General features: G+C 63.7%; 420 protein-coding genes, 3 tRNA genes, 2 rRNA genes, 6 pseudogenes and 3 riboswitches (2 of these 434 only partly in view). Of the genes and pseudogenes, 210 read left to right on the top strand and 221 right to left on the bottom strand.

What is annotated here, in order from left to right; genetic code table 11:
• Positions 1–266: the 3' end of a diaminopropionate ammonia-lyase gene (locus ABSY17_RS09125; protein WP_378949542.1), read on the top strand. It extends 946 nt beyond the left edge of the window; only the last 266 of its 1212 coding nucleotides appear in the window; its start codon lies off the left edge, out of view; its stop codon occupies positions 264–266.
• Positions 267–272: 6 nt separating this feature from the next.
• Here the strand turns inward: ABSY17_RS09125 and ABSY17_RS09120 are convergent, their stop codons facing one another.
• The 9 genes from ABSY17_RS09120 to ABSY17_RS09080 all read right to left on the bottom strand — a co-directional run bounded on the left by ABSY17_RS09120 (position 273) and on the right by ABSY17_RS09080 (position 11330).
• Complete coding sequence (locus ABSY17_RS09120) at positions 273–3416, bottom strand: efflux RND transporter permease subunit (RefSeq protein ID WP_378949539.1); 3144 nt, start codon at positions 3414–3416, stop codon at positions 273–275.
• Between the two features lie 221 nt (positions 3417–3637).
• Positions 3638–4762 (bottom strand): efflux RND transporter periplasmic adaptor subunit, encoded by a 1125-nt coding sequence (locus ABSY17_RS09115; protein ID WP_378949536.1) that lies wholly within the window; start codon positions 4760–4762, stop codon positions 3638–3640.
• A 52-nt stretch (positions 4763–4814) separates the two neighbouring features.
• Positions 4815–5423, bottom strand: a complete 609-nt coding sequence (locus tag ABSY17_RS09110) for a TetR family transcriptional regulator (RefSeq protein WP_378949533.1) — start codon at positions 5421–5423, stop codon at positions 4815–4817.
• A 175-nt stretch (positions 5424–5598) separates the two neighbouring features.
• Positions 5599–7338: a cation:proton antiporter gene (locus ABSY17_RS09105; protein WP_378949530.1), complete on the bottom strand. Its 1740-nt coding sequence runs from the start codon at positions 7336–7338 to the stop codon at positions 5599–5601.
• 161 nt (positions 7339–7499) lie between these two features.
• Entirely contained in the window at positions 7500–8030 is a 531-nt protein-coding gene (locus ABSY17_RS09100; RefSeq protein ID WP_378949527.1) for a GNAT family N-acetyltransferase, read from the bottom strand.
• Positions 8031–8036: 6 nt separating this feature from the next.
• Positions 8037–8600 (bottom strand): helix-turn-helix domain-containing protein, encoded by a 564-nt coding sequence (locus ABSY17_RS09095; protein ID WP_378949524.1) that lies wholly within the window; start codon positions 8598–8600, stop codon positions 8037–8039.
• Positions 8601–8848: 248 nt separating this feature from the next.
• Positions 8849–10017 (bottom strand): IS3 family transposase gene (locus ABSY17_RS09090; RefSeq protein WP_378942677.1). Its coding sequence is split into 2 segments (ribosomal slippage): positions 8849–9753 and positions 9753–10017, totalling 1170 coding nucleotides; the frame shifts between segments, so codons are not numbered across the junction.
• Positions 10018–10068: 51 nt separating this feature from the next.
• A complete protein-coding gene (locus ABSY17_RS09085; RefSeq protein WP_378949521.1) occupies positions 10069–10287 on the bottom strand; it encodes a hypothetical protein in 219 nt (72 codons plus the stop codon).
• 149 nt (positions 10288–10436) lie between these two features.
• On the bottom strand, positions 10437–11330 hold the full coding sequence (locus ABSY17_RS09080) for a branched-chain amino acid aminotransferase (RefSeq protein WP_378949518.1): 894 nt from the start codon (positions 11328–11330) through the stop codon (positions 10437–10439).
• 240 nt (positions 11331–11570) lie between these two features.
• On the opposite strand from ABSY17_RS09080, the gene ABSY17_RS09075 reads away from it, so the two are divergent.
• Positions 11571–12101 carry a MarR family winged helix-turn-helix transcriptional regulator gene (locus ABSY17_RS09075; RefSeq protein ID WP_378949515.1) on the top strand — a complete coding sequence of 177 codons (531 nt, stop codon included), beginning with the start codon at positions 11571–11573 and terminating at the stop codon, positions 12099–12101.
• On the top strand, positions 12091–12810 hold the full coding sequence (locus ABSY17_RS09070) for a response regulator (protein ID WP_378949512.1): 720 nt from the start codon (positions 12091–12093) through the stop codon (positions 12808–12810). The genes ABSY17_RS09075 and ABSY17_RS09070 overlap by 11 nt, the downstream gene beginning before the upstream one ends.
• Before the next feature lie 145 nt (positions 12811–12955).
• On the opposite strand, the gene ABSY17_RS09065 is transcribed toward ABSY17_RS09070, so the two are convergent.
• A complete protein-coding gene (locus ABSY17_RS09065; RefSeq protein ID WP_378949509.1) occupies positions 12956–15151 on the bottom strand; it encodes an esterase-like activity of phytase family protein in 2196 nt (731 codons plus the stop codon).
• Positions 15152–15551: 400 nt separating this feature from the next.
• On the opposite strand from ABSY17_RS09065, the gene ABSY17_RS09060 reads away from it, so the two are divergent.
• Positions 15552–16949, top strand: a complete 1398-nt coding sequence (locus tag ABSY17_RS09060; protein ID WP_378952548.1) for an ATP-binding protein — start codon at positions 15552–15554, stop codon at positions 16947–16949.
• A 49-nt stretch (positions 16950–16998) separates the two neighbouring features.
• On the opposite strand, the gene ABSY17_RS09055 is transcribed toward ABSY17_RS09060, so the two are convergent.
• The 3 genes from ABSY17_RS09055 to ABSY17_RS09045 form a co-directional block, all read right to left on the bottom strand.
• On the bottom strand, positions 16999–17358 hold the full coding sequence (locus ABSY17_RS09055) for a tRNA-binding protein (protein ID WP_378949506.1): 360 nt from the start codon (positions 17356–17358) through the stop codon (positions 16999–17001).
• Between the two features lie 9 nt (positions 17359–17367).
• Positions 17368–17868 carry a YbjN domain-containing protein gene (locus ABSY17_RS09050; RefSeq protein WP_378949503.1) on the bottom strand — a complete coding sequence of 167 codons (501 nt, stop codon included), beginning with the start codon at positions 17866–17868 and terminating at the stop codon, positions 17368–17370.
• Between the two features lie 321 nt (positions 17869–18189).
• Positions 18190–18504 carry an accessory factor UbiK family protein gene (locus ABSY17_RS09045; protein ID WP_378949500.1) on the bottom strand — a complete coding sequence of 105 codons (315 nt, stop codon included), beginning with the start codon at positions 18502–18504 and terminating at the stop codon, positions 18190–18192.
• Between the two features lie 202 nt (positions 18505–18706).
• Between ABSY17_RS09045 and lgt the strand changes: the two genes are divergently transcribed.
• From lgt to ABSY17_RS09015, 6 genes are all read left to right on the top strand, one after another.
• The gene (gene lgt / locus ABSY17_RS09040) at positions 18707–19561 is read left to right on the top strand and encodes a prolipoprotein diacylglyceryl transferase (RefSeq protein WP_378949497.1); all 855 of its coding nucleotides are present in this window, start codon (positions 18707–18709) and stop codon (positions 19559–19561) included.
• On the top strand, positions 19558–20643 hold the full coding sequence (locus ABSY17_RS09035) for a class I SAM-dependent methyltransferase (protein WP_378949494.1): 1086 nt from the start codon (positions 19558–19560) through the stop codon (positions 20641–20643). Before lgt ends, ABSY17_RS09035 begins: the two co-directional genes overlap by 4 nt.
• 107 nt (positions 20644–20750) lie before the next feature.
• A complete protein-coding gene (pgeF, locus tag ABSY17_RS09030) occupies positions 20751–21542 on the top strand; it encodes a peptidoglycan editing factor PgeF (RefSeq protein WP_378949491.1) in 792 nt (263 codons plus the stop codon).
• A 4-nt stretch (positions 21543–21546) separates the two neighbouring features.
• Positions 21547–22698, top strand: a complete 1152-nt coding sequence (locus ABSY17_RS09025; protein ID WP_378949489.1) for a M24 family metallopeptidase — start codon at positions 21547–21549, stop codon at positions 22696–22698.
• Positions 22699–22742: 44 nt separating this feature from the next.
• Positions 22743–23324 carry a hypothetical protein gene (locus ABSY17_RS09020; protein ID WP_378949486.1) on the top strand — a complete coding sequence of 194 codons (582 nt, stop codon included), beginning with the start codon at positions 22743–22745 and terminating at the stop codon, positions 23322–23324.
• A 114-nt stretch (positions 23325–23438) separates the two neighbouring features.
• Positions 23439–24374, top strand: a complete 936-nt coding sequence (locus ABSY17_RS09015) for a ribose-phosphate pyrophosphokinase (RefSeq protein ID WP_378949483.1) — start codon at positions 23439–23441, stop codon at positions 24372–24374.
• A 75-nt stretch (positions 24375–24449) separates the two neighbouring features.
• Here the strand turns inward: ABSY17_RS09015 and chrA are convergent, their stop codons facing one another.
• From chrA to ABSY17_RS09000, 3 genes are all read right to left on the bottom strand, one after another.
• A complete protein-coding gene (gene chrA, locus ABSY17_RS09010; RefSeq protein WP_378949480.1) occupies positions 24450–25781 on the bottom strand; it encodes a chromate efflux transporter in 1332 nt (443 codons plus the stop codon).
• Position 25782: 1 nt separating this feature from the next.
• Positions 25783–26586 (bottom strand): chromate resistance protein ChrB domain-containing protein, encoded by an 804-nt coding sequence (locus ABSY17_RS09005; RefSeq protein ID WP_378952545.1) that lies wholly within the window; start codon positions 26584–26586, stop codon positions 25783–25785.
• A gap of 120 nt (positions 26587–26706) precedes the next feature.
• Complete coding sequence (locus tag ABSY17_RS09000) at positions 26707–27471, bottom strand: sulfite exporter TauE/SafE family protein (RefSeq protein WP_378949477.1); 765 nt, start codon at positions 27469–27471, stop codon at positions 26707–26709.
• 266 nt (positions 27472–27737) lie between these two features.
• Between ABSY17_RS09000 and ABSY17_RS08995 the strand changes: the two genes are divergently transcribed.
• Together ABSY17_RS08995 and pth are read left to right on the top strand one after the other, a co-directional pair.
• Positions 27738–28346: a 50S ribosomal protein L25/general stress protein Ctc gene (locus ABSY17_RS08995; RefSeq protein WP_378949474.1), complete on the top strand. Its 609-nt coding sequence runs from the start codon at positions 27738–27740 to the stop codon at positions 28344–28346.
• A gap of 28 nt (positions 28347–28374) precedes the next feature.
• Positions 28375–29112, top strand: a complete 738-nt coding sequence (gene pth, locus ABSY17_RS08990) for an aminoacyl-tRNA hydrolase (RefSeq protein ID WP_378949471.1) — start codon at positions 28375–28377, stop codon at positions 29110–29112.
• A gap of 9 nt (positions 29113–29121) precedes the next feature.
• Here the strand turns inward: pth and ABSY17_RS08985 are convergent, their stop codons facing one another.
• A complete protein-coding gene (locus tag ABSY17_RS08985; RefSeq protein ID WP_378949468.1) occupies positions 29122–29496 on the bottom strand; it encodes a hypothetical protein in 375 nt (124 codons plus the stop codon).
• A 193-nt stretch (positions 29497–29689) separates the two neighbouring features.
• Here ABSY17_RS08985 and ABSY17_RS08980 point away from each other — a divergent pair, with 193 nt between their 5' ends.
• From ABSY17_RS08980 to ABSY17_RS08955, 6 genes are all read left to right on the top strand, one after another.
• Positions 29690–30238, top strand: coding sequence for a dihydrofolate reductase family protein (locus ABSY17_RS08980; RefSeq protein WP_378949465.1), 549 nt, complete (start codon positions 29690–29692; stop codon positions 30236–30238).
• A gap of 112 nt (positions 30239–30350) precedes the next feature.
• Complete coding sequence (gene ychF / locus ABSY17_RS08975) at positions 30351–31454, top strand: redox-regulated ATPase YchF (RefSeq protein WP_378949462.1); 1104 nt, start codon at positions 30351–30353, stop codon at positions 31452–31454.
• Between the two features lie 465 nt (positions 31455–31919).
• Positions 31920–32894: a magnesium/cobalt transporter CorA gene (corA, locus tag ABSY17_RS08970; RefSeq protein WP_378949459.1), complete on the top strand. Its 975-nt coding sequence runs from the start codon at positions 31920–31922 to the stop codon at positions 32892–32894.
• A 72-nt stretch (positions 32895–32966) separates the two neighbouring features.
• Positions 32967–33431 (top strand): MaoC family dehydratase, encoded by a 465-nt coding sequence (locus tag ABSY17_RS08965; RefSeq protein ID WP_378949456.1) that lies wholly within the window; start codon positions 32967–32969, stop codon positions 33429–33431.
• The gene (locus ABSY17_RS08960; RefSeq protein WP_378949453.1) at positions 33428–33886 is read left to right on the top strand and encodes a MaoC family dehydratase; all 459 of its coding nucleotides are present in this window, start codon (positions 33428–33430) and stop codon (positions 33884–33886) included. The genes ABSY17_RS08965 and ABSY17_RS08960 overlap by 4 nt, the downstream gene beginning before the upstream one ends.
• An 822-nt stretch (positions 33887–34708) precedes the next feature.
• Positions 34709–35119, top strand: coding sequence for a DUF1428 domain-containing protein (locus tag ABSY17_RS08955; protein ID WP_378949450.1), 411 nt, complete (start codon positions 34709–34711; stop codon positions 35117–35119).
• A gap of 205 nt (positions 35120–35324) precedes the next feature.
• Here the strand turns inward: ABSY17_RS08955 and ABSY17_RS08950 are convergent.
• A pseudogene (locus tag ABSY17_RS08950) lies at positions 35325–35405 on the bottom strand (adenine phosphoribosyltransferase); the annotation flags it as partial.
• A gap of 202 nt (positions 35406–35607) precedes the next feature.
• Here ABSY17_RS08950 and ABSY17_RS08945 point away from each other — a divergent pair.
• Entirely contained in the window at positions 35608–36045 is a 438-nt protein-coding gene (locus tag ABSY17_RS08945) for a hypothetical protein (protein WP_378949447.1), read from the top strand.
• Between the two features lie 186 nt (positions 36046–36231).
• On the opposite strand, the gene ABSY17_RS08940 is transcribed toward ABSY17_RS08945, so the two are convergent.
• From ABSY17_RS08940 to ABSY17_RS08915, 6 genes are all read right to left on the bottom strand, one after another.
• Complete coding sequence (locus ABSY17_RS08940; protein ID WP_378949445.1) at positions 36232–36777, bottom strand: adenine phosphoribosyltransferase; 546 nt, start codon at positions 36775–36777, stop codon at positions 36232–36234.
• A 200-nt stretch (positions 36778–36977) separates the two neighbouring features.
• Positions 36978–37841 carry a cytochrome c1 gene (locus ABSY17_RS08935; RefSeq protein ID WP_378949442.1) on the bottom strand — a complete coding sequence of 288 codons (864 nt, stop codon included), beginning with the start codon at positions 37839–37841 and terminating at the stop codon, positions 36978–36980.
• 25 nt (positions 37842–37866) lie between these two features.
• Positions 37867–39168, bottom strand: a complete 1302-nt coding sequence (locus ABSY17_RS08930) for a cytochrome bc complex cytochrome b subunit (RefSeq protein ID WP_378949439.1) — start codon at positions 39166–39168, stop codon at positions 37867–37869.
• Between the two features lie 19 nt (positions 39169–39187).
• A complete protein-coding gene (petA, locus tag ABSY17_RS08925) occupies positions 39188–39691 on the bottom strand; it encodes a ubiquinol-cytochrome c reductase iron-sulfur subunit (RefSeq protein ID WP_378952542.1) in 504 nt (167 codons plus the stop codon).
• Between the two features lie 388 nt (positions 39692–40079).
• On the bottom strand, positions 40080–40388 hold the full coding sequence (locus tag ABSY17_RS08920) for a DUF6665 family protein (RefSeq protein WP_378949436.1): 309 nt from the start codon (positions 40386–40388) through the stop codon (positions 40080–40082).
• Positions 40389–40427: 39 nt separating this feature from the next.
• Complete coding sequence (locus ABSY17_RS08915; protein ID WP_378949433.1) at positions 40428–42305, bottom strand: ABC transporter ATP-binding protein; 1878 nt, start codon at positions 42303–42305, stop codon at positions 40428–40430.
• 505 nt (positions 42306–42810) lie between these two features.
• Here ABSY17_RS08915 and ABSY17_RS08910 point away from each other — a divergent pair.
• Complete coding sequence (locus tag ABSY17_RS08910) at positions 42811–43101, top strand: GIY-YIG nuclease family protein (RefSeq protein ID WP_378949430.1); 291 nt, start codon at positions 42811–42813, stop codon at positions 43099–43101.
• A 401-nt stretch (positions 43102–43502) separates the two neighbouring features.
• Here ABSY17_RS08910 and ABSY17_RS08905 read toward each other — a convergent pair whose 3' ends face one another.
• Positions 43503–45383: an ABC transporter ATP-binding protein gene (locus ABSY17_RS08905; protein WP_378949427.1), complete on the bottom strand. Its 1881-nt coding sequence runs from the start codon at positions 45381–45383 to the stop codon at positions 43503–43505.
• A 155-nt stretch (positions 45384–45538) separates the two neighbouring features.
• Positions 45539–45850 (bottom strand): hypothetical protein, encoded by a 312-nt coding sequence (locus ABSY17_RS08900; RefSeq protein ID WP_378949424.1) that lies wholly within the window; start codon positions 45848–45850, stop codon positions 45539–45541.
• Between the two features lie 280 nt (positions 45851–46130).
• Here ABSY17_RS08900 and ABSY17_RS08895 point away from each other — a divergent pair, with 280 nt between their 5' ends.
• Entirely contained in the window at positions 46131–46598 is a 468-nt protein-coding gene (locus tag ABSY17_RS08895) for a tRNA (cytidine(34)-2'-O)-methyltransferase (RefSeq protein ID WP_378949421.1), read from the top strand.
• Positions 46599–46709: 111 nt separating this feature from the next.
• Positions 46710–47150, top strand: a complete 441-nt coding sequence (soxR, locus tag ABSY17_RS08890) for a redox-sensitive transcriptional activator SoxR (protein ID WP_378949418.1) — start codon at positions 46710–46712, stop codon at positions 47148–47150.
• Here soxR and ABSY17_RS08885 read toward each other — a convergent pair.
• Positions 47147–47404 carry a hypothetical protein gene (locus tag ABSY17_RS08885; protein ID WP_378949415.1) on the bottom strand — a complete coding sequence of 86 codons (258 nt, stop codon included), beginning with the start codon at positions 47402–47404 and terminating at the stop codon, positions 47147–47149. The two genes, soxR and ABSY17_RS08885, sit on opposite strands and share 4 nt — an antisense overlap.
• Before the next feature lie 78 nt (positions 47405–47482).
• On the opposite strand from ABSY17_RS08885, the gene hemF reads away from it, so the two are divergent.
• The 4 genes from hemF (at position 47483) to ABSY17_RS08865 (ending at position 51296) form a co-directional block, all read left to right on the top strand.
• Positions 47483–48397 carry an oxygen-dependent coproporphyrinogen oxidase gene (gene hemF / locus ABSY17_RS08880; protein WP_378949412.1) on the top strand — a complete coding sequence of 305 codons (915 nt, stop codon included), beginning with the start codon at positions 47483–47485 and terminating at the stop codon, positions 48395–48397.
• Positions 48398–48459: 62 nt separating this feature from the next.
• A complete protein-coding gene (locus ABSY17_RS08875; RefSeq protein ID WP_378949409.1) occupies positions 48460–48732 on the top strand; it encodes a helix-turn-helix domain-containing protein in 273 nt (90 codons plus the stop codon).
• A gap of 114 nt (positions 48733–48846) precedes the next feature.
• A complete protein-coding gene (locus ABSY17_RS08870; RefSeq protein WP_378949406.1) occupies positions 48847–50649 on the top strand; it encodes a DEAD/DEAH box helicase in 1803 nt (600 codons plus the stop codon).
• Positions 50650–51035: 386 nt separating this feature from the next.
• Positions 51036–51296 carry a DUF1344 domain-containing protein gene (locus ABSY17_RS08865; RefSeq protein WP_378949403.1) on the top strand — a complete coding sequence of 87 codons (261 nt, stop codon included), beginning with the start codon at positions 51036–51038 and terminating at the stop codon, positions 51294–51296.
• A gap of 71 nt (positions 51297–51367) precedes the next feature.
• Here ABSY17_RS08865 and ABSY17_RS08860 read toward each other — a convergent pair whose 3' ends face one another.
• On the bottom strand, positions 51368–52375 hold the full coding sequence (locus ABSY17_RS08860; RefSeq protein ID WP_378949400.1) for an SMP-30/gluconolactonase/LRE family protein: 1008 nt from the start codon (positions 52373–52375) through the stop codon (positions 51368–51370).
• Positions 52376–52737: 362 nt separating this feature from the next.
• On the opposite strand from ABSY17_RS08860, the gene ABSY17_RS08855 reads away from it, so the two are divergent.
• Positions 52738–52923, top strand: coding sequence for a DUF1059 domain-containing protein (locus tag ABSY17_RS08855; protein ID WP_018429052.1), 186 nt, complete (start codon positions 52738–52740; stop codon positions 52921–52923).
• Between the two features lie 13 nt (positions 52924–52936).
• Here ABSY17_RS08855 and ABSY17_RS08850 read toward each other — a convergent pair whose 3' ends face one another.
• The 3 genes from ABSY17_RS08850 to ABSY17_RS08840 are packed head-to-tail and all read right to left on the bottom strand — an operon-like array spanning position 52937 to position 55457.
• Positions 52937–54196: a CCA tRNA nucleotidyltransferase gene (locus tag ABSY17_RS08850; RefSeq protein WP_378949397.1), complete on the bottom strand. Its 1260-nt coding sequence runs from the start codon at positions 54194–54196 to the stop codon at positions 52937–52939.
• Positions 54193–54825, bottom strand: coding sequence for a CoA pyrophosphatase (locus tag ABSY17_RS08845; RefSeq protein WP_378952539.1), 633 nt, complete (start codon positions 54823–54825; stop codon positions 54193–54195). The genes ABSY17_RS08850 and ABSY17_RS08845 overlap by 4 nt, the downstream gene beginning before the upstream one ends.
• Positions 54825–55457, bottom strand: a complete 633-nt coding sequence (locus ABSY17_RS08840; RefSeq protein ID WP_378949394.1) for a DUF1285 domain-containing protein — start codon at positions 55455–55457, stop codon at positions 54825–54827. Before ABSY17_RS08840 ends, ABSY17_RS08845 begins: the two co-directional genes overlap by 1 nt.
• A 294-nt stretch (positions 55458–55751) precedes the next feature.
• On the opposite strand from ABSY17_RS08840, the gene ABSY17_RS08835 reads away from it, so the two are divergent.
• From ABSY17_RS08835 to ABSY17_RS08820, 4 genes are read left to right on the top strand one after another with little or no spacing between them, the layout of a single operon-like run.
• Positions 55752–56756, top strand: a complete 1005-nt coding sequence (locus tag ABSY17_RS08835) for an AAA family ATPase (protein WP_378949391.1) — start codon at positions 55752–55754, stop codon at positions 56754–56756.
• Positions 56756–57673 carry a DUF58 domain-containing protein gene (locus ABSY17_RS08830; RefSeq protein WP_378949388.1) on the top strand — a complete coding sequence of 306 codons (918 nt, stop codon included), beginning with the start codon at positions 56756–56758 and terminating at the stop codon, positions 57671–57673. Before ABSY17_RS08835 ends, ABSY17_RS08830 begins: the two co-directional genes overlap by 1 nt.
• Entirely contained in the window at positions 57670–60495 is a 2826-nt protein-coding gene (locus ABSY17_RS08825) for a DUF4159 domain-containing protein (RefSeq protein WP_378949385.1), read from the top strand. The genes ABSY17_RS08830 and ABSY17_RS08825 overlap by 4 nt, the downstream gene beginning before the upstream one ends.
• A 1-nt stretch (position 60496) precedes the next feature.
• Entirely contained in the window at positions 60497–62578 is a 2082-nt protein-coding gene (locus ABSY17_RS08820; RefSeq protein WP_378949382.1) for a hypothetical protein, read from the top strand.
• 311 nt (positions 62579–62889) lie between these two features.
• On the opposite strand, the gene clpS is transcribed toward ABSY17_RS08820, so the two are convergent.
• Positions 62890–63195 carry an ATP-dependent Clp protease adapter ClpS gene (gene clpS, locus ABSY17_RS08815; protein WP_378949379.1) on the bottom strand — a complete coding sequence of 102 codons (306 nt, stop codon included), beginning with the start codon at positions 63193–63195 and terminating at the stop codon, positions 62890–62892.
• A gap of 171 nt (positions 63196–63366) precedes the next feature.
• Here clpS and ABSY17_RS08810 point away from each other — a divergent pair, with 171 nt between their 5' ends.
• The 5 genes from ABSY17_RS08810 to ABSY17_RS08790 all read left to right on the top strand — a co-directional run bounded on the left by ABSY17_RS08810 (position 63367) and on the right by ABSY17_RS08790 (position 66287).
• Positions 63367–63720, top strand: a complete 354-nt coding sequence (locus ABSY17_RS08810; protein ID WP_378949376.1) for a DUF1428 domain-containing protein — start codon at positions 63367–63369, stop codon at positions 63718–63720.
• 108 nt (positions 63721–63828) lie between these two features.
• On the top strand, positions 63829–64065 hold the full coding sequence (locus ABSY17_RS08805; RefSeq protein WP_378949373.1) for a YdcH family protein: 237 nt from the start codon (positions 63829–63831) through the stop codon (positions 64063–64065).
• Between the two features lie 164 nt (positions 64066–64229).
• Positions 64230–65180, top strand: coding sequence for a helix-turn-helix transcriptional regulator (locus ABSY17_RS08800; RefSeq protein WP_378949370.1), 951 nt, complete (start codon positions 64230–64232; stop codon positions 65178–65180).
• Between the two features lie 232 nt (positions 65181–65412).
• Positions 65413–65775 (top strand): hypothetical protein, encoded by a 363-nt coding sequence (locus ABSY17_RS08795; protein ID WP_378949368.1) that lies wholly within the window; start codon positions 65413–65415, stop codon positions 65773–65775.
• Positions 65772–66287 carry a hypothetical protein gene (locus tag ABSY17_RS08790; protein ID WP_378949365.1) on the top strand — a complete coding sequence of 172 codons (516 nt, stop codon included), beginning with the start codon at positions 65772–65774 and terminating at the stop codon, positions 66285–66287. Before ABSY17_RS08795 ends, ABSY17_RS08790 begins: the two co-directional genes overlap by 4 nt.
• Positions 66288–66302: 15 nt before the next feature.
• On the opposite strand, the gene ABSY17_RS08785 is transcribed toward ABSY17_RS08790, so the two are convergent.
• The 4 genes from ABSY17_RS08785 to choX all read right to left on the bottom strand — a co-directional run bounded on the left by ABSY17_RS08785 (position 66303) and on the right by choX (position 70031).
• Entirely contained in the window at positions 66303–66944 is a 642-nt protein-coding gene (locus tag ABSY17_RS08785) for an alpha/beta family hydrolase (protein ID WP_378949363.1), read from the bottom strand.
• 2 nt (positions 66945–66946) lie between these two features.
• Positions 66947–68131 carry a choline ABC transporter ATP-binding protein gene (choV, locus tag ABSY17_RS08780; protein ID WP_378949360.1) on the bottom strand — a complete coding sequence of 395 codons (1185 nt, stop codon included), beginning with the start codon at positions 68129–68131 and terminating at the stop codon, positions 66947–66949.
• Positions 68128–68982: a choline ABC transporter permease subunit gene (gene choW / locus ABSY17_RS08775; protein ID WP_378949357.1), complete on the bottom strand. Its 855-nt coding sequence runs from the start codon at positions 68980–68982 to the stop codon at positions 68128–68130. Before choW ends, choV begins: the two co-directional genes overlap by 4 nt.
• 116 nt (positions 68983–69098) lie before the next feature.
• Positions 69099–70031, bottom strand: a complete 933-nt coding sequence (gene choX / locus ABSY17_RS08770) for a choline ABC transporter substrate-binding protein (protein ID WP_378949354.1) — start codon at positions 70029–70031, stop codon at positions 69099–69101.
• 215 nt (positions 70032–70246) lie between these two features.
• On the opposite strand from choX, the gene ABSY17_RS08765 reads away from it, so the two are divergent.
• From ABSY17_RS08765 to ABSY17_RS08750, 4 genes are all read left to right on the top strand, one after another.
• Positions 70247–70861: a thymidine kinase gene (locus tag ABSY17_RS08765; RefSeq protein ID WP_378949351.1), complete on the top strand. Its 615-nt coding sequence runs from the start codon at positions 70247–70249 to the stop codon at positions 70859–70861.
• A gap of 157 nt (positions 70862–71018) precedes the next feature.
• Positions 71019–72191, top strand: coding sequence for a DUF2333 family protein (locus tag ABSY17_RS08760; protein ID WP_378949348.1), 1173 nt, complete (start codon positions 71019–71021; stop codon positions 72189–72191).
• Between the two features lie 196 nt (positions 72192–72387).
• On the top strand, positions 72388–74067 hold the full coding sequence (locus ABSY17_RS08755; RefSeq protein WP_378949345.1) for a formate--tetrahydrofolate ligase: 1680 nt from the start codon (positions 72388–72390) through the stop codon (positions 74065–74067).
• Between the two features lie 158 nt (positions 74068–74225).
• Positions 74226–75740 carry a diguanylate cyclase domain-containing protein gene (locus ABSY17_RS08750; protein ID WP_378949342.1) on the top strand — a complete coding sequence of 505 codons (1515 nt, stop codon included), beginning with the start codon at positions 74226–74228 and terminating at the stop codon, positions 75738–75740.
• 78 nt (positions 75741–75818) lie between these two features.
• On the opposite strand, the gene ABSY17_RS08745 is transcribed toward ABSY17_RS08750, so the two are convergent.
• Entirely contained in the window at positions 75819–76994 is a 1176-nt protein-coding gene (locus ABSY17_RS08745) for an acyl-CoA dehydrogenase family protein (protein WP_378949339.1), read from the bottom strand.
• Positions 76995–77127: 133 nt separating this feature from the next.
• Between ABSY17_RS08745 and ABSY17_RS08740 the strand changes: the two are divergent.
• A pseudogene (locus tag ABSY17_RS08740) lies at positions 77128–77820 on the top strand (winged helix-turn-helix transcriptional regulator).
• Here the strand turns inward: ABSY17_RS08740 and ABSY17_RS08735 are convergent.
• Positions 77817–78284, bottom strand: coding sequence for a GFA family protein (locus ABSY17_RS08735; RefSeq protein WP_378949336.1), 468 nt, complete (start codon positions 78282–78284; stop codon positions 77817–77819). The pseudogene ABSY17_RS08740 and the gene ABSY17_RS08735 sit on opposite strands and share 4 nt — an antisense overlap.
• A 162-nt stretch (positions 78285–78446) precedes the next feature.
• On the bottom strand, positions 78447–78920 hold the full coding sequence (locus ABSY17_RS08730) for a 6,7-dimethyl-8-ribityllumazine synthase (RefSeq protein ID WP_378949333.1): 474 nt from the start codon (positions 78918–78920) through the stop codon (positions 78447–78449).
• A gap of 76 nt (positions 78921–78996) precedes the next feature.
• Positions 78997–79148: riboswitch (FMN riboswitch) on the bottom strand.
• 209 nt (positions 79149–79357) lie between these two features.
• Here ABSY17_RS08730 and ABSY17_RS08725 point away from each other — a divergent pair.
• A complete protein-coding gene (locus ABSY17_RS08725; RefSeq protein WP_378949330.1) occupies positions 79358–79822 on the top strand; it encodes a DUF4126 domain-containing protein in 465 nt (154 codons plus the stop codon).
• Positions 79819–81201, top strand: a complete 1383-nt coding sequence (locus tag ABSY17_RS08720; RefSeq protein WP_378949327.1) for an FAD-containing oxidoreductase — start codon at positions 79819–79821, stop codon at positions 81199–81201. The genes ABSY17_RS08725 and ABSY17_RS08720 overlap by 4 nt, the downstream gene beginning before the upstream one ends.
• A gap of 9 nt (positions 81202–81210) precedes the next feature.
• Here ABSY17_RS08720 and ABSY17_RS08715 read toward each other — a convergent pair whose 3' ends face one another.
• Positions 81211–81669 carry a MarR family winged helix-turn-helix transcriptional regulator gene (locus ABSY17_RS08715; protein ID WP_378949324.1) on the bottom strand — a complete coding sequence of 153 codons (459 nt, stop codon included), beginning with the start codon at positions 81667–81669 and terminating at the stop codon, positions 81211–81213.
• Between the two features lie 182 nt (positions 81670–81851).
• Between ABSY17_RS08715 and ABSY17_RS08710 the strand changes: the two genes are divergently transcribed.
• The 7 genes from ABSY17_RS08710 (at position 81852) to ABSY17_RS08680 (ending at position 92671) form a co-directional block, all read left to right on the top strand.
• A complete protein-coding gene (locus ABSY17_RS08710; protein WP_378949322.1) occupies positions 81852–84323 on the top strand; it encodes a membrane-bound PQQ-dependent dehydrogenase, glucose/quinate/shikimate family in 2472 nt (823 codons plus the stop codon).
• Positions 84324–84435: 112 nt separating this feature from the next.
• Positions 84436–84646, top strand: a riboswitch (cobalamin riboswitch).
• A gap of 107 nt (positions 84647–84753) precedes the next feature.
• Positions 84754–85569 carry an ABC transporter ATP-binding protein gene (locus ABSY17_RS08705; RefSeq protein ID WP_378949320.1) on the top strand — a complete coding sequence of 272 codons (816 nt, stop codon included), beginning with the start codon at positions 84754–84756 and terminating at the stop codon, positions 85567–85569.
• Positions 85570–85592: 23 nt separating this feature from the next.
• Positions 85593–86537, top strand: coding sequence for an ABC transporter substrate-binding protein (locus ABSY17_RS08700; protein WP_378949317.1), 945 nt, complete (start codon positions 85593–85595; stop codon positions 86535–86537).
• Between the two features lie 53 nt (positions 86538–86590).
• Positions 86591–87598, top strand: a complete 1008-nt coding sequence (locus ABSY17_RS08695; protein WP_378949314.1) for a FecCD family ABC transporter permease — start codon at positions 86591–86593, stop codon at positions 87596–87598.
• 242 nt (positions 87599–87840) lie between these two features.
• Positions 87841–90030 (top strand): anthranilate synthase, encoded by a 2190-nt coding sequence (locus ABSY17_RS08690; protein WP_378949311.1) that lies wholly within the window; start codon positions 87841–87843, stop codon positions 90028–90030.
• A gap of 70 nt (positions 90031–90100) precedes the next feature.
• Positions 90101–91051, top strand: coding sequence for a cation diffusion facilitator family transporter (locus tag ABSY17_RS08685; protein WP_378949308.1), 951 nt, complete (start codon positions 90101–90103; stop codon positions 91049–91051).
• Between the two features lie 537 nt (positions 91052–91588).
• Positions 91589–92671, top strand: a complete 1083-nt coding sequence (locus tag ABSY17_RS08680) for an AbrB family transcriptional regulator (protein WP_378949306.1) — start codon at positions 91589–91591, stop codon at positions 92669–92671.
• 6 nt (positions 92672–92677) lie between these two features.
• Here the strand turns inward: ABSY17_RS08680 and ABSY17_RS08675 are convergent, their stop codons facing one another.
• From ABSY17_RS08675 to ABSY17_RS08665, 3 genes are read right to left on the bottom strand one after another with little or no spacing between them, the layout of a single operon-like run.
• Positions 92678–93253 (bottom strand): DUF899 family protein, encoded by a 576-nt coding sequence (locus ABSY17_RS08675; RefSeq protein WP_378949304.1) that lies wholly within the window; start codon positions 93251–93253, stop codon positions 92678–92680.
• Between the two features lie 20 nt (positions 93254–93273).
• On the bottom strand, positions 93274–93981 hold the full coding sequence (locus tag ABSY17_RS08670) for a DUF899 domain-containing protein (protein ID WP_378949301.1): 708 nt from the start codon (positions 93979–93981) through the stop codon (positions 93274–93276).
• A gap of 2 nt (positions 93982–93983) precedes the next feature.
• A complete protein-coding gene (locus ABSY17_RS08665) occupies positions 93984–94451 on the bottom strand; it encodes an ArsR/SmtB family transcription factor (RefSeq protein WP_378949298.1) in 468 nt (155 codons plus the stop codon).
• Positions 94452–94854: 403 nt separating this feature from the next.
• Between ABSY17_RS08665 and leuA the strand changes: the two genes are divergently transcribed.
• The 4 genes from leuA (at position 94855) to ABSY17_RS08645 (ending at position 100120) form a co-directional block, all read left to right on the top strand.
• On the top strand, positions 94855–96558 hold the full coding sequence (gene leuA, locus ABSY17_RS08660) for a 2-isopropylmalate synthase (RefSeq protein ID WP_378949295.1): 1704 nt from the start codon (positions 94855–94857) through the stop codon (positions 96556–96558).
• A gap of 188 nt (positions 96559–96746) precedes the next feature.
• Positions 96747–98495 (top strand): tetratricopeptide repeat protein, encoded by a 1749-nt coding sequence (locus ABSY17_RS08655; RefSeq protein WP_378949292.1) that lies wholly within the window; start codon positions 96747–96749, stop codon positions 98493–98495.
• Positions 98496–98621: 126 nt separating this feature from the next.
• Entirely contained in the window at positions 98622–99413 is a 792-nt protein-coding gene (locus ABSY17_RS08650; protein WP_378949289.1) for an alpha/beta fold hydrolase, read from the top strand.
• Positions 99414–99511: 98 nt separating this feature from the next.
• On the top strand, positions 99512–100120 hold the full coding sequence (locus ABSY17_RS08645; protein ID WP_378949286.1) for a hypothetical protein: 609 nt from the start codon (positions 99512–99514) through the stop codon (positions 100118–100120).
• Here ABSY17_RS08645 and ABSY17_RS08640 read toward each other — a convergent pair.
• On the bottom strand, positions 100110–101045 hold the full coding sequence (locus ABSY17_RS08640) for a metallophosphoesterase family protein (protein ID WP_378949283.1): 936 nt from the start codon (positions 101043–101045) through the stop codon (positions 100110–100112). The two genes, ABSY17_RS08645 and ABSY17_RS08640, sit on opposite strands and share 11 nt — an antisense overlap.
• 81 nt (positions 101046–101126) lie before the next feature.
• Between ABSY17_RS08640 and ABSY17_RS08635 the strand changes: the two are divergent.
• A pseudogene (locus ABSY17_RS08635) lies at positions 101127–101267 on the top strand (DNA mismatch repair protein MutT); the annotation flags it as partial.
• A gap of 836 nt (positions 101268–102103) precedes the next feature.
• A complete protein-coding gene (locus ABSY17_RS08630; protein ID WP_378949280.1) occupies positions 102104–102847 on the top strand; it encodes an outer membrane protein in 744 nt (247 codons plus the stop codon).
• Positions 102848–102959: 112 nt separating this feature from the next.
• Here ABSY17_RS08630 and ABSY17_RS08625 read toward each other — a convergent pair.
• A pseudogene (locus ABSY17_RS08625) lies at positions 102960–103252 on the bottom strand (metallophosphoesterase family protein); the annotation flags it as partial.
• Between the two features lie 38 nt (positions 103253–103290).
• On the opposite strand from ABSY17_RS08625, the gene ABSY17_RS08620 reads away from it, so the two are divergent.
• The gene (locus tag ABSY17_RS08620) at positions 103291–103809 is read left to right on the top strand and encodes an NUDIX domain-containing protein (RefSeq protein WP_378949277.1); all 519 of its coding nucleotides are present in this window, start codon (positions 103291–103293) and stop codon (positions 103807–103809) included.
• 171 nt (positions 103810–103980) lie between these two features.
• Here ABSY17_RS08620 and ABSY17_RS08615 read toward each other — a convergent pair whose 3' ends face one another.
• Entirely contained in the window at positions 103981–104970 is a 990-nt protein-coding gene (locus tag ABSY17_RS08615; protein WP_378949274.1) for a glutathione S-transferase family protein, read from the bottom strand.
• Positions 104971–105243: 273 nt separating this feature from the next.
• Here ABSY17_RS08615 and ABSY17_RS08610 point away from each other — a divergent pair, with 273 nt between their 5' ends.
• The 5 genes from ABSY17_RS08610 to ABSY17_RS08590 all read left to right on the top strand — a co-directional run bounded on the left by ABSY17_RS08610 (position 105244) and on the right by ABSY17_RS08590 (position 108945).
• Positions 105244–105780, top strand: coding sequence for a GNAT family N-acetyltransferase (locus ABSY17_RS08610; RefSeq protein ID WP_378949271.1), 537 nt, complete (start codon positions 105244–105246; stop codon positions 105778–105780).
• 60 nt (positions 105781–105840) lie between these two features.
• Complete coding sequence (locus ABSY17_RS08605) at positions 105841–106602, top strand: 3-hydroxyacyl-CoA dehydrogenase (RefSeq protein ID WP_378949268.1); 762 nt, start codon at positions 105841–105843, stop codon at positions 106600–106602.
• A 246-nt stretch (positions 106603–106848) separates the two neighbouring features.
• A complete protein-coding gene (locus ABSY17_RS08600) occupies positions 106849–107622 on the top strand; it encodes a HugZ family protein (RefSeq protein ID WP_378949265.1) in 774 nt (257 codons plus the stop codon).
• Positions 107623–107786: 164 nt separating this feature from the next.
• Positions 107787–108083 (top strand): ArsR/SmtB family transcription factor, encoded by a 297-nt coding sequence (locus ABSY17_RS08595; protein ID WP_378952536.1) that lies wholly within the window; start codon positions 107787–107789, stop codon positions 108081–108083.
• Between the two features lie 58 nt (positions 108084–108141).
• Positions 108142–108945: a TrmH family RNA methyltransferase gene (locus tag ABSY17_RS08590; protein ID WP_378949262.1), complete on the top strand. Its 804-nt coding sequence runs from the start codon at positions 108142–108144 to the stop codon at positions 108943–108945.
• Between the two features lie 93 nt (positions 108946–109038).
• On the opposite strand, the gene ABSY17_RS08585 is transcribed toward ABSY17_RS08590, so the two are convergent.
• Positions 109039–110166: a hypothetical protein gene (locus ABSY17_RS08585; protein ID WP_378949259.1), complete on the bottom strand. Its 1128-nt coding sequence runs from the start codon at positions 110164–110166 to the stop codon at positions 109039–109041.
• A 105-nt stretch (positions 110167–110271) separates the two neighbouring features.
• Entirely contained in the window at positions 110272–110805 is a 534-nt protein-coding gene (locus tag ABSY17_RS08580) for a DUF1134 domain-containing protein (protein ID WP_378952533.1), read from the bottom strand.
• Between the two features lie 386 nt (positions 110806–111191).
• On the opposite strand from ABSY17_RS08580, the gene chpT reads away from it, so the two are divergent.
• Positions 111192–111821, top strand: a complete 630-nt coding sequence (gene chpT / locus ABSY17_RS08575) for a histidine phosphotransferase ChpT (protein ID WP_378949257.1) — start codon at positions 111192–111194, stop codon at positions 111819–111821.
• 239 nt (positions 111822–112060) lie between these two features.
• Positions 112061–112429, top strand: a complete 369-nt coding sequence (locus ABSY17_RS08570; RefSeq protein ID WP_378949254.1) for a response regulator — start codon at positions 112061–112063, stop codon at positions 112427–112429.
• Between the two features lie 164 nt (positions 112430–112593).
• On the opposite strand, the gene ctrA is transcribed toward ABSY17_RS08570, so the two are convergent.
• Positions 112594–113289, bottom strand: a complete 696-nt coding sequence (ctrA, locus tag ABSY17_RS08565) for a response regulator transcription factor CtrA (RefSeq protein ID WP_018429116.1) — start codon at positions 113287–113289, stop codon at positions 112594–112596.
• Positions 113290–113743: 454 nt separating this feature from the next.
• Here ctrA and ABSY17_RS08560 point away from each other — a divergent pair, with 454 nt between their 5' ends.
• Positions 113744–114121 (top strand): flagellar export protein FliJ, encoded by a 378-nt coding sequence (locus ABSY17_RS08560; RefSeq protein ID WP_378952530.1) that lies wholly within the window; start codon positions 113744–113746, stop codon positions 114119–114121.
• A 289-nt stretch (positions 114122–114410) separates the two neighbouring features.
• On the opposite strand, the gene ABSY17_RS08555 is transcribed toward ABSY17_RS08560, so the two are convergent.
• Complete coding sequence (locus ABSY17_RS08555; RefSeq protein ID WP_013529904.1) at positions 114411–114686, bottom strand: DUF1153 domain-containing protein; 276 nt, start codon at positions 114684–114686, stop codon at positions 114411–114413.
• 268 nt (positions 114687–114954) lie between these two features.
• On the opposite strand from ABSY17_RS08555, the pseudogene mnmA reads away from it, so the two are divergent.
• Positions 114955–116144 (top strand): annotated as a pseudogene (mnmA, locus tag ABSY17_RS08550) (tRNA 2-thiouridine(34) synthase MnmA).
• Between the two features lie 6 nt (positions 116145–116150).
• Complete coding sequence (locus ABSY17_RS08545; RefSeq protein ID WP_378952527.1) at positions 116151–116537, top strand: YkvA family protein; 387 nt, start codon at positions 116151–116153, stop codon at positions 116535–116537.
• A gap of 59 nt (positions 116538–116596) precedes the next feature.
• Here the strand turns inward: ABSY17_RS08545 and ABSY17_RS08540 are convergent, their stop codons facing one another.
• Positions 116597–117553: a Gfo/Idh/MocA family protein gene (locus ABSY17_RS08540; protein WP_378949249.1), complete on the bottom strand. Its 957-nt coding sequence runs from the start codon at positions 117551–117553 to the stop codon at positions 116597–116599.
• Between the two features lie 384 nt (positions 117554–117937).
• Here ABSY17_RS08540 and ABSY17_RS08535 point away from each other — a divergent pair.
• The 5 genes from ABSY17_RS08535 (at position 117938) to ABSY17_RS08515 (ending at position 122192) form a co-directional block, all read left to right on the top strand.
• Positions 117938–118014 (top strand) — tRNA-Met (locus tag ABSY17_RS08535).
• Between the two features lie 178 nt (positions 118015–118192).
• Positions 118193–118966 (top strand): outer membrane protein, encoded by a 774-nt coding sequence (locus ABSY17_RS08530; protein WP_378949246.1) that lies wholly within the window; start codon positions 118193–118195, stop codon positions 118964–118966.
• 902 nt (positions 118967–119868) lie between these two features.
• A complete protein-coding gene (locus tag ABSY17_RS08525) occupies positions 119869–120732 on the top strand; it encodes a hypothetical protein (RefSeq protein WP_378949243.1) in 864 nt (287 codons plus the stop codon).
• A 119-nt stretch (positions 120733–120851) separates the two neighbouring features.
• Positions 120852–121808, top strand: coding sequence for a metallophosphoesterase family protein (locus ABSY17_RS08520; RefSeq protein WP_378949240.1), 957 nt, complete (start codon positions 120852–120854; stop codon positions 121806–121808).
• A gap of 3 nt (positions 121809–121811) precedes the next feature.
• Positions 121812–122192, top strand: coding sequence for a cupredoxin domain-containing protein (locus ABSY17_RS08515; protein ID WP_378949237.1), 381 nt, complete (start codon positions 121812–121814; stop codon positions 122190–122192).
• A gap of 734 nt (positions 122193–122926) precedes the next feature.
• On the opposite strand, the gene phnF is transcribed toward ABSY17_RS08515, so the two are convergent.
• Positions 122927–123691, bottom strand: a complete 765-nt coding sequence (gene phnF, locus ABSY17_RS08510) for a phosphonate metabolism transcriptional regulator PhnF (protein ID WP_378949234.1) — start codon at positions 123689–123691, stop codon at positions 122927–122929.
• 85 nt (positions 123692–123776) lie between these two features.
• Here phnF and phnG point away from each other — a divergent pair, with 85 nt between their 5' ends.
• The 7 genes from phnG to ABSY17_RS08475 are packed head-to-tail and all read left to right on the top strand — an operon-like array spanning position 123777 to position 128945.
• On the top strand, positions 123777–124247 hold the full coding sequence (gene phnG / locus ABSY17_RS08505) for a phosphonate C-P lyase system protein PhnG (RefSeq protein ID WP_378949231.1): 471 nt from the start codon (positions 123777–123779) through the stop codon (positions 124245–124247).
• Complete coding sequence (phnH, locus tag ABSY17_RS08500; protein ID WP_378949228.1) at positions 124247–124849, top strand: phosphonate C-P lyase system protein PhnH; 603 nt, start codon at positions 124247–124249, stop codon at positions 124847–124849. Before phnG ends, phnH begins: the two co-directional genes overlap by 1 nt.
• 1 nt (position 124850) lies before the next feature.
• Positions 124851–125960 carry a carbon-phosphorus lyase complex subunit PhnI gene (locus ABSY17_RS08495; protein WP_378949225.1) on the top strand — a complete coding sequence of 370 codons (1110 nt, stop codon included), beginning with the start codon at positions 124851–124853 and terminating at the stop codon, positions 125958–125960.
• Positions 125957–126850: an alpha-D-ribose 1-methylphosphonate 5-phosphate C-P-lyase PhnJ gene (locus tag ABSY17_RS08490; protein ID WP_378949223.1), complete on the top strand. Its 894-nt coding sequence runs from the start codon at positions 125957–125959 to the stop codon at positions 126848–126850. The genes ABSY17_RS08495 and ABSY17_RS08490 overlap by 4 nt, the downstream gene beginning before the upstream one ends.
• Entirely contained in the window at positions 126847–127623 is a 777-nt protein-coding gene (phnK, locus tag ABSY17_RS08485) for a phosphonate C-P lyase system protein PhnK (protein ID WP_378949220.1), read from the top strand. Before ABSY17_RS08490 ends, phnK begins: the two co-directional genes overlap by 4 nt.
• Before the next feature lie 3 nt (positions 127624–127626).
• A complete protein-coding gene (gene phnL, locus ABSY17_RS08480) occupies positions 127627–128334 on the top strand; it encodes a phosphonate C-P lyase system protein PhnL (protein WP_378949217.1) in 708 nt (235 codons plus the stop codon).
• Complete coding sequence (locus ABSY17_RS08475; RefSeq protein WP_378949214.1) at positions 128331–128945, top strand: DapH/DapD/GlmU-related protein; 615 nt, start codon at positions 128331–128333, stop codon at positions 128943–128945. The genes phnL and ABSY17_RS08475 overlap by 4 nt, the downstream gene beginning before the upstream one ends.
• Before the next feature lie 9 nt (positions 128946–128954).
• On the opposite strand, the gene gltS is transcribed toward ABSY17_RS08475, so the two are convergent.
• The 3 genes from gltS to ABSY17_RS08460 all read right to left on the bottom strand — a co-directional run bounded on the left by gltS (position 128955) and on the right by ABSY17_RS08460 (position 131875).
• The gene (gene gltS, locus ABSY17_RS08470; RefSeq protein ID WP_378949211.1) at positions 128955–130160 is read right to left on the bottom strand and encodes a sodium/glutamate symporter; all 1206 of its coding nucleotides are present in this window, start codon (positions 130158–130160) and stop codon (positions 128955–128957) included.
• Between the two features lie 211 nt (positions 130161–130371).
• On the bottom strand, positions 130372–131385 hold the full coding sequence (locus ABSY17_RS08465; protein ID WP_378949208.1) for a Tim44 domain-containing protein: 1014 nt from the start codon (positions 131383–131385) through the stop codon (positions 130372–130374).
• 145 nt (positions 131386–131530) lie between these two features.
• Positions 131531–131875, bottom strand: coding sequence for a GFA family protein (locus tag ABSY17_RS08460; RefSeq protein ID WP_378952524.1), 345 nt, complete (start codon positions 131873–131875; stop codon positions 131531–131533).
• A 193-nt stretch (positions 131876–132068) separates the two neighbouring features.
• Between ABSY17_RS08460 and phnC the strand changes: the two genes are divergently transcribed.
• The 7 genes from phnC to ABSY17_RS08425 all read left to right on the top strand — a co-directional run bounded on the left by phnC (position 132069) and on the right by ABSY17_RS08425 (position 139610).
• Entirely contained in the window at positions 132069–132911 is an 843-nt protein-coding gene (gene phnC, locus ABSY17_RS08455) for a phosphonate ABC transporter ATP-binding protein (RefSeq protein ID WP_378949205.1), read from the top strand.
• A 90-nt stretch (positions 132912–133001) separates the two neighbouring features.
• The gene (gene phnD, locus ABSY17_RS08450; RefSeq protein WP_378949202.1) at positions 133002–133913 is read left to right on the top strand and encodes a phosphonate ABC transporter substrate-binding protein; all 912 of its coding nucleotides are present in this window, start codon (positions 133002–133004) and stop codon (positions 133911–133913) included.
• 83 nt (positions 133914–133996) lie between these two features.
• Positions 133997–134944, top strand: a complete 948-nt coding sequence (gene phnE, locus ABSY17_RS08445) for a phosphonate ABC transporter, permease protein PhnE (protein ID WP_378952521.1) — start codon at positions 133997–133999, stop codon at positions 134942–134944.
• Positions 134945–134948: 4 nt separating this feature from the next.
• Positions 134949–136337 carry a phosphonate ABC transporter, permease protein PhnE gene (gene phnE, locus ABSY17_RS08440; RefSeq protein ID WP_378949199.1) on the top strand — a complete coding sequence of 463 codons (1389 nt, stop codon included), beginning with the start codon at positions 134949–134951 and terminating at the stop codon, positions 136335–136337.
• 192 nt (positions 136338–136529) lie between these two features.
• On the top strand, positions 136530–137237 hold the full coding sequence (locus ABSY17_RS08435; protein WP_378949196.1) for a DUF1045 domain-containing protein: 708 nt from the start codon (positions 136530–136532) through the stop codon (positions 137235–137237).
• Position 137238: 1 nt separating this feature from the next.
• Positions 137239–138375, top strand: a complete 1137-nt coding sequence (locus ABSY17_RS08430) for an alpha-D-ribose 1-methylphosphonate 5-triphosphate diphosphatase (RefSeq protein WP_378949193.1) — start codon at positions 137239–137241, stop codon at positions 138373–138375.
• Between the two features lie 110 nt (positions 138376–138485).
• Complete coding sequence (locus tag ABSY17_RS08425; protein WP_378949190.1) at positions 138486–139610, top strand: NAD(P)/FAD-dependent oxidoreductase; 1125 nt, start codon at positions 138486–138488, stop codon at positions 139608–139610.
• Between the two features lie 13 nt (positions 139611–139623).
• Here ABSY17_RS08425 and ABSY17_RS08420 read toward each other — a convergent pair whose 3' ends face one another.
• Complete coding sequence (locus ABSY17_RS08420) at positions 139624–140232, bottom strand: DUF6969 family protein (protein ID WP_378949188.1); 609 nt, start codon at positions 140230–140232, stop codon at positions 139624–139626.
• A gap of 3 nt (positions 140233–140235) precedes the next feature.
• On the opposite strand from ABSY17_RS08420, the gene ABSY17_RS08415 reads away from it, so the two are divergent.
• Positions 140236–140592 carry a hypothetical protein gene (locus ABSY17_RS08415; protein ID WP_378949185.1) on the top strand — a complete coding sequence of 119 codons (357 nt, stop codon included), beginning with the start codon at positions 140236–140238 and terminating at the stop codon, positions 140590–140592.
• A gap of 67 nt (positions 140593–140659) precedes the next feature.
• Here the strand turns inward: ABSY17_RS08415 and ABSY17_RS08410 are convergent, their stop codons facing one another.
• Positions 140660–141871: a YeeE/YedE family protein gene (locus tag ABSY17_RS08410; RefSeq protein ID WP_378949182.1), complete on the bottom strand. Its 1212-nt coding sequence runs from the start codon at positions 141869–141871 to the stop codon at positions 140660–140662.
• Positions 141872–141977: 106 nt separating this feature from the next.
• Positions 141978–142901: a sulfurtransferase gene (locus tag ABSY17_RS08405; RefSeq protein ID WP_378949179.1), complete on the bottom strand. Its 924-nt coding sequence runs from the start codon at positions 142899–142901 to the stop codon at positions 141978–141980.
• Positions 142902–143200: 299 nt separating this feature from the next.
• Between ABSY17_RS08405 and ABSY17_RS08400 the strand changes: the two genes are divergently transcribed.
• The gene (locus ABSY17_RS08400; protein WP_378949177.1) at positions 143201–144787 is read left to right on the top strand and encodes an ABC transporter substrate-binding protein; all 1587 of its coding nucleotides are present in this window, start codon (positions 143201–143203) and stop codon (positions 144785–144787) included.
• A gap of 152 nt (positions 144788–144939) precedes the next feature.
• Here the strand turns inward: ABSY17_RS08400 and ABSY17_RS08395 are convergent, their stop codons facing one another.
• A complete protein-coding gene (locus ABSY17_RS08395) occupies positions 144940–145422 on the bottom strand; it encodes a hypothetical protein (protein ID WP_378949174.1) in 483 nt (160 codons plus the stop codon).
• A 7-nt stretch (positions 145423–145429) separates the two neighbouring features.
• The gene (locus ABSY17_RS08390) at positions 145430–146221 is read right to left on the bottom strand and encodes a LuxR C-terminal-related transcriptional regulator (RefSeq protein WP_378949171.1); all 792 of its coding nucleotides are present in this window, start codon (positions 146219–146221) and stop codon (positions 145430–145432) included.
• Between the two features lie 698 nt (positions 146222–146919).
• On the opposite strand from ABSY17_RS08390, the gene ABSY17_RS08385 reads away from it, so the two are divergent.
• The 5 genes from ABSY17_RS08385 to ABSY17_RS08365 all read left to right on the top strand — a co-directional run bounded on the left by ABSY17_RS08385 (position 146920) and on the right by ABSY17_RS08365 (position 156630).
• Positions 146920–148713, top strand: a complete 1794-nt coding sequence (locus ABSY17_RS08385; protein WP_378949168.1) for a hypothetical protein — start codon at positions 146920–146922, stop codon at positions 148711–148713.
• A gap of 129 nt (positions 148714–148842) precedes the next feature.
• Positions 148843–150873 carry a type I secretion protein gene (locus ABSY17_RS08380; protein ID WP_378949165.1) on the top strand — a complete coding sequence of 677 codons (2031 nt, stop codon included), beginning with the start codon at positions 148843–148845 and terminating at the stop codon, positions 150871–150873.
• 567 nt (positions 150874–151440) lie between these two features.
• Complete coding sequence (locus ABSY17_RS08375) at positions 151441–153621, top strand: type I secretion system permease/ATPase (RefSeq protein WP_378952518.1); 2181 nt, start codon at positions 151441–151443, stop codon at positions 153619–153621.
• 12 nt (positions 153622–153633) lie between these two features.
• Entirely contained in the window at positions 153634–154971 is a 1338-nt protein-coding gene (locus ABSY17_RS08370) for an HlyD family type I secretion periplasmic adaptor subunit (RefSeq protein ID WP_378949163.1), read from the top strand.
• A gap of 12 nt (positions 154972–154983) precedes the next feature.
• Positions 154984–156630, top strand: a complete 1647-nt coding sequence (locus ABSY17_RS08365) for a GNAT family N-acetyltransferase (protein WP_378949160.1) — start codon at positions 154984–154986, stop codon at positions 156628–156630.
• A 31-nt stretch (positions 156631–156661) separates the two neighbouring features.
• Here ABSY17_RS08365 and ABSY17_RS08360 read toward each other — a convergent pair whose 3' ends face one another.
• From ABSY17_RS08360 to ABSY17_RS08310, 11 genes are all read right to left on the bottom strand, one after another.
• Positions 156662–157762, bottom strand: coding sequence for a helix-turn-helix transcriptional regulator (locus tag ABSY17_RS08360; protein WP_378949157.1), 1101 nt, complete (start codon positions 157760–157762; stop codon positions 156662–156664).
• 103 nt (positions 157763–157865) lie between these two features.
• Complete coding sequence (iolB, locus tag ABSY17_RS08355; RefSeq protein WP_378949154.1) at positions 157866–158678, bottom strand: 5-deoxy-glucuronate isomerase; 813 nt, start codon at positions 158676–158678, stop codon at positions 157866–157868.
• A 5-nt stretch (positions 158679–158683) separates the two neighbouring features.
• On the bottom strand, positions 158684–158887 hold the full coding sequence (locus ABSY17_RS08350) for a DUF3329 domain-containing protein (protein WP_378952515.1): 204 nt from the start codon (positions 158885–158887) through the stop codon (positions 158684–158686).
• A 162-nt stretch (positions 158888–159049) separates the two neighbouring features.
• Positions 159050–159967: a myo-inosose-2 dehydratase gene (gene iolE / locus ABSY17_RS08345; protein ID WP_378949151.1), complete on the bottom strand. Its 918-nt coding sequence runs from the start codon at positions 159965–159967 to the stop codon at positions 159050–159052.
• A 53-nt stretch (positions 159968–160020) separates the two neighbouring features.
• Positions 160021–161871, bottom strand: a complete 1851-nt coding sequence (gene iolD, locus ABSY17_RS08340) for a 3D-(3,5/4)-trihydroxycyclohexane-1,2-dione acylhydrolase (decyclizing) (protein WP_378949148.1) — start codon at positions 161869–161871, stop codon at positions 160021–160023.
• Positions 161872–161891: 20 nt separating this feature from the next.
• Complete coding sequence (gene iolC, locus ABSY17_RS08335; RefSeq protein ID WP_378949145.1) at positions 161892–163826, bottom strand: 5-dehydro-2-deoxygluconokinase; 1935 nt, start codon at positions 163824–163826, stop codon at positions 161892–161894.
• A gap of 99 nt (positions 163827–163925) precedes the next feature.
• A complete protein-coding gene (gene iolG, locus ABSY17_RS08330; protein ID WP_378949142.1) occupies positions 163926–164915 on the bottom strand; it encodes an inositol 2-dehydrogenase in 990 nt (329 codons plus the stop codon).
• Positions 164916–165015: 100 nt separating this feature from the next.
• On the bottom strand, positions 165016–166059 hold the full coding sequence (locus ABSY17_RS08325; protein ID WP_378949139.1) for an ABC transporter permease: 1044 nt from the start codon (positions 166057–166059) through the stop codon (positions 165016–165018).
• A 33-nt stretch (positions 166060–166092) separates the two neighbouring features.
• Complete coding sequence (locus tag ABSY17_RS08320) at positions 166093–167631, bottom strand: sugar ABC transporter ATP-binding protein (protein WP_378949136.1); 1539 nt, start codon at positions 167629–167631, stop codon at positions 166093–166095.
• 101 nt (positions 167632–167732) lie between these two features.
• Positions 167733–168668 carry a substrate-binding domain-containing protein gene (locus tag ABSY17_RS08315; RefSeq protein WP_378949133.1) on the bottom strand — a complete coding sequence of 312 codons (936 nt, stop codon included), beginning with the start codon at positions 168666–168668 and terminating at the stop codon, positions 167733–167735.
• Between the two features lie 259 nt (positions 168669–168927).
• Positions 168928–169740 (bottom strand): TIM barrel protein, encoded by an 813-nt coding sequence (locus tag ABSY17_RS08310; protein ID WP_378949130.1) that lies wholly within the window; start codon positions 169738–169740, stop codon positions 168928–168930.
• A gap of 268 nt (positions 169741–170008) precedes the next feature.
• Between ABSY17_RS08310 and ABSY17_RS08305 the strand changes: the two genes are divergently transcribed.
• The 3 genes from ABSY17_RS08305 to ABSY17_RS08295 all read left to right on the top strand — a co-directional run bounded on the left by ABSY17_RS08305 (position 170009) and on the right by ABSY17_RS08295 (position 173395).
• Complete coding sequence (locus ABSY17_RS08305) at positions 170009–171241, top strand: NAD(P)/FAD-dependent oxidoreductase (protein WP_378949127.1); 1233 nt, start codon at positions 170009–170011, stop codon at positions 171239–171241.
• Positions 171242–171343: 102 nt separating this feature from the next.
• Positions 171344–172195, top strand: a complete 852-nt coding sequence (gene purU / locus ABSY17_RS08300; RefSeq protein ID WP_378949124.1) for a formyltetrahydrofolate deformylase — start codon at positions 171344–171346, stop codon at positions 172193–172195.
• Between the two features lie 204 nt (positions 172196–172399).
• Entirely contained in the window at positions 172400–173395 is a 996-nt protein-coding gene (locus ABSY17_RS08295; RefSeq protein WP_378949121.1) for an aldose epimerase family protein, read from the top strand.
• 6 nt (positions 173396–173401) lie between these two features.
• Here the strand turns inward: ABSY17_RS08295 and ABSY17_RS08290 are convergent, their stop codons facing one another.
• The 5 genes from ABSY17_RS08290 to chvE form a co-directional block, all read right to left on the bottom strand.
• The gene (locus ABSY17_RS08290; RefSeq protein WP_378949118.1) at positions 173402–174172 is read right to left on the bottom strand and encodes an SDR family NAD(P)-dependent oxidoreductase; all 771 of its coding nucleotides are present in this window, start codon (positions 174170–174172) and stop codon (positions 173402–173404) included.
• Between the two features lie 59 nt (positions 174173–174231).
• The gene (gene araD1, locus ABSY17_RS08285) at positions 174232–175227 is read right to left on the bottom strand and encodes an AraD1 family protein (RefSeq protein ID WP_378949115.1); all 996 of its coding nucleotides are present in this window, start codon (positions 175225–175227) and stop codon (positions 174232–174234) included.
• 156 nt (positions 175228–175383) lie between these two features.
• Positions 175384–176598 carry a multiple monosaccharide ABC transporter permease gene (gene mmsB / locus ABSY17_RS08280; protein WP_378949112.1) on the bottom strand — a complete coding sequence of 405 codons (1215 nt, stop codon included), beginning with the start codon at positions 176596–176598 and terminating at the stop codon, positions 175384–175386.
• Positions 176595–178130 (bottom strand): multiple monosaccharide ABC transporter ATP-binding protein, encoded by a 1536-nt coding sequence (mmsA, locus tag ABSY17_RS08275; protein ID WP_378949109.1) that lies wholly within the window; start codon positions 178128–178130, stop codon positions 176595–176597. Before mmsA ends, mmsB begins: the two co-directional genes overlap by 4 nt.
• A 135-nt stretch (positions 178131–178265) precedes the next feature.
• Positions 178266–179282 (bottom strand): multiple monosaccharide ABC transporter substrate-binding protein, encoded by a 1017-nt coding sequence (gene chvE, locus ABSY17_RS08270; protein WP_378952512.1) that lies wholly within the window; start codon positions 179280–179282, stop codon positions 178266–178268.
• Between the two features lie 336 nt (positions 179283–179618).
• Here chvE and ABSY17_RS08265 point away from each other — a divergent pair, with 336 nt between their 5' ends.
• Entirely contained in the window at positions 179619–180602 is a 984-nt protein-coding gene (locus tag ABSY17_RS08265; protein ID WP_378949106.1) for a LysR family transcriptional regulator, read from the top strand.
• A 3-nt stretch (positions 180603–180605) separates the two neighbouring features.
• Here ABSY17_RS08265 and ABSY17_RS08260 read toward each other — a convergent pair whose 3' ends face one another.
• From ABSY17_RS08260 to ABSY17_RS08225, 8 genes are all read right to left on the bottom strand, one after another.
• On the bottom strand, positions 180606–181784 hold the full coding sequence (locus tag ABSY17_RS08260) for a serine hydrolase domain-containing protein (protein ID WP_378949103.1): 1179 nt from the start codon (positions 181782–181784) through the stop codon (positions 180606–180608).
• A 23-nt stretch (positions 181785–181807) separates the two neighbouring features.
• Positions 181808–183004: a serine hydrolase domain-containing protein gene (locus ABSY17_RS08255; RefSeq protein ID WP_378949101.1), complete on the bottom strand. Its 1197-nt coding sequence runs from the start codon at positions 183002–183004 to the stop codon at positions 181808–181810.
• A 166-nt stretch (positions 183005–183170) separates the two neighbouring features.
• Entirely contained in the window at positions 183171–184193 is a 1023-nt protein-coding gene (locus ABSY17_RS08250) for an extracellular solute-binding protein (protein WP_378952509.1), read from the bottom strand.
• A 136-nt stretch (positions 184194–184329) separates the two neighbouring features.
• Positions 184330–185364 (bottom strand): extracellular solute-binding protein, encoded by a 1035-nt coding sequence (locus tag ABSY17_RS08245; protein ID WP_378949098.1) that lies wholly within the window; start codon positions 185362–185364, stop codon positions 184330–184332.
• A gap of 17 nt (positions 185365–185381) precedes the next feature.
• Entirely contained in the window at positions 185382–186182 is an 801-nt protein-coding gene (locus ABSY17_RS08240; RefSeq protein WP_378949095.1) for an ABC transporter permease, read from the bottom strand.
• Positions 186175–187095: an ABC transporter permease gene (locus ABSY17_RS08235; protein ID WP_378949092.1), complete on the bottom strand. Its 921-nt coding sequence runs from the start codon at positions 187093–187095 to the stop codon at positions 186175–186177. The genes ABSY17_RS08240 and ABSY17_RS08235 overlap by 8 nt, the downstream gene beginning before the upstream one ends.
• Positions 187096–187098: 3 nt before the next feature.
• Positions 187099–188193 carry an ABC transporter ATP-binding protein gene (locus ABSY17_RS08230; RefSeq protein WP_378949090.1) on the bottom strand — a complete coding sequence of 365 codons (1095 nt, stop codon included), beginning with the start codon at positions 188191–188193 and terminating at the stop codon, positions 187099–187101.
• Positions 188194–188319: 126 nt separating this feature from the next.
• Entirely contained in the window at positions 188320–189996 is a 1677-nt protein-coding gene (locus ABSY17_RS08225) for an amidohydrolase (RefSeq protein ID WP_378949087.1), read from the bottom strand.
• A 261-nt stretch (positions 189997–190257) separates the two neighbouring features.
• Between ABSY17_RS08225 and ABSY17_RS08220 the strand changes: the two genes are divergently transcribed.
• On the top strand, positions 190258–190932 hold the full coding sequence (locus tag ABSY17_RS08220; protein WP_378949084.1) for a TetR/AcrR family transcriptional regulator: 675 nt from the start codon (positions 190258–190260) through the stop codon (positions 190930–190932).
• Entirely contained in the window at positions 190929–191960 is a 1032-nt protein-coding gene (locus ABSY17_RS08215) for a histone deacetylase family protein (RefSeq protein ID WP_378949081.1), read from the top strand. Before ABSY17_RS08220 ends, ABSY17_RS08215 begins: the two co-directional genes overlap by 4 nt.
• Positions 191961–191964: 4 nt before the next feature.
• Here ABSY17_RS08215 and ABSY17_RS08210 read toward each other — a convergent pair whose 3' ends face one another.
• On the bottom strand, positions 191965–193149 hold the full coding sequence (locus ABSY17_RS08210; protein WP_378949079.1) for a TMEM43 family protein: 1185 nt from the start codon (positions 193147–193149) through the stop codon (positions 191965–191967).
• 513 nt (positions 193150–193662) lie between these two features.
• Between ABSY17_RS08210 and ABSY17_RS08205 the strand changes: the two genes are divergently transcribed.
• Together ABSY17_RS08205 and ABSY17_RS08200 are read left to right on the top strand one after the other, a co-directional pair.
• On the top strand, positions 193663–194364 hold the full coding sequence (locus ABSY17_RS08205) for a LuxR C-terminal-related transcriptional regulator (protein WP_378949076.1): 702 nt from the start codon (positions 193663–193665) through the stop codon (positions 194362–194364).
• Positions 194361–195122, top strand: a complete 762-nt coding sequence (locus ABSY17_RS08200) for a helix-turn-helix transcriptional regulator (RefSeq protein WP_378949073.1) — start codon at positions 194361–194363, stop codon at positions 195120–195122. Before ABSY17_RS08205 ends, ABSY17_RS08200 begins: the two co-directional genes overlap by 4 nt.
• A gap of 17 nt (positions 195123–195139) precedes the next feature.
• On the opposite strand, the gene ABSY17_RS08195 is transcribed toward ABSY17_RS08200, so the two are convergent.
• From ABSY17_RS08195 to motA, 6 genes are all read right to left on the bottom strand, one after another.
• On the bottom strand, positions 195140–195580 hold the full coding sequence (locus tag ABSY17_RS08195; protein WP_378949070.1) for a hypothetical protein: 441 nt from the start codon (positions 195578–195580) through the stop codon (positions 195140–195142).
• Positions 195577–196656, bottom strand: a complete 1080-nt coding sequence (gene flhB / locus ABSY17_RS08190) for a flagellar biosynthesis protein FlhB (RefSeq protein ID WP_378949067.1) — start codon at positions 196654–196656, stop codon at positions 195577–195579. Before flhB ends, ABSY17_RS08195 begins: the two co-directional genes overlap by 4 nt.
• A 21-nt stretch (positions 196657–196677) precedes the next feature.
• The gene (locus ABSY17_RS08185; protein ID WP_378949064.1) at positions 196678–197688 is read right to left on the bottom strand and encodes a flagellar motor switch protein FliG; all 1011 of its coding nucleotides are present in this window, start codon (positions 197686–197688) and stop codon (positions 196678–196680) included.
• A 43-nt stretch (positions 197689–197731) separates the two neighbouring features.
• A complete protein-coding gene (fliN, locus tag ABSY17_RS08180; RefSeq protein WP_378952506.1) occupies positions 197732–198112 on the bottom strand; it encodes a flagellar motor switch protein FliN in 381 nt (126 codons plus the stop codon).
• A 135-nt stretch (positions 198113–198247) separates the two neighbouring features.
• Complete coding sequence (locus tag ABSY17_RS08175) at positions 198248–199183, bottom strand: FliM/FliN family flagellar motor switch protein (protein WP_378949061.1); 936 nt, start codon at positions 199181–199183, stop codon at positions 198248–198250.
• A gap of 36 nt (positions 199184–199219) precedes the next feature.
• Positions 199220–200095 (bottom strand): flagellar motor stator protein MotA, encoded by an 876-nt coding sequence (gene motA / locus ABSY17_RS08170; RefSeq protein ID WP_378949058.1) that lies wholly within the window; start codon positions 200093–200095, stop codon positions 199220–199222.
• Between the two features lie 151 nt (positions 200096–200246).
• Here motA and ABSY17_RS08165 point away from each other — a divergent pair, with 151 nt between their 5' ends.
• From ABSY17_RS08165 to ABSY17_RS07995, 35 genes are all read left to right on the top strand, one after another.
• The gene (locus ABSY17_RS08165) at positions 200247–201023 is read left to right on the top strand and encodes a DUF1217 domain-containing protein (RefSeq protein ID WP_378949055.1); all 777 of its coding nucleotides are present in this window, start codon (positions 200247–200249) and stop codon (positions 201021–201023) included.
• Positions 201024–201030: 7 nt separating this feature from the next.
• Positions 201031–201753 (top strand): flagellar basal-body rod protein FlgF, encoded by a 723-nt coding sequence (gene flgF, locus ABSY17_RS08160; RefSeq protein WP_378949052.1) that lies wholly within the window; start codon positions 201031–201033, stop codon positions 201751–201753.
• On the top strand, positions 201754–203154 hold the full coding sequence (gene fliI, locus ABSY17_RS08155; RefSeq protein WP_378949049.1) for a flagellar protein export ATPase FliI: 1401 nt from the start codon (positions 201754–201756) through the stop codon (positions 203152–203154). It abuts the gene before it with no gap.
• Positions 203138–203767, top strand: a complete 630-nt coding sequence (locus ABSY17_RS08150) for a hypothetical protein (protein ID WP_378949046.1) — start codon at positions 203138–203140, stop codon at positions 203765–203767. The genes fliI and ABSY17_RS08150 overlap by 17 nt, the downstream gene beginning before the upstream one ends.
• Positions 203768–203881: 114 nt before the next feature.
• Entirely contained in the window at positions 203882–204262 is a 381-nt protein-coding gene (flgB, locus tag ABSY17_RS08145; protein WP_378949043.1) for a flagellar basal body rod protein FlgB, read from the top strand.
• Between the two features lie 5 nt (positions 204263–204267).
• The gene (flgC, locus tag ABSY17_RS08140; RefSeq protein ID WP_378949040.1) at positions 204268–204684 is read left to right on the top strand and encodes a flagellar basal body rod protein FlgC; all 417 of its coding nucleotides are present in this window, start codon (positions 204268–204270) and stop codon (positions 204682–204684) included.
• Positions 204684–204995 carry a flagellar hook-basal body complex protein FliE gene (locus tag ABSY17_RS08135; RefSeq protein WP_378949037.1) on the top strand — a complete coding sequence of 104 codons (312 nt, stop codon included), beginning with the start codon at positions 204684–204686 and terminating at the stop codon, positions 204993–204995. Before flgC ends, ABSY17_RS08135 begins: the two co-directional genes overlap by 1 nt.
• Before the next feature lie 11 nt (positions 204996–205006).
• On the top strand, positions 205007–205795 hold the full coding sequence (gene flgG / locus ABSY17_RS08130; protein WP_378949034.1) for a flagellar basal-body rod protein FlgG: 789 nt from the start codon (positions 205007–205009) through the stop codon (positions 205793–205795).
• A gap of 5 nt (positions 205796–205800) precedes the next feature.
• The gene (flgA, locus tag ABSY17_RS08125) at positions 205801–206274 is read left to right on the top strand and encodes a flagellar basal body P-ring formation chaperone FlgA (RefSeq protein ID WP_378949031.1); all 474 of its coding nucleotides are present in this window, start codon (positions 205801–205803) and stop codon (positions 206272–206274) included.
• On the top strand, positions 206271–207521 hold the full coding sequence (locus tag ABSY17_RS08120; RefSeq protein ID WP_378949029.1) for a flagellar basal body P-ring protein FlgI: 1251 nt from the start codon (positions 206271–206273) through the stop codon (positions 207519–207521). The genes flgA and ABSY17_RS08120 overlap by 4 nt, the downstream gene beginning before the upstream one ends.
• Before the next feature lie 3 nt (positions 207522–207524).
• A complete protein-coding gene (locus tag ABSY17_RS08115) occupies positions 207525–208121 on the top strand; it encodes a MotE family protein (protein ID WP_378949026.1) in 597 nt (198 codons plus the stop codon).
• Complete coding sequence (gene flgH, locus ABSY17_RS08110) at positions 208118–208822, top strand: flagellar basal body L-ring protein FlgH (protein WP_378949023.1); 705 nt, start codon at positions 208118–208120, stop codon at positions 208820–208822. Before ABSY17_RS08115 ends, flgH begins: the two co-directional genes overlap by 4 nt.
• 9 nt (positions 208823–208831) lie before the next feature.
• A complete protein-coding gene (locus tag ABSY17_RS08105) occupies positions 208832–209317 on the top strand; it encodes a flagellar basal body-associated FliL family protein (protein ID WP_378949020.1) in 486 nt (161 codons plus the stop codon).
• Positions 209314–210045 carry a flagellar type III secretion system pore protein FliP gene (fliP, locus tag ABSY17_RS08100; protein ID WP_378949017.1) on the top strand — a complete coding sequence of 244 codons (732 nt, stop codon included), beginning with the start codon at positions 209314–209316 and terminating at the stop codon, positions 210043–210045. The genes ABSY17_RS08105 and fliP overlap by 4 nt, the downstream gene beginning before the upstream one ends.
• Positions 210046–210322: 277 nt before the next feature.
• Positions 210323–211420: a flagellin gene (locus ABSY17_RS08095; RefSeq protein WP_378949014.1), complete on the top strand. Its 1098-nt coding sequence runs from the start codon at positions 210323–210325 to the stop codon at positions 211418–211420.
• A gap of 261 nt (positions 211421–211681) precedes the next feature.
• The gene (locus ABSY17_RS08090) at positions 211682–212671 is read left to right on the top strand and encodes a flagellin (protein ID WP_378949011.1); all 990 of its coding nucleotides are present in this window, start codon (positions 211682–211684) and stop codon (positions 212669–212671) included.
• Positions 212672–212936: 265 nt separating this feature from the next.
• Positions 212937–213959, top strand: coding sequence for a flagellin (locus tag ABSY17_RS08085; protein WP_378949008.1), 1023 nt, complete (start codon positions 212937–212939; stop codon positions 213957–213959).
• A 358-nt stretch (positions 213960–214317) separates the two neighbouring features.
• Complete coding sequence (locus tag ABSY17_RS08080) at positions 214318–215421, top strand: flagellin (protein WP_378949005.1); 1104 nt, start codon at positions 214318–214320, stop codon at positions 215419–215421.
• Between the two features lie 301 nt (positions 215422–215722).
• Complete coding sequence (locus tag ABSY17_RS08075) at positions 215723–216700, top strand: flagellin (protein WP_378949002.1); 978 nt, start codon at positions 215723–215725, stop codon at positions 216698–216700.
• Between the two features lie 363 nt (positions 216701–217063).
• The gene (locus tag ABSY17_RS08070; protein ID WP_378948999.1) at positions 217064–218134 is read left to right on the top strand and encodes a flagellin; all 1071 of its coding nucleotides are present in this window, start codon (positions 217064–217066) and stop codon (positions 218132–218134) included.
• Positions 218135–218257: 123 nt separating this feature from the next.
• A complete protein-coding gene (gene fliF / locus ABSY17_RS08065) occupies positions 218258–219925 on the top strand; it encodes a flagellar basal-body MS-ring/collar protein FliF (RefSeq protein WP_378948994.1) in 1668 nt (555 codons plus the stop codon).
• Positions 219925–220545: a hypothetical protein gene (locus ABSY17_RS08060; RefSeq protein ID WP_378948992.1), complete on the top strand. Its 621-nt coding sequence runs from the start codon at positions 219925–219927 to the stop codon at positions 220543–220545. Before fliF ends, ABSY17_RS08060 begins: the two co-directional genes overlap by 1 nt.
• The gene (locus ABSY17_RS08055; RefSeq protein ID WP_378948989.1) at positions 220542–221819 is read left to right on the top strand and encodes a MotB family protein; all 1278 of its coding nucleotides are present in this window, start codon (positions 220542–220544) and stop codon (positions 221817–221819) included. Before ABSY17_RS08060 ends, ABSY17_RS08055 begins: the two co-directional genes overlap by 4 nt.
• Positions 221816–223138, top strand: coding sequence for a chemotaxis protein MotC (locus ABSY17_RS08050; protein ID WP_378948986.1), 1323 nt, complete (start codon positions 221816–221818; stop codon positions 223136–223138). Before ABSY17_RS08055 ends, ABSY17_RS08050 begins: the two co-directional genes overlap by 4 nt.
• Positions 223135–224448 (top strand): flagellar hook-length control protein FliK, encoded by a 1314-nt coding sequence (locus tag ABSY17_RS08045; RefSeq protein ID WP_378948983.1) that lies wholly within the window; start codon positions 223135–223137, stop codon positions 224446–224448. The genes ABSY17_RS08050 and ABSY17_RS08045 overlap by 4 nt, the downstream gene beginning before the upstream one ends.
• Positions 224384–224968: a transglycosylase SLT domain-containing protein gene (locus ABSY17_RS08040; RefSeq protein WP_378948980.1), complete on the top strand. Its 585-nt coding sequence runs from the start codon at positions 224384–224386 to the stop codon at positions 224966–224968. Before ABSY17_RS08045 ends, ABSY17_RS08040 begins: the two co-directional genes overlap by 65 nt.
• A gap of 213 nt (positions 224969–225181) precedes the next feature.
• A complete protein-coding gene (locus ABSY17_RS08035) occupies positions 225182–225850 on the top strand; it encodes a response regulator transcription factor (protein ID WP_378948977.1) in 669 nt (222 codons plus the stop codon).
• 63 nt (positions 225851–225913) lie between these two features.
• Positions 225914–227167, top strand: coding sequence for a flagellar hook protein FlgE (locus ABSY17_RS08030; protein WP_378948974.1), 1254 nt, complete (start codon positions 225914–225916; stop codon positions 227165–227167).
• A gap of 79 nt (positions 227168–227246) precedes the next feature.
• On the top strand, positions 227247–228701 hold the full coding sequence (flgK, locus tag ABSY17_RS08025; RefSeq protein WP_378948971.1) for a flagellar hook-associated protein FlgK: 1455 nt from the start codon (positions 227247–227249) through the stop codon (positions 228699–228701).
• A gap of 3 nt (positions 228702–228704) precedes the next feature.
• Positions 228705–229745 carry a flagellar hook-associated family protein gene (locus ABSY17_RS08020; protein ID WP_378948968.1) on the top strand — a complete coding sequence of 347 codons (1041 nt, stop codon included), beginning with the start codon at positions 228705–228707 and terminating at the stop codon, positions 229743–229745.
• 27 nt (positions 229746–229772) lie between these two features.
• Positions 229773–230120 (top strand): flagellar biosynthesis regulator FlaF, encoded by a 348-nt coding sequence (gene flaF, locus ABSY17_RS08015; RefSeq protein ID WP_378948965.1) that lies wholly within the window; start codon positions 229773–229775, stop codon positions 230118–230120.
• Positions 230117–230563 carry a flagellar biosynthesis repressor FlbT gene (flbT, locus tag ABSY17_RS08010; RefSeq protein ID WP_378948962.1) on the top strand — a complete coding sequence of 149 codons (447 nt, stop codon included), beginning with the start codon at positions 230117–230119 and terminating at the stop codon, positions 230561–230563. The genes flaF and flbT overlap by 4 nt, the downstream gene beginning before the upstream one ends.
• The gene (gene flgD, locus ABSY17_RS08005) at positions 230563–231051 is read left to right on the top strand and encodes a flagellar hook assembly protein FlgD (RefSeq protein WP_378948959.1); all 489 of its coding nucleotides are present in this window, start codon (positions 230563–230565) and stop codon (positions 231049–231051) included. Before flbT ends, flgD begins: the two co-directional genes overlap by 1 nt.
• Positions 231048–231314 carry a flagellar biosynthesis protein FliQ gene (fliQ, locus tag ABSY17_RS08000; protein WP_378948956.1) on the top strand — a complete coding sequence of 89 codons (267 nt, stop codon included), beginning with the start codon at positions 231048–231050 and terminating at the stop codon, positions 231312–231314. Before flgD ends, fliQ begins: the two co-directional genes overlap by 4 nt.
• A gap of 208 nt (positions 231315–231522) precedes the next feature.
• Positions 231523–233166, top strand: a complete 1644-nt coding sequence (locus ABSY17_RS07995) for an MFS transporter (RefSeq protein WP_378948953.1) — start codon at positions 231523–231525, stop codon at positions 233164–233166.
• Between the two features lie 22 nt (positions 233167–233188).
• Here ABSY17_RS07995 and ABSY17_RS07990 read toward each other — a convergent pair whose 3' ends face one another.
• Positions 233189–234361, bottom strand: coding sequence for a cupin domain-containing protein (locus ABSY17_RS07990; RefSeq protein ID WP_378948950.1), 1173 nt, complete (start codon positions 234359–234361; stop codon positions 233189–233191).
• Between the two features lie 185 nt (positions 234362–234546).
• On the bottom strand, positions 234547–235584 hold the full coding sequence (locus ABSY17_RS07985) for a glycosyl transferase family 90 (RefSeq protein WP_378948947.1): 1038 nt from the start codon (positions 235582–235584) through the stop codon (positions 234547–234549).
• A gap of 936 nt (positions 235585–236520) precedes the next feature.
• On the opposite strand from ABSY17_RS07985, the gene flhA reads away from it, so the two are divergent.
• The 7 genes from flhA to ABSY17_RS07950 all read left to right on the top strand — a co-directional run bounded on the left by flhA (position 236521) and on the right by ABSY17_RS07950 (position 241937).
• A complete protein-coding gene (gene flhA, locus ABSY17_RS07980) occupies positions 236521–238611 on the top strand; it encodes a flagellar biosynthesis protein FlhA (RefSeq protein WP_378948944.1) in 2091 nt (696 codons plus the stop codon).
• The gene (fliR, locus tag ABSY17_RS07975) at positions 238608–239360 is read left to right on the top strand and encodes a flagellar biosynthetic protein FliR (protein WP_378948941.1); all 753 of its coding nucleotides are present in this window, start codon (positions 238608–238610) and stop codon (positions 239358–239360) included. The genes flhA and fliR overlap by 4 nt, the downstream gene beginning before the upstream one ends.
• 2 nt (positions 239361–239362) lie before the next feature.
• Entirely contained in the window at positions 239363–239743 is a 381-nt protein-coding gene (locus ABSY17_RS07970) for a hypothetical protein (protein ID WP_378948938.1), read from the top strand.
• A 190-nt stretch (positions 239744–239933) separates the two neighbouring features.
• A complete protein-coding gene (locus tag ABSY17_RS07965; RefSeq protein WP_378948931.1) occupies positions 239934–240494 on the top strand; it encodes a rod-binding protein in 561 nt (186 codons plus the stop codon).
• Between the two features lie 10 nt (positions 240495–240504).
• Entirely contained in the window at positions 240505–240924 is a 420-nt protein-coding gene (locus tag ABSY17_RS07960) for a hypothetical protein (RefSeq protein ID WP_378948928.1), read from the top strand.
• Positions 240921–241448 carry a hypothetical protein gene (locus tag ABSY17_RS07955; RefSeq protein WP_378948926.1) on the top strand — a complete coding sequence of 176 codons (528 nt, stop codon included), beginning with the start codon at positions 240921–240923 and terminating at the stop codon, positions 241446–241448. The genes ABSY17_RS07960 and ABSY17_RS07955 overlap by 4 nt, the downstream gene beginning before the upstream one ends.
• A 204-nt stretch (positions 241449–241652) precedes the next feature.
• Complete coding sequence (locus tag ABSY17_RS07950) at positions 241653–241937, top strand: SCP2 sterol-binding domain-containing protein (protein WP_378948923.1); 285 nt, start codon at positions 241653–241655, stop codon at positions 241935–241937.
• 129 nt (positions 241938–242066) lie between these two features.
• On the opposite strand, the gene ABSY17_RS07945 is transcribed toward ABSY17_RS07950, so the two are convergent.
• Together ABSY17_RS07945 and odc2 are read right to left on the bottom strand one after the other, a co-directional pair.
• Positions 242067–242633 (bottom strand): GNAT family N-acetyltransferase, encoded by a 567-nt coding sequence (locus ABSY17_RS07945; RefSeq protein WP_378948920.1) that lies wholly within the window; start codon positions 242631–242633, stop codon positions 242067–242069.
• Positions 242634–242796: 163 nt separating this feature from the next.
• Positions 242797–243930 carry an ornithine/lysine decarboxylase gene (gene odc2, locus ABSY17_RS07940; protein ID WP_378948917.1) on the bottom strand — a complete coding sequence of 378 codons (1134 nt, stop codon included), beginning with the start codon at positions 243928–243930 and terminating at the stop codon, positions 242797–242799.
• Positions 243931–244479: 549 nt separating this feature from the next.
• Between odc2 and ABSY17_RS07935 the strand changes: the two genes are divergently transcribed.
• From ABSY17_RS07935 to ABSY17_RS07920, 4 genes are all read left to right on the top strand, one after another.
• The gene (locus ABSY17_RS07935; RefSeq protein ID WP_378948914.1) at positions 244480–245685 is read left to right on the top strand and encodes an amidase; all 1206 of its coding nucleotides are present in this window, start codon (positions 244480–244482) and stop codon (positions 245683–245685) included.
• Positions 245686–245689: 4 nt separating this feature from the next.
• Complete coding sequence (locus ABSY17_RS07930; RefSeq protein ID WP_378948911.1) at positions 245690–246598, top strand: LysR family transcriptional regulator; 909 nt, start codon at positions 245690–245692, stop codon at positions 246596–246598.
• A gap of 75 nt (positions 246599–246673) precedes the next feature.
• Entirely contained in the window at positions 246674–247336 is a 663-nt protein-coding gene (locus ABSY17_RS07925) for a DUF1007 family protein (protein ID WP_378948908.1), read from the top strand.
• Positions 247337–247340: 4 nt separating this feature from the next.
• Positions 247341–248378, top strand: a complete 1038-nt coding sequence (locus ABSY17_RS07920) for a nickel/cobalt transporter (RefSeq protein ID WP_378948906.1) — start codon at positions 247341–247343, stop codon at positions 248376–248378.
• A 69-nt stretch (positions 248379–248447) separates the two neighbouring features.
• Here the strand turns inward: ABSY17_RS07920 and ABSY17_RS07915 are convergent, their stop codons facing one another.
• Both ABSY17_RS07915 and ABSY17_RS07910 read right to left on the bottom strand, forming a co-directional pair.
• Complete coding sequence (locus tag ABSY17_RS07915; protein WP_378948903.1) at positions 248448–248687, bottom strand: hypothetical protein; 240 nt, start codon at positions 248685–248687, stop codon at positions 248448–248450.
• Positions 248688–248732: 45 nt separating this feature from the next.
• Positions 248733–249026, bottom strand: a complete 294-nt coding sequence (locus ABSY17_RS07910) for a hypothetical protein (RefSeq protein ID WP_378948900.1) — start codon at positions 249024–249026, stop codon at positions 248733–248735.
• A 204-nt stretch (positions 249027–249230) separates the two neighbouring features.
• On the opposite strand from ABSY17_RS07910, the gene ABSY17_RS07905 reads away from it, so the two are divergent.
• Both ABSY17_RS07905 and ABSY17_RS07900 read left to right on the top strand, forming a co-directional pair.
• The gene (locus tag ABSY17_RS07905) at positions 249231–249950 is read left to right on the top strand and encodes a response regulator (protein ID WP_378948897.1); all 720 of its coding nucleotides are present in this window, start codon (positions 249231–249233) and stop codon (positions 249948–249950) included.
• Positions 249947–251377: an ATP-binding protein gene (locus ABSY17_RS07900; protein ID WP_378948894.1), complete on the top strand. Its 1431-nt coding sequence runs from the start codon at positions 249947–249949 to the stop codon at positions 251375–251377. Before ABSY17_RS07905 ends, ABSY17_RS07900 begins: the two co-directional genes overlap by 4 nt.
• Before the next feature lies 1 nt (position 251378).
• Here ABSY17_RS07900 and ABSY17_RS07895 read toward each other — a convergent pair whose 3' ends face one another.
• Both ABSY17_RS07895 and ABSY17_RS07890 read right to left on the bottom strand, forming a co-directional pair.
• Positions 251379–251585 carry a hypothetical protein gene (locus tag ABSY17_RS07895; RefSeq protein WP_378952503.1) on the bottom strand — a complete coding sequence of 69 codons (207 nt, stop codon included), beginning with the start codon at positions 251583–251585 and terminating at the stop codon, positions 251379–251381.
• 153 nt (positions 251586–251738) lie between these two features.
• Complete coding sequence (locus tag ABSY17_RS07890; protein WP_378948891.1) at positions 251739–252455, bottom strand: GNAT family N-acetyltransferase; 717 nt, start codon at positions 252453–252455, stop codon at positions 251739–251741.
• A gap of 59 nt (positions 252456–252514) precedes the next feature.
• Here ABSY17_RS07890 and ABSY17_RS07885 point away from each other — a divergent pair, with 59 nt between their 5' ends.
• The gene (locus tag ABSY17_RS07885; protein WP_378948888.1) at positions 252515–253699 is read left to right on the top strand and encodes a pyridoxal phosphate-dependent aminotransferase; all 1185 of its coding nucleotides are present in this window, start codon (positions 252515–252517) and stop codon (positions 253697–253699) included.
• A gap of 27 nt (positions 253700–253726) precedes the next feature.
• Here ABSY17_RS07885 and ABSY17_RS07880 read toward each other — a convergent pair whose 3' ends face one another.
• The 5 genes from ABSY17_RS07880 to ABSY17_RS07860 form a co-directional block, all read right to left on the bottom strand.
• Positions 253727–254404 carry a methyltransferase family protein gene (locus ABSY17_RS07880; protein WP_378948885.1) on the bottom strand — a complete coding sequence of 226 codons (678 nt, stop codon included), beginning with the start codon at positions 254402–254404 and terminating at the stop codon, positions 253727–253729.
• Entirely contained in the window at positions 254401–255225 is an 825-nt protein-coding gene (locus ABSY17_RS07875) for a sterol desaturase family protein (protein ID WP_378948882.1), read from the bottom strand. Before ABSY17_RS07875 ends, ABSY17_RS07880 begins: the two co-directional genes overlap by 4 nt.
• Positions 255226–255315: 90 nt before the next feature.
• Positions 255316–256071 (bottom strand): SDR family oxidoreductase, encoded by a 756-nt coding sequence (locus ABSY17_RS07870; protein ID WP_378948879.1) that lies wholly within the window; start codon positions 256069–256071, stop codon positions 255316–255318.
• 304 nt (positions 256072–256375) lie between these two features.
• Positions 256376–257122, bottom strand: a complete 747-nt coding sequence (locus ABSY17_RS07865; protein ID WP_378948876.1) for a tellurite resistance TerB family protein — start codon at positions 257120–257122, stop codon at positions 256376–256378.
• A gap of 98 nt (positions 257123–257220) precedes the next feature.
• Positions 257221–258150, bottom strand: a complete 930-nt coding sequence (locus tag ABSY17_RS07860) for a rhodanese-related sulfurtransferase (RefSeq protein ID WP_378948873.1) — start codon at positions 258148–258150, stop codon at positions 257221–257223.
• A gap of 174 nt (positions 258151–258324) precedes the next feature.
• Between ABSY17_RS07860 and ABSY17_RS07855 the strand changes: the two genes are divergently transcribed.
• A complete protein-coding gene (locus ABSY17_RS07855; RefSeq protein ID WP_378948870.1) occupies positions 258325–259194 on the top strand; it encodes an N-acetylmuramidase domain-containing protein in 870 nt (289 codons plus the stop codon).
• Positions 259195–259282: 88 nt separating this feature from the next.
• A complete protein-coding gene (locus ABSY17_RS07850; protein WP_378948867.1) occupies positions 259283–259921 on the top strand; it encodes a 2-dehydro-3-deoxy-phosphogluconate aldolase in 639 nt (212 codons plus the stop codon).
• A gap of 103 nt (positions 259922–260024) precedes the next feature.
• Here the strand turns inward: ABSY17_RS07850 and ABSY17_RS07845 are convergent, their stop codons facing one another.
• Both ABSY17_RS07845 and ABSY17_RS07840 read right to left on the bottom strand, forming a co-directional pair.
• Entirely contained in the window at positions 260025–261746 is a 1722-nt protein-coding gene (locus tag ABSY17_RS07845; protein ID WP_378952501.1) for a DUF882 domain-containing protein, read from the bottom strand.
• A 354-nt stretch (positions 261747–262100) separates the two neighbouring features.
• Entirely contained in the window at positions 262101–263615 is a 1515-nt protein-coding gene (locus ABSY17_RS07840) for a sigma-54-dependent transcriptional regulator (protein ID WP_378948864.1), read from the bottom strand.
• A 141-nt stretch (positions 263616–263756) separates the two neighbouring features.
• Here ABSY17_RS07840 and ABSY17_RS07835 point away from each other — a divergent pair, with 141 nt between their 5' ends.
• The 5 genes from ABSY17_RS07835 (at position 263757) to ABSY17_RS07815 (ending at position 269956) form a co-directional block, all read left to right on the top strand.
• Entirely contained in the window at positions 263757–265592 is a 1836-nt protein-coding gene (locus ABSY17_RS07835; protein ID WP_378948861.1) for a M3 family oligoendopeptidase, read from the top strand.
• Positions 265593–265614: 22 nt separating this feature from the next.
• Entirely contained in the window at positions 265615–266769 is a 1155-nt protein-coding gene (locus ABSY17_RS07830) for an aminodeoxychorismate synthase component I (protein ID WP_378948858.1), read from the top strand.
• Entirely contained in the window at positions 266718–267383 is a 666-nt protein-coding gene (locus tag ABSY17_RS07825) for an aminotransferase class IV family protein (protein WP_378948855.1), read from the top strand. Before ABSY17_RS07830 ends, ABSY17_RS07825 begins: the two co-directional genes overlap by 52 nt.
• A 65-nt stretch (positions 267384–267448) precedes the next feature.
• Positions 267449–268372 (top strand): DUF3445 domain-containing protein, encoded by a 924-nt coding sequence (locus ABSY17_RS07820; protein WP_378948852.1) that lies wholly within the window; start codon positions 267449–267451, stop codon positions 268370–268372.
• Positions 268373–268510: 138 nt separating this feature from the next.
• A complete protein-coding gene (locus ABSY17_RS07815) occupies positions 268511–269956 on the top strand; it encodes a homospermidine synthase (protein WP_378948849.1) in 1446 nt (481 codons plus the stop codon).
• 174 nt (positions 269957–270130) lie between these two features.
• Here ABSY17_RS07815 and ABSY17_RS07810 read toward each other — a convergent pair whose 3' ends face one another.
• Genes ABSY17_RS07810 through ABSY17_RS07800 form a run of 3 tightly spaced genes read right to left on the bottom strand, consistent with a single transcriptional unit; the run spans position 270131 to position 272392 of the window.
• A complete protein-coding gene (locus ABSY17_RS07810; protein WP_378948846.1) occupies positions 270131–270418 on the bottom strand; it encodes a PTS sugar transporter subunit IIB in 288 nt (95 codons plus the stop codon).
• Between the two features lie 19 nt (positions 270419–270437).
• Complete coding sequence (locus tag ABSY17_RS07805; RefSeq protein ID WP_378948844.1) at positions 270438–270899, bottom strand: PTS sugar transporter subunit IIA; 462 nt, start codon at positions 270897–270899, stop codon at positions 270438–270440.
• A gap of 56 nt (positions 270900–270955) precedes the next feature.
• On the bottom strand, positions 270956–272392 hold the full coding sequence (locus ABSY17_RS07800) for a PTS galactitol transporter subunit IIC (RefSeq protein ID WP_378948841.1): 1437 nt from the start codon (positions 272390–272392) through the stop codon (positions 270956–270958).
• 251 nt (positions 272393–272643) lie between these two features.
• Between ABSY17_RS07800 and ABSY17_RS07795 the strand changes: the two genes are divergently transcribed.
• The 5 genes from ABSY17_RS07795 to ABSY17_RS07775 all read left to right on the top strand — a co-directional run bounded on the left by ABSY17_RS07795 (position 272644) and on the right by ABSY17_RS07775 (position 278083).
• Positions 272644–273024 (top strand): hypothetical protein, encoded by a 381-nt coding sequence (locus tag ABSY17_RS07795; protein WP_378948838.1) that lies wholly within the window; start codon positions 272644–272646, stop codon positions 273022–273024.
• Positions 273025–273237: 213 nt separating this feature from the next.
• A complete protein-coding gene (locus ABSY17_RS07790) occupies positions 273238–275166 on the top strand; it encodes a 5'-nucleotidase C-terminal domain-containing protein (protein WP_378948835.1) in 1929 nt (642 codons plus the stop codon).
• Between the two features lie 284 nt (positions 275167–275450).
• On the top strand, positions 275451–276515 hold the full coding sequence (hemH, locus tag ABSY17_RS07785; RefSeq protein WP_378948832.1) for a ferrochelatase: 1065 nt from the start codon (positions 275451–275453) through the stop codon (positions 276513–276515).
• A gap of 121 nt (positions 276516–276636) precedes the next feature.
• The gene (locus ABSY17_RS07780; protein ID WP_378948829.1) at positions 276637–277602 is read left to right on the top strand and encodes an SPFH domain-containing protein; all 966 of its coding nucleotides are present in this window, start codon (positions 276637–276639) and stop codon (positions 277600–277602) included.
• Positions 277603–277618: 16 nt separating this feature from the next.
• On the top strand, positions 277619–278083 hold the full coding sequence (locus ABSY17_RS07775) for an NfeD family protein (RefSeq protein ID WP_378948826.1): 465 nt from the start codon (positions 277619–277621) through the stop codon (positions 278081–278083).
• Here the strand turns inward: ABSY17_RS07775 and ABSY17_RS07770 are convergent, their stop codons facing one another.
• Positions 278084–279082 carry an SIS domain-containing protein gene (locus tag ABSY17_RS07770; RefSeq protein WP_378948823.1) on the bottom strand — a complete coding sequence of 333 codons (999 nt, stop codon included), beginning with the start codon at positions 279080–279082 and terminating at the stop codon, positions 278084–278086.
• A gap of 202 nt (positions 279083–279284) precedes the next feature.
• Between ABSY17_RS07770 and ABSY17_RS07765 the strand changes: the two genes are divergently transcribed.
• On the top strand, positions 279285–280940 hold the full coding sequence (locus ABSY17_RS07765; protein ID WP_378948820.1) for an outer membrane beta-barrel protein: 1656 nt from the start codon (positions 279285–279287) through the stop codon (positions 280938–280940).
• Here ABSY17_RS07765 and bluB read toward each other — a convergent pair.
• Positions 280937–281665 carry a 5,6-dimethylbenzimidazole synthase gene (gene bluB, locus ABSY17_RS07760; protein ID WP_378948817.1) on the bottom strand — a complete coding sequence of 243 codons (729 nt, stop codon included), beginning with the start codon at positions 281663–281665 and terminating at the stop codon, positions 280937–280939. The genes ABSY17_RS07765 and bluB overlap by 4 nt on opposite strands.
• A gap of 47 nt (positions 281666–281712) precedes the next feature.
• Positions 281713–281896, bottom strand: a riboswitch (cobalamin riboswitch).
• A gap of 66 nt (positions 281897–281962) precedes the next feature.
• Positions 281963–282850 (bottom strand): UTP--glucose-1-phosphate uridylyltransferase GalU, encoded by an 888-nt coding sequence (gene galU, locus ABSY17_RS07755; RefSeq protein ID WP_378948814.1) that lies wholly within the window; start codon positions 282848–282850, stop codon positions 281963–281965.
• Between the two features lie 249 nt (positions 282851–283099).
• Between galU and ABSY17_RS07750 the strand changes: the two genes are divergently transcribed.
• Together ABSY17_RS07750 and ABSY17_RS07745 are read left to right on the top strand one after the other, a co-directional pair.
• Entirely contained in the window at positions 283100–284326 is a 1227-nt protein-coding gene (locus tag ABSY17_RS07750) for a lytic murein transglycosylase (RefSeq protein WP_378948811.1), read from the top strand.
• Between the two features lie 16 nt (positions 284327–284342).
• Positions 284343–285617, top strand: coding sequence for a DUF459 domain-containing protein (locus tag ABSY17_RS07745; RefSeq protein ID WP_378948808.1), 1275 nt, complete (start codon positions 284343–284345; stop codon positions 285615–285617).
• Positions 285618–285818: 201 nt separating this feature from the next.
• Here ABSY17_RS07745 and ABSY17_RS07740 read toward each other — a convergent pair whose 3' ends face one another.
• Both ABSY17_RS07740 and gltB read right to left on the bottom strand, forming a co-directional pair.
• Positions 285819–287273 (bottom strand): glutamate synthase subunit beta, encoded by a 1455-nt coding sequence (locus tag ABSY17_RS07740; RefSeq protein ID WP_378948806.1) that lies wholly within the window; start codon positions 287271–287273, stop codon positions 285819–285821.
• Between the two features lie 118 nt (positions 287274–287391).
• Entirely contained in the window at positions 287392–292122 is a 4731-nt protein-coding gene (gltB, locus tag ABSY17_RS07735; RefSeq protein ID WP_378948803.1) for a glutamate synthase large subunit, read from the bottom strand.
• Positions 292123–292614: 492 nt separating this feature from the next.
• Here gltB and ABSY17_RS07730 point away from each other — a divergent pair, with 492 nt between their 5' ends.
• Positions 292615–293670: a threonine aldolase family protein gene (locus ABSY17_RS07730; RefSeq protein ID WP_378948800.1), complete on the top strand. Its 1056-nt coding sequence runs from the start codon at positions 292615–292617 to the stop codon at positions 293668–293670.
• Positions 293671–293981: 311 nt separating this feature from the next.
• Here the strand turns inward: ABSY17_RS07730 and ABSY17_RS07725 are convergent, their stop codons facing one another.
• Positions 293982–294449, bottom strand: coding sequence for an Hsp20 family protein (locus ABSY17_RS07725; protein ID WP_378948797.1), 468 nt, complete (start codon positions 294447–294449; stop codon positions 293982–293984).
• 452 nt (positions 294450–294901) lie between these two features.
• Between ABSY17_RS07725 and ABSY17_RS07720 the strand changes: the two genes are divergently transcribed.
• A complete protein-coding gene (locus ABSY17_RS07720; RefSeq protein WP_378948794.1) occupies positions 294902–295861 on the top strand; it encodes an alpha/beta fold hydrolase in 960 nt (319 codons plus the stop codon).
• A 58-nt stretch (positions 295862–295919) separates the two neighbouring features.
• Here ABSY17_RS07720 and hisN read toward each other — a convergent pair whose 3' ends face one another.
• Positions 295920–296693: a histidinol-phosphatase gene (hisN, locus tag ABSY17_RS07715; RefSeq protein WP_378948791.1), complete on the bottom strand. Its 774-nt coding sequence runs from the start codon at positions 296691–296693 to the stop codon at positions 295920–295922.
• Between the two features lie 329 nt (positions 296694–297022).
• Positions 297023–297913: an N-formylglutamate amidohydrolase gene (locus tag ABSY17_RS07710; RefSeq protein ID WP_378948789.1), complete on the bottom strand. Its 891-nt coding sequence runs from the start codon at positions 297911–297913 to the stop codon at positions 297023–297025.
• Between the two features lie 226 nt (positions 297914–298139).
• On the opposite strand from ABSY17_RS07710, the gene cpdR reads away from it, so the two are divergent.
• A complete protein-coding gene (cpdR, locus tag ABSY17_RS07705; RefSeq protein WP_018429348.1) occupies positions 298140–298502 on the top strand; it encodes a cell cycle two-component system response regulator CpdR in 363 nt (120 codons plus the stop codon).
• A 102-nt stretch (positions 298503–298604) separates the two neighbouring features.
• Positions 298605–298679: transfer RNA gene (locus tag ABSY17_RS07700), tRNA-Val, on the top strand.
• On the opposite strand, the gene ABSY17_RS07695 is transcribed toward ABSY17_RS07700, so the two are convergent.
• On the bottom strand, positions 298668–298991 hold the full coding sequence (locus tag ABSY17_RS07695) for a hypothetical protein (protein WP_378948786.1): 324 nt from the start codon (positions 298989–298991) through the stop codon (positions 298668–298670). The genes ABSY17_RS07700 and ABSY17_RS07695 overlap by 12 nt on opposite strands.
• A 270-nt stretch (positions 298992–299261) precedes the next feature.
• Here ABSY17_RS07695 and ABSY17_RS07690 point away from each other — a divergent pair, with 270 nt between their 5' ends.
• Both ABSY17_RS07690 and ABSY17_RS07685 read left to right on the top strand, forming a co-directional pair.
• A complete protein-coding gene (locus ABSY17_RS07690) occupies positions 299262–300716 on the top strand; it encodes a glycosyltransferase family 39 protein (protein WP_378948783.1) in 1455 nt (484 codons plus the stop codon).
• Positions 300717–300929: 213 nt separating this feature from the next.
• The gene (locus tag ABSY17_RS07685) at positions 300930–301172 is read left to right on the top strand and encodes a hypothetical protein (RefSeq protein WP_378948781.1); all 243 of its coding nucleotides are present in this window, start codon (positions 300930–300932) and stop codon (positions 301170–301172) included.
• 80 nt (positions 301173–301252) lie between these two features.
• Here ABSY17_RS07685 and ABSY17_RS07680 read toward each other — a convergent pair whose 3' ends face one another.
• The 11 genes from ABSY17_RS07680 to ABSY17_RS07630 form a co-directional block, all read right to left on the bottom strand.
• Positions 301253–302908: a GMC family oxidoreductase gene (locus ABSY17_RS07680; RefSeq protein ID WP_378948778.1), complete on the bottom strand. Its 1656-nt coding sequence runs from the start codon at positions 302906–302908 to the stop codon at positions 301253–301255.
• A gap of 10 nt (positions 302909–302918) precedes the next feature.
• Positions 302919–303695, bottom strand: coding sequence for a 3-ketoacyl-ACP reductase (locus ABSY17_RS07675; RefSeq protein WP_378948775.1), 777 nt, complete (start codon positions 303693–303695; stop codon positions 302919–302921).
• Positions 303692–305200, bottom strand: coding sequence for a GMC oxidoreductase (locus ABSY17_RS07670; RefSeq protein WP_378948772.1), 1509 nt, complete (start codon positions 305198–305200; stop codon positions 303692–303694). The genes ABSY17_RS07675 and ABSY17_RS07670 overlap by 4 nt, the downstream gene beginning before the upstream one ends.
• A 1-nt stretch (position 305201) precedes the next feature.
• Positions 305202–306317: an ABC transporter ATP-binding protein gene (locus ABSY17_RS07665; protein ID WP_378948770.1), complete on the bottom strand. Its 1116-nt coding sequence runs from the start codon at positions 306315–306317 to the stop codon at positions 305202–305204.
• A 4-nt stretch (positions 306318–306321) separates the two neighbouring features.
• Complete coding sequence (locus tag ABSY17_RS07660; protein WP_378948767.1) at positions 306322–307197, bottom strand: carbohydrate ABC transporter permease; 876 nt, start codon at positions 307195–307197, stop codon at positions 306322–306324.
• Entirely contained in the window at positions 307194–308108 is a 915-nt protein-coding gene (locus tag ABSY17_RS07655) for a carbohydrate ABC transporter permease (protein ID WP_378948764.1), read from the bottom strand. Before ABSY17_RS07655 ends, ABSY17_RS07660 begins: the two co-directional genes overlap by 4 nt.
• A 62-nt stretch (positions 308109–308170) precedes the next feature.
• Positions 308171–309424: an ABC transporter substrate-binding protein gene (locus ABSY17_RS07650; RefSeq protein WP_378948761.1), complete on the bottom strand. Its 1254-nt coding sequence runs from the start codon at positions 309422–309424 to the stop codon at positions 308171–308173.
• A 99-nt stretch (positions 309425–309523) separates the two neighbouring features.
• Positions 309524–311038, bottom strand: coding sequence for an aldehyde dehydrogenase family protein (locus ABSY17_RS07645; RefSeq protein ID WP_378948758.1), 1515 nt, complete (start codon positions 311036–311038; stop codon positions 309524–309526).
• Entirely contained in the window at positions 311038–311817 is a 780-nt protein-coding gene (locus ABSY17_RS07640; RefSeq protein ID WP_378948755.1) for an enoyl-CoA hydratase/isomerase family protein, read from the bottom strand. The genes ABSY17_RS07645 and ABSY17_RS07640 overlap by 1 nt, the downstream gene beginning before the upstream one ends.
• Positions 311810–313420, bottom strand: coding sequence for an acyl CoA:acetate/3-ketoacid CoA transferase (locus tag ABSY17_RS07635; RefSeq protein ID WP_378948752.1), 1611 nt, complete (start codon positions 313418–313420; stop codon positions 311810–311812). The genes ABSY17_RS07640 and ABSY17_RS07635 overlap by 8 nt, the downstream gene beginning before the upstream one ends.
• A 115-nt stretch (positions 313421–313535) precedes the next feature.
• On the bottom strand, positions 313536–314630 hold the full coding sequence (locus ABSY17_RS07630; RefSeq protein WP_378948749.1) for a LacI family DNA-binding transcriptional regulator: 1095 nt from the start codon (positions 314628–314630) through the stop codon (positions 313536–313538).
• 255 nt (positions 314631–314885) lie between these two features.
• On the opposite strand from ABSY17_RS07630, the gene ABSY17_RS07625 reads away from it, so the two are divergent.
• The gene (locus ABSY17_RS07625) at positions 314886–316052 is read left to right on the top strand and encodes a dihydrodipicolinate synthase family protein (protein WP_378948747.1); all 1167 of its coding nucleotides are present in this window, start codon (positions 314886–314888) and stop codon (positions 316050–316052) included.
• A 9-nt stretch (positions 316053–316061) separates the two neighbouring features.
• On the opposite strand, the gene ABSY17_RS07620 is transcribed toward ABSY17_RS07625, so the two are convergent.
• From ABSY17_RS07620 to ABSY17_RS07520, 21 genes are all read right to left on the bottom strand, one after another.
• Entirely contained in the window at positions 316062–316436 is a 375-nt protein-coding gene (locus ABSY17_RS07620; protein WP_378948744.1) for a YbhB/YbcL family Raf kinase inhibitor-like protein, read from the bottom strand.
• A 93-nt stretch (positions 316437–316529) separates the two neighbouring features.
• Positions 316530–317027 (bottom strand): ester cyclase, encoded by a 498-nt coding sequence (locus ABSY17_RS07615; protein WP_378948742.1) that lies wholly within the window; start codon positions 317025–317027, stop codon positions 316530–316532.
• 243 nt (positions 317028–317270) lie between these two features.
• Positions 317271–318698, bottom strand: a complete 1428-nt coding sequence (locus ABSY17_RS07610) for a gamma-aminobutyraldehyde dehydrogenase (protein ID WP_378948739.1) — start codon at positions 318696–318698, stop codon at positions 317271–317273.
• A 110-nt stretch (positions 318699–318808) separates the two neighbouring features.
• Positions 318809–319624 (bottom strand): ABC transporter permease, encoded by an 816-nt coding sequence (locus ABSY17_RS07605; RefSeq protein WP_378948736.1) that lies wholly within the window; start codon positions 319622–319624, stop codon positions 318809–318811.
• Complete coding sequence (locus ABSY17_RS07600) at positions 319614–320573, bottom strand: ABC transporter permease (RefSeq protein ID WP_378948733.1); 960 nt, start codon at positions 320571–320573, stop codon at positions 319614–319616. The genes ABSY17_RS07605 and ABSY17_RS07600 overlap by 11 nt, the downstream gene beginning before the upstream one ends.
• On the bottom strand, positions 320570–321568 hold the full coding sequence (locus ABSY17_RS07595) for an ABC transporter ATP-binding protein (RefSeq protein WP_378948730.1): 999 nt from the start codon (positions 321566–321568) through the stop codon (positions 320570–320572). Before ABSY17_RS07595 ends, ABSY17_RS07600 begins: the two co-directional genes overlap by 4 nt.
• 201 nt (positions 321569–321769) lie before the next feature.
• Positions 321770–322924 (bottom strand): ABC transporter substrate-binding protein, encoded by a 1155-nt coding sequence (locus tag ABSY17_RS07590; protein ID WP_378948728.1) that lies wholly within the window; start codon positions 322922–322924, stop codon positions 321770–321772.
• Positions 322925–323059: 135 nt separating this feature from the next.
• Positions 323060–323971, bottom strand: coding sequence for a LysR family transcriptional regulator (locus ABSY17_RS07585; protein ID WP_378948725.1), 912 nt, complete (start codon positions 323969–323971; stop codon positions 323060–323062).
• Between the two features lie 169 nt (positions 323972–324140).
• Positions 324141–324986 (bottom strand): EamA family transporter, encoded by an 846-nt coding sequence (locus ABSY17_RS07580; protein ID WP_378948722.1) that lies wholly within the window; start codon positions 324984–324986, stop codon positions 324141–324143.
• Positions 324987–325248: 262 nt separating this feature from the next.
• On the bottom strand, positions 325249–326313 hold the full coding sequence (locus tag ABSY17_RS07575) for an ABC transporter ATP-binding protein (protein WP_378948720.1): 1065 nt from the start codon (positions 326311–326313) through the stop codon (positions 325249–325251).
• Between the two features lie 13 nt (positions 326314–326326).
• Positions 326327–327118 carry an ABC transporter permease gene (locus tag ABSY17_RS07570; protein ID WP_378948717.1) on the bottom strand — a complete coding sequence of 264 codons (792 nt, stop codon included), beginning with the start codon at positions 327116–327118 and terminating at the stop codon, positions 326327–326329.
• A complete protein-coding gene (locus ABSY17_RS07565; RefSeq protein ID WP_378948714.1) occupies positions 327115–328029 on the bottom strand; it encodes an ABC transporter permease in 915 nt (304 codons plus the stop codon). The genes ABSY17_RS07570 and ABSY17_RS07565 overlap by 4 nt, the downstream gene beginning before the upstream one ends.
• Positions 328030–328089: 60 nt before the next feature.
• Entirely contained in the window at positions 328090–329196 is a 1107-nt protein-coding gene (locus ABSY17_RS07560; protein WP_378948712.1) for an ABC transporter substrate-binding protein, read from the bottom strand.
• A gap of 238 nt (positions 329197–329434) precedes the next feature.
• On the bottom strand, positions 329435–330607 hold the full coding sequence (locus ABSY17_RS07555) for an iron-containing alcohol dehydrogenase (RefSeq protein ID WP_378948710.1): 1173 nt from the start codon (positions 330605–330607) through the stop codon (positions 329435–329437).
• Positions 330608–330624: 17 nt separating this feature from the next.
• On the bottom strand, positions 330625–331110 hold the full coding sequence (locus tag ABSY17_RS07550) for a DUF2569 domain-containing protein (RefSeq protein ID WP_378948708.1): 486 nt from the start codon (positions 331108–331110) through the stop codon (positions 330625–330627).
• Between the two features lie 3 nt (positions 331111–331113).
• On the bottom strand, positions 331114–332502 hold the full coding sequence (locus ABSY17_RS07545; protein WP_378948706.1) for an aldehyde dehydrogenase family protein: 1389 nt from the start codon (positions 332500–332502) through the stop codon (positions 331114–331116).
• Positions 332503–332571: 69 nt separating this feature from the next.
• Complete coding sequence (locus ABSY17_RS07540; RefSeq protein ID WP_378948703.1) at positions 332572–333942, bottom strand: glutamine synthetase family protein; 1371 nt, start codon at positions 333940–333942, stop codon at positions 332572–332574.
• A 104-nt stretch (positions 333943–334046) separates the two neighbouring features.
• The gene (locus tag ABSY17_RS07535; RefSeq protein WP_378948700.1) at positions 334047–335111 is read right to left on the bottom strand and encodes a TRAP transporter substrate-binding protein; all 1065 of its coding nucleotides are present in this window, start codon (positions 335109–335111) and stop codon (positions 334047–334049) included.
• A 101-nt stretch (positions 335112–335212) separates the two neighbouring features.
• On the bottom strand, positions 335213–336538 hold the full coding sequence (locus ABSY17_RS07530; protein WP_378948697.1) for a TRAP transporter large permease subunit: 1326 nt from the start codon (positions 336536–336538) through the stop codon (positions 335213–335215).
• A complete protein-coding gene (locus ABSY17_RS07525; protein WP_378948694.1) occupies positions 336535–337047 on the bottom strand; it encodes a TRAP transporter small permease subunit in 513 nt (170 codons plus the stop codon). Before ABSY17_RS07525 ends, ABSY17_RS07530 begins: the two co-directional genes overlap by 4 nt.
• Positions 337048–337062: 15 nt before the next feature.
• The gene (locus ABSY17_RS07520) at positions 337063–337875 is read right to left on the bottom strand and encodes an N-formylglutamate amidohydrolase (protein WP_378948692.1); all 813 of its coding nucleotides are present in this window, start codon (positions 337873–337875) and stop codon (positions 337063–337065) included.
• A 170-nt stretch (positions 337876–338045) separates the two neighbouring features.
• On the opposite strand from ABSY17_RS07520, the gene ABSY17_RS07515 reads away from it, so the two are divergent.
• The 5 genes from ABSY17_RS07515 to ABSY17_RS07495 all read left to right on the top strand — a co-directional run bounded on the left by ABSY17_RS07515 (position 338046) and on the right by ABSY17_RS07495 (position 344559).
• Positions 338046–338873 (top strand): MurR/RpiR family transcriptional regulator, encoded by an 828-nt coding sequence (locus tag ABSY17_RS07515; RefSeq protein WP_378948690.1) that lies wholly within the window; start codon positions 338046–338048, stop codon positions 338871–338873.
• Between the two features lie 223 nt (positions 338874–339096).
• Positions 339097–340248 (top strand): efflux RND transporter periplasmic adaptor subunit, encoded by a 1152-nt coding sequence (locus ABSY17_RS07510; RefSeq protein WP_378948688.1) that lies wholly within the window; start codon positions 339097–339099, stop codon positions 340246–340248.
• Between the two features lie 14 nt (positions 340249–340262).
• The gene (locus ABSY17_RS07505) at positions 340263–343394 is read left to right on the top strand and encodes an efflux RND transporter permease subunit (RefSeq protein ID WP_378948685.1); all 3132 of its coding nucleotides are present in this window, start codon (positions 340263–340265) and stop codon (positions 343392–343394) included.
• Positions 343395–343603: 209 nt separating this feature from the next.
• Entirely contained in the window at positions 343604–344089 is a 486-nt protein-coding gene (locus tag ABSY17_RS07500) for a MaoC family dehydratase (protein ID WP_378948682.1), read from the top strand.
• 224 nt (positions 344090–344313) lie between these two features.
• Positions 344314–344559: a hypothetical protein gene (locus ABSY17_RS07495; protein ID WP_378948679.1), complete on the top strand. Its 246-nt coding sequence runs from the start codon at positions 344314–344316 to the stop codon at positions 344557–344559.
• A 65-nt stretch (positions 344560–344624) separates the two neighbouring features.
• On the opposite strand, the gene ABSY17_RS07490 is transcribed toward ABSY17_RS07495, so the two are convergent.
• The 7 genes from ABSY17_RS07490 to ABSY17_RS07460 form a co-directional block, all read right to left on the bottom strand.
• Positions 344625–344831 carry a hypothetical protein gene (locus ABSY17_RS07490; RefSeq protein ID WP_378948676.1) on the bottom strand — a complete coding sequence of 69 codons (207 nt, stop codon included), beginning with the start codon at positions 344829–344831 and terminating at the stop codon, positions 344625–344627.
• Between the two features lie 62 nt (positions 344832–344893).
• Complete coding sequence (locus ABSY17_RS07485; RefSeq protein ID WP_378948673.1) at positions 344894–345445, bottom strand: sarcosine oxidase subunit gamma; 552 nt, start codon at positions 345443–345445, stop codon at positions 344894–344896.
• Positions 345438–348431, bottom strand: coding sequence for a sarcosine oxidase subunit alpha (locus ABSY17_RS07480; protein ID WP_378948670.1), 2994 nt, complete (start codon positions 348429–348431; stop codon positions 345438–345440). Before ABSY17_RS07480 ends, ABSY17_RS07485 begins: the two co-directional genes overlap by 8 nt.
• Positions 348431–348811, bottom strand: a complete 381-nt coding sequence (locus ABSY17_RS07475; RefSeq protein ID WP_378948667.1) for a sarcosine oxidase subunit delta — start codon at positions 348809–348811, stop codon at positions 348431–348433. The genes ABSY17_RS07480 and ABSY17_RS07475 overlap by 1 nt, the downstream gene beginning before the upstream one ends.
• 16 nt (positions 348812–348827) lie before the next feature.
• Complete coding sequence (locus tag ABSY17_RS07470) at positions 348828–350081, bottom strand: sarcosine oxidase subunit beta (protein WP_378948664.1); 1254 nt, start codon at positions 350079–350081, stop codon at positions 348828–348830.
• 113 nt (positions 350082–350194) lie between these two features.
• Positions 350195–351409: an MFS transporter gene (locus ABSY17_RS07465; protein WP_378948662.1), complete on the bottom strand. Its 1215-nt coding sequence runs from the start codon at positions 351407–351409 to the stop codon at positions 350195–350197.
• A 122-nt stretch (positions 351410–351531) separates the two neighbouring features.
• Positions 351532–352710 carry a glycoside hydrolase family 5 protein gene (locus ABSY17_RS07460; RefSeq protein WP_378948659.1) on the bottom strand — a complete coding sequence of 393 codons (1179 nt, stop codon included), beginning with the start codon at positions 352708–352710 and terminating at the stop codon, positions 351532–351534.
• 240 nt (positions 352711–352950) lie between these two features.
• Here ABSY17_RS07460 and rpsU point away from each other — a divergent pair, with 240 nt between their 5' ends.
• From rpsU to ABSY17_RS07440, 4 genes are all read left to right on the top strand, one after another.
• On the top strand, positions 352951–353208 hold the full coding sequence (rpsU, locus tag ABSY17_RS07455; RefSeq protein ID WP_378948656.1) for a 30S ribosomal protein S21: 258 nt from the start codon (positions 352951–352953) through the stop codon (positions 353206–353208).
• A 138-nt stretch (positions 353209–353346) separates the two neighbouring features.
• Positions 353347–354192: a tetratricopeptide repeat protein gene (locus tag ABSY17_RS07450; RefSeq protein ID WP_378948653.1), complete on the top strand. Its 846-nt coding sequence runs from the start codon at positions 353347–353349 to the stop codon at positions 354190–354192.
• Between the two features lie 23 nt (positions 354193–354215).
• The gene (locus ABSY17_RS07445; RefSeq protein WP_378948650.1) at positions 354216–354827 is read left to right on the top strand and encodes an NAD(P)H-dependent oxidoreductase; all 612 of its coding nucleotides are present in this window, start codon (positions 354216–354218) and stop codon (positions 354825–354827) included.
• 72 nt (positions 354828–354899) lie between these two features.
• On the top strand, positions 354900–355379 hold the full coding sequence (locus ABSY17_RS07440; RefSeq protein WP_378948647.1) for a DUF992 domain-containing protein: 480 nt from the start codon (positions 354900–354902) through the stop codon (positions 355377–355379).
• 108 nt (positions 355380–355487) lie between these two features.
• Here ABSY17_RS07440 and ABSY17_RS07435 read toward each other — a convergent pair whose 3' ends face one another.
• From ABSY17_RS07435 to ABSY17_RS07390, 10 genes are all read right to left on the bottom strand, one after another.
• Positions 355488–356885: an NAD(P)(+) transhydrogenase (Re/Si-specific) subunit beta gene (locus ABSY17_RS07435; RefSeq protein ID WP_378948645.1), complete on the bottom strand. Its 1398-nt coding sequence runs from the start codon at positions 356883–356885 to the stop codon at positions 355488–355490.
• Between the two features lies 1 nt (position 356886).
• Complete coding sequence (locus tag ABSY17_RS07430) at positions 356887–357312, bottom strand: proton-translocating transhydrogenase family protein (RefSeq protein ID WP_378948642.1); 426 nt, start codon at positions 357310–357312, stop codon at positions 356887–356889.
• Positions 357309–358553, bottom strand: coding sequence for a Re/Si-specific NAD(P)(+) transhydrogenase subunit alpha (locus ABSY17_RS07425; RefSeq protein ID WP_378948639.1), 1245 nt, complete (start codon positions 358551–358553; stop codon positions 357309–357311). The genes ABSY17_RS07430 and ABSY17_RS07425 overlap by 4 nt, the downstream gene beginning before the upstream one ends.
• A 279-nt stretch (positions 358554–358832) precedes the next feature.
• The gene (locus ABSY17_RS07420) at positions 358833–359081 is read right to left on the bottom strand and encodes an aa3-type cytochrome c oxidase subunit IV (protein WP_378948636.1); all 249 of its coding nucleotides are present in this window, start codon (positions 359079–359081) and stop codon (positions 358833–358835) included.
• 206 nt (positions 359082–359287) lie between these two features.
• The gene (locus ABSY17_RS07415; RefSeq protein WP_378948633.1) at positions 359288–360598 is read right to left on the bottom strand and encodes an ABC transporter substrate-binding protein; all 1311 of its coding nucleotides are present in this window, start codon (positions 360596–360598) and stop codon (positions 359288–359290) included.
• Between the two features lie 154 nt (positions 360599–360752).
• Positions 360753–361532 carry a hypothetical protein gene (locus ABSY17_RS07410; RefSeq protein WP_378948630.1) on the bottom strand — a complete coding sequence of 260 codons (780 nt, stop codon included), beginning with the start codon at positions 361530–361532 and terminating at the stop codon, positions 360753–360755.
• Between the two features lie 157 nt (positions 361533–361689).
• Complete coding sequence (locus ABSY17_RS07405) at positions 361690–363999, bottom strand: putative bifunctional diguanylate cyclase/phosphodiesterase (RefSeq protein WP_378948627.1); 2310 nt, start codon at positions 363997–363999, stop codon at positions 361690–361692.
• A 139-nt stretch (positions 364000–364138) separates the two neighbouring features.
• Entirely contained in the window at positions 364139–367615 is a 3477-nt protein-coding gene (locus tag ABSY17_RS07400) for an indolepyruvate ferredoxin oxidoreductase family protein (RefSeq protein ID WP_378948624.1), read from the bottom strand.
• A 151-nt stretch (positions 367616–367766) separates the two neighbouring features.
• On the bottom strand, positions 367767–368300 hold the full coding sequence (locus ABSY17_RS07395; RefSeq protein WP_378948622.1) for a hypothetical protein: 534 nt from the start codon (positions 368298–368300) through the stop codon (positions 367767–367769).
• On the bottom strand, positions 368293–368892 hold the full coding sequence (locus ABSY17_RS07390) for a CGNR zinc finger domain-containing protein (RefSeq protein WP_378948619.1): 600 nt from the start codon (positions 368890–368892) through the stop codon (positions 368293–368295). Before ABSY17_RS07390 ends, ABSY17_RS07395 begins: the two co-directional genes overlap by 8 nt.
• Positions 368893–368981: 89 nt before the next feature.
• Here ABSY17_RS07390 and ABSY17_RS07385 point away from each other — a divergent pair, with 89 nt between their 5' ends.
• The 3 genes from ABSY17_RS07385 (at position 368982) to ABSY17_RS07375 (ending at position 372414) form a co-directional block, all read left to right on the top strand.
• Positions 368982–369887 (top strand): branched-chain amino acid ABC transporter permease, encoded by a 906-nt coding sequence (locus ABSY17_RS07385; RefSeq protein WP_378948617.1) that lies wholly within the window; start codon positions 368982–368984, stop codon positions 369885–369887.
• A gap of 203 nt (positions 369888–370090) precedes the next feature.
• Entirely contained in the window at positions 370091–370675 is a 585-nt protein-coding gene (locus ABSY17_RS07380; RefSeq protein ID WP_378948614.1) for a TRAP transporter small permease subunit, read from the top strand.
• On the top strand, positions 370672–372414 hold the full coding sequence (locus tag ABSY17_RS07375; RefSeq protein ID WP_378948611.1) for a TRAP transporter large permease subunit: 1743 nt from the start codon (positions 370672–370674) through the stop codon (positions 372412–372414). Before ABSY17_RS07380 ends, ABSY17_RS07375 begins: the two co-directional genes overlap by 4 nt.
• 121 nt (positions 372415–372535) lie before the next feature.
• On the opposite strand, the gene ABSY17_RS07370 is transcribed toward ABSY17_RS07375, so the two are convergent.
• Complete coding sequence (locus ABSY17_RS07370; protein ID WP_378948608.1) at positions 372536–373645, bottom strand: TRAP transporter substrate-binding protein; 1110 nt, start codon at positions 373643–373645, stop codon at positions 372536–372538.
• Positions 373646–373945: 300 nt separating this feature from the next.
• Here ABSY17_RS07370 and ABSY17_RS07365 point away from each other — a divergent pair, with 300 nt between their 5' ends.
• Positions 373946–374719, top strand: coding sequence for a gamma-glutamyl-gamma-aminobutyrate hydrolase family protein (locus ABSY17_RS07365; RefSeq protein WP_378948605.1), 774 nt, complete (start codon positions 373946–373948; stop codon positions 374717–374719).
• 97 nt (positions 374720–374816) lie between these two features.
• Here ABSY17_RS07365 and ABSY17_RS07360 read toward each other — a convergent pair whose 3' ends face one another.
• The 3 genes from ABSY17_RS07360 to ABSY17_RS07350 form a co-directional block, all read right to left on the bottom strand.
• Positions 374817–375851, bottom strand: a complete 1035-nt coding sequence (locus tag ABSY17_RS07360; RefSeq protein WP_378948602.1) for a LacI family DNA-binding transcriptional regulator — start codon at positions 375849–375851, stop codon at positions 374817–374819.
• Positions 375852–375915: 64 nt separating this feature from the next.
• Positions 375916–376854, bottom strand: coding sequence for a DMT family transporter (locus ABSY17_RS07355; RefSeq protein ID WP_378948599.1), 939 nt, complete (start codon positions 376852–376854; stop codon positions 375916–375918).
• Between the two features lie 93 nt (positions 376855–376947).
• Positions 376948–377478: a MarR family winged helix-turn-helix transcriptional regulator gene (locus ABSY17_RS07350; RefSeq protein ID WP_378948596.1), complete on the bottom strand. Its 531-nt coding sequence runs from the start codon at positions 377476–377478 to the stop codon at positions 376948–376950.
• Positions 377479–377845: 367 nt separating this feature from the next.
• On the opposite strand from ABSY17_RS07350, the gene ABSY17_RS07345 reads away from it, so the two are divergent.
• Both ABSY17_RS07345 and ABSY17_RS07340 read left to right on the top strand, forming a co-directional pair.
• The gene (locus ABSY17_RS07345) at positions 377846–378922 is read left to right on the top strand and encodes a CobW family GTP-binding protein (RefSeq protein WP_378948593.1); all 1077 of its coding nucleotides are present in this window, start codon (positions 377846–377848) and stop codon (positions 378920–378922) included.
• 141 nt (positions 378923–379063) lie between these two features.
• Positions 379064–380038 (top strand): WD40 repeat domain-containing protein, encoded by a 975-nt coding sequence (locus tag ABSY17_RS07340; RefSeq protein ID WP_378948590.1) that lies wholly within the window; start codon positions 379064–379066, stop codon positions 380036–380038.
• A gap of 58 nt (positions 380039–380096) precedes the next feature.
• On the opposite strand, the gene ABSY17_RS07335 is transcribed toward ABSY17_RS07340, so the two are convergent.
• Positions 380097–380555 (bottom strand): hypothetical protein, encoded by a 459-nt coding sequence (locus tag ABSY17_RS07335; protein ID WP_378948588.1) that lies wholly within the window; start codon positions 380553–380555, stop codon positions 380097–380099.
• Between the two features lie 42 nt (positions 380556–380597).
• On the opposite strand from ABSY17_RS07335, the gene ABSY17_RS07330 reads away from it, so the two are divergent.
• On the top strand, positions 380598–381056 hold the full coding sequence (locus ABSY17_RS07330; protein WP_378948586.1) for a MarR family winged helix-turn-helix transcriptional regulator: 459 nt from the start codon (positions 380598–380600) through the stop codon (positions 381054–381056).
• 19 nt (positions 381057–381075) lie between these two features.
• Here the strand turns inward: ABSY17_RS07330 and ABSY17_RS07325 are convergent, their stop codons facing one another.
• Positions 381076–381528 carry a hypothetical protein gene (locus ABSY17_RS07325; protein ID WP_378948584.1) on the bottom strand — a complete coding sequence of 151 codons (453 nt, stop codon included), beginning with the start codon at positions 381526–381528 and terminating at the stop codon, positions 381076–381078.
• 143 nt (positions 381529–381671) lie between these two features.
• On the opposite strand from ABSY17_RS07325, the gene ABSY17_RS07320 reads away from it, so the two are divergent.
• Positions 381672–383057: an aspartate aminotransferase family protein gene (locus tag ABSY17_RS07320; RefSeq protein WP_378948582.1), complete on the top strand. Its 1386-nt coding sequence runs from the start codon at positions 381672–381674 to the stop codon at positions 383055–383057.
• Between the two features lie 30 nt (positions 383058–383087).
• Positions 383088–384476 carry a glutamine synthetase family protein gene (locus ABSY17_RS07315; RefSeq protein ID WP_378948580.1) on the top strand — a complete coding sequence of 463 codons (1389 nt, stop codon included), beginning with the start codon at positions 383088–383090 and terminating at the stop codon, positions 384474–384476.
• 26 nt (positions 384477–384502) lie between these two features.
• Here ABSY17_RS07315 and ABSY17_RS07310 read toward each other — a convergent pair whose 3' ends face one another.
• The 5 genes from ABSY17_RS07310 to ABSY17_RS07290 are packed head-to-tail and all read right to left on the bottom strand — an operon-like array spanning position 384503 to position 389313.
• Entirely contained in the window at positions 384503–384874 is a 372-nt protein-coding gene (locus ABSY17_RS07310) for an Imm8 family immunity protein (protein ID WP_378948577.1), read from the bottom strand.
• A 10-nt stretch (positions 384875–384884) separates the two neighbouring features.
• Complete coding sequence (locus ABSY17_RS07305) at positions 384885–386150, bottom strand: glycerate kinase (protein WP_378948575.1); 1266 nt, start codon at positions 386148–386150, stop codon at positions 384885–384887.
• Positions 386151–386163: 13 nt separating this feature from the next.
• Positions 386164–386670, bottom strand: a complete 507-nt coding sequence (locus ABSY17_RS07300; protein ID WP_378948573.1) for a heme-degrading domain-containing protein — start codon at positions 386668–386670, stop codon at positions 386164–386166.
• A 58-nt stretch (positions 386671–386728) separates the two neighbouring features.
• On the bottom strand, positions 386729–388048 hold the full coding sequence (guaD, locus tag ABSY17_RS07295) for a guanine deaminase (RefSeq protein ID WP_378948571.1): 1320 nt from the start codon (positions 388046–388048) through the stop codon (positions 386729–386731).
• A gap of 41 nt (positions 388049–388089) precedes the next feature.
• Positions 388090–389313, bottom strand: coding sequence for a urate hydroxylase PuuD (locus ABSY17_RS07290; protein WP_378948569.1), 1224 nt, complete (start codon positions 389311–389313; stop codon positions 388090–388092).
• 147 nt (positions 389314–389460) lie between these two features.
• Between ABSY17_RS07290 and ABSY17_RS07285 the strand changes: the two genes are divergently transcribed.
• Positions 389461–390381, top strand: a complete 921-nt coding sequence (locus ABSY17_RS07285; RefSeq protein ID WP_378948567.1) for a LysR family transcriptional regulator — start codon at positions 389461–389463, stop codon at positions 390379–390381.
• 9 nt (positions 390382–390390) lie between these two features.
• Here ABSY17_RS07285 and ABSY17_RS07280 read toward each other — a convergent pair whose 3' ends face one another.
• A complete protein-coding gene (locus tag ABSY17_RS07280; protein ID WP_378948564.1) occupies positions 390391–391587 on the bottom strand; it encodes a serine hydrolase domain-containing protein in 1197 nt (398 codons plus the stop codon).
• A 327-nt stretch (positions 391588–391914) separates the two neighbouring features.
• Here ABSY17_RS07280 and ABSY17_RS07275 point away from each other — a divergent pair, with 327 nt between their 5' ends.
• Entirely contained in the window at positions 391915–392427 is a 513-nt protein-coding gene (locus ABSY17_RS07275) for a winged helix-turn-helix transcriptional regulator (RefSeq protein ID WP_378948561.1), read from the top strand.
• Between the two features lie 30 nt (positions 392428–392457).
• Here the strand turns inward: ABSY17_RS07275 and xdhC are convergent, their stop codons facing one another.
• Genes xdhC through uraH form a run of 4 tightly spaced genes read right to left on the bottom strand, consistent with a single transcriptional unit; the run spans position 392458 to position 397611 of the window.
• Positions 392458–393408 carry a xanthine dehydrogenase accessory protein XdhC gene (gene xdhC / locus ABSY17_RS07270; protein WP_378948558.1) on the bottom strand — a complete coding sequence of 317 codons (951 nt, stop codon included), beginning with the start codon at positions 393406–393408 and terminating at the stop codon, positions 392458–392460.
• On the bottom strand, positions 393405–395765 hold the full coding sequence (xdhB, locus tag ABSY17_RS07265; RefSeq protein ID WP_378948555.1) for a xanthine dehydrogenase molybdopterin binding subunit: 2361 nt from the start codon (positions 395763–395765) through the stop codon (positions 393405–393407). Before xdhB ends, xdhC begins: the two co-directional genes overlap by 4 nt.
• Position 395766: 1 nt before the next feature.
• Positions 395767–397248, bottom strand: a complete 1482-nt coding sequence (gene xdhA, locus ABSY17_RS07260) for a xanthine dehydrogenase small subunit (RefSeq protein ID WP_378948552.1) — start codon at positions 397246–397248, stop codon at positions 395767–395769.
• Between the two features lie 3 nt (positions 397249–397251).
• The gene (gene uraH / locus ABSY17_RS07255; protein WP_378952498.1) at positions 397252–397611 is read right to left on the bottom strand and encodes a hydroxyisourate hydrolase; all 360 of its coding nucleotides are present in this window, start codon (positions 397609–397611) and stop codon (positions 397252–397254) included.
• A 183-nt stretch (positions 397612–397794) separates the two neighbouring features.
• On the opposite strand from uraH, the gene puuE reads away from it, so the two are divergent.
• Genes puuE through ABSY17_RS07235 form a run of 4 tightly spaced genes read left to right on the top strand, consistent with a single transcriptional unit; the run spans position 397795 to position 401200 of the window.
• A complete protein-coding gene (gene puuE / locus ABSY17_RS07250; RefSeq protein WP_378948549.1) occupies positions 397795–399228 on the top strand; it encodes an allantoinase PuuE in 1434 nt (477 codons plus the stop codon).
• 5 nt (positions 399229–399233) lie between these two features.
• The gene (locus tag ABSY17_RS07245; RefSeq protein WP_378948546.1) at positions 399234–400079 is read left to right on the top strand and encodes a bifunctional allantoicase/(S)-ureidoglycine aminohydrolase; all 846 of its coding nucleotides are present in this window, start codon (positions 399234–399236) and stop codon (positions 400077–400079) included.
• Positions 400080–400101: 22 nt separating this feature from the next.
• Positions 400102–400602 (top strand): ureidoglycolate lyase, encoded by a 501-nt coding sequence (locus tag ABSY17_RS07240; protein ID WP_378948543.1) that lies wholly within the window; start codon positions 400102–400104, stop codon positions 400600–400602.
• Between the two features lie 4 nt (positions 400603–400606).
• A complete protein-coding gene (locus ABSY17_RS07235) occupies positions 400607–401200 on the top strand; it encodes a nucleoside deaminase (RefSeq protein ID WP_378948540.1) in 594 nt (197 codons plus the stop codon).
• A 1-nt stretch (position 401201) separates the two neighbouring features.
• Here the strand turns inward: ABSY17_RS07235 and ABSY17_RS07230 are convergent, their stop codons facing one another.
• Positions 401202–401483, bottom strand: a complete 282-nt coding sequence (locus ABSY17_RS07230; protein WP_378948537.1) for a type II toxin-antitoxin system RelE/ParE family toxin — start codon at positions 401481–401483, stop codon at positions 401202–401204.
• The gene (locus ABSY17_RS07225) at positions 401473–401721 is read right to left on the bottom strand and encodes a type II toxin-antitoxin system Phd/YefM family antitoxin (RefSeq protein WP_378948534.1); all 249 of its coding nucleotides are present in this window, start codon (positions 401719–401721) and stop codon (positions 401473–401475) included. Before ABSY17_RS07225 ends, ABSY17_RS07230 begins: the two co-directional genes overlap by 11 nt.
• A gap of 147 nt (positions 401722–401868) precedes the next feature.
• On the opposite strand from ABSY17_RS07225, the gene ABSY17_RS07220 reads away from it, so the two are divergent.
• Complete coding sequence (locus tag ABSY17_RS07220) at positions 401869–403875, top strand: CocE/NonD family hydrolase (protein ID WP_378948531.1); 2007 nt, start codon at positions 401869–401871, stop codon at positions 403873–403875.
• A gap of 162 nt (positions 403876–404037) precedes the next feature.
• Here the strand turns inward: ABSY17_RS07220 and ABSY17_RS07215 are convergent, their stop codons facing one another.
• From ABSY17_RS07215 to ABSY17_RS07190, 6 genes are all read right to left on the bottom strand, one after another.
• Positions 404038–404979 carry an alpha/beta hydrolase gene (locus tag ABSY17_RS07215; protein ID WP_378948530.1) on the bottom strand — a complete coding sequence of 314 codons (942 nt, stop codon included), beginning with the start codon at positions 404977–404979 and terminating at the stop codon, positions 404038–404040.
• 62 nt (positions 404980–405041) lie between these two features.
• Entirely contained in the window at positions 405042–405824 is a 783-nt protein-coding gene (locus tag ABSY17_RS07210) for a carnitinyl-CoA dehydratase (protein ID WP_378948528.1), read from the bottom strand.
• A gap of 2 nt (positions 405825–405826) precedes the next feature.
• Positions 405827–408190 carry an acetate--CoA ligase family protein gene (locus ABSY17_RS07205; protein ID WP_378948526.1) on the bottom strand — a complete coding sequence of 788 codons (2364 nt, stop codon included), beginning with the start codon at positions 408188–408190 and terminating at the stop codon, positions 405827–405829.
• A gap of 207 nt (positions 408191–408397) precedes the next feature.
• Positions 408398–409561, bottom strand: a complete 1164-nt coding sequence (locus ABSY17_RS07200; RefSeq protein WP_378948525.1) for an acyl-CoA dehydrogenase family protein — start codon at positions 409559–409561, stop codon at positions 408398–408400.
• 164 nt (positions 409562–409725) lie between these two features.
• Entirely contained in the window at positions 409726–410802 is a 1077-nt protein-coding gene (locus tag ABSY17_RS07195) for a 3-hydroxyacyl-CoA dehydrogenase NAD-binding domain-containing protein (RefSeq protein ID WP_378948523.1), read from the bottom strand.
• Between the two features lie 213 nt (positions 410803–411015).
• A complete protein-coding gene (locus tag ABSY17_RS07190; protein WP_378948520.1) occupies positions 411016–411933 on the bottom strand; it encodes a 3-keto-5-aminohexanoate cleavage protein in 918 nt (305 codons plus the stop codon).
• A gap of 75 nt (positions 411934–412008) precedes the next feature.
• Here ABSY17_RS07190 and ABSY17_RS07185 point away from each other — a divergent pair, with 75 nt between their 5' ends.
• A complete protein-coding gene (locus tag ABSY17_RS07185) occupies positions 412009–412989 on the top strand; it encodes a GlxA family transcriptional regulator (protein WP_378948517.1) in 981 nt (326 codons plus the stop codon).
• Here the strand turns inward: ABSY17_RS07185 and ABSY17_RS07180 are convergent.
• From ABSY17_RS07180 to ABSY17_RS07160, 5 genes are all read right to left on the bottom strand, one after another.
• On the bottom strand, positions 412986–413777 hold the full coding sequence (locus tag ABSY17_RS07180; RefSeq protein ID WP_378948514.1) for a TIGR01458 family HAD-type hydrolase: 792 nt from the start codon (positions 413775–413777) through the stop codon (positions 412986–412988). The two genes, ABSY17_RS07185 and ABSY17_RS07180, sit on opposite strands and share 4 nt — an antisense overlap.
• 30 nt (positions 413778–413807) lie before the next feature.
• Positions 413808–414101, bottom strand: a complete 294-nt coding sequence (locus ABSY17_RS07175; protein WP_378948511.1) for a hypothetical protein — start codon at positions 414099–414101, stop codon at positions 413808–413810.
• Positions 414102–414139: 38 nt separating this feature from the next.
• Positions 414140–415450, bottom strand: a complete 1311-nt coding sequence (gene xylA, locus ABSY17_RS07170) for a xylose isomerase (RefSeq protein ID WP_378948508.1) — start codon at positions 415448–415450, stop codon at positions 414140–414142.
• The gene (gene xylB / locus ABSY17_RS07165) at positions 415447–416901 is read right to left on the bottom strand and encodes a xylulokinase (protein ID WP_378948506.1); all 1455 of its coding nucleotides are present in this window, start codon (positions 416899–416901) and stop codon (positions 415447–415449) included. Before xylB ends, xylA begins: the two co-directional genes overlap by 4 nt.
• Before the next feature lie 298 nt (positions 416902–417199).
• Positions 417200–417823, bottom strand: coding sequence for a LysE family translocator (locus ABSY17_RS07160; RefSeq protein ID WP_378948504.1), 624 nt, complete (start codon positions 417821–417823; stop codon positions 417200–417202).
• Positions 417824–417989: 166 nt separating this feature from the next.
• Between ABSY17_RS07160 and ABSY17_RS07155 the strand changes: the two genes are divergently transcribed.
• From ABSY17_RS07155 to ABSY17_RS07145, 3 genes are all read left to right on the top strand, one after another.
• On the top strand, positions 417990–418739 hold the full coding sequence (locus ABSY17_RS07155; RefSeq protein ID WP_378948502.1) for a L,D-transpeptidase: 750 nt from the start codon (positions 417990–417992) through the stop codon (positions 418737–418739).
• A gap of 117 nt (positions 418740–418856) precedes the next feature.
• The gene (locus ABSY17_RS07150) at positions 418857–420023 is read left to right on the top strand and encodes a diphosphate--fructose-6-phosphate 1-phosphotransferase (RefSeq protein WP_378948501.1); all 1167 of its coding nucleotides are present in this window, start codon (positions 418857–418859) and stop codon (positions 420021–420023) included.
• Between the two features lie 50 nt (positions 420024–420073).
• The gene (locus ABSY17_RS07145) at positions 420074–420745 is read left to right on the top strand and encodes an MBL fold metallo-hydrolase (RefSeq protein WP_378948499.1); all 672 of its coding nucleotides are present in this window, start codon (positions 420074–420076) and stop codon (positions 420743–420745) included.
• Between the two features lie 251 nt (positions 420746–420996).
• Here ABSY17_RS07145 and ABSY17_RS07140 read toward each other — a convergent pair whose 3' ends face one another.
• The 4 genes from ABSY17_RS07140 to dut form a co-directional block, all read right to left on the bottom strand.
• Entirely contained in the window at positions 420997–422445 is a 1449-nt protein-coding gene (locus tag ABSY17_RS07140; protein ID WP_378948497.1) for an aldehyde dehydrogenase family protein, read from the bottom strand.
• Between the two features lie 136 nt (positions 422446–422581).
• On the bottom strand, positions 422582–423391 hold the full coding sequence (locus ABSY17_RS07135) for an oxaloacetate decarboxylase (protein WP_378948496.1): 810 nt from the start codon (positions 423389–423391) through the stop codon (positions 422582–422584).
• Positions 423392–423457: 66 nt separating this feature from the next.
• A complete protein-coding gene (locus ABSY17_RS07130; RefSeq protein WP_378948494.1) occupies positions 423458–424114 on the bottom strand; it encodes an HAD family hydrolase in 657 nt (218 codons plus the stop codon).
• On the bottom strand, positions 424111–424590 hold the full coding sequence (gene dut / locus ABSY17_RS07125) for a dUTP diphosphatase (RefSeq protein WP_378948492.1): 480 nt from the start codon (positions 424588–424590) through the stop codon (positions 424111–424113). The genes ABSY17_RS07130 and dut overlap by 4 nt, the downstream gene beginning before the upstream one ends.
• A gap of 243 nt (positions 424591–424833) precedes the next feature.
• Between dut and ABSY17_RS07120 the strand changes: the two genes are divergently transcribed.
• Complete coding sequence (locus tag ABSY17_RS07120) at positions 424834–425631, top strand: class II glutamine amidotransferase (protein ID WP_378948490.1); 798 nt, start codon at positions 424834–424836, stop codon at positions 425629–425631.
• Positions 425632–425721: 90 nt separating this feature from the next.
• Here the strand turns inward: ABSY17_RS07120 and ABSY17_RS07115 are convergent, their stop codons facing one another.
• The 6 genes from ABSY17_RS07115 to ABSY17_RS07090 form a co-directional block, all read right to left on the bottom strand.
• Positions 425722–427191, bottom strand: coding sequence for a nucleotidyltransferase family protein (locus ABSY17_RS07115; RefSeq protein WP_378948489.1), 1470 nt, complete (start codon positions 427189–427191; stop codon positions 425722–425724).
• 11 nt (positions 427192–427202) lie between these two features.
• Positions 427203–427877: a glycosyltransferase family 2 protein gene (locus ABSY17_RS07110; RefSeq protein ID WP_378948487.1), complete on the bottom strand. Its 675-nt coding sequence runs from the start codon at positions 427875–427877 to the stop codon at positions 427203–427205.
• A complete protein-coding gene (locus tag ABSY17_RS07105; RefSeq protein WP_378948485.1) occupies positions 427874–428635 on the bottom strand; it encodes a glycosyltransferase family 2 protein in 762 nt (253 codons plus the stop codon). The genes ABSY17_RS07110 and ABSY17_RS07105 overlap by 4 nt, the downstream gene beginning before the upstream one ends.
• A complete protein-coding gene (locus ABSY17_RS07100) occupies positions 428632–429678 on the bottom strand; it encodes a serine kinase (RefSeq protein ID WP_378948483.1) in 1047 nt (348 codons plus the stop codon). The genes ABSY17_RS07105 and ABSY17_RS07100 overlap by 4 nt, the downstream gene beginning before the upstream one ends.
• A 61-nt stretch (positions 429679–429739) precedes the next feature.
• Entirely contained in the window at positions 429740–430165 is a 426-nt protein-coding gene (locus ABSY17_RS07095) for a PqqD family protein (RefSeq protein ID WP_378948480.1), read from the bottom strand.
• A gap of 206 nt (positions 430166–430371) precedes the next feature.
• The gene (locus ABSY17_RS07090; protein WP_378948477.1) at positions 430372–431367 is read right to left on the bottom strand and encodes a LacI family DNA-binding transcriptional regulator; all 996 of its coding nucleotides are present in this window, start codon (positions 431365–431367) and stop codon (positions 430372–430374) included.
• Between the two features lie 280 nt (positions 431368–431647).
• Between ABSY17_RS07090 and ABSY17_RS07085 the strand changes: the two genes are divergently transcribed.
• The 6 genes and pseudogenes from ABSY17_RS07085 to ABSY17_RS07060 form a co-directional block, all read left to right on the top strand.
• On the top strand, positions 431648–432727 hold the full coding sequence (locus tag ABSY17_RS07085; protein WP_378948474.1) for a fatty acid desaturase family protein: 1080 nt from the start codon (positions 431648–431650) through the stop codon (positions 432725–432727).
• Between the two features lie 9 nt (positions 432728–432736).
• Positions 432737–433054 carry a MocE family 2Fe-2S type ferredoxin gene (locus ABSY17_RS07080; RefSeq protein ID WP_378948471.1) on the top strand — a complete coding sequence of 106 codons (318 nt, stop codon included), beginning with the start codon at positions 432737–432739 and terminating at the stop codon, positions 433052–433054.
• Positions 433055–433095: 41 nt separating this feature from the next.
• Entirely contained in the window at positions 433096–433905 is an 810-nt protein-coding gene (locus tag ABSY17_RS07075; protein WP_378948468.1) for a 3-methyl-2-oxobutanoate hydroxymethyltransferase, read from the top strand.
• Positions 433906–433953: 48 nt separating this feature from the next.
• Positions 433954–435030, top strand: a complete 1077-nt coding sequence (locus ABSY17_RS07070; RefSeq protein ID WP_378948465.1) for a Gfo/Idh/MocA family protein — start codon at positions 433954–433956, stop codon at positions 435028–435030.
• The gene (locus ABSY17_RS07065) at positions 435027–436190 is read left to right on the top strand and encodes a Gfo/Idh/MocA family protein (protein WP_378948462.1); all 1164 of its coding nucleotides are present in this window, start codon (positions 435027–435029) and stop codon (positions 436188–436190) included. The genes ABSY17_RS07070 and ABSY17_RS07065 overlap by 4 nt, the downstream gene beginning before the upstream one ends.
• Positions 436160–436246 (top strand): annotated as a pseudogene (locus ABSY17_RS07060) (hypothetical protein); the annotation flags it as partial. The gene ABSY17_RS07065 and the pseudogene ABSY17_RS07060, both read left to right, overlap by 31 nt.
• Before the next feature lie 38 nt (positions 436247–436284).
• On the opposite strand, the gene ABSY17_RS07055 reads toward ABSY17_RS07060, so the two are convergent.
• The 12 genes from ABSY17_RS07055 to ABSY17_RS07000 form a co-directional block, all read right to left on the bottom strand.
• Positions 436285–437910 carry a GMC family oxidoreductase gene (locus ABSY17_RS07055; protein ID WP_378948459.1) on the bottom strand — a complete coding sequence of 542 codons (1626 nt, stop codon included), beginning with the start codon at positions 437908–437910 and terminating at the stop codon, positions 436285–436287.
• 37 nt (positions 437911–437947) lie between these two features.
• Positions 437948–439006, bottom strand: a complete 1059-nt coding sequence (locus ABSY17_RS07050; RefSeq protein ID WP_378948456.1) for an alcohol dehydrogenase — start codon at positions 439004–439006, stop codon at positions 437948–437950.
• A 44-nt stretch (positions 439007–439050) separates the two neighbouring features.
• Positions 439051–440376, bottom strand: coding sequence for an FAD-dependent oxidoreductase (locus ABSY17_RS07045; protein WP_378948453.1), 1326 nt, complete (start codon positions 440374–440376; stop codon positions 439051–439053).
• On the bottom strand, positions 440373–441488 hold the full coding sequence (locus tag ABSY17_RS07040) for an ABC transporter ATP-binding protein (protein ID WP_378948450.1): 1116 nt from the start codon (positions 441486–441488) through the stop codon (positions 440373–440375). Before ABSY17_RS07040 ends, ABSY17_RS07045 begins: the two co-directional genes overlap by 4 nt.
• Before the next feature lie 5 nt (positions 441489–441493).
• A complete protein-coding gene (locus ABSY17_RS07035; protein ID WP_378948447.1) occupies positions 441494–442969 on the bottom strand; it encodes an aldehyde dehydrogenase family protein in 1476 nt (491 codons plus the stop codon).
• A 4-nt stretch (positions 442970–442973) separates the two neighbouring features.
• Positions 442974–443807, bottom strand: a complete 834-nt coding sequence (locus ABSY17_RS07030) for a carbohydrate ABC transporter permease (protein WP_378948444.1) — start codon at positions 443805–443807, stop codon at positions 442974–442976.
• On the bottom strand, positions 443807–444715 hold the full coding sequence (locus tag ABSY17_RS07025) for a carbohydrate ABC transporter permease (RefSeq protein WP_378948441.1): 909 nt from the start codon (positions 444713–444715) through the stop codon (positions 443807–443809). The genes ABSY17_RS07030 and ABSY17_RS07025 overlap by 1 nt, the downstream gene beginning before the upstream one ends.
• A gap of 6 nt (positions 444716–444721) precedes the next feature.
• Entirely contained in the window at positions 444722–445873 is a 1152-nt protein-coding gene (locus tag ABSY17_RS07020) for an iron-containing alcohol dehydrogenase family protein (RefSeq protein WP_378948438.1), read from the bottom strand.
• A 4-nt stretch (positions 445874–445877) separates the two neighbouring features.
• Positions 445878–447311, bottom strand: a complete 1434-nt coding sequence (locus ABSY17_RS07015; RefSeq protein WP_378948435.1) for an MmgE/PrpD family protein — start codon at positions 447309–447311, stop codon at positions 445878–445880.
• Between the two features lie 2 nt (positions 447312–447313).
• Entirely contained in the window at positions 447314–447679 is a 366-nt protein-coding gene (locus ABSY17_RS07010) for a hypothetical protein (RefSeq protein ID WP_378948432.1), read from the bottom strand.
• Entirely contained in the window at positions 447676–448866 is a 1191-nt protein-coding gene (locus tag ABSY17_RS07005; RefSeq protein WP_378948429.1) for an ABC transporter substrate-binding protein, read from the bottom strand. Before ABSY17_RS07005 ends, ABSY17_RS07010 begins: the two co-directional genes overlap by 4 nt.
• Before the next feature lie 224 nt (positions 448867–449090).
• Positions 449091–450374, bottom strand: a complete 1284-nt coding sequence (locus tag ABSY17_RS07000; protein ID WP_378948426.1) for an ABC transporter substrate-binding protein — start codon at positions 450372–450374, stop codon at positions 449091–449093.
• A 365-nt stretch (positions 450375–450739) separates the two neighbouring features.
• On the opposite strand from ABSY17_RS07000, the gene ABSY17_RS06995 reads away from it, so the two are divergent.
• Together ABSY17_RS06995 and ABSY17_RS06990 are read left to right on the top strand one after the other, a co-directional pair.
• Positions 450740–451486: an IclR family transcriptional regulator gene (locus ABSY17_RS06995; RefSeq protein WP_378948423.1), complete on the top strand. Its 747-nt coding sequence runs from the start codon at positions 450740–450742 to the stop codon at positions 451484–451486.
• Positions 451487–451654: 168 nt separating this feature from the next.
• Complete coding sequence (locus ABSY17_RS06990; RefSeq protein WP_378948420.1) at positions 451655–451804, top strand: hypothetical protein; 150 nt, start codon at positions 451655–451657, stop codon at positions 451802–451804.
• A gap of 296 nt (positions 451805–452100) precedes the next feature.
• Here the strand turns inward: ABSY17_RS06990 and ABSY17_RS06985 are convergent.
• The 3 genes from ABSY17_RS06985 to ABSY17_RS06975 all read right to left on the bottom strand — a co-directional run.
• Positions 452101–452177, bottom strand: a tRNA-Met gene (locus ABSY17_RS06985).
• Positions 452178–452368: 191 nt separating this feature from the next.
• Positions 452369–452483, bottom strand: a 5S ribosomal RNA gene (gene rrf, locus ABSY17_RS06980).
• Between the two features lie 168 nt (positions 452484–452651).
• Positions 452652–453686: ribosomal RNA gene (locus ABSY17_RS06975) — 23S ribosomal RNA — on the bottom strand (it continues 1778 nt past the right edge of the window).

The raw sequence follows: 453686 nt of genomic DNA, 5'->3' as shown, positions 1-453686 counted from the left end.
ACGCGGTCGAGGTGATGAACCGCCTCGCCCGCCCGCTCGGCCATGATCCGGTGGTGGTATCAGGTGAAAGCGGCGGTGCGGGCATGGCCGGCCTGTTCCGCGCCGCCCGCGATCCCGAGATGCGCGCGGCGATTGGGCTGGGCGCCAATTCGCGCGTGCTTCTGATCGTCACCGAGGGCGCCACCGACCCCGACCGCTACCGTCAGCTCGTCGGCATCACGCCCGCAGACCTCGCCGGCAATGCCGTCTCGATCGGCGGGAAGTAAGGCCCCTTACTCTGCCGCCAGCGCCGGGCGGTGGGCGATCTCGGTTACATTGGCCCGATCCTCGCCTTCCGGCTCGACGCTCCTGTTCTTCGGCTCCTTGCCGAAGAACAGCGCATAACCGGCCGGCAGCACCAGGATGGTGAGCACGGTCGCCACCAGGATGCCACCCATCATGGCGTAGGCGAGCGGCCCCCAGAAGATGCCGCGCGAGATCGGGATCAGCGCCAGAACCGCCGTCAGCGCGGTCAGCGTGATCGGCCGGAACCGCCGCACCGCAGCGCCAATGATCGCCTCCGACCGCTCCATGCCGGCGGCGATGTCCTGGTCAATCTGATCGACCAGGATGATCGAGTTGCGGATGATGATGCCGAGCAACGCAATCACGCCGAGGATGGCGACGAAGCCGAATGGCGCGCCTGATATCAGCAGCGCCGCCGCCGCGCCGATGATGCCGAGCGGTCCGGTCGCCAGCACCAGCATCGCCTTGCCGAAGTGCTGCAGCTGCACCATCAGCAGAAGCACGATGACAAGCAGCATGACCGGTGCCTTGGCGGCGATCGACGCCTGGCTTTCGGCAGCATCCTCCGCCCCGCCCTGGATCTCGACCTTGTAGCCGGGAGCGAGACCGTCGCGCAGCGGCTTGAGCTCATCAAACAGCTTCATCGTCACGTCGTTGGGCTGGATGTGGTCAGGCAAGGTCGCCCGCACCGTGATCGTCGGCAGCCGGTCGCGACGCCATTCGATGCCCTGCTCCATCACCGGCACCACCTTGGCGACCTGCGACAGCGGCACGAAGCCGCCGAAGTCGGTCGGCACATAGACCGAATTGACCGAAGACAGCAGGTGTCGGCTGGCCTCCGGTTCGCGGGCGACGATCGACACCGTCTCCTCGCCGTCGCGGAAATTATCCAGCGGAGCACCTGTCATCGTTGCCTGCAGCATCTGGCGGATGCGCTGCGAGGAAACGCCGAGCGCACGCGCCCGATCCTGGTCGACCACCAGCTTCATGCCAGCCACCGGCTCCAGCCAGTCGTCGTGGATGGCGCTAAGTTCAGGGTTCTCGGCGAACTTGGCCTCCACCTCGTCGGCGATGCGGCGCACTTCGGCCCTGTCAGGCCCCATCACGCGCATCTGCACCGGCCAGCCGGTGGGTGGTCCGAGGAACAGGCGATCGACCTTGGCGCGGATCGAGGGAAAATCCTCGGCAAGAATGTTGCGCAGCTTGGCGATCAGCCTTTCGCGCGCCGGCTCGTCATTGGCCATGACAAGCAGTTGGGCGTAGTTGGGGTTGCGCAGCTGCTGGTCGAGCGGCAGGAAGAAGCGCGGCGCGCCCTCACCGATATAGGTGGCGATGAAGCGCTTGTCGGCATCGTCCTTCATACGCGCTTCGAGCGCCTCGGCCTGCCTTTCGACCTCCTTGATGCTGGTGCCCTCGGGCAACCAAAGGTCGACCAGGATTTCCGGCCGCGACGACTGCGGGAAGAAGTTCTTCGGAATGAACTGGAAGGCATAAAGACTGGCGAAGAACGCCACCAGAGTCATGGCGAGCACCATGATCCGATGCCGCACGGCCCACCCGACCGTCGAGCGCAGGCGCCGGTAGAAGCGCGTGTCGAACACGTCGTGGTGGCTGCCGGCGTGCTTTCGCTGCTTGAGGAGCATGTTACCCAGCCATGGCGTGAAATAGACCGCCACGAACCATGACGTCACCAGGGCGATGCCGACGACGAAGAACAGCGAGCGCACATATTCGCCCGCCGTCGAGGCGGCGAAGCCGACGGGAATGAAGCCCGCGGTGGTGATCAGCGTGCCGGTCAGCATCGGGAACGCGGTCGAGGAATAGGCGAAGGATGCCGCATCGACCTTGACCAGCCCTTCCTCGAGCTTCCGCTCCATCATCTCGACGACAATCATCGCATCGTCGACCAGCAGGCCGAGCGCGATGATCAACGCGCCGAGCGAAATGCGCTGCAGGTCGATGCCGAATTGGTACATGATGGCGAAGGTGGCTGCGAGCACCAGCGGGATGGTAATGGCAATCACCATGCCCGAGCGCCAGCCGATCGACAGGAACGACACTACCAGCACGATCAGCAGCGCCTCGACCAGCGCCCGCATGAATTCGCCGACGGCTTCGGTGACGACTTCCGGCTGGTTGGCGATCTGGTCCACGGAAACGCCATAGGGCAGCGATTGCTCGTAACGCTCGTAGGTCGCCTCCACCGCCTGGCCGACATCGGTGACCTTGAAGCCCTTGGCCATCACCACGCCGACCTGCACGCTGTCGTGGCCGTTGTAGCGGAACTTGCGCTGGAAAGGGTCTTCGAGACCTGATGTCACGGTGGCGATGTCGCCAAGCCGGGTCACCTGGCTGCCGGCGCGCAGGCGCAGCTCACGGATGTCTTCGACCTTGCTCACGTCGCCTTCGACCGAGATGCGCACCGAATGGGTGCCAGTATCGACGGTCCCCGCCGGATCGACATTGTTCTGGCCGGCAATGGCGTTGCGCAGGTCATTGAGGGTGAGCCCGCGCCCAGCGAGCACGTTCGAGGACACGTCGATATAGATGCGCTGCGGCTGGTCGCCGAGGATGACTGCCTTTTCGACGCCCGGCGTCGTCAGCAGCATGTCGCGCGCCTTGACCGCGAATGCCTTCAGCTCGGGGTAGCTATAGCCTTCGCCGCTGATCGAATGCAGCGTGATGAAGGTGTCACCGAACTCGTCGTTGAAAAACGGCCCGATCAAGCCCTGCGGCAGCTCGTTTGCGATGTCGCCGACCTTCTTGCGCACCTGGTAGAAGGCTTCCTTGACGTCGGCCGCATTGGTGTCGCCCTTCACCTGCACGGTGATGATGGCACTACCCGCGCGGGTGTAGGACTTCACCCAGTCGAGATGCGGCGTTTCCTGCAGCTTGCGCTCGATCTTGTTGACCACCTGGTCCTGCATCTCCTCGATCGAGGCGCCGGGCCAGATCGCCTGCACCACCATGACGCGGAAGGTGAAGTCCGGGTCCTCGCTCTGGCCCATGCGCATCAGGCCGAACACCCCGGCGATGATGATGAGCCCGAACAGGAAACGCGCAATGCTCGGATGCCCGATCGCCCAGCGCGATAGATTGAAGGGCTTCTTGTCCTGGCTGGAATTGTCCATGGCCGTGGTTCCACTTTGGTGCATGACCCCGAAAATCAGTTCCGATTTTCGGAAAGGATCATGCACGGATTCAAACTGTTACAGCGTCCCTTGCGCGTCCCTATGGACGCGCGGCGCTGTAAACGCAGGCCGACCGTCTTCCGCGGCGGCGATGCACAGGGTTCAATATCCTGGCTGCCATGCTGCACCGGCCGCATGGCAAGCTGATCGGGGTCTTCGGCTTAGTTCGTCGCGTTGGCTGCGCGTTGCTCCGGCAGCTTGACCTTCAGGTTCTCGGTCATGAACTGCGTGCCGGCCGCGACCACCAAGTCGCCGGGCTGCAGGCCCTCCGCCACCTGAACGCCGTCGGCGACGAACTCGGCGACCTTGATGCCGCGGGCATGCACCGTATCGGCACCTTCCTTCACCACCCACACGATGTTCTTGCCCTCCTGCCTGGCGAGCGCGCTGAGCGGGATCGACACCATCTGCTGCTTGCTGTCGATGCTGGCAGCGATCCGCGCCGTCATGCCAAGCAGCACGCGGGCGTCGTCGGGCAGGCTGATGCGCACCGAGAACGTCCTGGACTGCGGGTCTGCGCTGCCGGCCACTTCGCGCACCTTGCCGTCGAGCAGGATCTGGTCGTAGGACCAGAAGGTCACCGTCACCGGCTGGCCCGGCGCAAACTGGGTGATCTCCAGTTCCGGCACCGCGATCTGCACTTCCTTTTCGCCGTCGACGGCGACTGAAACCACCGGCGTTCCGGCGCCGACGACCTGGCCGGTATCGGCATTGATGGCGGTGACGATGCCGCTCTGGTCGGAGCGCAGCTCGGCATAGGCGACCTGGTTTTCGGCCTGCTTCAGCGATGACAGCGCTGCATCGCGTTGCGAGGCCGCCTGCTTGTAGGCAAGGGCAGCCTGCTCGCGCTGTGCTTCGGAGGCGAATTTCTTGGCAAACAATTGCTCGGCGCGCTGGTCGGCCAACAACGCCGTCTCGACCTGCTGTTCGGCAGCCGCAAGACTGGCCTCGGCACCGGTCACGGCCAGTTGGTAGTCGGTCGGGTCGATGCGCGCGAGCAGATCGCCGGGGCTCACCTTGTCACCGATGTTGACCACCCGTTCAGTGATCTTGCCGGCGACACGGAAGCCGAGATTCATTTCGGTCCGAGCCCGCACTGCGCCCGAATAGTCGAGTTCGCGTGTCGTGCTGGTCTTGGCAATCTCGACGACCTTGACGGGTCTTGTCGCAGCGACAGTTTCCGTCTTCGCCTCGGAGCAGGCGGTAACGGCAACACCGATGGCAACGACGGCACTCATGCGCGCAAACGGGCGCACCTTCGCCTTGAAGGTTTGGAACGAAAACATCGTTCGCACTCCTGATTGTGTTCAGCTGTTAGGTGGCGGCCCGAGGCCGCGACTATTTCTTCAGTGCTCTGATCGAGAAGTCGATCAGTTGGTCGGGTGTCGAGCGATTGTCCTTCATCACGCACTGGGCCACCATTTGCGGATGGCAAAGTGTTGCCGTGGCAGCGCAAAAACAGCGCGCAGCCACCGCGGCATCCTGTTCGAAAAACTCGCCCGCCTCGATCCCCTCGGCGATGACGACGGTGATCAGATCGTGGATTCTGTCGATGTGCCTGTCGATGACATGCCAGTCGCGCTCGAGCGCGACGATGACCATCTCATGCACCTTTTCCTGGTCGAGCATCGTCTCGACGGTCAGGCGGTGCTCGTCCTGGATAAAGCGGCGCAGACGTTCCTCTGCGCTGAGCGGCAGCTTCGAATTGGCATAGGCCATCTGATAGACCGCATCGAGCATGCGGCCGCAGATCGCCTGGTGGATCTCCACCTTCGAGGCAAAGAAGCGGTAGATATTGGCGGGCGACATGCCGAGATCGCGGGCGATGTCGGCGACGTTCGTCTTGGCGTAGCCGTAGTGCCGGAACAGCCGCTCGGCTGAATCGAGGATGCGCCCGATATTTTCCTGCCGGGCGGCATCCACTTGGCTTTCGGCGACGTCGCTCATTTCATGCGCCCGATCTACGACTGACGATTTTCAACTTTCGTCATTCGTAATCCGTAAGCACCTCGGCGTCAATCCGCTGCAGTGCAAAATTTCGCACGGCAACGGCCTGGTGCGGTTCGACGCGCTTCCGCACGTGCACTGTGGCTCGTCCGTGGATGTGTCGGTAGCCAGCGGTTTACGCCGGTGGCGCCGCGGCACGCTGGTATTCGACGCTTCGCTCCACGGCGATGCGGTCCTTCAGCACCTCGTTCGAATAACCGAATTCGGCCAGTGCCCGTCCCGCCAGTTGCAGACCGGCTTCGACGGCGTCAGGTATGACGAACTCCGCCTCCGCCTCGTACAGCAGGCTGGCGTGCTCGGCGTCCTGCGCCCGCGCCAGCACCGGCAAGTCGCTGCGCATCCGCCTGACGGCATGCACCATCGCCGCTGCATCCTTTGCATCGTCGACCGTCACGATGAACATGCTCGCACCCGCCACGCCCGCCTGGGCGAGGATTTCGGGGCGCGACGCATCGCCGAGATAGACCTTGCGCCCGGCCTTGCGCTCGCGCGCCACGATCACCGGGTTGCGCTCCAGCGCCACGATGTCGGCGTCCTCCGCATCGAGGATGCGCGCGATCGTCCGCCCGACGCGGCCGAAGCCGGCGATCACCACATGGCCGCGTAGATCGGGAAAGGTCTCTGCCACGGCCTCGCCTGCCGCCCTCTTGTCGACGCTTGCAGCAAGCCGTCGCCCGAAATGAGCCATCGCCGGCGTGAGCAGCATCGAAAGGCCGGCAATGCCGGTGACCAGCGTGGCGGTCGGCGCATCGAGCACATTCACCGCCGTGGCTGTCGTCACGACCACGAAGGCGAACTCGCTGGCCGGTGCGAGCAGGAATGCCGTCTCGATGGCGTGGCCCGCCGCGACACCGAAGGCGCGGCAGGCAACCGTGGCGATGATTGCCTTGACCGCAAGCAGCATCACCAGCCCTGCGACGACAAGTCCGAGCTCGCTCCAGATGGTCGCGAGGTCGAGGCCGATGCCCACCGTCATGAAGAACAGGCCGAGCAGCAGCCCCTTGAACGGCTCCAGATCGACTTCAGCCTGATGCTTGAACTCGGTTTCACCAAGCAGCAAGCCGGCGAGGAACGCACCCAGCGCCAGCGACAGTCCGGCGGCGGCAGTGAAAACGGCGCCGCCGACAATGACCAGCAGCGTCAGCCCCATCAGGAAATCGCGGCCGCCGGCCCGCGCCGCCATGCGGAAGGCATCCTTCAGCACAAAGCGGCCGAACAGCAGGATGACAGCGACCGCGACACCGCCCTGCACCAGCGCTTCGAGCAGCGCGCCGAAGAGATTGGCTTCCTGGCCCTGCGCCAGGAAGCCGATCAGGATCAGGATCGGCGCCACCAGCATGTCCTGGAACAACAGCACCGAAAGTGCTGCCCGCCCGACCGGGCCTGCGGCGCGTTTCTCCTCGGTGAGCGTCTGCATGACGATGGCCGTGGACGAAAGCGCCAGTGCCAGCCCGATTGCCAGCGCGGCATGGCTTTCGGCTCCGACCAGCGCGACGATCGCCGTGATCGCGATCACGCTTGCCATCGCCTGCAAGCCGCCGGCGCCGAATACCATCCGGCGCAGCGACCAGAGTTTTTCGAAGGACAGTTCGGTGCCGAGCAGGAACAGCAGGAACAGCACCCCGAGTTCGGCGAAGGGCTCCGCCGCCACCGGGTCGGCGAAGGTCAGATGTTCGAGCAGCGGCCAGCGCTCGGCCAGCGCGCCCATGCCGAACGGACCGAGTGCCAGGCCGGCAAGCAGGAAGCCGAGAACGGAAGGGATGCCCACGCGCCGCATCAGCGGCACCAGCACACCTGCCGCAAACAGGAAGACCAGCGCATCCTTGAGCCAGATTTCGTGAAGGTTCTCGCCCATCCTTGGTTCCCTGGCTTCAGCCGCCGCGCCGCGAGGTCAGAACCGGTCGGTCCGGCCGAAATGACATGCGATCTTTTATCCGGATACGAGCGGAAGCGAAGAGAAAATGTCTGATGTCGGGGGAGCGATTCCAGAGCGAGTGAAATGGAGCGCGTGCAGGCTCAGATCTGCTTGTACATGATCGTCGTCGCGTCGAGCCGCTCCCCGCCCATCGGGTCGCGCGCGTAGCCGGGAATGACGCCCACCGTTTGGTAGCCCAACTGCGCATAGAGCGGCTCGGCCTTGTCGCCGGTGCGCGTGTCCAGCGTCATCAGACTGCGCCCCAGCTCGCGGGCAAGCGTTTCGAGCCGGATCATCAATCCGAGCCCGATGCCCCTACGCCGGAAATCGGGATGCACCAGCAGCTTGTTGACGTCGGCCCGATGCGGCTGGTTGGGCATCGTATCGTAGCCGAGTTGCACCGAACCGACGATCCTGCCGTCGATCCTCGCCACCAGCACAATCCGCGAGCCCTCCTGCACCCCTGGCAGCACCTTGCTCGTCCAGAACCCCTCGCTGTCGGCGACAGAATAGGGCAGCACGAAGCCGATGCTCGCCCCGTCATGCACGCAGGCGCGAAGCAACGCACCGAGTTCGGCAACATTGGCCGCGATGTCGTCGGCTGAAAAGGTCGTAATGACGAGGTCGCTCATGATGCCTCACACGATGAACAGGATGTATTTCGCCCCCGATTGGGGCGGCGTGGCGAAAGCGCTCGGCCCGAACAACTGGTAGCGGAGGCAGTCGCCAGCCCGCAGGTCGTGGCTGCGGCCGTCGACCGTGATCTCCAGTTGCCCCTCGATCACCAGCAGGTGGTGCTCAAGCCCCGGCCGGGGCGGCGCTTCATAGGTGATGCGCACGCCCGCATCGAGTTCGCATTCAAGCACCTCGCCGGCCAGCGTCTGGGCCGGCGGCGACACCGAACGGCGCCTGAAGCCGATCTCCGGATCGACCCAGACCGGTTGCGCGTCCTTGCGCAGGACCGGTGCGAACTCGCCCTCCACCATGTGCATCAGCCTGGACATGGTCAGTCCAAAGGCCACGCAAAGCTTGCCGAGCACGCTCGCAGTCGGGCTGACGTCGGCGTTTTCAAGACGGGAAAGGGTAGCGCGGCTGACCGTGCTGCGCCTGGCCAGTTCGTCCAGAGACCAATTGCGCTCCGCCCGCAGCGACCTCAGCCGCTGCGCAATGCGCCGGTCGATGGCATCGTCACCCTCATCCATAAACGAGAAATATTCTCATATATGAGAATGAGTCAAGGATGCGCGCTACCGTGCCGGAGTGCGACATTGTCACGCTCGAACGAAAACACCGCGCTCGGCTTCGCTGTGGCAGCGCTGCCGACATCCTGCACCGCATACTCAGCCATAAGCCGAAGCCGCGCGTGTGGCAGGAAGTCCCGACCCGGGTCGCCCACCAGCACTTCGATGCCTGCTGTGGCCTGCCCCCCTCAGGTGGTCCGGGTTCAATTTTAGTGCATGATGGGTCTTGGCGCTATGGCCGGGGTGGCCGGCGAAGCTGGTCCGGGTTGCGCAGCCGGCCACAGGATCGCTTCCGGCGCAGGCGGTTTGTAGCCCAACGATGAATGCGGTCGCACCGTATTGTAATGTTGCCGCCAGCCTTCGATGACGATCTGGGCCTCCTTCAGCGTGTAGAAGATTTCTCCATCGAGCAGTTCATCACGAAGCTTCGAGTTGAAGCTCTCGCAATAGCCATTTTCCCAAGGGCTGCCGGGCATGATGTAGGCAGTTTTGGCACCGACGGTGGCGATCCATTCACGCAAGGCTTTGGCGATGAACTCGGGGCCATTGTCGGATCGAATGTGGCCAGGGATGCCGCGCAGGATGAACAGGTCGGACAGAGCGTCGATCACGTCGACGGCCTTCAACCTCCGGCTCACCTTGATTGCGATGCATTCCCTTGTGAACTCATCGATCACGTTGAGCATGCGGAATTTCCTTCCGTTGTGGGTGCGATCTTCGACGAAGTCGTAGGACCAGACATGGTTGGGATACTCCGGCCGCAGCCGGATGCAGGAACCGTCATTCAGCCACAGACGGCCTCGTTTGGGCTGCTTTTGCGGAACCTTCAGCCCCTCACGCCGCCAGATCCGCTCGACCCGTTTGACGTTCACCACCCAGCCCGCACGATGCAGCATCACCGTGATGCGGCGATAACCGTAGCGGCCATATTGGATGGCAAGCGCGATGATGTCGGCAGTCAAAGCCGCTTCATCATCCGGTGTCGTTGGAACCTTGCGCTGCGTGGAGCGGTGCTGACCAAGAACCCGGCACGCCCGTCGTTCGCGGACGCCAAGCTCGGCAACAACATGATCCACGCAGGCCCGGCGACGTGCGGGGCTTAGAAGTTTCCCCGCGCAGCTTCCGCCAGGATCATCTTGTCCAGGGTCAGGTCGGAGACGGCGCGCCGAAGCCGCGCATTCTCCGTCTCAAGTTCCTTCAGCCGCTTGACCTGATCGCCCTTCAGGCCTCCGTATTCCGACCGCCAACGATAATATGTAACTTCCGTCACACCTATCGATCGGACCGCTTCCGCAACCGATTTGCCCTGCGAAGTCAGAACATCAACCTGCCGCAGCTTCGTGACGATCTCTTCCGCGCTGTGTCTCTTCCTGGCCATTTCCTAAGTCCTCCATCGGCTCAAAAGCCATACATAAGGGAGGACCACTTTTCAGGGGGCAGACCAGCCGAGCATGCCGCTCAGCGCGCCCGCCGTCGCCGGATCGCCGAGCAGACTGCCGAGTATCTGCCCGCCGGCAATACCACCGACACCACCCGCAAGCAGCCTGGTCACCTGCCCCATCGCCGCCTGCTGGAGCGCTGCACCGATCGCCTGTCCGCCGATGATGCCAGTCACAATTTGTATGATGATAGGAAGTAGCGATTGCATCACATTTCCCTCCAAATTGCCGTCGGTTTCCTGCAACCGACGCCAACATGAGACGCCGAATTCGACGAAAGTCAAATTGACTGGAGCACAAGCAAAAAGGGCGGCCTTTCGACCGCCCTTTCGACATCTCAACTATTTGATACCGTGTATCATTCGGCAGCGATTGCGTGCTTGGGCTGCACCGCGACCGAGTAGTCGTTCATCAGCGTCTTGGCGATTTCGCCGACCTCGAATCGGTACTGGCCGATTTCGGAAACGGGCGTCACTTCAGCCGCCGTGCCGGTAAGGAAGCACTGCTCGAAGCCTGCCAGTTCCTCCGGCATGATCGCCCGTTCGATGACCTCAAGGCCACGGTCCTTGGCCAGACCGATGACCGTGCGGCGGGTGATGCCGTCGAGGAAGCAGTCGGGCTTCGGCGTGTGGACCTTGCCGTCCTTGACGAAGAAGATATTGGCGCCGGTGGCTTCCGCCACCTGGCCGCGCCAGTCGAGCATCATCGCATCGGCATAGCCCTTGGCCTCGGCCGCATGCTTGGACAGCGTGCAGATCATGTAGAGGCCGGCGGCCTTGGACTTGGAAGGTGCGGTGCGCGGGTCGGGGCGGCGCCATTCGGCGATGTCGAGACGAATACCCTTGAGCTTCTGCGCCGGATCGAAATAGCTCGGCCACTGCCAGATGGCGACGGCGACATTGATGCGGTTCTTGTGAGCGGCGACGCCCATTTCCTCGCTGCCGCGCCAGGCGATCGGACGGACATAGGCATCCTTGAAGCCCTGCTTCTTGAGCAGTTCGCGGCATGCCTCGTCGATCACGGCGACCGAATAGGGAATTTCGAAGCCCAGGATGCGGGCCGATTCATGCAGACGCTCGGTGTGCTCGGTCAGCTTGAAGATCTCACCGCCATAGGCGCGCTCGCCTTCGAACACCGCACTTGCATAGTGCAGGCCATGGGTTAGTACGTGAATCTTGGCGTCGGCCCATTTGATGAACTCGCCGTTCATCCAGATGAAACCTTCGAGCTGGTCGAAAGGAACGGATGCCATGGTAAACCTTCCCGCAGGCCAAGGCCTGCCTATCGTTTCGTATCTTTCATGTCGGCCCTCACAGGAGCCACCTTGGTACAGCGTAGGTGGTCGAGAATATCAAAGCAAACTCACGATGTTTCCAAAAAAACCACCGTACCTTGCCTTTTCGTTCGCAATCCGCCGAAAAGCTTGGCAAAAATTACCATCGCACCTAATTTATGTCAACAGTGCTGACATAAATTGACGAGCAGGATTCCTATGGCAACACGTAGCGGCGCAGCCGCCCACCCGATCCGCACCCCTGTGACAGCAGACGAAGGCATCGATTTCTCGATCATCGAGCTGATTTATTTCGCTTATCGCGACTTCACCTCGGATCCGGACCAGATCCTTTCGGAGTATGGATTCGGGCGCGCCCACCACCGCGTGCTGCACTTCGTCAACCGGATGCCCGGGCTGACGGTCGCCGAACTGCTCGACGTGCTCAAGATCACCAAGCAGAGCCTGGCGCGCGTACTCAAGCAACTGATCGATGCCGGCTACATCATCCAGGTCCAGGGCCCGCGCGACCGCCGCCAGCGGGAACTGTACCCGACCGCCAAGGGACGCGCCCTGACGCTCGAACTGGCGCGGCCACAGTCACGCCGCATCGATGCGGCACTGGAGGGCGCGGGTGAGACCGAGCGCGCCTGGATCGAACGATTTCTCAAGGCTATGGTCAATCCCGAGCTCAGGGTGCAGATTGACCATCTGCCCGGAAACAAACCGGGGAAAGACCATGAAGGATAAGGACAAGACAGCCAATCCGGCAGCGCTGGGCGACGATGCGCCCCACCTGCTCGTGGTCGATGACGACACCCGCATCCGCAACCTTCTCAAGCAGTATCTCAGCGAGAACGGTTTCCGCGTCACCGTGGCCGGCAATGCCGACGAGGCGCGGCGCAAGCTGCAGGGCCTCGACTTCGACCTGCTCGTCCTCGACGTGATGATGCCGGGCGAAACCGGCGTCGAGCTCACCAAGTCATTGCGCGACGAAAAGGACGTTCCGATCCTGATGCTGACGGCGCTGTCGGAGACCGACAGCCGCATCACTGGCTTGGAAGCGGGCGCCGACGACTATCTGCCCAAGCCCTTCGATCCGCGGGAGCTGATCCTGCGCATCAACAACATCCTGCGCCGCGGCGGTCCGGCGGCAACGCCCAAGGTCGAGCAGTTGGTGTTTGGCCCCTACACCTTCCAGATCGCCCGGCGCGAACTCAAGCGCGGCGGCGAAGCTCTCAAACTGACCGACCGCGAGCAGGAAATCCTCGCCATCTTTGCCGCCCGCGCCGGCGAGACCATCCCCCGCCATGAACTGGTGACCGGGGATGCCGAGGTCGGCGAGCGCACCATCGACGTCCAGATCAACCGCCTGAGGCGCAAGATCGAGCGCGACCCGGCCAACCCCGTCTGGCTGCAGACGGTGCGCGGCATCGGCTATCGCCTGAGCGTCGAATAGCCCAGCCCAGCCGACGGACATTTCGAGCCCGCATCGGCCCCCCCTCACCGCGCGTCCCCAAAAAGCAATGGGCGAGGCCTTGGCCCCGCCCATTTTTGTGATCTGCAAGCACGGCCGCCCCTTGGGGCGGCGCGCCGGAAAGAGCCTAATTCAGCTTGGCGACCGAGCCCAAGCGGATGAACAGCGTTTCGCCCGAAGAGTCGTCGACGCCGTCATTGTCGGTGACGACAAAGGCTTCGCCGGCCGCATCGATCGCAAAACCCTCGACCTTGTCGACGACATAACCGTTGGTCGCCGCCTTGAGATCAGGCAGCAGGTCGCGCACCAGGGCCTTTTCGACCAGCGGCAGCTCGCCGCCGAGCTTCGCCGGCTTGAAGCCGTAGAGAGCCACCGAATAGATGCGCTTATTGACCGCCTCATCGGCAATCAGGTTGTCGCGTTCGATGACGTAAAGCTTGCCGTCATGGGCGGTGATCTCAGACAGTCCGACCCAGCCCTTGCCCGTAGCCTCGAGCGGATAGCGCACCGCCGACCATTCCTTGGCCTTAGGCTTGTAGGCAAGTAGCTTGACCTGCCCCTTCGGGTCGTCAGCCCATTCGCGCTGGATCGCCATCACCAGCGTCAGCTCGTCGCCTTCGCCGATGGTGGTGATGCCCTCGAGGCCGAAGCGGGTCTCGTGCGCGAGCAACTCGGCCGGCAAGGCGATCTCTTCCTTGATCTCGCCCTTGGCGTTGACGTTGAAGATGGCGTGCGGGGTCAGCTTGTCGGTGCGGCCCTCCGAAGCGAGCCAGAAGCCGCCCTTGCCGTCATGCGCCAGGCCCTCAAGGTCGAGCTTCTGAGCTGGCTTGCCGTCACGGGTGACGATGGTCTTTTCGGTGATCAGCGCAGGCGTCTTGGTCGCATCGATGGTGAAGATCGCCGGCGCGGAACGATAGACAGAATCCGACACGGCGTAGAGCTTGCCGGCTTCCTTGGCGTCGGCGACCAGCCCGGAGAGCGCGCCCCAGCCGAGCGGAGTGCCATCGTCCTGGAAGCTCGAGACGATCTGCGGATAGGCGGCGGCACCGTCGCCGAGCTCGTAGACCATAACGTGGGAGCGGGCGAGACCGTCCTCGACCAGGTCGGTCTCATTGGCGGTGACCAGCAGGTTGCGCGACGGAATGGCGACAAGGCCCTCCGGACCGATGCCCGAAGGCAGCAGTTGGACGAATTCCGGCTCCTTGCCGGTGTCCTTGTAGACGCCAATGAGCGAGGCGCGCTCGGCGGCGACGAAGATGTAGTTCTGGCCGCCGAAGCTTGCGAATTCGAGGCCTTCCGGCTCGATGCCCTTCTTGTTGCGGGCATCCGGATAGTGGCCGGCGGCCGCTGCCTTGTATTCGAAGGACGGGCCGGATTCGAAAAGCACCTCGCCGGTCCTGGAGAAAATGGTGAAGCCGCGGGCACCGCCCTTGTAGTCGCCTTCATTGGCAACGACGAGGCGGTCGTTGTCGAGCCACTTGACCGCGTCGGGCTCGCGCGGGGCGTTCTCGACCTTGCCGGTGAAGGACAGGGCGCCGTCCTTCTTGGTGTCGACGTTTTCGAGCGTCACGTCACCGGCAGAGAAGTGCGAGACGATCTTGCCGCTGGCGGCGTCGACAATCGCGATGTGGTTGTTTTCCTGAAGTGTGACGGCGATCTCGCCGGCATCGTTGAAGGCGACGAATTCCGGCTCCGGGTCTTTCGGCGCGACGGTGGCGATACCGGTGAGGTCGATGGTCCTGATCGACGCGCAGTCCGCCGCGCCATCCTTCAGCGCCACGATCTTGAGATTGCCGGCCGGCAGCTGCGGCAGCTCGCCATCGTTGAGCTCCTCGTCACGCTCGTTTTCGATGGCAACGGCGAGGAACTTGCCGTCCTTGCTGAGCGCCACCGAGTCTGGCTGGCCGCCGAGATCGCAGCTGGCTTCGATCTTCCTCGAGGCGACGTCGATGACCGTCAGGTTGCCCGAAGGCTCCTGCTTGCTCTTCGACGTGTTGATGCCGGCGAACACCTTGCCGCCGAGCACGGTGACGGAGGTCGGCTCGCCCTCGATATTGACGATGCCCTGGGCTTTCGGCGCCTTGGGATCGGCAATGTCGATGAACCCGACGGCGCCCAGCGGGCTGTCAGAGTAGACCAGCGTCATGCCGTCCTCGGTGGCCGTGATGATCTCGGACGAAGTCAGCGTCGCCTTGTCGGCATCCTTGGGCAGGTTGGCCGCGACTGGGAAGGTGGCGATGCGGTTGAACGCCTGGTCGGCATGGGCGGGAAAGGCGGCGGACGCAGCGAGCGCGGTCGTCAGCAGCAGCAGCTTGCGGGACATGGGAAACCTCTTTGCCTGAACGGTTTAGCCGTTTCCGTTTGAGCGACAGACATCTCAGCGCGATGACAGCCGCATGATGGTTTCGTGACAGCCGACAACGAGGTCCTGCTACCTGGGTAGCGAGGTGAAATTCGGCTACACAAGTTGCCTCGCCGTCACCTGCAACCTATTTACCTCAGCATAGACACGGCCGACACATTCCAAACAAGATCCCCGTGTTGATCCGGCTGCGTGAGAAGAACCTTTGGAAGCAGTGGTGAGCACTCGATTGCCCGCCAATCCAAACCGCTGTTCCGAAAGCGCTCTTACACAACGGCCGAGCGTGGACTAGGATCGCCGCGAGCCGCCCGGGACAAGGTCCGGTCGGCGGCAGGCGGAAGGGCGAATGGCAACAACCGATATGCAAGGGGCCAGCGGCGGCACACTCGGGACACGCATGTGGCACGTACTGACGGCCGTGCCCAGGAGCTGGAACCGCTTCTGGCGGCGCGTTGCGCTGTACATGCCCAAGCGGCTCTATGCCCGCTCGCTGCTCATCGTCATCACGCCGATGATCCTGCTGCAGTCGGTGGTGGCGTTCGTGTTCATGGAGCGCCACTGGCAGACCGTCACCGTCAGGCTGTCGCAGGCGGTCACGCGCGACATCGCCGCCATCATCGACCTGCTCGACACTTTCCCGGAACAGGGCGACTACGCCCAGATCATCCGCATCGCGCAGGAGCGCATGTCGCTGAAGATCGACCTGCTGCCGCCCGACCCCCTGCCCGCGCCCGGCCCCAAGCCGTTCTTCTCGATCCTCGACCAGGCACTATCCACCGAGATCAGGAAGCAGATCAACAAACCCTTCTGGCTCGATACGGTCGGCAATTCCAGGATCGTCGAGGTTCGCGTCCAGCTCGACGACAAGGTGCTGCGCGTCTTCGTCCGCCGCAGCCAGGCCTATGCCTCCAACACCCATATCTTCCTGTTGTGGATGGTCGGCACTTCGCTTGTGCTGCTGACGATCGCCATCCCCTTCCTGCGCAACCAGATCCGTCCGATCCTGCAGCTCGCCGAAGCAGCCGACAGCTTCGGCAAAGGCCGGCCGATGCCGCCCAATTTCCGGCCGCGCGGGGCCGAGGAGGTGCGCCGTGCCGGCTTCGCCTTCATCCAGATGCGCGAACGCATCGAGCGCCAGATCGAGCAGCGCACGGCCATGCTGACCGGCGTCAGCCACGACCTGCGCACCATCCTGACGCGATTCAAGCTGCAACTCGCATTGTCCGGCGCCAAGCCAGACACCGAAGCACTCAGCCAGGATGTCGACGACATGCAGTCGATGCTCGAAGGCTATCTCGCCTTCGCCCGCGGCGAGGCAACGGAGGATCCCGGCAACTTCGACCTGAGCAACTATCTCGACAAGCTGGGCGAGGAAGCCCGGCTGCGCAACCGCAAGCTCAAGGTGACGCTGGTCGGCGAACCCGAGGTGCTTGTCCGGCCCAACGCGTTTTCGCGTCTGCTGCAGAACGTGGTCGGCAATGCCTTCCGCTATGCGGAGGAGGTCGAAGTCAAGGCCGTGCATGACCGCGGCATGCTGGTGGTGATGGTTGACGACAACGGCCCCGGCATTCCCGAGGAAAAGCGCGAGGAGGTGTTCAAGCCCTTCCTGCGCCTCGACGAGGCCCGCAATCTCGATTCGACCGGCACCGGGCTCGGCCTTGCCGTTGCCCGCGACATCGCCCGCAGCCATGGCGGCGACATCAAGCTCAGCGACAGCCCGCTCGGCGGCCTTCGCGCCGTCATCCGCGTGCCGGCCTAATCAAGCACCGGCCCGGGCCGAAGGGTCGCGAAGCAAATGTCGGGATCTTTTAGAACAGCCGGCCGCCGTCGGGCACCTTGCGCTCGATGGCGCCCAGCACCACGTCACCCTCGGCATCGGGAAAACCGAGTGTGAGCACCTCCGACATGAACGGCCCGATCTGGCGCGGCGGGAAATTGACCACGGCAAACACCTGCCGGCCGACCAGCGTGTCGGGCGAATAATATTTGGTGATCTGGGCCGACGACTTCTTAATGCCGATGTCGGCGCCGAAATCGATCTTCAGCTTGAACGCAGGCTTGCGCGCCTCGGGAAACGGCTCGGCTTCGACGATCGTTCCGGCACGGATGTCGACCTTGTCGAAATCGGCGAAGGTGATCTCGGGCTTGCGCCCGCCATGTGCGGTCATGCAGCTATCTCAGGCGTTGCCGTGCGTCTCGAACAGGACACTTGCCAGCGCGTCCTTGGCTGAGGTGCCCGACCAGACGACGAACTGGAACGCCTGGAAATAGCATTCGCAAGCCTCGAGCGCCGAAGACAGCAGAACTTCGACCTGCTGGCTGGTCGGCTCGACGCCGCCGGCAAGAAGCAGCGACTGGCGGAACATGATGGCACCTTCCGACTCCCAGAGGTCGAAATGGCCGAACAGCATCTGCTCGTTGATCAGCGACAGCAGCCGCAGGATCTCCAGCGTGCGGTTTTCCGGCACCTTGATGTCGAAAGCGCAAGCCAGATGCAGCGCCTCGAAATCCTCCATCCAGGAGAACGACACCTGGTATTCGGTCCAGTTGCCAACCACGGAAATCGAGATTTCGTCGTCGCCGGCGCGATCGAACGACCAGTCGTTGTTGTGCGCCACCTGCTCGATGACATCGACCGGATGGATTTCGCGCGAGAACTCGAGTTCGAGAAGTTCCATTAATGCTTCCTGTCGTTCCGGGCGCGTCATCGCGCTCCGCGCAGAGGACACACTCGACGAACAATCTTTTTTCTTGAACTCGGACGACCAGCGCTGCCGGACTCAATACCCCCCAGCCGGACCGCACCATCCGATGCACGACCCCGTTTCGAATCGTGCAGTAAATTCAGTGTATTGATCAGGAAACGCGTGAACAGCCCAATTTTTCGCACTGCCACATTAGGATGTGGAAACAGGCTGCGGCGCCGTTTCATCAAGCGCCTGTAAGCGATTCAGCACAAAGCACTTTTCCGGTTGGGGCTTTGTGGAAAAGTTAACGAATTATTTCTTCGCTCGGGGCTTGGCCGAAGCCGCAGGTGAGGCCTCATCGGCTGCTTCGCCGGCAAGCGAAGCGAGTTTCGCCTCGAGCGCCTCGATGCGGGCGGTCAAAGCCTTGTTCTCGGCACGAGCCTTGATCGCCATGTCGCGGACGGCCTCGAACTCCTCGCGCTGCACGACCTCGAGCGAGTTGATCACCTTTTCCGCCTGCGAGCGAAACGCCGTCTCGACCTCGCGCTTGACGCCCTGTGCGGCACCCGCTGCATCGGTCATCAGCTTGGCGAACTCATCCAGAATACGGTTCGGTCCGGTCGTCATGTCAAACCCTCGCGTTATGGTTTCGACGTAGTGGTGGAAGGAGTAGATTGCAAGGATATCGTGAGGTGTTCCGTCCACCAAACGCCGCGGCAAAAATTCGGGACGTTGCGAATGACTTCTCAGTGAGAGGCTGCCTGCCCGCCTTGACCCTGCCAAGACACTGCCGCATGGTCCGCCGCAATCGCCTGTCCTGGAGACTGATTTGAGCGAATATCTTGCCCTGCCGCTGGCCGCCCTGCCCTTTCCGAACATCGATCCTGTCATCGTGCAGATCGGGCCGATGGCCATCCACTGGTATGGGCTGGGCTATGTTCTGGGCATCCTGTTTGCCTGGTGGTATGCCAAGCGCCTGGTCACCGACACGCGCCTTTGGCCTGATGGCACGTTGCCGATGAAGCCAGAGGACATCGACGACTTCCTGGTATGGGCAGCAATCGGCGTCGTGCTCGGCGGCCGCACCGGCTACGTGCTGTTCTACGACCTGCCTCGCTACCTCGCCAATCCGTTCGACATCATAGCCGTCTGGCAGGGCGGCATGTCGTTCCATGGCGGCTTGCTTGGCGTCACGCTCGCCATGTTCCTGTTCGCGCGCAAGCGCGGCATCCTCGTCTGGTCGTTGATCGACGTCGTTGCTGCCGGCGTGCCCGTCGGGCTTGGTCTCGTGCGCATCGCCAATTTCATCAACTCGGAACTCTGGGGCCGGGTCACCGACGTTTCCTGGGCGGTCGTCTTCCCCAATGGCGGGCCCTTCGCACGCCATCCGAGCCAGCTTTATGAAGCCCTGCTCGAAGGGCTTGTCCTGTTCCTCCTACTGCGCTTTCTCACCCATTCGCGCCTCAAGCTGAAAACGCCCGGCTTCGTCGCGGGGGCCTTCGTCGCCGGCTATGGTGCCGCCCGCATCATCGTCGAGTTCTTCCGCGAACCCGACCAGCAGATCGGCTATCTGTTCGGCGGCTGGCTCACCATGGGCATGGTGCTGTCGCTGCCGATGGTGCTGATCGGCATCTGGGCGATGCTGTCGGCCAAGCCAGTGGCGCAACCCTCTCAACCGGCATGAACGCGCTCAAGCAGCGGATCGCCAGCCTCATCGCCACGTCGGGACCGATGAGCGTCGCCGACTACATGGCGTCATGCCTGTTCGATCCCGAACACGGCTACTACACGACGCGCGAGCCGTTCGGGGCTGCAGGCGACTTCACCACGGCACCCGAGATCAGCCAGATGTTCGGCGAACTGACGGCCGTCTGGCTCTATTCGGCATGGCGGGCGGCGGGCCGGCCGGCGCGTCCGACATTAGCCGAGATCGGCCCCGGCCGCGGCACGCTGATGAAGGACATGCTGCGGGTACTGCAGCGGCTCGACCCGGCCTTTGTCGCCGATGCGTCGGTGGCGCTGATCGAGACCAGTCCGCGGCTGCGCGGAGTGCAGAACCAGACGCTCGCCGCAAGCGGCGTCGACGTCGCCTGGCATGAGAGCGTCCAGACCCTGCCCGATGCGCCGCTGTTCATAGTCGGCAACGAACTGTTCGACGCCATCCCGACGCGACAATTCGTCAAGCTCGGAGCAGATTGGCACGAACGCGTCGTCGGCATAAACGAAGCGGACGAGCTCGTTTTCGCCGCGGGTCCTGCGACCTTCGAAGCGGCGCTGCTGCCGGCCGATGCCGCCGCCGCACCTGCAGGCTCGATCTTCGAGTTCGCACCGGCCCGCACAGCCACGATGGAGGCGATCGCCAAGCTCATCGCTGCCCACGGCGGCGCCGGGCTGTTCTTCGACTACGGCCACCTCAGCCCCGGCCTCGGCGACACATTACAGGCGCTGCGAAGGCACAAATACGACGACGTCCTTGCCAGTCCCGGCGAGGCCGACCTGACCTCGCATGTCGACTTTGCAGCACTCGCCACCGCAGCCAGACGCTATGGCCTTGATGCCCATCTGACGACGCAAGGCGAATTCCTGCTCGCCATGGGACTGCTCGAACGGGCCGGAAATCTCGGCGCCAAGGCCGACGAGACCGCGCGCGAGAAAATTCGCGCCGAGGTCCAGCGCCTCGCCGGCCCGGAAGCCATGGGCACCCTGTTCAAGGTCCTCGCCATAGCGCCCCGCGGAACGAAAATTCCCTTCCCCGGCATCAGTTGACAGCGAGCCGGCCTCGGCCTCACTGTCCGCGCTCGGGAGCCCGCACCGGGGCCTCGAGCCGCCGGCCAATCTTGACGAAGCAGCCTCCGGAGAGGACAAAAGCGGCCATGCTGAACGACTCGAAACTGGATCCTATCCGGTCCACCCTGCTCGCCAGCGCGGAAGCCAACGGCATCCGCCACGGTTACTTTACCCGCGTCGGCGGGGTCTCCCATGGCATCTACGAGGGGCTGAACATCGGCTCCGGCTCGGACGACGACCAGGCGCTGGTCGCGGAGAATCGCCGTCGGGTCGCCACCTGGATGGGTGTCTCCCCCGACCATCTGCTCAGCGTCCACCAGGTCCATTCGCCCGACGTCGTCGTCGCCACGGGTCCGTTCCTGGGCGTGCGCCCCAAGGCGGACGCCATCGTCACCGACCGGCCGGGCATCGCGATAGGCGCCTCGACGGCCGATTGCGGACCCGTGCTCTTCGCCGATCCCGAGGCGCGCATCATCGGCGCCGCCCATGCCGGCTGGAAGGGCGCTTTGTCAGGCGTGCTCGAAAACACCATCGTCGCCATGGAAGGGCTCGGCGCCCGGCGCGACCGCATCCTGGCCGTGCTCGGTCCTTCGATCAGCGCGGCCAACTACGAAGTCGGACCTGAATTCGTTGCCCGTTTCTCCGACGCCGATGCCGGTAATGCGCGCTATTTCGCGCCGTCGCAGAATCCCGGCCATTCGATGTTCGACCTCAATCTCTACACGGTGGATCGACTGAAGCGCGCCGGCGTTGCTGCCGAAATGCTCGACCGCTGCACCTATGCGGAAGAAGATCTTTTCTATTCCTACCGGCGCACCACGCACCGCAAGGAAGCAGACTACGGGCGGCAGATTTCGGCAATCGCACTGGAGGACTGACAGCATGGCGCTGCATTTCGAACGAACCGAATTCGACGCCCGGCGCGACCGGCTGATGATTGAAATGGCCGAAAAGAAGCTCGACGCCATCGTGCTCTTCGCTCAGGAAAGCATGTACTGGCTGACCGGCTACGACACGTTCGGCTTCTGCTTCTTCCAGTCTCTGGTCGTCATGGCCGATGGCTCGATGACGCTGCTCACCCGCTCGGCCGACCTCAGGCAGGCACGCCACACCTCGACCATCGACAACATCGTCGTGTGGACCGACCGCGACAATGCCAACCCGACGCTCGACCTGCGCAACCTGCTCAACGATCTCGGGCTCCTCGGCATGCGCATCGGCGTCGAATACGACACCCATGGACTGACTGCCTTCAACGGCCGCCGCCTCGACGAACAGCTCCAGACCTTCGGCCAGATTGTCGATGCCTCGGGCATCGTCGGGCGCCTGCGCCTGTTCAAGAGCCCGGCCGAGATCGAGAAAGCCGAAAAGGCGGCAAAGCTCTCCGACGACGCGCTCGACGCGGCACTGCCGCTGATCAAGCAGGGCGGCGACGAGGCCGAGATTCTTGCTGCCATGCAAGGGGCAATCTTCACCGGCGGCGGCGACTATCCGGCCAACGAGTTCATCATCGGCTCCGGCCCCGACGCGCTCCTGTGCCGCTACAAGTCCGGCCGACGCAAGCTCAACAAGAACGACCAGCTGACGCTCGAATGGGCCGGTGTGTTCAACCACTATCATGCGCCGATGATGCGCACCGTGCTCACCGGCAAGGCGTCGAAACGCCACCAGGAACTCTACGACGCCTGCCTTGACTCACTGCTTGCGGTCGAGAAGGCGATGACGCCGGGCAACAGCTTCGGCGATGTCTTCGACGCGCACGCCCGCTCGCTCGAAGCCAACGGCCTCACAAAGCACCGGCTCAACGCCTGTGGCTATTCGGTCGGCGCGCGCTTCACCCCGTCCTGGATGGACACGCCGATGTTCTACCAGGGCAATCCCGAGCCGATCGCGCCCAACATGACGCTGTTCGCCCACATGATCATCATGGATTCGGAGACCGAAACCGCCATGACGCTGGGCCGTACCTATCTGACCACCGAATCGGCGCCCAAGCCACTTTCCCGCCATGCTCTCGACTTGATCGTGCGGTGAATGCGATGAACGCTGGGGGGCGTTTGCCACGGAGTACCAGACAGATGAGACGTTGGTTGGGAGCCGCGGCAGGCTTGTCCGCGTTGTTGACCCTTTCGGCATGCACCAGTCCGAAGGATGTGCTCGAACCGTCGGCGATCGCACCGACCGACCAGTCGACCGCGCTGGCCCAGACAGAAGGCACCGACACGACAACTGCCGCGCCCACGGCAAGCGCCCCGACCACCACCGCAGCCCCGGCGTCGGTCATCCACAAGACGCGCGTGCAGTTTGCGCCGATTGTCGGCACGCCGGTCGAGGCGGCCGCCCCGCTCACCGAAAGACTTGGCATACAGGCCCGCACGCGTGGAATCACGCTGGCCGGTAGCACCGACACCACCGCGCCCAGCATCATCATGCGCGGCTATTTCTCGGCCTTCACCGAAGGCAAGGACACGACCGTCGTCTATGTCTGGGACGTCTATGATCCCGCCGGCACCCGGCTCCACCGCATCAACGGCCAGCAGAAGGCGCCCTCAGCAGGAAGCGGCGAGGCCTGGGCAGCGGTGGCCCCCGCGACGATGCAATCGATAGCCGACGCCACCATCGATCAGCTCGCCCAATGGCTCTCTACCCAGTCCGGCTGAGCCGCGACATTCCGTTGCGGTTCGCTGGTTTTTTGGGAATCCGACGCGAGTCGGCTTGCAATACGAGCCAAGGCCGCTAAAAGCCCGCTCATATTTCACTTCCAGGATCGGCGTATGAAACTCTTTGCGGGCAATTCCAACCGGGTGCTGGCAGAAGCTGTCGCCCGTTATCTCAACATTCCGCTCGGCAAGGCGAGCGTCAGGCGCTTCGCCGACCAGGAGATCTTCGTAGAGATCCAGGAGAACGTACGCGGCGAGGACGTCTTCATCCTCCAGTCGACCTCCTTCCCGACCAACGATCACCTGATGGAACTCCTCATCATGATCGACGCCTTCATGCGCTCGTCGGCACGGCGCATCACGGCGGTCATCCCCTATTTCGGCTACGCCCGGCAGGATCGCCGCGCCTCGGGCCGCACGCCGATCTCGGCCAAGCTGGTCGCAAACATGATCGCCCGCGCAGGCGCCAACCGCGTGCTGACGCTCGATCTCCATGCCGGCCAGATCCAGGGCTTCTTCGACATTCCGACCGACAACCTGTTTGCGATCCCGGTCATGGCGCGCGACGTCAAGGCCAAGTACAAGCAGATCGACAACGTCATGGTCGTGTCGCCCGACGTCGGCGGCGTGGTCCGCGCCCGTGCGCTGGCCAAGCGCCTCGATGCGCAGCTCGCCATCGTCGACAAGCGCCGCGAGCGTCCGGGCGAATCCGAGGTGATGAACGTCATCGGCGACGTGAAGGGCAAGGACTGCCTGCTGATCGACGACATCGTCGATTCCGGCGGCACGCTCTGCAACGCGGCTGACGCGCTGCTCGCCAAGGGCGCCACCAGTGTCACCGCCTATATCACCCACGGCGTTCTTTCCGGCGGCGCGGCTGCCCGCATCACCGGCTCGCAGCTCCAGGAACTGGTTATCACCGACTCAATCCAGCCGACCCAGGCGGTGCAGGACGCGCACAACATCCGCGTCATCTCCATCGGCGACCTGATCGGCGAGGCAATCGCCCGCACCGCCAGCGAAGAGTCGGTGTCGAGCCTGTTCGACTAAGCTTCCAGCCTGTCTGGCTGACTTATCAAAGCCCCGTCCCGCACTCCGGGATGGGGCTTTTCGTTTGGCCCTGCCTCAAGCGAACTGCCAAACCATTCCGGCCAGCGCCGACATCGCCAGCACCGCGATCATGTTGGCGCGATAGCGGATCAACGCCAGTCCGGCCCCCACCGCGATGCCGGCCGCCGCAGCATCGAAGCTGGCGGTATCGGGCACCGGCAGCACGAACGGCCCCCAGGCGGCTTCGCCGACCTTGCCGAACAGCACATGCAGCGCAAACCAGACCGCGAGGTTGGCAATGATACCGACTACGGCTGCCGTGACCGCCTGGAGCGCGCTGGCCAGCCAGCGCACATTGCGCACCGTCTCGACATAAGGCGCACCGACGAAGATCCACAAAAAGCACGGCACGAAAGTGAACCATAGCGTGACCGCAGCCCCCGCAACGCCGCCGGCGAGCGGCGCGAGGCTGGACAACCGGGCGCCGCCGAGGAAGCCGACGAAGACCAGCACCAGGATCAGCGGACCCGGCGTGGTTTCGGCGAGGCCGAGGCCGGTCAGCATCTCGTCCGGCTTCAGCCAGCCATGCACCTCGACCGCCTGCTGCGCGACATAGGCGAGCACGGCATAGGCACCGCCGAAGGTCACCGTCGCCATCTTGGAAAAGAACGTCGCCTCCGACGTGAAGACATGGCCCGGCCCGAGGACCTGCCACAGCACCACCAGCGGCACGAACCAGATGGCGAGCCAGATCGCCAGTGTCGTGAAAAAGCGGCGCGTGCTCGGCCTCGTCCATTCCGGCATCGCGTAGGCAATGTCCGGCTCGGCTTGGGCCGTTGCCTGCCGCCCGCCGCCGCCAAAAAGTTGAATGAGCGCGCCGACGATGGCCGCAACGAGGATGATCAGGGGAAACGGCAGCTTGAGAAAGGCGATGGCGATGAAGGCGGCAATTGCGAGCGCCACCATGAGGCTGCCCTTGAGCGCGCGTTTGGAAACCTTGACCAGCGCTTCGAGCACGACGGCCAGCACAGCCGCCTTCAGGCCGAACAGCAGCCCCTGCACTAACGTGACGTGGCCGACGGTCAGATAGATCGCCGACAGCAGCGTGAGGACCAGTGCGCCGGGCAGCACGAACAGCAGGCCGGCGACCAGCCCTCCCCTGATGCCGTGCATCAACCAGCCGGCATAGGTGGCAAGCTGCATCGCCTCGGGGCCCGGCAACAGCATGCAGTAGTTGAGCGCATGCAGGAATCGCGGTTCGTCGAGCCAGCGTTTTTCGTCGACGAGGATCTTGTGCATCAGCGCGATCTGCCCCGCCGGTCCACCAAACGACAGCAGGCCGATCTTGGCGAAGGTCCGCGTCGCCTCCCCGAATGATGGGGCGGGTCTTGGCGGCGTGGTATCCATGTCAGATCACCTTCGCCGGCCAGTTGTGAGTTTCATCAGTCGCATAGCGGCACCAGCCATAGAGCGCATCATAGATCGCCATGCCCTTTTCAAGCTGCCTGAGGTCGTCCTCCTCGAGGACCGATAGGCCGAGCGAGACGGCAAGCAGCCCCGCCGCCTGTGGCTCAAGGTCCAGCCGGGCCGTGTCGGCACCGCGCACGATGCGCGCCAGGTGCAACAGGGCCGGATCCGTCAGGCCGAACTCGGAGATCAGCGTGTCGAAGGTGCATTCGTCGCCCCGATGCGAATAATGCACGTCCTTGACATCGTAAGGGATGGCGCCGGTCTCATCGGCCACGTCCTTGACCCATTCGGCCGAGACGAATTGGAAGATAGCAAGCGGGTCGATGAAGCGCCTGATCAGCCAGGGACAGGCGATGCGGTCGATCTTCGGACGCGCCCGCGTCACCCATACGCTTGGTCGCGGCAGCCCCGCTTCAAGCCCGGGCGCCTCCCGCGCCACCACAGGGCCGCTGGCAGCCAGCCAGGCATCCATGCCGCCTTCGAGCATCGAGGAATCGGCCCCGGCAGCCATAAGCTTCGCCAGCGCGATCTCGCTGACATTGTGACCGTGCGCGCAATAGACGACGATCTGGCGCCGAGCCGGCAGTTGCCGCTGCCAGTCGTCGACCTCCATGTGATGGCGCCAAAGCGCGCCGGCAATCCGGGACGGTGCAGCGGCAAACACGTCTGCTCGACGCACGTCGATGATCAACGGGCAGCGATCGGTTCCGATGAGGGAATTCAGCTGTCGGGGTGAAATCATCCTGGGCATGGTCTTTCCTCCGCACAAAATGAGCGAAGGCGGAACTTGGGCCTCAGCCTCACGGGGAGTCCACCATGCCCCCGGTATGTGAATTCTAATTGAAAGCGGCTGTGGGTTCAATCATCGGAGCACACCGTCCAGGGCCGGCAGGCCGATGATCGCGGCCATGGCGATCAGGCCATAGCAGATGCGCCGGAACGTCACCTCGTTCGCGCGACCGAACAGATGCGAGCCGATGAACAGCCCCAGCGCGAAGGTCGGCCCGATGGTCAGAGACAGCGCCAACGTCTCCCGGCTCAGCAGGCCGGCGACCAGGTAGCTGGCAACCGAGAGCACGCTCGATATCGCGAAGTAGAGTACGATATTGGCGCGCACGGTCTGCGGCAGGAAGGCGCCGCCGAGCCAGTAGGCGACGACAGGCGGCCCGCCGACCTGGGCAGCACCCGAAAACAGCCCCGAGGTCATGCCGACGGCCGCGGTCAGGGCGCTGTGGGGCCGACCGTGATAGCGCCAGCCCGACATCAGAAGCGCGAGCAGCCCGACGACGATGACGACGATCGCCCAGCGGATCACCCCGCCGTCGACATGGGTGAGCAGGTAGGTGCCGGTCGGCACCCCGATGACCGCGCCGAGCGCCATGACGCCGACATTGGCACGGTCGGCATTGCGCCATGCTTTCGGTATGAGCCCCGGGGTCAGCACAAGGTCGACGATCAGCAGCAGCGGCACCGCAAGCTTTGCACCGATCATAGAGCTTGCTACCGGCACGAAGATCAGCGCCCCGCCGAAGCCCGAAAAGCCGCGCGCGCAGCCGGCGACGAAGGCGGCCACGACGAGGACCACAATAGTGCCTGCCGGCAGGTCGAGCGGGAGATATTCGAGCATATGGGAATCGCTGTCGTGGACGTATCGTACGGGCGTGATAAAGGCACGGCAACGCTTGCGCGAGCAGCCACGGCGGTTCCAAAAGGAAGCCAGCCGGATTGCCCCGACGGTTGCGCAAAAGCCCTCCTTCCGCTATAGAGCCGCCACCCGCGTAGACACCCTTGGAGGCAACGCGGCGGAAGGCCGCCTCACCCGGCGGCTTTCGACGTTTACGGATTGGGCTTCAGGCCTGCCGTAGGCGCTCCATACAACCGAAAGGAAATGCCATGAGCGAAACATACGAGCTCAAGGCCGAAGCACGCGAACAGGTCGGTAAGGGGTCCGCCCGTGCAGTTCGCCGCGACGGTAAAGTGCCTGCAGTTATCTACGGCGACAAGCAGCCTCCCCTGGCCATCGCCCTGTCCTACAAGGACATCTTCTACAAAATCCACGGCGGCGGCTTCCTGACGACGGTTGCCACGATCGACGTCGGCGGCCAGAAGATCAAGGTTCTGCCCAAGGACTACCAGCTCGATCCGGTCCGTGACTTCCCGATGCACGTCGACTTCCTGCGCGTTGGCGCAAACACCGAAGTCAACGTCCAGGTTCCGGTTCACTTCATCAACGAAGAGAAGTCGCCCGGCATCAAGCGCGGCGGCACGCTGAACATCGTCCGTCACGAGGTCGAGTTCCACTGCCCGGCCAACGCAATCCCCGAATTCATCACCGTCGACCTCGACGGCACCGACATCGGCGATTCGATCCACATCTCGGCCATCAAGCTGCCGAAGGGCGTGAAGCCCGTCATCTCCGACCGCGACTTCACCATCGCGACGATCGCCGGCACCTCGGCATCGAAGTCGGAAGAAGGCGCTGCCGAGGCTGCGTCCGAGTAATTCGGCTTAGCTCCCGGAGGCCCCGAACATGCTGCTTTTTGCAGGTCTCGGCAATCCGGGCGCCCAATACGCGAACAACCGGCACAATGTCGGCTACATGGCGGCGGACGCAATTGCCCGCCGCCATTCGTTTTCGCCCTGGACGAAGAAGTTCAAGGGCCTGGTCGCCGAAGGCAACATCGGCGGCGAAAAGGTCATCCTGCTCAAGCCGCTGACCTTCATGAACCTGTCCGGCCAGTCGGTCGGTGAAGCGATACGCTTCTACAAGCTCGAACCTTCCGCGCTCACAGTCTTCTACGACGAACTCGACCTCGCCGCCGGCAAGGTGCGCGTCAAGGTTGGCGGCGGCGCCGGTGGCCATAACGGCATCCGCTCGATCGACCAGCACATCGCCAAGAATTATCGCCGCGTCCGCATCGGCATCGGCCATCCCGGCGTCAAGGAGATGGTGCACGGCCACGTGCTGGGCGACTTCGCCAAGGCCGATCGCGAATGGCTGGAAGTGCTTCTCGACCTCATGGCCGACAGCACCGATATTCTGGTCAAGGGCGACGACAACGGCTTCATGAACAAGGTCACGGTCGGCCTGCGCGACAAGTTGCAGCCGACCTCCGACGACGACCGCCCGCCGCCCAAGGCCCCGAAGCCGCAAGCGCCGAAGGCCCAGAGCCACATCCGCCAGGCCCGCCCGAACCAGCCGACCGTCAAGGTCCCCGAGACCGGCCCCATGGCGGCGATGCTGAAGAAGCTGCTCGGCAAGGACTGAGCCCTGCGGCTACAAGTTTTGCCACCTGAAGACAGCGAGATCGAAAAGCCACTGAAGCGTTGCGTTCATGCACGCTGCGAAGAAATTCGCCACGCCTGAAGAAAACAGGACAAAGAACATACCCACTGCGACAACCAAGGCGACTGCAACCTTCAGGTTCCGCCAACTGTCCAGCCGGTAGTATCCGTCCTCATCAAACTCCGTTTCGTGAATCCAATCAGTCAGTTGGTAGCCGAGTGGCAGGTGCCAGTCTGTAAATTTCGAACCGGTGAAGCGTTCCGGATACGGAGCCCAGAGCGCTCGCGCCACATGCCAGAGCGCGCCGATGGCCGCCAGCACGAACGGTGCGACAAGATAGTGCCAAAACGCAGCTTGTGTTTCCACTGGTCACTCCCCGGCAACATCATGTCGACAGTTGATTAATACCGGCCTACGGCGGCCGGCGCGGCGTGATGTATTGTGCAAACTCTGCAATCGGGCCGTTTGTTGCAGGCCTGTACCGCCAGTCAAACGCTCCTGACATAAGTTCGCCTGCCGCCATGTTAGAAGAACGCTTTGGCAGCAGGGAGCAAGTCCATTGGCGACAACAGGCACAGACGACGTCATCTACATGTTTGCGATGTCGCTGGACGGCTACATTGCCCGTGAGAATGGCACGTTCGACTGGCTCGACAACTACCCGGCTGACGACGACTATGACTTTTCCGGCTTCATGGCATCTCTGAGCGGCATCGTCATGGGGCGCAGCACCTATGACGTCGTCCGGCGGCATCATGGATGGGCCTATGCCAAGTATCCATGCCTGATCGCCACTTCACGTCCGCTCGACGGCCTGCCCGACAACGCCGAGGCAATGGCCGGCACGCCGGCCGAGATGCTCGAAAACCTCCGTGCACGCGGGGCGTCCGGCCGGATCTGGCTTTTCGGCGGCGGCGAGCTCGCCCGCCAGTTCATGGATGCCGGCCTGCTCGACACGATCGAGATCGGCACCATCCCCGTCATCCTCGGTTCTGGCATTCCGGCTTTCGGCGGCCGGCAGGCGGATCGCTGGCTCGATCTGGCCTTTGCCAAGCCCCTGGCCAACGGCGCGGTGCATGCGCAATACCGCGTACGCCGCGATCGGTAGCAGCTCAAAGCCGAAATTGCGCCCTGGCCGATCGATCGAAGCCTTGACGATCCTTGCCGCTATCCCCCATAGCCCTTGGCAAACTATGAACTCCCGATAGGACCAAAAGACCATGGGTTTCAAATGCGGCATCGTTGGCCTGCCCAACGTTGGCAAATCGACGCTTTTCAACGCGCTGACGCGCACGGCTGCCGCGCAGGCGGCAAACTATCCTTTCTGCACCATCGAGCCGAACACCGGCGAAGTGGCGGTTCCTGACCAGCGCCTCAAGCTTCTGGCGGCTACCGCCAAGTCGAAGGAAATCATCCCGACCCGCATCTCCTTCGTCGACATCGCCGGCCTCGTGCGCGGCGCCTCGAAGGGCGAAGGCCTGGGCAACCAGTTCCTGGCCAACATCCGCGAGGTCGACGCCATCGTGCACGTTCTGCGCTGCTTCGAAGATGACGACATCACCCATGTCGAGGGCCGCATCGATCCGGTGGCCGACGCCGAGACCGTCGAGACCGAGCTGATGCTCGCCGACCTCGAAAGCCTCGAGCGCCGCATCGTCCAGATCCGCAAGCGCGCCCAGGGCAAGGACAAGGAAGCGACTACGGTGCTTCCGATGATGGAGCAGGCGCTTGCGCTGCTGCAGGACGGCAAGCCGGTGCGCCTGCTGCTCAAGGGAATTGCCGCCGAGGACCTCGAGATCCTGCAGGGTCTCAACCTTTTGACCTCGCACCCGGTGCTCTATGTCTGCAACGTCGCCGAGGCTGACGCGGCGAAAGGCAACGAGCATACGGCCGCCGTGGAAAAGATGGCAGCGGCACAAGGCGCTGGCGTCGTCGTCATCTCCGCGGCAATCGAGGCTGAGGTGGCGCAGTTGCCCGACGAGGAGGCCAAGGAGTTCCTCGCCGACATGGGTCTCGAGGAGCCGGGCCTGGATAAGCTCATCCGCGCCGGCTACGAGCTTCTGCACCTCATCACCTACTTCACCGTCGGCCCCAAGGAGACGCGCGCCTGGACCGTCCACAAGGGCGCCAAGGCACCGCAGGCGGCCGGCGTCATCCACACCGACTTCGAGCGCGGCTTCATCCGCGCCCAGACCATCGCCTACAACGACTTCGTCACCCTCGGCGGCGAAGTGGCGGCCAAGGAAGCAGGCAAGGCGCGCGATGAAGGCAAGGAATATGTCGTCCAGGACGGCGACGTCATGCTGTTCAAGTTCAACACCTGATCAGCCCGACCACGCGCTTCACGTGACGTACGAAAAGCCCCGCGATGCGGGGCTTTTTCATTCCTGGGGCATCCACAGCCCTACCTGCATCCCTTCGAACTGTAGCATGGCAGATCGAGCCAAACGGTTGGTGCCCTTTAATCTTTCATTAACCATCCCCATATAGGTAGCAACAGAGATTGCAGATCGTCTCCACCTTTGACCACGGATGTACTGGCACGGGATGTTGAGACGCTAGAGAAAGGTCGGGTTCGCCCCGGCCTTTTTTGTTTTCGCATCTCCTCTCGCTCTGCCCCGTATTTTGCCTTTGCCAGGGGCCGCGGGCTGGCATGAGCCCTGGCGCTCCGGGGGCGGATTTTTGGCACGATCGGGCTGGTGGGCTTCCCCAAGCCTGTTTTGACGCTATCCTGCACCGGCCCAGCGGATGGGCATCCACCCAACCTCCAGCGAGGGAGAAAGCCGGCGATGATCAAGGCATTCGTCGTGGACAACGACCGTCTACGGCTGTCGGAAAACTTCGAACTCGACAAGGGCAAGGTCGTCTGGGCCGATCTGTTCAATCCGACCATGGATGAAGAGGCCGACATCGAGGAGTGGCTTGGCGCCAGCGTTCCGACGCGCGAGGACATGGAGGAGATCGAGATCTCGTCGCGCCTCTATGTCGAGGACGGCGCCTATTTCATGACTGCCACCCTGCCCTCCCAGGCCGACAGCGACAATCCTGTCATGTCGCCGGTCACTTTCGTTCTCGCCGGCGACCGGCTGGTGACGATCCGCTATCAGGAGCCGCGCGCCTTCCAGACCTTTCCGGCGCGCGCCGAGAAAGTGGCCACCGGCTGCACGTCGGCCGAGACGATCCTGATCGGCCTGCTCGAGACGATCGTCGACCGGCTGGCTGACATCCTCGAGCGCGCCTCACGCGGCGTCGAGGCAATCTCCAAGAACATCTTCCATCCCCGCTCGACCGGTGCATCGAGCCGGGATCGCGACTTCCAGCGGGTGCTCAAGGACATCGGCAGCAAGGAAACGCTGACCTCCGACATCCGCGACAGCCTGACCTCGCTGCAGCGCCTGACGGGCTTCCTTGCCAATGCCGTGGGCCAGAGCAAGAACGGCAAAGACGCCAGGGCGCGGATCAAGACGCTGTCGCGCGACGTGCTGTCCTTGACCGACCACGCCACCTTCCTGTCGCAGAAGATCACCTTCCTGCTCGACGCCACGCTCGGGATGATCAACATCGAGCAGAACGGCATCATCAAGATCTTCTCGGTGGCCGCGGTGATCTTCCTGCCGCCGACGCTGGTGGCATCGATCTACGGCATGAACTTCGAACTGATGCCCGAGCTCAAGTGGTTGTTCGGCTATCCTTTCGCGCTGGGCTTGATGGTGGTTTCGGCGATCCTGCCCTATTGGTATTTCCGCCGCCGTGGCTGGCTGTGAGCCAAGCCCAGCGCCTTGCGTGACTGCGATGACTCATCCATGCTGATCGTACAAGCTTGAACAGGATTGCCGATGAGTGCTGCGAAATGGGCCTATGACGATTTTGTGGAAGGTGCCGTGCTCGAGCTCGGCAGCAAGGTCGTGAGTGCCGAAGAGATCATCGAATTTGCCAGCGAGTTCGACCCACAGCCGATGCATCTCGATGAGGACGTCGGCAAGGCGAGCATCCTCGGTGGGCTTTCCGCTTCGGGCTGGCACACCAGCGCGATGTTCATGCGCATGTTGTGCGACGCCTTCCTGCTCGACTCGACCTCGCAGGGCGCACCCGGCATCGACTATGTGAAGTGGAAGAAGCCGGTACTCGCCGGCGATGTCCTCGCCGGCCGCTTGACCATCCTGTCCACGCGCGTATCCCGATCCAAGCCCAATCTCGGCTTCGTCACCTGGCGCGCCGAACTGGTCAACCAGAAGGGCGAAAGCGCCTTCGAGCTTCAGAACAGCGTCATGTTCCTGACACGAGAGGCCGCAGCAGCATGACGCTCGACGAATATCTCGGTATCGGCACGACGACAGTGCTGGGCAGCTACCTTTTCGAGGCCGAGGCGATCAAGGAATTCGCCCGCAAATACGACCCGCAGCCTTTCCACACCGACGAGGAGGCCGCCAAGCGAAGCGTGTTCGGTGGCCTCTGCGCCTCGGGCTGGCACACCGCGGCCGTGTGGATGAAGCTGAACCTCGCCCATCGCGGCCCCGAGTGGGACGGTCCCGGGCCGGCCCCCGAGTTCGGCCCCTCGCCCGGTTTCAAGAACCTGAAGTGGCTGAAGCCCGTCTATGCGGGGGAGACCGTTACCTTCACCCGCATCGGGCTCGATCACCGGCCGCTTGCCTCGCGCCCCGGCTGGCGGATCATGACGCTGCATTCTGAAGGCTTCGACAGCACCGGCGACAAGGTCATCGAGTTCGACAGCGCGGTTCTGGTAAAAGCGGGGTAGGCAACTTCCCCCTGCCTCCGTACCGATCCGCCCGGTCGTCATCCCGGCCGGCACAGCGAGAGCCGGGACCCATTGGCCTGAACATCGTCAGGCACGGGCCGGTCCTCGTCCAGCGCACTTCGCTTACGCCGTGCGAGGTAAGTACCCGACCGTGCTGATCATTGGGTCCCTAATAGCCCGCCCTTCGCTCCGGCCTCCGGGATGACGACTGTTGGCGCAGGCTTCCTTTGCTTTTGAGATCGTCACCTCATCCTTCGACAGGCTCTGGAAGAGGGGATACGCCAAGCTTGTTCACTGCCACACTCGCTTTCGCGCCTGGCTATTGTCATCCTTCGACAAGCTCAGGACGAGGTAGTCGGGAAGCGGGGCGCGAGGCCGTGCCTTCCGATAGTCTTCTATGTGGCGCGACGTTCGCGCCCCGCCCGGCTGCTTGCCCCGCTCAGTCGCCTCGGCATTTCCGCCGCCGGCCGCCGCAAGGCCCGGGCTTGGGGGTGAGACACCCAGCAGGAGAACCGACCTCCCACCAGCCCGGCACCGGCGCTTCCCCCCGATGCCCGGTGCGCAGCCGAGGTCCCGTGGAAGATCGCGAGGAGAATGATAAGGGAGGTTGTGGGGGCGTGGAAAAACCAGACGGTCTTTCCACGCTGGCTGCTGACAGATGCTGACAGTGCCCGACGAAGACTGTCTTCGGGTAGCATGTAGGCAACTTCAAAGACTAACGAAAAAGCAGTGAAGGCACGCAATGGTGTCGGGGCGTGGTTTACGTGGTATGATTGCAATCATCCAAGTTGATCGAGCCAGCGATAACTATCGGGTTTGCCTATGTCCTATGTAGATGGCTATCTCATCCCCCTGGAGACGTCGAAGATCGAGGAGTACATATCCTTCTCGAGGCATGTAGCAGAGGTCTATCGCGAGCATGGCGCCATGCGGGTCGTGGATTGCCAGTTGGATCGCACCGTCGTCAACGATGCCGAATTTCACGCGGAGCAGGCACGCCAGGATCTGGACGCCGAAGGGACGCCGCTTCGTGATTTCGAAACGGCGGCGGCGACCCAGAGCGGTGAGACGGTCATTCTTTCCTGGACGGAATGGCCGAGCAAGGAGGCGCGGGACATAGGCCTCGCGAAAGCGTTAGCCGACCCGCGAATACAGCCAAAGGAAGGTGAGAAAATGCTGTTTGAAGGACGGCGTTTGATAGCCGGAGGCTTTCTCAAGCTGATCGACGTTTAGTCGGCAATAGCCCGACATCTGACTTTCATGTCGACGCGGACGCGGCTGAGGGAAACGGCGGCAACACGGGGTTTTGGCCGGCGCCCGTCGATCCGGCAACATAGACGCGGCAACACGTGAGGCACTCGCTTGAGGAGGCCGCCGATCGCCAGAATAGACGAACAGGCGTGGAAAGGTTTTCCGCGCCGGCGCGGCAGGATGCCCGTCAGTCGCCTTCGAAGGCAATCAGCGTGCGCACGTCGACGCCGAGCGCCTCGAGCTTCTTGCGGCCGCCGACCACGGGGAGATGAAAAAGCCTGCAACATGGATCGGAACGTGCAATTTCCATCCAAGGCGGCAATCGAAGCGCGCGCGACGGATGGCGCGATATAGCCTAAAATAGTCGCGACGCACCCATGGATATTGTCTACTCATTAAAACGACGCACGCTTTGACGGAAATTCCTTCATGTTTTTCTGATATCTCCGGCTGAACCCCAGGAGGTTACTATGCGTACGCTTCCATTTATTGCAGCCGTCATTGTTGCCAGCAGCATTGGGACTTCTGCCATCAAGTCGCTACTGCAACCAAGCGACTGGTACACCGCACAGGAAAGATTGCTTGCCCGGTACAATGCCAACCCCGCGGCCACTTTGAACAGTTTGGCCGCCTCCTTTCTCAAGTGCGCCGACAGCAAAAACAGCGGCACCTCGGGTGCCGCGGAGATACGGACATTGGCCGCAAAAGGCGTCATTTTGGCAATTGCCGCACGAATCCAAGGGCTCGATGAGACCGAATTCAAAAGGCGCAGAATTGAGCTTCTGCAGCTCCACCTCCCTGACATCAAAAGAAAGGTCGACGAGCGTGACGCCGAAAATCTACTCGCATATTTGAAGGACTTGGGCGAAGCTGGAATGGCGTACTGCGCTGTATCCTATTCCGCCTAGAGGACGAGCCCTATACCGCACCGCCGGGCCGGAGCGCCATGGGAGGTGAAGGCGGCCTTGTGCCGCCATTGCGTCAACCGACGCGACGACGCCTGAGGCAGGCGCTCGAGCATCGGCAATCTCTCTAAAAGTTGAAATGCGCTCAATGGCGTGGAAAGGCTTTCCACGCCGGCGGCAGGATGCCCGTCAGTCGCCTTCGAAGGCGATCAACGTGCGCACGTCGACGCCGAGCGCTTCGAGCTTCCTACGGCCGCCGAGGTCCGGCAAATCGATGACGAAGCAGGCAGCGACGATGTCGGCGCCCATCTGGCGCAAGAGCTTGACAGCAGCCTCGGCAGTGCCGCCCGTGGCGATGAGATCGTCGACCAGGATCACCTTCTCGCCGGGGGCGATGGCGTCCTTGTGCATCTCCATCTCGTCGAGCCCGTATTCGAGGCTGTAGGCGATGCGCACGGTATCATGCGGCAGCTTGCCCTTCTTGCGGATCGGCACGAAGCCGGCGGACATCTGGTGCGCGATGGCGCCGCCAAGGATGAAGCCGCGCGCCTCGATGCCGGCGATCTTGTCGATCTTCGAGCCGGCATAGGGATGGACCAGCTCGTCGATGGAGCGACGGAAGGCGCGTGCATTGCCGAGCAGCGTGGTGATGTCGCGGAACATGACGCCCGGCTTGGGATAGTCGGGAATGTTGCGGATCGCCGAAAGCAGCGTCTGTTCCAGGGAGGTGTTCATCGGCGGGGGCTCCGTTGCCTGCAGCGCCGCGCGTTCCCTGCACGCGCAGGGACGCTGAAGCACTCTAAATCTGAGCATGATCCGTGCCGAAAATCGATCCCGATCTTGGGCTCATGCACTGGCACTTTTGACGGGTTGGGCGGCAAAAGAAAAGGGCGCCTTGTGAGCGCCCCTTCGATTTCTTGTCGGTTGTTCCGCGGTCAATGCGGGACGTTGGCCCAGACCTTGCGCTTGGTGGCGTAGACCAGGCCGGCGAACAGCACCAGGAAGATCATGACCGCAAAGCCGGTCTGCTTGCGCGCGACCAGATGCGGCTCGGCAGCCCACATCAGGAACGCGGAGATGTCCTTGGCATACTGGTCGACCGTCTCGGGCGCACCATCCTCGTAGGTCACCTGGCCGTCCGAAAGCGGCTTGGCCATGGCCAGCGACTTGCCGGCGATGAAATACGGGTTGTAGTGCGTGCCCTCGGCGACTTCCATGCCGGCCGGCGGCTGCTCGTCATAGCCGGTCAGCAGCGCGTGAATGTAGTCCGGACCACCCTGAGCATACTGGGTGAAGATGTCGAAGACGAAGGTCGGGAAGCCGCGCTCTACGGCGCGTGCCTTGGCGATGAGCGAGAAGTCAGGCGGGGCGGCACCATTGTTGGCGACAGCCGCGGCGATCGCATTCGGGAACGGCGACGGGAAATGGTCCGAAGGCAGGGCCTTGCGGGTGAACATCTCGCCATCGGCGTTGGGGCCGTCCTGCACTTCGTACTCGGCGGCGAAAGCCTTGACCTGCGCTTCGGAGTAGCCGAGGTCCTCGAGCGTGCGGAACGTCACGAGGTTCATCGAGTGGCAAGCCGAGCAGACTTCCTTGTAGATCTTCAGGCCGCGCTGGAGCTGGGCCTTGTCGTAGGTGCCGAAGGGCCCTGCGAACGTCCAGTCCATCTCCTTGGGCTTGTGGATCGGGAAATGCGTCGGCTCGGCGACGTTGTGAGCTTCCCCGGCGGCGAATGCTGCGCCGGCGGAGCCAGCAAGCAGGAGGCCAATCGCCGCCAGACCGTTGAGAATCTTTTTCATTCCAAAATCCCTCTCAGATTCTCGTTCAGCCACGGGTTTCCGGAGCAGCGGTAGCGCCAGCCGGATGAGCGGAGCCACCCTTGTTCTTCTCGAGCACGGCTTCGGTGATCGAGTTGGGCAGGCGACGCGGCGTCTCGATCAGGCCGAGTACCGGCATGATGACCAGGAAGAACCCGAAGTAGTAGAGCGTGGCCATCTGCGACATGATCACGTAGGCGCCTTCAGCGGGGCGGGAACCGAGCCAGCCCAGGAAGATCGCATTGATGACGAAGAGCCAGAAGAACAGCTTGTACCACGGACGATAAACGGCCGAACGGACCTTCGAGGTGTCGAGCCACGGCACGACGAACAGCACCGCGATCGAACCGAACATCGCCAGCACGCCGCCGAGCTTGGAGTCGATCGGGCCGATGTTGAAGGTGATGGCGCGCAGGATCGCGTAGAACGGCAGGTAGTACCATTCCGGAACGATATGCGACGGGGTCTTCAGCGGGTCGGCCATGATGTAGTTGTCGGGATGGCCTAGGAAGTTCGGGATGTAGAAGATGAAGTAGGCGAACACGGCCAGGAACACGACCATGGCGAAACCATCCTTGATGGTCGCATAGGGCGTGAAGGCGACGGTGTCGGTCTTCGACTTGACTTCGATGCCGGTCGGGTTGGTCTGGCCGGTGACGTGCAGCGCCCAGACGTGCAGGATGACGACGCCGGCGATCATGAACGGCAGCAGGTAGTGCAGCGCAAAGAAGCGGTTCAGCGTCGGGTTGTCGACGGCGAAGCCGCCCAGCAGCAGCTGCTGGACCCATTCGCCGACCACGGGAATGGCGGTGAAGAAGCCGGTGATGACGGTGGCGCCCCAGAAGGACATCTGGCCCCACGGCAGCACGTAGCCCATGAAGCCCGTTGCCATCATCAGCAAGTAGATGATGCAGCCGAGGATCCACAGCAGCTCACGCGGCGCCTTGTAGGAACCGTAGTAGAGACCGCGCATGATGTGGATGTAGACGGCGATGAAGAAGAACGACGCGCCGTTGGCGTGCATGTAACGCAGCAGCCAGCCGGAGTTGACGTCGCGCATGATCTTTTCGACCGACTGGAAAGCCAGCATCGTGTCATTGGCATAGTGCATGGCCAGCACGACGCCGGTCAGGATCTGCGCCACGAGCATGATCGAAAGAATGCCGCCGAAGGTGTAGGCGTAGTTCAGGTTGCGCGGAACCGGGTAGGAAACGAAGGAGTCGTGCACCAGCCGCGGCAGCGGCAAGCGTGCGTCGATCCAGCGGCCGATGCCGGTCGTGGGCGAATAGGTCGAGTGTCCACCGCTCATGGAAATAAGTCCCCCTGCCTCAGCCGATCCGGATCATGGTGTCGGAAATGAACTGAAATGTCGGAATATGAAGGTTTTCCGGCGCCGGTCCTTTGCGGATGCGGCCGGCCGTATCGTAGTGAGAGCCGTGGCACGGGCAGAACCAGCCACCGAAATCGCCCTGCTGGCCGAGCGGCACGCAGCCCAGGTGGGTGCAGGAGCCGACCATGACGATCCAGTTCTCCTTGCCTGCGCCGGCCGAGCGGTCAGTGTCGGTTGCGGGCGCATCGGCGGCGATATTGGCGTTGCGGGCGACCGGATCCTTGAGATCGACCATCGGAACGGCCTTGGCGGCCTCGATTTCCTCGGGCGTACGGTTACGGATGAAGATCGGCTTGCCGCGCCACTTGGCGGTCAGCGACATGCCCGGCTGCAGCGACGAGATGTCGACCTCGACGGTGGCGAGTGCCAGCGTCGAAGCGTCCGGGCGCATCTGGTCGATGAAGGGCCAAGCCAGGGCGCCTGCTCCGACCACGCCGGCCATGCCGGTGGCCACATAAAGAAAATCGCGGCGATTGGGCTCGCTCGTATCGGTTGCGCTCACGGGACCTGATCCTTTTGCCTCAATTCCAACCGGAGGCCGAGCACTTGTCCCCGCTCAACGATGCCAGCCCGACGGCGCATGGCTACCAGGCTAGCGAATTCCTCCGGCATTTGGATTTCGGTTTATGCGTGAAGCCAGTTTTTGTCCAGACAAGACAAGGCACATGGGCAGATTGTCGCGGGGCTGGCGCAAGGCGGTGGAAAACCTGGCCGAAGTCGCTGTTTTCAGCGGATTCTGGACGCCCTGAGCCGGGTCGTCAAGGGCACATGGCGGGCCGCTGGGCGCCCCGGTGCCAGCATCGCCCGCGACCCAGTCTTGCCGCCGGAGCTCAGGCGGCGCCGAGTCGCGCCAGCACCTCGCGCGGAATGGCGAACTCGCGGATGGCGTCATCGTGGCGGCGATAGCCGCACAGCTCGCGCTGGATGAAGTAGGCATAGACCGCATCGGCCGCTGCCTTGAGCAGGACACGGCGCTGTTCCGCATCGCCCGTATGCACATTGAGCCGGGTGAGCGTCTCGCCGACCCGCTCGCCGGCACGGCCGAGGGCTGCCGCCTTTTCGGCCAGGAACTCGTATTCGAGGACGTTGAGCGTCTGCTCCTGGCGGTTCGAATAGATGGTGGGCGGACGAACGGACATGTCTGGATTTTACTCCGGTGGAGCGCCCGTCGCCACCCCTCACGCCGGGCGCGTTTCCTCGAGCGGGCTCTCCTCATGGAACAGGAAGCCACCGGACTGGCGCTTCCACAGTCGCGCATAGAGACCGTCGAGCGCCAGCAGTTCCTCATGCGAGCCCTGCTCGGCGATGCGGCCCTGGTCGAGCACGATCAGCCGATCGAGGGCGGCGATCGTCGACAGCCGATGGGCGATGGCCAGCACCGTCTTGTCGGCCATCAGCGCCGTAAGGTTTTCCTGGATCGCCGCCTCGATATCCGAATCGAGTGCCGAGGTCGCCTCGTCGAGGATCAGGATCGGCGCGTCCTTCAGGAAGACGCGTGCGATCGCCACGCGCTGGCGCTGGCCGCCCGAAAGCTTGACACCGCGCTCGCCGACGAAGGCGTCGTAGCCGGCACGCCCGCGATTGTCCTGCAGCGTTTGGATGAACTCATGCGCCTCGGCCTTGCGGGCGGCGGCGATGACCTCGGCGTCTGACGCATCGGGTTTGCCGAGACGAATGTTGTCGCGCAGCGAGCGGTGGAACAGCGCCGTATCCTGGCTGACCACGCCAATCTGGCCACGCAGCGAGTTCTGGGTGACCGCCGAAATGTCTTGCCCGTCGATCAGGATGCGCCCGCCCTCGAGGTCGTAGAGGCGCAGGATGAGGTTGGCGAGCGTGGTCTTGCCGGCGCCGGAAGGGCCGACGATGCCGACTTTTTCGCCCGGCTTGACCATCAGTTCGATGCCGTCGAGCACGCCGTTGCCCTTGCCATAGTGGAAGACGACCTTGTCCATGCGGATCTCACCGCCGGTGACCACAAGCTCACCAGCGCCCGGCTTGTCGGTCAGGCCGAGCGGCTGGGAGATCAGCGCCTTGGAATTCTCGAGCACGCCGAGGTTCCTGAGGATGCCGTTGAGCTGCATCATCAGCCGGCCGAGCAGCATGTTGAGGCGCAGTACAAGGCTGAGCGTGAAGGCCACCGCACCGACCGAGATCGCGCCCTCGATCCACAGATGGATCGAAAACCAGCCGATCGCCGTGATCATGACACCCGATAGCGCGGTCAGCGCCAGGCGCACGCCGGTCAGCCTGCGGGTAAAAGGCCGGAGCGCGCCGAGATAGATGTCGAAGCCGGAGCGGATGTAGCGGTCGTCGCCATCGGCGGCGAACAGCTTCAGCGTCTGCACGTTGGAGTAGGAATCGACGATGCGCCCGTTGATCATCGAGCCGGCCTCGGCGGTGGCTTCGGCATGCTTGCGGATCGACGGCAGGTAGTGCCGGGCGAGCAAGCCAAAGGCCGTGATCCAGACGACGACCAGTGCCGCCAGTCGCCAGTCGAGCCCGGCGACCACGGCGAGCGTGGTGACGGTATAGACGACCATGAACCAGACGACCTCGATGAAGCTCTCCATCAGGTCGCCGGTCGCCTGCCCTGCCTGCCAGACCTTCGTGGCGATGCGGCCGGCGAAATCGTTCTGGAAGAATGAATAGGACTGGCGCGAGACATGGCGATGGGCCTGCCAGCGCACGAGATTGTAGAAGCCGGGCGTGATCGTCTGCTCGTCGACGAGTGCCGACAGGCCGACGACGACAGTGCGGACGATCAGCACGGTTGCGGCCATGAACAGCACTTCGGGCCCGGCAACGTCCCACAAAGCGGCCCAACTGCGGTCGTTGGGCAGGCCGTCGAGGATGTCAACGAGCCGGCCGACGAAATAGAAAAGCCCTGCCTCGACCAGCGGAGCGATGCCGCCGATGACCAGCATGGCGAAGAAGGCGAACTTCGCCTGGCCGACATAGTGCCAGAGGAAGCCCCAGACGGTCGACGGGGGCCGGAGATTCTCGGGTTCCCTGAATGGATAGACCCAAGTCTCGAACCATCTGTAGATTCTATTCATCAACACTCTGGACCAAGGCCGGGTGGAAGTGACGCCGACACAAGGCCGGAGCGGCGAGTCGCGATTGTCGGCCTAAACCTGCCCGGGAGGCAACCGCCGCCTGTCAGAAGACTGCCTCCGAGCCCGGGCGGATTTCGGGCGGCATGTTCACATTCCGATGAGCGAACAACTCCTGCGTGGCGGGCGGGCCGCCCATGACTGGAGCGGATTTTTGCTCACCCAGGCCTGGACCGTCACACACATCACCGGTGTTGCGGCATGGACTCCCGACACTCTCCACTCCCTGCGGTCGCTCACGAGGTCGGGAATGACGGGCTTCATTGGCCGTCTCCGCCAATCACCAACAGTCGAGATTGGTGGCTGCAGACCTGCCCCCGTCATTCCCGGCCTCGTGAGCGAGCGAAACGAGCGGAGAGTGTCGGGAATCCATGCCGTGACCTCGGCGAGATCAAAATCGGCGCAGGATCGGGCTTGCCGCGCGACCGCATCCAGCTAAGGTCGCCCGATGGGACGGAAGGGGTATGTCTACATCCTCGCCTCGCAGAAGAACGGCACGCTCTACACTGGCGTGACGTCCGATCTCGCTGGGCGCCTGTTCCAGCACCAGACGGGAACCGGCTCGAAGTTTGCGGCCCGATATGGCGCGGTGCGGCTTGTCTGGTTCGACGAATACGATCTGGTCGTCGATGCCATCGCCCGCGAGAAGGCGATCAAGAAGTGGCCACGGGCTTGGAAAATCAAGCTGATCGAGGAGCGCAATCCCGACTGGCGGGACATTTCCTGGCATCTGATGTGAAGGGGTGCCGATTGCTCGCCATGTCGGTGGTTCTGAACCGGCTCGCCGTCGTCTGTGTCACGGCATGGATTCCCGACACTCTCCGCTCGTTTCGCTCGCTCACGAGGTCGGGAATGACGGATTGCAAGAGCGCTTTCGCCAGTCTCCGGCGTTTTGCCAGTCTCCAACGTTTGTGATTGGCGTTCGCGGAAACTGAAGCTCGTCATTCCCGACCTCGTGAGCGACCGCAGGGAGCGGAGAGTGTCGGGAATCCATGCCGCTGCGGAAATGACAAGAAACGGTTCAATTTGGCGGGCAACCCCGACAGCGGAGAAGGCGTACCTTGCCGACGCCCGAAAAGTCCCCCCACCCTCTAACCCTCCCCACAAGGGGGAGGGAGAGCGTCGGCGCCTCGTCCTGCCCTACTCCGCCGCCTGGCCCTTAGCCTCCAGGTCGTTCGCGACCTCGCCGGAGAGATCCTCCAGCAGGAAGCCGCCCGACTGGCGCCGCCAGAGCTGGGCATAGAGGCCGCCCCGGGTGACCAGTTCGTCGTGAGTGCCCTGCTCGACGATGCGGCCCTTGTCCATCACCACCAGCCGGTCCATGGCGGCGATGGTCGAGAGGCGATGGGCAATTGCGATGACGGTCTTGCCCTCCATCAGGCGATAGAGGTTTTCCTGAATCGCCGCCTCGACTTCCGAGTCGAGCGCCGAGGTGGCCTCGTCGAGGATCAGGATCGGCGCGTCCTTGAGCATGACCCGCGCGATGGAGATGCGCTGGCGCTGGCCGCCCGACAGCTTGACGCCGCGCTCGCCGACATACGCCTCGAATCCCTTGCGCCCCTTGGGGTCGGTCAGCGTGGCGATGAAGTCGAGCGCTTCGGCCCGGCGTGCCGCCTCGATCATCATCGCCTCAGTGGCGTCGGGACGGCCATAGAGGATGTTGTCGGCGACCGAGCGGTGCAACAGCGAGGTGTCCTGCGTGACCACGCCGATGCGGGCGCGCAGGCTGTCCTGCTGCACGGCCGAAATGTCCTGCCCGTCGATGACGATGCGCCCGCCCTCGATGTCGTAGAAGCGCAGCAGGAGATTGACCAGCGTCGACTTGCCGGCACCCGAGCGGCCGACGATGCCGACCTTCTCGCCCGGCCGCACCTTGAGCGTCAAATCCTCAATGACGCCTTTCTCCTTGCCGTAGTGGAAGCGCACATGGTCGAAGGAGATCTCGCCCTTGTCGACGGCGATCTCCCTGGCATCGGGCCTGTCCTCGACCAGCCGCGGCATCGAAATCGAGCTTATGCCGTCCTGGACCGTACCGATATTCTCGAACAGGCCCGAGACTTCCCACATGATCCATTGCGACATGCCCCACAGGCGCAGCACCAGGCCGATCGCCACCGCCACAGCGCCGATGGAGACGACCTCGTCCAGCCACAGTCCGATCGCAAGCGCCCCGACCGCCAGGAGCAGCAACGAGTTGAGCGCGTAGACGACCAGGTAGAAGAGCGTGATCAGCCTGCCCTGGGCATAAACCGTCTGCATGAACTCGCCCATGCCTTCGCGCGCATAGTCGGCCTCGCGGCGCGCATGCGAGAACAGCTTGACCGTCTGGATGTTGGTGTAACTGTCGACGATCCGCCCGGTCATGAGCGAGCGCGCATCGGCCTGCGCCGACGCCACCAAGCCGAGACGTGGCACGAAGAAGCGCAGTGCGACGAGATAGCAGACGAGCCAGACCAGCAGCGGCGCCGTCAGCCGCCAATCCGCCGAACCGACGATGACCAGCACGCCCAGGAAATAGACGATGACGTAGTTCAGCACTTCGACCAGCTTGATAACGGTCTCGCGCACGGCGAGCGCCGTCTGCATCAGCTTGGTGGCGATGCGGCCGGCAAACTCGTCCTGGTAGAAGGTCATGGACTGGCTGAGCAGGTAGCGATGCACCTGCCAGCGGATACGCATCGGATAATTGCCGAACAGCGTCTGGTAGGTGTTGAACGAGGACAGCAGAACCGTAGCCGGCAAGGCGACGCCGACGACCAGCGCCATGCCCGCGAGTTTCCACCACTCCGTCTGCAGGAATGTTTCGCGGTTGTGCGCCGACAGCCAGTCGACGATGTTGCCGAGGAAGCCGAACATCCAGACTTCCATGATGGCGATCAGCGCCATGGTAATCCCGGCGATCAGCACGAAGGGCCAGGCCGGCTTCGTGAAATGCCAACAGAACGCCACCAGCGTCTTCGGCGGCTCGACGGGCTTGTCCGGCGGGAACGGGTTCAGTCTGCTTTCAAACCAGCGGAACATTTTGGTCTCTCAATTCAATTCTGGACACGCGGCGGATCCCGCGTGAAATGGGCTTTCGGGGGTAGCTGGCTCGGCCTTGGCGCGCGACATCTCCCTTCTGCGGAGGGCGGCATGGCCCCTGTAATGTAGGCGACGTCAGGAGATTCGGCCAATCCTTAGCTCCCCTCTCCTGACATCGTCCTGGCGGCAGGCTGCGCCGCGCCCGACCGGCCGGCAAGCCGGCCGATCAGGGCAACGATGCGGCCGAGCAGCGGCCGGTGGTTTGGGTCGGGCACGACGCGCGACATGTCGACATCGGGCAGCATGCCGCGATGCAGGCGCCGTGGCGGGTCGAGCGCGCGCGGGCTTTCGCCTGTAGACAGCGCCCACGCGGCGCGTTTCGCCTCGGCGAGATGGCTTGGGTTGCGGGAATCTGCAGAGTCGAAATCATCACGGGCATTGCGCCCGTCGGGGATGTTGGCAAACATCGGGATTGTCCTTCGAAAACCGGGAAAAGGCTTCGGCGGAAGTCGATGCGAGGATGCCTGGAAATGTCAGGGAATACGTCGAACCGAGACCGCCATCAGGCAGTTGGGCGCCACACGGTGGGGCGATGAATATCAAGATACATCATGAACCCCTCCATCGGTTCGAGTTGACAAGGCGGCCCGTATACGCCCTTTCGCGACAGAACGCCACAGCAGCGCGATCACTTTTTGCTTCGGCACAACTTGCTGTTGCTCTGCCGCCACAGATTAGGACTTCAATATGGACGAAAAACTGCGCATCGCGCTCTACCAGCCGGATATCGCCGGCAACACCGGCACGATCCTGCGCATGGCCGCCTGTCTGGGCGTCGCCGTCGACCTGATCGAACCGGCAGGCTTCGACATTTCCGACCGCTCGCTCAAACGCGCCGGCATGGACTATCTCGAAATGGCCACGCTGACCCGGCATGTCGATTTCGACCGCTTCGAGCAGTGGCGGCGCAGCGAAGGCCGGCGCCTGGTGCTGCTGTCGACCAAGGCTGCCCTGCCCTATACGGATTTCGCCTTCCGCGCTGGCGACATCGTCATGCTCGGCCGGGAATCGGCCGGGGTACCGGATCACGTCCACAATCTCGCCGACGAACGGCTGATCATCCCGATGCCCGGCGGCGGCAGGAGCCTCAACGTGGCGCTCAGCGCCGCCATGGTTGCCGGCGAGGCGCTGCGCCAGATCGGTCAGGCGCAATAACTCGGCGACGGGCGTCCACCATCTTACGAACATGCCAGAAATCCTTCCGTTGCAATGCGAAGGACACCCTCGTACAACCTCAACTAAACCTGAGGTCAAGCGGGATTTTTCATGGCCAGCGAACTGACCGTCGGCGAGGTGGCGAAGCGCAGCGGCGTCACTGTCTCGGCGCTGCATTTCTACGAGACGCGTGGGCTGATCCGCAGCCACCGCACATCAGGCAACCAGCGGCGTTTTTCGCGCGACGTGCTGAGGCGGGTGGCGGTGATCAGGATCGCTCAGGAGGTCGGCATTTCGCTGGCCGATATCGCCACAGCACTTGCCGCCCTGCCCGATGGGCGCACGCCGACCCGGGAGGATTGGAATCTGCTTTCAACAGGTTGGCGCAGAGACCTCGACCATCGCATCGAACAGTTGAAGAAGCTGCGCGACGGGCTGACCGACTGCATCGGCTGCGGTTGCATGTCGATCGACCGCTGCCCCTTGCGCAACCGCGAGGACCGGCTGGCACGCCAGGGGCCTGGCCCGCGGCGGCTGATCGTGGCGGACTAGTCTGATGTCGGCAGGCGGCGGATGGTGAATTCGATGACGTCGCCGGGGCGCTCGAACCAGCTCTCGATCTCGGTCCAGTAGGCCTGCTTGGGCCAGCGCGCGAACCACTCCTGCGCCTTGGCCCGCGCATCGCCGCGCGGCAACACGAAGGTCTCGCGCAGGAACCCGTCGCGCGGCCTTGTGGCGCGTTCGGCCCGGCTGCGCTGCAGCCTCTTGGCAAGATCGTCCAGCGGCGGTCTGGTCGGGGTGCCCATAAAGAACTCCTTGACCCTTTCGACAGGGAGATTAGGGATCACGCTCAATAATTACGAGTCATTTGTGCGGAGCTAGAAGTGCAGCGTCCCGAAATACCGGCAGGACTGCCGGCCGACATCGAAGAGAAGAAGGCGCACGCCCGCGCCTGGTTCGAGGAACTGCGCGACCGCATCTGCCTCGCCTTCGAGCAGCTGGAGGACGAGGTGCAGGGGCCGCTCGCTGGCTGGGCGCCGGGCCGCTTCGAGCGCACGCCATGGCAGCGCGACGAGGGTAAGGGCGGCGGCGGCATCATGTCGATGATGCATGGCCGGGTGTTCGAGAAGGTCGGGGTGCACACCTCGACCGTGCATGGCGAGTTTTCGCCCGAGTTCCGCAAGCAGATGCCCGGCGCCGAGGAGGATCCGCGTTTCTGGGCCAGCGGCATCTCGCTGATCGCCCATCCGCAGAACCCCAACGTGCCGGCCGTGCACATGAACACGCGCATGGTGGCGACCTCGCGCTGGTGGTTTGGCGGCGGCGCCGACCTCACACCGGTGCTCGACGTCAGGCGCACCCAGGACGATCCGGACACGGTGGCCTTCCACAGGGCGATGCAGTTTGCCTGCGCCAAGCACCCCGACGTCGCCGACTACCAGCGATACAAGGACTGGTGCGACGAGTATTTCTTCCTGCCGCACCGCAACGAACCGCGCGGCACCGGCGGCATCTTCTTCGACTGGCAGCACTCGCCTGAAGAACAGGGCGGCTGGGATGCCGACTTCCGCTTCGTCCAGGATGTCGGCCGTGCCTTCCTCGTCGCTTACCAGCATCTCGTCCGCCAGAACTTCAACACCAACTGGACCGATGGCGACCGCGACGAGCAGCTCGTCCGCCGTGGCCGCTATGTGGAGTTCAACCTGCTCTACGACCGCGGCACGATCTTCGGGCTGAAGACCGGCGGCAATATCGCCTCGATCCTTTCGAGCATGCCGCCAGAGGTCAGGTGGCCGTAGCCTTACATAGGATGCGCTAATAGCGTATCTATACAGGCGGTGATGACCGACCGGGCATAGATATGGCCGACAATCTCGACACAGCCGACAACCCCGACTGGACCGAAGAAATGATACGGCCGCTCGATGCAAGCGCCAAGCTGAAGCTTGTACGCGGACTGCTCGATATGAGCCAGGACGACTTTGCGGCCTTGCTCGGGATCCCCGTCACAACGCTGCAGAACTGGGAGCAACGCCGCACCGAACCTGACGCCGTCGCCAGGACGCTGATCGACCTGACCTATGACGATCCGAAGGAAATGCGGGCGCGAATGATCAGGCGAAACGCGGCGTAGCCGTCGCTTGCGTTGTCGGTTTGCATTGACGAGCGGCCCTCAAGCCTTTAGAGAGCGCGCTTTCCTTGGCCCTCGTCCTGATGTGACGGGCCTTGCTCTCATTGGAAGATTTTTGTGACGATTTTCGACAACATGGTTCCGGCGCTGGCCGGAGCGCTCGCCGCGCGTGGCTACGAAACGCTGACGCCGGTGCAGACCGCAGTGCTGGCACCCGAGACCGAAGGCGGCGACCTGCTGGTCTCGGCGCAGACCGGCTCAGGCAAGACGGTGGCCTTCGGCATCGCCATTGCACCGACCCTGCTCGACGGCCGCGAGCGCTTCGACCGTGGCTCGGCGCCAAGCGCCCTCATCATCGCCCCGACGCGCGAGCTTGCCATCCAGGTGCGCCGCGAGTTCGAATGGCTGTTCGCCGGCACCGGCGCCCGCCTCGCCTCCTGCGTCGGCGGCATGGACATGCGCAAGGAGCGCCGCGCGCTCGACGAGGGTGCGGACATCATCGTCGGCACGCCGGGCCGCCTGCGTGACCACATCACCCGCGGCTCGCTCGACATCTCCGGCCTGCGCGCCGTGGTTCTGGACGAGGCCGACGAGATGCTCGACCTCGGCTTCCGCGAGGATCTCGAATTCATCCTCGCAGCAGCACCGGCCGAACGCCGCACGCTGATGTTCTCGGCCACCGTGCCGCCGCAGATCGCGCAACTGGCCAAGCGCTTCCAGCGCGACGCACATCGCATCACTGCCGCTGGCCAGAGCCGCCAGCACGACGACATCGAATATCGCCTGTTGCTGGTGGCACCCTCCGACCGCGAAAACGCCATCATCAATTCGCTGCTCTATTTCGACGCCCAGAGCACGATGGTGTTCTGCGCGACGCGCGAAGCGGTCAAGCATCTGGCCTCGCGGCTCGCCAATCGCGGCTTTGCCGTAGTGGCGTTGTCAGGGGAACTCAGCCAGGCCGAGCGAAACAACGCGCTGCAGGCGATGCGCGACGGTCGTGCCCGGGTCTGCGTTGCGACCGACGTCGCCGCGCGCGGCATCGATCTGCCCAATCTCGACCTTGTCATCCATGCCGACCTGCCGACGAATCCCGATACGCTGCTGCACCGCTCTGGCCGTACCGGCCGGGCCGGTCGCAAGGGCGTCTGCGCGCTGATCGTGCCGTTCCACCGTCGCGGCAGTGCTGCCCGCCTGCTCAAGCTCGCAAAGCTCGAAGCCGCCGCCCAGCCGGCGCCCGGCCCGACCGAGATCGACGCCCGCAACCGCGAGCGGATGCTGGCCGAACTCGAAAACATCGAAGCGGCGGCCGAGGACGAGGCGGCAATTGTCGTCGAAGTTCTGGCGGCGCACTCGCCGGAGACGCTGGCGCTTGCCTGGCTGCGCCAGCAGCAGGCCTCGCGGCCGCCGGCTGAGGAGCTGTCGGACCGCGCAGCGCCTGCCTTCGACGCGGCCAAGGCCGAACGCCCCGACAACCGCTTCACCGACGGCGCGTGGTTCTCCGTCTCGGTCGGCCGCAAGCAGCGCGCTGAGCCGCGCTGGCTGCTGCCGCTGCTGTGCAAGGCGGGCCATGTCACCAAGCATGAGATCGGCTCGATCCGCATCTTCGACACGGAATCGCATTTCGAAGTGGTGGCGAACCGCGCCGACGACTACGCCAGGACCGTCGAGCAGAACGGCACCGGCGAAAAGGGCGTGGACATCAGGCGACTCGAGGGCGGGCCCGCCAGCGAGGCCCCGCGCGGCCCCAAGAAGCCGCACCGCAAGGGGCAGTTCGATCCGTCGGACAAGCGCCCGTTCAAGAAAAAGTCCTTTGAAAAGGCACCCTTTGCCAAGGGTGACAAGCCCTCTTTCGGCAAGGACAAGCCAAAAGGCGAGAAGGTCTACAAGCCGAAGAAGAAATTTCACAAGTCCGGCGAATAAGCGCAGGCTAGTGCATGATCCTTTCCGAAAATCGGAATCGATTTTCGGAAAGGATCATGCACAGATTCAAAGTGTTACAGCGTCCTTCGCGCGTCCAAAAGGACGCGCGGCGCTGTAGCGGCCATTGTTACATTTTCGTAGGGTTCCCAGTTGCCACCATCGCGCCACAAACTGCGGTTTCTGGCGTCGAATGTGGCAACCGAGCCACGACGAAATATGTTTTTAGTCTAATATACCAGGCTGGCTGGCGGACTATCTGATGCTGCCTGGGCCGGGAAACGCCGGCGGTGTGCCTCCCCACATCGCGACGCGACGTAACCGGACGGCCCTGCACCAAAGCGGGTTCTGCGCCCCACGTTGCACCCGTATTTGTCGGAGAGCATGCCATGCGCAAGCTTCTTGTTCCGGCAGCCGCCGCTGCCGTTCTCGCCACCTCAGCCCTTGCCTTCGCCGCCGCCCAGCATACGGACGGCACGATCAAGACCTATGATTCGAAGGCGATGAGCCTGACCCTGTCTGATGGCTCGACCTATGTCCTGCCCAAGAAATTCAAGGACCCGGGCCTGAAGGCCGGCGAGAAGGTCTCGGTGATCTGGGACATGAGCGGCAAGAACAAGGTCGTGGAGTCCGTCAAGATCATGCACTAGTCGGGCACTCCCGACATCCAAATGGGCGGAGCGGTGCTCCGCCCATTTTCGTTTCGTCGGCGCTGCCGCAATTACCACAAGGGATCGGTCAGCTTGCCGCACGCGATGGAGTTCGCCTTGTCAGCAGGCAGATGCTTGAAGAAATTGAGGTTGGTGACACAGATCTCGCCATTGCCGAAGGCAATGCTGGCCGGCGCGCCGAGCGGCGCCTGAAGCGGGTTGCCCAGTTGCTGGCGCTTCTTGGTGTCGGGGCTGACCTTCCAGATCTCACTGCGCGTGGTTTCCGTGAGATAGAAATTGCCGTCGGCGTCGACTTCTAGCCCGTCCATGTTGTCATAGCCAAAGGACAGCATCTCGGCCTTGCCGGCGCTGCCGTCGGCATTGATCGGCACCTTGACCAGCATCGGAATGCCTCCGGTGACGCCGAACAGCGTCTTGCCGTCGCCCGCGAGCGCGATGCCGTTGACGCCCACCGGATAACCGCTCAACGACCTGTCACCTGGGCTGAACAGGGGATCCTTGGACCACACCTCCGCCGATTTCTGGTCAGGATCGATCTTCCAGATCGCCTGGAGGCTGAGGTCGGAGACATAGACCTTGCCATCCGGCCCGACTGCCGGATCGTCGGGGAAGCAGAACGGATAGCCGTCCGCGCGCGTAACCACCGGCTCGACCTTGCCGGTCGAGATGGTGACCTTGTAGAGGCCTGACTTCGTGACCGTGGCGTCGCCGCATGCCTCCACCGCGAGGTTTGCCTCGGCCGGCCAGGGGAAGCGCTTGGAGTATTCCGAGAACGCAACGTAGAGCGTGTCCTTCCTATCCCAGTCCAGGCCAACGGTGCTGCCATCGGCATCACCGATGACACTGCGCAGGTCTGCTATCTGGCTGGTCTTGCCGTCCTTGCCGACCCGCATGATATGTCCGGAGTGGTACAGACTGACATAGAAGTTGCCCTCGCCGTCCGAAACGAGCCCCTCCGGCGCATCGTCGAATTGCGCAAGAATTCGCCATTCCGATGCAGATGCAGAAGTCGCCAGGGACGACAGAAGAACGGTAATCATTGCAGCACTGCGTAGCATTCGTTTCCTCCTCCGCAGATTTTCCCAGTTCCGATCCAAGGTCCGCAACCCTGATTTCGCGGGCATCGTCCGCTCGGACTAGGGCTCGACTGCTCCGGCGGACGCATGAACTAGCTCCGTTGAAGAGGCAGTCCGTGGCCTGACGGCCATGCGTGGCGCCGCGCCATTTCTTCGGCAGCGGCGCTTATCCAGTTGATTCAAATCCGTAGCCGGACATCTCAAGCACATGAAAGAAGGGGCTTTTCCCCAGGCCAGATCGTGCTATCGGCACGCCTGACCGACTGGCCCAGCGACTGGCGCAACCAATCACGGCAATGCGTGTTATAGTCCGCTCCGAACAGAACGAGGAAAGGAGACATCCGATGAAGGAATTTCAATGCGGGTCGCTCGTCCCCGGCTGCCAATGGCATACGCGCCACGAAGACGAAGCCGAGATCATGCGCCGCGTGGCCGAACACCTGCGCGAAACGCATGGCGAAACCGTCATCCGCGAGACGATGATCGAAGCGATCCGCTCGCGTATCGAGAAGGTCCGTGACGTCGCCTGATGCAGGCGAAACCCTAGTTTTCGAGACTATCGGCGGCGCGCTTGAGCAGCGCGTCGCGCTCCCACGAAAAGCCGCTGTCGACCCATTCGGATTCCAGTGACTTGAGCAACGCCCCAAGGCGTGCGCCCTCGACGCCCAGCGGCGAAAGATCACCGCCGCGCAGCGGAAACAGTGGCTTCTGCCACTTGCCGGCAGAGTTCAGCAGGCGGAAATAGCCGCCAGCCTCGATCAGGGCCTTGTCGTCCTGCTGTGCCCGGCCGCGTGCCGAAGCCAGATCGAGGCGAAGGCGGTCGACGAAGCCCTGCTGGTTGCCGCGATAGAGCCGTTTGGCAAGCTCGCCCTCGGTGACGGTCGGCCCGACCTTAGCCGTCGCGGCCCATTGGACCAGCCTGTCCATCTCTGCATTCGACAAGCGCAGGCGCTCGCCAAACGTCTTCATGCGCGCCGCATCGGGCGGCACGATGGCTGCCAGCCTGAGCAACGGATCAACGTCCCAGCCGAGGTCGGCCTCGGCCCGGACCAGCGCGTGGATGGCATCGATGCCCCATTTCTCGCTTTCGGGCAGCACCGCCGTCAGCACGCCTGCCTGCCGCATCCATAGCAGCGCGCGCGACGGATCGGGGGCGGCGAGCAGCTTCTTCAGCTCCGACCAGATGCGCTCGGCCGACAGTCGGGCGAGGCCGTCCTTGAGGCGGGCACAGGCCTTGAGGCCTTCCGCGTCGGGCCGGCCCGAGCCGTACCAGGCAAAGAAGCGGAAAAAGCGCAGGATGCGCAGATAGTCTTCGCGGATGCGCGCTTCCGCGTCGCCAATGAAGCGCAGCGTGCGGCTTTCCAGATCGGCAAGGCCGCCGACCAGGTCGATCACAGTACCGTCGGCCCGCGCATAGAGCGCGTTGATGGTGAAGTCGCGCCGCTCGGCGTCCGCCTTCCAGTCGCGGCCGAAGGCCACCTTGGCACGGCGGCCATCGGTTTCGACATCGGCGCGCAGCGTGGTGACCTCGAAGGGCCTGCCGCCGGCTATGACCGTGATCGTGCCATGCTCGGCGCCGGTGGGAACGGTCTTGAAGCCGGCGGCCTCGGCGCGGCGCACGGTCTCGTCGGGCAGATTGGTGGTGGCGACGTCGACATCGGCGACCGGCTGGCCGAGCAGCGCGTTGCGCACCGCACCACCGGCAATGCGCGCCTCCTCGCCATCGGCGTTGAGCGCGGCAAGCAGCGCCTGCAGTTGCGGATCGTCAAGCCAACTGGCCGTCCCGGCGATCGTGGCGGTCACGCATAAAGCCTTTCATAGAGGGCCCGGATGATACCTGCGGTGACACCCCAGATGTAGCGCTCTTCAAAGGGCATGGCGTAGAAGAAGCGTTCCTGGTTTTCCCAAACACGGCTGGCGCGGCCGTGATTGGCCGGGTCCATCAGGAAGCCGAGCGGCACCTCGAAGATGTCGTCGACCTCGTCCGCATTGACGGAGAGATGGAAGCCGGGGCGGACGACCCCCAGCACTGGAGCGATGCGGTAGCCGCTGCCGGTGACATAGTCGGGAAGCCGGCCGATGACGTCGATATAATCGGGCGCAAGCCCAATCTCCTCGACCGTTTCGCGCAGTGCCGCGGCCTCGACCGAAGGGTCGCCGGGATCGATGCGGCCGCCGGGAAAGGCGATCTGGCCGGAGTGGTTCCTCAGCTTGTCCGCCCGCTTGGTGAGGATCACCGTCGAGGCATCGCCATGATCGACGACCGGAATGAGCACGGCGGCTTCACGCAGGCGATCATGGACGAACTGCTTGCGCAGGTCCGGATTGAGCATGTGGTCGCCATAATCGGCGGAAGGGTCGCCGAGATGTTCCTGTGCTGCGCGCTGACGAAAGTCCTGCGCCGAATAATGCGCTGCCCTGGCATGAACCATCATGAACTCAACCGTTCCAGCTTTTCCCACGGCATGATCGGGTAGACCTCGCCCTGCGAACGGACTGCAAACATCGCCTCGCCGTCGATCTCGATGCGCTCGCCGTGTTCGACCAGTTCGTACATCACCGACCGCGCCACCAGCGCCTCAAGCCGGCCACGCACCAATAGATATGGCTTGAGGCCCGCCGTTTCATCCTCGTCGCCGAAGCGCAGCGGATGTTCGGGACCGGCTTCGACAACATCGCCGACATTGGTGCGGAAGGTGAGCACCTGTTCCGCCCCCTCGCCCGCGACATTCATCTCGACGGCGACGAAGGGTGCATCAACGACGCGGATGCCGACCTTTTCGACCGGCGTGACGAGGTAGGTCTTGCCGTCCTCGTCCTTGCGCAGGACGGTGGAGAAGAGCTGGACCAGCGGCAAACGGCCAATCGGCGTACCGAGATAGAACCAGGTGCCGTCGGCGCGGATCTCCATGTCGAGATCGCCGCAGAAATCCGGGTTCCAGCGCTCGACCGGCGGAAGACCCTTGCCGGCGCGGGCGGCACGCGAGATCAGCGCCTCCAGCCCAGCCGTGTCGGCGGCGCGGGCCAGCCCGGGCCCTGTCGTCGCCTCGCTCGTTTGATCCATATCGGCAGTCATGGTCACGAAATAGTCACTGTTGTTGCGCTTGTCAGCATAGGCGTGCGATTTAAGTTCAAGGCGAAGACCTCGCCAAGGTGCGAGTCGAGAGATTGCATACCCGTGGATCGGTAGAGCTTCGGGGATTGGGCGGCAGGCGCCACGTCCGAACGGACGGCGCGGCAGACCGAAGGGCAGATGGTCTCAAGGCAGGCACATCGACATTTTTGAATTCGCGCATATTTCTTTCCGAAATCGAAAGCGATCTTCGGATCTATGCGCCGGAAGAAGGATCGGGCCCGCATGAGCGTGATGATCAAGGATAACGCTGTGAGTGAACGCGACATGATCGCCGCCGCCGAACGCGCGCTTGCCGACATTTCCAAGGTTCGCGACGGCGTCGGCCGCGTCATCTTCGGCCAGCAAAGCGTGGTGGAGCGCACGCTGGTGGCGCTGCTGGCTGGCGGCCACGCGCTGCTGGTCGGCGTGCCTGGCCTCGCCAAGACCAAGCTGGTGGAGACGCTCGGCGTGGTGCTGGGGCTCGATTCGCGCCGCATCCAGTTCACGCCCGACCTGATGCCGTCGGATATCCTTGGCTCCGAGGTGCTGGAGCAGGACGATCAGGGCAAGCGCTCGTTCCGCTTCATTCCCGGCCCGATCTTCGCGCAGTTGCTGATGGCCGACGAGATCAACCGCGCCAGCCCGCGCACCCAGTCGGCGCTGCTGCAGGCAATGCAGGAGTATCACGTAACGGTCGCCGGCGAGCGCCACGACCTGCCCGCTCCCTTCCATGTGCTGGCGACGCAGAATCCGCTGGAGCAGGAAGGCACCTATCCGCTGCCCGAGGCGCAGCTCGACCGCTTCCTGATGCAGATCGACATCCTCTATCCCGACATCGACGCCGAGCGGCGCATCCTGCTGGAGACCACCGGCATCGAGGACGCCAAGGCGCAGAACGTGCTGAACCCCGAGCGGCTGAGGGACATCCAGCAGCTGATCCGGCGCATGCCGGTGCCCGAAAGCGTGGTCGAGGCGATCCTGAAGCTGGTGCGCTCGGCGCGACCGGGACAGGGCAACGCCGAAACCGACAAGCATGTGTCGTGGGGCCCCGGTCCGCGCGCCAGCCAGGCGCTGACGCTGTGCGCCCGGGCGCGTGCGCTCTATGACGGCAGGCTCGCACCTTCGGTCGACGACGTCCGCGCGCTGGCCGAGCCGGTGCTGCAGCACCGCATGGCTCTGACCTTTGCCGCCCGCGCCGAGGGCATGAGCATCCGCGACGTGGTGGCGCGGTTGGCCAAGGACGTCTGATGGCAAGAATCGGCGAGGCTTCCGCACCGGTTGCGACCAGCGACGCGCTTGCCCGCGGCAGGCTGCGCGCCTCGCTGGTGCCTGACCTGCTGGTCGAGGCCCGCCGCATCGTCAACACGGTGATTGCCGGCTGGCACGGCCGCAAGAAGCGCGGCATCGGCGAGAATTTCTGGCAGTTCCGCCCCTATGTGCAGGGCGAATCCATGGCCCGCATCGACTGGCGCCGCTCGGCCCGCGACGATCACACCTATGTGCGCGACCGCGAATGGGAAGCCGCCCATACCGTCTGGCTGTGGGCCGACCTTTCGCCGTCAATGCTCTACAAGTCGAGGACGGCGACCGTATCGAAGGAATCGCGCGCGCTGGTGCTGGCCTTCGCGCTGGCCGAGCTCCTGTCGCGCAGCGGCGAACGCATCGCCTGGCCCGGCCTGACCGACCCGTCCAGCGCCCGCAACGGTGCCGAGCGGCTGGCCTCGCATCTCGCCCAGGCCATTTCACAACCGGCGCGGCCCGACCTTTCCGCCATCCGCCGCTTTTCGGACGTGGTCGTCATCGGCGACTTCCTCGATCCGGTCGAGGAAACCATGGCCTGGCTCGACACGCTGGCCCGCCACGGCGCGCGCGCCCATCTGATCGAGGTCGCCGACCCGGCCGAGGAGAGCTTCCCCTATACCGGACGCACCGAGTTCACCGATCCCGAGACCGGCGCCAAGCTGACCGCCGGCCGCGCCGAGCAATTGGCCGAGGACTATCGCAACCTCTATTCGGCACGCCGGCAGGAACTGGCGGCCTGGTGCAAGCGGCTCGGCTGGAGCTACACGGTCAACCACACCGACCGGCTCGCATCGGAAGCGCTGGTGCATGTCCATCTCGCCCTGACGGCGGAGGGCCACGGGCCCGGTGGAGGCCGCCGATGAGCTGGCTGCCGCTTTCGTTCGGGCTTCCCGCGGTGCTGTGGGGACTTCTGGCGCTGCCTGTGATCTGGTGGCTGCTGCGGCTGACCCCACCCAAGCCGCAGACCGAGATATTTCCACCGCTGAAGATCCTGGCGCGGGTGCTGCGCAGGGAAGAGACACCGCAACAGAGCCCGTGGTGGCTGACGCTGCTGCGCCTCGTCATGGCAGCGCTTGTAGTCCTGGCGCTGGCCGAGCCGACCCTGAACCCGCGTGAAAAACTGCCCACGGCAGGTGCGGCCCTGGCCCTGGTGGTCGACAATGGCTGGGCGAGCGCGCCGGATTGGAAGCGCCGCGTCGCCACCGCCGAGCGGTTGATCAATGATGCGGGAGCCACCGGCCAGCCCATCGTGCTGGCCTTCACCGCCGAAAAGCCGAATGCTGAGATCGGCCCCTTCAATGCCCAGGCAGCGCTCGACCGGCTGCGCGCGGCAGAGCCCCGCCCGGTTCCGACCGAAAGGCGCGCGGTTTACGCTCGCGTTGCCAGCGCACTCGCCACCCTGCCCGGCGCGAGTATCGCCATCCTCGATGACGGTCTGGCCAATGAAGGCGACCAGCAGGCGTTCTCGACGCTGCTCGGCCAGAGCCCGGCGAACGTGCTGTGGGCCTCGCCCGAACGGCTCGACGTCCTGGGCCTGACGGCAGCGGAGAACGAAGTCGACGGTCTTGCGCTGACCGCCATCCGCGCGCCGGGCAATCCGGCCCCAGCGGCGGCGAGCGCCGGCGCCTATGACGACAAGGGCCGCCGCATCGCCGACGCCATGCTGACCTTCGGCCCCGGCGAGACTGTAGCGACAGGGACGATGACTGTTCCCTTCGAGCTGCGCAACGATTTCGCTGCGATCGCTCTCGACAACCAGCCGCAGGCTGGTGCGGTGCGGGTGCTCGATGACAGCTCCAAGCGCCGCCGCGTCGGGCTGCTTTCGCAGGTCGACGCCGACGAATCGCAGCCGCTGCTGTCGCCGCTCTACTACATCCGCCGCGCGCTCCAGCCCTTTGCCGACCTGAGCGAACCGACAAGCTCGGACCTCGCCGAAGCGATCCCGCAACTGATCGAGCAGAAGCCAGCCATGATCATCATGGCCGATGTCGGCACCATTCCCGCACCGGCGCGCGAAAAACTGCTCGCCTGGCTCAACGAGGGCGGCACGCTGGTGCGCTTCGCCGGTTCGCGGCTGGCGGCGGCCGGCAATGACGAGGAGCTGCTGCCGGTGCGGCTGAGACTCGGCGAGCGCTCGCTCGGCGGCGCGCTGTCGTGGACTGCCCCCCAGCCTGTCTCCGAATTCCCGGCAACCAGCCCCTTCGCCGACCTGTCGCCACCCGACGAGGTGACGGTGAGCCGCCAAGTGCTGGCGGAGCCGACGCCCGACCTCGCCGACCGGACCTGGGCCAACCTCGCCGACGGGACCCCGCTGGTGACCGGCGCGCGACGCGGCAAGGGCACGCTGGTGCTGTTCCACATCGCCCCGCAGGCGACATGGTCGAATCTGCCGATCTCGGGCAGCTTCGTCGAGATGCTGCGCCGCATCGTGCAGCTGTCACGCAACCAAGGAACGGCCGCCACCATGACAGAGGGCAAGCCGGTTTCGCTCGCGCCCTATCGCATGATCGCCGCCGACGGCCGGCTGGTTCCGCCGACACCGGACGCCCGGCCACTGCTCTCCGGCGCCACTGCCGCCGCTGTCACGCTGGAAAACCCTCCCGGCCTCTATGGCGGCGAGGAAGGCGTGCTCGCCCACAACCTGCTCAGGGCCGACAGCACACTTGCACCGCTGGCGCGGCCGACTGTCTCCGTACCGGTCACCGAGATCGGCTATGCTTTCGACGAAGCCCGCGACCTGAAAGGCCCGCTCGTGGCGACCGCTTTGGCGCTATTGGCGCTCGACACGCTGGCGGTGCTTTGGATCGGCGGCTTGTTCTCGCGCGGCAGTGGCAGGCGCAGCCAGGCGGCAACGACAACCGCAGCCCTCCTGCTCGCGTTCGGCGCTCTCTTCATCCATCCAGACCTTGCCCGGGCCGAGGATTCCAAGCCCGGCGACCTTGAGGCCGTCGACGCGATCTCGCGCACCCGCATCGCCTATGTGCTGACCGGCGAGGCGTCGGTCGACGCGATCAGCCGGGCGGGCATCGCCGGGCTGTCCAAATTCCTGATCGAAAAGACCGCACTCGAACCGGGCGAGCCGGCGGGCGTCGACATCGGCAAGGACGAGCTGGCCTTTTACCCGCTGATCTACTGGCCGATCGATCCGGCGGCCCCGATGCCGAGTGCCGCGGCGATCGCCCGCGTCGACGCCTACATGAAGCAGGGCGGCACTGTGCTGTTCGACACCCGCGACCAGTTCGCCAACGGCATCGGCGCGAATTCAGCCAGCCCGGCCACCGAGCGTCTGCGCGACATCCTCGCCAATCTCAACGTCCCGCCGCTGGAGCCGGTGCCGGCCGACCACGTCTTGACCAAGTCGTTCTTCATCCTTCCGGAGTTTCCCGGCCGCTTCAACGGCAGCCCGCTATGGGTCGAAGCATCACTCGAAGCGTCGAACGCGGAAGGCCGGCCGGTGCGCACCGGCGACGGCGTGACGCCGATCATGATCACCGCTAACGACCTGGCCGGCGCCTGGGCGATCGACGAAAATGGCGACCCCATGCTGCCGACCGTGCCGTCCGACCCGATGCAGCGGATCTACGCGCTGCGCGCCGGCGTCAACATCATGATGTACATGCTGACCGGCAACTACAAATCCGACCAGGTGCACGTGCCCGCCCTGCTCGAACGGCTGGGGCAGTAGCATGAACTGGTCCATCGCCTTCGAACCCCTGCTGTCGTGGCCGCTGCTGGCAGCGCTGATGATCCCTTTGGCACTGCTTGTGGTTGTTGGCCTGTGGTTCCGCCGACGCGGCAGCTGGCTCAGGCTGACAGCGCTTGCGGCACTTGGCCTCGCACTCGCCAACCCCGTCGTCCTCGATGAGGAGCGCGAGCCGCTGAAGAGCGTTGTCGCGCTGATCGTCGATCGCAGCCAGAGCCAGGACATCGGCAACCGCACCGCGCAAACCAACGAAGCAGTCGAGGGACTGAAGGAAAAACTGGCGCGTTTCCGCCAGTTCGAGGTGCGGGTGGTCGAGGCCGGGCGCGCCGACGCCGCCGACGACCGCACCGAAACCCGGCTGTTTTCCGCACTCGACGGCGCCTTCCGCGACGTGTCGCCATCGCGCATCGGCGGCGCGGTGATGATCACCGACGGCCAGGTGCATGACGTGCCGGCGAAACCCAGCTTCCACGCACCGCTGCACGCGCTGATATCAGGCGAGGAGAACGAGCGCGACCGCCGCATCCGCTTTGAAAGCGCCCCCCGCTTCGGCATCGTCGGCAAGCCGCTCGACATGACCTACCGGGTGATCGACACCAATGGCGAGGCCGGCGCGGTCGAGGTGCGGGTGTCGATCAATGGCCAGCAGGTTTCGGTGCAGCGCGCGTTCATCGGCCAGGCAATGCCGCTGCAGATCACCGTTCCGAGCGCCGGGCGCAACATCGTCGAGCTGTCGATCGACCGCGTGCCGGGCGAGCTGACCGACACCAACAACCGCGCGATCGCACTTGTCGACGGCATCCGCGAGAACCTGCGCGTGCTTCTGGTCTCGGGCGAGCCGCATGCCGGCGAGCGCACCTGGCGCAACCTGCTCAAATCCGACGCCTCGGTCGACCTCGTGCATTTCACCATCCTGCGGCCGCCGGAAAAGCAGGACGGGACGCCCATCAACGAATTGTCGCTGATCGCCTTTCCGACGCGCGAGCTCTTCGTCGAGCGCATCAACGACTTCGACCTGATCATATTCGACCGCTACCAGCATCGTGACGTGCTGCCGCTTCTCTATTACGACTACATCGCCGAATATGTCGAAAAGGGCGGCGCGCTGCTGATTGCCGCCGGCCCCGAATATGCTGGCGAACAGTCGATCGCCAACACGCCGCTGATCTCGGCCCTGCCCGGCATGCCGAATGGCGACGTGATCGAAAAGGCGTTCTATCCGCGCCTGACCGAACTCGGCCAGCGCCATCCGGTGACGCGTGGTCTCGAAGGCTCGGCGAGCGAGCCGCCGCACTGGAGCCGCTGGTTCCGGCAGATCGGCATCGAGCGGCCGGAAGGCGAAGTCGTCATGAAGGGCGCGGATGACAAGCCGCTGCTGCTGCTCGATCGCAAGGGCGAAGGCCGCGTCGGCATGTTCCTGTCCGACCAGGGCTGGCTGTGGGCGCGTGGCTTCGAGGGCGGCGGTCCGCATGTCTCGCTCTATCGCCGCATCGCCCATTGGCTGATGAAGGAGCCCGAACTCGAGGAGGAACGCCTCACTGCGGAAAGCCGCGGCATGGTGCTCGACATTCGCCGCCAGACCATGCGCGACGAGGCCGGCCCTGCCCGCGTCATCACCCCGTCGGGCAAGACGGTCGACGTGGCGCTGACCAAGAGCGAGCCGGGCATCTTCACCGGCAGCATCGAGACCAAGGAGATCGGCCTCTACCAGATCGGCAATGGCGACCTGACCGCACTTGCCCATGTCGGGCCGGTCAACGCGCCCGAATTCGCCGATGTCGTTTCCACGGAAGAGGTGTTGCGGCCAACCGCCGAGGCTACCAGCGGCGACGTCCGCCGGCTTGCCCAGACCGGCTTTGCCGGCATGGGCTCCAGCGTCACGCTGCCGAACGTGGTGCCGGTGCGCGGTTCGGCCGAGGCCACGGGGCGCGACTGGATCGGCTTCCGCACAACCGACGACAGCGTGCTGAAGTCGGTTTCGCGCGTACCGCTGTTCGGTGGCTTCCTCGGGCTCGGCCTGCTGCTCCTGGCGCTCGGGGCGATGTGGTATCGCGAGGGGCGATAGAAGGCCTCGCCTGCATTGCCCGAGATAGGCTTGAGCCGATTTTGGTTTCCTCGGCGTCACGGCATGGATTCCCGACACTCTCCGCTCGTTTCACTCGCTCACGAGGTCGGGAATGACGGATTACAGCAGCGCCCCGACTCATCTCAAACGTTGGCTATTGGCGGCGGCAGCCAACGAAGCTCGTCATTCCCGACCTCGTGAGCGACCGTAGGCAGCGGAGAGTGTCGGGAATCCATGCCGTGACGATAAGGCGACTAGCGGCGGTTGGAAATCGCGGACTCGCTATAAGCCGCGAGTACGGAACGCCCCCCTCACTCCTCAGGCTCCGTGGTGAACTGCAGCGGATAGCCCTTGGCGCGGCCGGCTTCGGTGGCGCGCGTGGCCTTGGTCTCGGCGACGTCCCGGGTGAAGACCGCAACCACGCAGACGCCGCGCCGATGGGCGGTGATCATCACGCGGTAGGCCTGATCCTCGCTCATGTGGAACTCGCCCTTGAGCACCCGGACGACGAAATCGCGCGGCGTATAGTCGTCATTGACCAGGATGACCTTGTGCAGCCTCGGCCGCTCGGTCTTGGGCAGAACTTTGGTGCGCGGAACGGTAATGGTGTCGGGCATGGCGATCAGGCCTCATGCTCACGTAACACCCAGTATGGGATCGATCAGCGTCATGTGCAACGATGCCCCGTCAGGGCCGATCGGAGCGTACCACCTAAAAAATTCGGGAGGCCTGTCGGAATTGACCTACGTCACGCGTCCTAGAGGCAGTCACAACAGGAGGAGACTGGCATGTCCTATGTCGACGGGTACCTGGTTGCAGTGCCGAAGCAGAACCTCGAGGCCTACAAAGCGATGGCCAGAAGCGCGGGAGACATCTGGAAGGAGCACGGCGCGCTCGCCTATGTGGAATGCGTGGGCGACGATGTTCCCTACGGCGAACTCACCTCATTTCCCCGTGCGGTGCAGGCCAAGGACGACGAGACCGTCATCTTCGCCTGGGTCGTCTATCGCTCGCGCGAGGAGCGCGACGAGATCAACAAGAAGGTGATGGCCGATCCCAGGCTGAAGATGGATCCGTCGGAATTTCCCTTTGACGGCAAGCGCATGATCTTCGGCGGCTTCAGGCCGTTCATCGAACTGTAGGGTCATCGGGGCGCGTTGCACAAATGCTTGCGACTTGACCAGGATCAAACCCTGACCTGACCGGGCAGACTAGGTTTGCTTCGACACAACGCAAGGAGCGAGCAAAAAATGTCGAACACGCCTCATACGCTTGGTGAAGAATTTCCCGGCAAGCTCGAAGCCATCCACGCACTCAAGGCGCAGGATGCCAGTTTCGCGCGCATCCTCGAAGAATATGACGAGGTCAACGACCAGATCCACCGGGCAGAGACAAAGATCGAACCGGTGAGCCAGGAGCATGAGGCGGAGTTGAGGAAGCGCCGGCTCGTGCTGAAGGATGCGATCGCGAGCGCGATCGCGGCCTGACAATCGCTCCCCGCGGGCGCGTCCGCAATGGCGCGCCCGCTTCGCCATCCGGTTGACGGCGACGGCTTTTCCGCAGATAAGGCGCGACCCGCATACAGTGCATGAATAGAGATATTCCCGCATAGGTCGCAGGCGGGGCGACCCCACCAGACGGATCAGCCCGAATGCAGCGACTGTCGAACAATGACGTTCCGGCGCGCGATCGCCTCCCCTATCTGCATGATTTCGTGGCGCGGCATGTCGCCGGACTGCGCTTCAGGCCCGCCGACGACGAGAATTTCGCCTTCGACGTCGCCGCCTACTTTCTCGATCCCGGTACGACCATCGGCACGGCTTTCTACTCGGCCGTTCTCGGCGAGCGCCCCAAGGACCTGATGGCTGACGGGCGACATGACTATCTGATGACGATCCACACCTCCGACTACGAAGTGGCAATCGAGGGCAAGAATTCGGTCGTCATCAAGGCTGGCGACATCACGCTCGTCAACGAAGGCACGCCGATGGCCTTTGCCCTGCCCGAAACGCTGCTGAAGGTAGCCTCGCTCGACGAGGCGCGGCTTTCAGCACTTGCGCCATGTGCCCGCATGAAGGCGTTTCATCACATTCCCGCGGGCGCAGCTGGCGCCGCCCTGCTCAGCGGCTACGCAGACCTGTTGCGCACAACCGCACCGGAGGGCGAAGCCGGACGCCGGCTGGCCGGAAAACATCTCTACGATCTTGCAGCCCTTGCGCTGCATGAGGGAGCCGAAGACGCCGTCGAGCGCGCGCGAGCGAGCCTGGGCGCGACGCGGCTGCAACTGGTCAAGGCGGATATGCTGCGCAACCTGACCGATCCAGAACTAGGCATCGGCGCGGTCGCCATGCGCCAGGGCGTTTCGCCGCGCTACATACAGCGCCTGTTCGAGCAGGAGGGGCTCACCTTCTCCGAATTCCGGCGCGACGCGCGGCTCGACCTTGCGCGCACATCGCTCGATGCTGCGGATGCCGGCTCCATCTCGACCATCGCCTTCGACGCCGGCTTCGGCGACCTGTCCTATTTCAACCGCGCCTTCCGCCAGCGTTTCGGCGTAACGCCGACCGAGATCCGGGCCGCTGCCCTCCGACGCAGGCAATAATTTCGCGCCCGAGTTCGCTACAAGCCGCATCCGTTCGCCCAAGGCCAAGACGGCCACCTTCAGCCCATCGTAGAGCAGCGGCGGCGGACCGATGCATGCGACAGGGCGGGGGCGCTCTTCGAACGCATCCAGGGACCGGCCATAGCCGGACCGTCGACGGGGCAGCGTCGGCGGTCCGCGCAGGCCCGTGTTCAGCGAGTTCGCGCCAACTCCAGCGAAATCGAGAGCAAAGATGAAAAGAGCAATTGCATTGATCCTGTGCGGTGTCGTCGCCGGCTGCAGCCAGACCGGCAGCACGACGACGGCGGCCAACACCTCGACGAAGACCACGACGACCAGGCCGGCGACCACAGCGCAGACAAAAAAGCAACAGACAGCCGCCGCACGCTGCGAGGAAGCGATGCAGAAGGCGGCGCAGGCACAGACCAACGCCGCCATGCTGGGCGGGGCGCTGTCGATGGTCGGCGGGTTCGGCGGCTTTGCCGGGCGCGGCGGCGCGGTGGTGGCGCAGGCGGCATCAGTTGGCGGTTCGGTGATGCAGGCCAAGGCGCAGAATGATGCCGGCAAGGCACTTGAAACGGATTGCATGTCATGAGCGGGCGCCGGCTCCTGAAATTCCGTCTCGCCGCCGGCCTGCTGGCGGCCAGCCTCGCGCTCGGCACGCTTGTCTCGCCCGCGCACGCCTTGACGGCCGACGATGTCGGCAAGGTGACCCAGATTCTGGGTGAACTGGAGCCAAATCTTGGTCGCCTCGCCTATGACGAGGAGGCAGCCGATCAATGGTTCGACGACGACGCGGAACTCGATGGCCGCATCGCCGCGGCGGGTTTCAGCCGCGAAAGCTGGAAGGAGGCGCTCGACGCCACCTTCCGCGGCTATCTGGCGACGATCCCCGAAACCGAGATCGAGACAAGGTTTGCCGAACTGAAGGCGAAGCTCGAAGCGAGCAGCAGCCTGACATCAGCGCAGAAGGACGAGATGCGCACCTTTGTGGCGACCAAGATTGCGGAGACGCGGGGGCTACGAGCGGAAGGTCGGCAATATCTAGGCATCGTCCGCCCTTACGCGGACAAGCTCAACGAACTGCTGGGCGACGAGGAAGAATGAAACGGGCCGGATGGATCAGGCCCGTTCCGACAAGATGCCGTCCATCCATTCGGCGATTGTCGCCGTCGTCGACGCGACATGGCCGGCGAAGTTCAGACCCGAGGCCTTGCGCGGCTTGAGGTCGTGATCGCCATCAGCCAGCCAGTGCAGGGTGATCGCCGACGAGAGCTGGTAGTGCGGCACCTCCTCGGCTGTGCCGAAGGGATCGCGCTCGCCCTGGCAGATCAGGGCGGGGGTGCGCAACGCCTCGAGATGAGCGGTGCGCAGGCTCTCGGGCTTGCCCGGCGGATGAAACGGATAGCCGAGGCAGACGAGACCGGCAATCCTGCCGTCCGCAAACAGCTCGTCGGCGACCATGCTGGCAACCCGGCCGCCCATCGACTTACCGCCGATGAACAGCTTTCCGCTGCTTTCCACAGCCGCGACGGCCGCGCGGTACTCGTCCATCACCAGTTCGGCTCGCGGCGGCGACTTGCGTTGGCCCTGCCGGCGAGCCGCCATGTAGGCGAATTCGAAACGCGCGGTGCGGATGCCTTGGGCGGCAAGCCCTTCGGCGATGGCGTCCATCCATGGCGTGTCCATCGGCGCGCCGGCGCCGTGGGTGAACAGCAAGGTGGCCCTGGCATCCGATGGGCCGGCATAGAGGAAATCGGGCACGCCTATTGCCGCCTCAGCACCGCGCTCAGCACGTCGCGAATGCCGATCGCCCCGACGAAACGCGACTGGTCGTCGAACAGCGCCACCGGCGATGTCTGCGAGTGGTGCATGGCGAGCATGACCACCTTCAACGACGTGCCCGGCTTGGCCCAGAACACATGCGGGGCATCATCGGGAATGCGTTCGACGTCGTCGCACGAGACCCAGACCGCCGGCTTTCCGTTGCGCTCGGCGGCTTCCACCAGCCCATCCTTGTCGATCTTGAAGCGGGTGGTCTTGCGCCGGTCGAGCCAGGTCCAGTCGTCGCCGGCCGATTCCAGGTCGCGCCGGTCGCGCATGACGTTCCACGCGGTCAGCACCGACAGCGGGTTCACATTGGCAATGAAGTCGCGAACATAATCGTTGGCCGGGCGCAGCACGATGTCTTCTGGCGGGCCGGACTGGACGATGCGCCCACTCTCCATGATGGTAATGGTATTGCCGATCTTCAGCGCTTCCTCGAGATCGTGGCTGACGAAGATGATGGTCTTCTTGAGCGTTTTCTGCAGCTGCAGCAGTTCGTCCTGCAGCTTGGTGCGGATCAGCGGGTCGAGCGCCGAAAACGGTTCGTCCATCAACAGGATCGGCGCTTCGGTGGCAAAGGCCCGGGCCAGGCCGACGCGCTGTTGCATGCCGCCTGAAAGCTCATGGGCGTATTTCTTGGCCCATGGCGTGAGGTTGACGAGGTCGAGCTGCTTGGCGACCTTCTGCTTGCGCTCGGCTTCCGGCATGCCAGCAAGCTCGAGGCCGAGACCGACATTCTCCTCCACCGTGCGCCAGGGCAGCAGGCCAAACTGCTGGAACACCATGGCGACCTGATGCTGGCGCAGGCGACGCAGGGTCGTCTCGTCGCAGGTGACGACGTCGACCATCTTGTCGCCGTCCTTGACCATGACCTGGCCGCGCGAGACGATGTTGAGGCGGTTAACCGCGCGCAGCAGCGTTGACTTGCCCGAGCCGGACAGGCCCATCAGCACGGAAATCTCGCCTTCGTTGACGGTGAGATTGGCGCCTGCACAGCCCAGCACATTGCCGGTCTTTTCCAGGATCTCGCCGCGCGTGGCGCCGGCGTCGATGAGGGCGAGCGAGCCGCGCGTATCGGTGCCGAAGACGATATCGACGTTCTTGAAATCGACGGCGACGGTCATTTCTTGCCTCCCACGCCGATGCGCGTCATGCGGTCGAGAACGATGGCGAGCACGACGATGGCGAGGCCTGCCTCGAGCCCGAGATCGATCTTGCGCGAACCAAGCGCGCGGTTGATTTCAGTGCCGAGGCCGCCGGCGCCGATCAGCGCGGCGAAGACGACCATCGACAGCGACAGCATGATGCACTGGGTGAGCCCGGCCATGATGGTGGGAAGCGCAGCCGGAAGCTCCACCTTCCACAGCAACTGCCGCTTGGTGGCGCCGAAGGCCTGACCGGCCTCGATGATGGCCTTGGGCACCGACACCACGCCGAGATGGGTAAGGCGCACGGCGGTCGGAATGACGAAGATGATGGTGACGATCAGGCCGGGCGCGTTGCCGAGGCCGAACAGGGTAAGCACGGGAATGAGGTAGACGAAGGTCGGCAGCGTCTGCATCAGGTCGAGCACCGGCAGCATGAACCGGTAGACCTTGGGCTTGTGCGCGGCCCAGATGCCGAGCGGCACGCCGATCGCCATAGAGGCTGCGGCAGCGGCAACGACCAGCACCAGCGTTTCGACGGTCTGCTTCCACAGGCCCTGGTTGATGATGAACAACAGGCCGAGCGCCACCCCAATTGCCAGTCCGCGCGAGCGCTGCAGATACCAGGCAAGCAGCGCAATCAGGGCGACCACGACCACCGGAGGCAGATACAAAAGTCCGTCGACCATCCCGTTGAGGAGGAAGTTTAGACCGTTCGAGAAGCCACGGAAGAAGGTGTTGAAGTTGTCAGTGAGGAAGGTGAAGAACGCCTTGCCCCAGGCGCCGATAGGGATCTTGTAAGATGCAAGAAACGTCGAAATCGGATCCATGTCGTCCCCTCTCGCCGAAAGCCCGCGCTCGTTCCGAGCTTTTTATCGCATGGCTAAACATAAAGGGCAGCCGAAAGCTTGTTCCGGCCGCCCATATTTCATCCCGCTGAAGCGGCCTACTGCAAAGCCGCCTTGACGGCAGCAGCGGCGTCGCCGCCGTCGAAGGTGGTCACGCCCGCGAGCCATGGCGTCGCCGCATCGGGATTGGCCTTCAGCCATGCCTTGGCGACATCATTGGCATTGCCGCCCTTGAGGATGGCGTCCATCATCTCACCTTCCATGGCGAGATTGAACTTCAGGTTGCCAAGGAACTTGCCGACATTCGGGCATTCCTGGACATAGCCCTTGCGCACGTTGGTGCTGACGGTGGCCGCACCGAAGCCGCTGTCGCCCATGCCGTCAAGATAGGTGATGTTCATCGCACCCATGACCGGGTGCGGCGTCCAGCCGAGGAAGGCGATCCATTCGTTGGCCTTCATCGCCTGTTCGGCCTGAGTCAGCATGCCAGCCTCGGAGGATTCAACCAGCTCGAACCCCTGGAGATTGTCAGCCGGGTTCTTGATCATGTCGAGGATGATGCGGTTGCCGTCATTGCCGGCTTCGATGCCGTAGATCTTGCCGTTGAACTTGTCCTTGAACTTGCCGAGATCGGTCAGCGTCTTGACGCCGGCTTCCGCGACATAGGTCGGCACGACGATGCCGTAGCCGGCACCCGAAAGATTCTCACCAATGGTCTCGACCGAACCATCGGCGGCATAGTCCTTGATGTCATTGGTCATCGACGGCATCCAGTTGCCGAGGAAGACGTCGAGGTCCTTGTTCTTGAGCGAAGCGTAAGTGACCGGAACCGACAGCTGGATGACCTGCGGCTCGTAGCCCAGTGCCGTCAAAAGCACTGACGCCACGCCGGTGGTGGCCTGGATGTCGGTCCAGCCGACGTCGGACAGACGGACGACCTTGCAGCTTTCCGCATCAGCGGCGAAAGCAGAACTCGTGGCAAGAACTGCCGACACGCCGAGCACGGCGGCGAGTGTTTTCATGCGCGACATGTAGATTCTCCCATTCGGTGATTAGACGGCAACGCGATAGTATTGTTGTACGTCTTTGTCGCGAGCCAAACACCATTTTTCGTTCGATTCAAGTGAGATGACCAAGCGACCGACGCCGCGGGCTTATCCATCAGCGACATCGGCGACATTTTTTTGCGGTGGACGGCGCACACCGCCCCTCCCCTGCCGGCCCGCCTTCGGCTTAGAACAAGGCCATGGCCAAGCTCTATTTCCACTACGCGACCATGAACGCCGGCAAGACGACGATGCTGCTGCAGGCGTCGTACAACTATCGCGAACGCGGCATGCACACGATGTTGTTCGTGGCGGGCCACTACAGCAAGGGCGACAGCGGCTACATTTCCTCGCGAATCGGACTTGAAGCAGGCGCCGAGATGTTCCGCGACGGCGACGATCTCTATGCCCGCATCGCCGAGCATCACGACCACACCACCGTTCACTGCGTGTTCGTCGACGAGGCGCAGTTCCTGGCGGAGGAACAGGCCTGGCAACTGGCCCGCGTCGCCGACCGGCTGGGCATTCCCGTCATGTGCTACGGCCTGCGCACGGATTTCCAGGGCAACCTCTTCACCGGCTCGCGCGCCCTGCTCGCCATTGCCGACGACCTGCGCGAGGTGCGCACCATCTGCCGCTGCGGCCGCAAGGCGACGATGGTGGTGCGCCTCGGCCCCGACGGCAAGGTTGCCAAGCAGGGCGAACAGGTGGCCATCGGCAAGGACGTCTATGTCTCGCTCTGCCGCCGCCACTGGGAAGAAGAGATGGGCCGCGCCCCGCCCGACGACTTCATCGGCTTCGCCGCGCGCGGCTGAGTCAGCTCTCCGCGAAATCGGACTAGCAGCACGGTACTGCAAGACCCAATAAAGTCTGGCGTTCCAATGTTGTGGACAGGATCAAAAGCTCATATCTGAAGGACCAGGCAGCGTTGGGCGCCATGCTCTACCGCCTGACCGACCGAGGGGTTTTCGAATGCTTGATCCGATCATGAATTTCTTCACCCGGATATTCCAATTGATCGGGCGCGGCATCGGCTTTGTCATCGGCCTGGTCTTGTGGCCATTCATGTGGCTGGGCCGCTGGTACCTGCAACGCGGCTGGATCCTGAAGTCGATACTCGGCGCCATCGTGGCGGTCGTGGTCGGCCTTTATGCCTACTTCTTCTATGTGACCCAGTTCTGGAGTGACTTCGATCCCGACTATCCCGCCCGCATTGTCGCGGCATCGAAGACAGCCCAGGCGGCGAACACGCTTGCTGGCGACCCGATTTCGCCCATCACACCGGGGACCGGTGGGCAGCCCGCAGCAACAACCGCGCAACCGGCACCCGCCCAGCAAAGCTGCAAACGTTCCGAGATTGCTGCGATTTCTGCCGACCTCGTCGATTTCAACGTCAACCGCAATGCCTGGATTTCCTCCATGCTGGCGTCGAAGCTCGGCTTCTTCGGCATCCCCTGGCGCAACACGCCGTACTTCGACAACAAGGCCGCGTTCCAGCTCGGCATCAACCAGGTGCTGCGCCGTACCACCACCGAACTGGTGGACACGCTCGGCCGCGCCCGCGGCACCTCGCGCATCGACCAGAACCTGCAGGACGCGCGTACGGCGATGGCCTGGGACGAGACCGCATGGTACATCGGCTGGCGCGGCCCGACGCGCCCCACTCCGAGCGTCTATCGCGAGGCGATCAAGAAGCTCGACGCCTTCAACGCCAGCCTCGAAAAATGCGACGCGACCTTCGATGCCCGCGCCGACAATCTTCAACAGTTCCTCGATCGCATCGCCGGCGACATCGGCTCCACCTCCGACATCCTGCGCGGCCAGATCGAGGCTTCCAATGCCGGCTGGTTCGACCCACGCGCCGACGACCGCTTCTGGTTCGCCTATGGCCAGCTCTACGCCTATTACGGAATCCTGAGCGCGGCCCGCGAGGACTTCTCGTCGGTCATCCGCGAGCGCAATCTCGGCACGCTGTGGGACACCATGCAGACCCAGATGCGCGACGCGCTCAACATGCAGCCCTGGATCATCTCCAACGGCAACGAGTCGAGCTTCATCTTCCCCTCGCACCTGGCGACGATGGGCTTCAACCTGTTGCGCGCCCGCTCCCAGATCGTCGAGATCCGCGGCGTGCTCGATCGCTGACGCCGCAATCGCTACGGAGCGGGACGGCGGAAGCCGCCCCGCAAGGTCGGGTTGCGCCTCGACCAGCCTGTCGCAATCCGTGCATTGGGCGGCTGTTTTGAGACGGCAAGCGATATCGTTGTCGCGCTTCTATGCCCGCGACAAAGGCGGCACCGTCCGCTACCGTTTGCGTCACCAGAATTCCGGAGGAGCCTAGATGGCCGAATTCAAGACCGACATCGAGATTGCCCGCGCAGCCAGGAAGAAGCCGATCCAGGAGATCGGCCAGAAGATCGGCATCCCGAGCGAGCACCTTTTGCCCTACGGCCACGACAAGGCGAAGATCTCGGCCGAGTTCATCGCCGATGCGCGGAAGAAAAAGGACGGCAAGCTGATCCTGGTCACCGCGATCAACCCGACGCCGGCCGGCGAAGGCAAGACCACGACCACGGTGGGCCTGGGCGACGGCCTGAACCGCATCGGCAAGAAGGCGATCGTGTGCATCCGCGAGGCCTCGCTCGGGCCGAATTTCGGCGTCAAGGGCGGTGCGGCCGGCGGCGGCTATGCTCAGGTCGTGCCGATGGACGACATGAACCTCCACTTCACCGGCGACTTCCACGCCATCACCACCGCCCACAACCTGCTCGCAGCGCTGATCGACAACCACATCTACTGGGGCAACGAGCTTGGCATCGACACCCGCCGCGTCGTCTGGCGCCGGGTGATGGACATGAACGACCGGGCGCTGCGCGAGATCAACTGCTCGCTCGGCGGCGTCGCCAACGGGTTTCCACGCGAGGCAGGGTTTGACATCACGGTGGCCTCGGAGGTCATGGCGATCCTGTGCCTGGCCAACGACCTCAAGGACCTCGAAAAGCGCCTCGGCGACATCATCGTCGCCTATCGCCGCGACAAGTCGCCCGTCTATGCCCGCGATCTCAAGGCCGACGGCGCGATGGCCGTGCTGCTCAAGGACGCCGTCCAGCCCAACCTGGTGCAGACGCTGGAGAACAACCCGGCCTTCGTCCATGGCGGCCCGTTCGCCAACATCGCGCATGGCTGCAACTCGGTGGTCGCGACCACGACCGCGCTCAAGCTCGCCGACTACGTCGTCACCGAAGCCGGCTTCGGCGCCGACCTGGGTGCGGAGAAGTTCTTCGACATCAAGTGCCGCAAGGCCGGCCTCAAGCCCGCCGCTGCGGTAATCGTCGCCACTGTGCGCGCCATGAAGATGAACGGCGGCGTCAAGAAGGAAGACCTGGGCAAGGAAGACGTCGAGGCGGTGAAGCGGGGTTGCGCAAACCTTGGCCGCCACATCGAGAACGTCAAGCAGTTCGGCGTGCCGGCGGTGGTGGCGATCAACCACTTCTATTCCGACACCGACGCCGAAATCCAGGCGATGAAGGACTATGTCGCCAAGATGGGCGAAGAGGCGGTGCTGTGCCAGCACTGGGCCAAGGGTTCGGCCGGCATCGAGGAGCTCGCCCACAAGGTGGTCGCTCTCGCCGAGGGCGGCACCTCGCAGTTCGCCCCGCTCTACGCCGACGAGATGAAGCTGTTCGACAAGATCGACACCATCGTCAAGCGCATCTATCGCGGCTCACATGCGATCGCCGACAAGGCGGTGCGTGACCAGCTGCATGCGTGGGAACATGCCGGCTACGGCCATCTGCCGGTGTGCATGGCCAAGACGCAGTACTCGTTCTCGACCGACCCCAACCTGCGCGGCGCGCCCGTCGACCATGTCGTGCCGGTGCGCGAGGTCCGGCTTTCGGCAGGTGCCGGCTTCGTCGTCGCCATCTGCGGCGAGATCATGACCATGCCCGGCCTGCCCAAAGCCCCCTCGTCGGAAAAGATCTTCCTCAACGAGCAGGGCCAGATCGAAGGCCTGTTCTGAGGTCGCGGCCTGGGGCGGAGCCAGCGCTCCGCCCCAGCGGCAATCCAATCTTAACCACGCCCGCGAAAGCTGCCCCCGAGCGCACAGGAAAACGCGCGCGCTAACCTCTTTCTAAGCCCCCTGCCCTAGGGGTCGCCTGGGGCAGACAGGGGACTTGAATGGGCGAAAATCACAAAGGCGGCAGCGCGTGGCGGTTTGCGATCCGCGTCGTTTTGCCGGTGGTTCTTGCGGTGGGCATCACCATCGCGGCGGTGGCTGGCTTTGTCTACCTGTCCACGGCCAAGAGCGACGACCGCGCCCTGCAGCGCGAAACGCATCTGGTTGCCCGCGTGATCGGCCAGCAGATGAAGGCGCTGCGCGGGCAGCAGGCCTATTACTCCAGTTGGGACGAGGCGATTGAAGCTCTCTTCACCAACGACATCGGGTGGATCGACGCCAACCTCGCCTCCGATCTCTACAGCAACGCGAAATTCGATCGCATCTACGTGCTCGACCCCGCAGCACAGCCGATCTACGCGATGTATGCCGGCGGCAAGACCAATTCCGAGCGCTTCGAGGCGGACCGCGCGGTGATCGCGCCGATGGTCGAAAGGCTGAAGGCGATCAATGCCGCCGGCGCCCTGGCGGCCTTCGACAGCGGCAACAGCACCGAAGTGCCGGCAGTTGCCGAGATCGGCATGATCGACGGCCGTCCCGCCTATGTCGGCGTCACCGCCATCATGTCGGAGAGCCGCGATGCAGGCATGGAGCAGGTTCCGGGCATGGAGAGCTTCCTGGTCGGCGTGCGCTTCCTGGCCGGCGCGATGGGTGCGGAGCTTGCCGAGCAGTACTTCATGACCAGCCCGAACTTTGCCGCCACCGCGTCGACCGAGCCCGGCATCGCCAGCTATGCTCTGAAGAACGAAGCCGGCCAGACCGTCGGCTGGTTCACCTGGCGGCCCGACCGTCCCGGCGCGATGATCCTGTCGGAGACCTTGCCCGCAATGCTCGGCGCGCTGGCAATCGCGGTCATCGTGCTGGTGCTGTTGCTGCGCAGCCTGCGCCGCACCACGGCCGCACTCGAAAACGGCAAGGCCCGAGCCGAACATCTGGCCAACCACGACACGCTCACCGGCCTGGCCAACCGCGCCTTCTTCAACAGGCGACTGGAGGAAGCCATCAACGGCGGCTTGCAGGGCGGGGAGGAAAGCGTGGCGCTGCTTGCGCTCGACCTCGACCGCTTCAAGCAGGTCAACGACTCGCTCGGCCACGAAGCCGGCGACCAGTTGCTGCGCGAAGTCGCCCAGCGGCTTGCGTCGCTGGTCGAAGCAGGCGACACGGTAGCGCGCCTGGGGGGCGACGAATTCGCCATCATCCGGCGACACGTCCGCGCGGCCGACGATATCAGCACCCTTTCGGACCGCATCATTGCCGAGCTTGGCGCACCCTTCGTGCTGGCCGGTCGCGTCGCGCAGATCGGCGTGTCCATCGGCGTGGTCATCACCCCGGCGAACAGAGCGCCTCGCGACCTCACCACGAAGGCCGACATCGCGCTGTACGAGGCCAAGGCCGCCGGTCGCAACACGTTCAGGATTTTCGACGAAGCCACGCACAAGGCTGCGCAGTTTCGCGGCCAGATCGACGAGGAAATGCGGGTGAGCAACCTGCCGGTCAAGCGCGACCGGGTGGCGTGACGGGAACCACCCCCAGCATTTGTCCACACACAAATCGGCCGCCGCGACATCGCGGCGGCCGATCTTGTTGTGACGGCCTCAGAATATCTTGTTGACCGGCAGGCCCAGTGCCATGGCACCGGCATATTGCGCCTGCGGACCGGCTTGGAGCGGATGGAAGCGAGCCGCCTGCATATCGCGGAAACGCCGCTCGATCCCGGTCGCGCGGTAGAAAGAAGCGCCGCCGGCAAGCTCCATCGCCAGTTCGACAACCTCAAGCCCATGGCGAGCCACCAGCGTGCGGCCGATCATGACGTCGTTGACGCTTTCGGCCGACGGCATGTTGCGCTCGGCCGCTTCGACCATCGAGCGATGCGCGAGCTGCGCTGCCCTGAGCGCCGTGTCCATCCGGCCAGCGAGGTTCAGCACCGTCTCGTTCTGCTGCCTCGTTCCGGCGATCTCGACGGCGATGTCGCGGGCGCTTTCGGCGACGCCGAGATAGACCGCATAGATCAGCGGGAAGGCGATGGTGGCAATGATCTGGAACACCGGGTGCCATTGCCGGGGCTGACGCGAGAAGCTCACGGCCGTGTCCGGGATGAACAACCCGTCGATGACGACGTCGTTGGAGCCGGTGCCGCGCATGCCCACTGTGCGCCAATTGTCCATGACGCTGACCTCGGGCGCGCGCATCGGAACACCAAAATGGATGACATGTTCCGTTCCGTCCTCTGCCTGGTGGATTGCGCCGGTCATCAAAATGTCGCCGGCGGCCGCGCCCGAGGTGAAGACCTTGCGCGCCGTGATACGATAGCCGCCGCCGACTTTTTCGGCCTTGCCGGAACCGCCCAGCCAGTCGGACCCGCCACTGGATAGAAGGATCAGCTTCTCGGCAGCGACACGCTTGAGCAAGGGTTCGACCGCCGCGACATTCTGGTGGCGCCAGCGCCAGGCGGGAATGGCGACCTGATGAGTGTGCATGGCGAAGGCGAGTGCGGTGGAACCGCAGGCGCGGCCCATGATGCGCAGCATCTCGCAGAGTTCGGCGATTTCGGCGCCGCCGCCGCCGAGTTCGAGCGGCACGCCGGCTTCGACGAGCCCAGCCTCTTTCAACAGCATATAGTTGTCGGCGACGAAACGGTCGCCCTCGTCGAAGCTGGGAGCACGTTCGGCAAGGCTCGTCGCCAGGTCATGCGCGATGCCTACGACATCGGTGGGGACTGCACTGCTTGCGCCGGCAGTTGCCAGCTCAGGGTCTGCAACGTTTCTCATCATGCTGTCTCCTGGTTGCTTGGCAGGCGACAGGAGAATTGCGCTGGAAGCCGCCAGGGTCCAGTTCAGGAACTGTACTGGTGCGCCAGGCGCCATTTTGGGTTAACATGGTGCCTTGCCCGGCTGGAGACGGGAGATGAGCGACCGCGGCGGCTACGGCCAGTTTTGTCCGGTTTCGATGGCGTCAGAGATCCTCTGCACGCGCTAGACGACGCTGGTCGTGCGCGAAATGCTGATGGGGTCGAGCCGATTCAACGACTTGCGGCGCGGCGTGCCGAAAATGTCGCCGGCATTGTTGTCGAAGCGACTGAAGGAACTGGAGCGCGCCGGCGTGGTGCACGCTGCCAGGGGCAGCGGCGGCAACGTCGAGTACCGCCTGACACAGGCAGGCGAGGATCTGCGGCCGGTCATCCTTGGCCTAGGCGAATGGGGGCACCGCTGGGTCGAAAGCGATCTAACCCTCAGAAATCTCGACCCTTCGCTGCTGATGTGGGACATGCGCCGCAACCTCAATCCCCAACCGCTGCCGCCACGGCGCTGCACGATTCAGTTTCTGTACCCCGAAGTATCGAAGGCGCAGCAGAACTGGTGGTTGGTGGTCGACGGCGGCGCGGTCGACCTGTGCAATTTCGATCCCGGCTTCGAAGTCGACCTGATGGTCACCGGATCGCTGCACAGCATGACATCGGTGTGGATGGGGCTGAGCGGGCTGCGGCAAGAAATCGATTCAGGCGGGCTGGAACTCGATGGCGACGACAAGATCGCCCGAGCCATGCAGGCATGGCTGGGGCTCAGCACCTTCGCGCCGGTGTCTCGGAAAGTGTCCTAGTCGCGAGCCTCCACCCAGGCCTGATACTCCTTCATCAGCGGCCCAAGTTCCTCCATCGCCGGGAACTCCGGAAAGCTCCTGACGGCACCGGTCTCGGCAAAGGGCTGCTTGGTGCTCGTAAAAGTTTCCATGAAGGGGCGGAACCATGCCGTTTCCTCCAGCATGGTCGGCCGCACATTGACGAACCAGTCCACGCCCTCGATGCGCGTGAACATCCACGTCATGCAGTGCCCGCAGAAGTGATGGTGCAGGTCCTGGCCGTGCAGCCCGCCGATGACCGGTTCGCCCTTGGTCACCACGAACCCGTCGGCCGGGATGATCGCCGTCATCGAATAGGCCGACGAGGACATCTTCTGGCAGCCCGGGCAGTGACAGGCGGCGGTGGCGATGGGCGGCTTCGAAACCTCTATTTCGACGCACCCGCAGCGGCACGCCCCCTTGAGCGGAAGCGGAATGGACGGCATTGCTGGCTCCTTGCTTGATGTGCCGTGCATCATGCGATGGCGGCGCGTCGAAGCATAGGGCCACAGCCAGGACAAAGATACGGCGTACCGGGCCCGCGGACTTGTTCGATGCGCCGATGCCCCTCCCCAGCGGTGGGGAGGAGCCGATCTTGCCTGATGGCGTCAGGCCACGATCAGTTCGCGGGCCTTGAGCAGTTCGACGCAGGCGTTGGCCGCCTCCTTGCCCTTGACCTTGAAATGGTCGAAGAAGAAGCGGTGATGCTCGGCGCTGTCGTGGTAGTTGTGCGGCGTCAGAACGGCCGAAAGCACCGGCACGCCGGTCTGAAGCTGGACGTTCATCATGCCGTCGAGCACGGCATGCGCTACGAAGTCATGGCGATAGATACCGCCATTGACGACGAAGGCAGCGCCCAGGATCGCGGCGTGGCGGCCGGCCTCGGCCAGCGTCTTGGCAAACAGCGGAATCTCGTAAGCGCCGGGCACGTCGAAGATGTCGACGGCAAGACGGCCGCCGCTCAGTTTCTCGATCTCGGCGACGAAGGCGTTGACGCATTCGTCGACGATGTCGGCATGCCAACGCGCACGGATCACGGCGACGCGGCTGATATCGAAGTCTTTCGGGGATTGCTGATTCATGGGTCCATCCTTCCGTTTCGAACCAGAATCAGGACGCACGAGACGGAATCCCGGCAGCTTGCGCCACCGCTTTCCCGTTCGTTCTCTTCCATCCGGACTATGACCGTCGGCTCCGGAGTCGCACCGGATCTGCTGACCTTTCCGGAGTGCGTCCGGAAAGCGCTCGCGGGCTTGGGCGAAGACGCCCTTACCGCCGGTGGGGACTTTCACCCCGCCCTGAGAACTTTAACGCCCCCGATATGGCGGTGCGTGGCCATGCTGTCAATCGCTGGCCTAGCGGTTTCACCCAGTGGCCTGCACGCATTACGGGATCCAAGTCAGACACTGACCAATCCGGGCGGTTGTGCTAGCTTGGGTACGCGCGGCGGCCGTCTTCGCGGCAGGACCATGCACATCAGGAGCACTACCCGGACCGACCACATCCATGGGGAACGAGGATGTCGATCTATCTGCTCTGCCTGCTTATCGGAATTGTCGCCGGTCTCAGGACCGTCATGGCACCAGCTGCAATCGCCTGGGGTGCGTGGCTCGGCTGGCTGCCACTCGCCGGCACATGGGCCGGATTCATGGGGCACTGGATCGCCGTGGCCATATTCACAATTCTCGCGCTCGCCGAACTCGTCGCCGACCAGTTGCCATCGACGCCGAGCCGCAAGGTGCCGCCGCAATTCAGTGCCCGCATCGCCAGCGGCGCCTTCTCCGGCGCCGTCATCGGCACGGTCGGCGGCATGTTGATCGGTGGACTGGCGGCCGGGGTGATCGGCGCCATACTGGGCACGCTGGGCGGTGCGGCGACGCGGGCGCGGCTCGCCAAATTCTTCGGCCAGGACCAGCCGGCCGCATTCATCGAAGATGCGGTGGCGATCGCCGGCGCGCTCTGGATCGTGAGCGCTGTGACATGAACGGGGCGAAAAAATTCGACGCCATCATCATTGGGGGCGGCCAAGCCGGGCCGCCGCTGGCCGGACGGCTGACGGCGGCGGGCCGAACGGTTGCGCTGGTCGAACGCAAGCTGGTGGGCGGCACCTGCGTCAACACCGGCTGCAAGCCGACCAAGACGATGGTGGCGAGCGCCTATGCCGCGCATCTCGCCCGCAACGGCACCCGATATGGCGTCGCGACCGGCGAGGTCTCGGTCGACATGAAGGCAGTCAAGGCACGCAAGGACAAGGTGACGCTGGACTCGCGCCAGGGCCTCGAAGACTGGATTGCCGGCATGAAGGGCTGCACGCTCTACCGCGGCCATGCCCGTTTCGAGGGCCCGCACGAGGTGCGCGTAGGCAACGAACTGCTGAGGGCGGACAATATCTTCCTCAATGTCGGCGGTCGCGCAAACGTGCCCGACATGCCGGGCATCGACAACATAGAATATCTCACCAACAGCTCGATGATGGAGGTCGACTTCCTGCCGCGCCATCTCGTGGTGGTCGGCGGCAGCTATGTCGGGCTGGAATTCGCGCAGATGTTCCGCCGCTTCGGCTCGGAGGTGACGGTGGTGGAAAAGGGTCCGAGGCTGATCGCGCGCGAGGACGAGGACGTCTCCGAGGCGGTGAAGGGCATTCTGGAAAACGAAGGGATAAAACTTCGGCTCGATGCCGAGTGCATCAGCTTCGCCCCGCATCCCCAAGGTGTTTCGGTCGGCGTCGACTGCACCAGCGGCGACCGCGCGGTGGTTGGCTCGCATGTGCTGCTCGCCATAGGACGCAGGCCCAACACCGACGATCTTGGTCTCGACAAGGCGGGCGTGACGACCGACGCGCGCGGCTATGTCATCGTTGACGACCATCTGCGGACCAATGTCCCGCATATCTGGGCGATGGGCGACTGCAACGGCAAGGGCGCCTTCACCCACACCGCCTACAACGATTTCGAGATCGTCGCTGCCAACCTGCTCGACAATGAGAAGCGCAAGGTCTCCGACCGCATCGAGGCCTATGCGCTCTATATCGACCCGCCGCTCGGTCGAGCCGGCATGACGGCGGCTGCGGCGCTGAAGGCCGGCCGCAAGGTGCTGGTCGGCCAGCGGCCGATGACGAAGGTCGGCCGCGCGGTCGAAAAGGGCGAAACGCAAGGCTTCATGAAGATCTTGGTCGATGCCGAGAACAACGAGATCCTCGGTGCCTCGGTGCTGGGCACCGGCGGCGACGAGGCAATCCATGCCGTGCTCGACCTGATGTACGCCAAGGCACCGATCACGACGCTGCAACGGGCGGTCCACATCCATCCAACGGTTTCCGAACTGCTGCCGACGATTGCTCAGGAGCTCCAGCCGCTGGCGTGATCGCCCCCGTCAATCGCCCTGGCTCTGCTCGTCCTCAAGCAGTTTGCTTTCCATGCGTTCGAGCAGTGCAATGGTCTTTTCCAGCTCGTCCGCATCGGCATCCGCCAGCAAGTGCTCACGCAATTGCTGCATGACGCGTTCGATCTCGCAGACGCGCGCGCGCCCAAGTTCGGTCAGCGTGAGGATCTTGGCCCGCCGGTCGAGAGGGTCTTCCCTGCGCGTCACGAGTTGCTCGGCCAACAGCAGATCTACGATGCGTACCAGAGATGGTCCCTCGAGTCCGAGATGCTCGGCAATCACCCCCTGGCGAGCGTTGTCGCCGAGCCGGGAGAGCGCCAGCAGCGGCATGGCCGAGGCATGGGAAAGCCCGCAATCGTCCAGCGCCCTGTCGGCGGCAGCACGCCAAAGCCGCGCCACGGAAAGCAGGAGTTGACCTATCAGTTGACGATCGGATGTTTCCTTGGACATTACAAACAAGATAACATACTACCTATTAGGATGCGATCATATTTTCTGCACCTAGGGTCTGCTTGGCAACCTGCGCTGAAAATCGACAAGCATTGACCGCAACGGTTGGCATCACGGCTTCCTCCCAAAGCAATCGCCAGGCGTACCGCGGCGAACAAAGATCAAATTTGCGAGTAATCGACATGTCTCAAGAAAGTACTCCAAAGCCTGGTGGCCGATGGCCGCTTGCGCTTTTTGGCCTGATCATGGTGATCGTGGGCCTGCCGCTGGTCTATGGCGGCATCCAGCTGATCGGCCTTGGCGGCTCCTGGTACTACGCGCTCGCCGGCCTCGGCGTGATCGCCTCGGGCATCCTGTACGCGATGCGCCGCAAGTCCGGCCTGTGGCTTTACGGCTTCGTGTTCCTGGCGACCGTTGTCTGGGCGCTCTGGGAATCCGGCCTCGAATTCTGGCCGCTGATCCCGCGCCTCGTCGCACCCGCCGTCATCGCCATTCCCGCGCTGCTGCTGGCACCGCTACTCGGTTCGCGCAAGCGCGCGCCGTTCGCCCTCGCCGGCCTTTTGACGGCAGCGCTTGCCGCGACCGGCATTTACGCCTTTGCCCCGCATGGCGTGACGCGCAACGCCGTCGCCAAGGCAGAGACCGCGCCTGCCACGCCGGCATCGGCGGCAGAGGCTGCCGACTGGAGCCATTATGGCCGCACGCCGGCCGGCACGCGCTACGCACCGATCGACCAGATCAATCGCGACAATGTCGCCGGTCTCGAGGTCGCCTGGACGTTCCGCTCCGGCGACACGCCGCAGGGTAGCGCACAGGACCAGAGCACGCCGCTCTTCGTCGGCGACACGCTCTACACCTGCTCGCCCAACAACATCGTGCATGCCCTCGACCCCGATACGGGCGAAGTGAAGTGGAAGTTCGATCCCAAGGCAAAAGGGCCGCTTTGGCAGCGTTGCCGCGGCGTGAGCTACTACGTTCCGGGTCCGGCTCCTGTTCAGGCTGAAGCACCCGCTCCGGCCGACGCAGTCGCCACCGCCGCTGCAGAACCTGTAGCAACCACCGACGGCACCGCCGCACCGGCCGCACCGGAAGCGCCAGCCACACCTGTGGTCGCCGCATCGAACGCTTGTGCCGCACGCATCGTCATGACCACCATCGACGCGCGCATGATCCAGCTCGACGCCAAGACCGGCGAGTTATGCCAGGATTTTGGCAATGGCGGCATCGTCGACCTCAAGCAGGGCATGGGCGAGGTCAAGGACGGCTTCTACTTCCAGACCTCCGCCCCCACCGTCATGCGCGACCTGATCATGGTCGGCGGCTGGGTGTGGGACAATGTCGAGACCGGCGAGCCTTCGGGCGCAGTCCGTGCGTTCTCGGCCCGCACCGGCGAACTGGTCTGGGCCTGGGATCTCGGCAACCCCGCGATCACCAACCTGCCGCCGGAAGGCGAGAGCTACACGCGCGGCACGCCCAACGTCTGGACGACGCCGGCCTATGACGACGCCCTCGGCCTCGTCTACCTGCCGACCGGCAACGCAACGCCGGACTTCTTCGGCGCGCATCGCTCGAAGGCAGCCGAGGACTACACCGCCTCGGTCGTCGCCCTGGACATCGCCACCGGCCGCGAGCGCTGGAAGTTCCAGACCGTCCATCACGACATCTGGGACTACGACGTTCCTGCCCAGCCCGCACTCTACGACGTGCCGGACGGCAAGGGCGGCACGGTGCCGGCGCTGATCCAGCTCACCAAGCGCGGGCAGATCTTCATGCTCGACCGCCGCGACGGCAAGCCGATCGCCGAGGTCGAGGAGCGCCCGGTGCCGCAGACCGGCGGCGTGCCGGAGGACTTCCTGTCGCCGACGCAGCCTTATTCGGTGGGCATGCCGACCATCGGCACCGAGCCCTTCACCGAGGCACGGATGTGGGGTGCCACGCCCTACGACCAGCTCTACTGCCGCATCGAGTTCAAGAAGTTGCGCTACGAGGGCGAGTTCACGCCCACCGGCCGGACGCGCTCGATCATCTTCCCGGGCTACTATGGCGGCATGAACTGGGGCAGTGCGGCGATCGACGAGGCCCGCGGGCTGATGATCGTCAACGACATCCGCATGCCGCAGATCGCGCAGTTGCTGCCGCGCGAGGAGACCGACAAGTACGAAGGCTCGGCCGCTCATGACGGCCTGTCGCAGCAGAAGGGCACGCCCTATGGCGCGATGAAGAAAGCCTTCATGTCGCCGCTCGGCGTTCCCTGCCACCAGCCGCCCTACGGCACCTTCACCGGCATCGACCTCAAGACCCGCCAGATCGTCTGGCAGGTTCCGGCAGGTACGCTTGAGGATACCGGCCCGCTGGGCATAAAGACCGGCCTGCAGATCCCGATCGGCATGCCGACGCTGGGTGGTCCGATCGCCACTTCGGGTGGCGTCGTCTTCTACGCCGGCACGCAGGACTACTATCTGCGCGCCCTCGACGTGGAAACCGGCGAGGAGCTGTGGAGGGGTCGTCTGCCGGTGGGCGCCCAGGCCACGCCGATGACCTTCGTTTCGCCCGAAAGCGGAACGCAGTACGTGGTCATCTCGGCCGGCGGCGCACGCCAGTCGCCCGACCGCGGCGACTACGTCGTCGCCTACAAGCTACCGAAGAAGAACTGAGGTCGCACGACTTCGACATCGGACGGGGCGCCTTCTGGCGCCCCTTTTTTATACCTCCGGACCGCGCCTGATCGTGGGCGACCTGCGGTGCCTTGCCAGCCGCCCGACGTTCGTCTAGCCACGAGGTGATGGTTCCAGCTGCCGAATCGGCAGTGGATTAAAATGGGAACACGGTGCGTTGCCTTCGGGCGCAAAACCGTGGCTGCCCCCGCAACTGTAAGCGGATAGCAAGTCGGGAATATGCCACTGGCCGCAAGGCCGGGAAGGTCCCGAGGCGCGATCACCCGCAAGCCAGGAGACCTGCCATCATCCGATTAACTCAACCGGCCGGGGTGTGCCGCGGAGATGCTGATGGTTGCGACTGCCTTTTGCGGTACCGGCGCGCTTACCGGATCGTTCTGCCTGCTCCACCCCTTTGTGGAGACAAGGCATGCTCGACCGCGCCCAGACTGCTAGCCGCCTTGTAGGGTCCTCCCCCGCCCTCCTCGAACTCGACGGAGTCTGCTGGGGTCCGCGCGCCTCGAAATCCATCCTTCAACCGGTGACGCTTTCGGTGGCGCCCGGCGAGATGCTGGCCATCGTCGGCCCCAATGGTGCCGGCAAGTCGAGCCTGCTGCGCTGCCTCTACCGCTTTCACCGCCCGACCGCAGGCACGGTCAGGCTGGACGGCACCGACATCTGGCGGATGAAGCCGCGCGACTGCGCCCGCCGCATCGCCACGGTGCTGCAAGAGAGCGCCTCCGAATTCGGCCTGACGGTTGCCGAGATCGTCGAGCTGGGGCTGACGCCGCACGTGACGGGCTTTCGCACCAGAGACTGCGACCATGACCAGGTCGAGGCGGCACTTGCCCTGCTTGGTCTCACCACGCTCGCAGCGCGCGATTTCGGCTCGCTGTCCGGCGGCGAGAAGCAGCGGGTGATGATCGCCCGCGCGCTGGTACAGCGGCCCGACCTTCTGATCCTCGACGAGCCGACCAACCACCTCGACATCCGCCACCAGCTCGAAGTGCTGGAACTGCTCGGCAATCTCGGCTGCACCGTCATCGTCTCCTTGCACGACCTGGCGCTTGCGTCCGCCCATGCCGACCGCGTGCTGGTGATGGACGGCGGTCGTGCCGTGGCCTGCGGCAGGCCGGCCGACATCCTGACGCCCGAGCGCATCCGCCAAAGCTTTTCCGTCGGCGCTACCCTCGACGACCACCCGATCACCGGCCGCCCCCGCTTTTCCTTCCACCTCGAACGCTAACCACGCCAACCCAAGGAGCCCACATGCGCCTGTCAATTTTTGCCGCCGCACTTTTCGCCACATGCGCCTCCGCCACAGCAAGCGGCTTTCCCGCCACCGTCAGGAGTTGCGACCGGGATGTCACCTTCGCAGCAGCACCGCAGCGGGCCGTGTCGCATGACGTGAACTTGACCGAGATGATGCTGGTGCTGGGCCTTGCCGACCGGATGGTCGGCTACACCGGCATCTCGGGCTGGAAGACACTCGACGAGAGCCTGCGCGCCGGCGTCGGCGAGCTGCCGGAACTGGCGCCCAAATACCCCACCAAGGAGGTGCTGCTGGGCGCAGACGCCGACCTGTTCTTCGCCGGCTGGAACTACGGCATGAAAGTCGGCGGCGACGTCACCCCCGAAACACTCGCCCCCTTCGGTATCCCGGTCTACGAGCTGACCGAGAGCTGCATCCACATCATGAAGCGGGACAAGTCGACGCTTCAGGACATGTATGCCGACCTGCTCAATCTCGGCGCGATCTTCGGTGTGCGCGAAAAGGCGGAAGAGCTTGTAGCGGGCTATGAGAAGGAACTTTCCGACTTCCAGGCGACGTTGCCCAAGCTCGACAAGCCGGTCAACGTGTTCCTCTACGATTCCGGCGAGCAAAAGCCGTTCACCGCCGGCCGCTACGCCATGCCGACGGCGATCATCGAGGCGGCGGGCGGCAAGAACATCGCCGACGATGTCGAGTCGAGCTGGGCCGAGATCGGCTGGGAGCCGGTGATCGAGCGCAACCCCGACATGGTGGTAATCGTCAACTACGGCGAGGTGACGGCCGAGCAGAAGATCGAATTCATGCGCACCAACCCTGCCTTCAAGGACATTCCCGCCGTGAAGAACAACCGCTTCTTCGTGCTCGAATACATCGAAGCGACGCCCGGTCCGCGCAACATCGAAGCCATCAAGCGGCTCGCGGCAGCGATGCGGGCCGACTGACCGTGTCGCACCGCCACCTCGTCGCAGGGCCAAGGCACGCCCTGATCCATGCAATGCCGGCCCTGATATCGGGGCTGGCCGTCTTGCTGGCCGCCACCATGGTCCTCGCCGTAGGCGTCGGGCCGGTCGCCATTCCGCTCGAAACGGTGTGGGGCGTGATCGCCCACAAGCTGATGCCGGGCAGCGTCGAGGTGGTCTGGTCGAACGGCCGCGAGAACATCGTCTGGGACGTGCGCGCACCGCGTGTCGTCCTGGGCGCGGCAGTCGGCGCCTCGCTGGCGCTGGTGGGGGCGGCACTCCAGTCGGTGACGCGCAACCCGCTTGCCGACCCGCATCTGCTCGGCGTATCCTCCGGAGCCGCCTTCGGCGCGATCATGGCGCTGATCCATGCCGGCATGGTGTTCGGAGCCATCACCGTCCCGCTCTTCGCCTTCGCCGGAGCGCTGGGCGCGACGGCCCTGGTGCTCGCAATCGCCAATCTGGCGCGGGCGCAGTCGGCCGGCCAGTTGATCCTCGCCGGCGTGGCGGTGAGCTTCGTCATCACCGCTGCCGGCAACCTGTTGATCTTCATCGGCGATCCCAAGGCAGCGCATGTCGCGATCTTCTGGATGCTCGGTGGGCTGGGCCTCGCGCAGTGGAGCCACCTGCCCTACCCGCTTGTCGTGCTTGTTCTGGGTGGAACCTGGCTGATGACGCAGACACGCAGCCTCAACGCCATGACGCTCGGCGATGAAAGCGCAACCGCCCTCGGCATCCCGGCTCGTCGGTTCCGACTCGTCATCTTCGTCGTCTGCGCGCTGCTGACCGGCTGCGCCGTCGCCTATTCCGGCGTCATCGCCTTCGTCGGCCTGATGATCCCGCACATCGTGCGCTTCTTCGTCGGAGGCGACTACCGGCGGGTGCTGCCGCTCTCGGGGCTCGTCGGCGCCATCTTTCTCGTCGCCGCAGACATGGCCGCGCGGACCGTGATGCCACCGCAGGATATGCCGCTCGGCATCCTCACGGGGCTGATCGGCGGGGTGGCTTTCGTGGTGCTGATGCGCCGTCGCGCAACAAATTGAGGGCCAGTTGGTAATGCAATGCAACACGGCGCAAATCCTGTTGCGCCCTCACTTTTTCGCCGCTATGGATTGCGCATGAACACGACTTCGCTCCAGAACATTTGGTGGCGGGCCAGCTGACAGCGGCCTCTTGAAGCGCGTGCGCGTGAAAATTGTGGTGGCCGCAACGGGAATTCCGGGCGGCCATTTGCTTTTTCAGAACCAGGCACCGGAACCTCCAGCGGCAAGAGATGGAGACGGGAATGACGGTGGAAATCCTTGAGAACGGCGCCGAGCGCTTTGTCACCGCAGGTGGCATCGCGATTACGCGCCAGCGCCACGAAACCGCCTATGCCGGGGCGATCGAGACCTACCTCGACGGGCTGAACAGCCGGCGCGGCGCGGTCTTTTCCTCCAACTACGAATATCCCGGCCGCTACACTCGATGGGATACCGCCATCATCGACCCGCCGGTGGTGATTTCCGCACATGGCCGCGCAATGAAGATCGAGGCGCTGAACGCCCGCGGCGAAGCGCTGCTGCCAGTGATCGGCAAAACGCTCTCGGCGCTCAAGGAAGTGACGATCGGGGAGACGTCCAAGGGCCTGATCGCGCTCGAGGTCGAAAAGCCCGGCCGCGTTTTCACCGAGGAGGAACGCTCGCGCGTGCCTTCGGTTTTCACCGTACTGCGCGCCATCACCGCGCTGTTCAAGACCGGGGAAGACAGCAATCTCGGCCTCTACGGCGCCTTCGGCTACGACCTCGCCTTCCAGTTCGACCCGGTCGAACACAAGCTCGAGCGCAAGCAGAGCCAGCGCGACCTGGTGCTGTTCCTGCCCGACGAGATCCTGGTCGTCGACCATTATTCGGCCCAGGCCTGGCACGACCGCTACGACTATTCGGGCGAAGGTTTTTCCACGCTTGGCTTGCCGCGCGAGCAGGTGGCAGAACCGTTCAAGACTTCCGACCGCATTCCGCCGCGCGGCGACCATGAGCCCGGCGAATATGCGCAACTGGTGCGCCGGGCGATGGACAGCTTCAAGCGTGGCGACCTGTTCGAGGTCGTGCCCGGCCAGATGTTCTACGAGCGCTGCGAGACGGCACCCTCGGAGATTTCGCGCCGGCTCAAGACCATCAACCCCTCGCCCTATTCGTTCTTCATCAATCTGGGCGAAGGCGAATATCTGATCGGCGCATCGCCCGAGATGTTCGTGCGCGTCAACGGCCGCCGCGTCGAGACCTGCCCGATCTCGGGCACCATCAAGCGCGGCGACGACGCCATCTCCGACTCCGAGCAGATCCTCAAACTGCTCAACTCGAAGAAGGACGAGTCGGAGCTCACCATGTGCTCGGACGTCGACCGCAACGACAAGTCACGCGTCTGCGAACCTGGCTCGGTGCGCGTCATCGGCCGCCGCCAGATCGAAATGTATTCGCGGCTGATCCACACCGTCGACCACATCGAGGGTCGCCTGCGTGAGGGAATGGACGCCTTCGACGCCTTCCTGAGCCACGCCTGGGCGGTAACCGTCACCGGCGCGCCAAAACTCTGGGCGATGCGCTTCATCGAACAGAACGAGAAGAGCCCGCGCGCCTGGTATGGCGGTGCGATCGGCATGGTGCACTTCAACGGCGACCTGAACACGGGGCTGACGCTGCGCACCATCCGCATCCAGGACGGCATCGCCGAAGTGCGTGCGGGTGCGACCCTGCTCTACGATTCCGTTCCCGAGGAAGAAGAAGCCGAAACCGAACTGAAGGCCTCCGCCATGCTGTCCGCCATTCGTGACGCCAAGACCGGCAATGCCGCCGGCACCGAACGCAAGACCGCCCGCGTCGGCGAGGGCGTGAAGATCCTGCTCGTCGACCACGAGGACTCCTTCGTCCACACGCTGGCCAACTATTTCCGCCAGACCGGCGCCGAGGTTTCGACCGTGCGTTCGCCTGTGCCGGAGGAGATCTTCGACCGGATCAAGCCGGACCTGGTGGTGCTCTCCCCCGGCCCCGGCACGCCGAAGGACTTCGATACCGCTGCCACCATCAAGAAGGCGCGGACGCGCGACCTGCCGATCTTCGGCGTTTGCCTTGGCCTGCAGGCACTGGCCGAGGCCTATGGCGGCGAACTCAGGCAGTTGCACGTGCCGATGCACGGCAAGCCCTCGCGCATCCGCGTCTCCAAGCCGGGCATCATCTTCTCTGGTCTTCCGAAGGAAGTGACGGTCGGCCGCTATCATTCGATCTTCGCCGATCCGGTGCGCCTGCCCGCCGACTTCGAGGTCACCGCCGAAACCGAGGATGGCGTCATCATGGCGTTTGAGCACAGGAAAGAGCCGATCGCGGCCGTGCAATTCCATCCCGAATCGATCATGACCCTCGGCCACGACGCGGGCATGCGCATGATCGAGAACGTTGTCGCGCATATGCCACGCAAGGCCAAGGACAAGGCGGCCTAGCAGACATCTGAAACCTACCCACTCCGCGGTTTTCCGACCGCGGGGCGGAGCCGATAATTGAAGCGAGACCATGGCCCAGAGCGAAACCCAGACTGCCCCACGCAGCCAGCCATCGGCAGCCAAGCGACGCGTCGCGAAGCTCGCCTTCTGGTCGATCATCGTCGGCTCGCTGGTGATGGGCCTGAAGTTCGTCGCCTGGTGGCTGACCGGCTCGGTGGCGCTCTATTCGGACGCGCTGGAATCGATCGTCAACGTCGTTGCCGCGATGGCCGCATTCTGGGCGATCAAGATCAGCCACAAGCCGGCCGACCTTGACCACCAGTACGGCCACCACAAGGCCGAGTATTTTTCAGCCGTGCTCGAAGGCGTGCTGATCGTGGTCGCGGCCCTGTTGATCCTGTTCGAAGTCTGGCGCAGCTGGGGCGTGCCGATGAACACCGAAGAGCCCTGGCTGGGCCTCGGCATCAACGGCTTTGCCGCCGTCATCAATGCGTTCTGGGCAAGCATGCTGATCCGCGTCGGTCGCGCCGAACGCTCGCCGGCGATGGTCGCCGACGGCCACCACATCATGACCGACGTCGTGACGTCGGCCGGCGTATTGGCCGGTCTGGTCGCAGCGATCGTCACCGGCTGGCAAATCCTCGACCCGGCCCTAGCGGTGATCGTTGCGCTCAACATCCTGTGGCAGGGCTGGCATGTGATCAGTTCTTCGATGAACGGGCTGATGGACCGCGCGGTCGATCTCGACGACCATATGCGTATCCGCGATATCATCTCGGCCAATTCAAAGGGCGCAATCGAGGTTCACGACCTCAAGACGCGCATCGCCGGGCGCGCCACATTCATCGAGTTCCATCTTGTGGTCGACGCCGACATGAGCGTCGGCGACAGCCACGTCATCTGCGACAGGATCGAAGATGCGCTGAAAGAGGAAATCCCCTCGGTCCGCGTCATCATCCATGTCGAGCCGGATGACGAGGCCAAGCTGCCCAAAGGCACGGTGGCGGTGCCGTTCGCCTGAAAAGCCTGTGAGGCTTGTCGCGGAAAACCACGAAATCAGAATGAAAAAATGCGCATCGGCTCGAGGAAACGCCTCACTCGAACCGATGCGCCCGGCCCCCCTCCGGTTTAGTTGAACTTCCAGCTCAGACGTGCGGTGATGGCATGGAACGCCGTATCCACCGAATGCGTTGAGCCGATATCTTCGAGATCGCCTGCCCGGTTCTCCACTGCGAAGCGGGAAATGGTGTACCCGCGCCCCAAAGGCTTACCGCAACCCAGTCAAAACCATGGGTAGTATCCACCACCAACAACCGCCAGTTCCGGCATCTGGAAAACTGCGGAATTCTCCGGAAATTCGGAGACTGAATTTTGATATTCCTTGGATATTCATGAGTTTGACCTCGGCGCATCTCCTTAACGGTGGGAATTTCACCCACAGACAAACGGCAAATATTTTCTGGGCAACGCAACCCAAGGTGCGCAGCAACGCAATCCCCAAGCGAAATCCGCGCTCGGCAGGCTGACACCACCGCGCGAATAGGGCTATGACGGATTGATGAAGCCCGTTCCGCAGTCGCCCGCACCGCTTGCTGTTGTGAAGCCATGGCAGCAATGGATATTGCTGCTCGGCTGCTCGGTGCTGGTCGCCGGCGCGCTGGAATTCGTCCACCTGCCGGCAGCCTTGCTGGTGGGGCCGATGCTGGTCGCTATAGTCATTGGCAGCAACGGCGCTACGGTGCGCGTGCCCAAAGCGCTATTCGTGTCGGCCCAGGCCCTGATCGGCTGCCTCGTCGCCAGTTCCATTTCGACCGGCGTCTTTGGCGTCTTTTTTGCCGAATGGCCGCTGTTTCTCGGCGCGGCCGTGGCCACTGTTGCAGCCAGCAGCTTTCTCGGCTGGTTCATCTCGCGGCTCAAGGTGTTGCCGGGCACGACCGCCGTCTGGGGATCGGCGCCGGGGGCGGCTACCGCCATGGTGCTGATGGCCGATGCCTTCGGCGCCGACGCGCGCCTCGTCGCCTTCATGCAATATCTGCGCGTCATCCTGGTTTCGGTCACGGCCGCCATTGTTGCGCGCCTGTGGGTCGACACGTCAGGGGTCGAGCAGGCGGCTGTGGTCTGGTTTCCTGCAATCGACTGGCCTGCCTTCGGCGCCATGCTGGCCGTGGCAGTCGGTGGCGGCACGCTCGGCCACCTGCTGCGCATCCCCTCGCCCTATTTCGTCGGCGCCATGGTCGTCGGCGCAATCGTTCACCTTGGCTTCGGGGTCGAGATGCAACTCCCCGAATGGCTGCTGGCCACCGGCTACGCGCTGGTCGGCTGGTCGATCGGGCTGAGCTTCACCCGTCCGATCCTGCGCCACGCGGCGCGCGCGCTGCCGCAGGTGGTCGGCTCGATCGCAGCGCTCATGGCCTTTTGCGGTTTGCTGGCCTGGGGCCTGCACCACCTGCTCGGCGTCGATCCGTTGACCGCATATCTGGCGACCAGCCCCGGCGGCATGGATTCCATCGCCATCATTGCCGCTGCCGCCGACAACGTCGACCTGTCCTTCGTGCTGACGCTGCAGATGCTGCGCTTCCTGATCGTGCTGCTGTTCGGACCGGCCCTGGCGCGGCTCGTCGCCAGGGCGATCAGGGAGTAGACCCGGTCAGCCTGCGTAGGAGAACTTCGGGCGCCAGCCGGCAGAGCCTTCGGGGATGAGCTCGAACAGGCTCCACACCGTGCAGAAGTCGTCGCCCGGCGCGAAGCCGGTGTCGGAGACACGGAAGATCCTGCCGTCCCGACGCTTGAACACCGACACGCCCGGCAGCGGGCGGCCATTGTCGGCGCGGTATCCCATGTCCACGGCAAAGCTGGTGCCAACGGTCGAGACCATCGGGAAACGCCAGTTGCGGCTGGCCGCGAAGTTCCGCTGCTCCTCGGGCGCTTCCGGCGACGACACGACGAAGGCGGCCCGGTCGCGCAGGTGATGGTAGACGCCGTTGAAGCCGTCAGCCCACATGGTGCAACTTGAACAGCCGCTGCCCATGTTGTGGATGACAAACAGCGTGTCCTTGTCGCCGAACAGCGACGACAGGCTCGCCGTGCCTTCCGGCACGGCAAACGCATAGTCCTGCACCTCCTCGGGCTCGACGGCAGTCTGGGTGCTGCGCATCCTCTCCCGTATCTCGGCGATCTGGTGGCGGTAGTCGGTGAGCTTCGCCTGAGCGTCACGATATTTCATTGCCGGTCCTCCAGCCGCCTTCAGGCGGCATACTGGTCGTGCAGGCGCACCCAGGCCATCGGGTGCGACAGGTCCGCCTCGTCGCGGCCCTTGGGCACGATGTCGAGATAGTTATAGGCCGTGTTGAGAATGTCGATGCCGCGCGAATAGGCCGAATAGGTGTGATAGATCGCACCGTCCGCGTCCTTGTAGAACACGCTGACGCCCGGCAGGTCCGTCATGTTCATCGTCAGCGGCGCGTAGTTGTAAACGCCCTTGCCACCCTCAAGGTCCTGCGGGCGGAACGAGACGTTGTAGTCGTAGTTGAAGTCGCTGGCTTCCGACGACAGCCATTTGAAGCTCCAGCCCAACCGGTCGGCGAAGGTCAGCAGCTTGGCCAGCGGCGCGCGTGAGATAGCCGCGAAGCTGACGTCGCGCTGGTTGAGATGCTGTACGATGCCGTTGAAATTGTCGGCCCAGAACGAGCAGCTCTTGCAGCCGTTCTCCCACTCAGGCGCGAACATGAAGTGGTAGACGACGAGTTGGCTGCGCCCGTCGAACGCCTCGGCAAGCGTGACCTTGCCGTTTGGGCCGTCGAAATCGTAGGCCTTGGTAACGCGCTCCCATGGCAGGTCGCGACGCGCCTGGCTCAACTCGTCGCGCAGACGTGTGAATTCCTTTTCCTTGACCAGAAGTTCCCGGCGTTGCCTGGTCCATTCCTCTTGGGAGACGATGCTGTGCGTGGTCATGGTCATTCCTCCGTTTTTGGACTGTTGTCCTTGAGGCGTCCCCCAGGCGACGAAGCCGGCGTCTCACCGCTAACCTCCCGTGCCTGGGTCAATTTCTCGCGCTCGATTTCATCCAGCGTGACGGCCAGCAGATCGAACTGGGCCTGCCAGTACTTGCTGTAGCGGTTGAGCCAGACGGTGGCGCCGTAGATCGGCCCCGCGTCCAGACGGCAGCGGCTGATGCGGCCGGTGCGCTCCTGGGCCACCATGCCGGCGCGCACCAGAACCTGAATATGGCGCGACACCGCCTGCAGCGAGATGTCGAAATGCGAAGCAACCTCGGACACCAGCAGGTCCTGGCCATCGAGGCGGTCGAGTATCTCGCGCCGCACTGGATCGGCGAGCGCGGCGAAGACCAGGTTCAGCGTCTCCGCCTCTTCCTCCGCCGGTGAGACCTCGCCGACGACATGCAGGTGCGAAGGGTGAGACATGCGGCGCCTTTCATCAACCGATTGGTTGATATTCAATCACCATGTTGAGCATCAGTCAAGTGTGGACCCCGATGCCGATGGCCGCGCCATGATCCCGTCTTCCACCGCACCGACGCGGCTCCCCTTGCGCCGGGCAAATGGCTCCTGTAAGGAAACGCCATGAATTCGCGCCAGGTTCACACCGTTTCCCGTCCGACCGCCTTTGCGGGCGAGACGCTGCGCGCCCTCTCTTCTGCTCTTCTTCTTCTCGGTCTTATCGGCGATCGCCGGGCTCGCTAAGGGGCACCCGGCGGTCGAAAAGCCGCGCAGGCGCTTGCTCCTTTGCCATCCAAAGACCTTTAAGAACCAAGCATGAGCGCGCAGCCGGCGCCGGATCGGCCGAGGCGCGCGCAGGAGTGAAGAGATGAACGCGAGACAGGAAATCAGCCGCATCAAGGGCATGCCGGACGCGGCGACGAAATATCCGCCCTATCCGACCATCAACCTCGCCGACCGCACCTGGCCGTCCAAGCGCATAGAGAAGGCGCCGATCTGGTGCTCGGTCGACCTGCGCGACGGCAACCAGGCGCTGGTCGACCCGATGGGCCACGACCGCAAGGCGCGCATGTTCCAGCTGCTGCTCGACATGGGCTTCAAGGAAATCGAGATCGGCTTCCCCTCAGCTTCGCAGACCGACTTCGACTTTGCCCGTTGGACCGTCGAGCAGGGCAATGTGCCCGACGATGTGTCGATGCAGGTGCTGGTCCAGTGCCGCCCCGAACTGATCACCCGCACCTTCGAAGCGCTCGAGGGCGCCAGGAACCCGATCGTCCACTTCTACAACTCGACCAGCGAGTTGCAGCGCCGCGTGGTGTTCGAGAAGGACGTCGCCGGCATCAAGCAAATCGCCACCGACGCTGCCAAGATGATCGCCGACATGGCGGCCAAGGCCGGCGGCGGCTACCGCTTCCAGTACTCGCCGGAAAGCTTCACCGGCACCGAACTCGAAGTGGCGCTGGAGATCTGCAACGCGGTCACCGAGATCATAAAGCCGACGGCGGACAACAAGCTGATCGTCAACCTGCCCTCGACGGTCGAGATGTCGACACCCAACATCTATGCCGACCGCATCGAATGGATGTGCCGCCAGCTCGACAACCGCGAGAACCTGCTGATCTCGCTGCATCCGCACAATGACCGCGGCACCGGCATCGCCGCCACCGAGCTCGGCCTGATGGCGGGCGCCGACCGCGTCGAAGGCACGCTGTTCGGCAACGGCGAGCGCACCGGCAATGTCGACGTCGTCACGCTCGCGCTCAACATGTACACCCAGGGCGTCGACCCGATGCTCGACTGCACCGACATCAACCGGATGAAGGACGTCTACGAATATTCCAACCAGCTGCGTATTCCGGAGCGCCACCCCTATGTCGGCGAACTGGTCTACACGGCATTTTCCGGCTCGCACCAGGACGCCATCAACAAGGGCATGAAGGCGCTGAAGAAGGCCAACACGCCACATTGGGAAGTGCCCTACCTGCCGATCGACCCGCAAGACGTCGGCCGTAGCTATGAGGCGATCATCCGCATCAACTCGCAGTCAGGCAAGGGCGGCATCGCCTACGTGCTGCAGGCCGACTACGGCCTCAACCTGCCGCGCAGCCTGCAGGTGGAGTTCAGCCAGGACATCCAGGCGATCACCGATGCCGAAGGCAAGGAAGTTTCGCCGAAGCGCATCCACGAGCGCTTCCTCGAGGTTTATGTCGACCAGCCCGGCGCGCGCCTCAAGTTCGTCGATCACCAGACCTTCCCCGATACGGTGATGAAGGGCCGACGCGTCGTCGAGGCGACCATTGTCGACAACGGCAAGGAAGTGACGATCACCGGCACCGGCAACGGCCCGATAGACGGCTTCGTCGATGCACTTTCGCGCCACATCGGCATCGACCTGTCGGTGCTCGACTACTCCGAGCATTCGATCCAGCGCGGCTCGAACGCCTCGGCGATCTGCTACATGGAGGTCGAGTATCCGGGCGGACGGCTGTTTGGCGCCGGCATCAACACCAACATCGTGGCAGCGTCACTCGAAGCGGTGGTCTCGGCGGCCAACCGGATCCTGATGCGCTAAACCCATATCAGGGTCACCGGAAATTGCTTACAGTTTCCGGTCAAATTGTTAAGGTTAACGCCAAAGCAAAGACGCCTCGCCCGTGGATAACAGGCGGGGCGTTTGTGCATTACCGTACAGAGAGCTTGTGCGACAACTCCAGCCGACTATGATCGGGCCATTCATGCCGGTTCGAAAAGGGTCGATACTTGGTTGCCTCCACGCCTGCTGCCCCCGCAGTGCGCGAAGCGCTTGAGCGGCTTGTTGCCAGCGAGACCTTTGCCCGGTCCGATCGGGCACGCAAGCTGCTGCGCTATCTGGTGGAACGCGAGCTTGCCGGCGAGGCCGAGCGGCTGAAGGGCTTTGCCATCGCTGTGGATGTCTTCGGCAGGGACGCCGAATTCGATTCCGCGACCGATGCCGTGGTGCGCGTGCAGGCGGGCCGGCTGCGTGAACTTCTCGCCCAATATTATGCCGCGGAAGGCGCCGACGATCCGGTGCGGATCGCCATTCCGCGCGGCAGCTATGTCCCGACATATGAGGCCACGGCGGAATGCATCCCCGAGGCCCCCGGCCCCGACGAAGCGCAGCCCCCCGAAACTGCAGCGCCTGCCGAACCATTGCCTGAACAGGCCGAGCGCGCAGCCGACGTAACTCGTCCCGATACCGGATATTCCAGCACCAGTTTCCGGCGTCAGCTGCGCTACTTCTGGGCGGCAATGGCGCTGGTCATCGCCATGCTCGGCATATTGGTCTTCCGCAACATCGGCGCCCCAACCGGTGCCGAAGTGGCTGATTTTCCTGGCCCCACGGCCAGCATCAGCGGCGCCATCGACCAATTGCCGGCGGTACACATCCATTCGGGCTCGGACGGCGGAGACACCGCACGCGTCAGCACCGTATTGCGAACCGCGCTCTCGGGCTTCGACTCAATCAACCTGATTGCCCGGAACCGGGACGAAGCGGAGAAGCGCGCCGACGCCACCGATTTCGACTTTACGGTCAACCCCGGCCCCAGCAGTGGGACGGTGCTAATCGAACTGCAGCACATGGCCAGCGGCCGCATTCTGATGTCCCGCGTCCTGACCGCGCAGGAAATCGGGCCGGATGTCATTGACGAGCGAATCGCCGAGATCGTTACGTCGGCAATCCCGGTTTCGGGCCTGATCTATGCCTATATCGAGCAGAACAGGCTCCAGAGTGGGCTGGTGAGCTGCCTGCTGCTCAGCGACGACTTCTACATGGAGCAAAGCGCCACCAAGCACCGCGCCGCCTACCAGTGCCTGCAGGAGTTGTCGCGGCGCGGGGCCAAGTCGCCGATCATCCTCGCCCAACTGGCCTCGCTGCAACTGGAAGCCGTAACCGCCAAGTACCCCTATCCTCCGGATGCCACCTCCGAGGCCGCCAATGCGCTCGCCCACAATGCCGTGCAGATGGGAACCGCCAGCCCCTACGCGCATCGCGCACTTGGCTACCTGCAATCGCGCACGGGCGACCCGACCGAAGCCATCCACTGGATACGCAAGGCCTATGAACTGAACACATACGACCTGACGATGGCGGCCGGCTATGGCTACGCCCTTGTCCTGTCCGGCAGCTACAGCGAAGGCGTGCCCATCATCAAACGCGCCGCCGAGAGCACAAGCGCGCATCCCGTCTGGTGGGACTACGGCCTGTTCCTGGGCGAGTTCATGCTCGGCAACCGCCATGCGGCGGCGCGGGCCGCCAATACGCTGGCCACCACGAAGAGGCCGCACTATCTCGCTGCGCGGCTAGTCGCCGCACATTTCGTTGGCGACGAGCAACTGGCGACGGCACTGGCGAAGGAGATTTCCGACACCTACCCGGCCTTTGCTTCCGATCCGGCCGCAGTTTTCACCAAGTCCAAATATCCCGAAGAGCTGACAAGATCGCTGACCAAAGCGCTGCGCGCCGCTGGCTTGGGACAGCAGGGCTGAGATTCCTATCTTTTTTTCGGTACGATTTTCTGCATAATGCCGAATTGTGCGTTCATACAGTGTTGTAAGTCCCCATACTTTATACCTACAATTTTGACGGATTGAGCTTCGGGTTTTTTCAAGCAAATGAATTACTCCCTTCATGCAGCCGTCCAGGACAACGGCAAGAACGTGGTGGTCTTGCTTCATGGGTTCGGTAGCTGCTGCGATATCTGGGACGATGTCGTTGAAAAGCTCGATGGTGGGTACAAGACGATCGCCTACGATCTGCCGGGCCACGGACGATCACTCGACTATCCGAAGGCGGGACCGGCCAAGGTCGCTGCGAAGGCGGTGCTGGCCGACCTTGCCGCGCGGGGCATCGAGCGCGCTCATTTTGTCGGCCATTCGATGGGCGGTGCGGTGGCAACCCTGGCAGCAATTGAGGATCCCCAGCGCGTCGCCTCTCTGACCCTGCTTGCGCCGGGCGGCTACGGCACGGAGATCAACGTGCCGCTGCTCAGGCGCTACGCGGCCGCGACCTCGGCCGACGAGATTCGCCTCTGCCTGCAGGAAATGTCGAGCCCCGACAGCACGGTGCCCGAGTCTTCGGTCCAGCATCTGGTCGAGATGCGCGCCCGCCCCGGACAAACCGAGAAGCTGGTGGAAGTCGCCGCGGCGATCACGGCCGGCGAACGCCAGGGGGCCATTCCGCGTGACACGATCGCGACGCTCGACATGCCGGTGATGGTGGTCTGGGGAACGGACGACAATGTCGTGCCCTACTCCCAGGCCGAGGGCCTGCCTTCGGGCTTCCTGATCCATCATGTGCTGGAAGTCGGCCACATGCTGCCCGAGGAAACCCCTGAAGTGGTGGCCGAAGCGGTACGCCGCATGAGCCGTCGCCGGCCGCATCCTCAGCCGCGGGCCGCTGCCTGACGGCAAGTCCTGCAGGGCGGCGCGCCCGCAGGGATACAATTCCGCCGCGATCCTGACTATGTTATCTCTTGCTCAACGGGCGTCAGAGGCAACAGGCGATGAAGGACGACAACGTCACCGCGATCAAGCCGTCGCGCGAGCTGTCGGATGCAATACGCGACGTCAAGAACGCGACGGCCGACCGGACCGACGTGGTGGTCGACCTGCGCGAGGCGCACCGTATGCGGCTCGAGCTGCTGGCCGCCGAACTCGAGCCTGTCTTTGCCGAAGTTCCCAAGGATATCGACAATTTCGACTTCACGATTTCGTCGGGGCTGCAGCCCCGGCTGTGGATCGACGCCGTCAGCCACGTTGCACTGGCGCGCGACCGCCGCACCTTCCGCTTCGTGCGCGACACCCGTATCGGCCGTGTCGTGCTCGCGGAATCGACCGATATCAGGCGCGTCGCCGACCAGGTGACACGTTACATCGCCGAGCGGATCGTCGAGCGTCAGCAGATGATGGAAGGTGGCGCCGAACTGGCCCTGCCGAGTTTCGCCAGGGAACAGGTCGCGGAAGCCGAGCCGCCGTTACGGCACCACGGCCAGCCCGTTTGGCCGCGTTTCCTCGCAGGTTTGGGTCTTGTCGTGGCCGGTGCGGTCGCAGGCATTGCCATCATGGCAGCACTCTACTGGCTACGCCTGGCCGCCCACGGCGTCAGCTTCTGACGAGGACAGCCGGGCTGGGTGCGGCCGCGGTTAGATTGACGGACTCGATCTCCGCAAGCGGCACCGCAACGCCCGAAAACCCGCGTCGTGTCAGTTGCACGTTCCAACTGTCCTTCTCGCCTGAAATGTCGATCAGATTGTACTGCGCGGCGGGCCTGTGCGTGCCTGGCGCCTGACCAGCCGCAGCAACGCCGACGACGGGGACAGGTCCCTTCGGCCCCCTGATCCAGTTCAGCGTCGGCAGATGCGAATGGCCGTGCAGCACGAGCTCTGCCCCGCAGCGGCGGACCACCTGCTGGAACTTGCCGATGCCCAGGAGGCGCTTGTGCTGGCCGACAGCCCCGCGCACCGGCGGATGGTGGATCATGACCAGGCGGAACAGGTTGCGCCTGCCGGTTTCCTCCAACAGCCCCGCCAGCCTGTCGACCTGGCCCTCCCGAAAAAACCCGCTGGCCATGAATGGAGCGGTCGCACGCGCCGTCGACACGCCGATCAGCGCCACGTTTCCACGCACGCGCAGATAGGGAAAGCTATCCTGGTTGACCGGCCCGTCGCAGCCGTCGCCGCGCATCCATGGCGCCCAGGCACGGCAGGCCTTGTCGAAGGCACCGGGCACGTAGGCATCGTGATTACCGGGCACGACCGAGACGGCTTCCGGCGTACCCAATGTTTCGAGCCAAAGCCTCGCCAGTTCGATTTCACCATCTAGTGCCAGATTGACGAGGTCTCCGCTCACCGCGAGATGGTCGGGCGCCTGCCCCTTGAGGTCGGCGACGATAGCGTCGACGACGCCGTCATGATGGTGACGACGGCGGTTGCGCTGCCAGTTGACGTAGCCGACCACCCGCTTGGAGGCGAGTTCGCGATAGGTTACATCCGGAAGTGGACCAAGATGAGCGTCGGAGATATGCGCAAGCCTGAACATCGGCCCCTTTTAGGATACGCGACGGCGGCTTTCCAGCCATGGCGGCGCGCCTGATAGCAAACGCCCCCCAAAACCGATCCGCTGCAGCAGAACCCCTGGCCGCGCCTACGCAGCCGCCTGTTCCACCTCCATTTCCTGTTCCGGCGCCCGATGATGCTCGGCGTGCGCGGACTGATCCACGATGCGGCAACCAATTCGGTCTTTTTGATCCGCCACAGCTACTTTATCCCCCTCGTAGAGGCTCTGGTAGAATAGCGCGGCCGGTGGCGCTCTGGGTAAGTTGCCGATTGAAGCACCGAGGCAATACTGGCGTGCCGCCAGCCACTTTTCCACACATTGGTGCTCGATGAAGGTCAGAGCGTCGAAGGCCACAATTTCCTTCACCTCGGACACTTTCCCCGATAGCCCCAGGAAGATCCTCCCGAATTCAGCCTTAGTAATCGCGCCGGGTTTCCTGCCGGTGGCCGATAAGCCCGCGTTGCGACAGGGGAGAAACAAAAACCTCACCCGCGATGACGAATAATGTGGAAGCCACACGCAACCAATTTCTCTCACGCGCCCCTAGGGATCGCGGAAGGCGCTAGAACGGCTCACCTGAATCGCCTCGGCGATGGCATCGGCGGACTTGCCCAGCGCCTTGAGCGCCAAAACCTCTGATGCCTTCCGCCGCGCCGTTCGCGCTCAGCCCTTGTACTTACCGCCTACCTTGGCCTTGGCGATGCCCTTCCGCTTCTACTCAAGCATCAGGTTGCGCAGAACTCAGCAATACCCCCAGCATAGCCAGCATCAGCTTTCCGGCCTGAGTACTGGTATCCATCTGGCATGGAGATAATGCTTGGCATCACGCCACTTGCCTTGAAGTGCTCAGTAATCCACAAGAGGTAGCCCGTCGCGTGAACGCCATAAGAAAGGATTACGACGGTTGCCTTCTGTTAAATTTGGGGATTGTCACAGAGTACTCTTCAATATACTGATCTTTGTACTGCGACATAATTGCCACTGAATTCCGTCTGAATCTGTGCACTCTACGGATATCTTGGTTGATGGGAATATATCAAATGAGAGTATTTAACTGTGCGGCGCTGGCTTCTTGCGCCGTTATCGCATTTTCAGCCTCAGCTTTTGCGGCTGATGTTGCCTCCATCGAACAGCCGGCGCCAACAGTTTACGACTGGAGCGGCTTTTATATCGGCGTTCACGGGGGCTACGGAACCGGCAAGACCGACGCTCGGACGACGTTTCTCGACATCGCCGGTGTCCCGTATCAACCCTCAGTCGACAACTCGTTCGATGTTGATGGTTTTCTTGGCGGCGTACAGGCCGGGTTCAACGTGCAGATGAACCAGTTCGTGTTTGGCCTCGAAGGTGAATACACTGCGCTGGATGTGGACGGTGATTTCAACTTCGATACTAGCCGCCCCGAGGCGATCGCCGGCGGCGAGCTAACTTCAGTGGCCGCCATAAAAGGCCGTCTCGGCGTGGCGTTTGACCGTACATTGCTGTTCGGGACGGCTGGCTACGCTGCAGGCTGGAGCAAGGGATTCTCAAACAACGCGTGGCTTCTAGCTCCCGCCGACGATGTCGCAACGGGCAAGGGGACTGTGGACGGCTATGTGATCGGCCTAGGTGCCGAGCACGCACTAACAGACAAAATCTCCGTAAAGGGCGAATACAATTACTACGACTTTGGCCGCGGTGATTTTAATATGCGCTCAGCCGCATTTCCAGCAGGATCGGTGCTAAAGACGGAGCAAAGTATCGACCTGCATGTTCTCAAGATCGGCATAAACTACAATTTCTGATCTCGTTTAGACAATGGGCGGGCCTTGGTCCGCCTTTTGCGCCTTGAATAGAACCTTGACGCATACCGTCGTGGATCACGATACGACGGATGTGCGAACGATGCGCATGCCCCCAGGCATGGCAAGACTTGTCGAAGGCATTAGGCACGTAGGCATCGTGATTGCCGGGCACGACCGAGACGGCTTCCGGCGCGCCCAATGTTTCGAGCCAGTGCCTGGCTAGTTCGATTTCACCGTCGAGCGCCAGGTTGACGAGATCTCCGGTCACCGCAAGGTGGCCTGGCGCCTGCCTCTTGAGGTCGGCTACGTCAACTGGCTGCGCAACCGCTTGGAGGCGAGTTCGCGATAGGTTACATCCGAAAGCGGACCAAGATGAGCGTCGGAAATATGCGCAAGCCTGAACAGCAGCCCCTTTTCGGATACGCGACGGCGGCTTTCCAGCCATGGCGGCGCCCGTGATGGAGAATGGGCTCGCCGTCTCCAACCCATTTGACCAGAGCGCCTGGTCGCGCCTACGCAGCCGCATGTTCCACCTCTATTTCCTGTTCCGGCGACCAATGACGCTGGGTGTGCGCGGACTGGTGCACGATGCGGCGACGAACTCTATCTTCTTGATCCGCCACACCTATGTGCCCGGCTGGCAACTGCCCGGCGGCGGCGTCGAGGTGGGCGAGACCTTCGTCGAGTCGCTGGCACGCGAACTGGAGGAGGAAGGCAACATCGTCCTTTCCGTCTCACCTGCGCTCAAGTCGATCCACCTCAACAAGCAGGCGTCCAGGCGCGACCATGTCGCGTTTTATCTGGTCCAGGGTTTCAGCCAACTGCGCCCGAAAGAGCCGGACCACGAGATCGCCGAGGCCGGTTTCTTTCCGCTTGATGCGTTGCCGGAGGGGACCACGCCGGCGACGCGGCGGCGCATCGCCGAAGTTTTTGACGGTGCCGAAGCGTCGCCCTACTGGTGACGCCTCCACTGCTCTTCGCTGCGTCCTTCGAGGCTCGCTGCGCTCGCTCCTCAGGATGAGTAGCGTTTGCGCCGACCTCCGTCATCCTGAGGAGCGAGCCGGCCTCGACGCAGCAAAGCTGGCACGGAATTCGGCGGGCGAGCCTCGAAGGACGCACACCAAGACAAAACCTCAAGCCGCCTTCGCCAGTCGCCCCCGGTCATGCGCCGTCGAAAAGTCGACCTCCGGCCCCAAAGGCACGATGCCGGTCGGGTTGATCGTCGGATGGCTGCCATAGTAGTGCGCTTTGATGTGCAGCAGGTTCACCGTCTCCGCCACGCCGGGCACCTGGTAGAGTTCGCGCAGGTAGTTCGACAGGTTGGGATAGTCGGCGATCCTTCTCAGGTTGCATTTGAAATGCCCGACATAAACAGGTTCGAAGCGGACAAGCGTGGTGAACAGGCGCCAGTCGGCCTCCGTCAACTGGTCGCCGACGAGGTAGCGCTGGCGTGAGAGCCGGTCCTCCAGCGTGTCGAGCGCGGCAAACAGCTCGCCGAAGGCTTCCTCATAGGCAGCTTGCGTGGTCGCGAAGCCGGCACGGTAGACGCCGTTGTTGATCGAAGGATAGACCAGCGCATTGGTGGCATCGATCTCGGCGCGCAACGCCTCCGGATAAAAATCGAGCGAGGCATCGCCCCATTCGTCGAAGGCCGAGTTGAGCATGCGGATGATCTCGGAGGACTCGTTGGAAACGATGGTCTTCTCCTTCTTGTCCCACAGCACCGGCACGGTGACGCGGCCCGAATAGGTGGGGTCGGCCTTGGTGTAGATCTGGTGCAGGTAGTCGAGGCCGTAGAGCGTGTCGCCGGTGGCGCCATCGTCTGTGCGGAAGGTCCAGCCGTTTTCGCCCATGTAGTGGTGGACGACCGACACCGAGATGATGTCCTCGAGCTTCTTGAGCGCCCGGAAGATCAGCGTGCGATGCGCCCACGGACAGGCGAGCGAGACATAGAGATGATAGCGCCCCGGCTCGGCCTTGAAGCCGCGGATGCGCCCTTCCGCCGGCTTGCCGTCGACGGTGATCCAGTCGCGCCACTGGGCGTGCGAACGCACGAATTTGCCGCCGGTAGACTTGGTGTCGTACCAGCGGTCCTGCCATTTGCCTTCGACCAGCAATCCCATCGCAAAATCCTTTCGTTTTCCACGATGTAGGACAGGACTGGCCAAATCCGAAGGCCGTAGCCCTGAACGGATCGTCAACGCCAGACGCACATCGGCCAAATGCACGATGGACGAGCCTCCAAAATGATGCTAGCGGGCATTTCGATGTCACAGAACTTTGCAATGATCCGGATTGACCGACGACGAATGAGCGCACGCGCGTGAAGCGCTGACTTGCGACTGCTGCGGCTTGCCTCGCGGCACCTCCTCCTCGGATACCGGACTGCAAAGACCATGAAACTTGCCGACGTGACCTATCTGCCGGAAACCCCCGCGCACGACCTCGAAATCGACGACATCAATGCCGAGGCCTTTGGACCCGGCCGCTTCGCCCGCGCCGCTTACAAGATCCGCGAGGGCGGCCCGCACGACCGCGCGCTGTCTTTCGTCGCCATGCAGGGCGGCCAGGTGATCGCCTCGGTCAGGATGACACCGATCGCTGCCGGTGCAGGCCGCGCCCAGATGCTTGGGCCGCTCGCCGTCCGCCCCGACTTCAAGAACATGGGCATCGGCCGCAAGCTGGTCGCCATGGCGCTCGCTGCCGCGGCAACGGCCGGCGAGCCCGCGGTGGTTCTGGTCGGCGACGAACCCTATTACGGCCCGCTCGGCTTTGTTCGCATTCCGCGCGGACAGATCGAAATGCCGCGCCCGGTCGACCTCAACCGGCTCCTGGCGCACGAGATCGTGCCCGGCGCAGTGGCGCAGCTCGCCGGCGAGGTCTGCCACGCCGATCTGGCGACAACGCCGCAACTAGCTCTCGAGTCGGCCTAGACGGCTTGCCTGCCCGGCTCATGTTCCTAGATCATTCACAGCAGAAGAGGATAGGCTGACATGAATCCAAACGGGCAAATCGCCGTGGTTACCGGCGCCGGCTCAGGCCTTGGCGAAGCCACCGCACGTGCACTCGCAGCCAAGGGCGCCAAGGTCGCGATCTTCGACCTCAGCCTCGAACGTGCCGAAAAGGTCGCGGCCGACATCGGCGGCGTCGCCGTGCGCTGCGACGTCAGCAACGAGGAAAGCGCTGTCGCCGCCTTCGCCGAAGTCGCAGCCAAGCTCGGCACGCCGCGCATCCTGGTCAACTGCGCCGGCATCGCCGTTGGCGTGAAGACCGTGGGTAAGGATGGTCCGCATCCGCTCAGCGTGTTCCGCCAGGTCATCGAGGTCAACCTGATCGGCTCCTTCAACATGATCCGCTTGTTCGCCGATGCGGCGGCCAAGCTCGATCCGCTCCAGGGCGGCGAGCGCGGCGTCATCGTCAACACCGCATCCGTCGCCGCCTATGACGGCCAGATCGGCCAGGCCGCCTACTCCGCCTCGAAGGGCGGCGTCGTCGGCATGACGCTGCCGATCGCCCGCGACCTCTCCCGTTCGGGCATCCGCGTCTGCACCATCGCGCCTGGCATCTTCAAGACGCCGATGATGGCGGCGATGCCGCAGGAAGTGCAGGATTCGCTCGGTGCCGCCGTGCCCTTCCCGCCGCGCCTGGGCGAGCCGTCGGAATATGCCGCGCTGGCCATGCACATTGTCGAGAACCAGATGCTCAACGGCGAGACCATCCGCCTCGACGGCGCGATCCGCATGGCGCCAAAATAAGGCCATCCGGCCAACAGTTCGGCTATAGTGCAGCCCCGGTCGCGCAAGCGCCGGGGCTTTGTCGTTACGGCAAGGCTACAGCGCCGCGCGCCCTCGGGGACGCGCAATGGACGCTGTAGCACTTTGAATGCGTGCATGATCCTTTCCGAAAATCGATTCCGATTTTCGGGGTCATGCACTGGCCCTTGCCAAACCCGCGCCTCAGCCGATAAGTAGACAAAAGTACTCATATTTACAGGTGAAGCCGTGGAAGAGCGCAAAAAGGATGTCATCCGCGAGACCGACGCCGAGGCGACCGCGCTTGCGCGCGCGCTGATGCGAACCGCGCGCCATGGCGCCCTCGCCGTCATCGAGCCTGAAACTGGGTCTCCGCTGGCAAGTCGGGTAGGTACCGCCACCGATGTCGACGGCACGCCGCTGATCCTGATCTCCGGGCTCTCGGCGCATACGCGCGGCATCGTCGCCGACCCACGCTGCTCGCTGCTGGTCGGCGAAATCGGCAAAGGCGACCCGCTCGCCCATCCGCGCATCACGTTGTTTTGCCGCGCGGTGCGGCTCGAACGCGACACAGCCGAGCAGGCGCGCGCCGAACGCCGCTACCTCAACCGCAACCCCAAGGCCAAGCTCTACGCCGGACTCGGTGACTTCGCGCCCTTCCGCCTGGAAGTGGAGCGCGCCAACCTCAATGCCGGTTTCGGCAAGGCCTACCTGCTCACCCGCGGCGATCTGCTGCTGGCTGGTTCCGAGATCGAGGCAATCGCCGGCGCCGAGCAATCGGCACTCGACCACATGAACGCGGACCACCGCGACGCCATCGACATCTATGCCGGCCACTTCGGCAAGCTCCCCGGCAAGGGCTGGAGGCTGAGCGGCTTTGACCCGGAAGGCATGGACCTCGCCTTGGGTGACGAGACCGGCCGCGTGCTGTTTTCAAAGCCGCTGCAGGAGGCCGCCGACCTGCGTAGAACGCTAGTGGATATGGCCAAAACGGGACGCGCTGTAGAAACAGGGGAAAACTAAGCGTTCGGCTTCGCTAATTTATACCTAGTCTTGATTTCTTAAGCGAAAACTGATTTGTCCTTAAAGTGTCAGATCTGCAATCGATTCCATTGACGATTTGACATGATAATCTGGCGTTGTTGCCCCCATGGCGCCGGAAAACAATGCGGCTCGACGGGGTAACCATGCGACCAAAGAAACTGACGGCGAACGCCGAAGCGGCGGCATCCTTGCTTACGCTTATGGGCAACGAAAAGCGGCTTATGATCATGAGTCACCTGCTCGACACGGAGATGTCGGTGGGGGCCATTGCCGAAAAGGTATCGCTGAGCCAATCAGCGCTTTCTCAACACCTTGCACGCTTGCGCAACGAAGAACTGGTCGAGACACGTCGAGACCGGCAGATGATCTACTACACCTGCAAGTCCGACGCAGTGCGCAAGCTGCTCGGGACGCTCGAAGGCATATTCGACGAAGCCTGAGACCATCAGGGCCTTTTCCGGGCTCCCATAGCGGCCTGCCCTCCGCTATGGAGCATGCATGAATATTTTCCGCATCGAAGACCCGGCCGACCCGCGCGTAGCAGCCTACCTCGACATCCGCGAACGCGATCTCGTCGGGCGCGAAGGCCGTTTCGTGGCGGAAGGCAAGGTCGTCCTCAACGTCCTGTACTCGGCACGGCGGTTCGAGGTCGAGTCGCTGCTCGTTCTTGAGAACCGCCTCGCCGGATTGGCCGAGACACTCGCCCTCGCCCCCGAAAACACTGCGGTCTACGTCGTATCGGCAAGCGTCATGGACGCCATCGCCGGTTTCCATATGCATCGCGGCATCCTTGCCATCGGCCGCAAGGGACCACCTGCGCCGGTGGACGAACTGCTGGGCAGCCTGCCCGAGCGTGCTCTTCTGGCGGTGCCGGTCGGCATCTCCAACCACGACAATATCGGTTCGATCTTCCGCAATGCCGCTGCCTTCGGCGCGGATGCGGTGCTGCTCGACGAGACCTGCTGCGACCCGCTCTACCGCAAGGCGATCAGGGTATCGGTGGGAGCCGCCCTCAAGGTCCCCTATGCCGTCGGTGGCACGGCCGGCGAGCTTGCCGACGCGCTTTCCCGCCATGGCTTCGAGCAACTGGCGCTGTCGCCGGCCGGCACGTCCGACATCCGCGACATCGCCAGGCCAAAGCGGCTGGCGCTTTATCTCGGCACGGAGGGCGAAGGTTTGCCTGAAGCGCTACTCAAGCGGCTGACCACGGCGAGGATCAGGATGGCACCGGGCTTCGACAGCCTCAACGTGGCGGCGGCCTCGGCGATAGCGCTGCACCATTTCACCGACGCAGCAGGCTGAGCACGCGCCTTTTCCACAGGAGCCGCTTTTCGGAAATGGTCAGCTTCGGGCGACGACATGGGGCGCGGCGCCGGTTCAAGCAGGAAAAAGGCTCTACTCGGCAGGGGCGGACTTCTGCAGGGCCCTGACGCGGTCGGCCAGGCTGATGATGTCCGATCTTTCGCCATTGACCCGGTTGTTGTCCTTGCTGCCGGCAGCAAGCGCCTGGGCGATCGGCGATTCAGGCCCTTCGAGGCGGGCCGTCAGAGCCACGACTTCGGCGGCGAGGTTGTGCATCTGCTCGCGCAACTGGGCATCCTCGCCAGCGGCGGGCGCAACACGGCCTGCCTGTGCCAGTTCGCCCTTCAACCTTTTGTTCTCGCGCATCAGCGCGGTCAGGCGCGCCTCGACGCGTTCGCGCTCGGCCGATTGATCGATCCCCTTGGTCATGGCGGATGCCTCCTGCGCCTGTTGGACGCGCTTGATCAGTTCACGAAGGCGGACAAGCTCGCTTTCGCGCCGCTCGAGCTTGTCATCGCGGTCGCTCAGTTGCGCCACCGCGCGCTCCATCTTCCTGTCCACCTCGCCGCTGCGCTTGGTCTCGGCCTTCAGTGCCTCGCGCAACGCCTTGTTGTCGACCTCAAGTTCGCTTGCGCGACGATCGATATCCTTGCGCTGGTTTCGCAGGGCCAGCATGTCGTCGGAGAGCTTGCCCATCTCGGCCTCGCGACTGACCAGTTCGATCTGCCGATTGCTCGACGATAAGGTGGCCTCGTCATAGAGTCGGCCGATCTCCTCGATCTCCTGCGACCGCAGTTCGAGCAGCCGCTCGGCTTCGGCTAGCTGGGCGGCGAGCGCTTTGACCTGCACGTCGCGCTTGTCGATCTCGTCGTGCATGGCGGTGCGAGTGGCCTCGAGCTCGCTCAAAGCGTGGCCCTTTTCGGCGTGCTCGCTGTCGAGCGCCTTCCTGGTTTCGCGGGCTCGGCTAAGCTCGATCGCCTGGGACAGCAGCTTTTCCTGCGTGGCCTTGAGCTGAACCTCGACCTTCCGCAACGCCATGGCGTGCTCGGCGCGCAGGCTGTCCTTGTCGGCGCGGATTTCCTCCAGCGTCATCGGCAGCTTGGCCTCGACGCGTCGCCTGGTCATCGAAACGGCGCGCCGCCACACCGCCGGTGCAACCAGCAACATGAGGAACCCGGCGGTCAGGAAGCCGAGAACGAAAAACAGGATCGACTGGACCAAGGCGCTTTACCCGTTGCGGACAGGTGCGAGTTTGCCATGTTCCCATGACAGGAATCCAGTAGCGCTGCAAATGCTATGGCGCCCAGTCCGCCGTTCTTCACACAATCAGAACGGATTCCAGGTAGGCTGCTGAGTCAACTTCAGGTAGCCGACATTGACTCCCAGCCGTGCGCCGACACCAGTGCGCACCGGCACCAGCAAGATGTTGCCGCGCTTGAGTACATTGAATCCGACACCGGCAATCACATAGGCCGAGCCGGCGACCCCGGCATAGCGGTCGTAGAGATTGTTCACGTCGTCGAGATTGTAGACCAGGATCATCACCCGCGAGCCCTGGCCGCCGAAGTCCCAACCCAGCGACGGCCCCTGCCAGAAGGACTTATGGTCGCCCGCATTCTTGGTGTAGAGCGTGCCCTCGCCATAGGTCAGGCCGCCGACAAAGGCACCCGAGCCCTCTTCGCCGAGGATGTAGCCGTTCGGCAGGCCGTAGGACGAAAAGACCTTCTCGACCACGCTTGCCAGACCGCCCGAGGTCGAGCCGAAGAAGCGGTGACCTGAATCGAGGATCTCCTGCGCGGTGTATTCCTGCGCGCGAGAGGCGGATGTCGAGAACGCCAGAACGCCGGCAACCACGAACATCGCGGCAAGGAGCCGGGCAACCATCCGGCCATAGAATCGGGAAATCATGCTTCCAAATCTCCGTCAGGGAGCACACTTTCTCCGACGCCCCGGACGTACTGCCGCTCTTGCTCGGCGGCTCGTTCGTCCTACTCCGGCAAACTATGCCGCAATCCTTTTTCAACCATTAAATTGCCTGGCGAAGATGGCGGATCAAAGGCGGCAGAACGCTGCGGAAAGGCCAGATTTGCGCCAAAACTACGGCATTTCCAGCAAGTTCTTCGGCTGTTTCTTGCCGCTTGGCGCGACGCTGTGTAACCAAGGTTGCTGCCGACCAGCCCTGATTCGCAGTGGCGGGATCTGGTCTCGATGTTGAGCTTGAAGCCATTGTGTGAGGGATGCCGTTCATGGCCGAATTGTTGACGCTTTCCGCCCCCGATCTCGCGGCGCTGCTGTGCAGCAGGGTCTGCCACGACATCATCTCACCGGTCGGAGCCATCAACAACGGCCTCGAACTGCTCGACGAGGGGGGCGCCGACGAAGACGCCATGCGCCTCATCCGTACCAGCGCGCGCAACGCCTCGGCCCGGCTGCAGTTTGCCCGCATCGCCTTTGGCGCTGCCGGTTCCGCCGGCATGCTGATCGACACCGGCGATGCCGAATCCGTCGCATTCGCCTTCCTCAAGAACGAAAAGCCGGAGCTGACCTGGACCGGCGGAAGGGCGCTACTACCCAAGAACAAGGTCAAGCTGCTGCTCAATCTCATTCTCGTCGCCCAAGCAGCCATCCCGCGCGGCGGCAAGCTCGGCGTCACGCTGGAAAATGTCGAAACCGCGCCGAAATTCACCCTTTCGTCCAGCGGCCCGATGCTGCGGGTGCCGCCAAAATTCCTCGAACTGCATTCCGGCCAGAAGCCGGATGAGCCGATCGACGCGCATTCGGTGCAGCCCTACTATACGCTGCTGCTCGCACGGGAAGCCGGCATGACCATCTCGATCCATGCCACGCCGGAAGAAATCCTGCTGACGGCCGAGTAGGCGCGGCCGCCCCGCGCCCCCATCATTGAGATCAAGATTGAAGTCACGCGTCGCGCCCTCCCCGGCGCGGCGCTCTTTTTATGAGGCGATAGGCTTCTGATATCGGCCCGGCGCCTATCGGCCTCGTTGGCAAGAATTTTACCATACCGATTTCAGGCTTCTTTACGGGCGCGCGCTAAGGTGGCGCGAGTAATACCGGCGCGCTTGGCGCGTCCGGCGCCCCCAAGAGGTCCGGGACTATGAAGCGCTGCCTTTTTGTCGACGATTCCAGCGTCATCCGCAAAGTCGCCAAACGCATCCTCAACAGCGCCGATCTGGTCGTCATCGAGGCGAGCACTGGCGCCGAGGGGCTCGACATGTGCGCCTACGACATGCCGGAGATCATCGTCGTCGACGGATCGCTCGAGGACATGAATGTCGTCGACTTCATCCGCCGCGTGCGCGCCATGCCCGCTCACGTCAAGCCGCAGATCGCCATCTGCCTGACGGAGGTCGACATCGGCGCGATCATGCGCGCCAAGCGCGCCGGCGCCCAGGGCTACCTGCTGAAGCCCTTTACCCGGCCGCAGTTGCTCGAACGCTTCCGCGCCTTCGACATCGCCGCCTGATTACGACGCCGTGCGCCCCTTCGACCTCACAAAGGACACCGCAACACTTCGAATTTGCACATGATCCGGAGTATGGAACGCTAATCGGAAAGGCACCCACAAAGAGGCCCATAAAAGAAAAACCCGGCACGGAGGCCGGGCTTTGACTGGAAAGCGCAAGAAAATCAGGCGATTTCTCGAAGTTCTTCCGGCTCGCGCAGCACGTAGCCGCGGCCCCAGACCGTTTCGATGAAGTTCTGGCCGCCGGAAGCAGCATCGAGCTTCTTGCGAAGCTTGCAGATGAAGACGTCGATGATCTTCAATTCCGGCTCGTCCATGCCGCCATAGAGGTGGTTGAGGAACATTTCCTTGGTCAGCGTCGTGCCCTTGCGCAGCGAGAGCAGCTCGAGCATCTGATATTCCTTGCCGGTCAGGTGCACGCGCTGGCCACCGACCTCGACCGTCTTGGCGTCGAGATTGACGATCAGGTCGCCGGTCATGATGACCGACTGGGCGTGGCCCTTCGAACGGCGAACAATCGCATGGATGCGCGCAACCAGCTCGTCCTTGTGGAACGGCTTGGTCATGTAGTCGTCGGCGCCGAAGCCGAGGCCACGTACCTTGTCCTCGATGCCGGCCATGCCGGAGAGGATCAGGATCGGCGTCTTGACCTTGGACAGGCGCAAAGTGCGCAGAACCTCATAGCCGGACATGTCCGGCAGGTTCAGGTCGAGAAGGATGATATCGTAGTCATAAAGCTTGCCGAGATCGACGCCTTCTTCGCCGAGGTCGGTCGTATAGACGTTGAAGCTTTCAGACTTGAGCATCAATTCGATGCTTTGTGCGGTGGCACTGTCGTCTTCTATCAGCAGAACGCGCATTCAAATTCCCCTTTTCTGCTGCCGGAACGTCTTCGCGGTCCAATCCATGCCGGCTCAGTGCTTACCTGAATCGGAGGCTGCCATCGAATGGTTAACAAAACCTAATTTCGTATGGAAGACCATATCAGAAATTTTAACCGGCGGATACACCCTCTTGAATCCAAACATGAATCACAGGGTCAACATCTTAACGCGACGCATTAACAATGCTGACTAAGCGACCCCGGAGACGGACCCGCCTCATCCGCGGCGAAAACCGGAATCTTTACCGGGTCTTAAGTCTCGGGAGGTATGATTAACGATGCCCGTAAACGAATGGTTACCGGCGGCGAAAAACTTTAAAAGTTTGTTTTCCATCGCCGTGGAATGAGAGCTGGTTCGGATGCGGCAGGGTCCTTCGGGGCTGGAGTGGGTGAGTAAAAGTGCGTTTTTCGGTGTTCGGGAGTATCGGGGCATGAAATCACGAGAGAACCTGGTCAGGCTCAAGCAGTTTCAGGTGAACGAAAAGCGCCGGCAGCTGATGCAGCTTGATTCGATGATCGCCGAGTTCGATCGCATGGCGAACGAATTGGAGATGCAGATCGTCGCCGAGGAGAAGAAAGCCGGGATCACCGATCTCAATCATTTCGCCTATCCAACCTTCGCCAAGGCCGCGCGCCAGCGACGTGACAACCTCAAGAACTCCCAACACGACTTGGCGCAACAGCGCGCCGCAGCCGAATCCTTACTCTCCGAAGCTGAAGCGGAGCTTTCCAAGGCGGAAATGCTGGAATCGCGAGACCGCAGCAGCCGCGAAGCCGAAAGCGGCGGCCGCAGCGCGATGATCGGCTAGAAACCCGGCTTTTTTTCGAGATATGGCGCTGCCCGGCAGCGCTTCGACCAGGCCCGGCAAGCTCGCTTTCGCCGGCCATCGATTGCGCCCGTGCGACCATGTGTCCGGCGCGCAATGTTCCGCCCCACCTCAGATCTGACCGAGCAGTGCTGCAGATTGTGGCCGAGATCGATGAATTCAGGCTCGGCGCGGCGGCACTCCCAGCGCATTCACCGGAAGCTTAGGCCCAAATGAAAAGAGGGCGCGGCAAGCCGCACCCTCTTTGTTGGTTTGGCCGCAACGGCCGGTGTCAGTGACGGTATTGCTGGATGCGCGTGGTGCGCAGGCCAGCAAGGCCGTATTCGTCGATGGATGCCTGCCAGGACAGGAACTCCTCGGTCGTCAACTTGTAGCGTTGGCACGCTTCGTCGAGACTGAGCAGCCCTCCCCTGACCGCGGCGACCACCTCCGCCTTGCGGCGGATGACCCACCGGCGCGTGTTGGTCGGGGGCAGATCGGCAATCGTAAGCGGGCTGCCGTCAGGCCCGATAACATATTTGACACGCGGTCTAACCAGATCGGTCATCGTACTCTCTACTAAAAACTCAAAGACCCAATCACCTGCCACATTAGCGCCACAGCTTTAAAAATTGCCTAAGCGTGTACTAAGGGGTAAGTAACGAACGTGAACGGATCGTTAGACTCCCAATCCGCAATTTAACCATTCGCCCAGCTCGCTGGCTCTGCGCCCAAAATGGCGGACCGGCAGGGTTCGGGTGGCACTGCGGCGAGGCTTGACCTATATAGCAGCCATTGGCATGCAACCGACCTAGAGACAGCGGAACGCAACCCCGATGAACAGCCTGGACCTGCCCGGACGCCCTGAAGATACCCGCGTGGTCGTTGCCATGTCGGGCGGCGTCGATTCCTCAGTGGTGGCTGGCCTGCTCAAACAGGAAGGCTACGACGTCGTCGGGGTGACCCTCCAGCTCTATGATCACGGCGCCGCCATCCATCGCGCCGGCTCCTGCTGCGCCGGCCAGGACATCGACGACGCCCGCCGCGTGTCCGAGACCCTAGGCATCCCCCATTACGTGCTCGACTATGAAGAGCGCTTCCGCAAGGCAGTGATCGACCCCTTCGCAGAAAGCTATGTCGCCGGCGAGACGCCGATTCCTTGCGTGTCGTGCAACCAGACCGTCAAGTTCGCCGACCTGCTCGCCACTGCGCGCGAACTGGGCGCTGACGCACTCGCCACCGGCCACTACATCCGCTCCAAGCAGAATGGCGCCCATCGCGCGCTGTACCGGCCGGTCGATGCCGACCGCGACCAGAGCTATTTCCTGTTTGCCACCACCCAGGAGCAGATCGACTATCTGCGCTTCCCGCTCGGGGCATGTCGAAGCCCGACGTGCGCGCCGCTGCCGAGCGCATGGGCCTGACGGTCGCCGCCAAGCAGGACAGCCAGGACATCTGCTTCGTGCCGCAGGGCAAATATTCCGACATCATCGCCAAGCTCAGGCCCTCGGCGGCCAATCCGGGCGACATCGTCCATATCGACGGCCGCGTGCTCGGCCGCCACGAGGGCATCCTGCGCTACACCATCGGCCAGCGCCGCGGCATCGGCGTGGCCTCGGGCGAGCCGCTCTATGTCGTGCATATCGACGCCGAACGCGCGCGTGTCGTCGTCGGCCCGCGCGAGGCGCTGGAAACGCACAAGATCTTCCTGCGCAACATGAACTGGCTGGGTGACAGCGAACTTTCAGCCGTGCCCGCGGGCGGCCTGGAACTCTTCGCCAAGGTGCGTTCGTCGCGCCCACCACGTCCCGTCGTGCTGCATCACCGCGACGGCGCGACCTGGGTCGAACTGGTCGACGGCGAGTCGGGCATAGCTCCCGGCCAGGCCTGCGTGCTGTATTCCGACGATGGCAACGAGGCGCGCGTCTTCGGCGGCGGCTTCATCGAGCGTTCGGAGCGCCATGCCGACGCCGAGGCGATGCTGTCGCGGCTCGCCGCCATGCCAGGGCCGATCGCGGCCGAATAGACTTTCATTTCTATGCTGGAAGCAGCGAAGCGCTGGGCACGACGCCTCAAGCGCGACGTCGTGGCGCTCTATCTTGCGGCACGCAGCCCGCTGACACCGTGGTACGCACGCCTCGCCGCCGCATGCGTGGCCGCCTATGCGCTGAGCCCGGTCGATCTCATCCCGGACTTCGTTCCCGTGCTCGGCTATCTCGACGATCTGTTGATCGTGCCTCCGGGCATCTGGCTCGTGATCCGCATGATCCCTGCCGAGCTGATGGCTGCCTTCCGCGCCGAGGCAGCAGAAATGGCCGTCAGGCCGCGCAGCAAGATGGGCCTCGCATTCATCGTGGCGGGATGGCTTGCCGCCCTGACCCTTGTCGGCTGGTGGGCGACGAGAAAGCTAGGGCAATAAGGCAATAGGGCAACCAGGCAAATACCGCCCCAATCCCCTACTGCCCTAGTCCCATGACCTCAGTCGTGCGTAACCGTGCCTGCTGTCAGAATGCGTAGCACCCCGAGTGCTTCCTCAGCGCCGGTGCGCGGCTCTTCGCGCGTTTCGATGCAGTGAATAAAATGCTCGAGTTCGCGCGTCAGCGGCATGGCATTTTCGAGCGGAATGTAGGTCGGCTCGTTCATCGTCGATGTCCACTGCCCGCGATCATCCTGCCACACTGCATGGCGGTAGACGGCAAGCTTGCGCTCCTGCGGCTCGACATCGTCGAACACCGCCATGCCCTTGGTGCCGACGACGGTCAGCCGGCGCTCGCGATAGGGGTTGAGGCGGGACGCGAAGAGATGCCCGCGCATGCCGTTGGGAAAGCGCATGTGCAGATGGGCGAAATCGCTGAGGTGGTTGAGCAGCGCCGCCCCCTCCCCGCGCACCTCGATCGGAGCCGTGCCGGTGATCGCCAGAATCATCGACAGGTCATGCGGGGCGAGATCCCACAGCGCGTCGTTTTCGGCGTGAAATTTTCCGAGACCGAGGCGGTGAGAATGGATGTAACCGATCTCGCCGAGTTCGCCCTTGTCGACCAGCGCCTTAAGACCCTCGAAGGCCGGGTGGAAGCGCAGCACATGGCCGGTCATGAACACGCGGCCATTGTCACGCGCCGCCTTCACCGCACGCTCGGCGTCGGGGACCGTCAGCGCGATCGGCTTTTCGACCAGCACGTCCTTGCCGGCCTCAACGGCGCGAATCGCAAAGTCGGCATGGAACTGCGGCGGCAAGGCCATGACCACGGCATCGATATCGTCGCGCGCAAAGAGTTCGTCAGGGGTGACGGCCAGGCAGCCCTGCTCGGCGGCAAAGCGCTCAGCGCGGCTCGAATCGACATCGGACACGGCATGGAGGGCATCGAGCGACTTCAGGGTGCGGATGTGATTCCCGCCCCAATATCCGCATCCCAGGACTGCAATACGCGGTTTCATATGGTGGGTACTCATGAATGTCTTGGCGGAGAGATAACGACCGGACCTTGCGAACTCAACCCTTGCTGCTGCGCCAAAATCGCCTAGCCGCCATGCACTACGCTTGCCAACAGCCCGCTGAGGCCCAGTTGGGGCAAGCCCAATGGCCAGGCAACGCCCGTTGCACCAGGTCATCTGTTCGATCCGGCGAAGAAATGGCACGGCTCGAAATTCCAGATTCCGCGAACTGTGCCGCGCGCTGACGGGCCATTCGGTAATTATCCAAAATTGCTGCACCCAGACTGCTTGACAGGCTCGCCATCCGGACATTATATCCGCCCGACCTTGGCGAAACGCTTCGACGCCTGCCTCTCGCGAGACAGTTTTTCGAGCCTTCTCCTCCCTGGCGGGATAGCTCAGTTGGTTAGAGCACGGGAATCATAATCCTGGGGTCGGTGGTTCGAGTCCACTTCCCGCTACCATCCATTTCCAGCATGAAATCGACAACATAGCCTGATTGAACGGCTGCAGGATGCGGTGTTCAAGCCGCATTGCGCTGCAAGTTGCGCGCGCCTTGTCCTTCGGCGCTAGACATGTCGTGGAACTCGGAAAACCCAAAACCGGACCGCATCACCGCTCGTTGTTGCGAAGGCGCAACAGTTGGACACGATCGTAACCATAAACGCACAAGCACATTGTAATACAGCCCTGTCAAGTTACGGTTCTCGGGTGACCTTACGAGAGGGGCTGGGAATGAAGCCTATACTGTTCGCGTCGACTTTCCTGTTTGCAATATCCGGTTCCGCATTCGCAGCCGACGTGGTTGTGAACGAGCCCGTGCCAATCGTCCCCGCAGGCTTCACCTGGACGGGCGGCTATGTCGGCCTGCAATTCGGTGGCGGGTGGAGCAACGTCGACCAGCCCTTTAGCTTTTTTCCCCCAGGTCCAGCTAATCTTTCCCAGGACAACGCGAATGGCAGCGGCGTCCTTGGCGGCATCTTTGCCGGCTACAACTGGCAGTCCGGATCGTTCGTGTTCGGTGGCGAAGCGGATATCGATGCCACGAGCATCGACGGCGACGACGGCGGCTCCGCCGACGACATCAACGGCTTCAAGGCGCAGTGGATGGCCTCCGCGCGCCTGCGCGCAGGTTATGCCGTCGATCGCTGGCTGATCTACGGCACCGGCGGCTATGCGTATCTTCGTGGAAAAGCGGACCGTCGCGACCCAGGCTACGAAGAGAGCCATTCCGCATCATTCAACGGCTGGACCATCGGGGCCGGCGCCGAATATGCGCTTACCGACAACATCATCATCCGCGGCGAGTACCGCTTTGCGGATTTTGGCTCCAAGTCGGTCGTCATCAGCAACTATGTCGAGGACATCAGCCCACAGATACATGCTGTACGGGTCGGCCTCTCATACAAATTCTGAGCAACCGCAATAGCGACTGCAGACCCCCGCCTGGTGCCGGGGTTTTATCGTTGCACCCCGAGGCCTGACGATGCACCGCCGCTCAAGCGGCAGGTGGCACCTACTGTCCACACTTCGCCGGCCTGCCCACTACCTGCGAGCGCCCAGGAAAGGTCGCCAGGGATCCGACCATGAGCGAACCGCGTCGCCATGTGATATGCTCGGCAGTCACCTATTGAGGGGAATGACAATGACTCAGGAGCGTACACACGAAACCATAAGACGCGTCCAACCTTGGGGAACCGATTGGGGCCGCGTCGTTCAGGATCAAATTGTCGAGGCCGGACTCGCGCGAGCGGAGGCACGGCTTGCCGCGGGCGAATATGATGCTGCAGCCGGATACGTCGAAGTATCTGTTCCGATCAACGTGAAGGTGCGGTTTGCGTTGACGACAGACGGGCGGATGCTCGCGAGCGATGCAGGGGTGCAGTGCTCGTGCACATGGAAGCCCTATCCGAATGGCGGAGGTGCATGCATTTGCGTCGGACCGGGCGCCGGCGACCCGAGCTGCGATTGCTTGCCGACGACATTGCCTCGCGTCTGAGGATCATTTCGTAGTCGCAGTAGGCCTCGACCATGAAGGGCGCGCTACCCTTGGGTAGCGCGGGCTAGTCTTTTCGTCATGTCGTTCTTTTCGACCGTGGGCGAGTAACGTCCGCGTTGCCAGCAGCTACACTACGCCCCGAGACGAGATCCGGTTCTCGCGCGGAGAGGGCCCAACCGCGATGCCGGATGCTGCGCGAAGAAAACGAATCGGGCAGATAGGACGTCCGTCCGCGCACGCTCGGTGCTCGGCAACCTGAACCTAAGAATTTGCAGTGCACATGCCCGCTCAAGGTTCCCCTCGCCTGACATCGCCCGCAATGAGTGCGACTGAATTGAAGGAGCACCCGCTCTTTCCCAGTATCGACAAGCACCTCGCCCTCCACCTGATCGCCATACACGATCAAACGCCACGGCTCGCGCGCCTCAAGGCATCGCATCGCAAATGGCTGATGACCCAGGCGCTCTATGCGCTGACGCTCGAGCGTACGGCCGACGACCCGCGCTCCGGCCTGACCCCATCAAATCTGGTCGAAATCACCACCAGCATCGGCGCGGTCAGCCACAACACCGCCAAGGCCTTCCTGGAGGAACTCCTGAGCTACAAATTCCTGCAGGAGATTCCCAATCCGCATGACAAGCGGGTCCGCCTGCTCGACACGACCGATGCCAGCCGCGAGGCGATGATGGGATGGTTCCTCGGGCACATGAGCTGCCTCGACGAACTCGACGGCGGCGGCCGCCATCAGCGCTGCTTGGCCGACGAAAGGATTTTCAGGCTGTCCCAGCCACGTGCCGCGCGGCGCCTCATCGCCAACCCGCTGTGGCGCTATCCGCCCGAAAGCACCAATTCCTTCCTCAAGGCGGAACTGGGCGGCATGATCCTGCACGAGATCGTCTCGCGCATCGACGACTTCACTCCGGGCGATGGCAGGGTGGTCGTCGGCCCAGCCAGCTTCATGGAGCTGGCGCAGAGTTATTTCGTCTCCGCCTCGAACCTGAAGCGGATGTTCAAGGAGGCGGAAGCCAGCGGCCTGCTGGGCTGGTCGGCCAGTGAAGACCAGCGGATCCTGTGGGTTTCCTCCGCCTTCCTGGACGATTACTTCCTGTGGCAGTCGCAGAAATTCGCCGCATTGGACGAGGCGTACGCCTGGTCGGTTCGAAAATTGGCTGGCGACGATTAAAAACCGAAGTCCTCGCATCACGCCTCTGTGAAAGGCTGGTGCGATGGTTTCGGGAATAAATCCAGCAGACAAACGGTATTCTTGGTGAGCGCCACAAACGGGCGCATCAGGAGACCGACATGAGCTCCCATCGCGACGACGAACATGGCGAAGGCATCAGCCGCCGCCACGCATTGGAATGCATGATCTGGGCCGGTACCGGCGTTCTCTGGACGGTTTCGGCCGGCGTGCCCGTCTCGCTCAGCCTGCTCGGCGAGGCCGAGGCCGCAAAAGCACTCTCCGATGGCTTCACCTTCCTGCAGATCTCCGACAGCCATATCGGCTTCGACAAGGCCGCCAACCCGCATGCCATCGACACGCTGAAGGAGGCGATCGGCAAGGTCCAGGCCTTGCCGGTGAAACCCACCTTCATGATCCACACCGGCGACATCACCCATCTTTCCAGGGCCGACCAGTTCGACACGGCTCAGCAGATCATCGGCGGTGCCGGCTTCAACATGCACTACGTGCCCGGCGAACACGACGTCATCGACGAGGGCAATGGCCGCGCCTATCTCGATCGCTACGGCAAGAACACCAAGGGTGCGGGCTGGTTCTCCTTCGACCAGAACGGCATCCATTTCGTCGGTCTGGTCAATGTGGTGAACCTCAAGGCCGGCGGGCTCGGCAATCTCGGCGCCGACCAGCTCGCCTGGCTTGCCGACGATCTGAAGTCGGTGAGCGCCTCGACCCCGATCGTCGTCTTCGCGCATATCCCGCTCTGGGCGATCTATCCAGAATGGGGATGGGGCACCGACGATGCGGCGCAGGCGCTGTCACTGCTCAAGCGCTTCGGCTCGGTCACCGTGCTCAACGGCCACATCCACCAGATCATGCAGAAGGTGGAGGGCAACGTGACCTTCCACACGGCCCGCTCGACCGCATTCCCGCAACCCGCACCCGGCACGGCACCCGCGCCCGGACCGATGACGGTGCCTGCGGGTCAATTGCGCGGCCTGCTTGGCATTACCGATGTCGCCGTCCAGCCCGGCAAGGCGGAGTTGGCGATCATCGACAGCACGCTCGCCGGCAGCTGAAACGTGCATCGCATCACCCCTCATCACATGGAGGAAGCCATGTTTCCACCACCTCGCTCCACTCGGCTGCTGGCGGCTCCGCTTGTCGCGCTTGGGATAGCCCTGGCATTTCATTCGCCACTGCTTGCCGCGGATGCGCCGCGCGTGAAGATCGCGAATTTCACGTTCACGCCGGAGAACCTGACCGTCAAGGCGGGCACGACGGTGACCTTCGAGAATGACGACGACATCCCTCACCTTGTCGTGGCCACCGACGGGTCGTTCCGCTCCAAGGCGCTCGACACCGGCGACACCTTTGCCTTTACATTCACGAAGTCCGGTGACTTTCCCTATTTTTGCGGGATTCACCCGCAGATGCAGGGCAAGATCACGGTCAGCCAGTGAAAGCCGACGGTAAGCCCGCCACGGAGCGTTGGCGAGACACATCGACATTGACGGCGATGAAACCACGCAAGCGGTCCGATAAAGGACATCTTGGGGTGGCAACTCGCCCCCGCCACGAATGATGCCGCAACGGCCATCCAGTATAGTCCCGACCGCACAACGTCCGAGCAAATGGCCGTAGCTGCGTGGCGGAAAAGTTGCAGCCGCCCCAGCGGAAATAGCCACAAGTCGAGCACTATCGTTCATCTCGTGGCGTCATTGGATATGCTGACCATAAACCTTTCCGCTGCTTCAGTTTTAAGTATTTACTCAGCCTTGACTGCGGACTAATGCATGCTGCCAATATAAAATGGAAAGCATGTAAGATGACGAGGAAATTGCCTGCGAACCGCAAGTCCACGATGGTCTCACGACTTGCACTGGCATGTACAATCGTGGCCGGCATGGCAGCCACCGGCTGCAGAATGGACCCTCAAAGCAAGGCCGCCTATGACGCGCTGATGGCAAAAAAGGCGGCCGGCGAAACCAGTTCACGCAGTGAAAGTTCGGAGCCGTCGCAAGGGCCAAATCAGTAGCCAGGACCTCGGCGCGATTTTTGCGAACGCGCAAAAAGCCCCGCCAACCTTGCGGCAGCGGGGCTCAAGTCGCCCTTGGAATACGGCGCGGCACTAAAGCTTTCGCCTCAAAACTTCATTTTGCCGGCGTTGAGGGAATGGTCGGTGTGGCGGCTTGCGCTAGGCCTCGGTCGACACGCTGAGTTCGACGCGGTCGGCAGCAAAACGCGTCTCGGCATATTGGATCGGCACGCCCTCGGCATCGACATTGACGGCGATGGCAACGAGCACGATCGCGCCGGCGGACAGCTTGAGATCGGCGAGGTCGGCGGCATCGGCATGGCGCGCCGAGACCAGCGTCGACTTGCGGAAATAGTCCTCGATGCCATAGCGCTGGAAGCTGAGCGTGATCGAGCCAGTTTCGGCATAGGCCTGCTCATAGCCCGGGAACCGCTGGGCATCGAACCAGCTTGTCGCCCGCGATATGGGCCGGCCGTCGGCTTCGCTCAGTGTTTCGAGCCGCAGCACCGGTGCGTCAGCCTCGATCTGCAATGCCTCGGCCACCCGCGCGGCAGCCGGCTCGATGGCATGGGCCAATAGCACGCTGCGCCGGTCCCGCGTCTGGTCCCGCAGACCGGTGGAAAAGCGCGTCCGCGCCGAGATCGGATAGGACAGCTTCTGACGGGTTTCGACGAAAGTGCCCCGCCCCTGCTCGGCCCGCAGAACGCCCTCCTGGACGAGGGCGGCGATGGCACTTCTCAGCGTGTGGCGGTTGACGCCGAAACGCTCGGACAGGACCAGTTCAGGCGGCAGCCGGCCATCAGCGCCCAGCGTGCCTGCTGATATCGCCTGCCTGATCTGATCGGCGATCTGGCGCCACAACGCCACGCCGCTCTTGCGCGTCACCGATGATCCTTGCTCGTTCAAATCCACTGCCCCTGTCATGCGCCCGTCACGGAGCCTCGTTACAAGCCCGTTGTATGTTGTTCGTTTGTATAGAACAATAGACAAATAAGAGAACGGAGCGGCGATGAAGATGGACCGACGGCAGGAGAGAGAATTAGAGGCGGCGCGCAAGGCGGCGATGGCGACATTGGCAATGGCGTCGGGCGACGAGTTGAAGCGGCTGTGCCTGGCTGCCGGCGTGATCGGCGAAGCAGAATTGCTGCGCGGCCCCGAGACCGGGCTGGTGTCGGTGCGCGGACGGATCGGCGGCGGCGGCGCGCCCTTCAATTTCGGCGAGGCAACGGTGACGCGCGCCACGGTGCGCCTGCCCTCCGGCGAGGTCGGCCATGCCTATGCGCTCGGCCGCGACAAGGAAAAGGCGAGGCTGTCGGCCATCACCGATGCGCTCTGGCAGAACGAGGCGCGGCGCGCCGATATCGAGCAACTGATTATCGCACCGCTGCGTGCCGCCCAAACGGCGGCCGATGCGACCCGCCGCGCCGAGACGGCGGCGACCAAGGTCGACTTCTTCACCATGGTGCGCGGAGAGGACTGATGGAACAGGCAATCGACGGCGGTTTCGCCGCTCCCGTTTTCGACGCGCAGGCGATCTTCCGTGCGGTCATGGACGCCATGGCTCGGCCGGGCACGATCCAGCCGGTCGCAGCGCTGACCCAGCCGCCGGCCACACTGTCGGCGACGGCCGGTGCCGTGGCGCTCACCCTTTGCGATCACGACACGCCGCTCTGGCTCGACACTCCGCTTCAGGTTTCGGCGGCAGCAAAATCCTGGCTCGCCTTCCACAGCGGCGCGCCGTTGGCCGCAACGGCTGCCGACGCTCATTTCGCGCTCGTCGCCAATCCGGCAAACCTGATGGCGCTCGAAAATTTTGCGCAAGGGACACAGGAATACCCTGACCGGTCGACGACGCTGATCCTGCAGGTCGAGAGCCTGACGGCAGGCGAGCCGCTCGAACTCAAGGGCCCCGGCATCGAGACTCTTGCCACCATCGCGCCGACGCCGCTGCCGCGCCATTTCGTCGAGCAGTGGAAGCAGAACGGCGCCCGTTTTCCGCGCGGCGTCGACATCATCCTGGCGGCTCCCGACGGCGTCGCCTGCCTGCCCCGCACCACACGCATCAAGACGCTGGAGACCTGATATGTATGTTGCTGTCAAAGGCGGCGAAGCGGCCATCGCCAATGCCCATCGCCTGCTCGCAGACCGTCGCCGCGGCGACCGCTCGGTGCCAGCGCTGCGCATCGACCAGATCGTCGAGCAACTGGCCCTCGGCGTCGACCGCGTCATGTCGGAGGGCTCGCTCTACGACCGCGAACTGGCGGCACTTGCCATTATGCAGTCGCGCGGCGACTTGATCGAGGCGATCTTCCTCGTCCGCGCCTATCGCACCACCCTGCCGCGCTTCGGCTACACCAGGCTGATCGACACTGCCGCGATGCAGGTCGAGCGCCGTGTCTCGGCGACCTACAAGGACCTGCCCGGCGGCCAGTTGCTCGGCCCGACCTTCGACTACACCCATCGCCTGCTCGATCCCGAACTCGCCAACGACGCGGCCGTTCCCGCGCCCGAGCAGCGCGAGGCCGACGGCCAGCGCATGACGCGCGTTTCGGAAATTCTCGCCCATGAGGGTTTGATCGAGGCCGATGGCGAATTGCCGGAGGATCATCTTACCGGCGACATCACCCGCGAGCCGCTGGAATTTCCATTGGCCCGCGACAGCCGCCTGCAGGCGCTTTCGCGCGGCGACGAGGGTTTTCTCCTGGCCCTCGGCTATTCGACCCAGCGCGGCTATGGCCGAAGCCATCCCTTCGTCGGCGAGGTCCGCATCGGCGAGGTCGAACTCGAGCTCGACGTGCCGGAGCTGCCCTTCCCCGTCACGCTCGGCCGCATCCGCGTCACCGAGTGCCAGATGGTCAACCAGTTCAAGGGCTCGGCCAAGGCGCCGCCGCAGTTCACCCGCGGCTACGGGCTGGTCTTCGGCCAGTCGGAGCGCAAGGCCATGGCCATGTCGCTTTGCGACCGGGCCCTGCGCGCCGGCGAACTGGGCGAGGACATCACCGCCCCTGCCCAAGACGAGGAGTTCGTCATTTCGCACTCCGACAACGTCCAGGCCACCGGCTTCGTCGAGCACCTGAAGCTGCCGCATTATGTCGACTTCCAGGCCGAACTCGACCTCGTCCGCCGCATGCGCACCGAGCATGAGAAGCGAAACCAGATCAACGAAACCGAGCAGCGGGAGGCGGCGGAATGACCACCGCAGCATCAGAAATCGCCACCTACAACTTCGCCTATCTCGACGAACAGACCAAGCGGATGATCCGTCGGGCGATCCTCAAGGGCATCGCCATCCCGGGCTACCAGGTGCCATTCGCCAGTCGCGAGATGCCGATGCCCTATGGCTGGGGCACCGGCGGCGTGCAGGTGACGGCCGCGATCATCGGCCCCGACGACGTGCTGAAGGTCATCGACCAGGGCGCCGACGACACCACCAACGCCGTCTCCATCCGCGCCTTCTTCCAGAAGGTCGCAGACGTTGCCGTGACCACCGAGACGGCGAAGGCAACGATCATCCAGACGCGTCACCGCATCCCGGAACATCCGCTGACATCAGGACAAACGCTGGTCTACCAGGTGCCGATCCCCGAGCCGCTGCGCTTCCTTGAACCGCGCGAAACCGAAACGCGGAAAATGCATGCGCTCGAGGAATACGGGCTGATGCACGTCAAGCTCTACGAGGACATCGCCAAACACGGCCGCATAGCCACGACTTACGCCTATCCGGTCAAGGTCGAGGGCCGCTACGTGATGGACCCCTCGCCGACGCCGAAATTCGACAATCCGAAGATGCACATGTCGCCCGCGCTCCAGCTGTTCGGCGCCGGCCGCGAGAAGCGCATCTATGCCGTGCCGCCCTTCACCGAAGTGGTCAGCCTCGACTTCGAGGACCATCCCTTCGAGATCCAGAGCTTCGACCAGCCCTGCGCGCTGTGCGGGGCGGAACAAGTCTATCTCGACGAGGTCATCCTCGATGACAAGGGCGGGCACATGTTCGTCTGTTCCGACACCGACCATTGCGAGACGCGCCAGGCCTGCGGCCATCGCGGTCACCTCTCGCCCGACATCCTGGAGCCTGCCCAATGACCGACGAACCGCTTCTGCGCGTCACGGCGCTGTCCAAATACTATGGCTCGCGCATCGGCTGCGAGGACATCTCCTTCGATCTCTGGCCAGGAGAAGTGCTGGCCATCGTCGGCGAGTCCGGCTCGGGCAAGACCACCTTACTCAACTGCCTGTCGACGCGCCTGCTGCCGACCTCCGGCACCGCCAGCTACCGCATGCGCGACAGCCAGTGGCGCGACCTCTACCGCATGAGCGAGGCCGAACGCCGCTTCCTGATGCGAACCGACTGGGGTTTCGTTCACCAGAACCCGGCCGACGGCCTGCGCATGACGGTGTCGGCCGGCGCAAACGTCGGCGAGCGGCTGATGGCCATCGGCGACCGCCACTATGGCAACATCCGCTCGACCGCCATCGACTGGCTGTCCCGTGTCGAAATCGGCGAGGAGCGCATCGACGACGAACCTCGCGCGTTTTCCGGCGGCATGCGCCAGCGCCTGCAGATCGCCCGTAATCTGGTCACTGGCCCGCGGCTGGTGTTCATGGACGAGCCGACGGGCGGCCTCGACGTGTCGGTGCAGGCGCGCCTGCTCGATCTGCTGCGCGGGCTGGTCACCGATCTCGGCCTTGCGGCCATCGTCGTCACGCACGACCTCGCCGTGGCCCGGCTCCTGTCGCAGCGGATGATCGTGATGAAGGACGGCCATGTCGTCGAAGCCGGCCTCACCGACCGCGTGCTCGACGATCCGCGCGCGCCCTACACCCAGCTTCTCGTCTCCTCGATCCTTCAGGTGTAAGCCATGGCCACGCCACTCATCGTCTCCGAGGTCGCCAAGGCCTTCACCATGCACCTGCGCGGCGGCATCCGCCTGCCCGTCGTCGCCAATGTCTCCTTCTCGGTCAGATCAGGCGAATGCGCCGTGCTCGGCGGCCCCTCGGGCGCCGGCAAGAGCTCGGTCCTGAAAATGGTCTACGGCAATTACGGCGTCGACCAGGGCCAGATCATCGTCGACCACCACGGCCAGCTGGTCGACCTCGCCAGCGCCAACCCGCGCACCGTGCTAGCGGTACGCCGCGACACCATTGGCTATGTCAGCCAGTTCTTGCGCACCGTGCCGCGCGTCTCGGCGCTCGATGTCGTCGCCGAGCCACTGGTGGCCCGTGGGGTAGAGCGCGAGCAGGCGCAGGATCGTGCCGCCCACCTTCTTGCCCGGCTCAACCTGCCGGAACGACTGTGGAGCCTGCCGCCGGCCACCTTCTCAGGAGGCGAGCAGCAGCGCGTCAACATCGCGCGTGGCTTCATCACCGACCACCCGATCCTTTTGCTCGACGAGCCGACCGCCTCGCTCGACGCCACCAACCGCGAGGTGGTGATAGGCCTGATCGAGGAGAAGAAGCTCAAGGGTGTGGCCCTGCTCGGCATCTTCCACGACGCCGACGTGCGCGAGGTGGTTGCCGACCGCATCATCGACGTCACCGCGTTCGCAGCCGGAAAGGTCGCCGCATGAGCCGCAAGCTATCCGAACAGCCCTTGATCCACCCCACCGCCGAGGTCACGCAGTCGACCCTCGGCCGCTGGACCGAGGTGGCCGAGCGCACCCGCATCAGCGAAAGCGTGCTCGGCGACTATTCCTACGTCATGCAGGACTGCAGCCTGTGGTGCGCCACGGTCGGCAAGTTCTCCAATATCGCAGCAGCGGTACGCATCAACGCCACCAACCACCCGACCTGGCGGCCGACGCTGCACCACTTCACCTACCGCGCCTCCGACTATTGGGACGATGCCGAGCACGAGACCGAGTTCTTCGAGTGGCGCCGTTCCAATGCCGTGACCATCGGCCATGACACCTGGCTCGGTCATGGCGTGACCGTGCTACCGGGCGTGACCATCGGCGACGGGGCCGTCATCGGCTCGGGCGCCGTGGTGACCAAGGACGTCGCCCCCTACACAATCGTCGCCGGCGTGCCGGCCAGGCCGATCCGCGAGCGTTTCGACCGAAGAACCGCCGAACGCTTCCAGGCGCTCGCCTGGTGGGACTGGGACCACGCCAGGTTGCGCACGGCACTCGACGATTTCCGCAATCTCTCTGCGGAAGAGTTTCTGGAGAAGCACGAATAGACGTCCGGCTCAGAGCAACAGGAAGAGCTGGATCGCGAACACATTGACCAGATCGACGAAAAACGCCGAGACCAGAGGCAGGATGATGAAGGCGTTGGGCGACGGACCATAGTGCTTGGCCACCGCCGTCATGTTGGCGATGGCCGTCGGCGTGGCGCCCAGTGACAGGCCGATGAAGCCCGCGCACAACACGGCCGATTGGTAGTCCTTGCCAAGCAGCGGGAAAAGCACGACCCAGACATAGGCGGCGACGACAGCCGCTTGTATGATGATGACCACCAGCAGCGGACCTGCCACGCCTGCAAGGGTCCAGAGCTGCATGCTCATCAGCGACATGGCCAGGAATGCCGAAAGCGAATACTCGGAGATCAGCGTCATTGCAGGCGTGCGCGCCGGCCATTTCAGCCGTGGGAAGGCAAGCGGCACCGTGTTGGACAAGGCGACGCCCATGAGCAGGCAGGGCACGAAGAGCGGCAGCTTGATGCCCATGTCCGAGATCAGTCCGTGGACCAGATAGCCGAAGACCACGGCGACATTGACCAACAGCAGTGCTTGCATGAAGGTGGTAGTGTTTATCGGCGCGGCATCCGTGTCGGTCGCGGCCACCCGTCCGTCCGCGGTTCCGGTTTCAGGGCTCAGCTGTCCGCGGTCGACGAGAAACTTCGCCACAGGCCCTCCCAACACGCTGGCCACGATGAGGCCGAGCGTTGCAGCGGCCACGCCGACTTCGATGGCCTGGGGAAAACCGTGTTCGGCAGCGATCGCCGGCGCCCAGGCGATTGTCGTGCCATGCCCGCCGACCAGCGCAATCGAGCCCATGATCAGACCTGCCGGCGAGGGCAGGCCGAACATCCGGACGCTGAGGATGCCGACAGTGTTCTGTACGAAGACGAAGGCAGCGGTCAGCATGGCGAGCACGAACAGCGTCCGGCCGCCGACGCGCAGGTCGGACAGACGAGCATTGACACCGACAGTGGCAAAAAAAATTACCAGGAGCCTGTCGCGCGTGGTCATCTCGAAGACGATTTGCAGCCCCGTGAGGGCATGGAAAACCCAAATGGCTGCGGCCGCGAGAAACCCGCCGGTGACTGGTTCGGGGATGTTGTAGTTGCGCAGGAAGGGGATGCGGCGGTTCAGGATCACGCCGACGAAATAAATGACGATTCCAAGCGTGAGGGTCAGGAAGTCCGGCGAGACGAGAACATTGTTGGCCATGGCCAATCCGCGTTTCTCTTACAACCAGAATGTGGGGCTGGATCAAACGATGCCAATCCTCCCGACTTCAACCTTTCCTAGAAAAAAATTGTGGCCGATTGGCGGTATGGCCCGACCGTGGGTCTCTGCGGGATGTCGGTAAGAAAAAAGACGCGCCCGCAGCCGGCCCTCGAAAGGGCGGCTGCGGGCGCAGCAATCAGTAGGGAACGGTTCAGGCTTGCTGGATCGCCGAGAGCTGCCAGTCGCCACCATTCTGGCGCACGAAGGTCCAGAGCTCAGTCACTTCCGTCGGCGCATCGGCGTCACCCTCGACGACCTTGCCGCTGGCGCGGTCGCGGGTCACGTCGATCGAGGAATAATTGAGTGCGGCGGTAGCGTAATCGCGGTCGCCCTCGCGCCAGCTTTCGGCAATGTCCGCCTGCAGCAGTTGCACGTCGGTCACGTCGTTGCGCACGCCCTTCTGGGCATTGTCGGCGAGTTCCTCGGACAGATATGACACCATTTCGGGGGTAACCAGCCGGCGCAGCGCCTTGTGGTCCTCGCGGCCGAAGGCTTCCTGCACCTCGCTCAGCAGGCGCTGGAAGGCGTCGAGATCGCTCTGGTCAAGCGTGATCTCCTCGCTGACCGGCTGCTGTGGGGCCGAGCCCAGGCCTCCGCCGATGCTCGGGATGTTGAACGCGCGCTTGCCGCCTTCTTCACGCGGCTCCGCATCGCGATAGGCGAAATTGCCGTTGCCACCAGTTGCACCCGCGGCAGCGCCCGCCGGTGCCGGCGAGGCCACCGGCCGCGAGCGGATCAGGCGAAGTACCAGCCAGATCGCGCCGCCGATCAGCAAGACCTGCAGCAGCATGCCGAACATGCCGGCGAGACCGCCGAAACCCTGGCCGAGCAACATGCCGATCAGGCCACCCATCAACAGGCCGCCCAGCATCGAGCCGCCGAAACGGCTCATGAAGCCGGGGCGCTGCTGGGCCGCTGCACCGGGACGGGCCGCGTTGGTGGCCGGGTTGGTCGCCTGACCGGTGTTCGGCGTCATCGACCGCTCCATCGGCGCGGTCTGCTGCGGCGCGGTACGCGTCGGCGGTGCCGACTGGAAGGTGCGCGTGCCGCGACTGCCGAAGCTGCCGCCGCGCCGGGCGTCGGCGTGGTCGACGGCGACCATCGAGAAGGCAAGGAACAGGCCCGCGAAAAGCGTGGCAAAGCGGGTCGTTCGGGACAATTTCATCGGCGGTTCCTCAAAATGAAGTCCGCCCTCATATAATGTCTAACAAGTGTAGTGAAAGGGTCGCCCGTTCAACTTTTCGCGGAATCTTGCCGGAATCGGCCAAGCCTTTGAATCCACGACACTTGAACGCTTCGGCGCGCCCCAGTCAGCGGCTGCGCCCATCGACAGGTATGCGCTGCAGTGTGCCGAGATCGATCTCCTCGATGCAGCGCACATTGATCGCCGCCGTCTTCTCGCCGCTGGGGCTGACGCCCGTGCCGAACGGCGCGCAGCCGCAGTTCTTACAGAACATATGGTCTATAATGTGCTTGTTGAACCTATAGGTCGCCATGGCCTCGGGTGGCGTGTGCAGTGTCAGTTTCTCGCGTGGAACGAACCACAGCAGATACCCCTTCCGGCTGCAGTGCGAGCAGTTGCATTCAAGCGCGCTCGTCGGCTCGCCCTCGACCTCGAACGACACGTTTCCGCAGTGACAGCTTCCCTTGGCCATGAGCCCTCCTCCACTTTCCGCCTCGACGATCCATGTTTGCAGCGCCTGCAAACGAGCTTCAAGGTGCATTTTCGGCACCCCGTCCTGTGCATCGTAACAAAACTGACATGCTCCCGACATTGCAGCTTCATGTCCCGCGTCTAGGCCGATAGCCGAAAAGGGCGGAAAGCCCTGATGGGACAGGGAAGCCACGATGCTCGTAATCCGCAACGTCACCCGCCGCTTCGGCAAGAACGTCGCCGTCAACGGCGTCAATCTCAAGATCCAGCCCGGCCAGATGGTCGGCATCATCGGCCGCTCGGGTGCTGGCAAGTCGACGCTGCTCAAGACCATCAACCGCCTGATCGACCCGAGCGAGGGCTCGATCTCCTTCGACGGCACCGAGGTATCGTCACTTCGCGGCGCGCAGTTGCGCCGCTGGCAGCGCGACTGCGCCATGATCTTCCAGCAGTTCAACCTGGTGCCGCGCCTCGACGTGCTCACCAACGTTCTGCTCGGCCGCCTCAACCATCGTTCGACCGGCCTGAACCTGCTCGGCATCTTCTCCCGCGAGGAGCGCATCCGGGCCATCGCCGCCCTCGAACGGCTCGACATCGCCCGCACCGCACTTCAGCCTGCAGGCACGCTGTCGGGTGGCCAGCAGCAGCGCGTCGCCATTGCCCGGGCTTTGATGCAGGAGCCGAAGCTGATCCTCGCCGACGAGCCCATCGCCTCGCTCGACCCGCTCAACGCCAAGGTGGTGATGGACGCATTGCAGGACATCAACCTGCGCGAGGGTATCACCGTCATCACCAACCTGCACACGCTCGACACCGCCCGCACCTACTGCAACCGCATCATCGGCATGCAGGGCGGCGCGGTAGTCTTCGACGGCGCCCCCGAAGAACTGACCACTGAAGCCGTACGCCTGGTCTATGGCGCCGACAGCGACGGCGCAGAGATTTCCGAAGCCATCACCTCGACCAGCATCCGCCCGGCCAAGGTCAAGGTTCCCGCATCCGCCGCACCTCTGGAACCGGCCTACGCCCCGGCCTGAGGCCATCAGCGGTCGTCTCGCCCGCGTCAAGGGCCGGCCATCAGCAACCACAACAACCCGGCGATGGGCCGGGAAAACTGGAGACCTGCAATGTTCAAGAAAGCACTTCTGGGTGCCGTTTCGCTTGCCGTGCTGGCAATCGGACAGGCCCATGCCGCAGACCTCAAGGAATTCCGCATCGGCCTGATCGGCGGCGAGAACGAAGCCGACCGCCTGCGCAACTTCCAGTGCCTGGTCGACCAACTGCCGAAGGCCATCGGCGTCGAGAAGGTGTCGCTGTTCCCGGCCGCCGACTATGACGGCACCATCCAGGGCCTGCTCGGCGGCACGCTCGACTACGCCGAGCTCGGCGCTTCGGGCTACGCCAAGATCTACCTGCAGAACAAGGATGCGGTCGAGCCGATCCTGACCACCGTCCAGACCGATGGTGCCACCGGCTACTATTCGATCATGGTCGCCAAGAAAGACTCCGGCATCACCAAGCTCGAAGACCTCAAAGGCAAGAAGCTCGGCTTCGCCGATCCCGACTCGACCTCGGGCTACCTGATCCCCGCAACCTCCCTGCCCAAGGACCTCGGCGGTACCGCCGTGAAGGACTACTTCGCCGAGACCGGCTTCGGCGGCGGCCATGAAAACCTCGTCCTCGAAGTGCTGAAGGGTACCTTCGATGCCGGCACGACCTTCGGCTCAGGCGTCGGCGAGTTCAAGGACGGCTACACCTCGGGCAACCTGCGCAAGATGGTCGACAAGGGCATCCTCGACATGGACGACCTGGTCGAGGTCTGGAAGTCGCCGCTGATCCCGAACGGCCCGATCGTCGTGCGCACCTCGCTCGACGCCGACATCAGGACCAAGTTCAAGGACTACATGATGAAGCTGCCGGAAACCGATCCGGCCTGCTTCGCGGCGATCCAGGGCGGCGACTTCAAGGGCTTCACCGAAGTCACCCCTGAATTCTACCAGCCGGTCATCGACGCCCGTAAGGCGCAGATCGGCAGCTAAGCCCTCAGGCAACGCGGACGCGCCGCGCCCACATCGCGGCGCGTCTTTTCCTTGATCCGGGACCGGACGGAATTTTCATGACAATGCCCCTATCGGACGTCGGCCTCGCGGTCGAGCGCCACTGGCGCGAACTCGCCAGCCGACGCCGCCTGCACACCATCGGCGGGCTGATCCTGCTGTTCGTCGCCCTGTCCGGATCGCTCTGGTTCGCCAACGAGTCCAATGCTGGAAAGTTCTTCGACCGGCTGCCGCATTTCTTCGACTTCACCGACCAGTTGATGCCGCGCGACGCCTACGAGATCGGCCGCGCGCTGTTCGACCTGCCCTCGCCCTATGACGATGGCAGCCTGAAATTCGACTACCCCGAGGGCCGCATGTATCTGTTCGGCTCGTTCTACCTGCCCGAATATGTCTACAAGATGCTGGAGACGATCAACATCGCGCTCGTCTCGACGATCATCGGCTTTGCGCTTGGTTTCGCGCTCTGCTTCCTCGCCGCCTCCAATCTGGTGACGCAGCGCTGGCTGCGCTTCTTCGTCCGCCGCTTCCTCGAAATCCTGCGCGCCTTCCCCGAGATCGTCATTGCCGGCTTCTTCCTCGCCATCCTTTCAATGGGCGCGATACCGGCGATCATCGCCGTGTCCCTGCACACCATCGGCGCGTTGGGAAAGATGTTTTTCGAAGTCGTCGAAAACGCCGACATGAAGGCCGACGAAGGCCTGCGCGCCGTCGGTGGCAACTGGCCCGAGCGCGTCTGGTTCGGCATCGTGCCGCAAGTCATGCCAAACTTCATCAGCTACGGCCTGCTGCGCCTCGAAATCAACGTGCGCGCCTCCACCATCATCGGCGCGGTCGGCGGCGGCGGCATCGGCGAGGCGCTGCGCCTGTCGATCAGTCGCAATCACGAGGCCAAGACGCTGGCCATCATCCTCCTCCTGTTCTGCACCATCATTGCGGTCGACCAGTTCTCCGCCTGGCTGCGCAAGAAGCTGGTCGGCGAGCAGGCCTTCGCCTTCGGCCGCGGAGAATAAGTCAATGACCACCATTTCCATGACCGACATGCAGGCAATCGCCGACCGCCATCCTGATGTCTTCTCAGGCTCGTGGCGCAAGAGCCTGACCGGCTGGGCGGTCAGCGCCGGCATCGTGGCTTATCTCGCCTTCGCCTGGTGGTTCTTTTCGGTCGGCGCCGTGCTCGCCGGCGGCAACTGGGGCATCGCCGGCACCTACCTTGCCGACTGGGTGTCCTACGAGGTTCGACCGCAGATCGTCTTCAAGCAAGACCGGCTGGATATCGGCTATCCCCGTTTCTCCTCCTACCGCCCCGACCGGCATCCCGAATGGCTGAGCTTCGATCAGGCCGCCAAGGGCACCACCGCACCGGCCAACAAGGCATCGGCCAGCCGTGTCAGCGCCGAGATCGGCCGCAACAACGCAATCGAGATTACGCCCGCCAACGTCACCGTTTCGCGTGGCGGCGAGACGCTCGACATTGCCATCATTCCGGGCACCAGCGCCACGCCTGCCGGCGACCTGCCCACCTGGGCGACGCAGAAGGCGCCTGGCGAAAAGATCATGGTCGATTTCGGCTTTGCCGGCAGCGCCCAGATCGACGCCGACGACGTCAAGATCCGCCACCGCTTCCTCGGCTGGGAGAACTTCTTCTTCGACGCCAATTCGCCCTTCTGGGGCAAATCGACAGGCGAAGTGTTCTCGCTGCTCCTGTCGGGCGAACGGCTCGACCCGAAGATGTCGAACGCCGCACTCGCCTGGGACAACATCGTCAACAACTCCGAATGGCAGCATGGCGACGTCTGGCTGAAGCTATTGCAGACCATCGTCATGGCCTTCGTCGGCACGCTTTTCGCCAGCCTGCTCGCCTTCCCGCTTGCTTTCCTTGCGGCGCGCAACATCACCCGCAACCGCCTCGTCAACCAGGTCACCAAGCGCTTCTTCGACTTCCTGCGCTCGGTCGACATGCTGATCTGGGCACTGTTCTTCACCCGCGCCTTCGGTCCCGGCCCGATCGCCGGCATCTCGGCGATCTTCTTCACCGACACCGGCACCTTCGGCAAACTCTATTCCGAAGCGCTGGAGAACATCGACGACAAGCAGCGCGAGGGCATGCGCTCGGTCGGTGCCTCGCCGGCGTCGGTCCAGCGCTACGGCGTGGTGCCGCAGGTGCTGCCGGTGCTGGTCAGCCAGTCGCTCTATTTCTGGGAATCGAACACGCGCTCGGCCACCATCATCGGCGCGGTCGGCGCCGGCGGAATCGGACTCAAGCTTTGGGAAGCGATGCGCACCAACTCCGACTGGGAAAACGTCGCCTATATGGTTTTGCTGATCCTGATCGTGGTGTTCATCTTCGACAATATTTCCACCGCATTGCGCCAGCGGCTGATCGGAAAGAAGGCGAATGACTAAAGATGATACGTTGGACTTGCAAATCTGACGAAGTCAGCCACTACTTCGTCAAACTGTCACGCAAATCATCTAACGGGCGACTGCTCGGAGCTAAGGCGAGAAAATCGGATGCGATTGCCTCGTCGATGCTGGATTTTTCGGAATACGCGCTCGCGTCCATGCGGACACGCGGCGCCTGTGGGGGACCGGTTCATGCGCTACGCCATCTATTTCACGCCACCGCACGATGATCCGCTGTGCCGTATCGCGGCCGGCTGGCTCGGGCGCGACGCGTTTGGCGGTGCCTTGACCCCGGCCAAGGCCTTCGGCGAGCTCCCGGCGTCGGAAGTTGCTTTCCACACGGCCGCGGCACGGCGCTACGGCTTCCATGCCACGCTCAAGGCGCCGTTCAGGCTGGCCGACGGCACGTCGGAAACCGCACTGATCGACGCGGTCGACGCCTTTGCCGCCGACGCCGTGCCCTTCGACATTCCACGCCTGAAGCTCGCCCAGCTCGACGGCTTCTTCGCGCTGGTTCCGGCCGAGCCGCGGCCCGAACTCCAGACATTTGCCGGCGACGTGGTCACCGTCTTCGAGCCGTTCCGCGCGCCCCTTACCGACGCCGAGATCGCCCGCCGCAACCCCGCAGCACTGTCGCCGCAGGAATGCCGCTACCTGAACCAGTGGGGCTATCCCTACGTATTCGACGCCTTCCGTTTTCACATGACGCTCTCCGGCCGCGTGGCTGGAGAGGAAGCCCCGCGCGTGCGGGCCGCAATCGAACAATGCCTGGGCAATGTGCTCGACCGGCCGGTGCCGGTCGAAGGCCTCGCCATCTTCGTCGAGCCATCCGCCGGCGGACCCTTCGAGGTGCTGAGCTACCACGCGCTGGGCAAGCAAGCTGAAAGAAAGACCGCCTGAAATGACCGACCTTGTTTTGAAAAACGCCCGCCTGGTTCTGGCAAACGAAGTGATCGACGGCTCGCTCGTCATCCGCGACGGCCGCATCGCCGACATCTCCAGCGGTCCGGGCACCGTCGGCGAGGACATGGGCGGCGACTTCGTCATTCCAGGCCTTGTCGAACTCCACACCGATCATCTCGAGGGCCACTACGCCCCGCGCCCGCGCGTGCGCTGGAACCCGATCGCCGCCGTGCTGGCCCATGACGCGCAGGTGGCCTCGGCCGGCATCACCACCGTCTTCGACGCGCTGCGCGTCGGCATGGACGAGGATGCCGAGATGACCGCCGCCGACATGCGCAAGCTGGCCGACGCCATCGAGGACAGCGTGCGCAACGACCGCGTCCGCGCCGACCACTTCATCCACCTGCGCTGCGAGGTTTCGGCCGCCGACTGCCAGGAGAGCTTTGCCGTCTTCGACGGCGACGATCGCGTCCGCATGGCCTCGCTGATGGATCATGCTCCGGGCCAGCGCCAGTTTGTCGATCTCGAGACCTACGCCTATTACTACCAGCGCAAGCTGAAGATGAACGACGTCGAGTTCAAGGCGTTCTGCGACAAGCGCATGGACGACTCCGCGCGCAATTCGCGGCCCAACCGCGAGTTCATCTCGAAAGCCTGCCATGCCCGCGGCATCGTGCTGGCAAGCCACGACGACGCCACATCAGCCCATGTCGACGAGGCGATCGCGCAAGGCATCCGCGTCGCCGAATTCCCGACCACGGTCGAAGCCGCCAGCGCCTCCAAGGGTGCGGGGCTCGGCGTTCTGATGGGCGCACCAAACGTCGTGCGCGGCGCCTCGCATTCCGGCAACGTCTCGGCCCGCACGCTCGCCGAGCATGGTCTACTCGACATCCTGTCGTCGGACTACATTCCCTTCAGCCTGATCCAGTCGGCCTTCTACCTCGGCGAAGTCGTCGAGGGCATTTCGCTGCCGCAGGCGGTCGCCATGGTGTCGAAGAACCCGGCCGACGCGGTCGGCCTCACCGACCGCGGCGTCATCGAGACGGGCCGTCGCGGCGACCTGGTGCGCGTGCGCGTCGACGAGCATGTGCCCGTCGTCCGCACCGTCTGGCGCGAAGGCCGCCGCGTCGCCTGATCCTCGGGCCGAAGGCAGCCGGCGTCTGGCTGGCTGCTGGCCTGTCGATAGAGAGGTCTGGCCCATGGGTTCGCTGTGGACCAGTTCGGCAATTGGCTCTACGAACGGCCATGGAATCCGATGGCCACCCCCAGAAAGTGATCGTCATTGGCGGAGGCATTGCCGGCCTCTCGCTCGCCGCCGCCGTCCAGCAATGGGCGTCCGTGGTGGTGATCGAACGAGAGCCACAGCTCGGCTACCACGCCAGCGGCCGTTCGGCGGCGCTGTTCTCCGAGACCTATGGCAACGTGCTGGTGCGTGCGCTGTCGGTGGCGAGCCGGCCGGCGATCGTCAACGGCGGTTTCATCGAGCACGAGCGTGGGGCGCTGCATCTCGGCGGTCCGGACGATGCGGACACCATCGACACAATGGCCCGCGAACAGCAGGCGCTGGTGCCCAGCGTCCGCCGGCTCAGTCCGGCCGAAGTCAACGCATTGGTGCCGGCCATCGCCCCTGAAAGAACCTGCGGCGGCGTCTACGAACCCGGCGCAATGGACATCGACACCGGCAAGATGGTGCAGGCACAGGCATCGGCGCTGAAGGGCGCCGGCGGCAGGATCATCACCGGCGCGGAAGTGCTGGAAATCTCGCGCGGCCCGAGCGGCTTTAGCGTCGTCACCACGGCTGGCACGCATGATGGCGACATGGTCGTCAACGCCGCCGGCGCCTGGGTCGACGTCATTGCCGCCCGCGCCGGCCTGTCCGGCCTCGGCTTCGCGCCCAAGCGGCGCACCGCCTTCCTGTTCGATCCGCCCGACGGCCTCGACACGCGCAAATGGCCGCTTGTCATCGACCTGCACGAGCGCTTCTATTTCAAGCCTGACGCTGGCCGGCTGATCGGCTCGCTCGCCGACGAAACTGATTCCGAGCCGTGCGACGCCTATCCCGAAGACATCGACGTGGCGACCGCCGCCTACAACATCGAGGAGACAACGGGCCTGCCGGTCGGCCGTCCGCAGACGCCGTGGGCGGGCCTGCGCACCTTCTCGCCCGACCGCAGCCCGGTGGCCGGCTTCGACCCGCGGCTTCCCGGCTTCTTCTGGCTCGGCGGCCAGGGCGGCTATGGCTTTCAGGTTTCGCTGACGCTCGCCAGGCTTTCCTCGGCGCTGATGCGCGGCGAGCCGATCCCCGCCGACCTCGCCCGGCTGGGCGTGGCCTATGACGACCTCTCGCCCGAGCGCTTCCTGCGCGGATAGGTTCTTCAGGAGATCAGACGCCGAGATTCTCGGCCGTCTGGCGAAGGTCTGCGCCCAATTCTGACGTCACCTCCAACGCGCGGTCCTCGCGCGCTTGAGTGCCATTTGCGGCCACATGAGCGGCGATGACCTCGTCGCGCTTGCGGATCAGTCCCTTGATCTCTTCAGAATAGAGTCCGACGACGGCGGCGAGCCAGCGGTTGACCAGATAGGACGGCCGAGCGAAATGCGGGTCGAAGCGCGGCAGAAGCGCAATCGTAGCTTCCGCTTCCAGCCAATTGTCGTCGACCACCCACTGGTTGACCGTGAACAGCCTGATGAGCTGGCCATAGGCATCGACGCCGATGGCAACGAGGTGATGGACCGGTCCGCCCGCCCCTTCCGGACGGACGAAGCAGTGGAAATGCCCGTGCTCGGCCTGCCCTTCCTGCGGTGGGTGGCTGTGATAGTACCACTGCGCACCCGTCTCGGGATCGAACACGTCGCCGGCCGGAAAATGCTCCCACACGGCAACCGGCTTGCCCTCGCGCAAGGTCTCGAGCAGCACGTTGGTGCCCGACTTCGCCAGCACCTGCTCGCAAAACAGTGCCTGCCGCGCTGCCTCCGACCTTGCTTCGTCCATTGCTTGCCTCCGGCGTCCAGCCTGCCCTATTGCGGCTGCGCCGCGCAAGGCGAAGCTGCAGGGGCTGCCGCGCATGGCGAAGCCGGGGCGGCAGCACATGGAGAAGTGGCTGGCGCGGCTGCACAGGGCGACGTGGCGGCGCATGGAGCGGCCGCCGCGCAAGGCGAAGCCGCCGCGCAAGGCGATGCCGCCGAACACGGATTGGCAGCGGCGCAGGGTGCAGCCGCCGCACATGGCGATGCAGCCGAGCACGGGTTGGCAGCCGAGCATGGATTGCCCGCGGCGCACGGGTTTCCGGCAGCACACGGCGTTGCCGCAGCACTGGCCGCCGGCAAGGGCTTGGGGGCTGCAAAGCGGTAGTGGTCGACCGCCACCGCCGAAGTGGCGGCCAGGAAGGCCGTGCCGAACAGGAGGGTGTTACGCGCGCTCATTTCTTGAATCCATCGAGACCAAACAGGGGACGCAGCGCGACACCGCCGAGGCTGCCGACAAAGGCCGAAGCGAACCAGAGCCAGCCATGCACGCTGCCCGAGGCGATGCCTGAAAACAGCGCGCCGACATTGCAGCCGAAGGACAGCCGCGCGCCATACCCCATCAGCACGCCGCCGATGGCCGCTGCCAGGAACGAGGCGAAGGGCACCTTGACCTTGGGCGCAAACTTTCCGGCGAGGCCAGCGGCAAGTGCCGCGCCCAAAATGATGCCGAAATTCATCAACGAGGTGACGTCAGCAAGAACGCTGGAGCCGAGCGCCTTGGCAGGCCCCGGCCAGCCCCAAAAGGCCCAGGTCTCGACCGGAACGCCAACCGCCTGCGCGATCTTCGCGCCCCACAAGCCAAAGCCAAAGGTCACCGACCACGGGTGGCCCGCCGTCAGCAAGGTCGCGATGTTGAGGCCGGCGAGCAGAAGACCAGCGCCGACCAGCGGCCACGGTCCGTAGAGAAGCCTCGCAAGCCCTTGACGCGGCGCAGGCTTGGCCTTTTCGAGGCCGCCATGGGCGCGGCGCTCGACCAGAACGGTTGCCACAGCGACCGCACCGAGACCGACGAGCGTGACGATCACCCCGCCCGGCACACCGAGTGCCCTGCCGAGGCTGATTTCGGGCACAGACGGCAGCGCCAGCCACCACGGCAGATGCGCGGTGCCGATGACGGCGCCAACGATGAAGAAGATGAGGGTCACCAGCATGCGCGAGCTGCCGCCGCCAACGGTGAACAGCGTGCCCGAGCCGCAACCGCCGCCGAGCTGCATGCCCAGGCCAAACATCGCAGCACCCACCAGCACCGACACGCCGACCGGGGCAAAGGCGCCGACCAGCGGCTGGCCGTTGGCGCTGCCCATGGCCAGCAGCGGGATGAAGACCACCGAAGCCGCCGCGATCATCAGCATCTGGGCGCGGATGGCATTGCCACGCCGCTCGACGACGAAACGCCGCCAGCCGCCGGTGAAGCCGAAAGACGCATGATAGAGTGTCAGGCCGAGCAGGCCGCCGATGAGGAACAGCAGCGCCTGGCGCGTGTCGATCGCCTGGCCGATTGCCAGCGCGCCGAGCACGAAGGCTAGTCCGACGAAAATCACCGGGCCTTTGTCGAGGTTGACCGGCGCGAACGGGGCCGCTGCCGTAGCATTTATCTGGGTCATTTCACTTCAGTCATTCTGTTGTCTTGGACAGCGTGTCCGGTGCAAACGAAGACGTCCAGGATCGCTCCTGGACATCTTGCAAGCTTGGCGTGCCGCTCAGCGTCGATCAAGAACCGGGCTGCACGGGACGGGCCGGGTCGGCCGCCCACTCGGCCATCGAGCCGTCATACATCTTGGTGTTCTTGTTGCCTTCGATCTCGCTCAGGCCGAACCACACCACCGAGGCCCAGTGGCCAGTGTTGCAGAAAGCGATGTTGTCTTCGTTGGCAGCGAGACCGGCGCCCTTGGAGAGCGCAGCCACCGCATCCTTGGACGCGAAGGAAGCCTTGCCGGCGTCATACAACTTGCTGTTTTCCAGGTTGACCGCGCCAGGAATGGTACCGGCGACGCGGACGACCGGGCTCTTGGCCTCGCCCTTGAACTGTGTCGCCGGACGGCCGTCGACCAGCTTGGTGCCCTGAGCGCGCGCCTTTTCGACATCAGCGGTGGTGGCGAGCAGTTCCGTCTTGAGCGCGCCAGTGAAGGTCGCCGCAACAGGCTTGACCGCGTCCGTCGAAATCTCGCCGGCTGCTGCCTCCCATGCGCGCTGGCCGCCATCAAGGATCGAGACAGCGTCGTGGCCGAGCACCTTGAAGGTCCAGTAGACGCGCGTCGCGCCACCGAACTCCGAGGAGTCGGTTCCGTTCGGCACAATGACGACGTGGCTGTCGTTGCTGACGCCGAGCGCGCCGATGGTCTTGGTGACCTGGTCGAGCGGCGGCAGCATGCCGGGCACGCCGTTGACCTCCGCGCGCCAGCCGGCGGTCGAGTAAGGCGCATTCACCGCGCCCGGGACATGGCCCTTGTCATAGGGATTGCCGGCATCCTTGGCGACGTCGCGGACGTCGATGACGACCAGGCTCTTGTTGCCGAGCTGCGACTTCAGCCATGCGGCATCGACGAGCGGCTGGTCGGTCAGGCGTTCCGCCTGCGCACCGGTGGCGAAGGCCAGAGCGGCGCCGAATGCCGCGGCAAGAAGGGAAAGACGCATCCCACAACTCCTGAAATAGGATTCCAAAAACAAGCTTCGAGAGCAGTTATAGCCGCGTGCATGCGGCCGGGCACGGCAAGCAGCTCCCATTTTCGAACGCACCAGGGAAAGCCATTCGCAAAGAACAGCATCTGATGGAATTTCATTCCACAAGAAAGCCCACTTCCCGTAACGACAAAACGATATTGGCTCTTCACAAAAGACCCATTGGGATGATTTTCTCCCGGGCATGCGGGGGGCGGAGCAAACCGCATTGAAGGGCGGCGAGCGCCGGCCAAGAGTATCGAGGAAGTAAAGACATGCGTTTGCCCAAGGCCTTGGCCGCCGCAATGCTCGGCGCGGCTCTTGCCGTCTCTTCGGCGCTGGCCGCCCCACCCCGGGACACGCTGGTCGTTGCCGACGCGATCGACGATGTGCTGACGCTCGACCCGGGCGAAGTCGGCGAGGTCGGCGGTGTTCTCGCCAGCAGCCAGATCTATCAGTCGCTGGTCAGCTTCGACATCGACGACCCCACCAAGATCAAGGGATTGCTGGCCGAAAGCTGGACCGTCTCGCCCGACGGCAAAACCTTCACCTTCAAGATGAATCCGCGCGCCCGTTTCGCCTCGGGCAATCCGGTGACCGCCTGGGACGCCGAATTTTCGCTGCGGCGGGTGGTTCACTTGAGATCGCGCTCGGCCTTCATCATCGGCCAGTTCGGCTTTTCGCCGGAGAATGTCGACGACCGCATCAGGGCCCTCGACGACCAGACGCTGGTGATCGAGATTGCCGACACCTATGCGCCTAGCTTCCTGTTCTACTGCCTGTCTTCCTATATTGGCGCCATTGTCGACAGCAAGGTCGTCAAGGCACATGAGGTCAGCGGCGACTATGGCAATGGCTGGTTGAAGGCCAGCAACTCCGCCGGCTCGGGCCCGTTTACACTGGGCGAATGGCGGCCCGGGCAATCTATCCAGCTCGAGCGCAACGGCAACTACTGGGGCCCGGCGCCCAATCTCGAGCACATCTTGATCCGCCACGTCGCTGAAAGCTCGGCCCAGCGTTCCATGCTGGAGACCGGCGAAATCGATATTGCAAACCGCCTCCGGCCCGACGATTTCGACGTGATCGCAGCAAATCCCGACTTTTCCGTCATCAACGGCCGCTCGGGCAACATCTACTATCTGGGCCTCAATGTGCGAAACCAGTACCTGGCTAACCCCAGGGTGGTCCAGGCGATGAAGTACCTGATCGACTACCAGGGCATCGCCAAAACCGTCTCGCGCGGCGCCATGGAGGTACACCAGACGCTGCTTCCCGACGGCTTTCTCGGCGCCATCTCCTACAAGCCGTATGAATTCGACCTCGACAAGGCGCAGGCGCTGCTTAAGGAAGGCGGTATCAGCGGCGATTTTTCGCTTGACATGGTAGTGTGGGACACGCAGCCCTACATCGACGTCGCCAACGCCATCAAGACGACCATGGCGACCGCTGGCATCAACCTTAATCTCCAGTTCGTCGACGGCCGCGAATGGCTCGACCGCTACCGCAATCATGACCTCGACATCTGGCTCGGCCTCTGGGGCCCGGACTATCCCGACCCGCATTCCAACGCCAAGGCCTTCGCCGTCAACAAGCAGGACGCGCCCGACGGCTCGGACAGCCTTGCCGACCGCTTCGGCTGGAAGGCGGGCCCCCTTTCGCCAGCCGCCATGGCAGCCGTTCGCGAGCAGGATACGGACAAGCGCAAGGCAATGTATGAAGCGATCCAAAAGGCGCACACCGACACCTCGCCGTTCATCCTGATGTTCCAGGAAGTGCGCAAGGTCGCAACCAACGCCAGCATCAAGGGCCTGGTGACGGGCACGACCTTCTCCGACGACCGCTACTGGGCGGTGTCGAAGTAGCTCTGCCGGTCAGCCCGTGGGCCTTGCCGGGGCCATATCAGATCGGCAGGACCTTTGGCTCCTGCCCGCTCAGGCAGGAAGCGCTCGCGGATATTTCGACCTCCGTTGGAAGCCGAAGGATCGTTGCGGGCGAGCCCTTATCGAATACACGATCAATGCGGAAACGCATGATCCTCAACGATCTTCCAGATCTGCCGGTTGATGTCCCTGATTGCTTCGATCGAGGCGTTGATGCGATGCATCTCGTCGTCGTCCAGTTCTTCGTGCTTGCCGTAGCGGACGGCATCCTTGCTGTCGAAGATCCGCATCAGTTGGGTACTGGCGCGCGTCCCGGTCTCGTCGAAGGAATAGATGCAATGGCTGTATTTGTTTCGCAGCTTGCCCTGGTGCGTGAGTTGGCCGGCCACCGACAGCACCGCCTCGCGGCAGTCCGGCGACGTCGTCGTCATCTTGGCCAGGCGTTCGACCAGATCGAGCCGCGCCCGTGTGGTGTTCAGCGTCAGGAAGATGATGATCGCCGTTTCCTTGTCGACCTTGGCAAGGCCGGCAATCAGATAGATCAGCAGGCTTTCAGTGTTGGTCCAACTGTAGTTGAGCTGGCCGACAACGAGCAGCACCTCCTGGAAGCGAGGCATCTGGCGCTTATGCCAAGGGCTGAGCGCGCAGCGCCGATGCCGCGCCACGCCCACCCAGCATATCGCGCCGCTCATGATAGATGGCCGCGGCTTCGGTGCGGTTGTGGGCGCCCAGCTTGCTGATGATGTTGTGCAGGTGGATCTTCACCGTGTGCTCGGACAGACCCAGCGCCGCGGCAATGAGCTTGTTCTGCAACCCACGCGCCACCATGCCCAGGATTTGCAGCTCGCGGTCGGTCAGGTCATCGAGGTCGTCCGCCTCACCTGCATGCCGCCCGGTATGGGGGGAGCCGTCGCCGATGCCCGTGGCTGCCTCCGTCGGCTGGCGCGCAATCATCGGTTCGAACAGCGACAGGGGAAAATACTCACCGCCCCGCAACACCAGGCGAACCACCGACAGCCAGACGTCCAGCTTCAGGTTCATAGGCAGCACGCCGCGAACATTGCGGGCCGTCACCACGTCGCGGATCGAAACCTCGTGTCGTCCGTCTTCCTGGATGAGCATGATCTGCGCGCCCGGATGCAGATGCGCAAGCCGCACCGAATGTCCAGCCACGTCAGACAATTGGGCCGCATCGAGCAGGATGAGCGACACCGGACAATCGAAGCCCACGCAGGCATCCGCCAACGTGGCAACCTGTTGGACCGAAATCCACGCAAACTCGCGTTCGATCGCGCAAACCAAACTCTCCGAAACGAAATCGGTCGGAGCAACGATCAGCAGTGTCTTGCATGACTTCGTCGCGGAACCACCGGCTCCGGGCGCGCGGCGCGCGCTGGGAATTGCCACCCGATACATGATGCCCTCCCCCCAAATTTTCGCAATTACACAGGATTCCTGCTTACCGTGAACCGTCGAACATTATGAACAGATAATATACCATTTGTTAACGCTTCGGTATAAGCAAGACGATCTATTCTTCGCATGACGGTAGTCCGTCCAGATCCCACCATTGTCGACAGAGCTAGCTCGCCCGACCCATGCGCCTTTGGAGTTTCGAAGGCCCGAAAGTCATTGCTTTACCCGATGACAGCAAGCGCCACACGGCATCGCCACCCCAAACCGGAAGAAATTGTAGATCAAAATCAAGAGTTAATAGATATCTCGATTGACTGACGCGAACAACTGGAGCGTCAGAACCCTTTATTTGACGTGTCACCCAAAAAGACTAGCGCTAACTGTCAGCTTACAATTTCCCGGGCACCGCCACAGACTTTGCGAGTTTCGCGGGCAGAACGTGGGATTTTCAGCATTGAGACATGTCGTGGGCACGGCCATTTTCGGAAGGCCGGAACATCACGACATTGTGAAGATGCTGCCCCAAGCCTCCCCGTGAACCGGGGAGATGTGGTCACCGGAAACCATACCGGATCGCCGGTTGCCAGTCCCCCAGACGCCGAAATCCTTGAAGTCGAAAATAGACACGCCGCGTATGCCCAAGGCCGTGTGAGAGATGAAGACGGTCCGGCAGCAGCGGCAGCACCGAGGACAAGACGATGGCTGACCGTAACAGCAATCTCAATGCATTTGGCCTGCAGCTTCCCGGTGGTCGTGCCGATTCCGGCAGTGACGACCAGGACAAATCCCAAAGCAATGCGCAGAAGAGCGGCGTAGGGGCCAAAGACAAGGATACCAGCGCTGGCGACAAGAACGAGACAGCGAACAAGCCCAATCCCGACAAGGATGATGACCGCGGGAACCAGCACGACCCACGGAACGGTGACAAGCCGGACGGCGAACACAAAAACGACGGCGACGATGGGGACACGCAAAACCAACAACAACAACAGCAACAACAACAATCCGTCGATGTCACCGTCAATGTCCCCGACCCGGCGCCGACGTCCGGCGACCCTCTTGGCTACGTTGAAATCCACGACGTCAGCGGCACGGTAGGCGACGTCTTGTACACCGCGAGTGGCGACATAAACTATGACCCCGGTATCGATGTCTCCTTCAACAACCTGCTCAACGGCGCCCTGAACGGGTCCAGCAGCGCGGCCTATGTCACCAACCAGGTCGCCAACATGTCGGACGACGACACGCTGGATAATGCGAACCTCACGAACTCCGGCATCTTCTCGCAGGATCTGGATGCCAAGGGCGGCTTCTCCAAGGCCGGCGACGGCATCAGCGCGGGCGGCGGCGGCGGCGGCGGCGGCAACGCCAAGGCTGACGGCGGCAACGGCGGCGATGGCGGCGGTGCCCACGGCGGCAAGGCCGACGGCGGCGATGGCGACGGCGGGCTTGCACTGAGTGCTGCGCTGGGCGGCGACGCCAAGAGCTACACCAAGGCAGACGCCGGTGACAGCACCGGCGGCGACGGCAAGAACGATGCCGACGGCGGCAAGGGTGACGGCGGCAATGGCGCCGCCGGCGGTAACGGCCTCGGTCTGGGTCTCGGACTTGGCCTGGGGCTCGGCCTGGGCGTCGGCGTGGGCGGCGATTCTGGCGCCAGCAGCGGCGGAGCCGGAGCCAGCAGCGGCGACGTCGGCGCCTCTAGCGGCAATAGTGGCGCTGGCGGCTCAGGCGGCAACAATGGCAACACCAACGGCGGCGACGTGGAAAGTACAGGGGGCGACGGGATCGATGCATTCGTGCCGATCTTGCCGATCCTCAACCTCGGTGTCGGCGGTGCCGCAGACGGTGACGGCGACGGCGGCGCGGCCACCGGTACCGGCGGCGCGGGTGGCGGCAGCGGCGCGACCGGCGGCGTTGGCGCGACATCGGGTGCCGCCAATGCAGCGACCGGCGCGGCAAACTCGACCGGCGGCGACGGCAACGGCACTGGCGGTGTCGGCACCGGTAACGGCAGTGGAACTGGCGCCGGCGGTGACGGCGGCTTCGGCGGCCAGGGTCTCGGCGGCAATGCGACCAATGGCGATGCGACCGGCGGCGCGAGCAATGGCGGCAATGCCTTGGCCTGGGGCGGCGACGGCGGCGATGCCCTCAGCGGCGCCTGGGCCGGCGGCGGCATCGGCGGTGACGCCACGGGCGGTACCGCATTCGGCGGAGCAGGTGCCTTGGGCGGCGCGGGCGGCATTGCCACCGGCGGCGCAGGCGGCGCAGGCGGCGACGCCGGCATGTGGGGCTCGCAGAACGGCGATGACGGCTACGTCACCGGCTCCAGCCATGCCAGCGCCGATGGCATCATCGACACAAGCGCCTTCAACCAGCAGATCGTGATGGGCGCAAACCTGCAAGGCAACACGGTCGACATGACTGTGGTGGGGGGCGACTACAATCACACGCTGGCGGGTGACGACGCCAGCGACCACAACTCGCTCTAGCCATGGTGCCCCTGTCGGGCAGGGGCACAAGAACCGGACTGCGCGGGTTCGTCCCGCGCGGTCCATCCTCGGCGGGTGGAGCGCCTTTGCGGCTGCACCGCGTCTGAAATCCGGGTGGAGGCCACTGCAATGACTGCCGTGTACCTGGACAAGATCAGCGAGGCGATGGCGCATTTCATCGGCTTGTTCGAGATGGCAGGCGAGGAGGCGCGGCTCAAACAGGCCTACGAAGAATTCAGGGCGACGCAGACACCCAGCGAGCAGTTGCCCGACCATGCGAGCGTCGCCACCCAGCTGGACGCCGTCCACAAGCTCGACGATTTCGACCCTGACGTGGCCTATGCCGGCCAGGGGCCGGCGATGGCAAAGGCTATGGCAGCGTCAAACGTCCATCTGGCGCCGACCGACATACCAGTTCCCCGCGAACCATTGCTGCATGGTTCGGCCCATCATGCCTATAACTCGACGCACATTGCGAACGGCGTCGCCCTGCCCAAGATAGAGCCGCCGGGATCGCTTGCCGTCATCATCAACCAGGAAACACACCTGTCCGACAACGATTATGTCGGCTTCGGCGGCAGCGGGCTGAAATTCACCCCGCCACCGGCGGACAACAGTCCGCTCACCGACATGCAGCAGGCGGCGGCGGACCTGTCGCCGATCGACGACCTGGCATTGCCCGGCACAACTGAAGACATGGCCGCCTTCGTGACCACGGCCGCCGAAAGGCTCGACGGCTTCAACCCCGACGACCACACCGATGCCGACATCTTCTCCGTCAAGGGTACGACGCTCGAGGGTACATATCTCAATGGCCAGTTGATCGACGAAGCCGACACGCCCAAGCTCGAGGATCATGTCGAACTCCTGAAGGACCACAGCAACGACCAGCCCGGACCGGACGGTCCGCTCGACATCAGCACGCCGCCGACATCGAGCGACTTTATGGACGGCTGGGGCGATGGTTCGATAGCCCCGCGCGTCGAGTTGTCGACCGGCGGCAACACGGTCATCAACAATGCCGTGGTGGTCAACGAATGGGCGTCGGCGGATGTGATGGCCGTCATGGGCAATCACATCTCGCTCAATGCCATCGTCCAGATCAACGGCATCTGCGATGTCGACAGCATAGGCGCGGCCCTGGGCGGCTGGCCCTTTGATCCCGGCAATGCCGACCAGAGCTTCAACATCGCGTCCTTCAAGCACATCGACCCGTCGGCCGGCGTCACGCCCGCGGAGGGCCCAACCGGCTTTCCATCGAATTACGTGGTCACCGAGATCACCGGCGACCTCGTCATCATGAACTGGATCAACCAGTACGCCTTCATGATGGACAACGATGTCTGCATCGCCTCCTCTTCCGGTGTGCAGTCGGTCGTCTCGACAGGCAACAACACCGCCTACAACAGCATCGACCTGACCGAGATCGGGAAATATTACGACCTCATCATCGTCGGCGGAAACGTCTACGACGCCAACATCATCCAGCAGCTCAACCTGCTGCTGGACAACGACACGATCGGCGCCGTCTCGGGTTTCGAGACCACAGGAGAAGGGTCGGTATCGACTGCCGGGAACCTGCTGTGGAACCAGGCCGCCATCATTGAGGTCGGCGGCGGGATCACCGGGCCACTGCCCGAAGGCTACGCCAAGGCAGGCAGCAATCTTGCCGCCGGCAACAAGGATTTGCCGCACTCGATCCTCGAAGATCCGGCCTTCGCCGGCACGGGCTTGCTGCGCGTCCTCTATATCTCCGGCGACATCTACAATCTGCAATACGTCAATCAGACCACCATCGTGGGCGACAGCGACCAGGTGGCGCTGGCCATGAACGAGGTGCTGGCCAATCCGAACGCCGATTGGACCGTGACAACAGGGGCCAACCAGCTCGTCAACTTTGCCACCATCGTCGACGTCGACACGGCAACCAAGACCTATGTCGGAGGTGAAAGCTACTCCGACGAGGTGCTGATCCAGGCCAACCTCATTTCGAGCGCGCCGGATCTCGGGACCCAGAACCCCAACATTCTCGTCAACGAGGCGGTGGCCTTTCTCACCGATAGCACCGGCACGGACGCCGGCGCGTCCCATCAAGACCACATCGCACCGCAGCCCGCCGATTCAGGCTCGGCTGACGTCATGCAGCACATGCTGGGCTAAGCCCGTCAGAAGGAGTGGGTAATGACCGATGACCGAGATCATGGCTGGGGCGGGTTCCAGGACATCCCGGAAAACGACGACAGCCAGGACAGGTCGCCTGTGCGCCCACGCCCGGCCGACACGCGGCAGCCAACTGCAGTGCAGCCGCCGGAGCCAAGGCTGTCGAACGCGGTCGCCTCCCATGAGCAGGCGCTGGACCGGCTCGAGCGCTATATCAACGACATTGCCGTCAAGTTGCGCGAGGCCGCTGCAACCACACCGGCGAGCCCGCGTCCCTCGCCGGACGCCAACCATCAGCTCCCTTCACATGTCACCGGCGCTGCCGCGCCGGACATGCGATATTCGCCGGCACGACTGACCCCCGTCGAGCGGCCGGCGATGCCTCCGGAGCGGAACACCCCGGCTCAACGCCCCCCAGCGTCTGCCCCCGCCGGGACTGTTCCGAGTGTGCAGGCCCAACCAGCCCAGCACACAGCTCCGGAGGCTCCTTATTCGGCGCCACGGGTCGAGGTTCCGGCACAGGCGCAAGCCGCGCCGCCTGAACCAGCCCGCACGCCCGCACCAGACATGCGATATTCGCCGGTACGACTGACCCCCGTCGAGCGGCCGGCGATGCCTCCGGAGCGGAACACCCCGGCTCAACGCCCCCCAGCGTCTGCCCCCGCCGGGGCTGTTCCGAGTGCGCAGGCCCAACCAGCCCAGCGCACAGCTCCGGAGGCTCCCAATTCGGTGCCACGGCCAGAGGTTCCAGCACAGGCACAAACCGCGCCGCTTGAACCGGCCCGCACGGCCGCGCCAGACATTGTCCCACCGGAACCGCCCACCCCGGGATTGCGCATAGCCGAACCGCAAGAACCGGCAGAACCCGAAATGAAGAACACGGCGGCGCCGGTCGCCAAGGTGATCGACGCCGACAGCGGCCCGATCAAGGCCAAGGAGAACCTACCCGGCGCCAACGACCCGACCGGCGGCGACATCGACGGCGGTCGAGGCGGTGGTGGTGGCGGCGGCGTCTTCCACAAGCGCCTCGGGCCCGTCGACTTCTCCGCCTCGCTCAAGACCGGCCTCAGCGTGGTCCGGCGGAACCTGGCCATAGTGATGCTGTTCACACTGGCCAGCAACGTGCTGGTTCTGGCGATCCCGCTCTATCTGTTCCAGATCTCCGACCGCGTGCTCACCAGCCGCTCCGTCGACACGCTGATCATGCTGACCATCGTCATCGTCGGCGCCGTGATCCTGCAGACCGTCTTCGACGCCATCCGCCGCTTCATCCTTATGCGAACCGCAGTGGAGGTGGCAGCCCAGCTCGGCGCCCCGATCCTGAGTGCTGCGGCCCGCGCGGCCCTGCACGGCAACGGCCGAGAATACCAGACGCTCGGCGATCTCCAGCAACTGCGTTCCTTCCTGGTCTCGGGCACGCTTCTGACCCTTCTGGATGCGCCGTTGGCCCCGCTGTTCGTGCTCGCGGTGTTCCTAGTCCACCCGCACCTCGGCTTCATTGTCGTCGCCACGTCGCTGATCCTCCTGGTCATTACCATCATCAACCAGCGCTCCACCGAAGGGCCGTTCAGCGAAGCCAATACCCATCAGAGCAGGGCCAACCTGCATCTCGACTCGATGTCGCGAAATTCACAAATCATCAATGCGCTGGCCATGATCCCCGAGGCCGTGCGCATCTGGGGCAAGGACACGGCGAATTCGCTGCGCGCCCAGGTCATAGCCCAAGACCGCAACATCGCCTTCGCCTCAACCTCCAAGGCCACCCGCCTGCTGACGCAGATCGCCATGCTCGGCTGGGGCGCGCATCTGGCGCTCGACGGCCACCTCAGCGGCGGCATGGTCATTGCGGCGTCGATCATCGCCAGCCGCGCGCTCGGCCCCATCGAGGGCGCCATCGAAGGCTGGAACCAGGTCGTGCAGTCGCGCGCCGCCTATGGCCGCATCGCCAGCCTGCTGCAGAACTCGCCGCTCAATTTCGAGCGCCTCAACCTGCCGCGTCCCGAAGGCCGCCTCGACGTCGAACGCCTGCTCTACGTGCCGCAGGGCACCAAGCGCGTCGTGCTCAACGGCATCACATTCTCGCTTTCCCCAGGGGATTCGCTCGCCGTCATCGGCAATTCCGGCGCCGGCAAGACCACCCTCGGCAAGATGCTCGTCGGCTCGATCCTGCCGACCTCAGGCAATGTGCGCCTCGATCTGATGGACCTGCGCAACTGGGACCAGCGCCAATTCGGCGAGAACATCGGCTACTTGCCGCAGGACGTGCAGCTGTTCCCCGCCTCGATCAAGGCCAACATCGCCCGCATGCGGGAGGACGCCACCGACGCCGACATCTTCCAGGCTGCTCAGCTTGCCGACGTGCATGAGATGATCGCCAACCTGCCGCACGGCTACGAGACTTTTGTCGCCGCCGACGGCGCCCCGCTGTCGGGTGGACAAAAGCAGCGCATCGCGCTCGCCCGCGCCTTCTTTGGCAATCCGCGCATGGTGGTGCTCGACGAGCCCAACTCCAACCTCGATGCCGCCGGCGACGTCGCCCTGGCGCGCGCGCTCAATCACGCCAAGGAGCACAAGATCACCGTCATCACCATCACCCAGCGGCCGGCGCTGCTGCACAACGTCGACAAGATCCTGTTGCTCGTCAACGGCACGGTGGCCCTGTTCGGCATGCGGCAAGACGTGCTGCAAGCGCTCGCCCAACGCGGGCTGAGCATCGAAGGCGGTTCCTTCGGCCACCAGATTCCATAGGCGGTCAATCCCATGAGCGACGTCGCAAAGGTCCATGACATCGAGTGGTTCTCCGAAGTGCCGCGCTCGATCGGCAAGCAGACCAAGGTCGGCCTGCTGCTGATCCTGGCGACCTTCGGCGGCTTCGGCACCTGGGCCTTCACCGCTCCGCTAGCCGCGGCGATCATCGCCCAGGGCTCGTTCGTGGCGTCGGGCCAGAACAAGATCGTCCAGCATCTGGAAGGCGGCATCATCAAGGAACTTCTGGTCGCCGAGGGCGACCACGTCCAGGTCGACCAGCCGCTGGTCCGGCTCGACGAAACAGCAGCGCAAGCCAATGAACGCCAGTTGTTCCTGCGTCAGGTCCGCCTCGACGCCATCGCCGCGCGGCTCAATGCCGAGGTGGCGCAGGCATCTGAGATATCCTTCCCCAAGAACGTGGCCGACAACCTCAGCGACCCGGAAATCAAGCCCATTGTCGATGGCCAGCAACTGACGTTCGACGCGGCGCGCGGCAAGCTGCAGAGCGAGATCGGCCTGCTTCAACAGAACATCTCGGCCTTCCGTTATCGCGCCGACGGCTACAAGCAGCAGCATGATGCCGTCAAACGGCAACTTGTGCTGATGCAGGAAGAGTACAAGGGCAAGAAGGTTCTGCTCGACAAGGGCCTGCTGCGGGGAACCGAACTCAAGGCGATTCAGCGCGCAATGGCCGACGCGGATGGCCAGATCGGCCGACTGGTGGCCCAGATCGCCGAAATCGGCGCCGAGATCATCAAGCTCGACCAACAGATCAGGCAAACCGAGGATGCCTACAAGCAGACCGCGCTCGAGCAGCTTCAGAATCTCGAAGGCGATCTCGACACCATTCGCGAGCAGCTTCGCCAGGCCAAGAGCGTGCTCAACCGCGTGACGATCAATGCACCCGTGGCCGGCACCATCGTGCGCATGTACTACCACACATCAGGCGGCGTCATCGAAAGCGGCAAGCCGATCGTCGAAATCCTGCCTTCCGACGTCCCTCTGGTGATCGAAACCCAGATTTCACGCATCGACATCGACAATGTGCGCGTCGGCCAAAAGGCGACCGTGCGGCTCACTGCGCTCAACCGGCGCACCACGCCGGTGCTCGACGGTCAGGTGATCTACGTATCCGCCGACGCGCTTCCGGATACCTCGGGTCCGATGCCGCGCGAAATCTACCTGGCGCGCGTCAGCCTTCCGCCAAGCGAGATCGCCCGCGTCCATGGCTTCACGCCGACGCCCGGCATGCCCGCCGAGGTGCTCGTGCAGACCGAGGAGCGCACCTTCTTCAGATATCTGACCAAACCGATTGCCGACAGCATGTCGCGAGCGTTCATGGAGCGTTGAAGGGAGCACAACATGTCATCGATCGGGATGGGGGCGCAGATGCAGGTCGATGTAATTACCGAAATCGACGAACTGGAGAAGTTGCACGCCGACTGGGACCGCCTCTACGAGGTCGATCCGGAGGCTCAATTGTTCGTCTCCTGGAACTGGCTGGTTCCCTACATGCGGCATTACAAAGGCACCTGGTTCGTGCTCGCCGCGCGCCCTGGAACACCTGATGCGCCCTATGTCGCCATCCTGCCGCTGCGCATGCGCACCCGCATGAACAAGACGGGCCTTTTCTTCAACGAGATCAACATGGCCGGCAACAATGCCGCCGACTACACCGGCGCCATCTGCGCGCCGGAACATGCCGAAAAGGCGTTGCAGGCATTCGGCCGCCATGTCGCCCAGATGGGATGGTCGCGGCTCAATCTCGAAAACCTTCGTATGTCGCGGGAGCGCATCTTCGCCTTCATCGGCCAGTTCTCGCGGGACATATTCGCACTCAGCGAGTTCAGTCGCGTCAACTCCGCAGACAACGTCGACAATTGCCGCTGTTTCGCCGCAACGCTGCCCGAGAGCTTCGACACCTATCTCGACGACGTGCTCGGCACCAACACGCGCCAGAGGCTACGGCGGTTCCTGCGCAAGGTCGCTTCAGGCGAACTGCGCATCGCGCGCGCCGATGCCTCGACCTATGAACGCGACATAGAAACGCTGCTGGAGATGTGGCGCATCAAATGGGGCGCGCGCAAGGGCGACCGGCTGGAAGCCATCATGAGCACCAATCGCCGCGTGCTACGCGACAGCTTCAAGGCCGGCACATTGTTCCTGCCGACATTGTGGCAGGGCGAGCGACCGCTGGGAGCACTTGCTGTCTTCGTCGACCCGGTCAAGAAGTCATTGCTGTTCTTCATGGCCGGGCGCGACGAGGAAGCGCGCTCGATCCCGGTCGGCCTGATCCTGCATGGTCACTGCATCAAGCTCGCCATCGAGAACGGCTTTGCGACCTATGACTTCCTGCGCGGCGACGAACCCTACAAATTTGCCTTCGGCGTCACCGAAAGCCGGGTGAACTGCGCGGCGATCTATACCAAGAACGGCAGCAATGTCGGCGACCGTCTCGATCCGCGCTCGCTCGACACCGTGTTCCTGGAAGTGACAAAAATCCATCAGGCGGGGCAATTGGCACGGGCCGAAAACGGATACCGCCAGATCCTGGCAAGCGACCCGCTGCATGCGCGCGCGCTGTATGGCATTGGACAACTGCTCGCCGCCAAGGGCGATCATCGAGAGGCGCTCGAGCATCTGGTGACGCTTGTTGCGATCGACCCAGCTTCGTTCAAGGTCTGGCACAGGCTCGGTTGCGAACTGCAGGCGCTGTCGCGCCATGACGGGGCGATCAATGCGTTTCGACAGGCACAAGCGCTGGCAGCCGACTTCGCGCCAACCAGATTTGCTCTGGCCAAGAGCCTGGCCGCGCTCGAACGTGTCGACGAAGCCATCGAAATCCTGACAGGTCTGATCGGCGAACGCTTGCAGGTGCGGAGCGTCGGCAACCTGCGCCAGAAGGCCGAGGCAATGCTCCAGAGCCTGAGGCAGCGAGGCCAGCCGAGCTACATCATGATGAACCCGCAGCTGAACCCGGCGTTCCGCCGGGTTCAGGCAGCATTCTGATGGATCCGGCCACCATACATTGTCACAAAACCTAATGCTCCGAGGCTCTCAATCGGCTGACAATCCCAACAAGTTCGGACTGCCTTCTCACGCCAAGCTTCCTGAAAATCGCCTTGAGATGTGTCCGCGCCGTTTCATAGCTCATGGCCTTCAATGTGGCCGTATCGCGCAGGGACACGCCCTCCGCCAACATCGTTGCCAGTGTGGCTTCCATCGGGGTCAGACCAAGTGCCTTGGAGATGGCAGGAGCCGGCAGCGATTGAGGGTTCAGGTCCTCGATCAGGCACACTCCTACGGAATGGGCGAAAATATCCGGCAGATCACCCCCAAGGCGCTGGATCCTTAGCAGAAGTGGTTTCATCGCCGGGCGCTCGACCACGATCTGTTCGTGCTGCTTGGGATCCAGCCACTGCTCCGTAAGAATCGACTTCATGCGCCTGCGAACCCGCGCAGTTTCGGCGCTTGCGTTCAGGCATAACTCCCCACGTGTCACCTGGAGGTGGGGGCCAAGACACTTTCTGGCTTTGGCGTTTACCGAGGTGACCTTGCCAAATCTATCGAAGAAGATGGCTCCGATATTTGCGATATCGAAAGCCTCAACCATGCCGTCGACGGTTCGCGCAGACAGATTTCTCATCATTGATGCGGACACCATCAATCGGTCGCGCATCATGGCAAAGAGGCTCTCGTGTTCGGCGCCGTAGGGATCGTCGACGAGTTTCCGATGCAGCACGAAGCAAAGCAGGTCATCGCCAGGTGAAAATCCTACGATGCATGTGCGGCCCAAGCCGTAGCGAGATTGCGCGCGATAGTATTCCTGCTTCTTGAAATCATCCCGAGTCGTATAGTGCTGTTCGAGCACGGTCCCGCGTTTGGCCAGGATCGGGAATCCCCTGTTGCGCCATTCATTCTTGTCCCAGCCGCCATCGAAATAAGCTTCGATAGCGGGCTTCAGGCTGTCAGTGGAAATCAACCCGCCAGGAAATCTGCCAGTCACAGGCACGATGTTGACGCCGAAAGCCCCGGTGGCCTCGGCGACGCGATCGAGAATGTCTGGCCAAAGTGACGGATCGATTGCCGCTTCCAGCGTCCGATCGAGCGCCCGGTCGAGATTTGCCAAATCAATGTGCATGTTCTGCCGAATGGTCGTCAACGTGCCAGTAGATAACACAGACCAATCAACCCTGGGTAGTGCCTCTATTTGCCGCCGAGGCGATCCCGCCTGATGCAAAGGCCTAGGTCTGGAGCAGCCATTCATGCTCCTTGGCGTTGTGGAATTTCCACGTTCGCTTTGGTCCCGCCATGACGTTGAGATAGTAGAGGTCGTAGCCATGGCAGGCAGCACATGGGTGGTAGCCCTTCGGCACCAGTGTGACGTCTCCGTCCTCAACCGCCATGGCCTCGTCGATCTCGCGATGGCCGGCATCGTTGAACTCGGTGTAGACGCGCTGGAAGGCAAAGCCCTGCGGCGGCTTGATGCGATGGTAGTAAGTCTCCTCGAGCTGGGATTCGAAAGGCAGGTTGTCCTCGTCGTGCTTGTGCGGTGGATAGCTCGAGGTGTGGCCGCCCGGCGTGATCACCTCGACGACCAGCAGTGAATCCGCAGGCTCGCTCTCCGGCAGGATGTTGGTCACGTAGCGCGTATTGGTGCCCTTGCCGCGGATCTCCTGCTTGACGTCGTCGGGTCCGATGACGCGCGGTTCATAGGTGCCCGCGCGGCCCGGCGCCGAGCAGACGGCGAGTTCGACATCGCTCTCCGCCCTGATCGACCATTCGGAGCCGGCAGGAAGATAGACCGACCACGGCTTGCCCTCGAAGGGCGACATGCGCTCGCCCAGCAAGCCAAGGTCCTGATCGTCGACGCGTACATGCGCCTTGCCGCTGACCAGCACGATGCAGGTCTCGCGGTCGTTCGACCAGTCGCCATAAGTGTCCCCCGGCTCGAACCGGTGCAGGTCGAAGCCGACATAGGTCCAGCCGGCGATTTCGGGCGTGATGTGGGTCACCCTGCCGGTACCGTGCTTCGGCTTGATCAGAAATTTCGACATGGGACTCACTCCTTGTCGGCGGCAGCGTCGCTGCCCGGTTTGTAAGCTATCAGAAATTGCCAGGCGCCAAGCGCCGCCATGCCGCCCGCCAGCGTGCCCCAGAAAGGCGAGCCGGTAGCGAACTCGAACACCGACCATGCCGCACAAAAAGCGACAAGAACGATACGCCGCCACAGCGGCCGGAAGAACGGATGGTTCTGGTCCTGGATCAATTGGACATTACCTCACCGGTGAACCATTCTTTATCGTATCCTGCTCCAACATCGGGCTCAAGCATTGCAGCACCGCGCGCGCAATTGGATATGTAGTGACGCCGCAATACTTCCAAACGATACATGGACCATTCCGAAATGCACTTCCGAACTTCGGGGTCAAGCACGAGGGAAGCCTTGCGTTTCGACCGTGTAACCGGCAGCCGTCATTACCCGCATCAACTCCGCGTAGCCGACCTGGGCCATCTTGAGCGGCGGGTTCTTCCTCGGATCCTGCTCGGCCTCGACGACGAACCAGCCCTCATAGCCGTAGTCGGCAAATTTCCGCACGATCGCGCCGAAATCCAACGAACCGTCACCCGGCACGGTGAAGGCGCCGAGCGCTACGGCATCGAGGAAGGACTGTCTGGTCCAGTCGAGTGACTTGATGACCTCCATGCGCACGTCCTTCACATGCACATGGTTGATGCGCTTGTGATGATTGTCGATGGCGCGCAGCACGTCGCCACCGGCGAAGGCGAGATGGCCGGCATCGAGCAACAGCGGAATGCCCTCACCCGAATGCCGCATGAAGGCGTCGAGTTCGTGCTCGAACTGCACCACCGCCGCCATGTGGTGGTGGTAGGAGAGCGGCATGCCCTGCCCGGCGCACCATTCGCCGAACTCGGTCACCTTGCGGGCATAGACCTTCATCTCATCGTCGGACAGAACCGCCTTCGTGGCGAGCGGCTTCGAGCGATCGCCCTGGATCGAGCGGCCGACTTCGCCATAGACGATGCAGGGCGCGTCGACCGCCTTGAACAGCTCGATCATCGGCTGGATGCGGTCCTTGTTCGCGGCCAGGTCCTCGTTGACCAGCGTGCCCGAGAACCAGCCGCCGCACAGCGTGACGTCGGCCTCCTTCAGGATCGGCAGCATCTCCTCCGGCGTGCTGGGAAAACGGCGGCCTTGCTCCATGCCGGTGAAACCCGCCGAGCGCGACTGGCGCAGGCACTCTTCCAGCGACACGTCATCGCTCAGTTCCGCAAGGTCGTCATTCCACCATGCAATGGGGGACATGCCCAGTTTGGCTTTCACTTTTTCTCTCTCCGGTATCCGTTTTCATCTCCCCGGCGGGGAGGGCAAATCGCCTAGTCGCCCACGCGCTGCAGCTTCAGCTTTTCCTCGTAGCCCCTGCGGGCGGCGTTGACCTCGGCGCGCGCGCTTACCTCGGGCACGGCCACGTCCCACCAGTGCCCGCCCTCGCCGGTCGAGACCAGCGGATCGGTATCAATCAGCACGACAGTGGTGCGGTCGCTGTCGCGGGCACGGCCGAGCGCTGCTTCGAGGTCGGCGATGGACGACGCCTTTTCGGCGTTGGCGCCGAGGCTTCTGGCATGGGCCACGAAATCGATCTCGGGCAGCACCTCATGGCGCGCATCGCGCAAAAGGTTGTTGAAGTTGGCCCCGCCGGTCGCCATCTGCAGCCGGTTGATGCAGCCGTAGCCCCTGTTGTCGAGCAACACGATGGTCAGCTTCAGCCCGAGCATCACCGAGGTGGCGATCTCTGAATTGAGCATCAGGTAAGAGCCGTCGCCGATCATGATGACGACCTCCTTGTCGGGCCGCGCCATCTTGGCGCCCAGGCCGCCTGCGATCTCATAGCCCATGCAGGAGAAGCCGTATTCGGAATGGTAGGAACCGGGCGCGCCTGCCTGCCACAGCTTGTGCATCTCGCCGGGCAAGCCGCCGGCCGCATGCAGCACGATGATGTCAGAGCCAAGCGCACGCTGCACCGCGCCGATCACCTGCGCATCCGACGGCAGCGCCACATTGGTCGCCGCCGTGACCTTGGCCGCCGCCTTGCGCCACTCGGCCTTGCCGGCCTTCGCGTTCTCGATCCACGACGCCGGTGCCTTGTAGCCCTTCACCGCAGCTGAAAGCTCGGCCAGCCCTTCGCGCGCATCGGCAACCAGCGGCAGCGCACGGTGCTTGGCGGCATCGAACAGCTGGACATTAAGGCCGATGATGGTCTTCCCAGTGTTCTTGAACAGCGCCCAGGAGCCGGTGGTGAAATCCTGCAGCCGCGTGCCGACCGCCAGCACAACGTCGGCCTCCTCGGCCAGGCGGTTTGCCGCCGAGGTGCCGGTCACGCCGACCGCCGCCATGTTGAGCGCGTGCTCGTCGGTCAGCGAGGATTTTCCACCCTGCGTCTCGCAGACCGGAATACCGGTCGCTTCCACGAAACGGGCAAGCTCCTCCGAGGCGCCGGAATAGAGCACGCCGCCTCCGGCAACGATCAGCGGCTTCTTCGCCGCCTTCAGCGCCTCGGCCGCAGCGGCAAGCTCGTCGCGGTCGGGGAGTGACCGGCGCGGCGTCCAGACCCGCTCGGCAAAGAAGCTCTCGGGATAGTCATAGGCCTCGGCCTGCACGTCCTGGCATAGCGACAGCGTCACCGGCCCGCATTCGGCCGGATCGGTCAGCACCTGCATGGCGCGTGCCATCGCCGGAATGATCTGCTCAGGCCGGGTGATGCGATCGAAATAGCGCGACACCGGACGGAAGCAGTCATTAGCTGAAACCGTGCCGTCACCAAAATCCTCAACCTGCTGCAGCACCGGATCGGGCAGGCGATTGGCAAAGACGTCGCCCGGCAGGAGCAGCACCGGCAGCCGGTTGACATGGGCGAGCGCTGCCGCCGTCACCATGTTGACCGCGCCCGGACCGATGGAGGTCGTCGCCGCCATCATGCGGCGGCGGAAATTGGTCTTGGCGTAAGCGATCGCCGCATGCGCCATCGCCTGCTCGTTGTGCGCGCGATAGGTCGGCAGCTCGTCACGGACCTGATACAGCGCCTCGCCGAGCCCGGCGACGTTGCCGTGGCCGAAGATCGCCCACACACCGCCAAACAGCGGCAGCTTCTCGCCGTCGATGGTCGTCATCTGGCGCGCAAGATACCGCGTCAGCGCCTGCGCCATGGTCAGGCGAATGGTCTTGGTCATGATGAAATCCTCCGCCTTTACTATGCCGCCCGACGGTCCCGCGCGGCAAGCCACGCCTTGGTCAGCTGTTCGAAACGCTGGGCCATGTCGTCGACCGCAGCCTGGTCGGTCATCCGGCCGGCCAGCCACTGTTCCGCCGCATGGGCAAAGATGCTGCGACCCACGGCAAAGCCCTTGACCACCGGCGCGTCGGCAGTGGCGGCGAAGGCCACTTCGAGATCGGCCAGCGGCGCCTCGAGCCCGAGCAGCACCACCCCGCGGCAATAGGGATCGTTGGCGTTGATGACCCTCTCGATGTTCTGCCACGCCGCGGCGGAAGCCTGCGGCTCCAGCTTCCACCAGTCGGGCTTGATGCCAAGCGCGTAGAGTTCCTCCAGCGCGCGGGCGATGGTGTCCTCGCCGAGCTTGCCATGCTTGCCGGCGATGATCTCAATGAGCAATTCCCTGCCAACTTTCCGCGCGGCCTCGAATAGCGTCCGCAACTTCTGCTGCTGCTCGGCCTTGAGTTCGGCCGGATCGTCAGGGTGGTAGAAGCACAGGCACTTGATGCAATGGTCGACCGGCCATTCAACGAGCTGCGAGCCGAGGTCCTGCGAGAACTCGAAGCGCAGCGGCCGCGAGCCCGGCAGCTCCACCGGCCGCCCCATCCACGAGAAGGGATGGCGGGCAAACTCGAACATCGCCTCGCGGCCATGCTTCTCGTCGATCAACATACCGTAGCCGTCGCGGCCACCAGCGACCTTGGCCGCAGCCTTTACCGCCAGCACCTTGAAGTCGCGGATGCGCGCCGGATCTGCGCCTGTGCGGGTTGCAATGTCCTCGAACTGGAGGCGATGGTCGCAGGCCAGCGTCATCATCAAGGGTATGTCGCGGCGGCGCGTCGTCGCCCAGTGGACGTGGTTGATCGCCTCGTCCTTGCGCAGCGCGCGATGCTTGCTGCCGTTGTTGAGGAAGAACTGCAATTCCTCGAAGGTGGGGATCTCAGGCGAGCACAGGAGCCGCGACACCGCAAAGGCACCGCAGGCATTGGCCCAGGTCGCTGATGTCTGGAGCGTTTCGCCCCCAAGCCACCCGCGCAAGAAACCCGACATGAAGGCGTCGCCCGCACCCAGCACATTGTAGACCTCGATCGGAAAACCCTTGCCGACGATGCCGGCCTCAAGGTCGTCTGAAATCGGCCCGTCATAGACGATGCAGCCCATGGGTCCGCGCTTGAGCACGATGGTGGCCGACGACAGCGCGCGGATCGTCTTCAGCGCGGCGAGCAGTTCGCCTTCGCCCGAAGCGATCATCACCTCTTCCTCGGTGCCGACGATCAGGTCGCAATCGGCGAGCACGCTCCTGAGATGATTGGAGACGGCATCCGAGGCGATGTAGCGGCTTTCGCCCGCCGCGTGCCCAGCAAGGCCCCAGAGGTTCGGCCGGTAGTCGATGTCGAACACCACCTTGCCGCCGGCCTCCTTGATCAGCCGCATCGCCTTGCGCTGGGCGGCATCGGTGGTCGGCCGCGAGAAATGCGTGCCGGTAACGACGATGGCGCGCGCCGAGCGGATGAAATCCGGGTCGACGTCGTCTTCGCAAAGCGCCATGTCGGCGCAGTTCTCGCGGTAGAAGATCAGCGGGAACGTCTTGTCGTTCTCGACCGACAAGAGCACCAGCGCCGTCAGCCGCTCGCTGTCGGTCACGAGGCCCTGGTCGGACACGCCCTCGCGCAGCATCTGCTCCCGAATATAGCGGCCCATATGCTCGTCGCCGACGCGCGTCAAAAGGGCCGAGCGCAGCCCGAGCCGCGCTGTGCCGATGGCAATGTTGGCCGGGCAGCCGCCGACCGACTTGGCGAAGGACGCGACATCCTCCAGCCGCGAGCCGGTCTGCTGACCATAGAGGTCGACCGACGCGCGGCCGATGGTGATGACGTCGAGCAGCAGTGTGTGCTGGTTCTGGGGATCGGCCATATCGTTCCTCCCGGTCGCTCCGCCGCGCCGGCCTTTCGTTTTCTTGCCCGCTGGCGCATCGCCTCCCGAGCCCGGGATGGCGATGCCCTGCAGACAGCCCTACAGGCGAACCGTCTTGCCTTCCTTGGCCGACTTCAGCGCGGCATCCGCCAGTTGCAGCGCGACCAGCCCGTCCTTGCCGTCAGGCGAAACCTTGGCGCCCTTGGTCACCGAGGCTATGAAGGCCGCGATCTCGGCGGCATAGGCTTCGGTGTAGCGGGTCATGAAGAAGTCGTGCAGCGGCGGGCGGGTGTAGCCCATCGCGTTCGCCACCTCGATCGACACGGCGCGCTGGTTCTCCGCCGCGACCATGCCATCAGAGCCGTGCACCTCGATGCGCTGGTCGTAGCCATAGGTGGCGCGGCGCGAATTGGAAATGACGCACTGCCGGCCGCTGGCGGTCTCCAAAATGACGCTGACGGTATCATAGTCGCCGAGTTCGCCGATCTTCTTGTCGACCAGCACCGAGGCCGACGCCGTCACCGCCACCGGCTCCTCGCCGAGCAGGAAACGCGCCATGTCGAAGTCGTGGATGGTCATGTCGCGGAAGATGCCGCCCGAACGGGTGATGTATTCGGCCGGCGGCGGGCCCGGATCGCGCGAGGTAATCACCACCTGCTCGACCTTGCCGATGGCCCCGTCGTCGATCGCCTTGCGAACGGCGGCGAAATGCGGATCGAAGCGGCGGTTGAAGCCGACCATCAGCGTGCCGCCTGCCTTCTCGACCACCGCCAGGCACTTCTCGACACGGGTGGCGTCGAGGTCGATAGGCTTTTCGCAGAACACAGCCTTGCCGGCGAGCACGAAGCGCTCGATCAGGTCAGCATGGGTGTCGGTCGGCGTGCAGATCACCACCGCGTCGATATCAGCAGCCTTCTCGATCTGGTCGATGGAGCGAATCTCGCAGCCATAGCTTGCTGCGAGATCGTTCGCTGCCTTTTCGAAGGCATCCGCCACCGCCACGAGCTTGGCCTGCGGATTGGACGCCACCGCCTTGGCGTGAACCTTGCCGATGCGGCCTGCGCCGAGGACTGCAAAGCGAACTGTCATGACAACCTCATTTCATTGACCCGCGCCGTCCGGGCCGAAACTTCACGATGGGAGGAGTTGCGAATCGCCCGCGACGGGGATCGGACGGTTCGTTGTTGGTTCAAACCTTCTTGCGTCGGTTCTGGCGGTGCTGGTCGATGATCACGGCCGTCACGATGATGATGCCCTTGACGATTTCCTGATAGTAGGCACCGACCTTGAGGAAGGTGAAGCCGGAAGTCATCACGCCAAGGATGATGGTGCCGATCACCGTGCCCGAGATGCGGCCGACACCGCCCGACAGCGAGGTGCCGCCGATGACCGCCGCCGCGATCGCGTCGAGTTCGTAGGCCACGCCCATGCCCGGCTGCCCCGAGGCGGCGCGCGCCGCCGTCACCACGCCGGCGAGGCCCGAGAGCAGGCCGGCGATGGCGTAAACCTTGATCAGATGGCCGCCGATATTGATGCCCGAGACGCGTGCCGCCTGCGGATTGGCGCCGATGGCATAGGTGAACTTGCCGTAGCGGGTGTAGCCGAGCGCGATGTGAAAGATGACCGCCACGACCAGGAAGATGATCACCGGCAGCGGCAGCGGGAAGCCCAGGATGTTGAAGCTCTTGCCGAACCAGGTGAAGCTATCGTCCAGCAGAGCCACCGGCTGGCCGAGCGTGTACCACTTGGCGAGACCACGCGCCGACACCATCATGCCGAGCGTGGCAATGAACGGCGGTATCTTCGTTCTCGCCACCAGTGTGCCGTTGATCGCGCCGGCAATCAGCCCGACGGCGAGACCCGCGAGGATCGCCCAGATCGGCGAGATGTCGGTCAGCGACGGATAGACCGCGCGTGGATTGGCCGCCGTCTGGGCGAGGCTTGCCGCCACCATGGCGGACAGACCGACGACCGAGCCCGACGACAAGTCGACGCCCCCAGTGATGATGACCTGGGTGACGCCGACCGCGATGATGCCGATCACCGAAACCTGCAGGATGATGATCGACAGGCGCTGCTTGTTGGCCAGAAAGCTGTCGCCGACGAAGATCCAGCCGAGGATCTCGAATACAATGGCGATGCCGATCAGCACGCCCAGGATCGAGACCTCCGGCGGCAGGCGCTTCTTGCTGCCTATGACGCTTGCGGATCCCGCTATCTCGTTCGTCGACATGGTTCTTCCACCCTGTAAACTTGTTGGCGTCGATCAGTGCGACGCGAGTTCCATGATCTTGACCTGGCTGGCCTCCGCCCGGTCCAGGAAGCCGGTCACCCGGCCCTCGTGAACCACCATGATGCGGTCGCTCATGCCCAGAACCTCGGGCATCTCCGACGAGATCATGATCACCGCGACGCCCTCCCCGGCGAGCTGGGAGATCAGCCGGTGGATCTCGGCCTTGGCGCCGACGTCGATGCCGCGCGTTGGTTCGTCGAGGATCAGGATCTTCGGCTTGGTCAGCAGCCAGCGGCCGATCAGCACCTTCTGCTGGTTGCCGCCGGACAGGTTGATGATCGGCTCGGCCATGTCGGGTGTCTTCACCCGCAATGCAGCACTGATGTCCATCGAATCCCTGGCCAGTTGCTTCTGCTGGACAAAGCCGTTCTTGACGTAGCCAGACTGCAGCACCGCGATCTGGGTGTTTTCCTGGATGTCGAGCAGGAGGAAGCAGCCGGTTTCCTTGCGGTCCTCGGTGAGGAACGCCATGCCATGGCTCATGGCGGTCGCAGGACTGTCGACGCGCACCGGCTTGCCGAACAGTTCGATGCTGCCGGCATCCGCCGGTGTGACGCCAAAGATCGTCTCGGCGATGTTGGAGCGGCCCGAGCCGACCAGCCCGGCAATGCCGAGGATTTCGCCCGAGCGCAGGTCGAACGACACGTCGTTGAACACACCATCGAGCGAAAGCCCCCTGGCCGAGAGCACGACGTCGCCAATCGGCACCTCTTCCTTCGGGAACATCTGGGTGATTTCGCGCCCGACCATCATCTTGATGATGTCGTCGCGCGTCACCTCATGCGAGGACTTGGTGGCGATGTACTTGCCGTCGCGAAACACCGAACACTCGTCGGCGATCTCGAACAGCTCATTCATCTTGTGGGTGATGTAGATGATGCCTTTGCCTTCGGCCTTCAGGCGGCGGATGATGGTGAACAGGTGCTCGACCTCGCGCTCGGTCAGGGCCGAAGTCGGCTCGTCCATGATCAGCACGTCGGATTCGTAGGACACCGCCTTGGCGATCTCGACCATCTGGCGGTTGGCGACGCTGAGCGTGCCGACCTGCACGTCCGGGTCGATGTCGATGTTGAGGCGCTTGAACAGTTCGGCCGTCTTTCGGTGCATCGCGGCGTGGTCGACGAAGCCGAAACGCGTCGTCGGCTCGCGGCGGATCCAGATGTTCTCGGCCACCGTCATCGGCGCCATCAGGTTCAGTTCCTGGTGGATCATGGCGATGCCGTGCTCGAGCGCGTCGAGCGGACCTTTCAGCCGGATGTCCTTGCCGCGCAGTCGGAAGCTGCCGGAATCGGGTGTGTAGATGCCGGCAACGATCTTCATCAGCGTCGACTTGCCGGCGCCGTTCTCGCCCATCAGCGCATGCACGCTGCCCCGCTTCAGCCTGAGCTGTACGTTGTCGAGCGCCAGAACGCCGGGAAATTCCTTGCGGACGTTCTCGACCTCGAGAATGTAGCCATTATCAGGCTCGGCGACGATTTCGCGCGCAGCCTCCGGCGCTGCAGGGCTCTGCATACCGCTCAGTCCTCCCAGACCCGGTTCAGGCGGCGATGGGATCATATCACGACGCAGGAAGCGCCGCCTCAATCGGGCAGCGCTTCCCGGCGAAACGATCGTCAGTTCTTCGCCGTGTACTTGTCCATGTTGGCCGGGGTGACCAGCTCGAACGGAACCCAGACCGGCGAGGCCACGGCTTCGCCCTTGGCGAGCTTCATGGCCGTGTCGACGGCCCCGCCGCCCTGCGCCGCCGCGTTCTGGAACACGGTGACGTCGAGGTCGCCGGCCTTCATGTAGGCAAGCGCTTCCTGGGTCGCGTCGACGCCGGCAACGATCACGTCCTTCATGTCCCAACCGGCCGCCTTCATCGCGTTGACGGCGCCGATCGCCATGTTGTCATTGTTGGAAATGACGGCGTCGGGCTTGTGCCCGGCGGCGATCCAGTTGGTCATCAGGTCCTGCGCCTTGACCGGATCCCAGCCTGCTGTCTGCTCGTCGATGACGTTGAGCTTGACGCCGCATTCACTGCCGGCGTTCACGTCATGGATGTCCTTGGTGCGCATGACGGCAGCCTGGTTGGCGAGGTCACCCACCATGATCAGGATGCCCGCCTCGGTCTTGCCGGCTTCCTTGAGCATGCGGCAGACCTCCTTGGTCTCGAGCGTACCGGAATCGACCTCGTTCGAACCGACGAAAGCGCCCTTGCCGAGCTTGTCCATGTCGATCGGCTGGCGATTGACGTAAACAATCGGGATGCCTGCGTCGTTGGCGAGCTTGGTCATCGGCGCGGTGGCCGACGTGTCGACCGGGTTGACGATCACCGCGTCGACCTTGGCGGCGATGAAGTTCTGCACCTGGCTGAGCTGCTTGTTGACGTCGTCGTCGGCGATCTCGATGACGACCGGCTGGCTGGCACCGGCCGCCGCCTTTTCAATGCCCTGGCGCAGGACGGTCAGGAAGGTGTCGGAATTGGCCATGCTGACGCCGATGTCGCCGGCAAACGCCGATCCGGTCATCAACGCCGACAGCGCGGCGCCGAGCAGATATTTCTTCATGATTACTCTCCTCCACGATGGTGCCCGGCTGCACCCCACAGTACCGGAAGCCCGCGGCTGCGCCGAAGGCCTATATCCACGGATGGCACCATCGCTCCTCCGCGATGTCGGTGTGCCGCCCGTCTCCCGAGTGATCCGGCCCAATACAGAATGTTCGGGCCGTGATTTTTATAGATGAAATTTTTATTCCATATGCAGGGTCAGCGTCAAGGGATATTCCGTTTAACGGCTGCTAAATGCCGCCAAGGCCGCCCGGCAGTCACAAACGCGAGCGGATGAAATCCATGCTTGCGGCGAGCGCGACCACTGGATCGGCAAGACCATGTACATCGGGCGCGAACGGCTCGAACGAGAGCGGCCCGGCATAGCCGCCCGCAACAAGCGCGCGGATCTGGCCGACATTGTCGAGCCGGTCGCCGGCATCGACCAGAACGCGGTGCGGGTCGCGCATGTCGGACACGCGCAGGGCCGGATCGTCGACGCCCGAGATGTGCACCATGCCGGTCATCTCAGGGAAAAGCTCCGACTCGCCTGCGAGGTGATGATGGAACGTGTCGTGGACCATCCTGAACGTGGCAGTTCCGTCGATAGCGGTGATCGCCTCGACCGCCTCACGCTTGGAACGCAGCGAGCAGATCTCGAAGCCGAGCGGCTCGACCAGACCGGTGATCCCGCGATCCGACAGGATGGGCTTCAGTGCCGAAAGTGCGGTCCTGAGATTGCGCTGGCGCTCGCCGTCGCCCTGCCCCGAGCCGTCATTGACCGGCACCAGCACCAGGGCCCGGGCACCGACATCGCGCGCATAGTCGGCGAGTTCGACTGCTTCCGCCTGCCGTGCGTCATTCCACTCGTTGAAGCGCTGCAGCGCATTGATGCTCGCGATGGATATTCCATTTTCGACTGCAAGCGCCCTGACCACAGCCGCCGGCGTCCCGTCCACGATGGCATTGCCGGCAAGATCGTTACGGATTTCGACGTCCCGGACGCCCAGCTTGCGGCTCAGCGCGAAGAAATCGCCGGGCGAAAGCGTGGGCGCCGCCATGTGGTTGAGCGCGAAATTGAGAGCGGGCATCGGCAGGTCTCCTCCTCAAGTCAATCCAATTCAGAACATACATTCCAAATTTCTGGACGTCGCTATACGCCGTTCCACACCATCCAGTCAAAGCCGCGCTGCGCCCGAATTGTTGCCCATGAAAGTTATCCATCTGCCCCGCCCCTGACAGCGCTTTCGGATTCCGCGCGCACCGGAAACCAGAGAACCTACTTGCTGTCGCTGTCCTGGAATGACAAACCGGCAGAGTCGAAGCCGGAAAGGTCTTCATCGAGTTGGGCAGAAATCCATGACAGCGGGAATGGTCATCATCGGGGCCGGAGAATGCGGCGCGCGCGCGGCCTTCGCCCTGCGCGAAGCCGGTTACGATGGCAAAGTCACGCTGGTCGGCGCAGAGACGCACCTGCCCTATGAGCGGCCGCCGCTATCCAAGGAGGCGATGACCAGCGAACAGGCGCCGGCCATCAAGGCCATCGCGGATGCGGCAAGGCTCGCCGAGCACCGCATCGACCTGCTTGGCTCGACCTCCGCGACCTCGATCGACCGCGCTAACCGGTCCGTTCGCCTCGCCAATTCTACCGATATCGCCTACGACAAGCTGCTGATCGCAACAGGTTCCGTCCCGCGCAAGCTGCCGATGCCGGGCCCGGGAGCACGCTGCGTCTATCTGCGCACCTTCGACGACGCGCTCGCCATCCGCGCCCATCTACGCGAAGGCAGTCGCATCGCCATTGTCGGCGGCGGCTTCATCGGCCTTGAACTCGCCGCCTCCGCCCGCAAGCTCGGTGCATCGGTCACGGTCCTCGAAGCCCAGCCGCGCATCCTCATGCGCGGCGTGCCGGCGGAAATCGCCGAGGTGGTTCACGCCACCCACCGCAACCAGGGCGTCGACATCATCTGCAACGACGGCATCGCTGCGATCGAGGACAGCGGCACCAACGTCCGCATCGCGCTTACAAGCGGCAAGCAGGTTGCGGCCGACCTCGTCATCATCGGCATCGGCGCAGTTCCCGTCACTGGCCTTGCCGAGAACGCCGGCCTCGCGCTCGACAACGGAATTGCGGTCGACGCCCAGTTGCGCACCTCCGACCCGCACATCTTCGCCGCCGGAGACTGCTGCTCGTTCCCGCTCGCCATCTATGACGGCCGCCGCGTGCGGTTGGAGGCCTGGCGCAGCGCCCAGGAACACGGCGCGCTCGCCGCACGCAACATGCTCGGCGCCGAAGAGGCGCATGCAAGCGTGCCGTGGTTCTGGTCCGACCAGTACGGGCTCACCCTGCAGATCGCCGGCCTACCCGACGAGGGCGAGACGACGGTTTGCCGCGACGTCGCCGACGACGCCTTCATCCTGTTCCACCTCAAGGGCGACGGCCGTCTGATCGCCGCTAGCGGCATCGGTCCGGACAATGCGGTTGCCCGCGACATCCGTCTCGCCGAGATGCTGATTGCGAAATCAGCGCGGCCCGATCCGCAGGCACTGGCCTCGGCTTCGATCAAGCTCAAGAGCCTGCTCGCAATATAAGCTGCGCCTTTGGGCTGACATGCCGTTGCGTTGGTACTAGATCATTCGAGCGCGCTGCGGATTCGATCTCGCGGACGCAAACGAGCAACATACGGAAATGCCATGTCGGAACGAAACTATGTGCTGTCGCTGTCCTGCGACGACAAACCGGGAATAGTCGCCGCCGTCACCACCGAGCTCGCGGCAATCGGCGCCAACATTGCCGAAAGCAGCCAGTTCTGGGACCGTCAGAGCAACCGTTTCTTCATGCGTATCGCCTTTGCGGCACCCGAGCGACTGGCACGCGAAGACATCGAGCGCTCGCTCAAATCGCCGATCGACCGTTTCGGCATGAAGACCGCGCTGGCCGACCAGGCCCGCAAGCCGAAGATCATCATCATGGTGTCCAAGTTCGACCACGCCATGCTGCATCTTCTCTACCAGATCCGCGTCGGCTGGCTGAACGCCGAGGTGGCGGCCATCGTCTCCAACCATGAGGACAGCCGCCGCACCGCCGAGATCGAGAACATCCCCTATCATTGCTGGCCGGTCGGCAAGGACAACAAGGCCGAGCAGGAGGCCAAGCTGCTTGCGCTGGTCAACGAGACCGGCGCCGAGCTGGTCATCCTTGCCCGCTACATGCAGGTATTCTCCGACAGCCTGTCGAAGCGGCTGTATGGCCGCGCCATCAACATCCACCACTCCTTCCTGCCGAGTTTCAAAGGCGCCAAGCCCTACCACCAGGCGCATGAACGCGGCGTCAAGCTGATCGGCGCCACCGCCCACTACGTCACTTCAGACCTCGACGAAGGCCCGATCATCGAACAGGAGACCGAGCGCGTCACCCATGCCATGAGCGCGGAGGACTTCGTGGCCGCCGGCCGCGACATCGAAAGCCGGGTGCTTGCACGCGCCGTGAAGTACCATCTGGAATCCCGCGTGGTCATCAACGGCCACAGGACGGTCGTGTTTTAAACCTTTCCGCACTGGCGTCTGGCCGGCAGTGATGACACTGTTTCCCGCCCGCTAGTGCATGACCCCGAAAATCGAAATCGATTTTCGGAAAGGATCATGCACAAATTCAAAGTGTTACAGCGTTCTTTGCGCATCCAGAAGGACGCGCGGCGCTGTAACCGGGCGTTAGGGAGTGTGAAAATGCCGGTCCGCGAGTTCGGGAAAATGCCAGGTGGATCGGCGGTCGAGGCCATCTCGATCTCGGCCGACGGCCTCAAGGCCACGGTGCTCACCTTCGGCGCGACGCTCGCCGACCTGATCGTTGCAACACCTGCCGGCCCGCGCTCTGTCATCCTCGGCTTCGACGATCTCGACAGCTACCTCGGCCATGGCGGCTATTTCGGCGCCATCGCCGGCCGCTGCGCCAATCGCATCGCCGACGGACGCTTTTCGCTCGATGGGCGTGTCTACCAGCTCTACCTCAACGAGGCCGGCCGCACCCATCTCCACGGAGGATCGGACGGCTTCTTCCGCCGCAACTGGACGATCGTCGACAGCAACCAGAGCTCGGTCCTGCTTGGCCTGACCTCGTCCGACGGCGACCAGGGCTATCCCGGCAAGGTTGTTGCTACTTGCCGCTACTCGCTTGATGCCCACCGTTTGCGCATTGCGCTCGGAGCCCGCACCGACGCGCCCACCCTGGTCAACCTCGCACCCCATGCCTATTTCAATCTCGACGGCTCAGGCTCGATCCTCGACCACCGGCTAAAGATCGCCGCCGAGGCCTACACCCCGGTCGACGCCCAGAACATCCCGACCGGCGAGGTGCTGGCGGTGGACGGCGGCGACTTCGATTTCCGCGAGTTGCGCGCCGTGCGCAACGAGCCCGACGGCGACCATCGGCCCTACGACCACAATTTCGTGCTTGCCATGCAGCCCGCGCCCGAGCCGTGGCACGCTGCCCGCCTTGAAGGCCCGCGCTCCGGCATCCGGCTCGATCTCTGGACTACCGAACCCGGCCTGCAGTTCTACGACGGCGTTCATCTGCCGGTCACCCCGCCGCTGCGCGGGGGCATCGCACCCGTCCGCCACGGTGGGCTGTGCCTTGAGCCCCAGCGCTTTCCCGACGCCATCCACCACCCGCATTTCCCAAGCGCCGTGCTGCGGCCCGGCGAGGTCTACTCGCAGGTCACCGAATATCGGTTTTCGACTGTCGAGTAAGCCAGCCTACACCCAGCCGCCGTCGACGACGAAATTCTGCGCCGTGCACATCCTGGAATCGTCGGCGGCGAGGAATAGCGCCATGCGCGCGATATCGTCGGGCATCACGCGACCCGACAGGCACTGCGCCTTGTCGATCTCGGCATTCGCCGCATCGTCGACCCAGAGGTCGAGCTGGCGTTTCGTCATGACCCAGCCGGGCACCAGCGTGTTGACGCGGATGCCGTGCTTGCCGAGGTCGCGGGCAAAGGAGCGCGTCATGCCGTGCACCGCGGCCTTGGACGCGGCATAAACCGGATAGCCGCCCGACGCCTTCATCCAGCCGATCGAGCCGAAATTGACGATCGAGCCCCTGCCCGCCGCGATCATGCCGGGTGCGGTCGCCTGGATGGCGAAGAAGGCGTGGCGCAGGTTGACCGCGACGCGGCCGTCGAAATAGTCGGGCGTCACATCGCGCCAGTCGTGGCGGGTGTCGTTGGCGGCGTTGTTGACCAGCGCCAGCGTCGGCCCGTGCAGCGCCTCGATTGCGGCGATGGCCGCGCGATAGGCCTCGATGTCGGTGATGTCGCAGGCGCGAAAGGCAACCGTGCCGCCGGCGGCGTTCAGCTCGTCCGCCAGTGCGGTGCCCTCGGCTTCGGCCAGGTCGACAAAGCCGACCCTGGCGCCCTGCCCGGCAAAGGCCCGGACGAGCGCCTCGCCGATGCCGGTCGCTCCGCCCGAGATCAGCACCGGCCGATCCTTCAGGCTCGGGTATCGCCCCATCATCTCATCGCTCATCGTCTCGCTCCCTGGGCGTTCGCCATTTGCAGGCCGGCCTCACCTGATTTTCGAGGCACCTACAGTGCCCGCACGGCCACCGGCGCCGTCGTCCGCGCCAGCTTCAGCGGATTCCTCAGCGGCAGGCCGAACGCCTCCGCCTCGATCTCGAACACGTCGCCCGCCTCGGCCTTCACCCCGTCGGCAAAGGACAGCGTGGCGGTGCCGAACATGTGCACGTGCACGTCGCCCGGCTGGCGGAACACGCCATACTTGAAATGATGATGCTCGAGATTGGCGATTGCGTGGGACATGTTGGCCTCCCCCGACAGGAACGGCTTTTCCCAGATGGTCTTGCCGGCTCGAATGATGCGCGAGGCGCCGCGCACGTCCGCCGGCAGTTCGCCGACCAGGATTTCCGGCCCGAACGAGGCGTTCCGGAGCTTGGAATGGGCGAGATAGAGATAGTTGATGCGCTCGGTGACGTGGTCGGAAAACTCATTGGCCAGCGCAAATCCGATGCGATAGGGCGTGCCGTCGTCGCCGATCAGGTAGATGCCGGCGATCTCCGGCTCCTCGCCGGCGTCGAGCGCGAAATGCGGCGACACCAGCGCCTTGCCGGGACCGACCACCATCGTGCCGTTGCCCTTGTAGAACCATTCCGGCTGCACGCCCGCCTGGCCGCGTGCCGGCTTGCCGCCTTCGAGCCCCATGCGGAACATCTTCATGGTGTCGGTCAGCGCCTCCTCGCTGTCCGCGGCGAGCTTCTTGTGCATGCTGTCGCGCGTCGCCGCCGAGCCAAGATGGGTAAGCCCCGTTCCGGTGAGATGCAGATGCGCCGGGTCCGGGTGCCTGACGGGCGAAAGCAACTGGCCGGCCATGTAGGCGGCCTTGAGGTCGACCGTCTCGCCAAGGCCGCGGTCGGCGACGATGGTGGCGAGCGAGGTCCCGGCGCGCACCGCCTCCAGTGCGAGTGCGTAGATCGACTTGGCGTCATTGACCAGCCGCGCGATCTCGCCCTCGCGCACCACCACCCGGCCCTTGCCGTCGGCGGAGACTATCTGGGACATCAGCATTTTTGACACTCCTTTCATCCGCCCCGCCCGGCTCTGTGCCCGGCAAGCGGCGAAATCCTTCCTCGCGCGCGAAACGACTTCCCGCCGCGCGTCCAATTCCCTGCCTTCCAGATTGCGGGGCGCGCCTCCCGCGCCGCCGTCAGCCGCTCCCGCAGCTCATGCCTTGTTCTTGTTGTAGACGTCGAACACCACCGCCCCGAGCAGCACGAGCCCTTTGATCACCTGCTGCCAGTCGATGTTGACGCCCATGATCGACATGCCGTTGTTCATGACGCCCATGATGAAGGCGCCGATGACCGCGCCCGCCACCTGGCCGACGCCGCCCATGGCGGAAGCCCCGCCGATGAAGACGGCGGCGATGACGTCGAGCTCGAAGCCGAGCCCGGCCTTCGGCGTCGCCGTGTTGAGGCGCGCGGCGAAGATCAGCCCGGCCAGCGCTGACAGCACACCCATGATGATGAAAATGGTGAAGGTCAGCCGCTCGGTCTTGATGCCGGACAGCTTCGCCGCCTTTTCGTTGCCGCCCATGGCGTAGATGCGACGGCCGAGCGTCATGCGCTTGGTGATGAAGACGAACAGCGCAATCAGCACGCCCATCACGATCAGCACATTGGGCAGGCCCTTGTAGGACGCCATCATGTAGACGAGGAACAGGACGATGCCCGAGATGACGACATTCTTGGCGACGAACAGCGCGAAGGGCTCCGCTTCGTAGCCATGCTTCTCGCGGCTGGCGCGGCTGCGGATGCCGAAAAAGAGCATCGCCGCCACGATCGCTACGCCGATCACCAGCGTCGTCGAATGCAGCTTCACCCCGGCAATGGTGATCGGCCCGATAACATCGGGAATGAAGCCGGCGCTGAGCAGCTGGAACTCGGCCGGGAACGGCCCCACCGACTTGCCGCCGAGCAGCGCCAGCGACAGCCCCTTGAACACGAGCATGCCGGCGAGCGTGACGATGAAGGACGGGATCTTCATGTAGGCGATCCAGTAGCCCTGGCTCGCGCCGATGACGCCGCCGGCGATCAGGCACAGCAGGCCCGCCAGAAGCGGGTTCATGCCGTATTGCACCATCAGCACCGCCGCCACCGCGCCGATGAAGCCCGACACCGAGCCGACCGACAGGTCGATATGGCCGGCGACGATGACCAAAAGCATGCCCAGCGCCATGATGATGATGTAGCTGTTCTGCAGCACCAGGTTGGTCAGGTTCACCGGCTTGAACAGCACGCCCGCCGTCTGCCACTGGAAGAACACCATGATGGCGATCAGCGCCAGCACCAGCCCGTAGTCGCGCAAGTTGCTCTTCCAGGCGGAGCTTGCCGCGGCATTGGCCGGTCTGTTCGCCTGCGTTGCCGTGTCCGTGCTCATGATGCCCTTGCCTCCCCGCGCACGATGGCGCGCATGATCTTTTCCTGGCTCGCCTCGTGGCCGGCCATCTCGCCGACGATGCGCCCTTCGTTCATCACATAGATGCGGTCGCAGATGCCGAGCAGTTCGGGCATCTCCGACGAGATCACCAAAATGCCCTTGCCCTCGCCGGCCAGCCTGTTGATGATCGTGTAGATCTCGTATTTGGCGCCGACGTCGATGCCGCGCGTCGGCTCGTCGAGGATCAGAACCTCGGGGTTGGCGAACAGCCACTTCGACAGCACCACCTTCTGCTGGTTGCCGCCGGAAAGGTTGCCGGTCTTCTGGTAGACGCTGGACGAGCGGATATTGGTCTTCTTGCGGTAGTCGTTGGCCGCGTTCAGTTCGGCGATGTCATCGAGCACGCCCCCGTGCGACACTGCCCCGAGGTTGGCGATGGTCACGTTGTGCTTGATGGTGTCGATCAGGTTGAGGCCGAAGGTCTTGCGGTCCTCGGTAGCATAGGCGAGCCCGTGCGCAACCGCCTTGCCAACGGTCGACGCATCGACCTTTTTGCCATGAACAAGGACCTCGCCGCTGATCCGGGTGCCATAGCTCTTGCCGAAAACGCTCATGGCGAATTCCGTGCGCCCCGCCCCCATCAGGCCGGCGATGCCTACCACCTCGCCCTTGCGGACATGGAGGTTGACGCCCTTGATGATCTGCCGGTCGGGATGGACGGGGTGATGCACCACCCAGTCCTTCACCTCGAAAATGGTCTCGCCGATGCTGGGCGTCCGGCTGGGATAGCGGTCCTCCAGCGTGCGGCCGACCATCGAGGTGATGATGCGGTCTTCGCTGATCTCGTGCGGGTCCAGTGTCTCGATGGTCTGGCCGTCGCGCAGCACGGTGATGCGGTCGGCGACCTTGGAGACCTCGTTCAGCTTGTGCGAGATCAGGATCGAGGCGATGCCGCGCTGTTTGAATTCGATCAGCAGGGCCAGCAGCGCGTCGCTGTCCTTTTCGCTTAAGCTCGCCGTCGGCTCGTCGAGGATCAGGAGCTTGACCTCCTTCGACAGCGCCTTGGCGATCTCCACCAGTTGCTGCTTGCCGACGCCGATATTGGTGATCAGCGTATCGGGGTCCTCGCGCAGGCCGACGCGCTTGAGCAGTTCGGCCGCACGGCTGCGCACCAGGTTCCAGTCGATGATGCCGTAGTGCGCCTGCTCGTTGCCGAGGAAGATGTTTTCGGCAATCGACAGCAGCGGCACCAGCGCCAGCTCCTGGTGGATGATGACGATGCCGGCGCGCTCGCTGTCATGGATGCCGCCGAAACGGCACTCCTGGCCCATGTAGCGGATCTCGCCGGAATATTCACCGTAAGGGTAGACGCCGGACAGCACCTTCATCAGCGTCGATTTGCCGGCGCCGTTCTCGCCGACGATGGCGTGGATCTCGCCGGCGCGGACATCGAGATTGACGTTCTGCAGCGCCTTGACGCCGGGAAACGTCTTGGTGATGTCGCGCATCTCGAGGATTGTTGTGTCCGTCATCCGAACTCTCGATCCGGCAATGATTGGGGCAACCGCCGCTTCGTGCAGTCTGCCGCAGTTCTGGAAAGAAGCAAACGCCTCCGGTCTGCCCTCCCCCCGCATGGCGGGGAAAGGGCGTGGCCCGCGAAGGCCGACTTACTTCAACTCTTCGGCCTTGATGTAGCCAGAGCCGACGACGATCTGCTCGTAGTTCGACTTGTCGACCGCCACCGGCACCAGCAGGTAGGACGGAACCACCTTGACGCCGTTGTTGTAGGTCTTCTCGTCGTTGATCTCCGGCTTGCCGCCCGAGAGAACGGCGTCGACGAGGTTGGCGGTCACCTTGGCCAGTTCGCGCGTGTCCTTGAACACGGTCGAATACTGTTCGCCGGCGATGATGCCCTTGACCGAAGGCACTTCGGCATCCTGGCCCGAAACGATCGGCCACGGCTGGTCGGCAGTGCCGTAGCCGACGCCGCGCAGCGACGAAATGATGCCGCGCGACAGGCCGTCATAAGGCGACAGCACCGCGTCGACACGGCTGCCGTCGGAGTAGTTGGCCGACAGGATGTTGTCCATGCGGGCCTGCGCGACAGCACCGTCCCAACGCAGCGTGCCGACCTTTTCCATGCCCGTCTGGCCCGACTTGACCACCACCGTGCCCTTGTCGATCAGCGGCTGCAACACGCTCATGGCGCCGTCGTAGAAGAAGAAGGCATTATTGTCGTCGGGCGAGCCGCCGAACAACTCGACGTTGAACGGCCCGGCCTTTTCCGGATAGCCGAGGCCCTTGAGCAGCGATTCCGCCTGCAGCACGCCGACCTTGAAGTTGTCGAAGGTGGTGTAGAAGTCGACATTGGGGCTGTCGCGGATCAGGCGGTCATAGGCGATGACCTTGACGCCCTTGTCGGCGGCCTGCTGGAGGACGGCCGACAGCGTCGTGCCGTCGATCGAGGCGATAACCAGCGCCTTGACGTCCTTGGTCACCATGTTCTCGATCTGGGCGAGCTGGTTCGGGATGTCGTCTTCGGCATATTGCAGGTCCGCATTGTAGCCCTTGGCCTTCAATGCGTTGACCAGCTCGTTGCCGTCGCTGATCCAGCGCAGCGAGGACTTGGTGGGCATGGCGATGCCGACCGTACCCTTGTCCTGGGCGTGGGCCGAATACGACATGGCGGCCAGGCTGACCGTCAGAGCGGCCACGAACGTCTTAATGATCTTCACCTTCTCTCTCCCTTGTGAAGTGCCGGCGCGCGGACGCGACTGCTCGCGCGTGGCCCCGCCATGAACGGCGCGGCAAAGCCAGATTATGTGCCTTCCTCCCAAACGATCGCGAGCCCTGCGCTTCCTCCGCTCGATGCTCCGGCTCCCGGCCGGGCGGCATCGAACCCGCGACGCCATCAAGCCTCATGGAGGCAGACATAACAGTCAAATGCTATTTCTGGCGCATGCCATATCATTCCTGATATGGTTCTGGTCACTGCCGGCGCGGGAGGGAGGAAGCCAGCCATGGTCGACATGCCAATCGACGTCAGGTCCCCGGGAAGCCTGCGGCCAAGCGAGAGCGAAACGCTCCTGCGTAGCGGCCTCAAGCTGCGCCACATGCGCATGGTCGTCGCCCTCGAAGACCACGGCCAGATCAGCGCCGCCGCCCAGGTCATGAACATGTCGCAGCCGGCCGCCTCGCGCATGATCTCCGAGATCGAGGACATCCTTGGCGTACAGATCTGCGAGCGGCTGCCGCGAGGCATCAGGCTGACGCCATATGGTGCCGCCCTTGCCCGCCGCGGCCGCGCCATCCTGCTCGAAATGCAGCAGGTCGACCGCGAGATTTCTGATCTCAAATCCGGCAAGGGCGGTTCCGTCAACATCGGCGCGGTGACCGCGCCCGCTATCGACCTCGCCGTGCCGGCGATTCGAAAGATCCGCCAGCGCTATCCCCGGATCGAGATCAGTGTGCAGGTCGAGACGAGTGCCGTGCTGGCGCGCGAACTGCTCGCCTCGCGCCACGACTTCATCATCGCCCGCATCCCTGATGATCTCGACCCGCGCCTGTTCGAAAGCCGCATCATAGGCATCGAGAAGGCCTGCCTGATCGTCCGCCGCGGACATCCGCTTGCCGGCACAGGCACCGTGGCGCTGGAGCGCCTCGCCGAGTTCGACTGGGTGTTTCAGCCCGGCGGCTCGCTGTTGCGCCAGACCGTGCAGGGCATCTTCATGAGCCGTAACGTGCGCATGCCCGACCGCATCCTCAACACCTCGTCGCTGCTGCTGACGCTGGTGATGGTGGCACAGTCCGACGCCATCGCTCCCATCGCCATCGACGTGGCCAGGTTCGTCAACAGCGAAAGCGGGCTGGCCGGGGCGATCGAAATCCTGCCGATCGCCTTCGACATCAACGTCCAGCCCTACAGCCTGATCACCGTGCGCGGCCGGACGCTGTCACCGACCGCGCAACTGCTGCACGATCATATTTTGCGCGAGATCGCGTAGCCCTCACACCCGCGCGCAGATCGCTTCGAAGAACGCCACACAATCGAGATCGAGCGGATCGTCCACCGGCAGCGCCTGCGACGACATCTTGGCGATGACCACCTCGGCCTTCTGGTCGACATAGAGCCACTGCCCATGAATGCCGATGCCGCAATAGGCATTCGTGCTGTTGCCGCTCTGGTACCACTTGTTGCGGTAGCGCCCGTTGGCGAACAGATTGACCATATCGCCACGCTGCCAGGCCTGGGCATCGCCGCCATGAATGGTGTCCTCGACCCAGGCCTGCGGCACGATCCGCCCACCCTCTGATGTGCCGCCCTGCCGCATCATCTCGCCGACACGGGCAAGGTCGCGCGCGGCGACCGAGATGCCGCCCGCCGCACGTGCGGTGCCTTCCCTGTCGACGGTGACGAAGCCGTCGCGCTTGGCACCAAGAGGCCGCCAGAGTTTTTGCGACATCAGCTCGGCATAGCGCACACCTGAGGCGCGCTCGACGATGATGCCGAGCAGGTCCGAGTTGGGCGAGCGGTAGCGGAAGGTCTGGCCGTGCGGCTCGTCCAGTTGCTGCAGCGACACGATGAATTCGCGCAGCGATTCCGCGCCGCCACCGGGGTTCCACATCGTCGCGCGGCGATAGCGGGCAAACAGGCTCTCGGGATCGAGATAGGCTTCCTCGAAATCGAGGCTGACGGTCATGTCGAGCACATGGCGCACCGTTGCACTCGCATAGACCGAGCCTGCCGCTTCGGGCACGTAATCGGTCACCGGCGCGTTCGGATCGAGCTTGCCCTCGCCCTCCAGGCCGCCAGCGAGGATCGCCGTCAGCGACTTCGAGATCGAAAAGATGATGTGCCGTGCCTCGGGCTTCATCCTCGGCGCGAACCAGTCGCCGACGAAATGGCCCTTCTTCATCACCACCAGCGCATCGGTCGACGAGCGCTCAAGGAAAGCTGAAACGGTCTCGCTCTTGCCGTTGAGCTCGACAGTCTCCGAAAGCAGGCCCCCGAGGTCGACCGGTGCCGCTTCCAGGTTGCCCTCGCGCGCGGCGATCCGCGCGCTCGGCACCATCTCCGAAACGTTCTGGAAGGCCCAGCCATTGAAGGGCTGCTCGCGCCAGTTGCCGAGGGCCACGTCCTTGCGGGCAAAACCGAATGTGCGTTCGAACGCGGTGGAAGACGTCATGGTATTTTCCTGCTGGTGATGATCTAGGCGAGTGCGTCGGCGATCGCGTGGATCGCCTTGAGCGTCGCCACCGAATAGGCGACGGAGGTGAAATCGGGCCAGGTCGACAGCTTCACCGTCACCATCCTGCTGTCCCAGTCGATATGGATCAACTGCCCGAACACGCCCCGGCACATCAGCGCGCGCGAACGCGGATCCTCGATCCAGAACTGGTTGCGGTAGCTGCCTTCCGGCATGGAAGCGCTGTAGTTCGAGCCGTGCACGCCGTTGCGCGTCTCAGCAATCCAGTCGGCCGGCACGATACCGGCGCCGTCCTCGAGGATCGTCTGGCCAAAGCGGGCATAGTCGCGCAGCGACGCGTTGAAGCCGCCGTCGGCTAGCGCATAGCCGGCGCTGTCGACGGTGAAGTAGGCACTCTCCTCCGCGCCGATCTTCTGCCACAGCTCCTCGGAGACGAGTTGCGCCAGCCGCTTGCCGGTCGCGCGCTCCATGACGAAGGCCAAGACATCGGTCTCGATCGAGCGATATTCGAACGCTTCGCCATGCGGCCGCGTCGTTTCGGTCAGGCCGAGGATCAGTTGAAAGACATGCTCCGGCCATTTGAACGCCGGATCGGTTCCTGAAGGAACCGGCTTCCAACCTGACGCGACATCGACCTGGCCGATGTCTGAATAGGGGTCGGTATAGGCCTCGCCGAAGCGCACGCCCGTGGTCATGTCGAGGACGTGGCTCAGCTTCGCCCCCTTCCAGCCGGTCGCCGCCAGTTCGGGCAGATAGTCGGTCACCAGCCTGTTCGGATCGACGACGCCGCGGCCGGCGAGAATACCGAACACGGCTCCCGTCACCGACTTCGCCACCGATTGCGACAGATGCGGCGTGCGCGGCGTCATGCCGTTGAAATAGCGCTCATAGGCGATCTTGCCGTCCTTGAGCACCAGGAAGCCGTCGGTATAGGTCTCGTCGAGCAGGCCGGCGAGCGTCGTCGGCCGGCCCTCGCTGTCGGTCACCGACAACTGGTCGAGATTTGTTTCCGCGCGCGGCAGGGCGCGCACCGGGCCCTCGCCTCGCCAGACTTCAACGGTCGGCACGATCTCGCGGACATGCTGGAATGCCCAGCGGTTCCATGGCGGCTCATCCCACGAAGTGCGCGGCAGCGGCATCGCCGGCGGCGAGCCCTGCATGATCGGCGGCACGTTTTCGTTGTTGCGGTAGGAACCCATGGCGCACCCCACGCGGCCTAGTGCATGACCCCGAAAATCGGGATCGATTTTCGGAAAGGATCATGCACAAATTCAAAGTGTTACAGCGTCCTTTGCGCGTCCGAAAGGACGCGCGGCGCTGTAAGCAGATGGGCCGGCGCGGAACGCCGGCCCAGATATCAAAAACCTACTTCTGCAACTCGGTCCAGATCCTGGTGTAGAGCGCGTCTGCCTCCGGCGAGCACATCAGGGCAAACGTGCCGTGCGGCTTGCTTTCCTCCGGAACGACGATCTCCGGCGCATCCTTCATGTCGGCGGGCATGAACTTGTCCGACCCGGCGATGCCGTTGGCATAGCGGTGGAAGGCGGACAGCCCTGCGGCCACTTCCGGATCCATGATGAAGTTCTGGAACAGCTTGGCGTTCTCGACGTTCTTGGCGTCCTTCAGCACGACGGCGTTGTCGCTCCAATAGGTGAAGCCTTCCTTCGGATAGCCGAAGCTCACTTCGGGGCGCGCCAGCCGGATACGCAGCCCGGCCCCGTTCCAGGTGTTCGAAGCCTTGAAGTCGCCGGCCGACATCTTGTCGACGGCGCCATATTCCATGGCGACCCAGTTCGGCTTGGCGGCAACCAGGAGGTCGCGCACCTTCTTCAGCACTTCCTTGTCGGTCGTGCACTGCTCGCCGCCGGCATAATGGACGGCGGCCGTAATCAGGTCGTTCATCTCCGGAACGACGTTGACCTTGCCCTTCAGCTCGTCCGGCGTGTCGAAGATGATCTTCCAGCTATTGATGTCGCCCTTGTAGACGCTGGTATCGACCACAATGCCAAAGGTTCCCCAAGCCCACGGCACGGAATATTTGCGGCCGGGATCGAAGCTCGGATTGGCCCATTCCGGGGCGATGTTCTTGGCGTTCTCCATGCCGCCGGGATTGGTCTCGAGCAGAAGGCCTTCATTGATCCAGATGGGCAGGTGCGTCTGCGAGGGGACCACGATGTCGAAGCCGCTGCCGCCCTGGCGCACCTTGGCAAGTGCCGTCTCGTTGGAGTCGTAATCGGTTACGGACACCTTGACGTTGTACTTCTCCTCGAACTTCTTGATGACGTCCGGGTTGGTGTAGTTTCCCCAATTGTAGATATTGAGTTCCCCTTCGGCGCGGGCGAGGCCGGTTGCGGCCAGCAGCGCGAGGGCCGCGGTGGCGGCGGACATTCTCAAGTTCACTGTAGTACTCCTTTTAGTGTCCGCGATGCCGTCTGCGGGCGGCGAACAAGCGCCCGTGACGGCCGGAGGCGATCTTCGCCGCCCCCGGCTGTCATGATTTTGGCCAAGCGCCGTATGCGCCGGCTTATTTCTGAAGCTCGGTCCAGATCTTGGTGTAGAGCTGCTGCACCTCTGGCGCGCAGGTCTCGAGGATCTCGCCGTTCTTCTTGAACTCTTCCGGTATGACCACTTCCGGAGCCGACGTCATGTCGGCCGGCATGAACTTCTCGGACCCCGAGATGCCGTTGGCATAGCGATGGAAGGCCGAGTTCATCGCCGCGTTTTCCGGGTCCATCATGAAGTTCTGGAACAGCTTGGCGTTCTCGACGTTCTTGGCGTCCTTGAGCACCACCACGTTATCGCTCCAGAGCTGGAAGCCCTCGACAGGATAGCCGTAGTGGATGGCCGGGTTGTTCAGGCGCTGGCGCAGCACCGAGCCGTTCCAGTCGCTGGTCGCCTTGAAGTCGCCCGCCCCCATCTTCTCGATGGTGTTGTACTCCATGGCGATCCAGTTCGGCTTGGCCGCGACCAGCACGTCGCGCACCTTCTTGAGCACTTCCTTGTCGCCCGAGCACTGCGGCGCGCCGACATATTTCAGCGCAGCATGGATCACGTCGTTCATTTCGGGAACCACGTTGACCTTGCCCTTCAGCTCGTCGGGCGTATCGAAGATGATCTTCCAGGTATTGATGTCGCCCTTGTAGAAGTCGGTGTTGACGCCGACGCCGACGGTGCCCAGCGCCCACGGCACGGTGTAGTGGCGGCCCGGATCGAAGGCCGGATCCTTCCACTCGGGCATGACGTTCTTGAAGTTCTCCATCTGGTCGGGACGGGTCTCGAGCACGAGGCCTTCCTTGATCCAGATCGGGATGTAGGTCTGCGAGGGCATGGCGACGTCAAAGCCGTGGCCGCCCTGGCGCACCTTGGCAAGTGCCGTGTCGTTGGAGTCGTAGTCGGTAACCGTGACCTTGACGTCGTACTTTGCCTCGAACTTCTTGATCATGTCGGGGCTTATGTAGTTGCCCCAGTTATAGATGTTGAGTGCGCCTTCGGCCGAGGCGAGGCTGGTCGAAGCCAGCAGCGCCAGACCGACTGCCATCGACATGGATTTCAGATTCATCATTTCCCTCCCGTTGATTAGTCGCGTTTCCTGCTCATGAAGAAGAACAGCGTGACGATGACGACCGACAAGAGCAGGAAGACGGTCGAGATCGCGTTGACCTCCGGCGTGATGCCGCGGCGGATCTGCCCCAGCATGTAGGTCGGCAAGGTATCCTGGCCGCCCGACTTGACGAACTCGGTGATGACCACGTCGTCGAGCGAGATGACGAAGGCAAGCATCAGCCCGGCGATGATGCCCGGCCACAGCAGCGGCAGCGTCACCCGGCGAAATGCCTTCCATGGCGTGGCGTAGAGATCGGCCGCCGCACGCTCGAGCGTCAGGTCCATGTTCTCGAGCCGCGCCCTGATCGGCAGATAGGCGAAGGGGATGCAGAACGCCGTATGCGCAGCGATCAGATAACCCAACCCCGAATAGCCGGTGGCGATCTTGATCTGGGCGAAGAAGATCAGCAGCGCCACGCCGGTGACGATTTCCGGCACCATCAGCGGCTGGTTGATGAAGGCGTATTTGAGCGTCAGCCCGCGATAGGGCCGCGTCCTGGTCGTCGCCAGCGCCGCCATGGTGGCGGCGATCGTCGCCATCACTGCCGCCGCCGAGGCGATCTGAAGCGAGCGCCACGACGCGTCGATGACCTGCTGGTTGTTCCATGCGGACACGAACCAGCGCAGCGAGAAGCCGCCCCACTCCGATACCGAAGTGGATTCGTTGAAGGCATAGGCGACCAGCACGACGATCGGCAGGTAGAGCAGCACGAAGCAGGTCGCCGCAATGGCGGTGAAGCCGGTCTGCTGGCGGATCGAGAAGCGCTTAGCCATGACGCGCCTCCGAAGAGGAGGTATTGCGGACATAGACCAGCAGCGCCACCATCACGATCGCCATGACGGTGATCGACAGTGCTGCCCCCAGCGGCCAATTGCGCCCCTGTCCGAACTGCAGCTCGATCAGGTTGGCGAACATCATGTTCTTGCCGCCGCCGAGCACGCTTGGCGTCACATAGGCGCCGATGGCGGGGATGAAGACCAGGATCGATCCGGCGATCACGCCGGGCCTGACCATCGGGAAGATGATCCGGCGCAGCACCTGCCAGCGCGTGGCGTAGAGGTCGTAGCCGGCCTCGACGAGGCGGAAATCGAGCTTCTCCATGCTGGCATAGAGCGGCAGCACCATCAGCGGCAGGTAGACATAGGTCATGCCGACCATGATGGCGAAGTCGGTATAGAGCATCTGGATCGGCTGGTCGGTGATGCCAAGATTGATCAGCGCGGTGTTGATGATGCCCTCGTTGCGGATGACCTGCAGAACCGCGAAGGTGCGGATCAGGAGGTTCGTCCAGAACGGGATGGTGATCAAAAACAGCCAGATGTCGCGCGTCCGTTCCGACCGCGTGGCTATGAAATAGGCGGTCGGGAAGCCGAAGATCAGCGTCGCCACGGTCGCCATGATCGCGAGCTTCAGCGAGCGCCAGAAGATGGTGAGATGAGCGCTGGCAAAAGACAGCGTGTCGTCGAAGATGTCGCGCTCGAGGAAGACCGAGACCCAGCCCTCGGTCGAGAATTTCCAGACGACGTCGCCATAGGGCCCGGGCGTCAGGAACGAATAGACCAGCACGATCAACAGCGGGCCGGAGGCCGCAAGGAAGATGATGGTCAGCGCCGGCGCCGACAGAAACCAGCGGTTCCTGACGTCGCGCGCCTCGGCCTGTCTTTCGATTTCGGCAGCGGTCGCCATCGCTCAGTCCTTGAGTATCTGGGCCGCATCGTCGCCGATGACGATACCGACGCGCTCGCCGCGCTCGAAGGCCGTCATCGAGCCGCGCGTGTTCTGCTGGCGTACGGTGAACATCGCGCCGTCGTCCAGCTTGATATGGACATGCGTGTCGGTGCCGAAATAGACGACGTTCTCGACCACGCCGGAAATGTCGCCTTGCCCCTTGACGGCCTTGGCATGCTCGGGACGGATCACCACCGTCGCTTCGCCATCGAGCTTGAAGCCTTCCGCCACGGTCGCGGCAATCGTCGCACCCGACTTCAGCGTCACCCTGGCCTTGGCCCCGTCGATGCTGTCCACCCTGGCATCGAGGAAATTGGTCTCGCCGATGAAGTCAGCGACGAAGCGCACGGCCGGCCGGTCATAGATGTCGCGCGGGCTGCCGACCTGCAGGATCTTGCCCGACGACATCACCGCGATGCGGTCGGACATCGTCAACGCCTCTTCCTGGTCGTGGGTGACGAAGATGAAGGTGATGCCGGTTTCGAGCTGCAGGCGCTTGAGCTCGATCTGCATTTCCTTGCGCAGCTTGTAGTCGAGCGCCGACAAGGGCTCGTCGAGCAGCAGCACCTTGGGCTGCGGCGCCAGTGCCCGGGCGAGCGCCACGCGCTGCTGCTGGCCGCCGGAGATCTGGCTGGTGCGGCGCTTGGCGAGCTTTTCCATGCGCACCAGCTTCAGCATCTCGGCCACCCGCGCATCGATCTCGACCCGCGGCTTGCCCAGCATTTCGAGACCGAAGCCGATGTTCTCCGCCACCGTCATATGCGGGAACAGCGCGTAGGACTGGAACACCGTGTTGACCGGCCGCTTGTAGGGCGGCAGCGGCGCGATATCGCTGCCATAGAGCATGATCTCGCCTTCCGAGGGGAAGTCGAAGCCGGCAATCAGCCTGAGAAGCGTGGTCTTACCGCAGCCGGACGGTCCCAGCAGCGTGAAGAACTCGTTTTCCCTGATCGACACCGAAACGGTATCGAGCGCAGCTACCTGCGCCTCCCCCGTTCCGAATACCTTGCGAACCCCGCGAACCTCGATCGCATTCCTACCCGGTGTTTCCGGCACGCAAACGCCCCATTGTTTCGTCCACCTTTTGCGGCGGAGCTTTTTCCGTTTCGATTGTCACCACATGCCGCAAGGCTTGGCAACAACAGCACTCACTACAACTCACCGGCAATCACCGGGCCACCTTCAGGCCTGGTACGTAACCCTTCCGCCGCAGATGGTGATCACCGGCCGCACCTCATGCAGAACGGCCGGATCGGTCGCCTCGATATCGGCTGAAAGCACGACCAGGTCGCCGAGGAAGCCCGGCTTCAGCCGACCTTTTCTATCTTCCATGAAACCGGCATAAGCGCCCTCGACGGTGTAGCCGGCGAGCGCCTGGCGCAGCGAAACGCTCTGGTCGGGCATGTCGTCGGCCCAAGGCTTGCGCAGCATTGCCGCCTGCATGCCCAGGATCGGGTCGATCGGCGCCACCGGCCAGTCGGAGGCGAACACCACATGCGCGCCCGCATCGAGCAGCGTGCGTGTCGGATAGGCATAAGCCCAGCGTTCGCGACCAATGCGCGTGACCGTCGGCTCCAGCGGAAAACTCATCGCGCCGGGCGGGTGTGGAGGCTGCATCGAAGCGATGACGCCGAGGTCGACGAAGCGCTTGATGTCGGCCGCCGTCGTCACCTCGACATGCTCCACCCGGTGGCGGCTGTCGCGCAGGCCATTGGCCTTTTGCGCCGCTTCATAGCCGTCTAGCACGGCGCGTGTCGCACCGTCGCCGATCGAATGGACCGCGATCTGCAAACCGCGCCGGTCGATCTCGACCGCCAGGCGCTTGAATTCCTCCGGCGAAAACAGCGGCTCGCCAACCCAGTCCGGCCGGTCGGCATAGGGCTCGAGCATGACCGCCGTCCAGGAATCGAGAACGCCGTCATAGAACAGCTTGACCACGCCCGACGACAGCCACTCGCCCTTGTAACGCGCGGCCATGTCGGAGGCCTTGTCGAGCATGTCGATGGTCATGAAGTTCTTGTAGTGGAACGGCACCTGCACCCGACAGATCAGGTCGCCCTCAGCCTCGATCTCCGAGAGCAGTTCGAGCTGGTAGTAGTTGCCGTCCATGTTCTGGACCGAGGTGATGCCATGCCTGGCACACCAGTCGAGCCCGCGCCGCATGATGGCGCGGTCGCCGGCTCGTTCCTCGGCATTCGGCACCGGATCCGGCTCGCCGCCGGTCGAAAGGCCGAGCCGCACGCGACCTTCGCCGGCAAGCTTGAGCACCGGGTTGAACGCCTCGTTCTCGCGCAGTTCGCCCTCGGCCAGCCCGTCGGCGCCCATGACGATTTCGTTGCCGGGCGTGAGTTCGCGGCCGTGCAGCACGCCGGCCATTTCCAGCGCCCTGGTGTTGGCCCACATCGTGTGGTGGTCGGGCGCGGCCATCAGGAACGGTCGGTCGGGGATGATCGCGTCGAGGTGATGCCTGGTCACGCGCTCGCCGCCGAGGATGGTGTAGTCGGCGCCCTGCCCGACGATCATCTTCGCATCGGGGCGCGATGCGGCATAGGCGTGAACGGCGTCGCGCAGCGCCTCGAAACCGTGCAGGCCGAACAGTTGCAGATGCGCGAGTTCAGCAGCCCCCGAAAAAAGATGCATGTGCGCTTCGATGAAGCCCGGGACGACCGAACCGCCGCGCGCGTCGATCACCTTGGTGTCCGGGCCGCGCAGTGCCTCGATTTCAGTCTTGTCGCCAACGGCGGCGATCAGGCCATCCCTGATGGCCACCGCTTCCGCCGAGGGCCGTGCTGCATCCATGGTCAGCACGCGGGCGTTGATGACGATCAGGTCGGCATTGCGAACCGTTTGGACAGACATCGCGACTCCGCGCACTTGACTGACTGAGACCGTCCAGCCCCGCATCGGTCGCCTGCCGTTCGAACGGAATGGCGTAACCAGACAAGAGGCTAGAGCCGCTCCGCTATCTCAGGAAATCCCCTTGTTTCCCTGAAGACAGCGCCGAGAAAAAATGCGACTAATTGTTCGCGTTTGTCAATATGCGGGTTTCCCGGGGGGATGCGTTGTGGAGGACGCCTCTCGTGTATGTTGGCAACAAGCAGGGAGCGAGAAGTTCTGTCCGTGAATCGCAGTCTCACCAAGAAGACCAGCGCGGCGCTCAGCCCGCGCAAGCAACCGCGACAGGAACGGTCGAGCAAGGTTGTCGACAGGATTCTTGATGCCGCGCTGACCCTGACGAGGGAACAGGGCACCAAGACGCCGACGACGCTTGCCATCGCACAGCACGCCGGCCTGTCGGTCGGCTCGGTCTACCAGTACTACCCCAACAAGGAAGCCATCCTTCTGGATCTCGCCCGGCGCTGGCTCGGCGCCTTTCCCGAGGTGATCGCCAGACGCATCAGGGCCCCGCGCCCCACCAACCGCGACGAATTTCAGCTGGAAGTGGACAGGCTCTTCGTCGACACCTCGAAACTCTATCTCGACAACGCCAGCCTGATGCCGGTCATCGAGGCCATCACCGGCAATCCCGACCTCAGGCCCATCCAGAACGAATATGACGAGCAGATCATAGCCCTCTACGCTGCCTGGCTGCAGCATGTGAACCCGGCCCTTCAGGACGAAGTCGCCAGCCGGCTGGGTGTGGTGATGATGGAGGTCGGCCACGTCTGCCGCCTCGTCGGCCTCAAGCGGGACCGCAAGGCATTCGATCTCATCCAGGACGACGTCAAGGCCATGTGGCTCGCGCTCGTCGCCCCCTATCTCGATCTCAACCAGAACCAGGAAGGAGAATCATGAAGACTGTCTTTTCGCCGCTCCACGCCGGCCACAGCGGCCAGATGGAGCTAGTCGCCGGTGCCATCGTGCCCGGATTCGAGAAGCCCTCGCGGGCCGAGATCATCAAGAAGCGCGTCGAAAGCGAGAAGCTCGGACCGATCCTTGCGCCCGAGGTCCACGACCTGACCGCCGCCAAGCGCGTGCATGCGGCCGACTACATCGACTTCCTGCCGACCGTCTGGCCGCAATGGGAAGCCGCCGGCAAGTCCGGCTCGGCCATCCCCTTCGCCTGGCCGACGCGCGGGCTGCGCGGCGATGTCCGCCCGAAAAACATCGAGGCGCTGCTCGGCTTCTATTCCTTCGACGGCGGCGCCTCCTTCGTCAAAGGCACGTGGGAAGCCATCAAGTCGTCCTACGACGTGGCGCTGACCGCGGCTCAGTTGATCAAGGCTGGTGAACGCAGCGCGTTTGCGCTCTGCCGTCCGCCGGGCCACCATGCGGGCGCGGCCTTCATGGGGGGCTATTGCTACATCAACAACGCAGCCGTCGCCGCGCAATTGTTCCGTGACCAAGGTGCGAAGCGCGTCGCCGTGCTCGATGTCGACTACCACCACGGCAACGGCACGCAGGAGATCTTCTATTCGCGCAACGACGTCCAGGTCATCAACCTGCACGGCGACCCGATGACCGAATATCCGTACTTCCTCGGCCATGCCGACGAGCACGGCGCTGGCGAAGGCGAAGGCTTCAACATCAACTACCCGATGCCCTTCGGCACCTCCTTCGAGAAATGGAGCGAGGCGCTCGAGGACGGCTGCCGGAAACTCGCCGCCTATGCGCCCGACGTCGTCGTCGTCTCGCTCGGCGTCGACACCTTCGAGAAGGACCCGATCAGCCACTTCAAGCTGACCAGCGCCGACTACCCGAAAATCGGCGAGCGCATCGCCAGGCTCGGGCTGCCGACGCTGTTCGTGATGGAAGGCGGCTACGCCGTCGACGAGATCGGCATCAACGCCGTCGGCGTGCTCACCGGCTTCGAGGGGCGCTGACCACTCAGGCCGTCGCGCCCGCCTGCGGCGCGGCGGCCACCGCCTTGCGCTTGCCAATCCTGGTCAGCGCGAAAGTCAGCGCCAATCCGGCAACCAGAATGCCGATCGCCAGAAGCGGCCTGTACCAGAACCACGCGAATGCGATCGTCACCGTGCCGACCAGCAGTGCCAGCACGAAGGCCACCAGCCCCGTGCCCATGCGCACGATGCTGCCAAGGAACGGGATGACATCGGCGAGAACGCCGAGCGGGCCGAGCAGCAGCCCGAAACCGAGTGCCAGCAGCAACAGGCAGCCGGCGCGCAGCAGCCAGGTGAGGATCGTATTGCCGCGCACCGCCTCGGCAAACATGTCCGCTGCCGACACCTTGCCGCTGTCGACCATCAGCAACTGGTCGCCGGCCACCGTCTGGTAGGCGGTGAAGCCCGAGCCCGACTGTTCGCCAACGATACTGATGTCGCCGAGCGGTACCAGGCTGTAGCCGATGCGATAGTCGCCGATGGCAGGCGAGCTCGCATTGGCGCCGAGGAAGATCCGGCCGTCTGCCACGCTGACGCGCTCGCTGCCGGCAAAGGCGGCTTCGATGGCTGCGATCTGGTTCGGCTTCACCGCAAGCTTCTGGGAATTGCCGATCAGGTTGAGCACCTCCTCGTCCAGCGTGAAGGCGCCCAGGCTGCCCTCGGCAATCTGGAACGACGTGCCCTCGATTTCCATCGACGGGTTCTCGTGATTGGCAGGCTGCTTGAACTCGGAGGAGTCGATTGCCCGGTCCTGCCACTCCTTGGCGTAGCTGTAGGTGGTAACGGTTTCCTCGCTGCCGCCCAGCTTGGTCTGAGTCTCCGACTTCGAGTGCTCGACCCACTGGTACATCTCGACTTCGCGCACCAGCCGCACGCCTTCCGCCGCAATGGCGAAATCCTCGTCGACCAGCCCCTCCGATGCTTTGACCGGTCCGCTGACATGCACAAGCTTGCCATCGTTGGCCGGATCGACGCTGTCGGCGGAGACCGATGCCACGATGCTTGCGCCTTCGGCCAGCGAGCGCGACGTGGTCACCGCCCGGCCCTCGTTCCAGAACAGCACGACCACCATGGCCACCACCAGGATGAGGCCCACCAGCACGCCGCCGACCGCCCGCTTGATCCGCCCGAACCAGGATACGCTGGTGACTTCCTGAAATTGATCGCCCACGAAAATTCCCCTCGCTGAAATTCACGCAGCGTTAGCGCATCTTCGTTGCCAAAATCGAAACCGATTCAGGCAAGGAAGATGCCCAACCTCAAAGACCTGGAGCGTTTTCGTGCGTCCGCTCAGACGCGCCGCACACAAAGCGCTAGCCCGGTCCGGTCAATGGCGATCCTGCCGCCCGTTTTAGGTGTATTTGCCTCCGCCTGGACCCACCCTGAGTCTGCCAAAGGACTCTGAATTAACTTTTTGTCAATTATGTTTGCGGAGCGATTCACAAGGGGTTAAATTCAACCCGAATCAGCCGGTCCGTGGGGGGGCGCGGCGAACCACCAACTCTCTGAAATGCCGGGGTTTTTCTCGGCGCAGAGCGCGTTTGGTTTCGCGCGACCAGCACGGATTCGGCCGATGGGTACCCCTGGTGCTCGCGTCGCGTTCTTTTCGTTCAAGTGAAGCGTTTTCGACCCGGACGAGGCACCCGCCTTGCCCGGCCTCAAATGGATTCCGGCAAGCATTCAAATGATCGCCCTAGCAGCCCGCAACGAACAGACGACAGTCGCAGCAAGGCTCGCATCCCATAGCGATCTCACCGCGTTCTTCATGAACCTGACCGACGAGATCGGCGCCGACGGCTACATGCTGGTCGCCATCTCCCAGGACCAGGAGCGCGACAAGCTGCAGATCATCGCGTCCAACTGGATCTACGACGCCATCCAGATTGCCGGCCACGCTCTCATTGCCGGCCTCGCCCAGGGACCTTTCGCCAGCGCGCCGGGCACGCGCCCGCAGAGCCTCATCGCCTCGCACGCCCCTGCCCTGCTCGGCGGCGAGGAAGCACGCCTGCTCGACGTGCTCGGCCATGCCGAGATCTTCACGCTCAAGCTGCATGTCGGCCGTCAGCGCCTGTTCGTCCTGTTCTCGGCCGCCGAGGCCGGCTGCATCGACCAAGTGGCCATGCCGCGCATCCAGCTCGAATGCTGCTACGCGCTTTCGCAGGCGCCAGGTATCCTGGCCGCCGCGACGATGCAGGACCCGCTGTCGGACCGCGAGCGCGAATGCCTGTTCTGGGTTTCGGAAGGCAAGACCACCGACGAGGTCGCAGTGATCCTCGGCGTCTCGTCCAACACCATAAACAGCTACATCACCCACGCGATCCAGAAACTTTCGGCAAGCAACCGCGCCATGGCGATTGCGACCGCAATCAGGAGCGGCATCATTTGACCTCCGCGCAGGCCCGCCAACACGCCGAAACGACGATCGCCCAGGAAGACACGCGACTAACGAGCCAAGTCCGCGGCACGACGGCCCATGCCGTTACCCTTGCAGACGCCGTGAAGCGTTGCCGCTGGCTTGCCGTAGACCTCGGCGCACGCGACTTCGCTCTGTGCCTGGCCGGATCGGGCACGGACAGCAGCCGGCTGGTGCCCTGCTTCGATTCCGACTATCCGGGCAACCTGGCGGCCGCACGACTGCTCGATGGTGGCATTGGCGAACATCTGATGCGCCATATCAGGCAGTCGACGGCGCCGTGCTGGTGGGCCGACGATGCCGCTGCCGAAACTGCTTTCTCAGCCCTTACCTGGACCAGCCGCATCAAATCCCCGGCGTCCAACGATCGTGGCATCGCCTTCCCGGTCTATACGGATCGGGGACAGGCCGGGCTCATCGTCTTCGGCGGTCCTGAGCTTGCTCCCAACGCGGCATCGCTGCACGATCTGCACGGTCGCTGCTTTGCACTGTTCGATGCCGTCGCCCGCTTCGGCATCGGCCGCACGGACGAATTGCCGGCCATGTCGCGGCGCGAGCTCGAATGCCTCAAGCTCACCTCGCGTGGCCACACCAGCGAGGAAATCGCCAAGCTGCTCAAGCTTTCGGTCCACACGGCCAACCAGTACCTCACCCAGACGACGCAGAAGCTCAACGCCGTCAACCGCATGCACGCGGTAGCCAAGGCCCTGCGCCTGGGATTGATCGACTGATTTCCAGCCCTATCCTATCAGGCTGCTTTCGCCCGTGGCACGGTCCGCCGGATCATGGCCTGCTCGATCGCGCCCGCAAGATACTGGGTGTTCTTCTCCGGCTCGGCGTCCGGCTTCTCGAACGACACATAGTGAACCTCGACCGAGGCATGCGTTGCCGTCATCGACAGCTGGAAATAGACGACCGCACCTTCCGGCCTGAGTTCGAGGTCGAGCACGATGCGCGGACTGCCAGTCCAGCAGACATGTGCTTCGCCGCCCAATCCCATCCGCAACGCCCCCGGCATGAAATACAGTTCCGCCGCTGAATCGACCAGGTCGGCCACGTTGGCGAAGTGCTCCATACGGATGAAGGCTATGTAGTCGGCGATGTCGACCAGGCGCAGCTCACGCACGACAGGCTGTATAGCTGTTGCAACGATCACTTCCCGAGACGAAGCATGTGGCTGGGGGTTCATGATGTCCTGCGTTGACCCTTGTTTCCATATACAATTCGTACCAGCTCGGCGACCGCCTGGTAGAATTGACCTGGTATCACACTATCAACCGAAACTTGCTTGTACATGGAGCGAGCAAGTGCAACGTCCTCGAATACTGGGACGCCATTTTGTTCCGCAATCTCGCGGATCTTCAGCGCAATCAGGTCCTGTCCCTTGGCGAGCACCATCGGCGCGGCGTCTTCGTCGCGGACATAGCGCAGCGCGATGGCGAAATGGGTCGGGTTCGCGATCACCAGCGTCGCGCGCGGCACCGCCGTCAGCATGCGCTGGCGGGCGCGGTCGCGCGCGATGGAGCGCAGGCGCGACTTGATGATCGGGTCGCCTTCCGACTGCTTCATCTCGTCCTTGACTTCCTGCTTGGTCATGCGCTGCTCCTGGTGCCAGTGGAAGCGTGACCAGACAAAGTCGGCGACGGCAATCACGCCCATGACGAAGACGATCGTCGTGAGGATGTCGACCGCTATGCCGCGGATGACGCTGCCGAAAGCCACCGGGTTGGTGATCATGCCTGCAAGCAGTCTGCGGTGATCGTCCGAGAGCACGATCACGAGAACGAGTATGGCAAAACCAAGCTTTGCCAGCGATTTGAGGAACTCGACGAAGCCCTGGGTGCCGAACAACCGCTTCCAGCCAGCGCCGAGCGAAATCCGCGACATCTGCGGACGGATGCGCTCACCGACGAACTGCGGCAAGTTCTGCAACACCGAAGCACCGACGCCGGCAACAACCAGCAGCAGCAGAAGGTTTGCGACGGCCCGGCCGATTTCCACGATCACCGCCTGGTAGAGCTCGATGACGTCGCGTTCGGTGCCGAGCGGCCAGCTCTCGGGTTTTTCGAGGAAGTTCGACAGGAACACACCGAGTTCTGCAAACGAGTCGGCGGCAAAGAACACGGTGTAGACGAGGATCGCCAGGAAAGAGGTGAAGATCGCGATTTCCTTCGAGACCGGCAGTTTGCCTTTCTCGATCGTGTCGCGGATCTTCTTCTCTGTTGGTTCTTCTGTTTTTGAGTCTTTGTCTTCGCCGTCGGCCATGGCTCAAGCAACCGCGCCGGGTCAGGCCGCGTTCTGCGTCGACGGCAGTTCGAGCAGACCGTCCTTGGCCATGCGCAAAGCAGTCGAGGCAATGGATCTGCGAGCACGCAGGATATCGGCGGACTGTACGCCTTCCGATCCCTGGCCGAGTTCGGATTCGATCATGCGGCGCGAGCGCGCGCCGATCGACGACAGCACAGCTTCTGCGAGCGGCAGGGCCGTGCCGCGCAGCGCGAGCGTAATGAGCTCGGTCGACAGCCCGTCGAACAGTGCGACACGCGCCTTCTGCGACATGTCCACAATGTCTTCGAAGGAAAACAGCCTTGCGCGGATAGCCTCGAGTCCGCTCGCGCCGACTTCCTCGAGGCCACTCATCACTTCCTCGAGCTGCGACTTGTCGAGCTCGTTGAGCACGCTTGCGACGCGGGCCTGGCCGGCCGTGGTGTCTTTTTGCGTGGCCCCGTTGAGCACATGGGTGCGGATCTGGTTCTCGACCAGCCTGGTCGCAGCCTCAGGGACCGTCGTCAGCTCCATCATCCGCTTGATGATCTCGCTACGCACCGGCTTTTCCACCGTCAGCACGACGCTTGCGGCGTAGGTCGGCGCAAGGTTAGACACGATCAACGCCGCAGTCTGCGGATGCTCGTTGCCGAGGAAAGCACCAACCCGCGCCGGATCGAGTTTTTCGAGCTGTGGCCACACAGGCGGTGCGTATTCATTCAGCACCGTCCCATCGCCGCCGCCCATCAGCGCGTTCATCGCTTCGGGTGATAGCGACTCGTTGAGGATCTGGTCCATCTCGTCGGCAGAATCGAGCAGGCCGGCACCTTCGGTGAACTCGTCCTCGAATTCGGCGACGATCCGTTCGAGATCGGCCTGGGGAATGGTCTTGAGGAGCCGTGCCCCCTCGATCAGCTCCTTGAGTTCTTCCTGCTTGAAGAACTTGAGCAGCCGGCTCGCCGAAGGCTTGCCCATCGCCACCAGAATGGCTGCCGCCTTTTGCGGCCGCGTCAGCGTCGACAGCGGGCTCATGGGCGGACCTCGTTCGAAGGATGGGAAAGCACGATCAAAATCCTCAGGCGCTCTTCTTGGCCGCGACAATCTCGGTCAGGCGGATGCCGAAGCGTGACGGGTCGTTTTCCAGCACGATGATCTCGCCACGGGCGATGCGGCGACCGTTGACCATCACATCGACCGGGTCGCCAATGCGGCGGTCGAGCGCCACGGTCGACCCCTTCTGCAGCGTCATCAGGTCGGACACCGCCATTTCGGTGCTGCCGAGCATGATCTGCACTTCCACCGGGATGTCGAGGATGACGCTGTTGCCGGCAGCCGGACCGCGCGCCGGTTCGGCATGCGTCTGTTCCTCGCTCAGCACGCCGCGCAATTCCTCGATGGCGCGGTTGAGCTGGTCGTCTTCCCCTTCGACGCCAGGCGTCCCGAACATCTCGGGCATCTCGGACATCCCGGACATCTCGGGCATCTCGAGCATCTCGGGATCGCCGAATTCAGGCATGGGCTGCGACTGGTTCATCGGTATTCTCCAGTTGGGTCGTTCGCGGTGTCGGACGCTGCATCGAAGCACATAGCCTCAGCCAGCGACGATCCCTTCAATGGTTTCTTCGGTGGTATCGAACGGACGCTTGACGCGGACGGTGTAGTTCTGCCCGAGCTTGCCGAATTCGCAGGCAAACAGCGTCTTGCCGCGAGCGGCGATGACGGCGTTGGATTGTGTATTCTCGGCCAATTCGATGACCTGCCCGACGCCAAGCCCGGTCAGGTCGCGGAGCGTCATGCGGCCGATCGGCATCGAGGCTTCGAGCCGGACCGTCGAACGCATCACCTCGTCGGAGAAGCGCGACCGCCATTCAGTGACGGGAACGGCGGCGGCATCCCTCTCGGCCTTGCCGCGGCGATCCTCGATCAGCACACGCTGCGGCAAAGTCAGCGCCAGCGTGCCGCGCGACGCCGCCGTGGCGACCGACAAGATGATTCGCGCGGAAGGTCCGTCGCGGAACACATGCTTCTTCATGACCGTGCCGGTCATCGCCTCCGGAACCGGCAGCTTGACGCCGAACTCGCCATCGGGCCCTTGCGCGTTCATCCCACGCGCTACTTCCTGGAACACCATGGTGGCGACTCCCAGCTCGATGGCCGAGAGATCGCGATCGATCGGCGCCACCTGACGGCTGGGCTCACCGCCAAACAGGACATGCACGAGGATGGCGAGTGCCTGCGGATCGAGGGCCATCACGAGCCCGTCAGGCGAAGTCTCGCTCGCGGCGACCGCCAGCGCCTGGTTGCTCTTGCCGGCCTTGGCGTCGCCCATGCGCGCAAGCTTGACATCGACGACCTCGATGTAGACCTGCTCAGGCAATAGCTGGTTCAGATGCTTGGCGATCTCTGGCGCCGCGCGCTCGGCCATGCGACGGGCAGCCGAATGCACCTTGTCAGGCTCGCCGGTATTGCCCAGCAAGCGCTCGATCACCACGTCGCGGGGTTCCGCAGGGCTTGCGATTGAATTCATGATTGCAGATGCCCTTCGTCAGCTGCCGGCATTGGCTCAGGCCGCCTGCTTTTCGATGATGTTGGTATTCAGCGTGCTCTGTTCCACCGCGTCGATCGACGGACGGTCGTAAGCCGAGATCGTCTTGCGGCCGAACTCGATCGCCACCTGCGGCAGCGAACCGTTCATGTAGGCAAGCAGCGTCTGCTTCACGATGATGTAGAGACGGTGGTTCTTTTCGCGCACGGTCTTCACTTTGGTAGCGATCGGACCGACCACCGAATAGGACAGGAAGATGCCGAGGAAGGTACCCACCAGCGCAGCCCCGATCAGGCCGCCGAGGATCTCCGGCGACTGGTCGAGCGCGCCCATGGCCTTCACCACGCCGAGCACGGCCGCGACGATGCCGAGCGCCGGCAGGCCATCACCGACCGCTACCAACGCGTGATAGGGCTTGAGCTTGTCGGCGCGGATGGTCTGGATTTCCTCGTCCATCAGCGCCTCGATCTCGTGCGGCCGGGCATTGCCGATGATGATGATGCGGCAATAGTCGCAGATGAAATGCGTCAGGGCGTCGTTCTTCAGCACCATCGGATAGGCCTGGAAAATCGGCGAGTCCTCGGGATTGTCGATATGCGCTTCGACTTCCGAGCGTGTCTTGGTGCGCAATTCGCGCATCAGGCTGTGCAGCACGCCGAGCGTCTCGAGATAGTCCTGCTCTTTCGGCACCGCCTGCCTGAAGGCTTCCATGATGCCGCGGCCGGTGTCCTTCACCGTGGCCAATGGATTGGCGACCAGGAAGGTACCCAGCGCAGCACCGCCGATGATGACCAACTCCCAGGGCTGCATAAGGACGTTGAGGTGGCCGCCCATCGCCATGAATCCGCCGAGCACACAGCCGAGCGTCACGACGAGTCCGATAAGAATGCCCACGGTTGGTCCTTCCGCATTGAAAGCAAGTTGCAGGCAGCCATAACTGGCGTGCCTTGTGTGAGGCTTGAACGAGCATCGCGAAACGATTCAGCTTCGCGCAAGCATTTGAGCATACCCTTCCCCAACTATCCTGCGGCGGAAGGGTTTTATCGTGCTCAATACCTATACAAGCTACCAGTTAATCGCGAAGGACATCGGCAAGGCGATCGACCGCGTCGAGGCTCAGCCAACGGTCGAGCGCGATACCAAATATTACCTTGAGAACATTACCAAGGTGAAAAGCATCGAGCAGTTCGTCAAGGACGACCGGCTGTTCAAATACGCCATGAAGGCGCATGGCCTGCAGGATATGGCCTATGCCAAGGCCTTCATGGTCAAGGCGCTGAAGGAAGGCATCAGCGATCGCGACAGCTTCGCCAACAAGCTGACCGACAAGCGCTACGCCGAATTCGTCGACACGTACAATTTTGAGGCGCACGGCGAAACGGCGACGATTTTCAGCAAGGCGCAGCAGGGCACCGTCGACAAATACCTGCGCCAGACGCTGGAAGAAAATGCCGGCAAGGACAATGAAGGCGTCCGCCTCGCCCTCTACTTCCAGCGCAAGGCACCCTCGATCAAAAGCTTCTACCAGGTTCTCGCCGACCCGGCCCTAGCCAAGGTGGTGCGCACGGCACTCGCCTTGCCGGAATCCTTTGCCTCCGCCGACATCGACCGTCAGGTCAAGTTCTTCGAGGAAAAGCTGAAAATCGAAAACATCTCCGACCCCAAGAAGCTCGGCGAGTTCCTCAAGCGCTTCACCAGCCTGTGGGAGATCAACAACCCTTCCTCGCCCGTACAGCAATCGGCCGGGCTGCTGTTCGGCGCGCCCGTAAGCTACGGGGTTTCCACCGATCTTATGTTCGCCATGCAAAAGCTGAGGTTCTGAGCACATCATGCAGAACGGTCTTTACGTCGCGCTTTCCGCGCAGGTCGCGCTCGAAAAGCGTCTCGACACCATCGCCGACAACGTCGCCAACGCTTCCACCGTCGGCTTCCGCGCCACCGGTGTGAAGTTCGAGGATGTCGTCTCCGGCCTCGGCGCCAAGTCGGTATCCTTCGTCTCGACGGGCGAAACCTATCTCTCGACCCAGCACGGCGGCATGACGCACACTGGCAATCCTTTCGACTTCGCCATCCGCGGCGATGCCTGGTTCGGCATCGAGACGCCTGGCGGCATAGTCATGACACGCGACGGCCGTTTCTCCATGACCCGCGAAGGTCAGCTGGTCACCCATCAGGGCTATCCAGTGCTCGATGCCGGCGGCGCCCCGATCCAGCTCGACCCGCGCGAAGGCCCGCCGGAGGCCGGCGCCGATGGCTCGCTGCGCCAGGACGGCCGCCTCGTCGCGGCACTCGGCCTGTATGAATTCAACCCCGGACCGAATTTCGTCCGCTACGGCAACTCTGGCGTCGTGCCGGCGACCGCTCCCCAGCCTGTCGTCGACCGCATGGAGGCTGGTCTCGTCCAGGGCTTCGTAGAGGAATCCAACGTCAATCCGGTCCAGGAAATGACCAGGCTGATCATGTTGCAGCGCGCCTTCGAGAACTCGGCTGCCCTCATACGCCAGACCGAAAACACCTTCTCCGGCGCCATCAAGACGCTCGGTTCGAAGTAAGTGAGCTCCGCCCTGCCTGCCGCCCGCACAGAAGCCCCGCCCGCCTTCGACAACAGGCTCGCAGCGCTCGAACTACTCGAGCGCCGCTTCGCCGACGACCGCACGCTCGTCCGTCGCGGCGGCCGGGTGACGGAAATCGCGCCGACACACTACCGGGTCGGCGGCCTGTCGGCCATCGCGCGCCTCGGCGACATCGTCGAGCATCGCGGCCAGGGCCGCAGCCGCCGCGGCGAGATCGTCCAGATCGGCCGCAACGAGGTGCTGGTCGCGCCCTACGAAAGCAGCGAGGATGTCGGCGTCGGCGACGCCGTCTTTACTCGCGGCCCGATTTCCATCACCCCCCATCCGAGCTGGCGCGGCCGCGCCATCGACGCACTTGGCCGTCCCATCGACAACGGGCCACCCTTGATTCGCAGCGCCCAGCAGGATGCCAGCGAGGCTGTCCCGCCCGCCGCCCTTGCCCGCCAGCGCGTCGACACGGGCTTCATGACCGGCGTCCGCGTCATCGACATCTTCACCCCGCTGTGCTTCGGCCAGCGCATGGGCGTCTTCGCCGGCTCCGGCGTCGGCAAATCGACCCTGCTTGCGATGCTCGCCGGTGCCGACGCCTTCGACACCGTCGTCGTAGCACTCATCGGCGAACGTGGCCGCGAGGTGCGCGAATTCCTCGAAGACACCATCGGCGCGGCAAGCATGGCAAAGACCGTCGCGGTCGTCGCCACCAGCGACGAGAGTGCAATGATGCGCCGCCGCGCACCCGACACGGCCATGCGCGTTGCCGAGCATTTCCGCGACCAAGGCCACCGCGTGCTGCTGGTGCTCGATTCGATCACCCGTTTCGCCCATGCCTTGCGCGAGGTGGCCATCGGTGCCGGCGAGCCGCCGGTGGCGCGCGGCTATCCCGCCTCGGTCTTCACCGAACTGCCCAGACTGCTCGAGCGTGCCGGGCCGGGCATGGAGGGCACGGGCTCGATCACCGCCATCATCTCGGTGCTCATCGACGGCGACGACCACAACGATCCGGTCGCCGATTCGGTCCGTGGCATTCTCGACGGCCACGTCGTGCTCGACCGTGCTATCGCCGAGCAGGGCCGCTACCCGCCGGTCAACCCACTGGCGTCGATCTCGCGTCTCGCCGGCAAGGCCTGGACCCCCGATCAGCGCGTGCTGGTCAGCAGGCTCAAGGCGATGATTTCGCGCTTCGAGGACACGCGCGACATCCGTCTGCTCGGAGCCTACCAGCCCGGCGCGGATCCGGAGCTCGATCTCGCCGTGCGCCAGGTGCCGGTGATCTACGAAGCGTTGGGGCAGTCGCCCGTCGACGGCCCTTCGTTCGACCCATTCTCCGACCTCGCCAGCCACTTGAGAGCCAAGGAAAGACCCCATGTTCAGGCGGAATGATCCTGCGCGCGAACTGCTGGATATCATCGAGGCGCGGGACAAGCCGCGCACGCTGTTGCAGCGCCTCGGCTTGAAACGCACGACCTTGAAGATCGTGCCCCGGCACGCGAAGCGCGACCACAGGAGCGATTTCATCATCGCCTGTCTCGGCATCGCGCTCGGCACAACCTGCGCGCTGTTTCCCTGGTACATCTTCTTCAATCAGGAGAAGTTCGGCATCCGGGCGATGAAATTCGGTGGCCGCGGACAGGCTGAAGAGACGGTCCCGCTGTTCATGAGCGACGCGCCCGAGCGCATCGGTGCGCCGATGTCGGTCGAAGACATCCCGACCATGAAGCTGGACCTCTTCGCCACCGGCTCGCTTCGCGGTGACAAGGGTGAAGCTGGCGGTGCCCGGGCCATCAGCGAACAGCCCTTCCCCGGTCCGAAGGTCAATTTCGCCCTCGTCCACGTCGCCAACGGCCGCGCCATGATCCAGGACGACGCCGGCGTGTGGGTGGTGCAGCGCGGCTCGGTGCTGCCAGACTCGAGCACGGTCGCCTCGATCGAGCAGCGCAACGGCAAATGGGTTCTCGTCACCTCGCGCGAGGAAGTTCTCAGCCTGTCGCGCTAGCGCCGTGCGTCCGAAAGGACGCGGCGCTCCAGCGGCGGCGCCAAGCTTGCCGAACCCCGCAAGGCCCGCGCAAGACTGAGGCAATAGTGTTTGGAAATCTGCTCGGAGATTTCCATGGACCCCGTCAATCTGTTCGATCTGGCCGCCCAGCAGGCACGCTGGCTCTCGGTGCGCCAGAACGCCATCGCAGGCAACGTCGCCAACGCCAACACGCCCGGCTATCGCACCCACGATGTAGAGCCGTTCGAACGCGTACTCGATCGAACGCGCGTCGCCATGACGGCAACACAGACGGGCCACCTCACCGGAGGTGCCACCGCCGCCGGCCTCGCAGTCAAGGCGGAAGAACCCAAGAATGCCGTGCTGCCCTCCGACAACACTGTGGCTCTAGACGATGAGTTGTTGAAGGCCGGCGAAGTCCGCCGCGCGTTCGAGCTCAATACGGCCATCGTCAAGGCCTTCCATCGCATGATCATGCAAAGCAGCAAGGGCTGACCGATATGGATCCGCTCGTCGCCGCCCTCAAGGTCGCAGGCTCCGGTCTCGGAGCCCAGTCCGAACGCCTTCGCATCGTCTCGGAAAACCTCGCCAACGCCCAGTCGACCGGCAAGACGCCTGGTGCCGAACCCTATCGTCGCAAGACCGTCAGCTTTGCCGCTGAACTCGACCGTGCGACCGGCGGCTCGACCGTCGAGATCGCCGCCCTCGGCGAGGACCAATCGCCTTTCCGGTTGGAGTTCCAGCCCGGCAACGAGGCCGCCGACGCCAATGGCTACGTCAAGATGCCCAACGTCAACGTGTTGATCGAAATGGCCGACATGACCGAGGCCAACCGTTCCTACGAAGCCAACCTGCAAGTCGTTAAGCAGGCCCGCGATCTCATTTCCATGACCATCGATCTTATGAGGAGCCAGTAATGATCGGCAGCATCAGCCCGCTCGGCCAACAGGTCCTGACCACCCCGACCAGCATCCTTCCTGAAACTGCGTCGGTCGCATCCGGCGCAGTCGGCAATTCCTTCGCCGCGGCCCTTGCCGATGCCGCCGCCCAGACCGCGGCGAGCCTGCGCAAGGCAGAGCAGCTTTCCGCTGCCGGCATCCAGGGCAAAGCCGACACCCGCGAGGTGGTCGATGCAGTGATGAGCGCCGAACAGGCGCTGCAGGCGGCCATCGCCATCCGCGACAAGATCGTCTCGGCCTATCTCGAAGTCAGCCGCATGGGCATCTGAGGAACACCTAGATGAAAGCGCTTGCTATCGCCGCTACGGGCATGAACGCCCAGCAGACCAATCTCGAAGTGATCGCGAACAACATCGCGAACATCAACACGACAGGCTACAAGCGCGCCCGCGCCGAGTTCTCGGATCTTCTCTACCAGGTCGACCGCATGCAGGGCGTGCCCAGCCGCGCTAACGCGGCGATCGTGCCGGAAGGCGTCAGCATCGGCCTCGGCGTCAAGACCGCAGCGGTCCGTAACGTCCACATCCAGGGCGGCCTGACCAATACGGGCAACCAGTTCGATCTCGCGCTGTCCGGCAAGGGCTGGTTCCAGATCGAGGGCGCCGACGGCCAGACGCTCTATTCGCGCGCCGGCTCCTTCAACACCAATGCCACCGGCCAGCTCGTCACCGTCGACGGCTATGTCGTCGATGGCGGCATCGTGGTCCCCGCAAACGCACTTGAAGTTGTCGTCAACGATTCCGGCGGGGTCTTTGCCCGCGTCGCCGGCCAGACCGACCTGCAAACGATCGGCCAGCTGCAGCTCGCCAATTTCGCCAACGAGGCGGGGCTTGCGCCGCTTGGCGACAACCTCTTCGCCGAGACCAACGCTTCCGGCCCAGCGATCGAGGGGGAACCTGGTTCGCCCGGCTTCGCCACCATCAAGCAAGGCTACCTGGAAAACTCCAACGTCGACCCGGTCAAAGAGATCACAGAGCTGATCTCGGCGCAGCGCGCCTACGAAATGAATTCCAAGGTCATCCAGGCGGCCGACGAAATGGCCGCCGTCGTCTCCAAGAACTTGCGGTGAACATCATGCGGTTGCGGAACGCGCACCTCCATATCCGCGCGGCGGTCCTGGCCTTCGCCATGCTTGGCGGCGCCGCAATGGCGGCCGAGCAGGAAGTCGTGCTCGTTCCCAACCGCGTCATCTATCCCGGCGAGGCCATCGCGCTGTCGGCACTCAAGGAAGTCGCCCTCAAGCCTGGCAAGGTACGTCCCGATGGGGTCGTCACTCAGGCGGACGAACTCGACGGCCGTGTCGCCAAGCGTACGCTGCTGCCCGGCCGCTACATTTCCGTCACGGCCCTTCGCGAGGCGTGGCTGGTCGATCGCGGCGCTGCCGTCCAGGTGGTGTTCGAGGCTGGCCCGCTGACGATCTCCGCATCAGCCGTGACCCTTGAGCCGGGTGCCGCCGGCGATGTCGTCAAGGTGCGCAACATCGACACCGGCAAGACCTTCACCGGGACCGTCATGGCCGACGGCTCGATCCGCGTGGGTGCGACATGATCCGCAGATTGGTACTCGCGGCGGTCGCCGTATTCGGTCTCCAGACAGCCTATGCCGACGGCCCGGTTGGCGTCCCGGCATCGCAACTGAATGTTCCTGCCGCCGCAGCGCCAGGCGCCGCAGCCATGCCCGAAGCCGACTTCGTCAGTGCGGGCGACGGCGGGAGGCTGACGACGCTCAACAGCGGCAACGGTGCCAGCTTCGTCAACGTCCGCATCAAGGACGTCGCTTCGCTGCAGGAATCCCGTGACAACCAGCTTGTCGGCTACGGCCTCGTCATCGGCCTCGCCGGCTCCGGTGACAGCCTGCGCAACTCGCCCTTCACCGAGCAGTCGATGCGCGCCATGCTCGAAAATCTCGGCATCGCCTCGGAAGATGGCCGCGCCCGGGCGAAAAACGTCGCCGCCGTCATCGTCACCGCCAACATGCCGGCCTTCGTCCAGGCCGGAACGCGCATCGACATCAACGTGTCTTCCCTCGGCGACGCCACCTCGCTTGCCGGCGGCACGCTGGTCATGACCCCGCTCAAGGCCGCAGACGGCGAGATCTACGCCGTCGCGCAGGGCTCCCTGCTCGTTGGCGGCTTCAACGCCCAGGGCAAGGCCGAGCAGGTCACGCAAGGCACGCCCACTGCCGGACGTGTGCCCAATGGCGCCATCGTCGAGCGCGAGGTCAAGGCCCGCTTCGCCGACGAGAACGTGCTCACGCTGCAGCTCTTCAACCCTGATTTCTCGACCTCGGTACGCATCGCCGATGCCATCAACGACTACGCACGCCATCGCTTCGGCACGCGCGTCGCCGGTGAACAGGACGCCCGCACCGTCGTCATCCGCAAGCCGGCAGGCATCTCGACCGCGCGCTTCTACGCAGAGCTCGAGAACCTGATGGTGTTGTCCGATGTCCCTGCCCGCGTCGTCGTCGACGAACGCACCGGCACCATCGTCATCGGCAATGAGGTCAAGATATCGCGCGTCGCCATCAGCCATGGCACGCTCACCGTCCGCGTCACCGAGCAGCCGCGCATCATCCAGCCCGAGCCGTTCTCGCGCGGCCAGACCGCGGTCGAGGATTTCACCGTCGTCGAGGCGGAGCGCCCCGGCTCCAAGCTGGCCGTGCTCGACGGTCCCAACCTGCAGACGCTGGTAGCCGGCCTCAACCGCCTCGGCGTCAAGCCGGACGGCATCATCTCAATCCTCCAGGGCATCAAGTCGGCAGGCGCGCTGCAGGCCGACCTGGTGGTCCAGTAAGGCATGGCCATGGATAGCAGGCTTTCCAAGACCTTCAGTCGCAGAGCGCTTTCCGCCGTCGCACTGGCTGCCGTGCTTGCAGCAGGCGGTTCCGCGCATGGCGCTGGCGCCCCTGCCGAGGGTGCACCCACTCAAGGCACGCCCACCCCGTTCATCAATCGTCCGGCCGCACCGCCGAAAGCGGTCGAACCGGTCGGGGTCGAGCAGAGCGAAGTCGAGCGCTTCTGCTCCAACATCGCCGACGCCGCCCGCGATCGCCGCTATGCACTGCAGGCGGAGGAGTTGAAGAAGCTCCAGGCGGAGGTCGACCAGCGCATCGCGCTGCTCGAGGAGCGCAAAAGCGAATACGAAACCTGGCTCAAGCGTCGCGAGGTCTTCCTCGCCCGCGCCGAGGAAGGCGTGGTGAGCATCTATTCCCGCATGAAGCCCGATGCCGCGGCCGAGCGGCTGGCGATGATGAACGTCGAACTCGCCGCGGCGATCCTGATGAAGCTCGACGCCCGCAAATCGAGCGTCATCCTCAATGAAATGGAAAGCAAGTCGGCGGCCGATCTGACCCGCATCATGGCGAGCGCATCCCGCAGGCAGGACCCATCATGACCAGAAAAGCCCTTTTGGCGGCCTTGCTCGCCAGCCTCGCCGGTTGTGCCACGGACACCAGGGAGATCGGCAAGGAGCCGACGATGTCGGCCGTCGGCTCGGGCATCGAGGACGGCGGTTCGCCGATGTACCGCTATCCCCAGGCCCCGGCATCTGCTCCCAAGCGCTTCTCGCTGTGGCAGGACAGCCAGAGCAGCATGTTCACCGACCTGCGCGCCTTGCAGCCGGGCGACATCCTGACCGTCAAGATCGACCTCGACGACAGGGCCCGGTTCAAGAACGAGTCCGAACGCAACCGAACCTCCAACCGCACCATCGGCCTCGGCCTGAATGCCGAGTGGGACGGCGCCGGCACCGGCGGAGCGGTCGACGGCAATGCGGGCTCCAAGTCGATCTATTCCGGCGATGGCGCCACCGCCCGCTCGGAAAAGCTCAACCTGCTCATTGCCGCCGTCGTCACCGATGTGCTGCCCAACGGCAACATGATGATCCGCGGCTCGCAGGAGGTCCGTGTCAACGCGGAGATGCGCATCCTGACGATTGCCGGCATCGTGCGCCCCTCCGACATCGGGCCGAACAACACCATTCCCTACGAGCGCATCGCCGAGGCGCGCATTTCCTATGGCGGCCGCGGCCGTATCACCGAGGTGCAGCAGCCGCCCTATGGCCAGCAGTTCCTCGACCAGGTCCTCCCCTTCTAGGCCGCGCCCATGTCAGCGATCGACTTCCCTATCGTCCGCAAGCCCGGCCCTTCGCTGGTGGTCCAGATCGGCATCCTGCTGCTGATGACCAGTGCAGCGGTGGGCATGGGCTGGCTCGCGGGTGGCTACCTCTACGGCGAGAGCCGCCAGGCGGAGCAGGCCGAGGCCAAGGCCAAGGCCGCCAGCACCGAACACGGCGAACCCGCACCTGCGGCGACGCTGTTCCAGCTTGCGCCCATCACCACCAACATTGCCGCGCCCGACAACATGTGGGTGCGGCTCGAGCTTTCGCTGGTGCTGGACGCGCCGCAGCCGGCGGAACTCACCGAGCGGGTCCACCAGGACCTTCTCGCCTTCGTGCGCACGCTCCGGATCCATCAGGTCCAGGGCTCCAGCGCCTTGCGCCACCTCAAGACCGACCTCGACGAGCGCGCTGCCATCCGCAGCGACGGCCACGTCAAGGAAGTGCTGATCAGAACGTTGCTGTTTGAATGAAAAAGTTCCTGGCCACCGCAGCCATCCTCGCTGGCGCCTCCCTGCCCGCGAGCGCGCAGCAACTCGACCTCAGCGCCTTCGGCAATGCCGACGGCGCCACCGTCGGCTACATGATCCAGATGTTCGGCCTGCTCTCCGTGCTGTCGGTGGCGCCGGGCCTGCTCATCATGGTGACGAGCTTCACCCGATTCGTCATCGCGTTTTCGATCCTGCGCACCGGCATCGGCCTGCAGTCGACGCCCGCTAACCTGATCCTGATCTCGCTGTCGCTGTTCATGACCTTCTACGTCATGGCGCCGACCTTCGATCAGGCCTGGAGCAACGGCGTCAGGCCGCTGATGGACAACCAGATCAGCCAGACCGAGGCGGTCGGGCGCATTGCCGATCCGTTCCGCGACTTCATGATGCACAACGTCCGCGACAAGGACTTCGACCTGTTCGCCGATCTCGCTCGCGAGCGCGGCCAGACGGTGTCGGAAGAAAAGGTCGACCTGCGCATCCTGGTGCCCGCCTTCATGATCTCGGAGATCCGCCGCGGTTTCGAGATCGGCTTCCTGATTGTACTGCCCTTCCTGGTCATCGACCTCATCGTCGCCACTATTACCATGGCCATGGGCATGATGATGCTGCCACCGACCGTAGTCTCACTGCCCTTCAAGCTTTTGTTCTTCGTGCTCATCGACGGCTGGAACCTGCTGGTCGGCAGCCTCGTCCGATCATTCACTTAGCAGAACTGCAAAAAGGGGCCGCGCGGCCCCTTTTTTATTGCAAGCGGACAACGCGCCGCGGTTGCAAAGCCTCATTCAATGCACGCAATTACCAATAAAAATCAGTATGTTACCTTTTGTTAACCATAATCCTTAGGGCTTTGGCAGGGACTTTCGGCGAGATTGCTCCATATGGCGGGTGACCTTCCAGGAAGCGCTCATTGGCATGATGCCTCTCCGCCATACCGGCCGATCCGGTATGTCCCTGTACATTCGCATATCCTAGGGGCGTTTTCCCATGTCTTCGATCAATACCAACGCGTCGGCAATGACGGCGCTGCAGACCCTCAACGCAACCAACAAGTCGCTCAACACCACCCAGGGCCGCATCTCCACCGGTTTCCGCGTCGCCGAAGCTTCCGACAACGCCGCCTACTGGTCGATCGCCACCACCATGCGTTCGGACAACAAGGCGCTGTCGACGGTTCAGGACTCGCTCGGCCTCGGCGCTTCGAAGGTCGACACTGCCTACACCGGCATGAACAAGTCGATCGACACCCTCAACGAGATCAAGGTCAAGCTCGTTGCCGCCACCGGCGCTTCGGCTGCCGACAAGGCCAAGATCCAGACCGAGATCAAGGCGCTCCAGGGCCAGCTCAAGGCCTATGCCGACGGCGCGACCTTCTCCGGCGCCAACATGCTTTCGGTCTCCTCCGATAAGAACGCGGCAGGTGCCGCCGCCGCCGCGGACACGGGTGTCCAGGCCGACATCAAGATCGTCTCGGCCTTCAACCGCGATGCGGCCGGCACGGCTTCGATCTCGACCATCGACGTCAAGGTCGAGGGCATCAAGCTCTTCGATTCGGGCGCCGGCACTGCAGCCAACGTCAAGAACGCCGGCATCCTCGACCGCCAGACGAAGATCTGGAGCTCGACGGCTGCACAGGCGGCTTATGAAACCGCCTACACTGCTGCTGTCGCTGGCGGCGGCGCCGACACGGCAGCCGCAACGGCAGCTGACACCGCTGCTGCCGCAGCTGATGCTACCGCAACCAGCATCGCTGGCGTATCGGTCCACAACATGGACATCACGGCGGCCGGCGTGAACGACGCGTTCATCGGTTCGATGCTCAGCAAGGTCGAAGGCGCGCTCAAGGACATGACGACCGCTGCGACCAACCTCGGCGCTGCCAAGAGCCGCATCGATCTGCAGAAGACCTTCACCTCGAGCCTGATGGACTCCATCGATCGCGGCGTCGGCCAGCTCGTCGATGCCGACATGAACAAGGAATCGACCCGCCTGCAGGCCCTTCAGGTCCAGCAGCAGCTCGGCATCCAGGCTCTGTCGATCGCCAACGGCAACTCGCAGTCGATCCTGTCGCTGTTCCGCGGCTAATAGCCGACCATCACACTTGCGTTGCAGAACGGGCCGCCCCAAGGGGCGGCCCGTTTTCATTTTCATCGAAAAGAACAATAGAAACAATAAGTTATTAAATATTAACCCTCTCTCTTAGAGCTTTGGCAAGAACTATCGGCGAGATTGCCCGACATGGCGGGTGACCTTCCAAGGAAGCGCTCATTGGCATGATGCCTCTCCGCCATACCGGCCGATCCGGTATGTCCCTGTACATCCGCATATCCTAGGGGCGTTTTTCCCATGTCCAGCATCAATACCAACGCGTCAGCAATGACGGCGCTGCAGACCCTGTCTGCAACCAACAAGTCGCTCAACACCACCCAGGGCCGCATTGCCACCGGCATGCGCGTCGCCGAAGCCTCCGACAACGCCGCTTATTGGTCGATCGCAACCACGATGCGTTCCGACAACAAGGCGCTGTCGACGGTTCAGGACTCGCTCGGCCTCGGCGCTTCGAAGGTCGACACCGCCTACACCGGCATGAACAAGGCGATCGACACCCTCAACGAGATCAAGGTCAAGCTCGTTGCCGCCACCGGCGCTTCCGACGCCGACAAGGCCAAGATCGACACCGAGATCAAGGCGCTCCAGGGCCAGCTCAAGGCCTATGCCGACGGTGCGACCTTCTCCGGCTCGAACATGCTGTCGGTCAACAGCGGCACCACCGCTACCACGGCGTCCGACGTCAAGATCGTCTCGGCCTTCAACCGCGACGCAGCCGGTGCAGCTTCGATCTCGACCATCGATGTCAACGTCGAGAACATCAAGCTCTACGAGGCTGGCACCGCAGCTGGTGTCAACAAGGGTATTCTCGACTCCAACCGCACCGCTGCCGGCGCCGAACTAGCTGTGGCGAGTGCCGCCACCCTCGGCACCTACAATGCAGCCAACACCTTTACGGTTGATTCGATGGAGCTGACCGACGGCACCGACTTCGCCAACGACCAGCAGGTCGGCCAGATGCTGGGCGTCGTCGAATCCGCGCTCAAGGACATGACGACGGCTGCGACCAACCTCGGCGCTGCCAAGAGCCGCATCGAGCTGCAGAAGACCTTCACCTCGAGCCTGATGGACTCCATCGATCGCGGCGTCGGCCAGCTCGTCGATGCCGACATGAACAAGGAATCGACCCGCCTGCAGGCCCTTCAGGTCCAGCAGCAGCTCGGCATCCAGGCTCTGTCGATCGCCAACGGCAACTCGCAGTCGATCCTGTCGCTGTTCCGCGGCTAATAGCCGTCCATCACACTTGTGTTACAGAACGGGCCGTCCTTCGGGGCGGCCCGTTTTCATTTGGCGCCATAAAAAAACATCAAGAAAACAGTAGGCTACCAGATGATAACCATATCGCTTAGGATTTTGGCAGGAACTATCGGCGAGATTGCCCCATATGGCGGGTGACCTTCCAAGGAAGCGCTCATTGGCATGATGCCTCTCCGCCATACCGGCCGATCCGGTATGTCCCTGTACATCCGCATATCCTAGGGGCGTTTTTCCCATGTCTTCCATCAATACCAACGCGTCGGCAATGACGGCGCTGCAGACCCTTGCTGCAACCAACAAGTCGCTCAACACCACCCAGGGCCGCATTGCCACCGGCATGCGCGTCGCCGAAGCTTCCGACAACGCCGCCTACTGGTCGATCGCCACCACCATGCGTTCGGACAACAAGGCGCTGTCGACGGTTCAGGACGCCCTCGGCCTCGGCGCTTCGAAGGTCGACACTGCCTACACCGGCATGAACAAGGCCATCGACACCCTCAACGAGATCAAGGTCAAGCTCGTTGCCGCCACCGGCGCCTCCGACGCCGACAAGGCCAAGATCGACACCGAGATCAAGGCGCTCCAGGGCCAGCTCAAGGCCTATGCCGACGGTGCGACCTTCTCCGGCTCGAACATGCTGTCGGTCGATACCTCGACCGGTCACGCCGCCGTCGGTACAGCAGACGACGTCAAGATCGTTTCGGCCTTCAACCGTAACGCAGCTGGCACGGCCTCGATCTCGACCATCGACGTCAAGGTCAACGGCATCAAGCTCTACGACAAGTCGGCACTGGACGCTGGCGGCGTGCTCACCACGAACGCCAATGCGGGCATCCTCGACCAGGCGCGCCTGAAGGACGGCACTCGTGCGACCACGATCCAGAACCCGACCCTCGGCGTCGCGGCGGCCGCTGGCGATTCCTACAGTGTTGCGACCCTCGCACTGAAGAGCGGCGCCACCACTGCAACCGACACGCAGGTTTCCGACATGCTGGGTGCCGTCGAAGGCGCGCTCAAGGAAATGACGACCGCTGCAACCAACCTCGGCGCTGCCAAGAGCCGCATTGAGCTGCAGAAGACCTTCACCTCGAGCCTGATGGACTCCATCGATCGCGGCGTCGGCCAGCTCGTCGATGCCGACATGAACAAGGAATCGACCCGTCTGCAGGCCCTCCAGGTCCAGCAGCAGCTCGGCATCCAGGCCCTGTCGATCGCCAACGGCAACTCGCAGTCGATCCTGTCGCTGTTCCGCGGCTAATATCGACCCGAAGATCGGCTTCGATTTTCGGACAAGGCACGATGGCAGGATTCTGACCGCCATCTTAGGCATTTACGCATCGATACGGGCCGCCCCTTGGGGCGGCCCGTATTCGTTTTGGCACCAGGAAGGCCCCCGATCAGCGCCGCTCTGCAGTCACAGGAAGTACTTCAAGTAAATTTCTAAGTCGATCAGACGCTTGCCGTCATATGTACACGTTTTGGTAGGGATTATCTGAGAAAACTCTTTCCTATGGCGGGTGATCCTCTTGCAGCGATCATGGGCATGATGCCGCTCCGCCATACCGGCCGATCCGGTATGTCCCTGTACATTCGCATATCCTAGGGGCGTATTTCCCATGTCTTCCATCAATACCAATGCGTCGGCAATGACGGCGCTGCAGACCCTGTCTGCAACCAACAAGTCGCTGAGCGTAACGCAGGGCCGCATCTCGACCGGCTTCCGTGTCGCCGAAGCCTCCGACAACGCCGCCTACTGGTCGATCGCCACCACGATGCGCTCGGACAACAAGGCGCTTTCGACGGTTCAGGACGCCCTCGGCCTCGGCGCTTCCAAGGTCGACACCGCCTATACCGGCATGAACAACGCCATCAAGACGCTGGACGAGATCAAGGTCAAGATCGTTGCCGCCACCGGCGCTTCGGCAGCCGACAAGGCCAAGATCCAGACCGAAATCAAGGCGCTCCAGAGCCAGCTCAAGGCCTATGCCGACGGCGCGACCTTCTCCGGCTCGAACATGCTGTCGGTCTCCTCGACCAAGGATGCGGCTGGCGCTGCGGCTGCTTTGGGCACCGGCGTCCAGGCTGACGTCAAGATCGTCTCGGCCTTCAACCGCGATGCGGCCGGCGCTGCTTCGATCTCGACCATCGACGTCAAGGTCGAGGGCATCAAGCTTTACGACACGAACACCGCCAATCCCACATTCGTCAAGAACGCGGGCATCCTCGACCGCAAGACCAGCGTCTGGGATTCGGCTCAGGCGCAGGCGGCCTACGATAAGACATTTGCCACCCGCGTAGCTGCCGGCGATGCCGACACAGCTGCACACACTGCCGCAGCTACGGCCGCTACCACGCCGGCTTCCGGCGGCGTCACCGGCGCGACTTCGGTAGCCTCGGTCTCCGTGGCCAATTTCGACGTAACGACGCTCACGGACCAGCATTTTGCCGGCCTGCTCGGCAAGGTCGAGAATGCGCTGTCGCAGATGACCACGGCTGCGACCAATCTCGGCGCCGCCAAGAGCCGCATCGAGCTGCAGAAGACCTTCACCTCGAGCCTGATGGACTCCATCGATCGCGGCGTCGGTCAGCTCGTCGATGCCGACATGAACAAGGAATCGACCCGTCTGCAAGCCCTCCAGGTTCAGCAGCAGCTCGGCATCCAGGCTCTGTCGATCGCCAACGGCAACTCGCAGTCGATCCTGTCGCTGTTCCGCGGCTAATACCCAACCAACACACTTGCGTTGAAGAACGGGCCGCCCCTTGGGGCGGCCCGTATTCGTTTTGGCACCAGGAAGCCCCCCGATCAGTGCCGTTCTACGGTCACGGGAAGTACTTCAAGTAAATTTCAAGTCGATCTAACTCAGACCATCAAATGTACACGTTTTGGTAGGGATTATCTGAGAAAACTCTCTCTTATGGCGGGTGATCCTCTTGCAGAGATCATGGGCATGATGCCGCTCCGCCATACCGGCCGATCCGGTATGTCCCTGTACATCAGCATTTCCTAGGGGCGTATTTCCCATGTCTTCCATCAATACCAACGCGTCGGCAATGACGGCGCTGCAGACCCTGTCTGCAACCAACAAGTCGCTCAACACCACCCAGGGCCGCATCTCGACCGGCTTCCGCGTCGCCGAAGCTTCCGACAACGCCGCCTACTGGTCGATCGCCACCACCATGCGTTCGGACAACAAGGCGCTTTCGACGGTTCAGGACGCCCTCGGCCTCGGCGCTTCCAAGGTCGACACTGCCTACACCGGCATGAACAAGGCTATCAGCACGCTGGACGAGATCAAGGTCAAGCTCGTTGCCGCCAACGGCGCCTCGGCCGCCGACAAGGAAAAGATAGACACCGAGATCAAGGCGCTCCAGGGCCAGCTGAAGGCCTATGCCGATGGCGCCACCTTCTCCGGCTCCAACATGCTGTCGGTCAAGAGCGCCGCAGCGGCAACTGCAGCCGACGACGTCAAGATCGTTTCGGCCTTCAACCGCGACGCAGCAGGTGCAGCTTCGATCTCGACGATCGACGTCAAGGTTGACGACATCAAGCTTTACGAAGCCGGCGGTGCTGCAGCGATCAAGACCGGCATCCTCGACGGTCAGCGCCTTGGTACGACCGGCGTCCGTGCGGCGCTTTCCGCGCCGGTCGCCGGCACCGACGCTGCCACCGACACCTACTCGGTCGCAACGCTGTCGGTTAAGGGCTTCTCCGATGCCCAGATCGCCAAGCAGCTGACCGTGGTCGAGTCGGCCCTCAAGGAAATGACGACGGCTGCAACCAACCTCGGCGCCGCCAAGAGCCGCATCGAGCTGCAGAAGACCTTCACCTCGAGCCTGATGGACTCCATCGATCGCGGCGTCGGCCAGCTCGTCGATGCCGACATGAACAAGGAATCGACCCGCCTGCAGGCCCTCCAGGTCCAGCAGCAGCTCGGTATCCAGGCCCTGTCGATCGCCAACGGCAACTCGCAGTCGATCCTGTCGCTGTTCCGCGGCTAATCTTGGCCCGAAAATCGGCTTCGATTTTCGGACAAACTACGATGCACTGTTCCTAGGAGCCGTCCCAGGCTCCTGACCTCCGAAACGGGCCGCACCCCATGGTGCGGCCCGTTTTTTTTCGATCCCCGCCCGGCAGGTCTGCCCCGCGCAAGTTTCCCCTCGCATAGATTTCAATGGCGCATTGGGCGTACGAAGACGCTACGCCCCGATGTTGTTAACAGAGCATTAACCATGGTTTCGTAGTTATGGTTAACCAATTGCTATGACGGTTCGACTGCACCCGTTGGCGGCGGGAACAGCGTCAGCAACCGGCTCGTGTCCGCACGGTGCGGCACGGAATTTTTGACAGAGGGGGCCTATTCGATGTCCAGTATTTTGACCAACGCCTCGGCGATGACGGCGCTTCAGACCCTGAACAGCACCAACAAGTCGCTGCAGACCGTGCAAACGCGCATTTCCACCGGCTACCGCGTTGCCGAAGCGGCAGACAACGCGGCCTACTGGTCGATCGCGACGACGATGCGGTCCGACAATCAGGCACTGTCGACGGTGCAGGACGCGCTCGGCCTCGGCGCTTCCAAGGTCGACACCGCCTATACCGGCATGAACAAGGTCCTGGAGACCGTCGACCAGATCAAGATCAAGCTCGTCGCCGCCTATGGCGCCAGCGATTCCGACAAGGCCAAGATCCAGACGGAAATCAAGGCGCTCCAGGGGCAGATGAAGTCCTACGCCGATGCGGCGACATTCTCTGGTACGAATTTTCTGTCGGTGACCTCGACGCAGGTCGCGGCTGCCAATGACGGTGTCCAGCCCGACGCCAAGATCGTCTCCGCGTTCAACCGCAGTGCAAACGGCTCCGTTACGCTTGGAACGATCGACATCGATGTCGAGGGCATCAAGCTTTTCGATTCCGGCCTTGCCGCTGACGTCAAGAATGCCGGCCACCTCGACCGCAAGACCACCATCTATGCCACGGCTGCCGCGCAGGCCGAGTACGACACTGCCTATGCCGCCTCGCTGGCCGGCGGCTCCACGGACATCGCCGCACACACTGCAGGCCTGGCCGCCGTCACTGCTCCGGCCCCAGCCAAGGTCGACAATGTCTCGATCTTCAATCTCGATATCCTGGCGGCAGGCGTTACCGACGACATCATCACCCAGATGGTTTCCAAGGTCGACAAGGTACTCAAGGATCTGACCGACGTCGCAACGACTCTCGGCGCGGCCAAGAAGCAGGTCGACCTGCAAAAATCCTTCACCTCGAGCCTGATGGACTCGATCGACCGCGGTGTCGGCCAGCTCGTCGACGCCGACATGAACAAAGAATCGACCCGCCTGCAGGCCCTCCAGGTCCAGCAGCAGCTTGGCATCCAGGCGCTTTCGATCGCCAATTCGAACTCGCAGAGCATTCTCTCCCTGTTCAAGAACTGATCGTCGCCCCGCCGACACGACTAAGCATCGAAAATGGCCGCGCCTCGTGCGCGGCCATTTCATTTTCGCACAAGCTTCGCGGTCTAGGGTCTCTGTGGAAAGCAATGCAGGGAGCCTTCGCACGTGCCCGAACAACTACAGAGCATCGTCGCCAATCTGCAGAGCTTCGGCCCGCGCCGGTTGGCGATATTGGGCGGCATCGCAGCGCTCGTCATGGCCGTCATCGGCGTCGCCTCGGTCTATCTCAACCGTCCCGCCTACGAGACGCTTTATGTCGGGCTCGAACGCTCCGACGTGAACCAGATCGGCATGGTGCTCGGTGAGGCAGGCATCGGTTTCGACGTCGCCTCCGACGGCACGACAGTACTGGTGCCGGCCGGCAGCACCGCCAAGGCGCGCATGCTGCTCGCCGAAAAGGGGCTGCCCTCCAGCGCCAATGCCGGCTACGAGCTGTTCGACAATGTCGGCTCGCTCGGCCTCACCTCGTTCATGCAGCAGGTAACCCGGGTACGCGCCCTCGAAGGCGAGATCGCCCGCACGATCCAGTCGATCCAGGGCATCAAGGCGGCGCGCGTTCACATCGTCATGTCCGAGCGCGCCAACTTCCGCCGCGACGAGCAGAAGCCGTCCGCCTCGGTCGTCATCCGCGCCTCCTCCATGGACGCCGAAAAGAGCGCGATGTCGATCCGCCATCTCGTTGCCGCAGCTGTCCCCGGCCTCGATGCCGAGCGCGTGACGGTGCTTGATGCCAGCGGCAGCCTGCTTGCCGCCGGCGACGATCCCAACAATACGAGTGCTGCGCGCTCCATCGGCGTCGAGCGCACCGTCGAGACGCAGATCGAAGACAATATCCGCCGCGCCCTTGCCGCCTATCTCGGACCGGACAATTTCCGCGCCAGTGTCAAGGCCGACGTCAACACCGACTCGCGCCAGACCGAAGAGACCATCTTCGACCCCGAGTCGCGCGTCGAACGCTCGGTCCAGGTCGTCCGCGCCAACGAAAACAGCAATCAGAAGCAGTCGGCGACGCCCGCCACGGTCGAGCAGAACCTGCCCGACGCAGAAGCGACCACCACCGATGGTCCGCAGTCGAGCTCGGCAAGCGACCGCAAGGAAGAAATCACCAACTACGAGATGAACTCGAAGCGCATCGCCACGGTTTCGAACGGCTATTCGGTGACCAAGATGTCGATTGCCGTGGTCGTCAACCAGCAGCGCCTCGCCGCCATCCTGGGCCAGGACGCAACGCCGGAGGCCATCGCCGCCCGCGTCGCCGACATCCAGAAGATGGTGGTCTCCGCCACCGGCTTCGACGAGAAGCGCGGTGACCTCATCAACGTGTCGGCAGTCGAATTCATCGACGCCATCGAAGGCGAGGAAGTCGCAGGCCCCGGCGTGCTCGCCTCGATCGGCCAGCACACCGGCACCATGATCAATGCCGCGGCCTTCATCGTCGTCGTCTTCCTCATCGCCTACTTCGGCCTCCGGCCCATGGCTGCAGCGCTGACCAACAACCAAGGCGGTGAGGCTGCTCCCATGGCTGCGTTTGGCGGTGGCGGGTATGTCGGTCCGAGCTTCGACGAGATGCAGGCTTCGCTGCCGGGTTCGATGGGGAACTACGACGATGATGCTCCCATGGGGCTGCTGAGCGCCGGTTCCGGAGGAATGGATGACCTGCCCATCAGGCTGCGCCCTGCACCTCAGGACCGCCTTGCCCGCATGGTTGACATCAACGAGGAACGCACTGCGCTGATCCTGCGCAAGTGGGCAGCACCGGCGGCAGCAGCCTGATGTCAATCGCAGCACTTTTCGAAAGGCTGACCGACTTCGCGCCGCACGCGCCGGAGGAAGTCGAGACCGCAGTCCCTGAAGTCCCTGAGTACCCAAGGGCGGTTCCCGAGCCGGACATTCCGGCCATCGTCGCCGCCGCCGTGGCCGATGCCGAGGACGCCCTGACCACGCGCCTGGCCGGCGAGCATGAGGCGGCCCTTGAAGCCGAGCGCGAGCGCCATGCGGCCGAAATCGCCGAGCTTGGTGCCCGCGTCGGTGCCGAGACAGGCGCCGCCATTGCCGCGAGCTTAGGCGAGATGGAGGCGCGGGTCGTGCATCTTGCAACCGATGCAGCCGCCCGTATCATTGCCGGTCTGGTCAGCGACGACATCCAGAAGCGCTCGATCGATGCCCTCGCCACCGCCATCCTGGCGGCGATCGCCGACAGCGATGCGGTGCGCATCAAGGTCAGCGGACCGCAGTTCATGTTCGACACATTGGCCACCGCGATGGGCGGCCTCGCCGAGAACATCGACTTTACCGAGTCCATGGGCTTCGACCTCAGCGTCTCGATTGACGACAACCTGTTCGAGACCCGCCTCGGCGAGTGGTCCTCGGCACTTTCCGAGACATTGCCATGAGTGCCACCGACGGCAGCCACGAGCACCGCGAAATCGTCATCGTCCGGCGCCATCCCGATCACGACGAAAGTCATCACGGCGGGGCCTGGAAGATCGCTTTCGCCGACTTCATGACGGCAATGATGTGCTTCTTCCTCGTCATGTGGCTGATCAGCGCCGCCAACGAGCAGACCAAGCGCGCAGTCGCGAGCTATTTCAATCCGGTCAAGCTTGTCGACCTCGAGGCGGCCAACAAAGGCCTGGAGGAGAAAGGCGACGGTCCCAATTCCGTTGGACTGACCGCCGACGAGCAGGAGCCCACGGGCAAGGCCGGCACTGAGGGGCACGGCAACGCAGGCCCGGCGACCGAGCAGAATTCCGCCAATTCGGCCCAGGCCGTCAGGAAATCCGACGAGCACCTGTTCAGCGATCCTTACGCCGTTCTGGCCGAGATCGCTCAGGATACCGACGCCAAGGCCAATATCTCCGAACGCAGTGATGGCGGCACGCTGACTTCTGGCCCCGCGCATGGCGCCTCGGGTGGCGAAGCCTATCGCGATCCCTTCGCCCCCGACTTCTGGACGGAGCAGGTGGCCACGCCCGCAGCCGAAGCAAGCGCCGAGCGCGCCGCCATCGAAGGCGAGCCGGCCATGCCAGGCGACAAGACCGCGCGTTCGGCAAATTCGGACCCCGTCAAGGCTATCGAACAGCCGGCCCCGACGCAGCCTACCCGCGAAGCCGCAAAGCCGGGCGACGCGCCGGCCGGCAGCGCGGCAGAGGCCGAAGCAATGGCGGCGCAGCCGCAGCCAGGCAACGATCAGCCGACACAGGACGCCGTCGAAGAGGCCGATGCCATCCGGCGCGAACTGTCCCAGGCGATCAGGCAGGGCAAGGCACTGCCCGACGGTCTATCCGTCGTCGCCACCGACAAGGGCGTCGTCATCTCGGTTACCGAGCAGCTCGACTTCGGCATGTTCGAGGTCGGTTCGGCGATGCCGCGCCGCGAGCTCGTGCTGGCGATGGAAAAGATCGCCGCGACGATCACGGCCCACAAGGGCAATGTTTCGATCAATGGTCATACCGATGCCCGCCCCTTCCGTAACGGCAGCTACGACAACTGGCGCCTGTCCACCTCTCGTGCCCACTCCGCCTACTACATGCTCGTGCGTGCCGGGCTCGACGAGAAGCGCATCGTCGAGGTCGCCGGTTTCGCCGACCGCAAGTTGAAGGACCCGGCAGAGCCTTTCTCGGCGACCAACCGGCGTATCGAGATCCTTTTGGAGCATTCCGAATGAGACTTGGCGCGACCCTCTCCGGAGCCGCCCTCATCGCCCTGCTCGTTGCGGGCGTGCCGGGCGAAGCGCGCGCCAGCGAGGCGCCGGCGCTCGAGCCGTACCAGTTGGTGCGCTGCCTGCAGCTGGTGCAGGACCGCATCGCTGCAGGCGACCAGGCGTCGCTGCCGATGCAGCGCCGGCTACTGGAATTGACCGATGAGCGCATGCGAACGGCCAACCCCGCCGCGTTCAAGGACGCCAAGAATTTCCGCGCCCTGCTGATCTATGCCATGAGCGGCGGCAACCCGCTGACCATCGAACAGGTCATCTCGCGCCTCACTCTTGAGGAGGCCGACCGTGCGCTGGCGCAGGGCGTCATCGACTATCTCAGAGGCAAGCCTTCCGGTACGGTCGAAGCACTCGCTTCAATCGACCCGCTTACCCAGTCGTCCGAGCTCGGCGCGTTCCTTGCACTGGTCAAGGGATCGGTCAGCCTCGCCGACGCACCGGAGAAGGCGATCGTTCTGTTCGATCAGGCTCGCCTGCTCAGCCCCGGCACGCTGGTCGAGGAAGCCGCCCTGCGCCGTTCGGTAGGGCTTGCGCCCCGGCTCGGCGACGGCGGCCGTTTCCTGCGCGGCTCGACCCAGTATGTCCGCGCCTATCTGCGTTCGCCCTATGCCAGCCAGTTCGCCGACGCCTTCGTCGCGGGCGTCGTGGCGCTCAACGCCTCGATCAACCTGGACGCCGTGGCCGAAGTCACCGCGCTGATGGATGCCGAACAAGAGAAGGTCGTCTATCTGCGCATCGCCCGCCGCGCTGCCATCGAAGGGCTCAACGAACTGTCGGCCTTTGCCTCGCACAAGGCCGAGCAGGGCCGCGACGGTCACGGCAACGACGTCGACCCACGCGCCCAGCTCTACTCCGGCCTCTCCGCCGTCACTTCCGGCGCGCCGATCGAGATACTTGACAAGCTCGGCGGCATCGATCGCGAAAAGCTCTCCAAGGGCGACCGCGCCCTGCTCGATGCCGTCGAGGCGATTGCCTCCGAGGTGACGTCGGCGGTCCCCCTTGCCGCCCCCAGCAAGCCGGTGGACATCGCCAATCTGCCTCCCGCGTCGACCGACATCGAGGAACCGCCGGCCGATCCGATGGTGCCCGACGCAGCAGATGCGGCGCCCGCAGCGCTGCCGGCAGCCACCGTCCAGGAGCCGGCGGTCGCGGCCGCGCCAGCCAATACAGCCGAGCCCGCTGCGCCAGCAGCAGCGGATGATCCCAAGATCGCCGATGCGCGCCGCAAGCTCGACGACATCGACCAGCTTCTAGGAGCCTCCCCCGAATGACCGACGGCGTCCGCACGGCACTGGCGACCCCCTCCGCCCGACATTCATCCGCCACCGAGCGTACTTCCCTCGCTGACGGCGACGAGCAGGCCGATTTCGGCCGCACGCTGCTTGCACCGAAGAAGGGCGCAAGCGCCCAGTCCGCACGGGAGCGTCATCTCGACAGCGAGGGTCTGCTCGAAAAGCGCTGGCAAAAGCTCGCCGAACGCCTGGCAGAGACGCAGTCCGGCGAGGCCGGTGCGAAAAGCGAGGCCGACGCCATTAGTGAAATCCTCGCCGCAGCAGGCGACCAGGCCGACGCGGCTCAGCCGCCACTTGGCCAACCCGACGCGAAAGACCCCAGCCAGCCGGACGCGGCCGAAGGCGCCGCCCTTCCGCTCGTGCTTGCCTTGAGCGAGCTTCGAAAGGCCGGCAGCCAGCCGAACGCCCCGACGTCATCGGGGACATCGTCCGAGAGCGTTGATCAGGCGGAGGAAGCTTCCGGCGAAACGCCAGCACAGCGCGCCGTCATTGCATTGGCCAACGCCGCGACGCGCAGCGCTTCGGCTGGCGCAGCCACACCCGCAACGACTCAGGCCGCCCCGGCTGCCGAGGTCGTTTCCGAGCCTTCGGGCGCGCCACAGCTGGCAACCGCATCGGCCACCCGCGACGTCGCCGCCGCGGCCGAAAAGGCGTCGCGTCCAGCTGCCGCCAAGCAGCCCGAGCAGGCCGTCGCCGCAAGTCGCGTCACTGTCATTTCCGAGCAGGCGATCCCCGCCCCTGCCACCTCAGGAACAGGCACCACGGCAGGCACGTTGGCGCTCGACATCGGCTCCGAAACATTGCGGCACACGGCCGCCGCTAGCGCCGTCCAGCAGCTCCAGGCCACGGCCCAGAATGGTAGCGCCGCGCACGTCCTCAAGATCCAGCTGCGCCCGGTCGAACTGGGCATGGTGACGGCCAGCCTGCACCTTGCCGGAGATCAACTTTCGGTTGAAATACAGGTTGAGAACGCCGAAGCCTATCACCGGCTCTCCGCCGACCGCGAGACCATCAACAGTGCCTTGCGCGGGCTTGGATTCGACGTCGACCGCGTCACCATCCAGCAGCCGCAGGCCCAGACCAGCGCGCAATCCCGCAACGACGGCGGCAGCTTCTCATCAAGTTCCGGCGGACGCGAGCAGCCCGCTTTCCAGTCCGGGGGAACCGGTGGCGAAGGCAGCAATTCGGGCAATGGCAGAACGGCGGGACGGGCAGCAAATGAAGATGGCAACGCACGCAACATCTCGTCGCCTGGCGCTGGTTCTTCTGGCAGCAGCCTCTATATCTAGCGCGGCCACAGCCCGGGCTTCCGCCACCGCCAACCCGTGCGAGCCTGAAATCGTCCGCGCCGCCGACCGCTACGGCGTGCCGGTGGGAATCCTCTATGCGGTCGGGCTCACGGAAACCGGAAAGAAGGGTAGCCTTCAGCCCAACGCATTGAATATTGAGGGAAAAGCAGTCTTCCCAAGGAGCCGCGCCGAAGCCGTCGCGAATTTCGAGGCAGCCCGCCGCGAAGGCAAGACGCTCATCGATCTCGGCTGCATGCAGATCAACCACCGCTACCATGCCGCCGAGTTCCGCAGCGTCGAGGACATGCTCGATCCGCGCCGCAACGTCGACTACGCAGCGCGTTTCCTCGTCAGCCTGCATAGCCGTCACGAGAGCTGGTCCATGGCCGTCGCCCGCTATCATGCCGGACCCAACAACGACCCCGCGCAGAAGCGTTACGTCTGCCGCGTCATTGCCAACATGGTCGCCACCGGCTTCGGCCGCTGGACCGAAAATGCGCGGTCCTTCTGCAACCCATAGGCGTATGCTACTGCACCGGTCCGCCGGTGGCCCTGACGCCCCTCCCATCGCCTGGCCGTAGCAACGGATGCACGTCTATCGTGCATCAGGTTCAACCCATGCGATTCCGGACTCCCCAAAAAATACCGGCAAAATCTCGCGATTGGTCGCCCCCCTCTCGACCGGTACCGATTGGTTAACAAAACGTTAATTCTGATTCGGAGGCGGGGGCCGATGATTGTAGTTGTCGACGAGCGCGAGCTCGTCACCCAAGGATATAATTCCCTCTTTGACCGGGAAGGTGTGGCTTGCGCGGGCTTCCGTTCGAGCGAGTTCGGCGAATGGGTCACCAGCGCGCCCGAAGAGGATTTGCGCTCGGTTCGCGCCTTCCTCATCGGCGACTGCCATGAGGGTGCGATTTCCCCTCGTCAGCTGCGCGACCGTTCGAAGGCGCCGGTGATCGCGCTCAGCGATCACAACAACCTCGAAAACACACTCAAGCTTTTCGAATCCGGCGTCGACGACGTCATCCGCAAGCCGGTCCACATCCGTGAGATCCTGGCGCGCATTTCGGCGATCCGCCGCCGTGCCCAGGAAGACACCGGTTATACCGAGATCGGCGCCATGCGCATCTTCATGGACGGCCGCGATCCCGAGATCGACGGCGAGCCAATGCCGCTGCCGCGCCGCGAGCGCCGTATCCTCGAATATCTGGCGTCCAACAGCGGCCGCCGCGTCACCAAGACCCAGGTTTTCAATGCCATCTACGGCGTCTTCGACGAGGAAGTCGAAGAAAACGTCGTCGAGAGCCACATCAGCAAGCTGCGCAAGAAGCTGCGCGAGCGCCTGGGTCACGACCCGATCGATTCGAAGCGCTTCCTTGGCTACCGGCTGGTCGTCTGACCAGCCTCGCGCAAGACATGCCGACTAGGCTCGATGTAACGGCATGAGATTAGGAGACCGTCAATGAGCCTTTATGGAATGATGCGGACCGGTGTGTCGGGCATGAACGCCCAGGCAAACCGCCTGTCGACGGTCGCCGACAACATCGCGAATTCGAGCACGACGGGCTACAAGCGCGCATCGACGGAATTTTCGTCGCTGGTGCTGCCCAGCACCTCCGGCAGCTACAACTCGGGCGGCGTCACCACCACGGTCGTCAATTCGATCAGCAAGCAGGGCGCGCTACAGTACACCACGTCGGTGACCGACCTCGCCATTGACGGCAGTGGCTTCTTCGTGGTTACAGACCCAGGCGGCACCACTTATCTGACGCGCGCCGGCTCCTTCGTGCCTGACAAGGACGGCTACCTGGTCAACACCGCCGGCTACAGGCTGCAGGGCTGGGATCTGGAATGGGGTCCTCGACCGGCCGAGCTGAATGAAAGCCTGCTGCAACCGCTCAGGATCAATGACGCAAGCCAGTATGCGGCTGCAAGCACCAGCGGCGTGTTCACAGCCAACCTGCCGAGCGAAAGCGCTGTCGTGCCGGCAGCCAACTTGCCGTCCGCAAACGCCGGCGCCACGACAGCCTTTACAGCGAAGTCGTCATTGGTCGCTTACGACGGTCTCGGCAGCAAGGTGATCCTCGACGTGTATTTCACCAAAACTGCCGCCGGCTCTTGGGAGGTCGCAGTATTCGACCAGTCGCAGGCCGCAGCGGGCGGCTTCCCGTATGCCAGCGGCCCACTTGCCACGACGACGCTCGACTTCGGCGGCACCGGGCAACTGACCGCCGGCAGCGCCAAGGACATCACAGTGAACATACCCGGCGGCGGGCCGCTGACCATCAACCTCTCAGGCATGAGCCAAGTGGACTCGCCCTACAGTGTCGGCAAGGCGATCCTGGACGGCAACGCCCCCAGCAAGATCGAGCGCATCGAAATCGACAACGATGGCACCGTCTACGGGGTGCTTTCGAGCGGTGCGATGAAACCTCTATTCTCGATCCCGATGGCCAATGTCGCAAGCCCCGACAAGCTGACCGTGGTCTCCGGCAACGTCTTCTCCCAGAGTGCAGACTCGGGCAGCATCACCTATGGCTGGCCGACCGAGGGCAAGAACGGCAAGATCGTCGCCGGCGCGCTTGAGGGCGCGAACGTCGATATCGCCGAAGAACTCACCGCCATGATCGAGTCCCAGCGCAACTACACGGCCAATTCCAAGGTCTTCCAAACCGGCGCGGACCTCATGGATGTCCTCGTCAACCTGAAGAGATAGAACTGACGGTGCAGGTCGTGGCCCCAGGCCGTACCGTCCAGGTTCCTGAGCTCATGACCTAACCCGCGAAAGACTGCGTATGTCACTGACGTCTGCCCTTAGCATCGCTCAATCCGCGCTTTTCAACACGTCGCGCCAGACAAGCAACGTGTCCCGAAATGTCGCGGAAGCGCAAAACCCGGACTATGCACGCCGAACAGCGATGCTATCCAGCACCGCTCCTGGAGCGCGCGTGGTTGAAATCCAGCGGGCAACCAACGATCTGCTGTTCCGCCGCAATCTTTCGTCCCTGGCCTCGTTCTCGGGCCAGAGCACACTCTTCGAGGGCCTTCAGCGTCTGGCCCTCGATGTCAATGGCAGCGACAATGTAAACTCGCCGGCAACCGCGCTGGGCCAGTTCCAGGAAGCCCTTCAGCTCTATTCGGCAGCACCGTCGAACCAGAACCTCGGCGTCGCCGCCATCGATGCCGCCCGTCAGGTGGTGCGCACGCTCAATGAGGGTAGCGATACCATCCAGCGCTACCGCGTCGAGACAGACCTTGAGATCGCGACCACGATCGAAGACCTCAACAAGCTGCTGACCGACTTCGAACAGGCCAACAAGACCATCGTTTCCGGAAGCGCCATCGGCCGCGACGTCAACGACGCACTCGACCAGCGCGACGCCATCCTGAAGAAGATCTCCGAGATCGTGCCGATCTCGACCTTCACACGTGGCAACAACGACATGGTCATCAACACGGCCGATGGCACGACCATGTTCGAGACGGTGCCGCGTAAGATCAGCTTCACACCATCGGCCGGCTATGCTGCGGGCGTGGCAGGCAACAAGATCTATATCGACGGCATAGCGCTCCGACCCGGCACCGGCGCCAATACAGATGCAGCGGGCAAGCTGGCCGGCCTGCTCCAGCTGCGCGACAATGTCGCCGTCACCATGCAGGCCCAGCTCGACGAAGTCGCGCGCGGCCTAGTCACCGCCTTTGCCGAAACCGCCCCCGGGCTTGCCGATCGGGCCGGCCTGTTCACTTGGTCCGGCGGCCCGACCATCCCAGCGCCAGGCACGCTGATCAACGGCCTTGCCCGTTCGATCAAGATCAACCCGGCGGCCGACCCGAATGTCGGCGGCGACGTGAAGTTGCTGCGCGACGGCGGCATCAACGGGGCTGCTTACAGTTCCAACCCTTCGGGCAACGCCTCTTATTCCAAGCTGCTGATCGCCTATGGCGACCGCATCGACCAAACCATGACCTTCGATCCTGCGACCGGGATCAACACCAACTCGAGCCTCAGCACCTTCACCACGAACGCAGTCGGCTGGTTCGAGGGCACGCGCAAGCAGGCCTCGGAAGCGACCGAGACCAAGCAAGCGCTCGCGGTGCGGACCGCTGATGCACTCTCCAACGAGACCGGTGTCAATGTCGACATCGAGATGTCGCTGCTGCTCGACCTCGAGCACTCCTACCAGGCGTCGGCACGACTGATCAAAGCGGTCGACGAGATGCTGCAGGCCCTGCTTGCGGCGGTGAGGTAAGCGATGAAAACGACATTCGTCTCCACTTCGGCCGTTTCCAACGCGCTGCGCTACTCGCTCCTGCGCCAGCAGGCGGAACTTACAAAGGCGCAGAAAGAATCGACGACCGGCTTCGTCGCCGACACCGGCTTGGTGCTCGGCGCCCGCACGGCCCAGTCGGTGACGCTGAATCGCGACCTCAAGCGCCTCGACGGCATCGTTGATTCCAACGGGCTGGTTTCCTCGCGCCTGTCGGCGACCCAACAGGGCCTCAAACAGATCGGCACCGCGGCCCAGAGCTTCCTTTCCAGCCTGACCAGCAGCGCCTCGGGCGACGCCAGCTATGCGCTGACCCAGAAGAGCGCGCGCGGCACGCTCGACACGCTGACCTCGGTGCTCAATACCAGCCTCAACGGCGAATATCTGTTTTCCGGCACCAACACCGACGTCAAGCCGATCAACGACTTCGCGCCCGGCTCGCCGTCCAAGACTGCCTTCGACGCCGCCTTCACCGCCCATTTCGGCTTCAACCAGAATGCCGCTGGAGCGCAGGGCATCACGGCGGCTCAGATGGACAATTTCATGACGACGGTGGTCGAGCCGATGTTCACCGGCACTGGCTGGGGCAGCTGGTCGAACGCCACCGACCAGGGCATCACCAGCCGCATCACGCTCAACGAGACCACCGAGAGTTCGGTCAGCGCCAACCATGACGGCATCCGAAAGGTCACCATCACTGCTGCCATCGTCGCCGATCTGCTCGATAGCAATATCGGCAGTGCGGCGCGCGGCGCCCTCGTGAGCCGCGCGGTTTCCACCATCGGCGTGGCCATCAGCGACCTAGGCCAGCTGGAGGCGCAGACCGGCATCATCCAGCAGCGCGTCACAAACGCCACCGACCGCATCAAGATGCAGGTAGACCTGTTCCAGCGCCACATCATCGAAACCGAGGGCGTCGATCCTTACGAGGCTGCCACGCGCGTCACCGATCTGATTTCGATGATCGAAAAGTCCTATGCGATCACTGCGCGGATGCAGCAGCTGAGCCTGATGAACTATCTCTGACCTGAACGGCAATTAAACAGGACGCTTATGTATCAATTCTCCTATGCCGACATTCAGACCGATTCCGTCGCCGATGCACGGGATCGCGAACGCCAGGTGCTCAGCCGCTCGATCGAGCTGTTGACCAGGGCCAGCGCGGTCGGCCCCAATTCCAATGAAGCCATCGAGGCGCTGAACTTCGCCAACCGGGTGTGGACATCGCTGCTGGACGATCTCGGTAACCCCGAGAACGCCCTGCCCAAGGAACTGCGCGCCAATCTCATCTCGATCGGCCTGTGGGTGCTGCGCGAGGCAGAAGACGTCCGCCAGGGCCGCGCCGACAACTTCGACGGCCTGATCGAGGTCTCGCAGATCATCCGCGACGGGTTGCAATGAAAAACACGCTGAAGATCTCGCTGAGGGCGAATGAGAAGATCTACATCAACGGCGCGGTCGTCCGCGCCGACCGGAAGGTCTCACTCGAATTACTGAACGACGTGCAGTTCTTGCTCGAAAGCCACGTCCTGCAGCCCGACCAGGCCTCCACCCCGCTGCGCCAGCTCTATTTCATCCTGCAGGTGATGCTGGTCGACCCGGTGGGCGCGGTGGAAGCGCGCGAGATGTTCCGTCGCTCGCTGCCGCTGTTGCTGGCCACCTTCGACAACGCGGAAATCCTCGCCAGCCTCAAGCATGTCGACCGCCTCGTCGCCGAAGATCACGTCTACGAAGCGCTCAAGACGATTCGCTCGCTTTATCCTATTGAACAACGCGTCATGGCGGGCAACGACCAGCAGCAGCCGGTCGAACGCGCCGTCGCCGCAGCCGGAGGCAAATTCTGATGGCCGTCGACTACACCACCACCCTGCCGGTCAATACCAACACCAGGACCAACGCCAACACCACCGGCGGCACGCAGAACCTCTCCAAGACGCAGGTCGACTACAACTCGTTCCTCAAGCTTCTCGTTGCGGAAATGAAGAACCAGGACCCGACCAAGCCGATGGACTCGACCCAGTACATCGCCCAGCTCGCCCAGTTCTCGCAGGTCGAACAGTCGGTGCAGATGAACTCCCGCCTCGATCAGATCCTGCAGGGCTCGGCGCTGGCCCAGGCCGACGCGCTGATCGGCCGGACCGTGACTTCGCCCGATGGCAAGACCTCGGGCGTCGTAGCCGAGGTCCGGCTGTACAAGGACGGCGTCGTCGCCATCCTGACCGACGGCAAGCAGGTCGTCATCAACCCCGGCGTCACCGTCAAGGCCACCCCTGAGGCCACGCCTCAGGACCCGCCTAAGGTGGAGCATCACGACACGGAAACGGCTGCGTGAACGAGGCCGATGCCCTCGACCTGGTCCAGTTTGCCATCTGGACCGTTCTGACCGCCTCCGCGCCCGCGGTGGCGGCGGCCATGCTGGTCGGCGTCGGCATCGCGCTGATCCAAGCGCTGACCCAGATCCAGGAAATCACTCTCACCTTCGTGCCCAAGATCGTCGCCATCATGCTGGTCGTCGCGATCACCGGTCCTTTCATTGGCGCCCAGATCGCTAGCTTCACCAACGTCATCTTTGAGCGCATCCAGACCGGATTCTGATCCCCCGCTGGCGCAACCTGAGAAGACCTTGCCGACCGGCTACAAATCGGTTCACCGTACCGGCCGATCGTGGTCTAGTTGCCTCGTGCGGACGCTGAGAATCGGCCGTGCACGGAATTGGGCGCTGCACGCCCGGCGTCTCCAAGGGGATGCGCGGCGCTGCAGCTACGTTTGACACAAGGGTAACCGGCTCGACCGGATTCGGCGCATGGACGACGATCACAAGTTCGAGCAGGGCTCGACGCTTGCACCGTTCAGGATCAGCACGTTTCGCAACGTCTGGTTCGCCAGCCTTGCGTCCAATTTCGGCGGGCTGATCCAGTCGGTCGGCGCGGCCTGGCTGATGACCTCGATCGCCACCTCTTCCGACATGGTCGCCCTCGTCCAGGCCTCAGTGACGCTGCCGATCATGCTGTTTTCGCTGGTCTCGGGCGCGCTGGCCGACAGCTTCGACCGGCGCCGTGTCATGCTGACCGCGCAGTGCTTCATGTTCGTGGTCTCGGCACTTCTCACCCTCGTCGCCTATCTCGGGCTGATCACGCCCTGGCTGCTGCTCTTCTTCACCTTCCTGATCGGCTGCGGCACCGCGCTCAACAATCCGTCCTGGCAGGCCTCGGTCGGCGACATGGTGCCGCGCCAGGACATGCCGGCCGCTGTCGCGCTCAATTCGATGGGCTTCAACATGACGCGCAGCGTCGGCCCGGCCATCGGCGGCATCATCGTCGCCGCCGCAGGTGCTGCCGCAGCGTTCGCGGTGAACACCTTCAGCTATTTTGCGCTGATCTTCGTGCTGTTCCGCTGGCGCCCGGAGGTTCCCCGCAATCCGTTGCCGCGCGAAACGCTCGGCCAGGCCATGGGAGCGGGCCTGCGCTACGTCGCCATGTCGCCCAACATCGCCAAGGTGCTGGTGCGCAGCTTCGTCTTCGGCTTCACCGCGGTCATCGCCCAGGCGCTGCTGCCACTGGTGGCGCGCGATCTCGTCCATGGCGGCCCGCTGACCTATGGCGCCATGCTCGGCGCCTTCGGCCTCGGCGCGGTAGGCGGCGCCCTGATCAGCGGCCGCATCCGCCGCGACATGAGCAGCGAGGCGATCGTGCGCTCGGCCTTCCTCGGCTTTGCTCTGACCAGCTGGCTTGCCGCCTGGAGCACCAACGCCTGGCTGACGAGTGCCGGCCTGCTGCTTGGCGGCGCGTGCTGGGTGCTAGCGCTGTCGCATTTCAACATCACCGTGCAGATGTCGACGCCGCGCTGGGTCGTCGGGCGGGCGCTGTCGATCTACCAGATGGCGACGTTCGGCGGCATGGCGCTTGGCAGCTGGGTCTGGGGCCTGATCGCCGACAGCCATGGCGCAGCGACTGCGCTGGTCGTTGCCGGCATCGTCATGCTGGCGGGTGCGGCCATCGGGCTGTTGCTACCGCTGCCCGAGCAGACCGCCCTCAATCTCGACCCGCTCAACCGCTTTCGCGAACCCCATCTCGCCCTCGACGTGCGGCCGCGCAGCGGCCCGATCACCATCGTCATCGAGTTCATCATCCGCGAGGAGGACGTGCCCGCCTTCCTCGACGCCATGGCCGAACGCCGGCGCGTGCGCCGCCGCGACGGCGCGCGCCACTGGACGCTGTCGCGCGACATGGAGAACCCCGAAATCTGGGTCGAGACCTACCATACGCCGACCTGGCTCGAATATGTCCGCCACAACCAGCGCGCCACCCACGCCGACGCCGAGATCGGCGACACGCTACGCGCACTGCACAGCGGCGCCCAGCCGCCGCGCGTCCACCGCCTGATCGAACGTCCGACCAGCCTGTCTGCGACCGTCGTGGCCCCCAAGGGGCCGATCGACCTGCATTGAGGGCCGTCCGTCGACGGTCTTGTCAGCCAGGACCTTTCCCATCGCTGAGGAATACGTCGCGTTCGGGGAACTTCCCGAACAACTCGGCCGGCTGGCCGAAATTGGTGGCCAGCACATCGGCCGGGTTGCCCGCGATCCACTGCGACAGATCGATCGCCTCATAGATGCCGGCGTTGAGCCCGATCAGGATGCGGGCCGGTGTGTCGCCCACATTCTCGATCGAGTGCCCGTATCCTTGCGGAATGTAGCCGACATCTCCCTTGTCCAGTGTCTCGGCGCGGAACCGCCCGTGCGACCCGAACAGGGTGACGTTGATCTGGCCATCGATGACGTATTGCCACTCGTCGGCGTTGGGATGCCAATGCAGTTCCCGTAGCGCCCCTGGCTCCAGGTCGAGAACCACACCTGTAATCGTCTTCGAGATCGGGAACCGCCCAGAGTCGACACGCCACTCGCGGCCTCCCGGGTAGACTCCGTGGGGTGCCTGGGCAAGCAGACGGTACTTGTGCGTCTCGGGCGGCAGTTTCCACCCTTGAAGCGGTGCTGCGGCATCTTCGGGAGGCAGGGGCCCGCGGGCGAAATACACCTCCTCCTTGGGAAACGCGTCGAACGCCCCCTCCGGCATGCCAAAGGCCTTGGCCAACAGGGGTTTTGGCGCGTGGCCCATCCAGTCAGTGATGCTGAACGTGCCGAACTCGGAGAAGTACCCGTTGTCGAAGATGAGAATGAAATGACAGGGCTTGTCGCCCAGGCACTGCAGCATGTGGCCGTGCCCGCGCGGAAAATACCAGACGTCGCCGACCTCGAAATCGTTTGTCTCTGCGCGCCCTTGCGGATCGATCACCGTGGTCCGGACGCGCCCATCGAGGACGAAGGCCCATTCGGCCGCGGTTGCATGCCAGTGAAGTTCGCGCATCACCCCCGGTTCGAGGCGCATGGAGACGCCTGCAATGCCCTTGGAGATGGGCAACTGGGTGACGGTCGCTTCCTTGCCAAAGCTGTTGCCGACGACCTTGCCCTCGGACTTGTCGAGAGCAAACTTGAACGTCGGCAGTTCGTTGCCTGACAGCGCCGGGTCGGGGACGTTGTTCATGAAGCTCGGATCGCCGGCCTCGGCCGGATTTGACGCTGCCAGAGCTGCTGCCGTGAAGCCGGCGGTTGCCAACAGAACGTCTCGTCGATGTATGCCGGACATGGTACCTCCTTGTCGGAACTTACCTACGAAAAGACAGTCGCTGAGCTTGGATGCTGGGAATGCGCAGGCGATGTTGTGGGGATATCGCCGGACCTCCCCACACTACACCTCCCCAATGGCGTCGGCCAGTTGGAGTCGTTCATCGCCTGATGGAACGGTTCTGCCTGTTGGACTTTGCGGCAAGGTCAAACGGCCCGCGGTACGGACGGGATGTCCCGATCCCAGTGCTCCTCGATGAGGGATGCCGCGCGGCGCGCCTGGCTTGCGAACGTCAAGGTCCGCGCCAGCGCTTGCCCCCTCTCCGCTATGGCCTTGGCCTCGGCAGCATGGCTGCGCACCCATTCGATCTTTTCGGCAAAGTCGGCCATGTCGGCGGATACCGGCACATAGTGCTCGAAAGGCTTGATCTCGTCATAGTACCATTGCCGGAAGCCGAACTGCGACGCGACCTTGAGGACGCAGCACCCATAGAGCATCCGCACCAGCAGGTTCGACCAGGTGTTGGTATAGCCGTCGATATCGATGGCGAATTTGTGCCCAAGCCAACTCCGGGCCGGCTTATGCTCGCCCAACAGCCCTTGCCGCAGCAAGTAAGGGCCGAACGCAGCCGCCGACTGATGCAACTCTGAGAAGCGGACGTCCAGCCCTGGTTTGTCCTTGAGACGCATGGCCATCCGGAGCCTTTGCTGCACGGCCTCATTGTCCGCGTCTTCAGGCGAAAAGCCGACCCAGCCGCAACCGTTCATGCCCCCGCGCCAGACAATCTTATCTGAACGATCATCCCAGCCTGGCGCGGATTTGCCGGCCTCCAGTTCGCTGGCGAAGCCGTAGTTCTGGAAAAAATGCGGGTCGGGCAAACCCACATGTTGCGGAAAGCGCACCGAGGCCGCGAACCGGGCATTGGAAACGACTTCGCCATCGGACGCATTGACGGTGATCCCTGTCACTTCCGGCGGGCACAGGCTTAGCCAATAGGCATAGGCACAAACCACCCGGCGCATGGATCGGGCGAAGCCGCGCTCCGCGGCTTCCTCGACAACCAATGTAAACTGCTGCCCGCTTCGTTCGATCAGCACATCCCGTGGCGGATTGCCCGAATTGGTATAGCAGATACGCACCTTTGGAGCCTTCGCACCGACGCGGACGAATTCGCTTCCGAAATAGCGGGCCACCTTCAGGGTGTAGAAGAGATGAAGCGGGTGAAGGCTACTCGCGTGTTTCATTGCAGTCCTCAAGCTCAATACGGCCCCCCCAACAAACATGCTTTCCGCGCGCACCGCTACTGAGAAGTCTATGCGCCTGCATAAGGGCGGCATTGGGCATGGAGCGTCCACTCCCTTTGCGAAGACACTCCCCAAAATGGCCAGAGGCTGATCTGAAGCTGCACTGTCCAGGCATCAATTCCTGACCACTACACATCCAGCGTTTTCGATCACTGCGCTGACGGTCCCTGCTGTCGAAGCCGCTTTTTTTTAATTGTCTTGTCAGGAAGTCTGTCAGCAGTCAGCGTGGATAAACGCCCCCGTTTTTCCACGCCTTCAAAACCCACCGTATCATCATCCTCGCGATCTTCCACGGGACCCCGGCTGCGCACCGGGCATCGGGGGGAAGCGCCGGTGCCGGGCTGGTGGGAGGTCGGTTCTCTCACTGGGTGTTTCACCCCCAAGCCCGGGCCTTGCGGCGGCTGGCGGCGGAAATGCCGAGGCGACTGAGCGGGGCAAGCAGCCGGGCGGGGCGCGAACGTCGCGCCACACAAAAGACTATCGGAAGGCACGGCCTCGCGCCCCGCTTCCCGAACACCTCCCGACAAGGGAGTGCTCTTTGACAATGGCCAGACCGGAAACGGGGCGTGGCAGTGAATAGGCTTCGCGCAAACGCAGGCGCCGTCATCCCGGAAGCCGGAGCGAAGCGTAGGCTATCCGGGACCCATTGACTGGAACATCGTCTGACGCGGCCGGGTCCTCGCCTTGGCGTAGGCCGTGCGTAGTGAGAACCCGGCCGCGCCGATCAATGGGTCCCTAGTCTCCTCGCTGCGCTCGTCGCCCGGTATGACAGGCGCTCGAGAGTTCACCGCCCCTCTCCCACCCTCGCGCAAGCTTGGCGACATAGGGTCAGCGCGCCGTGGCATGGGCTTGCGGCAGGATTCGATCGGGTAAACCATGGCGATCAGCGAAACCATCACGGGCATCGGCGCCCCGAAGCGAAATGCCCGCGACGTCTTTTTCGCGCTCGGCATCGTCGTCATCCTCGCCGTCCTGTTCCTGCCGATCCCGGCATTCCTGATCGACGTTGGCCTGGCCTTCTCCATCGCGATTTCGGTGCTGATCCTGATGGTCGCGCTGTGGATCCAGCGGCCGCTCGACTTCTCGTCGTTCCCGACCGTGCTGCTGATCGCGACGATGCTGCGCCTGTCGCTCAACATCGCCACCACGCGCATGATCCTGTCGCATGGCAACGAGGGCACCCACGCCGCCGGCTACGTCATCTCGGGCTTTTCCAACCTGGTCATGTCGGGCGACTTCGTCATCGGCCTGATCGTCTTTATGATCCTCATCGTGGTGAACTTCATCGTCATCACCAAGGGTGCGACCCGTATCGCCGAAGTCGGCGCGCGCTTCACCCTCGACGCCATCCCCGGCAAGCAGATGTCGATCGACGCCGACCTGTCCGCCGGCATGATCGACGACAAGACCGCCCAGCTGCGCCGCCGTGAACTGGAAGAGGAAAGCTCCTTCTTCGGCTCGATGGACGGTGCCTCGAAATTCGTCCGCGGCGACGCCATCGCCGGCCTGATGATCACTGCCATCAACATCGTCGGCGGCATCGCCATCGGCTATTTCCGCCACGACATGAGCATGGGCGAAGCCGCCGACGTGTTCATCAAGCTGTCGGTCGGCGACGGCCTGGTCACCCAGATTCCGGCGCTGATCGTTTCGCTGGCCGCCGGCCTGCTCGTCTCCAAGGGCGGCACGCGCGGCTCGGCTGACCAGGCCGTCTTCGGCCAGCTCGGCGCCTATCCGCGCGCGCTCTTCGTCGCCGCATCGCTGCTCATGCTGCTGGCGCTGATGCCCGGCCTGCCGATGCTCCCGTTCGTGTCGCTCGCCGGCGCCATGGCAACACTCGGCTACGTCATCCCGATGCAGCACAAGCGCCGCATGGCCGAGGCCGACGCGGAAAAGCAAAAGGCTGAGGCCGACAAGGTCGCGGAAGAGAAAGACTCGGTCAAATCCTCGCTGGCCACCGCCGAGATCGAACTGCTGATCGGCAAGCAGCTGTCGACGCGCCTGGTCGCTTCGCATCAGGAACTCGCCTTCCGCATGGCCAAGATGCGCAAGAAGTTCGCTACCCAATACGGCTTCGTGGTGCCCGAGGTGCGGCTGACCGACGATTTCTCGATCCCGCCCAAGAGCTACCAGATCAAGGTCCACGGCACGGTGGTCGCCGAATACCAGATGCGCGTCGGCGAGATCATGGTGCTGCTCGGCTCGCGTCCCCTGCCCGACATTCCGGGCGAGGAAGTGCGCGAACCCGCCTTCGGCATGCGCGCCTATTCGGTGCTCGATTCCTTCGCCGAAGATCTGAAGCGCGAGCATCTCACCTATGCCGACAACATGTCGGTACTGCTCACCCATCTTTCCGAGGTGATCCGCAACAACCTGCCGCAGCTTCTCTCCTACAAGGACATGAAGGCCCTGCTCGAACGCCAGGACCCCGAATACCGCAAGCTTGCCGACGAGATCTGCTCATCGCACATCACCTATCCCGGCCTGCAGGCAGTACTGAAGCTTCTGCTTGCCGAGCGCGTGTCGATCCGCAATCTCCATCTGATCATCGAAGCGATCGCCGAGATCTCGCCGCATGTCCGCCGCACCGAACAGATCGTCGAGCATGTCCGCATCCGCATGGCCCAGCAGATTTGCGGCGACCTCAGCGAAAGCGGCGTGCTCAAGGTCCTGCGCCTCGGCAATCGCTGGGATCTCGCCTTCCACCAGAGCCTCAAGCGCGACCCCAAGGGCGAGGTGCGCGAGTTCGACATCGATCCGCGCCAGCTCGAGGAATTCGGCCAGGATGCCTCGAAGGCGATCCGTACCCATCTTGAAACCGGCGAGCGCTTCGTGCTCGTCACCGCTCCCGATGCACGGCCCTATGTCCGCATGATCATCGAGCGGCTGTTCCCGACTTTGCCGGTGCTCAGCCACGTCGAGATCGCCAAGGGCATCGAGTTGCGCGTACTCGGAACCATCTCATGAACATCGCCGCGCAAGGGTTCGTCCTTGCGGCGTTCCTCGCCTTCTGCCGGATCGGCGGCTGTTTCATGTTGATGCCGGGGCTGTCGAGCGTGCGCGTGCCCGTCCATGTCAGGCTGTTCGTCGCCGTCGCCGCTACCGGCGGCCTGCTGGTCCATTTGTGGGACCAGATATACCCCTTCGTCGACGCCCGCCCGGGCGTGCTGATGCCGATGATCGCCTCGGAGCTTCTGATCGGCGGCCTGATCGGCCTGATGGCGCGGCTCTATATGCTTGCGCTGATGTTCATGGGCTCGGGCATCGCCATGCTGATCGGCTTCGGCGGCGTCGGCGGACACGCCATCGAAGAGAACGAGCCTCAGGCTCCTCTCGCCTCGATCATCTCGATTTCGGCGCTGCTGCTGCTTTTCGCCTTCAATTTCCACCACGAGATCGTTCGCGCACTGGTCGCCTCCTACCAGGTCGCGCCGGTCAACCTGTTCTTCAACCCGCAGGCAGCACTCGTCGATGTCACCGACACGCTGGCGGAGAGTTTCATGGTGGTGCTGCGGCTTGGCAGTCCGTTCATCGCCTATGCCATCCTGGTCAATCTGACGATCGGCTTCGTCAACAAACTGACACCACAGATCCCGGTCTACTTCATCTCGCTGCCCTTCGTCATCGCAGGCGGGCTGATCCTCATCTATTTCGGCATCGGCAACCTGCTCAGCCTGTTCGCTGACGGCTTCGCTGACATCACGATCGGAAGATAGAAATGGCTTCGCGCAGAGACAGGTTGAAGAAACTGGTCGTGGTGCAGGAACAGCTCAAGGCACTGCACGAGACCCGTCACGCCGGCTTCGTGGCGCAGGCAATTGCCGCGGAAACCGAGGCGCATGCGCTGGTGGAGAGTTTCGGCAACTCCACCAACACCGCCCAGCTTTTCCCGGATCTCTATCATCGCCGCATCTCCAGCGCCCAAGCCCGGAAGCAGCACAATCTCGAACTGGCCAGTGCCGAGGCCGGCAGGATCGCCACCGCCACGGCCCGAACCAACATGGTCGAACGCGCCTATCGCGAGGAGCGGCGGCGCGACGAGCGCGACAGCGCCGACCGCGAACGCCTTGAAATCATCGAAAGAAAGCCCAGTGCATGACCCCGAAATCAGAAGCGATTTTCGGAGAGGATCATGCACAAATTCTAAGTGCTACAGCGTCCTTTGCGCGTCCAAAAGGACGCGCGGCGCTGTAGTGACGACAAGTAAGGTTGCCACAAGGTTGACCCTCCACAATCATCTGCATCGAAACTAATTCATCTGCATCGAAACCAATGAAGGCGAGCGAGCTTTGGCGATCTCCCCCCCCAGCGACATCATTCTGGACGTTGCCAAGGCCGTCGAGCCGGCCGGCGTCCAGGCCGCGCGCGCCGCACTCGTCAACCGGACCGGCAACGTCGCCGGCGCCTTTTCGCTCGGCGAAGAAGCGCCTTTGACCAGCCGCACTGGCGGCCTGTCGCGCCAGCCCGACCAAGCCGCGCCGGATGCAAGCATGAAGCGCTTCGAGGCGATGGTACTACAGACCTTCATCGAGAACATGCTGCCGAAGAACACCGAGAGCGTCTACGGCAAGGGCATGGCTGGCGACATGTGGAAATCGATGATGGCCGAACATCTCGCCGGCGCCACTGCCGAGGCGGGTGGAATCGGCATCGCCAAGTCCCTGACGCGCGAGCACTACATCAAGGACGAGAAGGTCGTGCCCGTGGGCGTGGTCTCCGGCGGCCCCGACCAGGCGGCACTCGATCAGCAGACCAGCCAGGCAACGGCGCTGCTCCAGGAAATGCAACGGAAGATGGTTCAGTCGCTCGGAAGCGGCAATGCCGGTTCCGCCACTGACAACAAATCGTAGAGGATAGAATATGTCGGACTACTCCGAATACCGGCCGCACCTCCCGGCCATGGCTGACGTAATCGACGCCGCGCAGACGACACGGCCGGGCAATCTCGGTGTCATCCTCAACCGCATCGAAGAAGCCGTGGAAGAAGAAACCGCGGCGATCCGCACGGATGTCCGCTTCGACATCAAGGCTTCGAACGCGCGCAAGAGCCGCTATCTGTACGAACTGACCCGCGCCACCAAGGGACTTGTCGAAGGCGATTTCCCCGGCGAACTCAAGGCTGGTGTCGAGCGCCTGCGCGACAAGCTCGTCGCCAATGAGCGCGCCATCCTCGCCCACCTCAGCGCCGTCAGCGAAGTCGCCACCCTGCTCAAGGACGCCATCCAGCGCTCCGAGGCGGACGGCACCTATTCGGCCAACGAATTCGGGTGGGCGCGGTGATCAAGTTCATCGCGGCGGTGCTGTGGATCGTCGTCGTGACGCTCGGCGCGGTCTTCTATTCCTTCCAGGCGGCGGCCAACCGGCCGCCCGTCGCGGCGGCAAGCCCGTTGCTGGGCGGCCTGGACTACGTCAAGACCGACGTGATCTCGGTTCCGTTCGTCAAGGGCGAGCGCATCCGGGGCTACTTCCTTGCCCGCTTCGTCTACACGGTCGAACCCAAGCAGGTCGCGAAATTGGCGGTACCGCTGGACGCGCTGCTCATCGACCAAGTCTACACCTATCTCTACGGCAACCCGCAGATCGACTTCGCCAAACAAGACACGCTCGACCTCGACGCGTTTCGCAATGGCATCCGCGACAGCATCAATGCCCGTATCGGCGACAAGCTGGTGCATGACGTGCTGGTCGAGCAGATCGATTTCCTGACCCCCGACGACATCCGCGACAACGCGGGGCGCCAGCGCAAGGCGGCCGCTGCCGAGGCAGCCAAGTCGCCGGAACCTGCCCCCGCCCCAGCGCATTAGGGTGAGGTGCGCCACATGGGCGCACAAAGAACGAAGGCCGCCGAGCAGAACCGAATGCAGTGCCGCCGCGTCAGGACTACGTTGACGTAAACGTCAACTAGCAAGTATAGGCTGTCTGGTCCTTTGACACTGGCCGGCGCTGTCCGGAATGGTCCGGGGAGACGGCGCCTCGGGCGCCTTTCAGGCAAAGATCAGGAGAGAGCCATGGGCATTCAGGCAGTCGCAGACAAGATCAAGGCCAAGGTGGAAAGCTTGGGCTTCGACCGCTCGGTCAAGTTCGACACCGGCGGCGACGGCGTCATCGTCATCGACGGCGGCACGCTTTCGACCACCGACGCGCCCGCCGACTGCACCATAAAACTCTCGCTCGACAATCTGGAGTCGCTGATTGCAGGCGACCTGAACCCGACGATGGCGTTCATGACCGGCAAGATCAAGGTCGAGGGCGACATGTCCGTCGCGATGGGCCTGAGCAAGCTGCTCGGCTGATACCGTTTGCCAGGTCGCGCCCCGTCCACTACGGCGGGGCCGACATTGTCAGCAACGGAAAGTACCGGGCGCCAAAGCCCGCGTGCCGAATCTCTGTGTCCCCGGCATTGCCGCAATGGCCCTGTGCGCTTATGCAGCCAGGCGCGTCCGCTCGGCCCTGAGCTTGTGGCCGGCGGCCTTGAGAGCGCCCCGCGTGCCGTCGAGAGCGCCCGCAACCAGCTCGAGCGCCAGAAAGCGCTCGCGCTCATAGGGGCCGGGCATCGCCAGCGAGCCGGTCTTCTCCGCCGAAAAGCCGAAGCGCGCATAGTATGGTGCATCGCCGACCAGAAGGATGGCGCGATGGCCGAGCCTGCCGGCCTCGGCGATGGCGTGACGCATCAGCGCCGAGCCGATGCCGCCGCTCTTCATCGTCTGATCGACCGCTAGCGGTCCAAGCAGCAGTGCGGCGGGACCGCCCTCGCCCAGACGCCCATCCCACAGCCGCACGGTGCCGACGACCGCGCCGGCGCTATCGCGCGCGACGAAGGCCAGGCCTTCGGACGGGCGACGGCCACGCCGCAGCTTCTCCGACGACTTCTTGCGCCGCTTCAGCCCCATGGCACGGTCGAGCAGAGCCTCGCGCGCCGCAATATCGGCGACGGTCTCGGCCTCGACCACGAAGTCGGGCGAGGATTTGGTGATTTCTTCAGTATGCACTTCCGCGATCCTTCACGAGCGGAGAACTGTTCCACAAGCGAACCCGGGGGCGCCCGCGCATGTATCCGAGACCTCAGGTCGAGGTAGGATCATGCGCAACCAGAATGGCACGCCCGCCGGGGTGATCTGATCGGCTCCGGCGCGATGCGCCGCTAGCGAGCCGTCAGATCACGTAGGATCGGAGAGGCTCGAAGCCGTTGAAGGCGACCGACGAATAGGTCGTCGTGTAGGCGCCGGTGCCCTCGATCAGCACCTCGTCGCCGATGGTCAGCGACAGGGGCAGCGGGTACGGCGCCTTCTCGTACATGACGTCGGCCGAGTCGCAGGTCGGTCCGGCGAGGACGCACGGAGACTTCTCGTCGCCATCCCGCTCGGTCACGATCGGGTAGCGGATCGCCTCGTCCATCGTCTCGGCGAGACCGCCGAACTTGCCGATGTCGAGGAACACCCAGCGCACATTGTCGTTGTCGGCCTTCTTGGAGATCAGCACGACTTCCGACTTGATGACGCCGGCATTGCCGACCATGCCGCGACCCGGCTCGATGATCGTCTCCGGGATGTTGTTGCCGAAATGCTTGCTCAGGTACTCGAAGATCGCCTGGCCATAGGCCTGCGCCGCCGGCACGTCCTTCAGGTAACGCGTCGGGAACCCGCCGCCCATGTTGACCATGCCGAGCATGATGCCTTCTTCGGCAAGCTTGGCGAACACCATCTTGGCGTCGGCCAGCGCACGGTCCCAGGCCGAAAGATCGGTCTGCTGGGAGCCGACGTGGAACGACACGCCATGGGCGTCGAGCCCGAGCGCCTTGGCATGGCGCAGCACATCGACGGCCATCGCCGGCACGCAGCCGAACTTGCGCGACAGCGGCCATTCGGCCCCTTCGCCATCGGTCAAGACACGGCAGAACACGCGGGCGCCCGGAGCGGCACGCGCGACCTTCTCCACCTCTTCGACGCTATCGACGGCAAACAGACGGATGCCGAGTTCGAAGGCGCGCGCGACATCGCGCTCCTTCTTGATCGTGTTGCCGAAGGAGATGCGCTCCGCGGGCGCGCCGGCGTCCATCGCCATCTCGATCTCGGCGACCGAAGCGGTGTCGAAGGACGAGCCCATGCCAGCAAGCAGGCGCAGGATTTCCGGCGCCGGATTTGCCTTGACGGCGTAGTAGATCTTCGACTCGGGCAGAGCCTTCTCGAAGGCCTGGAAGTTGTCACGCACGACATCGAGATCGACGACGAGGCAAGGACCGGTCGGACGTCGGGTGGCGAGGAAGTCGAGGATGCGCTGAGTGGCCATAGGTCTCTCCATCGCGCGGTCCTGCCGCGCAAGAATCATCAAGCTGCGAGTCGGCCGTTCCCGGCCGCAGAATCCCGCGGTGGACAAAGACATGACCGCTATTTGATGGAACCAGCCTGTGGAGACCCTGGAACCATAAATGCGCTTCACGCGGCGGTGAACCTAAGCCAGCCCGGCTTCGGTTCGCTTTGTCTGCCTTGGCTTGGAAATGGGAAGACCCGTTCCGCACTGCCGGCAATGAGGGTGTGCCTCTTCAGTAACCCCGGCTTTTGGACAGCCGGAAGAGAACCAGAAAGGCCCGCACCGTCGTTGCTTCAAGGTGTCCTCGATTTGGCGGTTGGCCGCTAAACCGACTGGAGGGGTTAGCTCCAGCTACCTTACCGATTTCCTCGCCATTCGAGGGATCGGCGGACACCCACAGGCACGTGCGACTTTGGGCAAGCGCGGATATATGGACGTCGCCCGTCACAATCAATTAAAATCTCATGACGGGTTGAAAAAAATCATTCGTCGAACAATGCTGGGAACATTGTAAACAGGCTTCGAACGATGACTGCCTTGCCCGACCCCTTCAATGCCTTCCTAGCTATACAGCAAGCTACTGTTCCCAATAGCGAAACAGGCCCCTTGGCCGGGCTACGGCTGGCGGTCAAGGACATCTATGACGTAGCCGGTATCGTGACCGGCTGCGGCAACCTGCAAAAGGCAGCAAGCGGCGATGCCGCTGAAACAACAGCACCTTCGGTGCAGGCAATTCTCGACGCCGGGGCGCGATTCGTCGGCAAGACCCAGACCGACGAGCTTGCCTTCTCGCTGATGGGCCAGAACGCGCATTATCCGCACCCGGTCAACCCAGCCGCGCCAAACCGCGTCAGCGGCGGCTCGTCGTCGGGCTCGGCGGTGGCGGTGGCAGCCGGACTGGCCGACATCTCCGTCGGCTCCGACACCGGCGGCTCGATCCGCGCACCGGCAAGCTTCTGCGGGCTGATCGGCCTGCGCACGACGCACGGCCTGATTTCGCTCGAAGGCACGATGAAGCTGGCCCCCAGCCTCGACACCTTCGGCTGGTTCGCCAGGGATATCGACATCTACGAGAAGGTGGCAAAGCTGCTCATCGGCAAGGACGCCCACGAGGACAAGCTTGTTCGCCCGCTCGCGTTCGATTGGCTCGACGCCCTGGCGAGCGGCCCGGCTGAAGCTGCGGAATACGAACGCACACGAGGGGTTGCCGAGCGCGCGCTGGGTCCGGTCGCGGCAGCCACGCCCCTCACCCTGTCGCCTGATGAGATCTATTGGTGTTTCCGCAAGATCCAGGCCTTCGAGGCCTGGCAGGTACATGGCGACTGGATTTCGTCTGGAGATCGCGACCTCGGGCCCGGCGTCAAGGAGCGTTTTGCCTTTGGTGCGACCATCGATGCCAAGGTCTACAAAGCCGAGACTGCGGTGCGGCACACTTTGCGCAAGGAGCTGGCGGCACTGCTGGGGCGGGACGGTTTCCTCGTCCTGCCGACCGTGCCGGGGGCTGCTCCCTTTGCCAGCGGGTCGCATGACGACCTGCTCGCCTATCGCGAGCGGGCGTTGCGGCTGCTCTGCCTCTCCGGCCTGTCCGGCTTCCCGCAGATCACGTTGCCCATCGGCAAGGTCGACGGCGCGCCTTTCGGCCTGTCGTTGCTTGGCCCGGCAGGAAGCGACCTCCAGCTGATCGCGCTCGGACGGCAGGTCGTTGCGGCCGCATCGGGTCAGGCAAGGGGTTGAGCGCATGGACACACTGACCCGCATGCGCGCCTTCATCGACGTGGTCGAAGCCGAAGGGTTTTCGGCTGCGGCGCGCAAGATCGGCCGCTCCAAGGCCCTTCTGTCGAAATATGTCCGCGAGTTGGAGGACGAGCTCGGCGCACTGCTTCTCAACCGCACGACCCGGCAGTTCTCGCTCACCGAGGCTGGGCACACCTACTATCGCCGTGCCTCGGAGATCATTCGCGAGGTCGACAGCCTGGCGGACGCCGTGCGCGAATCCTCTGGTGACGTGCGTGGCCGCATCAAGCTCTCGGCGCCGCGCACCTTTGCCGACGCCCCGATCGGGCACTCGCTGATAGACTTCGCCAAGGAGCATCCCGACATCGTGCTGGAGATCCATCTCGACGACCGTTTCGTCGATCTGGTGGAAGAAGGCTTCGACCTCGCCATCCGCATCTCCCGCCTGGAAAACTCATCTCTGATCGCGCGCCGGCTGGCGCCCTTCGGGATCAGGCTCTGCGGCTCGCCGGAACTGATCGAGAAATACGGCCTGCCGCAGCGCCCCGCCGACCTCGCCAACGCGCCCTGCATCATCGACACCAATGGCCGCTGGCTGTCCAACTGGCCCTTCGTCGGTGATACCGGCGATACCATGACCGTCTCGGTCAGCGGGCCGATGGAGGTGAACAGCCCGCTGGCGGCGCGGGCCGCGGCCCTCGCAGGTCTCGGATTTGCCATCCTGCCGGACTTCATCGCCGCCCCTGACATCGAGGCCGGTCGGCTCGTGCCCGCACTCGACGACCGGCGGCTGTCCGGCGGCGGCATCTTTGCCGTTTACCCGCACCGCCGCTACCTGCCGGCCAAGGTGCGCGTGTTCGTCGACTTCCTGGTGCAGTGGTTCAAGACCAATCCTTGCGACAAGGCGCAGTGAACGTCGACGAGGTCCTACTTTCGCCCGGTTTCTGCTAACTGTCGGCATCGCCCATACTGCGGGACCGCCATTGCAATGATACTGAACAGACATGTGATCCTGGCTTCGGCCACTGCGGCCCTCGTGCCCATGACCGTGCCGGCGAGCGCGCACCCGCACGTCTTCGCCGAGGCACGGCTCGACGTGATGCTCGGCACCGACAACACGGTGAAATCGCTGCGCCATCTCTGGCGCTTCGACGACCTGTTTTCGAGCACGGTGCTGATGGAATTCGACAAGAACTCCGACCTCAAGCTCGACGATTCCGAACTCGCGGAAGTCTCCAAGACGGTTTTCGAATCCATCGGCGAATACAATTATTTCCAGGTGATCACCGCAGACGGCAAGGACGTGGCGATGAAGCCACCGGCCAACCTGATGGCCTATTTCGAAGACCAGCAGTTGATCATCCTGTTCGAGGCCGAGCCGAAGGAGCCGTTGAAGCTCGCCGGCAAGATCGGCTTCGGGGTCTACGACCCGACGTTCTATACAGCGCTCGAATTCACCGAGGATGCCAATCTCACAGCCGCCGGCCTGCCTTCGACCTGCACCAGCAAAGTCGTCCGTCCGGATCCCGACGAGGCCATCGCGCAGAACCAGGCCAGCCTGACCGACGCCTTCTTCGAAGATCCAGCCAGCACCGACATGAGCAAGATCTTTGCAACACGGCTCGAACTCGACTGCCAGGCCAAGGGGTGATGCGGTGAAGAAGACGACCATCCGCGTGGTGTTCGCGCTTTTGGCGCTGAGCTACGTCCTCAGCCACTTTGCCGGACACGCCCATGCGCAAAGCTCGCTCGGCATCGGCACCAACGAGGCCGTTGCTCCCTCGACCGGCCTGTTTTCCGGCCTGCTCAACTGGATCAACGTGCATCAGCAGCAATTCTACCGCGCGCTGACTGGTTCGTTGAAGGCGATGCGCGACGGCGGCGGCGGCATGTGGGTGCTGGTCGGCCTGTCCTTCGCCTATGGCGTCTTCCACGCCGCCGGTCCCGGCCACGGCAAGGCGGTGATTTCGTCCTACATGCTCGCCAACGAGGTGGCGCTGCGCCGCGGCATCATGCTGTCCTTCGTCTCGGCCTTCCTCCAAGGTGTAGTGGCGATCGTGCTGATGACGCTGGTCTTCCTGGTGCTGCGCGGCACCTCGGTGTCGATGACCAATGCGACGTGGTTCCTGGAAACGGTGAGCTATGCGCTGATTTCTGCCTTCGGCGCCTGGCTTTTGTGGCGCAAGCTACGGCCGATGGTGCTCGGCGGCGCAGGCCACAGCCTGTCGGCGGCACATGCGCACACACATGACCATGCCGGCTGCGGGCACCATCACCACCACGATCATGAACATCATCACCATGCCGAGGGCGAGATCTGCAGTTCCTGCGGCCATTCGCACGCCCCCGACCCGAGCCTGCTGCAGGCGAAGCACTTCGACTGGAAGACGGCCTGGACGGCCGTTGCGGCGGTTGGCATACGCCCCTGCTCCGGCGCGCTGATCGTGCTCAGTTTCGCCTTCCTCAACGGCCTGTGGGCGGGCGGCATCCTGTCGGTGTTCGCCATGGCTCTGGGCACGGCGATCACAGTCTCAGCCCTTGCCACGCTCGCGGTGACGGCGAAAAACTGGGCGGTCGCGATCGCCGGCGACGGCCGTGCCGGCAACCGCGTCCACAATGCCGTGGAAATCGGCGGCGCGGCACTGGTCATGCTGCTCGGCCTGACGCTGCTGGCGGCGAGCCTGAACGCTTAGCCGACGAGGCAAAGAAAATCCGCCCTGGAGTTGCGGCTTGCCAGGGCGGATTGATGCGGAGACCGACAGTTACATGGGCGAGGCAGGCTTTGCCGTCGAGGATGCGGCCGGCTTCTTGTGATGCTTCTGCTTCTTGTGATGCTTGTTCTTCTTCACGACCGGAGCGGTCGTGGTCGACTTCATCGTCTGCGTCGTGGACGGCGGCGTGCTGGTGCCGCCGCCATAGCCGGCTGCGCTGGCCATGGGTGCGGAGAGGGCCAGAGCAACGGCCACGCCAAGTGCGCTCAAGAGAGGTTTATTGACGGTCATGGTCGCTTTCCTTCTTTCACATGGGCCTGGTTTGAGCTTGGCCGATCACGGTTCTATCGGCTGTTCTCCAAGCATCTTCAGTGCTGTCGCATAGGCGCGGATGCCCTGGGCCTGCTTCTCGCCAGCGCAGAATTTCATCGCCTTTTTCTGAAGCGCCTTCGCCTCGGCGGCCCGTTTTGCCTCGGCGTGTTCGGTAATTGCGTGCGTAAACTGCTGCTGCAGCCTGTTGCACTGTTCGGTCCTTGCGTTCGTCCGGCTCCCGTGCGGGCGAGCTTCGGCAGAACCAAGCGAAAGTGCTGCGAGCAGAACGACCGTCGAACTGATCACAAGGTTTCGCATTTCGATCCCAAAGCCGTTGGCTGTAGCAGCGAGGCTGTTATCGCGGATCGGCTTGTCGGATATTTTTCCCGTCTGCAGAGTTTTGTTTCTGAACTGTAACTGCGGGAATGGTCGCCTCGGCGCATCGGTGCTGGCCGTTTCGATCCTCCGCCCCTATCTTGCCAAAGTCCGGAGCGACCGATTGCGGAAGCAGGGAAGGCAACCATGCAGAAAGCCGACGCCCATATTCTGATCGTCGACGACGACAGGGAAATTCGCGATCTGCTGCAGGAGTTCTTCCAGAAACATGGAATGCGTGCATCGGCGGCACGCGACGAAGACGAGATGCAGGCAGCGCTGCGGCATGCTCCGGTCGACCTGATCGTCCTCGACGTCATGCTGCCGGGCAAAGGCGGCCTCGACATCTGCCGCGACCTGCGCACGCACTCCAACATCCCGATCATCATGCTGACGGCGGTCACCGAAACGGTCGACCGCGTCGTAGGCCTCGAGATGGGCGCCGACGACTATGTGGCAAAGCCCTTCGATCCCAGGGAGTTGCTGGCCCGCACGCGCGCCGTCCTGCGCCGGCCAAACGCGGCCGGCGCCGTCCATCGCCCGCTGCCTCAGGTCTACAAATTCGCCGGCTGGACGCTCGACGCCTCGCGGCGCCGGCTGCTGCGTCCTGACGGCGTCCGCGTCGAGCTGACGACCGCGGAATTCAACCTGCTGCACACGCTGGTCCGCAGCGCCCAGCGGGTGCTCAGCCGCGAGCAACTGGTCGAGCTGTCCAACCAGAACGGCGACTACAGTTACGACCGCAGCGTGGACATTCTGGTCAGCCGCCTGCGCCGCAAGATGGAGGATGACCCGCGCGCGCCGCGGCTGGTGCTGACCGTGCGCGGCGGCGGCTACCAATTCGTGCCAGAGGTCGTCGCCGAATGAAATGGATCCTGCCACGCTCCCTACCCGGCTGGGTCCTGCTGATCGTCATATCCGGCCTGCTGATCACCCAGGTCTTGACTCTTTCCATCGTCTCGCGCGAGCGCATCGCTTCGAACAACGTCCTCGACCTGCTCCGCCTCAGCGACCGCGCGCTGCTGTTGGCCAAGCTGATGTACACCGAGAAGCCGGAGCAAAGGACGCGTATGGCCGCCGAGTTGTCGGTGCCGCCGCATGTGATGACCACCTCCGACAGTTCGGCGATCACGTCTTCGATCCCGGTCGACGACGAGATGGCCGAACTCGAGGACATCATCGTCGGCAGGCTTTCGCGATATGGGGTCGAGGATGCCCGGCTGGGGCGCGAGTCGGGGCAGGCACGTCCCAGCCCCAACGCCGTTCAGCGGAACGAATCCATGGGAAGTGTCGAGCGTGAGTTGCTCGACCTGTCATCGGATATCACCAACAGCGACACCTTCGTCGGGTCGATCGAATTCAAGGACGGCCAGTGGCTCAACTTCACCATGCAGGCAACGCCGCTGAGCCCGATCCTCAACGTCAACAGCCTGCCGCTCTACGGCTCGGTGGCAGCACTTGTGGTGCTGCTGTCGATGTGGTCGCTGCGCCGGCTGACTGCCCCATACCGCGCGCTCGAAAGTGCAGTCCAACGCATCGGCGAGGACCTTAAAAGCCCGCCGCTCGATGAGCGAGGCAGTAGCGACTACAAGTCCGCCGCACGCGCGGTGAACACCATGCAGGCTAAACTGAAAGAATATGTCGAGGACCGCGAACTGCTCGCCGCGGCGCTGGCGCATGACCTCAGGACACCGCTGACCCGCATCCGCCTGCGCCTCGAAATACTACGCAACTCCCCCGCGCGTACAGCTCTGATGAACAACCTGAACGACATCGAGGCGATCTCGGCGTCGGTTCTCGACTTCGCCAACTACGAGGCCAAGGGCGATGCATCTGAGCGGCTCGACTTCTGGTCGCTGGTCGATTCGATCGCCGACGGGAATCCGAACGTCGTCTTCGACGGCGAGGACAGCCGTGCGCAGGGACTGGTCTGTTACGCCGAGACGATCGCGCTGCGCCGGTGCGTGACCAACCTGATCGACAATGCCATCAAGTATGGCGGCAAGGCGCGCCTTGCGCTTTCGCGCGAGGGCCGCTGGATCGTCCTCACCATCGACGACGACGGGCCAGGCATCCCGGAAGCGCAGATGGAGGCGCTGTTCCGGCCGTTCAACCGTCTTGAACGCTCGCGCAACCGCCAGACAGGCGGCTTCGGCCTGGGACTGACGATTGCCCGCAACATTGCCCGCCGCTTTGGCGGCGACATCACCCTCGGGAACCGGGCTGGCGGCGGCTTGCGGGCGGAGCTCAGGTTGCCGCTGGCCAAGACGGCGAAGCTGAGTTCGTCAAAATAGCTCAGTTGCCGTTTTTGCGCTGGCTGCGGCCGCGCAGCCAGAACACGCCGAAGAAGGCGAGTACGAAAAGCACGGCGAAAATGCCCGCGGCAATCGTCGAATAGTTGCCGACCGCCAGCATGATCTTCGGCAGGAAGTAGGCGACGACGCCGAAGATGATCAGGAACGAAGCGGCGCCGATGGCGGAGTTGCGGGTGTTGGTGTCCATCGACGAGGCCCTCATTGTGGTTGTTCCCAAAAGGTGCGTTGCCGCGCCGGCTGGAATTTTATGTCATAGCGCTTGCCGACCCATCAGCCAACGCGCGGAGGCCCGCTCCTTTGTCGCATGCGCGGTGCCGCGGGCAAGCATTTGCGGCCAGGATCAGCCAAGCGCACCGAACTCGGCGCGGAAATCCTCGAGGCGGCGTTTCTGCACCCCGGAAGCGTCGAAATTGCTCGGGTCGAGCCAGGCCTCGTAGGCGCGCTTCAAGGCAGGCCACTCGCTGTCGAGGATCGAGTACCAAGCAGTGTCGCGGTTCTCGCCCTTGACGATCATGTGCTGGCGGAAGATGCCTTCGAACCTGAAGCCGAAGCGCTCGGCGGCACGCTTGGACGGCTCGTTGCGGTTGTTGCATTTCCATTCGTAGCGGCGGTAGCCGAGCTCGTCGAAGATGTAGCGCGCAAACAGGAACTGCGCTTCGGTCGCAGCAGGCCTGCGGGCAATGAGATCGCTCCAGTAGATGTTGCCGATCTCGATGACGCCGTAGGCCGGGTCGATGCGCATCAAGGTCTGCCGACCGGCGATACGGCCGCTGGCCTTGTCGATGACCACGAAGAACAGCGGATCCTGGCTTGCCGCCGACTTGTCGAGCCAGGGTTGGAACTCGGCGCGCGATTGCGGCTTGGTGTCGAACAGCCAACGGAAGCGGCCCTCGGCATCCTCAGCGGTCGCCATCGCATAAAGACGCTCGCCATGTTTGTCGGCGTCCAGCGGCTCGAGCCGCACATAGCGCCCTTCGAGCACAATGCGCTCCGGCCGCGGCCGCGCCTTCCAGTTTTCCAGATTTTCGGTCACCGACTTCTCCAGCAGATTTGACATTTCGGCCCGGACTCTCCCAAAAATCGAGCGCAGACGAAAGAACCAGACGAGTGACCGGAATGCTCCAAACGATTGCCGCCTTTGACCGCCTCGGCGAAGAGAACGCCTTCGCCGTGCTGGCGCGTGCCACAGCCCTCGCCCACCAAGGCCGCGACATCGTCAATCTCGGCATCGGCCAGCCCGATTTCCGCACGCCGGACCACATCGTCGAGGCCGCCATCAAGGCGCTGCGCGACGGCCACCATGGCTACACACCGGCCAACGGACTGCTGGCGACGCGCGAGGCTGTGGTACGCCGCACGCTGACGACCACCGGCGTCGAGGTGTCGCCGGAAAACGTGATGATCATGCCGGGCGGCAAGCCGACCATGTTCGCCGCGATCCTGATGTTCGGCGAGCCGGGCACCGAGATTCTCTATCCCGACCCGGGCTTTCCGATCTACCGCTCGATGATCGAGTTCACCGGTGCCGTCCCGGTACCGGTGCCGATGCGCGAGGCCAACGGCTTTGCCTTCTCGGCCGAGGAGACGCTTTCGCTGATCACGCCCCAGACTAGGCTTCTGATCCTCAATTCGCCGGCCAACCCGACCGGCGGCGTCACCCCGCGCGAGGAGATCGAAAAGCTGGTGAAGGGCCTGGAAGCGCACCCTGATGTCGCGATCCTGTCCGACGAGATCTACGACGTCATGACCTATGACGGCGAGCGCCACACCTCGCTGCTGGCCTTCCCCGAGATCCGCGACCGGCTGATCGTGCTCAACGGCTGGTCCAAGACCTGGGCGATGACCGGCTGGCGCATGGGCTGGTCGATCTGGCCGAATTCGCCTGAAAGCGGCCGGCTCTACGACAAGGTGCGCAAGCTGGCCGTCAATTGCTGGTCCTGCGTCAACGCGCCGAGCCAATACGCCGGCATCGCCGCTATCGATGGTCCGCAGGACGACGTCGGCAACATGATGCGCGCCTTCGACCGGCGCCGGAAGATTGTGGTCGAGGGGCTGAATGCCATCGCGGGCATTTCCTGTGTGACGCCAAAGGGCGCGTTCTACGCCTTCCCCAATGTCGCGGCGACCGGCTGGAAGGCCAAGGCGCTGGCCTCTGCCCTGCTCGAAGACGCGGGTGTCGCCCTGATCGGCGGGCCGGATTTCGGCATTCTGGGCGAAGGCTATGTCAGGCTGTCCTACGCCAATTCGGAGGAAAACATCCTTCGCGCGCTGGAACGGATCGAGGCATTTTTGGCCAGGTGACGGCAGCATGCGCGCTGCCGTCCTATGCTATGCGGCAGCGTTTCCCGGACGATAACGCGTCAGTCCGGGAACAATCCGTGGCACTCGCCGGGCATAGTCCTCATATTCGGGGAACGTTGTACGCAGGATCGCCTCTTCATTGAGCATGCGTCGGTACTGAAACCCACACCAAGCGATGAAGAGCAGAGCGGCCCAGATGGACCAGCCATGGAGCGCGGCCCCGAGCGACGCCACCGCCTCCGCCGCATAAAGCGGATGCCGGACCAGGGCGTAAGGCCCCTGCACCACCAGATGGCGGGCCACCGCCATGATCGAGAACGAGCGACCCAGATAGATCGCGCACCAGATCGACAGGATCGTGCCGAGCGTCATCAGGCTGGCTGCAGCGACCTGCAGGCCCGAGCCAGGGTTGCCGGTAGGAACGACGGCCAGGAACATCAGGCAGAAAGTCCCGGCGATCGCGGTGACGCGCGGCTGAATACCCGCCGATACGTTCTTCGGAGCCCGGCGAATAACGGTGAGAAAAACCACAAGCGTGAGAAAGGCCAGACCAGAAACGCGGCTCGCGAGCACAAATGGCCAGAGATCGAGCTGATCGCGAAGCTGGACAACAACGACGATCGTGTTTGCCTGCATGATCGCAAGATAGAGGAATATCGCGATCATCAAGCTCTTGCCGAGCAGGTCTTCGAGACGGCTGTTCATTTCTGATTGTCTCCGACGGCGGACGCAAGGCCTTCGCTCGGACGCGGCTTGGCGCCGACGAACGGATAGGCCAGCTGTTCGTGATAGACTGATGGAACGGGGTCGTCGGTTCCGTATTTCGACGGCATCCGGTTTGGCAGGTATAGCGTTCCGCCGAGGGCATCTATGAAGGGCAATTGGGCGGAGAAATTCTTGTCGTAGGCCTGCCGCTCATTCGCATGATGCCAGTGATGAAACTGGGGCGACGCAAGAACCCATTTGAGCGGGCCGAAATTAATCTTCACATTGGAATGGATCAGCAGCGATTGCCATTGATAGATCGCAACATAGATGCCGATCGCCAGCGGTGAAAAGCCGAGCGCGAAGATCGGCAGGTAAGACGCCGACTTGGTCAGCACCTGGTCGACCGGGTGGACGCGGTGGGCCGCAAGCCAGTCCATCTCCTCGATGCTATGGTGGACCGCGTGGAACCGCCACAGGAACGGGAACGCATGAAAGGCGCGATGCGCCAGATAGAAGCCGATGTCGGCAATGACGATCACCTCGATGGCCTGCAGCCATACCGGTTGCGACCGAACGAGTTCGCCGACGCTGTCCGGGATCAGGTATCCGATCAGGGCAAGCGTTCCGCCCACGACGATGAGCAGGCCAGCCTTAATGAAAATGCCGTTGAAGAATAGGTAAAAGGCGTCGTTCAGCCAATGCCGACGCAACGCCTTCTGCTCGTGGCGATGCGGGATCAGCCTCTCAAGCGGGATGAAGATGAGGGCGACGACAAGGAGCGCTTTCAGATCGACAAGATCTGACAACTGCCAGCTCATCCTAACCTCCCGTGTTCAACGCGGCGATTAGGCACGAAAACCGCTACTTAGAGGTTAAGGGCGCGCGCGTGAGGCGTCCGACAGGCTCGCTCACCCCCGCCCGACATAGGGCATCTTGGTGGCCATCACGGTCATGAACAGCACGTTGGCGTCGAGCGGCAGGCCGGCCATGTAGACGACCGCCTCGGCGACGCGGGCGACATCCATCACCGCTTCGGGAGCGATCGAGCCGTCGGCCTGCTGCACGCCGACAGCCATGGGTGCGGCCATCTCGGTCAGCGCGTTGCCGATGTCGATCTGGCCGCAGGCGATGTCGAAGGGCCGGCCGTCGAGCGCCAGCGTCTTGGTCAGCCCGGTGATCGCGTGTTTGGTGGCCGTGTAGGGCACCGAGCCGGGGCGCGGCGCGTGTGCGGAGACTGAGCCGTTGTTGATGATGCGCCCGCCCATCGGCTCCTGCCGGCGCATGGCTGCGAACGCCGCACGCGCGCAAAGGAACGAACCGGTCAGATTGACCGCCACGACCTCGTTCCAGGCCTCGACCGGGATCTCGTCGATGGTGCCGGCCTTGTGGCCCATGCCGGCATTGTTGAACAGCAGGTCGACCCGGCCGAAGGCTTCGGTGATGGTCTCGAACATGTCGTCGACCTGATCGGGCCTGGTGACGTCACAGACGACGGCGAGCGCCTTGGCATCGGTCTTGCCGGCGTCAGCGATGGCGTCGTCGAGCGAGTGCTTGCTGCGGCCGCAGAAGACGGTGTTCCAGCCCTCCTGGAGCAGCGCGGTGGCGACCGCCTTGCCGATGCCCTTGCCGGCGCCCGTAACGACTGCGACCCTGTTGCTCGACATCGCCAATTCCCTCCACACAGATGGTCGACCGCCGGCGGCGGATCACTCGTGCGGTAAGTAGATTAGGGCAGTGGCCGAAGTAAACCAGTTCGGCCGATCTTGAGGGCGGGTATCGCGAGCCGCAAGGTTGCGAGCCTCAAGACACAGAAAAAGGGCGGTCATTGGCGACCGCCCAGCTTTTCGTCGAACCGTGCTTGGGAGGAGGACAGCCGATCCGAATGCGTTAAGGATGCGCCTGCTCGGTTAACAAACCCTTAACGCGAAAAATCGCATTCTATCGGCCCGCGCGCACCCCAGGGCGTGCTTACCAGCGCGGGTTGACCTGCGCATTGGCGGGTGCGGCAGCCGGAACCTTGACGCTCGCAACCGTTGCCTCGACATGATCGACCAAAGCGTCAGGCAGTTGCAGCCGGCCGGCGAGCAGATCGAGATAGCCGCGCTCGGCGCGGGTATCGGGATCAATGGCCAGGCGCGAAGCGGTATAGAGCTCGACCTTCTGGGCCTCGGTCTGGGCGGCGGCCACGATCGCATCGAGATCGAGCGGCGAATTGAGTTCAGCCATCACGAACTGCTCGGCGTCGGGGCCGATGCCGGCGAGGCTGAGCTTGTCGGAGATCTTCTTGCGCTCGTCGTCGTCGATATGGCCGTCGGCCTTGGCGGCGGCGATCATGGCGCGGATCAGGGTCAGCGCGAATTCGGTCTCGCCCTGCGGCGCCTTCGCCGGATTGAAATCGTGGTCGGCCGGCGGCGGCAAAAGCTGCGGCTCGGCGTCGGGGGCTGCCGTGGTTTGCGGCGCATTGCCGGCCTTGTAGTTCTGGTAGGCCTTGTAGGCGAGGCCGCCGACGGCAGCGAGGCCGCCAAGCTTGAGGGCTGAGCCGGTGACCTTGCGGCCGGTGTCGGTGCCGAGCAGGACCGCAACCAGAGCACCCGCAGCCAACGGATTGTCTTTGGCAAGCTGCGTCGCCTGCCCGGCCTTGTCACGCACCGTGGACTCGGTACCTGGAATCTTGGAACCGAGCAGATCGTCGAGCAACTTCTTGGGGTCGAACATGGGTGCCTCCGGTTGTGGATGTCGCGTTCAGGTAGGAGGATGAACGCAACATTACAATGACATCAGTCAGATTGCTGAGATCGACCGGATGCGGGAGGTCAACTGCCGATATGGCGGCCCGCGCCGCGCTTTTCGGCAAGCTCCACCTGCTTGTGACGCTCTGCATAGCGCGCCCGGTCCTCGTCGGTGCGGACTTCGTGGCAATGCGGGCAGGATATGCCTGACACGAACTTCGGCGACGTCAGCTCCTCCGGCTTCAGTGGATGCCGGCAAGCACGGCACAACTCCGCCTCGCCTTCGGCCAGACCGTGCGACACCGAAACACGCTCGTCGAAGACGAAGCACTCGCCCTCCCACATGCTCTGTTCCGCAGGCACCTCTTCGAGATATTTGAGGATGCCGCCCTTGAGATGGAACACCTCGTCGATGCCGAGCGACTTCACATAGGCCGTCGCCTTCTCGCAGCGGATACCTCCGGTACAGAACATCGCCACCTTACGGCCCTCGAGCTCGTCGCGATGGTTCTCGACCCAGGCCGGAAACTCACGGAAACTCTTGGTCTGCGGATCGACCGCGCCCGAGAACGTGCCGATCGACACTTCATAGTCGTTGCGGGTGTCGACGACGATGGTCTCGGGGTCGGATATGAGCGCGTTCCACGCGTCCGGTTCGACATAGGCACCGACACTCCTGAGCGGATCGATGCCCTCGACACCCATGGTGACGATCTCGCGCTTGAGCCGCACTTTCATGCGGTGGAACGGCATTTCGGCAGCGCTGCTGTACTTGACCTCGAGCCCCACGAATTCCGGCATCGACTGAAGATGCGCGATCAACTCGGCGATGGCCTGTTCGGTACCGGCGACGGTGCCGTTGATGCCCTCGGAAGCGAGCAGCAGCGTGCCCTTGATGCTGCGGGCGCAGCAGAAGTCGGCAATCGGCGCGCGCAGGGCCTCGAAGCCTTCGAGCCGGCAGAAGCGGTAGAGGGCGGCAACGCTGAAGATGGGCGAAGGTGTGGAAAGATTCATGGACAGAGCCCCTAGCGCCTCGGCCCGGTTTTTTCAATGCAGGGCGGAAAGTTCTGCGATTACAGCCGGTTCTTGATTCGGCACCTAACTGGCGGCAGACAGAAGCCGAAGATTTTTGTTCACGCTCGCGAAAACCGGGTGACAATGGCTGCGGCGAAACGGGGTGCGAGGCGCATGTTCAGCAGACAAACGGCAGCCGAAATCGAGAAGGCGGCAAAGGAGTTCGCTCTGGAGCCCGAGGCACTGCTTGCCATTGCCGAGATCGAGAGCGCCGGCCAGGTCTTTGCCAAGGTCGATGGTCGCAACGAACCGCTGATCCGGTTCGAGGGCCACTATTTCGACCGCCGGCTGTCCGGGGCGAAACAGGAGGAGGCACGCGCCGCGGGGCTCGCGGCACCCACTGCCGGCACCATTGCCAATCCGCGCAGCCAGGCGGGGCGCTGGGAGATGATCGCGCAGGCAGCCGCCATCGACCACGTTGCGGCCTATGAATCGACTTCATGGGGGCTCGGCCAGGTGATGGGCGCGCATTGGCAATGGCTCGGCTTCGACCATGTCGACGCACTTGTGGCCGAGGCACGTTCTGGAGCGGCCGGTCAGGCGCGGCTGATGGCGCGCTACATCGACAAGGCCGGCCTGGCCGACGCGCTGAACGCTCACGATTGGGAGTCCGTGGGTCATGGCTACAACGGCCCCGGCTACGCCAAGAACGGCTACCATACCAAGCTGGCGGACGCCTACCGGCGCCAGATCGACGGGCCATCGCCAGGGGATCTTACGATGTCAGTGGGGTCGCGCGGCGAACTCGTGACCGAGCTTCAGGAGGCGCTGGCAGCCCTCGGCTATTCCGTCGACACTGACGGCATTTTCGGTCCCGGTACGGCGGCGGCGGTCAGAAAGTTCCAGCAGGATCACCGCCTTGCCGCAGACGGCATCGCCGGTGAACGCACGCAGGCCGCAATCAGGAGTGCGTTGCAGCCAGGGGTGGCTGGATTCTGGGCAGCAATCAGGCGCTGGATCAGAAGCCTGTTCGGCAGGTCCTGACCCGCATCACCATGTCGCTGACGGCGGCGTGGACTTGGCTGGAGGCGTCTGTTAAATCGGTTGAAAATCCGACAGAGGTCCGATCGCCATGACCACCAAGACCCAGAAACTCCTCTCGCTGCTGAACGGCCAGCCGGTTATCCCGGTGCTGAAGATCGAGCGCGCGGCGGATGCGGTGCCGCTTGCCGCAGCCCTTGCCCGCGGTGGTCTCAAGGCAATCGAAATCACCCTGCGGACGGCAGAGGCAGTTGAAGCGATCCGGCGCGTCGCCGCCGAGGTCGAGGACTGCATCGTCGGTGCCGGCACCATCCTCAACGCCCGCCAGTTCGACGAAGCAGTGGCCGCAGGCTCGAAGTTCATCGTCAGCCCCGGCATCACGCGCGAACTGCTGGCCGCAGCCGGGCCCAGCGACGTGCCGTTCCTGCCCGGCGCGATTACGCCCAGCGAAATCATGGCCGCCCGCGAGGCAGGCCTCGATTTCCTGAAGTTCTTCCCCGCCGAGCAGGCAGGGGGGGCTGCCTTCCTCAAGGCGCTCGCCTCGCCCATCGCCGACGTCAAGTTCTGCCCGACGGGCGGGATTTCGGCGAAGAATGCAATGGACTATCTCAGCCTGCCCAACGTCGTCTGCATCGGCGGCTCCTGGGTCGCTCCCGACGACATGGTCAAGGCGGGCGACTGGAAAGGCATCGAAGCGCTGGCCGCCGAGGCGAGCAAGCTGCGCAAATAGGCACTGGCTGCCCACACGAAGCTCGAACCAAAGAAAAACCCCGGAGATCTGCCGATCTCCGGGGTTTTTCTTTGTTCATGAGAAGGACCGTCAGGTCCTCCGATCAGTTCGTCGCGAAGCGGGCGACCGACAGGAACTTCACGGCACTGCCGGAGAAGCGGTTGGCGTCCGCCATCTGGTTGCCCTGCTGGAAGCCGGTCGTATAGACCTCCTTCGGCGCGGTGCGAACGATGTTGTAGGCAAAACCAGGTGCCTTGGTGTTGGTGGTCACCATCGTCACCTGCTCGCCGCTGCGTAGCGCCCAGCGGGCTGCATCGGGAGCAGCAGCGACAACCACCGGCTTGGGCTCGGGCTTGGCTTCCTGAGCGAGCGGACGGCCGGCCTTGCGCGTGGTCTTGGCGCCGGCTGCGACCGCCGAAGCAGGATCCGAACCAGCCGAAAGCGCAGCCACCGCAGTCTTGGGCGTTGGCGCGGGTGCCGTATCGGGTGCGTTGAACACCGAACGCGGCTCCGGCTGAGGCGCAAGGGCCGCCACTTCAAGACCGCCCTGCCCGGCTTCCTCGTCGTCGTCGGCGGGAATGTCGTTTGCGGCAGCAAGGGCTGCCTCGACAGTCATGTCCTGTGGACGGGCCGACGGCAGCGGTGCGGATGCGAGGGCCGGCGCGTCGTCCGTAGATGCGAGCGCCAGCATCATGGCGTCGTTCGCCGGCTTGAGTTCGGCCGGCGTCGCATAGTTCGGACGCCAGGTCGGCAATGGCACGTTGGCGGCAACCTGCTGCTCGGCGGGGCTCGCCGGCACTTCCTCGGCCAGCGGCGCGGAAGCCGCACCGAACGGCACGTTTTCTGCCGTCGCCACGGCGACCTCGGCTTGCGGCCGGGGTGCGACGCCCGGCAGCGGCACACTGCGAGCCGGAAGGGATGCGAGAATTGTCTCAGGCGTTTCGCCAGCCGCGGGTGCCTGGTCGGCGACCTGTGGAAGTTCCGCGCGCACGGCGTTTTCCGGAGCCACGACCATGATCGGGGATTGCGGCTTGGCCGCCGGCAGTGCCGCGACCTGGGTCGGCGCGCTCGGCTTGGGTGCCGCGGCCGCAACCGCGCTTTCGCCAACATCCTCTTCCTCGTCGGCGCCGCCACCAAACAGCGTGGCAAACAGGCCCCGCTTCTGCGACGGTGGAGAGGCGCTGGCGAGAACCATTTCGCCGCTCTGCTTGCGTGCCTGATAGGAAGCCACGGCCTGCTCGAAGCCGGGCAGCGGCTTGCCGTCCGAAGGCACATGCATCGTCTTGCCGTTCGGGAAGACAGAGACCAATTCCTGACGGCTCATGCGCGGCCAATGGCGTACATTGCCGACATCCATGTGGACGAAGGGCGAACCGGAACGGGGATAATAGCCGACGCCGCCCGCCTCGACGCGAAGGCCCGCATCACGCAGCTTCTTGAGCGGAACGCCGGGGATGAAGAAGTCCATCGCCTTGCCAAGCATGTGCTGGCTTTTCTCGGCAACGCCGCTCGAGCGGCTGCGCAGCATGGAGTTGGTCGCCGGCGAGCGATAAGCTGAAACGACGTGGATATAGTCGGTTGCCCCAACCCGGCGATAGGCCTCCCAGACCGTATCGAACAGTCGCGGGTCCATTCTGGTCGGTTCGTTGCGGCGCCAGTCGCGCAGGAACTGGTTGAGCTTCTTGAGCCCAGCAGCATCGTACCTGCCGTTGCGCTTGAACGTGATCTCGGCCTTTTCACCCGTGTGGGTGTAATAAAGCTTGAGGGTCCGCGTCTCGGCGGAGGCGGTGGCCTGGGAAGCTGTCAGGAAACCAAACGCCAGCACCGTGGCGGAAAGCCACTTTTGCCAGACATTCGATTTCGAGTGACCCCCTTCGGTGTTCTCGATCCTGCTCAAATCAAAAGGCCCTGTTAGGCTGCCATCTGTCCCCGGATTTGAAGCCCGGACACGCTTGCGGATTCGCGTCCGACTATCGATCCTAATGGTTAATCACTGCTTATTGAAGGCCAAATACGGTAACACCGTGGCGATTTCCAAGCAAAGTGGAATCGCCGAAATTCATGGTAAACACATGGTTTATCAGCCGAATTTCGCACTGCGAAAAACATCTCGCGCTGCAGCAGGATGCTGCGTGCAAGCTACACGCAAGCGCCAATTCTCAGCGAAGCTTTGAAAAAGCTACGACGCAAGGCGTTCGGCACGGCCGGTCTCGGGATCGATTCCGTATTCCTTGAGCTTGCGGTACAGCGTCGAGCGGCCGATGCCCAATCGCCGGGCGACCTCGCTCATCTGGCCATTGTAGTGCTCTATGGCGAGCCTGATCATTTCGAATTCGACATCGGCGAGCGGACGCACATTGCCGCGCTCGTCGAGCGCGCGCACCATTCCTGGCCTGTTTCGTTCTGGCACAATCGGCGTGGCCGCGGAAACCGTGCCAGCGGGGTGGCTGCCTGAAATCTCGGTTCCACCAGCGGCAATTTCGTGACCGCCCAAGTCGACCACGCCTTCGACCTGGGCGCGGATCTGCGGGAATTCGTCTTCGGTGAGCACATCGCCGTCGCTGAGCACGCAGGCGCGGAAGACGGCATTTTCCAGCTGCCTGATATTGCCGGGCCAGTCATGGGCCTGAAGCAGCGCCAGCGCATTCTCCGAGATCGCCGGAGTCCTGCCATGGGGGCTTGCGGGTGCCACTCGGTTGATGAAATGGCCGACCAGCAACGGAATGTCCTCGCGCCGCTCGCGCAGCGGCGGCACGAAGATAGGGTAGACATTGAGCCGATAGAACAGGTCTTCGCGGAAGTTGCCGTCCTTGACCTGCTCCAGGAGGTTGCGGTGGGTGGCCGAGATCAGCCTGATGTCGACCTTGACGGTCGAGCGTCCACCGACCGGATCGACCTCGCCTTCCTGCACGGCCCTCAGCAGCTTGACCTGCACGTCGAGCGGCAGGTCGCCGATTTCATCGAGGAACAGGGTGCCCTGGTTGGCCTCGACGAATTTGCCAGCGTGCTTTTCGGTGGCGCCCGTAAACGAGCCCTTCTCATGGCCGAACAGGATGCTCTCGACCAGATTGTCGGGGATGGCGCCGCAATTGACGGTGACGAAGGGCTTGGAGCGACGGTCGCCGGAGCCCTGGATGGCACGGGCAACAAGTTCCTTGCCGACGCCGGATTCGCCTTCGATCAAGATCGGGATGTTGGAGGCTGCCGCTTTCTGGCCGAGCCGGATGACGCGGTCCATCGCCGGGCTGCGGGTGACAAGGTCGCGGAAGCTGAGCAGGCCGCTGCCGCGGCGCGCGCTGCGGCGGACGGTGCTTTCCACCGCCTCGACCTTGAGCGCATTGGCGATTGCCGCTTGCAGCTTTTCGGGCGAAGCCGGTTTGACGACGAAGTCGAAGGCGCCGTTGCGCATCGCCGAAACCACGGTCTCGATGCCGCCCTGCGCAGTCTGGACGATGACCGGCAGTGCAATGCCACGCTCGCGCATGGCCTTGAGCACGCCGATGCCGTCGAGGCCGGGCATGGACAGGTCGAGGATCACCGCGCCGATGTCGCCGCCGCGGGGACCGTCGAGCACGCGAAGCGCCGCCTCGCCGCCATCCGCAGTCACCGCAGAATGGCCGAATTTCGTCACCGCGGCGTCGACAAGGCGACGTTGGACGGGATCGTCATCGACTATGAGAATTGAAACTGCCATGTATGTCCGGAATATGCCTGTTTCCGACGATCGGTTGTGGATCATCGTGGCACAGGGTTCTAAATAAGGTTTCAAGAAAGCCGGTGAACGAATCCCTTAGGATGTGCGCCGACCGGCCAAGGCAAGCGAAGGAACTAGGCGATGGTTTGGAATTTCGGGCCTGAGACGTCGGCCACCGCTTCCGCCAGGGGCGCGGCAGGGCTCGGCGAGTTGCCCGAATGGGACCTCACCGACCTCTATTCAAGCATGGACGCGCCGGAGTTGGGACGCGATCTCGAACAGGCCGCAGTCGACGCCACCTCCTTCGAGGCACGCTGGAAGGGAACGCTGGCGACGGAAGCCGAGCGCGGTGCCGCGGGCAAGCTCGGCGAGGCGATGCGGGCCTATGAGGCGCTGGAGGAACTGATCGGCCGCGTCGTCTCCTATGCCGGGCTGGTCTATGCCGGTGACACCTCCGACCCCAAGCGCGCCAAGCTCTATGGCGACATCCAGGAAAAGATGACAGATGCCAGCGCGCATCTGCTGTTCTTCGCGCTGGAACTCAACCTGGTCGACGACGCGCTGATCATGAAGGCGCTCGATGCCGATCCGGCATTCGGCCACTACCGGCCATGGGTGCTCGACCTCCGGAAGGACAAGCCCTACCAGCTCGAGGACCGGGTGGAGCAGCTGTTCCACGAAAAGTCGATCACCGGCCGCGGCGCGTGGAACCGGCTGTTCGACGAAACGATGACGGAGTTGCGCTTCGACGTCGCCGGCGAAGAACTGGCGCTTGAGCCGGCGCTGAACAAGCTGCAGGACCCAGACGGCGCGGTGCGCAAGGCGGCCTCCGAGGCGCTGGCCGCGACCTTCGGCAAGAACCTGCGCACGTTTACGCTGATCACCAACACGCTGGCCAAGGACAAGGAAATTTCCGACCGCTGGCGCGGCTTCCAGGACATCGCCGACTCCCGCCACCTCGCCAACCGGGTCGAGCGCGAGGTCGTCGACGCGCTCGCCGCCGCCGTGCGCGAGGCCTATCCGCGCCTGTCGCACCGCTACTACGCTATGAAGGCCAAGTGGCTCGGCATGGAGGCCATGAACCACTGGGACCGCAACGCCCCCCTGCCCGAGACGCCGCAGGCGACGATCGGCTGGGACCAGGCCAAGGACACGGTGCTGACCGCCTACGGCAAGTTCTCGCCCGATATGGCCGACATCGCCCGCTCCTTCTTCGACCGCCGCTGGATCGACGCGCCGGTGCGCCCGGGCAAGGCGCCGGGGGCCTTTGCCCACCCGACCGTGCCGTCCGCTCACCCTTACGTGCTGCTCAACTACATGGGCAAGCCGCGCGATGTCATGACCCTTGCCCACGAGCTCGGCCACGGCGTGCACCAGGTGCTGGCTGCCGGCCAGGGCGCGCTGATGGCCTCGACGCCGCTGACGCTGGCCGAGACGGCGAGCGTGTTCGGCGAGATGCTGACCTTCAGCTCTCTGCTCGAGCGCACCACCGACAAGCGCGAGCGCAAGGCGATGCTGGCGCAGAAGGTCGAGGACATGATCAACACGGTCGTGCGCCAGATCGCCTTCTACGAATTCGAGCGCAAGGTCCATTCCGAGCGCAAGAACGGCGAACTCACCTCCGACCAGATCGGCCAGTTCTGGCTGGAGGTGCAGGCCGAGAGCCTGGGACCAGCGATCAAGCTGCGCGACGGTTACGAGGTGTTCTGGACCTACATTCCGCACTTCATCCATTCGCCCTTCTACGTCTACGCCTATGCCTTCGGCGATTGCCTGGTGAACTCGCTCTATGCGGTCTACCAAAATGCCGAGCACGGTTTTCAGGAGAAGTATTTCGAGATGCTGCGCGCCGGGGGCACCAAGCACCATTCCGAGCTTCTGAAGCCGTTCGGGCTGGACGCTACCGATCCCGCCTTCTGGCAGAAGGGTCTCGCCGTCATCGGCAGCCTGATCGACGAGCTGGAAGCGCTGGACTGAGCAGGCCCGCTCCGCTGACATCATGGCAGACATTTCCGCTCCCTTCGTCCTGTTCCGGGATGACCGCGCCGGTCGCGAGGTGCTGTTCGAAGCGCCGCGCGAGATTATCGTCGCGCATAGTGCCGAAGATTTCTTCCCCGCACTCGCAGCCGCCGAGAAGGCGCGCAATGAGGGCAAGTGGCTCGCAGGCTATTTTTCCTATGAGGCCGGCTACCTGCTCGAACCGAAGCTCAGGCCGCTGCTACCCAAGGGACGGCGCGCGCCGCTGGTCTGCCTTGGCGTCTTCGACCAGCCGTCGGACCGCGACCGGCAGCCTTCCAGCAATGCCGCCAGCAACGGCCCGATCTTCGACGCCCGTGCGACATGGTCGCAAGCCGATTACGCCCGCCGCTTCGAGCGCCTGCACCAGCATCTGCGCCAGGGCGACTGCTACCAGGCGAACCTGACCTTTCCGGTTCGCGCGCAATGGTCCGGCGAAGTGCTCGACGCCTTCGACGCGCTGATTGCCCGCCAGCCGGTGAAATATGGTGCGCTGGTCTCGCTCGGCGGGCCGGTGGTGCTGTCGCGCTCGCCGGAGTTGTTCTTCGAGGTCGATAGCCAGGGCTGGATCGAAACCCATCCGATGAAGGGCACCGCCCCGCGCGGCCAGACGCCGGAGGAAGACGCAGCGCTCCGCGAATTCCTGCGCAACGACGAGAAGAACCAGGCGGAAAACCGCATGATCGTCGACCTGCTGCGCAACGACATCTCGCTGATCAGCGAGGTCGGCTCGCTTGACGTGCCCGAACTGTTCCGCATCGAAAGCTATCCGACCGTGCACCAGATGGTGAGCACCGTCAGGGCGAAGCTGCTGCCAGGACTTTCGATCGAGCGCATCTTCGCCGCCCTCTTCCCCTGTGGTTCAATCACCGGCGCGCCCAAGATCAGGGCGATGGAAATCCTGCGCGAACTGGAAGGCACCCCGCGCGACGTCTATTGCGGCGCCATCGGCTGGATCGCGCCCGGCGGCCCGATGCGGTTCAGCGTGGCGATCCGCACCATCACGCTCTTCCCCGACGGCGAGGCGGTCTACAATGTCGGCGGCGGCGTGGTGTTCGATTCGACTGACGAAGCGGAGTATGCGGAATGCCTTCTGAAAGCGCGCTTCGCGACCGGCTCGGTGCCGGCTTCGAGTTGATCGAAACGATGCGTTGGGAGCCGGACACCGGCTTCCTGCGCGGCGACCGCCATCTCGCCCGGCTCGCGGCTTCGGCCGAGGCGCTTGGGTTTGCGTTCGACGCTACGTCTCTGGAGAACGTGCTGCTGAGTGCAGTCGGCGGCGAGGTGCCGCTCCGGGTCCGGCTCGCACTCTCCGCTGAAGGCAAGGCGGAAATCACCACCCAAGCTTTCGTGCCTCTTGCGACCGATACCGTGTGGACGCTACGCATCGCGGCCACGCGGCTGGCCTCGACCGACACGCTCCTGCGCCACAAAACCACGCGCCGCGAGGTCTATGATCGCGCCCGCGCCGAGTTTTCGCGCGAAAAGGCCGACGAGGTGATCCTGCTCAACGAGGCGGGCGAAGTCTGCGAAGGCACTATCACCAACATCTTTGTCGACATGGGTGACGGCGGTCCGCTCAAGACGCCCGCGCTTGCTAGCGGCCTGCTGGCCGGCGTGCTTCGCGGCGAGATGATCGACAAGGGCGCGGCGGTGGAGGCTGTCCTGAATGCCGACGACCTCCGTGGCGCCACGGGTATCTGGATCGGCAACTCGTTGCGCGGGCTGATCGCGGCCAAGCTGGTCCAATGACCCGAGATTGTCGCAACGCTTGCCGCAGGCTAAGTCAGTCGTATCTCTAAATGCGACAGGTTGCGATGACCGCCGCCATTACCCACACGCCCTATGACGGCACCTCAAAGCCCTTCGCCATCGGCCTGAAGCAGGCCGAGCCGCGCGACTGGATCGAGCTCGACGGCCATCTCGATGCCTATCTGGCCGAGAAGGACAGGCTTTACGAAACGATCCCGGGAAAGGTCTTTGTTGCCGAGCCGGAGACGCGTGGCGCCCAGCGGGAAGTGCTGGATCTGCTGGTCGCACATCTGACCGAGCGTTTCCCCGAGGCCTACAGGCTCCACGGCGGCCGCTGCACCATCGCCGGAACCGGACGGAGCATCGACGTCCAAAACCCCGGCGACAATCCGCTGGTCGCCGCCTCGAAGCTGGTGCAGGAGGACCTGATCCTGATGCGGCCGGGCGAAAACGGCTGGCGATTGGCGGCCGGATCGCTGTGCTTCCCCTCGTCGTGGAAGCTGACGGAAAAATTCGGGCTGGCGATGCACGACATCCACCGGCCGGTCCCCGGCTTCGGGCCGGGCACGCGCATGGCCGAGCTGATTGCGCGCATGTTCGACAAGCTCGCCGTGCTGGTCGAACGCTTCAATTGGTCGATCCAGGCCGATGCCGACCTCTATCATCCACTTTCGATGCTCCAGCGCGTCGCCCGCTCGTCCGAAACCCAATCGGCATTCCCCGGCGCTGACGTCAGTGGAAACGCCTTCATCCGTGTCGAGCGGCAGACACTCAGGAAGCTGCCTGTTTCGGGCGACATCCTGTTCACCATCCGCATCTATGTGGACCCGCTGGCGGTACTTGCCCGCCATGAGGACCGCGCACGGCTGGCCGGCTCTTTCGCCGAACAGCTCATGAGCCTCGACCGTGATCAGCTCGACTACAAGGGCCTTGCCGCCGACCGCGACCGGCTGGTGGCATTTCTGAACGCAATGGCGCAGGTGGAGTAACCATAGCGGCATAACGTCCGGATTGGGCCGCAACGGGCCGCCGGATTCGCTTTATTGTGACAAGCATGTATGGTTCAGACCGTGAAGCCGGGTCAAAAATGGCCCGGCTATTTCTGTATGGAAGGAGTGCCCCAGAAAATGGCGAATGACAAATGGCCCAGTTACGGTGAGATTACAGGCCCTGTAGTGATGATCGGCTTCGGCTCGATCGGTCGTGGAACGCTCCCCCTCATCGAACGCCATTTCAAGTTCGACAAGTCGCGCATGGTGATCATCGATCCCAGCGACGCAAACCGCAAGATTGCGGACGAACGCGGCATCGCCTTCCTGCAGGAAGCCGTCACCAAAGATAATTACAAGGAAATGCTGACCCCGCTCCTGACCAAGGGCGGCGGCCAGGGTTTTTGCGTCAACCTGTCGGTCGATACCGGTTCGGTCGACCTGATGCATCTCTGCCGCGAGCTCGGCGTGCTCTACATCGATACGGTCATCGAGCCGTGGCTCGGCTTCTATTTCGACAGCAAGGCCGGCAATGACGAGCGCACCAACTACGCGCTGCGCGAGACGCTGCTTGCCGAACGGCGCAAGCATCCGGGCGGCACGACCGCGGTTTCCACCTGCGGCGCCAATCCGGGCATGGTCTCGTGGTTCGTCAAGCAGGCGCTGGTCAACCTCTCCAAGGATCTCGGCATCGAGTTCGAAGAGCCGGCACAGCACGACCGCAAGGGCTGGGCCGCACTGATGGAGAAGGCCGGCGTCAAGGGCATCCACATCGCCGAGCGCGACACCCAGCGCACCAAGAACCCCAAGCCGATGAACGTGTTCTGGAACACCTGGTCGGTCGAGGGCTTCATCTCCGAGGGCCTGCAACCTTCGGAACTCGGCTGGGGCACGCACGAAAAGTGGAAACCCGCAAACGCCAGGGAATTCAAGCACGGCAACAAGGGCGCGATCTATCTAGAGCAGCCCGGCGCCAATACCCGCGTGCGCACCTGGTGCCCGACGCCGGGGCAGCAATATGGATTCCTGGTCACCCACAATGAGGCGATCTCGATCTCCGACTTCTTCACCGTGCGTTCGGACGACGGCAAGGTGACATACCGGCCGACCTGCCATTACGCCTACCATCCCTGCAACGACGCGGTGCTGTCGATGCACGAGATGTTCGGTGCCGCCGGCAAGCCGCAGCCGGTCCATCACGTCCTCGACGAAGACGAACTGGTCGATGGTATCGACGAACTCGGCGTCCTGCTCTACGGCCATGCGAAGAACGCCTACTGGTTCGGCTCGCAGTTGTCTTTGGAACAGGCGCGCAAGCTCGCCCCCTACCAGAACGCGACCGGCCTGCAGGTGACCTCGGCGGTGCTCGCCGGCATGGTGTGGGCGCTGGAAAACCCCGAGGCCGGCATCGTCGAGGCCGACGAGACCGACTACAAGCGCTGCCTCGAAGTGCAGCAGCCTTACCTCGGCCCGGTCAACGGCTACTACACTGACTGGACTCCGCTCGAAGGCCGTCCCGGCCTGTTCGAAGAAGACATCGACAAGGACGATCCCTGGCAGTTCCGCAACGTGCTGGTGCGATAGTGCATGACCCCGAAAATCGGAACCGATTTTCGGCAAGGATCATGCACAGTTTCAATGTGCTACAGCGTCCTTCGCGCGTCCACGAGGACGCGCGGCGCTGTAGCTGGCAACCGAAATGCGAAAAGGGCGCCCTCGAGGCGCCCTTTTTGATTGAAGCAAATTATAAAGGCCGGACTACTTGCGCAGTTCTGCCTCGATATCGTCGAGCGCCTTGTCCTTGCCGATGCCGGTGAGGAAAGCGAGCCCCTTGATGACGGGCACGGTGACCGACGCCGAGATCGGTGTCGTCGAAACCACGAAGTCGACATTGGCGGCCAGCCCAGGAACTTCCGTCGCCTTGCACTGCATGGCGTTGAAAGTCAGGCCGCGCGCCTTCATCGCCTCGGTGACTGTCGCGTTGACAGCGGTCGAGGTGGCAACGCCGGTGCCGCAGGCAAAGAGAATGGTCTTCTGTTTGGCCATGTAGGGTATCCCTTCCAAGTTAGGCGAGCAGCGACTTGACGTCGTCGACGCTGCTTGCGTTCGCCAGCCCCTCCAGCGTCGCGGAGCTCTGGATTGTTTCCATGATTTCCTGGAGCAGGTCTATCTGCTTGTCCTTGTCGTTGATGGCAAGCAGGAAGACGAAGCCGACGGGAACCGCCTCTTCGGGATCTTCCATGTTGGCGAAGTCGACGGGCTCGGACAGCACCGCCAGCGCGACGCCAGGCTTGATGACATGCTCCGGATCGGTGTGCGGTATGGCGACATTGAGCGCATAACCGAGAGGCAATCCGGTCGGCATGGTCGCCTCGCGCCTGACCACGGCGTCCGCGTAAGTGCTGCGCACATAGCCCAGGCTCTCGAGTTTGCCGGCGAGCAGGCGAATGACCTCCTCGCTTTTCTGTGCTTTGACCCCCAAGGCGACGGCCTGGGGGGCAATGTGGTCGATGAGGGCTTGCGCCATTCAAAAGCTCCGATATGGAGCCGGCAGCAGGACTGCCGGCTCCTTAGTTTCAGATATCAGCCGTTAGTGGCGAACTTGGGCGAGCCGCTTGGTGCGGCGTCATTCGCTTCGTCCTCGGCACCGGCCGCACGCTCCCACGCCGCAGTGTTGCGGTGATAGAGCATGAACAGCCCCGCAATCACCAGTGCCAGCAGCACCAGCCCGGCGATTGCGAGCCCCTGCACGGCCTCGATGACCACGTAAGGGATCCACAGGAAGCCGTCGACGACAGAGGTGATCTGCACCGCATTGGCCGGCAGCTGGAAGCCGGACGACACGGCGGCACTGGTGAACAGCGGCGCGAGCGCGTTGGCGACATAGAAGCCGAGCGCCAGCGTGACGGTGCCGACGATGACCATGCGGAAGACGTTGCCCTTGAGCAGCGGCGCCGTCATGGCGACGATGAAGGGAATGACCGCCAGGTCGGCGAACAGGATGACGCGGTTGCCCGGCAGGATCACCGACAGCACGATGGCGATCGGGACCAGGATCAGCGACGACGAGATCGCCGCCGGATGACCGATCAGGATCGCCGAATCGAGGCCGACGAGCAATTCACGGTCGCCGGTGCGCTTGCGCACGAATTCCTGTGCGGCATCCGACACCGGCAGCAGGCCTTCCATCAGCACCTTCACCATACGCGGCAGAAGCAGCATCACGGCGGCCAGCGTCATGCCGGTGGTCAGGACCTTGGACAGCACCGTGCCGAAATCGCCGGCGTTGTAATAGGCGATGCCGCCAAGCACGAGACCGATGATCAGGCCGAGCACGACCGGTTCACCGAACACGCCAAAGCGGCGCTCGATGGTCTCGGTGGAGATGTTGATGCGGTTGATGCCGGGAATGCGGTCCATGATCCAGTTCAGCACGATGGCGATGGGCAGGATCTGCGCAGACGCCAGATGCGGCACCGAGACGCCGGGAATGCCGTAGAACTGCTGGACGGCACGGGCCGACCAATCGGCGAACAGCAGTGCGAGCGCTGCGACAAGCGCTGCAACCACCAGACCATAGGCCAGGCTGTCGGTGGCAATGGCCGCCAGTGAACCGACGAAGGCGAAATGCCAGAAATTCCAGACGTCGACGTTGAGCGTGCGCGTCCAGCGCAGCAACAACAGCGCGACGTTGACCGCGATGCCGATCGGGATGACCCAGAGGCCGACCGACGACCCGAAGGCGATGGCAGCGGCCGACGGCCAGCCGACATCGACGATATCGCGCTTGATGCCGGTGTTGGTGACGATCGCCTGGGCGACGTCGCCGATCGAGCCGAGCATCAGGCCAAGCACCAGATTGATGCCGATGAAAGCGACGCCGATGGTGACGGCGGCACGGAATGCCCTGCCGACCTTGGCGCCTAGAACCACTGCGATGACGAATATGACAATGGGCAGCAAAACCGTTGCCCCAAGCGTATCCACGGCCGATTTCAGGCCGGTCAAGAACGCGTCCATGTTGCCTCCCCCCGAGACGTCTGACTGTTCCCGGCACGCGACCGGAGAACATTTGTGTTTCACAATGTACTAAAGTTACTCAAATTCTCCCACATGTCAATCTGACCGGGCCGCTGGTCGGCATCAAGGCCTTCGAGATGATGATTTGTGGCAACGCTTGCACATTCTTGATCATCCCCGCGCCGCCCAAAGCCTTGCCATCAACGCCAAATCGGGCGAATGAAGGCTGCGGACCGAGGAGAGGATTACCGATGACGACTTCGCGCAAAATTGCTGCGGCCGGATTTCTTGGCCTGCTTACGGCCGCAATCGCCGGCTGCTCGACCAGCGGCCCTTCGGGCGTGCCGGTGGGACCGGCTCCGACCGGCGTCGAGGGTGCATGGCTGGACGCCAAGGGCACCGGACTTTCAACCTTCCAGGCCGGCTCCTTCCAGACGGTGGCCACCGACACCGGACAGAAGCTCTCCGACGGCACCTACATCATGACTGGCGCCAACTCGGTGCAGATCAACGGTACCTCGCTGATCCGCCAGTCGCCGATCAGCTTCAACTGCCTGCTGATCTCGGCCAATCAGCTGAACTGCACCAGCTCAACCAGCCAGCAGTTCACCTTGACCCGTCGCGCAGCCTGATTTTTATGACCTTGTGCCCGCGATGGCGGGCACAAACGCTTCCGGGTGCCCCGCCGGTTGCGCGCTGCCAGCGTTAAGCAAGTCGGCATCCAGCTACAGATTCTCCCTTGCATCCGAAAAACCGGAATGTGAACATGCCCCTAGGGAATGTGTAACATTCCGGTCAAGCGAAGGCGTTAAATGCCTCGCGGGGGTCATTCGGGAGAGTTCAACATGAAAAGATTGGCTGCAATTGCGGCTTTGTCGGCTTCGGCATTCGGCTATTCGGCCGCGCCGTCTTTCGCCGACTACACTTTGACCATCCTGCACATCAATGACTGGCACAGCCGCATCGAGAGCAACAACAAGTTCGAATCGACCTGCTCGGCCGAGGAAGAGGGCAAGGGCGAGTGCATCGGCGGCGCGGCACGGCTGGTGACGGCCATTGCCGACCAGCGCAAGAAGCTCGAAGGCCAGAACGTGCTCTTGCTCAACGGCGGCGACAACTTCCAAGGCTCGCTGTTCTACACCACCTACAAGGGCGCGGTCGAAGCCGAGTTTCTCAACCAGGTGAAGTTCGACGCCATGACCGTGGGCAACCACGAGTTCGACGACGGCGAGGACGCGCTGGTGCCATTCCTGGAGAAGATCCAGTTCCCGGTGCTCTCGGCCAACGTGCACCCCAATGCCCAGTCCAAGGTCGGCGACCGCATCAAGCCGTCGCTCGTGCTCGAGGTGGGCGGCCAAAAGATCGGCATCGTCGGCGCCGTCACCAACGACACCCCCGAGGTCGCCTCGCCCGGCCCGAATATCGCCATCGAAGACGACGTCAAAAACATCACCGCCGAGGTCGAGAAGCTGAAGGCCGCGGGCGTCAACAAGATCATTGCACTCACCCATGTCGGCTATCCGCGCGACAAGGAAATGATTGCCAAGATTCCGGGCGTCGACGTGGTCGTCGGCGGCCACTCGCATTCGCTTTTGTCGAACACCGACGCCAAGGCCGAAGGGCCCTACCCGACGATGATCGACAACCCCGAGGGCTACAAGGTGCCGGTCACCCAGGCCGCGTCGTACTCGAAATATCTCGGCGAGTTCACCGTCACCTTCGACGACAACGGCGTCGTCAAGGAAGCCAAGGGCGACCCGATCTATCTCGACAATTCGGTCAAACCCGACGAGGCGGTTCTCGCCCGCATCAAGGAACTCGGCGCACCGATCGAGGATCTGAAGAACAAGGAAGTCTCGGAGACCACCGCACTGATCGATGGCAGTCGCGAAAGCTGCCGGGCGCGTGAATGCGAGATGGGCAACCTGATCGCCGACGCCATCCTCGACCGGGTCAAGGACCAGGGCGTGACCATTGTCATCCAGAACGGCGGAGGTATCCGCGCTTCCGTCGACCAGGGCGTGGTCACCATGGGCGAAGTGCTGACCGTGCTACCGTTCCAGAACACGCTGGCGACCTTCCAGCTTTCCGGCAAGGACCTCGTCGCCTCGCTCGAGGCCGGCGTCAGCGAGATCGAGGAAGGCAAGGGCAAATTCCCGCAGGTGGCGGGCCTGAAATACTCCTTCGACAAGTCGGTGGCCGCCAATGCCGGCCGCGTCAAGTCGGTCGAGGTGATGGACAGTGGAGCCTGGAAGCCGATCGACGAAGCCAAGGTCTATACGGTGGCGACCAACAACTACGTGCGCCAGGGCGGCGACGGCTACAAGCTCTTCGCCGCAAACGCCACCAACGCCTATGACTACGGTCCGAGCCTCGAGCAGGTCGTTGCCGACTATCTCGCCAAGAACCGGCCCTTCACGCCCAAGCTCGAAGGCCGTATCACGGAGATCGCGGCGGCAGCTCCGGCTGCTGCCGAGGCGGCCAAGCCTGCCGAAGTCGTTCCAGTTGCAGCACCGGCGGCGCCTGCAATGCCGGCCGCATCGGGCGAGATCGCCAACACCCCGCCGCCCGTCGACCCCGCCAAGCCGGTCGCAGCACCGGCGGCCGCCGATGGGCAGAAGCATACCATCGCGGCTGGCGACACGTTCTGGGGTCTTGCCGACAAATATCTTGGCGACCCGACGAAGTGGAAGCTGATCAGCGAGGCCAACCCCGACGCCATGGCCAAGAGGCTCCCGATCGGCGGCACGCTGGCAATCCCCGCAACGAACTGATAGGCACAGTCTGCCATGAACGAAGCCCGCCCGGCATCCGGGCGGGCTTTGTCGTCTACAGCGCCACGCGTCCTTTTGGACGCGAAAAGGACGCTGCGACGCTTTGAGTTTGTGCACGAGGGTGCGGCCAGACGCGACATTGAACGGCAGCCCCCATCTACTAGGTATCCCAAAGAGCCGATCCGCACCGGATGCGTGAGGGTCAGGCCCAAACAGACATGTTCGAGCATGTTCCTTGCCGGCCTTCGCCAGGCCGCGGGTGCACGCTCCAACGGAGACACCGAATGAACCTGACCACGACGATCGATGAAAAATCCGCCAAGGCGCTCGGTCCGCTTCCGGGCGGTCACCCTGCCGTGCGCAAGGGCAAGGTCGGCGTGCTCCTGGTCAATCTCGGCACCCCCGACGGCACGGATGCCAAGTCGATGTGGCGCTACCTGCGCGAGTTTCTGTCGGACCCGCGCGTCATCGAGATGCCCAAGGTTCTGTGGTATCCGATCCTCTACGGCATCGTGCTCAACACGCGGCCGAAAAAATCGGGCGAGAACTACAAGAAGATCTGGAATACCGAACTCGACGAGTCGCCGCTGCGCACCTACACGCGCGCGCAGGCCGAAAAGCTCGCCGCCGCACTCAGCGACCTGCCCGACGTGATCGTCGATTGGGGCATGCGCTATGGCAATCCCTCGACCGAAAGCGCCACCAGGAAGCTGATCGCGCAGGGTTGCGACCGCATCGTGCTGTTCCCGCTCTACCCGCAATATTCGGCGACGACGACGGCGACCGCCAACGACCAGTTCTTCCGCGCGCTGATGAAGCTGCGCGCCCAGCCGACGATCCGCAGCGTTCCGGCCTACTATGACGAACCCGTCTACATCGAGGCGCTGGCGCGCTCCATCGAGCAGCACCTTGCCACGCTCGACTTCGAGCCGGAGGTGGTGCTCGCCTCCTATCACGGCATCCCCAAACCCTATTTCGACAAGGGCGACCCCTACCACTGCCATTGCGTGAAGACGACACGACTGCTGCGCGAGCGGCTTGGCTGGAGCGACAAGAAGCTGATGAGCACCTTCCAGTCGCGCTTCGGCGCACAGGAATGGCTGCAGCCCTACACCGACAAGACTGTCGAGCGGCTGGCCAAGGAAGGCGTGAAGTCGATCGCCGTGGTCAACCCGGGCTTTTCATCCGACTGCATCGAGACGCTGGAAGAAATCGCCGGCGAGAACGCCGAGATCTTCCACCACGCCGGCGGCAAGAATTTTTCCCACATCCCCTGCCTCAACGACAGCGCCGAGGGCATGGCGGTGATCGAGGCCATCACGCGGCGCGAACTGATGGGCTGGATCTGATCCAGTCCGACGCCGGTCGCCGTCAATCGCCGGCAACAATCCCGGCACGGATGATTGTAACAACGCCGAATCGCCCTTAAGTCTTTCTGCATCGCACGGCGAAAATCGCCGTGCTCAATGCATGGGAGACAGCAGAGCCGTGTTCAGTGGATTCGACGTCGTCATTCCGGTCCTTGTCGTCCTTGTTCTGCTGCTGCTGTTCACCGGCATCAAGACCATCCCGCAGGGCTACAACTACACTGTCGAGCGCTTCGGCCGCTACACCAAGACGCTGACGCCCGGCCTCAACCTGATCATCCCCTTCATCGACCGCATCGGCGCCAAGATGAACATGATGGAGCAGGTGCTCGACGTGCCGACCCAGGAGGTGATCACCCGCGACAACGCCATCGTCGCGGTCGACGGCGTCGCCTTCTACCAGGTGCTGAGCGCGCCGCAGGCCGCCTACCAGGTGGCGGGCCTGCAGAACGCCATCCTCAACCTGACCATGACCAACATCCGCACCGTGATGGGCTCGATGGACCTCGACGAATTGCTGTCGAACCGCGATGCCATCAACGAGCGCCTGCTGCGCGTCGTCGACGAGGCCGCGCATCCGTGGGGCATCAAGGTCACCCGCGTCGAGATCAAGGACATCAACCCACCGGCCAACCTGGTCGAGTCGATGGCCCGCCAGATGATGGCCGAACGCAACAAGCGCGCCCAGATCCTCGAGGCCGAGGGCCTGAAGGCAGCCCAGGTGCTCGAAGCCGAAGGCCGCAAGGAAGCCGCCTTCCGCGATGCCGAAGCACGCGAACGCGCCGCCGAGGCCGAAGCGCGCGCCACGCAAGTGGTGTCGGAGGCGATCGCCAAGGGCGACGTCCAGGCGATCAACTACTTCGTGGCCCAGAAATACACCGAGGCCCTGGCCAAGATCGGCTCGGCTCCGAACAGCAAGGTCGTGCTGATGCCGATGGAAGCATCGTCGCTGATCGGCACGCTGGGCGGCATCGGCGAGATCGCCAAGGAGGTCTTCAGGAGCGAGGGCACCGCCGGCGCGCAGCGTTCGTCGTCGCGGCCGCCGCGAATCCCGCCGGAACAGAACTGACACCAAGGACGCGCACATGATCGCGGGCATCGTCGCCGAACTCGGGCCGTGGAACTGGATGCTGCTGGGCTTCGTCCTGCTGATCCTGGAGATTTTTGCGCCCGGCGTCTTCATGTTGTGGATCGGCATCGCCGCCCTGCTGACGGGGACGCTGTCGCTCCAGCTCTGGGACTGGGCGCCGTGGACCTGGCAGGTCCAGGTTCTCGTTTTCCTCGTGCTGGCGCTCGCCTCCGCCTATGTCGGCAAGCGGATCGTCCGCAACAATGGCGATGATTCCGATCAACCGCTGCTCAACCGGCGCGGCGCCCAGATGATCGGGCGCACGGCGACGCTGACCGAGCCGATCCGAGAAGGCCGTGGCCGCATCAAGCTCGGCGACACGACATGGCGGGTCACCGGGCCCGACCTGCCAGCGGGCACGCGGGTTCGCGTCACCGGCGCCGATGCTGCCGATCTGGAGCTGGTGGTGGAACCCGTCTGATCAGGCCGCGCCAATCCTGAGAAGGTCGTGGAAGTGCACGAGGCCGACCGGGCGGTCGCCCTCGACCACGATCAGCGCGCCGATATTGTGCTCGTTAAGGATGGCGATCGCCGCCCCCGCCAGCATCTGGCGCGGCACGGTCCTGGGCTGCGTCGTCATGATCTCCTCGACACTGGTCTCGGCCAGGTTGCGGTGGAGATTGCGCGACAGGTCACCGTCGGTGACGATGCCGGCGAGCTTGCCCTCGGCATCGACCACGCAGACGCAGCCGAAGCGCTTCTGCGCCAGCGTCCGGACCGCCTCGGGCATCTTGGTGCCGATGGCGACCACCGGCATCTTGTCGCCGCTGTGCATCAGTTCGCCGATCGGCATCAGGCTTGCGCCGAGCTGGCCGCCGGGGTGGAAGGTGCGGAAGTGATCGGCGGTGAAGCCGCGCGCCTCGAGCAGCGCCACTGCCAACGCGTCACCCATGACCAGCTGCAGCAGGGTCGAGGTGGTTGGCGCGAGCCCGTGCGGGCAAGCCTCAGGCGTGCGCGGCAGCAACAGGACAGCATCCGACTGGCGCGCCAGCGCCGAGGTCTCGCCAGATGTGATGGCGATCAGCGGGATCGAGAAGCGGCGCGAATAACCGACGATGCCCTTGAGCTCGGCCGTCTCGCCAGACCATGAGATGGCGACGATGGCGTCGTCGCTGGTGATCATGCCGAGGTCGCCATGGATGGCTTCGGCCGGATGGACGAAATAGGACGGCGTTCCTGTCGACGCGAGGGTGGCTGCCACCTTCTTGCCGATATGGCCGCTCTTGCCGACGCCGGTAATGATGGCGCGCCCCTTGATCTGGGCGAGAATCGATACCGCTTCGGCGAAGGGATCGGCCAATGGGCCTTCGAGCGCGGCCACGAGGGCGGCGACCCCGACCTGCTCGGTGGTGACGGTGCGGAGCGCGGAGGCGATCGACGCCTGCCGGTCCGGCTCTTTTTTCAGAGATCCAGCGTGCATGGCGCATGCGTTAGCGTTTCGGACGATTTCTGTCCATCATTATCGACCCGGCATCGGGCCCCGGCCGGTGCCGGAAACGCTCCGTTAACCACGGCCATTTACCAGTTGGTAAGTGCGGCGCCCAAGCGCCGGCGAAGCAGTGGTGACGATGGCGCGGGTCTGGCCGAAGCGAAATGGACACTGGAGAGGTGCGCGAATCTGCGTGTTGCTGGCAACGGCAAGCGCGGCGACACTGTCCTGTGCCGCATTTTTGCACGCCCAGGAAGCCGGCCTGCGCGGTACGGTCACCGAAAGCGCGGTGAGCCATCTGCTGCTCGGACAAATGTTGCGGGAAAGGCGCGCTGCGGAGGCCGAAGCGGCAGAAGCGGGCAGCCAAAATCCGCCGGCGACCTACCAGCCAGTGAGCGCTGGCGCAGTTCCCGACCAGCCAGGAAATTCGAGCACCCTGTTCAGCGAACCGCCGGGCGCGGAGAGCAATTTTGACACACCAGCCGCACCGATTCGCCCGGCGACAACCGCACGCCAGCGTGCGGAAGAGGCGCGCCTGCGGCTGATGTCGCCGCCCGGGGCAGCGGCCGCGCGGCCAGCCAACCCGGTCGAAACGGACGACATCATGACCGCCGTCGTTCGCCAGGGCCCGGTCGATTCCGAGCTTCAGGGCGGGCAGGGTCCGGAATCGGTGCGCCAAGGCGCCATCGAGGCGCGCCAGCGACAGCCTGACGAAAACCCGTTCGAGGCCGTCGGCATCCGCCTGGGCAGCTTCGTGCTCAGGTCGGGCCTGGAACAGGGCATCGTCGCGACCTCCAACGCCAATTCGAGCGCCAACGGTCAGTCAGCCGTGCTGTCGGAAACCACTGTGCGGCTGAATGCGGCGTCCGACTGGGAGACCCATTCGGCGACCATCAATGCCTATGGCGGCTTCCGCAGAACGCTGTCCGGCCAGGAGGTGAAGGATCTAGCCGGCGGCATCGACGGCGCCCTGGAGCTGGAGTTTGCCGACGATCTCCGTGCCACCGGCGGGCTCGCCTACACTGTCAGCCCGGAATCGGCGACTTCGCCCGTCGTCATCGCCGGCCCGGCCGAGCGCGCGACACTGCAGACCATCGACGCCGCACTGGGGCTGGAAAAAGATATCGGCAATCTTCGCCTCGGCCTGGCCGGCGAAGCCACCAGCGAGATTTACGGCAACGCCGACCTGCCCGGCGGCGCCACGCTGTCGCAGAAGGACCGCAACTCCACGCTCTATGCCGGGACGTTCCGCTTGGGCTACGAGCTGTCGCCGGCCATAACACCATTTGGCGAGGTCGAATATGGCCGCCGCATCTACGACCAGACGTTCGACACCGCCGGGTTCGAACGCTCTTCGAACGTGGTGGGCGTCCGCGCCGGCGTCGAGCTCGACATGGGGGAGAAATTCGGCGGCGAGCTTTCTGCCGGCTGGATGTCGGAGAATTTCGACGACGACCGCCTGAACACCGTCTCCGCGGCGACCGTTGCCGCCGACCTCAGATGGTCACCCCTGCGCGGCACCATCGTCCGCCTCAATGGCACCACTGGTGTCGAGGGTTCGACGACACCAGGCGAAAGCGGCTCGGTGCTCTATGCCGGCCGCCTCGGCGTCGAGCGCCAGATGCGCGCCGACCTGACCGGCCTGGCGACGGTGGGCCTAGGCTGGCGTGATTATCCCGGCACCGGCGACCACGAATTGGGCCTGACCGCCGAAGCCGGCCTGACCTGGTGGCTCAGCCGCTATGCAGGGCTTACCGGCCGGCTGCGCCACGAAACGATGAACAGCACGCTGCCCGGCCGCGACAGCACGACCAACAGCATCTTCCTCGGCGTGAATGTGCAGCGCTAAACCGCTGATGGCGCCATGCCGGCGGCGATGCGCTTGAGAGGCTCCTCCCCCACCCCGGCAAAGACCTCGCTCATGATGAGATCTGCCAGCGGCAGCCTGCTACCCCAGCCGTGCCGCTCGAGATCAGGCTTTGGCGCGAACTCGGATACGCGCCCGACGCAGAGATAGGCGACCGGTACGGCGTGATCGGGAATGGCGAGCAATTGCTTCAGCGCCTCCCGGTCGATGATGCTGACCCAGCCAACGCCGACGCCTTCGGCACGCGCCGCCAGCCAGAAATTCTGCACCGCACAGACGGTGCTGTAGAGGTCCATCTCCGGGTTGTGCCAGCGACCGAGCGGCGAGTTTTCCGAGCGGCTGCGGTCGCAGGTGACAACAAGGTTGAGCGGGCTTTCGCAGATGCCTTCGAGCTTGAGCTTGCGATAGAGCGCCTGTCGATCCGCGCCGATATGCTCGACCTCCTGCCGGCGAGCGTCAAAGAACAGGTCGCGGACCTGTTGCCGACGCGCCAGATCGCGGATGACGATGAAATTCCATGGCTGCATGAAGCCGACCGAAGGCGCGTGATGGGCGGCAAGCAGCAGCCGCGCCAGCACTTCGTCGTCGAGCGGATCGGGCAGGAAATGGCTGCGCACGTCGCGGCGTGTGAAGATTGCCCGGTAGACGGCGTCCTGGGCCGCAGCGTCGAATGACCCACGGCTTGCATGATTGTTGGTGGCCGGCATCGCGTGTCCCCTTGCGATAGAAACGGCGTCCGCCCGCCTGACCATGCGGTGGACCATTTCTGCCAGGCCGGTCTTCTGGCTCGAGTTCAACCCGCAACAGCACCTTCCCGCTCCTGCGAACAGTGGCACTTGCCGATGCGGTCCCTCATACAGCGTTGGGCACGCCACGGATTTTCACCGTGTTCCCGATTCTCCCGCATTGCTGCGGGCACCTAGCGGACCGTCTTTAGAGGCCGGCAGGGCACGATGCCACCCCCCGCGCGTCCAAAACCGGCGCGCGGGCGACATGGCAATCGGTTAGCGGCGGGCCTTCGTCTCGCGCAACAGGCCTTCGATCACGTCTGCCATATGCGCATTGAGATCGGTGCGCGACAGCGCGAAAGCGACATTTGCCTCGACGAAGCCTTCCGGCGAGCCGCAGTCGAAGGTCCGGCCGCGATAGTGGTAGCCGTAGAAGTGCTGGGTCTTCTCGAGCTTCAGCATCGCGTCGGTGAGCTGGATCTCGTCGCCCGCGCCGCGCTCCTGCTTGGCCAGTAGGTCGAAAATCTCCGGCTGCAGGATGTAGCGGCCATTGATATACAAGTTCGACGGCGCGGTGCCGGGCTTCGGCTTCTCCACCATGCCTTCGATCTCGAAGCCGGTGTGAACCGCCCTGCCCTTGCCGACGATGCCATATTTGTGCGCCTCGGCCGGATCGCACTCCTGCACGGCGACGATGTTGTTGCCGGTCTCGGCGTAAAGCTCGACCATTTCACGCATGCAGCTCTTTTCCGACTGCATGATCATGTCGGGCAGAAGCAGCGCGAAGGGCTCGTCGCCTACCAGTTCGCGCGCGCACCACACCGCATGGCCAAGGCCGAGCGGCACCTGCTGGCGGGTGAACGAGGTCTGGCCCGGCGCCGGCTGCAACTTCTGCAGGCGTTCGAGCTGCTCGCTTTTACCGCGCTGTGCCAGCGTATCGTAGAGTTCGAACTGGACGTCGAAATGGTCTTCGATGACCGCCTTGTTGCGACCGGTGACGAAGATGAAATGCTCGATGCCCGCCTCGCGGGCCTCGTCGACCACATACTGGATGACCGGCCGGTCAACCACCGTCAGCATTTCCTTCGGAATCGACTTCGTGGCCGGCAGGAAGCGTGTGCCCAGGCCTGCAACGGGAAATACTGCCTTGCGAACTCGTTTCATTGGGTGGTCGTCCGACGATGGTTTGTGACTGTCGGCGCGGGTTCTGCCACACCGGCATTGAAGAATATTGAATGCGTTCACACATTCGCCGTCGTCGTGCAAGATGATGGATCACGCGATCTTGATTGCTCCGCCAAGTCAGGCACAATCCCAAGATCGGCTTTTCGTTCCCTCGGGGGTCCATGGTAAACCGATTGATAACCTGGTTCGGCGATGAATCGACTTTCTGATCTCTCCTTGGAGGAAAGAATGCCCCTTCGCAAAACCGCCAAAGGCCTGGCAGGCTTCGTCGCGATTGCCGGACTGTCGTTCGCGCTGATGTTGCCAGCAGGCCCGGCCGCAGCAGAGCCCGGATTCCAGCGCTGGGTGGCGAGCTTCCGCGCTGTCGCCGCCGACAACGGCATCTCCGGATCGACCTATGATCGCGCTTTCCGCGGCGTGACTTCGGCCGACCCGGAAGTTTTGGAGAAAGCCCGCTACCAGCCTGAATTCACAGCACCAGTCTGGGACTATTTCGACAACCGCGTTCATGACCAGTCGATCGCGGTCGGGCGCGAGATGGCGCGCAAGTGGAAGCCCTGGCTCGACCGTATCGAAGCGACCTACGGTGTCGACCGCTATGTGCTGCTTGCCATCTGGTCGATGGAATCGAACTACGGCGAAATCCTCAAGAACGACAAGGTGATGCGCAATGTCGTGCGCTCGCTGGCAACGCTTGCCTATGGCGACGAGCGCCGCGCCAAATTTGCCCGCACCCAGTTGATCGCCGCACTCAAGATCCTGCAGCGCGGCGACATCGACGAGAGCCACCTGATGGGCTCGTGGGCAGGAGCGATGGGCCACACCCAGTTCATCCCGACCAGCTACCAGGCCTACGCGGTCGATGCAGACGGCAACGGACGCCGCGATATCTGGAATTCGGTTCCCGACGCGCTCGCCACCGCTGCCAATCTGCTGAAGAAGAACGGCTGGCAGACGGGCAAGACCTGGGGCTACGAGGTCGTGCTGCCAGAGGGCCGCAAATTCCCTGCTGGATCGCTGACACTCGAAAAATGGGCAGCACTCGGCGTCGAACGTGCCAATGGCAAGGCCTTCAAGCGCGGTTCGGACGTCGCCGAACTCAAGGCCCCCGACGGACGGGGCGGCCCCGCCTTCCTGATGACCAAGAACTTCCAGGTCATCAAACGCTACAACAACGCTGACAAATATGCCCTGGCGGTCGGTCTTCTTGCCGACGAAATTGCCGGCTATGGTGGATTGGTGCAGGACTGGAAGCGGCCTTTCACCAAGCTCAGCTTCGAGGAAAAGCAGGAACTGCAGAAGCGGCTGTCGGCCCATGGCTATTACGACGGCAAGGCTGACGGCAAGATCGGCGAAGGCTCGCGCCTGGCGATCAAGACTTTCCAGGCACGCCTGGGCTTGACGCAGGACGGCCATCCGAGCATGGAAGTGCTCAAATGGCTGAGGCGGGATTAGCAATCGGAGGTTGTCCTTGGCATCGTCGCGTCGTCCGAGATTTTCGCTGCTACGCCTGACGATGCCACTGGTCGCGGTGGCGGTCGGCCTGACCGCCATTTCGGTTTCCGCGCCAACCCCCGCCCTCGCCCAGGAAGGCATTTTCCGCCGCTGGTCGCTGCGCGACCTGTTCATGCCGCGCCGCGAACCGCGCGTCGATCCCTACTATTATGTCGTGCCCCAGGCACCGCCGCGGAAACTCCGCAAGCCCCAGCGCAAGCCGAAGCCTGCGGTCGATGCGGGTGCGGGGCCGCACGTGCGTACGGTGAGGAAGCCGGCCGTGCCGGCCCAGCCGGCCGTGCCAGTGATCGAAAAGGCAGCCGACGCGCGTGTCGTGCTGGTCATCGGCGACTTCCTCGGCGCGGGCATCGCCGAGGGGCTTTCCACCGTTTTTGCCGAGAACGCCAAGATCCGCATCGTCGACAAGACCAGCGGCTCTTCCGGCCTCGTGCGTGAGGATTTCCACAACTGGCCCGAGCAGGCCAAGGCACTGATCGAACAGCAAAAGCCGGCTGCGGTCGTGGTCATGATGGGCTCCAACGACCGCCAGCAGATGCGCGTCGGCAACAATAGTGAGCCGCCGTTGAGTGCAGGCTGGATGAAGGAATACACGGCCCGCAGCGAGAGGCTGGCCAAGGCGATTGCCGAGACCAAGGTGCCGTTCGTCTGGGTCGGCATGCCGGCCTTCAAGTCGTCCAAGATGAACACTGACATGCTTGCCTTCAACGACGTCTACCGCGCCGTTACCGAAGCGGCAGGCCGCGAGTTCGTCGATGTATGGGACGGCTTCGTCGACGAGAACGGTGCCTTCGTCACCAGCGGCCCCGACATCAACGGCCAGCCCGTGCGCCTGCGCGCCGACGACGGCATCAACGTCACCCGTGCGGGCAAGCGCAAGCTCGCCTTCTACGCCGAAAAGCCGCTAGACAAGATCTTGGGCATTGTCCCCGGCGGCAGCGAAATCGCACTGCCGGCCAACCTGCCACAGGCGGTTCCCGGCGCGCCGAAGGCACCCGTCAACATCGACCGCACCGTGCCGGTGTCGCTCTCCGACCCCGAACTCGACGGCGGCAGCGAATTACTGGGCGCGCAGGCCGCCCCCAAGGGCGAACCGACTTCCCCTGGCGAGAAGCTGGTCGTGCAAGGGGTCGCGCCGAAGGCGCCGCGCGGCCGCGCTGACGATTTTTCCTGGCCGCCCAAGCCGCTCCCGGCTGCACCAGGAACCGAGACGACTTCGGCGGTCAAGCGGTAAGGTACTCGGGTTGCGGGTGCGTCCTTCGAGGCTCGCCCGCGAAGCTCAGGATCATTGCCTCAGATAGCAGCGAGGGCTCGCACCTCAGGATGAGTACCGTTGGCGCCAACAGTGCTCATCCTGAGGTGCGAGCCCTCACAATCATTTCAGGGCTGTGGATGACGTCTGCGGGCGAGCCTCGAAGGACGCACCCGCAATCCGTCAGCGCGGCAGGACGCTCGAACCCATCAGCGCCTCGTCGATGGCGCGCGCGGCCTGACGGCCTTCGCGGATCGCCCAGACCACCAGCGACTGGCCGCGGCGGATATCGCCGGCGACATAGAGCTTGTCGATGTTGGTCTTGTAGTCGAGGTCGTTCGCCGAGACATTGGTCGAGCGGCGGGCGTCGGTTGCGATGTCGAGCTTGCCCTCGAGTTCCTTGACCACGCCGCCTGATATCGGGCCGGCAAATCCGATGGCGATGAAGGCGAGATCAGCCCGGATGACGAAGTCGGTGCCGGGGATCGGCTTGCGCTTCTCGTCGACCTCGCAGCACTTCACGCCGGTCAGCTGGCCGTCTTCACCGATAAACTCGAGGGTCGCCACCTGGAATTCGCGTTGCGCGCCTTCGGCCTGCGACGAGGAGGTGCGCATCTTGGTCGCCCAATAGGGCCACACCGCGAGCTTGTTTTCCTTTTCCGGCGGCTGCGGACGGATGTCGAGCTGGGTGACGCGGACCGCGCCCTGGCGGAACGCCGTGCCGACGCAGTCGGAAGCGGTGTCGCCGCCGCCGACGACCACGACATGCAGGCCGCTGGCGAGGATCGGCTCGGACGGCCAGGCGACCGACTGGATGTCCTCACCGCCGATACGCTTGTTCTGCTGGACCAGATAAGGCATTGCATCATGCACGCCCTCAAGGTCGTCACCCGGAATGCCGGCGGGACGCGGCGTCTCGGAGCCGCCGCAGTAGAGCACCGCGTCATGCTCGGCCAGGAGCTCGGCGACAGGCTTGTCGACGCCGACATTGACGCCGCAGTGGAAGGTCACGCCCTCGCCCGCCATCTGCTCGACGCGGCGGTCGATATAGTGCTTCTCCATCTTGAAGTCGGGAATGCCAAAGCGCAACAGGCCGCCGGGACGGCTCTCGCGCTCATAGACATGGACGTCGTGGCCCGCACGGCCGAGCTGCTGTGCGGCGGCCATGCCGGCCGGGCCCGAACCGATGATGGCGACCTTCTTGCCGGTCTTCTGCTCCGGCGGATAGGGACGGATGTAGCCGGTCTCATAGGCCTTGTCAGCGATTGCCTGCTCGACCGTCTTGATCGCGACCGGAATGTCCTCGAGGTTCAGCGTGCAGGCTTCCTCGCAAGGCGCGGGGCAGATGCGGCCGGTGAATTCAGGGAAATTGTTGGTCGAATGCAGGTTGCGGATCGCGTTGTCCCAGTCGCCATTGTAGACGAGGTCGTTCCAGTCCGGGATCTGGTTGTGCACCGGGCAGCCCGTCGGGCCATGACAGAACGGAATGCCGCAATCCATGCAGCGTGCGGCCTGCTTTTCGACCTCCTTGTCGGACATCGGCAGCGTGAACTCGCGGAAATGCCGGATGCGGTCGGAAGCCGGCTGGTACTTGTGCACCTGCCTGTCGATTTCGAGAAAACCTGTAACCTTGCCCATCGTAACTCTCGTCAGTCATGCCCGGCGTTTCGGCGCGGGCGTAGAATTCCACCACTTCAAATGAAGCATGCGATGGCGCAGCACCCGCTCGGGCGCCGCGCCGAAAGGACGGTCGCGGTCACTCCGCCGCGACGTTCATCCTCATGCGCTCCATCTCGATCAGCGCGCGGCGGTACTCCACCGGCATGACCTTGCGGAATTTGGGTCGGAAGCTCGCCCAGTCGTCGAGGATCTGCTTGGCGCGGGTCGAACCGGTGTAGTGCATGTGGTTCGAGATAAGCTGCACCAGGCGCTCCTCGTCGTGACGGGTCATGTCGCCGGACACGTCGACGCGGCCCTTGTGGGCAATGTCGCCGCCGTGATGGTGCAGCTTCTCGAGCATATCGTCCTCTTCGGGAACCGGCTCGAGCTCGACCATCGCCATATTGCAGCGCTCGGCGAAATCACCTTCCTCGTCGAGCACATAGGCAACACCACCCGACATGCCGGCCGCGAAGTTGCGGCCCGTCTTGCCTATGACGACAACGACGCCGCCGGTCATGTACTCGCAGCCATGGTCGCCGACGCCCTCGACGACGGTAACCGCGCCCGAATTGCGGACGGCGAAACGCTCGCCCGCCACGCCGCGGAAATAGCACTCGCCCTCGATGGCACCGTAGAGCACGGTATTGCCGACGATGATCGACTCCTCGGCGACAATCTTGGTGTCCTCCGGCGGGCGGATGACGATGCGGCCGCCCGACAGGCCCTTGCCGACATAGTCGTTGCCGTCGCCGACGAGCTCGAACGAGACGCCGCGCGTCAGGAACGCACCGAAGGACTGACCGGCCGTTCCGGTCAGCTTGACCGAAATGGTGTCCTCGCGCAGGCCCTTGTGCTTGAAGCGCTTGGCAACTTCGCCCGACAGCATGGCCCCAGTCGAACGGTCGACGTTGCGGATCGTGGCTTCGATCTTCACGGGCTGGCGCGCGTCGAGCGCGGGCTTGGCCTCGGCGATCAGCTTGCGGTCGAGCACGTCGTCGATCGGGTGCTTCTGGCGCTCGGTCCAGTGAAGCGCCTCGCGCGGCGCGTCCGGCTTGTAGAACACCTTGGAGAAATCGAGCCCGCGCGCCTTCCAGTGGCTGATGAGTGCACGCTTCTCCAGAAGATCGGCATCGCCGATGATCTGGTCGAGATGGGTGTAGCCCATCTGGGCGAGAAGCTCGCGCACCTCTTCTGCGACATAGAAGAAATAGTTGATGACGTGCTCGGGCGTGCCCTTGAAGCGCTTGCGCAGCACCGGGTCCTGGGTGGCGACGCCAACCGGGCAGGTGTTGAGATGGCACTTGCGCATCATGATGCAGCCGGCGGCAATCAGCGGCGCGGTCGAGAAGCCGAACTCGTCGGCGCCCAGAAGCGCGCCGATGATGACGTCCCGTCCGGTGCGCAGGCCACCGTCGACCTGGAGTGCGACGCGGCTGCGCAGGCCGTTCAGCACCAGGGTCTGGTGGGTCTCGGCCAGGCCCATCTCCCACGGGCTGCCGGCATGCTTGAGCGAGGTGAGCGGCGAAGCGCCCGTGCCGCCGTCATAGCCAGAGATCGTGATGTGGTCGGCGCGCGCCTTGGCGACGCCCGCCGCAACCGTGCCGACGCCCACTTCCGACACCAGCTTGACCGAAACGTCGGCCGCCGGGTTGACGTTCTTCAGGTCGTAGATCAGCTGCGCCAGATCCTCGATCGAATAGATGTCGTGATGCGGCGGCGGCGAGATCAGGCCCACGCCTTGCGTCGAGTGGCGGGTCTTGGCGATGGTCGCGTCGACCTTGTGGCCGGGCAACTGGCCGCCCTCGCCGGGCTTGGCACCCTGGGCCACCTTGATCTGCATCATGTCGGAGTTGACGAGATATTCCGTCGTCACACCGAAACGACCGGAGGCCACCTGCTTGATCGCCGAGCGCTCGGGGTTCGTCGAACCGTCGGGCAGCGGCAGGTAGCGATCCGGCTCCTCGCCGCCCTCGCCCGTGTTCGACTTGCCGCCGATGGCGTTCATGGCTCGCGCCAGCGTGGTGTGCGCCTCGCGGCTGATCGAGCCGAAAGACATCGCCCCGGTCGAGAATCGCTTGACGATCTCGGCGGCCGGCATCACCTCGTCGATGGAAACCGGCTTGCGGCCGCACTCTTCCGCCGTCTTGATGTGGAACAGGCCGCGGATCTGCTGGGCCCGCGCCGTCTCGCTGTCGATCTGTGCAGAGAACTCCTTGAAGGTCGACCACGAGCCCTGGCGCACCGCGTGCTGCAGCGATGCGACCGCATCGGGGGTCCACATGTGGGCTTCGCCACGCATGCGGTACATGTACTCGCCACCCACTTCGAGCGCATTGCGCAGCACCGGATCGGTGCCGAAGGCATCCGCGTGGCGGTTGACGGTCTCCGCCGCGATCTCCTCCAGCCCGACGCCCTCGATGTTGGTCGCGGTGCCGGTGAAGTACTTGTCCACGAAGTCCGACTTCAGGCCGATCGCGTCGAAGATCTGCGCGCCGCAATAGGACTGGTAGGTCGAGATGCCCATCTTGGACATGACCTTGAGGATGCCCTTGCCGATCGACTTGATGTAGCGGCCGACGAGCTCGGAAGCATCGACCTCCGGCGGAAACTCGCCGCGCTTGTGCATGTCGATCAGCGTGTCGAAGGCGAGATAGGGATTGATCGCCTCGGCGCCGTAGCCGGCGAGGCAGCAGAAGTGGTGCACTTCTCGCGGCTCGCCCGATTCGACAACCAGGCCGACAGAGGTGCGCAGGCCCTTGCGGATCAGGTGGTGATGCACCGCAGCCGTCGCCAGAAGCGTCGGGATGTCGATACGATCAGGGCCGATCTGGCGGTCGGACAGGATGATAATGTTGTAGCCACCGGCAACCGCAGCTTCCGCACGCTCGCACAGCCGCTCGATGGCCGCCGGCATGCCGGCGGCACCTTCTGCGGCCGCATAGGTGATGTCGATGGTCTTGGTGTCGAAGCGGTCCTCGGTGTGGCCGATGGAGCGGATCTTTTCGAGATCGGCATTGGTCAGGATCGGCTGGCGCACCTCGAGCCGCTTGCGCCGCGACGAGCCGACGAGGTCGAAGATGTTCGGACGCGGCCCGATGAACGACACCAGGCTCATCACCAGCTCCTCGCGGATCGGGTCGATCGGCGGGTTGGTGACCTGGGCGAAGTTCTGCTTGAAATAGTTGTAGAGCAGCTTCGGCTTGTCCGACATCGCCGCGATCGGCGTGTCGGTGCCCATCGATCCGACCGCTTCCTGGCCGGTCGTCGCCATCGGCGACATCAGAAGCTTGGTGTCTTCCTGGGTATAGCCGAAGGCCTGCTGGCGATCGAGCAGCGAGACATCCTTGCGCAGCTCGCGCGGCTCGACCGGCTTGAGCTCCTCGAGGATCAGCTGGGTGTTGGCCAGCCACTTCTTGTAAGGGTGCTTTGTGGCGATCTCGGACTTGATCTCCTCGTCGGAGATGATGCGGCCCTTGACCAGGTCGATCAGCAGCATCTTACCGGGCTGCAGACGCCACTTCTTGACGATGTGCTTTTCCTCGACCGGCAGCACGCCGGCCTCGGAGGCGAGGATCACGCGGTCGTCGTCGGTGACGATGTAGCGGGCCGGGCGCAGACCGTTGCGGTCGAGCGTGGCACCGATCTGGCGGCCGTCGGTGAAGGCCACCGCTGCCGGGCCGTCCCACGGCTCCATCAGTGCCGCATGGTACTCGTAGAACGCCTTGCGGTCGGCATCCATCGACTTGTTGCCGGCCCAGGCTTCCGGGATCAGCATCATCATGGCATGCGCCAGCTTGTAGCCGCCCTGGAACAGGAACTCGAGCGCGTTGTCGAAGCAGGCGGTGTCCGACTGCCCCTCATAGGAGATCGGCCACAGCTTGGAGATGTTGTTGCCGAACAACTCGCTGTCGACCGAAGCCTGGCGCGCCGCCATCCAGTTGTTGTTGCCGCGCACCGTGTTGATCTCGCCGTTATGCGCGACCATGCGGTACGGGTGAGCAAGCTTCCACGACGGGAAGGTGTTGGTCGAAAAGCGCTGATGGACCAGGATCAGCGCCGTCTCGAAGCGCGGATCGTTGAGGTCCTTGTAGTAGGCGCCGACCTGGTTGGCCAGGAACATGCCCTTGTAAACGATGGTGCGCGCCGACAGCGACACGCAATAGGCACCGACGTCCTTGTTGTCGTTCTCGGCATAGATGCGGCCGGAAATCACCTTGCGCAGCAGGTAGAGGCGCGCCTCGTATTCCTCGTCGTCGTCGATGTCGGGGGTGCGGCCGATGAACACCTGAAGGTGGTACGGCTCGGCGGCGACGATTTCCGGGGCCTTCGAAAGCGAGGCGTTGTCGACCGGAACGTCGCGGAAGCCGATCAGCGGCAAACCTTCCGACTGCGCCGACTCGCGGATGATGTCGTTGATGTGCTCGCGCAGTGCTGCATCCTGCGGCATGAACCAGTGGCCGACGCCGTAGTCGCCGGCCTTCGGCAGTTCGATGCCCTGCTTGGCCATCTCCTCGCGAAAGAAACGGTCGGGGATCTGCACCAGCACGCCGGCGCCGTCGCCGACCAGCGGGTCGGCTCCCACCGCGCCGCGATGCGTCAGGTTCTCGAGCATGAACAGCCCGTCCTTGACGATCTGGTGAGACTTCACGCCCTTCATCTGGGCGATGAAGCCGACGCCGCAGCCATCATGCTCGTTGCGCGGATCGTAGAGGCCATGCGCTGCATAGCCGGTGGTGGTTCGGAGATGACCGTTTTTATAGTTGGCCGCTTTCGTCTGCGCGGCCGGCACAAAATCCGTCGTCACAGATGGCGTCAACTCCGTCATCGTCTCTCTCTCCATTCCGGCCCGATCCAGGGCAGTTCTCATTGGGACGGCAACATGCCGGTCCGCTCACTCTCAGATATGACTTCGATATGCTTGCGGCGCAGTGCCTTTGGCCGGCACCGAACCGCCAGTCGGGACAGGACAGACAGGACCGGATGCGCTCCGGTTCGCCCTGTGACCCTAGCTCGCAGCGGGAGCCGGACGTAATGTCATCATACGCCAATCGGGTCCGCCTTGGGCAGATAAATAAGACAGCAGTACTGTCCTAAATTTCTAATGACAGAATTCCAGAAATCGCACAAGACCGATTCACCAACTTTTTGCACTGCGAAAGACAGAAAATTACAACAGGCGATGGTCCTGCGTAATTTTTGAACAACCGGTAAAAATCCGGTTTTGGCTGTTTCAATCGATTTTTCGGAGCGCGGCCTTGATGCCGCCGGCCAAATCCGCTCTAGCTCGACATCCCCTGCCACATTACGGACGGACGGAATGTTCTTCGCATCTGACAATTGGGCTGGCGCGCATCCCGCGATCGCCGAACGGCTTTCGGCAAACGCACCGGGCTTCAGCCGCGGCTATGGCGACGGTGACCTCGACCGCGCCGTCTATGAACGGTTCGGCGAAATCTTCGAGCGCGAGGTGGCGGTGTTCTTCGTGGCGACGGGCACTGCGGCCAACTCGCTTTCGCTCGCCGCCTACGCCAAGCCCGGCGGCATCTCCTTCGGCCACCGCGAGGCCCACATCATAGAGGACGAATGCGGCGCGCCCGAATATTTCGCCCAAGGGTCGCGGCTCTATCCCGTCGACGGCCCGCTCGGCCGCATGGATCTCGGTAATCTCAAGCGCGCCGTCGGCCGCTTCGCTTCGGAAAATGTCCATGGCGGGCGCCCGGCGGCGATATCGATGACCCAGTCGACCGAGGTCGGCACGATCTACAGCCTCGATGAAATCTCGGCGATCTCGGCCGTCGCCAGGCACCATTCGCTGCCGCTGCACATGGACGGCGCGCGTTTTGCCAATGCGCTGGTAGCGCTCGACGTTACGCCTGCGGAAATGACCTGGAAGCGCGGCGTCGACATCGTCTCCTTCGGCGGCACCAAGAACGGCTGCTGGTGTGCCGAGGCTGTGGTCATGTTCGATCTCGACCGCGCCAAGGAGATGCATTTCCTGCGCAAGCGCTCGGCCCAACTGTTCTCCAAGTCGCGCTTCATCTCGGCCCAGTTCGATGCCTATTTCGACGGCGGCCTGTGGCTGGAGACGGCCCGCCACGCCAACGCAATGTCGGCCAGGCTGGCCGCAACAATTGACAGCGCGCCCGTCGCGCGACTCGGCTGGCAGCCCGAGGCCAACGAGGTGTTCGCGATCATCGACAAGAAGATAGCGGAGAAGGCCCAGGCATCAGGTGCCGTCTTCTACGAATGGAACGTGCCCGCATCCCTTGCCGGACAGGTCGGGGACAACGAGGCGCTCTACCGCTTCGTTACCTCCTTCGCCACGACCGCCGAAGAAATCGGCCGATTCGGCGATCTTCTCACTCAACGGTGAAAAGGCTCAATGAGGACCGCGTGGTACATCGAGTACTATGATCGCCAGAACGATAAATTCGTACAGCAAGTAAGGCTTGCAAACATCGACCTACCTCAATTGAGAGCTCTATACGGGGAGCCTGCCGATGCCCCAATGGTGGACGCCTATCCTATCGGCCGAGGACACTTGTCGGGGTTAGAGCAAATGACGGGGCCCAATATCGATATTGAAAATTACGACTGCTTCATCATGCAGTTAAATATCTCTTCCTAAGACAAAAAGGCGGCACCCGAGGGCGCCGCCTTTTCTCCTTGGGAGGAGCGTTCCGGTTAGTTGACCGTATTGGCCTCGATCTGCTTGGCTTTGGCCGGCGCAGCCGTGATTTCGATCCTGCGCGGCTTCATCTCCTCAGGGATGTTGCGCTTGAGGTCGATGTGCAGCAGGCCGTTCTTGAGCACGGCACCGACAACCTCGACGTGATCGGCGAGTTGGAATCGGCGCTCGAAGGCGCGCGAGGCGATGCCGCGATAAAGCAGCTCCGAACCTTCGCCAGTGCCTTCATTGGCGCGGTCGCCCTTCACCGTCAGCACGTTGCGGTGGGCCTCGATCGAAATCTCGCTTTCCGAGAAGCCGGCAACCGCCATGCTGATGCGGTAGGCATCCTCGCCAGTGCGCTCGATGTTGTAGGGCGGATAGGTCTGGGCGCCATCGGGCTGGCCAAGCGAATCGAGCATGCCGAAGAGGCGGTCGAAACCGACGGTCGAGCGATAGAGCGGGGAAAAATCGACGTGACGCATGTGTGTTCTCCGTTGAGCAACAAGGTTTGCGTTTGACCTGTGCCGAAACCCATTCTGGCGTGTCGGCGGTGGTCAGCGGCCCCTAAATCGGGCGCCGCATCAGACATTTGGGTGCCCGCCACAGCCATTTCAAGGGAGCTCGAAGCGGCTTCTTTTCGCCTCCTCGATGAACCGAAAATGAACCGCCCCTTCGGCCACCGTTCAGGTGGCGCGCTGTAGAAATGGCCTCAAGTTCAAGAACAGGCAGCGCCACACGGCGCCGCTTATCGAGGCCGAGCCGGGTGTAACGTCCCTTCCTCCCGGAACGACAGAGGCCGGAGGCATCCCGCAAGCTGCCTCCGGCTTCATTCGTCCGTGCCATCAAACGGAATTCCTTTGATTTTCGCGGCCGCGCTTTCTATCACCCTGAGGTGAAGCCAGATCCACCGGCAGCGAGTTCACCGAAGCGCCCGATGACGGACCTTTTCCACGAAATCCCCGACAATCCGGTTCCGGAAGGCGCCACGGGCGGCAACTTTGCCGCGCATGACGGCAAGCGCCTGCGCTACGCCTTGTTCCGCGCGAAATCGCGACCGTTCAAAGGGACCGTCGTCCTGCTGCCCGGCCGCAATGAATGTATCGAAAAATACTTCGAGACGATCAGCGACCTCGGCGCGCGCGGCTATGCCGTCGCCACCTTCGACTGGCGCGGCCAGGGCGCATCGCAGCGCCTGCTGCGCGACGGTCATCGCGGCTACGTCAAAAGCTTCGACCACTATGTTCGCGACCTCGAGGAGTTCTTCCAGCACATCGTGCTACCCGATTGTCGCGGCCCGTTCTTCATGCTCGCCCATTCGAGCGGCGCGCTGATCGCCATGCTTTCCGCCCCGTCGATGGTCAATCGCGTCCAGCGCATGGTGCTGTTAACGCCGTTCCTGTCGGTCGCCGGCGCGCCTTTGTCGATGAAATGGATCAAGCGCATCGGCACGGCGCTATGCTGGATGGGGCTTGGCCGGCTCTACGCCGCCTGGGGGCCGCGCCCACGCGAGGGCACCCCCTTTGCGCTCAACAAGCTGACCAGCGACGAGCGCCGCCACCGCCGCAACACGCTGATCTACGAGACCTTTCCAGAACTGTCGGTCGGCGGACCGACCGTTGCCTGGCTGCGCGCGGCGGCGAAGGCATCTGAAAAAGTCCGCGACCCGGCCTTCATCGCCGCACTCAAGGTGCCGATGCTGATCGTCACCGCCGGCGCCGACGAGGTGGTATCAACGCGCGATGTCGAGGATTTTGTCGCCCGCACCCGGGCTGCCTCGTTGCTTACGATCGACGGCGCCCGCCACGAACTCCTGCAGGAGGCCGACATCTATCGGGAGCAGGTGCTGGCGGCGTTCGAGGCCTTTGTGCCCGGAACGCTGGCGCCCGTCGAGTAGCGCCGCCGTTTGGCACGCAAAGGCGCCAAACAGCCAGCCTGCTTGCGAAATGAGCGGATCAGCCCCTGAGAACCGCCATCGCCGCGGCGTGCAGTTCCGGCGTTGCCGCCGCGATGATGTCGCCGCCATTCTCCGCCGGACCGCCATCAAAGGTGGTTACGATGCCGCCGGCCTGCTCGATGATCGGTATCAGCGCCACGATGTCATAGGGCTTGAGGCCCGGGTCGACGACGATGTCGACCTGGCCCGCGGCCACCATGGCGAAGGCGTAGCAATCGGTGCCGTAGCGCGCCAGTTGCACCTGGGTTTCCAACTGGTCGTAGCGCTTACGCGCCTCGCCCTTGAACAGCGCCGGCGTGGTTGTGAACATGGTCGCTTCGGAAAGTGCTGTGGTCTTGCGCACCTCGAGCCGGCGCGGACCGCCCGGCCCCTCGTAATGCGAACCGTTGCCGTCGGCATAGAACAGCTCGCCGGTGAAAGGCTGCGACATCAGCCCGGCAACCGCGTTGCCCTCGACCGTCAGCCCGACCAGCGTGCCCCAGACGGGCAGGCCGGAGATGAAGGCGCGCGTGCCGTCGATCGGGTCGATGACCCAGACATGGCTGCTGGAGGTGTTTTCGCTGCCATGCTCCTCGCCAAGGATGCCGTGCTCGGGGAACTGAGCATTGATCAGGGCGCGGATGGCGCGCTCGGCCTCCTGGTCGGCCTCCGTCACCGGGTCGAAGCCCCCTGCCACCTTGTTTGCTACCGCTCCCTGCCGGCGGAACCGCGGCAGCGTCTCGGCAGCTGCGGCACTTGCGATTTTTCGCATGAACTCGGCGTCGATCATCATTCACCCCGTCTAGAGCATCTTGCAGCCAGATGCGCACGCCTGGCGTTGCACAAATGTGGCAAAAACAAAGAGATAGAGCAGCAACCCCAATTTATCCGGGCGTCCGCCGCGCTAGCTGTGACGTGGATGCCACAACCTGCGTGTTAGCTGCAATAGCCACGTCGCCTGGCACTAAAGGAGCCCGAAGCGCCTTGACTCTTGTGCGGTGCACAATAAATTCGCGATTGGACAGGTTTTCTTGTCCATGCCCACTTTGGGCGTTTCCTCCCTAGACTCCGACCGCTCTCCGGGGCGGTCTTTTTTTTACCTCATAGCCGAGTTCGCGGCGCCTATTCCGCCGCCAGCGGCAGGTCGACGAAGTGGTGGTCGGGCGCCGCCATCAGATCGGCGGAAAACCGAGCCAGATCATCGGCAAGCGCATAGAATCCGGCCGATTTGCGCAACGTCTTCTCGTCCATGTAGAGCCCGCGATTGATCTCGATCTGCAGCGCGTGGAGATTGCGCGCCGGCCGGCCGTAATGTTCGGTGATGAAGCCGCCAGCATAGGGCTTATTGTGCGCCACGGCATAGCCCATCGCCGACAGCAGCCCAATCGCCCGTTCCGAAAGTGCTGCCGACGCCGAGGTGCCGAAGCGGTCACCGACAATGAAATCAGGCCGCATGCCGCTATCGCCGATACGGATGGACGCCGGCATCGAATGGCAATCAACAAGCACGGCATAGCCGAATCGCGCGTGGGTGCGCGTGACCAGCCGCTTCAGAGTCTCGTGATAGGGCTTGTAGACGCATTCGATACGGCCAATGGCTTCCGCCAGTGGCAGCCGGCCCGCATAGATGTCGAGCCCCTCGCCGACCAGCTTGGGAACGGTGCCGAGACCGCCGGCGACGCGCGCCGAGCGGATGTTGGCGAATGGCGGCACCGGTTCCGCAAACATGCGAGGATCGAGTTCCCATGGCTCGCGGTTGACGTCGAGATAGGCACGCGGGAAATGCGCAGTCAGCATCGGTGCGCCAAGCGCCACCGCAGCGCCGAACAGTTCGTCGACATAGCAATCCTCGGATCGTCGGATCGCCATGGCGTCGAGCTTGGTCATCGCCAGGAACCGCTCGGGATAACAGCGCCCGCTATGCGGCGAATTGAACACGAACGGCACGCGCTGCTCGGCACACGTCCTGATCTCGAACGGCGGCAGTACCGAGAAATCTTCTGCTGGCGTCATCTGGCGTGATGGACCTGCGAAATACGCTCTTTCATCGCCCAAAGGTGCCACCTGCGACCGGCGCTGTCCAGCATTTCGCGGCAAACGCCCGGGTGGACGCTCTGCCCATGCGTCAGTCTCCTGACACGGCATTCACTTGATGTTTACCGTCGGGGACTCATATAGAAGATGGTTAACGAAGCCCCGCTGGGGGGCGGCTTCGACCGCTAATTCGGACGGGATACTGATGGCACGCATTCTTCTGGCAGAAGACGACGACGATATGCGTCGCTTCCTGGTCAAGGCGCTGGAACGCGCCGGCTACCAGGTCAGCGACTTCGACAATGGCGCCAGCGCTTACGAGCGGCTGCGCGAGGAACCCTTTTCGCTGCTTCTGACCGACATCGTCATGCCGGAGATGGACGGAATCGAGCTGGCGCGCCGCGCCACCGAGATCGATCCCGACCTCAAGGTGATGTTCATCACCGGCTTCGCGGCGGTGGCGCTCAACCCTGATTCGAAGGCACCGCGCGACGCAAAGGTGCTGTCGAAGCCATTCCACCTGCGCGATCTCGTCAACGAGGTCGAAAAGATGCTGCACGCGGCCTGAGGCTCTCCCTGCGTCAGCAGGGGAAATGTTGATCCGGCGCATTTTCCGCCAAACGCACTATTGACGCGCCGGATCAAAAATGGTGTATCCGCCCCATCGGATGGGCGTGTAGCTCAGCGGGAGAGCACTGCATTGACATTGCAGGGGTCACAGGTTCAATCCCTGTCACGCCCACCATCCGAACTCCCTGGAAACCTTGAGAAAATCGGCTTCCAGCCTTCCCCAAAAAGACCCATTGATTTCGCTGCTTGTCACACTCTGGTCACCGCAAGGGGTCCGTAATGGGTAGCGTAAATTTGCGCGCCTGCTGAACGCTCCGCATTTCACCACGCTACCGACAACGAGCTCCTTTGCCGGCGGCGGGCCCGTGATGATCAGCGCTCGGCCAGCATACCCGAATCGATTCGCGGCAAACACGATGCGCAACTTCAGCTCGGCCTCGCGGCTGAAGCGGATAACATCCTGACTGGCAGGATCAGGCGCTGCCATGCCCTCACCACGAAATTCAAATGTGCAGGATCCGGACCGAGCAATGCTCCAGAGCAATCGCCGACGGCGGTGGCTGCGGCTGACCGCACACAAGGCTTGAGCCACGCCCCTTTGCAGCGAGGCGTCTACCCGATAGATTGGCAACCACAGGTGGATGGAATGCACAGTCCGTAAAATTTTACATTGAGGGTCTGACAGAGGCGGCAAACCGGGCACCACTCGCGCCGACTTACAGATCACCTCCGCCTTCAGGTCAGATCGGCAATCTCCATGAGAAGCACGTCGACCGTACAGAGGCTGTCCAATCTGGCTCGCAAGAACCGGATGCTCTCTTTTCTTGGCCTTTTGTGCCTGCTGCAGGTCGCCGTGCTCAGTTCCATCCGCACCGGAACCAGCTACGACGGCGCCGAGCAACTGCTCTACACCCAGAACCTCGAATGGGGATATGGCCGGTCGCAGCCGCCCCTCTACACCTGGCTGCTGATCGGCATCCAGCAGCTATTCGGGGTCAACCAGTTTTCAGAAAACCTGCTGAAGTTCTCGCTGCTGTTTGCCCTGTTCGTCCTGATGTGGCGGATTGCGCTTCGGCTGGGGTTCAAGGCGGCCACCGCAAGCACCATCGCTGCCTCCCCGTTCCTGGTGATCGAGATTGGCTGGGAGGTGCAGCGCAACTACTCGCACTCGGTCCTCCTGCTCGCACTCACTGCGGCTTTCGCACTTTGCTACCTCAGGGTCCAAGCAGTGCGAAGCACGGCAGGCTATGTCGCCCTTGGCCTGATCTTCGGTCTGATGCTGCTGACCAAATACAATGCCGTGCTGTTTGTCCTGGCACTCGTTGTGGCCGACCTGATTGCCTTGCGCAAAGGCGGTGTGTTCCGGTCCTGGAAGGCGGTCGCGATACCGGTGATAGCCGCAGGACTGGTGACGCCCCATGCCCTGTGGGCGCTCGACAACGCCAATCACGTCCTGGCCCTGACGCACAAATTCGCCATTGCCGCCCCTGGCAACGGCATCGCAGCACGTGCGCAGGGGCTGTTGTCATTTGTTATCGCCTGCGCCTCGATTTTGGCGATCCCTGCGCTGATGGCAGGGCTGCATCGCGGCTGGACCATAGCCTACCCGGACCCGCACGGTACCAAGCGGGTCTTCGTCCTCTGGACGACGTGGGCAATCGCTTTCGGGCTCGTTCTCGTGCTGGTCTCGGGCACCACGAACGTCAACGTCCGCTGGATGCTGCCGCTTGCGATACCTGCCCTACAGATCCTGTGCGGCGTCGTTTGCGACGCCGAGCCGCGCACAGATCGCCATTTCAAGTTTCTGGCGATTACACTGGCCGTGTTGGCCACAGCGGGACAATGGATCGAGAGCTGGACTGACACGCGCAAGGGCTATGACTACGGCGAGTTGATGAAGGTGGTCGCCGAAACGACCGGCGCGTCGGAGTTTTTGATCAACGACTACGCCGTCCTGGCCAACCTCAGGCTGTACGCTCCCCAGGTCCGCGTTCTCAACCCGGTCATGCCTGCGGCAAAATCGTTCCCCCTGAACAAGCCAGTCATGATCTGGACGGGTGGCAACAACCGCGCCGACGAGATGTTACGATTTGCCCGCGCGCTGGGCGCATGCGTCGCCGAACCGGTTCCCCATGCCTACACGCTGAATTCCCGCGGCCACCGCCACCAGTTGACCGTCCACTATCAGGCCCTGAAGACCGACTGCGGTTAAAGGTAGCGCCATTTCCATCAAATACGGCCACTGACAGATATCCATACCGGTCAGGCGGCACAGTCCGTGTCTTTCGGCACCAGGCGCAGAACACTAGCCCAGCATAAATTGGCAACGAGAGCCGGAACCTATCTCAGCGCTAGTAGTTTACCTGCGCAGGAGAAATTCCGAGCAAGCATTTTGCCTTGTCCTGGATGTCAGAGGAGGACACTCATGAAAAGAATCGTTCTCGCCTTGGCTGCGGCAAGCTTCGTCCTGTTTCCCGCTTTCGCCGCCGACGGCGTGGTGAAGGAATACAACAAGGAAGCGCGCGTCATCACGCTTGAAGATGGGACGAGTTACACAATTCCTGATGATGTCGCGATCCCGCCGGAAGTGAGGGTCGGTGCCAATGTCTCGATCGAGACGGACCCGAACGACAACAGCCAGGTCACCAACGTTCTCATGAATCCATGACTGAGCGCGCCTACCAGTTCGGTCGGAGGCCACGGACACCAAGCTGCCCGTGGCCTTTCGCTTGAATGGACAGCTGCGGCCTACCTGACCTCGGCGCGCGCCCGCGGGCGGGCATCATTGCGCTCGTGGGCGAAAATGACAGGCGGCAGCGGCTCGCGGTTCCGGACGATGTCGGCGCCTTTTTCGCCGACCATGATCGTCGGCCCGTTGGTGTTGCAGGAGGGCACGCGCGGCATCACAGAACTGTCGCAGACGCGCAGGCCCTCGATGCCGCGCACCTTGAGTTCGAGGTCGACAACAGCCATGTCGTCGGTGCCCATCTTGCAGGTGCCGACGGGATGGTGATCGGTCTTGGCGTTGGCGCAGCCATAATCGAACAGGTCCTCGTCGCTGACCTTGCCGGGCCCCGGCAGCCGCTCGGCCAGCACGAACGGCTTGAGCGCCGTCTGCTGCATGATCTCGCGCGCGATCCTGAGACCCTCGATCGACATCTTGCGGTCGTGCGGATCGGCCCAGTAGTTCGGATCAATCAGGGGGGCCGCCGCCGGATCGTTCGAGGCGAGCCGCACCGTGCCGCGCGAGCGCGGATGCAGATAGGCCGAGTTCAGCGTCACCCCCGCATTCTTGAGTCGTGCAACGCCGGCCTCGATGCCCGAGCCAAGGCCTAAGTGGAACTGGATGTCGGGCGAGCGCGCATCGGGATCAGCATACCAAAAGCCACCGGTCTCAAAGAGGCTCGACGTCACCGGGCCGCTGCGGAACAGCACATATTGCAGCCCTGCCCACAGCGTGCGGTGAAGCTTCGCGACATTGTCGTAGGTGTGATCTCCCGTGCATTCGGAGATGACGAACAGGTCGAGATGGTCCTGCATGTTCTCGCCGACGCCCTTGAGGTCGTGGACGACTGATACACCGACGCTTTTGAGATGATCGGCCGGGCCGATGCCCGACTGCAGCAGCAGCTTGGGCGAGCCGATCGCGCCCGACGAGACCAGCACCTCGCGCGTCGAGCGGATGATCTCGACACCATTGCCGCTGGCCACCTCGACGCCGACCGCCCTGCCCTTTTCGACCACGATGCGGGCGACCCGCGCGCCGAGACGGACCGTCAGGTTGCGACGATCCTTGATCGGATCGAGATAGCCCATGGCCGCCGACGAGCGGCGCTTGTTGCGCTGGGTCAGCTGGTAGAAACCGACGCCGGCCTGTTGGCGGCCGTTGAAGTCGTGATTGTAGGGAATGCCGAGCTCCTGGCCGGCGCGGATATAGGCGTCGCAGATCGGCAGCGCCGCCGACGGCATCGACACCCCAAGCGGCCCGCCATAGGAATGATAGTCGTCGGCGAAGCGCTGATTGTCCTCGCAGCGCTTGAAGTAGGGCAGCACCGATCGGTAGTCCCAGCCGGTGCAGCCGTCCTCACTCGCCCACAGATCGTAGTCGGCAGCATTGCCGCGTGTGTAGAGCTGGGCGTTGATGCTGGAGCCGCCGCCAATCACTTTGGCCTGGGTGTAGCGCAGCACGCGGCCCTTCATGTGTCTCTGCGGCACGGTCTCCCAGCCCCAGCTTGCCACGCCCTTAGTCATCTTGGCGAAGCCAGCCGGCATGTGGAACAAAGGATTCCAGTCGCCGCCGCCGGCTTCCAGCAGCAAAACGCGCACGTCAGGATCCTCGCTCAGCCGGTTGGCGAGCACGCAGCCGGCGGGGCCAGCACCTGTGATGATGTAGTCGTAGGTCATCGTCCTGCTCTCACAGTCGCGCGACCGACAGCGCGCCGTCGGCCTTGATGATCGAACCGCTGGCGAAGCCGAAGGCGCCGCCGGCAAGTGCGGCGGCGATGCGGCCGATATCATCGGGCTCGCCCCAGCGTTTTGCTGGCACCAGCCCGTCGGCGATCAGCCGGTCGTATTTTTCCGCCACCTTGGCGGTCATGTCGGAACGGATGATGCCTGGCCGGATCTCGAAGACGTCGATGCCGGTGCCGGCGAGCCTGAGCGTCAGGCCTTGTGTGAAGGCGGCGAGCCCGGCCTTCGACATGCAGTAGTCGAGCCGCTCGGGAGAGGTCATTTCGGCCGAGATCGAGGTGATGTTGATCACGGTTCGGCGCTGGCCCGACAGCGGAATGGCCAGCATCGCCCTGAGCACGGCCTGGGTAAAGAACACCGTGCCGCGCAGATTGACCGCCATGATGGCGTCGAAATTCTCTGATGTGAGTTCGAGGAAGTCCCCGCGCACCCTGGAGGCGATGCCGGCATTGTTGACCAGGCAGTCGACCCGCCCGAAATGCTCCACGATCTTCGCCACCGTCGCGGCATGGCCGCCAATGTCGGCGAGGTCGGAGGCGACGAACAGTACCTTGGCACCGTGCATTTCAAGGCCGGACACGGCGTCGGCCGCAGCCCGGTCCTCCTCGCGATCGGTGATGGCGAGGTCGAAGCCCGCTTCGGCAAGCGCCTTTGCGACGGCAAGGCCGATGCCGCGGCGCGCACCGGTCACCAGCGCCACCGGTTTCGCCTGGGCGCTCATGCCGCGAGGTCCTTCGTGGCGATGTGGTCGGCGACGCGCAGCGCCTGCGCTGCAATCGTCAGCGCCGGATTGACCGCCGCCGAGGTCGGCAGGAAGCTCGCATCGACCACGAACAGGTTCGGGTGGTCGAAAGCGCGACACCAAACGTCGAGCGGCGCGTCCTTGGGGTCCTTGCCCATCCGCACGGTGCCGCACTGGTGCGAGGGCGTGCGCTTGTCGAAGGCGCGGGACATGACAACAGGAAAGCCTGCACTACGCAGCACCGCCTTGAGCTTCTCCACCAGCTTCAGATGCGTGTCCCAGTTGGTGCGCACCCATTTGAGCACGATGCGGTCGCCGTCGACCATCACACGGCTTTCCGGCGACGGCAGGTCCTCGCTGATCGCGTAGAAGTCGATCGAATGCGCCGCGATCAGGTTCAGCAGCCATTCCGGCACCGACGGCATCACGCCTTTCAGGATCGTGCCCGAAACGCGCCCGAGCAGTTGCACATTGCCGAGCGGCGGTCCGCCCTCGCCGTCCGAGAGGTAGAAATCGTTGAAGCCGAAAGTCTTCTGGTAGACAGAATCGTTGCGGAACCACGGGCTGAGCGCAATCACCGCCGTCGAGTTGTGGTTCATGAAGTTGCGGCCGACCTGGTCGGAGCTATTGGCAAGTCCGTTCGGATAGGCGTCGTTGGCTGAGCGCAGCAGAAGTGTCGCCGACTGCACCGCACCTGCCGACAGGATGACAAGCTTCGGCCTGAGCACCCGGCTCTCGCCAGCTTGCGTGAAGTGCACCGCTGATATGTTGCGCCCGTCGGGATCGGTCTCCAGCCGCGTCACCTTCGCGCCGGTCTGCAGCCTGACGTTTTCATGCTTTAGCGCCGCCGCGAGTGCTGCCGTCTCGGCGTCCATCTTGCCGTCGAAGCTGTTGGGGTGAGCGTCCCACGGCGTCTTGCCCTTGGCGAGCCAGCGCTCGATGTCGACACCGAGCGGCAGCGAATAGGGATGTACGCCCTTGGCCGTAAGGCGCGCCCGCAGCTTGGCGATTGCCGGCTCGTCGGCGATCGGCGGCAAGCCATAGGGCTTGGAATGCGCGGGCTCGGTCGGGTCTTCGCCCAGCGCGCCGCGCACCTGGTACAGTTCCTCAGCCAGCCCATACCACGGCTCCAGTTCCTCGTAAGGAAACGGCCACGCCGGCGAGATGCCTTCGAGATGGCGCATCTCGGCAAAATCCTCGCGGCGATATCGCGTCAGAACCGCGCCGTAGAATTTCGAATTGCCGCCGACATTGTAGTAGTTGCCAGGGTTGAAGCCGTTGCCGTCTGAATCGTACCAGGTCTCGTCGGGGCGGAAATGGCCACGCTGGAAGATGGCGCGCTGGTCGCGGTTTTCGGGACGGTCCTCAATGTGACCTCCGGTCTCCAGGATCAGGATTTCAGCGCCGGTCGTGGCGAGGCCGGCAGCGACCGTCGCGCCGCCGATGCCAGAGCCGATGATGACGATGTCAGGCGATGCGCTCATGTCAGCCGATACGCAACTGGCTCTTGGGGTCGAAGAAGACCGCCTTGTCGAGATTGAAGGCGAGCTTCGTCGTCTGGCCCGCCGAAATGTGCGCATCGGCGCGCAGGCGCGCCACCACTTCCTTGCCGCCCAGTTTGGTAACGGCGAAGGTATCCGAACCCGCCGGCTCCACCACCTCGATCAGGCAATCGCCCTGGGCGATGGACTTAGCGTTGCGGTCGGCACCGTCGGGATCTGTCAGCGCCTCCGGGCGCACACCAAAGATGATCTCCTTGCCCGAATAGGCGCCGAGCGCGCCGTTCGCCGTCTTGATGGGTAGCGCCAGTGGCCGTTCGCCGGGCCGGTCGAGCACCACGCTCAACCCCTCCGCCCCGCCTTCGAGCCTGCCGTTGAGCAGGTTCATCGCCGGCGAACCCATGAAGTCGGCGACGAACATGTTGGCCGGACTGTTGTAGATCTCGGCCGGCGTGCCGAACTGCTGGAGTATGCCGTCCTTGAGCACGGCGATCTTGGAAGCCAGCGTCATCGCCTCGATCTGGTCGTGGGTGACGTAGACGATGGTCGTCTTCATGCGCTGGTGCAGGCGCTTGATCTCGGTGCGCATGTCGACGCGCAGCTTGGCGTCGAGGTTGGACAGCGGCTCGTCGAACAGGAACACTTGGGGATTGCGCACCAGCGCCCGGCCCATGGCAACGCGCTGGCGCTGGCCGCCGGAGAGCTGGCTCGGCTTGCGGTCGAGCAGGTGGCCGATCTGCAAGATGTCGGCGACCTGCTTGATCGCCTTGTCGCGCTCGTCCTTGGGCACGCCGCGGATTTCCATGCCGAAGGCGATGTTCCCCGCGACCGTCATGTTCGGGTAGAGCGCATAGGACTGGAACACCATGGCGATGTCGCGCTTCGACGGATGCAGCCCGTTGACCGACTTGCCGTTGATGGCAATCTCGCCCGAGGTGATCGGCTCCAGCCCGGCAATCGTGTTGAGCAGCGTGGACTTGCCGCAGCCGGACGGTCCGACGAGCACCAGGAATCCGCCCTTGTCGATCTCGATGTTGATGTCCTTGAGGATCTCCACCTGGCCGTAGGACTTGTAGAGACTGCTGATCTTGAGGAACGACATGGGCTTACCCCTTGACCGCGCCGGCCATCAGGCCGCGCACGAAGTAGCGTCCGGAGACGATGTAGACGATGAGGGTGGGAAGCGCCGCAAGGATCGCGCCGGCGAAGTGGACGTTGTATTCCTTCACGCCGGTCGATGAGTTGACCAGGTTGTTCAGCGCCACCGTGATCGGAATGGAGTTAAAGCCGGAGAAGGACGAGCCGAACAGGAAGTCGTTCCAGATGTTGGTGAACTGCCAGATGACGGTGACGACGATGATCGGCCCCGACGACGGCAGCAAAATGCGCCGAAAAATCTGGAAGAAGCTCGCGCCGTCGATCTGCGCTGCGCGCACCAGTTCGGTCGGGAACGCCTCGTAGTAGTTGCGGAAGAACAGCGTGGTGAAGCCGAGGCCGTAGATGGCGTGGATCAGCACCAGCCCGGTGATGGTGCCGGCAAGCCCGGTCAGTCCGAGAATGCGCGCCGACGGGATCAGCACGATCTGGAACGGGATGAAGCAGGCAAGCAGCATCATGCCGAAGACGATGTTGTCGCCCTTGAAACGCCATTTGGTCAGCACATAGCCGTTGAGCGCGCCGAGCATGGTCGAGAGGGCGACGGCCGGCACAACCATCAGCACCGAGTTGAGGAAATAGGGTTTTAGGCCCGTCGGCTGCACGCCGATCTGCGCCGTCGACCAGGCCGACAGCCACGGCGCGATCGTCCATTGCTGCGGCAGCGCCAGCATGTTGCCCTGCCGGATCTCCTCCAGCGGCTTCAGCGAATTGACGATCATCACGTAGAGCGGCAGCAGGTAGTAGACCGCAAACAGGATCAGCACGGCATAGATCAGGGCGCGGGCGAAGACGCCGTTGCGGGTGGCGACTTCCTGGGAGCTCATTTCTTCCTCCCCAGTTCGGAATAGAGATAGGGCACGATGATCGCGAAGATCATCATCAGCATGATGATGGCCGAGGCGGCGCCCATGCCCATCTCGTTGCGGCCGAAGGTGAATTTCTGCATGAACAGCGCAGGCGTCCAGGTCGCAGTGCCGGGGCCGCCGTCAGTCATCGCCACGACAAGGTCGTAGGACTTGATGGCGAGGTGGGCGAGCACCACGAAGGCCGAAAGGAATACCGGCCGCATCAGCGGGATGATGATGCGGCGGTAGATGGTCATGGTCGAGGCGCCGTCGATCTGGGCCGCCTTGATGATCTCGTTGTCGACGCCGCGCAACCCGGCGAGGAACATCGCCATGACGAAGCCGGACGACTGCCAGACCGCGGCGATGACGATGGTGTAGATCGCCATCTTGCCTTCCTTGATCCAGCGGAACGAGAAGCTCTCCCAGCCCCACGACTGCATCACGTGCTCGAGGCCGATGCCGGGATCGAGGAACCATTTCCAGGCGACGCCGGTGACGATGAAGGACAGCGCCATGGGGTAGAGATAGATCGGCCGCAGAAAACCTTCGCCGCGAATCTTCTGGTCGAGGAAGATGGCGAGGCCCAGGCCGATTGCACTGCACACCACGATGTAGAGTACCGAGAATATGGCGAGGTTCTTGAGCGCGGTGATCCAGTTCGGGTGGTTGAACAGCCTGACATAATTGCCGAAGCCGACCCAGGTGGAAAAGTCTGGCAGCAGCTTCGAGCCGGAGAACGACAGGAAGGCTGTGAAGATGATGAAGCCGTAGACGAAGATGAGGATCACCGCGAAGCTCGGCGCCAGCACGATCTTCGGCAGAAGATCCTGCAGCGTCGCACGCGGGTTCGCCACCGCGCGGGGGGCGGTCGTCGTGAGTTCGGCCATGAGTCCAGCCTCTGGTTGTCAGGTAGGAAGTGCCCCGGCCGGAGCCGGGGCACGGGCTAAAATCAGCCCTTGGCGGCGGCAACCGCCTCGACCAGCGCGGCGGCGGCGGCCTTGGAGTCGAGCTCGCCGTTGAAGTGGCGGGTGACCACGTCATAGAGCGCGTTCTTGACCGCAGCCGGGGCCGCATAGCCATGCGCCATGGAGCCGAACAGCTTGCCGCTGGAGTTGGCTTCGGCCAGGTCCTTGATGCCCTTCTTGCCGCAATCGTCGAAGGCTGTATCCGGCACGTCGGTGCGCGCCGGCACCGAGCCCTTGACCACGTTGAACGACGACTGGAAGGCCGGATCCTCGATGTCGGCGGCCATCTTCAGCTGCGCCGGCTTCTTGTCGTCGCCGACCTTGAACATCATGAACATGTCGGAGTTGAAGGTGACCGCGCCCTGCGTGCCGGGGAAGCGGATGCAGACGAAGTCGGTGCCCGGCTTCTGGCCTGCCTTCAGGAACTCGCCCTTGGCCCAGTCGCCCATCATCTGCATGCCGGCCTTGCCCTCGATGACCATCGCCGAGGCAAGGTTCCAGTCGCGGCCGGAGAAGTCCTTGTCGACATAAGTCTTGAGCTTGGCCATGCGGTCGAAGGCCTCGACCATCTTGTCGGAACCCAGTGCTGCCGGATCGAGATCGATCATCGACGATTTGTAGAAATCCGTGCCGAGCGACAGCACGACGGCGTCGAAGATGGTGGCGTCCTGCCAGGCCTGGCCGCCATGGCCGAGCGGGGTGATGCCGTTGGCTTGCATCTTGTCGAGCACGGCAACGAGTTCGTCCCAGCTCTCGGGCGCCTTGCCGCCGGCGGCATCAAGCGCCTTCTTGCTGATCCAGACCCAGTTGGTCGAGTGCACATTGACCGGTGCTGCAATCCATTTGCCATCATGCTTGGCGAAGTTCTGGAGTGCCGCCGGCACAACCTTGTCCCAGCCTTCCTTGTCCGCCACTTCGCCAAGGTCGCCGACCACGCCCTGCTTGGCCCAGTCGGTGATGTCGAAGCCGAGCGCCTGCACGGCGGTGGGCGGATCGCCTGCCGTGACGCGGGCGCGCAGCGCCGTCATCGCCGCTTCGCCGCCGCCGCCGGCAACCGGCATGTCCTTCCAGGTGACGCCCTGGCTTTCGAGGTTCTTCTTCAGCACGTCGAGAGCCGCGGCCTCGCCGCCGGATGTCCACCAGTGCAGCACTTCGACGCTATCGGCAGCATGCGCCAGCGGCATCGGCGCAGCGAGCAACGTCGCCACGGCTGCGGTACTCATCAAAAACTTACGCATTCCAGTTCCTCCCGGGTTGCAAGCTCTTCACGCGCTATCGCGTGCCATAATTTCCCCTTGGCTCCGCCTCGGGGAATCCCTCCTCCCGACCGCTCGGGCCTATGCCTCCTTGGGCATCCAGTGGCCCGTTCGCGGTCCGACATGCATGTTCAGCGTCTTCGTCTCTGTATAGTCCTCGACGGCATGGCGGCCGAGTTCGCGGCCGATGCCCGACTGGCGGTAGCCGCCGAAGGGCAGTTCGGCGGCGCCGTCCATGAAGGTGTTCATCCAGATGGTGCCGGCCCGCACGCGACGGCCGACGCTCAGGCAGGTGTCGAAGTCGCGACTCCACACGCCAGCCGACAGGCCATAGTCGATCGCATTGGCGATGCGGATCGCCTCATCTGTGGTCTCGAAGGCAAGTACCGAAAGCACCGGTCCGAACACCTCCTCACGCGCCACCGACATTTCGGGGGCGACCGACGACAGGATCGTCGGTTCCATGAACTGGCCAAGGCCGAGATCGGCAGCAGAACCACCGATGGCGATACTTGCGCCACTTTCACTTGCACCTTTCACATAGTTTACAATCTTCGCAAGATGCTGCGGCGTGATGATTGCACCAACTTGCGCCAAAGGATCGAGCGGATCGCCGACCTTGACCTTCGCAGACAGCGCGGCGACCCTGGAAACAACCTCGTCGGCGATGTCGCGATGGACGATCAACCGCGAGCCGGCATTGCAGCATTCGCCGGCGTTGAAATAGGCGCCGAACACCGCCGCATCGATGAAGTCGTCGAGATTGGCGTCGGGGAAGACGATCTGCGGGTTCTTGCCGCCGAGTTCCAGCGATACCTTCTTCAGCGTCTGCGCCGCATTGGCCATGGTCAGCCGCCCCACCCCGGTCGAGCCGGTGAAGGACACCATGTCGACGCCCGCGTGGCTGGTCAGCGGCGCGCCGACTTCGGGTCCGGTGCCGACGATGATGTTGACCACGCCCGCCGGCACACCCGCTTCGAGCAGGATTTCGCCCAGCACCAGCGTTGAAGCAGAGGTCAGCTCCGACGGCTTGACCACGGCAGTGCACCCGGCGGCGAGCGCGAAAGGAAGCTTCTGGCTGACGATCAGGAACGGGAAGTTCCACGGCGTGATGATGGAGACGACGCCAATCGCCTCGCGCAGCACCACGCCCAGCGTGCCGTCGCCGAGCGTGTTGTAGCTCTCGCCATGCAGGTCGCGGGCAAGGGCGGCCGCATAGCGCCAGATGTCGGCGGCACCTCCGAGTTCGCCCCTCGCCTGCGAGATCGGCTTGCCGGATTCGATGCAGTCGAGAAAGGCGAGTTCGTCCGAACGCTGCTCGATCAGGTCGGCACAGCGCAGCAAAATGCGCGAGCGCTCGGCACCGGTCATTCGCGGCCAGTGCCCGTCGTCGAAGGCCTTTCGCGCGGCGGCGATGGCGCGGCTCGCATCGGCTGACGTCGCCGCCGCGTAGCGGCTGACCACAGTGCCATGGCCGGGACTGGCGCGCTCGATGGTTTTGCCCTCTGTGCCGCCGCTCCATTTGCCGTCGATCAGCATCTTGAATTCGCGGACCTTGAAGCCGTCGAGCGGCTTTGGGCGCATCAGGACCGTCATCACCATTCTCCCGCAAATTTCGTCGCGCGCTTTTCGCTGAAGGCGGCGAGCCCTTCCCTCAGGTCGCCGGTCTTGGCGACGAGAATCGAGCCCAGCGCCTCGACAGCGGTCCCATTGTCTTCGCCATTGGCCGTAGCGATCATCAATTTTGCGACCTCCAATGCCGCAGGGCCACGCGCTGCGATCCGGGCCGCACAGTCGCGCGCGGCAGCGAGTGCCTGGCCAGTGTCGACCACATGATCGACCAGCCCGAGTGCCGCCGCCTCGTCAGCGGAAAAAACCTCGCCGCCCAGCACCATGCGGCGCACCACCTGCGCACCGGCGCGGCGCACCAGTCGCTGCGTGCCCGACCAGCCCGGCACCATGCCGAGCCCGGTCTCGGGCAGGCCGATCTTCACATGGCGTTCAGCGATGCGGATATCAGCGGCAATGGCGAGTTCCAGTCCCCCGCCCAGCGCGTGGCCGTTGATGGCGGCGATCAGCGGCATGCGCAACGTCGCCAGCCGCTCGAACACGCGGTGGCCGAAGCGCACCCAGGCGTGGCCGAACTCGTTGGGCGTCATGCCGCCCCAGGCCTTGATGTCGCCGCCCGCCGAAAACGCCTTGCCCTCGCCGGTGAGGATGGCGACACGGATCTCCGCATTGGCCTCGACCTCGTCGCAGGCCGCCGACAGCGCCTTCAGCATGTCGATGTCGAGCGCATTGAGCCTTTCCGGCCGCGCCACTGTGATGGCCGCGAGATGGCCGTCGAAGTCTACCTTGATGCGCGGGTCAACCATTGATGCCCTCCAGCCTGCGCACGGCCTTGCGCGGCAGCTTGAGCCCGATAGGGGCCGGGGCGAACAATGCCGCATCCATCTGCTTGAGTTTGTCGGAGACGATCAACGGGAATTCCGACTGTTCCAGGATATGCGCCGCAAGATCGACGCCGGGCGCGATCTCGGTCAAAACGACGCCCTCTGATGTCAGCTTCATGACGCAGCGCTCGGTGACATAAGTGATGTCCTGGCCCTGCTCGACGCCGCGGCGGCCCGAGAAGGTGACATGCTCGACCTCGTTGACCAGCTTCCTGAGCTTGCCTTCCCTGTCGATGACCAGCTTGCCGCTGGCAATGTCTAGCTTGGCACCGGCATTGAACATGCCGGAGAAGACGATCTTCTTCGCCCGCGCGGTGATGTCGACGAAACCGCCGGCGCCCGCCGTCACATGCGGCCGGAAGCTGAGTTTTGAGACGTTGACCGAACCGTTGCGGTCGATCTCGAGGAACGACAGCAGCGAGGCGTCGAAGCCCGCGCCCTGGAAATAGGTGAACTGGTAGGGCGAGGGCATGAAGGCATCGGCGTTGGAGGCGCAGCCGAAGGCGAAATCGAGCAGCGGCACACCGCCGACGGCCCCCTGCTCGATCACCCAGGTGACCTCGCCGTGCAGCCCCTCTTCGAGCAGGATGCGCGGCACATTGGCCGAAATGCCGAAGCCCAGATTGACCGCACTGCCCGCTTCCAGTTCCTGCGCCACGCGGCGCGCGATAACCTTCTGGATGTTGAATTCGGGCACGCGAAAACTGTCGAGCGGGCGCATGATCTCGCCCGAGATCGCCGGATCGTAGCCCGTCTGGGTCGTCTGCTTCTGCTCGGGATCGACGACGATGTAATCGACCAGCATGCCGGGCACGCGCACGTCATGCGGCCTGAGCGAGCCGGCCTTGGTGATGCGCTTGACCTGGGCAATGACGATGCCGCCATTGTTGCGGGCGGCCAGCGCCTGGTCGAGCCCGCCGAGATAGGCCCCTTCATGCTCATAAGTCAGGTTCCCGCCTTCGTCGGCCGTGGTGGCGCGGATGATGGCCACCTGCGGCTTGATAATAGGAAAAAAGAGCCAGTCCTCGCCCTCGAAGGTGATCTTCCTGACCAGCGGTTCTGCAGCGGCGCGTTCATTCATGGCGCAGCCCTGGCGCTCCGGGTCGACGAAGGTGTCGAGCCCGACCTTGGTCAGCACGCCGGGCCGCTTGGCTGCTGCCTCGCGGTGCATATCGAACATGATGCCCGAGGGCACGTTGTAGGCGGCGACCTCTTCATTGCCGATCATCTGCCAGATCAGCGGCGGCTCGGCGCTCGACGGACCGGAAGGATAGGAGCCAGCGATGACCTTCTTCAACAGGCCCTTCCTGGCGATATGGTCGACCCCCTTGATGCCGCTCATGTCGCCGGCGGCGATCGGGTGCAGCGTCGTCAGCTCGCGCGGATGCCCTGATGCCTCGAAGCGTTCGCCGATCGCCCAAAGCATCAGGTCGGGGCAACCCAGCCCGCTCGACGACGACACCGAGACCACGGCACCATCAGGAATCAGGCTGGCCGCTTCGGCCGGTGTTACGTGCTTGCCCATAGTTCAGAGCCCCGCTTCGATGGCGACTGCCTTGCAGGTCGCGCCAACTGTACGACCGCAAGCCTGCTCGCGCGGATCGCGCCGATCATGCTCGCCCTGATCGGCCCCCAGCGCGTCATGCCGAATGCACTCCTTGCTCCCTGGTTCCTTGCGGCGCGCCGCAGCTTTCGCGCACCACCAGCCGGACCGAGGCAACGATCGCCTCGGCGTCGAAATGACCGGCGTTGATCTGCTTGAGCAGCAGTTGCGCCGCCCGCCGGCCCATGCCCTGCGGGTTGACCGAGACGGTGGTCAGCGCCGGCACTGCAGTCTTTGCCTCGATCACGTCGTCGAAGCCGATGACGCCGAACTCTGTGCCCGGCTCGATGCGCGCGCTGCGCAAGCCATCGCAGACGCCAAACGCCACAGCGTCGTTGAAGCACAAGGCCGCAGTCGGCCGGTCTCCGAGCAGCAGCATCCGCTCGACCGCTGCCACGCCGCCGGCGCGGGAAGGTGCGGAACTGATGACAAGCTCATCTGCGGCTTCGAGGCCGGTCTCGCGCAGCCCCTCGCGAAAGCCGCGCATGCGCTCGTCGAAGACGGCGGTATCGCTGAAGCCGCCGAGGAAGGCGATGCGGCGATGCCCGAGCGAGATGAGATGACGCACGGCGGCGGCAGCGCCCGCCTGGCCGTCCGAAACCACCGAAGACACCTTCAGCCCCGGAACGTTGCGCGCCACGAGCACCACGGGCAGGCCGCTGTCGACCAGCGGCTTGAGGTCGGCGGCAGTGGTACCGCGCGCCGGCGACAGGATCAGCCCGGCCATGCCGTGCTCGCGCATCGAGGCGATCACCTCGCCCTGCCGGTCGGCATTCTCGGAAGTATTGGCCATAAACTGGATGTAGCCGGCGGACTGCACGACCATGTCCATGCCGACGGCCAGTTCGGCGAAGAAGCTGTTGGTCAGGTCGTTGACGACGATGCCGACGATCTTCGATTTCGCTTGGCGCAGGTTGGCGGCGCCCCGATTATAGACATAGCCGAGCTCACGGATCACCGCGCCGACCCTGGCGCGCGTCTGCTCGTTGACCAGCGAGCTACCCTGGAGCACCAGCGACACGGTCGACTTGGACACGCCGGCGGCGCGCGCGACATCGACGACCGTCACCTTCGACTGCTTCAACCTGACCCTCCAGGCACGGGCGTCTTGAGGCCCATTTCGCGAATCCATTAATTGGATCGTTCCAAATTGTCAAGCAATCGGCGCATCGGGAAGGCCTGCTTCAGGCCTGATGCTTGTGGAGCACAAAGGCCATATGGCAGCTCTGGCCCCCGGTATGATCTAATTCAAACGATTTTTTTTGTTTTCCCGACTTGACGATACAAATCACCAGCGATCGTCGGCAGTCGCCACATGCCGGGCACGAATAGCCTTGAAATTTGGAACGATCTAAATTACCAGATGCGTCGATCAAGGGAGGAACCCATGACCAGGCTCGTGAACCTGCCGCAGGCGGACCGCACTGTGACGGAGTATCGGCTCGTCGGCACGCCGCTGGAGCGCCCCTCCACCATGCCCGTTTTCAGCCGCATCGCCTATGCCGCAGCCCACGTCGTCTCCGACCCGTGGGCGGTTTCGATGCCGTGGGACAAGCCGGCGATCGACTGGGATGCGACGATGGCCTTCCGCCATCATCTCTGGTCGCTGGGCTTCAAGATCGCCGAAGCGATGGACACCTCGCAGCGCGGCATGGGGCTCGACTGGGCGGGTGCCCAGGAGCTGATCCGCCGCTCGCTCGCAGAGATGCGCACTGTGCCCGGCGCCGACCTCGCCTGCGGTGCCGGCACTGACCAACTCGACAAGCGCGATGCGCGTTCGCTCGACGACGTGATCGCGGCTTACGAAGAACAGTTCGGCTTCGTCGAGAAGCACGGCGGCCGCGCGATCATGATGGCGAGCCGCGCGCTCGCCCATGTCGCCACCTCGCCCGGCGATTATCACAAGGTCTATGGCCGCATCCTCGGTCAGGCCAGGGACAAGGTCATCCTGCACTGGCTGGGCGACATGTTCGACCCCGAACTCCAGGGCTACTGGGGCAGCAGGCGGGTTGAGGATGCCCTCGACACGGTGCTCGCCATCATCGCCGACCACAAGGACAAGGTGGACGGCATCAAGATCTCGCTGCTCGACCAGGCCCATGAGGTGGAGTTGCGCCGGCGCCTGCCCGAGGGCGTGATCTGCTTCACCGGCGACGACTTCAACTATGCCAATCTGATCGAGGGCGACGGTTTCAGGCACAGCCACGCTTTGCTCGGCATCTTCGATGCGGTGGCGCCCCAGGCATCGAAGGCGCTTGCTGCTTTAGCCAACGACGATCTTGCCACCTTCCGCGGCACGATCGAGCCGACGGTGCCGCTGTCGCGGAAAATCTTCGAGGCACCGACGCAATACTACAAGGCCGGCATCGTCTTCCTCGCCTGGCTGAATGGCCACCAGAGCCATTTCACCATGCCGTCAGGCATGCAGTCGGCGCGCGGACTGATCCACTATGCTGAAGTCTTCCGCCTCGCCGACCGGGCCAATGTGCTCGACCGGCCCGACCTCGCCGTCGCGCGGATGACAGCGCTGATGACGCAATACGGCGTCGCCTGACCGCTTCGGTTACTCCGGAAAGCGTCGGCTTGCCTTGGCCGCGGCAAGCATCTTGCCGTGAGCGTCCAGCGCCTTGACGCTGATGACATAGGTGTGGCTGCCCGATGGCGGGCACGGCCCCTTGTATCTGAACGCGCCATAGGGCAGCGACGACTGGCCCTTGTAGGCGACCGTGCCGCCGCCATGATGGAAGTGGGGCGCATTCAGATCGGTCATGAGAAAGTCGAGCTTCACCGTGCCTTCAGGCACGCCGGATATTTGGATCGGCGGCGAGTTGGGATCGAAGCACTTCTTCGTTGGCCCCCATTCGAAACTCATGTGCATCTCGGCGCTCGCTGCCGAGCTCATTGCCAGTAGAATTGAGCCTGCAAGCATCATGTGCATGGCAATCCTCCGCGGCCAATTCCGTGGCGTGACGGCCCAAACCATCACGCCACGAAGTGGCGCATCATAGCAGATCAGCCGCCATGCTGCCGGTCACATCAGGCCGAGTTGCTTGTAGAAGCTGAGCGCGTCGTAATAATCGCTCTGGCTGACGATCTTGCCGTCCTTGACCGAGAATACCGACACGCCGGGGAAGGAGAACTTCTTGCCAGTGGACTTGGTGCCGTCGGCCCAGTCGCCGGTGTTGGTACCGGAGAATTCCCATTCGAATGCGACCTTGTCATCCTGCACCACCGGTTTGCCCTTCATCTTCCATACCGCGTCGGGAACCGCGTTCAGGAAGTTGTCGATCACGCCGACCTTGGCGGTCTCCTTGCCCTCGGCAGGCTTTCCGACCGAGGCGTCGTAATAGACCACTTCTTCGGCGAAATGATCGGCCGCCTTGGCAGAGTCATGGGCGTTCCAGGCGGCGACATAGGCTTCGATCACGGCCTGGGGCGTGCCCTGCGCAAAGGCGGGCAAAATAGCTGGCGCTGTGGCCAGGAGTGCAGTGGCAAGTGCTGAGGATGCGAGAAACTGGCGGCGATGCATGTTTCTACCTCCTTTGTTTTTCTTCCTCCGTACATAGGAGACATGTTGCTGGCGGCGATGCCGACGCCAACTTTTTAAGGAGGGAATGGTGCAGGGAATTTTTCAAGCTCGCACGACGAACGCTAGCGACCGCGCAACCAGCCTCAATACCCCCACTCTCTATCCCTTCCCCCGAGGGGAAGGGAGGCATCGGAAATGAGCTTCACCTGACGTTCCTCCGCCTCGCCATCGGCGAGAGGAAATCTAGCCATGCGCAACCATCACATGGCGGACTGCGGTGTAGTCCTCCAGCGCGTAGACCGACATATCCTTGCCGTAGCCCGACTGCTTGAGGCCGCCATGCGGCATCTCGTTGGTCAGCATGAAATGCGTGTTGATCCAGGTGCAGCCATATTGCAGCCGCGCCGCCGTCGACATGCCGCGCGAGATGTCCCTGGTCCACACCGACGACGCCAGGCCGTAGTCGCTGTCATTGGCCCAGTTGACCGCCTCGTCGACATCGGAGAAGCGCGTAACTGAAACGACCGGCCCGAACACCTCGCGGCGGACGATCTCGTCCTCCTGCAGCGCTCCCGCAACCACGGTCGGCTGGTAGTAGAAGCCGCCGCCCTCGCCCGGCTTGCCACCGGTGGTGATGTCGATATGCCTGAGTTCCGAGGCACGCTCGACGAAGGAGGCGACGCGGTCGCGCTGGCGCTTGGAGATCAGCGGCCCGATCTCGTTTTCGGTGTCGTCGGCCTTGGCGTAGCGGATGGTCGAGACCGCCGACGACAGATCGGCGACCAGCTTGTCGTAGATTTTCTTGCCGGCATAGATTCGGCAGGCGGCGGTGCAGTCCTGGCCGGCATTATAGTAGCCGAAGGCGCGCAGGCCGTTCACCACAGCATCCAGGTCGGCATCGTCGAAGACGATGACCGGCGCCTTGCCGCCGAGCTCGAGATGCGTACGCTTGACCGTCTTGGCGGCTGCCTGCAACACCTTCTTGCCGGTGGCGACGTCGCCGGTGATCGAGATCATGTTGATCTTGGCGTGGTTGATCAGCGCATTGCCGACGCTCTCGCCGCGCCCGAGCACGACATTGACCACGCCCTCCGGCAGAACGTCGGCCAGGATCTTCGCCAGCTTCAGCGCCGTCAGCGGCGTCTGCTCCGAGGGCTTGAAGACCACCGTGTTGCCGCCGGCAATGGCGGGAGCAAGCTTCCAGGCCATCATCATCAGCGGATAGTTCCAAGGCGCAATGGAGGCGACGATACCGATCGGGTCGCGCCTGATCATCGAGGTGTGACCGGGCAGGTATTCGCCCGCCACCAGCCCCGGCATCGAGCGCACCGCACCGGCGAAGAAGCGGTAGCAGTCGACGATCGCCGGAATTTCGTCGTTGAGCACCGCATTGATCGGCTTGCCGCAGTTGAGCGCCTCGAGCCGGGCGAATTCTTGCGCCTCGGCTTCGATGCGGTCGGCGATCTTCAACAGATAGCCCGAACGCTGCGCCGGCGTGGTCTTCGACCAGGTGGCAAAGGCCTTCTCGGCAGCGCGCACCGCCGCCTCGATCTGCGCGTGGGAAGCTTCGGGCAGATTGAGGATCGTCTCCCCGGTGCGTGGGTTGAGGATAGCTTCCTCCGTGTCGGTGCCCCGCTCGAACTTCGAGCCGATCAGCATTTGGGTGTCCATGTAAGCTCTCCCTGGATGTCTGTCTCAAGAGAGCGAATAGGGAGTAGCGAATAGCGAGTAGAAACAAACGACCGAACTATTCGCTACTCACTACTCCCTATTCGCTGTTTTCATTTCCCCGCCCCGGTGATCTGGTCGCCTTCGCGGGTCAGGTAGTAGGCGGCAAGGATGGGCAGCAGCGTCGCAAGAACGACGACCATGGCGACGACATTGGTCACCGGGCGCTGGCGCGGCCGCACCAGTTCCTCGAGCATCCAGATCGGCAGCGTCTGCTGCTGGCCGGCGGTGAAAGTAGTGACGATGACCTCGTCGAAGGACAGCGCAAAGGCCAGCATGCCGCCGGCAAGCAGCGCCGTGCCGATATTGGGCAGGATGACATGGCGGAAGGTCTGGAAACCGTCGGCGCCGAGATCCATCGACGCCTCGATCAGCGAGCCCGAGGTGCGGCGGAAGCGTGCCACCGCGTTGTTGTAGACGACGACGACGCAGAAGGTGGCGTGGCCGAGCACTATCGTCCAGAACGAGAACGGGATCTCCGCCAGGCTAAAGGCCGAGCGCAGCGCAATGCCAGTGATGATGCCGGGCAGCGCGATCGGCAGAATGACCAGCAGCGAAATCGCCTCGCGGCCGAAGAATCGCGTCTGGCTGACGGCCGCAGCACACAACGTGCCGAGCACCAGCGCGATAGCAGTTGCGATTGCCGCGACCTGCAGCGACAGGCCGAGCGCCTGCCAGACATCTGGGCGTCCCCAGGTGACGGCGAACCACTGCGTAGTGAAGCCGGGCGGCGGCCACTGGTAGCTCTTCTCCTCGGTGGTGAAGGCGTAGACGAAGATCAAAAGGATCGGCAGGTGCAGGAAGGCGAGGCCCGCCGCCGCCGCGATCTTGATGCCCGTGGGCGCGGATTGCGAACGGTCAGAGCGCATCGAAGGCTCTCATGCGTTTGGCGCCCCAGAGATAGAAGCCCATGATGACGATGGGCACGACGGTGAAGGCTGCAGCGAGCGGGATGTTGCCGGCGGTGCCCTGCTGTGCGTAGACGGCCTGGCCGATGAACAGCCTAGATGTGCCGATGATCTGCGGGATGATGTAGTCGCCCAGCGTCAGCGAGAAGGTGAAGATCGAGCCGGCGACGATGCCCGGCAGGGCAAGCGGGAAAATCACATTGCGGAACGTCTGTCCCGGCGATGCCCCGAGATCGGACGAGGCCTCCAGTAGATTGGACGGCACACGTTCGAGGGATGCCTGGATCGGCAGGATCATGAACGGCAGCCAGACATAGACGAAGACGATGAAGGTGCCAGTGAACGACACCGACAGCGAATTGCCGCCGACGATGGGCAGCGACAGCCAGGCGTCGAGCAGCCACGACAGGTGCAGCTTGGCAAGCAGCCAGGTGAGGATGCCCTCCTTGGCGAGGATCAGCTTCCAGGCATAGATCTTGACCAGATAGCTCGACCACAGCGGCAGCATGACGCCGAGATAGAACAGCGCCTTCCATGTGCCGCGGGCATAACGCGCCGCGTAGTAGGCGATGGGGAAGGCAACGACGGCAGAAGCCAGCGTCACCAGTGCAGCCATCGTCACCGTGCGCACGATGATGTCGATATTCGCAGCCTGGAACAGGTCGCCATAGGTCTTGAGCGTGAAATGGCGGCTGATCAGGCCAGAATACTCGTCGATGGAAAAGAAGCTCTGCATCAGCAGCGCAAGCAGCGAGCCGATATAGACGATGCCGAGCCAGAGCAGCGGTGGGGCGAGCATCAACAGCAGCAGCAGCCCAGGGCGCCGCCACAAAAGGTCGGACAACGAGCCACCGATCCCGCCGCGTTTCGGCAAGATGGCGTTGGCGCGGGTCACAGCCTGGACGCTCACGCCGGCTCCTCCATCAGATGGAGCTGGTCGCGGTTGAAGGTGAGCATGACCCGCTCGCCGTCGTTGGGCAGGGACGTGCCTGCGGGCACGGTTGCGTGCAGCCGCAGGCCATCGGCATCGAGCGCCAGCTTGGTGGCGGCACCGAGATAGTGCCGCGACACGATGCGGGCGGCGACACCGTCGCCTGTCGTTGCACGACCGATGCGGATAGATTCCGGGCGCAGGCTGCCCCAGCGCCGCTGGCCGGCGTAGCGCTGGACGAAGTCGGGCGGCAGCACGTTGGAGGAGCCGACGAAATCTGCAACAAAGCGCGACGCCGGCCGCTGGTAGATGTCTTCGGGCGCGCCGACCTGCATGATGCGGCCCTCGTTGAACACCGCCACCCGGTCGGCCATCGACAGCGCCTCGCCCTGATCGTGGGTGACGAACACGAAAGTGATGCCGAGCGCCTTTTGCAGCAATTTGAGCTCTTCCTGCATGCTCTCGCGCAGCTTGAGGTCGAGCGCCCCCAATGGCTCGTCGAGCAGAAGCACTTTCGGCTTGTTGACCAGCGCGCGGGCGAGTGCGACGCGCTGGCGCTGGCCGCCTGAGAGCTGGCCAGGCTTGCGGCTGCCATAGCCCGGCAACTGCACCATCTTGAGCGCTTCCTCGGCGGCACGGTGGCGCTCGTCCTTGCCCACGCCCTTGACCATCAACCCGTAGGCGACATTGTCGAGCACGTTGAGATGCGGAAACAGCGCGTAGTCCTGGAACACGGTATTGACGTTGCGGCGATAGGGCGGCACGCCCTCCGCGCGCTCGCCGAAGATCGAGATGCTGCCCGAGGTCGGCTGATCGAAGCCGGCGACCAGCCTGAGGCAGGTGGTCTTGCCCGAGCCAGACGGCCCCAGCATGGCGAAGAATTCGCCGGGCTTTATCTCGAGGTCGACCGCATCGACGGCGCGCACCGCGCCGAAATGGCGGGAGACTTTCTGGAATGAGACTGCTGGGGTCATTGAATTTTCGACCATTGGACACATGAAATCACACGCCCTCACCTGCTTGCAAAGCAGGATGAGGGTGTCCGACGGCGCGGCCTACTTCCCCCTTGTGGGGAGGTCGCGCCGAAGGCGCGGGTGGGGGTAGTGGGCGTGCGTTGGCACCCCCACCCCGACGTGGCGCGTCGACCCTCCCCACAAGGGGGAGGGTGATGGGCTTCAGCGCCCGCCGATCACGCCGATATAGTCCGACACCCAGCGATAGTAGGGCACGCACTGGTCGTTCTGGCTGGCGCATTTCGAAACCGGCGTCTTCCAGAACTTGATCTTGGCAAAATCCTCGAAGCCGTTGGTCTTGCAACCTTCGTCGCCGAGCAGCGCATTGCCCTGGCAGGCGGCAGGCACGGCCGGGTTCGAACCGAACCAGGAGGCAAGGTCGCCTTGGAGCTTCGGGTTCAGCGAATGCTCGAGCCACATGTAGGCACAATTCGGATTGGCGGAGTCGACATGCATCATGGTGGTGTCCGCCCAACCAGTTGCCCCTTCTTCCGGAATGGTCGAGGCGACGGGCTGCTTTTCCGACTTGAGCAGGTTGACCTGGAACGGCCACGACCCGGAGGCGACCACGCCTTCATTCTTGAAGTCGTCGACCTGGATCATGGCGTCGTGCCAGTAGCGCCCGGCAAGGGTGCGCTGCACGCGCAGCAGGTCGAGGGCCGCCTTGTATTGATCCTCGTTGAGCTCGTAGGGATCCTTGATGCCGAGCTCGGGCTTGTGCGCCATCAGGTAATTGGCGGCGTCGGCAATGTGGATTGGGCCGTCATAGGCCTGGACGCGGCCCTTGTTGGGCTTGCCGTCGGGAAACTCCATCGCCTCGAAGACGACGTTCCAGCTCTTGGGCGCTTCCTTGAAGACGTTGGTGTTGTACATCAACACGTTCGGGCCCCACTGGTAGGGCACGCCATAGTGCTGACCGTCCACGGTGAACCACGGTGCGTCCTTGAGGCGCTCGTCGACGCTCGACCAGCTCTTGACCAGGTCGGTGTTCACAGGCTGGACCCGTTTTCCCGCGACGAGGCGGAGCGAGGCATCGCCCGAGGCGGTGACGAGGTCGAAGCCGCCCTCGTTCATCAGCGCCACCATTTCGTCCGAAGTCGCGGCGGTCTTGACGTTGACCTTGCAGCCGGTCGCCTTCTCGAAATCGGTGACCCAGTCGTAATTCTTGTCGGTCTCGCCGCGCTCGATATAGCCCGGCCACGCGATGATGTTGACCTGCCCCTCGCCCTTGCCGACTTCCTTGGCCTGCGCGACCGCCTGACCGGAAAAGCTGCATGCCAATGCAATGGCAGTGCAGGATTTCAGAAATGCCTTCATCTCCATTCTCCCATTTGCAGGGGCCGCTCTCGACCGGCGGCTTTGCCCTGAAATGAAAGGTGCGGCCAAAGTGCCGGTTTCGCAAATCCATTTACCAGAAGGGCGATATCGGTTTTCCCGATACCGCACATCCGGTCAGAGCTTCTGGCGAACCGTGCGCTGCCCCTGGGCGATGCCGATGAAGTCGCGCGCCGCCGCAGGCAGCGACGAGCCGCGCCGCCACACCATGCCGACCTGCACCACGGGAAGCGAGCCGGAGACGTCGCGCGACTCGATGCGGTCGCCTTCGAGCGACCACGGCCGGTAGACCAGGTCGGGCAGGAGCGCGACCCCTGCCCCGGTCGCCACCAGCGAGCGCACCGCCTCGACCGAACGGGTGCGGAAGGCGACGTGCGGCTTTGCGCCGATAGCCGACAGCAGCTTGCCGGTGTTCTCCTCGATCTCGTCGACCGACAGCATGATGAGCGGTTCGCTGGCAATGTCCTCGACGCCGATGATCTCGGCCGAGGCGAGCGGATGGCCGAGCGGCAGCCACAGGCGATAGGCCGAGACCTCGAGGATTTCCGACTGCAGCGCCATGCGGTCGCGCAAGTTGGAAATGACCATCACCGCCACATCGAGCTTGCCGCCGACGAGCAGGTGCTCGAGATAGTCGCCATTGTCCTCGATGGCCGAAATCTCCACCGCCGGATGGGCCCGCCGGTAGCGCGCCAGAAGGTCCGACAGCACATAGCCGGCAACCAACGAAGTAACGCCGAGCTTCATCTGGCCGGTGGTTGCCGCCTGGCCGCCGAAGAAGGTGCGCCGTGCATCCGACACGTCAGCCAGGATCTTGGTGGCGTGGCGCAGGAACTGGTGGCCCTTGTGGGTGATGTTGAGGCCGCGCGGATGGCGCTCGAACAGCTCGACGCCGAGGTCGGCCTCGAGTTCCTTGATCGCCTCGGTGACCGACGATTGCGAGATCGATAGGTTCTGCGCTGCCCGCGAAATCGTGCCCTGCTCGGCAACGGCGACGAAGAACTGGAGTTGGCGAAGGGTGAAGGCCATGGCCAGACTAAACAGGCTGGCAAGAGATTTGGGAAGGCCCTGTCCGCTACAGCGCCGCGCGTCCATTCGGACGCGCAAAGGACGCTGTAAGACTGTAAGTTGGTGCATGATCCTTTCCGAAAATCGAATCCGATTTTCGCTACGCGGACCTTCGGTTCGGGGTCATGCACTAGCCGAGTCTGAGGGCCACGACGCCGGTGATGATGCCGAGTGCTGCCGCAGCGCGCCATCCGGTCATCTTCTCGCCAAGTGCAAAGACCGAGATCAGCATGGCAAACAGGATCGAGGATTCACGCAGTGCGGCGACCGAAGCGATCGGCGCCTTGGTCATCGCCCACATGGCGATCCAGTAGGCCGCGCCGCTGAGCACACCGGTAGTCAGCCCGAGCTTCCAGTTGGCAGCAAGTCGGGGCAGTTGCGAGCGGCCGCGCAGCACTAGAAACAGCACCAGCGACCAGGCCGCATCGCAGAGGAACAGCCAGACGGCATAGCTTGTCGCCGAGGAGGCAAGCCGCGCGCCGCTGCCGTCGGTGAGCGTGTAGCCGGCGATGAACAGCGAGGTGATGAGCGCATAGACGACGGCATGCCGGTTGAGGCGGCCGAGATCCGCGCCGCCGCGAAACGACATGACGAAGGTGCCGAGCGACAGCAGTGCGATGCCGACGACGGCTGCCGTCGATGGAAATTCCTGAAGCAGGAAGATGCCGCCGATGGTGGTGAGCAAGGGGGCCGCGCCGCGCGCCAGCGGATAGGTCTGGGCGAGGTCGCCAGCCTGATAGGCGCGGATGAGAAACAGCTTGTAGCCCATGTGGCACATGACCGACGCGGCGATCCACGGCCAGACCTCGGCTTTCGGAAACGCCACGAAAGGCGCCAGCGGCAGCACCATCGCGGCCATGCCGAGGGTCAGCACAGTGACCGACAGGAAGCGGTCGAGCTCGACCTTGACCTGGGCGTTCCAGATCGCGTGCATGGCGGCGGCGCCGAGGACGGCAAGGAATACGGTCAGGCTCATGTCGATGTCGTTCGCCCTGCTACGCCTGCCGGCACAAAACTTAACCGGCTCAGCATTCCGAGCCGAAGTAACCGGCAATGGCACCAAGCGCAACAGTCAGCCTAGCCGGCGTGATGGGCCAGAGTGAGACGCATCCATGTAAGGGAAGAAGCACCGCTTCAAAATGGCAGGCGCACACGGGCGCGACAAGCAATGAGACAAGCAAAAGGCGGGGAAAGCTCCCCGCCTTGCGGCAATTCAAATTGCCGGAGCCAAGCTGAGCTTAATGCAGCACCAGCACGTCGCCGGAGGAGAAGCTGATCTCGGTCTTTTCGCCGACGACCGGCGGCGGGCTGCTCGGGCTGTTGAAGGTGTCGAGCGAGACCATGTTCTGGCCGACGCCGACGCGGACGCGGATGACCGAGCCAAGGAAATGCACATCGGCGATCTGGCCCGACAGGTTGGTGTCGGCGCCAGGCCGGCGGCCAAGCGAGATGGCTTCGGGACGCAATGCGAGCGACAGCGTATCGCCGGACCTGGAACCGTTGAGCTTGCCCTTGAGGTCGATTTCCTCGGTGTTGACCCTGACCTTGCCCGACGAGGCATCGCTGACGGTGCCCTCGAGCACGTTGAGGGTGCCGACAAAATTGGCGACGAACTTGGTCGCAGGCCGGTTGTAGATCTCGAACGGCGTGCCGGTCTGGTCGGCGCGGCCTTCGTTCATGACCACGATGCGGTCCGACATCGACAGCGCCTCTTCCTGGTCATGGGTGACGAAGATGGTGGTGATGCCGAGTTTCTTCTGGATCGAGCGGATTTCCTCGCGCAGCGAGATGCGCACCTTGGCGTCGAGCGCCGACAGCGGCTCGTCGAGCAGGAGCAGCTTGGGCTTGGGTGCGAGCGCGCGGGCAAGCGCGATGCGCTGCTGCTGGCCGCCGGAGAGCTGGTAGGGATAGCGGTCGCCGAATTCCGGCAGCTTGATGATGTTGAGCATTTCGGCGACGCGCGCCTGCGCCTCGGCCTTGCCCATGCCGGCGACCTTGAGACCGAAGCCGATGTTCTGGGCAACGGTGAGGTTGGGGAACAGTGCATAGGCCTGGAACACCATGCCTATATTGCGCTGGTTGGGCTTGAGACCAGTGACGTCCTTGCCGCCGATCGTGACCTTGCCGGCCGAGGGCTCCTCGAAGCCAGCCACGATGCGCAGCATGGTGGTTTTGCCGCAACCGGACGGTCCGAGAAAGGAAACGAACTCGCCGGCGCCGACGTCGAGGTTGAAGTCTTTGACGACGGCGACGGAGCCGAAGGACTTCTTAACGCTCTGGATGGAGAGGAATGGATCGGCCATTGGCTGCTCTTTTTCAGTTCGGGCGGGTTGCCGATTTCGGGGCGAAGCGCGAGAGAATCTGGATGACCGACATGCAGCCCCAGGTGATGGCGAAGGAGATGATCGCAAGGGCCGCCGGTTCATAGGCGCGGTTGGCGCCGATGTTCTGCAGATAGGGGCCGAAGGCAGGACGGTTGAGCAGGCTCGCCATGGTGAACTCGCCGATGACGATCGCAAAGGTCAGGAACGCGCCTGAGAGCACGGCGATCAGCACGTTGGGCAGGATGATGCGGGCGATGATCGTCGTCCAGCCGGCGCCAAGGATCTGGGCCGCCTCGGTCAACGTGCGCACGTCGATGGTGCGCAGGCCGGTGTCGACAGCGCGGTACATGTAGGGCAGCGCCAGCGTGGCGTAGCCGATGATCAGCAGAACATCGGTGCCGCGCGTGGTGGCCAGGAACGGCAGCGGCGAACTGGAGCCGTACATGCGGATATAGCCGAAGACGATGACAATCGCCGGGATGATCAGCGGCAAGAGCGTCACGAACTCGACCACGGGACGCAGGTGCGGCATGCGCAGCCTGATCCAGTAGGCGGTGGGCACGACCAGCGCCACCCCGAGCACGATGGTGAAGACCGCCACCGTCACCGAATAGGCAAAGGTTTCCTGGAAACGATCGTCGCCGAAGACAGAGCGATAGGCGTCGAAGGAATACACGCCGCGCCGCATGCGCAGCGAAAATTCGAATGTGGCGATCAGCGGAATGAAGAAATAGGCGGCGCCGACCCCGAAGGTGACCCAGGCCCAGAAACGGGAACTCCTCATTTGAGCCACCTCTCGCTGCGGGTCCTGAACCAGATGTAGAAGATGTTGGCAAGGCCGGTGACGACGATCATGCCGAAGGCCAGCGCATAGCCGAGATGCGGATTGTGCAGAACGTCGCCGCGGATCTGCGCATAGAGCAGGATCGGCACGATGTTGAGCGAGGAGCCAGTGAGCGCGTAGGCGGTGGCAATGGCGCCGAAGGCATTGGCGAACAAAAGGACGACCGTGCCGAGGAAGCTCGGCCACAGCACGGGGATGACCACCATGCGCCAATACTGCAGCTGGGTGGCGCCGAGCGTGGCAGCGGCCTCGCCCCATTCGCGTTTCAGCCCGTCGATGGCCGGAACGATGATGACCACCATCAGCGGGATCTGGAAGAACAGATAGGTGAGCGTCAGGCCCCAGAACGACAGGATGTTGAAGCCGAGCGCATAGATGTTGATGCCGAACCAGGTGTTCAGCATAACGGTCACCAGGCCGAGCCGGCCGAGCGTGGCAAGGAAGGCAAAGGCCAGCGGCACGCCGGCAAAATTGGAAGCCACGCCCGAGAAGGTCAGCGTCGCCGACCGCACCCAGTTGGGCAGTCCGCCGCGGACGATGGCGATGGCTATGGCAAGCCCGACCAGAGCGCCCAGGATGCCGGACGCCAGGCTGATCTTGATCGAGATCCAGTAGGCGGACAGGATCGAGGGCTGCGTCAGCTGGGCGATGTTCTCGAAGGTGAATTGGCCCTGATCGTTCTGGAACGCACCGATGACCAGATAGGCCGTCGGCAGGATCAGGAACATCAGCGCGAAGATGAAGAACGGCGCGACGCCGAGCCAATGGGTGGGCAGGCGGAATCCGCGTTCAGCTGCCGGAGGAGCCGAACGCGCAACGTCTGCGGTGGTCGATAAACTGGCTTGGGTCATACGGCCGCCGTCTCGAGGGAAAATGCGGGCGGCCTCGCGGCCGCCCGCCGTGGAAGGTGATTACTGGACGTTGGCGCCGACCACCGAATCCCAATTCTTGGTGATCTCTGCCTTCGCCTTGCCCTGGTCGTCGAGCGTCGGGAACACGGCCTTTTCATAGGCAGCGGCCGGCGGCAGCTTGTCGAGCATCTCCTGCGGGATCTTGCCGTTCTTGGCGAGATCGTTGAAGCGGATCGGGTGGCAGTAGCCCTTGAGCCAGCCGAGCTGACCTTCGTCGGAATAGAGATACTCCATCCACAGCTTGGCAGCGTTCGGGTGCGGCGCGTAGGCGCTGATGGCCTGGACATAGACGCCAGCGACGACGCCCGACGTCGGCACGACGACGTCGACCGGCGGGTTGCCGTTCAGCGCGTCGCGGCCCGCAAGGGCGTTGTAGTCCCAGGTGATCAGGATCGGGGTCTGGCCCTGAGCGAGGGTCGCCGACTTGCCGATGACCGGCACGAAGTTGCCCTTGGCGTTCAGCTCCTTGAAGAAGGCGAGGCCCTTTTCGGCAGCGCTGGCAGCGTCGGTGGCGCCAGCGGCGAGACCGGCAGCGTAGACGCCCTGGATCGCCTGGTTGGACGCGCGCGGATCACCGGCAAGCGCCACGCTGTTGGCGTATTCGGGCTTGAGCAGGTCGGCCCAGTCGGTCGGCACGTTCTTAACGAGGTCCTTGTTCACCTCGAAGGCCAGCACGCCGTAATAGTCGCCGTACCAGAAGCCGTCGGCGTCCTTGGCGGTGTCGGGGATCGAATCCCAGGTCGAGACCTTGTAGGCCTGGATCAGGCCGTCGGCCTTGGCCTGCGGACCATAGGACAGACCGACGTCGATGACGTCAGGCGCCTGCGGGCCCTTGTTGTCCTTGTTGGCCTTGATCGCCTCGACTTCGTCGCTCGAGCCCGCATCGGGGTTCAGTTCGTTGACGGTGATCTCGGGATACTTCTTCTTGAAGCCGGCGATGACGTCGCCGTAACCGCACCAGGAGTGCGGCAGGGCGATGGTGGTCAGCTGGCCTTCAGCCTTCGCGGCGGCTTCGAGCGCGGCGAGATCCTGGGCCGACACGATCGCCGTCGTCACCATCAGCGACGCCGCGCTAAGGGAAAGTACCTTCCCTGCAAACTTGAACATGTTGTCCTCTCCGTTGAACTGACGTCTTGAGACGCCTGCGTTGCGGTATCGGCTTCATGTGACAGTCGCATGAAGGTTACGTGAAGCCGCCGCCCGCAGTGGAAAAAGTTAACTACTTTTAATCGGTTGTCGCAATCGTCGCCGTTGTTTTCCGGCTAATTAATTGAGGGCTCCCCCTGCCCCGCTCCTCCACGTTGCTGGCGTTGATAGAATTGCACTTTGCTTGAAAGCACTTGTCTCAGACCGTCCCCTCGATGGCGCATTCAAGCAAGTCGAGCGCAACCTTCTTGGTGAGTTCGATCGGGTTGCCGCCGGCGGTCGGATCGACCACAGCCATGTCGGCGATGAGCTCCTTGCGCGCCTGGTCCATGTCCAGCCCCTTGATCAGGCCGGGCAGCGTGTGCGGCACGTTGAGCTCTTCACGAAGCTTGAGGATCGCCCTGGCGAAGCCGTCAAAACCGCCGTCGATGCCGCAATAGGCGGCGAGACGGACAATTCGCTCCTCGATGGCGCCGCGGTTGAACGCGAGCACGTAAGGCATGAAGACGGCGTTGGTCATGCCATGGTGGGTGTCGTAGAGCGCGCCGATCGGATGCGACAGCGAATGGATCGCCCCGAGCCCCTTCTGGAAGGCGGTGGCACCCATGGCGGCGGCACTCATCATGTGGGCGCGGGCAACGAGGTCATTGCCGTTGGCATAGGCCTTGGGCAGGTTCTCGAACACCAGCCGGATGCCTTCGACCGCAATGCCGTCGGCCATCGGATGGTAGCCCGGCGCGCAATAGGCCTCGAGGCAGTGGGCGAGCGCGTCCATGCCGGTGCCGGCGGTGATGAAGGCCGGCATGCCGGTGGTCAGCTCCGGATCGGCGATGACGATTGCCGGCAGCATTTTCGGGTGGAAGATGACCTTCTTGGTGTGCGTTGCCTCATGGGTGATGACGCCAGCGCGGCCGACCTCGGAGCCGGTGCCGGCGGTGGTCGGCACGGCAACGATCGGGACGATGGCGTCGGCATTGGCGCGCGTCCACCAGTCGCCGATGTCCTCGAAGTCCCAGACGGGCCGGGTCTGGCCGGCCTGGAAGGCGATCAGCTTGCCGAGGTCGAGCGCCGAGCCGCCGCCGAAGGCGATGACGCCGTCATGGCCGCCCGCCTTGAACACCTCGATGCCGGCAACAAGGTTCGATTCCACCGGGTTCGGCTTGACGTCGGAGAAGACGCCATAGGGGATCTTGGCGTCGTCGAGGATCTTCAGCGTCGAGGCGACCACCGGCAGCTTCGCCAGGCCCGGATCGGTGACGAACAGCGGACGCTTGATGCCGGTGGCGGCAAGCGTGTCGGGCAGCTCGGCAATGCGGCCGGCGCCGAAGCGCACCGTGGTGGGGTAGTTCCACTTGGAAACGAGTTTAGACATTGAAGCCTTCTGTCTTGCTATCTGGTGAATGTATTGGCGACCCGTTCGGACCGCATCGTGTAGGGAATCCAAATTGCCGCGTAGATGATCAACCGTGCGATACTGCGCGTCGTCTCCTTGTCGAAAAGCTCGTTCGCTCCGGCGGCCGACACTTGAGGAAATATCGCATATCCGACGAGCGCATCGGCGATCAGATAAATCGGACTGACGGCAAGCCAGATCATGTACCAGCCGGGAAACATCTGTAGCCGCTTGAACATGAAGTAGAGCAACACGGCAGGGGCGATAAAGACGAGGGCGACGTTCAGCACCAACTCGGTGACGACAAAGGCTGCCTGGCCCGCTGTAAGGTATGGCCAAGCCGCTCCGATCTCGGGATAGGTAAGGATTTGCGCCACGCCGACCAACGGCGATGCGAAGAGCCCGAACATCGGTAGAATGAGCCATCCGCCGAGGCCGACGGGGCCGGCTGGAGCACGGGCTTCGGCGGTTGTCTCGGTCACAGCTCAGATCTTCTCGCGCAGGTGATAGCTTTTCGGCCGGGTCAGGTTGTCGTAGCCGATGGCCGAAAGGGCAGCGCCCTTGCCGGTGTCCTTGACGCCGGTCCACACGAGTGCCGGGTCGAGATAGTCGCAACGGTTCATGAACACGGTGCCGGTCTCGACGCGGTCGCCGATGGCAACCGCATGCTCGGTGTCGGAGGTCCAGATCGAGGCGGTCAGGCCATAGGGGCTGTCATTCATCAGCGCGATGGCTTCCTCGTCGTTGCGCACCTTCATGATGCCGACGATGGGCCCGAAACTCTCCTCGCGCATGACGCTCATCTGGTGGTCGACATTGGTCAGCACCTCGGCCGGAAGATAAGGCGATCCCGCCTTGTCGGACTCATACTTCGTGTTCATGTGCGCGACCGCGCCCTTGCGCAGGGCTTCCGCCTTCTGCTCGCGGATGAAGTCGGCAAAGCGCGCCTGCGCCATCGGCCCCATGGTCGTCGCCTGCTCGAGCGGATTGCCGACGGCGTAGTTCTTCGTCTCGGCGATGAAGCCTTCGACGAACTGGTCGTAGACCTTCTCGTGGACATAGACGCGCTCGATGCCGCAGCAGCACTGGCCGGAATTGAAGAAGGCGCCCTCGACGAGGTTCACCACCGCATGGTCGAGCTTGGCGTCGGGCAAGACGTAGGCCGGATCCTTGCCGCCGAGTTCGAGGCCGAGCGTCATGAAGGTGCCCGCGGCCGCCTTCTCGATGGCGCGGCCGCCGGCGACCGAGCCGGTGAAATTGACGTGGTCGATCTTGCCCGAGCCGAGCAGCTTCTCGGTCTGGGCATGGTTGAGCACGATGTTCTGGAACACGCCCTTGGGCAGACCGGCTTTTTCAAAGGCCTGGGCGAAACGCTCGCCAACCAGCAGCGTCTGCGCCGCATGCTTGAGGATGACGGTCGAGCCCGCCATCAGCGCCGGCACGATGGTGTTGACGGCAGTGAGATAGGGGTAGTTCCAAGGCGCGACCACCATGACGACGCCGAGCGGATCCTTCTTCACATAGCGGCGGAAGCCATCCTTCGGATTGGAGGCCATCACCGGCTTCAGCGCCTGCTCGGCGATCTCGACCATGTAGTTGGTGCGTTCTTTCACACCGCCGAACTCGCCACCGTAGCGGACCGGACGGCCCATCTGCCAGGCGATCTCGGGCACGATCTCGTCGGACATGGCGACGAGGTTTTCCAGCATGGCGAGCATGTACTTGCCGCGCTCGGCGATCGAGGTCTGGGCCCAGGCGGCCTGCGCGGCGCGAGCACGCTCGACGGCGGCGTTGACGGCCTTGTCCTCGGCCACGGGCCGCTCGGCATAGATGGAGCCGTCGATGGGCGATTTGAGTTTGACCGTCTCGGTCATGTCGGTGTCCTTCCAAGATTCATCCCCTCCGCCTTACGGCCGGAGGGGATCGCAAATTGTGGTGTGACTTTAGTAGCGTTCGAAGCCGCGGTGCAATTCCCAGTCGGTGATGCGGCGGTCGTATTCGAACTGTTCCCAGCGCGCCGTGTGGACGTAGTGTTCGACCGCGTCCTCGCCGAACGCTGCCCTGAGCATGGTCGAGTTCTCGAGCGTGACTGTCGCGTCGCGCAGGGTCTTCGGAATCTCCGGCAGGCTTGCCGCCTGATAGGCGTCGCCGACGAAAGGCTTCTGCAGTTCGAGCTGCTCGTCGATGCCGGCAAGGCCGGCGGCGATCAGCGCGGCAAAAGCCAGATACGGGTTGAGGTCGGCACCACCGATGCGGCATTCCATGCGGATGCCCTTGGTGCCCTCGCCGCAGAGACGGAAGCCCGCCGTGCGGTTGTCCTCGCTCCACATGATCTTGGTCGGAGCAAACGTGCCGGCCTGGAAGCGCTTGTAGGAATTGATGTAGGGTGCCAGGAACCAGGTGAAGTCCTTGGCGTATTTGAGCTGGCCGGCAGCCCACTGCTGGCCGAGCTTCGACAGCGTCCACTCGGCATTCTTGTCATAGAACAGCGGTGTCTTGCCGTCCGCACTCCACAGCGAATTGTGGATGTGGCTGGAATTGCCGGCGAGACCGTAATTGTACTTGGACATGAAGCTGATCGACTTGCCCATGCCTTCGGCGATTTCCTTGGCGCCGTTCTTCAGGATGACGTGACGGTCGGCCATCTCGAGCGCTTCGGCGTAGCGGACGTTGATCTCTTCCTGGCCGGGACCCCACTCGCCCTTGGAGTTCTCGATCGGAATGCCGGCCGCCTCCATGTCGTTGCGCAGCTTGCGCATGAAGGGCTCTTCCTTGGTGGTGATGCCGATGAGGTAGTCGCCGATATAGGGCGAGGCGGTTTCGAGGTTCTGCCAGTGCTTGGCGCGGGCGGAATCATAGGTCTCGTTGAACAGGTAGAACTCGAGCTCGGAAGCGAAGTAAGCGAGATAGCCGCGCTCCTGCAGCCGCTTGACCTGCTTGCGCAGGATACCGCGGGGCGAATGCGCGAGGTCCTCATGGGTATGGTGGCCCTGCAGGTCGCAGAGCAGAAGTGCAGTCTTTTCGAGCCACGGCACGTTGCGGATGGTGGAAAGGTCCGGCTTCATGACGAAGTCGCCGTAGCCCTTCGACCAGCTTGCCGCCTTGTAGCCGGGCACCAGTTCCATATCGATGTCGTTGGCCAGCAGATAGTTGCAGCCATGCGTCTCGTCATAGGCGGATTCGACGAAATACTTGGCCAGGAAGCGCTTGCCGATGAGCCGGCCCTGCATATCGACCGCGCAGGCCAGCACAGTGTCGATCGCGCCCTCTGCGACTGCCTGCTTCAACTGTTCGAAAGTAAGGTTCCCGGCCATTCGTTTGCTGCTCCGCCGCCATGTTTGGCGCATCGTGTTTCATCTCGGGGCTCCGGCCGCAAAAGCGGCCGGAGTATTTGCATCGATCGAATCCCGTCGCCCGATCAACTGTAGCGGTAGGGCGGCCCAGCCTTGATCATCTGGTCGTTGTATTTCTTGATGATCTCGACGACCTTGGCGCTGCGCGGGCTCTGGCCGGCGACCTCGTCCCAGAACTTCTGGGCTTCACCTTCGACCTGCTTCCATTCGGCGTCCGGAACGGAGGTCAGTTCGAGCTTGCCGGTGTTGCGATAGTTGGCCTCGCCAGCCCAGTACCAGTGGAGGCGATAGTAGTGCGAGCTGTCGATCGCCATGCGCAGAAGCTGCTGCAGGTGCGCGGGAACGGCCTTCCACCTCTCGGTGTTGACGAAGTAGGAACCGGCCCAGGCGCCCGACAGCGGGTTCGTCAGGTAGTACTTCAGCACCTCCGCCCAGCCCACGGTGTGCATCTCGGTGATGCCGCACCAGCACACGCCGTCGAGCTCGCCGGTCTGGATGGCCGGCTGAACGTCCTCGTAGGGCAGCGACACGGGCACCACGCCGAAGCGCGACAGGAACTGGCCGCCGGTCGGGAAGGTGTAGACCCGGAGCCCCTTGAGGTCGGCCAGCGACTTGATCGGCTTGGTAGTGCCGAAATTGCATGGATCCCACGAGCCCGTGCTGAGCCAGGTCACATCGGGAATTTCGGCGTAGGCCTCCTCCCAGATCTCCTTGAGGCCGTGCCAGTGCCACAGCGCCGGCACGTCGAGCGAATAGCGCGAGGCGAGCGGGAAGTAGGCACCGAACACCCTCACGTCGACGGGCGCTGCAGCGGAATCGTCATCGCTCTGGGCCGCATCGATCGTGCCCGACTGCACGGCGCGGAACAGCTCGCCATGCGGGACAAGCTGATCGGCCGTGTAAAGCTCGATCTCCATCTCGCCGTTGGCTGCCTTGTTGAACCAGTCGATCGAGTTCTTGATCACGTGCTCGGCCAGAGCCGGACCCGCATAGGTTTGCAGCCGCCACTTGATCGGGCTTTGCGCCCTCACATAGGGCGTGGCCAGTGTCGTGGCGCCAACTGCGCCCGCAGTGGCCAGCACTGATTTCCGCAGAAAATCGCGCTTGTTAAGGGTCTTTCTGTCGTCCATCTCACTTACTCCCATTGCTTGCTTCGTTCACCCACCGGAATTCCAGCCCCCTCGTGCCGTCTTCTGGCGTGCTCTTCTTATTCTCTTCTTTGCCCTCGACCTTACCGCCCCGTAACCACTGACGGCAACCAGAGCGCAATCTGCGGAAAGGCCATGATCAGCAACAGCGACAGCACCATCAGGCAGAAGAACGGCAGGATGGAGCGATAGATGTCGCCGATCGTGATTTCCGGCGGCGCCATCGCGCGCATCAGGAACAGGTTGTAGCCGAAGGGCGGCGTGATGTAGGCAATCTGGCAGGTGATCGTGTAGAGCACACCGAACCAGATCGGATTGAAGCCGAGGCTGATGACGAGCGGGATGTAGAGCGGCGCGACGATGACCAGCATGGCGGTGTCGTCGAGGAACATGCCCATCACGATGAAGGACAGCAGCATCAGGAAGAGGATCGTCCAGGGGCTGAAGTCCCATGTGTCGAGCATCAGCGTCTTCACCGCCTTGACAGCGCCCAGCCCGTCGTAGACTGAGCTGAAGCACAGCGCCCCCAGGATGATCCAGAGGAACATGCAGCTGATCGAAAGCGTGTTGCGCGTCGCCTCCTCGAAGATCTTCCCGTTGAGGTTTCCGGCCCACCAGGCGGCCAGCGTCGCGAGCGCGGCACCCACGGCGGAGCTCTCCACCAGGCTTGTCGTGCCGGAGAGGAAAAGGCCCATCATGACGACGAAGATGGCGATCGGCAGCAGCCCGGCGCGCAGCAGCGCGAACTTTTCCGACCAGGTGATCTGCGCCCGTTCCTCAGCCGGAAGCGCAGGCCCGACTTCCGGCTGGAAGTAGCAACGGATCGCGACATAGGCGGCGAAGATCACAGCCATGAGCAGGCCCGGGCCCACGCCCGCCAGCCAGAGATCGAGCACCGGCTGGCGCGCGATCATGGCATAGAGCACCAGCACGACGCTGGGCGGGATCAGGATGCCGAGCGATGAGCCGGCCTGGATCACGCCGGTCACCATCACCTTGTCGTAGCCGTGCCGAAGCAACTGCGGCAGCGCGATGGTGGCACCGATTGCCATGCCGGCGACCGAGAGGCCGTTCAACGCCGCGATCAGCACCATCAGGCCGATCGTGCCGAGCGCCAGCCCGCCGCGCACCGGCCCGAACCAGACATGGAAGAGCCGGTAGAGGTTACTCGCTATGCCGGACTCGGAAAGCATGTAGCCCATGAAGATGAAGAACGGCACGGTGATCAGCGGATACCAGTTGAGCACCTGGAACGTGGCGTTGAAGGGCATTTCGAACGAGCCCTTGCCCCATAGCCAGAGCGCGGCCGCCGCACCGACGAATCCGATGACGCCGAACACCCGCTGCCCGGTGAACAGCAGCACCATCATGGTGCCGAACATGAAGAGGGTGATGAATTCCGAGGTCATGCGATCGGCTTTCCACGCGCTGCCGCGACGTCCTTGAAGAAGTTGGCGATGCACTGAAGGAGCATCAGGAAGATGCCGAACGTCATGACCACCTTGATCGGCCACAGCACGGGCGCCCAGGCGGTGTAGTTCTTCTGGCCGTAGACGATGGCATAGTTGGTGCTGGAGATGCCGCCGCCGAGCAGCACCACCAGATAGAAGATGATGAAGAGGATGGTGAAGCCGTCGGTGATCGCCTGCTTGCGCGCGTCGAGGCGGCTGTAGAACAGGTCCATGCGCACATGGCCTCCGAGCTGCATCACGTAGGCGCCGCCCAGCAGGTAGTAGGCGGAGAGGATGAACTGGGACATCTCCAGCGCCCAGTTGAACGGGACGCCAACCGTCAAGCGCGAAATCGTGGAGGCAAGCAGGATCGCCCCCATGACATAGAACAGGTACATGGCGAAACGACCGACCCGCCGGTTCAGGCCGTCAACGAAGCGAATGAATGTGCGAACTGCGTCGGGCAAGGTGCATCCTGTCTGTCAGCTGGAGCGGGATTGGTGGGTTCGCTGGTCCTTCATCGATCCGCCGTCCGGCAGGCGGATATCGCCAAGCGTCGAGGTGAGCAGGTGCGCCCATCGGGCCTGGCTGGTCTCGTCGGCGATCTCGTCGTTGCGGATCTCGATCATCGCGCAGGGCAGCCCGCGCGACCGGCCGTGGTGCTCGAGGGTGAAGTAGACACGGTCTTCAGGCGAATAAGGTTCGTTGACGCCCACTGTCACACCATCAAGGGTGCGCAGCGCCGATATCATCGGGGCGGAGAGCCGCTCATCCTCGTCATGGATAATGCCGATATGCCATGGACGCGAAAAGCCCTTGAAGACGGGGGTGAAGGAATGAACCGACACCAGCCTGGTGTCGCGGCCCTGGCGAAGACGCTCGGAAACGACACCTTCGATCGCGCCGTGGAACGGCTGCCAGGACAGCGCGATCCGCGCCTCGCGCTGGGCGGCGTCCAGCCCGGTATTGCCCGGGATGACAGTGGTTTCGCTGACCTCCGGAATGAGGTCGTGAGCGCCGAGCGGCCGATTGCAGTCGATGGCGAGGCGCGAGACGCAGGACTCGACCAGCGTGGCGTCGAGTGCTTCCGCCATCCGCGCAGCGACCGGCAACGCGCCCGGGTCCCAGGCGATGTGGCGAAGCATGTCGCCGGCGCCGAGGCCGAGCGTACCGTAGCTTTCCGGCAGGTAATTCGACGCATGATCACAAAGGATGACGTAAGGGCTGCGCCCGTCGCGGTTGGTCACGCGGACAGCATTCGACTCAGCACAAAAGGCAACCTGGCCCAATCCCATTCATTCATCCCCAGGGCCGTATCTTATGGTACGTTTATTTGTTCATTGCGCCCTTGTGGATGATTTCATACACATCGGAAGAGTTTGTCAAATTCAATTTGAGGGCCAGAACGGTTCCCCGTTGCGCCAGCAGTGGAAAGCCCCGGGACGGGGCAGCGAAAGGGTTAGGAATGGCTTCGAGCGTTGCCGAACTGATCAGCGAGAGGATCGACACGATGCCCGCCGGCGAACGCCGCGCGGCCCAGACGCTGATTGCCAGCTACCCGCTGATCGGCCTGAAGACGGTCGCCGAATTTTCCCAGCAGGCCGGCGTGTCGTCGCCGACGATCCTGCGCTTCGTCGCGCGTCTCGGCTTCCAGAACTATCCGGAATTCCAGTCGGCGCTGCAGGACGAGCTTGCCGCGCAACTGCAATCGCCAGCATCGCGCACCACGGCCGCGCGATCGCCCCTGCCCGCCTCGACCGTCCCCATCCTCGAGGCCGTGCTTGAAAACATCCGCGAGACCTTCCGCCATGTTTCGGACCGGCAGCTCTCCGACATCGTCGACCAGCTCGCCAACAGCCGCTCCCATATCTATCTGCTCGGCGGCAGGTTCACCGACCCGCTGGCGCACTACATGGCTGTCCATCTCCACCTGATTCGCCCCAACGTCACCCATCTCGTCGGCCAGGAAAGCCTTTGGCGCGACCGGCTGATCGACATCGGCAAGCGCGACACGGTGCTGATCTTCGACATCCGCCGTTACCAGGACAGCCTCGTCCGCTTCGCCGAGAAGGCGCATCAGCGCGGCGCGACCATCATCCTGTTCACCGACCAGTGGCTGTCGCCCATCGCCCGCTTCGCCCGCCACGTCATCGCCGGCCGCACGGCGGTGCCCTCGGCCTGGGACTCGACCGCTTCCCTGTTCGTCGCCACCGAAACCGTGGTCGGCGCGTTGACGCAAAGGCTCAAAGCGGAAGGTGCCAAGCGCATCCGCGAGATCGAGGATCTGCGCTGAGCCCAGGCAGCCGGTTCTGCCAAGATTACACAGATTTAATGTGCGGCAGCCCGCGAATTGCCATAAGCCTCGGTCATAGAACTAGGCTATAATGCGATGGCATTCGCCAGCCCTTTTCGGCTAGCGCAAGTCATCGCCAGAAGATGTGAGCATACCGCGTCACGCGGCATGTCGTCCGGAGCGGACCTCCGGACTGAGGGATTTTAGCAAGACTGGAATGCAGATGGCCGCCTGGAAACAGATTGTCTTGGCAATCGTCATTGTACTCGCAGCCGCTGCGGCGTGGGTGACATTCGTGCCTGGTTCGCGCGAGGTGCTCGCCCGCTGGGGCATCGACTGGGCCCAGGCCTCGACCGAAAAGGCAGCGCCCGCCCAAGGGCGCGGCGGCGGCAATCGTCCTGGTGGTGCTGCGGCGCAGACGCCTGTCGTGACGCAGCCAGTGACGACAGGCACCATCAACGACCAGCTTTCGGCGATCGGTACGGGCCGCGCGCTGAAATCCGTGGTCATCAACCCCTTTGCTGCGGGGCGCCTGACGACCGTCGCAGTCGCTGCCGGCGACAAGATCGAGGCAGGCGGCGTGATCGCCAAGCTCGATTCGGATTCCGAAGAGATCGCGCTCGAACGCGCCCGCATCGCCCAGGGCGACGCCGAGGCATCGCTGGAGCGCATCAAGGCGCTGCGTGCGAGCAACACGGCAAGTGCCGTGCAACTGCGCGAGGCCGAACTCGCCGTCGACAATGCCCGCCTTGCGGTGCGCGACGCGACGCTGGCGCTCGACCGCCGCACCATCACCTCGCCGATATCAGGTATCGTCGGCATCCTGCCTGTCGAGGCCGGCAACTACGTCACCAGCCAGACGGCAATCGCCACCATCGACGATCGCTCCCGCCTGATCGTCGACTTCTGGGTGCCCGAACGCTTCACCGGCCTGATCACGGTCGGCGCGCCGGTTTCGGCCAGTTCGGTCGCGCGTCCCGGCCAGGTTTTCGAGGGCGTGGTCAGCGCCGTCGACAACAGGCTCGAGGAACAGAGCCGCACCCTTCACGTGCAAGCCCGGATCGACAATGCAAACGACGCGCTGCGCGCCGGCATGTCGTTCCAGGTTGCGATGCACTTCCCCGGCGACACTTTCCCATCGGTCGATCCGCTGGCGATCCAGTGGGGTGGCAACGGCGCCTTCGTCTGGAAGCTCGAGGACGGCAAGGCCAAGCGCGTGCCGGTGCGCATCATCCAGCGCAACACCGACAGCGTACTTGTCGACGCAGCACTGGTATCCGGCGACCAGGTGGTCACCGAAGGCATCCACACCGTGCGCGAAGGCGCCCCCTTGCTCATTGCCGGCAGCGAAGCCGCGCAGCGCAGCGGCTCCTGAGAGGGATGCCGCACATGAGCGCCAGCCACAACGAAAACGCCGAGAAGGGCATCACCGCACTCTTCGTGCGCCGCCCGGTGCTCGCCTTCGTCATCAACACGCTGATCGTCGTCGCCGGCCTTGCCGCCTTCTTCGGCGCTGAAGTGCGCGAACTGCCCGACGTCGACCGACCGGTCATCACCGTATCGACCACCTACTCCGACGCCGCCGCCGAAATCGTCGACCGCGAAGTCACCGCCGTGGTCGAGGGTGCCGTGTCCCGCGTGACGGGCGTCAAGTCGATCTCCTCGAGCTCGTCCTACGGCTCAAGCCGCGTGACGGTCGAGTTCAATGACGGCGTCGACCTCAATGTGGCTGCCTCCGACATGCGCGATGCCGTCGGCCGCGTGACCAACTCCTTGCCTGACGACGCCGACGCACCGCGCATCGTCAAGGCCGACGCCAATGCCGACGCGGTGATGCGCCTGGCCGTCACCTCCGACACCATGCCGGTCGAGGACATGACGATCCTGGTCGAGGACCAGATCGTCGACGTGCTGGCCTCCGTCGACGGTGTCGCCGATGTGCAGACCTATGGCGACCGCGCCAAGATTTTCCGCGTCGACATCGACCAGGCCAAGGTGGCGAGCCTGGGGCTGACGCTTGCCGACATCTCGAATGCCCTGGCCAGCGTTTCCTTCGACGCGCCGGCCGGTTCGCTGACCGTCGGGAGCCAGGATCTCATCGTGCGCGCCAGTGCGGCGGTGACTACACCCGAGGCCTTCGAAAGCATCATCATCAACGGCAGGACCCGTCTCGGCGACGTGGCCAAGGTGACGCTCGGCGGCGATCCGAGTTCGACCTCGCTGCGTTCGGACGGCAAGACCGGCATCGGCATCGGCATCGTGCGCCAGGCGCAGTCGAGCACGCTCGACATCTCCAAAGGCGTGCGGGCGGCGGCCGAAAGGATCCAGGAAAACCTGCCCGAGGGCATGAACATCCGCGTCACCTCCGACGACGCCACCTTCGTGCAGGGCTCCATCCACGAGGTCGAGATCGCACTGATCCTGTCGGTGACGATCGTGCTTCTGGTCATCTACGTGTTCCTGCAGGACTGGCGCGCCACGCTCATTCCCGGCTTCGCCATGCCGGTGGCGATGATCGGCACCATCGCCGGCATCTATCTCGCCGGCTTCTCGATCAACATCCTGACCCTGCTGGCGCTGGTGCTGGCGACGGGGCTGGTTGTCGACGACGCCATCGTGGTGCTGGAAAACATTGTGCGCCGCCGCAACGAAGGCATGGGACCGCGCGCCGCCGCTGTGCTCGGCACGCAGGAGGTGTTCTTCGCCGTGGTTGCGACCACCGCCACCCTCGCCGCCGTCTTCATCCCGATTTCCTTCCTGCCCGGCCAGACCGGCGGCCTGTTCCGCGAATTCGGCTTCGTGCTGGCGATCGCGGTGCTGCTGTCTTCGGTGGTCGCGCTGACGCTGTGCCCGATGCTTGCCTCGCGCATGCTGACCGAAAAGAGCATCGAGCATACACATAGTGGCATCCTCGGCAAAATCGGCGGCAAGCTGGCCGACCTCTACAAGCGTTGCCTGCGTGCGTGCCTCAACGCGCCGGTCATCGTCATCCTGGTTTCGGTGCTGTTTGCCGGGGCCGCCTACATCGCCTTCGGCAATGTTCGTCAGGAACTGACGCCAACCGAAGACCGGTCGATGGTCATGCTGCGCATCTCGGCGCCGCAGGGCGTGAGTCTCGACTACACCACCTCGCAGATGCGCCAGATCGAGGCGCTGATCGAGCCGCTGCGCAAGTCGGGCGAAATCGAAAGCACCTTCGTCAGCGGCGGCTTCGGCCAGAACAAGAACACCGGCTTCATGGTGCTGTCGCTGGCGCCGTGGGACAAGCGCGAGCGCACCCAGCAGCAGATCGCCGCCGACATCACCGCGCGCACCGCCCAGGTGCCCGGCGTGCGCACCAACCTCGCCCAGGCCAACAGTCTCGGCATCCGCGGCGCCGGCAACGGCCTTCAGTTCGCCCTCGTTGGCAACAGCTATGCCGAACTCGGCGACGCCGCCGCCAAGGTGCTGGCGGAGATGGAGAAGGACCCCCGCTTCCGCCAGCCGCGCCTGTCCACCGAAGCGACGCAGCCGCAGCTCTTCGTCACCGTCGACCGCGACCGCGCCTCCGATCTCGGGATCGACATCAAGGGCCTGTCGCCGGCGCTGCAGGCCATGCTCGACGGCCGCAAGATCACCAGCGTCTTCATCGAGGACCGCAGCTACGACGTGAAGCTGGTCTCGACCACCAACCCGATCAACGACCAGACCGACCTCGAGAACATCTTCGTAAAGGCGGGCGACGGACGCTTCGTGCCGGTGTCGACCATCGCAACCCTGTCCGAGCGCGCGGTGCCGCCGTCGCTGGCGCGCGAACAGCAGCAGCGTTCGGTCGCCATCACCTCCGGGCTGGCCGACGACTTCGCCCTTGGCGAGGCATTGCAGCGGGTGCAAGAGATCGCAGCCCCCCTACTGCCTGCCAGCAGCCGGTTGCTGCCGCTCGCCGAAGCTGCGACGCTGAACGAGACCAGCGGCAGCATGCTGACCATCTTCGGCTTTGCCATCGTCATCATCCTCCTGGTGCTGGCCGCCCAGTTCGAGAGCTTCGTTTCCGCCATCATCATCATGGCGACAGTGCCGCTGGGCATTGCCTGCGCCATCTTCGCGATGATCCTGACCGGCACTTCGCTCAACGCCTACAGCCAGATCGGACTGGTGCTGCTGGTCGGCGTCATGGCCAAGAACGGCATCCTGGTGGTCGAATTCGCCAACCAGCTGCGCGACCGCGGCATGGGCGTGCGCCAGGCAATCGAGGAAGCGGCGTCGATCCGCCTGCGCCCGGTGATGATGACGATGATCTGCACCGTGCTCGGCGGCGTTCCGCTGGTGCTGGCCACGGGCGCGGGTGCTGAGGCACGCATCGCGCTCGGCTGGGTCATCGTCGGCGGCCTTGGCCTTGCCACGATCTCCACCTTGTTCCTGACACCGGTGGCCTATCTGCTGCTCGGCCGCTTCATCACGCCCAAGGTGGCCGAAGAGGGCCGCCTCAGGCGTGAACTTGCCGAGGCGGCACGGACCGGCAGCGCGGAGCCGGCGGAATAGGCGCCAGCCACGCTGGACGATCTGCGGCGGGATTTGCCGCCGCAGGCGATGACATCGGCAACAGCTTTCTGTATCAGTCGATCGCAACTGGAGCGCTGCGGGTCCATTTTGACCCTAAGCACGCTCCAAAGCCCTGATTCTTCACATCGCGCCTTCGGGCCTTTGCGACGGCATCGGGCACGAATTCTACTTGTGCGGGACGGGATGCGATGAGCCTGAAAACGATCACCCTCGACGAACTTCAGGCCAGCGTCGGCAAGGAAGTCGGCGTGTCACCGTGGCGCGAAGTGACTCAGCGCATGATCGACCAGTTCGCCGACGCCACCGACGACCACCAGTTCATCCATTGCGATCCCGAACGCGCCGCCGCCGAAACGCCCTTCGGCGGCACCATCGCGCATGGCTTCCTGACGCTGTCGCTGCTGTCGGCGATGACCTTCGACACGCTGCCTGGCGTCGAAGGCGGCAGCATGGGCATCAACCAGGGCTTTGAGGAACTCAAATTCGTCGCCCCGGTCAAGACCGGCTCGCGCATCCGCACCCGCTTCGTGCTGGCAAGCCTGAAGATCCGCCCCTCCGGCTGGATCCAGGCGACGCACGAGGTGACGATCGAGATCGAAGACCAGAAGAAGCCGGCACTGACCGCGCGCTGGCTGACCATGACCTTCGTCGAGCCCAAGCGCGAAACGGCCTGAAACTGGAATTCGCGGCGGGCTGCACACGCCCTTGCCAGCCTTTCAAAAGCAAGAACTGACCGGCAGTCTATAGCCCGGATGAGCTATCCGCGCCCGCCTTGCCCGTCTGGCCGGTCGGGGTATAGAATTCTTGGCTTCGCGCAGCGTAGTGCCCGGCGCAGCCGGGTGCATACGGTGCCTGCATCCATGCCCAAGCAGATCGACTCCTCTGACGGAGATGCCTGATGAAACGCATAGTACTTGCGTTCGCGGTGATGCTCGCCGCGACCAGCTTTGCCATGGCACACGAACAGCATGTGAAGGAACCCCACTATCCAGGCGCCTACGACCAACGGCTCCAAGACCAGCGGGTCGACTGCTGGCGCGACCAGGCGGGCAGATACTACTGGGAATGCGTCGCGGCCAATGCCACGCCGTTGCTCGGTATCGACATCGACCCGTTCTGGATCATGCAGGATCTTCACCCCTGAAGGTCGTGGCTGAAGAACACAAAAGCCGCCGGCACGGCGGCTTTTGTGTCTTTGGCTGAAGCGTTTCAGGGCTTTTTCGGCTCGCGCGGCCCACCGGAAATGGTGGTTGAAGTCACCGATACCGGATCGCTCGCCGGAAAACTGTCTTCCAACCCCTCTTCCAGCTCTTCCTGCAGGACCTGCGGGTCCTTGGGCCGGTCGTCGCTCCGCCGGGCGCGCCTTGTGCGCTTGGCCGGGCCCTTGCCATCGCTTCTTCCGGGAATTGCGGGCATTGCAGTAGTCCTTCCGCATCTAGATGCAGAGGAAACGCCTGCCCCGCTGCCTGGTTCCGAAATCACCCCGCGTCGCGCGCCGCCTCCGACAGGAAGGCGTAGACGTAGTCGGAGAACGAACGCCAGCACTCGACCCGGAAGGCATCCTCGCCGGTACGCAGCAGCACGATCTCGACCTTGCCGAGAACGGTGCGCGAGGCAGCGCCCACCGGAAAGGCCTCAAGCGACAGATCCTGCGGGCAGCCGGCGTTGATGGTGGCTGCTGCGTTGAGTCCCGTTACCGCGATGGCGACGTTGCGGTGCGAGACGTCGACGGCCGAATGCAAGCCCTTGACCGAGGCGCAGTCGGCGACCGGATCGCTATCCGCCTCGTCGATGACCAGCCATTCGTCCGGGCCGAGCCAGAGTGCGGTGCGGCCGGCCTTGGCGGCGGAAGACTTGGGCTTCTGCGGCAAAGTGAGGCCCAGCGCCTTGGACAGCGCTGCAATGGCCGCCGGGCGGGCGCGCAGCGACATGCGGTTCGCCGGTTCCAGCACCTTGAGCGACACGCCCTGCCCGCCCAAGCTCTTGCCGGCCAGTGCCGGGCTTCTGGTGGCGGTTGCGACCTTAGCCATGGAGACGCTCTCCCTTTTCGTCGAAGAACACGGCGCCGGTGACTTCCACCTCGATGACACCGTCGGGCATCGGCACGTAGAGCGTCTCACCCATGCGGTCACGGCCACCAGTGACCAGCGCCATCGCGATCGAACGGTCGCAATTCGCCGACCAGTAGCTCGACGTGACGTGGCCGATCATCTTCATCGGGATCGCCTGCTTGGGATTCTCGACGATCTGCGCACCCTCCTCGAGCACGGTGCGCGGATCTTTCGTCTTGAGGCCGACGAGTTGCCTGCGGCCCTTGGCGACAAGATCGGGGCGCGTCATGCCGCGGATGCCGACGAAATCGGCCTTCTTCTTGCCCACTGCCCAGTCGAGGCCGGCATCGTTGGGGGTGACGGTGCCGTCGGTGTCCTGGCCAACGATGATGTAGCCCTTCTCGGCGCGCAGCACGTGCATCGCCTCGGTGCCGTAGGCACAGGCGCCATGCTTCTGGCCCTCGGCCCATAGCGCTTCCCAGACGGCGCGGCCGTAGTCGGCCGGCACGTTGACCTCGAAGCCGCGCTCGCCGGTGAACGACATGCGGAACAGCCGGGTCGGCACGCCGCAGATCTTGCCCTCGCGCACCGACATGTGCGGCATCGCCTCGTCGGACATGTCGATGCCCTCGACCAACGGCTCGATGATCTTGCGCGAATTCGGCCCCTGGACGGCGATGACAGCCCACTGCTCGGAGATCGAGGTCAGCCAGACGTCGAGATTGGGGAACTCGGTCTGGAGATAGTCCTCCATGTGGTTCATGACGCGGGCGGCACCGCCGGTGGTCGTCGTCACGTGGAATCGGTCCTGCGCCAGGCGCCCGACCACGCCATCGTCATAGATAAAGCCGTCCTCGCGCAGCATGATGCCATAGCGGCAGCGGCCGACTTCGAGCTTCTCCCACGGATTGGTGTAGAGCAGTTCCATGAACCTGGCGGCATCGGGGCCGACGACCTCGATCTTGCCGAGGGTGGAGGCGTCGAACAGGCCGGCCGTCTGGCGCACGGTCGCGCATTCGCGGTTGACCGCCTGATGCATGTCCTCGCCGGCGCGCGGAAAATACCAGGCGCGCTTCCACTGGCCGACATCCTCGAAGACGGCACCATGGGCCTCGGCCCAGGCGTGGGTTGCGGTCTTGCGCGTCGGGTCGAACAGGCCGTGGCGGGCATGGTTGACGATAGCGCCGAAGGTGACCGGCGTGTAGGGCGCACGGAAAGTGGTGAGCCCGACCTGCGGAATGTCCTTGCCCAACGCATCGGCGGCGATGGCGAGGCCGTGCATGTTGGACGTCTTGCCCTGATCGGTGGCCATGCCATTGGTGGTGAAGCGCTTGACGTGCTCGATCGAGCGCATGCCTTCATGCACGGCCTGGCGGATGTCCTTGGCGGTGACGTCGTTCTGGAAATCGACGAAAGCCTTGACCGTGGTGTCGGCGCCCGCGCCCGGGCCGGCACCGAGCATGCTGCCGGTCCAGCCTTCAGAGCCCTCGACCTTGATCGAGACGGCCTTGGACGGCTTCGCGCCAACGTGCTTGGCCGCAGCCGAACCAGCAGCAAGCGCCTGCTCGACGGTGTCCTCAAGGGAGTCGGAGCCGTTGCAGGCGCCGACCGAGACGCAGTCCTGGGCATAGGTGCCGGGCAGGAAACGCTTGGTCGCATCGTCGAAGGCGACCTTGCCGCGCGACTGCGAGAACATGTGGACGGAAGGCGTCCAGCCGGCCGACATCAAAAGCGCGTCGACGGCAATGGTGCGCTCCGGGCCGCCGGCCTTGGGCTGGACGGTCATCGACTTGATGCGCTTGGTGCCATTGGCGGAAATGACGGCGCGGCCGTCATTGATCTCGATGCCCAGCGCGCGCGCCTCGTCGATCAGCGGGCCGGCCGGGTTGTCGCGCAGGTCGACGATCGCGGCGATGCCGACGCCCGCCTTCTTGAGATCGATGGCGGCCGCATAGGCGCTGTCGTTGGCGGTGTAGACGCCGACATTCCTGCCGACGACGACGCCATAATGGTTGAGGAAGGTGCGTGCGGCCGACGCCAGCATGACGCCTGGCCGATCGTTGTTGGCGAAGACCATATGGCGCTCGATGGCGCCGGTAGCGATGACGACGCGCTTGGCGCGGACCTGCCACAGCCGCTCGCGCGGCTCGTCGCGGCCGGGGCTTGCGAGGTGATCGGTGACGCGCTCGACCAGGCCGACGAAATTCTGGGCGTAGTAGCCGAAGGCAGTGGTGCGCGGCAGCACCGTGACATTGTCCATCGCGGCGAGTGTCGCCACCGCAGTCTGCGCCCAGGCCCAGCCGTCCTGGCCGTCGATGACCGCACCCTTCTCAAAGCGCAACGCGCCGCCGAATTCGGCCTGCTCGTCGCAGAGGATGACACGCACACCGGTCTCGGCTGCTGCAAGCGCCGCCGCAATGCCGGCGGCGCCGCCGCCGAGCACCAGCACCTCGCAATGGGCGAAACGCGACGAATAGTGGTCAGGATCGGGCTGATCGGGGGCCACGCCGAGACCGGCTGCGGCGCGGATGTTGGGCTCGTAGATCTTGTGCCAGGCAGCCTTCGGCCACATGAAGGTCTTGTAGTAGAAGCCGGCAGAGAAAAACGGCGAAGCGAGATCGTTGACCGCGCCGACGTCGAAGGAGAGCGAGGGCCAGCGGTTCTGCGAGCTGACCGTCAGTCCGTCATAGACCTCCTGCACGGTGGCCCGCACGTTGGGTGTCTTACGGGCCGCGTCGCGCTCGACAGTAACAAGCGCGTTGGGCTCCTCGGCACCGGCCGACAGGATGCCGCGCGGGCGGTGGTACTTGAACGAACGGCCGACGAGATGCACACCATTGGCCAGAAGCGCAGAGGCAACGGTGTCGCCGGCAAGGCCGGTGAAGGACTTGCCGTCGAAGGTGAAGCGCGCGGTCTTGGCCGGCGTCAGGCGGCCCTGGCCGGAAATGCGATAGGAACCGGCCATCATGCGTCTCCCTTGGCCGGGCGCTTTGCCTTGGGCTTTTCATTGAGCTGGTCCGGCGGGCGGTTGGCCCAGGCGGCGGGACCGGCCTCGCTGGAGAGCGCGGAAATGTCGGGCTTCGGCTCGCCGGCCTTGTAAGTCAGCAGGAACCGGTCGGTGACGGTGTCGCGCGCGGCGTTGAAGAAACGCGCGCAGCCATGCATGTGGCGCCAGCGCTCGAAGACGATGCCCTTCGGGTTCGAGCGGATGAAAAAGAATTTTTCGAAGTCCTCGTCGCTGACGGCGGCGAGATTGGGCGCGCGGACGATATGGGCCTCGCCGGCGTTGCGGAATTCGAGCTCGGGGCGCTCTTCCTCGCAATAGGGGCAATGTATGAGAAGCATCTTTCCCTCGCGAAACTCAGTGCGCCACGGCGGCGGCTGCCGCCTCGTCGATCAGGCGGCCGGTACGGAAGCGCTCGATGGTGAATGGCGCGTTGATCGGGTGCGGCTCGTCGCGGGCGATGGTGTGGGCGAAGACGTTGCCCGAGCCGGGCGTCGCCTTGAAGCCGCCCGTGCCCCAGCCGCAATTGACGTAGAGACCGGGTACCGGGGTCTTGGCCAGGATCGGCGAACGATCCGGCGTGACGTCGACGATACCGCCCCAGGAGCGCAGCATCTTCATGCGCGTGAAGATCGGGAACATCTCGCAGATGGCGTCGAGCGTGTGGTTGATGATGTGCAGGCCACCGGTCTGCGAATAGGAAATGTACTGGTCGGTGCCCGCACCGATGACCAACTCGCCCTTGTCGGACTGCGAGATGTAGGCATGCACGGTATTGGACATGACCACGCAGGGGAACACCGGCTTGACCGGCTCGGAGACCAGCGCCTGCAGCGGATAGCTTTCGAGCGGCATGCGCACGCCGGCCATGTCCATGATGACGGAGGTGTGGCCGGCGGCAACGACGCCGACCTTCCTGGCACCGATGAAGCCCCTGGAGGTCTCGACGCCCGAGACGCGGCCATCTGGTGTGCGGCGCACGCCGGTGACTTCGCAGTTCTGGATGATGTGAACCCCGCGGTCGGAGGCGCCGCGGGCATAACCCCAGGCGACCGCGTCGTGACGGGCGGTGCCGCCACGGCGCTGCAGCGAAGCACCCACCACCGGATAGCGAGCCGAAGCGGAAATGTTGAGCGGCGGACAGAATTCCTTGGCCTGCTCGGGCGTCAGCCACTCATTGTCGATGCCGTTCAGCCGGTTGGCGTGGACGTGACGCTTGAGCACCTGCACGTCGTGGACGTTGTGGGCGAGCATCATGACGCCGCGCGCCGAATACATGACGTTGTAGTTGAGGTCCTGGCTCAGCCCGTCCCACAGCTTGAGCGCGTGGTCGTAGATCCCGGCGGACTCGTCGTAGAGATAGTTGGAGCGGATGATGGTGGTGTTGCGGCCGGTATTGCCGCCGCCGAGCCAGCCCTTTTCCAGCACCGCCACATTGGTGATGCCGTGTTCCTTGGCGAGATAATAGGCGGTGGCAAGGCCATGACCGCCGGCGCCGACGATGATGACGTCGTATTCGCTTTTCGGCTCGGGCGAGGACCATTGCTCCTCCCAGCCCTTGTGGCCGCGCATCGCCTCCCGGGCTATGGCAAAAACCGAATATTTCCGCATCTTTCTGGGCCTCGCAGATACCGCAAGCGTGAGCGCGCGAGGTGTAGCACTAGCGAAATCCGCCGGCCAGCCTTGCGCTGTTTGCGACGGGGATTGCCGCTTTGTGCTGTCGCTCATGCCAGCCTGGCGCGCGCGGCCTTCATGTTGGGCAGGAAGATGGTGAGCAGGCCGAGCAGCGGCAGGAAGGAGCACACCTTGTAGACGAAGGCGATGCCGCGCGCGTCGGCCACGACGCCGAGCAATGCCGCCGCCAGACCGCCAACGCCGAATGCGAAGCCGAAGAAGATGCCGGCGATCATGCCGACGCGGCCGGGCACCAGCTCCTGCGCGAAGACGACGATGGCCGAAAACGCCGAGGCCAGGATCAGGCCGATCAATACAGTCAGCACCTTGGTCCAAAACAGGTCGGCATAGGGCAGCAGAAGCGTGAACGGCAGCACGCCCAGGATCGAGAACCAGATCACCGTCTTGGCGCCGAAGCGGTCGCCGATCGGGCCGCCGAGGAAGGTGCCGACCGCGGCCGAGCCGAGAAACAGGAACAGCATGTATTGCGACTGCTGCACCGACACGCCAAATTTCTCGATGACGTAGAAGGTGTAGAAGCTCGACATGCTCGCCGTGTAGATGTTCTTGGTGGTGACGAGCAGGGCGAGCACCACCAGCGCGCCCATCACGGTGCGCCGCGGCAGCGGCGGAAACAGCGTCGAGGCTGCGCGCCTGGCGGTGCTGGCGACCTGGCTGGCATACCAGCCGGAGACGCGGAACAGCACGATGATGCCGACCATCGCGCCAAGCGAGAACCATGCGATGCCCGACTGGCCCTGCGGCACGACGATGAGGGCGGCGAGCAGCGGGCCGATCGCCGAGCCGAAATTGCCGCCGACCTGGAACAGCGACTGCGCCAGGCCGAAGCGGCCGCCCGAGGCCATGCGCGCGACGCGCGACGACTCAGGATGGAAGATCGCCGAGCCGAAGCCTATGAAGGCGGCGCCCACCAGAAGCATGCCGTAGCTATGGGCAAAGGCCAGCGTCAAAAGACCAACCAAGGTCGAGCACATGCCGACCGGCAGCGAATAGGGCATCGGCTTCTTGTCGGCATACATGCCGATGGCCGGCTGCAGCAGCGACGCCGTGACCTGGAAGGTCATGGTCAGAAGCCCGATCTGCACGAAGTCGAGCTGATAGTCCGCCTTCAGCATCGGATAGAGCGACGACAGCAGCGACTGCATGACGTCGTTGACGAAATGGCTGAAGCTGACCGCGAGCAGGATCGCAAAGACCGTTCCGTGGGCACTCGATGGACGGGCGGGGATGGCAGTGTCGGTCAACAGCGTATTCCTGGCAGCCTTGGAAGGGTTCTGCCATACTCCCTAGGGCCGTGGCCCGCATGGTGCAACTCCTGCGGGTTAGCGGACCAGAACAGTCACTAAATCGGGACGTCGCCGGTGCGCTACGGCTTGAGGCGCTTGGAAATCGGGGCGAATTCCGGCGTCGGCTTGCGCTTGACCGGGTCAGGCTCGTTCTTCTCCTGGGCCTCCCAGTACTTCCAGTTGACCTTGTCCGAGCCGAGTTCGTAGTCCATGCCGTCCCAGGCGTCCTCACGGAAGCTGTAGAAGGCCCAGTGCAGCCCGTCGGCATCGAGCGAAGTCAGAACGTCCTCCAGATACTGCATGCAGAACGGCAGGCGCCGCATGCAACCGAACTCGCCGGCGACCACGCGGTTGCGGGCGATGCCTCGGCTGTCGGCCCACTCAACGGGCTGCGACAGATAGGCCTTGACGCGTTCGGCATCCCACTTCTGCTCGCCTTCGCCAAAAGGCACCATGCCCGGGTACTTATAGGGCTTCCCACGCTTCATGTTGGGCGCGCTGGTGGCGGCATATGGCTCGTACATATGGAAGGAGTAAAGCACGCGGTGGTCGGTCAGTTGGGCCGGCCAGTAGGAAAAAGCATCGGCAGCCGCATACCAGCCGGCATCGGCCATGACAGGCGTCGCCGGATCGACCTCGCGGATCGCCTTGATCACAGTCTCGTAGAAAGCCGGAAGGTCGCGGGCGCTGCCGGCAATGCCCGTATACCAGGACCGCATTTTGGCAATCGATGAGTGCTCTGCGAGCCCGCCCTCCTTTTCTGGCGCCGGCTCGTTGACGATGTTGTAGGCAGCGACTGCGGGATGATCCTTGAGTTCGGCGGCGAGATCGCGCCAGAAGGAGGCCGCCTGCTCCCAATAGTCCTTATCCTGCCAGATGCGACCGTCGAATTTGCTGCCGTTGTTTTGCGACCAGCGCATTCCGGGCAACGAAAGCGGCGCAATGACAACCTTGAGCCCAGCCTTGTCGGCGCGGTCGAGCACATCCTTGAGGGTTTGGACGTCGGCGGCGACAAGGCCTTCGTATTTGTCGGCATCGCCGATCAGAAAGTCGCGCTTGGCCGGCTTCCATTTGTCATAGGACAGCCGCACCCAGCTTGCTCCATACCCGCTCAGCGCGTCGAAATAGGCCTGGTCAGGCGGCAGGCGGTTGAAGCTGTTGCCACCATGCTGCGGCGTATCCCAGAATTCGATCAGATCGGCGGCATGCGCCACGGGCGTCGCGGTGGCGAGCGCGAGGGCAAAGAGAATGGTACGCATTATGAAGACCTTGCATGCCTGGCAGGAGGGTGGGAGACGCTTGGTCGGCGATGAATGCGGCGGAACTAGGCACGTCCTGGGGAACTGGGTTTCCCACAACCTCGGGAAATGCGCCTTTGCAGTGGACAAGCAGGGCTGATTCTGCTATTTGCCGCCCACAATTCGCGGTGGTGCCCATCGCAGAGGCCAGTTGGCTATCGCCAGTAGCTTCAGTTTTCGAACCGAAAGACAGGATCACACGTGCAGGTACTCGTCCGCGACAACAATGTTGACCAGGCGCTTCGCGCGCTCAAGAAGAAGATGCAGCGCGAAGGCATTTTCCGTGAAATGAAGATGCGTGGTCACTACGAGAAGCCGTCCGAGAAGCGCGCCCGCGAAAAGGCCGAAGCCGTTCGCCGCGCCCGCAAGCTGGCCCGCAAGCGCGCCCAGCGCGAAGGCCTGCTGCCCAGCACGCCGCGCCCGGCAGCTGCAGCCGGTGCTCGTCCGGCGGCTCGTTGATCTGCCAATTTTTGGTCCTTTTCGAAGGATAACGACGAGGTGGGGCGACTAAAAATCGCCACCACCTTTTTGTTTTGGTCCGGATTTCGGCCGGATGCCGCGCCACCTGCCCGGGGCGCAAGCGAGGGACACCGAACGATGTATGCAGCCATGAGCAGCCGCAAGCCTTCCATGCGCGGAAGCGCCGCGACGGCCCTCATGCTCGTGGCGCTCGCCGCCGCCGGCTGCCAGTCGGCCGGCCCGGTCGGCGAACTGACCCGCATCGACACGGCGCAGGGCTCGAACGAGAACATCTCCTCGCTGAGCGCCGTCATCGCCAGAAACCAGAACGATCCTGAAGCCTACAACGTGCGCGGCTCGGCCTATGGCCGCGGCGGCAAGTATCGCGAGGCGCTGCAGGATTTTGACCGGGCGCTGCAGCTCAATCCGAATTACTACCAGGCCTATTCCAACCGCGCGCTGATCCATCGCTTCATGGGCAACCAGCCCGCAGCCCTGGCCGACTACAACAAGGCGATCCAGCTCAACGCCTCCTATGACGCCGCATACATCGGCCGCGGCAACCTGTACCGCAAGGCGGCCCGGGTCCAGGACGCCTTCAACGACTTCCAGAAGGCGATCGAGCTCGACACCACCGACCCGCGCGCCTACCACAATCGCGGCCTGATCTACCAGCAGCAGGGCCAGCACGCCTTCGCCATCGAGGACTTCTCCAAGGCGATCTCGCTGTCGCCCGACGCAGCCGAGCCCTACAACGGCCGCGGCCTGTCCTATCTCGCCACCAACGACGACGAGAACGCATTCAGCGACTTCAACATGGCCATCAAGCTCGACGGCAAGATCGCCGAGAGCTGGGCCAACCAGGCGCTGATCTACGAGCGTCGCGGCGACAAGGCCAAGGCGGCGAAGTCCTTTGGCGAGGCAGTCCGGCTCGACCCGAACTACAAGCCCGCCGTCGACGGACTGGCGCGCACGCGCGCCTGATCCAAGCCGGGCAAGTTCCTGCTGTGAACTGCCTCGTCATCCTGTCGCATCCGCTGGCCAAAAGCCTCAACCGCCATTTCGCCGATCTAGCCGTGGCGGAACTCGAGGCGGCCGGCCACAGCGTCACCCTGCTCGACCTCTATAAGGCGGAGTTCGATCCCAGGCTGACGCTGGCCGAGCGCCGATCCTACTATGGCGATGGCTTCGACGCCTCGGCACTTGGAGCCCATGAGCAGGCCCTGCGCGAGGCCGAGGTGATCGTGCTGGTTTTCCCAACCTGGTGGTTCGGCCTGCCGGCAATGCTCAAGGGCTGGATCGACCGCCTGTTCGCCCCCGGCATCGCCTTCGACCACGGCAGCGACTTCGGCCCCATCAGGCCGCTCCTGCACCGGCTGCGCCATGTCGTGGCCATCACCACGCTCGGCAGCCCTTGGTGGGTCGACTGGCTGGTCATGCGCCGTCCCATCCGCCGCATCCTGAAATGGGGCGTATTCGGGGCCTGCGCGCCCAAGGCTGGCTTTGCCATGTTGTCCTTCTATGCTGCCGAAAAACCGCAGCGCGAACGGGTCGAGCGCTTCGGCGAACGCATCCGGCAACAATTGCGCAAGATCGCTTACGGCTGCCGCAACGATTAATTTGAACCCGCAAGAAAAGGCGCGGAACCTTTCTACGCATATCCTGTTGATGGTGCGTGAAAGGAGCCAGCCATGCGAAAACTCATTTTCCTTGCCCTCGCCTTTCTCCCCCTATCGCTTCCAGCCTACGCCCAGAACGGGACACTTGTCGGACTTCTCAGCTGCCGCATCGCAAGCGGAACCGGCTACCTCATCGGTTCGAGCAAGAACATGCGATGCTACTTCTATCCAGCTAACAACCAGATGCCAAAGCAGACCTATATAGGCACGATCAACAAATACGGCCTCGACGTGGGTGTCACCGGTGGCGGGATATTAGAATGGCTCGTCATGGCACCAACCAGGGAATACTATGCCCCTGACGTGCTCGCCGGCTATTATGGCGGTGCCAGCATCGAGGCCACATTGGCGCTCGGCGTTGGCGCACATGCCATGCTCGGCGGCTCGAACCGGACGATCGCGCTTCAGCCGTTCAGCGGCCAGGGCCAGACTGGCCTCAATGCCGCCCTCGCAGTCAGCGGCCTCACACTGGTCGGCGTGATCAGACAGTAGGACAGATAGGCGTGGGCCCGGGCACCAGAGCCCCGCGAACCGGCCCGCAAACAGAAAAGCCCGGGAGTTGCCCGGGCTTTTCCTTTTGGTTCGGATTGACCGCTGTGGTCAGTGATCCATCGCCTTGACGATTTCCTCGGTCATCTTCTTGGCATCGCCGAGCAGCATCATGGTGCCGTCCTTGTAGAACAGCGTGTTGTCGATGCCGGCGTAGCCGGAGCCGAGCGAGCGCTTGACGAACAGGCAGGTGCGGGCCTTGTCGACGTCGAGGATCGGCATGCCGTAGATCGGCGAGCTCTTGTCGTCGCGCGCCGACGGGTTGGTCACGTCGTTGGCGCCGATTACGTAAGCCACGTCGGCCTGGGCGAACTCGGAGTTGATATCCTCGAGCTCGAACACCTCGTCATAAGGCACGTTGGCCTCGGCGAGCAGCACGTTCATGTGGCCGGGCATGCGGCCGGCGACAGGATGAATCGCATACTTCACCTCGACGCCATTGGCCTTGAGCTTGTCGGCCATTTCGCGCAGCGCGTGCTGGGCCTGAGCGACCGCCATGCCATAGCCCGGCACGATGATGACCTTCTGGGCGTTCATCATCAGGTAGGCCGCGTCGTCGGCAGCACCGGTCTTGACCGTGCGCTGGATGCCGTCGTCTACGGCCGCCGCCGTCTCGCCGCCGAAGCCGCCGAGGATGACGGAAATGAACGAGCGGTTCATGCCCTTGCACATGATGTAGGAGAGGATCGCGCCCGACGAGCCGACCAGCGCGCCGGTGATGATCAGCGCCAGATTGCCCAGCGTGAAGCCGAGTGCAGCGGCCGCCCAGCCCGAATAGGAGTTGAGCATGGAGACGACGACAGGCATGTCGGCGCCGCCGATCGGGACGATCAGGAGCACGCCCAGCACCAGCGACAGCACCACGATCAGCCAGAAGATGGTGGTCGACTGGGTGGTGACCAACAGCACGATCAGCACGGCGAGCGCAATGCCGAGTGCCGCGTTGATGAAGTGGCGAGCAGGCAGCATGATCGGCTTGCCCGACATGCGGCCGTCGAGCTTGAGGAAGGCGATGACCGAGCCGGTAAAGGTGATGGCGCCGATGGCGACACCAAGCGACATCTCGATCAGCGCCTGGGCGTGGATGGCACCGACCGTACCAATGCCGAAGCTTTCAGGTGCATAGACGGCAGCGGCCGCCACCATGACGGCCGCAAGGCCGACGAGGCTGTGGAAGGCTGCGACCAGCTGCGGCATCGAGGTCATGGCGATGCGACGGGCGATGACCGCACCGGCGCCGCCGCCAATGGCGAGGCCGAGGACGATCAGACCGAGCGTGGTTGCTGACAGATCGACGACCGCCAGCGTGGTGGCGATGGCGATGCCCATGCCGACCATGCCGTAGGTGTTGCCCTTGCGGCTGGTGGTCGGGTGCGACAGGCCGCGCAGCGCCAGGATGAACAGGATGCCGGAGACCAGATAGAGGAAGGAAGCGAGGTTCACGTTCACGTCACTTGTCCTTCTTCTTGTACATGGCCAGCATGCGCTGTGTGACGAGGAAGCCACCAAAGATGTTGACCGAGGCCAGCACCAGGGCGATGAAGCCGAAGCCAATGGCCAGGCCGGATGCGGCGATGCCAACGGCGAGCAGCGCGCCAACCACGATCACCGAGGAGATAGCATTGGTGACGGCCATCAGCGGCGTGTGCAGGGCGGGCGTCACCGACCAGACGACGTAGTAGCCGACGAAAATCGCCAGCACGAAGATGGCGAAGCGGAACACGAACGGGTCGATCGCCCCGCCGGAGACGGCATGGGCCACGCCGCCGGCGGCTTCCGCCGCACCCTGGCTGGTGGCGAGTTCCTGCACGCCGAGCCGGACGGCGGAAACCGCCTGGTCGAGCTGGTCGAGCGCTTTCTGAAGACCTTCCATCATGCGTCTCCCTTAGACTTCTTGGCCGCGGGCTTCTTGGCTGCCGCCGGCTTTTCGGCTTTCGCAGGCGCGGCCTTTTCGGTCGCCGTCTGTTCGGACGACGCTGCTGCTGCAGCGGCGAAGGCCGGGTGAACAACCTTGCCACCGTCGGTCAGCATTGTCGCCTTGACCAACTCGTCGTCGCGGTTGATGGCGATCTGCTTCGACGCCTTGTCGATCATCGTCTCGAGGAAGGCGAACAGGTTCTTGGCGTAGAGCAGCGAAGCCGATGCCGCGATGCGGCCCGGCACGTTGAGGTGGCCGACGATCTTCACCCCGTTGTCGGTGGTGACGACCTTGCCGGGCTGGGCACCTTCGACATTGCCGCCGCGTTCGACCGCGAGGTCGATGAGGACCGAACCTGGCTTCATCGAGGCGACCATCTGAGCCGAAACCAGCTTCGGCGCCGGACGGCCCGGGATGAGGGCCGTGGTGATGACGATGTCCTGCTTGGCAATGTGCTCGGCGGTAAGTGCCGCCTGCTTGGCCTGGTACTCCTTGGACATCTCCTTGGCGTAGCCGCCAGCCGTCTCGGCCTGCTTGAACTCGTCATCCTCGACGGCGACGAACTTGGCGCCGAGCGAGGCGACCTGTTCCTTGACCGCCGGACGCACGTCGGTGGCAGTCACGATGGCGCCCATGCGGCGCGCTGTAGCGATCGCCTGGAGGCCAGCGACGCCGACGCCCATGATGAACACTTTCGCCGCCGGCACGGTGCCCGCAGCAGTCATCATCATCGGCAGCGCCCGGTCGTACTCGTAGGCACCGTCGACCACCGCTTGGTAGCCGGCGAGATTGGCCTGCGAGGACAGGACGTCCATCACCTGGGCGCGGGTAATGCGCGGCATGAACTCCATGGCAAAGGCGGTCACGCCGGCCTTGGCCATCGCCGCAACCGCTGCGTCGTTACCGTAGGGATCCATGGTGGCGAGCACCGCAGCACCCGATTTGTAGCCCTTGAGCTCGGCCTCGCTCGGCCGCCGCACCTTGAGCACGACATCGGCCTTGGCCGCATCCGCAGCCTTGCCGATTTTCGCGCCGACAGCCGCAAAATCGGCGTCGGGAATGCGCGACAAGGTCCCTGCCCCCGTCTCGACAATCACGTCGAAGCCAAGTCCGACGAGGCGTTTCACCGTATCCGGCGATCCGCCTACGCGCCCCTCGTTCGCATCAATTTCTTTGGGTATGAATATTGTCTGGCCCACCGTTACGTCCTTTCGGCTGGAACCTTACCAAACGTAAGGCGCATGACGCGCAAAGACGCGCAGCGCCCTACAAACGAATTTATCCTGGATACCGGTGAAGGCTGGCGTCCCCCGACGCACCCGTCCCCATGATCAGTCAGAACAAAGCACCGCCGAGGTTACCGGCAGTGCCATCATGCGCGCTTCGTCCGCGTTGACTACATCGGAAGCCAAATAAAGCCGTTCCGGCTTACCGGAACCATGGCAGCCACGATCGAATCGCGGCTGCGCAAAGCGATATCAGGTGATGTGAGTCGGGATGTCACGAAGCAGGTAGGCACCCACCGCAACAATCAGGAGAAACAGCACCAGCGATGCAAAGAAGCCGGCGGGGGCAAAGAAACCGAACGCCATCGCAATCATGATCGCCACGCAAACGAGCGTGCCGTATTTGGAAAGTTTTATGAAAAGTTTGTAGGTGCCTTCATGCTCGGCGTAGTCCATCTGGGCGCCAAGTTCGACCGGGCCGGTCGGCGTGTTGTCAGCCATGAGAGTCCCTCCGGAAAGCTAGTTCAAGCGCACATACCGAAATGCGCGCGGCAGGGCAATGGGAAGATTGCCCCCAGACTGCGACAAGATCATCCATCGGCGCGATGAAACGGGCAGATGGCGCCCTGCCCTCCCGAAACAGCAAAGCCGCCATTGCGATTCGCGATGAAGGCCCGCCGTTCCAGCCGCGATGCGAGCTGGATGACTTATATCTTGCACTCGCCATTGAGAGGCCAAAGCGTATGCGAGTCGGCGAATTTCTTCGCCTCGGTCTCGACCAGCGGGGCGATCATCTCGGGATCGGCGCCGAGCGAATCCGAGGCCTTGACGAATCTGGCTCCGTCCCATTGCAGCATCCAGGCGGCGGCGTGACCGGCGTGATCGCCGCATGATGTCGAAAATGGGCCGATCATTTGGTCCGTGCCGAGCGAGACGAGCGCGTCCGCGTCGAGTTTCAGGTTCTCCAGCCCCCAGCGCATCTGCTCGGCACTGATCAGCCTGGTCTCGAAATGCTCCTGCGCCGCCTTGACGGCTTCCACTGCAAACATCGATACTAACGCCCCGCGCTGGTAGAGCAGCCCATCCAACTCCTCCGGCCCGGCCTGCGACTTGCCGGTTGCGACGACATATTTGCGGATGTCCTGCAGGGTCTGAGAATCGGACGCAGGCAGGTTCCACGACAGCACCCTGTAGCCCTTGGCTGCCTCGCCTACCACCTTCAGATCCTCGTCGCTGCCCGACCACCAGATGCCGACCAGCCGGTCCATCGGGAATTCGGCCTTTGCCGCCCCGGCGAACGCGCCGGCATTCATTGCCCCCCAGCCCCACAACAGCACGAAATCCGGACGCTCGTCCTTGATACGCGCCCATTGCTCGGCCTGGCTCTGCATCTCCTTCACGCCGACCGCGATCGGCAAAAGGGTGAAGTCGAACGTCTCGGCATATTCCTTGAGCAGCGCTATCGGTTCCTCGCCATAGGGGGAATCGAGGTACAGCAGCACGATCTTCTTGCCCCTGAGGGTATCGAGATCGCCGCCGGCAATGTTCTTCATGATCATCGTGGCGCCGTCCCAGAAGGTGACGGGCGGATTGAAGGCGAAGGGAAAGGTCTTGCCGTCGGACATGGCCGAAAAGCCCGCGCCGGGCACAAGCAGCGGCCGCTTGTCGGCTGCGGCCTTGGGCAGGATATCGGTCGTTGTGCCGGGCGACCACGGCAGCGCGATGATGCTAGTCGCTCCGATCTTGCCATAGCACTCGACACCTTTATCGGTGTTGAAGCCGGTCTCGCACTCGTTGAAGTTCAGCCTGATGCCGTTGACGCCGCCATCCCGCTCGTTGAGCATGGTGATGTAGTCGCGTTGGCCGTTTGCCAGCGGCGTGCCGGTAGCCGCATAGGGGCCGGTGCGGAATGACATGTTGGCGATGGTGAGCGCGTCTTGGGCAAGTGCCGGCGCGGGCAGCAATATCCCCAACACCAAGCCGGCCGAAAGAAGAGACTTGCGTGTCCGCATCTTCATTCTTCCGGTCCCTGTATCCTCGTTACAGCGCCGCGCGTCCCTTTGGACGCGCAAAGGACGCTGTAACACATTAAATTTGTGCATGACCCCGAAAATCGATTCCGATTTTCGGGGTCATGCACCCGTCTCCGCTGACGCGTCCTTATAGCAAGGCTCAGGCTGCTTCGCGATAGTATTTCGCGGTCGGCAGGATGGTCAGCGGCGCGAGTTCGCCCTTCGGCGGCTTGCCGAACATCAGCCTCTGCTCCATCGGCGTCGACCGGAAGAAGGGGAAGCGCTGGAACGAACGCTCGCGGATGCTGGCCACATCGGCGCGGTAGAGGACCACCTGATAGTTGAGCCCGGGATAATCGCGCAACTCGCCGATCTGTTCCGACTTATAGATGCGGCGATAGAAGCCGGCATGCTCGGGACGGATGGTCGACAGGCAATATGGCGCGCCGAAATAGAAGCAGGCCATGCCGGCAAGACGTAGCGTCAGATAGGGAATCTGCGGATAAACACGCGACCATTCCAAATCCGCGGCGAAACGGCTGGGATCGATGAAGGTGGCGCCGGCAGCCAGTTGCGGGCGCAATGTGTCACCGAAGACCGTGGTCGACGGGGATGCCGGCGTTTGGTGGCTTGCATGGTGAATGCGCAGCGTGCTGACCAGATGGCCGTCGATGTAGATGCCGAACTTGTAGCAGTTTTCGGTCTCATCCAGGTCGTCATGGATCGTGTGACTGGCGTTTTCAGGCACCATGTCGGTCATCCGATACGACTTGTAGCGCAGGCGGTAGATGTCCTCGAGGTCCTCGCCCTTGTCGCAGCGGCGATACTCGGCGCGCTCGAGCAGGGCAGAAACATTGCTCGCGAAGGACGAGCCCGAATCGGACGCACTGATACTCTGGACGCCGGCGTCGCCGCCCAGCGTCGGTTGATGAATCGTCATAGATTTCCCCGTGCTTCCGCCCTGGCCGAAAGGTTAACGGAGGCGAGGATGATGTAAAGGTAAAAATCGAAACATTAGCGTTTACCTTTCGTTAAGGTTAACGGCTAACGGGAAATCATTCACAATTGCGACCCGCGGATGTAGGGCCGTCTCGCCTTCAACCGCGGACTGACTTGCGAGCGCGGCTGATTTCCTGCGCGAACGGCCAGGAGGTATTCGACATCGTCTCGATGCCCGAGGACGACAGCGCTGAACCGAACAAAAAGCCCTGCACCAGGTCCGGCTGCACGGTGACCGCCAGGATCTTCAGCTGTTCGAAGGTCTCAACCCCTTCGATGGTCACTCTGAGACCAAGCGTTCGCGACAGGTCGACGACGCCCTTCAACAGTTGCAGCGAACGCGGATTCTGCGCCACGTCGGCAAGGAAGCTGCGGTCGATCTTGACCTTGTCGAGCGGCAGCTTGTGCAGATAGCTCAAGCTAGAGTAGCCGGTGCCGAAATCGTCGAGCGCGATGCGCACGCCCATCGACTTCAGTTCTTCCACATAAGCGCGGGTCTGCGATTTGTCGTCGAGAAGTGCTGTTTCGGTAACCTCGACCTCCAGCCGTTGCGGGGCGAGGCCGGATGCCGTAAGCGCGTCACGAACCTTGGCAATCACGTCGCGATTGCGGAAATCCTTGGCCGACAGGTTGACCGACACGCAGATCGGCGCCGGCCATTTGGCGCATTCAGCGCAGGCCGCCTGGAGCACGAAGGTGCTGATCTCCGAGATGATGCCCATCTCTTCCGCAAGCGGGATGAAGGTTGCCGGCGAAACCGGCCCGAGTTCCGGATGGTCCCAGCGGCACAGGGCCTCGCAGCTGGCAATGCGCATGGTGTTCATGGAGACGATCGGCTGGTAGACGACGCGCAAGGCGCCCGCCTCGACGGCTGCGCGAAGGTCGGCCTTCATCAGCTGGCGACTGCGGAAGGCGGCGTCCATCACTGATTCGAACAGATGCCAGTTGTTCTTGCCTAGTTCCTTGGCCTTGTAGAGTGCCAGGTCGGCCTTGACGATCATCGCGTCGACATCGGAATCGCCCGCCTGTGCCAGCACCGCGCCACCGCTTGCCTGTATGCGCAGAACATGGCCGGCCACGTCGACGTCGCCCTGCAAGCAGGCAAAGATGCGGTCGAGCATTGCCGTCAAGTGAGCCTCGTCGTCGACCCCGTCGAAATAGATCATGAACTCGTCGCCGCCGAAGCGGCTGACCTTGATGGTATCGGTGGCGAAGGTCGCCAGGCGTTCGGCAACCGCATAGATCAATCCGTCGCCGACCGGGTGGCCGAGCGTGTCGTTGACGCTCTTGAAATCGTCGAGATCGAGAACGGCTAGCGCACAAAGCCGCTCACGATCGCCGCCATCGACACATTCTGCGACGACTTCGTGGAAATAGGCGCGGTTGGGCAATCCCGTCAGGTTGTCGTAGCGCGCCATGAAGCGGATCTTCTCCTCTGCCGCGACGCGGGCTGTCACGTCTTCGAAGGTGATGACGCCCAATTCCTGGCTACCCTCGCGCGCGGAGAACTCCAGATACTGCCCGTTGGACAACGAAACCAGCACCTTGCGGTCTCTGCCCTCGCGCAGCGCCCGCGTGAGCTGGGCCTCGATGTAGCGGCAATCCTTGAGCGCCAGCATGCCGCCAGCGACGCCGCGCATCAGCAGGCCATGTATCGACCGCCCCAGCAGCGCATCCGGCGACTTCACCGACATCAGCTGCGCGGCTTCGGCATTGGCGACCGCGATGCGACCGTCGGGCCCGAGCATGACGAGGCCATGCGACATCGTGTTGAGGGCCCGGTTGAAGCGCTGGGCGAGGCGATTGGCCTTCTTTTCCTCGGAGATGGCGGTGAACAGCACATCGCGCACCGTGTCGGCGAATTTCCTGATGGCGTAGAGGAACGGCGCCGACAGCAGCCCCAGGAAAACGTGGTAGAAGTCGCCACGCAAGAGGAAACCGAGGGAGATCGCCCAGGTCATGGTGACCGTGAAGATCATCACCATGCGCGGCGAGCCATAATTGCGCCCCGCGATCGACGTCGCCGATGCCAGCGTCACGCAGACGGCCGCAATCTCGGCAAAACTGTCATGCGCGAAATAGATGCCCGCAAGGCAGAAGGCGCCAAGCACCAGGCCATGCAACGTGCCGTACAGGATGTAGTCGTTTTCGCGCTTGTGCGCTTCTTCCCATGTCGTGGGCGATGGCAGACTGTTGTATTTGCGGAAATTGCGCTGGCGCAGCGTGCAGACCAGCACCATGAGCAACGCGACGACCAGATAGAGAGGATGTTCAGTCTTCCACCAGACAACCACCATCAGCAAGGTCTGCGCAACCATACCGACAGCCAGCGTCGAACCGTCGCGGAAAAGGGTTTCCACGAAGGGGATGTAGACGTCGACCGGTATCTCGTTGTTTCTTCTGCGCATCCGAGGCCTGCCTAGGAGACACAAAGGTGCCATACGCGCCTTAAGAAAGGCTTAGAGCCAGCCCGGCCAGATCAACTCACGGCAATCCGGTTGCGCGATACGCGCTGTACTTTCGATTCAGGTAAACAACTGGTGTTCGCTATTCGGCAGCCTGCAATGTCCGGTTCGAGGATTGAGCCTGCAGGCGCTGCAACAGCCGCTGGCGTTCGCCGGCAGCCTTTTCGACGCTGGCGTGCTTGACGTGGCCATAACCGCGAACGAGTTGCGGCACCGACGCAAGCGCCGCCGCCGCTTCGATGTTGGTTGCAGAAAGCGCGCCCATGATCAGGTCGAGATCGGCCTCGTAGCCGGTAAGCAGGGCGCGTTCCATCTGGCGTTCGGCACTGTAGCCAAAGACGTCGAAGGCGGTGCCACGCAAGCCCTTCATTGCCGCAAGCAGCTTGAAGCCCGTTATCATCCATGGCCCGAATGCCGACTTGCGCGGCTTGCCGTCCGCACCCTTGCGGCCGAAGATCGGCGGCGCGAGATGGAACTCGAGCCGGCCATAGCCCTCGAACTGCCTTGACAGCTCGCGCTGGAACGAGCCGTCGGTGTAGAGCCGGGCCACCTCGTATTCATCCTTGATCGCCATCAGCTTGAACAGGCTGCGCGCGGCGGCCTCGGTGACCACGGTCGAGCCGGAATTGGCCTTGTCCTCGGCCGCCCTGACCGCAGCGATGCGGCCGGCATAGCGCTTTGCGTAGGCAGCATTCTGGTAACCGCTCAGGAATTCGACGCGGCGGGCAATGACCTCGTCGAGCGACTGCGCCACCGCGCGCTCCTCCTGGCGGTCCGGGCGGGCGACCATCGCACGGACGAACTCCGGCTCGTGCGCGGCGCGGCGCCCCCAGCGAAACGCAGCGACATTCATCGCCACCGCCTCGCCGTTGAGGCCGATCGCCTTCTCCACCGCCTCGGCCGACAGCGGCAGGCCGCCATGCTGGAAGGCAAAGCCAAGCATGAACATGTTGGCGCCGAGCGAATTGCCAAACAGGGCCGCCGCCGTGCGCGTGGCATCGAAAAAATGCGTCTTGGCTTCGCCCGCTGCAGCAAGGATGGATTTCTTCAACCGCTCGGTCGGCAGCGAGAAATCGGCCGAACGGGTGAACTCGCCGGGCATTACCTCCGCCGTGTTGGCGACGAAAATCGTGTGGTTCTCGCGCACCGCGGCCAGCACCTTCTGGGCGCCCGAGACGACGAGGTCGCAGCCCAGGATGAGATCGGCCTTGCCGGCCGAGACGCGGATCGCGTTGATATCCTCGGGCGAACGCGCGATGCGGACATGAGTGAACACCGATCCGCCCTTCTGTGCGAGCCCGGCCATGTCGATCATGCCACAGCCCTTGCCTTCGAGATGCGCCGCCATGCCGAGCACTGCCCCGACGGTGACCACGCCGGTGCCGCCGACACCGTCGATGATCGCGGCCCAGCCCTCGCGGCCGAGCGGGAACGGCTTGGGCTCGGGCACGCCTGCAAGCGGCTCGCTCGCACCAGTGATACCTTCGGCCTTGCGTATCCTGGCGCCATGGACAGTCACGAAGGACGGGCAGAAGCCGTTGACGCAGGAAAAGTCCTTGTTGCAGCTCGACTGGTCGATGCGGCGCTTGCGGCCGAACTCCGTTTCCACCGGCTGGATCGATACGCAGTTCGACGCCACACCGCAGTCGCCGCAGCCTTCGCAGACGAGTTCGTTGACGAACACGCGCTTGTCGGGGTCAGGGAATGTGCCGCGCTTGCGTCGACGGCGCTTTTCGGCGGCGCAGGTCTGGTCGTAGAGCAGGACGGTCACGCCCTTGATGTCGCGCAGTTCGCGCTGGACGAGGTCGAGGTCGTCGCGGTGGTGGAAGGTCGTGCCGGCGGGGAACTGGCTGCGGCCACCATATTTGTCCGGTTCGTCGGTGACGACCGCGATGCGCTCGACGCCTTCGGCGCGCACTTGGCGGGCGATCATGTCGACGGTCAGGCTGCCCTCATGCGGCTGCCCGCCGGTCATCGCCACCGCATCGTTGTAGAGGATCTTGTAGGTGATGTTGGCATCGGAGGCGATGGCGAAGCGGATCGCCAGCGTGCCCGAGTGATTGTAGGTGCCGTCGCCGAGATTCTGGAAGATGTGCTCGCGCTTGGAGAACGGCGCCTGGCCTATCCACTGCGCGCCCTCCCCGCCCATGGCGGTGAAGCCGACCGTCGAGCGGTCCATCCACAAGGACATGAAGTGGCAGCCGATGCCGGCGCCGGCGATCGAGCCCTCGGGTACCTTGGTCGAGGAATTGTGCGGGCAGCCCGAGCAAAAGAACGGCGTGCGCGAAGCCACGTCCTTGGTGTCGGCCAGCATCGCCTGATACTGGCGCAGGCGGCTGACGCGGGCTGAGATCTCTTCCGACGGGCCGATGACCTTGAGCACCCGCTCGCCGATGGCGATGGCGATGTCGTTGGGATCGAGCGCGCCCTTTGCCGGGAAAAGCCAGTCGCCACGCTCGTCCCGCTTACCGATCACCTTCGGCTGCATCGAGGTGCCGTAGAGCTCCTCGCGCACCTGGATCTCGAGCAGCGAGCGCTTTTCCTCGACGACGATGATCGTTTCGAGCCCGCGGGCGAAATCCCTGATGTGCTCGAGGTCGAGCGGCCACGGGCACCCCACTTTGAACAGGCGGATGCCGAGCTGGTTGGCGCGTTTTTCGTCAATGCCAAGGTCGTCGAGTGCCTGACGCACGTCGAGGAAACTCTTGCCGACGGTGATGATGCCGACCTTGGCCTTGCGGCCGCCGGAATAGACGATGCGGTTGATGGCGTTGGCGCGGATGAAGGCGGAAGCCGCCGCGCGCTTGTATTCGTGCAGCCGCGCTTCCTGGCCGAGCTGGTCGAGCTCCAGACGGATGTTGAGGCCACCAGGCGGCATGTCGAATTCGGGAATGACGATGTTGAGCCGGTCGAGCGAAGCGTCGACGGAAGCGGTCGATTCGATGTTGTCCTTGACGCATTTGATCGCCGCCCAGGTACCGGCGAAGCGCGACAGGGCAAAACCATAGAGGCCGTAGTCGATCAGTTCCTGCACCCCGCCCGGATTGAGGATCGGGATCATCGTGTCGACGAACAGGAATTCCGTCGCGTGCGCATTGGTCGAGGATTCGGCGGTGTGGTCGTCGCCCATCAGCGCCAGCGCACCGCCATGCCTGGAGGAACCAGCGAGGTTGGCATGGCGGAACACGTCGCCCGAGCGGTCGACGCCGGGACCCTTGCCGTACCAGAGCGAAAAGACGCCGTCGTGCTTGCCCTCGCCCATCAGTTCGGCCTGCTGTGAGCCCCAGCACGCGGTGGCGGCAAGCTCCTCGTTGAGGCCGGGCTGGAAGACGATGCCGGATTGCGCGAGCTGGCTCTTGGCCTTCCACAGCTGGATGTCGAGGCCGCCGAGCGGCGAGCCGCGATAGCCGGAGACGAAACCGGCGGTGTCGAGCCCGGCGAGCCGGTCGCGCTCGCGCTGCATCAAAAGCATGCGGATGACGGCCTGCGCACCGGAGAGGAAGACGCGCTCCTTGCCGAGATCGAACTTGTCATCGAGAGCGACGTCGTGAAGCGTCATCCGCATTTCCTGTGTCCGCACCACCCACGAGTCGGGCAGCTGACCTTGGGTAGCTTAGGAATAGCTTTTCCGCGCACGTCTGTCGCGTCAAACGAATTTCTTTGCACCAGACAAAGAACAATCAAAGATACATTGCCTGCGTCGGCAGGGCTCAGGCGGCAGGCGGGCAGGTCACGCCGCGGCCGCCCGGCAGGCGGCCGTCCGGATGGCCTTCCAGCTCGGGATTCGGATCGTAGAATGGGCCGACTGTCAGCGCCCTGTCGGGCAGCATGGACTGGTCCTGCGACGAGGCCATGGTCGTCTCGAACGCCTGCATGGTCTCGCCCTTCGGCCCCTCGATGCGGATCGACACCTTGTAGGGGCGGTCCTTGACCACACATTCCAGCGGCGGACTTTCGATGGTCACCTTGTCGCTCATCGGCCAGATCTTCTGGTGCACGACGATCGCTTCGCCACCTGCCGGGTTCTCGAAGCTCGCCACCGCGACCTCGCCCTCGCCGACCGGCTTCAGCGGCTTCAGCGTCACCAGGTAGCGCACGGTGGCGACGCGGTAGTTGAAGACGAACAGCCGGCCGGAAAGCTCGAAATACTCGCCCTCGCCGCCGCTTTCGCGACAGCCGGCGAGAACAAGCGCGGCAAGCGCCGCAAAGCCGAATACGATGGTGGCAAACCTGCGCTTACGCATCGAGCACCTCCTCCTTGCGCCTGTTGTAGTGTCGTTTGGCCTTCTGGCGGTTGCCGCAGACGGCCATGTCGCACCACAGCCGGCTGCCGTTGCGGCTGCGGTCGATGAACAGCCAGCGGCAGTTCGGGCATATCCGCATGCGACCGAGACTATCGGCCGCCATCAGCGACAGGGCCGAGACCGCAAGCGCCGCTTCGAAGGCGATTGGCCGCTCGGACCTGCCGAATGGCGCATCCGGACCGAACGTCTCGCCGGAACCGGCGAGCCCATCGGCGCAGGCCTTGAGCAATTCCGCCATGTCGCTTGCTGCCAATGCCCCTGTGGCGACGCCGCGCCTGAACAGCCGGTCGGTAGCCTCGCGGATGGCGAGCACCTTGTCCGCGATGGCATGCGGCGCGGGTGCGGCAAGCGCCCTGCCCTCGAGCTCGTCGACGCGGAAGGTCGTGGCCGCTACCGCAAAGCGCGCAATCTCCAGGGGATCGGCAAAGCGGTCGAAGCTGCGCTCGGCGTCGCCGCGCAGCACGACCGTGTTGGCCGTATCGAGTGCAAGCACGCCGCCGGAGAAACGATGGGCTGTCCAGGAAACCGTCATGGCCCAAATCTAACTGGTAAACACGATTTGACAAGTTAGATCGCGAAGCGCAGTTTCAAGCTTGCGGGAGACACCCGCGCGGGTTGCACATGCTCTTTTTCCTCCAGCAGCTTCTCAACGGCGTGCATTCGGCGGCGATCTACGGCCTGCTCGCCTTCGGCTACGCGCTCGGCAACGGCCTTCTGCAGCGAACCAACCTGGCCTATGGCGGAATCTTCGCCTTCTGCGGCCAGACCATGATCCTCGCCGCGGTCTATGGCTGGCAGGTGCTATGGCTGACGCTGCCGGCGACGGTAGCGTTCGGCATCCTTGTGGCGCTCGGCTATGCCGCCCTCATCAGCCGCATCCTGTCGCGCTCGGTTTTCGCGCCCCTAGCCGGTCGGTCGCCCAACACCATTGTTGCCGCAACGCTCGGCGTGCTGATTGCACTGATGGAACTCAGCCGCCTGTCGGCAGACACCCACGATTACTGGCTGCCGCCGATGCTGGCGACGCCAGTCGTCTTCGCGTCCACCAGCAGCTTCGCGGCGACCTTGACCGTGATCCAGCTGATCAATGTCGCGCTCGTCATGAGCGTGGTGCTCGCCGGCACAATTTTCCTGTCGCGCTCGCGCTTCGGCAGGCATTGGCGCGCAGTGGCCGACGATCCATTCGCGGCAAAACTCTGCGGTCTCGACACGGAAAACATCTTCCATGCAGCGCTGCTTGCCGGCGGGCTCTGCGCAGGTCTCGCCGGCGTGCTAGCAGCACTCTACTACGGCAATCTCGGCTTCGGCGCAGGCCTCGTCTACGGCCTGAAGATCCTGTTCGTCACCGCCGTCGGCGGCTACTACGCGCCTGGACGTGCAGCGCTGGGGGCCGCGGCATTCGGCCTGGCGGAGTCGCTGTGGGCAGGCTACTTCCCGATCGAATGGCGCGATGCCTGGATGTACGGGCTACTCGCCGCCATGCTGGTGCTGTCAGGCGACCGCAAAGACGCGCCCCAAGCAGCCTGAACAGCTGAAAATCCGCTTTCTACTTTGGTTGAATGCCCCGGCGTCCGGCGGCATTTTCCTTGGATTTGCAGGCTTTGCGACGTCTATCCCCTTGCGCAGTCATGTTGACGGGGCACCGGTTGCCAGAATACCCATGACGTCCGGGGGGATGCCGCAAAACAACATCGGGGAACACGGCAATCCATCAGTTCAGGGAGGAACGCATGGCAGGGCTTCTCGCTCTATCCAGACTCATTGACCGTATCAACGAGGCAATCGGCAAGACGGTAGCCTGGGCGATCCTGGTCGCCATTCTCGTCAGCGCCGGCAATGCGGTGATCCGCAAGACGTTCAACATGTCGTCGAACGCCTGGCTCGAGCTGCAGTGGTACCTGTTCGGCGCCGCTTTCATGCTGGCCAGCGCCTACACGCTCAAGCAGAACGAGCACATCCGCATCGACATCGTCTACGGCATGTTCTCGCGCCGGAAACAGCACTGGATCGACCTTTTCGGGCACATCTTCTTCCTGATGCCCTTCGTCGTCCTGATGATCTTCTACTTCATCCCCTATGTCGGACTGTCGTTCCGCTCGGGTGAGGTTTCCTCCAGTGCCGGCGGCCTGATCCTGTGGCCGGCCAAGGCGCTGCTTCTGGTCGGCTTCCTTCAGCTCAGCTTCCAGGGCGTTTCCGAAATCATCAAGAAGATCGCCATCATGCGCGGCGACATGGAGGATCCCAACCCATTCATCTCGGCCCATGAAGCGGCCGAACTCGAAGGCAAGGCTCTCGCCGACGAGGCCCGCTCATGATCGAGTTCATCGCCCAGAACATGGCGCCGATCATGTTCTTTTCGCTCATCGTCTTCATGCTGCTGGGCTATCCGGTTGCCTTCTCGCTGGCCGCCAACGGCCTGTTGTTCTTCTTCATCGGCGTCGAGCTCGCGCCTTATTCCAACAACACCATCACGCTCGACTGGCCGCTGCTCTACGCCCTGCCCGATCGTTTCTGGGGCGTGATGTCGAACGAGACGCTGCTGGCGATCCCGTTCTTCACCTTCATGGGCATCGTGCTCGAACGCTCGGGCATGGCCGAAGACCTGCTCGACACGATCGGCCAGCTGTTCGGACCGATCCGCGGCGGCCTCGCTTATGCCGTCATCTTCGTCGGCGCCCTGCTCGCCGCCACCACCGGCGTGGTGGCCGCCTCGGTCATCGCCATGGGCCTGATCTCGCTGCCGATCATGCTGCGCTACGGCTATGACCGGCGCGTGGCGACCGGCGTCATCGCCGCTTCCGGCACGCTCGCCCAGATCATCCCGCCCTCGCTGGTGCTCATCGTGCTGGCCGACCAGCTCGGCCGCTCGGTCGGCGACATGTACAAGGGCGCGCTGATCCCCGGCCTGGTGCTGACCGGGCTGTACATGAGCTACATCCTGCTGATGTCCATCATCCGGCCGAAGTCGATGCCGGCGCTGCCGCTCGAGGCGCGCACCCTCGGCCACGGCGTGACCTCGCTTTTTGTGGCGCTGCTGGCAGCCACCGTGATCGCCTATGGCGCCCATGTCTATCTATCGCCGACCCATGGCGCCAACGCCGACATCCTCGGCGCCTGCGTCGGCATCATCGTCATCTACATCGCGGCAATCGCCGACCGGGGCTTCAATCTCAAGCTGATGTCGCGGCTGGCCCAGCAGGTCATCATCGTGCTGATCCCGCCGCTGGCGCTGATCTTCCTCGTGCTCGGCACCATCTTCCTCGGCATCGCCACGCCGACCGAAGGCGGCGCGATGGGCGCGGTGGGCGCACTGGTCATGGCCGGCATGAAGGGCAAGCTGACATTCGACGTCATCCGCCAGGCGCTGGCCTCGACGACGAAGCTGTCATCCTTCGTCATCTTCATCCTGATCGGCGCACGCGTCTTCTCGCTGACCTTCTACGGCGTCAACGGCCACCTCTGGGTCGAGCACCTTTTGGTATCGCTGCCCGGCGGCGAGGTCGGCTTCCTGATCGCCGTCAACGTCCTGGTGTTCCTGCTCGCCTTCTTCCTCGATTTCTTCGAGCTGGCCTTCATCATCGTGCCGCTCTTGGCGCCCGCCGCCGACAAACTCGGCATCGACCTGATCTGGTTCGGCGTGCTTTTGGGCGTCAACATGCAGACCAGCTTCATGCACCCGCCCTTCGGCTTCGCCCTGTTCTACCTGCGCTCGGTGGCGGCACGCGTGCCCTATCTCGACCGCATCACCGGCAAGAACATCCAGCCGGTGACGACGGGGCAGATCTACTGGGGCGCGGTGCCGTTCGTGTGCATCCAGGTCATCATGATCGGACTGACCATCGCCTTCCCGCAGATGGTCATGCACTACAAGGGCAAGGTGGTCGATCCCTCGACCGTCGAGATCAAGATGCCCGACATGCCCGGGCTGGGTGGCGCATTGGGCGGCGGCGGCCTCGGCCTGCCACCGCTCGGCGCTCCGTCGATCGGCGGGGCGGCACCGGCTCAGCCGGCGGCACCGGCAAACGATCTGACGAAACCGCCGAGCTTCAACTGACCAACTCGACACGCAAAAGGGGCGCCGCGCGGCGCCCCTTTTCATTTCAGATCAGCCCTACAGACAAGAAAACCCCCGGAGCGGAGGCTCCGGGGGTTTTCTTCCAACGTTTGCGATCCGATCAGAGCTTGCCGTTGCGCTGCTGGATCATCATGAAGGTGTCGTAGTTGTACTCGGCGATCTGGGCCCACAGATAGTGGTCCTTGCGGAACGCCTTGATCGAGTCCCAGACCTTTTTGAAGCCCGGATTGCTGGCTTCCATCTCGGCATAGACCTCGTTCGACTTCTCGAAGCAGGCGGCGAGGACTTCCTGGCTGAACGGACGCAGTTGCGCGCCGTTGGCGACCAGGCTCTTGATCGCGGTCGGGTTCAGATAGTCGTATTTCTGCAGCATGTTCGCGTCGGCCGCCTGGGCTGCGGTGCGCAACAGCGACTTGTAGGCCGGCGTCAGTTCCTCGAACTTGGCCTTGTTGAACATGAAGTGGACGGTCGGGCCACCTTCCCACCAGCCGGGATAGTAGTAGTAGGGCGCGACCTTGTGGAAGCCAAGCTTCTCGTCGTCATAGGGACCGACCCACTCGGCGGCGTCGATGGTGCCCTTCTCGAGCGCCGGATAGATGTCGCCGCCGGCGAGCTGCTGCGGCACGACGCCGAGCTTCTCCAGCACCTTGCCGGCGAAGCCGCCGACGCGGAACTTGAGACCCTTGAGGTCCTCGACCGTATTGATCTCCTTGCGGAACCATCCGCCCATCTGCACGCCGGTATTGCCGCCGGGCAAGCCGTAGAGGCCCTGGGTGCCCAGGAACTCGTTGAAGACGTCGATGCCGCCGCCATGGTAGTGCCAGGCGTTCATGCCGCGCGCGTTGAGCGAGAACGGAACCGCAGCGCCCAGGGCCCACGTGGGATCCTTGCCCCAGTAGTAATATGCCACCGTGTGGCAGGCTTCGACAGTACCGGCAGCGGCCGCGTCGGCCGCCTGCAGGCCCGGAACGATTTCACCGGCCGCGAAGGGCTGGATGGTGAAGTTGCCGTCGGTGGCTTCCGACAGATATTTCGCCATTGTCTCGGCGCCGCCATAGATCGTGTCGAGCGACTTCGGAAAAGACGAGGCCAGGCGCCAGGTAACCTTGGGGTTGGCCTGGGCAATGGCCGGCGCGGCAAGCGTAGCGGCGGCCGCAGCCGCACCAACGCCGGTGGTGCCGGCCTTCCTGATAAATGAACGGCGATCCATCAATATCCTCCCATGCTGGACCGAAAGAACATATATGACGTTAGGGAAAATATTGTCCTCCCACGACTAACGCCGCGGGCATCAATACACGGCGAAGGAGGCGAGTAAAGCGCACTGGACCTGGTCGGGAATGCGTGACAGCGGAAAATACGGGGGTCGCGCAAGCATTTAAAACTATAGTCTAATCCCCAGTTGGCCACGCAGGGGAGATATGCAAACTTGTGTTGGAAAAGCGCCTCGGGATCGCCTATTTTGCGGGCAAGGAAACAGCCTGCTTCCCACAAGGATTTGGATTCCATCATGCACCAGCCGCTCGTCGCCGTGTCGTCAGACGTCCGCCAGTTCGAGAACTACACTTGGCATGCGGCGCCCCAGCAGTATCTGGAGGCCGCGATTTCGGGCGCTGGCGTGCTGCCGGTGCTGGTGCCGTCCTTCGGCGACCGCCTTGACCTCGACGTGCTGCTGTCCTCGGTCGATGGCGTGATGCTGACGGGCTCCAAGTCGAACGTCGATCCGCGCCTCTATGGCGAGGAGGCGACTGAAGCCAATGGTCCATACGATTTCGCCCGCGACGCGACCACCATGCCGCTGATCCGCAAGGCGATCGAGCGCGGCGTGCCGCTGCTTGCCATCTGCCGCGGCATCCAGGAAATGAACGTGGCGCTGGGCGGCAGCCTCGCCACCGAGATCCAGGATCGCGAGGGCACCATGGACCATCGTGCCCGTGTCAGCGACAACCAGGACGAACGCTTCGCCATCCACCAGCCCGTAACGATCAAACCGGGCAGCTGCCTTGCCGGCGTGTTCGGCGCGGGTGACATCCTGGTCAACTCGGTCCACCGCCAGGCGGTCGACCGGCTCGGCTCCAGGCTGCAGGTCGAGGCAGTCGCCCCAGATGGCACGGTCGAGGCGGTGTCAGTGCGCGATTCACGCGCGTTCGCCGTCGGCGTGCAGTGGCATCCGGAATACTGGGTCAAGTCAGACGACGTCTCGCAGCGCATCTTCAAGGCATTCGGCGATGCGGTCCGTGCCCATTCGGCGGCGCGGTCTGCGGCAAGGGCCGCGGCGGAGTAAGCCTGCACTCGCTTGAACGGCGTCAACGCCCAGCGCCCTCGTGGTTCGACAGGCTCACCATGAGGGCTACTGAGGCTTCCTGCGTGGCGGATCGGAACTAAGCCCGTTCCTTCGGCTTGCCCGTCGACTGGCGGACATGCAGCTCCGGCTTGATCAACTCCTGGGACGGCCGAACCTGCTGGCCGTTGAGCTTGTCGAGCAGCGCGCTTGCCGCCCGACGGCCGACCTCACGCTGGCCGTTCCACACAGTGGTCAGCGCCGGGGTGGCGATCTGGGCTTCCTCGAGATCGTCATAGCCAGTGACCGAGACGTCGATGCCGGGCACCAGGCCGGCGCGCGCGATGCCGTTCATCAGGCCGATGGCGACGAGGTCGTTCCAGCAGCAGGCTGCCGTCGGCTTGTCCTTGAGCGCCAGGAACTGTGCGGCCGCCTCGAAGCCGCCCTGCTTGGTGCGTGGGCCGGCGATACGCCACGACGGCAAGACTTCCAGCCCCGCAGCCTCCATGGCGTTGAGATAGCCCTGGTAGCGGTGGCGGCCGGTCGAGGTCTGGTCGGTGCCGCCGATCATGGCGATGCGCTTGTGGCCGAGCGAGATGAGATGGTTGGTGGCGAGTGCCGTGCCATAGGCATCGTCGCCGCGGAAGACCGGAACCTCGGCGCCTTCGACCGAACGCGCGATCAGCACCGCCGGCAGGCCGTTTTCCTCGGCCATGACGATGTCCTCTGCCGGCGTGCCGATGGCCGGCGACATGATCACCCCGTCAGCGCCGAGCTGCAACAGCGTATCGACGAAGGTGCGCTGCTTTTCCAGCTGGTCGTAATGGTTGGAAAGGATGAAGGTCTGGCCGCTGCGATCGAGCTCGCTCTCGATGGAGCGCAGGATCTCGGCATAAAACGGGTTCATGATGTCGTGGACGACGACGCCGACAATGCCGGACCGCGAGGTGCGCAGGCTGGCCGCACGGCGGTTGTAGATATAGCCGATCTCGCGGGCATGCTGCTTGATGCGGTCACGGGTGACGTCGGCGACGAGCGGGCTGTCGCGCAGCGCAAGCGATACTGTTGCGGTCGAAACGCCGAGCGCGTCGGCGATCGTCGAAAGCTTGATCTTCTGCGCCAGAGCGCCCTCCATCCGCCAAGGTTAACGGACGGTCTTTTAAACCGTTTAAAGCCCTATGCCATTGTTCAACGGCAAATCAAAGCTTTTTTGCCAGTTCCTCGGCCTCGGCATTGGGCGCGGCTCGGTTCTTGACCCTGAGCTTGTGCTCACGATGGATGATGTAGAGGCCGCTGGAAACGATGATGGCGGCCCCCGCCAGCGTCCAGCGGTCGGGCAACTGGTCGAAGACCAGCCAGCCCAGGATGATCATCCACACCATCTGCAGATAGGGATAGGGCGCAAGGGCGGTGGCGCTAGCGCGCTGGTAGGCCTTGATCAGCAGCCAGTGGCCGAAGCCGCCGAACACGCCGAGACCAAACAAGACGAACCAGTCGTAGAAATGGGTGGGCAGCGATCCCGCCAGCGGCAGAGCAGGCAGCATGAAGATCGCCGGCACGACAGCCGAATAGAGGATCAGGCTCTCGGCCGTTTCGCTGCCGCCCATCTTGCGCGTCATGATGGTGTAGAGCGACGAACTCAGCATCGCGCAGATCGACAGGACGTGGCCGATGCCGAAGCCGCCGAAGCCCGGCCGGGTGATGACGATGACGCCGATGAAGCCGACGCCGACCGCCAGCCAGCGCCGCCAGCCGGCCCATTCGCCGAGCAGCGGACCGGCAAGTGCGGTGATCACCATCGGGCTGGCGAAATTGATCGATACCGTCTCGGCAAGCTGCAACGTCTGCAGAGCCATGAAATTGAAGATCGTCGAGCCGAACATGAAGACGGCGCGCAGGATCTGCATCCAGAGGCTCTGCGGCACCAGCCGCTCGGGCCGCTGCCACGCCTTGAACAGGACAAGCACCAGCACGGCATGGACGGCGAAGCGCACCCAGGTGACGAAGGGCGCGGCCATGCCCGACATGACCAGATGCTTGGCGCTGGTGTCGAGGAAGGAAAAGACGAGGCCTGAGGCAAATATCAGCAGGATCGCCGAGGACGGCGTTGCTGTTTCTGCTGGCTTTGGGGGAATCACGCTGGCGGGCCGGAAAAAGAAGGAGATGGAGCGGCTAATGCGCCAATCACTGCCGCCCCGCAAGACCTAACTCTCGATGGCGCAAAGAAACGCCTATTCCGCCGCCTCAGCCTCGACCTCGGTGTCGGCATCGGCTTCAGCTTCGGCCTCCGGCGTGGCCTCCGCCTCCGACGTAGCCTCGTCTTCGATGATGGTCAGATCCGACAGATTGGCCTCGATGCGCGCCAGAAGCTTGGACAGTTGCTTCAGGTCCTTCTTGTCGAAGCCCTTGAGCGCCTGCTTCTCGGTTTTCTTCACCGACTTCTCGACGGCACGGATGGCATCGCGGCCGGCTTCGGTCAGGTAGATATGGGCCTGCCTGGCATCGGTTTCGGAGGCGCGCTTTTCGAGAAAGCCCTGCGCCTGGAGCCGATTGATGGTCTTAGTGATCGTCGGCGGACGCACGCCGAGCCGCGAGGCGAGCTGACCGGGCGTCTGGCCGTCGTCGTCGTGCAGCGACAGCATGATCTGGTCCTGCCCAGCATAGAAGCCGTGCGCAAGCAGACGCGCGGCGAGCGACGTGCGCGCCAGTCGGGCCACCTGATGAAGCCGGCTCATCGCCGCGCCTTTGTTCGACTTGGACATCCGCATCTCCTGCGCCACGCCCCCGGTCCGCAATGGCCGAGAATAGCTGTCGCGTGGCCCTTGGCAACCATTCGTTGCGGGAGATTGTCGCCATGTCGCTTTGCCGGCAACCGACCACCCGCGCAAACCGCTCTTGCCAGACGGATGTTACAGTTCGATGACGGTCACAGTTCGCCGGCAAATTTTATGCACGCAGGCCCTGCCCGCCCGTTCGGCAGCCTCCCGAAATCCGTTCCAGCCATCGCCTGGCTGCCTGCCCAATGAAATTCCGGCATTGTCCCGCACACATGTCCGCCCTGTCGTTTGACACGTGCAAAAGCGCCGTCGGCATCCTATATGGAGCCTCTATTCGATCCCGAGGACGACCATGAGCGAAGCCCAGACCCAAATTCCCGTGACCGTGCTGACCGGCTATCTCGGTTCAGGCAAGACGACGCTGCTCAACCGCATCCTGTCGGAAAACCACGGCAAGCGCTATGCGGTCATCGTCAACGAATTCGGCGAGATCGGCATCGACAACGACCTGATCGTGGAGTCCGACGAGGAAATCTACGAGATGAACAACGGCTGCGTCTGCTGCACTGTGCGCGGCGACCTGATCCGCGTCGTCGAAGGCCTGATGCGCCGTCCCGGCCGCTTCGATGCCATCATCGTCGAGACCACCGGCCTCGCCGACCCGGTGCCGGTGGCGCAGACCTTCTTCATGGACGACGACGTGCGCTCCAAGACCAAGCTCGACGCGGTCGTGGCACTGGTCGACGCCAAGCACCTGCCGCTGCGCCTCAAGGATTCGCGCGAGGCCGAGGACCAGATCGCCTTTGCCGACGTCGTCGTGCTCAACAAGACCGACCTGGTCAATGCAGACGAACTGCGCGACGTCGAGGCTGCGGTCCGCGCCATCAACCCAGCGGCGCGCATCCACCGCACCACCCGCGCCGGCGTGGCGCTCGACGAGGTGCTCGACCGCGGTGCCTTCGACCTCAAGCGCGTGCTGACCGACGATCCGCACTTCCTCGACGCCCATGATCACGACCACGATCATGAATGCGGGCCCGATTGCGGCCACGACCATCATCATCACCACGATCATGATCACGACCACCATCACCACGATCATGACCATGGCGCGGTATCGCCGATCCATGACGTAACGGTGCAGTCGGTATCGCTCCGCGGCGGCGAGATGGACTCCAAGAAGTTCTTCCCCTGGATCGAGAAGATCACCCAGATGGAAGGCCCCAACATCCTGCGCCTCAAGGGCATCATCGCCATCAAGGACGATCCCGACCGCTACGTCATCCAGGGCGTGCACATGATCATCGAGGGCGACCACCAGCGCGCCTGGAAGGACGACGAGAAGCACGAGACCAGGCTGGTGTTCATCGGCCGCAACCTCGACGCCGAACGCCTCCAGCGCAGCTTCGACGCCTGCCAGGCCGACTGAGGTCGAGGCCTCCGACGCCCTCAATCCTTGCTAGGCCATACAAGGTCGAGTAAGGCCCCCTCACCGGCCATAGCGCGCCGGTGAGGCAGTGCCTGCCGGGCACTTCTCGGTACCAAACCTCCGACCGGACGTTCAAGAACCATGCCCACAGTCGCCCCGCTTGATCTCGACGGCCATTGCGTCACCGCCACATTCCTTGACGACATCCCGTTCTTCGCGCTCGCCGACGGCATGGTCAACTGGCTCGACCATGGCCAGAGATCGCTGAAACTGCATGACGGACTGCTGGCGGCGACCACGACTGCCGGCAACGACCGGATGATCACGGGCGGCGAGGACGGCAAGGTGATGTCGCTCGCCTCGTCGGGCACAGCGGAAGAGCTGGCGAGCTGCGGCCGCAAATGGGTCACCGCAGTGGCCTCGGGCCCGCAGGGTGCGGTGGCCTATGCCAGCGGCCGTAACGTCTGGGTACGTTTCGCCGACGGAAAGACCAAGGAATTTTCCCACCCGCGCTCGGTCGAAGGCGTTGCCTTCTCGCCCAAGGGCATGCGCATCGGCATCGCCCGCTACAATGGCGCGACGCTGCATTTCCCCGCCGCCGAGGGCAAGCCGGTTGAATTGGAATGGGCCGGCGCACACACTGGCATCACGTTTTCGCCCGACGGCGCCTATGTGGTGACCACCATGCAGGAAAATGCCCTGCACGGCTGGAAGCTTGTCGACGGCAAGCACATGCGCATGACCGGCTATCCGGCCAAGGTCAAAAGCCTGTCGTGGAGCGCCAAGGGCAAGTGGCTGGCAAGCTCGGGCGCGCCGGCGGCGATCGTCTGGCCGTTTTCCGGCAAGGACGGCCCGATGGGCAAGGCGCCGCTGGAGCTCGGCACCCGCGGAAATTCGATGGTGACATGCGTTGCCTGTCATCCGAGCGAGGATATTGTCGCCGTCGGTTACGACGACGGGATGGTGCTCGCCGTGCGCTTCGCCGACTCCAAGGAGGTGCTGTTGCGCCGCCCGGGCAAGGGCGCCATCACCTCGATGGGCTGGGACAAGGAAGAGCGCCGCATCGCCTTCGGCAGTGCCGCGGGCGACTGCGGTGTCATCGACATCGCGGGCTAGCGCAATTCCAGGAAAAGTGTGAAGCGGTTTTCCGTACGGAATTGCGAACAGTCTAAAGTCAACTAGCCCGAACAGCCCGCGACGGCTTGCGGCGCAACGCCAAGCCGTCGCGCATGTTGAGCGACAGCAGCGCGATGTTGACAGCTCCGGCGACAAGCTCCAGCGCCTGCACCGCGAAGAAGGCCGCATCGAAGCGGCCCTCCCCGGCCCAGCCAGCCAGCACATAGGCCGACGGCAACAGCACCAGAAGGCCGTTGGCGGCAACTACGCGCATGCGGCGCTTCTTGCGCTGTACGGCCGGGCTCTTCCACCCCTTCGCGAGCGAGAAGCCGGAAGCGCCGGCCACGATCATGAGCGGGATCAACACCGCCATGCCGGCGAGTATGCCTGCCTTCACCACAGCAATGGTTTCGACATCGCCGGACAGCTCCGTGGCCACCGTCGCTAGCCAGAAGCATCCGACAACAAGCAAGGCCGTGGCACCAGCCGCAGCATGGATCGTGGTCTTCATCGTCATGACCTCTCAGTTTGAATAGCATGCTATATATCATTGCATAGCATGCTATTCAACAGCTATCTCTCGGCGATGACCTTCCAGAAAGACCGCTCGGCCGGCTATCTCGCCAATCAGATGGCGCGCCTCTTCGCCAAGGGCCTGCAACAGCGCATCCGCTCCCTTGGGCTGGCGCCCGCACAATTCATGACCTTGCTGGCCTTGTGGGACGAGGACGGGCTGACGCAGAGCGAACTGGTACGCAGGCTCGACGTCGAGCAGGCGACCATGGCCAACACGTTGACCAGGATGGAACGCGACGGGCTCATCGAGCGGCGCACCCGGCCCGACGACGGCCGCTCGCAATCCGTTCACCTGACCCCGAAAGCCGTGGCGCTACGTGGACCGGCAACCGAGGCAGCGCGTGCGCAAAATGAGACCGCACTCGCCGACTTCAGCGAAGACGAACGGCAAACATTCCTCAAGCTGATGCGGCGCGCCATCGCCGCCATGCACGACGACTGATCGCGGAAAAGATAAAAGCCTATTCCACCAGGCAGGTGGCGCGGCCCGAATAGTTGAAGGTCTTGCCCTCGCCGCCGGCAGCACCCGCCATGTCGAAGACTGTGACGGAATACTGGCCGATATAGTCGCCGTCCTCGCCCGACTTGGTCTTGACGATCACTTCGACATAGCCGTGCGGCTTGTCGGCATCGCGTTCGCGATAGACGATCATGCGCAGCTCCTCGCCGTCGAGCCAGTACTGGGCAAGGTGTGCACTGTCGAAGCTCACCCTGCGCAAGTCTTCGGCGACAGCCTTGTCGAATATCTCGATCTGGCCGTGCAAATCAAAAACCGGGCTGCCCATACCGCGAGTGATGCCACTCTCGATGGTAAACTTTACCGCCCCATCCCTGGCGCCACAAGAGAGCCCGCCGGAGGCAACGGCCGGGCCTGTCGCTAGCAGGATCGACATGACCGCAACATTAGCACGCAACGATATACTCTCCCAATTCACACGATCTTGATCGGCAGCGATCGCGGCGGATGAAAGGCGCTGAGCCAATCGACAGCCGCCCTGCGGCCAGTTGCCTTGCGGGGCCGGCTGGCTAGAGTGGCGCCGACTGTCAAATGGGAGCCATGATGAACCGCATCGAACGACCGGAAGCCACTGAAGGCGGCGTGCCGCTATCACGGATTGCCGAACTCGCAACGACGGAGGCGGAAATCTTCCGCCGGGCGCGTCCGAAATCGCAAGCCGCTCTCGGCAATGGCGTGGCAGGGTTCTTCGGCGGCGTGCCGATGCACTGGATGAAGGATTGGCCGACGCCCTTCCCGATCCTCGTCGACAAGGCGAGCGGCGCCACCATCACCGATGTCGACGGCAACCAGCTTGCCGACTTCTGCCTCGGCGACACCGGTTCGATGTTCGGGCACTCCCCTGCCCCCGTCGCTCGGGCGATCCGCCGCCAGGCCGGTCGCGGCCTGACCTACATGCTGCCGTCGGAGGATTCACTCACACTCGGGCTGCTGCTGGCCGAGCGCTTCGGCCTGCCGCACTGGCAGATCGCGACGACGGCCACCGACGCCAATCGTTTTGCCCTGCGCGTCGCCCGTGCAGTCACCGGACGCGACAAGATCCTGGTGTTCAACGGCTGCTACCATGGCGCGGTCGACGAGACGATGGTGCGGTTGGCCAACGGCAAGTCGGTCAACCGGCCGGGGCTGGCCGGCGAGTTCCGCGATCTTACCGCCCGCACCCGCATCGTCGAGTTCAACGACCTGCCAGCCCTCGAGAAGGCGCTGAGCCATGGCGATGTCGCCTGTGTCATCACCGAGCCAGTGCTGACCAACTCGTGCATGGTTCTGCCCGAACCGGGCTTCCTGGAAGGCGTGCGCGCGCTCACACGGCAAGCTGGCACGCTGCTTTTGATCGACGAAACGCATACGATCTCGACCGGGCCCGGCGGCTACACTAGGAAGCACGGTCTCGCCCCCGATCTGTTCGTGCTCGGCAAGCCCGTCGCCGGCGGCGTTCCGGCGAGCGTCTGGGGCATGAGCGAGGAGGTCGCAGCCCGCTACGCCGCCTACAACAGCAGCAAGGAGCCCGGCTATTCCGGCATGGGCACCACGCTGTCGGCCAATCCGCTGCAGTTCGCCGCGATGCGCGCCGCGCTCGAAGAGGTGATGACCGAAGACAATTACGCCCACATGGAGAGACTGGCCAACCGACTGGCGAGCGGGCTCGACAAGGCGATCCGCCGCCACCGCCTGCCCTGGCACGTGATGCGCGTCGGCGCCCGTGTCGAATTCATCTGCGCGCCCGGGCCGCTGCGCAATGGCGGCGAGGCTGAACTCGCACATGCCTCGCGGCTCGAGGCGGCCGTGCATGTGGCGCTGGTCAACCGCGGCGTGCTGATCGCACCCTTCCACAACATGATGCTGGTGTCGCCGGTGACCACCGCGCGGCAGGTCGACAAGCTGGTTGCGGCTTTCGGCGATATTGCCGCTGCGCTTGCGGCATGAGACAAGGCATCAGGACAATTGAGTGACATCATGACTTCACCTTCCGGCTCGACCATCGACGAGGCCAGAGCCTTCCTCGACGCCCACCCAGAGATCGAAGCCTTCGACATCGTGCTGACCGATCCCAACGGCGTCGGCCGCGGCAAGATCATCCGCCGCCACGAACTGATGGGGCTCTATGAAGGCGGGCGGCACCTGCCGATCTCGATCCTCGGCCTCGACATCACTGGCGAGGACGTCCACGAGACCGGCCTGATCTGGGATTCGGGCGACGGCGACCTGCGCGCCTGGCCGATCCCGGGCACGCTGAAGCCGCTCTATGGCACCAGCCCGGCGCGCGGCCAGTTGCTGATGTCGATGTACCATCTCGACGGCGCGCCGATGACTTCGGACCCGCGCCTGGTATTGCAGCGGCAGGTCGACAGGCTGGCCGAGCGCGGCCTGCATCCGGCCGGCGCCTTCGAGCTGGAGTTCTTCCTGCTTTCCAACGAGCGCGACGGCGACGGCAAGGTGCAGCCGGCGCGCGCCGTACTCGACGGCCGGGCCTCTGGCAAGACCGAGGTCTATTCGGTCGACCACCTGCACGGCATGGAGCCTCTGTTTTCCGACATCTATGCCGCCGCCAGGGCGCAGGGCATTCCGGCCGAGACGGTGATCTCGGAATATGCGCCGGGCCAGTACGAGTTGACGCTGCGTTACCGCAAGGACGTGATGCAAGCCGCCGACGACCTGATCATGCTCAAGCGCATCGTCCGCGCCCAGGCCCGCCGCCACGGCGTCACCGCCTGCTTCATGGCCAAGCCGATCGAGAAGTATGCCGGCTCGGGCATGCATTTTCACGTCTCGCTGCTCGACGACGCGGGCAAGAACGTCTTCACCGAGGCCAGGGAAGGCGAATGGCAGCCGACGCTTCTCCACGCGCTCGGCGGGCTCGCCGCGACCATGGCGGAATCGATGTTGGTGTTTGCGCCGCACGCCAATTCCTGGCGCCGCTTCGTCTCGCAGTCCTACGCGCCGGTGGCCCCGACCTGGGGCGTCAACAACCGCTCGGTGGCGCTGCGCGTGCCAGCCGGCGACGCCAAGAACCGCCGCATCGAGCACCGCCCGTCGGGCGTCGACGCCAATCCCTATCTGGTGGCGGCGACCATCCTCGCCGGCATTCTGAAGGGACTGGACGAGCAGCTCGACCCGGGTCCCGAAACGACAGGCAATGGCTACGAGCAGGCGGAGGGCGCGGAAAGCACCATGCCGGCCGACTGGCGCACGGCGATCGAGGCGGCCAAGGCGTCACAGTTCCTGCGCGAGGCGTTGGGAGAGGACCTGCACCGCACCTTCACTGAAATCAAGCATGCCGAATATCTGCGCGTCGCCCGCACGGTGAGCGAGCTCGACTACCACCTCTATCTGCACGAGGTGTGAGAGGCGGGAACTGACAGCCAACAAAATCACGTCCGATAGACGAATTCCCAAGAACCGAGGCAGTGTAGCTTCAGTGCCACTGCCTCCCAGGTTTCACCTTCGGTATCGGCGCAGTAGCTCTCGATGAACTGCTCCAGGGATGCGGCATCAAAACGTGGCATGAACAGCATATGTTTGCCTGGCTGAACTCCCCGGCAATTGTGCACAAACCACTTCGGCGAGCACACCCGAAGAGTGAACGCGCCCAGTGCGTCCCCGCTCTCTAACCCTGCATAAAAGTCGATATCCAGAACAAAGTATTCCGGATCGTTCAGCGTGAGATTGGCAAGATTGTCATCGAAATCGTGCCGGCTGCCGTCCACCTCAAGTAGACGATGACCCATATACTGAGCTTTCATCGCTTTCCCCTCACCTCACCAAAATGGCCCTCAGATCATTCACATTCGTGCCGGTCGGTCCGGGAACGAACAGGTCGCCGACCGCGTTGAACGCCGTCCAGGCATTGTTGCCGGCGAGCATCGCCTTGGCGTCGACGCCGGCTGCCCTCATGCGCGCCACCGTCGAACCGTCGGCAAAGGCGCCGGCATTGTCTTCCGAACCGTCGATGCCGTCGGTGTCGGCGGCAAGCGCGTGGATGCCGGAAAGGCCGTCGATGCCGATAGCGAAGGCGAGCAGGAATTCGCTGTTGCGCCCGCCTTTGCCCCTCGCACGCAAGGTGACGGTGGTCTCGCCGCCGGACAGGATCAGCACCGGCTTGTTGAACGGCCGGTTGCGCAGGGCCACCTCGCGAGCAATCGCCGCATGAACGCCGCCGACCTCGCGCGCCTCACCCTCGACCGCGTCGGACAGGATGACCGCCTCGACGCCGAGCCGCCTTGCTTCCGCGGCGGCCGCATCGAGCGAAACGGCGGCGGAGGCGATGACGTGCACCTCGTTGCGGGCAAAGCGCGGATTGTCCGGCTGCGGCGCATCGGCGGCGTCCGTCGCAAGATGAGACATGACGGCTTCCGGCAGCGCGATCCGGTAGGTCTCGATCAGCCGCAGCGCGTCCTGGCGCGACGCCTCGTCCGGCACGGTCGGGCCCGATGCGACGAGGGCCGGATTGTCGCCGGGAATGTCGGAGACGACCAGCGACACTACGCGCGCCGGATGGGCGGCGACGGCAAGCCTGCCGCCCTTGATGTTTGAAATATGCTTGCGGATGGTGTTCATCGCCGAGATCGGCGCGCCCGAGGCAAGCAGCGCCTCGTTGACGGCGATCTCGTCGGCAAGCGTCAGTGGGCCCGCCGGCGACGGCAAGAGCGCCGAGCCGCCGCCCGAGACCAGCGCCACGACCAGGTCGTCCTCGGTGAGGCCCGAGACCGCTTCGAGCAGCAGCTTCGCGGCTTCAAGGCCATTGACGTCGGGCACCGGATGCGAGGCCTCGATGATCCTGATGCGCTCGCAAGGTGCCGAAAAACCGTAGCGCGTGACGACCACGCCTTCGAGCGGTCCGTCCCACGCCTTCTCAAAGGCCGCTGCCATCTGGGCCGAGCCCTTGCCGGCGCCGATGACGATGGTGCGGCCCTTGGGCTTCTTTGGCAGGTGACGGCGGATGGTCAGTTCCGGATCGGAGCCGGCGACCGCAGCCTCGAAGATCCTTGTCAGAAACTGCTTCGGGTCGGTCGTGGCCATCGGGAACGCCAGATCAGTTGTTCGAAACGGGCGGCAGCGCCAGTTCCTGCCGGTCGATGCCGAGATGGTCGCAAAGGGCGGCGACGACGACCTCGTGGTCCTGCCGCTCGGGTAGGCCGGACACGGCCACCGCACCTATCACGCCCACGCCCTTCACCCGGATCGGAAAACCACCGCCGGCAAGCACGTAGTCCTCGATCGGCAGCGCCTCGCCGACGGCAAAGGTACGATCCTCGCGCCCCTTGGAAAGCACCATGCGGTAGCTGCTGCGGTGAAATACCTTGACGACGTTGATCTTGCGGCGCGTCCACTCGGAATTGCCAACCGTGGAGCCCGGCAGCGCGCAATAAAACAGCGTCCGGTCCCACAGGCGGATATCGACGACGATGGGGAATTTTTCGGCAAGCCCACGCGCGCGGATGGCCGAGCCAATCTCGAATGCGGCAGCCTCATCAAAACCCTCGAAGACCAGCCGCGCCTCCTGCTCGGCGATCTTCCTCACATCGTCTGCACTTGCCATTGCCTGCTTCTCCCCTGCAACCAAGGTTGACATGGCAGACGCTGCGTCAAGGCGCAAGTCAGGCAGCGGGATCCATGGTCGACTTGGCCGGCCGTCCCGCGACATAGACCTCGACCACAGCGCGATCGTCACCCAGCGTCTGGAGCAGGAACAGCTCCTCTGCCAGAGTTTCGATGCGCTCCATCCTGAGGTTCATGCCGGGCGTTGCGCGGGCATTCAGCACGACGATGTCGGCATCCGTACCCGGCTCCAGTGTACCGACCCTGTCTGAAATCGACAGCGCCTCGGCGTTGCCGCGGGTCAGCTGCCAGTAAGACGCCAGCGGATTGAGCTTTTCGCCATTGAGCGCGATGACCTTGTAGGCCTCGTCCATGGTACGCAGCATCGAATAGTTGGTACCGCCGCCGACATCGGTGGCGGTGGCGATGCGCAGCGGCTTTTCGCGGCGGCGGTAGCGGTGGTAGTCGAACAGGCCCGAGCCGAGGAACAGGTTGGAGGTCGGGCAGAACACGGCAATGGCGCCGCTTTCCGCCAGCGCATCGGCTTCGCGCTCGGAAAGATGGATGCAGTGGCCGAGCAGCGTGCGGCTGCCGAGGAGGCCGTAGTGCTCGTAGATGTCAGTGTAATCGCGCGACCAGGGATACAGCTCCTGGGTAAAGGCGATCTCGGCATGGTTTTCCGACAGATGCGTCTGGATGTGCAGGTCGGGGTGCTCGCGCGCCAAGGCACCGGCCATTTCCATCTGCTCGGGCGTCGACGTGATGGCGAAGCGCGGCGTGATCGCATAGCGCTGGCGACCCTTGCCGTGCCAGTCCGATATCAGCGCCTTGGTGTCGTCGTAGCTCCCCTGCGGCGTGTCGAGCACGCCCGAAGGCGCGTTTCGGTCCATCATCACCTTGCCGGCGATGGTCATCATGTTACGGTCATGCGCCTCAGCGAAGAAGGCTTCGGCCGACTGCCTGTGCACCGAGCAATAGGCGGCAACGGTCGTCGTGCCGTGGCGCACCATCTCGTCCAGGAACAGCCGCGCGATGCGGCGGCCATGCTGGGCGTCGATGAACTTGGTCTCTTCCGGAAAGGTGTAGTTGTTGAGCCAGTCGAGCAGCTCGGCGCCGTAGGATGCGATGACCTGCATCTGCGGGACGTGGACATGGGCGTCGATGAAACCGGGCAGGATGAGATGCGGGCGGTGATCGACGACCTTGACGCCCTCGCCGGCCTTGGTCGCGACCTCGGCATAGCTGCCTACGGCGGCGATCCTGCCGTCTGCCATCAGCACGGCACCGTCTTCCTCATAGGCATAGGAAGCGCGGTCGTCGGCACTGTCGGGCCAGCGCAGGAAGGAAAGCGTCCGGCCCCGGAGAAGGAGTTTGCTCATGGCAGTCGTGCTTTCCAATCGTCGGCCGACGTTCGGGCCGATCAGTTCTTCCGCGCCTGCTCGTACCAGGCGACCAGCAGCGCCCGCTCCTGAGGCGTGATCTGGGTGACATTGCCGGGCGGCATGGCATGGCTGCGGCCGGCCTGCAAATAGATTTCGCGGGCATGTTCGGCAATCGCCCCGTCCGTCTCCAGGATCACGCCCTTGGGCGCATGGTAGATGCCCTCATAGGACGGTTCGGCAGCGTGGCACATGGCGCAGCGGCCAAGCACGGTGTCACGCACCGCCGGGAACTGCGCCGCGGCGACGAAGGGCTGGGTGGTGACCGCGGCGTTCTTGTCCTCGCCGGTCAGCACCTTGGGCACGGTCGACAGCCACATGATGACGATGAACAACAAGGTCGCCGCGAACCATGTCCAGTGCGGGTTGCCCTCACGCTTGTGGAGGGTGTTGAAGTAGTGGCGGATCAGCACGCCGATGATGAAGATCAGCGAGGCGATGACCCAGTTGAACTCGGTGCCGAACGCCAGCGGATAATGGTTCGACAGCATCAGGAACACGACCGGCAGGGTCAGGTAGTTGTTGTGCGTCGAGCGCGTCTTGGCGATCTTGCCATATTTCGGGTCGGGCTTGCGGCCGGCAATCAGGTCGGCGACGACGATCTTCTGGTTCGGGATGATGATCATGAAGACGTTGGCCGACATGATCGTAGCGGTGAAGGCGCCGAGGTGCAGGAAGGCGGCGCGGCCGGTAAAGAGCTGCGCATAGCCCCAGCTCATGAACACCACGATGGCATAGAGCACGATCATCAAGAGCGTGTCGTGGTCGCCGAGCTTCGACTTGCAGAGCAGATCATAGATCACCCAGCCAAGCGCGATCGAGGCGAGCGAGATGCCGATCGCTACCGGCGCCGACACGTCGAGCACGTTGCGGTCGATCAGGAACAGTTCGGCGCCGCCGTAATAGACCAGGCAGAGCAGCGCGAAGCCCGACAGCCAGGTGCTGTAGGATTCCCACTTGAACCAGGTCAGGTGCTCCGGCATCTGCGCCGGCGCCACCAGATACTTCTGGATATGGTAGAAGCCGCCGCCATGGACCTGCCACTCCTCGCCATGGGCTCCGGCCGGCAGTCCAGCGTGCTTGCGCAGGCCGAGGTCGAGGGCGATGAAATAGAAGGATGAGCCGATCCATGCCATCGCGGTGATGACATGCAGCCATCGCACGGCGAAGCTCGCCCAATCCATGAAGAATGCCAAGTCGTACATCCACCGTCCCTTTTGCGCAGAAGCCGCAATCTTACGATGCCCGATGCATTGGGGAAGTGAAAGGATCCGCGATGACTTTCAAAAAAATCTGGAAAATACTAGGCTCTCGCAGCGGCGCATGAGCCGGCATGGAACTATCAGCATCGCATGGCTTATCTCGACAACATCGCCGTTTTCGTCCGGGTCGTGGAACTCGGCAATCTTTCAGCGGCGGGCCGCGACATGCGCATTTCGCCCGCCGTCGCTTCAAACAGAATCAAGGAACTGGAAAAGCACCTCGGCGTCAGGCTGTTCAACCGCACCACCCGGCAGCTGATGCCGACCGAGCACGGCAACGTGTTTTACGCAGGCGCCAAGCAGGTGCTTGATTCCATCACCGAAGCGGAAGCCGCGGTTTCGGCACTTTCCGGCCAGCCGCGCGGCACCATCCGCGTCACCGCCCCGCTCGGCCTCGGACGCCGGCTTGTCGCCTCGGGCATTCCCGAGTTCCACGACAGATACCCTGACATCGAGGTTCGCCTCCGGCTCTCGGACCACAATGTCGACATCCTCAAGGAGGGCATCGACGTGGCGTTCCGGCTCGGCCTGATCGAGGATTCGAGCCTCAGGATGCGCGGCATCATGGAATGCGAGCGCGTGCTGGTGGCCGCGCCCAAATATCTCGAACGGCGCGGCGAGCCGCAAAGCCCGAACGAACTGCTGGGGCGAAAGCACGACTGCCTGATGCTGCGCTATCCCGGCAACCGCGAACATTTCTGGACGCTGGAGACATCCAAGGGACCGACCAAATTCGAGGTTCACGGCCCGTTCGATTCGGATGACGGCGACGTGCTGACCGAATGGGCGCTGGCCGGGCGCGGCATCATCAACAAACCGCGCTTCGAGGTCGAACCCTTCATCCGTGACAACCGCCTGAAGGTCATCCTGCCCGCGACGCCGCCGATCCCGGTGCAGTTCGCCGCCGTATATCCGCACAAGAAGCTGCAGGACCCCAAGGTCCGCCTGCTGCTCGACTTCATGGCCGACCGCTGCCAGCGGCTGATCAACGATATCCTGGCCGGCAAGTAAGCCCTGCCATCAGGCAAGCGCCTGATAGGCCGAGGTCCAGAAGTCGACATAGTGCTTCGGCGCTTCAGGCGAATCCATCATCCGCTGGGTAAGCAATACGCCGGCGATATCCTCGGTCGGATCGGCATAAGCCGAGGTGCCATAGCCGCCATCCCAACCGAACCGCCCCGGCGTCATCCAAAGGTTGTCGCGCTTCAACGCCACAGCCATGCCGAAGCCCCAGCCCGAATTTCCGTTGAAGAACATCTGTGCGCTGTCCTTCTGCTCCGGTGTCAGATGGTCCGATGTAATCAGTTCCACCGAGGCACGCGACAGGATGCGCGTGCTGCCAAGCTTGCCCTTGCCGAGCAGCATCTTCTGGAAGGCGAGATAGTCGTCGGCAGTCGAGACTAGCCCACCGCCGCCAGACTCGAAGGCGGGCGAGCGCGTAAACAGCCCGCCTGCGGCCTCGTCATAGACGGTGAACTTGCCAGTCTGGACATCGCGGCTGTAGGCGGTGGCGAACCGATAGACCTTTTCGGTGGGGACGAAGAAGCCGGTGTCCTTCATGCCAAGCGGAGCGAAGATGCGCTCCTGCATGAATGCAGACAGCGGCCGGCCGGCAGCACGCGAAACCAGCACGCCGGCGACGTCGAGGCCAGTGTGATAGAGCCAGCCGTCGCCGGGCTGATGGGCAAGCGGTAGACCACCGAGGCGCTTCATGTAGTCGTCGGGCGCCCCCCGGAAGACGTCGGCACTGGGCGCAATCCCGGCCTCCTCCATGGCATGCTGTATGGGATAGCGGATCGGATATTCCATGATGGCGCCTAACCCGAAACGCAGGGTCAGCAAGTCGCGCAAGCTGATCGGCCGGTCGGCAGGCACGGTGTCGGCAAGCGGGCCATCGACGGCCCGAAGCACCTTGCGGTCGGCGAGTTCCGGAAGCCATTTGTCGACCGGGTCGTCCAGCCTGAGTCGGCATTCCTCGACAAGGATCATGACGGCAGCAGCGGTGACCGGCTTGGTCAAGGACGCAATGCGGAAGATGCTGTCGCGCCGCATCGGAGCCGTGCCGCCGAGTGCTAGCGTGCCCACGGCCTCGACATGGGTTTCGCCGCCGCGGCTGACCGCCCAGACCAGGCCCGGCACGTCGCCGCGCTCGACATGTCCAGCCATGACCGAGCGCATTCTCCCAAGGCGGTCGGCTGCGAAATGTCCTGTGCTCATTGGCTTGCTCCCTGCCTGCGGCGAAGGGGCCGCGGCCCGATCTGGCGCCGCACGCCCGGCTTCTGCCTGCGTGAGCAGCGCCGCCGACACTGCTGCGCCCTTCATCAGGCTACGGCGATCCAGTCCCATGGAAATACGCATCCCGGCCTCCTCGATTGCGCCAATCCGTCAGGCACCGGTGAAGTGGGAATGAACTGTCGAAAGCTCGGTCAATGCGTCCTCCAAAAGATGGTTGCGCTTCGCGGGAGTTCGAACCGATTGCATATACTAACCAGTTGTAAGCTACGATGACTGATTTTACTATGCAAGCAGTTTTGGAGTCCATGCATGAACCAGCATCACCGGTCGGGCTGCCCGGTCAACCTCACACTCGAGGTGGTCGGCGACAAATGGAGCCTGATCGTGCTTCGCGACATGATGTTCGGCAATCGCCGGCATTTTCGCGAGCTTCTCACCCATTCCGAGGAGGGCATCGCCTCCAACATTCTCGCCGACCGACTGAAGCGGCTGGTCGGGGACGGGCTGATCACCAGGGCCGACGACCCCAGCCACAAGCAGAAGGCGATCTACAGCCTGACCGAAATGGCGATCGAGCTGCTGCCGGTCCTTGCCCACATCGCCGCCTGGGGTCGCAAATGGCTACCGGTGAGCGAAGAGCTCAGCATCCGCGCCGAACTGCTGGAAAAGGGCGGGCCGGTGATGTGGAACCGCTTCATGGAAGAGTTGCGCGCCGACCATCTGGGAGAGCCGCTTTCGGAGGCGGCAACGCGCAGGCAACCGGTGCGCGAGGAACTGCAGGCAGCCTATCTCGAAGTGGTAGCCCGCAACGCCGCTTCTTGACGCCGTCGGCAAACCTGCCGTCGCCGCAGGTCAGCCGGCGCAGCCCGCCAGCGCGGTCATGATCTCGGCTGCCGCAAGGGCTGCGATCACGGCGGGGCGCTTGTCCTTCACCGCATTGCCGCCGATCGGGCAGACAAGCCGCGCAAAGGCTTCTTCGCTGCCGCCGGCGGTCTTGAGATACCAACTCTTGAAGGTCGCCTTCTTGGTCTTCGAGCCGATCATGCCGACATAGGCGGCGTCCTCGCGCTTGAGCGCCTCTGCGACGATCAGGAAATCGAGCGCGTGGTCGTGGGTGAGGATGACATAGGCCGAGCCCTTTGGGGCATCGCGCACCATTTCCTCCGGCACCGGCGTGAGCCTTGTCTCGATGGTATCAGGCATGCCGTCAAGCGCGTCGGCGCGCGTCTCCACTACCACGATGTTCAAAGGCAGCAGCGCGAAGGCGGAGGCGAGCGCATGGCCGACATGGCCGCCGCCGAAGACATAGACATGCGGTCGCGCTGCATCCGCCTTTTCGGCCGTGGCGACGAGATCGGCGGCACGCGTTGCATCGACGTGCCTGATCGAAACCCCGACAAGCCCACCGCAGCACTGCCCGATCTCCGGCCCGAGGGGGATGTCGAGCGTCAGCGTACCACTCCCCCTCGAGGGGAGGGTGGCGGCGCAGCCGCCGGGTGGGGTCGGTGCGGCAGGGCTCAACGCCCCTTCGGCGCCTTTTTCTGAGGCTACCCCCTCTGCCCGCTTTGCGGGCATCTCCCCCTCAAGGAGGGAGACGGCTCCGGCAAGCATCGCCCGCGCCGCATCGATCGCCATGAATTCGAGCTGGCCGCCGCCGATCGTGCCGAAGATGCGCTCCGGCGACACCAGCATCCAGGCGCCCTTTTCGCGTGGCGTCGAGCCTTTGGCCTCGGCCACCTCGACCAGCGCCACGGAAGGTGCGGCGTCGAGGAAGGCCCTGAGGCTCTTGGCCGTCCTGCTCACTTTGCCTGGGCCGCCTCGGCCCGGAGGCGTTCGATCGCCATCAGCACCCGCTCCGGCGTCGCCGGCGCATCGAGGCGCGGGCAGATCTTGTGGTCGGCGACACTCGCCACCGCATCCGACAGCGCATGCAGCACCGACATGCCGAGCGGCAAGGGTGGCTCGCCAACGGCCTTCGAACGATGGATGGTCGGCTCATGAGCCTCCGACCAGTCGGTCAGCGCCACGTTGAAGACCTTCGGCCGATCGGAAGCGAGCGGGATCTTGTAGGTCGACGGCGCATGCGTACGCAGGCGGCCCTTGCCGTCCCACCAGAGTTCTTCCGTCGTCAGCCAGCCCATGCCCTGGACGAAGCCGCCCTCGACCTGGCCGATGTCGATGGCGCGGTTCAGCGAACGGCCGACATCGTGCAGGATGTCGGTGCGCTCGACCACATATTCACCGGTCAGCATGTCGACCGACACTTCCGAGCAGGCTGCGCCATAAGCGTAGTAGTAGAAAGCGTGGCCGCGCCCCTTGCTGCGGTCCCAGTGAATCTTCGGCGTCTTGTAGAAACCCGCCGCCGACAGCTGGATACGGTTGATGAAGGCCTGCTTGACCAGGTCGTTGAAGCTGATCTCCTGGTTGCCGACACGGACCCGGTTGGGCAGGAACACGACCTGATCGGCCGGAACCTGATATTTTTCGGCGGCGAAGTCGGTCAGCCGCTTGCGGATCTGCCGCGCTGCGTTCTGCGCCGCCATGCCGTTCAGGTCTGCACCCGACGAAGCTGCCGTCGGCGCCGTGTTCGGTACCTTGGCGGTGGTGGTGGCCGTGATTTTCACCCGGTCGAGGTCGATCTGGAATTCTTCCGCGACCACCTGCGCCACCTTGAGGTGCAGGCCCTGGCCCATCTCGGTGCCGCCATGGTTCATGTGCACCGAACCATCGGCATAGACATGCACCAGCGCGCCGGCCTGGTTGGACTCGGTCTTGGTGAACGAGATGCCGAACTTGACCGGCGTCAGCGCCAGGCCTCGCTTGATGAAGCGGCTGTTGGCGTTGAACTCCGCGATAGCGCGGCGGCGGCCGGCATAGTCGGCACTCGCCTCGAGTTCAGCGACAATGCGCTGGATGATGTTGTCCTCGACCTTCTGGTGATAGGGCGTGAGGTTGCGCTCGCCCACGGAACCCATCGGGTCGTAGAAATTGAGCTTGCGGATCTCGAGCGGATCCTTGCCGACGGCGAACGCCACCTCGTCGATGACGCGCTCGGCACCCACCATGCCCTGCGGGCCGCCGAAGCCGCGGAAGGCGGTGTTGGACACCGTGTTGGTATAGAGCGGCGCCGACTTGGCGTGGACGTTCGGATAGAAATAGGCGTTGTCGCAGTGAAACAGCGCCCGGTCGCCGACCGGACCCGACAGGTCGGCCGAGAAACCGGCATTGAGCGCGAACATGTAATCGACGCCGAGGATGTTGCCCTCGTCGTCGAAGCCGACCTCATAGTCGATGGCAAAGTCGTGCCGCTTGCCGGTGGCGGTCATGTCCTCGTCGCGGTCGAGCCGGATCTTGACGGCGCGGCCGTGCTTCTTCGCCGCGATGGCGGCGATCGCCGCACACTGGTTAGCCTGGGTTTCCTTGCCGCCGAAGCCGCCGCCCATGCGGCGCACTTCCACCGTGACAGCGTTGCTCGGCACGCCAAGCGCGTGAGCGACCAGGTGCTGCGTCTCGCTCGGCCCCTGCGTCGAGCAATAGACGACGACCTCGTCGTCCTCGCCGGGAACGGCCAGCGAAATCTGCCCCTCGAGATAGAAATGGTCCTGGCCGCCAAGCCGCATGCGCCCTTTTACGCGACGGGGGGCCGCGGCAATGGCCGCAGCGGCATCGCCGCGCTTCAGGGTCAGCGGGGTCGTGACCTGCTTGTCCGTCTCCGGATCGAGATCCCAGATGCCGAAGACGCCGGGGAGTTCTTCATATTCGATCTTCGCCAGGCGGGCGGCTTGGCGGGCCTGCTCGCGCGTCTCGGCGAGGACGCAAAAGATCGGCTGGCCGTGGAACTGCACCTTGCCTTCGGCGAAGATCGGGTCGTCATGCATGCCGCTCGGCGACACGTCGTTCTCGCCGGGCACGTCGGCATAAGTCAGCACATCGACGACGCCGGGTGCCGTCCGCACGGCAGAAAGATCGACCTTCTTCAGCAGGCCATGCGCCACGTTCGACAGGCCGAGGCCAGCATGCAGCGTGCCGGCCGGCTCGGCCATGTCGTCGATATAGACGGCGGTACCGGCGACGTGCTTGTGCGCGGAATCATGACGCGCGTCGGTGTGGACGCCGCCCGAGATCGTCGTCGCCTTGAGGTTCGGAGTATGCTCAGTCATCTCACGCAGCCTCGTGTCTGGACACCCGCAAGGGGGCGCTGGCGCCGGTCGTTTCCATGTAGAAGCGCAACAGCAGGTTTTTTGCGGCGAGCGCGCGGTATTCGGCGGTGGCGCGCATGTCGGTCAGCGGCGTGAAATCCTCAGCATATCTGGCCATCGCCGCTTCGACCGTCGCTTCGGTCCAGGGCTTGCCCAGTAGTGCCGCCTCGACCGCCGAGGCGCGCTTCGGCGTCGCCGCCATGCCGCCATAGGCGATGCGCACTTTCGCCACCGTGCCGTCCTCGGCAAGCGTCAGCCAGAACGCGCCAAGCGTTGCCGTGATGTCCTCGTCGCGGCGCTTGGTGACCTTGTAGACGGCGAATTTTTCGCCCGTCGCCGGCACCGGCACGTGCACCGCCTCGACGAACTCGCCGGGCGCACGGTCCTGCTTGCCATAGGCGACGAAGAAATCCTGCAGCGGAATGGTCCGCCGCGACGCGCCCTTGCGCAGGGTCAGCGCTGCGCCGAGCGCGATCAGCGGCGGCGGCGTGTCGCCGATCGGCGAGCCGTTGGCGATATTGCCGCCGATGGTGCCCATGTTGCGCACCTGCTCGCCGCCGATGCGGTCAACCAGCGGCCCGAGTGCGGGAATGTGCTTCGCCAGCGTCTCGAAGGCCTCGGTATAGGTCACGCCGGCGCCAATCGATATGACGCCGTTTTCCACCGAGATCGAATGCAGGCCATCGAGATTGGCGATGAACACCGCAGGCGCGATGTCGCGCATCTGCTTGGTCACCCACAGGCCGACATCGGTCGAGCCGGCGACGACGGTGGCGGTTGGTTCCTGCTCGAGGATCGTGGCGAGGTCGTCGACATCGGCCGGGATGACTAGCCGCGACTTGCCTTCGCCGATCTCGACGCGGGTGCCGTCCTTCAATGCCCGGAGCCGCGAGGTGATCGCCTCGCGCTCCGCGAGCAGCGGGTCGCGGGCCACCTTGCCGTAGTCGGAGATGGCACGCGCGGCGCGCATGATCGCCTCATAGCCGGTACAGCGGCAGAGATTGCCCTGCAGCGACTTCTCGATCTCGGCGTCGGACGGCTCGGGCGACTTCATCCACAGGCCGTAGAGCGACATGACGAAGCCGGGGGTGCAGAAACCGCATTGCGAGCCGTGGAAGTCGACCATCGCCTGCTGCACCGGATGCAACCTGCCGCCCTCGCCCTTGAGATGCTCGATGGTGACGACGTGGCAGCCGTCGAGCGAGCCCATGAAACGGATGCAGGCGTTGACGCTTTCATAGACCAGCTTGCCGGAGGCCAACCGGCCGACCAGCACGGTACAGGCGCCGCAGTCGCCTTCGGCGCAGCCTTCCTTGGTGCCGCGCAGCGAGCGCTGGAGCCTGAGATAGTCGAGCAGCGTTGCGTCTGGCGCGACCGCGCCGAGCACCACATCCTCGCCATTGAGGATGAAGCGGATCTGGTTGCGTGTCTTGACCGTCGCCATGGCTCAGCTGCCCCTGTAGGTGGAATAGCCGTAAGGAGATATCAGCAAGGGCACATGATAGTGCGTGCGCTCGGCCATGCCAAAGCGGATCGGCACGATGTCGAGAAATGCCGGCTGCGGCAACTCGGTGCCCAAGCGACGCAAATAGTCACCGGCGGCGAAGACCAGCTCGTATTCGCCGGTGACGAATTCGTCACCCGACAGAAGCGGCGCATCGCAGCGCCCGTCGGCATTGGTCGAAACCCGCTTGAGCAGCAAACGCGCCTCGCCTTCGATGCGGAACAGCGAGATCGACAGCCCCGCGGCAGGCTTGCCGGTTGCCGTATCAAGGACATGGGTGGTGAGGCGTCCGCCTTCGGCCATTGTCATTCGCCCTCCCTCAGGCGCTGCATGCAGTCATCACAGATTTTGCGCCATTTAAGGCTATTGCATAAGGTGTGGTCGAGCGGAGCACCACAAAAAGACTTTCAAAATTTTTCGAGGGAATGCCTGCCGCGCCTTTCGCTATCCTGCTCGAGTGGCAGAAAAGACCGTTTTCGAGGAACCATGCGTTACGTAAGAGACATGCGGGGCTACGGCGCCAACCCACCAGATCCCCAATGGCCCGGCGGGGCCAATGTCTGCGTGCAGTTCGTGGTCAACTACGAAGAGGGCGGCGAAAACAACATCCTGCACGGCGACGCCGCCTCCGAGGCGTTCCTGTCCGAAGTCGTGGGCGCTGCCCCCTGGCCGGGCAAGCGCCACTGGAACATGGAATCGATCTACGAATACGGCGCCCGCGCCGGCTTCTGGCGGCTGCACCGCATGTTCACCGAGGCCAACGTGCCGGTGACCGTCTATGGCGTGGCTACTGCCCTTGCCCGCTCGCCCGACCAGTTGGCGGCAATGCAGCAGGCCGATTGGGAAATCGCCTCGCACGGCCTGAAATGGATTGACTATCGCGACCACGAGGAAGCCGTTGAGCGCGCCGACCTGCTGGAGGCGGTTCGCCTGCACACCGAAGTGGTCGGCGAACGTCCGAAGGGTCTCTATCTCGGTCGCACCTCGGTCTATTCGGTGCGCCTCGCCGCTGCCGAAGGCGGCTTCGACTGGATTTCCGACACTTATGACGACGAGTTGCCCTACTGGCTCGACCATGACGGCCATGGCAACGCCATTCCGCCGCAACTGGTCATCCCCTACACGCTCGACGCCAACGACATGCGCTTTGCTACCGCGCAGGGCTTCAACTCGGGCGACCAGTTCTTTGCCTACCTGAAGGACAGCTTCGACACGCTTTATCGTGAAGGTGCTGTCGGCCGACCACGCATGATGAGCATCGGCCTGCACTGCCGCCTCGTCGGCCGCCCCGGCCGCGCCGAGGCGCTGCGCCGCTTCGTCGAATACGTCCAAAGCCACGACAAGGTCTGGATCGCGCGGCGCCAGGACATCGCCCAGCACTGGCGCGAAACCCACCCCTACCAGCCGCAGGCGCTGCGTCCGTCACGCATGGGCCGCGACGAGTTCGTTCAGCGCTTCGGTGGTATTTTCGAGCATTCGCCCTGGGTTGCCGAACGCGCCTTCGAATTCGAGCTCGGACCCGCACATGACAGCGCCGGCGGCCTGCACAATGCGCTGTGCCGCGCCTTCCGTTCAGGCACCGAAGCCGAGCGGCTCGGCGTGCTGACCGCCCACCCCAACCTCGCCGGCAAGCTGGCGCAGGCCAAGCGGCTGACCGAGGAATCCACCAAGGAACAGGCCTCCGCCGGTCTCGACGCGCTGACCGACGCCGAGCGCCAAAAATTCACAGAGCTCAATACCGCCTACGTCCAGAAGTTCGGCTTCCCCTTCATCATCGCCGTGCGCGACAATGACAAGGCAAGCATCCTCAGGGCCTTCGAGACCCGCATCGCCAACAGCCGCGACCAGGAATTCGGCACCGCCTGCAAGCAGGTGGAACGCATCGCCTGGTATCGCCTCCACGACCTCCTTCCAAGCTGAGCACGATGACAAAACGCTCCTACTACGCGCCGAAAGGCGGCCTGCCGCCCCAGACCGACCTGATCACCGACCGCGCCGTCTTCACCGAAGCCTATGCGGTGATCCCGAAGCGTGAATTCTCGGACATCGTCACCAGCTTCCTGCCGCACTGGGACGCAACACGGCTGTGGGTGATCGCGCGTCCGCTGTCGGGATTTGCCGAGACCTTCTCGCAATACATCATGGAAGTTCAGCCCGGCGGCGGCAGTGACCGGCCGGAGCCGGAAGCGGGCGCCGAGGGTGTGTTCTTCGTCGTTGAAGGCGAAGTGACCGTGACGATTGCCGGCAAGAGCCATGTGCTGACGCCGGGCGGCTACGCCTATCTGCCGCCGGCGAGCGGCTGGACGGTCCGCAATGCCGGCGCGGAAACCGCGCGCTTCCACTGGATCCGCAAGGCCTATGAATACGTCGACGGTCTCGACGTGCCCGATCCGCTGTTCCTGAACGACAACGACATCCAACCGAGCCCGATGCCGGACACCAACGGCGCATGGGCGACGACCCGCTTCGTCGACCCCAACGACCTGCGCCACGACATGCATGTGACCGTCGTCACCTTCGAGCCGGGTGGCATCATTCCTTTCCCGGAAACCCACGTCATGGAGCACGGCCTCTATGTGCTTGAAGGCAAGGCCGTGTATCGGCTGAACAATGATTGGGTCGAGGTCGAGGCCGGCGACTTCATGTGGCTGCGCGCCTTCTGCCCGCAGGCCTGCTATGCCGGCGGGCCGGGAAAATTCCGCTACCTGCTCTACAAGGACGTCAACCGCCACATGAAGCTCGGCGCGACCGCTGCGCCGCGCCGCTCCTGAGGGCTGCCGGATGGTGAGTGTCATGAACCGGATCGTCGCAAAGCCGCTGACGCGGGAAAACTTCGCCGAATTCGGCGAGGTGATCGACACCAATTGCGACACCCACTATCCGATCAATGCTGGCAAGTGCGAGCGCTACCACGCGCTCGCCCGCGCCGAGGCCACAGGGCCCGAGGGGCACGTCATCATCAACATATTCAAGGGTACGCCCTATGCGTTCCCATTGAAGCTCTCGATGGTCGAGCGCCACCCCTATGGTAGCCAGGCCTTCATTCCGCTGTCGCCGCGGCCCTATCTCGTCGTCGTCTGCCACGACATCGGCGACGGCCCCGGCGAGCCGCATGCTTTCGTCACGTCACCCGGACAGGGGGTCAACTATCCGCGCAATCTGTGGCATGGGGTGCTGACGCCGATCGGCGAGAACCAGGACTTCGTCGTCGTCGACCGCGGCGGCGCGGGCTCCAATCTCGAAGAATTCCACTTCTCGCATCCTTACGAAATCGTCCTGCCGGAAGGTTTTTGAGCAAATGGCCGAACTCTCGCTGATCGAACGACTGTTCGACGTCATCGAAAACGACATCGTGCCGAAGACGGCCGAGGGCGTGGCCAAGGGCAACAAGGTTTTTGGGGCCGCCCTGCTCGCCAAGCATGATCGCTCTCTGGTGCTGGCCGAGACCAACAACGAGCTGGAAAACCCGCTCTGGCACGGCGAGATGCACTGCCTCAAGCGCTTCTACGAATTGCCGAAGGCCAGCCGCGCCGACACCAAGGACCTGATCTTCCTGTCGACCCACGAGCCCTGCTCGCTGTGCCTGTCAGCGATCACCTGGGCCGGCTTCGACAATTTCTACTATCTGTTCAGCCACGAAGATTCGCGCGACAGCTTCGCCATTCCGCACGACCTGAAGATCCTCAGGGAGGTCTTCACGCTGGAGCCCGGCGGCTACAACGCCGAGAACGCCTATTGGAAGAGCTTTTCGCTGCGCAAGCTGGTGCGCGAACTGCCCGAAGCCGACCGCAAGCGCCTCGAAGAACGCATTGCCAAGATCTCGGCGCGCTATGATAAGCTTTCGGAAGCCTACCAGGCCAGCAAGGAAGACAATGACATTCCGCTGAACTGACTCAGCGCCTGGCCGCCTTGGCATAAACCTCGAGTCGGTCGCGCCGGCCCACCGCGATGACGAGCACAACCAGCCTGTCGTCCTCTACCTCATAGACCAGACGGTATCCGGCACTTCGGAGCTTGATCTTGTAGCGGTCCTTGGCGCCATGCAGTTTGGCTGACGGGACACGCGGGTTCGCGCAGCGCTCCTTCAGCTTCTTGCGGAACTGTTCACGCACATTCGCGTCGAGCGCCTTCCATTCCTTGAGTGCGGTTTCGAGGAACTCGACCTCATATGGCATCGAGATCGACCCGCACGCGCTTCTCGCCCTTGCGGGCGTCTGCAATCGCGTTGAGTTCGATGTCCTCGAGGCGCTCCATCATGGCTTCGAATGCCTTGGCCGGAACGCAGTAGAAGGCGGGCTCGTTGCGGTTGAGAATGGCGACGGGGAAACCCTCGCCGGCGGCCACCGTGCCCATCGGGTTTTTCTTCAGCTCCGAGACGCTGGCCGTGACTTCGGCAAGAACGGTATGGGGCATATCAGGAGATCCGTTTCGAGAGCTCAAAATAGTACCATTAATAGGTCATTTCAATCTGCTGTGCCTTGCGCCCTCCGATGGCGTTTCCGCGCTGGCCAGGAGCGGCGTTGCGGTGCACAAGTGGCGGAACGAAAGACTGGAATGCCCATGAAGACCATCACCAAATTCCCCCGCGAGATCATCGAGTTTGCCGACATGGGCATCGTCATGCCCGACGGCTGCCGGCTGTCGGCGCGGGTGTGGATGCCCAGGGACGCCGAGCAGAACCCGGTGCCTGTCATCCTCGAGCACCTGCCCTATCGCAAGCGCGACGGCACGACGGGGCGCGACAACCTCACCCACGCCTACTTCGCCGGCCACGGCTATGCCTGCATCCGCCTGGACATGCGCGGCAACGGTGATTCCGAAGGGCTGATGGAGGACGAATACACCGACCAGGAATGGCAGGACGCCTGCGACGCGATCGCCTGGGCGGCGGCACAGCCCTGGTGCAACGGCAATGCCGGCATGATCGGCATTTCCTGGGGCGGATTCAACGGGCTGCAGGTGGCGGCTCTCCAGCCGCCGGCGTTGAAGGCGGTGATAACGCTGTGCTCGACCGACGACCGCTATGCCGACGACATCCACTACAAGGGCGGCCTGCTGCTCAACGAGAACATGGGCTGGGGCGGAACCATGCTGTCCTACTCGTCCCGACCGGGAGACCCGGCACTCGTCGGCGACAAGTGGCGCGAGCAGTGGCTCGACCGGCTCGAAAACGAACCTTTCCTGCCGGCTGTCTGGCTGAGGCACCAAAGCCGCGACGCCTACTGGAAGCGCGGCTCGGTCTGCGAGAATTACTCCGCTATCAAGGCAGCGGTGCTGGCCGTCGGCGGCTGGGGCGACGCCTACAAGAATACGGTTGCGCGGCTGGTCGAGAACCTCGACGCGCCGGTCAAGGGCATCGTCGGTCCCTGGGTGCACAAATATCCGCATTTCGCCGTACCGAATCCCGCCATCGGCTTCCTGCAGGAGGCGCTGCGCTGGTGGGACCGCTGGCTGAAGGGCATCGACACCGGCGTCGAGCACGACCCGGCGATGCGGATCTATGTGATGGATTCCGAGCCGCCGCGCGACTGGTATCTCGAACGGCAGGGCCGCTGGATCGCCGAGCAGCAATGGCCGTCGCCGAATATCACAACCACCCGGCTGGCGCTGGGCGGACAAGGCCATTTAGCAGAGGCAGCGGCCCTCGATGCGCCGGTTGAAATAAACTCGCCGCAGGACTGCGGCATGGACGGGGGCGAATATTGCGCCATCTGGCTCGGGCCGGAACTGCCGGGCGACCAGCGCGTCGACGACCAGAAATCGGCCTGCTTCGACAGTGCGCCGCTCGATGCCCCGCTCGACGTCGTCGGCGGCCCGGTCATCCGGCTAAAACTCGCGGCCGACCGCCGGCGCGCCATGGTCGCGGTGCGCCTGTGCGACGTCCAGCCCGACGGCGCCTCGACGCGCATCACCTATGGCGTGCTCAATCTCTGCCATCGCAACGGCCACGAGTTCCCCGAGAACGTCGTGCCAGGCGAGACGATGGAGATCGCCTTCCGGCTCGATGACATCGCTTATCGGGTGCTGCCGGGCAACCGGCTGCGCGTCGCCATTTCCTCAACCTACTGGCCACTGGTCTGGCCATCGCCGGAAGAGGTGACGCTGACGCTGCATGAGGGGGCGATCGAACTGCCGGTGCGCCCCTCCGGCGAGGGCGACGAATGGACCTTCGAAGAGCCGGAGGCGGCCTCCCCCTGGGTGGTCGAGACGCTGCGCCCGGACAGCAACAGCCGCACGGTCGAGCGCGATGCGGCCACCGGCAAGGTCGCGCTGCGCATCATCGACGATTTCGGCGAGATGCGCGATGCCGGGCACGGCCTGGCCGTCGGCGAGATCGCCCGCGAGTTGTGGACCATCGACCCCGCCGACCCGCTGTCGGCCCAAGGCGAAGCCCACTGGACGCAAACCCTGTCGCGCGGCGACTGGTCGATCCGTACCGAGGCTTTTACCGCCATGCGCTCGGATGCGAAAAACTTCCACCTCACCGGCCGCATCGAGGCCTTTGAGGGCGATGCGCTAATCTTCGAGCGCGATTTCGACGAGACCATCCCGCGCGGACACATCTGACGGGCGCCGAGCGCGGGACCTGTCCAGTGCGTCCTTCGAGGCTCGCCTTTCAGGCTCGCACCTCAGGATGAGGGCCGTCTACACAGGCACTTTCGCGAGGGCCTCGCACGACCTCCCTCATCCTGAGGTGCGAGCGCAACGAGCCTCGAAGGACGCACGCCATCACCACACCCACTCGCCGCGCCCCAGCACGGCCATGGCATCGGCGATGCGCGTAAAACTGGCGCGGGCGCGGCCAACCGTGTGGCGGGCACGGAGAAAACCGTGCACCAGCCCCGGCTCCTCATACCAGTAGGCCCGGCCGCCGGCGGCAACGACGCGCTCGCCATAGGCCTCGCCGTCCGACGACAACGGGTCGCATTCAGCGGTGAAGATGAAGGTCGGCGGCAGATAGGCGAAGTTGCCGTCGGCCAGCGGCGACATGGTGATGTCGCCGGTGCGATCTTCGCCGCCGGTCCGGATGTCGTTGCAGAAATGGACATCGCGCAGCGTCAGCAGCGGCGCATCGGCATGCCTGACATAAGAGCCGCGCGACTGGTCGCCGCCAAGCCCGGGATAGATCAGTACCTGCCCGGCGGGATGGCGCCTGTGGCCGCGCGTCGCGTGGCTGACGGCAGCGGCGAGATTGCCGCCGGCGCTGTCGCCGGCAAGCACGACCGGCAGTTGGTAGCTGGCGATGGCCCATTCAAAGGCAGAGACGGCATCATCGAAGGCGGCCGGGTGAAGGTGTTCGGGCGCCAGCCGGTAGCCAACGGAAACCAGCTCGAAGCCGGTACGGGCGCACAGTTCTGCGCAAACGTCGCCATGACTGTCGAGCCCGCCGAAGATGAAGCCGCCGCCGTGGAAATAGAGCACGACCGCTGTCGGTGTCCTGCCAGCCTGGCGATAGATGCGAATGGGGATTTTGCGCGTTGCCGTGGCGATATCAGTCGTCTCGGACAACACGCCCCTGGGATAGCCGGCGAAGAACGCTCGGCACATGCAGTCATAGACCTCGCGCTGCCGCGCGATGGTGACGTCGACCGCTTCGGGCAGATAGAACGAGTTCGTCCGCTCGATGAAGGCCCAGGTCTCGGCGTCGATGAGTTTTGAGTAGTCGGTCATTGGAGCGACCGTTCGGAAGGACAGGGCGGCGCGTGGAGAAGTACCGTGATTTCCGTAAGCGGCTATCTCCCCTTCCACACCGGATCGCGTTTCTCAGAAAACGCGCGAAAGCCCTCGAGGTTGTCCTCGGACGCATAAAGTTCGTCGACCGTGCGCAACTGCCGCTTGGTGATGCGATTCATGGTGTCCTGGAACCCGCGCCCCTCGGCCTCGCGCGCCACTTCCTTGATGGCGGCGAAGACCAGCGGCGGCCCGCTGGCGAGCAGCCGGGCGATCTCCCAGACGCGGGTCTCGAGCTTGTCAGCCGGCAGCACTTCGTTGACCAGACCCCAGCGATGCGCTTCGGCCACGTCCATCCAGCGGCCAGTGAGCAGTAGGTCCATCGCCACGTGATAAGGGATGCGCTTGGGCAGCTTGATGGTGGCGGCGTCGGCCAGCGTGCCAGCGCGGATCTCGGGCAGCGCGAAGCTCGAATGCTCGGAGGCGTAGATCAGGTCGCAAGCCAGTGCCAGCTCGAAGCCTCCGCCCACCGCCATGCCGTTGACGCAGGCAATCACCGGCTTGTTCATGTCGCGCAGTTCCTGCAGCCCGCCGAAGCCGCCGACGCCATAGTCGCCATCGACCGCATCGCCGCTGGCCGCCGCCTTGAGGTCCCAGCCAGCGCTGAAGAACTTATCGCCGGCCGTCCTGACGATCGCGACACGCAGCTCGGGATCGTCGCGGAAGGACCTGAAAGTCTCGCCCATTTCCCGCGATGTCTTGAGGTCAATCGCATTGGCCTTGGGCCTGTCGAGCGTGACCTCGAGGACAGCACCTTCGCGGCGGGTCGTTATGACGTCGGGCATTTTCACTCTCCTGCGCTGGCGGTCCCCTCCCCCTTGAGGGGAGGGTGTCCGGACGCAGTCCGGACGGGTGGGGTCGTTGCGGCCGAGCGCGACCTGGAAACGGTGCCTTCTGAGGTTACCCCCTCCGGCCGCTTCGCGGCCACCTCCCCCTCAAGGGGGGAGGAAAGAACCAGCAACGCATCGGCGATCCAGGCGCCCTGCCCCTCGCCGCAGACGATCAACGGATTGATGTCGAGTTCCTCGATCACATCCGCATTGGCCAGGACAAAGGCGGCAATGGCGACCATGGCATCGACCGCGGCATCGAAATCGGCCTTTGGTCTGCCGCGATAGCCATCGAGCAGCGGGAACATCTTGAGGCCGCGCAGCGCCGCCTCGATCTCGCAACGCGAGGCAGGCAACAGCAATGTCGCGCTGTCCTTCAGCAGTTCGACCAGCACGCCGCCAGTGCCGATGGCCATCACCGGCCCGAACAGCGGATCACGCGTCACACCCACGATCAACTCGGCCACGCCGCCGGCCACCATCTTCTCGACATAGAAGCCGGCGCCAAGCGACAGCAGGTCGGCAGCCGCCGCTCCCACCTGCTCGCCGTTCATGAGATTGAGCCGTACGGCACCAAGCTCGCTCTTGTGGGCGACGCCGAGCGCCTTGAGGGCGACGGGATAGCCCAGCGCTTCCGCCGCCTCGATGGCTTCCGCGACGCTTGCCGCACGGCGGCCGGCAGGCACCGCAAGACCGGCGTCGTGGAGATGGGATTTGGCGGCGGCTTCGTCGAGCTTGGAGGATATACCCCCCTCTGGCCTGCCGGCCATCTCCCCCTCAAGGGGGGAGATTGGCAGTGGCGGCGCAGTGCCCTCTCCTCCAACGGCAGCGATGGGCGGAGGCGTCGGAGCGAGGATGATCTCCCCCCTGAAGGGGGAGATGGCCGGCAGGCCAGAGGGGGGTGCATAGGCACTATCGCCCACCCGCTCGGCAACCGGCCGCGCCCACGCCTCGCCAATCGTCGCCGCGGCTTCCGCGGCATCCATCGCCTCTGATATTCCCTGCAACGGCACGATGCCGCGCACAAAGAGATCGGCGGCATGGTCCTCGGTCAGGTTCTCCGCCATCGACCCCACCACCGCGCCGCGTGCGTCGTTGGCCTTCAGCGCCGCCTCGAAGGCGCGCACCGTCGGCCACCAGTCGGCGTCAGAGCAGCGGTCGTTGCGCGGAAAATCAAGCACCAGCATGTTGAGGTCGAAGCCACCTGATGCCATCGCCGTGAAGGTTCTGGTCATCGCCGGTTCGTCGTTCCAGATGAAGGTGTGGTAGTCGAGCGGATTGGCGACCGCGACGAAGGCGCCGAGCGTTGTTTTTATCCTGGCATAGTGCTCCGGCGTCAGCGCCGGGAAACGGAGCCGCCGGCCCTCGACGCTGTCGGCCATGACCGATGCTTCGCCACCGGAGCAGCTCATCGACGACAGCGTGAAGCCGGGCAGCGGGCCCGCTCCGTGCAACAGCTTCAGCGTCTCGAGCAGCGACGGGATGGTATCGACCCGCGCGATACCCAAGCGCTTGAGGAAGGCGTCGGAGGCGGCATCCGAGCCGGCAAGCGAGGCGGTGTGCGAGATCGTCGCCCTGCGCGCCTGCTCGGAGCGGCCAACCTTCATCGCCACGATCGGCTTGTTCAGCTCGCGCGCCCGCACCGACAGCCGCTCGAAGCCTGCGACGGAATCAAAACCTTCGATATGCAGACCGAGGCAGGAGACACGCTCGTCCTCGATCAGGCCGAGCGCCATCTCCGACAGCCCGGTCTGCGCCTGATTGCCCGCCGTCATCAGGAAGGCGACGGGCAGGCCGCGCTTCTGCATGGTCAGGTTGCAGGCGATGTTGGACGACTGGGTGATGATCGCTGCCCCGCGCGCACCCGCTGCCAGCCGCTGGCCACCGTGCTGGTCGGGCCATAGCAACGCTCCGTCGGCATAGTTGATCAGGCCGTAGCAATTGGGTCCGATGACCGGCATCGCCCCAGCAGCCTCAACCAGTTCGGCCTGCAGCCGCTCGCCGTCGGCGTCGTCGTAGCCAACCTCGCGGAAGCCCGAGGCAAAGCAGATCGCCCCGCCCGCGCCGCGCGCCGAAAGTGCTGCGATCACCTCGACGGTCAGGAACCGGTTGACCCCGACAAAGGCGGCGTCGGGTGCTGCGGGCAACTCGGCCACCGAGCGAAAGGTCCTGATGCCTTCGACCTCGACTCTGGTCGGGTGCACCGGCCAGATGTCGCCCGGAAAGCCCATTTTCAGGCACTGCCTGACGACGGCGGCGGCCTGCGCGCCGCCGAACACGGCGATCGAGCGCGGGCGCAGGAGACGCTCGAGGCTATGCATGAACACCCCCCTCTGGCCTGCCGGCCATCTCCCCCTCAAGGAGGGAGATTGGCAGTTGCGACCTCGTCACCCACCGTTCGAGGGGAGCGACCAGCTGAGGACGAATTGCATCCTGATCTCCCCCCTTGAGGGGGAGATGTCCGGCAGGACAGAGGGGAGCGCCATAGAGCATAGTCAGCGTAAGCACTGGCTGTCCGAGCAAGCCCATCATCCCCCCACCGCCCTCAGCAACGCCCGCGAAATGATGTGCCGCTGGATTTCCGACGTGCCTTCCCAGATGCGTTCGACGCGGGCGTCGCGCCAGATGCGCTCCAGCGGCAGGTCGTCCATCAAGCCCATGCCGCCATGGATCTGGATCGCCTCGTCGGCGACGAAGGCCAGCATTTCCGTGGCCTTGAGCTTGGCCATTGCCATGTCCTGGTCGGTGACCGTGCCCTGGTCGTATTTCCAGCCGGCCTCCAGCACCATCAGCTCGGCCGCCTTGAGCTCCATCGCCATGTCGGCGAGCTTGAACGACACGCCCTGGAATTTTCCGATCTGCTGGCCGAATTGTTCGCGCTGAGCGGCATATGCAACGGCGTGGCCGAGCGCCCGCTCGGCACGGCCGAGGCAGGTGGCGCCTACTTGCAGGCGCGTGGCACCGAGCCAGCTGTTGGCGACTTCGAAGCCCTTGTGCACCTCGCCGAGCACCTGGCTCGCGGGCACGCGGCAGTCGTCGAATTCCAGGATCGAATTGGTGTAGCCGCGATGCGAGACATTGCGGTAGCCGTGGCGGACGGTGAAGCCCGGCGTGCCCTTGTCAACGAAGTAGGCAGTGATCTTCTTGCGTTTTCCGCGCGGCGTATCTTCTTCGCCGGATGCCATGAACACGATGGCGAAATCGGCGAGGTCGGCGTGGCTGATAAAATGCTTGGTGCCGTTGAGCACCCAATCGCCGCCCTTCTCGACAGCGCTTGCCTTCATGCCGCGCAAGTCGGAACCCGCGCCAGGCTCGGTCATGGCGAGGCAGTCCCATTTCTCGCCGCGAATGCATGGAAAGAGATACTTTTCGCGCTGCTCGGGCGTGCCGGCGAGCAGGATGTTGGAAGGCCTGGCCACGCAGGTCCAGTGCAAGGCGTAGTTGGCCCGGCCGAGCTCCTTCTCGTAGAGCAGCCAGGTCAGTGTATCGAGCCCGGCACCGCCGACATCGGCCGGCATATTGGCCGCATAGAGCCCGGCGGCTATGGCCTTGGCCTTGATCTCCTCGATCAACTCGCGCCGGAGGTGCCCTGATCGCTCCACCTCGCGCTCATGCGGATAGAGCTCGTTCTCGACGAAGGTGCGCGTCGTGTCGACGATGAGCTGCTGTTCCCCGGACAGACCGAAATGCATGACTTCACCTCCCGAATATGCCGTGCGTCCTTCGAGGCTCGCTCCGCTCGCACCTCAGGATGAGGACCGCTTACGCCATACCCTCAATCTGGAGGCGCCTCGCGCGACCTCCCTCATCCTGAGGTGCGAGCGGAGCGAGCCTCGAAGGACGCACCTGCATCGTCTCAGCCCTTCTTCCTGGCTGCGGCCTTCTTCACCGGCTTGCTTGCTTTGGCCTTTTCGGCCGCCTTGGACACCTTGGGCTTCGCCTGGGCCGCCAGCTGCCGGGTGTAATCCTTGTACAGCGCACCAGCGCCCCAGCCCTTGCCCCTGTTCTGCTTCGACAGCGCCTCCATGATCGCCACGAGATTGTCGTCGCGGATTTTTTCCAGCTCTCGGATCGACCATTTGCCCGACTGGTCGTCGGACTGGCTGGCGATGAGGTCGACCAGTTCGTCGTTGAACTCCGGCACGTCCGTCAGCTTGGTCCATGGCCATTTCAGGCATGGCCCGAACTGGGCCATGAAATGGCGCATGCCGGCCTCACCGCCGGCGATGCGATAGACCTGGAACATGCCCATCTGCGCCCAGCGCAGGCCGAAGCCGTAGCGCATGATGTCGTCGAGCTCCTCGACCGTGCAGATGCCGTCCTTGACCAGCCACAGCGCCTCGCGCCAGGCCGCTTCCAGCAGCCGGTCACCGACGAAGGCCTCGATCTCCTTGCGGATGACCACCGGCTTCATGCCGATGGAGGAATAGATCTCCCTGGCGACCTCGATCGCCTCGGGAAAGGTCTGCTCGCCGCCGACGATCTCGACGAGCGGCAAGAGATAGACCGGGTTGAACGGGTGGCCGACCACCAGCCGCTCGGGATGCTTCTTCATCGCCACCTGCATGTCGCTCGGCTTGATGCCGGAGGTCGACGAACCGACGATGGCGTTGGCCGGCGCGTGGCTGTCGATCTCGGCCAGCACCTTGTGCTTGAGGTCGAGCCTTTCCGGCACGCTTTCCTGGACGAGGTCGGCATCGGCCACCGCCTCGGCGATGGTCTTGGCGAAGGTCAGCCTGCCTTCCTTCGGCAGCCCATTTGGAGCCATCCGCCGGTAGGCGCGGCGGGCGCCCTTGATCACCTCGCCGACCTTGCGGGCGGCCTCCGGGTCGGGATCGTAGATCGAAACGTCGATGCCGTTCAGCGCCAGCCGCGCCACCCAGCCGGCGCCGATGACCCCGCCACCGATGGCCGCTGCCTTGGCGATTGTCATGATGTGAACTCCCTCTCACGGCGGGCGTAGCACTCTACGTTGCCCCCCTCTGGCCTGCCGGCCATCTCCCCCACAAGGGGGGAGATTGGCAGCTTCGGCCACGGTGCCCATCTTTCGCGGTTTCCGATTGGCGTGGGCGGTAGGGACAGCTGATCTCCCCCCTTGAGGGGGAGATGGCCGGCAGGCCAGAGGGGGGTGCTTCGCGTTTCCATGTCACCCTACCAGCGGCGCGCGCTTGACGAGATTCAGCTTCCGCCGCACCTCTTCCGGCCCGATCACCCGCGCACCCATGCTCTCGACGATGGTCACCGCGCGCTCGACCAACTGCGCGTTGGTCGCCAGCACGCCCTTGTCGAGCCAGAGATTGTCCTCGAGGCCAACGCGCACATGGCCGCCGGCAAGCACTGCGGCTGCGACATAGGCCATCTGGTTGCGGCCGAGCGAAAAGGCGGAAAAGGTCCAGTCCCTCGGCACGTTGTTGACCATCGCCATGAAGGTGTTGAGGTCGTCGGGCGCGCCCCACGGCACGCCCATGCACAGCTGCACCAGCGCATCGGGCTTGAGCACGCCCTCCTCCACCAATTGCCTGGCGAACCACAGATGACCGGTGTCGAACGCCTCGATCTCGGGCTTCACGCCCAGCGCCGCCATCATTCCGCCCATGGCGCGCAGCATGCCCGGCGTGTTGACCATGACATAGTCGGCTTCGGCGAAGTTCATCGTGCCGCAATCGAGCGTGCAGATTTCCGGCAGGCATTGGCGCACATGCTCCATGCGGTCGGCAGCGCCACCCATGTCGGTGCCTTCCGGCCTGATCGGCAGCGGCTGCTCGGGCGGGCCGAGCACGATGTCGCCGCCCATGCCGGCAGTGAGGTTCAGCACGACGTCGACGTCTGCCGCGCGGATGCGTTCGGTCACCTCGCGGTAGAGGTGGACGTCGCGGCGCGGCTTGCCGGTGTCGGGGTCGCGGACGTGGCAATGAACGATGGCCGCGCCCGCCTTGGCCGCATCGATGGCGGCCTCGGCGATCTGCCGGGGCGACCGCGGCACCAGCGGGCTGCGATCCTGCGTGCCGCCTGAACCCGTGATCGCACAGGTAACAAAAACCTCGCGGTTCATTTGCAGCGGCATCGGCGTGCTCCCAGACGATGTCTAACGATCATCGCCGCGCTTGCCGAAGCCTGTTTTGCATTTTACGAATTCGAAATGGCAGAAGGCGAAATGCCGACCATCTTTCGGAGTGAGCGGGCACCGCTCAGGGTGACGATGCTGGTGTTCTCCGGCTCGTCCATCATGTGCGTTGCCTCGGCCATCGACCCGCTGCGCGCCGCCAACCGGGTGAGCGGCGAGACCCTGTTCGACTTCCGCCTGGTCTCGGTGACCGGCGCACCCGCCATCACCACCTGCGGCCTGCCGGTGGCGGTGTCAGACGCCTTCGACCCCGACGCGGCGACCGATATGCTGGTGGTCATTGCCGGCTTCGGCACGCAAGGCTATGCCACGTCGAAGCTGCTTGGCGGGCTCCGGCGCGCCGCGCGCAAGGCCCGCGCCGTCGGCGGCGTCGAGGCCGGGACATGGCTCGTCGCCCGCGCCGGCCTGCTCGACGGACGCGCTGCCACCACCCACTGGGAAGACATGGAGGATTTTGTCACGGCCTTCCCCGACATCGACGTGCGGCCCGACCGCTATGTCATCGACGGGCCGGTCTTCACCTGCGGCGGCGCCTCGCCGGCCTTCGACCTGATGCTGCATCTGGTGCGCGCGCGCTTGGGCATGGCGACCGCGCTCGATGTGGCCAGCGTGTTCATCTACGACCAGTCGCGCGCGGCCACCGACGCCCAGCCGCTGGTTTCGCTCGGGCGGCTCGACGGCTACGATCCCCGACTGGCGCAGGCCATCCGCCTGATGGAGGCCCATATCGACAGGCCGCTGACGATTGCCGCCATCGCCAGGCGCACCGGCGCGACCGCGCGCACGCTGGAGAACATCTTTCGCGGCTCGATCGGCGAGACCCCGGGTGCGTATTACCTGCGCCTGCGGCTGAGTGCTGCTCGCCGGCTGGTGGTCGACACCCGCATCGGCATGACGGAAATCGCCGAGCGGACCGGCTTTTCCTCGGCAGCCGTCTTTTCGCGCAGCTTTTCCCGCGCCTTCGGCACCGCGCCGGTGAAGTTGCGGCGAGGTTAGCCCCGGTGCGCCAGAACCCAGTCGACCGCCGCGGCAAGATCCTCGACGACAGCCGTCGGGTGCGGCGCGAAGCGGCTTTCGTCGCCGGCGCGGTATTTTCCGGTGCGCACCAGTAGCCCCGCTCCGATCCCTGCCTTCAGCGCGCCGGCCACGTCGCTTTCCGCATCGTCGCCCACCATGACCGCCTGCCCCGGCGTGCACCCCAACCCGGCGAATGCCGAGCGGAAGAAGTCGCGCGCGGGTTTGCCCAGCACTGTCGCCTGCTTGCCGGCCGCGAATTCCAGTGCTGCCACGAAGGCGCCCGCATCGAGGCTGAGCCTGCCGTCGGCGTCCTTGAAGGTGCGGTTGGTGGCGAGCGCCAAGAACTCGGCGCCGTCGACGAGTTGCCGGAAGGCTGCATTCATCGTGCCGTAGGTAAAGGCGTCCGCCGCGTCACCCACCACGACCGCCTTCCTGTCTCCGAACTCGTTTCCCGCGAATTCGGGAACGAGGTCAGGGTGAACGAGAAGATGCGGGACGCAATTTTCACGGCTCAGCCATTCGACCGCAGCACGCGCCGGCGTGAAGAGGTCGTCGTGGCCGGCGGACACGCCTAAGCTGTCGAGCCGCCGGAGGATCGCGGCATGCGGCGAACGGGTCGTGTTGCTGACGAAGCGGACGGGCAAGCCGGCCTCGCGCAGGCGACCGATGGCCGCCACCGCACCGGGAACCGGCGTGTCGCCGTCATAGACGACGCCCGACAGGTCCAGGAGCACCGCGCGTATCATCGCCGAAGGATGGCGGACCATCCTCCGTTCGTCAAACCTCAGTTGCGGGGTTCAGGCGGCATCGCGATCGTCGCCGTCAATGCGTGCGCGCATACTCTGCGCAAGCACGGCCTCGAGCCGGCTTACAACCGCCCGGCTCCATTCGTCGGAAAGCTCCGGCTCCAGCGGCGGAGGCGGCAGCGCCATCAATCGATCGACAAACGAGGCGGTATCGGTTTGACCAAGCAGGGCGTCGATCTCAGGCTCGTGGATTTCGGTGAAAGTCTTTTGTTCCCGTCTCATGGCGGCGTAAGTCACTGATTCGACGGGCGTCTTGTGGGCGAGAAAGAGGCAATTGCTGGGCAAGGGGGAAGTGTGTCCTCCCCCTCGCCGTCCGGTTGCCGTCAGACGTAGCGGTTGACGACGTTTTCCAGATGTTCCTGCTTGCCCGATCTCGGCTGCGGCTCGATCCTGTCCTTGACCACCCGCGCGGCGATCTGTTCGAGGCTCCTCTCCCCGGCGAGCATCGCCTTGGCCTCGGCCGCGTTCCAGGCGGCATAGCGTGCCTCGAGCGGACCGGACAGGGCCTTGTCCTCGATCATCTTCGCCGCCGCCTTGAGGCCGCGGGCGCAGGCGTCCATGCCGCCGATATGGGCGATCAGCAGGTCCTCGGGGTCGAGCGACTGGCGCCGCAGCTTGGCGTCGAAATTGGTGCCGCCGGTCTTGAAGCCGCCACCTAGCAGGACCTGATAGTAGGCCAGCGCCATCTCGGGCACGTTGTTGGGGAACTGGTCGGTGTCCCAGCCGGACTGGTAGTCATTGCGGTTCATGTCGATGGAGCCGAAGATGCCGAGCGCATTGGCGGTCGCAAGTTCATGCTCGAAGGAGTGGCCGGCGAGGATCGCGTGGCCCTGCTCGATATTGACCTTCACCTCCTTCTCCAGCCCGTATTTTTTCAGGAAGCCGTAGACCGTCGCGACGTCGTAGTCGTACTGGTGCTTGGTCGGCTCCTGCGGCTTGGGCTCGATCAGGATCGTGCCGGTGAAGCCGATCTTGTGCTTGTAGTCGACGACCAGGTTGAGGAAGCGGCCCATCTGGTCGAGCTCGCGGCCCATGTCGGTGTTAAGCAGCGTCTCGTAGCCCTCGCGGCCGCCCCACAGCACGTAGTTCTCGCCCTTGAGCTGCTTGGTGACGTCGATGCAGTGCTTCACCGTCGCCGCCGCATAGGCGAAGACATCAGGGTCGGGATTGGTGGCGGCCCCCGCCATGAAACGGCGATTGGAGAACAGGTTGGCCGTGCCCCACAACAGCTTGACGCCGGTCTTGGCCATCTTGCCTTCGAAATAGGCCGCGATCTCCTCGAGACGCACGGCACTCTCGGAGAAGGTAGCACCTTCGGGGCGCACGTCGGCATCGTGGAAGCAGAAATAGGGAACGCCGAGCAGCGAGAACATCTCGAAGGCGACGTCGGCCTTCAGCCTGGCGTCGTCCATCGTTTCACCAAACCAGGGTCGCTCGAACGTCTGGCCACCGAACGGGTCGCCGCCCGGCCAAGCGAAGCTGTGCCAGTAGGCGACGGCGAAGCGCAGGTGGTCTTCGAGACGTTTGCCCAGCACCACCTCGTCGGGATTGTAGAAGCGGTAAGCCAGCGGGTTGGTGCTGTCGGGCCCCTCAAAGCGAACGGGCTTGATGTCGCCGAAATAACCGGTGCTCATGACGAGACTCCTTCGATGGCGGGATAGAGCGCGCAATGGCGCGCATAGGCTTGCGAATAGGCGGCGGCGAGGTCAGCGACCGGCTCGACGGTGTCGGCCGTCGACGGCGGCGTGCAGATGGCGAAGGGATCGGCTCCTTCCGCCGCGATCAGCCCGAGGCGGGCCGCGCCGAAGGCGGCGCCGAAATCGCCGGCGGCGGGAATATCGACCGGCACGCAGAGTGCCGTGGCGATAGCCTTCAGCCAGTAGCGCGAGCGCGAGCCGCCGCCGATCGCCGTCACCCGCTCCAGCCTGGTGCCGGCCTTGGCAAGCGCTTCGAGGCTGTCACGGAATGCGAAGGCGACGCCTTCGAGCACCGCCTGTGTGAGTTCGACGCGGCCGGCCTCGTGGCCAAGCCCGGTGAAGGAGCCGCGAATGGCGGCATCGTTGTGGGGCGTGCGCTCGCCGGAGAGATAGGGCTGAAAGCTGACGCTCGACGGCGCGCGCAATTCGTCGCCGAGTTCGCCGGTCAAAAGGGCAGCGTCCCTGCCGGTGATGTTGCTCAGCCAGTTCAGCGAATCCGTCGCCGACAGGATGACGCCCATCTGGTGCCAGGTGTTCGGCAGCGCGTGGCAGAACGTGTGAACCGCACTTTCGGGATTGGGCAGATAGGCACCGTTGGCGGCAAACAGCACGCCCGAGGTGCCGAGTGAGACGAAGGCCGCACCGGGCCGCACCGTGCCCATGCCAGCGGCCGAAGCGGCATTGTCGCCCGCGCCTCCGGCGATAACGATCCCCTGCTCCATGCCCCATTTCGCTGCCAGTTCGCCGCGCAGTTGGCCGGCGCGTTCGGTGCCCTCGACCAGTTGAGGCATGTGCCTTTCATCGAGATCGGTCGCTGCAAGTAGTTCGCTCGCCCAACGCCGGCCGGCGACATCGAGCCAGGCGGTGCCAGCGGCATCCGACATTTCGGAGATATATTCGCCCGTCAGCCAGAGCCGCAGATAGTCCTTGGGCAGCAGCACCTTGGCGACCCTGGCGAAGACCGCCGGCTCATTGGCCTTGACCCAGGCGAGCTTGGGCGCGGTGAAGCCCGGAAAGACGATGTTGCCGGTGATCCGCCGGAAGCGCGGATCGGCGTCAAGCGTAGCTGCCTCGATATGGCTGCGCGTGTCGTTCCACAGGATGCAGGGGCGCAGCACGTTGCCGCTGGCGTCGAGCAGGGTCGCGCCATGCATCTGCCCCGACAGACCGATGCCGCTGACCGCCGCGAGTTCCCTGGGATGGGTCGCCTTGAGCTCAACAATCGCCTGTTCGGTGGCTCGGATCCAGTCGGCGGGATCCTGCTCCGACCAGCCCGGATGCGGCCGCTTGGCGTCGAGGGCGCCATGGCCGGAACCAATCACCTTCTGGTCGGCATCGATCAACAGCGCCTTGACGCCCGACGTGCCGAGATCCAGCCCGAGATACATGATCGCTCCTCCCGAACGGGCAAGTTTGGCGCGCAATTGCTGCGCGCCTGCAGCCCATCAAACCATCGGCGCCAAGCCGGAAACGGCCAGGCCGCCTGCCCGTTCCTCCGACGGACAGCGTTTCTTAGCAAAAATTCCGTGGTCTGAAAGTGGCAGTGCCGATATTTTTTTCGAATCTCGCAAAAAATATCATTTCAGTGCGGCGACACCCCGACCGGCGCGCCGAGGCAGGCCGCGCACCGCGCAGGAAATGGCGAACCCGGATGGTTGGGCCGACCCTTTGCGCTAGCCTCCGGCCTCAGCTGCCGGAGCGCACCGCCACCGCGGCGATGCCGGCACCGACCAGCAGCGTGCCGCCGGTGCGGTTGAAGATGCGGATGGCGCGCGGGTTGGCAACGACGCTGCGGGCGCGCGCCGCAACCAGCGCGTAGCCAAAGGCATTGGCGAAAGCGAGCGTCAGGAAGGTCAGCTCGAAGATCAGCATCTGGGTCCAGAAATTGCCGTTGCGGTCGAGGAACTGCGGCAGGAAGGCGACGAAGAAGGTGATGCTCTTGGGGTTGAGCGCAGTCACGATCCAGGCATGCGCCATCATCTTGACCGCCGATGTCGCATCGGTGCGCGGCTTGGCATCGAGCGAGCCACCGGCGCGGAATAGCTTGACGCCGAGATAGACGAGATAGGCCGCACCGATCCACTTGAGCAGGGTGAAGATGGTGGCGGACGCTGCAAGCAGCGCGCCGATGCCGAGCATCGACAGCGTCATGGCAGTGAAATCGCCGAGCGCCACGCCCACCGCCATGGGCAGCGCGGTTCGCCAGCCCTGCCCGAGCGCGTAAGACACGACCAGGAGGATGGTCGGTCCGGGAATGACGAGCATCACCGCGGAGGCAGCGGCAAAGGCCGCCCAGCTTTCGAACGACATCTGTTTCTCCTCTTTTGCGCGATCAAGCGCCTGCGCCGCGCGGTTGTAAAGCCCCCGCGGAACGCACGCGGCATTCATCCTTTTTCAACCATGAAAGCGGAAAATGCGCTCTATCCGGCCGGAGCTCGCTTGGCGTCCGGCTCCCGCGTAACCAGTGGATCGTGCCGTGTCGAAATCGCCCCTTTCGCCGAACTCCCGCCTGCCTGACGACCACACCCCGAAATCGGCCTCGCGCCGCAGCCTGCTGCTTGGCCTCGGCGCCACCGGCCTGCTTGCCGGCTGCAGTCGCAGCCTGGATTTCGAGATGCCCGCCATGGGCCTCGACAACTACGCCACCGGCTCGATCCGGCCGCAGATCAGCGTCGACAAACAGGTCACCCGACCCGAGTTGATGTACGCTTCCTTCACCGACGAAGGCAACGTGCTGCCCGAAATCCCGTTCGCCAAGGTCGACCCGAAGTTCCGCCGACAGATCGTCGTCGACCCGACCGGGGAAGCTCCCGGCACCATCGTCGTGCGGCTGCAGGAACGCTATCTCTATCTCGTCCAGCCGGGCGGCGATGCCATCCGCTACGGCGTCGGCATCGGCCGCGACGGCTTTTTGTGGAACGGCCGCGCCAACATCCAGTACGGCAAGAAATGGCCGACCTGGACACCGCCGCCCGAGATGATCGTGCGCAAGCCCGAACTGGAAAAATGGCGCGGCGGCCAGCCCGGCGGGCTCGACAACCCGCTCGGCGCACGCGCGCTCTACATCTTCAAGGACGGCAAGGACACCGGCTATCGCGTCCATGGCTCGCCTGAATGGTGGACCATCGGCCAGGCGATGTCGTCGGGCTGCGTACGCATGATCAACCAGGACGTCGTCGACCTCTACAGCCGCGTCAACGGCAAGACGCCGATCGTCGTCGGCTGAGTGCTTCCCGGCACTGCCGCTGGGACAGCTTGCACAAGGTGATCGAATCTCCCATTGCGTCCGCTCATCAGAAGGACGAATGTGCCTGATACCGGCACAATTTGGAGGACGACCACCATGGCCTCGACATTCGTGATCGCCCAAGGCGGCGGGCCCACTGCCGTGATCAACCAGACCATGGCTGGCGCGGTGCTCGAAATCCGTCGCCGCCATCCGAGCGCCCGCATCCTCGGCTCGCGCCACGGCGTGCGCGGCATCCGCGACGGCGACTATGTCGATTTGACCGACATTGCCGAAGAACAGCTTCTGCGCATCGCAGCGACGCCGAGCGCGGCCCTTGGCAGCACGCGCGACAAGCCCGACGCAGCCTATTGCGACCTGATCCTTGAAGGCCTGAGGAAGGTCGACGCGCAGGCTTTCATCTATATCGGCGGCAACGACACTTCCGGCACCCAGCAGATCCTGAGCGACGCGGCCCAGGGCAGCATCGCCTTCGTTCATGCGCCCAAGACCATCGACAACGACCTCGAAGAGAACGACCATGTGCCGGGCTTCATCTCGGCGGCCGAGTTCGTTGCTGGCGCCTTCCTCAGCGTCGATCTCGACTTCCGCGCCCTGCCCGGCATCTATGTCGGCATCGTCATGGGCCGCCACGCCGGCTTCCTGACCGCCGCCGCCGCCGCCTGGCGCGATGACGAGTCCGACGGCCCGCATCTCATCTACGTGCCCGAACGCGCCTTCTCCGCACCGCGCTTCATCGATGACGTGAAGGCTTCGCTCGCCCGCCATCGCCGCTGCGTGGTGGCCGTATCCGAGGGTGTGACGACCGAGGACGGCCGCGCGCTGGTCGAAAGCCTGGTGCCGGCGGATAAGCTCGAACGTGACGCCCACGGCAACGTCAAGCTTTCCGGCAGCGACCTGAGCCGTGCCTTCGAGGGCATGCTCGCCGAGGGCCTGCCCGGCAAGCGCGCCCGCGTCGACGCGCTTGGCTACCTGCCGCGCGGCTATATCGGCGCGATCAATGCCGTCGACGCCCAGGAAGCCTTCGACGCCGGCGTCTTTGCCGTCCACGTCGCCGAAAAGGGTGGCGGCTCAGTCGCGCTGAAATATGAAGGCGGCAAGACGGTGATGCGGCTGGTGCCGCTCGCCAATGTCGCCGGCAAGACGCGCCACATGCCCGACGATTTCATGCTGCCCGATGCCAACCACCTGTCGGAGAAAGGCATGGAGTATCTCCGCCGCCTTGTCCCCGGCCGCTTCAAGATCGGCAAGCCCTTCGTTTGACCGTGCAGCAGGGCTGGTTCGCAAGCACCACCATTGACCATCGGACAACGATGCTGACCGAGCCTTTCGTCAGCAACTACTGCCGCGCCAACATGTGGCTGGTCAGGGGGCGGGACGTGGACCTGCTGGTCGATACCGGCATGGGCATCTGCCCGCTCGCGCCGGAAATCGACACGCCCGTCGGCAAGCCGCTGCTGGTCGTGGCGACGCATGTCCACCTCGACCATGTCGGGTCGTTGCACGAATTTTCGTACCGCGCCGGCCCGCGCATCGAGGCGGACGCGTTTGCGACCATGCCGGAGACGGCGACCTACGCGAACATGTTCCGCGACCTGCCTTCGCCGGTCTCGGAGCTTCCTCGTCCCGGCTGGAACGTGGCGGACTACCGCATCGAGCCCGCGCCGCTGCAACGGCTACTCGACGACGGCGACAGGATCGACCTCGGCGACCGCAGCTTCCGCGTGCTGCACCTGCCCGGCCATTCGCCCGGCTCGATCGGGCTGTTCGACGAAATGGACGGAACCTTCTTCAGCGGCGACGCCATCCATGCCGGCCTGCTGGTCGACGACATGCCCGATTCCGACCGAACCGCCTATTGCGCCACGATGCGCCGGTTGCTCGACCTGCCGGTCAGCGTAGTTCATGGCGGTCATGCCGAGAGCATGGACGGGCCGAGGATGCGCGAGATCGCTGGAGACTATTTGAGACGGAACGAAGGGTAGGCCGCGAGCCGCGCCTTGCGCGCAGTAGAGCCCCTCTCCGTCACGGCTTCGCCGTGCCACCTCCCCCCCCACTCCGTGGGGGGAGGAAACGCCAATCGCGCAGGCATCAGCCAAGCTGGCTGGTCCAAACGGCCGAGTGCAACCTTGCAGGACCTGGGTTCCTCTCCCCCGCCAAGCGGGGGAGAGGTGGCACGGCGAAGCCGTGACGGAGAGGGGGAATCTACACGAAGGCGGCTAGGAACCGCCGCCGTTCAGCCCAGCCCTTCCTCAAAGCCGCTGATCGCCTTGACCTCCAGAAAGTCCTCGAGCCCCCACTTGCCGCCCTCGCGGCCAAGGCCCGACTGTTTGTAGCCGCCGAAGGGGCTGCCATAGGGCCGATCGGCGCCGTTGATCTGCACCATGCCGGCGCGCAGCTTGCGCGCCACGCGTTGCGCCCTCGCCCGGTCGCCCGACTGCACATAGGCCGACAGGCCGTAGGGCGTGTCGTTGGCTATCGCAATCGCCTCTTCCTCGGTCTCGAACGGGATCATCGCCAGCACCGGCCCGAACACCTCCTCGCGGGCGATGCGCATGTCGTTGCTGACGTCGGCAAAGACGGTAGGCCGCACATAGTAACCGCGGCTGAAGCCCTCGGGACGGCCGAGCCCGCCGGCAACGACGCGCGCGCCTTCCTTGATGGCGACGTCGATCAGCCCCTGCACCTTGTCGAACTGCACGGCCGACGAAAGCGGGCCGATATGGTCGCCGTCCTCTGCCGGGTTGCCGACCTTGACCTCGGCAGCGTATTTCGCCGCGATGTCGACGGCCTTGTCGTAGACCGGGCGCTGCACCAGCATGCGCGTCGGCGCGTTGCAGGACTGGCCGGTGTTTTCGAAGCAATGCGCCAGCCCGCGCGTCACCGCATCGGCAAGGTCGGCGTCGGCAAAGACGATGTTCGGCGACTTGCCGCCGAGTTCGAGCGCCACGCGCTTGACCGTCTCGGCCGCAGCCTTCGTCACCGCCACTCCGGCGCGCGTCGAGCCGGTGAACGACATCATGTCGATGCCGGGATGGCGCGACATCGCCTCGCCCACCGTCGGACCGTCGCCATTGACCATGTTGAACACGCCGGCCGGGAAACCAGCCTCCTCCATCATCTCGGCAAAGACGATCGACGACATCGGCGCGATCTCGGATGGCTTCAGCACCACCGTGCAGCCGGCGGCGAGCGCGGGCACCACCTTCAGCGTCACCTGGTTCATCGGCCAGTTCCAGGGCGTGATCAGCCCGCAGACGCCGATCGGCTCGCGCACGATGCGCTCCCCAGGGTTCTCGGCATCCAGCGCCTCCTCGAACCTGAATTCGCGGAGCACCTTGATGAAGCTCCTGATGTGGCCGGCACCGCAGGCGGCCTGGGATTCGAGCGCCAGCTTGATCGGCGCCCCCATTTCCGAGGAGATCGCTTCGGCCATGTCGCGCATACGCCGCTTGTAGGCGGTGAGCAGCTTTTCGAGTAGCGCCAGACGCTGCTGGTGGCTCGTCGCGCTCCATGACGGAAAAGCCCGCCGCGCCGCCGCCACCGCCTTGTCGACATCGGCGGCCGAGCCCAGCGAGATCACCGCGAAAGCCTGCTCGTCGGCCGGATTGATCACCTCGAGTTCCCTGGCCACGACTGGCGCGACCCATTTTCCGTCGATGAAGAAATCCATCTTGCGCAGCATGGCAGGCTCCTGTGTTGACCAATTTCTAGACCAAGGCGACGCCGCTGCGCGCCACGAATCCGACCGTATTTTTAGCCCGGACAAAGGGGCCGGCTAGCGAAAAATGGAACCGGTTGTCGCCCGAACGAAAATGAGCCTAGCGCTCATCGGGCGAGAACATCGCCTGCAGCCTGGCGAAGGGCATGCCGTCGCGGGCGAATTCGAAGGTGCCCTGGCCCAGCATTTCACGCGAAGCCCGCTCCATCATGCCAAAGGCGTAAGTCGTCAGCTTTGAGCCGAGCGAGATACGCTTGGCGCCAGCCTCGCTCAGTGCGGCGACCGAAAAGCCCGGCACCGCCAGCACGTTGACCGGCTTGGTGACCGCGCTGCACAGTGTGCGGATCATGCCGATATCGGTGATCCCAGGCGCGTAGAGAACGTCGGCCCCGACTTTCTCGAAGGCCTGCAGCCGCCTGATCGTGTCGTCGAGATCGGGCCGGTTCCAGAGGAAGTTTTCCGCGCGGGCGGTGAAGACGAAATCGTGCTTCAACGCTCGCGCCGCTTCGGCCGCGGCCGCGACACGTTCGACCGCGTGCGAGAATTCGTAGATCGGCTTGTCGGCCTCGCCGGTGTGGTCCTCGAGCGAGCAGCCGGCCAGTCCTGCGGCCTCGGCGGCGAAGATCGTCTCGGCGGCACTTTCGGCGCTGTCGCCCTTGCCCTTCTCGAGATCGGCCGAGACCGGCAGCGCGGTGGCATGAGCCATCTCGCGGCAATGGTGGATCATCGTCTCGAAACCGACGCCGCCATCGGGCAGGCCGCGCGAAAAGGCAAAGCCCGCGCTCGTCGTCGCCAGTGCCTCGAAGCCGAAGGAGGCCAAAAGCTTGGCGGTGCCTATGTCCCAGGGATTGGGAATGATGAAGGCGCTCGCCCCCTGGTGAAGTTTCCGGAAGATTGCGCCCTTGTCCATCGCCCTGCCCTCACTCCGAACTGCAAGGCGATACTAGACTGGCTTTCGAAACCTCACAAACTGATTTCAGACGATGGGGATCAGTCCTGCCAGATGTCGCATGTCGTCGAACAGGACCCCGCCCGCTGCCGCCAGTCCGTCACGGTCGGCGTGCAGGTCGCCACCATAGGCAAACACCCGCATGCCGGCGGCCGCCCCGGCGCGGGCGCCGGCGACGCTGTCCTCGATGACGATGCAGTCGGCCGGATCGAAACCCATTGTCGTCGCAGCATGGAGGAAAAGATCGGGAAACGGCTTGCCGCGCTTGACCATGGTGGCGGAAAACAGCACGTCGTGGAAATGCGGCAAAAGCCCGGCCTGGCCGAGCGTCATGTGCATCTTGTCGACGCGCGCCGACGACGCCACGCAATAGGCGATACCAGGATCCTGCACCGCGCCGATGAAGGTTTCGATGTGGGGTATGGCCTCAACGCCGCTGCCAAACAGGTCAGGCAGTTCGCGATACCAGCGCTCGACGAAATCACTACCAAGGCTGACGCCCGTCGCCTCGACTTCCTTTTGCACCGAGGTAAGGCTGCGCCCGACGAACTGGCGGCGGCAGTCCTCGTAGCTCACCGGAAAACCGGCTTCGGTCAGCCAGGCCGACAAGCGCCGGTTGGCCAGCGGTTCGGTGTCGACGAGCACGCCGTCGCAGTCGAATATGACGAGCTTTGGCGCTCTCATGCCGTGCCCGTCGAGCCGAAGCCGTTGGCACCGCGCTCGGTTCCGCCTGCGAGGTCGCGTTCCGCGATGGTTGCGCGTGCTCCGGCCGCGATCACCATCTGGGCGATGCGCATGCCGCGCTCGACGTAGAATTCCTCGTCGCCGTGGTTGATCAGCAGCACCTTGACCTCACCGCGATAGTCGCTGTCGATCGTGCCGGGCGTGTTGAGGCAGGTGATGCCGTGCTTGAAGGCAAGGCCAGAACGCGGGCGGATCTGGCCCTCGAAACCTTCGGGGATCTCGAACACGAGACCGGTCGGCACCAGCGCGCGGCGGCCCGGCAGGATGAGCAGCGGCCGGTCGGCAGGCACCGCGGCACGCAGGTCCATGCCGGCGGCGCCCGCGGTCTCGTAGGACGGCAGTGCCAAGTCGCCGGCATGCGGCAAACGAACGATCCCGACGACGGGGGCGGAAGACATTTCAATGGCGGATTTCATGGCGGCGATCCTATGGAGCGGTCGGTCGGGAAGGTCAATCCCGTGAACCGCCCTGCGTGTTTCCAGCGCCAGCACTGTGTGTTTTTGGCCATGCCTGCCGTGAAATTCTCATCCATACTCCACCACATTGTCGAAGGATGTCGCCGACTGCCTGGGACCGCGTTTACCATTTGTTATCCATACCGTTCCAGTCTGGGCGGCGTTTTCCGCATCACGCATGCAAAGAAGTGGGGGCGATGAGCCATGTGCCGCTGGGCCGCTTATTTCGGTGAAGAGGTCTTCCTCGAAGACATCGTGACCGCGCCCTGCCATTCGCTGATCGCCCAGAGCCATTGCGCCCAGGAGGCCAAGTCGGCGACCAATGGTGATGGCTTCGGGCTCGCCTGGTACGGCGACCGGCCGGAGCCGGGGCTTTATCGCGACATTTTACCGGCGTGGTCGGATCCCAACCTGAAAAGCCTGTGCCGGCAGATCAGGTCCGGCTTGTTCCTGGCCCATGTGCGCGCCGCGACCGGGGGTGCGACCAGCCGAGCCAATTGCCATCCCTTCGTATCGGGCCGCTGGAGCTTCATGCACAATGGCCAGATATCGGGTTTCGAGCGCATCCGCCGCCGGCTGGAAGCTGCCATCGCCGACGAGCTCTACGATCAACGGCAAGGCACCACCGATTCCGAACTGTTCTTCCTGTTGATGCTGGAGGAAGGGCTGGACACCGACCCGCAAGGTGCGGTCGCACGTGCCGCCGGCCGTGTCGTGCAGGCTGCGCAAAGTGCCGGCATCGAGCCTGCTTTCAAGCTGACCGCTGCGTTCAGCGACGGCCGGACCCTGTTTGCGGTACGTTATGCCACCGACGTGCACGCGCCGACGCTCTACACGCGCGATGGGCCGACCGGCCGCTGCATCGTCTCCGAACCGTTCGACCGCGAAGGCGGAATCTGGCAGGCAGTGCCGCCGTCCAGCTTCGTCGTCATGACGCGGGAGGGCACGTCCATCCACCCGTTCGAACCTGCCGACGCAAGCGCGATACTTGCAGCCGAGTAGAAATAGCGGCTCCTTGAGAAGGACCTCGAACCGAAGCAATTGGATTTGAACGGGCTCCGGCGCATCGGCCCCGCAGCGGGAGGCACCGTGTCACCGCCTGGGCGACACCTTCACCGACACGAGCTGAAATGGCAGTGCCCCATAGGTGGCCACAGTCTGCGCATGCTCCCACTCCCGGAACTGGCGCGACGGACGCGCCACCAGCGCGAGTGCGCCATCGGCATCCTCGGGGCGGATCGCGCCGCTAAACCGCAGCATCATTTCGCCACCGCCCTTGCCGAGCTTGCGATACCGCAGCCGGGCAAAATGATGCTCGCCGCCGTTGAGTTCCATCTCGATGCGGCGGCGCACGGGCGGCAGGTCCAGCTTGACGACAAGGTCGATTACGACTTCGCCGCCGGCTGGCAGCGACTGCGGCAGCGTGATTGGCTGCAGCAGCGCAGATCCGTTCGCAGCGCCTTCAGCCAGCCGCGACAAACGGCGGCCGCGCCATTCGATGCTTGGCGCGGCATGTTCGCGCGCCGCCGATTTCCTGTACATCCTCAGCTGTTTCGCCATCCCGCGTGACAACCACGTCAGGCCCTTGAGGTCGATGCGCGGCTTGGCCTGAAGCAAGGATACGATGCGTGAGGCCGTGGAGCGGTCAGCCATCGCGACGATCCGCGACAGCGTTTCCAGCGGAACCGGCGTCGACATCTCCGCTTCCAGATAGGTTAGGGCCACCGCGGACGGCACGGCGATCTTGCGCCGCTCGGCGACATCGCAGAACACGTCCCAGTCGACGTCGCCTGCACGGATGGCCATGGCACTGTCTACAAGCCAGTCGCTATGGGTATGGGCGTCGAGACCACCGTGGCCAATCGCAAGCGCCACCCTGTCGGCTTGCGACGGCACGAAGACATCCATGTTCGAAAATCGTGCCGGCTGCGCCCGGCGCCAGATGGCCTCGTCGTCAGTGGCGTCGACCTGCGACCAGTCATAGGCAAGCTGATGCAAGTCGATGTCGCCGTAGCTGCCCTTGAAGAAATTCATCGATCGCAAGGACGCCAAGCGCGGCCGCAGATATTGCGGCGTCACCCCGTTCGAGACTTTCCAGTCTTGCTTCCGCAGCACGTCGAAGGCAGTGGCCATCTGATCCGGCGCCACCAGTATGTCGATGTCGTGCGCGACCCGGCCGCGCTGGGCCGCCGGGTCGGTAGCGATACGGCTGGCCCCCTTGAGCAACATCACCGACACGCCGGCGTCGACCATCGCCAGCAACGCCGGCTCTGCCTCGCGCATGGCAAGCCGCGACTTGGTCCACAGCATCTTTTGCAGGCCGGCGAGCCGGGGATAGGCGGGATGCGACGACAGCGCCTTGCCGAAACGATCCGCGATTGCGGCAAGCAGGCGATGCTCGCGAAATTCCACGAGGTCGATGTCATTGGAGTCGAGCCAGGACGCGGCCTCGGCGTGTGCCACCTGTTGGTCCGGCAGCAGCACCGCCTTCAGCAACTGATCAAGCCCGCGCGTGGGCCAGGCCCAGCCATAGTCCGGAAAACGACGACTTATTCTGCGCAATGCCGCTCCCATCAACCCTGGCCGTCCTTCTGCAGCTTGCGTCGCATCATGGCCATCCGCGCCACTTCGAGATAACCGCGGTCGCGTGCAGGGTCGCGGCCATATGACAGGCTGCCGGGCAGGATACGCCTGAGCGCCAGCACCTCATCGATCATGGCCATTTTGTGCCCCGCCGCGCGCGCCCGCCCCAGCCAGTCGATCATCTCCCCGCGGTTGCCCGGGGGATCGATCACCGGCCCGACAGCCAGCGCGACATCGCGACGAACCAGCATCGTCGTCCGAGACCAGCCAGGGCCTGCGTGGCCAAGCCCGGTGTCCGGTTCTCCGTGCCTGAACGTGCGCCAGTGTGTGAAGGCCGCAGCGAGGTCCGGCTCGCCGTCAAGCCGCCGGAACTGGCGCTCGATCTTGTCGGCGAGCCACAGGTCATCGGCATCGACAGTGGCGATGAATGGCGTGGATGCCAGTGCAAAACCTCTCGTCGTTGCCGCCCCGGGACCGGTATTGTCCTGCCGAACATATTGAATGGGAACGCCCGACTGAATGGCAGCGGCTGCCGTGTCGTCGGTAGAACCATCGTCGACCACGATGATCTCGGCCGGTGCCAATGTCTGTGCGGCGACCGACCGCAACGTCTCGGCAATTGTCCGGGCCGAATTATATGCAGGGATGACGACAGCATAGGTCATGGGCTGGACGGCGCAGTGTTGGCGGACGGATGGGTTATCTGGATGAAGCCCCTGAGGTCGCCGAGTGTCGGATCAGCCTTTCGTCGCTTCATCGATTTCTGCATCGCCTTGAGAAACTCCTTGCGTGCCTCGGCAATGTTCTTGGTCAGGCTATGGTCATGGCGGCGATAGTAAATGGCTATGGTGTCGGGAAACACATATCGAGCCCGCTGCTCGAATACCCGGAACAGGAAGTCGGTATCCTCGGCCTGGGCCAGATCCTCGTCGAATTCACCGATACGGTCGACCAGACTCCGCCGATAGATCCCCGCCGACAGATGCACGCCTCGGAAAATCCGGTCGTCGCACCCGGCTACCGGCTCCAGGCTGTCATCATCAATTTGATCCACCATTCGCATGAAGGAATAGGTCAGTTCGAGCGATGGATCGGCCTTGAAGAAGGCAAGGTCGGCGGCGAAGCGGCCTACCGGCGAAATGTCGTCGGAATCGACAAAACTGACGAATTCGGCATCGGCAGGCAGTCGCCTCAGACCCGTATTGCGCGCCTTGGTCACGCCGGCATTGGGCTGCGAATAAAGCCTGATCGGAGCACCTTCGTTGATGAAGGCGCGCACGATGTCCGCGCTGCCATCACTCGAGCCATCATCGATGACGATAATGTCCAGGTCGGCGTCGTCGCGCTGGCGCAGAATCGACCGCAAGGTCGAACCGACATACCTTTCGCGGTTGTAGACCGGCACGATGATGCTCAGCTTCATGGCCGCCCGCTCTCCAGAAAGGCAGCGATCGTTTCCGCGATTTCGTCACCGCGCGTGCCCAGTGACAAGCGAAAGCACGGAAGCTGGCGCGTCAACTCGCCGAAGAAGCGGAACCCGCTCTCGCGTTCGCCGGGCATCTGCGCGATACCCGATGGCGCCAGCGCCATGAGTGCATCCTTGCGCGAGAGTGGCTCGATGATGCTCTTGTTGCCGCCGGAAATGCGGGGCACCAGCAGCGCCGCGATTTCGAGCCGATTGGCCACGCCGCGCGGTGCAATGTCCTGCACCCTGAACTGGTATTTTCCCTGCCAATTGAGCTCGCCGGGCTCAGGAAGGCGCGCGGCAAGGCCGAGGCGTTCAAAACCGGCAGGATCCTGCTTGAGCGTGGTGAACAATGGTCTGGCCGTGGCACGGCCATCCGACAGGTCCATGAGCACGTAGTCATCGCCGACGCTGTCCAGTCCGGCGAGCAATCCGGCAACGACGGTCCCCGATTTTCCGGCGCCGCCCCCGCCGGCAAGCAGAACTCCCTTACCGCCGATACCCAACGTGCCGGCGTGCGTCAGGCGTTGACCGCGCGCGGCGTATTCCCAGTGCAGGAAGCAGCGCAGCGGCGCGCCGAACTCCCATGGCGGACAGCCATCGGCCGACAACATCAACTGCACGCCCGATCTCTTTTCGACATCGTAGAACTGCCAGTAGCGGAGATCGTGGAAATAGCTGCCGCGCAGCCCGTTGGCTTCCAGCCTTGCCGAGAAGGCCTGCTGGGAGAACAGTTCCTCCCCCCATCGCGCGGATGGCTGCATCGCTCCGATAGCCGGATGGGCCAGGAAGATCGACGCCGGCGAACCCGAAGCCGGCGCAGTGGTGGCCATGCCATAAGCCATGGCCTGCGCCAAGGCGCCGTGATCGGAAAACACATCGATCGAAAGACCCGCCAGGTCGACGCACTGCCGTACCGGGAATGCATCGGCAGTTGAAGCACACGCGGCGATCAACTCGCGCGCATAGTCAGCAACACCGTCGAGGGTTATCCGTTGCATCTGCAACCTGAAATCAAGGCGTGGAGAAATGGACGATTGTCATGAAGGATCGGTAGCGACGCTACTGCTTCACCACGGGCCAGCCGACGGGTTCATCGACATCGTGAATTGGGTCGACCATGACCAGGTCCGCGAGTTCGTCGTGCATCTCGATCTTGAGAGGGTCCTTTGCGCCCGCGAGGCGTTCGACCAACGGTGCCGCCAAGGACGACACCGGATTTCCGACAGCCTCGACGACCAGACCGAACTCCAGCAGCCTGGCAACGAATGCAGCCAGATCGTCCTTCTGAACCACGCCTTGACCACAGGACAGGCCGATCAGGCTTGACGGCGACACGTGCGCGACGAGCGCCTCCCATATGCAACTGCCGCTGTCCGAAAAGCCGAAATAACGTCCGCTGGCGAGGTCGAGTACGACCGCGTCGCCGTCGAAAGACTCGTATACGATATCGCTGCCCGCAACTGCGTAGATTGCCGAGTGTTCCATAGTGCCCCCATCGCGGCCAAGTCCTGGCCCGGACGCCTCGAATGCAATGGGTGCGACGCCCCCCTCCAAGACGCCCCCCAAGGGGCCCCTGTTTAGTGGGTTGTATCGCCCATGGCAACACTCATCTTTGACGTGCATTTCTATGTCCCCCGGCAGACTGCCCATGGGGGAAATCTGCCGACAGACAGCCACGCACTATGGAGCCGTCAGAACTCGCTCGGAATGTTCTCGCGAAACACTGACTGAATGCGGATGGTCGTCGTAGGAATATTGGGTTCGTTGCGCACCGCCCGCACCAGGCGGTCGATCGCCTCGCGCGCCTCGACCTGGGCGTTCTGGTCGATGGCCGCATCCATCACTCCATTGATCAGATATTCCCTGGTGCGATCCGTCAGGTCATGACCGATGAAAATCACCGTTTTGTCGCGACCCATTTCCGTCAGCGCCCGCGCCACGCCTTCCTGCCCGGCGCCGATGCAGTAGATCGCGAGCAGGTCGTCGTGCTCCTTCAACAAGGCGCACACTTCTTCATATGCCCGAACAGAATCCTCATGCACCTCGCGCACCGCAACGACGTCGAGATTCGCAAAACTCTCCGACAGCACATGGCGGAAGCCCATCTCGCGCTCTTCATGGCCGCGATAGGCAAGCGCCCCGGCCAGCAGCGCCACCTTGCCCGACGCCCCCGGCAGGAAGCGGCCGATGAGATAGCCGGCGAGCCGTCCGGCCGCCCGGTTGTCGATGCCGACATAGTTCATGCGCCCGACATGGCTGATGTCGGAGACCAGCGTCAGCACGGGAATGCCGGAGCCGATCAACCGGCGCACCGCCTCGCGCACCGCCGGACTGTCCAGTCCGATCAGGCCAACGCCCTGGCAATCGGCACGGAGGCTGCCCAGTGCGGCAGCCGTCTGCTGCGGATCGACGCCTTCGACCCTGTGGATGACCACATCGACATCGCCGCGCGATAGCGCGCGCTGCTCGATCTGATGGATCAGGTCGGCCATGAACTCGTTGCCGCCGCCGGGCAGGACAAAATCGAGATGAACCGCATTCGATGCGGACACCGCGTGCTCGCCGGCGAGGCTGGCGGCGACAGCAAGCACATGCTTGCGCGTATGCTCCTGCACGCCGGCCCGATTGTTGATGACGCGGTCGACCGTCGCCTTCGAGACGCCAGCCAGCCGCGCGATATCATCCATTTTCGGTCGCGGATTGGCCAATTGTCGCCCTCGTCGTGAAATCCGGCACAAACTATGGCCGGGGCGCCGGCCGGTCAACGTCAGCTTGACATCAAAATGATGCTTTTCTGATGCGTTACAGACAAACTGCGTTCCCCGGACCTGAAAACCTCACAGACTGCGGCTCACGCAGCCGCATACAGCCTTGACGCTCCAAGTATATTGTCGATAGCATCAAAATGACACATCATTATGATGTCAGATGATACCCTCCGGACGCGCAGCGGGCTTTGGATCCAAAATGACGCCGACACCAAGGGACTACAGCTTGATCGGCCGCGACGCCGCGCTCGCAGAGGCCAATGGCTGGGCTGCTGCCGAATGGTATTCCTGTCCGATCCCGCGCAAAGAACTCAAGGAACTGATGCGGCGCAGCGATGGGCCGGCGCTGCGCGACACGGCGATCTGGCTCGCGGCACTCATGCTTTCGGCCGCCGGCGCCATCGCTTTCTGGGGCAGTTGGTGGGCAGCACCCTTCTTCCTCGTCTATGGCGTACTCTACGGCTCCTCCAGCGACAGCCGCTGGCATGAGGCGGGCCACGGCACGGCATTCAAGACGCGCTGGATGAATGATGCTCTCTATTATTTAGCCAGCTTCATGATCCTGCGCGAGCCCACCGTCTGGAGATGGAGCCACACGCGCCACCATACCGACACCATCATCGTCGGCCGCGATCCTGAAATCGCAGTCCCCCGTCCGCCCGATGTCGTCGGCCTACTGCTCAACATCTTCGCGTTGAAGAGCAGCCTGCTCACGCTCAAGGGCCTGTTCGTCCACGCTGCAGGCCGCCTCAAGCCCGACGAGGAGACCTTCATCCCCGAAATGGAGCGCTGGAAGGTCTATCTCGTCGCACGCATCTATCTGGCGATCTTCGCCGCCGTTCTCTTTGCATGTCTGTGGATGGGCAGCATCCTGCCAGCCATGCTGGTCGGCCTGCCGAGCCTCTACGGTGGCTTCATGACCATTTATTTCGGGCTCACCCAGCATGCTGGCCTGGCCGAGGACGTGCTCGACCACAGGCTCAACACCCGCACCGTCTACATGAACCCGCTGTTCCGCTTTCTCTACTGGAACATGAACTACCATGTGGAGCACCACATGTTCCCGATGGTGCCCTATCACGCGCTGCCTAGGCTGCATCAGGCGATCAAGGACGATTGCCCCACACCCTACCCGAGCTCGATCGCCGCCTATCGCGAAATCATTCCAACCATCCTGCGCCAGGTCCGCGAACCGGCCTTCCACATCGTCAGGCGATTGCCCGACGGCAAGACGCCGGCACCCTACAACCACGGCGCCATCATCAATCAGGCCGAATAGGAGAGAAGCATGTCTGAAGGCTGGATCGATGCCTGCGACGCCGAGGAGATAGACCCCGACGACGTGATCCGTTTCGATTACGACGGACGGACCTTCGCGCTCTACCGCACCGAGGACGACCGCTTCTTCGCCACCGACGGGCTATGCACGCATGAGAAAGTCCACCTCTCGGGCGGGCTGGTCATGGGCACGATCATCGAATGCCCCAAGCACAATGGCCGCTTCGACTTCACCTCCGGCAAGGCCAAGGGCGCTCCTGTTTGCGTCGACCTCGCAACCTACCCGGTCAGGGTCGAAGGCGGCCGGGTGATGATCAAGCTCGACTGAGCGGTCCAGGAAATCGGCCCAACGCCAGCCGCGAGAAGACAATGAAATCTCCCCAGCCCACCGTTGCCGACATCCTCGCCCTCAAGGGCAAGCGCCAGTTGACCAAGCTTAGGGTCGAATCCCTCAACGAGGCGGCCGCCGCCAATGCGGCAAACATCGACATGCTGTCGGTGCCGCCGGAGGTGCTCGCCCTCGACGGCTTCCGCGCGGTCTGCCCCAATCCCTTCGTCGTCGGTGGCCTCGAGCCCGGCGCCTACATCACCGAGGAAGACTATCTGCGCGTCGCCTTCCGCCTGCTCAAGCTAGGCGCCAATGCCGTCTATTGCGGCGCGAGCCTCGGCATCATCAGGCGCCTGCGCGACGAGGGCATCCCCGTCGTCGGCCATGTCGGGCTGATCCCCTCGCGCCGCACCTGGACCGGCGGATTCAAGGCAGTGGGCAAGACCTTCGATTCGGCGATGATGGTGTGGCAGCAGACCAAGGCGCTGGAAGAAGCCGGCGCCTTCGCCGCCGAGATCGAGGTGGTGCCACCAGCGATCGCCGAGGCGATCTCGAAGCGCACCAGCCTGCTGATGATCTCGATGGGAGCGGGTGCGGGCTGCGATGCGCAGTATCTGTTCGCCACCGACGTACTCGGCGAACATGACGGCCACTATCCGCGTCATTCCAAGGTCTATCGCGACTTCCATGCGCAGTATCAGCGGCTGCAACAAGAACGCATCGCCGCCTTCCGTGAATACGCCGCCGATGTCGCCACCGGCGCCTATCCGCAAGCGGCACATCTTGTGCGCATGGACCAGGCGGAACAGGATCGCGTCATGGCCGAGCTGGAAAAGACACCGCTGGTCTGAGCGGCGCGTAGGCCCAGGGAGAGGCCGCGCAAACGGGGAGAGAGAAAAATGGCCAGATGGCGCGTAGCGGGCATCAATTTCGACCATATGCACATGGGCGATCTGTTGCGCGAGGTGCATCAGCATCCCGACGCAGAGATCGTCGGCATCTATGACAAGCAGCCCGAGCGCATGGCTGCAGCGGTCGCCAGTTTCGGCATCCCGGCCGAGCGCGTCTTCACCAATCTCGACGCCTGCCTCGAAGCCACCAGACCCGACCTCGCCATCATCTGCGCGGCCACAGCCGAACACGCCGACCACGTTGAAGCCGTCGCCCGCCACAAGGTGCATGTGCTGGTCGAAAAACCATTCGCCGCCTCACTCGCCGATGCCGACCGCATGATCGCCGCGATGAAGCCCACCGGGCGGCAGATGGCCGTCAACTGGCCGCTCGCCTGGTATCCCTGCCACAACACCGCCAAGCGCCTGATCGACGAAGGCGTCATCGGCGAGGTCATTGAAGTCCACTACTACGACGGCAACCGCGGCCCGCTATTCCACCTCGCCGACAAGGTCGAAGTGACGCCGGAGGAAGTGGAAGCCGCCAAACCCTCGTCCTGGTGGTACAAGAAGGCGTCCGGCGGCGGCAGCCTGCGCGACTATCTCGGCTATGGTGTCACCCTCGCCACGTGGTTCCGCGATGGCGAAAAGCCGATCGAAGTCACCTCGGTCGTCGACGAGACACCAGGCATCGAGGTCGACCAGCACTCGGTTACCGTTTGCCGCTATGCGCGCGGCCTGTCCAAGTTCGAAACGCGCTGGGGTACTTTCACCGATCCGTGGGCGCTGCAGCCGCAGCCAAAATGCGGCTTCGTCATAGTCGGCACCGACGGCACGATCTCAAGCTACGACTACGAGCCGCATGTCACCGTCCAGACCCGCGCGCGCCCCGAAGCCCACCAGATCCCGGTCGACGTCCTGCCTGTCGGGCGGCGCGCGCCGATCGAATATGTGCTCGATTGCCTGGCTAAGGATGAACCCATAGCAGGTCCGCTCTCCCCCGAGATGTCGCGCATCGGCCAGCAGATATCAGACAGTGCTGCTCTTTCCGCCCAACTCAAGCGCACGCTCGAGCTGCTGCCATGAGCGGGGCGCCGAGCGAAGACGCCTATGCACTGAAGGCAGCCGCGACTGAATACATCGACGCGCCCGAACTCGCCTACCAGCCGCCGAGGCCGAGGAGCTACAGCCCGCGCATCGCGCTGGTCGGCGCCGGCGGCATCTCGTTCGCCCATCTCGATGCCTATCGCCGTGCCGGCTTCGACGTCGCAGTCATCTGCAACCGCACGCTGGAAAAGGCTACCGCCCGGCGCGACGAGTTCTTTCCGGCAGCCGAAATCGCCTGCGATCTCGACGTCGTGCTGGCCCGAGACGACATCGAGGTGCTCGACATCACCACCCATCCGGCCGAGCGCGAGGCGATGATCGAAAAGGCGCTACGCGCCGGCAAGCACGTGCTGTCTCAAAAACCCTATGTGCTCGACCTCGACACCGGCGAGCGGCTGGCCGATCTCGCAGCGCAGCAAGGCGTCAAGCTCGCCGTCAACCAGAACGGCCGCTGGGCGCCGCATCTTGCCTGGATGCGCGAGGGGGTGCGCGCAGGCCTGATCGGAGAGATGATCTCGTGCCACATCGCGATCCACTGGAACCACGGCTGGATCAAGGGCACGCCGTTCGAGGAGATCGACGACCTCGTGCTCTACGATTTCGGTGTCCACTGGTTCGATTTCCTGGGAAGCCTGATCGGCGACCGCGCGAAATCAGTCTATGCCACGCGCGCCCGCGCCGCCGGCCAGGAGGCGAAACCGCCGCTGTTGGCCCAGGCTCTGGTCGAATTCGATGGCGGCCAGGCATCGCTGGTCTTCGGCGGTGCGGTGCCTTTCGGCCCGCAGGACCGCACTTATGTCGCCGGCACCAAAGGCAGCCTCAGCAGCATCGGCCCTGACCTCGGCCAGCAAAGCGTCGCACTTACCACCGCTGCTGGCACGGCGACACCAGCGCTTTCAGGGACATGGTTCAACGACGGCTTTGCCGGCACCATGGGCGAGCTTCTGTCGGCGATCGAGGACAATCGTGAGCCGCTCAACGGCGCGCGCGCCAATCTTCACAGCCTGGCGCTGACCTTCGCTGCCATCGCCTCCATCCATCGCGGCATGCCTGTCGTTCCCGGCACAGTGCGCAGCCTCGCCGAAGCGAGCCCCGCGCCACGCAACTGCGCCTACGCAGGCTGCATTTCGCCATCGTAGACGAAGCCGACAACGTTCTTGTCGACGAAGCGCGGACGCCATTGATCATATCAGGCGGGGCCGCCGTAGGGCGCGGCCGAGGCCTCCAATTCGATCACTTTTGATCTGCCACGATCATCTCCGCCGCTTTCTCGGCAATCATCATGGTGGGTGAATTGGTATTGCCCGAGGTAATCGCAGGCATGGCGGACGCGTCGACGACCCTCAGGCGCTCGATACCGCGCACCCGGAGGCGGTGGTCCAGAACAGCCATCGGGTCACCGTCGACGCCCATCTTCGCGGTGCCGACGGGATGAAAGATCGTGGTGCCGATATCGCCTGCTGCGGCCACCAGCTCGTCATCCGAGGTCAAATGCGCGCCAGGCTTGAACTCCTCCGGGCTAAACCGGGCCAGCGGAGATGCGTCAGCCAGCTTGCGCGCCAGCCGTATCGAATCGACGGCAACGCGCATGTCCTCGTCCGCTGAAAGATAGTTCGGCCGAATATCGGGCTTCGCATGCGGATCGGTGGAACTGGCATGGATCGACCCGCGGCTGGCGGGCCTCAGATTGCACACGCTCATGGTGAAGGCCGGAAAGCGGTGCGGCGCCTCGCCAAACTTGTCCAACGACAGTGGCTGGATGTGAAACTGCAGATTGGGCGTCGCGTAGTCGGAAGACGAGTGCGCGAAGATACCGAGTTGCGACGGCGCCATGGTCAGAGGGCCGGTTCGGCGCAACGCATACTGCATGGCCATGAGGCAGCGTTTCCAGACCCGATGGTAGTCCTCGTTTAAGGTGCGGACGCCGGCGACCTTGAAGATGGGACGCAACTGCAGGTGATCCTGGAGATTTTCGCCGACGCCGGCGGCGGCGTGGACAACCGCAATTCCCAGTTCATGCAAACGATCGGGCTGCCCGATACCGGACAGTTCCAGGATCTGTGGCGAACCCACAGCACCGGCCGCCAGGATCACCTCGGCGTTGGCGCGCGCGAAAAATCGCTCCTGCCCCTTCGAGAACACGACGCCGGTCGCCCGATGGTCACCGTCAGTCACGATGCGTTCGACATGCGCATCTTTTTCCAGGTGCAGATTGGCGCGCCGGAGCGCCGGCTTCAGAAAGCCACGCGCCGCGCTCCAGCGGCGCCCGCGTTTCTGGTTCACCTGAAAATAGCCACTCCCACTATTGTCGCCGGTATTGAAGTCGTCGACCTTGGGAATGCCGATGCTTTCGGCCGCGTCCTGGATGCGATCGAGCAGTTCCCACCTGACACGCGGATAATCGACATGCCATTCGCCACCGGAACGATGGAACGCATCGGGCGGCCGAACATGGTCTTCCATCTTGAGGAAGTACGGAAGCACGTCGTCCCAGCCCCAACCGGCAAGGCCCCGGCCGCGCCAGCCGTCATAATCCGCAGCCTGTCCCCGCATGTATATCATCGCGTTGATCGCCGAGCTTCCGCCGATGACCTTGCCGCGCGGATAGGTAAGGCGACGGCCGCCAAGGCCGGCTTCGGGGGCAGTCTGGAACATCCAGTCCGCACGCGGATTGCCGATCGCGAAAAGGTAGCCGACCGGCACGTGGAACCAGATCCAGTTGTCGGAGCCTCCGGCCTCCAGAAGCAGCACGCGCCGGTCGCCCTTGGCCGACAGGCGGTTTGCGAGAACGCAGCCAGCCGAACCGCCACCGACGATGATGTAGTCGAACTGGCCAAATTCCTTGGGTTGCGGTTCCATGGCGTCCCCTTTCGCTCGCTTCGCTGTCCTTTAGACTCTAGTCCCGGGTCAGGACCAGGCGCCCTTCGGCCTGTCCGCCGCGCAAGCGATCGAGTGCTGCGTTCGCCGATGCCATTGGCACCGTCTCGATTGGAATAGCGCCCAGACTACCGCCTTTCGCGAGTTCGAAAAGTTCCTTCAGCTCCGCCAGATTGCCGACATAGGAGCCTTTGATGCCGATGCTGCGCAGTACGAGAAGCGGCAGGGGCAGGCTGACCTCGCCGCCGTAAAGCCCGACGGCGACATAAAGGCCCGATTTTCGCAGCACATCGATGCCGAAGCTGGCAGTCTCTGAACTGCCAACAAAGTCGACCGTGGCAGCGACACCGCCAGGAAGGTCCTTGAGAGTTGCCGCAGCCGTTGCGTCGCCTGAATCAAGGACTATGCCGGCCCCGGATTGCCGGGCGGCTTCGCGCTTGGCCGGATCGATGTCGACGACCGCAATGTTGCGCTGGCCCAGCGCCTTGGCAATGTGGATGGCGTTCTGGCCAACGCCGCCTGCCCCGATGATGAGCAGCCAATCCTTGTCCCTGTCTATCGGAGCCTTCCGCAGCGCGCTGTATGCAGTCAGGCCCGAGCAGGCGTAGATCGCCGCGACCGGATGATCGAGGCCGTCGACGTCGATCAGGTAGCGGGGATGCGTTACCAGGCATTGCTCGGCGTAGCCGCCGGCCCGGTGAATTCCGATCGCCGCCGGTGCGGTACAAAGGTTTTCATCGCCACGGCGGCATACTTCGCATTCGCCGCATCCGAGCCAAGGATAGACCCCAAAATACCTGCCGATCTGGTCTGCGCCGATGGGCGCATCCGGCCCGATCGCGACAAGACGCCCGACGATTTCATGCCCCGGGACAAGCGGGAGCTTTACGCCCCTGTCGGCCAGGCTAAGCGTCTTGCCGCGTCCGAGATTGTAGACGCCGTCCTGCAAGTGCAGGTCACTGTGGCAGACGCCGCAATGCGTGACCTCGATGACGACCTCAGATCCTTTGGGCCGGAGGTCGGGCGTGTCCATAGGCTCGACAGGCTCGCAAAACATCTTCACAGCGAAGGATCGCATCTTTTGCCTCTTATCGTTTGGTGGAAAAGGTTGGTGCTCACCGGCTACAGGCTGAGGATGGCGCCGGCATCCTTCAGTTTGCGCTGAAGAGCGGGAACCGACACCGCCCGGCTGTCGCAGCCGTGGTCCAGCGAAAGCGCTGCTGCCGTGCCTGCCGCCTGCCCCAGCGCGTAGCACGGGCTGGAAACCCGCGCTGACGCCTGCGCTTCGTGGGTTGCCGAAATGTTGCGTCCGGCGACCCACAGATTGTCGACGCCCACAGGCGTAAGGCAGCCATACGGAATGCCGTAATACTCGCCATCCGGCATGTACTCCCAGACCGTCCGCGTTCCCTGGGCATGGACCTCGATCGGCCAGCTGTTGCAGGCGATACGGTCCATCGGCTTGGCGCAGGCGTAGATATGATCCTTGGTCAGCACCTGGTCGCAGCGGATGAGCCTGCTTTCGCGGATGCCTATCTGCGCCCCGAGGTCGACGATGCGGGCCCGCTCGAAACCCGGAACGAACCGGCGGAAAACTTCCTCGTACAGATAGGCCTGCCGACGCCCTTCGATCTCGGCGGCGCTAAGCTCGAGCGGATCGACGAGGTTGAACGGCTGGCCATCAGGGCGCGCGACGCGCGTGGTGTTGAGATGGACAGTACCCTCGATCGGATGGACATACATCGCCGCGGCGGTGCGTGGCAGGTCGTAGCCCTTGTCGGAGGCCTGCTGCAGGATATCCCTCAGCCCGTCGCGCGAAATCTCGCGGCATGCCGCCACATCGACACCGGCCAGGCGGAACATGCTCGATCCGAACTGGGTAATGCCGCCATCGCCCAGTTCGTAGGGGCAACCGGCCAGCGCCGCCACGTCGCCATCGCCGGTGCAGTCGATCACGACCTTCGGCATGACCGCCTTGCGCCCGCCCTTGGTCTCTAGAACGACTGTGCGAACCTTGCCGTCCTCGCTGTACACGGCGGAAGCGAAGGCATGGAACAAGACCGAAACGCCGGCCTCGGCAACCATTTCGTCCGAGACCAGGCGCAACGAAGGCGGGTCGTATGGCACCGACGCGATGCGGCCGACATGGCGGGGCGGAAGAACGGCGTCGCGGCTGCGCATCCGTTCTTCCATCTCGACATAGATGCCACCGACAGTCCTGGCGATGCTGTCGCCGTCGACGGTGTAAGCTCCGCAGAACCCGCCGAGCGTGACGGCGGTCAGCGTGCCGCCCAGGAAGCCATAGCGCTCGACGAGCAGAACCTCCGCACCTTCGCGCGCGGCCGCCATGGCCGCTGCCGTTCCCGCAGCACCGCCGCCGACGACCAGCACGTCCGGCCGCGCCATGACCGGGATATCCCTGGCCGTCTCATGAAAGGTCCCGTTCATAGGCGTTGGCCCGTCTTGTAGTCGAAGAAATGCAGGCGGGCCGGATCCATCGCGAGTTTGACGACCTGGCCGACCTCGTAGGCAACGTCCATCGACAATCGGATTTGCCAGCGGTGACCAGCCATGGTGACAGACAGGATCTGCTCCGTGCCCAGCCGCTCGACGAGGTCGATCGTTGCCGGAACGCCCGTATCGGATATGCCGATGTGCTCGGGCCGAATGCCCAGCGACACGCGCTCGACACCGAGGCTGCGGAACTCCTTGGCGGCATCGACAGATCCGACCAGGGCATCGCCCAGGGCAAAGCCCTGCGGAGTCACCCTTGCCTCGGCGATGTTCATCGGCGGCGAGCCGAGGAACCGTGCCACGAACACGTTTGCAGGACGCTCAAACAGCTCCTGCGGGGCGCCGTCCTGCTGGATGACGCCGCGGTCGAGCAGGATGACGCGACTGCCCATCGTCATCGCCTCGACCTGATCGTGCGTGACATAAAGGAACGTCCGCCCAAGACGCCGGTAAAGCTGCATGATCTCGGCACGGGTCTGCGACCGCAGCTGCGCATCCAGATTGGAGAGCGGCTCGTCCATCAGGAACACGGCTGGATCACTGACGATCGCCCGCGCCACTGCAACGCGCTGGCGCTGCCCACCGGACAGCTGGCGCGGCTTGCGGTCGAGCAGTTGTTCCAGCCCGACCACCTTGGCCGCTTCGACCGCCTTGTGCTGGAACGACTTGTCGAGCGACCGGCGGCGCGGGAAAAGCCTGCCGAGCAGCGGGATCTCGTACCACCACCGCCAGTTCCGCATCTTGAGCGGAAAGGCGATGTTGCGGGCGACATCGAGATGGGCATAGAGGGCGTAGCTCTGGAACACCATCGCGATATTGCGCAGGCGCGGCGGCAACTGGTCGACGCGCCGGTTGTTGATCCAGATCTCGCCAGAGCTGGCTGGTTCGAGCCCAGCAATCAGCCGCAGCAAGGTGCTCTTGCCGCAGCCGGACGGCCCCAGGAGGACGACGAACTCGCCGTCCTCGATCGCAAGATCGAACTCGTTCAGGACGGTGACCGTGCCGAAACGCTTGGTCACATTCTTCAGCTTGACGATATCCGGCATCTCGGTCACGCGACGGAAAAGCGGACGTTCTTTATCTGCGTATCGTCGAGCATTGCCGCTATCCCCCGCTCTTTCCCGATGCCGCTCTGCTTGTAGCCACCAAACGGCGCATCGACGGCCGCCTTGGCGCCATGGTTGATGCACACGCTGCCGGCCTGGACGCTGCGCGCCATGCGCATCGCACGCGCCGCGTCCCGTGTCATGGCGACGGCGGCCAAGCCGTATGGACTGTCGTTGGCGATGCGCACCGCATCCTCCTCGGTCTTGAAGCGGAGCACGGTCTGCACCGGCCCGAAGATCTCCTCGCGGGCAACCCGCATGCCGCTCTCGGCATCGTGGAAGAGGATCGGCGGAACGAAATAGCCGCCTTCGAGCTCCTTGCGGCCCGAGAAGTCGAGATATGATTGCGGGCGGGCGCCTTCTTCGGCGCCGATGGCGAGATAGTCGCTGATGCGCTGCATCTGCCGCTGGTTGACGATCGGGCCCATCTCGGTTCCCTCGTCCTGCGGATCGCCGACCTTCACCTTCACCAGCTTGGCGGTCAACGCCTCGAGGAATTCATCGGCCACCTTCTCGTGCAGCACCAGCCTGGTGCATGCCGCGCAAACCTGGCCGGTGTTGCGGGTGATGTCGGCATAAGCCACGCCGACTGCCTTGGCGATGTCGCCATCTTCGAACACCACGAGCGGCGACTTGCCGCCGAGCTCGAGGGTCAGCCGCTTGACGGTAGTGGCCGCCTCGCGGGAGATCGCCTGGCCGGTCACGGTTCCGCCGGTGAAGGAAATCTTGGCGACGTCGGGATGCCGGACCAGGGCCATGCCGGTCGTGGCGCCGGGACCGTTGACGATGTTGACGACGCCGGCGGGGAACCCCGCCTCCAGGATCGCGCGGCCCATCTCGACCGACGACAGCGGCGTCACTTCGGACGGCTTGATCACGACGGTGTTGCCGGCGGCGAGTGCTGGGGCAAGCTTGAGTATCGCCAGGCTGACCGGGTAGTTCCACGGAAGGATCAAGCCGCAGACGCCGAGTGACTCGCGCAGGGTAAAATCGATCAACGAGTTGTCGGAGACGTTGATGGTTTCGCCAGCCAGCGTAAGCAGCACACTCGCATAATATTCCAACGTCGCCGGAGTGCCGACGATCGATGCGCGGGACTGAGCGATCGGCTTGCCGACATCCAGTACTTCCAGTTGCGCCATCAGTTCCGAATGCTCGGCGAGCTTGGTCGCCAGGCGCAGCAGCGCCTTGCTGCGTTCCTTGGGCGTGAACTTGCTCCACGGGCCTTCATAGGCGCGCCGCGCGGCAGCGACCGCCGCGTTCACGTCGCCCTCGTCCGCCTCATAGACCGAGGCGATCACGCGTCCGGTAGCCGGGTTCAGCGTCTCGAACGTGCGGCCTTCGCGGCTCGCCACTTCCTTGCCGTCGATCAGCAGCGGATATGGTTCTTTGCGCAGGATGGTGTCGAGTTCGAACGGCATTCAATTATCCCTTTACGGATCCGGAGGTGAGGCCACTGATGAAGTAGCGTTGGAAGATGAGGTAGACGATCGCGATCGGAAGGGTCGTGATCGAACCCATGGCCATCATCTGGCCGTCGTTGACGAGGTAGTCGCCGGCCAGGAGGCCGATCGCCAGCGGCAGCGTGCGCAGTTCGTCGGAATCGATGACGATGAGCGCAAAGAGGTAGTCGTCCCATGCCAGGATGAAGGCGAAGAGCGCCGTCGCCAGGATGCCGGGGACAGCGACCGGCAGGACGACCCAGTAGAGCGCACCGAGCCGGCTGGCGCCGTCGACCATCGCCGCTTCTTCGATTTCAGGCGGGATCTGGGCGAAGAAACCACGCAGCACCCAGACCGCGAAAGGCACAGCATAGGTCGACACCGCCAGGATCAGGCCGAGCCGCGTGTCGAACAGGCCGATGGCGCTCAAACCCAGGTAGAAGGGCAGCGCAAGCAGGATGATCGGGACCAGGTAGATCATCAGCACGATGGCGCTGAGCACGTTGCGACCACGAAACGAGAACCGGGCCAGCGCATATCCGCCGAGCACGGCCACGACCGTGCTGACGATCGCCGTCACGCTGGCCACGATGATGCTGTTGATGAAATAGAGCCAGAAATTCTTCTCGAACCAGACGACCTTGTAGTGCGACCAGTCGAGTTTGGTCGGCAGCCATTTCGGAACGAAGGAATAGATTTCCTTGTCGGGTTTGACCGAGGTCAGCACCATCCACAGGATCGGGAAAAGAACCATCGCGGTAACGACGACGAGGAATGCATAGAGGGCGATGCGCCCGAGCCTTGCCTGGATGGTCATCACTCACGCTCCTGCAGAAGACGAAGGTAGGCGAACGCCAGCCCCAGCAAGGACAGCAGCAGCACCACCGCCACGGCGGACGCCTGGCCGAAATCATGCGCGCCAAACCCCTTGAGGTAGATCAGGATGGGCAGCGTCTCCGTTGCCTCGGCTGGACCGCCGCCGGTGAGCAGCCACATCAGCGAGAAGTTGTTGGCGATCTGCATCGTCCTGAGGACGACCAGGATCAGGATGATGGTGCGCAGGTTGGGCAGGGTGACGTACCAGAACTCGCGCAATGGACCGGCGCCGGAAACACGCGCCGCCTCATATTCATCCCGCGGGATGCCCTGTAGCGCGGCAAGCAACATGACCAGGACAAAGGGGGTGCCGCGCCACGCGTTGACGATCAGCGCCGAGAGCATCGCAGTGTCGGCATCGGCCAGCCACATCGGCGGCTCGCTCAGCCCGATGCCGAAACTGCGCAGCGTGACGTTCAGGATGCCGTTCTGCGGGTTGTAGATCCACCGCCATAGAAACGCGATCACCGCGACGGGCATCACCCACGGGAAGAACAGGGCCGCACGGAAGAAGACCTTTCCGAACAAGAGGTTGTTGAGCAGGACCGCGAGGAGTACGCCCAAAAAGAGCTCGGCCGCGACGGACGCTGCGACCCACACCAGGGTGTTGAGCGCCGCATTCCAGAAGCGGGCTTCCGCCAGGACGGCGAAAAAGTTACCGAGACCGACGAAGCTGCCCATGCCATGGCCAAGCTTGGCCTCGAACAGCGACATCAGGATCGAGTAGACGAGCGGCGCCAACGTCAGCAAGCCGAGCAGGAGCAAGGCGGGAGCCAGCAGAAGATACGGCAGGATGCCGTCCTGCCCGGGCTTGCCCTGAATTGGTCCAGATTTTGTCAGCGCCGCCATGTCCGTCTACACCATCGCTTCGTAGAGAGCCTGGATATCGGCTCGTTCGAGCTTGCGGCAATTGATCTGCGTGGAGCGGCTTTCGGCAGCCAGCTCGGTCAGCCGCGGGATCATGCCGCCCTGGACACCGAGTTCGGCGAGCGTGCGGGCAACCTTCAGCCTGTCGCGCAGTTCCGTGATGGCGGTCACCGCCTTCTCAGCCGCCTGCGCATCCGACAAGCCCGTCACATCCAGGCCGACGGCCCTTGCGACATTGGCGTAGCGCGGCGCTTCGGTGACCACGTTGAAGCGAAGGACATACGGCATGATGGCCGACAGGCTCTCGCCATGGGTCACGTCCACCAGCGATTCGACGGCGGTCGACAGACCGTGGATGGCGTCGTTGCCCTTCGCCGAGATCGCGATGCCGGCGAGATAGCTGGCAAGCATCATGCCGGTGCGGGCCTCGAGGTCGGAACCCGTTTCCACGGTGCGGACGAGATGCTTGAAGACCAGGCGCATGGCTTCGAGCGCAGCCACGTCGGCGACCGCGTTGGCGCTGGTGTTGGTGTAGGCGCCCAGGGCGTGGATGAAGGCGTCGATGCCGGTTGCCGCGGTCATGCGCGGCGGCACGGTCAGTGTCAGCTCCGGATCGAGGAACGCGACGGTCGGGCGGCATTTCAGGCTACGCACGAGATATTTGCGGCCGTCGTCGTCCTTGATCATCGCCGCCGACGTCGCTTCGCTGCCGGTGCCACTGGTGGTCGGCAGCACAATGAACGGCACGGGCTTGCCTTCGACGTCATCGACGCCCTGCTTGACCAGGTCGATCAGCGGACGGCCAGTCAGCAGGATGGCAGCGATAACCTTGGCCGCATCCATGGAGCTGCCCCCGCCGAGGCCGACGAGCAGATCGAAACCGCCCGACTTCCAAAGGGAAACGCCGTTGCGGACTTCCTTCATCGTCGGGTTCGGCTGGACTTCGGCGAAAATTTCGGCGGCGATACCGGACTTGCCGAGCTGGGCGGCGACGCGGTCAGCAATGCCGCAAGCAACCAGGCCAGCATCGGTCACGATCAGCGCCTTGGTCGTGCCAAGCGCCTTCGCCCGCGGGCCAAGTTCCTCCAGGGCCCCGGCGCGCATGACGCTCATCGGGGGCCAAGTCATCTGAAATTGCATCGAATTATCCCTTATGCGGTTGAAGCAGGTGAGTGATCGTCGAGACGTCCTTGACGTCCTCGAGGTTGCGCAGCATCGCCAACGCTTCCTTGGCGCGCGCCTCGTCCAGCACCCCACGGGCGCCTTCGAGGAATTTTTCGGCATGGTCGAAAGGCCGGTCACGGGCGCCGAGCAACTGGTTGCGTGCCTCGGACACGACCTCGCCGCTGTCGAGCGTCAGCTCGACCCGGGCGCCGTATTGATAGTCGCTGTAGTAGACGGCCTGCATCTCGGCATCGGTCACGAACTCGACGAGGGGCCGCAGCCGCTGGATCTCGTCGGCGAATATCCGCTCCTTGGTGTACTGCCGCCAGGTGAGTTCGCCGTCGACCAGCGACGCGATGACGTCATAGCCGCAGTCGAAGGCCAGCGGCATGTGGGTCATGCGGTCCTGCCGGATCATCTCGTAGACATCGGGCTGCATGGCCTGGTAGCGCGTGCCGACGTAAGTGGTGACGCCGGGACAGAAGATGCGGATGCGCCGGATCCGTGCCGGATCGAACTTGGGCGTTCCGTGATGAAGCGCTATCGCGCATTCGATCGGCGACAGGTTGTAGGCGCAGGCAGGCCAGCGCTTGGTATTGAGCGTGCGCGTCTGCCACTCGGAACCCAGCCCCTTGAGGAGTTCGTCATAGTCGACTTCCTCCGAGACGGTGGACAGGTAGCCGGCGGGATGTTCGACCATATCCTCGTTGGCGATCATGCCTTCCTTGGCGAAAGCCGCCGAGACGACGCCCCACATGGCGGGCAGGCCGTTGATGAGAAGCTTGGCGTCCGAGGTCCAACCGAGGAAGCAGTTCTCCATCGCCATGTAAGCGGAGAGACCGACGGAGCGGCGCAGCGCCCGGGCGTCAAGGCCGAACAGGCGGCCGGCCACGAGCGGCGTCTCGACCTGGTGATTTGGAAGGCCGTTGCCGACATAGGCACCGCGCTGAATGGCGCGTGACGTGCGCCCGTTGATCTCGTTGCCGATCACGATCGCCGCCAGGACCTCGCGGCCCGATGCCTTGGCGTATTCGCCGGCGGCGAATGCCGTCGGCACGACGGCGGCGCCGGTATGGCTGATGAGGACCCAATCGTCCCATTCAATGATCTGGCCCATGGCGGCGTTGAAGAGCGCGGCCGTCGGCGCAGGGACGCGGCCCGGCAGCCCGAAGAGTGCCGCATCGGAACCGGAGCCGAGGATGCCAAGCCCCCTGGCCATGGCCTTGGCACCGGGCATGTTCACGCCGGCAAGGCACGAGCCGATGGTGGCGACGGCCTGTTCCCTGGCGATATCGACAACGTCGGCCGGGATGGCGTCGAAGGCGATGTCATGGGCGAAGTCCGCGAAGCCGGCAGTCGCTGGCGGCGGTGAGAACGGCGCCGCATCGCGGGTCGTCTTGTTTGCAAGGGCCATGATCAGGACTCCAGGAGCAGGACGGTCTGCATCAGCATCGAGAATTGCATCAGGAAACGGCGCTGATGTTTGGGGAACGGCGCACGGCCCGCGAGCACGATGCTCATCACGGACCAGCGCCCTGTGAGCACGTTGCTCCAGTCGTCGCCGTTCATCACGATCGTCGCATGGGGTGCCATGCCGACGCCGTGCGGCATCACCTTCGCCTCGCCCCTGGTGAGGCGAAGCACGTAGCTTTCGCCAGGTCCCTCGCACAGGAAGTCGCGGTCGAGCGCTCCTTCCAGACGTCGCGACAGGACTTTCGAGCCTGATCTGTTCCAGCGCTCGACAAAGCGCTGGAGCCCCCCGTTCAGATTTTCAGTCGTCATTTGCCCATTACTCGTTCGATGTCCGATGCAATCGCCTTGACCGTGGCCGCGGCATCCCCCTTCTCGACGAGGAAACGATTGAGGTGACGCTCGATGACGCCCTCGTTGTTCAACTGGCCGGCCTTCGGATTGGGCCCGAGCCGATTGATGCCCGAGTAGTAGCCGCTATCGTGGTCGAGGACGTAGCGAAGCGCTTCCGGGAAAGCCTGCGCCGTCTTGTTGGTGGTGAAGAAGCGTTCGATCGCGACCTTGTCGTCGTAGACCGGCATGGAGCTCAGCTGAGCCGCTTCGAGATGATCCGCGTAGGCATCCGTCGAGAACAGCATCTTGACGAAGTCCTTGGCGATCTCCGGATGCTTGCTGGTCTTGAACACGCACCAGCCGCGGTAGTTCTGCATGGTATCGGTCCCGCCATTGTCCGACGGAATGACTGCCCCAACCTGCCCGGCCAGGCTCGGGTCGCCCTGCAGGAGCTGCGTCAGGACAACCGGCAGCGAGACGACCATGGCGGTCGCGCCCTGGCCGAAGATCCGGTTGATCTCGACATAGGCGTTGGCCAGCGATCCCGGAGGGCTCGACCCAAACAGTTCGCGATAGATCTCTGTGGCGCGAACGCTCTCGGGCGAGTCGGCCACCACCTTGCCGGTGCTGTCGATCAGATCGCCGCCGTTGGAGTAGAGGATGGTTTCCCAGATCTGCCGTATCTGGAAATCCGACTTGCCGGCCATGGCAATGCCGAACTCTCCCTTTTCGGGGACAGTCAGTGTCTTTGCCGCCGCGACGACGTCGTCCCAGGTGCGCGGTGGCTCGAGACCCGCTGCCTTGAACAGATCCTTGCGCCAGAACAGATAGGACGTCTGCCGCGACACAGGTGCGCAAAGATATTGGTCACCCAACCGCCAGGCAGCCTTGGACGTGTCGGTGAATTTGTCGACGCCGAGGTCCTCCATGACGTCGTTCATGGGAACAAAACCGCCGCCCGGCATTTCATGCAGCCAGGGGGCGAAAGCGACGAACATCCAGGTGATGTCCGGCGCATTGCCTGCCGCCACGGCTGCCGGCCACTTCAGATAGGCGTCGGCCGGCGCCATCTGGACGATGTTGATCTCTACATCGGGTCGCTGCTTCTTGAACTCGGCAGCATACTTCTCCAACCATTCCTTGTAGGACGAGCGGGAATCCGTCATCCACAAGGTAAGGGTCTTTTGTTCTTGGCTAGCCGCAATGCCGGTCAGCAAGGGCAAAGCAAGACACGCCGCCGAAATGGTTCGCAATAGACTCAAAGCTACCTCCTCCAAGGCGGCCAGCCCGGCGGGCTGGCCCTTCAACAATCGTTCCGATTTTCGGAATGTCGTTTCACTTTATAAAATTGATAACGAGACTCTGCGGTGATGTCCAGCCGCAAAATCAGCTACTTGCGGAAAATCTTCCCTAGTCCGTTCTGGATGTTTTCGGCGGTCGCTTCGGCCGAAATCTGGCCAGCCAGGAAGCTGTTCAGATTGTGCTCGACCAGGCCGCTCGACCCTACCTCGCCTCCATTCGGGTTCTGCCCGAACCAGTCGATGCCGGCATAGTAACCACTTGCCGGCGCCAGCAGCGCGTCGACAGCATCGGGAAACGCCTTGGTCACGTCGCTGGCAGTGAAGAACCGTTCGATCGCCGCAGGGTCCTTGTAGAGCGGCATCCATCCGAACGCGGCCGATGCGAGCGCACCGGCGTACTGATCGGAAGTATAGAGGAACTTGATGAAGTCCTTGGCTTCGTCGACATTGGGCGAATTCTTGAAGACGGCCCAACCCTTGTTGTTCTGCATCGTCAGCGCGAGGCCCTCATCGGAGGGGATGACCGCGCCGACCTGCCCGGCCTTGTCGGGGTTGGCTTCGTAGAACTGGCTCAGCGCCACAGGCAGCGAAATCGCCATCGCAGCAGCCCCTTGGGCAAAAGTGCGATTGACTTCCGTGTAGCCCGCGGCGAGCCCGCCGGGCGGGGTGTTCTTGAACAGCTCCGAATAGATGCGCAGCGCATCCATGGCTTCGGGCCCGGCAAAGGCCGGCTCCCCGGTTTTCGACAAAAGATGCCCGCCATTGGAGTAGAGCACCACCTCGAAATTCTGCCGCACCGTCCAGTCGTTCTTGCCGCCGATCGTGATGCCGAACTGGCCCTGATCGGGCTTGTTCAGGACCTTGGCGGCATTGACCACATCGGTCCACGTCTTGGGCGCCGACAGGCCCGCCGCTTCAAACAGGTCCTTGCGCCAGAACAGGTAGAAGGGCTGCTTCGTGTATGGGACGCCGATATAGCTATCCTTGTAGTTCCAGGCCGCAAGACTGGCTTCCTCGAACTTGTCCTTGCCGAGCTCGGCGACCACATCGTCCATCGGGGCAAAACCGCCGCCGGGAAGGTCGTGCAGCCATCCGGCATAAGCGAAGAACATCCATGTGATGTCGGGCGTGTTGCCGGCGGCGACGGACGACGGCCATTTCACATACGCATCGTTCGGCGCCATCTGAACGACTTTGATCGAAATATCAGGATTCTGTTTTTTGTATTCGGCGGCTGCGTCCTCCAGCCACGTTTTGTACTGCGTCCGCGAATCCGTCATCCAGACGGTAAGGGTCTTCTCTTCCGCGCTGGCCAATCCGCCGAGCAGGGGCAGAGCAACGCAGGCCGCAACAACTTTCCGCAATAGAACCATGGCAGTATCCTCCCAAATAGCCAATCCACGCGGCGCGAACCGCATAAAGAAGTTCCGATTTTCGGAACATTCTTTCAATTAACGAAACAAAGCTAGTTGCAGCCAATCGGGATGTCCAGTCGAATGCAGTCTTCATCCGCACGGATTCTCGCCCAGCTCCGGCCCACGGCGCCGATCTCCCAGTTGCATCGCGGGGATTGGCCGCAATTCGCGCTGGCAGCAATAGCCCTGCCGCCGACGGTCCGGACGATACGGCCAGACGCCGGAACCGTGTTCGGGGACCATGTTCTCCCCACGCCTGCTGCCTTGACCAAATCGTCGCCGCAGCATACGCAAGTTCCGAATATCGAAAGAAGATTCCAATTATGAGCGACGCGAACAAATCCCTATCCCGCGGGTTGCGGATCCTCCGCACCTTCAATCAGCATTCACGCCCGTCGCTGGCGCAATTGTCCGCAGCCGCGGACATCCCGAAACCGACGGCACTGCGTTACCTGCAGACACTGATCGACGAAGGCTATGTCGCCCTCGACACCGCTACGAAGCGGTACTCGCTCAGACCGCGCGTCGTCGATCTCGGAATGGCCGCCCTCGGCAGCCTCGGCGTGCCGCGCCAGATGGAGAGCGAGATCGAACGACTTGCAGTCGTGTCGGGCGGCTCCGCGCATCTCGGCGTGCTTGATGGGACCGATGTCATCATCGTTGCACGCAATGTTGCGCCGGCTGAACGGCGACGCTTCGTCACGATGCAGCTCTATGTAGGCAGCCGCCTGCCGGCCCACTGCAGCGCCTTGGGCAGAATTCTGCTCGCCAACGCGCCGGAAGCAGCGGCCGAGGCCATCAAGCCCGAAAACATCGTCAGGCTTACACCTCTGACGGAAACCGATCCCGCCCGCATCGCCAATATTGTCACCCAAGCACGGAGCGACGGCTACGCCACGATCGAGGAGGAACTGGCGCTAGGCTACTGCGCGATTGCCATAAGGTTGGGGACCTTCGACAAGATCGACTATGCGCTGAGCATTTCCATGCCGAGCAATGAATTCAACAAGCACGATCTCGTTGAGAGAATGTTGCCGCTTTTACTTGAAACAACCAAGCATCGAAATTGACCGGGTGCTCCTGCTGCCATTGCAGTTTTGGCGATGCGGCATTCCCAAGTCAGTTGAGGTGTACTTGCCTTTGTTGCTGAAGGTTGACCTGCGCATGCGGGTAACCACCGGGTTGCGGCGCCTCAAACACTGGCGGGGAGCGCGGCCGGACAAGACGCCGCGCCAGCTATGGTGACGGTGGTCAACCACGTCTTCTACGCCGCCAGTGGCGCCTTCGAGGTTCGCTTCGAAGGTGCCAAGCTGGACGACAAGATTCCGGCCCGCCAAAGATGCCAGGTGTTTTTCGAGGTGCCTGCCGCGGCGAAGGTTTCGCCGTAGCGCCGGCCCTGCCCCAGGGTCTTGCCGAGCGGTACGTGGTGTTGGCTTCGCTCGTCGCCGTCATGCGAACGATCCGATGAATGGTCCCCAGTTGCCCGTGTGCCCAGAATCAAGCAGCCCGTCTGCATTTCTGCTGACGGGCTGTTGTGAGGAAAGTTGGTTGCTGGATAGGATCTGGCGTTTGTTCCGCTTTGTCGGCTTTGGCCTGGTTGGGTGCGGCAGCTGCGGTTCAGATCGGGCGGTGAGCGGTCGGCGGAAACGCAAAAGGCCCGCTTGCTGCGGGCCTTTTGTTGATTTGGTTGCGGGGACAGGATTTGAACCTGTGACCTTCAGGTTATGAGCCTGACGAGCTACCGGGCTGCTCCACCCCGCGCCACCGATGTGCAGGTTTTGGCCTGCGAAGTCTGCCGGCTTTCGCCTGCTTTGATGTAGGCATTTGCCCACATGATTGCGAGGTTTTCGCCAATTGAAAGAGCCGCCCAATCTTTGACGAGACTGGCGGCCCACAAACCCGCTGGCGGGCCTTGTTTCGTTCCGAGAAGATTTTCAACGTGCGCTTGGCAGACCTGGCAGCGACTTACTCTCCCGCGTCTTGAGACGAAGTACCATCAGCGCTGGAGCGTTTCACGGCCGAGTTCGGAATGGGATCGGGTGCAGCCGCTCCGCCATAACCACCAGGTCGGCAAAACGCACGTTGTTTCGAGAAGCTTTCTTGAGCGAATAGGGAATAGAGAGTAGCGAATAGGGATCTATTCGGGGCCTCTCGGGCCATTCGCTGGTCTTTGTCTGTGCCGTTCACTTGCGACGATCCTTGCGGATCGCGCTGCGATGAACATTAGGAATGAGAACGATCAAGCCTATCGAACTATTAGTACCGGTAAGCTTCACACATTGCTGCGCTTCCACACCCGGCCTATCAACGTGGTCGTCTTCCACGGTTCTCAGGGAATACTCGTTTTAAGGTGGGTTTCCCGCTTAGATGCCTTCAGCGGTTATCCCGTCCGGATATAGCTACCCTGCTATGCGGCTGGCGCCACAACAGGTCCACCAGAGATCCGTCCATCCCGGTCCTCTCGTACTAGGGACAGATCCTTTCAATATTCCTACACCCACGGCAGATAGGGACCGAACTGTCTCACGACGTTCTGAACCCAACTCACGTACCGCTTTAAATGGCGAACAGCCATACCCTTGGGACCTGCTCCAGCCCCAGGATGCGATGAGTCGACATCGAGGTGCCAAACAACCCCGTCGATATGGACTCTTGGGGGTCATCAGCCTGTTATCCCCGGCGTACCTTTTATCCGTTGAGCGATGGCCCTTCCACACGGGACCACCGGATCACTATGACCGACTTTCGTCTCTGCTCGACTTGTCAGTCTCGCAGTCAGGCAGGCTTATGCCATTGCACTCAGCGAACGATTTCCGACCGTTCTGAGCCCACCATCGCGCGCCTCCGTTACTCTTTAGGAGGCGACCGCCCCAGTCAAACTACCCACCATACATTGTCCCGGACCCGGATAACGGGCCGCGGTTAGACATCCATAGAGATAAGGGTGGTATTTCAAGGGTGGCTCCACCAAGGCTGGCGCCCTGGCTTCAAAGCCTACCACCTATCCTACACATGCCACTACGAATGCCAATGTAAAGCTATAGTAAAGGTGCACGGGGTCTTTCCGTCTAACCGCAGGAACCCCGCATCTTCACGGGGAATTCAATTTCACTGAGTCTATGCTGGAGACAGCGGGGAAGTCGTTACGCCATTCGTGCAGGTCGGAACTTACCCGACAAGGAATTTCGCTACCTTAGGACCGTTATAGTTACGGCCGCCGTTTACTGGGGCTTCGATTCAAAGCTTGCACCTCTCCTCTTAACCTTCCAG

This window comes from Mesorhizobium sp. ANAO-SY3R2 (assembly GCF_042466635.1).
Taxonomy (GTDB): domain Bacteria; phylum Pseudomonadota; class Alphaproteobacteria; order Rhizobiales; family Rhizobiaceae; genus Aminobacter.
Note: the sequence above shows the minus strand (reverse complement) of the source record. Positions and strands in the feature narration are given on the sequence as shown.

What these genes read in the sequence shown, in the direction of transcription:
- ABSY17_RS09120 (WP_378949539.1), bottom strand. Translation starts at nt 3,416, where the DNA reads ATGGACAATTCCAGCCAGGACAAGAAGCCCTTCAATCTATCGCGCTGG.
- ABSY17_RS09115 (WP_378949536.1), bottom strand. Translation starts at nt 4,762, where the DNA reads ATGTTTTCGTTCCAAACCTTCAAGGCGAAGGTGCGCCCGTTTGCGCGC.
- ABSY17_RS09110 (WP_378949533.1), bottom strand. Translation starts at nt 5,423, where the DNA reads ATGAGCGACGTCGCCGAAAGCCAAGTGGATGCCGCCCGGCAGGAAAAT.
- ABSY17_RS09105 (WP_378949530.1), bottom strand. Translation starts at nt 7,338, where the DNA reads ATGGGCGAGAACCTTCACGAAATCTGGCTCAAGGATGCGCTGGTCTTC.
- ABSY17_RS09100 (WP_378949527.1), bottom strand. Translation starts at nt 8,030, where the DNA reads ATGAGCGACCTCGTCATTACGACCTTTTCAGCCGACGACATCGCGGCC.
- ABSY17_RS09095 (WP_378949524.1), bottom strand. Translation starts at nt 8,600, where the DNA reads ATGGATGAGGGTGACGATGCCATCGACCGGCGCATTGCGCAGCGGCTG.
- ABSY17_RS09085 (WP_378949521.1), bottom strand. Translation starts at nt 10,287, where the DNA reads ATGCAATCGCTACTTCCTATCATCATACAAATTGTGACTGGCATCATC.
- ABSY17_RS09080 (WP_378949518.1), bottom strand. Translation starts at nt 11,330, where the DNA reads ATGGCATCCGTTCCTTTCGACCAGCTCGAAGGTTTCATCTGGATGAAC.
- ABSY17_RS09075 (WP_378949515.1), top strand. Translation starts at nt 11,571, where the DNA reads ATGGCAACACGTAGCGGCGCAGCCGCCCACCCGATCCGCACCCCTGTG.
- ABSY17_RS09070 (WP_378949512.1), top strand. Translation starts at nt 12,091, where the DNA reads ATGAAGGATAAGGACAAGACAGCCAATCCGGCAGCGCTGGGCGACGAT.
- ABSY17_RS09065 (WP_378949509.1), bottom strand. Translation starts at nt 15,151, where the DNA reads ATGTCCCGCAAGCTGCTGCTGCTGACGACCGCGCTCGCTGCGTCCGCC.
- ABSY17_RS09060 (WP_378952548.1), top strand. Translation starts at nt 15,552, where the DNA reads ATGCAAGGGGCCAGCGGCGGCACACTCGGGACACGCATGTGGCACGTA.
- ABSY17_RS09055 (WP_378949506.1), bottom strand. Translation starts at nt 17,358, where the DNA reads ATGACCGCACATGGCGGGCGCAAGCCCGAGATCACCTTCGCCGATTTC.
- ABSY17_RS09050 (WP_378949503.1), bottom strand. Translation starts at nt 17,868, where the DNA reads ATGGAACTTCTCGAACTCGAGTTCTCGCGCGAAATCCATCCGGTCGAT.
- ABSY17_RS09045 (WP_378949500.1), bottom strand. Translation starts at nt 18,504, where the DNA reads ATGACGACCGGACCGAACCGTATTCTGGATGAGTTCGCCAAGCTGATG.
- ABSY17_RS09035 (WP_378949494.1), top strand. Translation starts at nt 19,558, where the DNA reads ATGAACGCGCTCAAGCAGCGGATCGCCAGCCTCATCGCCACGTCGGGA.
- pgeF (WP_378949491.1), top strand. Translation starts at nt 20,751, where the DNA reads ATGCTGAACGACTCGAAACTGGATCCTATCCGGTCCACCCTGCTCGCC.
- ABSY17_RS09025 (WP_378949489.1), top strand. Translation starts at nt 21,547, where the DNA reads ATGGCGCTGCATTTCGAACGAACCGAATTCGACGCCCGGCGCGACCGG.
- ABSY17_RS09020 (WP_378949486.1), top strand. Translation starts at nt 22,743, where the DNA reads ATGAGACGTTGGTTGGGAGCCGCGGCAGGCTTGTCCGCGTTGTTGACC.
- ABSY17_RS09015 (WP_378949483.1), top strand. Translation starts at nt 23,439, where the DNA reads ATGAAACTCTTTGCGGGCAATTCCAACCGGGTGCTGGCAGAAGCTGTC.
- chrA (WP_378949480.1), bottom strand. Translation starts at nt 25,781, where the DNA reads ATGGATACCACGCCGCCAAGACCCGCCCCATCATTCGGGGAGGCGACG.
- ABSY17_RS09005 (WP_378952545.1), bottom strand. Translation starts at nt 26,586, where the DNA reads ATGATTTCACCCCGACAGCTGAATTCCCTCATCGGAACCGATCGCTGC.
- ABSY17_RS09000 (WP_378949477.1), bottom strand. Translation starts at nt 27,471, where the DNA reads ATGCTCGAATATCTCCCGCTCGACCTGCCGGCAGGCACTATTGTGGTC.
- ABSY17_RS08995 (WP_378949474.1), top strand. Translation starts at nt 27,738, where the DNA reads ATGAGCGAAACATACGAGCTCAAGGCCGAAGCACGCGAACAGGTCGGT.
- pth (WP_378949471.1), top strand. Translation starts at nt 28,375, where the DNA reads ATGCTGCTTTTTGCAGGTCTCGGCAATCCGGGCGCCCAATACGCGAAC.
- ychF (WP_378949462.1), top strand. Translation starts at nt 30,351, where the DNA reads ATGGGTTTCAAATGCGGCATCGTTGGCCTGCCCAACGTTGGCAAATCG.
- corA (WP_378949459.1), top strand. Translation starts at nt 31,920, where the DNA reads ATGATCAAGGCATTCGTCGTGGACAACGACCGTCTACGGCTGTCGGAA.
- ABSY17_RS08965 (WP_378949456.1), top strand. Translation starts at nt 32,967, where the DNA reads ATGAGTGCTGCGAAATGGGCCTATGACGATTTTGTGGAAGGTGCCGTG.
- ABSY17_RS08960 (WP_378949453.1), top strand. Translation starts at nt 33,428, where the DNA reads ATGACGCTCGACGAATATCTCGGTATCGGCACGACGACAGTGCTGGGC.
- ABSY17_RS08955 (WP_378949450.1), top strand. Translation starts at nt 34,709, where the DNA reads ATGTCCTATGTAGATGGCTATCTCATCCCCCTGGAGACGTCGAAGATC.
- ABSY17_RS08945 (WP_378949447.1), top strand. Translation starts at nt 35,608, where the DNA reads ATGCGTACGCTTCCATTTATTGCAGCCGTCATTGTTGCCAGCAGCATT.
- ABSY17_RS08940 (WP_378949445.1), bottom strand. Translation starts at nt 36,777, where the DNA reads ATGAACACCTCCCTGGAACAGACGCTGCTTTCGGCGATCCGCAACATT.
- ABSY17_RS08935 (WP_378949442.1), bottom strand. Translation starts at nt 37,841, where the DNA reads ATGAAAAAGATTCTCAACGGTCTGGCGGCGATTGGCCTCCTGCTTGCT.
- ABSY17_RS08930 (WP_378949439.1), bottom strand. Translation starts at nt 39,168, where the DNA reads ATGAGCGGTGGACACTCGACCTATTCGCCCACGACCGGCATCGGCCGC.
- petA (WP_378952542.1), bottom strand. Translation starts at nt 39,691, where the DNA reads ATGGCCGGCGTGGTCGGAGCAGGCGCCCTGGCTTGGCCCTTCATCGAC.
- ABSY17_RS08920 (WP_378949436.1), bottom strand. Translation starts at nt 40,388, where the DNA reads ATGTCCGTTCGTCCGCCCACCATCTATTCGAACCGCCAGGAGCAGACG.
- ABSY17_RS08915 (WP_378949433.1), bottom strand. Translation starts at nt 42,305, where the DNA reads ATGAATAGAATCTACAGATGGTTCGAGACTTGGGTCTATCCATTCAGG.
- ABSY17_RS08910 (WP_378949430.1), top strand. Translation starts at nt 42,811, where the DNA reads ATGGGACGGAAGGGGTATGTCTACATCCTCGCCTCGCAGAAGAACGGC.
- ABSY17_RS08905 (WP_378949427.1), bottom strand. Translation starts at nt 45,383, where the DNA reads ATGTTCCGCTGGTTTGAAAGCAGACTGAACCCGTTCCCGCCGGACAAG.
- ABSY17_RS08900 (WP_378949424.1), bottom strand. Translation starts at nt 45,850, where the DNA reads ATGTTTGCCAACATCCCCGACGGGCGCAATGCCCGTGATGATTTCGAC.
- ABSY17_RS08895 (WP_378949421.1), top strand. Translation starts at nt 46,131, where the DNA reads ATGGACGAAAAACTGCGCATCGCGCTCTACCAGCCGGATATCGCCGGC.
- soxR (WP_378949418.1), top strand. Translation starts at nt 46,710, where the DNA reads ATGGCCAGCGAACTGACCGTCGGCGAGGTGGCGAAGCGCAGCGGCGTC.
- ABSY17_RS08885 (WP_378949415.1), bottom strand. Translation starts at nt 47,404, where the DNA reads ATGGGCACCCCGACCAGACCGCCGCTGGACGATCTTGCCAAGAGGCTG.
- ABSY17_RS08875 (WP_378949409.1), top strand. Translation starts at nt 48,460, where the DNA reads ATGGCCGACAATCTCGACACAGCCGACAACCCCGACTGGACCGAAGAA.
- ABSY17_RS08865 (WP_378949403.1), top strand. Translation starts at nt 51,036, where the DNA reads ATGCGCAAGCTTCTTGTTCCGGCAGCCGCCGCTGCCGTTCTCGCCACC.
- ABSY17_RS08860 (WP_378949400.1), bottom strand. Translation starts at nt 52,375, where the DNA reads ATGCTACGCAGTGCTGCAATGATTACCGTTCTTCTGTCGTCCCTGGCG.
- ABSY17_RS08855 (WP_018429052.1), top strand. Translation starts at nt 52,738, where the DNA reads ATGAAGGAATTTCAATGCGGGTCGCTCGTCCCCGGCTGCCAATGGCAT.
- ABSY17_RS08845 (WP_378952539.1), bottom strand. Translation starts at nt 54,825, where the DNA reads ATGGTTCATGCCAGGGCAGCGCATTATTCGGCGCAGGACTTTCGTCAG.
- ABSY17_RS08840 (WP_378949394.1), bottom strand. Translation starts at nt 55,457, where the DNA reads ATGGATCAAACGAGCGAGGCGACGACAGGGCCCGGGCTGGCCCGCGCC.
- ABSY17_RS08835 (WP_378949391.1), top strand. Translation starts at nt 55,752, where the DNA reads ATGAGCGTGATGATCAAGGATAACGCTGTGAGTGAACGCGACATGATC.
- ABSY17_RS08830 (WP_378949388.1), top strand. Translation starts at nt 56,756, where the DNA reads ATGGCAAGAATCGGCGAGGCTTCCGCACCGGTTGCGACCAGCGACGCG.
- ABSY17_RS08825 (WP_378949385.1), top strand. Translation starts at nt 57,670, where the DNA reads ATGAGCTGGCTGCCGCTTTCGTTCGGGCTTCCCGCGGTGCTGTGGGGA.
- ABSY17_RS08820 (WP_378949382.1), top strand. Translation starts at nt 60,497, where the DNA reads ATGAACTGGTCCATCGCCTTCGAACCCCTGCTGTCGTGGCCGCTGCTG.
- clpS (WP_378949379.1), bottom strand. Translation starts at nt 63,195, where the DNA reads ATGCCCGACACCATTACCGTTCCGCGCACCAAAGTTCTGCCCAAGACC.
- ABSY17_RS08810 (WP_378949376.1), top strand. Translation starts at nt 63,367, where the DNA reads ATGTCCTATGTCGACGGGTACCTGGTTGCAGTGCCGAAGCAGAACCTC.
- ABSY17_RS08805 (WP_378949373.1), top strand. Translation starts at nt 63,829, where the DNA reads ATGTCGAACACGCCTCATACGCTTGGTGAAGAATTTCCCGGCAAGCTC.
- ABSY17_RS08800 (WP_378949370.1), top strand. Translation starts at nt 64,230, where the DNA reads ATGCAGCGACTGTCGAACAATGACGTTCCGGCGCGCGATCGCCTCCCC.
- ABSY17_RS08795 (WP_378949368.1), top strand. Translation starts at nt 65,413, where the DNA reads ATGAAAAGAGCAATTGCATTGATCCTGTGCGGTGTCGTCGCCGGCTGC.
- ABSY17_RS08790 (WP_378949365.1), top strand. Translation starts at nt 65,772, where the DNA reads ATGAGCGGGCGCCGGCTCCTGAAATTCCGTCTCGCCGCCGGCCTGCTG.
- choV (WP_378949360.1), bottom strand. Translation starts at nt 68,131, where the DNA reads ATGACCGTCGCCGTCGATTTCAAGAACGTCGATATCGTCTTCGGCACC.
- choW (WP_378949357.1), bottom strand. Translation starts at nt 68,982, where the DNA reads ATGGATCCGATTTCGACGTTTCTTGCATCTTACAAGATCCCTATCGGC.
- choX (WP_378949354.1), bottom strand. Translation starts at nt 70,031, where the DNA reads ATGTCGCGCATGAAAACACTCGCCGCCGTGCTCGGCGTGTCGGCAGTT.
- ABSY17_RS08765 (WP_378949351.1), top strand. Translation starts at nt 70,247, where the DNA reads ATGGCCAAGCTCTATTTCCACTACGCGACCATGAACGCCGGCAAGACG.
- ABSY17_RS08760 (WP_378949348.1), top strand. Translation starts at nt 71,019, where the DNA reads ATGCTTGATCCGATCATGAATTTCTTCACCCGGATATTCCAATTGATC.
- ABSY17_RS08755 (WP_378949345.1), top strand. Translation starts at nt 72,388, where the DNA reads ATGGCCGAATTCAAGACCGACATCGAGATTGCCCGCGCAGCCAGGAAG.
- ABSY17_RS08750 (WP_378949342.1), top strand. Translation starts at nt 74,226, where the DNA reads ATGGGCGAAAATCACAAAGGCGGCAGCGCGTGGCGGTTTGCGATCCGC.
- ABSY17_RS08745 (WP_378949339.1), bottom strand. Translation starts at nt 76,994, where the DNA reads ATGATGAGAAACGTTGCAGACCCTGAGCTGGCAACTGCCGGCGCAAGC.
- ABSY17_RS08735 (WP_378949336.1), bottom strand. Translation starts at nt 78,284, where the DNA reads ATGCCGTCCATTCCGCTTCCGCTCAAGGGGGCGTGCCGCTGCGGGTGC.
- ABSY17_RS08730 (WP_378949333.1), bottom strand. Translation starts at nt 78,920, where the DNA reads ATGAATCAGCAATCCCCGAAAGACTTCGATATCAGCCGCGTCGCCGTG.
- ABSY17_RS08725 (WP_378949330.1), top strand. Translation starts at nt 79,358, where the DNA reads ATGTCGATCTATCTGCTCTGCCTGCTTATCGGAATTGTCGCCGGTCTC.
- ABSY17_RS08720 (WP_378949327.1), top strand. Translation starts at nt 79,819, where the DNA reads ATGAACGGGGCGAAAAAATTCGACGCCATCATCATTGGGGGCGGCCAA.
- ABSY17_RS08715 (WP_378949324.1), bottom strand. Translation starts at nt 81,669, where the DNA reads ATGTCCAAGGAAACATCCGATCGTCAACTGATAGGTCAACTCCTGCTT.
- ABSY17_RS08710 (WP_378949322.1), top strand. Translation starts at nt 81,852, where the DNA reads ATGTCTCAAGAAAGTACTCCAAAGCCTGGTGGCCGATGGCCGCTTGCG.
- ABSY17_RS08705 (WP_378949320.1), top strand. Translation starts at nt 84,754, where the DNA reads ATGCTCGACCGCGCCCAGACTGCTAGCCGCCTTGTAGGGTCCTCCCCC.
- ABSY17_RS08700 (WP_378949317.1), top strand. Translation starts at nt 85,593, where the DNA reads ATGCGCCTGTCAATTTTTGCCGCCGCACTTTTCGCCACATGCGCCTCC.
- ABSY17_RS08695 (WP_378949314.1), top strand. Translation starts at nt 86,591, where the DNA reads ATGCCGGCCCTGATATCGGGGCTGGCCGTCTTGCTGGCCGCCACCATG.
- ABSY17_RS08690 (WP_378949311.1), top strand. Translation starts at nt 87,841, where the DNA reads ATGACGGTGGAAATCCTTGAGAACGGCGCCGAGCGCTTTGTCACCGCA.
- ABSY17_RS08685 (WP_378949308.1), top strand. Translation starts at nt 90,101, where the DNA reads ATGGCCCAGAGCGAAACCCAGACTGCCCCACGCAGCCAGCCATCGGCA.
- ABSY17_RS08680 (WP_378949306.1), top strand. Translation starts at nt 91,589, where the DNA reads ATGAAGCCCGTTCCGCAGTCGCCCGCACCGCTTGCTGTTGTGAAGCCA.
- ABSY17_RS08675 (WP_378949304.1), bottom strand. Translation starts at nt 93,253, where the DNA reads ATGAAATATCGTGACGCTCAGGCGAAGCTCACCGACTACCGCCACCAG.
- ABSY17_RS08670 (WP_378949301.1), bottom strand. Translation starts at nt 93,981, where the DNA reads ATGACCACGCACAGCATCGTCTCCCAAGAGGAATGGACCAGGCAACGC.
- ABSY17_RS08665 (WP_378949298.1), bottom strand. Translation starts at nt 94,451, where the DNA reads ATGTCTCACCCTTCGCACCTGCATGTCGTCGGCGAGGTCTCACCGGCG.
- leuA (WP_378949295.1), top strand. Translation starts at nt 94,855, where the DNA reads ATGAACGCGAGACAGGAAATCAGCCGCATCAAGGGCATGCCGGACGCG.
- ABSY17_RS08650 (WP_378949289.1), top strand. Translation starts at nt 98,622, where the DNA reads ATGAATTACTCCCTTCATGCAGCCGTCCAGGACAACGGCAAGAACGTG.
- ABSY17_RS08645 (WP_378949286.1), top strand. Translation starts at nt 99,512, where the DNA reads ATGAAGGACGACAACGTCACCGCGATCAAGCCGTCGCGCGAGCTGTCG.
- ABSY17_RS08640 (WP_378949283.1), bottom strand. Translation starts at nt 101,045, where the DNA reads ATGTTCAGGCTTGCGCATATCTCCGACGCTCATCTTGGTCCACTTCCG.
- ABSY17_RS08630 (WP_378949280.1), top strand. Translation starts at nt 102,104, where the DNA reads ATGAGAGTATTTAACTGTGCGGCGCTGGCTTCTTGCGCCGTTATCGCA.
- ABSY17_RS08620 (WP_378949277.1), top strand. Translation starts at nt 103,291, where the DNA reads ATGGCGGCGCCCGTGATGGAGAATGGGCTCGCCGTCTCCAACCCATTT.
- ABSY17_RS08615 (WP_378949274.1), bottom strand. Translation starts at nt 104,970, where the DNA reads ATGGGATTGCTGGTCGAAGGCAAATGGCAGGACCGCTGGTACGACACC.
- ABSY17_RS08610 (WP_378949271.1), top strand. Translation starts at nt 105,244, where the DNA reads ATGAAACTTGCCGACGTGACCTATCTGCCGGAAACCCCCGCGCACGAC.
- ABSY17_RS08605 (WP_378949268.1), top strand. Translation starts at nt 105,841, where the DNA reads ATGAATCCAAACGGGCAAATCGCCGTGGTTACCGGCGCCGGCTCAGGC.
- ABSY17_RS08595 (WP_378952536.1), top strand. Translation starts at nt 107,787, where the DNA reads ATGCGACCAAAGAAACTGACGGCGAACGCCGAAGCGGCGGCATCCTTG.
- ABSY17_RS08590 (WP_378949262.1), top strand. Translation starts at nt 108,142, where the DNA reads ATGAATATTTTCCGCATCGAAGACCCGGCCGACCCGCGCGTAGCAGCC.
- ABSY17_RS08580 (WP_378952533.1), bottom strand. Translation starts at nt 110,805, where the DNA reads ATGTTCGTGGTTGCCGGCGTTCTGGCGTTCTCGACATCCGCCTCTCGC.
- chpT (WP_378949257.1), top strand. Translation starts at nt 111,192, where the DNA reads ATGGCCGAATTGTTGACGCTTTCCGCCCCCGATCTCGCGGCGCTGCTG.
- ABSY17_RS08570 (WP_378949254.1), top strand. Translation starts at nt 112,061, where the DNA reads ATGAAGCGCTGCCTTTTTGTCGACGATTCCAGCGTCATCCGCAAAGTC.
- ctrA (WP_018429116.1), bottom strand. Translation starts at nt 113,289, where the DNA reads ATGCGCGTTCTGCTGATAGAAGACGACAGTGCCACCGCACAAAGCATC.
- ABSY17_RS08560 (WP_378952530.1), top strand. Translation starts at nt 113,744, where the DNA reads ATGAAATCACGAGAGAACCTGGTCAGGCTCAAGCAGTTTCAGGTGAAC.
- ABSY17_RS08555 (WP_013529904.1), bottom strand. Translation starts at nt 114,686, where the DNA reads ATGACCGATCTGGTTAGACCGCGTGTCAAATATGTTATCGGGCCTGAC.
- ABSY17_RS08540 (WP_378949249.1), bottom strand. Translation starts at nt 117,553, where the DNA reads ATGAAACCGCGTATTGCAGTCCTGGGATGCGGATATTGGGGCGGGAAT.
- ABSY17_RS08525 (WP_378949243.1), top strand. Translation starts at nt 119,869, where the DNA reads ATGAGTGCGACTGAATTGAAGGAGCACCCGCTCTTTCCCAGTATCGAC.
- ABSY17_RS08520 (WP_378949240.1), top strand. Translation starts at nt 120,852, where the DNA reads ATGAGCTCCCATCGCGACGACGAACATGGCGAAGGCATCAGCCGCCGC.
- phnF (WP_378949234.1), bottom strand. Translation starts at nt 123,691, where the DNA reads ATGACAGGGGCAGTGGATTTGAACGAGCAAGGATCATCGGTGACGCGC.
- phnG (WP_378949231.1), top strand. Translation starts at nt 123,777, where the DNA reads ATGAAGATGGACCGACGGCAGGAGAGAGAATTAGAGGCGGCGCGCAAG.
- phnH (WP_378949228.1), top strand. Translation starts at nt 124,247, where the DNA reads ATGGAACAGGCAATCGACGGCGGTTTCGCCGCTCCCGTTTTCGACGCG.
- ABSY17_RS08495 (WP_378949225.1), top strand. Translation starts at nt 124,851, where the DNA reads ATGTATGTTGCTGTCAAAGGCGGCGAAGCGGCCATCGCCAATGCCCAT.
- ABSY17_RS08490 (WP_378949223.1), top strand. Translation starts at nt 125,957, where the DNA reads ATGACCACCGCAGCATCAGAAATCGCCACCTACAACTTCGCCTATCTC.
- phnK (WP_378949220.1), top strand. Translation starts at nt 126,847, where the DNA reads ATGACCGACGAACCGCTTCTGCGCGTCACGGCGCTGTCCAAATACTAT.
- phnL (WP_378949217.1), top strand. Translation starts at nt 127,627, where the DNA reads ATGGCCACGCCACTCATCGTCTCCGAGGTCGCCAAGGCCTTCACCATG.
- ABSY17_RS08475 (WP_378949214.1), top strand. Translation starts at nt 128,331, where the DNA reads ATGAGCCGCAAGCTATCCGAACAGCCCTTGATCCACCCCACCGCCGAG.
- gltS (WP_378949211.1), bottom strand. Translation starts at nt 130,160, where the DNA reads ATGGCCAACAATGTTCTCGTCTCGCCGGACTTCCTGACCCTCACGCTT.
- ABSY17_RS08465 (WP_378949208.1), bottom strand. Translation starts at nt 131,385, where the DNA reads ATGAAATTGTCCCGAACGACCCGCTTTGCCACGCTTTTCGCGGGCCTG.
- ABSY17_RS08460 (WP_378952524.1), bottom strand. Translation starts at nt 131,875, where the DNA reads ATGGCCAAGGGAAGCTGTCACTGCGGAAACGTGTCGTTCGAGGTCGAG.
- phnC (WP_378949205.1), top strand. Translation starts at nt 132,069, where the DNA reads ATGCTCGTAATCCGCAACGTCACCCGCCGCTTCGGCAAGAACGTCGCC.
- phnD (WP_378949202.1), top strand. Translation starts at nt 133,002, where the DNA reads ATGTTCAAGAAAGCACTTCTGGGTGCCGTTTCGCTTGCCGTGCTGGCA.
- phnE (WP_378952521.1), top strand. Translation starts at nt 133,997, where the DNA reads ATGCCCCTATCGGACGTCGGCCTCGCGGTCGAGCGCCACTGGCGCGAA.
- phnE (WP_378949199.1), top strand. Translation starts at nt 134,949, where the DNA reads ATGACCACCATTTCCATGACCGACATGCAGGCAATCGCCGACCGCCAT.
- ABSY17_RS08435 (WP_378949196.1), top strand. Translation starts at nt 136,530, where the DNA reads ATGCGCTACGCCATCTATTTCACGCCACCGCACGATGATCCGCTGTGC.
- ABSY17_RS08430 (WP_378949193.1), top strand. Translation starts at nt 137,239, where the DNA reads ATGACCGACCTTGTTTTGAAAAACGCCCGCCTGGTTCTGGCAAACGAA.
- ABSY17_RS08425 (WP_378949190.1), top strand. Translation starts at nt 138,486, where the DNA reads ATGGAATCCGATGGCCACCCCCAGAAAGTGATCGTCATTGGCGGAGGC.
- ABSY17_RS08420 (WP_378949188.1), bottom strand. Translation starts at nt 140,232, where the DNA reads ATGGACGAAGCAAGGTCGGAGGCAGCGCGGCAGGCACTGTTTTGCGAG.
- ABSY17_RS08410 (WP_378949182.1), bottom strand. Translation starts at nt 141,871, where the DNA reads ATGACCCAGATAAATGCTACGGCAGCGGCCCCGTTCGCGCCGGTCAAC.
- ABSY17_RS08405 (WP_378949179.1), bottom strand. Translation starts at nt 142,901, where the DNA reads ATGCGTCTTTCCCTTCTTGCCGCGGCATTCGGCGCCGCTCTGGCCTTC.
- ABSY17_RS08400 (WP_378949177.1), top strand. Translation starts at nt 143,201, where the DNA reads ATGCGTTTGCCCAAGGCCTTGGCCGCCGCAATGCTCGGCGCGGCTCTT.
- ABSY17_RS08395 (WP_378949174.1), bottom strand. Translation starts at nt 145,422, where the DNA reads ATGCCTCGCTTCCAGGAGGTGCTGCTCGTTGTCGGCCAGCTCAACTAC.
- ABSY17_RS08390 (WP_378949171.1), bottom strand. Translation starts at nt 146,221, where the DNA reads ATGTATCGGGTGGCAATTCCCAGCGCGCGCCGCGCGCCCGGAGCCGGT.
- ABSY17_RS08385 (WP_378949168.1), top strand. Translation starts at nt 146,920, where the DNA reads ATGGCTGACCGTAACAGCAATCTCAATGCATTTGGCCTGCAGCTTCCC.
- ABSY17_RS08380 (WP_378949165.1), top strand. Translation starts at nt 148,843, where the DNA reads ATGACTGCCGTGTACCTGGACAAGATCAGCGAGGCGATGGCGCATTTC.
- ABSY17_RS08375 (WP_378952518.1), top strand. Translation starts at nt 151,441, where the DNA reads ATGCGATATTCGCCGGTACGACTGACCCCCGTCGAGCGGCCGGCGATG.
- ABSY17_RS08370 (WP_378949163.1), top strand. Translation starts at nt 153,634, where the DNA reads ATGAGCGACGTCGCAAAGGTCCATGACATCGAGTGGTTCTCCGAAGTG.
- ABSY17_RS08365 (WP_378949160.1), top strand. Translation starts at nt 154,984, where the DNA reads ATGTCATCGATCGGGATGGGGGCGCAGATGCAGGTCGATGTAATTACC.
- ABSY17_RS08360 (WP_378949157.1), bottom strand. Translation starts at nt 157,762, where the DNA reads ATGCACATTGATTTGGCAAATCTCGACCGGGCGCTCGATCGGACGCTG.
- iolB (WP_378949154.1), bottom strand. Translation starts at nt 158,678, where the DNA reads ATGTCGAAATTTCTGATCAAGCCGAAGCACGGTACCGGCAGGGTGACC.
- iolD (WP_378949148.1), bottom strand. Translation starts at nt 161,871, where the DNA reads ATGACCAAGACCATTCGCCTGACCATGGCGCAGGCGCTGACGCGGTAT.
- iolC (WP_378949145.1), bottom strand. Translation starts at nt 163,826, where the DNA reads ATGGCCGATCCCCAGAACCAGCACACACTGCTGCTCGACGTCATCACC.
- iolG (WP_378949142.1), bottom strand. Translation starts at nt 164,915, where the DNA reads ATGACAGTTCGCTTTGCAGTCCTCGGCGCAGGCCGCATCGGCAAGGTT.
- ABSY17_RS08325 (WP_378949139.1), bottom strand. Translation starts at nt 166,059, where the DNA reads ATGTCGACGAACGAGATAGCGGGATCCGCAAGCGTCATAGGCAGCAAG.
- ABSY17_RS08320 (WP_378949136.1), bottom strand. Translation starts at nt 167,631, where the DNA reads ATGCAGAGCCCTGCAGCGCCGGAGGCTGCGCGCGAAATCGTCGCCGAG.
- ABSY17_RS08315 (WP_378949133.1), bottom strand. Translation starts at nt 168,668, where the DNA reads ATGAAGAAATATCTGCTCGGCGCCGCGCTGTCGGCGTTGATGACCGGA.
- ABSY17_RS08310 (WP_378949130.1), bottom strand. Translation starts at nt 169,740, where the DNA reads ATGCCCGCTCTCAATTTCGCGCTCAACCACATGGCGGCGCCCACGCTT.
- ABSY17_RS08305 (WP_378949127.1), top strand. Translation starts at nt 170,009, where the DNA reads ATGACAGCGGGAATGGTCATCATCGGGGCCGGAGAATGCGGCGCGCGC.
- purU (WP_378949124.1), top strand. Translation starts at nt 171,344, where the DNA reads ATGTCGGAACGAAACTATGTGCTGTCGCTGTCCTGCGACGACAAACCG.
- ABSY17_RS08295 (WP_378949121.1), top strand. Translation starts at nt 172,400, where the DNA reads ATGCCAGGTGGATCGGCGGTCGAGGCCATCTCGATCTCGGCCGACGGC.
- ABSY17_RS08290 (WP_378949118.1), bottom strand. Translation starts at nt 174,172, where the DNA reads ATGAGCGATGAGATGATGGGGCGATACCCGAGCCTGAAGGATCGGCCG.
- araD1 (WP_378949115.1), bottom strand. Translation starts at nt 175,227, where the DNA reads ATGCTGATGTCCCAGATAGTCTCCGCCGACGGCAAGGGCCGGGTGGTG.
- mmsB (WP_378949112.1), bottom strand. Translation starts at nt 176,598, where the DNA reads ATGAGCACGGACACGGCAACGCAGGCGAACAGACCGGCCAATGCCGCG.
- mmsA (WP_378949109.1), bottom strand. Translation starts at nt 178,130, where the DNA reads ATGACGGACACAACAATCCTCGAGATGCGCGACATCACCAAGACGTTT.
- chvE (WP_378952512.1), bottom strand. Translation starts at nt 179,282, where the DNA reads ATGTCGTATTCGGCCCACGCCCAGGACAAGGGTACGGTCGGCATCGCC.
- ABSY17_RS08265 (WP_378949106.1), top strand. Translation starts at nt 179,619, where the DNA reads ATGGTCGACATGCCAATCGACGTCAGGTCCCCGGGAAGCCTGCGGCCA.
- ABSY17_RS08260 (WP_378949103.1), bottom strand. Translation starts at nt 181,784, where the DNA reads ATGACGTCTTCCACCGCGTTCGAACGCACATTCGGTTTTGCCCGCAAG.
- ABSY17_RS08255 (WP_378949101.1), bottom strand. Translation starts at nt 183,004, where the DNA reads ATGGGTTCCTACCGCAACAACGAAAACGTGCCGCCGATCATGCAGGGC.
- ABSY17_RS08250 (WP_378952509.1), bottom strand. Translation starts at nt 184,193, where the DNA reads ATGTCCGCCGCCACCGCGGCCCTCGCGCTGCTGGCCGCAACCGGCCTC.
- ABSY17_RS08245 (WP_378949098.1), bottom strand. Translation starts at nt 185,364, where the DNA reads ATGAATCTGAAATCCATGTCGATGGCAGTCGGTCTGGCGCTGCTGGCT.
- ABSY17_RS08240 (WP_378949095.1), bottom strand. Translation starts at nt 186,182, where the DNA reads ATGGCTAAGCGCTTCTCGATCCGCCAGCAGACCGGCTTCACCGCCATT.
- ABSY17_RS08235 (WP_378949092.1), bottom strand. Translation starts at nt 187,095, where the DNA reads ATGGCGACCGCTGCCGAAATCGAAAGACAGGCCGAGGCGCGCGACGTC.
- ABSY17_RS08225 (WP_378949087.1), bottom strand. Translation starts at nt 189,996, where the DNA reads ATGTCTGTCCAAACGGTTCGCAATGCCGACCTGATCGTCATCAACGCC.
- ABSY17_RS08215 (WP_378949081.1), top strand. Translation starts at nt 190,929, where the DNA reads ATGAAGACTGTCTTTTCGCCGCTCCACGCCGGCCACAGCGGCCAGATG.
- ABSY17_RS08205 (WP_378949076.1), top strand. Translation starts at nt 193,663, where the DNA reads ATGATCGCCCTAGCAGCCCGCAACGAACAGACGACAGTCGCAGCAAGG.
- ABSY17_RS08195 (WP_378949070.1), bottom strand. Translation starts at nt 195,580, where the DNA reads ATGAACCCCCAGCCACATGCTTCGTCTCGGGAAGTGATCGTTGCAACA.
- flhB (WP_378949067.1), bottom strand. Translation starts at nt 196,656, where the DNA reads ATGGCCGACGGCGAAGACAAAGACTCAAAAACAGAAGAACCAACAGAG.
- ABSY17_RS08185 (WP_378949064.1), bottom strand. Translation starts at nt 197,688, where the DNA reads ATGAGCCCGCTGTCGACGCTGACGCGGCCGCAAAAGGCGGCAGCCATT.
- fliN (WP_378952506.1), bottom strand. Translation starts at nt 198,112, where the DNA reads ATGCCCGAGATGTTCGGGACGCCTGGCGTCGAAGGGGAAGACGACCAG.
- ABSY17_RS08175 (WP_378949061.1), bottom strand. Translation starts at nt 199,183, where the DNA reads ATGAATTCAATCGCAAGCCCTGCGGAACCCCGCGACGTGGTGATCGAG.
- flgF (WP_378949052.1), top strand. Translation starts at nt 201,031, where the DNA reads ATGCAGAACGGTCTTTACGTCGCGCTTTCCGCGCAGGTCGCGCTCGAA.
- ABSY17_RS08150 (WP_378949046.1), top strand. Translation starts at nt 203,138, where the DNA reads ATGTTCAGGCGGAATGATCCTGCGCGCGAACTGCTGGATATCATCGAG.
- flgB (WP_378949043.1), top strand. Translation starts at nt 203,882, where the DNA reads ATGGACCCCGTCAATCTGTTCGATCTGGCCGCCCAGCAGGCACGCTGG.
- flgC (WP_378949040.1), top strand. Translation starts at nt 204,268, where the DNA reads ATGGATCCGCTCGTCGCCGCCCTCAAGGTCGCAGGCTCCGGTCTCGGA.
- ABSY17_RS08135 (WP_378949037.1), top strand. Translation starts at nt 204,684, where the DNA reads ATGATCGGCAGCATCAGCCCGCTCGGCCAACAGGTCCTGACCACCCCG.
- flgG (WP_378949034.1), top strand. Translation starts at nt 205,007, where the DNA reads ATGAAAGCGCTTGCTATCGCCGCTACGGGCATGAACGCCCAGCAGACC.
- flgA (WP_378949031.1), top strand. Translation starts at nt 205,801, where the DNA reads ATGCGGTTGCGGAACGCGCACCTCCATATCCGCGCGGCGGTCCTGGCC.
- ABSY17_RS08120 (WP_378949029.1), top strand. Translation starts at nt 206,271, where the DNA reads ATGATCCGCAGATTGGTACTCGCGGCGGTCGCCGTATTCGGTCTCCAG.
- ABSY17_RS08115 (WP_378949026.1), top strand. Translation starts at nt 207,525, where the DNA reads ATGGCCATGGATAGCAGGCTTTCCAAGACCTTCAGTCGCAGAGCGCTT.
- flgH (WP_378949023.1), top strand. Translation starts at nt 208,118, where the DNA reads ATGACCAGAAAAGCCCTTTTGGCGGCCTTGCTCGCCAGCCTCGCCGGT.
- ABSY17_RS08105 (WP_378949020.1), top strand. Translation starts at nt 208,832, where the DNA reads ATGTCAGCGATCGACTTCCCTATCGTCCGCAAGCCCGGCCCTTCGCTG.
- fliP (WP_378949017.1), top strand. Translation starts at nt 209,314, where the DNA reads ATGAAAAAGTTCCTGGCCACCGCAGCCATCCTCGCTGGCGCCTCCCTG.
- ABSY17_RS08095 (WP_378949014.1), top strand. Translation starts at nt 210,323, where the DNA reads ATGTCTTCGATCAATACCAACGCGTCGGCAATGACGGCGCTGCAGACC.
- ABSY17_RS08090 (WP_378949011.1), top strand. Translation starts at nt 211,682, where the DNA reads ATGTCCAGCATCAATACCAACGCGTCAGCAATGACGGCGCTGCAGACC.
- ABSY17_RS08085 (WP_378949008.1), top strand. Translation starts at nt 212,937, where the DNA reads ATGTCTTCCATCAATACCAACGCGTCGGCAATGACGGCGCTGCAGACC.
- ABSY17_RS08080 (WP_378949005.1), top strand. Translation starts at nt 214,318, where the DNA reads ATGTCTTCCATCAATACCAATGCGTCGGCAATGACGGCGCTGCAGACC.
- ABSY17_RS08075 (WP_378949002.1), top strand. Translation starts at nt 215,723, where the DNA reads ATGTCTTCCATCAATACCAACGCGTCGGCAATGACGGCGCTGCAGACC.
- ABSY17_RS08070 (WP_378948999.1), top strand. Translation starts at nt 217,064, where the DNA reads ATGTCCAGTATTTTGACCAACGCCTCGGCGATGACGGCGCTTCAGACC.
- ABSY17_RS08060 (WP_378948992.1), top strand. Translation starts at nt 219,925, where the DNA reads ATGTCAATCGCAGCACTTTTCGAAAGGCTGACCGACTTCGCGCCGCAC.
- ABSY17_RS08055 (WP_378948989.1), top strand. Translation starts at nt 220,542, where the DNA reads ATGAGTGCCACCGACGGCAGCCACGAGCACCGCGAAATCGTCATCGTC.
- ABSY17_RS08050 (WP_378948986.1), top strand. Translation starts at nt 221,816, where the DNA reads ATGAGACTTGGCGCGACCCTCTCCGGAGCCGCCCTCATCGCCCTGCTC.
- ABSY17_RS08045 (WP_378948983.1), top strand. Translation starts at nt 223,135, where the DNA reads ATGACCGACGGCGTCCGCACGGCACTGGCGACCCCCTCCGCCCGACAT.
- ABSY17_RS08040 (WP_378948980.1), top strand. Translation starts at nt 224,384, where the DNA reads ATGGCAACGCACGCAACATCTCGTCGCCTGGCGCTGGTTCTTCTGGCA.
- ABSY17_RS08035 (WP_378948977.1), top strand. Translation starts at nt 225,182, where the DNA reads ATGATTGTAGTTGTCGACGAGCGCGAGCTCGTCACCCAAGGATATAAT.
- ABSY17_RS08030 (WP_378948974.1), top strand. Translation starts at nt 225,914, where the DNA reads ATGAGCCTTTATGGAATGATGCGGACCGGTGTGTCGGGCATGAACGCC.
- flgK (WP_378948971.1), top strand. Translation starts at nt 227,247, where the DNA reads ATGTCACTGACGTCTGCCCTTAGCATCGCTCAATCCGCGCTTTTCAAC.
- ABSY17_RS08020 (WP_378948968.1), top strand. Translation starts at nt 228,705, where the DNA reads ATGAAAACGACATTCGTCTCCACTTCGGCCGTTTCCAACGCGCTGCGC.
- flaF (WP_378948965.1), top strand. Translation starts at nt 229,773, where the DNA reads ATGTATCAATTCTCCTATGCCGACATTCAGACCGATTCCGTCGCCGAT.
- flbT (WP_378948962.1), top strand. Translation starts at nt 230,117, where the DNA reads ATGAAAAACACGCTGAAGATCTCGCTGAGGGCGAATGAGAAGATCTAC.
- flgD (WP_378948959.1), top strand. Translation starts at nt 230,563, where the DNA reads ATGGCCGTCGACTACACCACCACCCTGCCGGTCAATACCAACACCAGG.
- ABSY17_RS07995 (WP_378948953.1), top strand. Translation starts at nt 231,523, where the DNA reads ATGGACGACGATCACAAGTTCGAGCAGGGCTCGACGCTTGCACCGTTC.
- ABSY17_RS07990 (WP_378948950.1), bottom strand. Translation starts at nt 234,361, where the DNA reads ATGTCCGGCATACATCGACGAGACGTTCTGTTGGCAACCGCCGGCTTC.
- ABSY17_RS07985 (WP_378948947.1), bottom strand. Translation starts at nt 235,584, where the DNA reads ATGAAACACGCGAGTAGCCTTCACCCGCTTCATCTCTTCTACACCCTG.
- flhA (WP_378948944.1), top strand. Translation starts at nt 236,521, where the DNA reads ATGGCGATCAGCGAAACCATCACGGGCATCGGCGCCCCGAAGCGAAAT.
- fliR (WP_378948941.1), top strand. Translation starts at nt 238,608, where the DNA reads ATGAACATCGCCGCGCAAGGGTTCGTCCTTGCGGCGTTCCTCGCCTTC.
- ABSY17_RS07970 (WP_378948938.1), top strand. Translation starts at nt 239,363, where the DNA reads ATGGCTTCGCGCAGAGACAGGTTGAAGAAACTGGTCGTGGTGCAGGAA.
- ABSY17_RS07960 (WP_378948928.1), top strand. Translation starts at nt 240,505, where the DNA reads ATGTCGGACTACTCCGAATACCGGCCGCACCTCCCGGCCATGGCTGAC.
- ABSY17_RS07950 (WP_378948923.1), top strand. Translation starts at nt 241,653, where the DNA reads ATGGGCATTCAGGCAGTCGCAGACAAGATCAAGGCCAAGGTGGAAAGC.
- odc2 (WP_378948917.1), bottom strand. Translation starts at nt 243,930, where the DNA reads ATGGCCACTCAGCGCATCCTCGACTTCCTCGCCACCCGACGTCCGACC.
- ABSY17_RS07935 (WP_378948914.1), top strand. Translation starts at nt 244,480, where the DNA reads ATGACTGCCTTGCCCGACCCCTTCAATGCCTTCCTAGCTATACAGCAA.
- ABSY17_RS07930 (WP_378948911.1), top strand. Translation starts at nt 245,690, where the DNA reads ATGGACACACTGACCCGCATGCGCGCCTTCATCGACGTGGTCGAAGCC.
- ABSY17_RS07925 (WP_378948908.1), top strand. Translation starts at nt 246,674, where the DNA reads ATGATACTGAACAGACATGTGATCCTGGCTTCGGCCACTGCGGCCCTC.
- ABSY17_RS07915 (WP_378948903.1), bottom strand. Translation starts at nt 248,687, where the DNA reads ATGACCGTCAATAAACCTCTCTTGAGCGCACTTGGCGTGGCCGTTGCT.
- ABSY17_RS07910 (WP_378948900.1), bottom strand. Translation starts at nt 249,026, where the DNA reads ATGCGAAACCTTGTGATCAGTTCGACGGTCGTTCTGCTCGCAGCACTT.
- ABSY17_RS07905 (WP_378948897.1), top strand. Translation starts at nt 249,231, where the DNA reads ATGCAGAAAGCCGACGCCCATATTCTGATCGTCGACGACGACAGGGAA.
- ABSY17_RS07900 (WP_378948894.1), top strand. Translation starts at nt 249,947, where the DNA reads ATGAAATGGATCCTGCCACGCTCCCTACCCGGCTGGGTCCTGCTGATC.
- ABSY17_RS07895 (WP_378952503.1), bottom strand. Translation starts at nt 251,585, where the DNA reads ATGGACACCAACACCCGCAACTCCGCCATCGGCGCCGCTTCGTTCCTG.
- ABSY17_RS07890 (WP_378948891.1), bottom strand. Translation starts at nt 252,455, where the DNA reads ATGTCAAATCTGCTGGAGAAGTCGGTGACCGAAAATCTGGAAAACTGG.
- ABSY17_RS07885 (WP_378948888.1), top strand. Translation starts at nt 252,515, where the DNA reads ATGCTCCAAACGATTGCCGCCTTTGACCGCCTCGGCGAAGAGAACGCC.
- ABSY17_RS07880 (WP_378948885.1), bottom strand. Translation starts at nt 254,404, where the DNA reads ATGAACAGCCGTCTCGAAGACCTGCTCGGCAAGAGCTTGATGATCGCG.
- ABSY17_RS07875 (WP_378948882.1), bottom strand. Translation starts at nt 255,225, where the DNA reads ATGAGCTGGCAGTTGTCAGATCTTGTCGATCTGAAAGCGCTCCTTGTC.
- ABSY17_RS07870 (WP_378948879.1), bottom strand. Translation starts at nt 256,071, where the DNA reads ATGTCGAGCAACAGGGTCGCAGTCGTTACGGGCGCCGGCAAGGGCATC.
- ABSY17_RS07865 (WP_378948876.1), bottom strand. Translation starts at nt 257,122, where the DNA reads ATGTTCGACCCCAAGAAGTTGCTCGACGATCTGCTCGGTTCCAAGATT.
- ABSY17_RS07860 (WP_378948873.1), bottom strand. Translation starts at nt 258,150, where the DNA reads ATGAATCTTTCCACACCTTCGCCCATCTTCAGCGTTGCCGCCCTCTAC.
- ABSY17_RS07855 (WP_378948870.1), top strand. Translation starts at nt 258,325, where the DNA reads ATGTTCAGCAGACAAACGGCAGCCGAAATCGAGAAGGCGGCAAAGGAG.
- ABSY17_RS07850 (WP_378948867.1), top strand. Translation starts at nt 259,283, where the DNA reads ATGACCACCAAGACCCAGAAACTCCTCTCGCTGCTGAACGGCCAGCCG.
- ABSY17_RS07840 (WP_378948864.1), bottom strand. Translation starts at nt 263,615, where the DNA reads ATGGCAGTTTCAATTCTCATAGTCGATGACGATCCCGTCCAACGTCGC.
- ABSY17_RS07835 (WP_378948861.1), top strand. Translation starts at nt 263,757, where the DNA reads ATGGTTTGGAATTTCGGGCCTGAGACGTCGGCCACCGCTTCCGCCAGG.
- ABSY17_RS07830 (WP_378948858.1), top strand. Translation starts at nt 265,615, where the DNA reads ATGGCAGACATTTCCGCTCCCTTCGTCCTGTTCCGGGATGACCGCGCC.
- ABSY17_RS07825 (WP_378948855.1), top strand. Translation starts at nt 266,718, where the DNA reads ATGCCTTCTGAAAGCGCGCTTCGCGACCGGCTCGGTGCCGGCTTCGAG.
- ABSY17_RS07820 (WP_378948852.1), top strand. Translation starts at nt 267,449, where the DNA reads ATGACCGCCGCCATTACCCACACGCCCTATGACGGCACCTCAAAGCCC.
- ABSY17_RS07815 (WP_378948849.1), top strand. Translation starts at nt 268,511, where the DNA reads ATGGCGAATGACAAATGGCCCAGTTACGGTGAGATTACAGGCCCTGTA.
- ABSY17_RS07810 (WP_378948846.1), bottom strand. Translation starts at nt 270,418, where the DNA reads ATGGCCAAACAGAAGACCATTCTCTTTGCCTGCGGCACCGGCGTTGCC.
- ABSY17_RS07805 (WP_378948844.1), bottom strand. Translation starts at nt 270,899, where the DNA reads ATGGCGCAAGCCCTCATCGACCACATTGCCCCCCAGGCCGTCGCCTTG.
- ABSY17_RS07800 (WP_378948841.1), bottom strand. Translation starts at nt 272,392, where the DNA reads ATGGACGCGTTCTTGACCGGCCTGAAATCGGCCGTGGATACGCTTGGG.
- ABSY17_RS07795 (WP_378948838.1), top strand. Translation starts at nt 272,644, where the DNA reads ATGACGACTTCGCGCAAAATTGCTGCGGCCGGATTTCTTGGCCTGCTT.
- ABSY17_RS07790 (WP_378948835.1), top strand. Translation starts at nt 273,238, where the DNA reads ATGAAAAGATTGGCTGCAATTGCGGCTTTGTCGGCTTCGGCATTCGGC.
- hemH (WP_378948832.1), top strand. Translation starts at nt 275,451, where the DNA reads ATGAACCTGACCACGACGATCGATGAAAAATCCGCCAAGGCGCTCGGT.
- ABSY17_RS07780 (WP_378948829.1), top strand. Translation starts at nt 276,637, where the DNA reads ATGGGAGACAGCAGAGCCGTGTTCAGTGGATTCGACGTCGTCATTCCG.
- ABSY17_RS07775 (WP_378948826.1), top strand. Translation starts at nt 277,619, where the DNA reads ATGATCGCGGGCATCGTCGCCGAACTCGGGCCGTGGAACTGGATGCTG.
- ABSY17_RS07770 (WP_378948823.1), bottom strand. Translation starts at nt 279,082, where the DNA reads ATGCACGCTGGATCTCTGAAAAAAGAGCCGGACCGGCAGGCGTCGATC.
- bluB (WP_378948817.1), bottom strand. Translation starts at nt 281,665, where the DNA reads ATGCCGGCCACCAACAATCATGCAAGCCGTGGGTCATTCGACGCTGCG.
- galU (WP_378948814.1), bottom strand. Translation starts at nt 282,850, where the DNA reads ATGAAACGAGTTCGCAAGGCAGTATTTCCCGTTGCAGGCCTGGGCACA.
- ABSY17_RS07750 (WP_378948811.1), top strand. Translation starts at nt 283,100, where the DNA reads ATGCCCCTTCGCAAAACCGCCAAAGGCCTGGCAGGCTTCGTCGCGATT.
- ABSY17_RS07740 (WP_378948806.1), bottom strand. Translation starts at nt 287,273, where the DNA reads ATGGGCAAGGTTACAGGTTTTCTCGAAATCGACAGGCAGGTGCACAAG.
- gltB (WP_378948803.1), bottom strand. Translation starts at nt 292,122, where the DNA reads ATGACGGAGTTGACGCCATCTGTGACGACGGATTTTGTGCCGGCCGCG.
- ABSY17_RS07730 (WP_378948800.1), top strand. Translation starts at nt 292,615, where the DNA reads ATGTTCTTCGCATCTGACAATTGGGCTGGCGCGCATCCCGCGATCGCC.
- ABSY17_RS07725 (WP_378948797.1), bottom strand. Translation starts at nt 294,449, where the DNA reads ATGCGTCACGTCGATTTTTCCCCGCTCTATCGCTCGACCGTCGGTTTC.
- ABSY17_RS07720 (WP_378948794.1), top strand. Translation starts at nt 294,902, where the DNA reads ATGACGGACCTTTTCCACGAAATCCCCGACAATCCGGTTCCGGAAGGC.
- hisN (WP_378948791.1), bottom strand. Translation starts at nt 296,693, where the DNA reads ATGATGATCGACGCCGAGTTCATGCGAAAAATCGCAAGTGCCGCAGCT.
- ABSY17_RS07710 (WP_378948789.1), bottom strand. Translation starts at nt 297,913, where the DNA reads ATGACGCCAGCAGAAGATTTCTCGGTACTGCCGCCGTTCGAGATCAGG.
- cpdR (WP_018429348.1), top strand. Translation starts at nt 298,140, where the DNA reads ATGGCACGCATTCTTCTGGCAGAAGACGACGACGATATGCGTCGCTTC.
- ABSY17_RS07695 (WP_378948786.1), bottom strand. Translation starts at nt 298,991, where the DNA reads ATGGCAGCGCCTGATCCTGCCAGTCAGGATGTTATCCGCTTCAGCCGC.
- ABSY17_RS07690 (WP_378948783.1), top strand. Translation starts at nt 299,262, where the DNA reads ATGAGAAGCACGTCGACCGTACAGAGGCTGTCCAATCTGGCTCGCAAG.
- ABSY17_RS07685 (WP_378948781.1), top strand. Translation starts at nt 300,930, where the DNA reads ATGAAAAGAATCGTTCTCGCCTTGGCTGCGGCAAGCTTCGTCCTGTTT.
- ABSY17_RS07680 (WP_378948778.1), bottom strand. Translation starts at nt 302,908, where the DNA reads ATGACCTACGACTACATCATCACAGGTGCTGGCCCCGCCGGCTGCGTG.
- ABSY17_RS07675 (WP_378948775.1), bottom strand. Translation starts at nt 303,695, where the DNA reads ATGAGCGCCCAGGCGAAACCGGTGGCGCTGGTGACCGGTGCGCGCCGC.
- ABSY17_RS07670 (WP_378948772.1), bottom strand. Translation starts at nt 305,200, where the DNA reads ATGAGCGCATCGCCTGACATCGTCATCATCGGCTCTGGCATCGGCGGC.
- ABSY17_RS07665 (WP_378948770.1), bottom strand. Translation starts at nt 306,317, where the DNA reads ATGTCGTTCCTCAAGATCAGCAGTCTCTACAAGTCCTACGGCCAGGTG.
- ABSY17_RS07660 (WP_378948767.1), bottom strand. Translation starts at nt 307,197, where the DNA reads ATGAGCTCCCAGGAAGTCGCCACCCGCAACGGCGTCTTCGCCCGCGCC.
- ABSY17_RS07655 (WP_378948764.1), bottom strand. Translation starts at nt 308,108, where the DNA reads ATGGCCGAACTCACGACGACCGCCCCCCGCGCGGTGGCGAACCCGCGT.
- ABSY17_RS07650 (WP_378948761.1), bottom strand. Translation starts at nt 309,424, where the DNA reads ATGCGTAAGTTTTTGATGAGTACCGCAGCCGTGGCGACGTTGCTCGCT.
- ABSY17_RS07645 (WP_378948758.1), bottom strand. Translation starts at nt 311,038, where the DNA reads ATGACGGTCCTGATGCGCCCAAAGCCGCTCGACGGCTTCAAGGTCCGC.
- ABSY17_RS07640 (WP_378948755.1), bottom strand. Translation starts at nt 311,817, where the DNA reads ATGGTTGACCCGCGCATCAAGGTAGACTTCGACGGCCATCTCGCGGCC.
- ABSY17_RS07635 (WP_378948752.1), bottom strand. Translation starts at nt 313,420, where the DNA reads ATGGGCAAGCACGTAACACCGGCCGAAGCGGCCAGCCTGATTCCTGAT.
- ABSY17_RS07630 (WP_378948749.1), bottom strand. Translation starts at nt 314,630, where the DNA reads ATGGATTCGCGAAATGGGCCTCAAGACGCCCGTGCCTGGAGGGTCAGG.
- ABSY17_RS07625 (WP_378948747.1), top strand. Translation starts at nt 314,886, where the DNA reads ATGACCAGGCTCGTGAACCTGCCGCAGGCGGACCGCACTGTGACGGAG.
- ABSY17_RS07620 (WP_378948744.1), bottom strand. Translation starts at nt 316,436, where the DNA reads ATGCACATGATGCTTGCAGGCTCAATTCTACTGGCAATGAGCTCGGCA.
- ABSY17_RS07615 (WP_378948742.1), bottom strand. Translation starts at nt 317,027, where the DNA reads ATGCATCGCCGCCAGTTTCTCGCATCCTCAGCACTTGCCACTGCACTC.
- ABSY17_RS07610 (WP_378948739.1), bottom strand. Translation starts at nt 318,698, where the DNA reads ATGGACACCCAAATGCTGATCGGCTCGAAGTTCGAGCGGGGCACCGAC.
- ABSY17_RS07605 (WP_378948736.1), bottom strand. Translation starts at nt 319,624, where the DNA reads ATGCGCTCTGACCGTTCGCAATCCGCGCCCACGGGCATCAAGATCGCG.
- ABSY17_RS07595 (WP_378948730.1), bottom strand. Translation starts at nt 321,568, where the DNA reads ATGACCCCAGCAGTCTCATTCCAGAAAGTCTCCCGCCATTTCGGCGCG.
- ABSY17_RS07590 (WP_378948728.1), bottom strand. Translation starts at nt 322,924, where the DNA reads ATGAAGGCATTTCTGAAATCCTGCACTGCCATTGCATTGGCATGCAGC.
- ABSY17_RS07585 (WP_378948725.1), bottom strand. Translation starts at nt 323,971, where the DNA reads ATGGCCTTCACCCTTCGCCAACTCCAGTTCTTCGTCGCCGTTGCCGAG.
- ABSY17_RS07580 (WP_378948722.1), bottom strand. Translation starts at nt 324,986, where the DNA reads ATGAGCCTGACCGTATTCCTTGCCGTCCTCGGCGCCGCCGCCATGCAC.
- ABSY17_RS07575 (WP_378948720.1), bottom strand. Translation starts at nt 326,313, where the DNA reads ATGGCCGATCCATTCCTCTCCATCCAGAGCGTTAAGAAGTCCTTCGGC.
- ABSY17_RS07570 (WP_378948717.1), bottom strand. Translation starts at nt 327,118, where the DNA reads ATGAGGAGTTCCCGTTTCTGGGCCTGGGTCACCTTCGGGGTCGGCGCC.
- ABSY17_RS07565 (WP_378948714.1), bottom strand. Translation starts at nt 328,029, where the DNA reads ATGACCCAAGCCAGTTTATCGACCACCGCAGACGTTGCGCGTTCGGCT.
- ABSY17_RS07560 (WP_378948712.1), bottom strand. Translation starts at nt 329,196, where the DNA reads ATGTTCAAGTTTGCAGGGAAGGTACTTTCCCTTAGCGCGGCGTCGCTG.
- ABSY17_RS07555 (WP_378948710.1), bottom strand. Translation starts at nt 330,607, where the DNA reads ATGTCTAAACTCGTTTCCAAGTGGAACTACCCCACCACGGTGCGCTTC.
- ABSY17_RS07545 (WP_378948706.1), bottom strand. Translation starts at nt 332,502, where the DNA reads ATGACCGAGACGGTCAAACTCAAATCGCCCATCGACGGCTCCATCTAT.
- ABSY17_RS07540 (WP_378948703.1), bottom strand. Translation starts at nt 333,942, where the DNA reads ATGGCCGGGAACCTTACTTTCGAACAGTTGAAGCAGGCAGTCGCAGAG.
- ABSY17_RS07535 (WP_378948700.1), bottom strand. Translation starts at nt 335,111, where the DNA reads ATGGACGACAGAAAGACCCTTAACAAGCGCGATTTTCTGCGGAAATCA.
- ABSY17_RS07530 (WP_378948697.1), bottom strand. Translation starts at nt 336,538, where the DNA reads ATGACCTCGGAATTCATCACCCTCTTCATGTTCGGCACCATGATGGTG.
- ABSY17_RS07520 (WP_378948692.1), bottom strand. Translation starts at nt 337,875, where the DNA reads ATGGGATTGGGCCAGGTTGCCTTTTGTGCTGAGTCGAATGCTGTCCGC.
- ABSY17_RS07515 (WP_378948690.1), top strand. Translation starts at nt 338,046, where the DNA reads ATGGCTTCGAGCGTTGCCGAACTGATCAGCGAGAGGATCGACACGATG.
- ABSY17_RS07510 (WP_378948688.1), top strand. Translation starts at nt 339,097, where the DNA reads ATGGCCGCCTGGAAACAGATTGTCTTGGCAATCGTCATTGTACTCGCA.
- ABSY17_RS07505 (WP_378948685.1), top strand. Translation starts at nt 340,263, where the DNA reads ATGAGCGCCAGCCACAACGAAAACGCCGAGAAGGGCATCACCGCACTC.
- ABSY17_RS07500 (WP_378948682.1), top strand. Translation starts at nt 343,604, where the DNA reads ATGAGCCTGAAAACGATCACCCTCGACGAACTTCAGGCCAGCGTCGGC.
- ABSY17_RS07495 (WP_378948679.1), top strand. Translation starts at nt 344,314, where the DNA reads ATGAAACGCATAGTACTTGCGTTCGCGGTGATGCTCGCCGCGACCAGC.
- ABSY17_RS07490 (WP_378948676.1), bottom strand. Translation starts at nt 344,831, where the DNA reads ATGCCCGCAATTCCCGGAAGAAGCGATGGCAAGGGCCCGGCCAAGCGC.
- ABSY17_RS07485 (WP_378948673.1), bottom strand. Translation starts at nt 345,445, where the DNA reads ATGGCTAAGGTCGCAACCGCCACCAGAAGCCCGGCACTGGCCGGCAAG.
- ABSY17_RS07480 (WP_378948670.1), bottom strand. Translation starts at nt 348,431, where the DNA reads ATGGCCGGTTCCTATCGCATTTCCGGCCAGGGCCGCCTGACGCCGGCC.
- ABSY17_RS07475 (WP_378948667.1), bottom strand. Translation starts at nt 348,811, where the DNA reads ATGCTTCTCATACATTGCCCCTATTGCGAGGAAGAGCGCCCCGAGCTC.
- ABSY17_RS07470 (WP_378948664.1), bottom strand. Translation starts at nt 350,081, where the DNA reads ATGCGGAAATATTCGGTTTTTGCCATAGCCCGGGAGGCGATGCGCGGC.
- ABSY17_RS07460 (WP_378948659.1), bottom strand. Translation starts at nt 352,710, where the DNA reads ATGCGTACCATTCTCTTTGCCCTCGCGCTCGCCACCGCGACGCCCGTG.
- ABSY17_RS07450 (WP_378948653.1), top strand. Translation starts at nt 353,347, where the DNA reads ATGTATGCAGCCATGAGCAGCCGCAAGCCTTCCATGCGCGGAAGCGCC.
- ABSY17_RS07440 (WP_378948647.1), top strand. Translation starts at nt 354,900, where the DNA reads ATGCGAAAACTCATTTTCCTTGCCCTCGCCTTTCTCCCCCTATCGCTT.
- ABSY17_RS07430 (WP_378948642.1), bottom strand. Translation starts at nt 357,312, where the DNA reads ATGATGGAAGGTCTTCAGAAAGCGCTCGACCAGCTCGACCAGGCGGTT.
- ABSY17_RS07420 (WP_378948636.1), bottom strand. Translation starts at nt 359,081, where the DNA reads ATGGCTGACAACACGCCGACCGGCCCGGTCGAACTTGGCGCCCAGATG.
- ABSY17_RS07415 (WP_378948633.1), bottom strand. Translation starts at nt 360,598, where the DNA reads ATGAAGATGCGGACACGCAAGTCTCTTCTTTCGGCCGGCTTGGTGTTG.
- ABSY17_RS07410 (WP_378948630.1), bottom strand. Translation starts at nt 361,532, where the DNA reads ATGACGATTCATCAACCGACGCTGGGCGGCGACGCCGGCGTCCAGAGT.
- ABSY17_RS07405 (WP_378948627.1), bottom strand. Translation starts at nt 363,999, where the DNA reads ATGCGCAGAAGAAACAACGAGATACCGGTCGACGTCTACATCCCCTTC.
- ABSY17_RS07400 (WP_378948624.1), bottom strand. Translation starts at nt 367,615, where the DNA reads ATGACGCTTCACGACGTCGCTCTCGATGACAAGTTCGATCTCGGCAAG.
- ABSY17_RS07395 (WP_378948622.1), bottom strand. Translation starts at nt 368,300, where the DNA reads ATGCGTAAGCGCAGGTTTGCCACCATCGTATTCGGCTTTGCGGCGCTT.
- ABSY17_RS07390 (WP_378948619.1), bottom strand. Translation starts at nt 368,892, where the DNA reads ATGACGGTTTCCTGGACAGCCCATCGTTTCTCCGGCGGCGTGCTTGCA.
- ABSY17_RS07385 (WP_378948617.1), top strand. Translation starts at nt 368,982, where the DNA reads ATGCTCTTTTTCCTCCAGCAGCTTCTCAACGGCGTGCATTCGGCGGCG.
- ABSY17_RS07380 (WP_378948614.1), top strand. Translation starts at nt 370,091, where the DNA reads ATGGCAGGGCTTCTCGCTCTATCCAGACTCATTGACCGTATCAACGAG.
- ABSY17_RS07375 (WP_378948611.1), top strand. Translation starts at nt 370,672, where the DNA reads ATGATCGAGTTCATCGCCCAGAACATGGCGCCGATCATGTTCTTTTCG.
- ABSY17_RS07370 (WP_378948608.1), bottom strand. Translation starts at nt 373,645, where the DNA reads ATGGATCGCCGTTCATTTATCAGGAAGGCCGGCACCACCGGCGTTGGT.
- ABSY17_RS07365 (WP_378948605.1), top strand. Translation starts at nt 373,946, where the DNA reads ATGCACCAGCCGCTCGTCGCCGTGTCGTCAGACGTCCGCCAGTTCGAG.
- ABSY17_RS07360 (WP_378948602.1), bottom strand. Translation starts at nt 375,851, where the DNA reads ATGGAGGGCGCTCTGGCGCAGAAGATCAAGCTTTCGACGATCGCCGAC.
- ABSY17_RS07350 (WP_378948596.1), bottom strand. Translation starts at nt 377,478, where the DNA reads ATGTCCAAGTCGAACAAAGGCGCGGCGATGAGCCGGCTTCATCAGGTG.
- ABSY17_RS07345 (WP_378948593.1), top strand. Translation starts at nt 377,846, where the DNA reads ATGAGCGAAGCCCAGACCCAAATTCCCGTGACCGTGCTGACCGGCTAT.
- ABSY17_RS07340 (WP_378948590.1), top strand. Translation starts at nt 379,064, where the DNA reads ATGCCCACAGTCGCCCCGCTTGATCTCGACGGCCATTGCGTCACCGCC.
- ABSY17_RS07335 (WP_378948588.1), bottom strand. Translation starts at nt 380,555, where the DNA reads ATGACGATGAAGACCACGATCCATGCTGCGGCTGGTGCCACGGCCTTG.
- ABSY17_RS07330 (WP_378948586.1), top strand. Translation starts at nt 380,598, where the DNA reads ATGCTATTCAACAGCTATCTCTCGGCGATGACCTTCCAGAAAGACCGC.
- ABSY17_RS07320 (WP_378948582.1), top strand. Translation starts at nt 381,672, where the DNA reads ATGATGAACCGCATCGAACGACCGGAAGCCACTGAAGGCGGCGTGCCG.
- ABSY17_RS07315 (WP_378948580.1), top strand. Translation starts at nt 383,088, where the DNA reads ATGACTTCACCTTCCGGCTCGACCATCGACGAGGCCAGAGCCTTCCTC.
- ABSY17_RS07310 (WP_378948577.1), bottom strand. Translation starts at nt 384,874, where the DNA reads ATGAAAGCTCAGTATATGGGTCATCGTCTACTTGAGGTGGACGGCAGC.
- ABSY17_RS07305 (WP_378948575.1), bottom strand. Translation starts at nt 386,150, where the DNA reads ATGGCCACGACCGACCCGAAGCAGTTTCTGACAAGGATCTTCGAGGCT.
- ABSY17_RS07300 (WP_378948573.1), bottom strand. Translation starts at nt 386,670, where the DNA reads ATGGCAAGTGCAGACGATGTGAGGAAGATCGCCGAGCAGGAGGCGCGG.
- guaD (WP_378948571.1), bottom strand. Translation starts at nt 388,048, where the DNA reads ATGAGCAAACTCCTTCTCCGGGGCCGGACGCTTTCCTTCCTGCGCTGG.
- ABSY17_RS07290 (WP_378948569.1), bottom strand. Translation starts at nt 389,313, where the DNA reads ATGTACGACTTGGCATTCTTCATGGATTGGGCGAGCTTCGCCGTGCGA.
- ABSY17_RS07285 (WP_378948567.1), top strand. Translation starts at nt 389,461, where the DNA reads ATGGCTTATCTCGACAACATCGCCGTTTTCGTCCGGGTCGTGGAACTC.
- ABSY17_RS07280 (WP_378948564.1), bottom strand. Translation starts at nt 391,587, where the DNA reads ATGAGCACAGGACATTTCGCAGCCGACCGCCTTGGGAGAATGCGCTCG.
- ABSY17_RS07275 (WP_378948561.1), top strand. Translation starts at nt 391,915, where the DNA reads ATGAACCAGCATCACCGGTCGGGCTGCCCGGTCAACCTCACACTCGAG.
- xdhB (WP_378948555.1), bottom strand. Translation starts at nt 395,765, where the DNA reads ATGACTGAGCATACTCCGAACCTCAAGGCGACGACGATCTCGGGCGGC.
- xdhA (WP_378948552.1), bottom strand. Translation starts at nt 397,248, where the DNA reads ATGGCGACGGTCAAGACACGCAACCAGATCCGCTTCATCCTCAATGGC.
- uraH (WP_378952498.1), bottom strand. Translation starts at nt 397,611, where the DNA reads ATGGCCGAAGGCGGACGCCTCACCACCCATGTCCTTGATACGGCAACC.
- puuE (WP_378948549.1), top strand. Translation starts at nt 397,795, where the DNA reads ATGCGTTACGTAAGAGACATGCGGGGCTACGGCGCCAACCCACCAGAT.
- ABSY17_RS07245 (WP_378948546.1), top strand. Translation starts at nt 399,234, where the DNA reads ATGACAAAACGCTCCTACTACGCGCCGAAAGGCGGCCTGCCGCCCCAG.
- ABSY17_RS07240 (WP_378948543.1), top strand. Translation starts at nt 400,102, where the DNA reads ATGAACCGGATCGTCGCAAAGCCGCTGACGCGGGAAAACTTCGCCGAA.
- ABSY17_RS07235 (WP_378948540.1), top strand. Translation starts at nt 400,607, where the DNA reads ATGGCCGAACTCTCGCTGATCGAACGACTGTTCGACGTCATCGAAAAC.
- ABSY17_RS07230 (WP_378948537.1), bottom strand. Translation starts at nt 401,483, where the DNA reads ATGCCATATGAGGTCGAGTTCCTCGAAACCGCACTCAAGGAATGGAAG.
- ABSY17_RS07225 (WP_378948534.1), bottom strand. Translation starts at nt 401,721, where the DNA reads ATGCCCCATACCGTTCTTGCCGAAGTCACGGCCAGCGTCTCGGAGCTG.
- ABSY17_RS07220 (WP_378948531.1), top strand. Translation starts at nt 401,869, where the DNA reads ATGAAGACCATCACCAAATTCCCCCGCGAGATCATCGAGTTTGCCGAC.
- ABSY17_RS07215 (WP_378948530.1), bottom strand. Translation starts at nt 404,979, where the DNA reads ATGACCGACTACTCAAAACTCATCGACGCCGAGACCTGGGCCTTCATC.
- ABSY17_RS07210 (WP_378948528.1), bottom strand. Translation starts at nt 405,824, where the DNA reads ATGCCCGACGTCATAACGACCCGCCGCGAAGGTGCTGTCCTCGAGGTC.
- ABSY17_RS07205 (WP_378948526.1), bottom strand. Translation starts at nt 408,190, where the DNA reads ATGCATAGCCTCGAGCGTCTCCTGCGCCCGCGCTCGATCGCCGTGTTC.
- ABSY17_RS07200 (WP_378948525.1), bottom strand. Translation starts at nt 409,561, where the DNA reads ATGCATTTCGGTCTGTCCGGGGAACAGCAGCTCATCGTCGACACGACG.
- ABSY17_RS07195 (WP_378948523.1), bottom strand. Translation starts at nt 410,802, where the DNA reads ATGACAATCGCCAAGGCAGCGGCCATCGGTGGCGGGGTCATCGGCGCC.
- ABSY17_RS07190 (WP_378948520.1), bottom strand. Translation starts at nt 411,933, where the DNA reads ATGCCGCTGCAAATGAACCGCGAGGTTTTTGTTACCTGTGCGATCACG.
- ABSY17_RS07185 (WP_378948517.1), top strand. Translation starts at nt 412,009, where the DNA reads ATGGCAGAAGGCGAAATGCCGACCATCTTTCGGAGTGAGCGGGCACCG.
- ABSY17_RS07180 (WP_378948514.1), bottom strand. Translation starts at nt 413,777, where the DNA reads ATGGTCCGCCATCCTTCGGCGATGATACGCGCGGTGCTCCTGGACCTG.
- xylA (WP_378948508.1), bottom strand. Translation starts at nt 415,450, where the DNA reads ATGAGCACCGGTTATTTCGGCGACATCAAGCCCGTTCGCTTTGAGGGG.
- xylB (WP_378948506.1), bottom strand. Translation starts at nt 416,901, where the DNA reads ATGTATCTCGGGCTGGATCTCGGCACGTCGGGCGTCAAGGCGCTGTTG.
- ABSY17_RS07160 (WP_378948504.1), bottom strand. Translation starts at nt 417,823, where the DNA reads ATGTCGTTCGAAAGCTGGGCGGCCTTTGCCGCTGCCTCCGCGGTGATG.
- ABSY17_RS07150 (WP_378948501.1), top strand. Translation starts at nt 418,857, where the DNA reads ATGGCCTCGACATTCGTGATCGCCCAAGGCGGCGGGCCCACTGCCGTG.
- ABSY17_RS07145 (WP_378948499.1), top strand. Translation starts at nt 420,074, where the DNA reads ATGCTGACCGAGCCTTTCGTCAGCAACTACTGCCGCGCCAACATGTGG.
- ABSY17_RS07140 (WP_378948497.1), bottom strand. Translation starts at nt 422,445, where the DNA reads ATGCTGCGCAAGATGGATTTCTTCATCGACGGAAAATGGGTCGCGCCA.
- ABSY17_RS07135 (WP_378948496.1), bottom strand. Translation starts at nt 423,391, where the DNA reads ATGGACAAGGGCGCAATCTTCCGGAAACTTCACCAGGGGGCGAGCGCC.
- ABSY17_RS07130 (WP_378948494.1), bottom strand. Translation starts at nt 424,114, where the DNA reads ATGAGAGCGCCAAAGCTCGTCATATTCGACTGCGACGGCGTGCTCGTC.
- dut (WP_378948492.1), bottom strand. Translation starts at nt 424,590, where the DNA reads ATGAAATCCGCCATTGAAATGTCTTCCGCCCCCGTCGTCGGGATCGTT.
- ABSY17_RS07120 (WP_378948490.1), top strand. Translation starts at nt 424,834, where the DNA reads ATGTGCCGCTGGGCCGCTTATTTCGGTGAAGAGGTCTTCCTCGAAGAC.
- ABSY17_RS07110 (WP_378948487.1), bottom strand. Translation starts at nt 427,877, where the DNA reads ATGACCTATGCTGTCGTCATCCCTGCATATAATTCGGCCCGGACAATT.
- ABSY17_RS07105 (WP_378948485.1), bottom strand. Translation starts at nt 428,635, where the DNA reads ATGAAGCTGAGCATCATCGTGCCGGTCTACAACCGCGAAAGGTATGTC.
- ABSY17_RS07100 (WP_378948483.1), bottom strand. Translation starts at nt 429,678, where the DNA reads ATGCAACGGATAACCCTCGACGGTGTTGCTGACTATGCGCGCGAGTTG.
- ABSY17_RS07095 (WP_378948480.1), bottom strand. Translation starts at nt 430,165, where the DNA reads ATGGAACACTCGGCAATCTACGCAGTTGCGGGCAGCGATATCGTATAC.
- ABSY17_RS07090 (WP_378948477.1), bottom strand. Translation starts at nt 431,367, where the DNA reads ATGGATGATATCGCGCGGCTGGCTGGCGTCTCGAAGGCGACGGTCGAC.
- ABSY17_RS07085 (WP_378948474.1), top strand. Translation starts at nt 431,648, where the DNA reads ATGACGCCGACACCAAGGGACTACAGCTTGATCGGCCGCGACGCCGCG.
- ABSY17_RS07080 (WP_378948471.1), top strand. Translation starts at nt 432,737, where the DNA reads ATGTCTGAAGGCTGGATCGATGCCTGCGACGCCGAGGAGATAGACCCC.
- ABSY17_RS07075 (WP_378948468.1), top strand. Translation starts at nt 433,096, where the DNA reads ATGAAATCTCCCCAGCCCACCGTTGCCGACATCCTCGCCCTCAAGGGC.
- ABSY17_RS07070 (WP_378948465.1), top strand. Translation starts at nt 433,954, where the DNA reads ATGGCCAGATGGCGCGTAGCGGGCATCAATTTCGACCATATGCACATG.
- ABSY17_RS07065 (WP_378948462.1), top strand. Translation starts at nt 435,027, where the DNA reads ATGAGCGGGGCGCCGAGCGAAGACGCCTATGCACTGAAGGCAGCCGCG.
- ABSY17_RS07055 (WP_378948459.1), bottom strand. Translation starts at nt 437,910, where the DNA reads ATGGAACCGCAACCCAAGGAATTTGGCCAGTTCGACTACATCATCGTC.
- ABSY17_RS07050 (WP_378948456.1), bottom strand. Translation starts at nt 439,006, where the DNA reads ATGCGATCCTTCGCTGTGAAGATGTTTTGCGAGCCTGTCGAGCCTATG.
- ABSY17_RS07045 (WP_378948453.1), bottom strand. Translation starts at nt 440,376, where the DNA reads ATGAACGGGACCTTTCATGAGACGGCCAGGGATATCCCGGTCATGGCG.
- ABSY17_RS07040 (WP_378948450.1), bottom strand. Translation starts at nt 441,488, where the DNA reads ATGCCGGATATCGTCAAGCTGAAGAATGTGACCAAGCGTTTCGGCACG.
- ABSY17_RS07035 (WP_378948447.1), bottom strand. Translation starts at nt 442,969, where the DNA reads ATGCCGTTCGAACTCGACACCATCCTGCGCAAAGAACCATATCCGCTG.
- ABSY17_RS07030 (WP_378948444.1), bottom strand. Translation starts at nt 443,807, where the DNA reads ATGACCATCCAGGCAAGGCTCGGGCGCATCGCCCTCTATGCATTCCTC.
- ABSY17_RS07025 (WP_378948441.1), bottom strand. Translation starts at nt 444,715, where the DNA reads ATGGCGGCGCTGACAAAATCTGGACCAATTCAGGGCAAGCCCGGGCAG.
- ABSY17_RS07020 (WP_378948438.1), bottom strand. Translation starts at nt 445,873, where the DNA reads ATGCAATTTCAGATGACTTGGCCCCCGATGAGCGTCATGCGCGCCGGG.
- ABSY17_RS07015 (WP_378948435.1), bottom strand. Translation starts at nt 447,311, where the DNA reads ATGGCCCTTGCAAACAAGACGACCCGCGATGCGGCGCCGTTCTCACCG.
- ABSY17_RS07010 (WP_378948432.1), bottom strand. Translation starts at nt 447,679, where the DNA reads ATGACGACTGAAAATCTGAACGGGGGGCTCCAGCGCTTTGTCGAGCGC.
- ABSY17_RS07005 (WP_378948429.1), bottom strand. Translation starts at nt 448,866, where the DNA reads ATGACGGATTCCCGCTCGTCCTACAAGGAATGGTTGGAGAAGTATGCT.
- ABSY17_RS07000 (WP_378948426.1), bottom strand. Translation starts at nt 450,374, where the DNA reads ATGGTTCTATTGCGGAAAGTTGTTGCGGCCTGCGTTGCTCTGCCCCTG.
- ABSY17_RS06995 (WP_378948423.1), top strand. Translation starts at nt 450,740, where the DNA reads ATGAGCGACGCGAACAAATCCCTATCCCGCGGGTTGCGGATCCTCCGC.
- ABSY17_RS06990 (WP_378948420.1), top strand. Translation starts at nt 451,655, where the DNA reads ATGGTGACGGTGGTCAACCACGTCTTCTACGCCGCCAGTGGCGCCTTC.